This is a genomic window from Streptomyces sp. M41 (assembly GCF_043673425.1).
Classification (GTDB): domain Bacteria; phylum Actinomycetota; class Actinomycetes; order Streptomycetales; family Streptomycetaceae; genus Streptomyces.
Genome location: NZ_JBIMKE010000001.1, coordinates 1 through 453,324, shown reverse-complemented (window position 1 = coordinate 453,324; position 453,324 = coordinate 1). Strand labels below are relative to the sequence as shown.

Annotated in this window: 396 protein-coding genes, 1 tRNA gene, 18 pseudogenes and 7 riboswitches (1 of these 422 only partly in view); of the genes and pseudogenes, 167 read left to right on the top strand and 248 right to left on the bottom strand. The window is 71.4% G+C overall.

Features of this window, described 5'->3' with window-relative positions; all coding sequences use genetic code 11:
• The 5 genes and pseudogenes from ACHBTE_RS02075 to ACHBTE_RS02055 all read right to left on the bottom strand — a co-directional run.
• Positions 1-614: the beginning of a 3-hydroxyacyl-CoA dehydrogenase NAD-binding domain-containing protein gene (locus tag ACHBTE_RS02075; protein ID WP_394721510.1), read on the bottom strand. The gene continues 1,564 nt to the left of window position 1, outside the view; the window shows 614 of its 2,178 coding nt (coding positions 1-614); the start codon lies at positions 612-614; its stop codon lies off the left edge, out of view.
• A gap of 43 nt (positions 615-657) precedes the next feature.
• A complete protein-coding gene (locus ACHBTE_RS02070) occupies positions 658-1,872 on the bottom strand; it encodes an acetyl-CoA C-acetyltransferase (RefSeq protein WP_394721509.1) in 1,215 nt (404 codons plus the stop codon).
• A gap of 40 nt (positions 1,873-1,912) precedes the next feature.
• Positions 1,913-3,055 (bottom strand): acyl-CoA dehydrogenase family protein, encoded by a 1,143-nt coding sequence (locus ACHBTE_RS02065; RefSeq protein WP_394721508.1) that lies wholly within the window; start codon positions 3,053-3,055, stop codon positions 1,913-1,915.
• A gap of 347 nt (positions 3,056-3,402) precedes the next feature.
• Positions 3,403-4,518: pseudogene (locus ACHBTE_RS02060) on the bottom strand (CaiB/BaiF CoA transferase family protein); the annotation flags it as partial.
• A 128-nt stretch (positions 4,519-4,646) separates the two neighbouring features.
• The gene (locus tag ACHBTE_RS02055; RefSeq protein ID WP_394721507.1) at positions 4,647-5,027 is read right to left on the bottom strand and encodes an MmcQ/YjbR family DNA-binding protein; all 381 of its coding nucleotides are present in this window, start codon (positions 5,025-5,027) and stop codon (positions 4,647-4,649) included.
• Positions 5,028-5,118: 91 nt separating this feature from the next.
• Between ACHBTE_RS02055 and ACHBTE_RS02050 the strand changes: the two genes are divergently transcribed.
• Together ACHBTE_RS02050 and ACHBTE_RS02045 are read left to right on the top strand one after the other, a co-directional pair.
• On the top strand, positions 5,119-6,297 hold the full coding sequence (locus ACHBTE_RS02050; RefSeq protein WP_394721506.1) for a saccharopine dehydrogenase family protein: 1,179 nt from the start codon (positions 5,119-5,121) through the stop codon (positions 6,295-6,297).
• A gap of 229 nt (positions 6,298-6,526) precedes the next feature.
• Positions 6,527-8,905: an FUSC family protein gene (locus tag ACHBTE_RS02045; RefSeq protein ID WP_394721505.1), complete on the top strand. Its 2,379-nt coding sequence runs from the start codon at positions 6,527-6,529 to the stop codon at positions 8,903-8,905.
• Positions 8,906-8,965: 60 nt separating this feature from the next.
• Here the strand turns inward: ACHBTE_RS02045 and ACHBTE_RS02040 are convergent, their stop codons facing one another.
• The gene (locus ACHBTE_RS02040) at positions 8,966-10,039 is read right to left on the bottom strand and encodes a YhjD/YihY/BrkB family envelope integrity protein (protein WP_394721504.1); all 1,074 of its coding nucleotides are present in this window, start codon (positions 10,037-10,039) and stop codon (positions 8,966-8,968) included.
• Between the two features lie 33 nt (positions 10,040-10,072).
• Between ACHBTE_RS02040 and ACHBTE_RS02035 the strand changes: the two genes are divergently transcribed.
• Together ACHBTE_RS02035 and ACHBTE_RS02030 are read left to right on the top strand one after the other, a co-directional pair.
• Entirely contained in the window at positions 10,073-10,867 is a 795-nt protein-coding gene (locus ACHBTE_RS02035; RefSeq protein ID WP_394721503.1) for a GAP family protein, read from the top strand.
• A gap of 212 nt (positions 10,868-11,079) precedes the next feature.
• Positions 11,080-12,918 carry a glycoside hydrolase family 15 protein gene (locus tag ACHBTE_RS02030; RefSeq protein WP_394721502.1) on the top strand — a complete coding sequence of 613 codons (1,839 nt, stop codon included), beginning with the start codon at positions 11,080-11,082 and terminating at the stop codon, positions 12,916-12,918.
• 28 nt (positions 12,919-12,946) lie between these two features.
• Here ACHBTE_RS02030 and ACHBTE_RS02025 read toward each other — a convergent pair.
• The 9 genes and pseudogenes from ACHBTE_RS02025 to ACHBTE_RS01985 form a co-directional block, all read right to left on the bottom strand.
• A pseudogene (locus ACHBTE_RS02025) lies at positions 12,947-13,093 on the bottom strand (cytochrome ubiquinol oxidase subunit I); the annotation flags it as partial.
• Positions 13,090-13,929, bottom strand: a complete 840-nt coding sequence (locus tag ACHBTE_RS02020) for an SDR family oxidoreductase (RefSeq protein ID WP_394721501.1) — start codon at positions 13,927-13,929, stop codon at positions 13,090-13,092. The pseudogene ACHBTE_RS02025 and the gene ACHBTE_RS02020, both read right to left, overlap by 4 nt.
• Positions 13,930-14,091: 162 nt before the next feature.
• Positions 14,092-15,672, bottom strand: a complete 1,581-nt coding sequence (locus ACHBTE_RS02015; RefSeq protein WP_394721500.1) for a GMC oxidoreductase — start codon at positions 15,670-15,672, stop codon at positions 14,092-14,094.
• A 238-nt stretch (positions 15,673-15,910) separates the two neighbouring features.
• Positions 15,911-16,852 carry a cyclase family protein gene (locus ACHBTE_RS02010; RefSeq protein WP_394721499.1) on the bottom strand — a complete coding sequence of 314 codons (942 nt, stop codon included), beginning with the start codon at positions 16,850-16,852 and terminating at the stop codon, positions 15,911-15,913.
• Positions 16,853-16,874: 22 nt separating this feature from the next.
• Positions 16,875-18,341 carry a chloride channel protein gene (locus ACHBTE_RS02005; protein ID WP_394721498.1) on the bottom strand — a complete coding sequence of 489 codons (1,467 nt, stop codon included), beginning with the start codon at positions 18,339-18,341 and terminating at the stop codon, positions 16,875-16,877.
• Between the two features lie 18 nt (positions 18,342-18,359).
• Positions 18,360-18,668, bottom strand: coding sequence for an SHOCT domain-containing protein (locus tag ACHBTE_RS02000; protein ID WP_394721497.1), 309 nt, complete (start codon positions 18,666-18,668; stop codon positions 18,360-18,362).
• Between the two features lie 62 nt (positions 18,669-18,730).
• A complete protein-coding gene (locus ACHBTE_RS01995) occupies positions 18,731-19,195 on the bottom strand; it encodes a DUF6325 family protein (protein WP_394721496.1) in 465 nt (154 codons plus the stop codon).
• A gap of 108 nt (positions 19,196-19,303) precedes the next feature.
• Complete coding sequence (mmpA, locus tag ACHBTE_RS01990; protein WP_394721495.1) at positions 19,304-19,450, bottom strand: morphogenic membrane protein MmpA; 147 nt, start codon at positions 19,448-19,450, stop codon at positions 19,304-19,306.
• Between the two features lie 106 nt (positions 19,451-19,556).
• Positions 19,557-20,243, bottom strand: coding sequence for an endonuclease V (locus ACHBTE_RS01985; protein WP_394721494.1), 687 nt, complete (start codon positions 20,241-20,243; stop codon positions 19,557-19,559).
• Between the two features lie 63 nt (positions 20,244-20,306).
• Here ACHBTE_RS01985 and ACHBTE_RS01980 point away from each other — a divergent pair, with 63 nt between their 5' ends.
• Entirely contained in the window at positions 20,307-20,603 is a 297-nt protein-coding gene (locus ACHBTE_RS01980; protein WP_394721493.1) for a YciI family protein, read from the top strand.
• A gap of 3 nt (positions 20,604-20,606) precedes the next feature.
• Here ACHBTE_RS01980 and ACHBTE_RS01975 read toward each other — a convergent pair whose 3' ends face one another.
• Positions 20,607-20,930 carry a plasmid stabilization protein gene (locus ACHBTE_RS01975; RefSeq protein ID WP_394721492.1) on the bottom strand — a complete coding sequence of 108 codons (324 nt, stop codon included), beginning with the start codon at positions 20,928-20,930 and terminating at the stop codon, positions 20,607-20,609.
• A 48-nt stretch (positions 20,931-20,978) separates the two neighbouring features.
• A complete protein-coding gene (locus tag ACHBTE_RS01970) occupies positions 20,979-22,055 on the bottom strand; it encodes a WD40/YVTN/BNR-like repeat-containing protein (protein ID WP_394721491.1) in 1,077 nt (358 codons plus the stop codon).
• A gap of 270 nt (positions 22,056-22,325) precedes the next feature.
• On the opposite strand from ACHBTE_RS01970, the gene ACHBTE_RS01965 reads away from it, so the two are divergent.
• The 5 genes from ACHBTE_RS01965 to ACHBTE_RS01945 all read left to right on the top strand — a co-directional run bounded on the left by ACHBTE_RS01965 (position 22,326) and on the right by ACHBTE_RS01945 (position 29,013).
• Positions 22,326-22,742 carry an SsgA family sporulation/cell division regulator gene (locus ACHBTE_RS01965; protein WP_394721490.1) on the top strand — a complete coding sequence of 139 codons (417 nt, stop codon included), beginning with the start codon at positions 22,326-22,328 and terminating at the stop codon, positions 22,740-22,742.
• A 283-nt stretch (positions 22,743-23,025) separates the two neighbouring features.
• Complete coding sequence (locus tag ACHBTE_RS01960; protein ID WP_394721489.1) at positions 23,026-24,651, top strand: ABC-F family ATP-binding cassette domain-containing protein; 1,626 nt, start codon at positions 23,026-23,028, stop codon at positions 24,649-24,651.
• Between the two features lie 10 nt (positions 24,652-24,661).
• A complete protein-coding gene (locus ACHBTE_RS01955) occupies positions 24,662-26,941 on the top strand; it encodes an ATP-binding cassette domain-containing protein (RefSeq protein WP_394721488.1) in 2,280 nt (759 codons plus the stop codon).
• A 100-nt stretch (positions 26,942-27,041) separates the two neighbouring features.
• Positions 27,042-27,818, top strand: coding sequence for a dimethylargininase (gene ddaH / locus ACHBTE_RS01950; RefSeq protein ID WP_394721487.1), 777 nt, complete (start codon positions 27,042-27,044; stop codon positions 27,816-27,818).
• A gap of 220 nt (positions 27,819-28,038) precedes the next feature.
• Complete coding sequence (locus ACHBTE_RS01945; protein ID WP_394721486.1) at positions 28,039-29,013, top strand: acyl-ACP desaturase; 975 nt, start codon at positions 28,039-28,041, stop codon at positions 29,011-29,013.
• Between the two features lie 64 nt (positions 29,014-29,077).
• On the opposite strand, the gene ACHBTE_RS01940 is transcribed toward ACHBTE_RS01945, so the two are convergent.
• The gene (locus ACHBTE_RS01940; protein ID WP_394721485.1) at positions 29,078-29,332 is read right to left on the bottom strand and encodes a WhiB family transcriptional regulator; all 255 of its coding nucleotides are present in this window, start codon (positions 29,330-29,332) and stop codon (positions 29,078-29,080) included.
• Positions 29,333-29,609: 277 nt separating this feature from the next.
• Here ACHBTE_RS01940 and ACHBTE_RS01935 point away from each other — a divergent pair, with 277 nt between their 5' ends.
• Positions 29,610-30,401 carry a VOC family protein gene (locus tag ACHBTE_RS01935; RefSeq protein ID WP_394721591.1) on the top strand — a complete coding sequence of 264 codons (792 nt, stop codon included), beginning with the start codon at positions 29,610-29,612 and terminating at the stop codon, positions 30,399-30,401.
• 208 nt (positions 30,402-30,609) lie between these two features.
• On the opposite strand, the gene ACHBTE_RS01930 is transcribed toward ACHBTE_RS01935, so the two are convergent.
• Both ACHBTE_RS01930 and ACHBTE_RS01925 read right to left on the bottom strand, forming a co-directional pair.
• Positions 30,610-31,647, bottom strand: a complete 1,038-nt coding sequence (locus ACHBTE_RS01930; RefSeq protein WP_394721590.1) for a LacI family DNA-binding transcriptional regulator — start codon at positions 31,645-31,647, stop codon at positions 30,610-30,612.
• 1,048 nt (positions 31,648-32,695) lie between these two features.
• Positions 32,696-33,772 (bottom strand): multicopper oxidase domain-containing protein, encoded by a 1,077-nt coding sequence (locus tag ACHBTE_RS01925; RefSeq protein ID WP_394721484.1) that lies wholly within the window; start codon positions 33,770-33,772, stop codon positions 32,696-32,698.
• Between the two features lie 178 nt (positions 33,773-33,950).
• On the opposite strand from ACHBTE_RS01925, the gene ACHBTE_RS01920 reads away from it, so the two are divergent.
• Both ACHBTE_RS01920 and ACHBTE_RS01915 read left to right on the top strand, forming a co-directional pair.
• Positions 33,951-36,431 (top strand): ThuA domain-containing protein, encoded by a 2,481-nt coding sequence (locus ACHBTE_RS01920; protein ID WP_394721483.1) that lies wholly within the window; start codon positions 33,951-33,953, stop codon positions 36,429-36,431.
• A complete protein-coding gene (locus tag ACHBTE_RS01915) occupies positions 36,428-38,650 on the top strand; it encodes an OmpL47-type beta-barrel domain-containing protein (protein WP_394721482.1) in 2,223 nt (740 codons plus the stop codon). Before ACHBTE_RS01920 ends, ACHBTE_RS01915 begins: the two co-directional genes overlap by 4 nt.
• Here the strand turns inward: ACHBTE_RS01915 and ligD (ACHBTE_RS01910) are convergent.
• On the bottom strand, positions 38,637-39,698 hold the full coding sequence (gene ligD, locus ACHBTE_RS01910) for a non-homologous end-joining DNA ligase (RefSeq protein ID WP_394721481.1): 1,062 nt from the start codon (positions 39,696-39,698) through the stop codon (positions 38,637-38,639). The two genes, ACHBTE_RS01915 and ligD (ACHBTE_RS01910), sit on opposite strands and share 14 nt — an antisense overlap.
• A 123-nt stretch (positions 39,699-39,821) precedes the next feature.
• On the opposite strand from ligD (ACHBTE_RS01910), the gene ACHBTE_RS01905 reads away from it, so the two are divergent.
• On the top strand, positions 39,822-40,040 hold the full coding sequence (locus ACHBTE_RS01905; protein ID WP_394721480.1) for a hypothetical protein: 219 nt from the start codon (positions 39,822-39,824) through the stop codon (positions 40,038-40,040).
• A gap of 55 nt (positions 40,041-40,095) precedes the next feature.
• Here the strand turns inward: ACHBTE_RS01905 and ACHBTE_RS01900 are convergent, their stop codons facing one another.
• Positions 40,096-40,632, bottom strand: a complete 537-nt coding sequence (locus ACHBTE_RS01900; RefSeq protein ID WP_394721479.1) for a hypothetical protein — start codon at positions 40,630-40,632, stop codon at positions 40,096-40,098.
• A gap of 88 nt (positions 40,633-40,720) precedes the next feature.
• Between ACHBTE_RS01900 and ACHBTE_RS01895 the strand changes: the two genes are divergently transcribed.
• Complete coding sequence (locus ACHBTE_RS01895; protein ID WP_394721478.1) at positions 40,721-41,791, top strand: ATP-dependent DNA ligase; 1,071 nt, start codon at positions 40,721-40,723, stop codon at positions 41,789-41,791.
• 42 nt (positions 41,792-41,833) lie between these two features.
• Here ACHBTE_RS01895 and ACHBTE_RS01890 read toward each other — a convergent pair whose 3' ends face one another.
• Complete coding sequence (locus tag ACHBTE_RS01890) at positions 41,834-43,024, bottom strand: zinc-dependent alcohol dehydrogenase (RefSeq protein WP_394721477.1); 1,191 nt, start codon at positions 43,022-43,024, stop codon at positions 41,834-41,836.
• Between the two features lie 229 nt (positions 43,025-43,253).
• Here ACHBTE_RS01890 and ACHBTE_RS01885 point away from each other — a divergent pair, with 229 nt between their 5' ends.
• Positions 43,254-44,246: a DUF3048 domain-containing protein gene (locus tag ACHBTE_RS01885; RefSeq protein ID WP_394721476.1), complete on the top strand. Its 993-nt coding sequence runs from the start codon at positions 43,254-43,256 to the stop codon at positions 44,244-44,246.
• Between the two features lie 16 nt (positions 44,247-44,262).
• Here ACHBTE_RS01885 and ACHBTE_RS01880 read toward each other — a convergent pair whose 3' ends face one another.
• The gene (locus ACHBTE_RS01880; RefSeq protein WP_394721475.1) at positions 44,263-44,727 is read right to left on the bottom strand and encodes a MarR family winged helix-turn-helix transcriptional regulator; all 465 of its coding nucleotides are present in this window, start codon (positions 44,725-44,727) and stop codon (positions 44,263-44,265) included.
• A 222-nt stretch (positions 44,728-44,949) separates the two neighbouring features.
• Between ACHBTE_RS01880 and ACHBTE_RS01875 the strand changes: the two genes are divergently transcribed.
• The 8 genes from ACHBTE_RS01875 to ACHBTE_RS01840 all read left to right on the top strand — a co-directional run bounded on the left by ACHBTE_RS01875 (position 44,950) and on the right by ACHBTE_RS01840 (position 52,261).
• Positions 44,950-45,705, top strand: a complete 756-nt coding sequence (locus ACHBTE_RS01875; RefSeq protein WP_394721474.1) for a CoA transferase subunit A — start codon at positions 44,950-44,952, stop codon at positions 45,703-45,705.
• On the top strand, positions 45,705-46,349 hold the full coding sequence (locus ACHBTE_RS01870) for a CoA transferase subunit B (protein ID WP_394721473.1): 645 nt from the start codon (positions 45,705-45,707) through the stop codon (positions 46,347-46,349). The genes ACHBTE_RS01875 and ACHBTE_RS01870 overlap by 1 nt, the downstream gene beginning before the upstream one ends.
• Positions 46,346-47,548, top strand: coding sequence for a thiolase family protein (locus ACHBTE_RS01865; protein WP_394721472.1), 1,203 nt, complete (start codon positions 46,346-46,348; stop codon positions 47,546-47,548). Before ACHBTE_RS01870 ends, ACHBTE_RS01865 begins: the two co-directional genes overlap by 4 nt.
• A 17-nt stretch (positions 47,549-47,565) precedes the next feature.
• Positions 47,566-48,339: a protocatechuate 3,4-dioxygenase subunit beta gene (gene pcaH / locus ACHBTE_RS01860; RefSeq protein ID WP_394721471.1), complete on the top strand. Its 774-nt coding sequence runs from the start codon at positions 47,566-47,568 to the stop codon at positions 48,337-48,339.
• A 5-nt stretch (positions 48,340-48,344) separates the two neighbouring features.
• Positions 48,345-48,950: a protocatechuate 3,4-dioxygenase subunit alpha gene (gene pcaG, locus ACHBTE_RS01855; RefSeq protein WP_394721470.1), complete on the top strand. Its 606-nt coding sequence runs from the start codon at positions 48,345-48,347 to the stop codon at positions 48,948-48,950.
• Positions 48,947-50,275, top strand: coding sequence for a 3-carboxy-cis,cis-muconate cycloisomerase (gene pcaB, locus ACHBTE_RS01850; protein WP_394721469.1), 1,329 nt, complete (start codon positions 48,947-48,949; stop codon positions 50,273-50,275). Before pcaG ends, pcaB begins: the two co-directional genes overlap by 4 nt.
• Entirely contained in the window at positions 50,272-51,405 is a 1,134-nt protein-coding gene (gene pcaD, locus ACHBTE_RS01845) for a 3-oxoadipate enol-lactonase (protein ID WP_394721468.1), read from the top strand. Before pcaB ends, pcaD begins: the two co-directional genes overlap by 4 nt.
• A 64-nt stretch (positions 51,406-51,469) precedes the next feature.
• Complete coding sequence (locus ACHBTE_RS01840; RefSeq protein WP_394721467.1) at positions 51,470-52,261, top strand: SDR family NAD(P)-dependent oxidoreductase; 792 nt, start codon at positions 51,470-51,472, stop codon at positions 52,259-52,261.
• Positions 52,262-52,368: 107 nt separating this feature from the next.
• Here ACHBTE_RS01840 and ACHBTE_RS01835 read toward each other — a convergent pair whose 3' ends face one another.
• Positions 52,369-55,044 (bottom strand): ATP-binding protein, encoded by a 2,676-nt coding sequence (locus tag ACHBTE_RS01835; RefSeq protein WP_394721466.1) that lies wholly within the window; start codon positions 55,042-55,044, stop codon positions 52,369-52,371.
• Positions 55,045-55,237: 193 nt separating this feature from the next.
• On the opposite strand from ACHBTE_RS01835, the gene ACHBTE_RS01830 reads away from it, so the two are divergent.
• From ACHBTE_RS01830 to ACHBTE_RS01820, 3 genes are all read left to right on the top strand, one after another.
• Positions 55,238-56,551 carry an MFS transporter gene (locus tag ACHBTE_RS01830; protein ID WP_394721465.1) on the top strand — a complete coding sequence of 438 codons (1,314 nt, stop codon included), beginning with the start codon at positions 55,238-55,240 and terminating at the stop codon, positions 56,549-56,551.
• A gap of 4 nt (positions 56,552-56,555) precedes the next feature.
• Positions 56,556-57,713, top strand: coding sequence for an anhydro-N-acetylmuramic acid kinase (locus ACHBTE_RS01825; RefSeq protein WP_394721464.1), 1,158 nt, complete (start codon positions 56,556-56,558; stop codon positions 57,711-57,713).
• A gap of 88 nt (positions 57,714-57,801) precedes the next feature.
• Positions 57,802-58,788 carry a DUF2510 domain-containing protein gene (locus ACHBTE_RS01820; protein WP_394721463.1) on the top strand — a complete coding sequence of 329 codons (987 nt, stop codon included), beginning with the start codon at positions 57,802-57,804 and terminating at the stop codon, positions 58,786-58,788.
• A gap of 157 nt (positions 58,789-58,945) precedes the next feature.
• Here the strand turns inward: ACHBTE_RS01820 and ACHBTE_RS01815 are convergent, their stop codons facing one another.
• A complete protein-coding gene (locus tag ACHBTE_RS01815) occupies positions 58,946-59,560 on the bottom strand; it encodes a TetR/AcrR family transcriptional regulator C-terminal ligand-binding domain-containing protein (protein ID WP_394721461.1) in 615 nt (204 codons plus the stop codon).
• A 240-nt stretch (positions 59,561-59,800) separates the two neighbouring features.
• On the opposite strand from ACHBTE_RS01815, the pseudogene ACHBTE_RS01810 reads away from it, so the two are divergent.
• Positions 59,801-60,618, top strand: a pseudogene (locus tag ACHBTE_RS01810) (phosphatase PAP2 family protein).
• Complete coding sequence (locus ACHBTE_RS01805) at positions 60,615-61,625, top strand: hypothetical protein (protein WP_394721460.1); 1,011 nt, start codon at positions 60,615-60,617, stop codon at positions 61,623-61,625. The pseudogene ACHBTE_RS01810 and the gene ACHBTE_RS01805 overlap by 4 nt, the downstream one beginning before the upstream one ends.
• 114 nt (positions 61,626-61,739) lie before the next feature.
• Here ACHBTE_RS01805 and ACHBTE_RS01800 read toward each other — a convergent pair whose 3' ends face one another.
• From ACHBTE_RS01800 to ACHBTE_RS01750, 11 genes and pseudogenes are all read right to left on the bottom strand, one after another.
• Positions 61,740-63,791: a phosphocholine-specific phospholipase C gene (locus ACHBTE_RS01800; RefSeq protein ID WP_394721459.1), complete on the bottom strand. Its 2,052-nt coding sequence runs from the start codon at positions 63,789-63,791 to the stop codon at positions 61,740-61,742.
• Between the two features lie 270 nt (positions 63,792-64,061).
• On the bottom strand, positions 64,062-64,508 hold the full coding sequence (locus ACHBTE_RS01795; RefSeq protein WP_394721458.1) for a hypothetical protein: 447 nt from the start codon (positions 64,506-64,508) through the stop codon (positions 64,062-64,064).
• A gap of 71 nt (positions 64,509-64,579) precedes the next feature.
• Positions 64,580-65,116, bottom strand: a complete 537-nt coding sequence (locus tag ACHBTE_RS01790) for a cysteine hydrolase family protein (RefSeq protein WP_394721589.1) — start codon at positions 65,114-65,116, stop codon at positions 64,580-64,582.
• 87 nt (positions 65,117-65,203) lie between these two features.
• Positions 65,204-65,874, bottom strand: a pseudogene (locus ACHBTE_RS01785) (substrate-binding domain-containing protein); the annotation flags it as partial.
• An 81-nt stretch (positions 65,875-65,955) separates the two neighbouring features.
• The gene (locus ACHBTE_RS01780; RefSeq protein WP_394721456.1) at positions 65,956-66,660 is read right to left on the bottom strand and encodes a GntR family transcriptional regulator; all 705 of its coding nucleotides are present in this window, start codon (positions 66,658-66,660) and stop codon (positions 65,956-65,958) included.
• Between the two features lie 206 nt (positions 66,661-66,866).
• A complete protein-coding gene (locus tag ACHBTE_RS01775; RefSeq protein WP_394721455.1) occupies positions 66,867-67,868 on the bottom strand; it encodes a proline racemase family protein in 1,002 nt (333 codons plus the stop codon).
• A gap of 34 nt (positions 67,869-67,902) precedes the next feature.
• Complete coding sequence (locus ACHBTE_RS01770) at positions 67,903-68,799, bottom strand: dihydrodipicolinate synthase family protein (protein WP_394721454.1); 897 nt, start codon at positions 68,797-68,799, stop codon at positions 67,903-67,905.
• The gene (locus ACHBTE_RS01765; protein WP_394721453.1) at positions 68,796-70,316 is read right to left on the bottom strand and encodes an FAD-dependent oxidoreductase; all 1,521 of its coding nucleotides are present in this window, start codon (positions 70,314-70,316) and stop codon (positions 68,796-68,798) included. Before ACHBTE_RS01765 ends, ACHBTE_RS01770 begins: the two co-directional genes overlap by 4 nt.
• The gene (locus ACHBTE_RS01760) at positions 70,309-70,611 is read right to left on the bottom strand and encodes a (2Fe-2S)-binding protein (RefSeq protein WP_394721452.1); all 303 of its coding nucleotides are present in this window, start codon (positions 70,609-70,611) and stop codon (positions 70,309-70,311) included. The genes ACHBTE_RS01765 and ACHBTE_RS01760 overlap by 8 nt, the downstream gene beginning before the upstream one ends.
• On the bottom strand, positions 70,608-71,759 hold the full coding sequence (locus ACHBTE_RS01755; protein WP_394721451.1) for an NAD(P)/FAD-dependent oxidoreductase: 1,152 nt from the start codon (positions 71,757-71,759) through the stop codon (positions 70,608-70,610). The genes ACHBTE_RS01760 and ACHBTE_RS01755 overlap by 4 nt, the downstream gene beginning before the upstream one ends.
• 154 nt (positions 71,760-71,913) lie before the next feature.
• A complete protein-coding gene (locus ACHBTE_RS01750; RefSeq protein ID WP_394721450.1) occupies positions 71,914-72,576 on the bottom strand; it encodes a hypothetical protein in 663 nt (220 codons plus the stop codon).
• A 223-nt stretch (positions 72,577-72,799) separates the two neighbouring features.
• Here ACHBTE_RS01750 and ACHBTE_RS01745 point away from each other — a divergent pair, with 223 nt between their 5' ends.
• The 3 genes from ACHBTE_RS01745 (at position 72,800) to ACHBTE_RS01735 (ending at position 74,415) form a co-directional block, all read left to right on the top strand.
• Positions 72,800-73,450 carry a helix-turn-helix domain-containing protein gene (locus ACHBTE_RS01745; RefSeq protein WP_394721448.1) on the top strand — a complete coding sequence of 217 codons (651 nt, stop codon included), beginning with the start codon at positions 72,800-72,802 and terminating at the stop codon, positions 73,448-73,450.
• Positions 73,451-73,489: 39 nt separating this feature from the next.
• Positions 73,490-74,014, top strand: coding sequence for a toxin-antitoxin system, toxin component (locus ACHBTE_RS01740; RefSeq protein ID WP_394721447.1), 525 nt, complete (start codon positions 73,490-73,492; stop codon positions 74,012-74,014).
• 170 nt (positions 74,015-74,184) lie between these two features.
• On the top strand, positions 74,185-74,415 hold the full coding sequence (locus ACHBTE_RS01735; RefSeq protein ID WP_394721446.1) for a hypothetical protein: 231 nt from the start codon (positions 74,185-74,187) through the stop codon (positions 74,413-74,415).
• 218 nt (positions 74,416-74,633) lie between these two features.
• Here ACHBTE_RS01735 and ACHBTE_RS01730 read toward each other — a convergent pair whose 3' ends face one another.
• Together ACHBTE_RS01730 and ACHBTE_RS01725 are read right to left on the bottom strand one after the other, a co-directional pair.
• Positions 74,634-75,314 (bottom strand): 4'-phosphopantetheinyl transferase, encoded by a 681-nt coding sequence (locus ACHBTE_RS01730; RefSeq protein ID WP_394721445.1) that lies wholly within the window; start codon positions 75,312-75,314, stop codon positions 74,634-74,636.
• On the bottom strand, positions 75,311-76,171 hold the full coding sequence (locus ACHBTE_RS01725) for a metallophosphoesterase family protein (RefSeq protein ID WP_394721444.1): 861 nt from the start codon (positions 76,169-76,171) through the stop codon (positions 75,311-75,313). The genes ACHBTE_RS01730 and ACHBTE_RS01725 overlap by 4 nt, the downstream gene beginning before the upstream one ends.
• 311 nt (positions 76,172-76,482) lie before the next feature.
• Between ACHBTE_RS01725 and ACHBTE_RS01720 the strand changes: the two genes are divergently transcribed.
• Positions 76,483-77,619, top strand: coding sequence for an ATP-grasp domain-containing protein (locus ACHBTE_RS01720; RefSeq protein WP_394721443.1), 1,137 nt, complete (start codon positions 76,483-76,485; stop codon positions 77,617-77,619).
• A 245-nt stretch (positions 77,620-77,864) separates the two neighbouring features.
• Here ACHBTE_RS01720 and ACHBTE_RS01715 read toward each other — a convergent pair whose 3' ends face one another.
• From ACHBTE_RS01715 to ACHBTE_RS01705, 3 genes are all read right to left on the bottom strand, one after another.
• The gene (locus ACHBTE_RS01715) at positions 77,865-80,936 is read right to left on the bottom strand and encodes an alpha-mannosidase (RefSeq protein ID WP_394721442.1); all 3,072 of its coding nucleotides are present in this window, start codon (positions 80,934-80,936) and stop codon (positions 77,865-77,867) included.
• Between the two features lie 92 nt (positions 80,937-81,028).
• Positions 81,029-82,369, bottom strand: a complete 1,341-nt coding sequence (locus ACHBTE_RS01710; protein WP_394721441.1) for a 6-phospho-beta-glucosidase — start codon at positions 82,367-82,369, stop codon at positions 81,029-81,031.
• Positions 82,366-82,740: a DeoR family transcriptional regulator gene (locus tag ACHBTE_RS01705; protein WP_394721588.1), complete on the bottom strand. Its 375-nt coding sequence runs from the start codon at positions 82,738-82,740 to the stop codon at positions 82,366-82,368. The genes ACHBTE_RS01710 and ACHBTE_RS01705 overlap by 4 nt, the downstream gene beginning before the upstream one ends.
• Positions 82,741-83,030: 290 nt before the next feature.
• Between ACHBTE_RS01705 and ACHBTE_RS01700 the strand changes: the two genes are divergently transcribed.
• Positions 83,031-83,879: a hypothetical protein gene (locus tag ACHBTE_RS01700; RefSeq protein WP_394721440.1), complete on the top strand. Its 849-nt coding sequence runs from the start codon at positions 83,031-83,033 to the stop codon at positions 83,877-83,879.
• Positions 83,880-83,965: 86 nt separating this feature from the next.
• Here the strand turns inward: ACHBTE_RS01700 and fxsT are convergent, their stop codons facing one another.
• From fxsT to ACHBTE_RS01675, 5 genes are all read right to left on the bottom strand, one after another.
• Positions 83,966-87,904 (bottom strand): FxSxx-COOH system tetratricopeptide repeat protein, encoded by a 3,939-nt coding sequence (gene fxsT, locus ACHBTE_RS01695; protein ID WP_394721439.1) that lies wholly within the window; start codon positions 87,902-87,904, stop codon positions 83,966-83,968.
• Positions 87,891-89,195: a TIR-like protein FxsC gene (locus ACHBTE_RS01690; protein WP_394721438.1), complete on the bottom strand. Its 1,305-nt coding sequence runs from the start codon at positions 89,193-89,195 to the stop codon at positions 87,891-87,893. The genes fxsT and ACHBTE_RS01690 overlap by 14 nt, the downstream gene beginning before the upstream one ends.
• A gap of 46 nt (positions 89,196-89,241) precedes the next feature.
• A complete protein-coding gene (locus tag ACHBTE_RS01685; protein ID WP_394721437.1) occupies positions 89,242-90,078 on the bottom strand; it encodes an aminoglycoside N(3)-acetyltransferase in 837 nt (278 codons plus the stop codon).
• Complete coding sequence (locus ACHBTE_RS01680; RefSeq protein ID WP_394721436.1) at positions 90,075-92,198, bottom strand: FxsB family cyclophane-forming radical SAM/SPASM peptide maturase; 2,124 nt, start codon at positions 92,196-92,198, stop codon at positions 90,075-90,077. The genes ACHBTE_RS01685 and ACHBTE_RS01680 overlap by 4 nt, the downstream gene beginning before the upstream one ends.
• Before the next feature lie 542 nt (positions 92,199-92,740).
• Positions 92,741-93,028 carry a DUF1905 domain-containing protein gene (locus ACHBTE_RS01675; RefSeq protein WP_394721435.1) on the bottom strand — a complete coding sequence of 96 codons (288 nt, stop codon included), beginning with the start codon at positions 93,026-93,028 and terminating at the stop codon, positions 92,741-92,743.
• Between the two features lie 245 nt (positions 93,029-93,273).
• On the opposite strand from ACHBTE_RS01675, the gene ACHBTE_RS01670 reads away from it, so the two are divergent.
• Positions 93,274-94,671: a glycoside hydrolase family 16 protein gene (locus ACHBTE_RS01670; protein WP_394721434.1), complete on the top strand. Its 1,398-nt coding sequence runs from the start codon at positions 93,274-93,276 to the stop codon at positions 94,669-94,671.
• 219 nt (positions 94,672-94,890) lie between these two features.
• On the opposite strand, the gene ACHBTE_RS01665 is transcribed toward ACHBTE_RS01670, so the two are convergent.
• On the bottom strand, positions 94,891-95,817 hold the full coding sequence (locus tag ACHBTE_RS01665) for a helix-turn-helix domain-containing protein (protein WP_394721433.1): 927 nt from the start codon (positions 95,815-95,817) through the stop codon (positions 94,891-94,893).
• Between the two features lie 176 nt (positions 95,818-95,993).
• Here ACHBTE_RS01665 and tkt point away from each other — a divergent pair, with 176 nt between their 5' ends.
• The 7 genes from tkt (at position 95,994) to ACHBTE_RS01630 (ending at position 105,826) form a co-directional block, all read left to right on the top strand.
• Positions 95,994-98,069 (top strand): transketolase, encoded by a 2,076-nt coding sequence (gene tkt, locus ACHBTE_RS01660; protein WP_394721432.1) that lies wholly within the window; start codon positions 95,994-95,996, stop codon positions 98,067-98,069.
• Positions 98,070-98,097: 28 nt separating this feature from the next.
• The gene (gene tal, locus ACHBTE_RS01655) at positions 98,098-99,270 is read left to right on the top strand and encodes a transaldolase (RefSeq protein WP_394721431.1); all 1,173 of its coding nucleotides are present in this window, start codon (positions 98,098-98,100) and stop codon (positions 99,268-99,270) included.
• Positions 99,267-100,796, top strand: a complete 1,530-nt coding sequence (zwf, locus tag ACHBTE_RS01650; RefSeq protein WP_394721430.1) for a glucose-6-phosphate dehydrogenase — start codon at positions 99,267-99,269, stop codon at positions 100,794-100,796. Before tal ends, zwf begins: the two co-directional genes overlap by 4 nt.
• On the top strand, positions 100,793-101,728 hold the full coding sequence (gene opcA, locus ACHBTE_RS01645) for a glucose-6-phosphate dehydrogenase assembly protein OpcA (protein ID WP_394721429.1): 936 nt from the start codon (positions 100,793-100,795) through the stop codon (positions 101,726-101,728). The genes zwf and opcA overlap by 4 nt, the downstream gene beginning before the upstream one ends.
• The gene (gene pgi / locus ACHBTE_RS01640) at positions 101,721-103,382 is read left to right on the top strand and encodes a glucose-6-phosphate isomerase (RefSeq protein WP_394721428.1); all 1,662 of its coding nucleotides are present in this window, start codon (positions 101,721-101,723) and stop codon (positions 103,380-103,382) included. The genes opcA and pgi overlap by 8 nt, the downstream gene beginning before the upstream one ends.
• 1 nt (position 103,383) lies before the next feature.
• Positions 103,384-104,262: a phosphogluconate dehydrogenase (NAD(+)-dependent, decarboxylating) gene (gnd, locus tag ACHBTE_RS01635; protein WP_394721427.1), complete on the top strand. Its 879-nt coding sequence runs from the start codon at positions 103,384-103,386 to the stop codon at positions 104,260-104,262.
• Positions 104,263-104,359: 97 nt separating this feature from the next.
• Positions 104,360-105,826 (top strand): membrane-associated oxidoreductase, encoded by a 1,467-nt coding sequence (locus ACHBTE_RS01630; protein ID WP_394721426.1) that lies wholly within the window; start codon positions 104,360-104,362, stop codon positions 105,824-105,826.
• Positions 105,827-105,850: 24 nt separating this feature from the next.
• Here the strand turns inward: ACHBTE_RS01630 and ACHBTE_RS01625 are convergent, their stop codons facing one another.
• Complete coding sequence (locus ACHBTE_RS01625; RefSeq protein ID WP_394721425.1) at positions 105,851-106,300, bottom strand: PPOX class F420-dependent oxidoreductase; 450 nt, start codon at positions 106,298-106,300, stop codon at positions 105,851-105,853.
• 121 nt (positions 106,301-106,421) lie between these two features.
• Between ACHBTE_RS01625 and ACHBTE_RS01620 the strand changes: the two genes are divergently transcribed.
• The 3 genes from ACHBTE_RS01620 (at position 106,422) to ACHBTE_RS01610 (ending at position 109,643) form a co-directional block, all read left to right on the top strand.
• Positions 106,422-107,000, top strand: a complete 579-nt coding sequence (locus ACHBTE_RS01620; protein ID WP_394721424.1) for a TetR/AcrR family transcriptional regulator — start codon at positions 106,422-106,424, stop codon at positions 106,998-107,000.
• Positions 106,997-108,346: an MFS transporter gene (locus ACHBTE_RS01615; protein ID WP_394721423.1), complete on the top strand. Its 1,350-nt coding sequence runs from the start codon at positions 106,997-106,999 to the stop codon at positions 108,344-108,346. Before ACHBTE_RS01620 ends, ACHBTE_RS01615 begins: the two co-directional genes overlap by 4 nt.
• A gap of 64 nt (positions 108,347-108,410) precedes the next feature.
• Positions 108,411-109,643 (top strand): serine hydrolase domain-containing protein, encoded by a 1,233-nt coding sequence (locus ACHBTE_RS01610; protein ID WP_394721422.1) that lies wholly within the window; start codon positions 108,411-108,413, stop codon positions 109,641-109,643.
• A gap of 11 nt (positions 109,644-109,654) precedes the next feature.
• Here the strand turns inward: ACHBTE_RS01610 and ACHBTE_RS01605 are convergent, their stop codons facing one another.
• From ACHBTE_RS01605 to ribA, 4 genes are all read right to left on the bottom strand, one after another.
• Positions 109,655-110,815 carry a saccharopine dehydrogenase family protein gene (locus ACHBTE_RS01605; protein WP_394721421.1) on the bottom strand — a complete coding sequence of 387 codons (1,161 nt, stop codon included), beginning with the start codon at positions 110,813-110,815 and terminating at the stop codon, positions 109,655-109,657.
• A complete protein-coding gene (locus ACHBTE_RS01600) occupies positions 110,808-111,869 on the bottom strand; it encodes a saccharopine dehydrogenase (protein WP_394721420.1) in 1,062 nt (353 codons plus the stop codon). The genes ACHBTE_RS01605 and ACHBTE_RS01600 overlap by 8 nt, the downstream gene beginning before the upstream one ends.
• Positions 111,866-113,005 (bottom strand): NAD(P)/FAD-dependent oxidoreductase, encoded by a 1,140-nt coding sequence (locus tag ACHBTE_RS01595; RefSeq protein ID WP_394721587.1) that lies wholly within the window; start codon positions 113,003-113,005, stop codon positions 111,866-111,868. The genes ACHBTE_RS01600 and ACHBTE_RS01595 overlap by 4 nt, the downstream gene beginning before the upstream one ends.
• Positions 113,006-113,189: 184 nt before the next feature.
• Positions 113,190-113,858 (bottom strand): GTP cyclohydrolase II, encoded by a 669-nt coding sequence (gene ribA, locus ACHBTE_RS01590; RefSeq protein ID WP_394721419.1) that lies wholly within the window; start codon positions 113,856-113,858, stop codon positions 113,190-113,192.
• 41 nt (positions 113,859-113,899) lie between these two features.
• Between ribA and ACHBTE_RS01585 the strand changes: the two genes are divergently transcribed.
• Positions 113,900-114,688, top strand: a complete 789-nt coding sequence (locus tag ACHBTE_RS01585; protein WP_394721418.1) for a creatininase family protein — start codon at positions 113,900-113,902, stop codon at positions 114,686-114,688.
• Between the two features lie 146 nt (positions 114,689-114,834).
• On the opposite strand, the pseudogene ACHBTE_RS01580 reads toward ACHBTE_RS01585, so the two are convergent.
• The 5 genes and pseudogenes from ACHBTE_RS01580 to ACHBTE_RS01560 form a co-directional block, all read right to left on the bottom strand.
• Positions 114,835-115,899: pseudogene (locus ACHBTE_RS01580) on the bottom strand (lysylphosphatidylglycerol synthase transmembrane domain-containing protein); the annotation flags it as partial.
• Positions 115,896-116,873, bottom strand: a complete 978-nt coding sequence (locus tag ACHBTE_RS01575; protein ID WP_394721586.1) for a hypothetical protein — start codon at positions 116,871-116,873, stop codon at positions 115,896-115,898. The pseudogene ACHBTE_RS01580 and the gene ACHBTE_RS01575, both read right to left, overlap by 4 nt.
• Before the next feature lie 191 nt (positions 116,874-117,064).
• The gene (locus ACHBTE_RS01570) at positions 117,065-118,276 is read right to left on the bottom strand and encodes a glycosyltransferase family 4 protein (protein WP_394721584.1); all 1,212 of its coding nucleotides are present in this window, start codon (positions 118,274-118,276) and stop codon (positions 117,065-117,067) included.
• 11 nt (positions 118,277-118,287) lie between these two features.
• Complete coding sequence (locus ACHBTE_RS01565) at positions 118,288-118,686, bottom strand: 6-carboxytetrahydropterin synthase (RefSeq protein ID WP_093747920.1); 399 nt, start codon at positions 118,684-118,686, stop codon at positions 118,288-118,290.
• Positions 118,687-118,859: 173 nt separating this feature from the next.
• Positions 118,860-119,843, bottom strand: coding sequence for a dehydrogenase (locus ACHBTE_RS01560; protein WP_394721417.1), 984 nt, complete (start codon positions 119,841-119,843; stop codon positions 118,860-118,862).
• Between the two features lie 108 nt (positions 119,844-119,951).
• Between ACHBTE_RS01560 and ACHBTE_RS01555 the strand changes: the two genes are divergently transcribed.
• A complete protein-coding gene (locus tag ACHBTE_RS01555) occupies positions 119,952-120,713 on the top strand; it encodes a CDP-alcohol phosphatidyltransferase family protein (RefSeq protein WP_394721583.1) in 762 nt (253 codons plus the stop codon).
• A 767-nt stretch (positions 120,714-121,480) separates the two neighbouring features.
• Here ACHBTE_RS01555 and fusA read toward each other — a convergent pair.
• Positions 121,481-123,529, bottom strand: a complete 2,049-nt coding sequence (gene fusA / locus ACHBTE_RS01550) for an elongation factor G (protein ID WP_394721416.1) — start codon at positions 123,527-123,529, stop codon at positions 121,481-121,483.
• A gap of 479 nt (positions 123,530-124,008) precedes the next feature.
• On the opposite strand from fusA, the gene ACHBTE_RS01545 reads away from it, so the two are divergent.
• Complete coding sequence (locus ACHBTE_RS01545; protein ID WP_394721415.1) at positions 124,009-124,890, top strand: ABC transporter substrate-binding protein; 882 nt, start codon at positions 124,009-124,011, stop codon at positions 124,888-124,890.
• A 94-nt stretch (positions 124,891-124,984) separates the two neighbouring features.
• Here the strand turns inward: ACHBTE_RS01545 and ACHBTE_RS01540 are convergent, their stop codons facing one another.
• Both ACHBTE_RS01540 and ACHBTE_RS01535 read right to left on the bottom strand, forming a co-directional pair.
• Entirely contained in the window at positions 124,985-127,768 is a 2,784-nt protein-coding gene (locus tag ACHBTE_RS01540; protein ID WP_394721413.1) for a SpoIIE family protein phosphatase, read from the bottom strand.
• A 199-nt stretch (positions 127,769-127,967) separates the two neighbouring features.
• Positions 127,968-128,052: transfer RNA gene (locus tag ACHBTE_RS01535), tRNA-Leu, on the bottom strand.
• A 142-nt stretch (positions 128,053-128,194) separates the two neighbouring features.
• Between ACHBTE_RS01535 and ACHBTE_RS01530 the strand changes: the two genes are divergently transcribed.
• Positions 128,195-129,526 (top strand): DUF2254 domain-containing protein, encoded by a 1,332-nt coding sequence (locus tag ACHBTE_RS01530; protein WP_394721412.1) that lies wholly within the window; start codon positions 128,195-128,197, stop codon positions 129,524-129,526.
• 160 nt (positions 129,527-129,686) lie between these two features.
• On the opposite strand, the gene ACHBTE_RS01525 is transcribed toward ACHBTE_RS01530, so the two are convergent.
• The 19 genes and pseudogenes from ACHBTE_RS01525 to ACHBTE_RS01435 form a co-directional block, all read right to left on the bottom strand.
• Complete coding sequence (locus ACHBTE_RS01525) at positions 129,687-130,751, bottom strand: sugar phosphate isomerase/epimerase family protein (protein ID WP_394721411.1); 1,065 nt, start codon at positions 130,749-130,751, stop codon at positions 129,687-129,689.
• 94 nt (positions 130,752-130,845) lie between these two features.
• The gene (locus ACHBTE_RS01520) at positions 130,846-132,354 is read right to left on the bottom strand and encodes an alkaline phosphatase family protein (protein ID WP_394721410.1); all 1,509 of its coding nucleotides are present in this window, start codon (positions 132,352-132,354) and stop codon (positions 130,846-130,848) included.
• The gene (eboE, locus tag ACHBTE_RS01515) at positions 132,351-133,520 is read right to left on the bottom strand and encodes a metabolite traffic protein EboE (protein WP_394721409.1); all 1,170 of its coding nucleotides are present in this window, start codon (positions 133,518-133,520) and stop codon (positions 132,351-132,353) included. The genes ACHBTE_RS01520 and eboE overlap by 4 nt, the downstream gene beginning before the upstream one ends.
• A gap of 3 nt (positions 133,521-133,523) precedes the next feature.
• Complete coding sequence (locus tag ACHBTE_RS01510; RefSeq protein WP_394721408.1) at positions 133,524-134,513, bottom strand: TatD family hydrolase; 990 nt, start codon at positions 134,511-134,513, stop codon at positions 133,524-133,526.
• The gene (locus ACHBTE_RS01505; RefSeq protein ID WP_394721407.1) at positions 134,513-135,373 is read right to left on the bottom strand and encodes an EboA domain-containing protein; all 861 of its coding nucleotides are present in this window, start codon (positions 135,371-135,373) and stop codon (positions 134,513-134,515) included. The genes ACHBTE_RS01510 and ACHBTE_RS01505 overlap by 1 nt, the downstream gene beginning before the upstream one ends.
• Positions 135,370-136,335, bottom strand: coding sequence for a sugar phosphate isomerase/epimerase family protein (locus ACHBTE_RS01500; protein WP_394721582.1), 966 nt, complete (start codon positions 136,333-136,335; stop codon positions 135,370-135,372). The genes ACHBTE_RS01505 and ACHBTE_RS01500 overlap by 4 nt, the downstream gene beginning before the upstream one ends.
• 86 nt (positions 136,336-136,421) lie before the next feature.
• Positions 136,422-137,492: an SCO3242 family prenyltransferase gene (locus tag ACHBTE_RS01495; protein WP_394721406.1), complete on the bottom strand. Its 1,071-nt coding sequence runs from the start codon at positions 137,490-137,492 to the stop codon at positions 136,422-136,424.
• Positions 137,489-138,841, bottom strand: coding sequence for an inositol-3-phosphate synthase (locus tag ACHBTE_RS01490; protein WP_394721405.1), 1,353 nt, complete (start codon positions 138,839-138,841; stop codon positions 137,489-137,491). Before ACHBTE_RS01490 ends, ACHBTE_RS01495 begins: the two co-directional genes overlap by 4 nt.
• Before the next feature lie 84 nt (positions 138,842-138,925).
• The gene (locus ACHBTE_RS01485) at positions 138,926-142,654 is read right to left on the bottom strand and encodes a ThuA domain-containing protein (RefSeq protein WP_394721404.1); all 3,729 of its coding nucleotides are present in this window, start codon (positions 142,652-142,654) and stop codon (positions 138,926-138,928) included.
• 283 nt (positions 142,655-142,937) lie between these two features.
• Complete coding sequence (locus tag ACHBTE_RS01480) at positions 142,938-143,936, bottom strand: sugar phosphate isomerase/epimerase family protein (protein ID WP_394721403.1); 999 nt, start codon at positions 143,934-143,936, stop codon at positions 142,938-142,940.
• Between the two features lie 13 nt (positions 143,937-143,949).
• The gene (locus ACHBTE_RS01475; protein ID WP_394721402.1) at positions 143,950-145,158 is read right to left on the bottom strand and encodes a Gfo/Idh/MocA family protein; all 1,209 of its coding nucleotides are present in this window, start codon (positions 145,156-145,158) and stop codon (positions 143,950-143,952) included.
• A gap of 55 nt (positions 145,159-145,213) precedes the next feature.
• Positions 145,214-146,251: a substrate-binding domain-containing protein gene (locus tag ACHBTE_RS01470; RefSeq protein ID WP_394721401.1), complete on the bottom strand. Its 1,038-nt coding sequence runs from the start codon at positions 146,249-146,251 to the stop codon at positions 145,214-145,216.
• Between the two features lie 17 nt (positions 146,252-146,268).
• The gene (locus tag ACHBTE_RS01465) at positions 146,269-147,288 is read right to left on the bottom strand and encodes an ABC transporter permease (protein WP_394721400.1); all 1,020 of its coding nucleotides are present in this window, start codon (positions 147,286-147,288) and stop codon (positions 146,269-146,271) included.
• A complete protein-coding gene (locus ACHBTE_RS01460; protein ID WP_394721399.1) occupies positions 147,285-148,805 on the bottom strand; it encodes a sugar ABC transporter ATP-binding protein in 1,521 nt (506 codons plus the stop codon). Before ACHBTE_RS01460 ends, ACHBTE_RS01465 begins: the two co-directional genes overlap by 4 nt.
• A gap of 143 nt (positions 148,806-148,948) precedes the next feature.
• Positions 148,949-150,130, bottom strand: a complete 1,182-nt coding sequence (locus ACHBTE_RS01455; RefSeq protein ID WP_394721581.1) for an ROK family protein — start codon at positions 150,128-150,130, stop codon at positions 148,949-148,951.
• 159 nt (positions 150,131-150,289) lie between these two features.
• Entirely contained in the window at positions 150,290-150,967 is a 678-nt protein-coding gene (locus ACHBTE_RS01450) for a GntR family transcriptional regulator (RefSeq protein ID WP_394721398.1), read from the bottom strand.
• Positions 150,968-151,209: 242 nt separating this feature from the next.
• A complete protein-coding gene (locus ACHBTE_RS01445; protein WP_394721397.1) occupies positions 151,210-152,148 on the bottom strand; it encodes a beta-ketoacyl-ACP synthase III in 939 nt (312 codons plus the stop codon).
• Between the two features lie 149 nt (positions 152,149-152,297).
• Positions 152,298-152,444 (bottom strand): hypothetical protein, encoded by a 147-nt coding sequence (locus tag ACHBTE_RS01440; RefSeq protein WP_394721396.1) that lies wholly within the window; start codon positions 152,442-152,444, stop codon positions 152,298-152,300.
• Positions 152,425-152,613 (bottom strand): annotated as a pseudogene (locus ACHBTE_RS01435) (MFS transporter); the annotation flags it as partial. The gene ACHBTE_RS01440 and the pseudogene ACHBTE_RS01435, both read right to left, overlap by 20 nt.
• Before the next feature lie 5 nt (positions 152,614-152,618).
• Between ACHBTE_RS01435 and ACHBTE_RS01430 the strand changes: the two are divergent.
• Positions 152,619-152,783: pseudogene (locus ACHBTE_RS01430) on the top strand (Fe-S-binding domain-containing protein); the annotation flags it as partial.
• Positions 152,784-152,791: 8 nt separating this feature from the next.
• On the top strand, positions 152,792-153,676 hold the full coding sequence (gene fdhD, locus ACHBTE_RS01425) for a formate dehydrogenase accessory sulfurtransferase FdhD (protein WP_394721395.1): 885 nt from the start codon (positions 152,792-152,794) through the stop codon (positions 153,674-153,676).
• A 94-nt stretch (positions 153,677-153,770) separates the two neighbouring features.
• On the opposite strand, the gene ACHBTE_RS01420 is transcribed toward fdhD, so the two are convergent.
• A complete protein-coding gene (locus tag ACHBTE_RS01420) occupies positions 153,771-154,373 on the bottom strand; it encodes an isochorismatase family protein (protein ID WP_394721394.1) in 603 nt (200 codons plus the stop codon).
• Positions 154,374-154,642: 269 nt separating this feature from the next.
• On the opposite strand from ACHBTE_RS01420, the gene ACHBTE_RS01415 reads away from it, so the two are divergent.
• Together ACHBTE_RS01415 and ACHBTE_RS01410 are read left to right on the top strand one after the other, a co-directional pair.
• Positions 154,643-156,562, top strand: a complete 1,920-nt coding sequence (locus ACHBTE_RS01415; protein ID WP_394721393.1) for an exo-alpha-sialidase — start codon at positions 154,643-154,645, stop codon at positions 156,560-156,562.
• A 19-nt stretch (positions 156,563-156,581) separates the two neighbouring features.
• Complete coding sequence (locus tag ACHBTE_RS01410) at positions 156,582-157,817, top strand: DUF4185 domain-containing protein (RefSeq protein ID WP_394721392.1); 1,236 nt, start codon at positions 156,582-156,584, stop codon at positions 157,815-157,817.
• Here ACHBTE_RS01410 and ACHBTE_RS01405 read toward each other — a convergent pair.
• Positions 157,753-158,763, bottom strand: a complete 1,011-nt coding sequence (locus ACHBTE_RS01405; protein ID WP_394721391.1) for a bile acid:sodium symporter family protein — start codon at positions 158,761-158,763, stop codon at positions 157,753-157,755. The genes ACHBTE_RS01410 and ACHBTE_RS01405 overlap by 65 nt on opposite strands.
• A gap of 194 nt (positions 158,764-158,957) precedes the next feature.
• On the opposite strand from ACHBTE_RS01405, the gene ACHBTE_RS01400 reads away from it, so the two are divergent.
• The 3 genes from ACHBTE_RS01400 (at position 158,958) to ACHBTE_RS01390 (ending at position 162,904) form a co-directional block, all read left to right on the top strand.
• Positions 158,958-159,821, top strand: coding sequence for a LysR substrate-binding domain-containing protein (locus ACHBTE_RS01400; protein ID WP_394721390.1), 864 nt, complete (start codon positions 158,958-158,960; stop codon positions 159,819-159,821).
• A 321-nt stretch (positions 159,822-160,142) separates the two neighbouring features.
• A complete protein-coding gene (locus ACHBTE_RS01395) occupies positions 160,143-161,969 on the top strand; it encodes an AMP-dependent synthetase/ligase (RefSeq protein ID WP_394721389.1) in 1,827 nt (608 codons plus the stop codon).
• Positions 161,970-162,115: 146 nt separating this feature from the next.
• A complete protein-coding gene (locus tag ACHBTE_RS01390; RefSeq protein WP_394721580.1) occupies positions 162,116-162,904 on the top strand; it encodes an aldo/keto reductase in 789 nt (262 codons plus the stop codon).
• A gap of 170 nt (positions 162,905-163,074) precedes the next feature.
• Here ACHBTE_RS01390 and ACHBTE_RS01385 read toward each other — a convergent pair whose 3' ends face one another.
• A complete protein-coding gene (locus ACHBTE_RS01385) occupies positions 163,075-163,686 on the bottom strand; it encodes a hypothetical protein (RefSeq protein WP_394721388.1) in 612 nt (203 codons plus the stop codon).
• Positions 163,687-163,815: 129 nt separating this feature from the next.
• On the opposite strand from ACHBTE_RS01385, the gene ACHBTE_RS01380 reads away from it, so the two are divergent.
• Entirely contained in the window at positions 163,816-164,514 is a 699-nt protein-coding gene (locus tag ACHBTE_RS01380) for a glycoside hydrolase family 75 protein (RefSeq protein WP_394721387.1), read from the top strand.
• A gap of 36 nt (positions 164,515-164,550) precedes the next feature.
• On the opposite strand, the gene ACHBTE_RS01375 is transcribed toward ACHBTE_RS01380, so the two are convergent.
• Positions 164,551-165,507, bottom strand: a complete 957-nt coding sequence (locus ACHBTE_RS01375) for a class I SAM-dependent methyltransferase (protein ID WP_394721386.1) — start codon at positions 165,505-165,507, stop codon at positions 164,551-164,553.
• 185 nt (positions 165,508-165,692) lie between these two features.
• Complete coding sequence (locus ACHBTE_RS01370) at positions 165,693-166,265, bottom strand: hypothetical protein (RefSeq protein WP_394721385.1); 573 nt, start codon at positions 166,263-166,265, stop codon at positions 165,693-165,695.
• Positions 166,266-166,369: 104 nt separating this feature from the next.
• On the opposite strand from ACHBTE_RS01370, the gene ACHBTE_RS01365 reads away from it, so the two are divergent.
• Positions 166,370-168,202: a trypsin-like peptidase domain-containing protein gene (locus ACHBTE_RS01365; RefSeq protein ID WP_394721384.1), complete on the top strand. Its 1,833-nt coding sequence runs from the start codon at positions 166,370-166,372 to the stop codon at positions 168,200-168,202.
• 69 nt (positions 168,203-168,271) lie between these two features.
• On the opposite strand, the gene ACHBTE_RS01360 is transcribed toward ACHBTE_RS01365, so the two are convergent.
• From ACHBTE_RS01360 to ACHBTE_RS01350, 3 genes and pseudogenes are all read right to left on the bottom strand, one after another.
• Positions 168,272-169,657 (bottom strand): M1 family metallopeptidase, encoded by a 1,386-nt coding sequence (locus ACHBTE_RS01360; protein ID WP_394721383.1) that lies wholly within the window; start codon positions 169,655-169,657, stop codon positions 168,272-168,274.
• A gap of 844 nt (positions 169,658-170,501) precedes the next feature.
• On the bottom strand, positions 170,502-171,242 hold the full coding sequence (locus ACHBTE_RS01355; protein WP_394721382.1) for a class I SAM-dependent methyltransferase: 741 nt from the start codon (positions 171,240-171,242) through the stop codon (positions 170,502-170,504).
• A 5-nt stretch (positions 171,243-171,247) separates the two neighbouring features.
• A pseudogene (locus tag ACHBTE_RS01350) lies at positions 171,248-171,551 on the bottom strand (4a-hydroxytetrahydrobiopterin dehydratase).
• A gap of 286 nt (positions 171,552-171,837) precedes the next feature.
• On the opposite strand from ACHBTE_RS01350, the gene ACHBTE_RS01345 reads away from it, so the two are divergent.
• Positions 171,838-172,680: a helix-turn-helix domain-containing protein gene (locus ACHBTE_RS01345; RefSeq protein ID WP_394721381.1), complete on the top strand. Its 843-nt coding sequence runs from the start codon at positions 171,838-171,840 to the stop codon at positions 172,678-172,680.
• On the opposite strand, the gene ACHBTE_RS01340 is transcribed toward ACHBTE_RS01345, so the two are convergent.
• The 4 genes from ACHBTE_RS01340 to ACHBTE_RS01325 form a co-directional block, all read right to left on the bottom strand.
• A complete protein-coding gene (locus ACHBTE_RS01340) occupies positions 172,662-173,087 on the bottom strand; it encodes a hypothetical protein (protein WP_394721380.1) in 426 nt (141 codons plus the stop codon). The genes ACHBTE_RS01345 and ACHBTE_RS01340 overlap by 19 nt on opposite strands.
• 444 nt (positions 173,088-173,531) lie before the next feature.
• Entirely contained in the window at positions 173,532-174,368 is an 837-nt protein-coding gene (locus ACHBTE_RS01335; RefSeq protein WP_394721379.1) for a hypothetical protein, read from the bottom strand.
• A complete protein-coding gene (locus ACHBTE_RS01330) occupies positions 174,365-174,739 on the bottom strand; it encodes a TraR/DksA family transcriptional regulator (RefSeq protein ID WP_394721378.1) in 375 nt (124 codons plus the stop codon). The genes ACHBTE_RS01335 and ACHBTE_RS01330 overlap by 4 nt, the downstream gene beginning before the upstream one ends.
• A 45-nt stretch (positions 174,740-174,784) precedes the next feature.
• Positions 174,785-175,096 (bottom strand): TraR/DksA C4-type zinc finger protein, encoded by a 312-nt coding sequence (locus ACHBTE_RS01325; protein ID WP_394721377.1) that lies wholly within the window; start codon positions 175,094-175,096, stop codon positions 174,785-174,787.
• Between the two features lie 292 nt (positions 175,097-175,388).
• Here ACHBTE_RS01325 and ACHBTE_RS01320 point away from each other — a divergent pair, with 292 nt between their 5' ends.
• The 4 genes from ACHBTE_RS01320 to secD all read left to right on the top strand — a co-directional run bounded on the left by ACHBTE_RS01320 (position 175,389) and on the right by secD (position 179,827).
• Positions 175,389-176,342, top strand: coding sequence for a HAMP domain-containing sensor histidine kinase (locus ACHBTE_RS01320; RefSeq protein ID WP_394721376.1), 954 nt, complete (start codon positions 175,389-175,391; stop codon positions 176,340-176,342).
• 2 nt (positions 176,343-176,344) lie between these two features.
• On the top strand, positions 176,345-177,016 hold the full coding sequence (locus tag ACHBTE_RS01315) for a response regulator (protein ID WP_394721375.1): 672 nt from the start codon (positions 176,345-176,347) through the stop codon (positions 177,014-177,016).
• Positions 177,017-177,060: 44 nt separating this feature from the next.
• Complete coding sequence (locus ACHBTE_RS01310) at positions 177,061-177,501, top strand: hypothetical protein (protein ID WP_394721374.1); 441 nt, start codon at positions 177,061-177,063, stop codon at positions 177,499-177,501.
• Between the two features lie 82 nt (positions 177,502-177,583).
• Positions 177,584-179,827 (top strand): protein translocase subunit SecD, encoded by a 2,244-nt coding sequence (secD, locus tag ACHBTE_RS01305; RefSeq protein WP_394721373.1) that lies wholly within the window; start codon positions 177,584-177,586, stop codon positions 179,825-179,827.
• 65 nt (positions 179,828-179,892) lie between these two features.
• Here the strand turns inward: secD and ACHBTE_RS01300 are convergent, their stop codons facing one another.
• Complete coding sequence (locus ACHBTE_RS01300; protein ID WP_394721372.1) at positions 179,893-180,156, bottom strand: DUF3040 domain-containing protein; 264 nt, start codon at positions 180,154-180,156, stop codon at positions 179,893-179,895.
• Between the two features lie 288 nt (positions 180,157-180,444).
• Between ACHBTE_RS01300 and ACHBTE_RS01295 the strand changes: the two genes are divergently transcribed.
• From ACHBTE_RS01295 to narI, 6 genes are all read left to right on the top strand, one after another.
• Positions 180,445-181,308, top strand: a complete 864-nt coding sequence (locus ACHBTE_RS01295; protein ID WP_394721371.1) for a helix-turn-helix domain-containing protein — start codon at positions 180,445-180,447, stop codon at positions 181,306-181,308.
• A 111-nt stretch (positions 181,309-181,419) separates the two neighbouring features.
• Positions 181,420-182,241, top strand: coding sequence for an SAM-dependent methyltransferase (locus ACHBTE_RS01290; RefSeq protein ID WP_394721369.1), 822 nt, complete (start codon positions 181,420-181,422; stop codon positions 182,239-182,241).
• Between the two features lie 77 nt (positions 182,242-182,318).
• Positions 182,319-186,011, top strand: a complete 3,693-nt coding sequence (locus ACHBTE_RS01285) for a nitrate reductase subunit alpha (protein ID WP_394721368.1) — start codon at positions 182,319-182,321, stop codon at positions 186,009-186,011.
• A complete protein-coding gene (narH, locus tag ACHBTE_RS01280) occupies positions 186,011-187,639 on the top strand; it encodes a nitrate reductase subunit beta (protein ID WP_394721367.1) in 1,629 nt (542 codons plus the stop codon). The genes ACHBTE_RS01285 and narH overlap by 1 nt, the downstream gene beginning before the upstream one ends.
• Positions 187,639-188,133, top strand: coding sequence for a nitrate reductase molybdenum cofactor assembly chaperone (gene narJ, locus ACHBTE_RS01275; protein WP_394721366.1), 495 nt, complete (start codon positions 187,639-187,641; stop codon positions 188,131-188,133). Before narH ends, narJ begins: the two co-directional genes overlap by 1 nt.
• Positions 188,130-188,852, top strand: a complete 723-nt coding sequence (narI, locus tag ACHBTE_RS01270) for a respiratory nitrate reductase subunit gamma (RefSeq protein ID WP_394721365.1) — start codon at positions 188,130-188,132, stop codon at positions 188,850-188,852. Before narJ ends, narI begins: the two co-directional genes overlap by 4 nt.
• Before the next feature lie 15 nt (positions 188,853-188,867).
• On the opposite strand, the gene dnaK is transcribed toward narI, so the two are convergent.
• From dnaK to ACHBTE_RS01250, 4 genes are all read right to left on the bottom strand, one after another.
• The gene (gene dnaK / locus ACHBTE_RS01265; RefSeq protein WP_394721364.1) at positions 188,868-190,757 is read right to left on the bottom strand and encodes a molecular chaperone DnaK; all 1,890 of its coding nucleotides are present in this window, start codon (positions 190,755-190,757) and stop codon (positions 188,868-188,870) included.
• A 127-nt stretch (positions 190,758-190,884) separates the two neighbouring features.
• Positions 190,885-191,313, bottom strand: coding sequence for an OsmC family protein (locus ACHBTE_RS01260; RefSeq protein ID WP_394721363.1), 429 nt, complete (start codon positions 191,311-191,313; stop codon positions 190,885-190,887).
• A 160-nt stretch (positions 191,314-191,473) separates the two neighbouring features.
• Positions 191,474-193,504, bottom strand: a complete 2,031-nt coding sequence (locus ACHBTE_RS01255) for a phage holin family protein (RefSeq protein ID WP_394721579.1) — start codon at positions 193,502-193,504, stop codon at positions 191,474-191,476.
• A gap of 232 nt (positions 193,505-193,736) precedes the next feature.
• Positions 193,737-194,144, bottom strand: a complete 408-nt coding sequence (locus ACHBTE_RS01250; protein ID WP_394721362.1) for a hypothetical protein — start codon at positions 194,142-194,144, stop codon at positions 193,737-193,739.
• Positions 194,145-194,227: 83 nt separating this feature from the next.
• On the opposite strand from ACHBTE_RS01250, the gene ACHBTE_RS01245 reads away from it, so the two are divergent.
• Both ACHBTE_RS01245 and ACHBTE_RS01240 read left to right on the top strand, forming a co-directional pair.
• Positions 194,228-195,001, top strand: coding sequence for an MBL fold metallo-hydrolase (locus ACHBTE_RS01245; protein WP_394721361.1), 774 nt, complete (start codon positions 194,228-194,230; stop codon positions 194,999-195,001).
• Complete coding sequence (locus tag ACHBTE_RS01240; protein ID WP_394721360.1) at positions 194,998-195,627, top strand: DedA family protein; 630 nt, start codon at positions 194,998-195,000, stop codon at positions 195,625-195,627. The genes ACHBTE_RS01245 and ACHBTE_RS01240 overlap by 4 nt, the downstream gene beginning before the upstream one ends.
• Positions 195,628-195,938: 311 nt before the next feature.
• On the opposite strand, the gene ACHBTE_RS01235 is transcribed toward ACHBTE_RS01240, so the two are convergent.
• The 4 genes from ACHBTE_RS01235 to ACHBTE_RS01220 all read right to left on the bottom strand — a co-directional run bounded on the left by ACHBTE_RS01235 (position 195,939) and on the right by ACHBTE_RS01220 (position 200,491).
• The gene (locus ACHBTE_RS01235; RefSeq protein ID WP_394721359.1) at positions 195,939-197,003 is read right to left on the bottom strand and encodes an MBL fold metallo-hydrolase; all 1,065 of its coding nucleotides are present in this window, start codon (positions 197,001-197,003) and stop codon (positions 195,939-195,941) included.
• Positions 197,000-198,247 carry an aminotransferase class I/II-fold pyridoxal phosphate-dependent enzyme gene (locus tag ACHBTE_RS01230; RefSeq protein ID WP_394721358.1) on the bottom strand — a complete coding sequence of 416 codons (1,248 nt, stop codon included), beginning with the start codon at positions 198,245-198,247 and terminating at the stop codon, positions 197,000-197,002. The genes ACHBTE_RS01235 and ACHBTE_RS01230 overlap by 4 nt, the downstream gene beginning before the upstream one ends.
• A gap of 217 nt (positions 198,248-198,464) precedes the next feature.
• Entirely contained in the window at positions 198,465-199,487 is a 1,023-nt protein-coding gene (locus ACHBTE_RS01225) for a hypothetical protein (protein ID WP_394721356.1), read from the bottom strand.
• Positions 199,488-199,699: 212 nt separating this feature from the next.
• The gene (locus ACHBTE_RS01220; protein WP_394721355.1) at positions 199,700-200,491 is read right to left on the bottom strand and encodes an RNA polymerase sigma factor SigF; all 792 of its coding nucleotides are present in this window, start codon (positions 200,489-200,491) and stop codon (positions 199,700-199,702) included.
• A 238-nt stretch (positions 200,492-200,729) separates the two neighbouring features.
• Here ACHBTE_RS01220 and ACHBTE_RS01215 point away from each other — a divergent pair, with 238 nt between their 5' ends.
• The gene (locus tag ACHBTE_RS01215) at positions 200,730-202,526 is read left to right on the top strand and encodes a thiamine pyrophosphate-requiring protein (protein WP_394721354.1); all 1,797 of its coding nucleotides are present in this window, start codon (positions 200,730-200,732) and stop codon (positions 202,524-202,526) included.
• 738 nt (positions 202,527-203,264) lie between these two features.
• On the opposite strand, the gene ACHBTE_RS01210 is transcribed toward ACHBTE_RS01215, so the two are convergent.
• Positions 203,265-203,399, bottom strand: coding sequence for a hypothetical protein (locus ACHBTE_RS01210; protein ID WP_394721353.1), 135 nt, complete (start codon positions 203,397-203,399; stop codon positions 203,265-203,267).
• A 126-nt stretch (positions 203,400-203,525) separates the two neighbouring features.
• On the opposite strand from ACHBTE_RS01210, the gene ACHBTE_RS01205 reads away from it, so the two are divergent.
• From ACHBTE_RS01205 to ACHBTE_RS01185, 5 genes are all read left to right on the top strand, one after another.
• Positions 203,526-203,927, top strand: a complete 402-nt coding sequence (locus ACHBTE_RS01205; protein WP_394721352.1) for a DUF2795 domain-containing protein — start codon at positions 203,526-203,528, stop codon at positions 203,925-203,927.
• A gap of 86 nt (positions 203,928-204,013) precedes the next feature.
• Entirely contained in the window at positions 204,014-204,433 is a 420-nt protein-coding gene (locus ACHBTE_RS01200; RefSeq protein ID WP_394721351.1) for a CBS domain-containing protein, read from the top strand.
• A gap of 27 nt (positions 204,434-204,460) precedes the next feature.
• Positions 204,461-205,141 carry a diguanylate cyclase gene (locus ACHBTE_RS01195; RefSeq protein ID WP_394721350.1) on the top strand — a complete coding sequence of 227 codons (681 nt, stop codon included), beginning with the start codon at positions 204,461-204,463 and terminating at the stop codon, positions 205,139-205,141.
• Positions 205,123-205,674 carry a type 1 glutamine amidotransferase domain-containing protein gene (locus ACHBTE_RS01190; protein WP_394721348.1) on the top strand — a complete coding sequence of 184 codons (552 nt, stop codon included), beginning with the start codon at positions 205,123-205,125 and terminating at the stop codon, positions 205,672-205,674. The genes ACHBTE_RS01195 and ACHBTE_RS01190 overlap by 19 nt, the downstream gene beginning before the upstream one ends.
• Positions 205,674-207,767 carry a catalase gene (locus tag ACHBTE_RS01185; protein WP_394721347.1) on the top strand — a complete coding sequence of 698 codons (2,094 nt, stop codon included), beginning with the start codon at positions 205,674-205,676 and terminating at the stop codon, positions 207,765-207,767. Before ACHBTE_RS01190 ends, ACHBTE_RS01185 begins: the two co-directional genes overlap by 1 nt.
• Before the next feature lie 253 nt (positions 207,768-208,020).
• On the opposite strand, the gene ACHBTE_RS01180 is transcribed toward ACHBTE_RS01185, so the two are convergent.
• Positions 208,021-208,305 (bottom strand): DUF6158 family protein, encoded by a 285-nt coding sequence (locus ACHBTE_RS01180; protein WP_394721345.1) that lies wholly within the window; start codon positions 208,303-208,305, stop codon positions 208,021-208,023.
• Positions 208,306-208,364: 59 nt separating this feature from the next.
• Between ACHBTE_RS01180 and ACHBTE_RS01175 the strand changes: the two genes are divergently transcribed.
• The gene (locus ACHBTE_RS01175) at positions 208,365-209,471 is read left to right on the top strand and encodes a Vms1/Ankzf1 family peptidyl-tRNA hydrolase (protein ID WP_394721344.1); all 1,107 of its coding nucleotides are present in this window, start codon (positions 208,365-208,367) and stop codon (positions 209,469-209,471) included.
• 177 nt (positions 209,472-209,648) lie between these two features.
• Here ACHBTE_RS01175 and ACHBTE_RS01170 read toward each other — a convergent pair whose 3' ends face one another.
• Both ACHBTE_RS01170 and ACHBTE_RS01165 read right to left on the bottom strand, forming a co-directional pair.
• Positions 209,649-211,268: an ABC-F family ATP-binding cassette domain-containing protein gene (locus tag ACHBTE_RS01170; protein WP_394721343.1), complete on the bottom strand. Its 1,620-nt coding sequence runs from the start codon at positions 211,266-211,268 to the stop codon at positions 209,649-209,651.
• 42 nt (positions 211,269-211,310) lie between these two features.
• Entirely contained in the window at positions 211,311-211,967 is a 657-nt protein-coding gene (locus ACHBTE_RS01165) for a histidine phosphatase family protein (RefSeq protein WP_394721342.1), read from the bottom strand.
• Positions 211,968-212,041: 74 nt separating this feature from the next.
• Between ACHBTE_RS01165 and ACHBTE_RS01160 the strand changes: the two genes are divergently transcribed.
• From ACHBTE_RS01160 to ACHBTE_RS01150, 3 genes are all read left to right on the top strand, one after another.
• Positions 212,042-213,535: a bifunctional phosphatase PAP2/diacylglycerol kinase family protein gene (locus ACHBTE_RS01160; protein ID WP_394721341.1), complete on the top strand. Its 1,494-nt coding sequence runs from the start codon at positions 212,042-212,044 to the stop codon at positions 213,533-213,535.
• Between the two features lie 152 nt (positions 213,536-213,687).
• A complete protein-coding gene (locus ACHBTE_RS01155) occupies positions 213,688-214,533 on the top strand; it encodes a methyltransferase domain-containing protein (protein WP_394721340.1) in 846 nt (281 codons plus the stop codon).
• A 43-nt stretch (positions 214,534-214,576) separates the two neighbouring features.
• Positions 214,577-214,747 carry a hydrophobic protein gene (locus ACHBTE_RS01150; protein WP_394721338.1) on the top strand — a complete coding sequence of 57 codons (171 nt, stop codon included), beginning with the start codon at positions 214,577-214,579 and terminating at the stop codon, positions 214,745-214,747.
• A 69-nt stretch (positions 214,748-214,816) separates the two neighbouring features.
• Here ACHBTE_RS01150 and ACHBTE_RS01145 read toward each other — a convergent pair whose 3' ends face one another.
• The 13 genes from ACHBTE_RS01145 to ACHBTE_RS01085 form a co-directional block, all read right to left on the bottom strand.
• A complete protein-coding gene (locus ACHBTE_RS01145) occupies positions 214,817-215,101 on the bottom strand; it encodes a gas vesicle protein K (protein ID WP_394721337.1) in 285 nt (94 codons plus the stop codon).
• Position 215,102: 1 nt separating this feature from the next.
• The gene (locus ACHBTE_RS01140; RefSeq protein WP_394721336.1) at positions 215,103-215,285 is read right to left on the bottom strand and encodes a gas vesicle protein; all 183 of its coding nucleotides are present in this window, start codon (positions 215,283-215,285) and stop codon (positions 215,103-215,105) included.
• Positions 215,282-216,115 carry a GvpL/GvpF family gas vesicle protein gene (locus ACHBTE_RS01135; protein ID WP_394721335.1) on the bottom strand — a complete coding sequence of 278 codons (834 nt, stop codon included), beginning with the start codon at positions 216,113-216,115 and terminating at the stop codon, positions 215,282-215,284. The genes ACHBTE_RS01140 and ACHBTE_RS01135 overlap by 4 nt, the downstream gene beginning before the upstream one ends.
• Positions 216,112-216,438 carry a gas vesicle protein gene (locus ACHBTE_RS01130; protein WP_394721334.1) on the bottom strand — a complete coding sequence of 109 codons (327 nt, stop codon included), beginning with the start codon at positions 216,436-216,438 and terminating at the stop codon, positions 216,112-216,114. Before ACHBTE_RS01130 ends, ACHBTE_RS01135 begins: the two co-directional genes overlap by 4 nt.
• Entirely contained in the window at positions 216,435-217,607 is a 1,173-nt protein-coding gene (locus ACHBTE_RS01125; protein WP_394721333.1) for an SRPBCC family protein, read from the bottom strand. Before ACHBTE_RS01125 ends, ACHBTE_RS01130 begins: the two co-directional genes overlap by 4 nt.
• A complete protein-coding gene (locus ACHBTE_RS01120; RefSeq protein WP_394721332.1) occupies positions 217,604-218,284 on the bottom strand; it encodes a DNA primase in 681 nt (226 codons plus the stop codon). Before ACHBTE_RS01120 ends, ACHBTE_RS01125 begins: the two co-directional genes overlap by 4 nt.
• Positions 218,281-218,544 carry a gas vesicle protein GvpG gene (locus tag ACHBTE_RS01115; RefSeq protein ID WP_394721331.1) on the bottom strand — a complete coding sequence of 88 codons (264 nt, stop codon included), beginning with the start codon at positions 218,542-218,544 and terminating at the stop codon, positions 218,281-218,283. Before ACHBTE_RS01115 ends, ACHBTE_RS01120 begins: the two co-directional genes overlap by 4 nt.
• A 7-nt stretch (positions 218,545-218,551) precedes the next feature.
• Positions 218,552-219,331 (bottom strand): GvpL/GvpF family gas vesicle protein, encoded by a 780-nt coding sequence (locus tag ACHBTE_RS01110; RefSeq protein ID WP_394721330.1) that lies wholly within the window; start codon positions 219,329-219,331, stop codon positions 218,552-218,554.
• Positions 219,328-219,753 carry a gas vesicle structural protein GvpA gene (locus ACHBTE_RS01105; protein ID WP_394721329.1) on the bottom strand — a complete coding sequence of 142 codons (426 nt, stop codon included), beginning with the start codon at positions 219,751-219,753 and terminating at the stop codon, positions 219,328-219,330. Before ACHBTE_RS01105 ends, ACHBTE_RS01110 begins: the two co-directional genes overlap by 4 nt.
• 108 nt (positions 219,754-219,861) lie before the next feature.
• The gene (locus ACHBTE_RS01100) at positions 219,862-220,191 is read right to left on the bottom strand and encodes a gas vesicle protein (protein ID WP_394721328.1); all 330 of its coding nucleotides are present in this window, start codon (positions 220,189-220,191) and stop codon (positions 219,862-219,864) included.
• Between the two features lie 61 nt (positions 220,192-220,252).
• Complete coding sequence (gene ligD, locus ACHBTE_RS01095; RefSeq protein WP_394721327.1) at positions 220,253-221,182, bottom strand: non-homologous end-joining DNA ligase; 930 nt, start codon at positions 221,180-221,182, stop codon at positions 220,253-220,255.
• Positions 221,179-223,026 carry a transketolase gene (locus ACHBTE_RS01090; RefSeq protein WP_394721326.1) on the bottom strand — a complete coding sequence of 616 codons (1,848 nt, stop codon included), beginning with the start codon at positions 223,024-223,026 and terminating at the stop codon, positions 221,179-221,181. The genes ligD (ACHBTE_RS01095) and ACHBTE_RS01090 overlap by 4 nt, the downstream gene beginning before the upstream one ends.
• Positions 223,023-224,681 (bottom strand): FAD-dependent oxidoreductase, encoded by a 1,659-nt coding sequence (locus ACHBTE_RS01085; RefSeq protein WP_394721325.1) that lies wholly within the window; start codon positions 224,679-224,681, stop codon positions 223,023-223,025. Before ACHBTE_RS01085 ends, ACHBTE_RS01090 begins: the two co-directional genes overlap by 4 nt.
• A 226-nt stretch (positions 224,682-224,907) precedes the next feature.
• Here ACHBTE_RS01085 and ACHBTE_RS01080 point away from each other — a divergent pair, with 226 nt between their 5' ends.
• Together ACHBTE_RS01080 and ACHBTE_RS01075 are read left to right on the top strand one after the other, a co-directional pair.
• Positions 224,908-225,864, top strand: a complete 957-nt coding sequence (locus ACHBTE_RS01080) for an LLM class F420-dependent oxidoreductase (protein WP_394721323.1) — start codon at positions 224,908-224,910, stop codon at positions 225,862-225,864.
• An 18-nt stretch (positions 225,865-225,882) separates the two neighbouring features.
• Positions 225,883-226,974: an enolase C-terminal domain-like protein gene (locus ACHBTE_RS01075; RefSeq protein WP_394721322.1), complete on the top strand. Its 1,092-nt coding sequence runs from the start codon at positions 225,883-225,885 to the stop codon at positions 226,972-226,974.
• Positions 226,975-227,097: 123 nt separating this feature from the next.
• Here the strand turns inward: ACHBTE_RS01075 and ACHBTE_RS01070 are convergent, their stop codons facing one another.
• The gene (locus ACHBTE_RS01070) at positions 227,098-227,616 is read right to left on the bottom strand and encodes a phage holin family protein (RefSeq protein ID WP_394721321.1); all 519 of its coding nucleotides are present in this window, start codon (positions 227,614-227,616) and stop codon (positions 227,098-227,100) included.
• Positions 227,617-227,714: 98 nt separating this feature from the next.
• Here ACHBTE_RS01070 and ACHBTE_RS01065 point away from each other — a divergent pair, with 98 nt between their 5' ends.
• Positions 227,715-228,062, top strand: coding sequence for a VOC family protein (locus ACHBTE_RS01065; RefSeq protein ID WP_394721320.1), 348 nt, complete (start codon positions 227,715-227,717; stop codon positions 228,060-228,062).
• Between the two features lie 60 nt (positions 228,063-228,122).
• On the opposite strand, the gene ACHBTE_RS01060 is transcribed toward ACHBTE_RS01065, so the two are convergent.
• Positions 228,123-229,022 (bottom strand): arginase family protein, encoded by a 900-nt coding sequence (locus ACHBTE_RS01060; protein WP_394721319.1) that lies wholly within the window; start codon positions 229,020-229,022, stop codon positions 228,123-228,125.
• A 71-nt stretch (positions 229,023-229,093) separates the two neighbouring features.
• On the opposite strand from ACHBTE_RS01060, the gene ACHBTE_RS01055 reads away from it, so the two are divergent.
• Positions 229,094-229,441 carry a DUF6204 family protein gene (locus ACHBTE_RS01055; RefSeq protein ID WP_394721318.1) on the top strand — a complete coding sequence of 116 codons (348 nt, stop codon included), beginning with the start codon at positions 229,094-229,096 and terminating at the stop codon, positions 229,439-229,441.
• On the opposite strand, the gene ACHBTE_RS01050 is transcribed toward ACHBTE_RS01055, so the two are convergent.
• The 7 genes from ACHBTE_RS01050 to ACHBTE_RS01020 all read right to left on the bottom strand — a co-directional run bounded on the left by ACHBTE_RS01050 (position 229,413) and on the right by ACHBTE_RS01020 (position 237,289).
• Entirely contained in the window at positions 229,413-229,967 is a 555-nt protein-coding gene (locus ACHBTE_RS01050; RefSeq protein WP_394721317.1) for a GNAT family N-acetyltransferase, read from the bottom strand. The genes ACHBTE_RS01055 and ACHBTE_RS01050 overlap by 29 nt on opposite strands.
• A gap of 66 nt (positions 229,968-230,033) precedes the next feature.
• Positions 230,034-230,288, bottom strand: a complete 255-nt coding sequence (locus tag ACHBTE_RS01045; protein WP_394721316.1) for a DUF1049 domain-containing protein — start codon at positions 230,286-230,288, stop codon at positions 230,034-230,036.
• Between the two features lie 57 nt (positions 230,289-230,345).
• Entirely contained in the window at positions 230,346-232,124 is a 1,779-nt protein-coding gene (locus ACHBTE_RS01040; protein ID WP_394721315.1) for a CocE/NonD family hydrolase, read from the bottom strand.
• A 132-nt stretch (positions 232,125-232,256) separates the two neighbouring features.
• On the bottom strand, positions 232,257-233,192 hold the full coding sequence (locus ACHBTE_RS01035; RefSeq protein ID WP_394721314.1) for an LD-carboxypeptidase: 936 nt from the start codon (positions 233,190-233,192) through the stop codon (positions 232,257-232,259).
• Complete coding sequence (locus ACHBTE_RS01030; protein ID WP_394721313.1) at positions 233,189-235,153, bottom strand: LpqB family beta-propeller domain-containing protein; 1,965 nt, start codon at positions 235,151-235,153, stop codon at positions 233,189-233,191. The genes ACHBTE_RS01035 and ACHBTE_RS01030 overlap by 4 nt, the downstream gene beginning before the upstream one ends.
• Positions 235,154-235,158: 5 nt before the next feature.
• A complete protein-coding gene (locus ACHBTE_RS01025; RefSeq protein WP_394721312.1) occupies positions 235,159-236,463 on the bottom strand; it encodes a M20/M25/M40 family metallo-hydrolase in 1,305 nt (434 codons plus the stop codon).
• A complete protein-coding gene (locus ACHBTE_RS01020; RefSeq protein WP_394721311.1) occupies positions 236,456-237,289 on the bottom strand; it encodes a M55 family metallopeptidase in 834 nt (277 codons plus the stop codon). The genes ACHBTE_RS01025 and ACHBTE_RS01020 overlap by 8 nt, the downstream gene beginning before the upstream one ends.
• A gap of 78 nt (positions 237,290-237,367) precedes the next feature.
• Positions 237,368-237,574: riboswitch (cobalamin riboswitch) on the top strand.
• A gap of 29 nt (positions 237,575-237,603) precedes the next feature.
• Here ACHBTE_RS01020 and ACHBTE_RS01015 point away from each other — a divergent pair.
• From ACHBTE_RS01015 to ACHBTE_RS00990, 6 genes are all read left to right on the top strand, one after another.
• Positions 237,604-238,317 (top strand): energy-coupling factor ABC transporter permease, encoded by a 714-nt coding sequence (locus ACHBTE_RS01015; RefSeq protein ID WP_394721309.1) that lies wholly within the window; start codon positions 237,604-237,606, stop codon positions 238,315-238,317.
• Positions 238,314-238,685: an energy-coupling factor ABC transporter substrate-binding protein gene (locus ACHBTE_RS01010; RefSeq protein ID WP_394721308.1), complete on the top strand. Its 372-nt coding sequence runs from the start codon at positions 238,314-238,316 to the stop codon at positions 238,683-238,685. The genes ACHBTE_RS01015 and ACHBTE_RS01010 overlap by 4 nt, the downstream gene beginning before the upstream one ends.
• A 6-nt stretch (positions 238,686-238,691) precedes the next feature.
• Positions 238,692-239,441, top strand: coding sequence for a cobalt ECF transporter T component CbiQ (gene cbiQ, locus ACHBTE_RS01005; protein WP_394721306.1), 750 nt, complete (start codon positions 238,692-238,694; stop codon positions 239,439-239,441).
• Positions 239,438-240,286, top strand: a complete 849-nt coding sequence (locus tag ACHBTE_RS01000; protein ID WP_394721305.1) for an energy-coupling factor ABC transporter ATP-binding protein — start codon at positions 239,438-239,440, stop codon at positions 240,284-240,286. Before cbiQ ends, ACHBTE_RS01000 begins: the two co-directional genes overlap by 4 nt.
• 85 nt (positions 240,287-240,371) lie before the next feature.
• On the top strand, positions 240,372-241,871 hold the full coding sequence (locus tag ACHBTE_RS00995; protein WP_394721304.1) for an APC family permease: 1,500 nt from the start codon (positions 240,372-240,374) through the stop codon (positions 241,869-241,871).
• Position 241,872: 1 nt separating this feature from the next.
• Positions 241,873-242,289, top strand: coding sequence for a universal stress protein (locus tag ACHBTE_RS00990; RefSeq protein WP_394721303.1), 417 nt, complete (start codon positions 241,873-241,875; stop codon positions 242,287-242,289).
• 45 nt (positions 242,290-242,334) lie between these two features.
• On the opposite strand, the gene ACHBTE_RS00985 is transcribed toward ACHBTE_RS00990, so the two are convergent.
• From ACHBTE_RS00985 to ACHBTE_RS00970, 4 genes are all read right to left on the bottom strand, one after another.
• Positions 242,335-243,066 (bottom strand): class I SAM-dependent methyltransferase, encoded by a 732-nt coding sequence (locus tag ACHBTE_RS00985; RefSeq protein ID WP_394721302.1) that lies wholly within the window; start codon positions 243,064-243,066, stop codon positions 242,335-242,337.
• 155 nt (positions 243,067-243,221) lie between these two features.
• Positions 243,222-245,714, bottom strand: a complete 2,493-nt coding sequence (locus tag ACHBTE_RS00980) for a SpoIIE family protein phosphatase (protein WP_394721300.1) — start codon at positions 245,712-245,714, stop codon at positions 243,222-243,224.
• Between the two features lie 180 nt (positions 245,715-245,894).
• The gene (locus tag ACHBTE_RS00975; RefSeq protein WP_394721299.1) at positions 245,895-248,282 is read right to left on the bottom strand and encodes an MFS transporter; all 2,388 of its coding nucleotides are present in this window, start codon (positions 248,280-248,282) and stop codon (positions 245,895-245,897) included.
• A 168-nt stretch (positions 248,283-248,450) separates the two neighbouring features.
• Entirely contained in the window at positions 248,451-248,894 is a 444-nt protein-coding gene (locus ACHBTE_RS00970; protein ID WP_394721298.1) for an SRPBCC family protein, read from the bottom strand.
• 191 nt (positions 248,895-249,085) lie between these two features.
• Between ACHBTE_RS00970 and ACHBTE_RS00965 the strand changes: the two genes are divergently transcribed.
• The 3 genes from ACHBTE_RS00965 (at position 249,086) to ACHBTE_RS00955 (ending at position 252,299) form a co-directional block, all read left to right on the top strand.
• Positions 249,086-250,129 carry an Rv2578c family radical SAM protein gene (locus ACHBTE_RS00965; RefSeq protein ID WP_394721297.1) on the top strand — a complete coding sequence of 348 codons (1,044 nt, stop codon included), beginning with the start codon at positions 249,086-249,088 and terminating at the stop codon, positions 250,127-250,129.
• 135 nt (positions 250,130-250,264) lie between these two features.
• Positions 250,265-251,842 carry an alpha/beta hydrolase gene (locus ACHBTE_RS00960; RefSeq protein WP_394721296.1) on the top strand — a complete coding sequence of 526 codons (1,578 nt, stop codon included), beginning with the start codon at positions 250,265-250,267 and terminating at the stop codon, positions 251,840-251,842.
• Positions 251,843-251,903: 61 nt separating this feature from the next.
• Entirely contained in the window at positions 251,904-252,299 is a 396-nt protein-coding gene (locus ACHBTE_RS00955) for a RidA family protein (RefSeq protein WP_394721295.1), read from the top strand.
• Positions 252,300-252,318: 19 nt separating this feature from the next.
• On the opposite strand, the gene ACHBTE_RS00950 is transcribed toward ACHBTE_RS00955, so the two are convergent.
• The gene (locus ACHBTE_RS00950) at positions 252,319-252,894 is read right to left on the bottom strand and encodes an adenylosuccinate lyase (RefSeq protein WP_394721294.1); all 576 of its coding nucleotides are present in this window, start codon (positions 252,892-252,894) and stop codon (positions 252,319-252,321) included.
• A gap of 401 nt (positions 252,895-253,295) precedes the next feature.
• On the opposite strand from ACHBTE_RS00950, the gene ACHBTE_RS00945 reads away from it, so the two are divergent.
• From ACHBTE_RS00945 to pssA, 10 genes are all read left to right on the top strand, one after another.
• Positions 253,296-255,101: a 3-hydroxyacyl-CoA dehydrogenase family protein gene (locus ACHBTE_RS00945; RefSeq protein WP_394721293.1), complete on the top strand. Its 1,806-nt coding sequence runs from the start codon at positions 253,296-253,298 to the stop codon at positions 255,099-255,101.
• 184 nt (positions 255,102-255,285) lie between these two features.
• On the top strand, positions 255,286-256,098 hold the full coding sequence (locus tag ACHBTE_RS00940) for a TetR family transcriptional regulator (protein ID WP_394721292.1): 813 nt from the start codon (positions 255,286-255,288) through the stop codon (positions 256,096-256,098).
• 110 nt (positions 256,099-256,208) lie between these two features.
• Positions 256,209-256,427, top strand: coding sequence for a hypothetical protein (locus ACHBTE_RS00935; RefSeq protein WP_394721290.1), 219 nt, complete (start codon positions 256,209-256,211; stop codon positions 256,425-256,427).
• A gap of 544 nt (positions 256,428-256,971) precedes the next feature.
• The gene (gene ccrA / locus ACHBTE_RS00930) at positions 256,972-258,315 is read left to right on the top strand and encodes a crotonyl-CoA carboxylase/reductase (protein WP_394721289.1); all 1,344 of its coding nucleotides are present in this window, start codon (positions 256,972-256,974) and stop codon (positions 258,313-258,315) included.
• A gap of 17 nt (positions 258,316-258,332) precedes the next feature.
• Positions 258,333-260,381, top strand: a complete 2,049-nt coding sequence (locus tag ACHBTE_RS00925; RefSeq protein ID WP_394721287.1) for a protein meaA — start codon at positions 258,333-258,335, stop codon at positions 260,379-260,381.
• Entirely contained in the window at positions 260,378-261,340 is a 963-nt protein-coding gene (locus tag ACHBTE_RS00920) for an HpcH/HpaI aldolase/citrate lyase family protein (protein WP_394721286.1), read from the top strand. Before ACHBTE_RS00925 ends, ACHBTE_RS00920 begins: the two co-directional genes overlap by 4 nt.
• Before the next feature lie 15 nt (positions 261,341-261,355).
• Positions 261,356-261,883, top strand: a complete 528-nt coding sequence (locus ACHBTE_RS00915; RefSeq protein ID WP_394721285.1) for a MaoC family dehydratase — start codon at positions 261,356-261,358, stop codon at positions 261,881-261,883.
• Positions 261,884-261,886: 3 nt separating this feature from the next.
• Positions 261,887-263,092 (top strand): acyl-CoA dehydrogenase family protein, encoded by a 1,206-nt coding sequence (locus ACHBTE_RS00910; RefSeq protein WP_394721283.1) that lies wholly within the window; start codon positions 261,887-261,889, stop codon positions 263,090-263,092.
• 170 nt (positions 263,093-263,262) lie between these two features.
• Positions 263,263-263,922 carry a phosphatidylserine decarboxylase gene (locus tag ACHBTE_RS00905; protein ID WP_394721282.1) on the top strand — a complete coding sequence of 220 codons (660 nt, stop codon included), beginning with the start codon at positions 263,263-263,265 and terminating at the stop codon, positions 263,920-263,922.
• Between the two features lie 22 nt (positions 263,923-263,944).
• Positions 263,945-264,763 (top strand): CDP-diacylglycerol--serine O-phosphatidyltransferase, encoded by an 819-nt coding sequence (pssA, locus tag ACHBTE_RS00900; RefSeq protein WP_394721578.1) that lies wholly within the window; start codon positions 263,945-263,947, stop codon positions 264,761-264,763.
• Between the two features lie 93 nt (positions 264,764-264,856).
• Here the strand turns inward: pssA and ACHBTE_RS00895 are convergent, their stop codons facing one another.
• A complete protein-coding gene (locus ACHBTE_RS00895) occupies positions 264,857-265,987 on the bottom strand; it encodes a glycerate kinase (RefSeq protein ID WP_394721281.1) in 1,131 nt (376 codons plus the stop codon).
• Positions 265,988-266,191: 204 nt separating this feature from the next.
• Here ACHBTE_RS00895 and ACHBTE_RS00890 point away from each other — a divergent pair, with 204 nt between their 5' ends.
• The 4 genes from ACHBTE_RS00890 to ACHBTE_RS00875 all read left to right on the top strand — a co-directional run bounded on the left by ACHBTE_RS00890 (position 266,192) and on the right by ACHBTE_RS00875 (position 269,239).
• Positions 266,192-267,265, top strand: coding sequence for an ADP-ribosylglycohydrolase family protein (locus tag ACHBTE_RS00890; RefSeq protein WP_394721280.1), 1,074 nt, complete (start codon positions 266,192-266,194; stop codon positions 267,263-267,265).
• A 286-nt stretch (positions 267,266-267,551) separates the two neighbouring features.
• Positions 267,552-268,058 (top strand): NUDIX domain-containing protein, encoded by a 507-nt coding sequence (locus ACHBTE_RS00885; protein WP_394721279.1) that lies wholly within the window; start codon positions 267,552-267,554, stop codon positions 268,056-268,058.
• 66 nt (positions 268,059-268,124) lie between these two features.
• Entirely contained in the window at positions 268,125-268,853 is a 729-nt protein-coding gene (locus ACHBTE_RS00880; protein ID WP_394721278.1) for an NAD-dependent deacetylase, read from the top strand.
• Positions 268,854-268,867: 14 nt separating this feature from the next.
• Complete coding sequence (locus tag ACHBTE_RS00875; RefSeq protein WP_394721277.1) at positions 268,868-269,239, top strand: VOC family protein; 372 nt, start codon at positions 268,868-268,870, stop codon at positions 269,237-269,239.
• Between the two features lie 9 nt (positions 269,240-269,248).
• Here the strand turns inward: ACHBTE_RS00875 and ACHBTE_RS00870 are convergent, their stop codons facing one another.
• A complete protein-coding gene (locus ACHBTE_RS00870; RefSeq protein ID WP_394721276.1) occupies positions 269,249-269,731 on the bottom strand; it encodes a methylated-DNA--[protein]-cysteine S-methyltransferase in 483 nt (160 codons plus the stop codon).
• A 30-nt stretch (positions 269,732-269,761) separates the two neighbouring features.
• Positions 269,762-271,270, bottom strand: a complete 1,509-nt coding sequence (locus tag ACHBTE_RS00865) for a DNA-3-methyladenine glycosylase 2 family protein (protein WP_394721275.1) — start codon at positions 271,268-271,270, stop codon at positions 269,762-269,764.
• A gap of 257 nt (positions 271,271-271,527) precedes the next feature.
• Here ACHBTE_RS00865 and ACHBTE_RS00860 point away from each other — a divergent pair, with 257 nt between their 5' ends.
• Positions 271,528-271,890, top strand: a complete 363-nt coding sequence (locus tag ACHBTE_RS00860) for an ArsR/SmtB family transcription factor (RefSeq protein WP_394721274.1) — start codon at positions 271,528-271,530, stop codon at positions 271,888-271,890.
• Between the two features lie 31 nt (positions 271,891-271,921).
• On the opposite strand, the gene ACHBTE_RS00855 is transcribed toward ACHBTE_RS00860, so the two are convergent.
• From ACHBTE_RS00855 to ACHBTE_RS00840, 4 genes are all read right to left on the bottom strand, one after another.
• A complete protein-coding gene (locus ACHBTE_RS00855; protein ID WP_394721273.1) occupies positions 271,922-272,386 on the bottom strand; it encodes a hypothetical protein in 465 nt (154 codons plus the stop codon).
• Positions 272,387-272,761: 375 nt separating this feature from the next.
• Entirely contained in the window at positions 272,762-273,049 is a 288-nt protein-coding gene (locus ACHBTE_RS00850) for a hypothetical protein (protein WP_394721272.1), read from the bottom strand.
• 180 nt (positions 273,050-273,229) lie between these two features.
• Positions 273,230-273,742, bottom strand: a complete 513-nt coding sequence (locus ACHBTE_RS00845) for an O-acetyl-ADP-ribose deacetylase (RefSeq protein ID WP_394721271.1) — start codon at positions 273,740-273,742, stop codon at positions 273,230-273,232.
• Positions 273,743-273,874: 132 nt separating this feature from the next.
• Positions 273,875-275,287 (bottom strand): phytoene desaturase family protein, encoded by a 1,413-nt coding sequence (locus ACHBTE_RS00840; RefSeq protein WP_394721270.1) that lies wholly within the window; start codon positions 275,285-275,287, stop codon positions 273,875-273,877.
• 96 nt (positions 275,288-275,383) lie between these two features.
• Here ACHBTE_RS00840 and ACHBTE_RS00835 point away from each other — a divergent pair, with 96 nt between their 5' ends.
• A complete protein-coding gene (locus ACHBTE_RS00835) occupies positions 275,384-276,010 on the top strand; it encodes a hypothetical protein (RefSeq protein WP_394721269.1) in 627 nt (208 codons plus the stop codon).
• Here the strand turns inward: ACHBTE_RS00835 and ACHBTE_RS00830 are convergent.
• The 5 genes from ACHBTE_RS00830 to ACHBTE_RS00810 all read right to left on the bottom strand — a co-directional run bounded on the left by ACHBTE_RS00830 (position 275,922) and on the right by ACHBTE_RS00810 (position 281,466).
• Positions 275,922-276,767, bottom strand: a complete 846-nt coding sequence (locus tag ACHBTE_RS00830) for an inositol monophosphatase family protein (RefSeq protein WP_394721268.1) — start codon at positions 276,765-276,767, stop codon at positions 275,922-275,924. The genes ACHBTE_RS00835 and ACHBTE_RS00830 overlap by 89 nt on opposite strands.
• Positions 276,768-276,898: 131 nt before the next feature.
• Positions 276,899-278,722, bottom strand: coding sequence for a gamma-glutamyltransferase family protein (locus ACHBTE_RS00825; RefSeq protein WP_394721267.1), 1,824 nt, complete (start codon positions 278,720-278,722; stop codon positions 276,899-276,901).
• Between the two features lie 69 nt (positions 278,723-278,791).
• The gene (locus tag ACHBTE_RS00820; RefSeq protein WP_394721266.1) at positions 278,792-279,622 is read right to left on the bottom strand and encodes a class I SAM-dependent methyltransferase; all 831 of its coding nucleotides are present in this window, start codon (positions 279,620-279,622) and stop codon (positions 278,792-278,794) included.
• A gap of 69 nt (positions 279,623-279,691) precedes the next feature.
• On the bottom strand, positions 279,692-280,366 hold the full coding sequence (locus tag ACHBTE_RS00815; protein ID WP_394721265.1) for a response regulator: 675 nt from the start codon (positions 280,364-280,366) through the stop codon (positions 279,692-279,694).
• On the bottom strand, positions 280,363-281,466 hold the full coding sequence (locus tag ACHBTE_RS00810; RefSeq protein ID WP_394721264.1) for a sensor histidine kinase: 1,104 nt from the start codon (positions 281,464-281,466) through the stop codon (positions 280,363-280,365). The genes ACHBTE_RS00815 and ACHBTE_RS00810 overlap by 4 nt, the downstream gene beginning before the upstream one ends.
• Before the next feature lie 167 nt (positions 281,467-281,633).
• Here ACHBTE_RS00810 and ACHBTE_RS00805 point away from each other — a divergent pair, with 167 nt between their 5' ends.
• Positions 281,634-282,662, top strand: a complete 1,029-nt coding sequence (locus ACHBTE_RS00805) for a carboxymuconolactone decarboxylase family protein (RefSeq protein WP_394721263.1) — start codon at positions 281,634-281,636, stop codon at positions 282,660-282,662.
• 129 nt (positions 282,663-282,791) lie between these two features.
• The gene (locus tag ACHBTE_RS00800; RefSeq protein ID WP_394721262.1) at positions 282,792-283,460 is read left to right on the top strand and encodes a hypothetical protein; all 669 of its coding nucleotides are present in this window, start codon (positions 282,792-282,794) and stop codon (positions 283,458-283,460) included.
• 22 nt (positions 283,461-283,482) lie between these two features.
• On the opposite strand, the gene ACHBTE_RS00795 is transcribed toward ACHBTE_RS00800, so the two are convergent.
• The 9 genes from ACHBTE_RS00795 to ACHBTE_RS00755 form a co-directional block, all read right to left on the bottom strand.
• A complete protein-coding gene (locus ACHBTE_RS00795) occupies positions 283,483-285,030 on the bottom strand; it encodes an NCS1 family nucleobase:cation symporter-1 (RefSeq protein WP_394721261.1) in 1,548 nt (515 codons plus the stop codon).
• A 241-nt stretch (positions 285,031-285,271) separates the two neighbouring features.
• Positions 285,272-286,294: a TIGR03842 family LLM class F420-dependent oxidoreductase gene (locus ACHBTE_RS00790; protein ID WP_394721260.1), complete on the bottom strand. Its 1,023-nt coding sequence runs from the start codon at positions 286,292-286,294 to the stop codon at positions 285,272-285,274.
• Positions 286,295-286,305: 11 nt separating this feature from the next.
• Positions 286,306-287,709 carry a dihydropyrimidinase gene (gene hydA, locus ACHBTE_RS00785; RefSeq protein WP_394721259.1) on the bottom strand — a complete coding sequence of 468 codons (1,404 nt, stop codon included), beginning with the start codon at positions 287,707-287,709 and terminating at the stop codon, positions 286,306-286,308.
• Positions 287,710-287,743: 34 nt separating this feature from the next.
• On the bottom strand, positions 287,744-288,586 hold the full coding sequence (locus tag ACHBTE_RS00780; RefSeq protein WP_394721258.1) for a nitrilase-related carbon-nitrogen hydrolase: 843 nt from the start codon (positions 288,584-288,586) through the stop codon (positions 287,744-287,746).
• 155 nt (positions 288,587-288,741) lie between these two features.
• Complete coding sequence (locus tag ACHBTE_RS00775) at positions 288,742-290,367, bottom strand: PucR family transcriptional regulator (RefSeq protein ID WP_394721257.1); 1,626 nt, start codon at positions 290,365-290,367, stop codon at positions 288,742-288,744.
• Positions 290,368-290,397: 30 nt separating this feature from the next.
• Positions 290,398-291,681, bottom strand: a complete 1,284-nt coding sequence (locus tag ACHBTE_RS00770) for an aspartate aminotransferase family protein (RefSeq protein ID WP_394721256.1) — start codon at positions 291,679-291,681, stop codon at positions 290,398-290,400.
• On the bottom strand, positions 291,678-292,520 hold the full coding sequence (locus ACHBTE_RS00765) for a nitrilase-related carbon-nitrogen hydrolase (protein ID WP_394721255.1): 843 nt from the start codon (positions 292,518-292,520) through the stop codon (positions 291,678-291,680). The genes ACHBTE_RS00770 and ACHBTE_RS00765 overlap by 4 nt, the downstream gene beginning before the upstream one ends.
• 180 nt (positions 292,521-292,700) lie before the next feature.
• Positions 292,701-294,098: a hypothetical protein gene (locus tag ACHBTE_RS00760; RefSeq protein ID WP_394721254.1), complete on the bottom strand. Its 1,398-nt coding sequence runs from the start codon at positions 294,096-294,098 to the stop codon at positions 292,701-292,703.
• Positions 294,099-294,230: 132 nt separating this feature from the next.
• Positions 294,231-294,491, bottom strand: a complete 261-nt coding sequence (locus tag ACHBTE_RS00755) for a helix-turn-helix domain-containing protein (protein ID WP_394721253.1) — start codon at positions 294,489-294,491, stop codon at positions 294,231-294,233.
• A gap of 64 nt (positions 294,492-294,555) precedes the next feature.
• On the opposite strand from ACHBTE_RS00755, the gene map reads away from it, so the two are divergent.
• Together map and ACHBTE_RS00745 are read left to right on the top strand one after the other, a co-directional pair.
• On the top strand, positions 294,556-295,323 hold the full coding sequence (map, locus tag ACHBTE_RS00750) for a type I methionyl aminopeptidase (RefSeq protein ID WP_394721252.1): 768 nt from the start codon (positions 294,556-294,558) through the stop codon (positions 295,321-295,323).
• Between the two features lie 688 nt (positions 295,324-296,011).
• Positions 296,012-298,567 carry an ATP-dependent Clp protease ATP-binding subunit gene (locus ACHBTE_RS00745; protein WP_394721251.1) on the top strand — a complete coding sequence of 852 codons (2,556 nt, stop codon included), beginning with the start codon at positions 296,012-296,014 and terminating at the stop codon, positions 298,565-298,567.
• 21 nt (positions 298,568-298,588) lie between these two features.
• Here ACHBTE_RS00745 and ggt read toward each other — a convergent pair whose 3' ends face one another.
• On the bottom strand, positions 298,589-300,385 hold the full coding sequence (gene ggt / locus ACHBTE_RS00740) for a gamma-glutamyltransferase (RefSeq protein ID WP_394721250.1): 1,797 nt from the start codon (positions 300,383-300,385) through the stop codon (positions 298,589-298,591).
• Between the two features lie 189 nt (positions 300,386-300,574).
• Here ggt and ACHBTE_RS00735 point away from each other — a divergent pair, with 189 nt between their 5' ends.
• Together ACHBTE_RS00735 and ACHBTE_RS00730 are read left to right on the top strand one after the other, a co-directional pair.
• A complete protein-coding gene (locus ACHBTE_RS00735; RefSeq protein WP_394721249.1) occupies positions 300,575-301,333 on the top strand; it encodes a hypothetical protein in 759 nt (252 codons plus the stop codon).
• 115 nt (positions 301,334-301,448) lie between these two features.
• Complete coding sequence (locus ACHBTE_RS00730; RefSeq protein ID WP_394721248.1) at positions 301,449-303,014, top strand: CocE/NonD family hydrolase; 1,566 nt, start codon at positions 301,449-301,451, stop codon at positions 303,012-303,014.
• Positions 303,015-303,239: 225 nt separating this feature from the next.
• Here the strand turns inward: ACHBTE_RS00730 and ACHBTE_RS00725 are convergent, their stop codons facing one another.
• Positions 303,240-303,983, bottom strand: a complete 744-nt coding sequence (locus ACHBTE_RS00725) for an amino acid ABC transporter ATP-binding protein (RefSeq protein ID WP_394721247.1) — start codon at positions 303,981-303,983, stop codon at positions 303,240-303,242.
• A 149-nt stretch (positions 303,984-304,132) separates the two neighbouring features.
• Positions 304,133-304,540 (bottom strand): DUF6278 family protein, encoded by a 408-nt coding sequence (locus ACHBTE_RS00720; protein ID WP_394721246.1) that lies wholly within the window; start codon positions 304,538-304,540, stop codon positions 304,133-304,135.
• A gap of 294 nt (positions 304,541-304,834) precedes the next feature.
• Between ACHBTE_RS00720 and ACHBTE_RS00715 the strand changes: the two genes are divergently transcribed.
• On the top strand, positions 304,835-306,601 hold the full coding sequence (locus tag ACHBTE_RS00715; protein WP_394721245.1) for an SGNH/GDSL hydrolase family protein: 1,767 nt from the start codon (positions 304,835-304,837) through the stop codon (positions 306,599-306,601).
• An 83-nt stretch (positions 306,602-306,684) separates the two neighbouring features.
• Here the strand turns inward: ACHBTE_RS00715 and ACHBTE_RS00710 are convergent, their stop codons facing one another.
• The 10 genes and pseudogenes from ACHBTE_RS00710 to ACHBTE_RS00665 all read right to left on the bottom strand — a co-directional run bounded on the left by ACHBTE_RS00710 (position 306,685) and on the right by ACHBTE_RS00665 (position 313,497).
• Positions 306,685-307,464, bottom strand: a complete 780-nt coding sequence (locus ACHBTE_RS00710) for an exodeoxyribonuclease III (RefSeq protein ID WP_394721244.1) — start codon at positions 307,462-307,464, stop codon at positions 306,685-306,687.
• 56 nt (positions 307,465-307,520) lie between these two features.
• The gene (locus tag ACHBTE_RS00705; RefSeq protein WP_394721243.1) at positions 307,521-308,156 is read right to left on the bottom strand and encodes an MBL fold metallo-hydrolase; all 636 of its coding nucleotides are present in this window, start codon (positions 308,154-308,156) and stop codon (positions 307,521-307,523) included.
• A gap of 130 nt (positions 308,157-308,286) precedes the next feature.
• Positions 308,287-309,579, bottom strand: coding sequence for an alpha/beta fold hydrolase (locus ACHBTE_RS00700; protein WP_394721242.1), 1,293 nt, complete (start codon positions 309,577-309,579; stop codon positions 308,287-308,289).
• Between the two features lie 32 nt (positions 309,580-309,611).
• Positions 309,612-309,959, bottom strand: a pseudogene (locus ACHBTE_RS00695) (transposase); the annotation flags it as partial.
• A gap of 116 nt (positions 309,960-310,075) precedes the next feature.
• The gene (locus ACHBTE_RS00690) at positions 310,076-310,957 is read right to left on the bottom strand and encodes a metal ABC transporter permease (RefSeq protein WP_394721241.1); all 882 of its coding nucleotides are present in this window, start codon (positions 310,955-310,957) and stop codon (positions 310,076-310,078) included.
• The gene (locus tag ACHBTE_RS00685; protein WP_394721240.1) at positions 310,954-311,811 is read right to left on the bottom strand and encodes a metal ABC transporter ATP-binding protein; all 858 of its coding nucleotides are present in this window, start codon (positions 311,809-311,811) and stop codon (positions 310,954-310,956) included. The genes ACHBTE_RS00690 and ACHBTE_RS00685 overlap by 4 nt, the downstream gene beginning before the upstream one ends.
• A gap of 20 nt (positions 311,812-311,831) precedes the next feature.
• A pseudogene (locus ACHBTE_RS00680) lies at positions 311,832-312,188 on the bottom strand (metal ABC transporter solute-binding protein, Zn/Mn family); the annotation flags it as partial.
• Positions 312,189-312,233: 45 nt separating this feature from the next.
• Positions 312,234-312,737 (bottom strand): annotated as a pseudogene (locus ACHBTE_RS00675) (ABC transporter ATP-binding protein); the annotation flags it as partial.
• Entirely contained in the window at positions 312,713-313,051 is a 339-nt protein-coding gene (locus ACHBTE_RS00670) for a hypothetical protein (RefSeq protein WP_394721239.1), read from the bottom strand. The pseudogene ACHBTE_RS00675 and the gene ACHBTE_RS00670, both read right to left, overlap by 25 nt.
• Complete coding sequence (locus tag ACHBTE_RS00665) at positions 313,042-313,497, bottom strand: hypothetical protein (protein WP_394721238.1); 456 nt, start codon at positions 313,495-313,497, stop codon at positions 313,042-313,044. Before ACHBTE_RS00665 ends, ACHBTE_RS00670 begins: the two co-directional genes overlap by 10 nt.
• Before the next feature lie 302 nt (positions 313,498-313,799).
• Between ACHBTE_RS00665 and ACHBTE_RS00660 the strand changes: the two genes are divergently transcribed.
• Positions 313,800-314,135 (top strand): ArsR/SmtB family transcription factor, encoded by a 336-nt coding sequence (locus ACHBTE_RS00660; RefSeq protein WP_394721237.1) that lies wholly within the window; start codon positions 313,800-313,802, stop codon positions 314,133-314,135.
• A gap of 2 nt (positions 314,136-314,137) precedes the next feature.
• Positions 314,138-314,863 carry a cation transporter gene (locus tag ACHBTE_RS00655; protein WP_394721236.1) on the top strand — a complete coding sequence of 242 codons (726 nt, stop codon included), beginning with the start codon at positions 314,138-314,140 and terminating at the stop codon, positions 314,861-314,863.
• 164 nt (positions 314,864-315,027) lie between these two features.
• Here ACHBTE_RS00655 and ACHBTE_RS00650 read toward each other — a convergent pair whose 3' ends face one another.
• Positions 315,028-315,390 (bottom strand): ArsR/SmtB family transcription factor, encoded by a 363-nt coding sequence (locus ACHBTE_RS00650; protein WP_394721235.1) that lies wholly within the window; start codon positions 315,388-315,390, stop codon positions 315,028-315,030.
• A gap of 33 nt (positions 315,391-315,423) precedes the next feature.
• Between ACHBTE_RS00650 and ACHBTE_RS00645 the strand changes: the two genes are divergently transcribed.
• On the top strand, positions 315,424-315,960 hold the full coding sequence (locus ACHBTE_RS00645) for a Fur family transcriptional regulator (RefSeq protein ID WP_394721234.1): 537 nt from the start codon (positions 315,424-315,426) through the stop codon (positions 315,958-315,960).
• Between the two features lie 73 nt (positions 315,961-316,033).
• On the opposite strand, the gene aztD is transcribed toward ACHBTE_RS00645, so the two are convergent.
• From aztD to aztB, 4 genes are all read right to left on the bottom strand, one after another.
• Positions 316,034-317,233, bottom strand: a complete 1,200-nt coding sequence (gene aztD / locus ACHBTE_RS00640) for a zinc metallochaperone AztD (RefSeq protein ID WP_394721233.1) — start codon at positions 317,231-317,233, stop codon at positions 316,034-316,036.
• 93 nt (positions 317,234-317,326) lie between these two features.
• On the bottom strand, positions 317,327-318,286 hold the full coding sequence (gene aztC, locus ACHBTE_RS00635; protein WP_394721232.1) for a zinc ABC transporter substrate-binding protein AztC: 960 nt from the start codon (positions 318,284-318,286) through the stop codon (positions 317,327-317,329).
• The gene (locus tag ACHBTE_RS00630) at positions 318,283-319,521 is read right to left on the bottom strand and encodes a hypothetical protein (RefSeq protein WP_394721231.1); all 1,239 of its coding nucleotides are present in this window, start codon (positions 319,519-319,521) and stop codon (positions 318,283-318,285) included. Before ACHBTE_RS00630 ends, aztC begins: the two co-directional genes overlap by 4 nt.
• A 15-nt stretch (positions 319,522-319,536) precedes the next feature.
• Entirely contained in the window at positions 319,537-320,514 is a 978-nt protein-coding gene (gene aztB / locus ACHBTE_RS00625; protein ID WP_394721230.1) for a zinc ABC transporter permease AztB, read from the bottom strand.
• Between the two features lie 14 nt (positions 320,515-320,528).
• On the opposite strand from aztB, the gene aztA reads away from it, so the two are divergent.
• Positions 320,529-321,272, top strand: coding sequence for a zinc ABC transporter ATP-binding protein AztA (gene aztA, locus ACHBTE_RS00620; protein WP_394721229.1), 744 nt, complete (start codon positions 320,529-320,531; stop codon positions 321,270-321,272).
• Between the two features lie 166 nt (positions 321,273-321,438).
• Here the strand turns inward: aztA and ACHBTE_RS00615 are convergent, their stop codons facing one another.
• Entirely contained in the window at positions 321,439-321,714 is a 276-nt protein-coding gene (locus ACHBTE_RS00615) for a hypothetical protein (RefSeq protein ID WP_394721228.1), read from the bottom strand.
• A 229-nt stretch (positions 321,715-321,943) separates the two neighbouring features.
• Between ACHBTE_RS00615 and ACHBTE_RS00610 the strand changes: the two genes are divergently transcribed.
• Positions 321,944-322,564, top strand: a complete 621-nt coding sequence (locus ACHBTE_RS00610; protein WP_394721227.1) for a DJ-1/PfpI family protein — start codon at positions 321,944-321,946, stop codon at positions 322,562-322,564.
• Between the two features lie 7 nt (positions 322,565-322,571).
• Here ACHBTE_RS00610 and ACHBTE_RS00605 read toward each other — a convergent pair whose 3' ends face one another.
• The 15 genes from ACHBTE_RS00605 to ACHBTE_RS00535 form a co-directional block, all read right to left on the bottom strand.
• Positions 322,572-323,438 carry an ABC transporter ATP-binding protein gene (locus tag ACHBTE_RS00605; RefSeq protein ID WP_394721226.1) on the bottom strand — a complete coding sequence of 289 codons (867 nt, stop codon included), beginning with the start codon at positions 323,436-323,438 and terminating at the stop codon, positions 322,572-322,574.
• Between the two features lie 10 nt (positions 323,439-323,448).
• Positions 323,449-324,414 carry a FecCD family ABC transporter permease gene (locus tag ACHBTE_RS00600; RefSeq protein WP_394721577.1) on the bottom strand — a complete coding sequence of 322 codons (966 nt, stop codon included), beginning with the start codon at positions 324,412-324,414 and terminating at the stop codon, positions 323,449-323,451.
• Positions 324,415-324,470: 56 nt separating this feature from the next.
• Complete coding sequence (locus ACHBTE_RS00595; protein WP_394721225.1) at positions 324,471-325,511, bottom strand: ABC transporter substrate-binding protein; 1,041 nt, start codon at positions 325,509-325,511, stop codon at positions 324,471-324,473.
• 89 nt (positions 325,512-325,600) lie between these two features.
• The gene (locus ACHBTE_RS00590; RefSeq protein WP_394721224.1) at positions 325,601-329,980 is read right to left on the bottom strand and encodes an amino acid adenylation domain-containing protein; all 4,380 of its coding nucleotides are present in this window, start codon (positions 329,978-329,980) and stop codon (positions 325,601-325,603) included.
• Positions 329,967-330,221, bottom strand: a complete 255-nt coding sequence (locus tag ACHBTE_RS00585; RefSeq protein ID WP_394721223.1) for a phosphopantetheine-binding protein — start codon at positions 330,219-330,221, stop codon at positions 329,967-329,969. Before ACHBTE_RS00585 ends, ACHBTE_RS00590 begins: the two co-directional genes overlap by 14 nt.
• A 49-nt stretch (positions 330,222-330,270) precedes the next feature.
• Entirely contained in the window at positions 330,271-331,875 is a 1,605-nt protein-coding gene (locus ACHBTE_RS00580; protein ID WP_394721222.1) for a long-chain-fatty-acid--CoA ligase, read from the bottom strand.
• A gap of 93 nt (positions 331,876-331,968) precedes the next feature.
• The gene (locus tag ACHBTE_RS00575; protein ID WP_394721221.1) at positions 331,969-332,511 is read right to left on the bottom strand and encodes an FcoT family thioesterase; all 543 of its coding nucleotides are present in this window, start codon (positions 332,509-332,511) and stop codon (positions 331,969-331,971) included.
• Positions 332,508-333,398 (bottom strand): TauD/TfdA dioxygenase family protein, encoded by an 891-nt coding sequence (locus tag ACHBTE_RS00570; protein ID WP_394721220.1) that lies wholly within the window; start codon positions 333,396-333,398, stop codon positions 332,508-332,510. The genes ACHBTE_RS00575 and ACHBTE_RS00570 overlap by 4 nt, the downstream gene beginning before the upstream one ends.
• Positions 333,399-333,478: 80 nt before the next feature.
• Positions 333,479-333,715, bottom strand: coding sequence for an acyl carrier protein (locus ACHBTE_RS00565; protein ID WP_394721219.1), 237 nt, complete (start codon positions 333,713-333,715; stop codon positions 333,479-333,481).
• Positions 333,716-333,760: 45 nt separating this feature from the next.
• Positions 333,761-334,843, bottom strand: coding sequence for a beta-ketoacyl-ACP synthase III (locus ACHBTE_RS00560; RefSeq protein WP_394721218.1), 1,083 nt, complete (start codon positions 334,841-334,843; stop codon positions 333,761-333,763).
• A gap of 319 nt (positions 334,844-335,162) precedes the next feature.
• Positions 335,163-336,572 (bottom strand): MFS transporter, encoded by a 1,410-nt coding sequence (locus tag ACHBTE_RS00555; protein ID WP_394721217.1) that lies wholly within the window; start codon positions 336,570-336,572, stop codon positions 335,163-335,165.
• 305 nt (positions 336,573-336,877) lie between these two features.
• Complete coding sequence (locus ACHBTE_RS00550) at positions 336,878-337,633, bottom strand: aspartyl/asparaginyl beta-hydroxylase domain-containing protein (RefSeq protein ID WP_394721216.1); 756 nt, start codon at positions 337,631-337,633, stop codon at positions 336,878-336,880.
• A gap of 192 nt (positions 337,634-337,825) precedes the next feature.
• Positions 337,826-338,587, bottom strand: coding sequence for an ATP-binding cassette domain-containing protein (locus ACHBTE_RS00545; protein ID WP_394721215.1), 762 nt, complete (start codon positions 338,585-338,587; stop codon positions 337,826-337,828).
• 376 nt (positions 338,588-338,963) lie between these two features.
• Positions 338,964-339,191 (bottom strand): hypothetical protein, encoded by a 228-nt coding sequence (locus ACHBTE_RS00540; RefSeq protein WP_394721214.1) that lies wholly within the window; start codon positions 339,189-339,191, stop codon positions 338,964-338,966.
• Between the two features lie 266 nt (positions 339,192-339,457).
• Positions 339,458-339,682, bottom strand: coding sequence for a hypothetical protein (locus ACHBTE_RS00535; protein WP_394721213.1), 225 nt, complete (start codon positions 339,680-339,682; stop codon positions 339,458-339,460).
• Positions 339,683-339,939: 257 nt separating this feature from the next.
• On the opposite strand from ACHBTE_RS00535, the gene ACHBTE_RS00530 reads away from it, so the two are divergent.
• The 4 genes and pseudogenes from ACHBTE_RS00530 to ACHBTE_RS00515 form a co-directional block, all read left to right on the top strand.
• The gene (locus tag ACHBTE_RS00530) at positions 339,940-340,395 is read left to right on the top strand and encodes a DJ-1/PfpI family protein (RefSeq protein ID WP_394721212.1); all 456 of its coding nucleotides are present in this window, start codon (positions 339,940-339,942) and stop codon (positions 340,393-340,395) included.
• Positions 340,392-340,619, top strand: a pseudogene (locus ACHBTE_RS00525) (iron chelate uptake ABC transporter family permease subunit); the annotation flags it as partial. The gene ACHBTE_RS00530 and the pseudogene ACHBTE_RS00525, both read left to right, overlap by 4 nt.
• 13 nt (positions 340,620-340,632) lie before the next feature.
• A complete protein-coding gene (locus tag ACHBTE_RS00520; RefSeq protein ID WP_394721211.1) occupies positions 340,633-340,965 on the top strand; it encodes a hypothetical protein in 333 nt (110 codons plus the stop codon).
• Between the two features lie 13 nt (positions 340,966-340,978).
• Positions 340,979-341,525: pseudogene (locus ACHBTE_RS00515) on the top strand (DJ-1/PfpI family protein); the annotation flags it as partial.
• Between the two features lie 80 nt (positions 341,526-341,605).
• Here ACHBTE_RS00515 and ACHBTE_RS00510 read toward each other — a convergent pair.
• From ACHBTE_RS00510 to ACHBTE_RS00500, 3 genes are all read right to left on the bottom strand, one after another.
• Positions 341,606-342,055, bottom strand: coding sequence for a copper chaperone PCu(A)C (locus ACHBTE_RS00510; protein ID WP_394721210.1), 450 nt, complete (start codon positions 342,053-342,055; stop codon positions 341,606-341,608).
• 68 nt (positions 342,056-342,123) lie between these two features.
• On the bottom strand, positions 342,124-344,493 hold the full coding sequence (locus ACHBTE_RS00505; protein ID WP_394721209.1) for a heavy metal translocating P-type ATPase: 2,370 nt from the start codon (positions 344,491-344,493) through the stop codon (positions 342,124-342,126).
• Positions 344,493-344,768: a hypothetical protein gene (locus ACHBTE_RS00500; RefSeq protein ID WP_394721208.1), complete on the bottom strand. Its 276-nt coding sequence runs from the start codon at positions 344,766-344,768 to the stop codon at positions 344,493-344,495. The genes ACHBTE_RS00505 and ACHBTE_RS00500 overlap by 1 nt, the downstream gene beginning before the upstream one ends.
• 429 nt (positions 344,769-345,197) lie before the next feature.
• On the opposite strand from ACHBTE_RS00500, the gene ACHBTE_RS00495 reads away from it, so the two are divergent.
• Entirely contained in the window at positions 345,198-345,599 is a 402-nt protein-coding gene (locus ACHBTE_RS00495; protein WP_394721207.1) for a hypothetical protein, read from the top strand.
• A gap of 57 nt (positions 345,600-345,656) precedes the next feature.
• Here the strand turns inward: ACHBTE_RS00495 and ACHBTE_RS00490 are convergent, their stop codons facing one another.
• From ACHBTE_RS00490 to ACHBTE_RS00480, 3 genes are all read right to left on the bottom strand, one after another.
• Positions 345,657-346,397 carry a DUF1775 domain-containing protein gene (locus ACHBTE_RS00490; RefSeq protein WP_394721206.1) on the bottom strand — a complete coding sequence of 247 codons (741 nt, stop codon included), beginning with the start codon at positions 346,395-346,397 and terminating at the stop codon, positions 345,657-345,659.
• 178 nt (positions 346,398-346,575) lie between these two features.
• Entirely contained in the window at positions 346,576-347,172 is a 597-nt protein-coding gene (locus ACHBTE_RS00485) for a sigma-70 family RNA polymerase sigma factor (RefSeq protein ID WP_394721205.1), read from the bottom strand.
• 150 nt (positions 347,173-347,322) lie between these two features.
• Complete coding sequence (locus tag ACHBTE_RS00480) at positions 347,323-348,102, bottom strand: hypothetical protein (protein ID WP_394721204.1); 780 nt, start codon at positions 348,100-348,102, stop codon at positions 347,323-347,325.
• 326 nt (positions 348,103-348,428) lie between these two features.
• Between ACHBTE_RS00480 and ACHBTE_RS00475 the strand changes: the two genes are divergently transcribed.
• Complete coding sequence (locus ACHBTE_RS00475; protein WP_394721203.1) at positions 348,429-349,142, top strand: DUF5134 domain-containing protein; 714 nt, start codon at positions 348,429-348,431, stop codon at positions 349,140-349,142.
• 122 nt (positions 349,143-349,264) lie between these two features.
• On the opposite strand, the gene ACHBTE_RS00470 is transcribed toward ACHBTE_RS00475, so the two are convergent.
• Entirely contained in the window at positions 349,265-349,480 is a 216-nt protein-coding gene (locus ACHBTE_RS00470) for a heavy-metal-associated domain-containing protein (protein ID WP_394721202.1), read from the bottom strand.
• Between the two features lie 203 nt (positions 349,481-349,683).
• Positions 349,684-351,192, bottom strand: a complete 1,509-nt coding sequence (locus ACHBTE_RS00465; RefSeq protein ID WP_394721201.1) for a PepSY-associated TM helix domain-containing protein — start codon at positions 351,190-351,192, stop codon at positions 349,684-349,686.
• A gap of 740 nt (positions 351,193-351,932) precedes the next feature.
• Between ACHBTE_RS00465 and ACHBTE_RS00460 the strand changes: the two are divergent.
• The 3 pseudogenes from ACHBTE_RS00460 to ACHBTE_RS00450 form a co-directional block, all read left to right on the top strand.
• A pseudogene (locus tag ACHBTE_RS00460) lies at positions 351,933-352,340 on the top strand (ABC transporter substrate-binding protein); the annotation flags it as partial.
• 38 nt (positions 352,341-352,378) lie between these two features.
• Positions 352,379-352,618 (top strand): annotated as a pseudogene (locus ACHBTE_RS00455) (ABC transporter permease); the annotation flags it as partial.
• A gap of 212 nt (positions 352,619-352,830) precedes the next feature.
• A pseudogene (locus ACHBTE_RS00450) lies at positions 352,831-354,085 on the top strand (MDR family MFS transporter).
• On the opposite strand, the gene ACHBTE_RS00445 reads toward ACHBTE_RS00450, so the two are convergent.
• Both ACHBTE_RS00445 and ACHBTE_RS00440 read right to left on the bottom strand, forming a co-directional pair.
• The gene (locus ACHBTE_RS00445; RefSeq protein ID WP_394721200.1) at positions 354,054-354,368 is read right to left on the bottom strand and encodes a DUF397 domain-containing protein; all 315 of its coding nucleotides are present in this window, start codon (positions 354,366-354,368) and stop codon (positions 354,054-354,056) included. The pseudogene ACHBTE_RS00450 and the gene ACHBTE_RS00445 overlap by 32 nt on opposite strands.
• Entirely contained in the window at positions 354,365-355,204 is an 840-nt protein-coding gene (locus ACHBTE_RS00440; RefSeq protein WP_394721199.1) for a helix-turn-helix domain-containing protein, read from the bottom strand. The genes ACHBTE_RS00445 and ACHBTE_RS00440 overlap by 4 nt, the downstream gene beginning before the upstream one ends.
• A gap of 151 nt (positions 355,205-355,355) precedes the next feature.
• Between ACHBTE_RS00440 and ACHBTE_RS00435 the strand changes: the two genes are divergently transcribed.
• Positions 355,356-355,850, top strand: a complete 495-nt coding sequence (locus ACHBTE_RS00435) for an ATP-binding protein (protein WP_394721198.1) — start codon at positions 355,356-355,358, stop codon at positions 355,848-355,850.
• 20 nt (positions 355,851-355,870) lie between these two features.
• Here the strand turns inward: ACHBTE_RS00435 and ACHBTE_RS00430 are convergent, their stop codons facing one another.
• The 4 genes from ACHBTE_RS00430 to ACHBTE_RS00415 form a co-directional block, all read right to left on the bottom strand.
• A complete protein-coding gene (locus ACHBTE_RS00430) occupies positions 355,871-356,479 on the bottom strand; it encodes a copper resistance protein CopC (protein WP_394721197.1) in 609 nt (202 codons plus the stop codon).
• A complete protein-coding gene (locus ACHBTE_RS00425; RefSeq protein ID WP_394721196.1) occupies positions 356,458-357,180 on the bottom strand; it encodes a superoxide dismutase family protein in 723 nt (240 codons plus the stop codon). The genes ACHBTE_RS00430 and ACHBTE_RS00425 overlap by 22 nt, the downstream gene beginning before the upstream one ends.
• Before the next feature lie 125 nt (positions 357,181-357,305).
• Positions 357,306-358,049, bottom strand: a complete 744-nt coding sequence (locus ACHBTE_RS00420) for a hypothetical protein (RefSeq protein ID WP_394721195.1) — start codon at positions 358,047-358,049, stop codon at positions 357,306-357,308.
• A gap of 75 nt (positions 358,050-358,124) precedes the next feature.
• Positions 358,125-359,531 carry a short-chain fatty acyl-CoA regulator family protein gene (locus tag ACHBTE_RS00415; protein WP_394721194.1) on the bottom strand — a complete coding sequence of 469 codons (1,407 nt, stop codon included), beginning with the start codon at positions 359,529-359,531 and terminating at the stop codon, positions 358,125-358,127.
• 420 nt (positions 359,532-359,951) lie between these two features.
• Here ACHBTE_RS00415 and aceA point away from each other — a divergent pair, with 420 nt between their 5' ends.
• The 11 genes from aceA (at position 359,952) to folP (ending at position 374,457) form a co-directional block, all read left to right on the top strand.
• Positions 359,952-361,235: an isocitrate lyase gene (gene aceA, locus ACHBTE_RS00410; RefSeq protein ID WP_394721193.1), complete on the top strand. Its 1,284-nt coding sequence runs from the start codon at positions 359,952-359,954 to the stop codon at positions 361,233-361,235.
• Positions 361,236-361,396: 161 nt separating this feature from the next.
• Positions 361,397-362,995 (top strand): malate synthase A, encoded by a 1,599-nt coding sequence (gene aceB, locus ACHBTE_RS00405; protein WP_394721192.1) that lies wholly within the window; start codon positions 361,397-361,399, stop codon positions 362,993-362,995.
• The gene (locus tag ACHBTE_RS00400; protein ID WP_394721191.1) at positions 362,992-363,861 is read left to right on the top strand and encodes a 3-hydroxybutyryl-CoA dehydrogenase; all 870 of its coding nucleotides are present in this window, start codon (positions 362,992-362,994) and stop codon (positions 363,859-363,861) included. Before aceB (ACHBTE_RS00405) ends, ACHBTE_RS00400 begins: the two co-directional genes overlap by 4 nt.
• 210 nt (positions 363,862-364,071) lie before the next feature.
• Positions 364,072-364,296: riboswitch (cobalamin riboswitch) on the top strand.
• Between the two features lie 168 nt (positions 364,297-364,464).
• The gene (metE, locus tag ACHBTE_RS00395; RefSeq protein WP_394721190.1) at positions 364,465-366,783 is read left to right on the top strand and encodes a 5-methyltetrahydropteroyltriglutamate--homocysteine S-methyltransferase; all 2,319 of its coding nucleotides are present in this window, start codon (positions 364,465-364,467) and stop codon (positions 366,781-366,783) included.
• Positions 366,784-366,871: 88 nt separating this feature from the next.
• On the top strand, positions 366,872-367,225 hold the full coding sequence (locus tag ACHBTE_RS00390) for a hypothetical protein (RefSeq protein WP_394721189.1): 354 nt from the start codon (positions 366,872-366,874) through the stop codon (positions 367,223-367,225).
• Between the two features lie 65 nt (positions 367,226-367,290).
• Positions 367,291-367,513: riboswitch (cobalamin riboswitch) on the top strand.
• Positions 367,514-367,695: 182 nt separating this feature from the next.
• Positions 367,696-368,115 carry a class Ib ribonucleoside-diphosphate reductase assembly flavoprotein NrdI gene (nrdI, locus tag ACHBTE_RS00385; protein WP_394721188.1) on the top strand — a complete coding sequence of 140 codons (420 nt, stop codon included), beginning with the start codon at positions 367,696-367,698 and terminating at the stop codon, positions 368,113-368,115.
• Positions 368,112-370,253: a class 1b ribonucleoside-diphosphate reductase subunit alpha gene (gene nrdE, locus ACHBTE_RS00380; RefSeq protein ID WP_394721576.1), complete on the top strand. Its 2,142-nt coding sequence runs from the start codon at positions 368,112-368,114 to the stop codon at positions 370,251-370,253. Before nrdI ends, nrdE begins: the two co-directional genes overlap by 4 nt.
• A gap of 35 nt (positions 370,254-370,288) precedes the next feature.
• Positions 370,289-371,311 (top strand): class 1b ribonucleoside-diphosphate reductase subunit beta, encoded by a 1,023-nt coding sequence (nrdF, locus tag ACHBTE_RS00375; protein ID WP_394721187.1) that lies wholly within the window; start codon positions 370,289-370,291, stop codon positions 371,309-371,311.
• Positions 371,312-371,322: 11 nt separating this feature from the next.
• A complete protein-coding gene (thiI, locus tag ACHBTE_RS00370) occupies positions 371,323-372,552 on the top strand; it encodes a tRNA uracil 4-sulfurtransferase ThiI (protein ID WP_394721186.1) in 1,230 nt (409 codons plus the stop codon).
• Positions 372,553-372,701: 149 nt separating this feature from the next.
• Positions 372,702-373,613: a methylenetetrahydrofolate reductase [NAD(P)H] gene (gene metF / locus ACHBTE_RS00365; RefSeq protein ID WP_394721185.1), complete on the top strand. Its 912-nt coding sequence runs from the start codon at positions 372,702-372,704 to the stop codon at positions 373,611-373,613.
• A gap of 25 nt (positions 373,614-373,638) precedes the next feature.
• Positions 373,639-374,457 carry a dihydropteroate synthase gene (folP, locus tag ACHBTE_RS00360; RefSeq protein WP_394721575.1) on the top strand — a complete coding sequence of 273 codons (819 nt, stop codon included), beginning with the start codon at positions 373,639-373,641 and terminating at the stop codon, positions 374,455-374,457.
• A gap of 28 nt (positions 374,458-374,485) precedes the next feature.
• Here the strand turns inward: folP and ACHBTE_RS00355 are convergent, their stop codons facing one another.
• From ACHBTE_RS00355 to ACHBTE_RS00345, 3 genes are read right to left on the bottom strand one after another with little or no spacing between them, the layout of a single operon-like run.
• The gene (locus tag ACHBTE_RS00355) at positions 374,486-375,622 is read right to left on the bottom strand and encodes a bifunctional 2-methylcitrate synthase/citrate synthase (RefSeq protein ID WP_394721184.1); all 1,137 of its coding nucleotides are present in this window, start codon (positions 375,620-375,622) and stop codon (positions 374,486-374,488) included.
• Between the two features lie 22 nt (positions 375,623-375,644).
• Positions 375,645-376,550, bottom strand: coding sequence for a methylisocitrate lyase (gene prpB / locus ACHBTE_RS00350; protein WP_394721574.1), 906 nt, complete (start codon positions 376,548-376,550; stop codon positions 375,645-375,647).
• Positions 376,551-376,552: 2 nt separating this feature from the next.
• On the bottom strand, positions 376,553-378,061 hold the full coding sequence (locus ACHBTE_RS00345) for an MmgE/PrpD family protein (RefSeq protein WP_394721183.1): 1,509 nt from the start codon (positions 378,059-378,061) through the stop codon (positions 376,553-376,555).
• 226 nt (positions 378,062-378,287) lie between these two features.
• Here ACHBTE_RS00345 and ACHBTE_RS00340 point away from each other — a divergent pair, with 226 nt between their 5' ends.
• Positions 378,288-379,742, top strand: coding sequence for a short-chain fatty acyl-CoA regulator family protein (locus ACHBTE_RS00340; protein WP_394721182.1), 1,455 nt, complete (start codon positions 378,288-378,290; stop codon positions 379,740-379,742).
• A gap of 1 nt (position 379,743) precedes the next feature.
• Here the strand turns inward: ACHBTE_RS00340 and ACHBTE_RS00335 are convergent, their stop codons facing one another.
• The 8 genes and pseudogenes from ACHBTE_RS00335 to ACHBTE_RS00300 all read right to left on the bottom strand — a co-directional run bounded on the left by ACHBTE_RS00335 (position 379,744) and on the right by ACHBTE_RS00300 (position 388,416).
• Complete coding sequence (locus ACHBTE_RS00335; protein ID WP_394721181.1) at positions 379,744-380,061, bottom strand: hypothetical protein; 318 nt, start codon at positions 380,059-380,061, stop codon at positions 379,744-379,746.
• Positions 380,062-380,154: 93 nt separating this feature from the next.
• A pseudogene (locus tag ACHBTE_RS00330) lies at positions 380,155-380,882 on the bottom strand (enoyl-CoA hydratase).
• Between the two features lie 20 nt (positions 380,883-380,902).
• Positions 380,903-381,091: pseudogene (locus ACHBTE_RS00325) on the bottom strand (3-hydroxyisobutyrate dehydrogenase); the annotation flags it as partial.
• Between the two features lie 72 nt (positions 381,092-381,163).
• On the bottom strand, positions 381,164-381,976 hold the full coding sequence (locus tag ACHBTE_RS00320; RefSeq protein ID WP_394721180.1) for an ECF transporter S component: 813 nt from the start codon (positions 381,974-381,976) through the stop codon (positions 381,164-381,166).
• Positions 381,973-383,580, bottom strand: coding sequence for an ABC transporter ATP-binding protein (locus tag ACHBTE_RS00315; RefSeq protein WP_394721179.1), 1,608 nt, complete (start codon positions 383,578-383,580; stop codon positions 381,973-381,975). Before ACHBTE_RS00315 ends, ACHBTE_RS00320 begins: the two co-directional genes overlap by 4 nt.
• A complete protein-coding gene (locus tag ACHBTE_RS00310) occupies positions 383,577-384,761 on the bottom strand; it encodes an energy-coupling factor transporter transmembrane component T (RefSeq protein WP_394721178.1) in 1,185 nt (394 codons plus the stop codon). Before ACHBTE_RS00310 ends, ACHBTE_RS00315 begins: the two co-directional genes overlap by 4 nt.
• A complete protein-coding gene (locus ACHBTE_RS00305) occupies positions 384,758-385,702 on the bottom strand; it encodes a hypothetical protein (RefSeq protein ID WP_394721177.1) in 945 nt (314 codons plus the stop codon). Before ACHBTE_RS00305 ends, ACHBTE_RS00310 begins: the two co-directional genes overlap by 4 nt.
• Entirely contained in the window at positions 385,699-388,416 is a 2,718-nt protein-coding gene (locus ACHBTE_RS00300) for a prenyltransferase/squalene oxidase repeat-containing protein (RefSeq protein WP_394721176.1), read from the bottom strand. Before ACHBTE_RS00300 ends, ACHBTE_RS00305 begins: the two co-directional genes overlap by 4 nt.
• Before the next feature lie 192 nt (positions 388,417-388,608).
• Positions 388,609-388,741, bottom strand: a riboswitch (cobalamin riboswitch).
• A gap of 114 nt (positions 388,742-388,855) precedes the next feature.
• Positions 388,856-388,929: riboswitch (cobalamin riboswitch) on the top strand.
• Positions 388,930-389,047: 118 nt separating this feature from the next.
• Between ACHBTE_RS00300 and ACHBTE_RS00295 the strand changes: the two genes are divergently transcribed.
• Together ACHBTE_RS00295 and ACHBTE_RS00290 are read left to right on the top strand one after the other, a co-directional pair.
• Positions 389,048-390,460 carry a hypothetical protein gene (locus ACHBTE_RS00295; protein WP_394721175.1) on the top strand — a complete coding sequence of 471 codons (1,413 nt, stop codon included), beginning with the start codon at positions 389,048-389,050 and terminating at the stop codon, positions 390,458-390,460.
• A 28-nt stretch (positions 390,461-390,488) separates the two neighbouring features.
• The gene (locus ACHBTE_RS00290; RefSeq protein WP_394721174.1) at positions 390,489-391,421 is read left to right on the top strand and encodes a cobalamin-binding protein; all 933 of its coding nucleotides are present in this window, start codon (positions 390,489-390,491) and stop codon (positions 391,419-391,421) included.
• Between the two features lie 5 nt (positions 391,422-391,426).
• On the opposite strand, the gene ACHBTE_RS00285 is transcribed toward ACHBTE_RS00290, so the two are convergent.
• The 9 genes from ACHBTE_RS00285 to ACHBTE_RS00245 form a co-directional block, all read right to left on the bottom strand.
• Positions 391,427-391,891, bottom strand: a complete 465-nt coding sequence (locus tag ACHBTE_RS00285; protein ID WP_394721573.1) for a DUF4430 domain-containing protein — start codon at positions 391,889-391,891, stop codon at positions 391,427-391,429.
• A gap of 14 nt (positions 391,892-391,905) precedes the next feature.
• A riboswitch (cobalamin riboswitch) is annotated at positions 391,906-391,979 on the bottom strand.
• A 124-nt stretch (positions 391,980-392,103) separates the two neighbouring features.
• On the bottom strand, positions 392,104-393,489 hold the full coding sequence (locus ACHBTE_RS00280; RefSeq protein WP_394721173.1) for an MATE family efflux transporter: 1,386 nt from the start codon (positions 393,487-393,489) through the stop codon (positions 392,104-392,106).
• Positions 393,486-394,508, bottom strand: a complete 1,023-nt coding sequence (locus ACHBTE_RS00275; RefSeq protein WP_394721172.1) for an LLM class F420-dependent oxidoreductase — start codon at positions 394,506-394,508, stop codon at positions 393,486-393,488. Before ACHBTE_RS00275 ends, ACHBTE_RS00280 begins: the two co-directional genes overlap by 4 nt.
• Before the next feature lie 50 nt (positions 394,509-394,558).
• On the bottom strand, positions 394,559-395,866 hold the full coding sequence (locus ACHBTE_RS00270; RefSeq protein ID WP_394721171.1) for a YcaO-like family protein: 1,308 nt from the start codon (positions 395,864-395,866) through the stop codon (positions 394,559-394,561).
• A 350-nt stretch (positions 395,867-396,216) separates the two neighbouring features.
• The gene (locus ACHBTE_RS00265) at positions 396,217-396,909 is read right to left on the bottom strand and encodes a (2Fe-2S)-binding protein (protein ID WP_394721170.1); all 693 of its coding nucleotides are present in this window, start codon (positions 396,907-396,909) and stop codon (positions 396,217-396,219) included.
• A 155-nt stretch (positions 396,910-397,064) separates the two neighbouring features.
• Positions 397,065-397,904, bottom strand: a complete 840-nt coding sequence (locus tag ACHBTE_RS00260; RefSeq protein WP_394721169.1) for an ABC transporter ATP-binding protein — start codon at positions 397,902-397,904, stop codon at positions 397,065-397,067.
• Positions 397,901-398,914, bottom strand: a complete 1,014-nt coding sequence (locus ACHBTE_RS00255) for a FecCD family ABC transporter permease (protein WP_394721572.1) — start codon at positions 398,912-398,914, stop codon at positions 397,901-397,903. The genes ACHBTE_RS00260 and ACHBTE_RS00255 overlap by 4 nt, the downstream gene beginning before the upstream one ends.
• 113 nt (positions 398,915-399,027) lie before the next feature.
• On the bottom strand, positions 399,028-400,035 hold the full coding sequence (locus tag ACHBTE_RS00250) for an ABC transporter substrate-binding protein (protein WP_394721168.1): 1,008 nt from the start codon (positions 400,033-400,035) through the stop codon (positions 399,028-399,030).
• Between the two features lie 131 nt (positions 400,036-400,166).
• Positions 400,167-400,589 carry a (2Fe-2S) ferredoxin domain-containing protein gene (locus tag ACHBTE_RS00245; protein ID WP_394721167.1) on the bottom strand — a complete coding sequence of 141 codons (423 nt, stop codon included), beginning with the start codon at positions 400,587-400,589 and terminating at the stop codon, positions 400,167-400,169.
• Between the two features lie 39 nt (positions 400,590-400,628).
• Positions 400,629-400,823, bottom strand: a riboswitch (cobalamin riboswitch).
• A gap of 784 nt (positions 400,824-401,607) precedes the next feature.
• Between ACHBTE_RS00245 and ACHBTE_RS00240 the strand changes: the two genes are divergently transcribed.
• Entirely contained in the window at positions 401,608-402,087 is a 480-nt protein-coding gene (locus ACHBTE_RS00240) for an RICIN domain-containing protein (protein WP_394721166.1), read from the top strand.
• Positions 402,088-402,363: 276 nt separating this feature from the next.
• Here the strand turns inward: ACHBTE_RS00240 and ACHBTE_RS00235 are convergent, their stop codons facing one another.
• Both ACHBTE_RS00235 and ACHBTE_RS00230 read right to left on the bottom strand, forming a co-directional pair.
• Positions 402,364-403,155 (bottom strand): hypothetical protein, encoded by a 792-nt coding sequence (locus ACHBTE_RS00235; protein WP_394721165.1) that lies wholly within the window; start codon positions 403,153-403,155, stop codon positions 402,364-402,366.
• On the bottom strand, positions 403,152-403,787 hold the full coding sequence (locus ACHBTE_RS00230) for an ABC transporter ATP-binding protein (protein WP_394721164.1): 636 nt from the start codon (positions 403,785-403,787) through the stop codon (positions 403,152-403,154). The genes ACHBTE_RS00235 and ACHBTE_RS00230 overlap by 4 nt, the downstream gene beginning before the upstream one ends.
• A 289-nt stretch (positions 403,788-404,076) precedes the next feature.
• On the opposite strand from ACHBTE_RS00230, the gene ACHBTE_RS00225 reads away from it, so the two are divergent.
• From ACHBTE_RS00225 to ACHBTE_RS00210, 4 genes are all read left to right on the top strand, one after another.
• On the top strand, positions 404,077-405,273 hold the full coding sequence (locus tag ACHBTE_RS00225; protein ID WP_394721163.1) for a flavin-containing monooxygenase: 1,197 nt from the start codon (positions 404,077-404,079) through the stop codon (positions 405,271-405,273).
• Positions 405,274-405,702: 429 nt separating this feature from the next.
• Positions 405,703-405,852 carry a hypothetical protein gene (locus ACHBTE_RS00220; RefSeq protein WP_394721162.1) on the top strand — a complete coding sequence of 50 codons (150 nt, stop codon included), beginning with the start codon at positions 405,703-405,705 and terminating at the stop codon, positions 405,850-405,852.
• Positions 405,853-405,992: 140 nt separating this feature from the next.
• Entirely contained in the window at positions 405,993-407,474 is a 1,482-nt protein-coding gene (locus ACHBTE_RS00215; protein WP_394721161.1) for a PP2C family protein-serine/threonine phosphatase, read from the top strand.
• Positions 407,474-407,965 carry an STAS domain-containing protein gene (locus tag ACHBTE_RS00210; RefSeq protein ID WP_394721160.1) on the top strand — a complete coding sequence of 164 codons (492 nt, stop codon included), beginning with the start codon at positions 407,474-407,476 and terminating at the stop codon, positions 407,963-407,965. The genes ACHBTE_RS00215 and ACHBTE_RS00210 overlap by 1 nt, the downstream gene beginning before the upstream one ends.
• Positions 407,966-408,339: 374 nt before the next feature.
• Here the strand turns inward: ACHBTE_RS00210 and ACHBTE_RS00205 are convergent, their stop codons facing one another.
• The 3 genes from ACHBTE_RS00205 to ACHBTE_RS00195 form a co-directional block, all read right to left on the bottom strand.
• A complete protein-coding gene (locus ACHBTE_RS00205) occupies positions 408,340-409,293 on the bottom strand; it encodes an anti-sigma factor RsbA family regulatory protein (RefSeq protein ID WP_394721159.1) in 954 nt (317 codons plus the stop codon).
• A complete protein-coding gene (locus tag ACHBTE_RS00200; RefSeq protein ID WP_394721158.1) occupies positions 409,290-410,165 on the bottom strand; it encodes an MEDS domain-containing protein in 876 nt (291 codons plus the stop codon). Before ACHBTE_RS00200 ends, ACHBTE_RS00205 begins: the two co-directional genes overlap by 4 nt.
• A gap of 88 nt (positions 410,166-410,253) precedes the next feature.
• Entirely contained in the window at positions 410,254-410,712 is a 459-nt protein-coding gene (locus tag ACHBTE_RS00195) for a hypothetical protein (protein ID WP_394721157.1), read from the bottom strand.
• A 402-nt stretch (positions 410,713-411,114) separates the two neighbouring features.
• Here ACHBTE_RS00195 and ACHBTE_RS00190 point away from each other — a divergent pair, with 402 nt between their 5' ends.
• The gene (locus ACHBTE_RS00190; RefSeq protein WP_394721156.1) at positions 411,115-412,800 is read left to right on the top strand and encodes a ribonuclease J; all 1,686 of its coding nucleotides are present in this window, start codon (positions 411,115-411,117) and stop codon (positions 412,798-412,800) included.
• Here ACHBTE_RS00190 and ACHBTE_RS00185 read toward each other — a convergent pair.
• The 10 genes from ACHBTE_RS00185 to ACHBTE_RS00140 form a co-directional block, all read right to left on the bottom strand.
• The gene (locus ACHBTE_RS00185; protein WP_394721155.1) at positions 412,787-413,197 is read right to left on the bottom strand and encodes a hypothetical protein; all 411 of its coding nucleotides are present in this window, start codon (positions 413,195-413,197) and stop codon (positions 412,787-412,789) included. The two genes, ACHBTE_RS00190 and ACHBTE_RS00185, sit on opposite strands and share 14 nt — an antisense overlap.
• Before the next feature lie 144 nt (positions 413,198-413,341).
• Positions 413,342-413,584: a DUF5302 domain-containing protein gene (locus tag ACHBTE_RS00180; RefSeq protein ID WP_053663526.1), complete on the bottom strand. Its 243-nt coding sequence runs from the start codon at positions 413,582-413,584 to the stop codon at positions 413,342-413,344.
• Between the two features lie 208 nt (positions 413,585-413,792).
• Positions 413,793-415,208, bottom strand: coding sequence for a DEAD/DEAH box helicase (locus ACHBTE_RS00175; protein WP_394721154.1), 1,416 nt, complete (start codon positions 415,206-415,208; stop codon positions 413,793-413,795).
• Between the two features lie 378 nt (positions 415,209-415,586).
• Positions 415,587-416,075, bottom strand: a complete 489-nt coding sequence (locus ACHBTE_RS00170) for a GNAT family N-acetyltransferase (RefSeq protein ID WP_394721153.1) — start codon at positions 416,073-416,075, stop codon at positions 415,587-415,589.
• A gap of 470 nt (positions 416,076-416,545) precedes the next feature.
• Complete coding sequence (locus tag ACHBTE_RS00165; protein ID WP_394721152.1) at positions 416,546-417,619, bottom strand: hypothetical protein; 1,074 nt, start codon at positions 417,617-417,619, stop codon at positions 416,546-416,548.
• A 178-nt stretch (positions 417,620-417,797) separates the two neighbouring features.
• On the bottom strand, positions 417,798-419,573 hold the full coding sequence (locus ACHBTE_RS00160) for an SWIM zinc finger family protein (RefSeq protein WP_394721151.1): 1,776 nt from the start codon (positions 419,571-419,573) through the stop codon (positions 417,798-417,800).
• Between the two features lie 758 nt (positions 419,574-420,331).
• The gene (locus ACHBTE_RS00155) at positions 420,332-423,151 is read right to left on the bottom strand and encodes an SNF2-related protein (RefSeq protein ID WP_394721150.1); all 2,820 of its coding nucleotides are present in this window, start codon (positions 423,149-423,151) and stop codon (positions 420,332-420,334) included.
• 121 nt (positions 423,152-423,272) lie between these two features.
• Entirely contained in the window at positions 423,273-423,854 is a 582-nt protein-coding gene (locus tag ACHBTE_RS00150; protein WP_394721149.1) for a sugar kinase, read from the bottom strand.
• Entirely contained in the window at positions 423,851-424,999 is a 1,149-nt protein-coding gene (locus ACHBTE_RS00145) for an ROK family glucokinase (protein ID WP_394721148.1), read from the bottom strand. The genes ACHBTE_RS00150 and ACHBTE_RS00145 overlap by 4 nt, the downstream gene beginning before the upstream one ends.
• Before the next feature lie 237 nt (positions 425,000-425,236).
• Complete coding sequence (locus ACHBTE_RS00140; protein ID WP_394721571.1) at positions 425,237-425,974, bottom strand: GntR family transcriptional regulator; 738 nt, start codon at positions 425,972-425,974, stop codon at positions 425,237-425,239.
• 129 nt (positions 425,975-426,103) lie between these two features.
• Between ACHBTE_RS00140 and ACHBTE_RS00135 the strand changes: the two genes are divergently transcribed.
• The gene (locus ACHBTE_RS00135) at positions 426,104-427,126 is read left to right on the top strand and encodes a Gfo/Idh/MocA family oxidoreductase (RefSeq protein WP_394721147.1); all 1,023 of its coding nucleotides are present in this window, start codon (positions 426,104-426,106) and stop codon (positions 427,124-427,126) included.
• 37 nt (positions 427,127-427,163) lie between these two features.
• Here the strand turns inward: ACHBTE_RS00135 and ACHBTE_RS00130 are convergent, their stop codons facing one another.
• The 3 genes from ACHBTE_RS00130 to ACHBTE_RS00120 form a co-directional block, all read right to left on the bottom strand.
• Positions 427,164-428,342, bottom strand: coding sequence for a cytochrome P450 (locus ACHBTE_RS00130; protein WP_394721146.1), 1,179 nt, complete (start codon positions 428,340-428,342; stop codon positions 427,164-427,166).
• A 66-nt stretch (positions 428,343-428,408) separates the two neighbouring features.
• Complete coding sequence (locus ACHBTE_RS00125) at positions 428,409-429,089, bottom strand: response regulator (protein WP_394721145.1); 681 nt, start codon at positions 429,087-429,089, stop codon at positions 428,409-428,411.
• 232 nt (positions 429,090-429,321) lie between these two features.
• Positions 429,322-430,566: a sensor histidine kinase gene (locus ACHBTE_RS00120; protein WP_394721144.1), complete on the bottom strand. Its 1,245-nt coding sequence runs from the start codon at positions 430,564-430,566 to the stop codon at positions 429,322-429,324.
• 179 nt (positions 430,567-430,745) lie between these two features.
• Between ACHBTE_RS00120 and ACHBTE_RS00115 the strand changes: the two genes are divergently transcribed.
• Positions 430,746-430,946, top strand: a complete 201-nt coding sequence (locus ACHBTE_RS00115; RefSeq protein ID WP_394721143.1) for a hypothetical protein — start codon at positions 430,746-430,748, stop codon at positions 430,944-430,946.
• A gap of 17 nt (positions 430,947-430,963) precedes the next feature.
• On the opposite strand, the gene ACHBTE_RS00110 is transcribed toward ACHBTE_RS00115, so the two are convergent.
• A complete protein-coding gene (locus tag ACHBTE_RS00110) occupies positions 430,964-431,350 on the bottom strand; it encodes a ribonuclease domain-containing protein (RefSeq protein WP_394721142.1) in 387 nt (128 codons plus the stop codon).
• A gap of 168 nt (positions 431,351-431,518) precedes the next feature.
• Positions 431,519-432,145 (bottom strand): dihydrofolate reductase family protein, encoded by a 627-nt coding sequence (locus ACHBTE_RS00105; protein WP_394721141.1) that lies wholly within the window; start codon positions 432,143-432,145, stop codon positions 431,519-431,521.
• A gap of 156 nt (positions 432,146-432,301) precedes the next feature.
• Between ACHBTE_RS00105 and ACHBTE_RS00100 the strand changes: the two genes are divergently transcribed.
• Positions 432,302-433,048, top strand: a complete 747-nt coding sequence (locus ACHBTE_RS00100; protein ID WP_394721140.1) for an SDR family oxidoreductase — start codon at positions 432,302-432,304, stop codon at positions 433,046-433,048.
• A 254-nt stretch (positions 433,049-433,302) separates the two neighbouring features.
• Here ACHBTE_RS00100 and alc read toward each other — a convergent pair whose 3' ends face one another.
• Both alc and allB read right to left on the bottom strand, forming a co-directional pair.
• Positions 433,303-434,442, bottom strand: a complete 1,140-nt coding sequence (alc, locus tag ACHBTE_RS00095; protein WP_394721570.1) for an allantoicase — start codon at positions 434,440-434,442, stop codon at positions 433,303-433,305.
• Between the two features lie 28 nt (positions 434,443-434,470).
• Positions 434,471-435,808, bottom strand: a complete 1,338-nt coding sequence (gene allB / locus ACHBTE_RS00090; protein ID WP_394721139.1) for an allantoinase AllB — start codon at positions 435,806-435,808, stop codon at positions 434,471-434,473.
• A 250-nt stretch (positions 435,809-436,058) separates the two neighbouring features.
• Between allB and ACHBTE_RS00085 the strand changes: the two genes are divergently transcribed.
• Positions 436,059-436,856, top strand: a complete 798-nt coding sequence (locus ACHBTE_RS00085; protein ID WP_394721138.1) for an IclR family transcriptional regulator — start codon at positions 436,059-436,061, stop codon at positions 436,854-436,856.
• Between the two features lie 192 nt (positions 436,857-437,048).
• Here ACHBTE_RS00085 and ACHBTE_RS00080 read toward each other — a convergent pair whose 3' ends face one another.
• Positions 437,049-437,369: a DUF5955 family protein gene (locus ACHBTE_RS00080; protein WP_394721137.1), complete on the bottom strand. Its 321-nt coding sequence runs from the start codon at positions 437,367-437,369 to the stop codon at positions 437,049-437,051.
• Between the two features lie 186 nt (positions 437,370-437,555).
• On the opposite strand from ACHBTE_RS00080, the gene ACHBTE_RS00075 reads away from it, so the two are divergent.
• Entirely contained in the window at positions 437,556-438,158 is a 603-nt protein-coding gene (locus tag ACHBTE_RS00075; RefSeq protein ID WP_394721136.1) for an NTP transferase domain-containing protein, read from the top strand.
• Between the two features lie 209 nt (positions 438,159-438,367).
• On the top strand, positions 438,368-439,990 hold the full coding sequence (aceB, locus tag ACHBTE_RS00070; RefSeq protein ID WP_394721135.1) for a malate synthase A: 1,623 nt from the start codon (positions 438,368-438,370) through the stop codon (positions 439,988-439,990).
• A 1-nt stretch (position 439,991) separates the two neighbouring features.
• On the opposite strand, the gene ACHBTE_RS00065 is transcribed toward aceB (ACHBTE_RS00070), so the two are convergent.
• From ACHBTE_RS00065 to ACHBTE_RS00055, 3 genes are read right to left on the bottom strand one after another with little or no spacing between them, the layout of a single operon-like run.
• On the bottom strand, positions 439,992-440,273 hold the full coding sequence (locus tag ACHBTE_RS00065; protein WP_394721134.1) for a SelT/SelW/SelH family protein: 282 nt from the start codon (positions 440,271-440,273) through the stop codon (positions 439,992-439,994).
• Positions 440,270-441,184 (bottom strand): HipA family kinase, encoded by a 915-nt coding sequence (locus ACHBTE_RS00060; RefSeq protein WP_394721133.1) that lies wholly within the window; start codon positions 441,182-441,184, stop codon positions 440,270-440,272. The genes ACHBTE_RS00065 and ACHBTE_RS00060 overlap by 4 nt, the downstream gene beginning before the upstream one ends.
• Before the next feature lie 20 nt (positions 441,185-441,204).
• Entirely contained in the window at positions 441,205-442,707 is a 1,503-nt protein-coding gene (locus ACHBTE_RS00055; protein ID WP_394721569.1) for an IucA/IucC family protein, read from the bottom strand.
• Between the two features lie 103 nt (positions 442,708-442,810).
• Between ACHBTE_RS00055 and ACHBTE_RS00050 the strand changes: the two genes are divergently transcribed.
• From ACHBTE_RS00050 to ACHBTE_RS00040, 3 genes are all read left to right on the top strand, one after another.
• The gene (locus tag ACHBTE_RS00050; RefSeq protein WP_394721132.1) at positions 442,811-444,346 is read left to right on the top strand and encodes an IucA/IucC family protein; all 1,536 of its coding nucleotides are present in this window, start codon (positions 442,811-442,813) and stop codon (positions 444,344-444,346) included.
• Positions 444,347-444,411: 65 nt separating this feature from the next.
• The gene (locus tag ACHBTE_RS00045; protein ID WP_394721131.1) at positions 444,412-445,692 is read left to right on the top strand and encodes a VWA domain-containing protein; all 1,281 of its coding nucleotides are present in this window, start codon (positions 444,412-444,414) and stop codon (positions 445,690-445,692) included.
• Positions 445,692-446,495: a hypothetical protein gene (locus tag ACHBTE_RS00040; protein WP_394721130.1), complete on the top strand. Its 804-nt coding sequence runs from the start codon at positions 445,692-445,694 to the stop codon at positions 446,493-446,495. The genes ACHBTE_RS00045 and ACHBTE_RS00040 overlap by 1 nt, the downstream gene beginning before the upstream one ends.
• A gap of 64 nt (positions 446,496-446,559) precedes the next feature.
• On the opposite strand, the gene ACHBTE_RS00035 is transcribed toward ACHBTE_RS00040, so the two are convergent.
• The gene (locus tag ACHBTE_RS00035) at positions 446,560-447,186 is read right to left on the bottom strand and encodes a winged helix-turn-helix transcriptional regulator (protein ID WP_394721129.1); all 627 of its coding nucleotides are present in this window, start codon (positions 447,184-447,186) and stop codon (positions 446,560-446,562) included.
• An 87-nt stretch (positions 447,187-447,273) separates the two neighbouring features.
• Here ACHBTE_RS00035 and ACHBTE_RS00030 point away from each other — a divergent pair, with 87 nt between their 5' ends.
• The 6 genes from ACHBTE_RS00030 (at position 447,274) to ACHBTE_RS00005 (ending at position 453,232) form a co-directional block, all read left to right on the top strand.
• Positions 447,274-448,482: a pyridoxal phosphate-dependent aminotransferase gene (locus ACHBTE_RS00030; RefSeq protein ID WP_394721128.1), complete on the top strand. Its 1,209-nt coding sequence runs from the start codon at positions 447,274-447,276 to the stop codon at positions 448,480-448,482.
• 116 nt (positions 448,483-448,598) lie between these two features.
• Positions 448,599-450,920, top strand: coding sequence for a hypothetical protein (locus tag ACHBTE_RS00025; RefSeq protein WP_394721127.1), 2,322 nt, complete (start codon positions 448,599-448,601; stop codon positions 450,918-450,920).
• Between the two features lie 11 nt (positions 450,921-450,931).
• A complete protein-coding gene (locus ACHBTE_RS00020; RefSeq protein WP_394721126.1) occupies positions 450,932-451,333 on the top strand; it encodes a DUF5955 family protein in 402 nt (133 codons plus the stop codon).
• A 135-nt stretch (positions 451,334-451,468) separates the two neighbouring features.
• Positions 451,469-452,077 carry a histidine phosphatase family protein gene (locus ACHBTE_RS00015; RefSeq protein WP_394721125.1) on the top strand — a complete coding sequence of 203 codons (609 nt, stop codon included), beginning with the start codon at positions 451,469-451,471 and terminating at the stop codon, positions 452,075-452,077.
• A gap of 45 nt (positions 452,078-452,122) precedes the next feature.
• Positions 452,123-452,758, top strand: a complete 636-nt coding sequence (locus ACHBTE_RS00010) for a hypothetical protein (RefSeq protein WP_394721124.1) — start codon at positions 452,123-452,125, stop codon at positions 452,756-452,758.
• 51 nt (positions 452,759-452,809) lie between these two features.
• Positions 452,810-453,232 (top strand): acyl-CoA thioesterase, encoded by a 423-nt coding sequence (locus tag ACHBTE_RS00005; protein WP_394721123.1) that lies wholly within the window; start codon positions 452,810-452,812, stop codon positions 453,230-453,232.
• Positions 453,233-453,324: the final 92 nt, after the last annotated feature.

The following is a 453,324-nucleotide window of genomic DNA, read 5'->3' as shown; positions in this document are numbered from 1 at the left end:
GCGCGGGCCTTGGCGAGCAGTTCCTCCTGGGTGCCGGCCACGTCGTCGACGAGGCCGTTGTGGAGGGCGCGCTGCGGGTTGTACTGGGTGCCCTGGAGCAGGACCTTCAGCAGGGCGTCGGCGATGCCGAGCAGGCGGACCGTGCGCACCACACCGCCGCCGCCCGGCAGCAGGCCGAGGGTGACCTCGGGGCAGCCGATCTTGGAGCCGGGCGCGTCGAGGGCGATGCGGTGGTGGCAGGCGAGGGCGATCTCGTAACCGCCGCCGAGGGCCGCGCCGTTCAGGGCGGCGACGACCGGCTTGCCCAGGGTCTCGATGCGGCGCAGCTGACGCTTGATGGCCATGCCGCCCTCGAACAGCTCCTGGGCGGTCTCCGGGGTGACCCGGATGAGGTCGCGCAGGTCGCCGCCGGCGAAGAAGGTCTTCTTGGCGGAGGTGATGATGACACCGCGGATGGTGTCCTTCTCCGCTTCCAGCCGGTCCGTGACCACGGCGAGCGAGTCGCGGAACGCCTGGTTCATGGTGTTCGCGGACTGGTTGGGATCGTCGAGGACGAGGGTGACGACGCCGTCGCGGTCCTGTTCCCAGCGGATGGTGGTGGATTCAGTGCTCATGAGGAAGTGCTCCGTGTGATCCGTCGTATCCGTCGGGAGGGGGTCAGATGCGCTCGACGATGGTGGCGATGCCCATGCCGCCGCCCACGCACAGGGTGGCGAGGCCGTACCGCTTGTCCTGGCGCTCGAGTTCGTCGACGAGCGAGCCGAGGATCATGGCGCCGGTCGCGCCGAGCGGGTGGCCGAGGGCGATGGCGCCGCCGTTGACGTTGACCTTGTCCAGGGACAGGCCCATGTCCTTGACGAAGCGCAGGACGACGGCCGCGAAGGCCTCGTTGATCTCGACGAGGTCGATGTCGTCGATGGTCAGCCCGGCCTTGGCGAGCGCCTTTCGGGCGGCGGGCGCGGGGCCGGTGAGCATGATGGTGGGCTCCGAGCCGGAGACGGCGGCGGAGACGATCCGCGCGCGGGGCGTGAGGCCGTAGCGGTCGCCGACCTCCTGCGAGCCGATCGCGACCAGCGAGGCGCCGTCGACGATGCCGGAGGAGTTGCCCGCGTGGTGCACATGGTCGATCTTCTCGACCCAGTGGTACTTCTGGAGCGCGACGGCGTCGAAGCCGCCGAGGTCGCCGATGTCCGCGAAGGACGGCTTGAGCTTGCCGAGGGACTCGGCGGTGGTGCCGGGGCGCATGTGCTCGTCGTGGTCGAGGACGACGAGGCCGCTGCGGTCCTTGACCGGGACGACGGAGCGGTCGAAACGGCCCTCCTTCCAGGCGGTCGCCGCCCGCTCCTGGGACAGCGCCGCGTACTCGTCGACGTCACGGCGGGAGAAGCCCTCGATCGTGGCGATGAGGTCGGCGCCGATGCCCTGCGGCACGAAGTTGACGGACAGGTTGGTCATCGGGTCGTTGAACCAGGCGCCGCCGTCCGACGCCATCGGCACCCGGGACATGGACTCGACGCCGCCGGCGAGGACGAGGTCCTCCCAGCCGGAGCGCACCTTGGCGGCGGCCAGGTTGACGGCCTCCAGGCCCGAGGCACAGAAGCGGTTCTCCTGGACGCCGGCCACGGTGTCCGGCAGCCCGGCGGCGATCGCGGCGATCCGGGCGATGTCGGAGCCCTGGTCGCCGACCGGGCCGACGACGCCGAGCACGATGTCGTCGACGGCGGCCGGGTCGAGGTTCGGGAAGCGGTCGCGGATCTCGTGGATGAGGCCGACGACCAGGTCGATGGGCTTGGTGCCGTGCAGGGCGCCGTTCGCCTTGCCGCGCCCGCGCGGGGTGCGGATCGCGTCGTACACGTACGCTTCGGTGCTCACAGGGAGGCCTTTCGGTGAGGGTCGGCCCGGCAGGAGGGCTTCAGCCGAGCAGGGAACGGCCGATGATCTCCTTCATGATCTCGGTCGTCCCTCCGTAGATGGTCTGGATGCGGCCGTCGGTGAAGGCACGGGCGACCGGGTATTCGCTCATGTAGCCGTATCCGCCGTGCAGTTGCAGGCAGCGGTCGGCCACTCGCTTCTGGAGCTCGGTCGCCCACCACTTGGCCATCGAGGCGTGGACGGCGTCGAGCGCGCCGTTCGAGTGGTCCTCTATGCAGCGGTCGAGGAACGTGCGGGTGACGGCGCACTCGGTGGCCATCTCGGCCACCTCGAAGCGGATGTGCTGCTTGGTCGCCAGGGGCCGCCCGAAGGCCTCGCGCTCCTTGACGTAGTCGGTGGTGATCTCCAGCAGGTGCTCGGCGGCGGCGATCGCGGATACGGCGATGCTCAGGCGCTCCTGGGCGAGGTTCGTCATCAGATGGACGAAGGCACCGTCGAGGTCGCCGAGGAGGTTCTCCTTGGGCACGCGGACGTCGTGGAAGAACAGCTCGGCCGTGTCCTGCGCCTTCTGGCCGATCTTGTCGAGGTTGCGGCCACGCTCGAAGCCGGCCGTGCCCCGCTCCACGACGAGCAGCGACAGGCCGTGCGCGCCGCCCTCGGGGGTGGTCTTCGCGACGACGATCACCAGGTCGGCGAGGATGCCGTTGGAGATGAACGTCTTGGTGCCGTTGAGCACCCAGTGGTCGCCCCGGTCCTCGGCATGGGTGCGGATGCCCTGGAGGTCGGAGCCGGCGCCGGGTTCGGTCATGGCGATGGCGGTGATCAGCGTGCCGTCGCAGAAGCCGGGCAGCCAGCGGCGCTTCTGCTCGTCGGTGGCGAGGCTCGTCAGATAGGGGCCGATGATGTCGTTGTGCAGCCCGAGGGCGAGGCCCGGGGCGCCGGCCCGGGTGAACTCCTCGGCGAGTACGGCGCTGTAGCGGAAGTCGGGGGTGCCGCCGCCCCCGTACTCCTCGGGCACGGCGAAACCGAGCAGGCCCTGCTTTCCGGCCGCGCGCCAGGCCTCGCGGGAGACGATGCCGTCCTTCTCCCACTGCTCGTAGTACGGCAGCACCTCCCTGGCGAGGAAGGCCCGCACGGTCTCCCGGAACGCGTCGTGCTCGGGGGCGAAGATCTGCCGCTTCATTCGAGGCCCTTCATGTCGGCGCTGTACGGGTCCGGGGGTGTGGTGCCGACGCCCTTCGGGCGGGGGCTCATGGGCCGGCGGCTTGTGGGCTGGGCGGTGTTCGAGGCCGGGGGCGTGGGCTGGGCGGTGTTCGAGGCCGGGGGCGTGGGTTCGGCGATGTTCGCAGGCGGGGGCGTCGGATCGGTGGGGATCATGGCCGGGTCGATCACCTCGGCGCCCCTGAGGTCCGGGCCTCGATCCGGGCCCGCTCCGTCGGCGTCCGCCAGGTCGGGGTCGATCACCTCGGCGCCCCGCAGATCCGGGCCCCTCCCCCCAGCATCCATCACGCCCGGGACGCCGGGTCCGGCCGCCAGTGCGGGCACCCCCCATGCGCGGGCCACCTCCGCCGTGTCGGCGCCGGGCTGTGCGGGGCCGGTGCGTACGGCGGTGGGGGTGGCCGAGAAGCGGGGGGCCGGGGCGGGCTGGGTGATGCCGCCGTGGTCGGTGAAGGTGCCCCGGGCGGCCAGGTGGGGGTGGTGCGGGGCCTCGCGCAGGGAGAGGACGGGGGCGACACACGCGTCGGTGCCCTCGAAGACGGCCGTCCACTCGTCCCGTGTACGGGACTTGAAGCGGGCGGCGACCGCCTCGCGCAGCTCCCCCCAGCGGGCCCAGTCCTTACGGGCGGAGGCGAAGTCCGTGATGCCGAGCAGCTCCAGGAACTCGTCGTAGAACTGGGGCTCCAGCGCGCCGACCGCCATGTACTGGCCGTCGGCCGTCTCGTACGTCCCGTAGTACGGGCAGCCGCCGTCCAGGAGGTTGGCGCCGCGCCGGTCCTGCCAACCGCCGGCGGCGAGCATGCCGTGGATCATCGCGGAGAGGTGCGAGGTGCCGTCGACGATGGCGGCGTCGACGACCTGGCCGGCGCCGCTCTCGCGCGCGTGGTGGAGGGCGGCGAGGACGCCCACCACCAGGTAGAGGGAGCCGCCCGCGTAGTCGCCGACCAGGTTGGCGGGGACGGCCGGGGGTTCGTCGGGGCTGCCGATCATGCCGAGGGTGCCGGTGAGGGCGATGTACGCGATGTCGTGGCCGGCGCGATGGGCGAGCGGCCCGTCCTGGCCCCAGCCGGTCATGCGGCCGTAGACCAGGCGGGGGTTGCGGGCGTGGCACTCCTCGGGGCCGACGCCGAGGCGCTCGGCGACGCCGGGACGGTAGCCCTCGATGAGGATGTCGGCGCGGGCGGCGAGGTCGAGCACGCGCGCGGGCCCGTCGGGAGCCTTCAGGTCGACGATCACCGAGCGCTTGTTGCGGTTGGTGATGTCGTACGCGGTGTCGATCGCGAGTCCCGTGCCGCCCGGCCGGTCCACGCGCACGACGTCGGCGCCCAGGTCGGCGAGGAGCATGGCGGCGAACGGGCCGGGCCCGATGCCGGCCAGCTCGACCACACGCACGCCGGTGAGCGGGCCCTGTCCTGGCGTCGTCGCCATCCTGCCCCCAGGGGTATGACACTACTGCTGTAACACCAGTGATGCTAAGAACATGTTCCAGCGGACACAAGAGCAAGCGCTTAGCAAGTTACCCGCCGGAAGCCCGCCCGCGAACCCGGCCCGCGCAATCAGCGCCCGTCCAGCTCCGCCGTCAGCCGCTTCGGCGCGATCGTGCGGTAGCTCTCCTCCACCCAGTCGCACAGCAGCTCCGCCGCCGGGGCGCCCTTCGCTTCCAGCGGGATGCTGACCCAGCCGGACTTGCCCAGGCCGTACCCGGCGGGCTCGGCACCCGGGCAGGTCAGCGCGTGGGCGTGGGCCGACTCGTCCTTGAGCTTCACGGTTATGCCGAGTGGATAGCTGCCGTCGTCGACGCCGAGGAAGACGAACACCTTCTTGTTGACCTTCGCGACCGTCTCGCCCCAGGGGAACTCCTCGCCGGCCTCCGGCAGCCCGAGTGCGAACGCGCGCACTTTCTCCCATTTCTTCAGGGCATTTTTGGGCACGGCCACCGCTTACCTCCGGGCTCGTCGTCGGGCTCCGCACACCTCACGCTAGCCTCGGCCACCGACAACGGCGCGAGCTGCGAGACCGAGGGGTGTCATGAGCAGGCTGAACAGGACGGATCGCCCGTACGACATCGTGCTCTACGGGGCGACGGGTTTCGTCGGGGTGCTCACCGCGGAGTACCTCGCCGCGCAGGCGCCGGACGGGCTGCGCTGGGCGATCGCCGGCCGCAGCAAGGAGAAGCTGGAGCAGCTGCGGGACCGGCTGCCCGGCGGTGAGCGGGTCGGCGTGCTGGAGGCGGACGTCTCCGATCCGGCCGCCGTGCGCCGGATCGCCGAGCACGCGCGCGTGGTGGCCACGACGGTGGGACCGTACATGACGTACGGCGAAGACCTCGTCGCCGCCTGCGCGGACACCGGCGCCGACTACCTCGACCTGTGCGGGGAGCCGGAGTTCGTGGACCGGACCTACGTCCGGCACGACGCACGCGCGCGTGAGACCGGGTCGCGGCTCGTGCACGCCGCCGGCTTCGACTCCGTACCGCACGACCTCGGCGCGTACTTCACCGTCCAGCAGCTGCCCCGGAGCGTGCCGCTCACGGTGGACGGGTTCGTGACCGTCGACGCCGCTTTCTCCGGCGGTACGTTCGCCTCGGCGCTCAACCAGTTCGCGCGCGGGCGTCAGATGTGGGCCGCCGCGCGTGAACGCGCCCGTCATGAGCCGCGGGTGATGGGACGACGGGCGCTGGCGCCCACAGGCGTGCCCCGGTTCGCCAAGGAGGTCGGCGCGTGGGCGCTGCCGCTGCCGACGATCGACCCGCAGATCGTCAAGCGCTCCGCCCGGGCCCTGGAGCGCTACGGTCCCGACTTCCGCTACCGCCACTACGCCGCCGTACGGCATCTGCCCGTGGCGCTCGGCGGGGTCGCGGCGGTGGGCGCCCTCGCCACCGCCGCCCAGCTGCCGCCCGCCCGGCGCTGGCTGTCCGACCGGCTGAAGCCCGGCGAGGGGCCGGGGCCTCAGAAGCGGGCGAAGAGCTGGTTCTCCGTCCGCTTCGTCGGCGAGGGCGGCGGCCGGAAGGTCTTCACGGAGGTCGCGGGCGGTGACCCCGGATACGGCGAGACGGCGAAGATGTTCGCCGAGTCGGCACTGTCCCTGGCCGTCGACGAGCTGCCGCAGACGGCCGGGCAGGTCACGACGGCGGTCGCGATGGGAGACGCCCTGATCGAGCGGCTGCGCGGCGCGGGCATCACCTTCCGGGTGGCCGCCGTCCGGTGAACCCGGGAGCCGGGGGTCGGGCCACAAGCTCCACACCCGTGAGGCGCGCGTGTCCACGCGCCACCAGCGCCGCACGGCCGTCGCCGCCCCTCCCCCGGTCCCTCGGTCCCCCGAGCCCCGGGTCCACCGAGCCCCCGTTCCGCCGCGAACTGCCGGCCGCGCCGCGGTGCGCAGAATGGAAGGACGGCGGTGGGATGCTCCCCGGGGCGGGGCCGCGGGAAGGAGCGCCATGCCGGTGCGGGCGTCGTCACCCGACCGTGTGCAGGCCGCGCGGCGCGCGGTGCGGATCAGCGTCGCGGCTGCCGCCGGGTTCTATCCGGCGGTCTACCTCCTGGACTCGCCCGTCCTGGCGTTGTACGCCTTCTTCACCCCCATCGCCCTCGGCATCCTGTCCCCGCTGCCCGGCTCCGGCCGGGACCGCGCCCGCGTCGTCGTGCACGTCCTGCCGGTCGCCGTGGCCCTGACCGCGCTCGGCACCGCGCTGGCCGTGGCCACCGGCCCCGCGGTCGCCGGGATGGTCCTCGTGGGCTTCGTGATGTCCTTCGGCGCGGCCTGCGGCCCGGGCCCGGCCGGCGCCACCCCCGGCCTGCAACTGTTCTACATCCTGGCCTGCTTCCCGCCGTATCTGCCGGACACCCTCCCGGAACGGCTGGCGGGCGTCCTTCTGGGTGGCGCGCTGCTGGTGCTCTGCGAACTCCTGCTGCTGCCCGCCCCGCCGGAGGTCTCCTACCGCGAGCGTGTCGCCGCCGCGCTGGAAGTGGCGGCACGCGCGGCGAGGGCTTCGGCGTGCGGTGCCACGGCCGAGCCGGGCCTGGTCCATGAGCTGCGGGCGGCCGGTCAGTCCCTGCGGCTGTCCCGGCTGCCGCCCGCCGTACGACCGACCGGCGCGGGGCGCACCGACCGGGCGCTGGCGCACACCGGTGGCGCGACCCGGCGTCTGGTCGACCAGCTGGCCCGTGCCGCCGAGCATCCCTCACCCACGCCCGCCCCGGACGGTGTCTCGGCGCCGCTGCTTTCCGCGATCGCCGCGGAGTGCGTCGCCATGGCCGCGAACCTGCGCGGTCGGCGTCCCGTCCCGGGTCCCGAGGCGCTGGAGGAGGTGGTCCAGCAGTTCCTCGTCGCCCGGGGGCAGGCGGCGGCGGGACGCGCACCCCCGTCACTGCCTGTTTTGCGCCGCCAGTCGGCCGTCCTCGCGGAGGCGGCCTCGGCGGTGACGGCGCGGGCCGCCCTGTCCGTCGCGCTGGGCGGCAGACGCGGCGTCCGCGGCCTGCCGAGCGAACAGCTCTGGTACGCCGGGCCGCCCGCCGCCGACCTGTGGCTGCGGCGGCTCACCGGGAATCTCACACAGCGCTCGGTCGTGTTCCAGAACGCGGTGCGCACGGCCCTCGGCCTGGGCGTCGCGCGTCTCGTGGCCGGTTCGCTGGACCTCTCGCACGGCTTCTGGGTGCTGCTGGCCGTGCTGACGCTGGGCCGTACGACGGCGGGCGCCACCTGGTCCGCCGTACGTCTGGCGGTGACGGGGACGTTCGCGGGGGCGCTGACGGCGGGGGCGCTGATCCTCGGGGTGGGGGAGGCGACCGACGTGTACGCGGCGCTGCTGGTCCCGCTCATGCTGCTGGCGTTCACGGTGGGCCCCGTCGCCGGCATCGCGTGGGCCCAGGGCCTGTTCACGCTGGTGGTCTCCACGGCATTCGCCCAGCTCGTCCCGGTCACCTGGCAGCTCGGGGAGACCCGGTTGGTGGACGTCCTGACGGGCTGCTGCATCGGCCTGCTGTGCGGGGTCGTGGCCTGGCCGGCCGGAGCGTCCACCGAGGTCAGGCGCGGCATGGCGCGACTGCTCCTGGAGGCCGCGCCCCTGGTACCGGCGACGGCGGCGGCCGTACTGCCCGCCCGGACGACGACCGCGTCGTCGACGCCGGGGCGAACCGGGCGGGCCCAGGGCGGCACGGACATCCCGCCGGCCGACACGCCACCGCCCGGGCCACCCCCGCCCGAGCCCCCACCGCCCGAGCCGTCCGAGGCCGACGCCGGGCCACCCGTCAGGCGCAGCACGGAGCCGCCCCCCGGCGAGGGCGCCGAGCCCCCTGGCGACACCGAGCAGGCCAGACGGCAGACCCGTCACCGACTGCGCCTCGCCGAGGCGGCGTACGCCCAGTACCGCAGCGAGCCCCAGAGCCACCACGAGGCGGCGCCCGACTGGCCCGCCGCCCTCAACTGCGCGATCCACATCCTGGTCGGCTCCAACTGGCTGCCGCAGATCGCGGCGCGCGACTTCGACGGCAAGGTGCCCGACGCCGCGGCCGAGTGGGCGCGCGCGGCGGCCGAGTCGACGGCCGACGCGGCCGACAGGGCCGCCGGCTTCCCGCCGGGCGGCATCCGGGTGCCGCCGGTGCACATTCCGTACGAGGTCGAGGCCGCGCTCACCGGCCCGGTGCTGCCCGTGCTGGTGGACGTCGAGAACTGGCTCGTCACCCTGCGGGCGGACCTGCGGACGATCGGCGACGACACGCCGCCCTCCCGGCCCGCGCACCCGCCTTCCCCTCCCGGGCACCCGCCCTCCCTGCCCCCGCATCCGCCCATCGCCCCGGAACCGTCGCCCCGCACCTGAGACCGGCACGGACGCCGACCGGCATCACCGGATACGGCATCACCGAATACGGCGCCGCCGTCAGGGTGGTGGCGTCCGGCGCTCCAGACGGCGCTTGATGAAGGGCTCCTGGGACAGCACGGCGCCCGTGCTGAGGCCGATGGCGATGGCCACGCACACGACGATCAGCCAGGACAGCAGGACGAAGACCGAACCCGCGGAACCGTAGTCGGCCAATGCCCGGTCGAGAGCCCGGGGCATGTAGAAATGCGCGGTCACGGACAGCACGCTCACCGCGATCGCGGTGAGCACGGACCCCGGCACCAGGGGCCGCCAGGGGATGATGCCGCCCAGCAGCATGTGCTGGGTCCACCACCACATCACCGCCTGCATGACCAGGACGACCGGCAACCCCACCCAGGCCCCGAGGCCGAACCCGTTGTGCAGCAGCCCTTGCACCACCAGGGCGCCGAGCCACAGCAGGATCCACGCCACCCACCGCCATGGAGAGACCCGCCCCGCCGTCCGGGGCAGCTGCCAGGCCCGTCTGCACAGCCGCTGGACGGCGCGGCTCACCGCGGTGGCCGAGAGCAGCACCATCAACCCGCCCACCAGGCCGGTCGCCTGACGAAGGTCCTCGTTCGTGGGCTGGAACGCCTGCTCCACCTGGGCCTTGGACTGTCCGGTCAGTCCGAAGACGGAGCTGATCGAGGCGGCGACCTGGTCCTGCACCGCCTCCGGCGCGTAGGCGCCGAGCACGAACAGCAACGGCACCGCGGTCAGGAAGCACTGTGCGGCGATACGGGTGGCGGAGTCGAAGATGTTCACCGACACCAGTCGGTCCACGAGTCCGGTGATCACCGGGAAGCGGGCCTCCACGCGCGCGTGGAGGGCTCTCAGGTGGGCCGTCAGTGCGGTGAAGCGGCCCCGCCACCACGACGGGTGCAGCCAGGAGCCGTTCCACCGGCGGAAGCCGGCCCCGCGCCTCACCCCGTCGGGCCGACTCTGCGGCGAGCCCACGGGGCCGACGGCATCGCTGCGGAAGTCTCCATCGAGCTGCTCCTTCCCGACTCCAGGGTGCGCGACGAAACGGGCCTCGGCACGCCATCGCACCACGCGGTGCGGGACCCGCCGGGCAGAGATGCGGCGGATCACGGCCGTGCATAGGCTCGGTCCGTACGGTGCCGGATGGGATCGCCCATGGTCTTCGACCTGCTGCTCATCGCCCTCGCCATCACGCTCGACCCCCTCCCTCTCATGGCGTTCGTCCTGGTGGTGGCGTCCGCCAAAGGGGTGCGGACCGGGCTGGCGTTCATCTCGGGATGGGTGGCGTGCTTCGGGGTGGTGATCGCGCTGGTCCTGACCCTGACCGGCGGACGGCCCCCGGAGCCGAGGTCGCCTCCCTCGACGTTGCACCTGGTGGCCAAGCTTCTCGTCGGGCTGTCCCTGATCGTGTACGGCGTACACCGGCACCGCCGGCCCGTCCGCGAACGTACGCCGCGCGGGAGAGCCCTGCCGGCCTGGCGCCACCGTCCGGGCAAGGCCGATCCGTCCGCTTCCGTCGACGGCGCCTCGTCGCCGCGCGACACGTCGTCACACGACACGTCGCACCACAAGTCCTCGCACGGCAAGTCGTCCTCCTTCCTCACCTCACGAATGGAACGGGGCGCGATCTGGCCGGCTGCGGGGCTCGCCGTCCTTCTCCAGCCCTGGGGGCTCGTGGGCGCGGGCGCCGCCACGGTGGTGGACGCCGACACCTCCGAGGCCACCACCTGGCTGGTGCTGGTCGCGTTCTGCGTCCTCGCGACCGCCACCCTGCTCGCCGCCGAGCTGTACGTGGCGCTGCGACCGGCGCCGGCCCAGCGCCGGCTGCTGGGACTGCGCACCTGGATGTCGGACCACGCGCAGCAGGCGATCGTGTTCGGCAGTGTCCTGATCGGCCTGTGGCTGACGGGCAAGAGCATCGCAGGGCTGATCGGCTGAGGCCCACGCCCGCCCGCCGGTCGTCGTCGTGACGAACTCTCAGTTCCTCGGCGCTCGCCCTACGCCGCCCCCTGCCGCACCGGCACGGCGGCGCCGGCCCCCGTCGCGCGCCCGCGTCCCGCGCACCCCCGTCCCGCGCGCCGATCCCGGCACCCCGGCTTAGTCTGATCTAGGGCATTCGGGTGAATCGCACACCGAAAGGGCGGCCCCCGATGGACGACTACCCCCTGATCGAGGACCACGGTCTCCTCGGCGATCTCCAGACGGCGGCGCTGGTGACGACCGACGGCAGCGTGGACTGGTTCTGCGCCCCGAGATTCGACTCCCCCAGCGTGTTCGGCGGGCTGCTGGACAAGGACAAGGGCGGGCACTGCACCGTCCGGCCGATGCACCACGCCTACGCGACCAAGCAGTTGTACCTTCCCGACACGGCGATCCTGGTCACCCGGTTCATGACCGAGGCGGGTGCGGGAGAGGTCATCGACTTCATGCCGGTGACCGGCACGACGGTCACCGAGAGTCACCGTCTGGTGAGGATGGTCCGCTGTGTGCGCGGCAACATGACGTTCGAGGTGGAGATAGCGCCGAGGTTCGACTACGGACGGCAGCCGCACCGTCTGCACATCACCATGCACGGCGCGGTGTTCCACGCGGCGGACGGCTCGGAGCTCACCGTGCACCCCATCCGGGAACCGGGCGACAAACGGCTGCTGGACATGCTCGCCGACCGGCGGGACTCACTGCACTTCACGCTGACCCTGGAGGCCGGCCAGGAGCGCGGACTGGCCCTGGAATGGGGTGCCGACGGGCCGCCGAGGGAGATGCGGCTGTCGGAGTACGGGCAACTCTTCGACGAGACGGTGCAGTTCTGGCGTACCTGGCTGCGCCAGTCCCGCTACACGGGACGCTGGCGCGAGACCGTGGAGCGCTCCGCGATCACCCTGAAGCTGATGACGTTCGCCCCCACCGGCGCCGTGGTGGCCGCCCCGACGGCGGCCCTTCCCGAGCAGCTGGGCGGCGAACGCAACTGGGACTACCGCTTCACCTGGATCCGTGACGCGTCCTTCTCGGTGTACGCCCTGCTGGGGCTGGGCTTCACCGACGAGGCACGGGCGTTCATCCAGTGGCTCGCGGACCGGGTCAAGGAGCGGGCGGGGCAGCACGGTGACACCGGTCCGCTGAACGTCATGTACAAGGTGGACGGATCGTCCGACCTGGACGAGCAGGTCCTCGATCACTGGGCGGGGTACGCGGGTTCCGCGCCGGTGCGGATCGGCAACGGCGCCGCCACCCAGCTCCAACTCGACATCTACGGCGAGGCCCTGGACAGCATCTACTTCGCGCACCGGCACGGCCTCCAGGTGGGGCACCACGGCTGGAACGCGCTGCTGACCAACCTCGACTGGCTGGTCGACCACTGGGACCAGGCCGAGGAGGGCCTGTGGGAGACCCGCGGCGGACGACAGGACTTCACCTACGGCCGGGTGATGTCCTGGGTGGCCTTCGACCGCGCGCTGCGGCTCGCCGAGTCCAACGGCCGGCCCGCCGCGGGCGACCGATGGCGCCGCGCCCGGGACGACTGCTACGAGCAGGTCATGGCCAAGGGCTGGAGCGAGGGACGTCAGGCCTTCGTCCAGCACTACGCCGGCGACGTCCTCGACTCCTCGCTGCTGCGCATGGCCACGGTCGGTTTCATCACCCCCGAGGACCCGATGTGGACGTCGACCCTCGACGCCATGGAACAGGAACTGGTCAGCGACAGCCTGGTATACCGCTATAACCCCGAGGCGTCGCCCGACGGTCTGCGCGGCTCCGAGGGCACCTTCTCGCTGTGCACCTTCATGTACGTGGACGCTCTCGGGCGCGCGGGACGGCCCGACAAGGCGCGGCTGGTGCTGGAGAAGATGATGGGCTACGCCAACCATCTCGGCCTGTACTCGGAGGAGATCGACCCCACGGGCCGGCAACTGGGCAACTTCCCGCAGGCCTTCACCCACCTGGCGCTGATCGACGCGGCGATCACGCTCGACGCCGCCTTGGACCGCACCTAGACCGGGGAGGGACTGGAACGACTCAGGCTCCCATCGCGAACTGCACCGTCATGACCGCCGACCAGCGGCGCGCCAGCAGCAGCGCGGTACGGTCGCCGCGGCGCAGCCCGTAGCCGTGCAGGATGAGCGTGATCAGGGGCAGGGCCACGCCCAGCGGCACCAGGAGTGCGGTCAGCCGCCGGTGGCGAAACCGGGGAACAGGGTCATCCCGCCGTCCACGAAGAGCGTGGCGCCCACCACGTAGTCCATGAGGTCGGAGGCGAGGCCGACGGCCGCGTTGGCGATGTCGTCCGGGTCGCCGACACGGTCGTAGGGAATCAGCTTGAGGAGGTCCTCGCGGGCGTCCGCCGTCTCCCAGGCGCTGCGGTTGATGGGGGTCTGGATGGCGCCGGGGGCGATGGCGTTGACGCGGATCTTCTTCGGCGCGAGTTCCTGGGCGAGCGTCTCCATCATCATCCGCACCCCGCCCTTGGACGAGGCGTAGTTGACGTGCCCGGCCCAGGGGATGACCTGGTGCACCGAGCTCATGCAGATGATCTTTCCGGCCGCGCGCGACACCTCGGGGACGACGCCGCGCCGCAGGAACTCCTTGGTGGCCTCCCGGGCGCACAGGAACTGCCCGGTGAGGTTCACGTCGATGACCTTCTGCCACTGGGCGAGCGTCATCTCGGTGAACGGGGCGTCGCGCTGGAGACCGGCGTTGGCGACCAGGATGTCGAGGGTGCCGAACTCCTCGACCGTCCGGTTCGTCATCGCGACGACCTGGTCCTCGTCGGAGACGTCCGCCTCGACGGCGATCGCCCGGACCCCGAACGACTGGATCTCCTCGACCACCTTCTGCGCTTCCTCGCGGCCGGCCACGTAGTTCACGACCACGTCCGCCCCGGCCCGGCCCATGGCCACCGCCGTGGCCTTGCCGATGCCGGAGTTGGCCCCGGTGACGAGGGCCTTCTGTCCCTTGAGCAGTTGGGCGGGGATCACGTCGCGGGGTGCGCCCTCGGGGGAACTCACGATGCCTGTCTCCTGCGCTGCGGGCCGGGTCGTCCGGGCCGTGGCCCGGCGGTCGGGCGCCACCCAATCACCGGCGGGTGGGCGGCGGCGCGCGGCGCGAGCCGGTGTTGCGCCGACCGGCGGAGGATCTTCCCCCGCCCGAAGACGAGTCCCCGGCTGGGGTCAGGTCAAGCGCTCCACGAGGTGGTCGCCCACGCGCAGCGCGTTCGCCATGGCGGTCAGGGACGGGTTGACCGCGCCGATGCTCGGGAAGAAGCTCGTGTCGACCACGTACAGGTTGTCGACGTCGTGCGCCTTGCAGTGGACGTCCAGGGCGGACGACGCCGGGTCGGTGCCGAAGCGCACGGTGCCCGCCTGATGGGCGGTGGCCCCGATGGGCATGCCTTTGTGCAGATAGATGCTGTGCGACAGCAGGTGGTGCTCGTGCATGCCGAGCCGGCCGAGCAGATGCTGGAGTTTGTGCCGCAGGCGGCCCAGCCCGGCGACGTTGTTGTTCTCGTCGAGGGTGAGGCGGATACGGCCGTCGCCGTCCAGGGTGACCCGGTTGCCGGGCTGCGGCAGGTCCTCGCCGCACAGCCAGAAGTCGACGGCGTGGTGGGCCAGTACCTCGAAGGGCATGTCGGGTGTCACCGCTCCGGCCCAGCGCGGGGCCTCGCCGTGGATCTGCTCGGCGTCCGACTTGCCGAGCATCTGGATGCCGCCGAGCGGGAAGTCCCAGTCGTCCGCGCCCAGGTACCAGTCGTGCAGGGCGAGCGTCTTCTGGAACTGCGTGTCGTTCGGCTCCCTCGAGACGGCCATCAGGGCGAGGTTGTTGTGCCGCATGTAGTGGCGGCCCACGACGCCGGAGCTGTTCGCCAGCCCGGCCGGGTGCCGGTCGTTCGCCGAAGCGAGCAGCAGGGCGGCGGAGTTGACCGCTCCGCAGGCCACGACGACGATGTCGGCCGAGAAACGGACCTGTTGCCCGTCCGCGAGCCGGGCGACGACCGCGGTGACGCTGCGCCCCGTCGGATCGGTGTCGAGGCGCGTCACCTGGGCGTTGGTGATCATCTCGACGTTCTGGTGCTCCAAGGCCGGTTCGACGCAGACCACTTGGGCATCGGACTTGCCCCGGACCAGGCAGGGGAAACCGTCGACGCGATTGCAGCGGATGCAGGCGCTGAAGTGGGTGGCCCGGCCGCTCGCGTCCTGGGTCAGGTCGACGCCGATGGGCAGGTGGAACGGGTGCAGGCCCTGCTTCTCCAGGTCGTCGCTCAACTGCTGGATACGCGGCTCGTGTTCGACCGGCGGATGCGCGTACTGCGCGCTCCACGGGCCTTCCCAGGGGTCCTCGCCGTGCCGGCCGTGCACACGGTAGAGGTGTTCCGCCTGGGCGTAGTACGGCTCCAGGTCCTCGTACCGGATCGGCCAGGCGGGCGAGAGGCCGCCGTGGTGGCGCAGCTCCCCGAAGTCCTCCGGGCGCAGCCGGAACAGGGCCGCGCCGTAGAACTTGGTGTTGCCGCCGACGTAGTAGTTGACCTCGGGCGGGAATTCATTGCCGTGCTTGTCGAGCCAGAACTCCGGGGCACGGTACTTGGCCTTGACGAACACGGCCGTGGAGTCCCAGTTGTCGCGCTCGCGCGGCAGGTGGCCGCCGCGTTCCAGGATCAGGATCCGCTTGCCGGAAGGGGCGAGCCGATGGGCGAGCGTTCCGCCGCCGGCGCCGGTGCCGATGATGATGACGTCGTGGTGGGGCGAGTCGCCCATGGGACCACCGTCCTCGCTGGTGCGGTCCGCCGCTGTCGCGCAGACCTGAACACGGGAGACCGAACACATGGAGCCCGGACATGTGGAGACCGGACATGTGGGGATTGACCACGTGGAGACCCGGACACATGGGGACCGACCACGTGGAGGCCCGAACACGTCCCTGGCCGCACTTCGAACGTATACGGGCGGCGGGGATGCGGCATCCGCAGCACCGGCCCCCGACCCGTCGCGCCGGTCACAGGACGGCGACCGGGTTCACCGGTGAGCCGGTGGCCGAGGGCAGCCGCAACGGGGCGACCACGCACAGGAAGGACCAGCGGCCCGCCTGCGCGCAGGCCTCGGTCAGCTCCTCGAGGTCCAGATAGTCCAGCAGATGCATGCCCATGGCCTGCACGGCCAGGACGTGCACCGGGTAGTCGATGCCGGGTACCGCGCTGGGAGCCGCGTCGTTGTTGCCGTCCGAGCCGAGGACGGCCACCCCCCGGCCGGCCGGGAACCGCATCGCCCGCGGGTGCAGGCCGGCCCTGGCCCGCGCCGGGTCCCAGGGGCCCAGGCTGCGGCGCCGCCGGCGGTGCCCCACACGCACGAACAGCAGGTCACCCGGACCGACCGCGACGCCCTGGTAGCCCTCGGCGGCCTCCAGGTCCTCCGCGCTCACCTGTGTACCGGGGTCCAGCCACGGCACGTCTCGCAGTCGCGGGATGTCCAGCAGCACCCCGCGCCCGACGATGCCGTCCCGCACGAGGTCCAGGGTCAGCGCGCCGGCGTGTTCCGGGGTCACCGAGCCGGCCGGGACCGAGCCGTACAGCTCGCCGTCGAACATGACATGGCAGAGCGCGTCGAGGTGGCTGTCGGCGTCGCCGTGCACGTTCATGGCGAACCGGTCCCGGGCGAAGTGCAGCCCGTGAGCGGTGTCCTCCCCCGCGGTCGGCGCGATCATCCGGTAGGACGCCGGATCGGGGTTGTCGGGCCCCGGCACGGACTCGATGTCCGCGGCGAGCGACACGGTCCGCCCACTGCGCACCTCACCGACGGCCGCCATCACGAGCTCAGGGGTGAGCCGGGCCAGCGCTCCGGGCCGGTCGTCCGTGCCACTCGGCCCTTGCTCGCGCAGCTCGCGGTACAGCTCCCGGAAGTCCGTCTCGGACATCGGGTGCGAGGTCGGGGAGGCCGTCATGGGAGCTCCTCCTCGGTGGGGCTCACTCTGCGCCGCCCTCGTGCCTGCCGGAGACGCGGTCGGCCCTCGGCACGTCCCGCCCGCCGGCTCCCGCGCCCGTGTCCGGCTCGTCCCGCCCGCCGGATCCCCCGCCTGCCGTGGACCCGGCCGGCGCCTCCTCCGTCGGCGGAAGGGCTCGCCCGGGCGGCAGCAGCTCGACCGTCACGAAGCCCACCACCGCCGCGAGGATCACCACGGGGGTCATCGCGGCGCTCCCCAGCAGGAGTACGGCCAGGACCGCGCTGCTGACCGGCAGCCGCAGGGCCGCGGCGCCGGCGGCTGCCATGCCCGCCGCGAGACCCGGGACGACGCCGAGCCCGGGCAGCGGGGCGAGCAGCACGCCCGTCGCGGCCCCCAGGAACAGCGCGGGGAAGACCGGTCCGCCGCGCAGGCTGCCCAGGCACAGCGCGTAGGCCGCCCCCTTGCACAGCAGTACGGCGATCAGCGCGCCGACGCCCCAGGCGTGCGGGTCCTCTGCGAGCCGGGACAGGGCGGCCTGGCCGGACGAGGCGACCTCGGCCGGGGACCGGTCGACGGCCAGCGCGTACACCGCGGCACAGGCCCCGGCTGCCAGTGCGCAGGCGGTCGTATGGAGAACGGTCCGCTTCGAGACGAACACCGCGGCCAGGCGCCCGGTGTTGATGACGTAGTGCATCGCGGCGCCGATGGCGACGGCCAGCAGCACCGCCCAGACGACGTCGCCGGCGTCGAGGCGGGGCGACGTGAGCCCCTTCAGCGACAGGTTGCCGGTGGACAGTCCGGTCCAACGGCCGAACCCGGTGAAGACGAGTGAGCCGATCCCGCTGGACAGCAGCGCGGGGAGCATGACGGCGAACAGCCGTGGGCCGCCCACCCCGGCCACCTCGATGAGGATCACCGCTCCGACCAGCGGATTGCCGAAGATCGCCGGAAGCGCCGCGGCGGCGCCGGCGGCACCGAGCAGGGGGGCGCTCTGCGCTGTCACCGGCGCGCGGGCCAGCTGTGCGAGGAGCAGCGCCAGACCACCGCCGAGGGCGATCAGCGGCGCTTCGGGGCCCAGGACGGCGCCCAGCGGCAGGCTGGCCAGGGCCGCGAGGAGGACCCCTGGCAGGGCGGAGGTGCTCGGCCCGTGCGGGTTCAGTCCGGCGGCGGGGACATGGCCGCCGGTGCCCGGCAGGTGCCGGACGACGAGGCCGACGGTGAGGCCGGCGAGGGTCAGCAGGGGGAGCGGCCACCACCAGGGCGGGGTGTTCCAGCCCAGTGCCTCGGGCAGGTCGGCCCACAGCGCGTGTTCGAGCTCGTGCAGGGCGGCCAGGAACCAGAACGCGGCGAGGGAGACCGGGATGCCGATGAGCGCGGAGAAGACGAGCGCCTTCTGGTAGGCCCGTGTGCGCAGCAGATCGCGCAGCCGGTCGGCAGCTGCCGGCTGCGTACCGGTGGCGGGTGCAGCCGCGGGCTCCGGCTCGTGCACGACCCCGTGCCTTCCGTGTCAGCCGAGGACCCGGCGCTTCTGGGCCGCGAATTCCTCGTCGCTGAGCACGCCCTGGGCCTTGAGGTCGGCGAGTTGCTTCAGTTGGTCGATCTTGCTGGTCATGTCGTCGGCGGCCGAGGGCGGCGCGGGGGGCGCCTGCGCGGCGGGCGGCGGGGGCGGCGCGGCCTGCTGCTCGTAGGCGAGTTGCCGTTCGCGGTCCTGCTGGGCCCAGCGGCCCGCCTGGCGGCGTGAGACGCGGTTGGACACCGCGGTGGCCGTACCCGAGATGACGGCGGTGCGGGCGACGCCGCGAAGGAGTCCTGCCATGTCTTTCATCTCCCTGCGATCCGTGCGCGAAGTGGGGTGCCGGCGGGCGGCGTACGGCCGGGTCATCCGGCGGTGACGGCGCCTCCGGAGGAGGCCGTCGCCTCGGCGGCGTCCAGCGACGCCAGCAGCGCGTCCATGGGGATACGCCCGCCGGCCACCAGCTCGGCCCCGCCACGTCGCAGCGCTCGGGCGAGGGGCGCGGCCCAGAGGTTCTCGTACACGACGACGGCGGCGGAGTTGCCGGGTTCCAGCGCGGCGCCCGCGTCGTCGAGGTCGTCCTGGTCGAGCAGTCCCGAGGAGGCTCCCTCGAACACCGTCAGATCGACCTCGTCCCCGGTGTCGCGCACCTCCAGCACGTCGACCGTTCCGTCGGTGCCCTTGTGGACGAAGACGAGGTCGAGGAGGCGGATGATGTCTCTCTCGACGAGATCGACGAGGAGGGGCAGGCCCTCACCCGTCATACGGCTGCCGGGGAACTCGACGATCAGGTAGTCGACGGGCCCCATGTCCCCGATGTCCTGGTGCATGGCCACTCCTCAGCCGGACGGTCCCCTCAGCCATTGCAGCATCGGGCCCGGCCGCCTGCATGTTCACGGAGCGCGGACCGGCCCCGGCCGGGGGTGGCCCACCCGGGTCTAGAGCGGCCATCCCGAGAGGGTGTAGATCATCCCGGCGATCCAGCCGAGGCCGGCCAGCGTGGCCAGGACCAGCGTGGCGGTCACGGCGCGCTCGACGGGACGGTCGGGGTAGGCGAGGGGCTTCGGGGAGCGGTGCGTCGTCATGCAGCCCACCCTGCCGACCGGTCGGATCGAGCCACATCCGTACGGGTACTCAGGACCGGTACTCAGGACCGGTACTCAGAACAGGTACGCGGCACGGGTACTCGGATCACGTCGCGTCCTTCAGGGCCCGGCGGCAGAGGGAGTCAGCGCGGCGGGTGGTCTCCGGCAGGCGGTACGCGGGGGTGAGGGCCAGGGTGTGCGCGCAGGCGTTGGCGAGGCTCATCCGGTGGCCCACCGAGACGAACACCGGCTTCACACCGTCCCGGGTGCGCAGGGCGCGGCCGACCTCCTCGTCGTCCGCCATCAGGGGCGCGGTGGAGCCGCGCGCGGCGCCGGGGACGTCGTAGGTGAAGGTGAAGGGGTTCTTGGCCACGCCGAACGTCGGCAGGCCGGTGAGGACGCCGAGGTGGGCGGCGAGGCCGAAGCGGCGCGGGTGGGCCCGGCCGTAGCCGTCGCACACGACCAGGCCGGGCGGGCAGGGCAGCGCGTCCAGGGCGGCCAGCACCGTGGGGATCTCGCGGAAGGCGAGCAGGCCGGGGACGTAGGGGAAGGAGATCCGTCCGACGGCCGTGGCCTCGGCGACGACGTCCAGGCTCGCCGCGTCCAGGACGACGGCGGCTGCCGCGACCACGTCCCGTTCGTCGTCGTAGGCGACGTCGACACCGGTGACGTGTCCGGCGCCCGGTGGTGGCCCCGGCTCGTCGAGCACCACCCGCTCACGCAACTCGTCCTGGAGGGCGCGGGCTTCCGCCTCGGTCGCGGGCGAGCCCGCGGGATTGTTCACGGTCGTCATGGTGGGCACGAGCGTACGATGCCGCGCCCCGCCGGTGCGCGCCCCGGGGGTAGGCTCGCGATCATGTTCGTACTGGAGTTGACCTACACAGCGCCGCTCGATGCCGTCGACGCCGTGCTGGAGGCGCATGTCACCTGGCTCGACGAGCAGTACGAGAAGGGTCTCTTCCTTGCCTCCGGACGCAAGAACCCCCGCGACGGCGGGGTGATCCTCGCCGTCGCGGGGGACCGGGCGCGGATCGAGGAGATCGCCGCGACGGATCCGTTCGTCGTCGCCGGGGTGTGCGCTTACCGCATCACCGAGTTCGCCGCCACCAAGACGGCGCCGGAGCTTGCGCGCCATCGCGAGACGCCCGGCTGAGCCTCACTTGCCCAGCGCCTGCTTGAGCTGGCTCTTGTTCATGTCCGAACGCCCCTGGATGTTGCGCTTCTTGGCCTCCTCGTACAACTGGTCCTTCGTGGGGCCCTGCGAGCCCTGACCCGACCGCTGCCCGCCCCGCTTGCCCGAGGACATGTCCTGGGTGGACGTGCGGCTGGCGGTCTTCGACTCGCCGGACCGGGCGCGTTCCTTGTTCACCGTCCGCGACGCGATCTCCTTGGCGCGCGAGGTGCTCTCGCCCCGGTCCTGGGCGCTCTTCTTGATGTGTTCGTACTGTCGTTCCCGCTTCGGGCTGGAACCGGCCGGCATGTGAGTCACTTCCTCTCGCAGTCCGGGTCCGGGTACCCATATTCCGGCTCAGTTCTCCAGCCGGGCGACCCTGCCCTTCTCTCCGGCGGCCCAGCAGGCGAGGTCCGGTGTGCAGTCCACGGTGTCGTACGAGCCGGGGTCGACGGTCCGCCAGGTACGGCCGCCGTCGGTCGTCAGGTCGGTGCCGGTCGGGCCGACCGCGAGGGCGGCCGTCCGGCTGTGCGGGAGCCAGGCGACGCCGGACCGGTAGGCGTTCACCGGGCCGGCGGCGGGCTGCCAGGTGGCGCCGCCGTCGCCGGTGCGGGCGGCGGCCCGCGGGGAGGGCTGGTCGGGGCGGTAGTCGCCGCCGACGGCCAGGCCGTGCGTACGGTCGCGGAAGGCGAGGGCGAACACCCCGCGGGCCGGGTCGCCGGCCGGGATCGGGGTGTCCGCGGCCGTCCAGGTCAGCCCACGGTCGGCGGAGTGCAGGACACGCGCGCGTGCCGCCCCGCCGGTGGCCAGCCAGACGTCCTTCGGCCCGGAGGTGACCAGGCACTGGCCACTCGCGGCGAATCCTGCCTCGCCCTCCAGCGCGGCGGGCATCCCCTTGCTCGGCAGCACGTTCCAGGAACGACCGCCGTCGCGGGTGGACAGGATCCGGAACCTGCCGTCGACCGGGTCGCTCATCGCCAGTCCGTGGCGGCGGTCGAAGAAGGCGAGGCAGTCGTAGAAGGCTTGCGCGTCGGTGTTGCGGAAGGTCTCCGTCCAGGTCGCGCCGCCGTCGTCCGTGCGGTACACCCGGGACGCCTCGCCCTCCCCGATGGCCAGCACCACGGCGCGGCGTGCGTCGAACGCCTCGATGTCCCGGAACTGGAGCTCGGCGGCGCCGGGCGGCGAGACGTCGCGCCAGGTGTCGCCGCCGTCGGTGGTGCGCAGGACGGTGCCCCCGGTTCCGGCCAGCCACGCCGTGTGCCGGCTGACCGCGGACAGCCCGCGGAAGCGCGCCTCGGGAGTGCCGCTGTCCTTGAGTTCCCAGTGCGGGGCCCGGCGCTCCGGCTCGTGCGCCCGCGCGGGTACGGCCGTCAGCGCGGCCAGCGCCGCCCCGCAGGCCACCCCCGCCGCAACTGTCCGAAACCCGTGCCCCATCCGTCGCGTGTTCCCCGAACGCCTCATGGCGGGCGAAGCTAGCCCAGCGCCTCGGTGCCGTCCAGATGGCCTCGCAGGCCACGAGCGACAACAGACGGCCACACGTGACTTTCCCGGCACACAGGGGCGAACGCCCCTCTGCCGTGCATGAAGGCGGTGACAGAGGTCACTCGCCCTCGGGGTGCACGGATTGGCTGATTCCTACGTCTCTACCAGTGCCCGGTCTCGTCCGCCCGGATGTTCGTCCAGCCGTCACAAGGGAGCAAGGCGTTGTCCACCGTAATCGAGCAGCCCGTCGAGGCCCGTCTCGTCGCCGCCGCGCCGCGGATGCCGAGCATTCCCGCGACCCTTCACTACGACCGGCGCGACCCGTTCGCCGTCCGCATGACCTTCCCGGCCCCGGCCACCCTGGAGGGTGTGGAGGTCTGCTGGACGTTCAGCCGAGAGCTGCTGGTGACCGGTCTGGAGCGGCCCGAGGGCTACGGCGACGTCCGGGTGCGGCCGTACGGCTACGACCGTACGGTCCTGGAGTTCCACGCCCCCGAGGGCACCGCGGTCGTGCACATCCACTCGAGTGATGTGCGCCGTTTCCTGCAGTCCACGAGCGCGCTGGTGCCGCTGGGCCTGGAACACCTCCAGCTCGACATGGACCGCGACTTGGCGGAACTGATGCGGGACGCCTGCTGAGGCATCGGGCCCGGCCCGTTTAATCGCGTTGACACCGTCGCACCCCTCTCCTACGGTGTACAACGGTCCTGTTGCCGTCGATTGGAGAAGGACGTTGCTCGTCTGAGGTCCTGAGACACCGCGTACACACCTGAGGTGTGTGTGCGCCGCGTGCGACCTCGGCATTCGAGCCGTCCTCCGGAAACAGGGCTTTTCCCACACCCTCCCCGAGGCCTCCCCGCCGGTCGCCGGTGTCTCGAAACGCGTTTGCCCTTGATCGCTTCGAGCATCCGCGGAGGCCCGTATGTCTACTTCCATCACCTGTACGTCCCTTTCCTTCACCTGGCCCGACGGCACCCCCGTCTTCGAGGGCCTCGACGCCGCCTTCGGCCCCGGCCGCACCGGGCTGGTCGGCGTCAACGGGTCAGGAAAGTCAACCCTGTTGAAGCTCATCGCCGGTGAGCTCACCCCGGCCGACGGCGACGTGCGCGTCGCGGGCGAGGTCGGCTGGCTCCCGCAGAACGTCACGCTCGACACCGCGCTGCGGGTCGACGACGCCCTCGGCATCGCCGCCAAGCGGGCCGCGCTGCACGCCATCGAGGCGGGCGATGTGGCCGAGGAGCACTTCGAGACCGTCGGCGACGACTGGGACGTGGAGGAGCGCGCGCTCGCCACGCTCGGTGAACTCGGGCTCGGTCACATCGAGTTGGACCGCACCATCGGCGAGGTGTCGGGCGGCGAGTCGGTGCTGCTGCGGCTGGCGGCACTGCTGCTGCGCCGGCCGGACGTGCTGCTGCTGGACGAGCCGACCAACAACCTCGACCTGTACGCGCGCAGGCGGCTGTACGCGGCTGTCGAATCCTGGCCGGGCGTCATGGTCGTCGTCAGCCACGACCGCGAACTGCTGGACCTCGTCGACCAGATCGCCGATCTGCGCTCCGGCGAGATCACCCGCTACGGCGGCAACTTCACCGCCTACGAGGAGGCACTCGCGATCGAACAGGAGGCTGCCGAGCGCATGGTGCGTGTCGCCGAGGCCGATCTGAAGAAACAGAAGCGCGAACTGGTCGACGCCCAGGTCAAGTTGGCCCGCCGCAAGCGGTACGGCCAGAAGATGTGGGACAGCAAGCGCGAGCCGAAGATCGTCATGGGTGCGCGCAAGCGCGCGGCGCAGGAGTCCGCGGGCAAGCACCGCATCATGCACGAGGAGAAGCTCGCCGAGGCCAAGGAGCGGCTCGACGACGCGGTGGACGCCGTACGGGACGATGACGAGATCCGTGTCGACCTGCCGTACACGGCCGTACCGCCGGGCCGCGGCGTGCTCACGCTGCGCGACCTGGAGCTCCGGTACGGCGCTAGGGTGGCCGGTGGCTTCGATCTGCACGGTCCGGAGCGGATCGCGCTGATCGGGCGCAACGGCGCGGGCAAGACGACGCTGCTGCGGACCGTCGCCGGGGAGCTGGCGCCGGTGGCCGGTGAGGCGACGGCACATGTGCCGCTGCGCTTCCTGCCGCAGCGGCTGGACGTCCTCGACGGTGAGCTGTCGGTCGCCGAGAACGTGGCCCGGTTCGCGCCGGGCGCCACCAACAACCGGATCCGGGCGCGGCTGGCGCGCTTCTTGTTCCGGGGCGCCCGAGCCGACCAGAAGGCGTCGACGCTGTCCGGCGGCGAACGCTTCCGCGCGACCCTGGCGGCCCTGATGCTGGCCGAGCCGGCGCCGCAGCTGCTGATGCTGGACGAGCCGACGAACAACCTGGACATGGCGAGCGTGCGGCAGCTCACCACGGCCCTGGACTCGTACGAGGGAGCACTGATCGTGGCCAGCCACGACCTGCCGTTCCTGGAGTCGATCGGCATCACGCGCTGGCTGATGCTGGAGGACGGAGAACTGAAGGAAATCACGTCAGAAGCTGTCGGGTATACCGCCTAGCTTCGAGGGCATGGCCGATCTCACGCCCGTTGTCACACCCGAGTTCATCACCATCACCGGAGCCAGGGAGAACAACCTCAAGGACGTCACCCTCCGCATCCCGAAAGGCCGGCTGACCGTGTTCACCGGCGTTTCGGGATCGGGGAAGTCCTCGGTCGTCTTCGACACGATCGCGGTGGAGTCGCAGCGCCAGCTGAACGAGACCTTCACCTGGTTCGTGCGCAACCGGCTGCCCAAGTACGAGCGCCCGCACGCGGAGGAGCTCAAAGACCTCTCCCCCGCGATCGTCGTCGACCAGCGGCCGATCGGGGGCCACTCCCGGTCGACGGTCGGCACGATGACCGACGTCTACTCGGTGATCCGGGTGCTGTTCTCCCGGCACGGCACCCCGAGCGCGGGCCCGGCGACCGCGTACTCGTTCAACGACCCCTCCGGCATGTGCCCCGAGTGCGACGGGCTGGGCCGCACGGTCTGCCCGGACTGGGACCGCATCCTCGACCCGGACCGCTCGCTCGCCGGCGGCGCCGTCCGCTTCCCGCCGTTCGCCGCGGGCACCTGGCAGGGGCAGGCGTACACCAACAGCGCCGACCTGGACCCGGACAAGCCGGTCGGGCGGTTCACCGCCGCCGAGCGGGAGTTCCTGATGCACGGCCGACCCGGCAGCAAGGTCACCGTGAACGGCACGGGTGGCACCTGGACCACCGAGTACGAGGGGCTCGCCACCCGCTTCGAGCGGCTGTATCTGAAGCGGGACCTGTCGGCGATGAGCCAGAAGACCCGCGACCTGGTGCGGGCATTCCTGGTGGACGGCACCTGTCCGGTCTGCGAAGGGGCCCGCCTCAACGCGGCGGCGCTCGCCACCCGGATCAACGGCCTGACCATTGCCGAGTGCGCGCGCATGCAGGTCAGCGACCTGATCGCGGTACTGAAGGACATCGACGACCCGGTCGCCGGGCCCATCGCCCGCGCGGCCGTCACCGCGCTCGAACGCATCGACGCCATCGGCCTCGGCTACCTCAGCCTCGACCGTGAGACCGCCACGCTCTCCGGCGGCGAGGGGCAGCGCCTGAAGACGGTCCGCCATCTGGGCTCCAGCCTGACCGGAATGACGTACATCTTCGACGAACCGAGCGTCGGCCTGCACCCGCGCGATGTCGGCCGGCTCGGCGAGCTGCTGCTGCGGCTGCGCGACAAGGGCAACACCGTGCTGGTGGTCGAGCACGACCCGGACGTCATCGCGCTCGCCGATCACGTCGTCGACATGGGTCCGGCGGCCGGCGCGGGAGGCGGGAGGGTCGTCTTCGAGGGGACGCCGCGCGAGCTCGCGGCGTCGGACACCGTGACCGGGCGGTGCCTGGGCCGCCGTACCGCGATCAAGGCGCAGGTGCGGGCGGCGAGCGGTGGGCTCTGGGTGAAGGGAGCCGGCCGCCACAATCTGCGGGATGTGACGGTCGAGTTCCCGACCGGGGTGCTGACCGTGGTCACCGGGGTCGCCGGATCCGGGAAGAGCACGCTGGTCGCGGAGTTCACCGCCGCCCACGAGGACGCGGTGGTCGTGGACCAGTCGTCGATCGGGATCTCCGCGCGGTCGACCCCGGCGACCTACTTGGGCGTCATGGACACGGTACGGAAGATCTTCGCGCGCGAGACGGGCGCTGAGCCGGGGCTGTTCAGCTTCAACTCGTCCGGCGCGTGCGGCACCTGCGAGGGCCGGGGGATCATCTACACCGATCTGGCGTTCATGGACCCGGTGACCACGACCTGCCACGACTGCGAGGGGCGGCACTTCAGGGACGAGGTGCTGCGGCTGACCGTCGACGGCAACTCCATCGCGGACGTCCTGGAGATGACGGCCGGTCAGGCGCTGGAGTTCCTGCATGACCCGGGCGTACGCCGCCGGCTGCGCGCCCTGCGGGACGTGGGGCTGACGTATCTCACGCTCGGGCAGCCGCTCTCCACGCTCTCCGGCGGCGAACGGCAGCGGATCAAGCTGGCGACGAGGCTGCACCGCAGCGGCGCGGTGTACGTCCTCGACGAACCGACGACCGGACTGCACATGTCGGACGTCGACGGCCTGCTCGGGCTGCTGGACCGGCTGGTCGACGCGGGCAACACGGTCGTGGTCGTCGAGCACGACCTGGATGTGGTGGCGCACGCCGACTGGATCATCGACCTCGGGCCGGACGGGGGCCGCGACGGCGGCCGGGTGATCTTCGAAGGCACCCCGCGCAGGCTCCTCGAGGCCCGCGGCTCCTTCACCGCGGAGCATCTCAGGAGGGCCACAGCCTGACCCCGGGGGTTTTGTACGGGCGGGTAACCCCTGCATGATGGCGGATCGGTGCCCCATGCATCATGGGCGCCGGAACCTGCCACCGATCCGGAGATCCGTCGTGCCCAGCAAGAAGGCCCTCATCCGCCGCCCCAGCCCGCGCCTGGCCGAAGGGCTGCTCACGCACATCGAGCGGGAGAAGGTCGACGTCGATCTCGCGCTCGAGCAGTGGGAGGCGTACGCGGAGGCCCTGCGCGGCCACGACTGGGAGACCGTCGAGGTGGAGCCGGCCGACGACTGCCCGGACTCGGTGTTCGTCGAGGACACGGTCGTCATGTACCGCAATGTCGCGCTGATCACCCGGCCCGGCGCCGAGTCCCGGCGCGAGGAGACCCTCGGCGTCGAGGAGGCCGTCGCCTCGCTCGGCTGCTCGGTGAACTGGATCTGGGAGCCGGGCACCCTGGACGGCGGCGACGTGCTGAAGGTCGGCGACACGATCTACGTCGGCCGGGGCGGCCGGACCAACGCGGCCGGCGTCCAGCAGCTGCGGGCCGCCTTCGAGCCGCTGGGGGCCCGGGTCGTCGCCGTGCCGGTCAGCAAGGTGCTGCATCTGAAGTCGGCGATCACGGCGCTGCCCGACGGCACGATTCTGGGCCGTATCCCGCAGCTGGACGCCCCGTCGCTGTTCCCGCGCTTCCTGCCGGTCCCGGAGGAGTCCGGGGCGCACGTCGTGCTGCTCGGCGGCGACAAGCTGCTCATGGCCGCGAGCGCCCCGAAGACGGCGGAGCTGCTGGCCGACCTCGGCCAGGAGCCGGTCGTCGTGGACATCAGCGAGTTCGAGAAGCTCGAGGGATGTGTGACATGTCTCTCGGTGCGGATGCGGGAGCTGTACGCCTGACCGGCTGAGCGGCACACTCATTCAGCCCCGGGACCTGCGGGTCCTGGGGCTTTTCGCACACCCGTGAAGTCGGGGCGGCACGGCCGCTGATCAGCGGTCTTTACAGCACCCTTAACCTACGGCTTCGTAACCTACGGATTCGTAGCCTACGATCCCGTAGGTTCCCGGCAACCGCTCGCCGGTCACCTTGCCCCGTGTTGTGCGTCCCCCTGGAGTTCCCGTGACGATCACTTCCCCTCACCTCGGCAGTTCCGCCGGCTGGACCGACGCCCGTCTGCTGTACGCGCTGGAGGAAGTGGTCGAGACCGAACTCAACCGGCATCTGAAGGTCGCGAAGGACTGGATGCCGCACGAGTACGTCCCGTGGACGGACGGCCGCAACTTCCCCGGCCTGTTCGAGGACGGGGAAGCCTGGGACAAGGAGCAGTCCAAGGTCACCGAGATCGGCCGCATCGCCCTGGTGGTGAACCTGCTCACCGAGGACAACCTCCCCAGCTACCACCACGAGATCGCCTCGCTCTTCGGCCGGGACGGCGCCTGGGGCACCTGGGTGCACCGCTGGACCGCCGAGGAGGGGCGGCACGGCATCGTGATGCGCGACTACCTGCTCACCTCGCGCGCGGTGGACCCGGACAAGCTGGAGCAGTTCCGCATGTCCCACATGAGCGAGGGCTTCGAGTCGGACAACCGGCACTCGATGCTCCACTCGATCGCCTATGTCGCCTTCCAGGAGCTCGCGACCCGTATCTCGCACCGCAACACGGGCCACCAGTCGGGTGACCCGGTCTGCGACCGCATGCTGGCGCGCATCGCGACGGACGAGAACCTGCACATGGTCTTCTACCGCAACCTGCTCAAGGCGGCCTTCGAGCTCGCGCCCGACCTCACGATGCAGGCGGTCCGGGACGTCGTCGTGAACTTCCGCATGCCCGGTCACGGCATCCCCGGCTTCGAGCGGGCCGCCGCCCAGATGGCCATCGGCGAGGTCTACAACCTGCGCATCCACCACGACGACGTGCTGGAGCCCGTCCAGCGCTTCCTGAAGATCATGGAGATCGACGGTCTCGGCCCCGAGGGGCGGCAGGCTCAGGAGGAGCTGGGCCTGTTCATGGGCGGCCTCGACGCCGAGGCGCTGAAGTTCGACGAGAAGCTGGCGGCGCGCAAGGCCCGGATGGCGGCCCGGGGGAACGGCTGATCCCCGGCGCGGGAGCGGATGCCGGACCGGATGCCGGGTCATCCGAAGCGGATGCCGGGCCGGTTCAGCGGGAGGCGCGCCGCAGCTGGAGGCGTTCCTTCTCCGACAGACCGCCCCAGACCCCGAAGCGCTCGTCGTTCTCCAGGGCGTAGTCGAGGCAGGCCGAGCGGATCGGGCACATGCCGCAGATCCGCTTGGCCTCCCGTACGGAGCTGCCCGGCTCGGGGAAGAAGAAGTCCGCCCCGGTCTGCGCGCACAACGCCTCCTGCTGCCAGGCCAGGTCGGTCGGGATGATCGTCGCGATCGATTCGATGTGCATGCCAGGAGCGTGCCGGTCGGCGAAAAACGTTCGATCAACGCGGGATCAACGCCGCGTCGCGGGGCCCTGGGCCGACCCGATGGTCGCACCGCGCCCCGCCCCGGTGCACGACGGCGCGCCCGACGCGTCGACGGGTCGACGGGTCGACGGGTGTAGGACCCGAGCCGGTCATGGGTGCGGCCCCGAGGCCACCGCCGGCTGCGCGCCTGGGGCGGCGGTTGTCAGTGGGCGGTGCAAGACTCGGCAGAGCAAGCGGGACCTTCCGAGGAGGGCGATGATGCTCACCACCCGTCATGTCACCGGCGCGCCGAACTGGATCGACCTCGGCACACCCGACATCGAGGGCGCCGGTTCCTTCTACGGCGGGCTGTTCGGCTGGCGTTTGAAGCCGGGCGGTCCCGAGACCGGCGGTTACGGCCTGTTCCAGCTGGACGGCAGGACCGTGGCCGGCGGCATGCAGACCACCGAGGAACAGGGTCCGCCGTCCTGGACGGTGTACTTCCGCACCCCCGACGCGGAGGCCACGGCCACGGCGGCCGAGCAGGCGCACGGCTCGGTGCTGATGCAGCCCATGGACGTCATGGACCTGGGCCGAATGGCCCTCCTCGCCGACAAGGCGGGCGCGGGTTTCGGGCTGTGGCAGCCCGGCACCAACAAGGGCCTCGACGTCGTCCGGGAACCCCGCTCGCTGTGCTGGCTGGAGCTGTACACGACCGATGTGCCGGCCGCCGCGGGGTTCTACAACGCGACGCTCGGCATGGAGACCTACGCCGTCGACTTCTTCGGCGGCACGTACACGACGTTCGCCCCTCAAGGGGAAGGCGAGGACGCCATGTTCGGCGGGGTGGTCGACAAGGCCGACGACCCGGCCGAGGCATCGGGGCCCGCGTACTGGCTGCCGTATTTCGAGGTCACCGACACGGACGCCACGGTCGCCAGAGCCGAGGAGCTGGGCGGCACGGTCCGTATGCCGGCCACGCATCTGCCGGACGTCGGACGGATCGCCAAGCTGGCCGACCCGTACGGGGCGCGCTTCGCGGTGATCAAGAGCGAGCCGCCGCAGAGCTGAACACGGACGGGGCGGCGCAGGAAAGCCGCCTGGTCCCGGCCGGATAGGGGGTGTTTCGAAAGTCTCGTGCGGTGCCCGCGGTGTCCGGTGCGTGCCCTCGGCGTGCCGGACGAAGGCCCTCGTACTGGACGTACTTGGGCCTTTGGCCGGTGCGGCGAGGGTGCGTGCCGGGCGCCGTGGGTGCTGTGCGGGACTTTCGAAACACCCCCTAGGCGGAAGCCCGCCGCACCAGCGTGGTCGGCAGTACGACACTGGACGGCGGGGCGGCGATGCCCTGCTCCGCGGCGCGCCGGTCGAGTCCGCGCAGCAGCAGCCGGGCCATCAGCCGGCCCATCTCCTCGATGTCCTGACGGACCGTGGTGAGCGGCGGGTCGGTCTGCTCCGCGACCGGGAGCATGTCGTCGAACCCGACCACGGCCACGTCGTCCGGCACCCGCCGCCCGGCCTCGCGCAGCACCCGCAGGGCCCCGGCCGCGGTGAGGTCGTTGGCCGCGAACACCGCGTCGACGTCCGGGTATCGGCGCAGCAGCTCACGCATGGCCCGTTCCCCGCCGGCCGGTGTGAAGTCGCCCTCGACGATGAGCCGTGGATCGGCGTCGACCATGACATCGCGGTAGCCGTCGAGCCGGTCCACCGCCGAGGTCTGGTCCAGGGCCCCGGCGATGTGGGCGATGCGGGTCCGGCCGAGGGCGGCGAGATGGCGTACGGCGTCGCGGGCGCCGCCGCGGTTGTCGCTGTCGACGTAGACCACGCCACGCCGGTCGCCGTGCCAGCCGGGGCGTCCGCCGAAGACGGTGGGGACGCCGGCGCGCTGGATCAGTCCGGGCAGCGGGTCCTGAAGGTGCAGCGAGAAGACGAGCGCCCCGTCGACATGCCCGCCGGCGAGATAGCGGCCGACGCGTGCGTGGTCGTCCCGGCCTTCCGTGAGGAGCAGCACCAGTTGGTTGTCGTGGGCCGTCAGCTCCTTGCTGATGCCGCGCAATTGCAGGGCGAAGAAGGGGTCGGCGAAGACCCGGGTCTCCGGTTCGGCGACGACGACCGCTATGGCGTCGTGACGCCGGGTCACGAGGCTGCGGGCGGCCTGGTTGGGCACGTATCCGAGTTCGTCGACCGCCTTGCGCACCCGCTCGACGAGCGGCTCCCTGACCCCGTCCCCGCCGTTGACCACGCGGGAGACGGTGGCCCGCGAGACTCCGGCCCGGGCGGCCACGGCCTCGAGGGTGGGGCGCGGGGCGGTGTCGGTCACTTCGGGGCTCCTCGTCGGCGGTTGCGGATCAGGATAGCCCTCGGGGAAGCCTGAGGTGAGAGCGCTCTCGGAACACGGCAGCCGCACGTGCGGCTCGGGCCGGCGAGGCGGGTCCGCCGGGCGCCCGGTGCCGGTGCGCAGTGCCACCCGATCCGCCGACCGGCTCACCGCCGGGGCCTGCCAGGGCAGCCCGACCGGTGCGTAGCCGGTGCGGGCCTCGGTGCTCCCGCGCCCCGGGGGGGCGTCGCCGCTCAGCACCTCCGCCGGCGCGGCGTCGACGGCGGTGGGCGGGAGGCCGGCCGACGCCAGGGCGCCCATGTCCGCGGCGAGTTCACGGTCGGCGACGGCGACGAGCCCGGCGCGCGGCAGGTCGGCGGCCGGATCCTGCCTGCCGGGTTCGTCCGCGCCGGAGCTCGTCAAGAGCGGGCCCACTCGCGGGTCCGACACCGCAGCAGCGGCTCCCTGACCCAGGTCGCCAGAGCACCGTGTCGGCGGCTGCCGCGCCCCTCGCCCGTTGAGGAGAGCGCGCGGCCCGGGCGCCGTACGGCGAATGCTGCGGCGCGCTCGGGGTCCGTGCCATGGACGACGAGCGCGGCACGGGCGCGGCTGCGCCAGGCTCAGCATCGTCAACTGGGCCTGGTCGCCCGCGTCGATCACGTCGAGGGTCTGCCCCGGGCGGCCGACGGAGGGTTCCCGGCGCCGCCGCCAGGCCGGTCCCGCCAGACCGTGAACCGTGGCCGAGTCGAGCAGCGCGAGCAACTCGTCGTCCCGGCCGCTGTGCAGGCAGATCACCTCGCGCAACGCCGGTCGAGGGTCGGGCGCTTGGCGCCTTGACTCTCACCGTGTACGCATAGATGTCCGGCAGCACGCCAGGGGCACGGCGGTGGCCGTTCCGGGGAACGGCAGGTCGGTGTGCGCCCCTTGCCCCACAGCCGTGGCCTCGTGGGCGCGCGGGAAGCGGTCCCGCAGCACCTCCGGACAAGTCCGGGGGCCGGCGCCGCTTCCAGGTCGCTGGGCGTCAGAACACGGGTCACCCGCCCGTGATCCGTCAGTGCTCGTGCGCGGTCCCATCCGCGGCCCCGACAGACCCCGCGCCCTTGGAACCCCTGGACCGCTCGGACCCGGTGGAGCTCTCGGACCCGGTGGACGCGGGCTCGTGACCGTGCTCGTGCGGGTCGTACCCGGGAATCGTGCCGTCCTTCTTCTTCACCAGGAACAGCCCCACCATGCCCATGTCCGAGTGGCTCTGCACATGGCAGTGATACATCCACGCACCCGCCCCGACGCCCTCCCCCGCGATCACCTGGAAGCCGAACGAGTCCGCCGGGCCGGTGATCTTGTTGTCGATGACCTGGCTCGGGTCGTCGGGCCCGGTGAGCATGCCGGTGCGGTTGTCGGCCCAGCGGTGACCGTGCATATGGAAGGTGTGGTAGTACTCGCCGTGCGTGATCACCACGAACTCGACGCGGTCGCCCACCGTGGCCTCGAAGTCGGGGCCGCTGTGCGCCGGTTTGTTGTTGATGAGCATGTCGTTGAAGACGACCGTGTGGGTCGCGTCGGGAAGGACGTCGCCCTTGCGCCGGACGATCACCGGCCCGTACAGCCCCTTGCGGATGCCGCCCGTGCCGTGTTCCGTGCCGACGACATGGTCGTGGTAATGCCAGTACCCGGCGCTGCCGGCCCGCCAGGTGCCGTCCCCCCGACGGCCGGGGGCATGGGTGCGCCAAGTGTAGGTGCGGCTGCCGCCGGGCTCGACATGGCTCTTGTTCAACTTGGTGCCGTCGCTGGTGATTTCGTAGTCCAGACCGTGCACATGCAGGCTCACCGGGATGTCCATCGTGTTCTCGAACTCGATGTGCAGGGTGTCGCCCTCGTTGAGCTCGATCAGCGGGCCGGGGATCGTCGCCTTGCCCTTCTCCAGGCCGTAACCCAACTGCCCGTCTGCGAGCTTCTCGCCGTACAGCTTGAGGTGCCTGACCTCGCCGCCCGCCGGGGCGGTCCTGGGTGGCGTATCGGCACCAACGGCCTCGGGCACCGACCCGAGCGACAACGATGTCGCGACGGTCGCGCCGCCCAGCAGTACACGTCGGTTGAAGGTACGCCTGTTGACGCTGCGTCTGTCCATGCGGAACTCCCCACGGCGGTACGGACATTACGGGGGTGAACCGGGGAGACGGTACCGGCCGTTCCGTCGTTTATCCACTGTCAGGACAAAGTTCGTCCCAGTCCGGTCATAGGTATTGGCGAGTCGTTGAAAGGGGTCTAACTTCCTTGTCGCTGTTGCTGTGACCGAGGAGGTGCCCATGCACTTGCGAGGGCTGAGCACGAGAAGACGGACCTGGGTGGCCACCGTGGCTGCCGGGGTCGTCGCCGCCGGACTGATGTCGGCCCCCGCCGACGCGCGCCCGGCCCCCGAACCACCCCTGACAACGATGTCCATCAAGTCGCCGCCGGGCGGCGCGAATGTACGGGTGCTGATCTTCCACGGGTCCGCGGCGGCCGGTGAGGAGTCACCCGTGGTGAACGCCGGTATCGAGGCGATCGAGAAGATCGGCCTGTCCGGGCCGGCCGACCAGCGCTTCAAGGCCGTGGCCACCAAGGACGCCTCGGTCTTCACCGACGAGACCCGGCTGGGCCGCTACAACGCGATCGTCTTCCTCACGGGCGGCGGCGACGTCCTCGACCCGGAGCAGGAGGCGGGCCTGGAGGCGTACATGGAGGCGGGCGGCGGTTTCGTCGGCATCCATGACGCGGCTCGCGCCGAGCCGTACTCGGACTGGTTCACCGGCCTGGTCGGCGCCCGCCCGGCGTCCGGCGGCCCGGGGAACGTGCAGCGGGCGGTCGTCGAGGTCGGCGACCGTCGGCACCCGGCCACCAAGGAACTGCCCGTCCAGTGGAAGCGGCCGGACAAGTGGCTGAACTGGGCCAAGAACCCGTCCGGTCAGGTGCACACCGTCGCCCGGGTCCGCGAGTCGTCGTACCAGCCCGGCGCGGGGGCCAATGGCTGGGACCATCCGGTGAGTTGGTGCCGTGACTACGACGGTGGCCGCTCCTTCTACACCGGCATGGGCGGCACGGTGTCGTCGTACGACGAGTCCGACTTCCGTACGCATCTGCGGGGCGCCCTGCTGTGGACCACGCGGCTCGTCCAGGCCGACTGCAAGGCCACCATCACCGGCAACTACCAGGCCCAGCGGCTCACCCAGCCCAACCAGCCGGGCCGCAACGACCAGATCGGCGAACCGCACGGACTGGTCACGGCGCCCGACGGGCGGGTGCTGTACATAGGGCGCGGCGGCGCCGACTCCTCCCAGCCGGTGATCACCGACTGGAACAACCCGGACATCGGCAAGGGCAAGGGCGAGATCCACGTCTACGACCCGAAGACCAAGAAGGTCACCCTCGCGGGTGAGTTGAGCGTGTTCGGCAACAAGGGCGGCGGTGACGAGCTCATCAAGGTCGAGGAGGGGCTCCTCGGCATCGAGCTCGACCCGCGCTTCCAGGACAACGGCTGGGTGTATCTGCACTACACCCCGCACTCCCGGATCGACCGCGACAAGCGGATGGCCGAGCGGCGGGTCTCCCGCTTCACCCTCGATCACGCGACGAACAAGCTGGATCTGAACACCGAGAAGGTGCTGCTGAACTGGCCGGTGCAGATCCACAGTTGCTGCCACGCGGGCGGCGGGATGGCCTGGGACTCCAAAGGCAACCTGTACATCGCGACCGGCGACAACAACTCCAGCCGCTTCAGCGACGGTTACTCGGGCAACAACCCCGAGCCGAACTACAAGGGCGTGTCCTTCGCCGACGCGCGCCGCACGGCCGGCAACACCAACAACCTCAACGGCAAGATCCTGCGCATCCACCCGGAGCCGGACGGGACGTACACGCTCCCGGCGGGCAACCTCTTCACCGGCGAGGAGACCGACGAGGGCGGCGGCAAGACGCGCGGCGAGATCTATGTGATGGGCGTCAGGAACCCGGCGCGCATCTCCGTCGATCCGCAGACCGACGTCCTCTACGCGGGCTGGGTGGGTCCGGACGCCTCGGCACCGTCCACCACCTGGGGCCCGGCGAAGTACGACACCTTCGCCGTGATCACCAAGGCGGGCAACCGGGGCTGGCCGTACTGCATGGGCAACAAGCAGCCCTACCGGGACCGCAATCTGCCCGATCCGACGAAACCGCTGGGCTGGTACGACTGCGACCACCCGAAGAACGAGTCACCGAACAACGACGGCCTGGTCAACCTCCCGGCGGTCACCGGGAACAACATCTGGTACTCGCCGCAGGGCGGCGCCCCGGACTTCCCGCGCGACGCGAACGGCATCCCGTCGTACAAGCAGGAGGAGGCCACCTACGGGCTGCCGTGGCTCAAGGGCGGCGGGCAGGCGGCGATGAACGGGCCGGTCTACCGGTACGACACCGCCTCGGCCACCAGTGACATCAAGTGGCCGGCGTACTGGGACGGCAAGTGGTTCGTCGGCGACTTCTACGACGCCGACCAGCCGCGCAACGCCGTGCTCACCGATCCGAAGACCCACGGCACGGGCGGGCTGCCGGTCCACTCGGAGTCGCTGAAGAGGATCGTGCCGATCGGCAGCGACGGCATCAAGAACCTCATGGACTGGAGGTTCGGTCCGGACGGCGCGCTGTATGTGCTCGACTACGGCCGCGGCTTCTTCACCTCGGACTCCAAGTCGGCGCTGTGGCGGGTCACCTACAAGGGCGGCGGCCCGACCCCGGCCGCCGGCGAACTGGCGAGAGGGGGAGCGCGGTGACACGCCGGCATCGGCAACGAAGAATCTGGACGGCGCTGGTGGCGGCGCTGCTGGTCGTGCTGGGGTTGCAGAGCGCACCCGCCGTCGGCCGGCCCGAGGCACCCTCGCGGACGGCCGCGGCGGCACAGGTGCTTACCTGGACCGCCGGTGACGACATCACCAAGTACACGACGGCTCCCGCGACGGCCGTCGCCGGGCAGGCGACGCTCGTCTTCGAGAACAGCACGGCGACCGGCAACACCACTGGCATGCCGCACACGCTGACGTTCGACACCTCGGACCCCGAGTTCAACAACGACGTCCAGCTCAACATCCTCGCCAACCCGAACGACGACCAGGGCGGCAAGCACACCGCCGAGGTCACGCTCACCCCCGGCCGCTACCGCTATTACTGCACGATCCCCGGGCACGGGCAGATGCAGGGCATCCTCGTGGTGACCGAGGGCAACGGCGAGGACACGACGGCTCCGCAGGCGTCGGCGCACGTCAGCGGTACGCAGAACGGGCAGGGCCAGTACGTCGGTTCGGCGAGCGTGGCGGTCCACGCGACCGACGAGGAGGGCGGCTCCGGGCTCGACCGCACCGAGTACGCGGTCGGCGACGCGGGCGCCTGGCAGCCGTACACCGCGCCGGTCGTCGTGGACCAGGTGGGCGATCACAAGATCCGCTACCGGGCCTTCGACAAGGCGGGGAACGTCTCGGCGGAGAAGAGCGTCACCTTCACGGTCGTCCCGCCGCCGACCGACGACACGACGGCACCTCAGACCTCGGCGGCCGTCAGTGGCGAGCAGAATCCCGACGGCACGTACATCGACATGGCGACCGTCACCGTCTCCGCCTCCGACACCGGTTCCGGCGTCAACACCATCGAGTACGCGATCGGCGAGGCGGGCGCCTGGCAGCCGTACACCGCGCCCGTGATGGTGCACGAGGCCGGCGCCCACACGGTCCGTTACCGGGCCACCGACAAGGCGGGGAACGTCGCCGCCGAGAAGAAGGTGCAGTTCACGGTCGTGGCGGCGCCCCAGCCGGACACGACAGCGCCGGTGACCGGTGTGACAGTCGAGGGCACGAAGAACTCGTCCGGGGCGTACATCGGCAATGCCGAGGTGACCGTCACGGCAACCGACGAGCACCACGGCTCGGGTGTGGACCGGATCGAGTACTCGATCGACGGCGGGCCGTACCTCGCCTACGGCGCCCCGGTGGTCGTCGATCGCGCGGGCACGCACACGCTCGCCTACCGGGCGACCGACAAGGCGGGTAACACGTCCACCGCCCGCACGGTGACCTTCACCGTGGTGACCGGTCAGGTCCCGGCCCCCAACTGCGCCGAGTTCGACGAGCGGTTGACGGTGATCGTCGGCACGGTCGACTCGGGCGTCCCGAACCGGCTCACCGACAGCCGGTGCCGGATCAACGAGCTGATCGAGGACGAGAAGGAGTGGACGTCCCACGCGCTGTTCCTCAAGCACGTGACGGCTGTTCTGGACAAGCTTCTCAAGGAAGGGGTCGTCGACCAGCGCGAGTACAACGCCGTGCGCAAGGCCGCCCGGCAGTCCGGGATCGGCAAGCCCGGTCAGACCGAGGGGTATCGCTCGATCCTCGACGGCAGCGCGGAGTCCTTCGCCAAGTGGCAGCAGGTGGGCGGCGGTTCGTTCGGGCTGAACACCGACGGCTCGATCACCAGCGGGACGACGAAGCCGGGACTTGGCATGCTGTGGTTCCCGCAGCGCAAGTACGGCGACTTCTCGCTCAAGCTCCAGTGGCGTGACGACGCTCCCGGCACCGGGAACGCCAACTCCGGTGTCTTCGTCCGCTTCCCGTGGGTCCACGACCACGCCGAGGAGCCGCGGCCGGAGTGGGTCGCCATCAAGTACGGGCACGAGGTGCAGGTGCTCGACCGGCCCGAGGGCGACATGTACAAGACGGGCTCGGTCTACGGTTTCGACCGGGTCGGGCTCGCGGGCGCCGGTGTCACCCAGAAGGGCACCTGGAACGACTACGAGATCCGCGTGGTCGACCAGCACTACTCGGTGTACCGCAACGGCGTGCTGATCAACGAGTTCGACAACACCGGCGGCCAGGAGTTCACCCCACCCCGCTCGGACGACCCGGGCACGGACGGGCGGCGCTTCGCCTCCGGCTACATCGGACTCCAGGTGCACGGCACCACGGATGTCGTCTCCTACCGGGACATCCGGATCAAGGAGCTGTAGGTTCCGGCGGCGTCTCCTTCGGCTTGTCCCCGGGAGGCGCCGCCTTCTTGGCCCGGCTCGGCTGCACCCGCTTCGGCTCGCCCGGCATCTTCGGATACTCGGGCGGATACGGCAGATCGCCGAGGCCGTGGTCGCGTTCGTCCTGGTTGGCCAGCTCCAGCAGCGCTTCCAGGGAGAACCGGTGATCGTCCATGTCCGCGTGCACGTCGCCGAGTTCGGCGAAGCGCGCGGGCATGGTCGTCAGGTCGAAGTCCCGGGGGTGGGCGACGCCCACCTCGTCCCAGCGCAGGGGGGCCGAGACCGGGGCGTGCGGGCGGGGCCGTACCGAGTAGGCGGAGGCGATGGTGCGGTCGCGGGCCGTCTGGTTGTAGTCGATGAAGATGCGCCGGCCGCGCTCCTCCTTCCACCACTTGATCGTCACGTGGTCCGGCATCCGCCGTTCCATCTCCCGTCCCACGGCGATCGCGGCGCGGCGCACCTGGGTGAAGGTCCAGCGCGGCTCGATCGGTACGAAGACATGCAGTCCGCGCCCGCCGGAGGTCTTGGGCCAGCCGCGCAGTCCGCCGAACTCCTCCAGCACATCCCGCAGTTCATGGGCGGCCCGGACGGCGTCGTCGAAGTCGGTGCCGGGCTGCGGGTCGAGGTCGATGCGCAGTTCGTCGGGTCGGTCGACGTCGTCCCGGCGTACCGGCCAGGGGTGGAAGGTGAGCGTTCCGTACTGGGCGGCCCACAGGACGGCGGCCTCCTCGGTGGGGCACATCTCGTCGGCGCTGCGGCCGCTGGGGAAGGTGATGTGGGCGGTGGGGATCCAGTCGGGCATGTTCTTGGGCGCCCGCTTCTGGAAGAACCATTCGCCGCCCACGCCGTCCGGATAGCGCTCCAGGGTGGTGGGGCGGTTGCGCAGGGCGCGCAGGATGCCGGGACCGACGGCGATGTAGTACCGGGCGAGATCCAGCTTGGTGAAGCCGCGCTCCGGGAAGAAGATCTTGCCCGGATTGGACAGGCGCACGGTTCTGCCACCCGCCTCCAGCTCGACCGCTTCTCCCATGCGAGCCACGGTAGGCGGACCGGGCCGACCTCGCACACCGGGCGCCGGGCGCCGTACGTCCGGGCGATCGTCGGCCCGCGCCGCCCGGATGCGGGCCCGCACACCCCGGATGATCCTGGTGCCATGCATCCGCCGCCCACCGTGATCGTCTACCCGCCCGCCGACGACGGCGGCCGACGGGTCCGCGCCGGCGACCACTTCCTCGGGATGGCGTACACGCTCCTGGACGTCGTCGAGTTCCTGCGTGCCACCGGCTACGAGAACGTCGAGCCGGAGGACCTGCCCGGGGCCGACTGGGTCGAGTGGCGCGGCGGCGGGCCGGGGCTGTGGACCGGCGGATGAGGACCGGGGCATGAGGACCGGGCATGAAGGCCGGGGCGACCGTGCCGCGGGCTCCTCAGCCGCTCCTCTTCCAGGTCTGGCAGCCGGTGGTCTGGAACGCCTCGTCGCCGGACGCGATGGTCACCGTCGTCGGCCCCGCCGTGTTGCCGTTGGCGATGATCTCGTTGAACTCGCCCGATGTGCCGCGGAGCCTGGCCCAGTAGCAGTTCGGTATCGCGGTGTCCTGAGGGCCTGCGGTCCGGTAGGTGCCCGGTTCGATGTCGCTGCCGACGACGTACGTCCCGTCACCGGGGATCTCGCCGGTCGCACCCGTACGCTCCGGGCTCTCGGTCGTCCCGCCGTCCGTGGGTGTCGTCGCCTCCCCCGGTGCCGTGGTCGTCGCGGTCCGGGTCACCGTCGCCGTGGCCCCGGCCGTGTCGTCCGTGGGGGCCGGGTCGTCCCTGGCGCTCGCGCCGACGACCCCTCCGACAGCGAGGCCCAGGACGACGGCCAGGGTATGGGTGAGCACACTCCTCGCCGGGCTCGGCCTGCGTGGCGGGGGAGGCGGGTCCGGCTGTCGCCACTGCCGGTCCGGGGCGTCGTGGCCGTTCATGCATTCAGCGTGCGCCCGCGGTGGCGGCTTCGCACGGTGACGGCTCGTGCGGCGGGCGGGGTGCCGGATGCGCTCGTAGAGTCGGAGCATGGACCTGCCGGTGATGCCGCCCGTCAAGCCGATGCTCGCCAAGTCGGTGGCGAAGATCCCGCCGGGCATGCAGTACGAGGCGAAGTGGGACGGGTTCCGGGCGATCGTGTTCCGCGACGGGGACGAGGTCGAGCTCGGCAGCCGCACCGGGAAGCCGTTGACCAGGTACTTTCCCGAGCTGGTCGCGGGGTTGAAGGAGCGGTTGCCGCAGCGGTGCGTGCTGGACGGGGAGATCGTCATCGCGCGGGAGGGACGGCTCGACTTCGACGCGCTCACCGAGCGCATCCATCCGGCCGACTCCCGGGTGCGGATGCTGGCCGAGAGGACACCCTCGTCGTTCGTCGCCTTCGACCTGCTGGCGCTGGCCGACGAGTCGCTGGTGGACGCTCCGCTGACGGACCGGCGCACACTGCTCACGACAGCGCTGTCCGGGGTGACCGCTCCGGTGCATGTGGCGCCGGCGACCACCGACGTCGAGACGGCCGAGGGGTGGTTCGAGCAGTACGAGGGGGCCGGGCTGGACGGGGTCATCGCCAAGCCGCTCACGCTGCGGTACCGGCAGGACGAGCGCGCCATGTTCAAGATCAAGCACGAGCGGACGGCGGACGTCGTGGTCGCGGGCTACCGCCTGCACAAGAGCGGCCCTGTCGTGGGGTCCCTGCTGCTCGGCCTGTACGACGACCGCGGCGCCCTCCAGCACGTGGGCGTGTCGGCCGCGTTCGCCATGAAGCGGCGGGCCGAGCTCATCGAGGAGCTGGCGCCGCTGCGCATGGCGGACGTCCAAGGGCACCCGTGGGCCGCCTGGGCCGAGGAGGCCGCCCATGAGTCGGCCCGGCTGCCGGGCGCGCCGAGCCGCTGGTCGGGCAAGAAGGACCTGTCCTGGGTTCCGCTGCGCCCGGAGCGGGTGGCGGAGGTGGCGTACGACCACATGGAGAACGGGGTGCGTTTCAGGCACACGGCCCGTTTCCGTCGCTGGCGCCCGGACCGCACCCCCGAGAGCTGCACTTACGCCCAGTTGGAGGAGCCGGTGCGCTACGACCTCGCGGAGATCCTGGCGCCGCCGTCCTGACCGTCCTCGTCCGGACCGGGCGGCGGAGGTCGTCCGCGGCGGTCAGGGCTTCATCAGCACCTTGATCGCGCCGTCCTCCTTGCGCTGGAACATCTCGTAAGCGTGCGGGGCCTCGCTCAGCGGCACGCGGTGCGTGGCGAAGTCGTCGACGCCGAGGGGGTCCTCGTCCGTCAGGTGCGGCAGGATGTCGTCGCTCCAGCGCCGGACGTTGGCCTGGCCCATCCGCATCTGCACCTGTTTGTCGAACAGGGTGAGCAGCGGCAGCGGGTCGGCCATGCCGCCGTAGACCCCGGACAGCGAGATGGTGCCGCCGCGCCGCACCAGGTCGATCGCGGTGTAGAGGGCCGCGAGGCGGTCGACGCTGAAGCGTTCGGCCATCGGGCCGCTCAGCTTGCGCGGCAGCAGGGCGGAGGTGTTCTGCACCAGGCGGGCCACCGCGCTGCCGTGGGCCTCCGTGCCGACCGCGTCGATCACGGCGTCCGGCCCGCGGCCGTCGGTCTCGTCCTGGATCGCGGCGACGAGTTCCTTCTCGTCGTCGAAGGACCTCAGGTCGTAGGTCTCCACGCCCCGTTCGCGCACCCGGCGCAGCCGTTCCGGTACCAGATCGACGCCGAACACCCTGCCCGCGCCCCGCATCAGGGCGATCCGGCAGGCCATGTCGCCGATGGGCCCGAGGCCGAGCACGGCGACACTGCCGCCGTCCGGGATCGCGGCGTACTGCACCGCCTGCCACGCGGTGGGCAGTACGTCGGAGAGGTACACGAACCGGTCGTCGGCCGGTCCTTCCGGGATCTTGATGGGGCCGAACTGCGCCTGCGGGACCCGCAGGTACTCGGCCTGGGCGCCCGGCACCGAGCCGTACAGCCGGGTGTAGCCGAACAGGGCGGCGCCCATGCCCTCGCCGCTGACCTGGGTGGTCTCGCACTGCGTCGGCAGCCCGGTCAGGCACATCCAGCAGTTGCCGCAGGCGATCTGGAACGGCACCACGACCCGGTCGCCGGCCTGGAGGTCCGGGACCGCGGCGCCGACCTCCTCGACGATGCCCATGGGTTCGTGGCCGAGGATGTCCCCCGGTGTCATGAACGGGGTGAGCACCTCGTACAGATGCAGATCGGAACCGCACAACCCGGTCGACGTGACGCGGATGATCGCGTCCGTAGGCTCCTGAATGTGCGGATCGGGCACGTTCTCCACGCGCACGTCGCGCTTGCCCTGCCAGGTCACTGCCCTCATCGCCCCGCGCTCCCTCCGTCGCCCGTGCGCGTCGTTCGTACGGTGGCCGCCCGGGTACCCCTGCGCCTCGCCGCCGAACCGCTCGGCGACACCCTCGCCCGACCCGTTCGGCCGTCCGCACCGTGGGCCGATGGGCGGATCCGCGCAGGCGACCGGGCCCGACCGGGTATGAGCATCTATGAACTGATAAGCGCACAATTGATGACACGGACTGGGTGGGTGGGTGCGGGTGACAGCAGTGCACGGGCAACGACGGGTGCGCCCCAGACGCGCCACGACCACGGCGGCCCTGCTGGCCGCCACGCTGACGGCCTCCCTGGCGGCGGGCTGCACGACGTCCGGCGGTTCCCGCGACGACGGCCGCGGCCGGCAGCAGCCGGCGTCGCCGAGCGAGTCCCTCGCCGACGGCGGCTCGGCGCTCGCCGTGAAGATCGACAACGCCCGCGCCGCCCGTCCCCACACGGGTCTGAACGCCGCGGACATCGTGTACGTCGAGCAGGTCGAGGGCGGACTGAGCCGGCTGATGGCGGTCTACGCCCAGGAGTTGCCGAAGGCGGTCGGGCCGGTGCGCAGCGCCCGCGAGAGCGATCTGGAGCTGCTGCGCCAGTTCGACCGGCCGATGCTCGCCTACTCGGGAGCGCAGAGCAAGCTCAAGCCGCTGATCGACAAGACGCCGCTCCAGGCGAGGCCGGCCGGAAGGAAGTCCACCGCGTACTTCCGCGGCCCGGACCGGCCCTCGCCGCACAATCTCTATCTGCGTCCGGCCCGGCTGATGCCCTCCGCGCCCGGCTCGAACGTCCTGACGACCGGCTTCCGCTTCGGCCCCGCCCCGGCGGGCGGCAAGGCCGTGGCGGCGCAGTCGGTGCGCTACCCGGCGGCACGGTTCACCTTCACCTGGTCCAGGAGCCAGGGCGACTGGCTGGTCGCCATGGACGGCAAGGCCGCCACGACGACGGACGGGCAGCGGGTGACGGCCGGGACGGTCGTCGTGCAGTACGTGAGGGTGCGGGCGTCCGCCTTCCACGACGCGCTCGGCAACAACACGCCGTACACCGAGACGGTGGGCTCCGGGAAGGCGCGGGTGCTGCGCGACGGGCGGGCCTACGACGTCACGTGGAAGCGGCCGAAGGCCACGGACGGCACGACGTTCACGACGGCCGCCGGCAAGCCGATGCGGTTCCAGCACGGCCAGGTGTGGGTGGTGTTCGCGCCCGCGCCCTGAGCGTGCGGCCCAGGGCTCAGGGCTGTCCCACGAGCGGTTCCGCCGGGTTGCGGAGCCCCTCGGCCGCGTCCGCGACACGGCGGATCAGATCGAAGAACTGCGTCTGCTCCGCCGCGGAGAGCGGGGCCAGGAAGACCTGGTTCATCCGGGCCGTGCGGACGGTCAGCTTGCGGTGGGTGCGCAGTCCGTCGTCCGTCAGGTGCAGCAGGAAGCGGCGGCCGTCCTGAGGGTCGCGCACCTTGTCCAGCAGCCCGCGGCTGCCGAGCCGGCTGATCACCTCGGCGATGGTGGACCGGTCGAGCCCCACTCGCTCCCCCACCGTCCGCTGGTCCAGGCCCGGCTCGGCGACGAGGGTGTTGAGCACGGCGAACTGGGGCGAGGTGATCTCCTCGGAGACCATCGTGTTCCACAGCAGGTAGTGCGCCTGCTGGAGCCGCCGGGCCAGATGCCCGGGGTGGGTTGTGAGGTCCACGGCGGGCATCCGCGCTCCCTGCTCGAAATCGTTGGTGTACTGAACAATACCCGACGCTAATGCGGCTGTCTCGGGTGGCGACAACACGGTGACCTGCCCATCTTCCAAGCCTTGACGACCGCCCGCCGCAGTGACAGCTTGGAAGCCAAGCTCGCAGAAATAATCAGTGCCCTGAGTAATTCGCTTGAGTGATTCGGGACGCTGACGCTCGGAAGAGATGGGGCATTCCGGATGGACAAGGTGGTCGCCACGGCCCTGGAGGCGGTCGCCGATGTGGGCGACGGCGCGTCGCTCGCGGTGGGTGGCTTCGGGCTGAGCGGTGTCCCGAACGTGCTGATCCAGGCGCTGTACGAGCACGGTGTGTCCGGGCTGTCCGTCGTCTCCAACAACTGCGGGGCGATGGAGTCCGGGCTGGCCGTCCTGCTGGCGGCGGGCCGGATCGCCCGGGTGACCGGCTCGTACATCGGCGCGAACAAGGAGTTCGCCCGCCAGTACCTGGCCGGGGAGCTGGAGGTGGAGATGATCCCGCAGGGCACGCTGGCCGAGCGGCTGCGGGCCGGCGGGGCGGGGATCCCCGCGTTCTACACTCCGGCCGGTGTGGGCACCCAGGTCGCCGAGGGCGGCCTGCCCTGGCGCTACGACGGCTCCGGCGGGATCGCGCTCGCCTCACCGCCGAAGGAGGTGCGGGAGTTCGACGGCACCGAGTACGTGCTGGAGCGCGGCATCCGCACCGACTTCGCGCTGGTGCGGGCGGTCCGGGGCGACCGGCACGGGAACCTGGTGTTCAACAAGTCCTCCCGGAACTTCAACCCGCTCGCCGCGACGGCCGGGCGGGTGACGATCGCCGAGGTCGAGGAACTCGTCGAGCCCGGCGGGATCGATCCGGACGCGGTGCATCTGCCGGGGATCTTCGTCCAGCGGGTGGTGGCGCTCACCCCGGAGCAGGCCGCCGACAAGCGGATCGAGCAGCGGACGGTGAGCAACTGATGGCGTGGACGCGGGAAGAGATGGCCGCGCGGGCCGCACGAGAGCTTCAGGACGGTCAGTACGTCAACCTGGGCATCGGCCTGCCGACGCTGATCCCGAACCACCTCCCGCCGGACGTCGAGGTCGTCCTCGAGTCCGAGAACGGCATCCTCGGCACCGGCCCCTACCCGGCCGAGGACCAGGTCGACCCGGACCTGATCAACGCCGGCAAGGAGACCGTCACGGTCCTGCCGGGCGCCTCCTTCTTCGACTCGGCGCTGTCGTTCTCGATGATCCGGGGCGGGCACATCGATGTCGCCGTGCTCGGGGCCATGCAGGTCTCCGAGAAGGGAGACCTCGCCAACTGGGCCGTCCCCGGGAAGATGATCACCGGGATCGGCGGCGCGATGGACCTCGTGCACGGCGCCCGCACGGTGATCGTGGTGATGACGCACACCGCGAAGGACGGCTCGGCGAAGATCCGTTCCGAGTGCGCGCTGCCGCTCACCGGCAAGGAGTGCGTGAACCGGATCATCACCGATCTCGGAGTCCTGGACGTCACTGCCGACGGCCTGCTGCTCGTCGAGACCGCGCCCGGGGTGAGCGTCGACGAGATCACCTCCCGGACCGACGCAGAACTCACCATCGCGGAGAACCTGCTGTGAACACCGTCTACATCGTCGACGCGGTCCGCACACCGATCGGCCGCTACAACGGCGCTCTCGCCGCCGTCCGCCCCGACGACCTGGCCGCCCACACCATCCGCGAACTCCTCGCCAGCACCCCTGAGTTGGATCCTGCCAGGATCGAGGACGTCTACTTCGGCAACGCCGACGGCGCCGGCGAGGAGAACCGCGACGTCGGCCGCATGGCCGCGCTCCTCGCGGGCCCGCCGACCTCCGTACCGGGCGTGACCGTCAACCGGCTGTGCGCCTGCGGACTGGAAGCCGTCGTCCAGGCGGCCCGCGCCGTCGCCGCCGGGGACGCCCATGTCGTGGTGGCCGGCGGAGTGGAGTCCATGACCCGGGCGCCGTATGTGCTGCCCAAGTCGGACAAGCCGTTCCCGGCCGCTCACACGGAGCTCTACTCCACCACCCTGGGCCGGCGCATGGTCAATCCGAAGATGGCTCCGCGGTGGACCGTCCCGCTGGGCGAGTCGGCCGAACTCATCGCCGAGAAGCACAAGATCAGCCGCGAGCAGCAGGACGAGTACGCCCTGCACAGCCATCTCAAGGCGGCCAAGGCCCGGTCCGAGGGCCTGTTCGACGCCGAACTCGCCCCCGTCCCGCTCCCGCGGCGCAAGGGCGACCCCGTCGTCCTCGCCGCCGACGAATCCGTACGCCCGGACGCCTCCCTCGCGGCGATGGCGGGGCTCAAGCCCGCGTTCCGTCCCACGGGCGGCACGGTCACCGCGGGCAACGCCTCCCCGCTCAACGACGGTGCCGCCGCTCCGCTCCTGGTCGACGAGGAAGGGCTCGAGGCCACCGGCCGCGAACCCCTCGCCCGGGTCGGCGCCACCGGTGTGCACGCCCTCGACCCCGGCTACTTCGGTCTCGCCCCCGTCGAGGCCGTCAACCGCGCCCTCGCCAGAGCGGGCCGGACCTTCGACGACCTGTCGGTCCTCGAACTGAACGAGGCGTTCGCGGCCCAGGTGCTGGGCTGCGTCGCCGAACGGCCCGAGTTCGACCCGGCGATCCTCAGCCCGCAGGGCGGTGCCATCGCCCTCGGCCATCCGCTGGGTGCCTCCGGCGCCCGGCTCGCCGGCACCGTCGCCCACCAACTCGCCCGCACAGGCGGCGGAGTCGGCGTCGCCACCCTCTGCATCGGCGTCGGCCAGGGCCTCGCCCTCGTCCTCGAACGTTGACGACACACAGGACTGCCATGACTCTCACCCAGCACGACATCGACCAGGAGATCGCGGCCGAGCACGCCGCGTACGAGAAGCGGATCGCCGACGGGGCCCCCGTCGAGCACCACCCGCGCCGCGACTACGCGCCGTACCGCTCCTCCGCCCTGCGCCACCCCCGACAGCCGCCGATCGCGATCGACGTCACCAAGGACCCGGAGCTGGTGGAGCTTTCCTCCCCCGCCTTCGGAGAGCGGGACATCACCGAAGTCGACAACGACCTGACCCGGCAGCACACGGGAGCGCCGATCGGCGAACGCATCACCGTCGAGGGCCGGTTGCTCGACCGTGACGGTCGCCCGGTCCGCGGCCAGCTGATCGAGATCTGGCAGGCGAACTCGGCCGGCCGCTACGCCCATCAGCGCGAGCAGCACGACGCCCCGCTGGATGCGAACTTCACGGGCGTCGGCCGCACGCTGACCGACGACAGCGGCTGCTACCGCTTCACCACCATCCAGCCGGGCCCGTACCCGTGGCGCCAGCACGTCAACGCCTGGCGCCCGGCCCACATCCACTTCTCGCTCTTCGGCACGGCGTTCACCCAGCGGCTCGTGACGCAGATGTACTTCCCGAGCGACCCCCTGTTCCCGCACGACCCGATCATCCAGTCCGTGACGGACGACGCAGCCCGGCAGCGACTGGTCGCGACGTACGACCACAGCCTGTCGGTGCCGGAGTTCTCCATGGGCTACCACTGGGACATCGTGCTCGACGGCCCGTCCGCCACCTGGCTCGCAGAAGGGCGCTGACTGCCATGACGAAGATCGACACGAGTCGTCCGGAGACCGTGCTGCCCACTCCGTCGCACACGGTCGGGCCGTTCTACGGCCATGCGCTGCCCTTCCCCGGCGGCGGCGACATCGCCCCGATCGGGCACCCGGACACGATCACCCTCCAGGGCCATGTCATCGACGGCGAGGGCAATCCGCTGCCGGACGCCTTCGTGGAACTGTGGGGCCCCGACCCCGACGGCAACCTGCCGCAGGTCGACGGCTCGATGCGGCGCGACCCGGCGAGCGGCGGCTTCCTCGGCCGCAACGGCGTGGAGTTCACCGGCTGGGGCCGGATCCAGACGGACGCCAACGGGCACTGGAGCGCGCGGACGCTGCGGCCGGGGGCCCGCGGGCACAGTGCGCCCCATCTCAGCGTGTGCGTCTTCGCGCGCGGCCTGCTGAAGCATCTGTTCACCCGGATCTACCTGCCCGGCGAGCAGACCGCGCTCGCCGCCGACCCGCTGCTGTCCCGGCTGGACGCGAAGCGCCGCGCCACGCTGATCGCGGTGGACCAGGGCACCGGGACGTACCGTTTCGACATCCGCCTTCAGGGCGAAGGCGAGACGGTCTTCCTGGAGTTCCAGTGACACCATCTGTCGATCCCGCCGCATCCGAAGCCGCCGCGTCCCGAGCCGACACCGGCCTGCTCGCCCCGGGGTGGGCCGGCTCCCCCGCCGCCGCCGCGACCGGTGACACCGCCTACCTGCGGGCGCTGCTCGACGCGGAGGCCGCCCTGACCCGGGCCCAGTGGGCGCTGGGGCTCGCCCCGGCCGAGGCGGCGACGGCGGTGACCGAGGCGGCCGACGGGCACGCCTTCGACGTGCGGTCGCTCGCCGCACGGGCCCGCGCGGGCGGCAACCCGGTCATCCCGCTGGTCGCCGAGCTCACGAAGGCGGTCGGCGACGAGTACGGCGCCCATGTCCACCGGGGCGCGACCAGCCAGGACATCATGGACACGGCCACGATGCTGGTCGCCGTGCGCACGCTGGACCTGATCCTCGGCGACCTCGGCCGCACCGAGCGGGCCCTGGCCGGCCTGGCCGCCGAGCACCGCGACACCGCGCTGCCGGGGCGCACGCTCACCCAGCACGCCGTACCGACGACGTTCGGGCTGAAGGCGGCCGGCTGGCGGTCCCTGGTCCTGGACGCACGGGACCGGACGACGGCCGTACGGGACTCGCTGCCCGCCCAACTCGGCGGCGCGGCGGGGACACTGGCCGCCTTCGGCGCGTACGGTGCGAGCGATCCCCTCGCGCTGCCGGCGGCGTACGCCCTCGAACTCGGTCTGCGCACACCCGAGCTGCCCTGGCACACACTGCGCACGCCCGTGGCCGATCTCGCCGGGTGTCTCGCCTTCACGGCGGGCGCGCTCGGCAAGGTCGCCGCGGATGTCCTGACCCTCTCCCGCACCGAGATCGCCGAGGTCGCGGAGTCCGGCGGCGGGGGTTCGTCCGCCATGCCGCACAAGTCCAATCCGGTACGGTCCACCCTCATCGCCGCCGCGGCGCGACGCGCGCCTCAGCTCGCGGCCACCCTGTACGGGTCGCTGGCGGCCGAGGACGAGCGGCCGGCCGGGGCCTGGCACGCCGAGTGGGAGCCGCTCAGGGACCTGCTGCGGCTGGTCGGCGGGGCCGCCCGGGACGCCGTCGAACTGACGGAGGGACTGCGGGTCAGGGCCGATGTCATGCGCGAGCACCTTCATCTCTCCGAGGGTGCGATCGTCTCCGAACGGCTGTCCGCCGAGCTGGCCCCCGTCCTGGGCCGGGCCCGGGCCAAGGAGCTGCTCACCAGGCTGGCGTCCGAGGGCACACCGCTGGATCGGGCACCGGAGCTGGCGGACGCGGACCTCGACCCCACGCACTACACCGGCTCCGCCGGAGCCCTCACCGACCGCGCTCTGGAGCGACGTTGAAACTGCTCAACCACCGTGTCGAAGGGCCCGCTTGCGCGCCCCCGCTGCTGCTCGGGCCGTCGCTCGGCACCTCGTACGCCGTGTGGGACAAGGTCGCGCCCGAGCTGTCGACCGGCCATCGGGTGATCCGCTGGGACCTGCCGGGGCACGGCGGCTCGGCGGCCGACCTGATCGCGGCGGGCGCGACGGTCGGTGACCTCGCCGGCCTGGTGCTCGCCCTCGCCGACGCGCTCGGCGTCGAACGCTTCGCCTACGCGGGTGTCTCGCTCGGCGGTGCGGTGGGGCTGCATCTGGCCGTGCACCACCCGCACCGGATCGCCTCACTGGCGGTGCTGTGTTCATCGGCCCACTTCAACGGCGCCGGGCCCTGGCAGGAGCGCGCCGCCCGGGTGCGCCGCGAAGGGCTGGCCCAGCTCGCCGAGAGCGCCGACGACCGCTGGTTCACCCCCGGATTCACCGTGCCGGAACTGGTCCAGGACCACCGGGACGCCGACCCTGACGCCTACGCCGCCTGCTGTGACGCGCTCGCCGCCTTCGACGTGACGGACCGGCTGGCCGCGATCTCCGCGCCCACGCTGCTGATCGCCGGGCGCCAGGACCCCGCGACCCCGCCGGCCCATCTGCGGGAGATCGCGGACGCCGTGCCGGGTGCCGCGCTCGTGGAGTTGCCGGGGGCCTCGCATCTGGCGCCGGCACAGTGCCCTCAGGCGGTGCTGACGGCCCTCCGCGCCCACTTCGGCCAGGTCGCCGAGCGGGGCATGGCGGTGCGGCGGGAGGTGCTCGGCGATGCCCACGTCGACCGGGCGCAGGCTCGGCAGAGCGCGTTCACGGCACGCTTCCAGGACTTCATCTCGCGCTACGCCTGGGGCGAGATTTGGACCGACCCGACGCTCAGCCGCCGGGAACGCAGCATGATCACCCTGACGGCCCTCGTCGCGCACGGCCACTACGACGAGCTGGCCATGCATGTGCGGGCGGCGCGGCGCAATGGGCTGACGCCGGACGAGATCGGGGCCGTCCTGCTCCAGACGGCCGTGTACTGCGGTGTTCCGGCGGCGAACTCGGCGTTCGCGACGGCCCAGCGGGTGCTCGCCGAGGAGACGGACCCGGACGCCGGCACCGCAGGGTGACGCGGCCGGTCGTACCCTCGGCCGCGTCTCGCACCTGCCCGCGCCTCGTGCCTACGGTGGAGACATGTCGACCATTCTGCTCACCGGCGCCACCTCGGGGCTCGGCCGCCATGTCGCCTTCGAGCTGGTCCGTGCCGGGCATCGCGTCCTCGCGCACGGCCGGGATCCGGGCCGTACCGAGCGGCTCGTGGAGGAGCTGCGTGCCGAGGGAGAGGCCGAGGGGTTCGTCGCCGATCTGGCCTCGCTGGGGCAGGTGCGGGAGCTGGCGGCCCATGTCGCCGGGGCGCATCCCGAGCTCGACGTACTGGTCAACAACGCGGCCGTGGGCGCCGGGCCGCCCGGCTCCGGGCGAGAACTCAGCGCGGACGGGCACGAACTGCGGCTGGCCGTCGACTACTTGGCGCCGGTCGTGCTGACCCGGGCCCTGCTGCCGGTGCTGCGCGCCAACGCGCCCGCGCGGATCGTGAACGTCGGCTCCGCCGGGCAGGAGCCCCTGGACCCCGACGACCCCGAGCTGACCCGTGGCTACGACGGGCTCTCTGCCTACTGTCGCAGCAAGTTCGCCCTGGCGGCGTACACCTTCGTGCTCGCCGGGGAACTCGAGGGCACCGGCGTCTCGGTGAACGTGCTGCACCCCGCCACCCATATGGACACCGCGATGGTCCGCGAGGGCGGCTTCACACCCCGGCACACGGTCGCCGACGGCGCTCCCGGTGTGCTGGCCCTGGCCACCCGGGATCTCGGTACGGGCCGGTACTTCGACGGCACCCGCCCCTCGCGGGCACACGAGGGGACGTACGACCCCGCGCTGCGGGCGCGGCTCATCGCGGTCACCGACCAGCTGCTGGCCCTCTGAGCGCCCCTCGCTCAGGGAATTGGCAGGCCCTTCCTAGGGCCTGTCGTCAAATTCCCGTCGTCCGCCCGCATGGCGTCGCACGGCAGGCGGGAATTTGACGACAGGGCCTAGATCCGCCCCGCCGCCAGAACCGCCTCCGCCTGCGCCACCAGCCCGTCCGCCCCGCAGGACCGTGCCAGCGTCAAGCCGCGCCGCAGTTCCGCCGACGAGCGAGCGGCGATGCCGTACTCGACGCGGGCGGCGGCGTGCTCGTACTGGCAGGGCGAGGCCTCCAGATAGGTGACGGCCTGCTCGGCGAGGCGCACCGCGCGCTGGCCGGTCTCCAGGGCGGCGGCGCAGCGCAGGGCCTCGCCGATGGCGGTGTCGGTGCCGAAGCGCTCGGCGTGGCGGCGGACCTCGGTGGCGAGGCGGCCGGCGCGCGCCGGATCCTCGGTCGCGAGGGCGCGGGCCAAATCCACGGCCCAGGGCACCAGCACCGTGTTGTGGTGGCCGCGTACGGCAGCCGCCTTTTCCGCGGCCTCCAGTTCGTTGATGCCTTCCTTGGTGCGGCCGGTCGCGAGCAGCAGGCGGCCACGGACCGAGCGGGGGTCGGGCAGGACGATGGTGGAGGGGTAGGGCGGGGCGAAGCCGTAGTCCTCGGCGACCTGCCATGCCTGGTCGACATGGCCGCGGGCGAGCAGGGTGTCGACGAGGTTGCAGGTCGCCGACCAGTGCAGGGGCAGTCGGCGGCCGACGCGCTCGGCGAGCGCCAGCGACTTGCGCAGGGACGCCTCGGCCTCACGGAGCCGGCCGCGCCTGCGGTGGCCCAGGCCGACGTAGGCGTGGGCCAGGGAGAGATGGCCGCCGCTCCAGCCGGCGGACTCGTACGCGCGCAGCGCCTCGTTGTAGAGGGCCTCGGCGCGGTCGAGACGGTCGGTGAAGGCGTAGGAGCTGGCCAGCATCATCGGTAGCTCGAGGCCCCACTCCGGGTCGGTCCAGCCGAGTCCGGGGGCGAGGCGGCCGTTGACGAGGACGCGGTCGCACAGTTCGACGACCTCCTCGGCGTTCTCGCCGCGGGCCATGGCGTCGAAGCCGCGCAGGATGAGCAGGGCGCGCTCGGGGTTGTCGCGGCCGGTGCAGGTGGCGGCGAGTTCGGCGAGGCGTGCGGAGCGTCCGGCGGCGTCCGCCTCGCCCGCGTGCAGCCCCTCCCACATGAACTGCACGGCCTGGAGCCGGAGTCTGGCGGGTCCGGCCGCGTGTTTGGCGGCCTCCGCCTCGACCGTGCGGACGGCCTCCTCCAGCTGGTCGTTGTGCAGCAGGGCCTGGGAGAGGCGGTAGACGGCGTCGAGGCGTTCGTCCCCGTCGAGGCCGGGCATGGCTAGCGCGGTCTGGAGGTGGTCGATGGTGGTGGCGGGGGCGGTGAGCAGGGTGGCGGAGCCCAGTTCGTGGAGCACGCGTGCGTGCACCTCGGGTACGGGCGGCTCCAGCAGGGCGCGTTCCAGACAGCGGCGGGCCGCGTCGGGCGCGCCGACGGCGAGGTGTTCGCGGGCGGCCTCGCGCAGCTGCTCGACGAGTTCCTCGTCGCTGTCCGGGTGGACCTCCAGGAGGTGGCGGGCGGCGACGGCGGCTCCATGGCCGTTGTCGGTGACGACGCGGGCGGCGATGCCGTGCATCGCGGTGCGCAGGGCGTCGGGGATGGAGTTGTAGACGGCGCTGGCGATGAGGGGGTGGACGAACTGGAGCTCTCCGTCGTCCGGTTGGACCCCGGCCGGGTCGGGCTCGGTGAGGATGCGCGCGGCGCGCAGCAGGTCGGCGCAGCGCACGGCGTCGTCCAGGCTCATGGTGGCGAGCTCGGCGACCAGTTCGACGGAGATCCCGGCGCCGAGGATGGCGGCCGCCCAGGCGAACCGGGTGGCGTCGATGCCGAGTGTCTCCAGGCGGGCGACGAGGCCGCCGCCGCGTGCCGCGCGGTTCAGGGCGCGCAGTTCACCGGCGGCGGACTCGGTCGGCTCGAACTCGCTGTCCTGGACCTTGGCGAGGAGTTCGACGGTCTCGTAGGGGTTGCCGCCGGTGACGGCCCAGACCTCGCGGCAGAACGGGGCGTCGGCGTGCGCGCCCAGCGTGGCGCGGGTGAGGCCGGCGGTGGCGTCCGGGGTGAGGGCGCTCAGATTGGCGACGGAGCTGCCCGCGGCGGCGACGGTATCCAGGTGGCGGGCGCTGTCGCCGCTGACCTCGCCGGGCCGGCGGGCGACCATGACCAGAACGTTCTGCTCGCCGACGTGTTCGGCGAACGCGGCGAGCCAGCGCAGGGTCTCCTGGTCGGCCCAGTGCGCGTCGTCGATCAGCAGCACCAGCGGCCAGTCCCGCCGGGCCAGTCGGCGCACCGCGACCACGAGGCCGTCGCACACGCCCTGGGGGTCGGCCTGGCGCTCGCCGGGTTCCGTTATGCCGAGGGCGGGACCGGCGATGTCGTACCAGTCGCCGAGGTACTCGCGTGCCTCTTCCGGCATCAGCGACAGCAGCGCGGGCTGGAGCAGCTGGCGTACGACGTTGAAAGGGACGGAACTGAGGGTCTCGCTGCCGCGGGCCGACCAGACCGTGCAGCCGCGCGCTTCGGCGATGCGGCGTGTCTCGGCCAGCAGCGCGGTCTTGCCCAGTCCCGCCTCGCCGCGGAACACCAGCAGGCTGCCCGAGGAGGATCTGTCCGCGCGCAGGGCGTCGAGCGCCCGCTCGACGGCGGCGAGTTCCTCGTCGCGCTCCCACAGGGAAGCCGTGGCGGTCGGCGTGGGCCGTACCTCCGTCATCCCGGTCCCTCCCCAAGTAGCCCGAACGACGTACAGATGCTGAGCGTAGCCGTCCGATTGCCTGAGTGGAGGCGGGTCGGGGCAGCTCTTGCCGTGAAGGGTGACGGCAGGTACGGACAGGCGACGCGCGGTGTCCGCGACCTGCCCGGAAGAAACTTACTTTCAGTCAAAAACCGACCGGGGAGGCCCGGGAATGAAGCCGACTTCTTCCGGCCGAGGCACCGTGGGGTCCCGCAGGGCCCTGGTGGCGGGTTCGGTGGGCAACTTCATCGAGTGGTACGAGTTCGGTGTCTACGGCTACTTCGCGACGATCATCGCCGCGCGCTTCTTCACCCCGGAGGGCGGCAGCGAGGCCGAGGCGCTGGTGCGGACGTACGCGTCGTTCGCGCTGGCGTTCTTCTTCCGGCCGGTCGGAGCGGCCCTGTTCGGCCGGCTCGGTGACCGGATCGGGCGGCGTCCGGTGCTGATCGTGGTGATCACGCTGATGACGGCGGCGACGACGCTGATCGGCGTGCTGCCGACGTACGCGACCGCCGGTGCCCTCGCGCCATGGCTGCTGACGTTTCTGCGGGTGCTTCAGGGGCTGTCGGCGGGCGGGGAGTTCGGTGGTGCGGTGGCGGTGCTGACCGAGTGCGCGCCGCCCGGGCGACGCGGGCTGTACGGGGCGTGGCAGTCGTTCACGGTGGCGCTGGGGCTGCTCGGCGGGGCGGGGGTGGCGGCGCTGCTGGCCACCGTGCTCACCGTGGAGCAGCTGGGCGACTGGGGCTGGCGGTTGCCGTTCCTGATGACGCTGCCCCTGGGGCTGGGCGCGTTGTGGTTGCGGCTGCGGCTGGACGAGACGCCGGCGTTCGAGGAGGCGCGGGAGGCGGCGCGGCCCCCGGTGCGCGAGGTCGCCGGGGCGATCGCGCTGGGCGCCGGGCGGATCATGGGGTGGGCGGCGGCCGGTTACACCTTCCTGGTGGTCCTGCCGTCGTATCTCCAGTCCACCCTGGACGCGACCTTCCAGCAGGCGCTGATCGCCACGGTGACGGCCAACGCGGGGTTCGCGGCGGCCATCCTCCCGGCCGGCCTGCTCAGCGACCGGCTCGGCCGGCGTGCGGTGATGCTGACGGGGGCGTTGCTCGTGGTGGTGCTCGCGGTGCCGCTGCTCGACCTTCTTCAGGACCCGGGCGTTTCCCGCACCGTGAAGGGTGCGGCCGTGTGCGGCGCGGGTGCCGTGGTGGGGCTGATGGCGGGGCCCGGTCCGGCGATGCTCGCGGAGCTGTTCCCGACCACCGTGCGCCACACGGGGCTGGGGCTGGCCTACTCCTTGTCCAACGCGGTGTTCTCGGGGTGCGCCGGACTCATCGTCACGGAGACGATCGCTCGGACCGGGAACGTGGACGTCCCCGCGTACTACGCTGCGGCAACCTGCGCGGTGAGCGTCCTGGCACTGGCCGGGACACCGAGGAGGAGGGCCGGCGTGCCGGGTGATCCGGTCAAGGCCCCCGAGGCGAAGGGGAGTTGAGCGGATGCGGGTGATCGGTCTGATGTCGGGCACGTCGTACGACGCCATCGACGCCTGTGCGGCCGACCTGGGCCTCGTCGGCGACAGTCTCGTCCTGAAGCCGCTGGGTCTGGTGAGCGAGGCGTACGACGACGAGCTGCGGGCGGCACTCGCGGCGGCGCTGCCACCGGGCACGACCTCGACGGCCGAGGTGTGCCGGCTCGACACCCGGATCGGGCAGGCGTTCGCGGCGGCGGCCGTCAGGGCCGACCGTGAACTGTGCGACGGGCGGGCCGAGTTGGTCGCCTCACACGGGCAGACGGTGTTCCACTGGGCCGAACAGGGCCAGGTGCACGGCACGCTCCAGCTCGGGCAGCCCGCCTGGATCGCGGAGGCGACCGGCCTGCCGGTGGTCGCCGACTTCCGGCCGCGCGACATCGCCGCGGGCGGCCAGGGCGCGCCGCTGGTCAGCCTGGTCGATCTGCTGTGGCTGCGCGGCCGGCCCGGCACCCCGGTCGCCCTCAACCTCGGCGGCATCGCCAACCTGACCGCGCCCGACGCGACCGCCTTCGACTCCGGGCCGGGCTGTGCGCTGATCGACGCGGCGGCACAGGGGTTCAGCGGCGGGCGGCTGGCATACGACGTGGACGGGGCGCTGGCCGGTCGCGGCAGCGTCCATGAACCGCTGCTGCGGCGGCTGCTGGCGGAGCCGTACTACGCGCTGCCGGCGCCGAAGACGACCGGCAAGGAGTTGTTCCACCTCGGGCATCTGCGGGACGCGCTGGCCGGGTTCGGGACGCTGCCCGCCGAGGACGTCGTCGCCACGCTGACCATGCTCACGGCCCGGACGGTCGCCGACGCGGTGCGCTCGCTGGGTGCCACGGAGGTGATCGCCTCGGGAGGCGGGACGCGCAACCCCGTGCTGATGAGGATGCTGGGGCAGCGGCTGCCGGGGGAGGTGGCGCTGCGCACCTCCGACGAACTGGGGCTGCCGTCGCCCGCGAAGGAGGCGTACGCCTTCGCCGTCCTGGGCTTTCTGACCGTCCACGGGCTGCCGGGCACGGAGCCGGCCTCGACGGGCGCCCGGCACGCGCGCGTACTGGGTTCGATCACCCCGGGCCCAGGCGGGTTGCGGCTGCCGCCGCCCGCCCGGCAGCGGCCGGTGCGGCTCGTCCTGGAGTGACGCCGGGCGGCCGTAACTGGTGCGCCCGTGAGCCGCATCGGCCGGACCCTCTCATCCGGCTTTCACCGAGACCTCATACGGTGGGCCCATGACGCAGGCGACTCCTCCCGGCTGGTATCCCGACCCCGGCCGGAAAAGTGACGGTCCGCCCACCGAACGCTGGTGGGACGGCGAGGCATGGACGGACCAGGTCCGGCCCACGGGGTCGGCCACCGCGTGGGCCCCTCCGGCACATCCGGGGTATCCGGCGCATCCGGGGTATCCGGTGCACCCGGGGTATCCCGGCCAGGTGCAGCAGTCGGGCGCGCGGCGTGGTCTGCGTACCGGCATAGCCGTGGGCGTGGCCGCCGTGGTCCTCGCGAGCATCGGCGTCGGCGTGTACGCGCTGACCGCCGACGGCGGCTCGGGCGGCGGCAGGCCCGACGCACAGCGACAGGACCCGGGCGGGCGGGGCGGCCCCTTCGGCGACTCGGGCGGCGGCAACGGCGGCGGTGACGGCGGTTCCGGTGGGCAGTCGCCCTCCCCCGACGGGTCCGGGGCGCCGAAGGTCGACTCCGGCTCGGTGACGGACTCCGTGAGCGGGATCAGCCTGCCGGTGCCGGACGGCTGGTACGGCCGGAAGATCGGTTGGGGCGCACAGGTGGCGTCCGACGAGACGTACAAGTGCCCCGACGGCACCTCCGACGAATGCATGAAGGGCGGGGCCTACTCGACGCCCGCGTTCGCGCTCGGCACCAAGGGCGACACCGCCGAGGAGATCGCCAAGGCGGACATCGCGCGGAACGCCGAGGAGTCATACGGCAAGGGATACGGCAAGATCACCTCGCACGAGGTGCTGGCCTCCGAGGCGGTGACCGTGGCCGGGCAGAAGGGCTGGATGGTCCGCTGGAAGGCCGTCACCAGCAAGGGCGCCGACGGCTATGTCCAGTCGCTCGTCTTCCCCTCGCCTGTCAGTGAACGGCAGATGGTCGTGGTCCGCTTCGGTGTCGACGTCGGGGAGGGCCAGTCGGTCCTCGACGAGATCACCAAGGGCATCAAGGTGTCCACCGGCGGCGGCAACGGCCAGGACGTCTGACGCCGACCTCCGGGCGCCCGCGCGGTACGGCCGGGTGGGGCGCCCCTCCGCTCAAGGGGCACCCCACCCGGCCGCGGGTGCGCGCCGCCCCCGTCCCCACGGTGCGGCGCGATGACAGGTCGCCGTCCGGGTCATCCCGCGGACGGCGGCCTGAGTCTCAGGTCAGGCCCAGACACGGCAGCACGGCGGCCTCGACGAATCCGACCAGGTAATCGGGGTCCGCGTCCTCGCCCTCCAGGACGGGACGCGCCCGCAGCACGCCGAAGATCTGGGCCGGGACGTACTCCAGCGCCGGATGGCCGGCGGCGACCTCGCCGCGTGCCACCCCGCGCCGAAGGAGCTCCTTCAGCGCCTCGATCTCGGGTTCGATGAGCGCCTCGCGCAGGGCGCAGCGCAGTTCCGGGTCCTGCATGGCTGCGTGGCTGAGCGCCTGGAAGAGCCGGGTGTCCTTGTCCGCCCAGGCCCCGGCGATCCGCGCGGCCTGGCGCAGGTCGTCGGCGAGCGTGCCGGTGTCGATGCCGTCGAAGCGGGTCCGGCGGCTGGCGCGCAGGGCCGCGGCGACGAACTGCGGCTTGGTCCTCCACTGCCGGTAGAGCGTGGACTTGCTGCACCGGGTGCTGGCGGCGACGCCCTCCATGGTGACGGCGTCGTATCCGCAGTCGCGGACCTGTTCGAGCACGGCGTCGAAGAACTCCCGTTCACGCTCGGGCGTGATCTTGGAGCGGCGCGAGGCGACGACCGTCTCCGGCCCGTCCGCGTCCTGCGACGTCATGCCTCTTCCCCTCACTCGAATGCGCCTCGTTCGAATGCGCCGGTCGGCCCCGTCGGCCAGGGCCTGTCACCGGTGTGTCGCACGTCCATCGATACGCCACTGTACCGGAACGCTCGCGTATCGGTACAGTGGCGTATCGATACAGCGGCGTTTCGGTACACCGCCGTATCGGTGACGTATCGATGACGTGGCGGTGCCGTACCCGGCACCACGCAACCGTTCGGCGGAAAGGGCCGGGGGATGAATGGCCGCACCGAGCCCGCACCGGCAAGGACCGTCCGCGCAGCACGGCCCCCGCTGCTCCGGGAGCTGCTGCTCGTCGCGGGGCTCTTCCTCGTCTACAAGCTCGGCCGGCAGCTGGCCACGGGCCACACCGCGCAGGCCTTCCGCAACGCCGACCGCGTGTGGGACCTCGAACGAGCCGTCCAGCTGCCGGGCGAGGGCTCGGTGCAGCACCTGCTGCTGTACGGCGACACACTCATACGCATCGCCAACACCTACTACGCGACCGTCCACTTCCCGGCCACCGCGGCCTTCCTGATCTGGCTCTACCTGCGGCCGCGCACTATGTCTGGGCCCGCCGAGCCCTCGCCGCCCTCACCACCGCCGCCCTCGTGGTGCATCTGGCGTTCCCGCTGGCCCCGCCGCGCATGCCGACCGCCACCGGACTGATCGACACGGGGCAGGTCTACGGCCCCTCCGTGTACGGCTCCCCCGAGACCGACCAACTGTCCAACCAGTTCGCGGCGATGCCGTCCCTGCACTTCGGCTGGGCCCTGATGGTGGCGATCGGCCTGATCGTGGCGACCCGGTCGCGGTGGCGCCCGCTGTGGCTGCTGCACCCGCTGCTGACCCTGCTGGTCATCGTGGGCACGGCCAACCACTACTGGCTCGACGCGCTCGTGGCGGCGGCCATGCTCGCTCTCGCGCTCGCCGTGATCCGCCCGCCGAAGCGCACGGCGGCGACGGCCGGGCGCGGTGCCGGCGGAGTCGTACCGCAGGCCCGGCGCGAGGAGCCCGTCGACGAGGACGCCCTGCTCGCGGGAGCGGGCCGATGAACGCCACCCTGCTCGCCGTCGCCCTCTCCCTGCTCTCGGCCGTCGCCTACGCCACCGCGGCCGTCGCCCAGGAGCGGCTGGCCTCCCGCGCCCCCGGGCCGGGCCTCGTACGGCTGCTGGGCTCCGGCGCCTGGTGGGGTTCGGTTCTGCTCAACGGCTCGGGCGCGCTGCTGCACGTCGTGGCCCTGAAGTACGGCCCGCTGACGCTGGTTCAGCCGCTCGGCGCGCTCACTCTGGTGGCCGCGGTGCCGCTGGGCGCGCGTCTCGCCGGGCGACGGGTCAGCGGGGCCGAGTGGCGCGGTACGGCTCTGACACTGCTCGGTCTGTCCGCGATCCTCGTCACGGCGTCCGGGCCCGCGCCCGAGGAGGTGCTGAGCGCACCCGAGGCGCTGGCGGTGGCCGCGGTGACGACGGCACTGATCGGCTTGCTGTCGCGGCCGGGCGCCCGGCCCGGGCTGCGGCACGCGACCGCGTCCGGCTTCGCTTCCGGGGTCGCCTCGGCACTCACCCAGACGGTGACGGTGGCGGCGACGGACCGTTCCGGGTCCCTGCTCGGCATACAGGTGGCCGGGGTGGCCCTGCTGGTCGCCGCCTTCGCGACGAGCGGGCTGCTGCTGTCCCAGACCGCCTACCGGGGCGGCCTCGGCGCACCGCTCGCGATGGTGACACTGGCGAACCCGCTGGCGGCGGCGGTGATCGGTCTCGTGCTGCTGGGCGAGCGCTTGCAGGGCGGCGCGCTGGGCGTGCTGCTGGCCCTGACCGGTGCGGGGCTGGCGTCCTGGGGCGTGGTGCTGCTCAGCCGGGCGGCACCGGTCGGGACCGGCATGCCGGAGGAGCGGACCGGCGTGACCGAGGAACGGACCGGCGTGGCCCAGGAGCCGGCCGATCCCACCGCCGACGCGGACCACCCGGTGGCCGCGGTACTGGCCCTGGAGGCCGGGTCGGCCGCGCCGGCACCTGCGTCGGTGCCCCGGCAGTCCGCGCCGGGGCACCTCACAGCGCTCTGAACGGCACCGCGATCCGGATGATCCGCCAGGAAGACCCGGCAGCTAGATCCGGCAGGAAGACCCGGCAGGAAGACCCGGCAGGAAGATCCGGCAGGAAGATCCGGCAGGTGCCGGCTACTCCGTGATCGTCGCCGGGTCGCTCACACCCGGCCGCCCGTTCTCCACATGCCCGGCGAACCGCCGCCGGAACGCCGGGTCCGCGTCCGCGGTGACGGTCAGGTCGTACCAGCGCCGGCTCGACGCCAGGTCGACCGTGCGGCGCACGGTGGCACCGGGGCGCACGGTCACCGTCGTCGGACGGCCGCCGTACCCGTTGGCGATCTTCAGACGGACGCTCACCTGTCCCTTGTTGCTGAACGCGAGCTCGATGTCGTCGCCCTTGTGCCGGGCGGTGACCTCGGGGCCGGCCGCCTTGTTCGAGCCCTTGAAGGAGCGGACAAATCCGTTGGGGCCGTGCACGGTCAGGTCGTAGGAACCGTTCGAGTACGCCGAGTTCCAGGTGTCGGCGATGCTCTTGCCCGCTTCGGTGGTGTACATCCACGGGCCGTCCGTACGGTTGCCGGAGGTGACGTGGAAGGCGGCACCGGCCTTGGCACCTGAGGCGAAGGCGAGCGTGAACTTGCCCGCCGCCGCGTCGACCGAGCCGTCCACGTACGGGGCGTACTTCAGCGGGCGGGAGCGGCGCAGCCCGCGCTCCTGCTTCGGCATGTCCGGGTCGGCCGGCGGCGTCGGCCGGTAGTCGGGATGACGCTCGCGGTCCGGCGGCTCGTACTCGTCGGTCCCGGGCAGCGCGGCCGGCCGGCTGTCCTTGCGGGAGAAGTCGAAGGCCGAGGTCAGGTCGCCGCAGATGGCCTTGCGCCACGGCGAGATGTTGGTCTCCGCGACCCCGAAGCGACGCTCCATGAAACGGAGGATCGAGGTGTGGTCGAGCGTCTCCGAGCAGACGTATCCGCCCTTGCTCCACGGCGACACCACCAGCATCGGCACCCGCGGGCCCAGACCGTACGGACCGGCCGGGCGCTTGCTGTCGCCCGGGTAGAGGTCAAGAGAGACGTCGACGGTGGACTTGCCCCGGGAAGCGTCCTTCGGCGGGAGCGGCGGCACGACGTGGTCGAAGAAGCCGTCGTTCTCGTCGAAGGTGATCAGCAGGGCCGTCTTCGACCAGACCGCCGGGTTGGCGGTGAGGGCGTCCAGGACCTGGGCGATGTACCAGGCACCGTAGTTCGAGGGCCAGTTGGAGTGCTCGGAGAATGCCTCGGGGGCGGCGATCCAGGAGATCTGCGGAAGCCTGCCGGCCTTGACGTCGGCGCGCAGCCGGTCGAAGTAGCCCTCCCCGGCCTTGGCGTTCGTACCGGTGCGGGCCTTGTCGTACCAGGGGTCGCCGGGCGCCGCGTTGCGGTACTTGTTGAAGTACAGCAGGGAGTTGTCGCCGTAGTTGCCCCGGTAGGCGTCCTCGATCCAGCCCCAGTGGCCGGCCGCGTCCAGGCCGTCGCCGATGTCCTGGTAGATCTTCCAGGAGACGCCGGCCTGCTCCAGGCGCTCGGGGTAGGTGGTCCAGCCGTAGCCGAGTTCGTCGTTGCCGAGGACCGGGCCGCCGCCGGTGCCGTCGTTGCCCGTGTAGCCCGTCCACATGTAGTAGCGGTTCGGGTCGGTGGAGCCGATGAACGAGCAGTGATAGGCGTCGCAGACGGTGAAGGCGTCGGCGAGGGCGTAGTGGAAGGGGATGTCCTCGCGGGTCAGATACGCCATGGTCGTGGTGCCCTTGGCGGGGATCCACTTGTCGTACTTGCCGCCGTTGTATGCCTGCTGGCCGTCGTTCCAGCCGTGCGGCAGGCCCTCCAGGAACTGCATGCCGAGGTCGTCGGCGTCCGGGTGGAACGGCAGGACGTCCTTGGTGCCGTCGGGCTGGTGCCAGATCGACTTGCCGTTGTCGTGCGCCACCGGGCGCGGGTCGCCGAAGCCCCGGACGCCGCGCAGCTTGCCGAAGTAGTGGTCGAAGGAACGGTTCTCCTGCATCAGGACGACGATGTGCTCGACGTCCTCGATCGACCCGGTGCGGTGGTTCGCGGGGATGGCGGCGGCCCGCTCGATGCTGCTCGACAGGGCCGTGAACGCCGTGGTAGCGCCCGCGAGTTGCAGGAATCTGCGCCGGTTGACTTCGGGCATGAGTGGGGGACCTCTTCCCATCAGGGGGGTGGTGACCGGCCGTTGGTGACGGAATGCGCGCGGAAGGAGTGTTCCAGGAGCACCAAACGTCAGGGAAGGGTCTGGTGGCGCTCATGTGAAAGTCACCGGTACGGCAGGTGCGCCGGGACCGGGGCGCGGGGATGGTCGCGATCACAGCAGAGACGACGGCGCGACCGCGCACATCAGGGCGGGACCTCCGAAAGGGAGGTCCCGCCCTGATGTGCTGTGCCGCCGTCCGGGGCCCGGTCGTCAGATCCGCCCGCCGGTCAGCCGGGTGATCGGCCCCAGCGACCGGCGGCCCGCGCGCCGGCCCGCGGCGTAGGACGTCGCGCCCAGGGCGGTCAGGCCGGCTCCCATGCCCGCGACGAGGATCTTTCGGTTGGCGATGACCGTCCAGGCGGTCTTGGCGAGGGCCGCCGCCTGGCCCGAGGCGGCGACCACGGCCTGCCGGCCGGCCTCGACGCCCTGGGCCGTCGCGTGAGCGACCTTGACGGTCGTCTCTGCCGCCCGCCCCGCCGTACGCCCTGCCGCGTCCCCGGCCGCTGACGCCGCGTCACCGGTCTTGCCGGCCGCCTTGCCCGCCGCCTTGGACGCCGGCTCGGTCGCCTTCGCCGTGGTGCGCCGGGCCTTGGCGGCCGTCGCGCGCGTGGATCCGGAATCTTGATTCGTGTCGTTGTTCGAAGGACTCATGGACATCGCGTTGCCGTTCCCCTCGACGGCAAACACCTCCGACCGGACCGTGTGCGCCGGGCCCGCTCCCGCCCTGCTCAGGTCCACAGGTCGTCGCTGGCACACACATGGGCACCCATGTTCCGCTCCATCATGCGCAACGCGGCATCCGCCAGGTCGGCGTGGATGTGTGCCACCGCGTCCCGGGGGACGGTCACCTCGAGGTGGCGGATGTGGGCATCCAGGGCCGAGTAGAGGATGCACTGCTCGACCACCTGCCCGCACAGGACCAGCCGGTCGATGCCCTGCTGGGAGAGCAGATACTGCAAGGGCGTCTCGAAGAAGATCGAGTGGCGGGCCTTGAGGACGAAGAGGCTCTTGTCGTCCGGCTTCAGCGGTGCGACGAGCGACGCGTGCGGCCCGGCGAGCGCCTTGTCGAGGAGCTCTCCGTGGTGCGAGCGCCACTCGCCGAAGTTGTCGTTGACGTAGACGACCGGGGCGCCGCTCCCGCGGGCGCGTTTCATGAGCGCTGCGACGGTCGGCACCACTTCCGCCGCGGAGGGCAGAAGCAGTTCGGCGTCGGCGTGATCATAGGTGTTGATCATGTCGATGACGATCAGCGCGGTCTTGCCCATCTCTCCAGAGTGCCCCGGAACGGGGCAGAGCGCCTCGCGCGCCGGGTCTCGGCCTCCGGCTGAGCGCCGGGTATCGCTTCGCAAGGTGCGAGGTGCCTGTGCCGTCGACCCGTGCACCACCAGCTCCGGCTCGAAGAGCAGCTCCTCCGGGGTACGGCGGTGCCCGCGATCTGCGCGTTCAACAGTTCCACCGCCGCCCGCCCCATGGCCTCGATGGGCTGGCGGACGGTGGTCAGCGGGGGCTCGGTGCAGTTCATGAACGCCGAGTCGTCGTAGCCCACGACGGAGATCTCCGACGGGACGCCGAGTCCCTTGCGGCGGGCGGCCCGGATGGCCCCGAGCGCGAGCGGGTCGCTGGCGCAGATGATGCCGGTGACCCCCCTGTGGATCAGCCGGGAGGCCGCCGCGTGACCGCCCTCGATGGAGAAGATGGCCCGTGCCACGCGCTCCTGCGGCAGCTCCCCCGCGACGGCCCGGGCGGCGGCCAGCTTGCGCGCCGACGGCATGTGGTCGGCCGGCCCGAGCACGAGTCCGATGCGCTCGTGGCCCAGCGAGGCCAGGTGCCGCCAGGCCTGCTCCACGGCCACGGCGTCGTCGCAGGACACACCCGGGAAACCGAGGTGCTCGATGGCCGCATTGACCAGCACCACCGGGATGTTGCGGTGGGCGAGCTCCTTGTAGTGGCCGTGCGGCGCGTCGGCCTGCGCGTACAGCCCGCCGGCAAAGACCACGCCGGAGACGTGCTGTTGCAGCAGCAGGAACGCAAGCGACTTGCGTTCGGGTGACAGTACCGCCGGACGGCTTGCGTCAGCCAGCGGTCCACTTCTCCATGCCTGGCTTCAGCGATCCGCGGGCGCGGCCCACAGTCCGCGGACGTGCCCGAGGTGCCGGGTCATGACCTCGCGTACGGCCTTCTCGTCCCGTGCGGTCAGCGCGTCGAGGAGTTCCAGATGCTCCTCGGCGGACGCGAGCAGACGGCCCGCCTCGACGAGCGCGGTGAGCCCGTAGAGACGAGAGCGCTTGCGCAGGTCGCCGACGACCTCGACGAGATGGGCGTTGCCAGCGAGGGCCAGCAGGCCGAGATGGAAGCGGGTGTCGGCCTCGACGTATGCGATCAGGTCGCCGGCGACCGCGGCCTGCACGATCTCCCGGGCGGCGGGCCGCAGCGCCTCCAGCGAGACCTTGTCGGCGGTCCTGGCCAGCTCCACCACCGTGGGGATCTCGATCAGGGCGCGGATGTGGGTGTACTCGTCGAGCTGCCGCTCGGAGACCGCCGTGACCCGAAAGCCCTTGTTGGGCACGGTGTCGACCAGGCCCTCCTTGACCAGGTCCAGCATGGCCTCGCGCACGGGCGTCGCCGAGACGCCGAAGCGGGCGGCGAGGGCCGGCGCGGAGTACACCTCCCCCGGGAGGAGTTCGCCGGCGATCAGCGCGGCCCGCAGCGCGTCGGCGACCCGCTCCCGGTAGCTGCTCTTCTTGCCGCCCAGGGTGGGCAGCGCGGGGGCGGCTGCGGTCGACGGGGCGCCGGTGCGCTGGGCTGCCATGGGTCTCCTAGCTGTGCGGCTTTCCACTGAGCGACTTGCGCTGTGCGGCTGTCCGCTGTGTGGTGCGGGGTGCGTGGGGTGTGCGCGGTGTGCAGAGTGCGGCTGGTGGATGGTCACCGCTCTGCAATGTCACGCGGTACGCCGTCATTATCCTCGATGCTCGGGCCCGCGAACTACAGCGGTTCGGCAGTGCCGTTCCGGAACGCTCACAGTACGAAGCCAGCCGGGAACGGATCGGACGGATCGAGCAGGTACTGCGCGGTGCCGGTGAGCCAGGCGCGGCCGGTGAAGCTGGGCAGGACGGCCGGGCGTCCGCCGACCTCGGTGTTGCCGAGGAGACGTCCGGTGAACCGGGTTCCGATGAAGGACTCATTCACGAACTCGGTGTGCAGCGGGAGTTCGCCGCGCGCGTGCAGCTGCGCCATGCGCGCGCTGGTGCCCGTGCCGCAGGGTGAGCGGTCGAACCAGCCGGGGTGGATCGCCATGGCGTGCCGGGAGTGCCGGGCGGTGGCTCCGGGGGCGATCAGATGGACGTGATGGCAGCCGCGGATCGACGGGTCCTCGGGGTGGACGGGCTCCTCCTCGGCGTTGATCGCCGCCATGAGGGAGAGTCCCGCCCGGAGGATGTCGTCCTTGCGGGAGCGGTCGAAGGGCAGCCCGAACCGCTCCAGCGGCAGGATGGCGTAGAAGTTGCCGCCGTACGCCATGTCGTATGTCACCGTGCGCCCGTCGGCCAGCGTGGCCTTGCGGTCGAGGGCGACGGAGAAGGACGGCACGTTCCGGAGGGTGACCGCCCGCGCCGCGCCGTCCGCCACCGCCACCTCGGCGACGACCGGTCCCGCCGGGGTGTCCAGCCGAATCGTGGTGACCGGCTCGACGACCTCGACCATGCCGGTCTCGACGAGCACCGTCGCCACGCCGATCGTGCCGTGTCCGCACATCGGCAGGTAGCCGGAGACCTCGATGTAGATCACGCCCCAGTCGCAGTCGGGCCGGGTGGGCGGCTGGAGCACGGCGCCGCTCATCGCCGAGTGGCCGCGCGGCTCGTTCATCAGGAACTGCTTGACGTGGTCGAGGTGCTCGCGGAAGTACAGGCGCCGCTCCTTCATGGTGGCGCCGGGGACAGTGCCGATACCGCCGGTGACGACCCGGGTGGGCATGCCCTCGGTGTGCGAGTCGACGGCGTGCAGGACGAGTTTGCTGCGCACGTCCGGTCTCCTTTGCTATGGGTGCCGGATGCGGTCAGGCCAGCCCCGCGGCGACGGCCTTCTCGGTGGCCGTGCGGACCGCCCCCTCCTGCTCGGGCAGCAGCGCGAGGCGCGGCGGACGGACGGGGCCGCCGTACCGGCCGACGATGTCCATGGACAATTTGATGGCCTGCACGAACTCGACCTTGGAGTCCCAGCGCAGCAGTGGGTGGAGCTGCTCGTACAGCTTCTTCGCCGTGCCCAGGTCGCCGCCGACCGCGGCGCGGTACAGCTCCGCGGAGGCCCTCGGCAGCGCGTTCGGGTAACCGGCCACCCAGCCTTTCGCGCCGGCGATCGCGAGCTCCAGCAGCACGTCGTCGGCACCGATCAGCAGGTCCAGTTCCGGCGCCAGCTCGGCGATCCGATAGGCGCGGCGGACGTCACCGGAGAACTCCTTGACGGCCCGGACGTAACCCTCGGCGTGCAAGCGGGCCAGCAGTTCGGGCACCAGGTCGACCTTGGTGTCGATGGGGTTGTTGTACGCCACGACCGGCACGCCCGCCTCGGCCACGGCGGCATAGTGCGCGAGGACGGAACGCTCGTCGGCGCGATAGGCGTTGGGCGGCAGCAGCATCACGGACGCACAGCCCGCGTCGCGTGCCTGCTCGGCCCAGCGGCGGGCCTCGGCGGAGCCGTAGGCGGCGACGCCGGGCATCACGCGCGCGCCGCCGACGGCGGCGACGGCCGTCTCGACGACCTTGGCGCGCTCGTCGGGGGTGAGGACCTGGTACTCACCGAGCGAGCCGTTCGGTACGACGCCGTCGCAGCCGTTCTCGACCAGCCAGGCGCAGTGCTCGGCGAACCTGCCGTGGTCGACGGAGAGATCCTCGCGCAGCGGGAGCGCGGTGGCGACGAGGACGCCGCGCCAGGGTCGGTCGTCGGTGGCGGTCATGAGGGGTCCCTCTCGGTCGGAGTCATGGGGTGTGAGAGTGCTTCAGGGCGCCCGAAGGCAGGAGGATGTGACATTGCACTGTCGGATGTGACCTTGCACTGCTCGGCATCGCACTCGTCCCCGGCGCGTGCCAGCACCCCCAGCGGTACGGGCCGGGCGAACGGCCGTCGGGACGGGGTGGGTTCGCATCCGGCGAGCCCCGCGACCGCGGGCCCGCACACCCGGCCCTGGCACCAGCCCATCCCGGCCCGCGTCAGCAGCTTCACGGTCCTCGGATCACCGGCGCCGAGTTCCGCGACGGCCTCCCGGATCGCGCCGCCCGTGACCTCCTCGCAGCGGCAGACCACGGTGTCGTCGGTGATCTGCTCGGTCCAGTGCGCGGGGGGCACGTACACGGAGTCGAGCGCCGCGGTGAACGCCCGTAGCCGGGTACGGGCCTTCGCTGCCGCCGCCCAGGCGCCCGGGTCGGGTTCGGCCCCGCGCAGGCGGGCCGCGGCCGAGCGTCCGGCGATGTGTCCCTCGGCGAGCGCGAGGGCGGCGCCGCCGATGCCCGTCGTCTCCCCCGCTGCCCAGACGTCGGGGACGCCGGTGCGCTGCTCGTCGTCGACCTCCACGCCTGCTCCGTCGAGCGGGCAGCCCAAGGTCTCGGCGAGATCGGTGTGCGGGAGCATGCCATGGCCGACGGCGAGGGTGTCGCACGGGATCCGGCGTCCGGTGCCGGGCCTGACGCGGCCGGCGGCGTCGAGGGCGGCGACGGTCACTGCTCGAAGCCGGTCGGTGCCGTGCGCCTCGACGACCGTGTGCCGGGCGAGAAGACGCACCCTGTGACGCAGCAACTGTGCCGTGTACGCGGCGCCTTCGGCGATCTTGCCGGGCTGTGCCGCGAGCGCGCGGGCCCGCCGTACGAAGGCCCTGGGGTCGGCGGATTCGACGAGGGCTGCCACCTCGACGCCGGCCGCGGCGAGCCCGGTCGCCACGGGGAGCAGCAGCGGGCCGGTTCCGGCGACCACGACGGTGCGGCCGGGGACCACGAGGGTGCCCTTGAGCATGGCCTGCGCGCCACCCGCGGTGAGGACACCGGGGAGCGTCCAGCCCGGGAAGGGCAGCACCTTCTCGTATCCGCCGGTCGCCAGGAGCACGGCGTCGGCGCGCACTTCGACACCGTCGTGCTGCTCGGGACCGAGGAGCGCATGCACCGTGAAGCCGGTGTCCCGCCTCTCAACGCACCAGACGTGATGGTCCGTCAAGTGCCTTATGCCGCCCGCCTGGACGTGGGCGCGCAGCCCTTCGGCGAGCCGTTCCCAGGTGCGCCACTGATGGTGCAGGGCTTCGGGGCGGTGGGCGCGCAGCGCGGCTGCGGGCCGGCGGTAGAACTGGCCTCCGGCCTGCGCGGCCGAGTCGAGGAGCGTGACCTTTACGCCCCGGGCGGCGGCCGTGACGCTCGCGGCGAGCCCGGCCGGGCCGGCGCCGATCACCGCGAAATGCGGGCGCGCGTCCGGGCGGTCCGGGTCAGTCATCGTGGCCCGTCCCTTCCTGGGTGCGGATGGCGTCGCCCGGGTGCAGGGGCAGGAGGCAGGCGCGCTGGTTCGGCCGGTCGTTGACGGTCACGAGACAGTCGAAGCAGACACCGATGCCGCAGAAGACGCCACGCGGCCGGCCCTCGTGCCGGGTGCTGCGCCACGCCGTCACTCCGGCCGTCCAGAGTGCGGCGGCCACCGTCTGGCCGGGCAGCGCCTCGATCTCACGGCCGTCCAGGGTGACGGTGAACGCCGGGCCGGGCCGGGCATCGGCCAGTTCCGCGGGGGATCTCATGCGGCCTCCTCGGTGAAACGGTCGGGGCGAAAGGGCGTGAGATCCAGGTCGGGGGTCCTGGCGGTGAGCGCCTGGGCGATCAAGTGGCCGGTGCCGGTGGCGAGTCCGATTCCGGCGCCCTCGTGGCCGCAGGCGTGGTACAGCCCCCGGACGCGGGGATCCGGTCCGACCGCGGGGAGGTGGTCGGGCAGATAGGGTCGGAAGCCGAGGTAGGAGCGCATGGCACGCACCCGCTCCAGGAACGGGAACAGCCGGGTGGCCCCTGCTGCCAGTGCCCGCACGACCGGCAGGGAGAACGTCCGGTCGAAGCCGACCCGTTCGCGGCTGGCCCCGATCAGGATCGGCCCCGCGGCGGTGCCCTCCACGACGGGTGAGGTCTGCAAGGCGGCCGAGTCGCTGGCCACGTCGGCCACGTAGTCGGCGGCGTACACCTTGTGGCGGACCTTGCGCGGGAGGGGTTCGGTGACGAGGACGAAGCCGCGGCGCGGGAGCAGGGGCAGCCGGACACCCGCCAGCGCGGCGACCTCGCCGCCCCAGGTGCCGGCGGCGTTGACGACCGCGGGGGCGTGAATGTCGCCCCGGTCCGTGCGGACCCCGCACACCGTGCCGTCCGGGGCACGCCGGACGCCGGTCACGGTGTGACCGGTGAGCAGCCGGGCGCCCGAGGCGCGCAGCAGGTGGGCGGCGGCCAGGGCGGGCATCACCTGGGCGTCCTGGGGGTAGTGCACGGCGCCGGGCAGTCCGGGGGCGAGGTGCGGCTCGAGGTCGTACAGGGCGTCACCCTCGACCCGTTCGGCCATGACCCCCGCCGCGCGCTGTCCTTCGGCGAACCGCTCCAGCGCGGCGAGCCCGCCGGACGACGAAGCGACGACCACTCCCCCTTTGGCCTCGTACTCGACTGCCTTTCCGAACTCCCGTGCCAGCTCGGTCCACAGCCGGCCGGACAGCAGCGCGAGGTCCAGCTCCGGACCGGGTTCCTTGTCGGAGACGAGGAGATTGCCCTCCCCGGCACCGGTCGTGCCGCCTGCCACCGGGCCACGGTCGACGACGATCACGTCGAGGCCCGCGCGGCCGGCGTAAAGGGCGCAGGCGGCGCCCACCAATCCGGCTCCGACGACCACGGCATCGCAGGTCAGTCGCATGCTCACGCCAGTACTATGTCACATGTCGCTCTTGCTGGGAATGCGGAAGCACAGCGGAAACCGCGGCGACGGGGATGACACGCGGGGCGGTCGGGGGATGGATCGCGGAGGCGGTCCTGACGGGGCGCCGTCGGCGACCTGAACGCCGACGGTGCCCCGTTCAGCCCTCGGGGGTGGGGACGACGCGCAAGTGAGCCGGAGTGCGTCGGGCCGCCCGGCTCCTGGGCCGGTCGCGGCGCACCTCGCGCAGCACCAGCGTCAGCCGGGTGTACTCGATCTCCTGGAGGGTCCTCGGCGTCTCGTCGACGACCCGGCACTCGGTCGCGCCCCACCGCGGATCGGGGTGGTGCAACGGCCGTACGGCCCCGTCGTGCGCCACGGCCCGCTCGCCGACCGCCCGGATCCAGTGCGGCAGGCCCTGCCGGTAGGCGGCCTCCATGATCGGGTCCTGGGCGATCTCCCGGCGGATGGCCTGGAGCCCGTGGTCATGGCCGTGCCGCTCCACGGCCGCCGCGAAGTGCGCCAGCATCGGCAGGCACCAGCTGGACTCGTGGTCGCCGAGAACCGCGCTCGCGTCGGGGTGGAAGAGGACGAACCGGAGGAAGTTGTCGTCGGGCATGGCCGTCGGGTGGGGTCCCACGCCGCGGAAAAGTGACGCGAAAGCGGTGTTCGCCAGCACGACGTCCCAGCGGTGGTCGAGCACGACGGACGGGAACGGTACGGCCTCCAGAAGAGTGGCGTAGTCCCGTAGATACGCCTGGGCCTCACGGCTTGCGGGGACGGGCCGCGGTACGGACCGCTGCCCACCTGCCTGATATGCCATCGGGAGGTCACCCCTCTTGCCTATGCGGCCTTCACGCGGCGCCCCGATCCTGCTGCCCTCGCCCGAGGTGTGTCAACTATCGTGGCATTCGCTGTCTGTTGACGGCTGAAATTGGCCACAGTTGTGGCGAGACCTGGATGTGAGTTCGAACTACCCGGTAATCTCCACCAAGTTCACGGCAACCGCTTGTGAGAAGCCGGTGAGAGACGTAGGAGATCTGTCGGTGACGGATGGCTTCGAGGGTCCGGGCGCCACCCAGACGGCCGCGCTGTCCGCCGTCGTCGCTCGTGTCACCGCGCTCGCCGACCGGCTCGGCGTGCCGCACGCGGAGGTCTTCGACACCGGTCGCCTGTCCGTGGCCTGCGGCGTCCCGGAGTCCGTGGTCAAGGCGCTGCTGAGCGGGCGGCCCGCGGGCGAGCCGGACGTACAGGCCCGCTTCCTCCAGCGCCTGGATCTGCTGCGCCGCACCCGCCTGAAGCCGAACGGCCGCAAGTACACCCAGCAGGAGATCGCCGACGGCGCGGGCATGTCGCGCCAGCAGGCGGGTGCCCTGATCAACGGCGACCGGCGCCCCACCATGGAGCACTGCGACGCCATCCAGCGCTTCTTCCGCGTCCACGCCGGATTCCTCACGGCCGAGGACCCCGAGGCGGTCGTCGGAGCCCTCCAGCACACCGAACAGGACCTGCTCCAGAAGCTGGCACAGCGCGAGGCGGCACAGGCCGCCGAGGATCCGCTGGAGCGGCTGCTCCAGGATCACGGTGTGCGCGGGATCGCCTGGCGCGCCGCCCAACTGCCCACGGACCAGCACCGCGACAAGGTCGCCGAGTGGCTGGACATGCTCTTGGAAAGCGTCAAGCGGCCCGAGTCGTGATCCGGGGAGAACGGGAGACCAGTGGGCATCGGTAGGGAAATGCGCCGCCTGTGCGGCGAGTTGGTCGCGGAGCTGAGCCTGCCCGCGCCCGCGGCTCCGGAGAACCTGTACGGCGCCCTGTGCGACGCCATGAGCAGACGCCGCGGCCGTCCCGTCCACTTCCGTACGGCCGCATTTCCCGTCGGCACCGCCAGCGGGCTGTGGCTCGACATGGCCGACCGGGACCTCGTCGTGATCGAGGAACGTACCGCGCCGGACCATCAGTTGGTGATCCTCGGCCATGAGCTGTGGCACATGAAGGCGGGCCACTGCAGCCACAGCGTCGAGGGCGCCTCCGTCGCGGCGCGCCTGCTGAGCGACGACGCCGACCTGCACTCGACGGTCCTGAGGGTCGCCGCCCGCAGCCACTTCGACCAGGCCGAGGAGGCCGAGGCCGAGGCCTTCGGCCTGCTGCTGGCCAGCAAGTGCCGCACCTGGCTGGCGGTGTCCTCGGTACGGGGCCGGCGCGATCACCTGGCGGGGCGGATCGAGGCGTCCCTCGGCTACCTCGGACCGCAGGGCTGACCGCGGCCGACGCGGTGGGTGCACGGCACCTCTCAGGGCGTTTCACCTCCGCTGAGCGGGCGAACCCACACGTGGCCGAGCCCGATTGTCAGTGGTGGACGGCAAGCTGGTGATGCGCCCTCATATGCGGGGTGCGACGCGATGACGCCGACTCCGGGGAGAGCCGACCGATGACCACCGCCGTACTGACCGACCGCGAGCGCACCGCCGTACAGGCCTATCTGCGGCTGTTGCACACCGTACGAGCCGCGTTCGACGGGCCTCCCGGTTCCCGCCGGCCACCGGTCGTCCCGCCCGCCGTCCTGGCCGAAGCGGAGCAGGCACTGGCGGAGGCGGGACTGGCGGGCAACGAGGAGGAGTTCTTCCGGCTGCTGCAGAGCTGGTGTCCCGTGCAGTCCTAGGGCCTGTCGTCAAATTCCCGTCGTCCGCCCGCAGGGCGGGCCGCGCGGCGTCAGGTGCGTGCTCTCGGCGTGCCGGGCGCGGACCCTCGTACTGGTTGTACGTGGGTCTGCGCCCGGTGCGGCGAGAGTGCGTGCATGGCGTCGCACGGCAGGCGGGAATTTGACGACAGGGCCTAGCGGGTCGCGGGTGACCGGGCACCAGGGGGGTCCGCGAGGGTTCAGGTGTGGGGCACGCTGACCGCGGTCGCCACCAGCCCTCGTCGGACCGTCCAGCGGCCCTCGAAGTGGTCGAGCCGACTCTCGCCCACGCGTGGGCCGGGGACGAGGAGCCGGGCACGGAAGCCACCGCTGTGCCGCTCACCGGGGTCGGCGTGCAGGTCGATGTCGGCCTCGGAGAAGTCCAGCCACTTCCCGGTGAGGGGGAACCACGCCTTGTAGACGGACTCCTTGGCGCTGAACAGCAGCCGGTCCCAGTGGACGGCGGGCTGATCCCCGGCCAGGCGGCCCAGCCGGTCCACTTCCGCGGGCACGGTGACGGCGGGCAGCACGCCCTCGGGCAGGGGCTTGTGGGGTTCGGCGTCGATGCCCAGGGAGGCCAGGTCGGCGGCGCGGACCAGGGCGGCGGCGCCGTAGCCCTCGCAGTGGGTCATGCTGCCGAACAGGCCGTCCGGCCAGCCCGGGGCGCCGCGTTCGCCGGGGAGGATCGGCACGGGCGGCACGCCGAGCTTCTCCATGGCCCGGCGGGCGCAGGAGCGGACGACGGCGAACTCCCGGCGGCGCTTGGCGACCGCCTGGGCGACGACGGCCTCCTCCTCGGGGTACAGGACCGCGTTCGGGGGTTCCTCGTCGCCGAACGCCTCGACGGCGACGACCGTGGTGGGCAGCAGTTCCTCGATCACCGGGACCCGTCCTCCCAGGGCAGAATCCGGCGCAGCCGTCCCGGCGGTTCCGGTCGTTTGCGCCACTCGCGGGGATAGCCCACCGACACCTCCTCGAAGCGGACGCCCTCGTGCCAGGTGGTCCGTGGAATGTGGAGGTGTCCGTAGACCATGGTCGCGACGCGGAATCTGCGGTGCCAGGCGGCGGTCCGCCGGGTGCCGCACCACATCGCGAACTCGGGGTACCACAGCACCTCGGTCGGGTGCCGGTCCAGCGGATAGTGGTTGACGAGGACGGTGGGCAGGTCCTCGGGCAGTGCGGCGAGCCGCCGCTCGGTCTCGGTGACCCGGGCCTCGCACCACGCCTCGCGCGACGGGTACGGATCGGGGTGCAGCAGGTACTCGTCGTTGCAGACCACTCCGGTCCCGTGCGCGTACCGCAGCCCCTCCTCCTTGGTGGCGCAGCCGGCGGGCAGGAAGGAGTAGTCGTACAGCAGGAACAGCGGTGCCACGGCGACCGGGCCGCCGGGGCCGTCCCAGACGGGGTAGGGGTCCTCGGGGGTCGTCACGCCGAGTTCGCGGCACAGGTCGACGAGGTGGTCGTAGCGGGCGACGCCGCGCAGGGTGACGGTGTCCTTGGGATGGGTCCACAGCTCGTGGTTGCCGGGCGACCACAGGACCTTGCGGAAACGGCCGGCGAGGGTCTCGAGGGCCCAGCGGATGTCGGCGACGGTCTCCGCGACGTCGCCGGCGACGATCAGCCAGTCGTCGTCCGAGTCGGGCCGCATCTTCTCGACGAGGGCGCGGTTCTCCTCGTAGCCGATGTGCAGATCACTGATGGCCAGCAGCTGCCCGGCACCGCCGGCCGTCGACGTCACGCCTCGCCCCTTCCGATCACCCGAAGGACACCACAAGAACACAGGCTGCCGTGCCCGGACAAGGCGGTATCCCGTCGGCGCGCCTCGGGGGCGCTGGTCGAGGGGCGGGTGGGGCCCACGAGGGCGCTCCGATGATCGGAAAATCCGTAACACGTACGTTGCACGCGGCACCGCTTGAAAGCCGTATGATCGCCCCACCACCACCGCCATGAACGTCCCTTCGCACGGGGCGGTTTGGTGTCCCTCCCACCTCCCTGCCCGGGCACGGGCCTGCTTCGCCCTGCCCGCGAACCCCGAAAGGACGGCCCTGCATGGTCTCTCGCGTACGCGTCTGGCTCAACCGCACGTACGCGGAGAACGTGTTCTTCATGGATCAGCTGCGGAGAAATCCCAGCGACCGGGCGGTCGAGATCCATGCGACGCACGGGGACGCCGACTCCCCCGTGCTGGCCGCCGCGGACACCGCCGAACTGGAGCCGGAGGGCCTGTCGCCGGCCGCGTACGTCGAGTACGCGCTCGACCAGTGCCGGCGCCGCGGCATCGATGTCCTCGTGCCCCGGCTGCACCAGTCGGCGATCGTGGCACACCGCGCGGACTTCGCGGCGGCGGGTACGGCGCTGCTGGCGCCGCCGCCGCAGGCCGTGGCGGTCTTCCGGGACAAGGTGATCGCGTACGAGGCCGTGCAGGCGATCGGGGTGCCGGTACCGCCGTGGTGGCGGGTGCGCGATGCCGACCAACTCGTGGCAGCCGTGGAGGAGTTGGAGGCGCGCGGGTACAAGGCGTGCTTCAAGCCGGCGTCCGGCGCCGGTGGGGTGGGCTTCCGCGTCGTCACGCGCGCCCCCTTCTCGCTCATGCACCTCAGCGGCTTCCCCACGCCTTGTGTGCAGCTGGATCTGGTGCTGGACGCGCTGCGACGGGCCGACGAGCCGGTGGACTGGCTGGTGATGCCGCGGCTGGAGCAGCCGGAGGTGTCGGTGGACTGCCTCACCGGCCCGGACAACCGGGTGCGGCTGGCGATCGGCCGGATCAAGAACGGGCGGCGGCGCGGGTTCACGCTGCACGAGCAGTGGCTGGAGCCGGCGCGACTGATCGCGGAGGGGTTCGGGCTGCACAGTCTGTCCAACATCCAGTTCCGGATGTTCGACGGCGCGCCGGTGCTGATGGACGTCAACACACGGCCGGCCGGCGGGCTGCATCAGCTGTCGCAGTGCGGCGTCAATGTGCCGTGGCTGGCCGTTCAGTTGGCGCTCGGCGAGGACCCGGGGGTGGTCGTACCGCCGTTCCTGGGGCAGGACTACACCGTGGTCTCCGGGCCGCGGCCGGTTCGGCCCGTGTCGGTGCCGCAGCAGCGCGTCGACGGGTCGGAGGCGTTGCTGCCGGCCGTCCCGGCGCAGGTCGGGTCCGTCGAGGTGCCGCCGGCCCGGGCGTTGCCGCTCCAGGCGTCCTGAAGGGCGCGCAAGTTTTTTCCCGGGAGGGTGTATCAGAGCGCCGGCCTCGCGCTCATAAGAGTGAAAGACAACGGGGGCACCACGGGGGAAACGCACCACCACGGGGGACGCACCACCACGGGGGCTTCGGGCCGGCCGGCGCTGTCACGGGGGCAGCGGCCTGCCGGCCCGAATGCGAGCGGTGGGCCGGCCCCCGGCGTCTCATGCGGGCGGCCGGTGTTCCCAGGGGTCGTGCCGCCGCCGGGTCAGCTCCCTTCGGAGGGCCGCAGGCGGAGGGTCAGGACCTGGAAGGGGCGCAGCGTCACACTCACCCCGCCGTCGCCGGTGAGCTCCACGGCCTCCTCCACTGCCTCCTCCAGCGGTCGCTCCAGCAGGTCGGTCACCTGGGCCTCCGCCAGGGGGAAGCCGGGGCGCACGGTGCCGGTCGCCCGGCCGCCGCGTGACTCGTAGAGGCGCACCACGACATCGCCGGACCGGTCGTCGGCCAGCTTGACCGCCTCGACGGTCACCCCGTCGCCGGTCACGGAGACGACCGGCTCGGGCGCGCCCGCCGCGTCCGCGATCCGCAGCGGGAGGTTGAGGGCGTAGCCCTCGGCGACGGCGTCTGCGATGCTCGCGCCGGGGAGCAGGGCGTAGGTGAAGCGGTGCCGGCCCTGATCGGCCTCGGGGTCCGGGACGCGCGGGGCGCGGACCAGGCTGAGGCTGACCCTGGTGGTCGTACCGCCGTCCTCGCGGACCGTGCGGGAGACATCGTGGCCGTACGTCGAGTCGTTGATGACGGCGACGCCGTAGCCGGGCTCGGCGATGTGCACCCAGCGGTGCCCGGAGACCTCGAAGCGGGCGGCCTCCCAGCTGGTGTTGGTGTGGGTGGGGCGCTGGATGTGGCCGAACTGGATCTCGGCGGAGGAGTGCGGGGCCCGGATGTCCACCGGGAAGCCCGCCTTGAGGATCTTCTCGGTCTCGTGCCAGTCGATCTCGGTCTCGAAGTCGATACGGGGGCTGCCGGCGCGCACGGTGATGGTCTGGGTGATCCGCGAGCCCTTGCCGAAGGCTCGGGAGACCCGGATCGCGCCCAGGAGCGGGCCCTCCTCGACGACGGTGACCGCCTCTGTCTCCAGCAAGTCGGTGCAGCGGTTCTTGTAGTGCTTGTCGATGTCCCAGGCGTCCCAGTAGTTGGGCAGGTCGGTGTGCAGACGGAGCAGGTTGCCCTGCTCGGCGAGGACCTCGCGGTTCGCCCTGATGTCGAAGACGGAGGCGAGCGTGCCGTCCTCGGCGATCTCGACCCTGAGCAGGCCGTTGTCGAGGACCCTGCCGGAGACGGACACCGGCTGCGGCGGGCGCGAGGGCGCGGTGAGGGGCGCGCTGCCGCTCGCGGGCACCGTGACGTACACCGGTGTGCCCTCGGACGTACGGACCACTTCGGCCCGCTCGTAGGGGCTGGTGTTGAAGACCCGGGTCTCTCCCCCGCCCAGCGCGGCGACCGCCTCGGTGGTCAGGGCCTCCAACTCCGCGGCCACCCGGGCGTACTCGGCCTCCGCCTCCCGGTGGACCCAGGCGATCGAGGAGCCCGGCAGGATGTCGTGGAACTGGTGCAGCAGCACCGTCTTCCACAGCCGGTCCAGCCTCTCGTACGGGTAGGCGTACCCGGGCGCGTGGAGCGCGGCCGTCGTCGCCCACAACTCGGCCTCCCGGAGCCGGTGTTCGGAGCGGCGGTTGCCCTGCTTGGTGCGGGCCTGGGAGGTGTAGGTGGCGCGGTGCAGCTCCAGATAGAGCTCACCGACCCAGACGGGGGCGTCCGGGTACTCCTCGCGTGCCTGGGCGAAGAACGCGTCGGGGTGCTCGACGACGACCTTCGGCGAGCCCTCCAGGTCGGCCAGCCGGCGCGCCCGCTCCATGATCTCGCGGGTGGGGCCACCACCGCCGTCGCCCCAGCCGAAGGGCGCGAGGGAGCGCGTACCGGCGCCCTTCTCGGCGTAGTTGCGCACCGCGTGGTCCATCTCCTCGCCGCTGAAGCGGGCGTTGTAGGTGTCGACCGGCGGGAAGTGGGTGAAGATGCGGGTGCCGTCGATGCCCTCCCACCAGAAGGTGTGGTGGGGGAACTTGTTGGTCTGGTTCCAGGAGATCTTCTGGGTCAGGAACCACTCGTTGCCGGCGAGCTTGGCGAGCTGCGGGTAGGCGGCGGTGTAGCCGAAGGAGTCCGGCAGCCAGACGCCCTTGGTCTCGACTCCGAAGTGCTCGATGAAGAACCGCTTGCCGTGGATCAGCTGGCGGGCGAGCGCCTCGCCGCCGGGCAGATTGCCGTCGGCCTCGACCCACATGCCGCCCACCGGCGCCCACTGGCCCTTCTTGACCGACTCCTGGATACGGGCCCACACGTGCGGGTAGTGGTCGCGCACCCATGCGTACTGCTGGGCCTGCGAGCAGGCGAAGATGAAGTCCTCGTACTCGTCGGCCAGGGACGTGACGTTGGAGAAGGTGCGGGACGTCTTGCGCTTGGTCTCCCGGATGGGCCACAGCCAGGCGGAGTCGATGTGGGCGTGGCCGACGCCGGACACCACATGCGCACTGGCGTGGGCGGGCTTGGCCAGGGCGGGGGCGAGCACCTCCCGTACGGCAGTCGCGGTGCCGGAGACGTCGTCGAGGTCGAGGACGTCCATGGCGCGGTCGAGGGTGTGCATGATCTCGTGGCGGCGCGGCTCGTGCTCGCCGAGGTGGACCATGAGCTCACGCAGCACCTGCAGGTCCAGGTCCAGGTGCCAGACCTCCTCGTCGAGGACGGCGATGTCGGCACGCTTGAAGATGTACAGCGGCTTGTCGCCCGCCGTCAGGACGTCGCCCAGCGGGGTGGGGGCCGCGAAGCCGTCGGCCAGGATGTCGGGGTTGGAGGCCGCCTCGACCAGGTAGTCGATCTCCTCGCCGCCGGAGACGGGATTGCCGATCGGCACGTACTGGTTGAGGGGGTTGACGGCTTTCAGGGGCCGCCCGTCGGGCAGATGGACCAGGCCCTCCGCCTGGTTGCCGGGCCAGTCCCCCACGAAGCCGAGGTCGATGACGGCCTCGACCCGCCGTCCCGCCCACTCGGCGGGCACCCGGCCGCGCATACGGAACCAGGTCGTGCCCCAGGGCGGGCCCCACGGGGTGTCCGGCGCGAAGGGGGCGTACCGGGCGGCGGCGGCCTCCTCGAAGGAGACCGGCTCACCCGGCGCCTGCCATGCCTCGACCTCGAAGGGGACGGTGGCCGAGTAGATCGCCGGCTTGATGCGCTGGTGGTGGAGGCGCTCGACGCGTTGCTCGATCCGGCTGCGTTCGTCGTGCATCTGTGCCTCCAGGGAGGGAGAGAACGGAGAGGGAAGCGAGGGAACGGCGAGGGACGGAGATCCGGGCGAGGGAAGCGCTTTCTGAAAAGGTGCTACTCAAGGTACGCGAGGCCGGGATGCACCGCGGCGTAGCCATCCATCAGCCTGCGGGCCACGGTGACCGAGTCGACCAGCGGATGCAAGGCGAAGGCCTTCACCGCGCTCGCGCGGGAGCCGGACTCGGCGGCGGACAGCACCTCCCGCTCGACGGCCTTGACCGAGCAGACGAGCCCGGTCGCGTGGTCGGGCAGCGGGGCCACCGCGACCGGGTGGGCGCCGTTGGCGTCGACGAGGCAGGGGACCTCGATGACGGCGTCGGCGTCGAGGACGCAGAGAGTGCTCTGGTTGCGGACGTTCAGGATCAGGGTGGTGCGTTCGTCGCGGGCGATGGCCCGCATCAGCGCGAGCGCCACCTTCTCGTAGCCGCCGGAGAGGTCGTCGGCCTCCCGCTCGCCGGCGCCGGCCGCCTCCCGGTTCTCGGACATGTAGGTGGCCTCCCGCTCGGCGCGGGTGCGGTCCCAGATCGCCAGGGCGGAGCCGTCCGACCGCTCGGCCTCCCGGTAGAAGCGGGCCTGCTGGTCGGCGAGGAAGGCGCCGCGGGTCCGGTCGGCCTGCTGGTAGGCGCGGACGGCTTCGCGGTTGAAGTAGTAGTAGTGCAGGTATTCGTTGGGGATGGCGCCCAGCGAGCGGAGCCAGTCGACGCCGAAGAGCCTTCCCTCCTCGAAGGAGCCGAGCAGACCGGGGTCGGCGAGCAGGCGCGGGAGTTCGTCGCGTCCCGCGACGCGCAGTCCGCGGACCCAGCCGAGGTGGTTGAGGCCGACGTAGTCGATCCACGCGTCGCCGGGGTTCCGCACGCCGAGCACCCGGGCGATACGGCGGCCGAGGCCGACCGGCGAGTCGCAGATGCCGATGACGCGGTCGCCGAGGTGGCGGGACATGGCCTCGGTGACCAGGCCCGCGGGGTTGGTGAAGTTGATGACCCAGGCGTCCGGCGCGAGACGGGCGACCCGGTGAGCGATGTCGACGGCGACCGGGACGGTCCGCAGGCCGTAGGCGATGCCGCCCGCGCCGACCGTCTCCTGGCCGAGGACGCCCTCGGCGAGCGCGATCCGCTCGTCGTTCGCCCTGCCTTCCAGGCCGCCGACCCGGATCGCCGAGAAGACGAAGTCGGCGCCGCGCAGAGCCTCGTCGAGGTCGGTGGTGGCGGTCACCTCGGGTGCGTCGGGCACCCCGGCCGCCTGTTCGGCGAGGACCCGGGTCACCGCGGCGAGCCGCCCCGCGTCCAGGTCGTGCAGCACGACCCGGGTGACCCGGCCCTCGGCGCGGTCCGTCAGCAGCGCCCCGTACACGAGCGGCACGCGGAAGCCGCCGCCGCCCAGAATCGTCAGTCTCACGCCTGCACCTCTCCTGCCACGACCACCTCGACGCCCGCCTCCCCCAGGGAGGCCGGCGACGCCGTGCCGACCGGCGCGTTCGTCACCACCACGTCCAGCTCCCGCGGGCCGCACACCTGCGCCGTGCCCGTGCCCGTGCCCGGGAACTGCGCCGCGTCGGCGAGCAGCACCAGCTCGATGCCCTCGTCGTCGGCGAGCTCCGAGTGGACCACCAGGTTGCCGGTGAGCAGCCCGTCCTCCTCGAGTTCGACCAGGTCACGCCTGATCGTCGCGGGGCTCACACCCAGCCGCTCGGAGAGATGGGTCACGGCGGCGGGGCCGTCGGCGCGCAGGGCCCGCAGGATGAGTCGGTGTCGCCGTTCCGCCTGCACGGCGTGAACACTACTCGTCACCTCCGATCGTCTCCATGCTCATTTCTGCGCAAATATCAATCAATGCCTGCTATCGACGCACGATTCCGCTCACCGTAATGAAGCGTGCCGGCGAGTCCTGAGCTCGAGCTCTCGGCGCCGCGGTCGACCCGCACGAACAGTCCCGCACGAACAGTCCCGCACGAACAGTCCCGCGCGGACCTATCCCGCACGCGCCCGCAGACGGTGACCCGTGAGTAGATTCGTGGTTCTATTCGAATCCCGTATTCCTCGACGTGGGCAGGAGCCTGATGAGACGTCACTTAGTCACCCTCGGTTGCATGTTGACGGCCTTCGCGCTCGGCGCGGGAACGGCGTCCGCCGCCGGTGACCCGCGCTGGGCGGAGACCGGCAGGGCGTACACGGACACGCTGGGCGGCGGGCAGGGCCTGGCGAGCCGCGCGGACGGCTCGCTGCTGTACCGCGGGCTCGTCTCCATCCCGCTGGACCTGCGTATCAAGGGCTGGAACCACGTAGGCGACCCCGACATCGCCCGCGGTCACACCTTCGACGCCTATCAGGGCCCGGACTCGGCCACGTCGAAGATGTTCGCGGTGACGACACCGGCCGGACAGCGTTACGAGTACGTCCATCAGCTCAACCCCGGCGAGAAGCTGAACAACTCCTTCGCCACCGTCTCACCGGACGGGCAGTGGCTGGTGTCGGGCGAGTGGGGCGAGCAGAAGAGGCTCCAGGTCTTCCCCGCCCCGCTGCTCAACCCGACCACGCCGCCGACCGGCGGGGACCTGAAGGAGGCCTGGCAGATCACCCTGGACAAGCCGGTACGCGACATCCAGGGCTGCGACTTCGTGACGGACACCCGCCTGGTCTGCGCCTCGAACGACGCCTCCGGGTCGCTCTTCCCGGAGAGCCGCCCGCTGCTCCAGGTCGACCTGGAGCGCAAGGTGGACGGCCAGCCGGTCACCGGCACGGTGAAGAGCCTGTTCGGGCTGCCTCAACGCAGCGTGTGCAAGGGCGCGTTCGAGACGGAGGGCGTCGACTACGACCCGGGCAGCGGCACCCTGCGCGCCCAGATGATCCCGCCCGGGGTGTGTGCGGTGACGACGGCCGTGTACTCCTACCGGCAGGTCACCGACTGATCCACGGGAGGTGATGTGGGCCGCGCGACCGATCCGGAGTCGCTGCGGCCCAGCCCCCCTCAGACCGAGGGGGGCTCCAGGTCCCCTCAGACCGAGGGGGGCTCCAGGTCCCGGTGGATGCGCCTGCCCTCGCGCACGCTGCCGGTCAGCGGATGGTCCTCGCCGAGCAGCCTACGGGCATCGTCGAGCGCGCCCTCCTGCAGCTGATCCGCCTCGGCACCGCTGCCCAGGGCGCGCAGGGTGATGCCGAGGTTGGCGCGGGAGGCGACGGTGTCCGGATGCTCGGGGCCGAGAGCGGCCCGGAAGCCGGCGACGGCCGTCCTCTCCAGCTCCTCCGCCCGGGCCTGTGGGCCGAGCTCCGCCAGGGCGTTGGCCAGGTTGACCGTGCAGGCCAGCGTGGCGGGATGGCGGTCGCCGAGCACCGTCCGCAGGTCGTCGAAGGTTCGCTCCAGCAGTTGCCGGGCCCGGCGGACCTCTCCGCAGCCCCTGAGGAAGATACCGAGGTTGTTGAGGGCGGCCAGCGTCGCCGGGTGCCGGTCGCCGAGCGCGGCGCGGTATCGGCCCGTGATGTCCCGCGCCACGTCCAGGGCTTCCTCTCGGGCGCCGGTCGCGTACAGGTCGGAGGCGTGGTTCAGGGTGCAGTCCAGCATGTCCGGCGCGGTCGAAGGGGTCTCGCGCAGCCGGTGGTGCTCGCGGGTCTCCTGGGTGAGGGCCCTGGCCTCATCGGCCCGGCCCGCCATGCGCAGCGAGACGGCGAGGCTCTTCGCCGTGCGCAGCGTCTCCGGGTGGGACACGCCGAAGAGCAGCTTGTACGACTCGTGACTGCTGGTCAGCTGTGTGATCGACGCTTCGTACTCGCCCATCTCGCGCAGGTCGCGGCCGAGGTTGGTGAGGGTGAAGAGCGTGTGGGGATGGGTGCTGCCGAATTCGGTGCGGCGGCGTTCGTAGATCGCCTCGTCGATGTCGCGGGCCGCCTTGTAGCGGCCCAGCAGCCTCAGGCACAGGGCCAGGTTGTTGTGGGCGCTCAGGGTGCGCGGATGGCTGTCGCCGAAGCTGTCCTTGAAACCGTCGTGGGCCTGGGCGGCCAGCTCCAGGGCCTCGTCGAACCGGCCCAAGCTGCCGAGGTCGGCCGAGAGGGCGCTGGCCGTCATCAGCATGTGCGGGTGGCCCGGAACCAGCAGCCGGCGCTGTGCGGACAAGGTCTCGGAGCCCAGGTCCGCGGCCTCGGTGTATCTGCCGAGCGAGCGCAGCACGTTGGCGGTGTGGAACTGAAGGCGCAGCAGCTGGGTCCGCAGTTCGGGGTCTTCGCGCTCGGCCAGCCGTTGCTCCCACCGTGTGCGAAGGTCCAGGGCGTCGGAGAGGGCGGCCTTCAGGTCGCCGCGCCGCCACAGGTGACGGACGCGGTCCATGAGCAGCTGGCGGGTCTGCGGCTCGTCGCAGCCGGCTGCCTCGGACGCCTCCAGATGCGGCCAGATCGCCGCGAAGAGCGGGCTGTTCTCCGGGTCGTCGACCGGCTCTTCGCCCGCGGGCCGGGCGGCGACCAGGACGCGGTGCACGATGTGCCGTGCCTGCGCCTGCTCCTCGGGGGTGAGCTGGGAGCGGAACACCGCCTGCACCAGCCGGTGCACCTGGATCGACTCGGTGGGCCGGTCCACTCGGACGAGGGCGAACCGGCCCAGCTCCTGGAGCACCCGGCCGAGCACCATCTTCTCCTGCAGCGCGGGGTCCTTCGCGGCCAGAGCGCTCGTCATCGGGTCGCCGTAGAGCAGCTTCAGGGAGATCGGTCCGGCGGCGAAGAAGGCGCACAACTGCAGCAGACGTACGGCGGCCGGGGAACGTTCCTCGAGGCGTTCGACGGAGACGTTCCAGGTGGCACCGACCGGCTGCGGGTAGTCCGCGGGCCGGCCGAACGCCAGTACCCGCTCGGTCTGCTGCTCGAGTTCTTCGAGGTAGGTGCCGACGGATGTGCCGGTCTCGGCGAGCCAGGCGCCCGCCTGATCGAGGGCCAGGGGCAGATCGCCGACGGCGGCGGCGACCCGCTCGGCATCCGCCGGCCGGAGGTCGGGGGCCTGCAGCAGCAGACGCTCGATGCTCTCCGCACGCTCGAACGGCTCGACGTCCAGGGCCTCGGCATAGCGCAGCCAGGCCCGGTTGCGGGAGGTGACCAGCACGTGTCCGGTGCCCCCGGGGAAGTGCCGGGCGACCTGCTGCGGCTCGTCGGCGTTGTCGAAGACGAGGAGCCAGCGCAGGGACGCGGAGGCCCGGCGGAGATGGTCGCGAACCTCCTGGGCGGCCCGGGCGGTGTCCTCGCCGGCGCCCAGACCCAGCCGGCGGGCGAGGCCGGACAGTGCGTGGGTCACGGACTCGTCCCGCTCGGCGGGAATCCACCAGGTGAGGTCGTAGTCGGCGGCGAACCGGTGCACGTACTCCAGGGCCACCTGAGTCTTGCCGACACCGCCCAGCCCGCACAGGGCGTTCGGCGACGGCGCGCCCCCCGCGGCACTTCCGGCCAGGGCGTCCCTCAGCCGCTCCAGTACGGCTGCGCGGCCGGTGAAACCGGGGTTGCGCGGAGGGACGTTCCAGACCCTGGGAACGGTGCCGGGGAAGCGGACGCGGCTGCCGGTGACGGGTTGCACCGAGGGGCGCGGCGGGCGGCCGACGGCCCGCAGGACGGCGGCGGCTGCGGTCTGCTCGTCGCTGTCCACCAGATCCAGCTCGTCCGGCACGGACACCGAGGGCAGCGGTGCGACGCGGACCGCGAGTACCTGCCGGCGGTCGGAGCGGTCGCCGGCCGTGGCCGCTTCCCACACCCGGCGGGCTCGCGCCGTGCGCTGGAAGGCCGCCGAGATCACGAAGACCGTCCGGTCCGCGGGTTCCTCGGCGTCGCCGCCGGCGCTTCCGACGTGCTTGAGCACCGCCGTGAACCCGGCCCGGGTCAGCAGGGCGGCGATCCACTCGGCCCACATGCGGTCCTCGGGGACGTAGTTGACGTGCAGCTGGGCCGGGAGTGCGAGGCGAGGACGGGTGAACTTCTTCCTGACGCCGTCTCGCAGGGCCTGCGGCATACGGGGCAGCCGGGTGACGGCCCGGTCGCTGATCACCGCGGTGAGCCTCTCGAATGCCGACAGCAGGGAGGTGGGGGTGCCGACTTCGTCACCGAAGGCGGCCAGGGTCTCCTCATAGGCGTAGTAAGGCCGGTAGGGAATCTCCACGGAGCCCCAGTAGCCGGTGAGTTCGTCCTCGTCCAGGCCGGCCGGGAATCCCTCGAACTTGGCTCTGGCCAGGGCGCGTCCGGCGTCCGCCTTCTCCTTCTCCGCCTCGTCGACGCGCATCGGCACGGGCAGGATGCGGATCCGCCGGTGGTGGAAGCGGTCGTGTACGGCCCGGGCGACGGCCGCGGCGCCGTCGATGCTCTGGTCGCTGAGAGTGAAGCAGTCCACGAGGACGTCGGGCAGGTGGGCGGTGCAGATGTCGGCGATGTCGGACAGTCCGGTACGGCTGTCGATGAGGACGTAGTCGTAGTTGTCCCGCATGTCCTCGCGCAGCGCGTCGAAGAACAGGCCGCCGCCGAGCCGGTCGTGGAAGTTGTCCCAGTCGAAGGCGGCCACGGCAGAGGCGTAGTCGCGGTTCTGTCGCCCGGCCAGCACCAGATCGAGCGTCCCCGGCTCTGGGAACGTCCAGTCCAGGGAGACGGCGTGGCGCTGGACACGGGCGTACTCGCGGTGCCAGTCGGGGGTCCGCTCGTCGGGCCCGGCGCCTTCTTCGGTGGCTGCCCAGGCGTACTCCTTGAGCAGGTCCACGACTCCGGTGGTCGCCCCCGCGGTGCCCGGATCGAGGAACGGGTGGAAGAAGCGGTGCAGGCCGGGTGCCTCCAGGTCCCAGTCGACGGCGAGGACCCGTTTGCCGGCTGCCGCGAGGATCCAGGCGCTGTTGGCGAGAGCCATGGTCCGGCCGGTGCCGCCCTTGTACGAGTAGAACGTCACGATGCGGCCCGGGCGGCCACGCTGTCCGTCAAGCTCGCTCATCGTGGCCTGCCTTCTCGGCTTCGTGGCGGTGCTCCTGGGGACCGTCGTCGTGCGGGTCCGGGCCGCCGAGGCGGAAGCGCGGGGTGGACTGGCCGGCGGGCGGCCGGGCCTGGGCACGTCTGAGGTACTGGCCCTCGGCCCAGTGCACGACGCGCGGCAGCACTTCGTGGAAGGACCGCTCGTCGGGGACACCGCGGACGGCGGGGCGGCTCGCCTCACGTCCGTGTCGCACCCGGCGCGGGAGGGTGGTGTCCTGTTGCGCGGCCAGTTCGAGTTCCGTGTCGTCGCCGTCGGGGTCGTCGTGGTTCCACGGCACCACGAGGCCCGTCGGCGGCCGGTCGCTGCTGTCGAACTCGTTCAGGCGGGTGCGGTGTTCGGGGTCGCGCAGCACCCAGCGGTCGAGGAGCAGTACTTCGGGGGCGTCGGCGGGAGCGGACGTGTGGTCGAACTCGCACACGTCGGCGCGGAAGGCGAGGCGGGCGGCGATGCCCGCGGCCACTTGGGCGAGCGGCCGGTCGGACGCCGGGCGGTAGGGGTTCCAGTCGAGCGGTGAGGGCCCGTAGTAGTGGGGGCTGCGCCCTTCGGGCAGCCGGCGCAGACAGCCGGCCGCAACGCTGATCCGTAACCTGCGGCCACTCGGCGGTACCGCGGCAGGGGGTGCGGAGAAGGCGTCGTAGGCGCTGCTGAGGCCCTCTCGGCGGCCGCGTTCCACATGGACGCTCTCGCCCACTTCGACGATGCGCATGGCCAGGCGCAGCACCGCCTTCTGGTAGTCGCCGCGGAAGGACCGCAGCTTGCCCAGCCCGTACAGCCCGAACGTGCGGTAGCGGTCGCCCAGTTCGGGGTGGGTGTACTGGACTCCTCTGACGCAGTCGGGAAGCCGGCGTTCGGGCACCGGTGACCACAGGGCGGGGACGATCGCGCTGGGGGTGCCCGGCTCGCCCGGATCGAGGTGGCGCGCCCGACGGTCACCGAAGGCGGCCCATTCCTTCCCGCACCAGGGGCTGATGAAGTAGCGCGGCGAGTACAGCGGCACGAAGACCCGGCAGCCGCCGAGCGAGTCGGCGAGTTCGTCGGTCCAGATCTGGCCGGCCTGCATCGACCGGTCCATGAATCCGGGGGCACCCGGGTGCGCGGTCAGGTTGCTGATGTGTTCGCACAGGTCGCGGAAGAGGCGGTGTACCCACAGGTCCGGATCGGGTTCGTCGGGGCGGGTCCTGGGCATGTGGGCGTAGCTGAGGAAGAAGTAGGGCGCGGTGGCGTCTCCCCCCGCCGGCCTCGTCGGCTCCACGCGACCCCCCGATCCCGTCACCGTTCCCCGTGCCCGGGGCAAGGACTCAGTGTAGGAACTGTGCGCCGTTCTGTGACGGGCGCGAGCGATCGTGACGGGGTCTTTTTCCGGCCAGCCGGCGGGTGGCGAATGCCACGGCGGCGGCCATGGGGAACAACCGGGCGTCCGCCCCGCCGACCGGCCCGGCCCGCACGACCGGGTCTGGCCCTTCAGCCGTCAGCCGCTCGAAGTCGGCTCCCAGCGTGCCGAAGTCGCCGTCGTCCAGGGCGACGTCCTCGAAGGAAGTCCAGTGACGCTCGCCGTCGCGCAGGACCACGCAGCGGTACTCCCGTCGGGGCGCGTCGGGGAGGCGGTACTCGGCGAGGTGGAAGGAGGTGCACACCTCGAAGCCGACTCCCAGGAGGAGCGCCCGGGCGTCGGCCTGTTCGAGCCGGGCGAGCGGCGAGGCCGGCCCCAGGTGGCACGACTCGTCGTGGTCCGCGGTCAGCTCGGCCGCGCGGGCGCCCAGTGCGGCGAACGACGTCTGAGGGTGGGCGCTGCGTACCGCCCCTGGGCTGAGCCGCACCGCCTCGGCGAGCATGCCCATGCCCTGCGACGGGGTGGTCCCCGGGTCGAAGGGCGGCATCCGGTCGCGATACGCGGCCACCTGGTCTGCGGTCAGGTTCCGGACCCGGTCACGGTACGCCGGTGAGGTGTCGGAGTTCTCGGCGGTGAACGTCGGCACGACGAGCGTTCCCTCGGGCCCGAGGACGTCGAGCAGCGCGGCGAGGACGGTCTCGGGCGCCGCGCCGACGCGTTGCAGCGAGGCGTGCACCAGGAGCACGGCGCCGGGCGGCACACCCAGCGCGGTCAGCTCCCGGGCGAGCGGGGCGGCGCCGGTCACAGGCTGCGTCCGATGCCGTCGACGAACCGCCGTCCGAGGGCGGTCAGGGAGGGGGCTGCCGACAGCGCCTCCCACTGGGCATGGGTGCGGCGGCGGGCGTCCGGCGGGCCGGGGTCCAGGACGTCGGTCGCCGCGCGGGCGTAGGTGTCGCTGAGCAACTCACCGGTGGACAGGTCCGCTTCGTCGTAGAGGTCGCACACGTCGAGCAGCGCGTCCAGCACCCCGGCCCGGAATCCCCGCACCAGGTCCACTGCGACCCGCACCGGATCCGGGGAGAGGTGGACGCCCAGGGCGGCGAACCCCCCGCTCGGTGCGGTGCGTTCGGGGTCGGGGGCGGCGAGGGGGGTGATCACGCGGACGCCGGCCGCCATGCCGTCGGCGACGGACGGCAGGGTCTTGCGGATCAGCGCCCAGGACTGTCGCAGAACCCGCAGGCGGCGCTCGGCCTCGCCGTCGCCCAGCCGGCCGGACACGGGAACGCCGAAGCAGTCGCGATGGGGGTCGAGGTCGTCCAGGACGGCTTCCCAGCCGTCGGCGCGCACGCTGCGCAGGGGTTCCCAGCCCGGACCGGCGAGGTGCTCCGTCGTCACCGCCGCGGTTCTGGCACCGGTCGGGACGCGGAGGCGGCCGAGCCCCGGCAGATGGACCCGTCCGTCGCCCACCGGCACCTCGGCCTGCCGTTGTGAGGCCAGGGCGACGGGCGCCATACGGCAGGCCAGGTGCCCGGGCACGGCGGTGCCGTCGAGACAGCGCAGGGCCCAGGTGCGGGTGTAGGGGTGGGACAGCAGCGGTTGCAGCAGTGCGCTGTCGCCGTCTTCCAGTTCCCGGAGAAGCCGCCATGACGTGCGCCACGACTCGTGCGCGTGGGAGCCGAGTTCACGCTGCACGGCGTTGAGCAGCTCGCGCGTGACGTGCTCTCGCGCCTCGCTCAATTCGCTCACGGCGGCGATGTGGTCGCTGCCGTCGGCCAGTGCATCGAACCATACGGTCGCTTTCCTCCCGCTCGCACCGGTCCGTTCGTCGATGGAGAGGATCAGCTCCATCAGATCCGCGCAGAACACGGACGGATTGTCGAACCCGGTCCCTTCCCGGTAGCGGTGGGCGAACAGTCCGCCTCCGCAGGACCGCACCACCGGGCAGCCACGGCACTGGTCGGACAGCCCGTTCAGCCCCAGCTGCCGGGCGGCCATGCCCGGGTGCCGGGCCACCTCGTCGAGGGAGTGGCGGAAGACGTCCAGGCCGGTGACGGGCGCTCCGTCGTAGGCGGTCTTCAGCGAGTCGGCCTGCTCGAACGTCCCGTCGGTCTCCACGACGACCACGTCCGACGACTGCAGCCCCATCGCCTCGGTCCGGCTCGGTCCACCGCCGAGGGTGCTGACGATCGAGTCGAACAGTCGCACGGGCATGGGTCGACCCGCGGCGTGCCACCGGTCATGGACGGCCGTCAGCCAGTCTGCGTACGGGGTGCGCGCACCGCCGGGACGCGGGGGTGGTTCGTTCCACGTGGCGTGCGGCAGAAGGAAGTCGATGCGTGGCGGCTCCTGCGCGGCCAGTGCGTCGTAGACGGCGATGGGGTCGTTGCGCACATCGATGGTGCACAACAATCCCGCGAAGAGATGGCGGTAACCCTCCTCACGCAGCAGGGAAATGGCTGCCAGAACCGCGTCGTAGCTGCTGCGGCCCTGGGCGAATCGGCGGTGCCGGTCATTGGCGGCCCGGTCACCGTCCAAGGAGATTCCGACCCGGACGTCGAATTCCGCGAAGATGTCGAGGAAGCGCCGGCCGAGCTGAACTCCATTGGTGTGAATGCTCAGATCGAGCCGGGTGATCCCGCGCAGCGCACTGCTCAGTTCCGCGCAGACGCGTCGTAGTCGGGCCGGGCCCGCGAGTAGTGGCTCGCCTCCGTGCAGGATGACCTGCACGGAGGGGAGCGCCTGCCTTTTGGCGTGTTCGGCGAGGCGCAGGGCCGTCCATGAAGTGACCTCGTCGGAGATCGCTTTCGGCCGATGGGCCCAGCTCTGGTCGGCGTGCTCGTACACATAGCAGTGGTCACAGGCGAGATCACACCGGCTGTGCACTTTGAGGACGAGCTGCCGAAGCGGCACGGACGAAACTGACATGACGCGGAGGGCGTCCGGTGTCTCAGATGCAGGACTGGAAGGTCGGGGCGCCCCTGTCAGGGATGCGCGTGGAAGCGAGAGCGCGCCGCACGCCTCGCGCACTCGGCAGTTGGTGCCGACCGCGGAGTCGCAACAAGGCCCTGCGGGCGTCCGTCGCAACCACCGGCTGCTGCTTGCTCTTTGGTGAATTCGTCACGGCATTCCCCGATCGTAAAAGGGGTGAGTGATGCACGTCCGCACGATGTCATGTGACGGGACGTGTGTCGGCACGCTACAGCCGGCCGCCCCCCTGGGCGCGAAAGGAGCATGCCCGTCTCAGGTGACGGAATGCCTGGTCTCCCGACTGCGATTTCAGTTTATCGACTGCACGCCCCTCGACACCGCTCAGGCGTAGAACCGCGACAAAAAACTCTCCGGTGCCGCCGCGAGTTTGCGGCACCCGCGCAACGACAGCTCGCGCCGCAGTATCCGGAGGACTTGCGCGAAGCGCCGCACAGGAGCATGCAGTTCGCGGCCTGGGGCGCGAGGAATCCGGCCGCCGGTCAGAGGCGTACGGTCATCTCCACCAGCACCTCGTCCCCCGCCCCGATTCCCCGCGCCCCGCGCACCGCCTTCTTCAACGGCAGCAGATACCCGCCGTCCTTGGGGAACAGGGACGTCTCGAAGGCCATGTCGCCGATGCGGGCCGCCACCGGGACGACGCCCCAGCCATACGTGGCCATCGCGGCGACGTCGCGGATGTCCGCGGCCTCCTCGTCCGGCACCGTGATGAAGTAGTACGGCGCCGGGCCACGCCATTCGATCACCCGGCCGGTGAAGGCGAGTTCCATGCGGTCGGTCCCTCTTCTCTTCCCGGGCGGCCCGGGTGGGCGACGCGCTCCGGCACATTCACGCCTTCATAGGGTGAACCTTCCTGCGGCGCAAGGGTTTTCTGCGCTTCACCTCTTGACGGCCGCAGCATCGCGGAGCACATTGGCGGCACTTTGACGACGTTCTGAGAGCGCTCTCAAGACGACACTGGCGCCCTCAACTCCCCACCCCCTGCACCGATCCGTAGACGAGAGGCAGCATCCCCATGAGCGAACCCTCCGGCATACACCGCAGACGCCACCCGGTCAGACGGGCCCTCGTCGCGGTGCTCGGCACGCTGGCTCTGGCGGCGGGCACCGCGACCGTCGCCGTGCCGTCCGCGAGCGCCTCCGCACCCACGCCCCCGTCGGGCTGGACGCAGGTCTTCCTCGACGACTTCGACGGCGCCGCGGGCAGCGGCGTGAACACCTCCAACTGGCAGTACGCGACCGGCAAGGGCTATCCCGGCGGCCCCGCCAACTGGGGCACCGGCGAGATCGAGACGATGACGAACAGCACCGACAACGTCGCGCTCGACGGCAACGGCAACCTGCGCATCACCCCGCGCCGGGACGCTTCGGGCAACTGGACCTCCGGCCGCATCGAGACCAACCGCACCGACTTCCAGCCCCCGGCGGGCGGCAAACTGCGCGTGGAGGCGCGTATTCAGGTACCGAACGTGACCGGTGCCGCCGCCAAGGGCTACTGGCCGGCGTTCTGGATGCTCGGCGGGCCCTACCGCGGCAACTACTGGAACTGGCCCGGCGTGGGCGAGCTCGACATCATGGAGAACACCCAGGGCATGAACACGGTGTTCGCCACCATGCACTGCGGGACCGCACCGGGCGGCCCCTGCAACGAGAACAGCGGCATCGGAGGCAACACCACCTGTTCCGGCACCACCTGCCAGGCGGGCTTCCACACGTATCGAATGGAGTGGGACCGCTCCATGAGCGTCGAGGAGATCCGCTTCTACCTCGACGGCACCCACTTCCACACCGTCCGCGCCAACCAGGTCGATGCGACGACCTGGGCCAACGCGACGAACCATGGCTACTTCATCATCCTCAACGTGGCCATGGGCGGCGGTTTCCCGGACGCCTTCGGCGGCGGTCCGGACAGCGGGACACAGCCGGGGCACGCCATGGTCGTCGACTACGTCCAGGCGATGACCGCCGGGGGGAGCGGTCCCACACCCCCGCCGACAGGCAACCGTGACACCTACCGCGCCATCCAGGCGGAGTCGCACGACGGCCAGGCCGGTGTGAGCACCGAGACCACCTCGGACTCGGGCGGCGGCCAGAACATCGCGGCCCTGGCCAACGGGGACTGGGCCCAGTACAAGGGTGTCGACTTCGGCTCCGCCGCGGCCGGCCAGTTCGTCGCCCGGGTGGCGAGCGGTGCCGCGAACGGCGTCAGCGGTCTGGTGGAGGTCCGCCTGGACAGTCGCGGCAACGCGCCCGTCGGCAGTTTCGCCGTGGGCAACACGGGTGGGTGGCAGTCCTGGCGGACGATCCCGGCGAACATCAGCGGGGTGACCGGCACGCACGATGTCTATCTCACCTTCACCAGCGGCCAGCCGGCCGACTTCGTGAACGTGAACTGGTTCAACTTCGGGCGCTGACGGACGGATCGGCGCTCGGCGATGCCCCGCGGGAGCTCTCCGGCGCTCGCGGGGCATCCGGCCCGGTCAGTGGCGTGAGGGGGCCGGGCCTCCGCGTCCTGCGGCGGCGTGAGGGTGGTGGACTCTTCCCTGGCCCACGCGACCCCGAGTTCGGCCCCAGACCCAGCCCCGACCCCGGCCCCGACGCCGGCCCCGGGCATCCCGCCCGCCGCACCGGCCTCAGCGCAGTTCCGCCCGGAACGCCGCCGGTGTCGTCTGCGTGTGCTGGTGGAAGAACTTGGAGAAGTTCGCCGCGTCGGGGTATCCGACCGCCGCCCCCACGCGGCCGATCGGCAGGTCCGTGTGGGCGAGAAGGCGCTTGGCCTCCAGGGTCACCCTGCGGTCGATGAAGGCCTTCGGCGTCTGGCCGGTGGCGGCGCGGACCGCGCGCACGAGGGTGCGGCGGGAGTAGCCGAGCTGGTCGGCGTAGGCGCTGACGCTGTGGTTGGTGGCGAAGCCCCGCTCCACCGCGTCCCGGAACAGGGTGAACGTGGTGTCGGACTGCCGGCGTTCGGCCTCGGCCGAGCTCGTGGCGAGGTGGGCGAGGCGCAGCAGGAACGCCGTGAGCGAGTGGCGCAGTACCGCGGTGTGCAGGCTCAGCGGGAGTGTCGCCTCGTCCTCGTATTCGCGCCGGAGTTGGGCGAGGGCCGAGCGCAGGGCGGTGAGCTGGGGTTCGTCGGGGCGCAGCAGGGGCGGGAGGTCGTAGCGGTAGAGGCCGGTGGACTCGACCGTGGTGCGGGGCAGGAAGCCGGGTTGCATGGTCAGGACGGTGCCCCGGTAGGCATCGGCGGGGGCGAAGCGGTGGACCTGGCCGGGGCGTATCCACAGCAGGTCGCCGGCCTGCGCCTCGTACTCGGCGAAGTCGATCATGTGGTGCACGGGTCCTTCGCTGAAGAGCATCACGACGTGGAAGTCGATGCGGTGGACGCGTTCGGGCGTGGCGTCGGCGGCGTGCCAGGTGTGGCCGGTGCCCATCGGGCCGATCTGCATGCCGACGCCGAGGACGCTCAGATCAGACGGGAAGGGGAACGTCCGGATCGCGTCGCCGCGACCGTGGCCGTGCGCGTCACCGCCGTCGAGGTCGCCTTGGACCGTTGTGTCCACCATGTCTGTCTCGTGCCGTCTCAGTCGTGCGTGCCTCGCGCTCAGCCGTGCGCCGGGCTCGTAGCGGTGTCCCACTTTCACCACAGCGTGACACACGCCGACCTTCCCAGGTAAAAGTCAGACTTTTAGTTTTGAACGCGTTGGACCAGCTACTTCGCTCCGATCGAGGACTTTTGAAGATGAGCACGCAGACACCGGACAGCTTCGAATGGACCGAACTCGACCGGCGTGCCGTCGACACGGCCCGGCTGCTGGCGGCCGATGCCGTCCAGCGGGTGGGCAACGGCCATCCGGGCACCGCCATGAGCCTCGCGCCTGCCGCGTACACGATCTTTCAGAAGGTGATGCGGCACGACCCTTCGGACCCCGAGTGGACCGGCCGTGACCGCTTCGTCCTGTCGCCCGGTCACACCTCGCTGACCCTCTACACCCAGCTCTTCCTCGCCGGGTACGAGCTGGAGCTCGACGACCTCAAGGCGTTCCGGACGCATGGTTCGAAGACGCCGGGCCACCCCGAGTACGGGCACACCGCGGGGGTCGAGACGACGACGGGCCCGCTCGGGCAGGGTGTCGCCAACGCCGTCGGCATGGCGATGGCCGCCCGCTACGAGCGCGGCCTGTTCGACCCGGAGGCGCCTGAGGGTCGGTCCCCGTTCGACCACACCATATGGGCGATCGTCTCCGACGGCGACCTCCAGGAGGGCGTCTCCGCCGAGGCCTCCTCCCTCGCCGGCCACCAGAGGCTCGGCAACCTCGTCTTCCTCTACGACGACAACCACATCTCCATCGAGGGCGACACGGCGACCGCGTTCTCCGAGGACGTCCTCGGGCGCTACGCGGCGTACGGCTGGCATGTGCAGCGCATCGAGCCGGCCGACAACGGCGACATCGACGTGGCCGCGCTGTACACGGCGCTCAAGGCGGCGCAGGCCGAGACCGGGCGCCCCTCGATCATCGCGATGCGCACGATCATCGCCTGGCCCGCCCCCAACGCCCAGAACACCGAGGCCTCCCACGGCTCGGCCCTCGGCGCGGACGAGATCGCCGCCACCAAGCGCGTCCTCGGCTTCGACCCGGAGCGGTCCTTCGAGGTCACGGACGAGGTCCTCGCCCACACCCGCCGGGCCCTGGACCGGGGCGCCGAGGCGCACGCCGCCTGGGACAAGGAGCTCGGCTCGTGGCGCGCCGCGCAACCCGAGCGCGCCCGGCTGTTCGACCGCGTCCTGGCCGGTCAGCTGCCCGAGGGCTGGGAGTCCTCGGTCCCGGTCTTCGAGGAGGGCAGGCGGGTGGCCACCCGTGCGGCCTCGGGCAAGGTGCTCCAGGCCCTGGGCTCCATCGTCCCTGAACTGTGGGGCGGTTCCGCGGACCTCGCCGGTTCCAACAACACCACCATCGACAAGGCGAGTTCGTTCCTGCCGCGGGGCAACCCGCTGCCCGAGGCCGACCCTTACGGCCGTACCGTCCACTTCGGCATCCGCGAGTTCTCGATGGCCGCGGAGATGAACGGCATCGCCCTGCACGGCAACACCCGGATCTACGGCGGGACTTTCCTCGTCTTCTCGGACTACATGCGCAACGCCGTACGCATGTCCGCGCTGATGCAGCTGCCAGTGACCTATGTGTGGACGCACGACTCCATCGGGCTCGGTGAGGACGGCCCGACACACCAGCCGGTCGAGCACCTGGCCGCGCTGCGGGCGATCCCCGGCCTGAACGTCGTGCGGCCCGCCGACGCGAACGAAACCGCGATCGCCTGGGCCGAGATCCTGCGCCGGCACTCCACCGACCCGGCCCCGCACGGACTGGCGCTGACCCGCCAGGGCGTGCCGACCTACGCGCCCGACCCGGACGCGGCGAAGGGCGGTTACGTCCTGCGCGAGTCCTCGACCCCGACGCCCGAGGTCGTCGTCATCGCCACCGGCTCCGAGGTCGAGCTCGCCGTCGCCGCTCGCGAGGCGCTCGAGGCCGAGGGGATCGGCACGCGGGTGGTGTCGATGCCCTGCGTCGAGTGGTTCGAGCAGCAGCCGCGCGAGTACCGCGAGAGCGTGCTGCCGCCGGCCGTGAAGGCACGGGTCGCGGTCGAGGCCGGGATCGGCCTGACCTGGCACCGGTTCGTCGGGGACGCGGGACGCATCGTCTCCCTGGAGCACTTCGGCGCCTCCGCCGACGCCGGGACCCTGTTCGCCGAGTACGGCTTCACCGCCCGGAACGTGGCCGCCGCCGCGCGAGAGTCCCTTGCCGCCGCCCGCGGCTGACACCGGCTGACACGTACGCAGAAAGAAGATGATCACTGTGACCACCGAAGCGACCGCCACCGCGGGATCCCTGAAGCGCCTCGCCGACGAGGGCGTCTCGATCTGGCTGGACGACCTGTCGCGCGAGCGCATCGAGTCCGGCAACCTCGCCGAGCTGATCGCGCACCGCAACGTCGTGGGCGTCACCACCAACCCGTCCATCTTCCAGGCCGCCATCGGCTCCGGAGAGGGCTACGAGGAGCAGCTCGCCGACCTCGCGGTGCGCGGCGTCACGGTCGACGAGGCCGTACGCATGATGACCACCGCCGACGTGCGTGCCGCGGCCGATGTCCTGCGGCCCGTGTACGACTCCACCGGCGGCCGGGACGGCTGGGTCTCCATCGAGGTCGACCCGCGGCTCGCCCATGACACGGCGGGCACCGTCGCCGAGGCCAGGCAGCTGGCCTGGCTGGTCGGCCGCCCCAACGTGATGATCAAGATCCCGGCGACCGGGGCGGGTCTGCCCGCCATCACCGAGGTCGTCGCCGAGGGCATCAGCGTGAACGTCACGCTGATCTTCTCGCTGGAGCGCTACCGCGAGGTCATGGACGCCTACCTGGCCGGTCTGGAGAAGGCCGCCGCGAAGGGCCTCGACCTGTCCGGCATCCACTCCGTGGCCTCCTTCTTCGTCTCCCGCGTCGACGCCGAGATCGACAAGCGGCTGACCGCGATCGGCACGCCCGAGGCCCTAGCCCTCAAGGGCAGGGCGGCGCTCGCCAACGCCCGGCTCGCCTATGAGGCGTACGAGGAGAGGTTCGGCTCGGCGGACGGTTCGACCCGCGCCGGGGCGCGCTGGACCGCGCTCGTCGGTGCCCGGGCCAACGAGCAGCGTCCGCTGTGGGCCTCCACGGGCGTTAAGGACCCCGCCTACAAGGACACTCTCTATGTCGACGAGCTGGTCGCCCCCGGCACCGTCAACACGATGCCGGAGGCCACGCTCGACGCCACCGCCGACCACGGCGAGATCACCGGCGACACGGTGACCGGCGGCTACGCGCAGGCGCGTGCCGATCTGGCCGGCGTGGCGGCTCTGGGGATCTCCTACGACGAAGTCGTCACCCGGCTGGAGGACGAGGGAGTCGCCAAGTTCGAGGTGGCGTGGCAGGACCTGTTGAACGCCGTGAAGAAGTCGCTCAGCAGCAAGGGAGCTGACGCAGCATGACCTCCGACTGGGACAACCCTCTGCGCGACCCGCGCGACCGCCGCCTTCCCCGGATCGCCGGCCCGTCCGGGCTGGTCATCTTCGGTGTCACCGGTGACCTGTCCCGCAAGAAGCTGATGCCGGCCGTGTACGACCTCGCCAACCGTGGGCTGCTGCCCCCGGGCTTCTCCCTCGTCGGGTTCGCCCGCCGGGACTGGGAGGACGAGGACTTCGCCCAGATCGTGCACGACTCGGTGCGCGAGCACGCCCGTACCGAGTTCCGTGAGGAGGTCTGGCAGCAGCTCGCCGAGGGCATGCGGTTCATCCCGGGTGACTTCGACGACGACCGGGCCTTCGAGCAGCTGCGCCAGACGGTCGAGGAGCTCGACAAGGCGCGCGGGACGAGCGGCAACTACGCCTTCTATCTCTCCGTGCCGCCGAAGTTCTTCCCCAAGGTCGTCCGGCAGCTCAAGGAGCACGGTCTGGCGCAGGCGCCCCAGGGGTCATGGCGGCGGGCGGTCATCGAGAAGCCGTTCGGGCACGATCTCGCGAGTGCTCGTGAGCTGAACGCGATCGTGCACGACGTGTTCGACCCGGAGCAGGTCTTCCGGATCGACCACTACCTGGGCAAGGAGACCGTCCAGAACATCCTGGCGCTGCGGTTCGCCAACCAGCTGTTCGAGCCGATCTGGAACCGATCGTACGTCGACCATGTGCAGATCACCATGGCCGAGGACATCGGCATCGGCGGCCGGGCCGGCTACTACGACGGCATCGGCTCCGCCCGTGACGTCATCCAGAACCATCTGCTCCAGCTGATGGCGCTCACCGCGATGGAGGAGCCGGCCGCCTTCGACGCGGCCTCGTTGCTCACCGAGAAGCTGAAGGTGCTCAAGGCGGCCAAGGTGCCGGCCGATCTGGGCGCGCACACCGTGCGCGGGCAGTACGCGGCCGGCTGGCAGGGCGGCGAGCAGGTGCCCGGGTACCTCCAGGAGGAGGGCATCGACGCGCGGTCCAGGACCGACACGTATGCAGCCGTCCGGCTGAACATCGACAACCGGCGCTGGGCGGGTGTGCCGTTCTATCTGCGCACCGGCAAGCGGCTCGGGCGGCGGGTCACCGAGATCGCCGTCGTCTTCCAGCGGGCGCCGCACTCCCCGTTCGACTCCACCGCCACCGAGGAACTCGGCCAGAACGCCATCGTCATCCGTGTCCAGCCGGACGAGGGCGTGACGGTGCGGTTCGGGTCCAAGGTGCCGGGCACGTCGATGGAGCTGCGGGACGTGACGATGGACTTCGCCTACGGCGAGTCGTTCACGGAGTCCAGCCCGGAGGCGTACGAGCGGCTCATCCTGGACGTCCTGCTCGGGGACGCCAATTTGTTCCCCCGTCACCAGGAGGTGGAAGAGTCCTGGAAGATCCTCGACCCGATCGAGGAGTACTGGGACTCGCACGGCGAGCCGGCGCAGTACGCGTCCGGGAGCTGGGGACCCGAGGAAGCCGACGAGATGCTCGCACGAGACGGACGGAGCTGGCGCAGGCCATGAAGATCGACCTGACCGACACCACGGCAAGCAAGATCAACAAGGCGCTGGTGCAGGGCCGCCGCGCGATCGGCACGCCGGCCGTGGGCATGGTCCTGACGATGGTCATCGTCACGGACGAGGAGAACGCCTACGACTCCATCAAGGCGGCCGAGGAGGCCTCGCACGAGCACCCCGCGCGCACCCTGGTCGTCATCAAACGGCACGCCCGCACCCCGCGCGACCGCACCCGCTCGCACCTGGACGCCGAGGTCCGGGTGGGCGCCGACGCCGGTACCGGCGAGACGGTCGTGCTGCGCACGTACGGCGAGGTGTCCGAGCACGCCGACTCGGTGGTGCTGCCGCTGCTGCTGCCGGACGCGCCGGTCGTCGTGTGGTGGCCGGTGGACGCGCCGGAGAACCCCTCGAAGGACCCGCTGGGGGCACTGGCCCAGCGCCGGATCACCGACCTCTACACCACCGAGAGCCCGCTGACGGACCTTCAGGCCCGGGCCCGTTCCTACGCGCCGGGCGACACCGACCTCGCCTGGACCCGGCTCACCCCCTGGCGGTCCATGCTGGCCGCGGCCCTGGACCAGGCGCGGGTGCCGATCGTCTCGGCGGCCGTGGAGGCCGAGGCGGACAATCCGGCGGCGGAGCTGCTGGCCCGCTGGCTGGAGGCCCGCCTCCATGTCACCGCCGAGCGGGTGATCACCGCCGGTCCGGTGGTCACCGGCGTACGGCTGGGCACCGAGAACGGCGAGATCGTCATCGACCGCCCGGAGGGTCCGCTGGCCACGCTGCACCTGCCGGACCAGCCGTCGCGCACCCTCGCGCTGAAGGTCCGCACCACCTCCGAACTCATCGCCGAGGAGCTCAGGCGCCTCGACGCGGACGAGATGTACGCCATCGCCCTGCGCGGCGAGGCCCCCAAGGAGACCCCCGACCATGTCTGACTCCCTGTCCGGCTCCCCCAGGCTCACCCTGCGCCCCGAGTGGGTGGCCCTGGAGGACCATCGCGCGGACGCCATGCAGCTCCCCCGGCTGCGCGAGCTGTTCGCCGCCGACCCCTCGCGCGCCGAGCGGTATGTGGTGCGCGTCGGTGACCTGCGCATCGACTACTCCAAGCACCTGATCACCGACGAGACCCTGGCGCTGCTCCAGGAACTGGCCACCGCCACCGGCGTGTTCGGGCTGCGGGACGCCATGTTCCACGGCGAGAAGATCAACATCACCGAGGACCGGGCGGTGCTGCACACCGCGCTGCGCGCTCCGGCCGACGCGGTGATCGAGGTCGACGGCGAGAACGTCGTGCCCGAGGTGCACAGCGTGCTCGACAAGATGGCCGGCTTCGCCGAGCGGGTCCGCTCGGGCGCCTGGACCGGCCACACCGGCAAGCGCATCCGCAATGTCGTCAACATCGGTATCGGCGGCTCCGACCTCGGCCCCGCCATGGCCTACGAGGCGCTTCGCCCGTTCACCGCACGGGAGCTGACGTTCCGGTTCGTCTCCAACGTTGACGGCTCCGACCTGCACGAGGCGGTGCGGGACCTGGACCCGGCGGAGACTCTGTTCATCGTCGCGTCCAAGACGTTCACCACGATCGAGACGATCACCAACGCCACCTCGGCCCGCACCTGGCTGCTGGCCGGGCTCGGCGAGGACAAGGCGGTCGCCCGGCACTTCGTCGCGCTGTCCACGAACGCCGAGAAGGTGACGGACTTCGGCATCGACCCGGACAACATGTTCGAGTTCTGGGACTGGGTCGGCGGGCGCTACTCCTACGACTCGGCGATCGGCCTGTCCCTGATGATCGCCATCGGCCCGGACCGCTTCCGCGAGATGCTGGACGGCTTCCACACCGTCGACGAGCACTTCAGGAACGCGCCCGCCCAGGCCAACGCCCCTTTGATCCTCGGCCTGTTGGGTATCTGGTACGGCAATTTCTTCGGCGCCGAGTCGCATGCGGTGCTGCCGTACTCGCACTATCTGTCGAAGTTCACCGCGTATCTCCAGCAGCTGGACATGGAGTCCAACGGCAAGTCGGTGGACCGCGAGGGCCGCACCGTGGGCTGGGCGACCGGCCCGGTCGTGTGGGGCACGCCCGGCACCAACGGGCAGCACGCCTACTACCAGTTGATCCACCAGGGCACCCGGCTGATCCCGGCCGACCTGATCGGCTTCGCCCGTCCGGTCGCCGAGCTGAGCGAGGAACTCAAGGCCCAGCACGACCTGTTGATGGCGAACCTCTTCGCGCAGGGCCAGGCGCTCGCCTTCGGCAAGACGGCCGACGAGGTACGCGCGGAGGGCGTGCCCGAGGAGCAGGTGCCGCACCGCACGTTCCTCGGGAACCACCCCACCACCACGATCCTCGCCCCCGAGCTGACCCCCTCGGTCCTCGGCCAGCTGGTCGCCCTCTACGAGCACAAGGTGTTCGTCCAGGGCGCCGTCTGGAACATCGACTCCTTCGACCAGTGGGGCGTCGAGCTCGGCAAGGTCCTCGCCAAGCGCGTCGAACCCGCGCTCACCGAAGGGGCCGACGTCCCCGGTCTCGACCCGTCCACCGCCGCCCTCGTGGCCGCCTACCGTGAACTCAAGGAAGTGAACTGACATGCAGATCGGTCTTGTTGGTCTCGGCAAGATGGGCGGCAACATGCGCGAGCGTCTGCGCAACGCCGGCCACACCGTCGTCGGCTACGACACCAACCCGGAACTGTCCGACGTGGCGAGCCTGGCCGACCTCGTCAACCAGCTGGACGCGCCGCGCACGGTCTGGGTCATGGTCCCGGCCGGCCGGCCCACCCAGCTCGTGATCGACCAGCTGGGCAGCCTGCTCAAGCCGTACGACACAGTCGTCGACGGCGGCAACTCCCGCTGGACGGACGACGAGCAGCACGCCAAGGAGCTCGGCGCGCACGGCATCGGCTTCGTCGACGCGGGCGTCTCCGGCGGTGTGTGGGGCCTCAAGAACGGCTACGCCCTGATGGTCGGCGGCGAGAAGGAGTACGTCGACCGGCTGAGGCCGATCTTCGAGGCGCTCAAGCCGGAGGGCCCGTACGGCTTCGTCCACGCGGGCAGGGTGGGTGCCGGGCACTTCGCGAAGATGGTCCACAACGGCATCGAGTACGCGATGATGCAGGCCTACGCCGAGGGCTGGGAGCTGCTGGAGAAGGTCGACTCGGTGGACAACGTCCGGGAGGTCTTCCGCTCCTGGCAGGAGGGCACGGTCATCCGGTCCTGGCTGCTGGACCTGGCGGTGAACGCCCTCGACGAGGACGAGCACCTGGAGCAGCTGAAGGGCTTCGCGCAGGACTCCGGTGAGGGGCGGTGGACCGTGGAGGCGGCCATCGACAACGCGGTGCCGCTGCCCGCGATCACCGCTTCCCTGTTCGCCCGGTTCGCCTCCCGCCAGGACGACTCCCCGCAGATGAAGATGATCGCGGCCCTGCGCAACCAGTTCGGCGGCCACGCGGTCGAGTCGAGGAAGTGACCCGACAGCCCACGCACCTCGCCCCGCCCCGTCTGCCACCGGCCCTGTCGCGGCGGTGAGTTGACAGGCCGGGCGGCCGGCGTCAGAGTCCCCGCTGATGGAGATCAACGATCTGACGCCGGCCGAACTGCGGGTGTGGCAGGCCTTTCCCCGGGGTGAGTCCGTCGACTTCCGCGAGGCGCGGGACGAGAGCCCGGATCAGGGCGGTGACCTCGGTCCCCGGCCGACCCTGCGTGCCACCGTGCTGCGGGCTCTCCTGCTGGACGGCCCGACACAGAACGCAGAGGTGGCCGCCCTGAAGGTGGCGGGCGCGCGAATCACCGGCGTCCTGGACCTGCGGTACGCGACGGTCGACAGCGTCGCCCGCCTGAGTCACTGCCACTTCGACGACGTCCCCGACCTCTCCGGCGCCCAGCTGAAGTACCTCAATCTGACCGGGTCCCACCTGCCCGGTCTGGCAGCCGCGCGGATTCGGGTCGACGGGGGGCTGCGGCTGACGAGCTGCCGCTTCCGTGGGCCGGTACGGCTCGGCGGGGCTCAGGTGGCGGGCGCGCTGTATCTGGAGGATGCCGAGGTCGTCGTACCGGAGGAGACGGAGGGTCCGGCGCTCCAGCTCCACCAGGTGACCGTCGGCGAGGACTTGTGCGCCTCCCGGCTGCGGATGCGGGGCGAGATCAGGCTGGACGGCGCCACGATCAGCGGCTCGCTCCGGCTGGAGGAGGCCGAGCTGCGCAGTCCCGGCCGCCGCGTCCTGCGCGCCGAGGCGCTGGAGGTGGGCGCGAACGTGCAGTGCAGGCGGCTGAGCGCACAGGGCCGGATCGATCTGCGAGGCGCCCGTGTACCGGGCCTGTTCGACCTGCTGTACGTCCGGCTGTCCAACCCCGGCAACACCGCGATGCAGGCCAGCAGTTGCGTCGTCGGAGAGCTGTGGCTGCGCAAGGGCCCGCCGATCGAAGGCATGCTCAACTTGCGCCGCTCACAGATAGAGCACTTCAACCTGGAGCCGGAGATGCTGCCGGACCAGGTGCGCGTCCTCGACCTCACCTACACGTCCCTGACCCCGCACGAGCCGCCCGAGCGCCGGCTGCCCATGCTGGAGCGCGATGCGGACACGTTCGACCCGCATGGATACGAACAGTTGACGGCTTCGTACCGCCGGACCGGCGACGAACACGCCGCCCGCCTCGTCCAGCTCGCCAAGCAGCGCCGCCATCGCACCACCCTTCCCTGGTACGGCCGCCTGTGGGGCCATGTCCAGGACGTCACCGTCGGCTACGGGTTCCGGCCGATGCGGGCCCTGGGCTGGCTGCTGTCGCTGCTCGCCGTCGGCTCCGTCGCGTTCGCCCTGCACGCGCCCCCACCGCTGAAGGCGGACGAGGCACCGCAGTTCAACCCGGTGTTCTACACCCTCGACCTGCTGCTGCCGGTGATCTCCTTCGGGCAGGAACCGGCCTTCGCCCCGGCCGGCGGGCAGCAGACCCTGGCGTACGTACTCGTCCTCACCGGCTGGATCCTGGCCACGACGGTGATCGCCGGTGTGAGCCGCACCGTCAACCGCCAGTAGGCCGGCCCGCCGGGCCCGGCACACTCAACGCCGTCCGCCCCTGCCGGGAGCCCCGTACACCCGCTCCACCCTCAGGCGCAGCACGAGCCGGCCGTCCCGGACCATCGCCGCCCGGTAGTCCTCCCAGTCGGGGTGCTCGCCCTGGACGTCGCGGTAGAGGCGGACGAGTTCGTCGACCGTGGCGTCATGGGGGTCCGCGGCCACGGGCGTAAGGTCGGCCGTGCCCTCGGCGACCACGTAGGCCCACCGGTCGGGGGTCGTGACGTGGTACGACGCCCGGGGGTCCCGGCGCAGATTGCGGGTCTTGGCACGGTCGTCGGTGATCGAGACGCGGATCGTCCGCTCGTCGGGGTCATAGGCGTGGTTGACGTTCGACAGCTGCGGGCGGCCGTCGCGCTTGAGGGTGACCAGCACCCCGCCATGCCCTTCGGCGAGCAGCGCGAGCAGTGCGTTCTGGGTGGCGTCGTCAGTCATGCCTGGATCAACCGTGCCGGGGAGCCTCTCATTCCCGCTCGCACGCCACGCCGATGCGGTGTGTGCGGTCTACCGCACAGCTGCATAGACAGTGTCTACTCGATCATGGTAGACACTGTCTATGCAGGAATCCGAAACCGGGCTGCGCGCCCGTCTGGTCGACGCAGGAGTGGATCTCCTCGCCCGGGAGGGCGTCCAGGCGCTGACACTGCGGGAGATCGCCCGTCGGGCGGGGGTCTCACACGGCGCCCCTCGCCGCTACTTCCCCACCCACCTGGAGTTGCTGTCGGCCATCGCGCGCCGCGGGTTCGACGAGCTGGGGCGTCGGGCGACGGCTGCGACCGGCGAAGGCGCGGCGAGCCCCCGGGAGCAGATCGGGGCGCTGGGGCGGGCCTATCTGGAGTTCGCGCTGGACAACCGCGGCATGTACGAGCTGATGTTCCGTCATGATCTGCTGGAGAGCCGTCACTTGGGGCTGCGCGACACCAGTCTTCCGCTCTTCGCCCGCCTGGTGGATCTGGTGGCCCGGGCACGCCCCGGTGCCGATGCCCGGCTCGTCGCGGGCGCGTTGTGGGCCAACCTCCACGGTGTCGCCCAGCTCTGGGGCTGGGGCAGCCTCCAACTCGCCACCGGCGCGGAAGACTTCGGCCGCCTGCTGCGGTCGGCCCTGGACGCCCATCTCGGGCCGGAGGAGGCGTGAACCCACGGCTCACCCTCGCGAGCAGCATCGCCGGCGCTGTGATCGTCGCGCTCGACGGCACCGTCCTGACCGTCGCCCAGCCCACCCTGCACAGAGACCTGGGCGCCTCCTACGCCGAGGTCCAGTGGACCAGCACCGGCTATCTCCTCGCGGTGGCGAGTCTGCTGGTGTTCGCCGGGCGGCTCGGCGACCGGTACGGCCACCACCGCGTCTTCGGCATCGGCATGCTCGGCTTCGGGGCCGCCTCGGCGGCCATTGCTTCGGCGTCCGACGTGGGCTGGGTGATCGGACTGCGCGTCGTACAGGGCGTTTTCGGTGCCCTGTTGCAGCCGGCCACGCTCGGGATGCTGCGGGCCGTGTTTCCGCCCGACCGGCTGCGGAGCCCGATCGCGGTACGGACGGCGGCGATCGGAGTGGCGGCAGCCGCCGGGCCGGTGGTGGGCGGCGCGCTGGTCGCCGGGCCGGGCTGGCGGGCGGTGTTCCTGCTGAACGTCGTCCCCGCCCTGGTCCTCGGCGCGCTCGCCCTCACCGTACGGCCGCCGCGCACGACCGGCCCCGCCGCGCTCGACCTGCCCGGTGCCCTCCTGCTCGCGGTGGCCCTGGCCTGCCTGGTGCACACCCTGGTCGCGATGCCGGGATGGGGCTGGACCGCGGTGTCCGCGGCGGTCGCCGGAGCCTGGTTCGTCCGGCACGAACGCCGTGCCCCGAGCCCTCTCCTGCCGCCGGACGTCATCGGCTCGGCGCCGGTCGCCTCGGCGCTCGGCATGCTGGTGGCCGCGTCCGCGGCGCTGTCCGGCACCCTGTTCACCGCCACCTTCGTGCTCCAGGGCGCCTTCGCTCTCGACCCGTTCCACAGCGCCCTGGTCAGCCTGCCGCTGGCCCTGCTGATGGTGCTCGCGGCTCCCTCGTGCGCGGTGCTGTTGCGGCGGGCTGGTGCCCGCCGGACGACCGCGGCGGCGATGGCGCTCCTCGCGCTCGGCATCCTCGTTCTCGCCCGCGCCACGGGCGTGCCGGCCCTGTGCGCGGGGTTCGCCCTGGTGGGAGCGGGGTTCGGGACGGTGATGGTGGCGGCGACCCATGTCGTCGTGCGGGAGGCCGCCCGCGAGTGGGCGGGAGTGGCGGGCGGGCTCCAGCAGACCGCGATGAATCTGGGGCCGGTGCTGGGCGTCGCCGCCGCGTCCGCGCTGATGGGCTCGGGAGATCGGCCGGAGCTGCCGCTCGGCGTCCTCGCCGGGCTGGCCCTGGCCGGTGCGGCCCTGGCCCGAAGCCTGCCCGGGCGGGCCGAGGGCACCATCGACGATCAAGACCGATCGGCGGACCGTACGTCTGTTCCTGCGCGACGATGAGAGCAGAGGCCGTCCGGGCGGGGTATGCCGGAGCGCACCTCGGCGTTCGGATCGGAGGAGAGCGATGGCACTGCTGAGACAAGAGGTCGAACCGGGCGAGGCCGGGTTGGACGCGAAGGCGCTGGACCGCCTCGACCGGCATTTCGACGGTTACGTCGACGAGGGGCGGCTGCCCGGCTATCTGGTGGCCCTCGCCCGCGGTGGTCGGGTCGCCCACCTCACCACGCACGGCAGGCGCGACCTCGCGGCCGGGCTGCCGGTCGAGGCCGACACGCTGTGGCGGATCTACTCCATGACCAAGCCGGTCACCTCGGTCGCCGCACTGCTGCTGGTGGAGGAGGGCAAGCTCTCGCTCGACGACCCGCTCGAGCGCCACCTCCCGGCCTTCGCCGACCGGCGGGTGTACGTCAGCGGCTCCGGCGCCGGCACCGTGACCCGCCCGGCCGACGGGCCGATACGGATCCGGCATCTGATGACCCACACCGCCGGGCTGACCTTCGCCTTCTACCACTCGCACCCCGTCGACGCCCTCTATCGCGCGGCCGGTCTGGAGTCGGCGGTGCTGCCCGGCTCGGACCTGGCGGAGACGGTCGACGTGTACGCGAGCCTGCCGCTGCAGTTCGAGCCCGGCACCGAGTGGAACTACTCGGTCGCCAGCAATGTGCTGGGCCGGGTCGTCGAGGTCGTGTCCGGCCGGCCCCTCGACGAGTTCTTCGCCGAGCGGATCTTCGGCCCGCTCGGCATGACCGACGCCGGGTTCTGTGTGAACGGCGAACAGGCGGACCGGCTCGCCCAGTTGTACGGCGGGACCGACGACGGCGGCATCGAGCCGATCCCCGGCCTCCCGCTGCACGGCCGGCCGCGGTTCCTGTCCGGCAGCGGCGGACTGGCGGCCTCCGCGCACGACGTGCACCGCTTCATGGAGCTGCTGCGCCGCCGCGGCGAACTCGACGGCACCCGGCTGCTGGCCCCCGAAACCGTGGACCTGATGACGTCCAACCACCTCCCCGGCGGTGCCGACCTGCGCTCCTTCGGCAGCCGCCCCGCCCATGACGAGCCCGGCAACGACGGCGTCGGCTTCGGACTCGGCGTCTCCGTCGTGACCGACCCGGCCCGCACGAGGGCCCCGTCCGTCCTCGGCGCGTACGGCTGGAGCGGCGTGGCGACCACCACGTTCTGGGTCGACCCGCGCCACGATCTGACGGTGCAGTTCATGACGCAGGTGCGGCCCAAGCGGTCGCACACGATCTTCCAGGACCTCAAGCGGCTCGTCCACGAAGCCGTCAAGGAGGACTGAGCCGACTCGGCTCACTCGTCGACGCTGAGGGTGAACTCCACTCCCTCCAGCGCAAGTTCGCTCAGCCACGCCTCCGAGCGGACCGCCGTCTCGGCCGCGCGGCTCAGGCCCTTTGGGAGGGAGCCGTCCAGGATGTGGCGGACACCGAGCGCCAGGGGGCGGGAGACACAGCGCGCCATCGCGCTCTCCCGCGCATCCCCCACCAGGTCCAGGAGGTACCGGCCGGACCAGTCGCGCCCGTGCGCGCCGCGCACGTCGAGGGACACCACGAGGACGACGCGATCGCGATCGGCTTCCGTGGTCGGGTGGGCGGCGGCCAACTCGCCTGCCAGCGCGGCGATTCGGGCGTCGTCCCCGGCCTTCAGCTCCTCGAAGACGGCGTCCCAGGCGCGCAGCCAGCCCTCCAGGCGCAGGGTGCCCCGCACGAACGTCTGCGGTTTCCAGGCGGACGGCAGCCCGTACTGCGCCACGAAGGGCACGCTGTCGCGGTTGGGGTAGGCCTCGAACACCTCCCCGTCCACGATCTGTCGCCGAGTCGCCTCCCACGGCCGCTCGGCGACGGTCTCGGCATCGTCCTCGATGTAACGGGCCGGTGCGCGCAGGGCGTTGAGCACTCCGGCGGGTGCCCAGCTGAAGCGGTACCTGAAGTCGTTCGGGACCGCGGGGACGCCACCGCAGTAGGAGGTGAGGCGGTACGAGGCCGGGTCGTCGCCGACGGCCTCCCGGGCGCGGCCGACGAGGCTGTGGGCGAAGAGGTGGTCGATGCCCGGGTCCAGACCGGCCTCGGTGAGGACGACCAGGCCGGCCGCGGCGGCCGACGGCACCTGGTCGAGGACGGCGTCCGAGACATAGCTGGAGCAGGCGAAGTGGGCGCTCCGCTCGACGCAGGCCGCCAGGATCCCCGCGTGTTCCGGCGCGGGCAGCATCGACACGACGACGTCACCGGGCGCCAATTCGGCCGTGAGCGCGGGGAGCGTGTAGGCGCGCGGCTCGGCGCGTCCGGTGAGACCCAGCCGGGCCAGTGCGCCGGCCGCCCGGTCCTCGGTGCGATGCCACAGCCGTACGCCGTCGGTCGTGTCGCACAGCCGGGCCAGGCCGCTGCCCGTGGACAGTCCGGCACCCACCCAGTGCACGGTGCCGCTCGCGGGAACCCTGGCCGAACGGTCAGACATCTCCGAACTCCCCTTTGTCGATGCCGAGTTCACGGCATGTCTGGTGGAACCGGTCGAGGCAGCGCCCCCACGACCCGCCCGTCTCGAACCGGAGCAGCTCGGGCAGCAGCGCGGCCGAGAAGTCCGTGCTGGACTCGAGGGGCAGCAGGGAGGGCAGGTTGTCGATGGCGATGAGGTCCAGCGGCGGTTCCTCGCGCAGCCGGCGCACGGGGGCGGTCCATTCCGTCGTGCGGTCGTAGACCGGCAGGACGTTCAGCGGGGAGCCGACATCGACCGTGACGTCGCACAGGGTGCGCAGCCGGCGGGCGGGGTCGTCGAGGTCCTGCTCGCGCAGGAAGGGCGGGATCGGGGTGGTGGCGAGGACGGCGTTGACCAGCACGTCGTGCCCGAGCAGGGCGGGCCGGTCCAGGTCACGGGTCTCGGCGAGGTCCCAGGCGGTCGCCTCGACCCCGGCGGTCAGAAAGGCGACACGGGCGCCCCGCCCGCTGCGGCCGAGGGCGCCGATCACCAGCGCGGTGAACTCCTCGTCCCCCGCCGCCGGTCGCAGGCCCTCGTCCAGCTCCTCCTTCGATGTGGGCGTCAGCGGTGCGGCGAGCCTGCCACGATGCTGCAGAACGGCGAGGGCGGCACCCAGATAGCCGGCCCAGAACCCGAACGCGGCGAGGCGGCGGCCGGTGTCGTCGACCAGATACTCCAGATCGAGCAGCGCCCCTCCCCCGGCGGCGAACCTGCGGAGCAGCTCCTCGGCGCCGGGCTGCTGCTTGTAGGCGTGCCCGAAGAAGATGTGCCGGTGCGCCAGCCGGTCCGGCCGGTCCGGGAGTTCCTTCAGCCCGATCACCACGGCGGCCTCGGGTGCCCGCGTCCAGGAGCCGGCGGGGGCGACACGGCAGCCCGCCGCCTCGTACTCCTCGATCGGGAAGATCCGCTGCGGGGACTCCTCGACGGTCAGCGTCACGCCGCTCCCGACGAGCCGTCGCGCGTCCGCCGGGACGATCGGGGTGCGTCGCTCGGTGGAGCGGACCTCGTGGCGCAGCCACAGGTGGAGATCGGTCATACGCGGTTGGCCTCCGGGCGCGGGGCGTCGGCCTCGAAACGGCCGGCGCTCAAGGGGCTCACGTCCACGAAGGGTACGCGCCCGAGGTACAGGTCACGGACGACCTCGCCGACGGCCGGTCCCTGGAGGAAGCCGTGACCGGAGAAGCCGGTCGCGTACAGGAAGCGGGAGACGGAAGTCGCCTCACCGATGAGCCCGTTGTGGTCCGGAGTGATCTCGTACAACCCCGCCCAGCCCCCGGTGCGGCGCAGGTCGAGCAGGGCGGGGGCGCGGCGTTCCATGGCCGCGGCGAGGCGGGGGATCCAGCGGTCGTGGGTGTCGGTGGCGAAGCCGGGGCGCTCGTCGGGGTCGGACATCCCGAGGAGGAGCCCGGGGCCCTCGGCGTGGAAGTAGAGGGTGGTGCTGAAGTCGATGGTCATGGGCAGGTTCTGCGGCAGTCCCGGGACCGGTTCGGTGACCGCGATCTGGCGGCGCAACGGCATCACGGGCAGATCCACGCCGGCCATCGCCCCGACCGCCCGTGACCAGGCGCCGGCCGCGCAGACGACCGTGTCGGTGGTGATGCGGCCGATGGTCGTGGTGACGGCGGTGATGCGGTCGCCGTGCAGTTCGATGCCGGTGACGTCGTTGTGGCGCAAGATCCGCGCGCCGTACCGGCGGGCGGCGGAGGCGTAGCCGTGGACGACGGATTCGGGGGTGCAGTGGCCGTCGTCCGGTGAGAACGCGGCGGCCAGCAGACCGTCGGTGGTGATCAGCGGGGCCAGCCGGCGGGCCTCTGCGGGGGCGATCATCCGGCTCGGCACGCCGAGGGAGTTCTGCACCCGCACGCTCGCCTCGAAGCCGGCGACCTCCTCGGGGGTGGAGAGCAGGAAGAGATAGCCGACGCGGTGCAGCCCGATGTCGTACCCGGTCTCCTCCTCGAACCGGCCGAACGCCTCCAGGCTGCGCGCTCCCAGCTGGATGTTCAGCTCGTCGGAGAACTGCGCCCGCACCCCGCCGGCCGCCCTGGAGGTGGAGCCGGCACCCAGTTCGTCCCGCTCGACGAGGACGACGTCCCGTACGCCCGCGCGGGCGAGGTGGTAGGTGATGCTCGTCCCCATCACCCCGCCGCCGATGACGACGACGCTCGCGGCCATGTTCACGGGCGACGGCCCCCCTCTGTGCCGTCCCCCGCCGTGCCGTCCCCCGTCGTCCCGTCCCCCGTACCCGCGCGTCCCGTCACCGGGCCGCTCCGGAGAGGAAGAGGAGGAAGAGGAGGAGGGGGACGAGGGGGACGTCGTCGGTCATTCCCTCTTCCTTTCCGGAGGGACCGCACCGCAATCAGGACAGATGCGCGACGGCGTCCAGATGGGGCAGGTTGTGGTCCAGCCGCTCCCGCTTGGTGCGCAGATAGGTGATGTTGTTCTCGCACGGCGGGATCAGCAGCGGAACCGTCTCGGAGACCTGGATCCCGTGCCGCACCAGCGCCTCGCGCTTGCGCGGGTTGTTGGACATCAGACGCACGCTCCGCACGTCCAGGTCGTGCAGGATCTCGGCGGCCACACCGTAGTCGCGGGCGTCCACCGGCAGGCCCAGGGCGAGGTTGGCCTCGACGGTGTCCAGTCCCTCCGCCTGGAGGGCCATGGCGCGCAGCTTGGCGAGCAGACCGATGCCGCGGCCCTCGTGGCCGCGCAGATAGACGACGATGCCGCTGCCGTTGGCGACGACCGCGCGCAGCGCGGCGGCCAACTGGTCGCCGCACTCGCAGTGCTGGGAGCCGAAGGCGTCGCCGGTGAGGCACTCGGAGTGCAGCCGGGTCAGGACGTCCTCCTGGCCTATCTCGCCGTAGACGAGGGCGACTTGCTCGTCACCGCGGTCGTGGTCGAGGTAGCCGATCGCGCGGAATTCCCCGTACACGGTGGGCAAGGGGGCATTCACCACGCGTTCCGCGCCGGAACGCTGCGTCCGCTGTGCGGTCTTCTTGCCGAGCACGCCAATTTTTTCTGTCATGATTCTTCAGTTCCTAAGCAGAGACGAAAGGCCGGGAAAAGATGAGTGATTCGCAGACGCGGCCGGCGGCACACTCGCTGGTGCCGGCGGACACCACCGAAGACGTACGGGCGCGGGGGGCGGGCGTATCACGACAGATCGCGGTCCTGCCCGTCGGGAGCTTCGAGCAGCACGGTGCGTTCCTGCCGTTGGCCACGGACACGCTCGTGGCCTGCGCGATCGCACGCGAGGTGGCTGCCGCGCACCCGGTGCACCTCCTCCCGCCGGTGACGATCTCCTGCTCGCACGAGCACGCGGAGTGGCCGGGGACCGTCAGCATCTCCTCAGTGACCCTTCATGCGGTGATACGGGACATAGCGGCTTCGCTCCGCCGGTCCGGCGTCGACGCCCTGGTACTGGTCAACGGGCACGGCGGCAATTACGTACTGGGCAATGTCGTTCAGGAGTCCTCCGCGCAAGGTGAACGAATGGCTCTGTTCCCGGCCCCGGAGGACTGGGAGGCGGCGCGGGAGCGGGCGGGGGTGGAGACCTCGCTGCTCACCGACATGCACGCGGGGGAAATAGAGACCTCCATCCTTCTGCACACTCATCCCGAATTGATCCGACCCGGTTATGAGACTTCCGATTTCGTGGCGGACGACCGCCGTCATCTGCTGACTCTCGGTATGTCCGCCTATACCGATTCGGGTGTCATAGGCCGTCCTTCGCTGGGTTCTGCGGAAAAGGGGAAGTTGCTGCTGGCGAGCCTCGCGGATGCCTTCGGCGCGTATGTGTCACTGCTGACCTCCGCGGACGATTCCGTACGGGACACGGGGAACGCAAGGGCGTAGCGGCCGGGTTCCGGGTCGGCCTCGGCCGCGATGGACCCGGAGCCCGTGCGCGGGCTCGTGCACCAGCGGGCGACGAGGACGAGGGCGCCCGGCAGGGCGGCCACGAAGCTGAGGACGCCGTACACGACGGCGACGGCCAGTCCGCTGCTCGCACCCAGTCCCGCGGCGCCGAACGCCCAGGCGGTGACGCCCTCACGGGGACCGAAGCCGCCGATGTTCAGGGGCAGGCTCATCGCGAGCAGGGCGAGGACGGCGAGCGGAAGCAGGACGGCCACGGAGGCGGCGGAGCCGGCCACGCGCGCGGCGAGCACGAACATCGCGAGGTGGCCGGCGAGGACGACGACGGAGGAGACGGCGACACCGGGTCCGTTGCGGCGGGACAGCAGGGCTTCGCGGGCTTCGGCGAGCGTGCTGCGCAGCGCGGTCGGGGCGGTGCGGTCCCGGTGGGAGGGCGCACGGTTCATCCGTACGGCGGCCACCACGGCGAGGGCGCCGACCGCGGCGAACAGCAGCAGGGGGGTGAGGTCCCGGGCCTCGTTCAGCACGGGAGACGGCATGGTCAGCAGGACGCCGACGCCGACTCCCGCGAGGACGAGCTGGCCGGCGGTGCGTTCGAGCACCACCGCGCGTACGCCGCGGCCCAGGTCGCCGGCGCTCTGCCCGTGCCGTACCGCGCGGTGCACATCGCCGAGGACGCCACCGGGAAGGGCGGCGTTGAGGAAGAGCGCGCGGTAGTAGTCGGCGACGGCCGGGCCGAGCGGCAGCCGGATCCGCAGCCCACGTGCCACCAGCTGCCAACGCCAGGCGCTGAACACGGTGGTGACGCCCCCGATGGCGAGCGCCAGGCCCAGCGCCGGCGCGTCGATCCGTCGCAGCCCGTCGAGAAAGGCACCGGTGCCGAGCCGCCAGAACAGCACGACGAGGATGACGACCCCGGCGGCCGTGCCGAGGTGGGTGCGCAGGGTGGGGGTGTTGAGGCGGGACAGGACGGCGCGGGCGCGGGTGCGCAGGGCGGTACGGGGGCGCGGTGCGCTGTCGGGCTGGGCCTGCGGGCCGCACTCGGCGTCGATGAGGCGCACCGCCGAAGACGCCTGGGCCGCCGCGACGACGTCGCCGTCCGCAGGGGTGGCGGGAACACCGGTCGCCGGCAGGCCCAGGCCGCCCGAGTCCCGGCGTCCGGCGCGCGCCCTCGCCACCGTCTCCACGCTCATGAGGCTCCGCCCGCCGGGGAACCGCCCGTCTGCGCTCCGCCGGTCGGACGGCACAGGGCCAGCAGGTCGCTGTGGTGGACCACGACGCTCAGTTCGCCGGCCTCGCAGGCGGCGAGGCGTTCGCGCAGGTAGCGGTCGGCCTGCTCGCGAAGTTCGGGGCGGTGCTCGACCGCCGCGCCGACCCAGCCGCGCAGCCACTGGGCGGTGAGCGCGGATTCGGCGGGGCCGAGGCGCCAGGGGCTGGGGTGCACCTGGACGGTGGCGCCGTGCTCGGAGAAGGCTTCGGCCGCTGCGGTGACGGCGTCCGGGCCCAGCAGTCCGGAACGCCGCTGGTGGGCGTTGAACGCCTCGGCGATCTCGGTGTCCAGCGGGTCGGACGGGGTGAGTTCGACGCGGCCTGCGACGGAGAGCGTCAGCAGCGCCGGGCAGCCCGCACCGGCGCAGGCGGCGGCGAGGGTGGCGACCTCTTCGCGGGTGAGGACGTCGAGGAGCGCGGAGGCCGTCACCAGGGAGGCACCGAGAAGGGCGTCCGGGGTGAGGCGTCCGATGTCTCCGCGGCGCGTCTCGACACTCACGCGGCTGCCGTCGGCGGAGGAGCGCGGGGAGGCCACGGCGGCGAAGTGCAGCAGGTAGGGGTCGCGGTCGTGCAGGATCCAGTGCTGGGCACCGTCCAGGTGGGGGGCGAGCCAGCGGCCCATGGAGCCGGTGCCGCAGCCCACGTCGTGTATGACCAGCCCGGCGCGTCCCGGCATGTTGGCGAGCCGGATCCGCAGCGGGTCGAGCAAGTCGTGCGCCCGGGCTGAAGCGTCGGCGCCCTCCCGCAGCTGCAGCCACTCGGGCGCGTAGCGGGCGGGCTCCTCCGGCTCGGCGTCCCGCAGCCGGACGGTGGCCCGCTCACCGGGCCGCACCCGGGGGCCGGCCCCGAGGATCACCTCGTCCGTGTCGGCCACCGCCGGTACGGGCACTGCGCCCATGCCACCCTCCACAGAAACGATCCCGCGCTCCTCGGCGGACGCCGCGCCCACGGCCTGCTCGCCGCTGTTCGCAGGTGCCGATGCCGGCACCGGCGCCGGACCCTCGGTCCCGGGGCGGGCCGAGTCCGGCGCGTCCTCGGGTCCCGGCTGGGCCGGAATCGTGCCCCCGCCCTGTGTCGTCGCCGTGTTCCTCATGCCGCCCTCCGGGGTTCGTTCGGCAGCCGGCCCAGTACCGCGGCCAGGCTGCGGGCCGTGGCGGCCCAGCCGTCCAGGGCGGCCCGGCGTGCCCGGGCCGCCGCCTTGAGCCGGCGGCGTACGTCCGCCTCGCCGAACCAGCCGCGCAGTTCGGCGGCGATCGCGGCGGAGTTCTCCGGCGGGACGAGGATGCCGGGGACACCGCCGTCCGGTGCCCGGCCGACCGCCTCGGGGAGACCACCGACGTCCGTCGCCAGCACGGGAATGCCGCGCGCGAGCGCCTCCGTCACCGCCATGCCGTACGTCTCGGCGTAGGAGGTGAGCACCATGAGGTCGGCGGCGTTGTAGCTGGCGTCGAGTTCGGCGCCGGTCCGGGGTCCCGCGAGCACCAGCCGGTCCTGGAGGCCGTGCTCGTGGATGAGGGCGCGCAGCCCGGTCACGTACTCGGGGTCCTGGCTCAGCCCGCCCACGCACTCACAGCTCCACGGCAGGTCGGTCACCGCCGCCAGGGCCTCCACCAGCCGGTGCTGTCCCTTGCGCGGGGTCACGGCGGCCACGCACAGCAGCCGGGACACGCCGTCGGTGCCGGCGGCCAGCGGTGCGATGTCGGCGCCGGGGGCGGCGACATGGACCCGTTCGGGGGCGAGGCCGTGGTGGGCGACGAGACGGCGGACCGCCCAGTCGCTGGTCGCGACGACGGCGGGCACGGCACGCAGCACGGTGCGTTCCCGCGCGTCCAGCTCGGCGGCGACGGCGGGCTCCAGCCCGGTCTCGTCGCCGAGCGGGAGGTGGACGAGGACGGCCAGCCGCAGGCGTTCCGTCTCCGGGAGGATGATCTCGGGGACTCCGCATGCCACCAGCCCGTCGAGCAGGACGACGGTGTCGTCCGGGAACGCGCGCAGTGTGCGGGCCAGTTCCGCGCGGGCCGCCGCACCGGGCCGGGGCCAGCTGCCGTCCACCGCGTGCTTGTGCACCTGCCACCCGAACCCGGGCAGGTCCAGACTGACGCGCCGGTCATAGGCGTTGCCGCCGCTGGGCGCGGTCTGGTCGTCGACGCCGCCCGGCATCACGAAGTGCACGGAGCGCAGGGACATGGGGACGATCTCGGCGTTCTTCAGGACGGGGTGCTGCACGGGCACATAGCCGAGAGCGGGCTGGTCCGGCTGGGTCACGGTGACGCACTCGGCCGGGGACGCCTTCTTCTCCAGCGTCACATCGGTCACAGGGCACGCTCGTAACTCGCCCAGGCGACGTGCGACTCGTGCAGCGTGACGGTCAGACCGGCGAGGCCCTTCGCACCCTCGCCGAGCGCGCCCTTCTCGATCCGCTCGGCCAGCCGGTCGGCGATGACCTTGGCCAGGAACTCGGTGGAGGTGTTGATGCCGGCGAAGTCGGGTTCGTTGTCGAGGTTCCGGTAGTTCAGCTCACCGACGACGGCACCCAGTTCCCGGGTGGCCAGTCCGATGTCGACGACGATGTTGTCGTCGTCCAGCTGCTCGCGCCGGAATGTGGCGTCCACCAGGAACGTCGCTCCGTGCAGGCGCTGCGCGGGTCCGAAGACGTCGCCGCGGAAGCTGTGGGCGATCATGATGTGATCGCGGACGGTGATGCTGAACAACGGACACCCTCCAGGTGCGGTGCGCTCCTCATCCCCGCAGCTGCCGGGGATGCCGTGTAGTACGGCTCCTTTCTCCCCCGTGTTCAGCCCTCTCTCACTCTTTTCTCAGGTCAGGCGCCGAGGTCGGCGCTCTCGTCGTCCCGGATTGAACGACTCCGGGCGGAACGGATGCTTCAGTCGTGCTCGGCATACCGGACGCGGTGGCACAGCGCGGGAATCTCACCGGAGGCCAGTCGCGGCAGCACGTCCGGCAGCTCCTCGAAGGCGCACTCCCCGGTGACGAGCGCGTCCAGGGCCGGGTCGGCGAGCAGATCGAGGGCGAGCGCGAGACGGTCGGCGTAGCTGCGGCTGCCGCTGCGGGCCGGGGAGACGGTGCCGACCTGGCTGCTGCGCACGACGAGCCGCCGGGAGTGGAAGGCCTCGCCGAGCGGCAGCGCGATCGGCCGGTCGCCGTACCAGCTCAGTTCGAGGACCGTACCCTCGGCGCGGAGCAGTTCGAGGGAGCGGGCGAGGCCCTGCTCGGTGGCGCTGGCGTGCACGACCAGGTCGCACTCGCCGAGCGCCTCCTCGGGTGTGGCGAACCCGACGCCGAGCGCGCCGGCGACCTCGGCCCGGCCGGGATCGGCGTCGACCAACTGGAGCCGCACACCCGGGAAGCGGGCCAGCAGGGCGGCCACCGAGGAGCCGATCATGCCCCCGCCGACCACGGCGATCCGGTCGCCGACCAGGGGCGCCGCGTCCCAGAGGGCGTTGACGGCGGTCTCGACCGTACCGGCGAGGATCGCCCGCGCGGCGGGCACGGTGTCCGGTACGACGGTGACCGCGCTCGCGGGGACGACGTACCGCGTCTGGTGCGGATGGAGACAGAAGACGGTACGGCCGACCAGCGCGTCGGGCCCTTCCTCCACCTCCCCGACGCTCAGATAGCCGTACTTCACGGGGGCGGGGAACTCGCCCTCCTGGAAGGGCGCCCGCATCGCCGCGTACTGGCTGTGCGGGACCCCGCCCCGGAAGACCAGCGTCTCGGTGCCCCGGCTGACCCCGGAGTAGAGCGCCCGCACCAGGACCTCGCCCTCGCCCGGCTCCGGCAGGGCCGTCTGCCGGATCTCCCCTTCACCCGGAGAGCTGAGCCAGAACGCACGTGCGGCGCGGTTCATCGAGGTCCTCCTGAACGATCTGCGAGTTGTTCACGTACCGAGGTGTGCACAGGCCGCGCACAGTACGCGGCCTTGATCGACTCTGTCACCTGGCCGGAGGAATGTGCGGTGGCCCTGAACAACACTTACGACGCAAGGCTGGTCCAGCAGGAAACCGCTGTGGGAGCGGGCGTTCAGATCCTGCTGCTGGCCCTGCTCGGTTCGGCCATCGGCCTCGGACCGGCGGGCTGGCTGACCGGCCTCGTCTTCGCGATCGCCACATGGGCGCTGCTCTCGCTGGCACTGCACCGGTCCGGGCTGCGCTCCTTCGGACCGGCCAACCGGGTCACCCTCGGCCGCGCGACCCTGGTGGGCGGTGTCACGGCCCTGGTGGCGGACTCCTTCCAGAGCTCACCGCCGGTGACGCTGTTCGTCGGTCTGACGGCGGTGGCGCTCATCCTCGACGGCGTGGACGGCAAGGTGGCCCGCCGCACCGGCACCTCCACAGCGCTGGGCGCCCGCTTCGACATGGAGGTGGACGCGTTCCTGATCCTGGTGTTGAGCGTGTACGTCTCGATGTCCCTCGGCCCCTGGGTGCTGCTGATCGGCGCCATGCGCTACGGCTTCGTCGCCGCCGCCCGCGTCTGGCCCTGGCTGAACGCCGCGCTGCCGCCGAGCACGGCCCGCAAGACGGTCGCCGCGCTCCAGGGTGTGTTCCTGCTGCTGGCCGCCTCCGATCTGCTCCCCCACGCGGCGACGTTCGCGGTCGCCGCGACGGCGCTGGCGGCGCTCGTCTGGTCGTTCGGCCGGGACATCCTGTGGCTGTACCGCAGGTCACGCGAGCAGCGCCTGGCGCCGTCGGCGCAGGTGCGCGAACTGGTGACGTCCTGACCGTCGGCCGCCGAGCGCGATCCGGTGGACGGTCATCCGGTGGGCGGTCATCCGGTGGGCGGTCATCCGGTGGGCGGTCTTGACCCCGCGCCGTGAATCCGATGGGGTTCGTACAGCCGATCGGCCCGCGGCCCGGTCCGGCCGCGAATGAGATCGACAGTCCACTCCCCCTCCCCCGGTGCCGACGCACCGCCTCGGCAGTCGAAAGCCCGGCTGCTCCGTGTCCGCGTGCGGCATCGTCGACGTCGTCGCGCTGCGCCCAGGTGCCACGGTCCGCCGTCGCTCGTATGCCGCACCGCGTGGCTGGTCGCGGAGCCCCCCCCCGCCCGAGGAGCGCCCTGCCCGACCGTCCGTGCCATGACCCACCTACGCGACACCCGACCGCCGCGGTCGGCACGGCCGCCGCTACCGGCCTGGGGACGGCCGCCGGGAGGTCCATGTCCAGCAAGCCGTCGGTCTCCGAGCCGACGGTCAGGGCCATCCGGCCCGACACCGAAAACAACGCGCCGGTGCAGAGGCCGAGTCGGCACTCTTGGCCAGGTCGGAAGCGATGAGCGTCTGGCCGAAAGCAGCTACTGCTCCTGAGACGTCGACCCGTCGTGCAGCACCAAGGGTTCACCGGCCCCCTCTGGCCGGGGCGTGCGCTTCCACCATCCGCTCGTCGTGCCGCTGGGCGGCAACAGGTCGTACGAGTGCGTCGTCGTCGACGGCACCGGGGGTTTGGCCCGCGGGCGGCCCCACCCCGTGCGGGTGGGGCCGCCCTTCACTCACCGGGCCGGCGTCGTGACCGGTGCCGGGGCATGACCCGTGGGACGGGTCGTGAACGTGCCCCGGCCCTGGGTCCGGCTGCGCAACCGGGTCGCGTAGCCGAAGAGTTCGGCCAGCGGCACGGTCGCCGTGACGACCGCCGCGCCCGCCCGGCTGACCGAGCCCGAAACCCGGCCGCGTCGTGCCGCCAGGTCGCCGAGCACCGTGCCGACGGCGTCCTCGGGCACGGTGACCGTGACCTCGGCGACCGGCTCCAGGAGGACCATCGCGCAGGAACGCAGGGCATCGCGCAGGCCGAGGCGACCAGCCGTGCGGAAGGCGGTCTCGGAGGAGTCCTTCACATGGGTCGCCCCGTCGGTGAGGGTGACCCTCAGCCCGGTCACCGGGTGACCGCCCAGCGGGCCCTCGGCGAGGGCGTCCCGGCAGCCGGCCTCCACGGCACGGACGTACTCCTGCGGCACCCGGCCGCCGACGACGGCCGAGCGGAACTCGAACCCGGACCCCGTCTCCATGGGCTCGACGTCGAGCACGACGTGCGCGAACTGCCCCGCTCCGCCGTCCTGTTTGACGTGCCGGAAGACGAAACCGGTCACACCCCGGCCCACGGTCTCGCGGTACGACACCCGGGGCCGGCCGACGTTGACGTCCAGCCCGGACTCCCGCCGGACCTTCTCCACCGCGACCTCCAGATGCAGTTCACCCATGCCTGACAGCACCGTCTGCCCGGTCTCCGCGTCGGTCCGCACGACCAGCGACGGATCCTCCTCGGCCAGCCGGGCCAGCGCCGAGGCCAGCCGGTCGGTGTCGGTCGACCTGCGTGCCTCGACCGCGACGGACACCACGGGGTCGGCCACACTCGGCGGTTCGAGGACGAGCGGGGCGTCCGGTGCGCAGAGCGTCGCCCCGGGTCGCGCCGCCTTCAGGCCGACCACGGCCACGATGTCCCCGGCGACCGCCCGGTCCACGTGGGCATGCTGGTCGGCCTGCACACGCAGGATCCGTCCGATCCGCTCGCTGCGCCGCGCGCCCGCGTCGAGCACGGTGTCTCCCTTCTCGATCGTCCCTGAGTACACGCGCAGGAAGGTGAGCCGTCCGGTCCGTGTCGCGCTCACCTTGAACGCCAGCGCCGCGAAGGGCTCCGACGGATCGGCGGTCCGCTCCTCTTCGACGCCGTCGCGCAGCCCGCGCACGGCCGGCACATCGAGCGGCGAGGGCAGATACGCCACGACCGCGTCGAGCAGCGGTTCGATTCCCCGGTTGCGGTAGGCCGAGCCGCACAGCACGACCACGCCGTCACCGCTGCCGGTCAGCTCCCGCAGGGCGGCGACCAGGGACTGCGGGCTCAGCGTCGACCGCGCGCAGAACTCCTCCAGCGCGCCGGCATGCAGTTCGGCCACCGACTCCTCCAGCAGCCGGCGGCGCCGGTGCGCCTCCTGCCGCAGTTCCTCCGGCACCTCCTGCTCCACGAACATGCCGGCACCGTCGGCCCACACCAGGGCCCGCATCCGTACGAGATCCACGACCCCGCGGAACGCGTCCTCGGCGCCGATGGGCAACTGCACGACCAGCGGGGCCGGATGGAGCCGATCCCGGATGGAGGCGACGGCCGTGTCGAGGTCGGCTCCGGCGCGGTCCAGCTTGTTGACGAACGCGATCCTCGGCACGCCGTGCCGGTCCGCCTGCCGCCACACCGACTCGCTCTGCGGCTCGACCCCCGCGACGGCGTCGAACACCGCGACCGCGCCGTCCAGTACGCGCAGCGAACGCTCCACCTCGTCGGCGAAGTCGACGTGCCCGGGTGTGTCGATGAGGTTGATCCGGTGACCGTCCCAGTCACAGCTGACCGCCGCCGCGAAAATGGTGATGCCCCGATCGCGTTCCTGCGGGTCGAAGTCGGTGACGGTGGTGCCGTCGTGGACCTCACCGCGCTTGTGGGTGGTACCTGTGGCGTACAGGATCCGCTCGGTGACGGTGGTCTTGCCCGCGTCGACGTGGGCGAGGATGCCGAGATTGCGGACGACGGCGAGGGTGTCGAGGTTGGTGCGCACGGCCCTTGGCCTTTCGGGTGTTCCGGGTGTTCCGGGAACGAACAGGGGTGAGCGCGATTCCCGGACGCGGCGCGAGCGCAGGCGAGTACGGCCCCGTCGGCCCCGGGACTGGCTCGGGGCAGGGACGTCGATGTACTCGGGCGCTCTCAGACGTGCGTCACGGGCGTCCGGTGCCGGCCGCGCAGCGGGCACCGGGCGGACGAGGACACCAGGATCACCTCGGACCGGAAGGACCGGGAACGGGGAGCGGCGACAGCGATGTGATCACGCACGGCCCGGCCCCCCTCTCTGGTCACGATGTCCTGGTGAGTGTAGGGAGCGGCGGGGCGGCTGGGCCACGGAGTTTTTGATGTCGGACGACCCGATGACAGGCACCTGTGGGACCGGACCCGCGCACTTGCAGTCCCACGTGGCTCTTGCGGCCGTATGGTTCAGGGTGATTTATGGTGGATCAAGGAGTATGCCCCTACCGGAGGTCAATGATGCGGGCCGCGGCAGCGATCGTCGCTCTGGCTGTCAGCGGGGCGCTCGTCGTCGCTTCATCGGCATGTGACCAGGACGGGTCGCAGGCGTCGAGCGCCCGCTATGGCGACTGCGAGGTCTCCGGACATCACGGGGAGTTTCAGCTGCGGCCCGAGACGGCGGGCGCGCTCACGGTCAAGACGACCCTGCCCGCACCCGGCTGGTGGAACGGCGACACGCCGGAATCCGTCAGGAGCGGCTACGAGTACTGCATGGCGGCCAACATCGCCTACCGGTCGGGACTGGACCGGGTCGAGGTGAAGAACGCCCCCTTCCCGGAGGTCGTGTCCGGCCGGACGACGGACTTCGACCTGGCCCTGGCACAGATCACGATCACCCCGGCGCGGAGCAGGGTCGCCGAGTTCTCCCCGCCCTACCTCTCCTCGACCCTGGGACTGCTGATCAGGGACGGTGAGCAGATCGGCCAGGACAACGTCCGTGACGTCCGCATCGGAGTGGCCGAGGGCACCACGGGCGAGCAGTTCGTCGAGGACCGCATCAAGCCGACCGAGCCCGTCACCGCCTTCCCCAACGACCGGGAGTTGATCACGGCGCTGGAGGAGAGGCGGGTCGACGCGGTCATCCACGACACGACCATCCTGCTGGCGTATCCCCAGAAGGAGGAGAGCAGGGTGAGCCTGGTGGGTCAGTACAGGACCGACCAGGCTTACGGCGCCCTGTACCCGATGGGGTCGCCCAACAGGGGCGAACTGGACCGGATCATCAGGCAGTTGATCGACGACGGGACGCTCGCCAAGCTGTCGGCCGTCTATCTCGGGGCCGCTTTCGGCCGGGACCCGGCCAAGATCCCGTACATCACGGTCGACGACGGCTCCTGAAACGCCCCACCTACCGCGGGCCGGCGCGGACACCGGGCCACGGCAGACCGTCCGCACGCCTCGAGATGTGCGGGCGGTCCGGTTTCGTCCCGCTTCACAGGTCGGCCGACGGGAGACCGCTCAGGTCCCACGCGGCTTCGCCGTCGAGCGCCTGCTCAGCCCAGATGATCTTGCCTCGGTCGGTGTACCGGGTCCCCCAGCGGCGGGACATCTGCGCGACGAGGAACAGACCACGGCCGCCCTCGTCGGTGAGGGTCGCGCGGCGCAGGTGCGGGGAGGTGCTGGTGCCGTCGCCGACCTCGCAAATCAGGCTGTCGTGGTCGCGCAGCAGCCGCAGGCCTATGGGGCTCCTTCCGTACCGGATGGCGTTCGTCACCAGTTCGCTGAGGATCAGCTCGGTGGTGAAGGCCGCCTCGCCGAGCCCCCAGGATTCCAGCCTGCGGCCGGCCTCGGCGCGGATCCAGGGGACGGCCGCGGGGTCGTCGGGCACGTCCCATTCCGCGACCTGACTCGGGTCGAGCAGCCGGGTGCGCGCGACGAGCAGGGCGACATCGTCTCGCGGCCTGGTGCGCAGCATCGCGTCGAGCACCGCCTGACAGGTGTCGTCCAGGCCGGCGCCGTGCGTCGCGGCCAGAGCCTTGCTCAGCATGCCGAGCCCGACGTCGATGTCGCGGCCCCGGACCTCGACCAGGCCGTCGGTGTAGAGGACCAGCCGGCTGTCGGCGGCCAGCCGGAGTTCGGCCGTCTCGACCGGCAGACCTCCGCCCACGCCGAGTGGCGGGGCGACGGGGATGTCGGGGAAGGTCACGGTGCCGTCGGGCGAGACCAGCGCCGGACCGGGATGACCGGCCCGGGCGAGAACACACCGCCCGGAGACCGGGTCGTAGACCGCGTACAGGCAGGTGGCACCGGTGACGGCCTCGGTCTTGCCCTCGGCCGCCGCGTCGTCGTCGATCCGGGTGATCAGGTCGTCCAGATGGGCGAGGAGCTCGTCCGGAGGCAGGTCCAGGGCGGCGAAGTTGTGCACCGCGGTCCTCAGGCGGCCCATCGTCGCCGCGGCGTGCAGACCGTGGCCCACGACATCGCCGACCACCAGGGCCACCCGGGCCCCCGGCAGCGGGATGACGTCGTACCAGTCGCCGCCCACCCCCGCCTTGGCGGGCAGGTACCGATGCCCGACCTCCAGGGCGGACAGCTCGGGGAGCGCGCCGGGCAGCAGGCTGCGCTGGAGGGTGACGGCCGTGGTGTGCTCGCGGGTGTAGCGGCGCGCGTTGTCGATGCACACGGCCGCCCGGGTGGCGAGTTCCTCGGCGGGGGACAGGTCGTCCGGCTCGAAGGGATCCTGCTCCGAACGCCAGAACTGTACGACCCCCAGCAACTGGCCCCGGGCCTGGAGCGGCACGGAGATCATGGAGTGGATGCCGTACGCCAGGACCTGCTGTGCCCGCTCCGGGTCCTGGGCCCGCCATCCGTCGGCCGCGGCGAGGTCCGCCACCAGGACCGGCCGGCCGGTGGTCATGCCGGTGGCCACGGGGTTGCCGGGCTCGTAGCGCAGCAGCGTCCCGACCGGGTGAAAGGGCAGGTCGTCCCGGATGCCCGCGACCGCGACGCGGTGCACCGCCGTCGAACCCGCCCCGGTCGGCTCACCCCCTTGCAGCACGGACTTCACCAGCTCGACGGTGGCGAAGTCGGCGAAGCGCGGGACCGTCACCTCGGTCAGCTCCTCTGCGGTGCGCCTGACGTCGAGGGTGGTCCCGATGCGCGTGCCGGCCTCGTAGAGCAGCTGCAGGCGCCCGCCCGCCACGTCCGCCCGGCCCGCGAGGGCGCGCAGCTCCGTGGTGTCCCGCAGGGTGGCCACGCTGCCCTGCTTCGGGCCCACCGGTCGCACGTTGACCGCGAGCAGGATCTCTCCGGCCAGGAAGACCTTGTCCGTGGCCGCCCGGCCCGATCCCAGCAGTCCGGCCAGGGCCGGGCTCAGACCGAGTCCGGTGACCGGCCTGCCCTCGGCCTCCGGTGGCAGTGCCAGCAGCCGGCGTGCCTCGTCGTTGACCAGCAGCAGCCTTCCCTCACCGTCCAGGATGATCACGCCTTCCCGGACCGCGTGCAGCACCGCGTCGTGGTGCTCGTACATGCGGGTCATCTCGACCGGCCCCAGTCCCCGGGTCTGGCGCCGCAGACGCCCGCTGACCAGCGCCGACCCACCTGCGGCCAGCAGCAGCGTGACACCGCCGACGGCGAAGATCACCGGTAGTTGCTGCTCCACCACACTGGACACCGTCTCCACCGTGACCCCCACCGTGACCAGGCCGACCGCGGTCCCCTCGTCGTCGAAGACGGCCACGGTCGAGTCGACCGCCTTGCCCAGACTGCTGTCGAACGTGGTCTGGTGGGGCTCGCCCTCGAGCGCCTGGCCGTAGGAGGTGGAGACGTGCTTGCCGATCTGGTCCTCGTCCGGGTGGGTCCACCGGAAGCCGTAGGGGCTCAGCGCCACTACGTAGTCGACGCCGGTCTTCTTGCGCACCGCCTCGGCATGCGGCTGGAGCTCCGCCGTCGGATCCGCGCTCTCCATCGCCTCCGCGGTGCCCCGGGCGTTCGCGAACGACTCCGCCGCCACCAGTGACCGGTCCTTGGCCTCCTGGACCGCGCGGTTGCGGTCCTGGATCACGGTCACCGTGACGGCCGTGGCGATGAGCAGCAGGACGACCACCAGCTGCAGCAGGAAGACCTGCCCGGCGACGCTGTGCGGCTTCACCCACGACAGCACTCGCCGGCCGGCCGAAGGGTGACGGGCCGTCGGTCCGGATTCCGGTGACCCGGTCTTCGGTCGCTTGCGGTCACCCTGCCGGCTCGCTGGGGCATATCGCCCGAGTCTGCCCATTTCTTCAGTATTAGTGACTGGGGAGACGGGCGCGGCCCCAGGCGGGGAGATGGGCGCGGCCCAGGCAGGGCCATTGAGCCGCAGGGGCGATGAGCTGTGGGGGCGATGAGCCGCAGAGTCGCTGGGCCGCAGGGGCCCGGGAAACGAAAAGCCCTCCGCATGGGAGCCATGCGGAGGTGCTGGAGTGATTGAGAGTGAGTGTCCGAGGGGGGACTTGAACCCCCACGCCCGATAAAGGGCACTAGCACCTCAAGCTAGCGCGTCTGCCATTCCGCCACCCGGACCAGGTGTCTGCCGCCGTGCCAGGGGTGTTCCCCGTGGCGACATGGACAACAATACCAAGCTTTCTCGGTGCCCTTCACCTGCGTTTCCTTCGGCATGGCGGGGGTCCGGGACCTCGCGCCCCGTTGCGCCTAGGGTCACACCATGAGTGACTGGCTGGTTACACAGAGCCTTCCCGTGGGTCGTCGTCCGCGTGCGCTCTCGCCCTTCAGGGAGCATCTGCGAGACACGTTCTGGTTCGCCCCGAGCGCCGCGATGGTGAGTGTCTTCGTGGTCTGGGTCGCGGCGCAGGCGCTCGACACGGCCATCGTGGACGCGCTGCGGGAGGAGGGCGACTACGAGACGCTCGACGAGCTGCTGCGCTTCGCGGAGGACGCGAAGGCCGTGGTCAACGCCGTCAGCTCGGCGATGATGACCTTCATCGGTGTGGTCTTCAGCATCTCGCTGGTGGCCGTGCAGATGGCGAGCGGGCAGTTCACCCCGCGTGTGGTGCGGCTCTTCGTCCGCAGCCGGATCACCAAGGCGACCTTCGCGGTCTTCCTGGCCACCTTCGTGCTGACCCTGCTGGTCCTGACCGCCTTCGACACCGCCGACGACCCCCGGGACGTGACCACGCTGCCCCTGGTGCAGTCGATCCTCACGCTCTGCATGGTCGCGCTGAGCCTGTTGCTCTTCGTGCTGTACGTGAACACCACCCTGCGGCTGATGCGGATCAGTCATGTGATCGCGCGCATCGCCACGGAGTCCTTCCGGGTGATCGCCTCGATGCCTCCGTCCACGGGCGGACCGCAGACGCCCGAATTCGGCTCGGTGACGGCGTGGGTGCCGCACGAGGGCCGGGCGGGGGTGTTGCGGGACGTGCACATCGCACGGCTGGTGCGGGTGGCCCGCAAGCACGGCGTGGTGCTGCGGCTGATCCCGCGGATCGGGGACTTCGTGGTGCCCGGCACGCCCGTACTGGCGGTCCACGGCCGCGCGGCCCCGCCGCGCGCCGCCCTGCGCTACACCACCTCCGTCGGGGTGGAGCGGACCTACCACCAGGACCTCGGCTTCGGCCTGCGCCAGTTGTGCGACATCGCGCTGCGCGCCCTCTCGCCCGCGATCAACGATCCGACCACGGCCGTGCAGGCACTGGATCGCATCGTGCAGTTTCTGGCGGCGCTGAGCAGACAGCCGCTGGACGCCGCACTGCACCGGGACCGGGGCGGGGCCGTGCGGCTGGTTCAGCCCGTGCCGGGGTGGACCGAGCTGGTGGATCTGGGGTTCACCGAGGTGCGCGGGTGTGCCCTCGGCAACCCGCAGGTGTCACGCCGGATGCTGGCCGCGCTGGACGACCTGCTGCTGCTCGCGCCCGAGGATCGACGCGAGCCTCTGCTGCGGCACCGGGAACTGCTCCGGCAGGCGGTCGACGAGACGGCGCGCAACCCGGCGGACCGCACGTTCGCGCTGCACCCGGACCGGCAGGGCATCGGCTGACCGGTTCGCCGGCCGGCCGATGCCCCGGCGGTCGCCGCTCACGGGAGCAACTGGTACTCCGGGAAGTTGCCCGGCAGCCGCTCCCCCGCCGTGACCGGCGGCGCTGACATGAGCAGGCCCTCCCCGTTCCGGGGAGGGTTTCCTCATGCCACTACGACCGTCAGCACTTCTCCCGCAGCGAGTGCAGGTGCTTGCTCGAGCGGCGGGCGAACCTGAGGGACTCGGTCGGGTTGTCGTGCTCCGCCTGCCAGTGGTGGGCGAACCGCCCGCCGCGCAGTCGTGTCACGGCGGAGATGAACTTCTTGTAGTCGATGTCGCCGTCGCCGACGTCCACCATGCGGTAGCCGTAGGTGTCGGACGGGTCGCTCACGCCGTCCTTGACGTGGAAGAGCGGGTAGCGATGCGGCTGCTTCAGGACGTAGTTCAGCGGCTCGAACGGGGCTGGTGAGCCGTCGGGCCGCTTCGAGAAACGGAACTGGCCCGAGTACGCCCAGTAGATGTCCATCTCCAGATAGACGAGGTCGGGGTCGGTCTCCTTGAGCAGCACGTCGTAGAGGCGGACCTTGGGGTTGTCGGTGGCGAAGGAGAATTCCTCGGAATGGTTGTGCTGGTAGAACTTCATGCCCCGCGCCTTCGCCGCCGCGCCGTATGTGTTGAACTCGTCGGCGGCACGCTTCCAGGCGTCGACGGTGGAGCCGTAGCGGAACGGCCCGGACGCGGTCCCTATGTGCTTGAGCCCCAGGGCCTCGGCGTCGTCCAGGACCTTGGTGAGGTTCTGGGCGAAGGTGTAGGCATTGGGGTCGCTGGAGTAGTAGCCGACGTGGCTGCCGATCGGGTTCAGGCCGTGGTTGCGTGCCAGCCGCCTCAGCTGGGCGAGGGTGATCGGGCCGGCCGAGCCCTGGGTGTATCCGGCGAACTCCACCTCGTCGTAGCCGTACTTCTCCAGTTCGGCGAAGACGGGGGCGAAGCCGAGCGTGGAGACCTTGTCGCGCAGGCTGTACAGCTGGATACCGAGGCGGCCGGGGGGCAGGACGGGCCGGCCATGGCCATGGCCACGGCCGCGGGAGGCGGTTTCGGCGGCCGGCTCGGAGGCGGGGGCGGCCGTCGCGGTGGGCGCGGCGGCGCCCACCAGCGCGGCGGCCGTGGCGCCCGCGGCCACGCCGAGCATGCCTCGTCTGCTCAGGCGGTGGGTGAGTTCGGGATCGGGCTGGGAAAAGCGGCTCATGCCTGGAACTCCTCGGGATCGAAGGCCGTTGTCAGTGGTGAGTGCTTCACTTTTGACCAGTCGGAAGAGACGGATCGCCGGGACCGGCGAGCTGTCACACGTCGGCCGTGACCGGTCGGTCGAGACCGGCGAGTCGGAGCAGCAGTGACTTCACATCGGTGGCCGCCACGCGGTCGCCGACAGCGCGGGGGGTGGAGCAGATGAGGAGCGGACCGTCGTCGTCGCTCGCGGGAAGGCGGCCGTGGCTGCCGCGAATAGGTGCCGGATCCAGGGGCACGACCGCCATGCGGTAGCGCATGCCGAGTGTCTTGCGCGCGAGCGCGGTCGCGGCCTTGACCTTGACATAGGGGTCGAGGGGATCCATGAAGAGTTCGACCGGGTCGTAGCCGGGTTTGCGGTGGATCTCGACGAGTCGCGCGAAGTCGGGCGCGTGGGCGTCGTCGAGCCAGTAGTAGTACGTGAACCAGGCGTCCGGCTCCGCGACGGCGATCAGTTCGCCGGAGCGCGGATGGTCGAGATGGTGAGCCTTCTTGCCCTCGTCGTCCAGGAGTTGCTCGACGCCGGGCAGTCCGTCGAGCGCGGCTCGGGTCGCGTCCAGATCTTCCGGTCGGCGTACGTAGACGTGGGCGATCTGGTGATCGGCGACCGCGAAGGCGCGTGACGCCATCGGGTCCAGGTACTCCATGCCGTCCTGGGTGTGCACTTCGAGCAGTCCTGCGCGGCGCAGGGCCCGGTTGATGTCGACGGGCCGGTCCGCGCGGGTGATGCCGTACTCGGAGAGCGCCACGACGGTACGGCCCTGTGCCCGGGCGTCGTCCAGAAGCGGAGCCAACGTCGAGTCCAGGTCCGAGGCCGCCTTCAGTGAGCGCGGGTCGTCGGGGCCGTAGCGCTGGAGGTCGTAGTCGAGATGAGGGAGGTAGCAGAGCGTCAGGTCGGGGTGCCGGGTGCGGATGATGTGGCGGGTCGCGTCGATGATCCAGCGGCTGGAGACGAGGTCCGCGCCGGGGCCCCAGAAGTGGAAGAGCGGGAAGGTGCCGAGCTTGCCGGTGAGTTCGTCGTGCAGGGCGGGCGGTCGTGTGTAGCAGTCGGGTTCCTTGCGGCCGTCGGCGTAGTAGATCGGACGGGGGGTGACGGTGATGTCGGTGTCGGCGCCCATGGCGTACCACCAGCAGATATTGGCGACGGTGTAGCCGGGGTGGGCGCGTCTGGCGGCGTCCCACAGCTTGTCGCCGGCGACGAGTCCGTTGTGCTGGCGCCACAGGAGTACGTCGCCCAGGTCGCGGAAGTACCAGCCGTTTCCGACGATGCCGTGCTCCGACGGGTGGGTGCCGGTGAGGAAGGTGGACTGTGCGGCGCAGGTGACGGCCGGCAGGACGGTGCCGAGCGCCGCCTGTGAACCGGACTGGGCGAGTGTCTTCAGGTGGGGCATGTGGTCGAGGAGACGCGGGGTGAGGCCGACGACGTCGAGCACGAGCAGTGGAGTGGGGTGGTGTGTGGGGCCGTGCGTGACACCGGTCCGGTTCGGTCCGGTGGCCGGGTGGGTGACCGGGGCTGCCGGGTCCGATCGCTCGGGTCGTTCGGGTCGCTCGGGTCGCCCGGTCATGGCAGCTCCTTGAGGCCGAGGTCGGTCAACAGGTCGCGGGCAAGGGTGAGTTCGGCGGCGATGCCGTCTGCCAGCTGGCTGCGCGCACGGGGTCGCAGCTCGGCCGGCAGGGCCTGCCAGGTGTACGTCTCGACCTCGAGGTGGCGGGTGAGCGGCTGCGGGCCGCCGACGAGCCGGGACAGTACGGCCTTGAGCACGGGAAGTGTGGAGGTGAGGGGCGCGGCGGGGGCCGCGTGGAGCGGGACGTGGAAGTGGGCGCGCCAGGGAGCGGCGTCGGGAAGGGCGTCACCGGTCAGGGCCGGGCCGAGGTCGTCGGTGCCTCGCAGGCCGGCGGCGGTGGCGGTACGGGTCTGGTGCAGGAACCGCGGCTCGTCGAAGGCGGCGAGGGCCTCGCGGACAACGGGGAGGTGGGGGTGTTCGGCGTGCAGTGCGGCAGAGAGTTGGGACTTGACGACGGGGACATGAGCCTCGGTGAGCGCGTCCAGGGCGGTGTGCGGGTCTTCGAAGGAGGTGGCGAGATGGCAGGTGTCGACGCAGATGCCGATGCGGTGGTGCCCGATGACGGAGAGCGGGGCGATGGCGTCGCCGGTGGTCTCGACGATGCAGCCGGGTTCGGGTTCGAGCCCGACGCGGATGTCCCGGCCGGTCAACTCCTCCAGGGCGTCGAGCCGTTCGGCCAGGGTGACCAAGGCGGTGCGGGCGATCTCGGCACGGTCCGGGTCATAGGCGGTCCGCCAGGCGAGGGGCAGGGTGGAGATGCTGCCCTGAGTGACGTCCTCGGGGAGGAGCCCGGCGAGGACGCGGGCCAGGGCGGTGGTGTGCTCCAGACGTTCGGGGTCGGCCCAGTCCGGTTTGTACACGCGGTACTTGACCTCTTCGGCTCCGAAACCCTCATAGGGGAAGCCGTTGAGGGTGACGACCTCCAGGCCACGCCGGTCGAGTTCGGTGCGCAGGCGGCGCAGGGCGGACGGGTCGGAGACGAGGGTGTGGGCGGCGTCCTTGGCGAGCCAGAGCCCGATGCCGAGGCGGTCGCGCCCGAGCCGTCGGCGGACCGGTTCGCAGTGGTCGCGGAGCTGGGCGAGCACGCCGTCGAGGGTCTCGGCCGGGTGGACGTTGGTGCAGTAGGCCAGGTGGACGGTCGAGCCGTCGGGGTGGCGGAAACGCATGGCTCACGCCCCCGGAACGGCGGTCGGCTCGGCCCGGTCGACCGTCGCGCCGACTGGTCCTCCGTCGAGGTCCTTCGGAGTGCCGGCGTCATTCGGAGTTCCGGGGTTCTTCGACGTGCCGGGGTCCCTCGGCGTGCCGGGATCCTTGGGGGCGCCACGGAGGATGGAGTTGCCCTCGTGAGTGGCTTCCCGTGTACGCACGTCGAGGGTGAGCCGGCCGCTGAGTCTGTAGAAGGCGACGGGGTTGCGCCACAGCACCCGGTCCACCTCGTCCTCGTCGAAGCCCTGGGCCAGCATCAGGTCGGCGACCTTGCGTGTCTTGAGCGGGTCGCTGCGACCCCAGTCGGCCGCGGAGTTCACCAGGACCTTTTCGGGCCCGTACTCGCGGAGGATGGCGACCATTCGCTCCTCGTCCATCTTGGTGTCGGGATAGACGGAGAAGCCGAGCCAGCAGCCGCTGTCCTTGGCCTCCTTGACGGTCGTCTCGTTCAGGTGGTCGATCAGCACGCGGTCCATGGGCAGCGCGGACTCACGGACGACGTCGAGCGTGCGGCGCAGGCCCGCCAGCTTGTCTCGGTGCGGGGTGTGGACCAGCGCGGGCAGTTCGTGTGCGGCGGCGAGCTGGAGCTGGGCGGCCAGCGCGGTGTCCTCGGCAGGGGTCATCGAGTCGTAGCCGATCTCGCCGACGGCGACGACCTGGTCCTTGACGAGATACCGGGGAAGTTCGTCGAGGACCGGGACACAGCGCGGGTCGTTCGCCTCCTTGGGGTTGAGGGCGAGCGTGCAGTGGTGGGCGATGCCGTACTGGGCGGCACGGAAGGGCTCCCAGCCGAGCAGGGAGTCGAAGTAGTCGAGGAAGGAGGCAGGAGAGGTGCGTGGCTGGCCGAGCCAGAAGGAGGGCTCGACGACGACGCGGACGCCGGCCGCGTACATGGCCTCGTAGTCGTCGGTGGTGCGCGACGTCATATGGATGTGGGGGTCGAAGAGGCGCATCAGGACTCCTTGCCGTCGGTTCCGCGTGCGCCGTAGTCGGCGTCGGGCGCGGGTGGGGTGGCCGTGGGGTCGGTCAAGGTCAGGACGCGGTGCAGGTCTTCGGGGACGGCGCGGCCTGCGGCGGTGCGCTCGGCGGCGTAGGCGGCGAGCATGCGGGCGAGTTCGGCGTCGCGGTGCGCTCTGCGGTCCAGGTCCGCCACCGTGTCGACGGGCACTCCGGTGAACAGGCACTTCAGGACGGCGTGGCGCCACTGATGGGAATCGAGGTGCCGGGCGGCGTAGGGGCCGACGGCCGCGGCGAGGAGCCGGGTGTCGTTCGTGCGCAGGGCGTCCTCGACGAGCGGTAGCCCTTCTCTGCCGTGCACGAGGTGGGGCAGCGCGTGCAGGACGGCACGGCGTTCGGCGCCGGTGCCCTGGTAGTAGACGCGGGCGAGGGCGTCCGCGTCGGCGCGGGCCGCGTGCAGGATCAGGACGCGGGCGGCGTCGGCGTGCTCGGGACCGCAGCGCCGGCCGGCCTCCGCGATGCGCAGCTCCCAGACGGAGATGGGCCCATGCCTACCCGGGTGGTCGGCGGCCTCGTCGAGGGCCCGGTGCAGCCAGGCGCGGGGCTCGGCGTCGAGGTGGGCGGTGAGATGGCCGCGCAGCTCGGCGGGAGGGGTGCGGGCGTCGGGCGCGACCGGTGCGGCCGGCCCGTCCGGTGCCTTCGTTGCGTAGGGCGCGTCCAACCCGACCGGTTTGTTCGGCGCGTTCGGCCCGACAGGTGCGTCCGGTGCGTGCAGTGCGTCCGGTTGGCTGCCGGTGCTCGTGGCGTCCTCGACGTCCGCGCCCGGGGTCGCCGGGCTCGTACGGGGGTGGGTCATGAGGTGCTCCCTTCAGGGGTGGCGGAGGGATCGCCGTGCGATGGGACAGGGAGGGGTGATCGGACGGCCGTGGCCTCGGCGGCGCGGAGGAACGGGAGGGAGAGTTCGGCGAAGTGGGGGCCCGCGTGGGAGTGGCGGGGCAGTTCGACGACGGTCAGGCCCTGGTAGCCGGTGGCGGCGAGGGCTGCCAGGACGGGCGGGAAGTCGATCTCCCCGTCACCGAACGGGAGGTGTTCGTGGATTCCGCGCCGCATGTCCTCGATCTGGACATGCCGCAGCCAGGGAGCGGCGGCGCGTATGCACTCGGCGGGAGAGAGGGGTTCAAGGCACTGGCAGTGACCGATGTCGAGGGTGAGGCCGAGCGGGCCCGGGTCGCCGAGGGTGCGGCGCAGGCGGTGGAAGTCGTCGAGGCGGGCGAGGAGATGGCCGGGCTCCGGTTCGATTGCGAGGGGCACGTCGGCGGCTGCCGCGGCGTCCAGGACGGGGGTGAGGCTGTCGGCCAGCCGTTTCCACGCCGTGTCCTCGTCCGTGCTGGGCGGGAGGACGCCGCTGAAGCAGTGCACCGCGTGGGCGCCGAGGTCGGCGGCGACCCGGACGGCGCGCAGCAGCAGGTCCACGCGGCTGGCGCGCTCGGCGGGTTCGGGGGCCAGCAGGGAAGGGCCGTGCTTGCGGCGCGCGTCGAGCACATAGCGGGCGCCCGTCTCCACCGTGACGCTCAGCCCGAGTTCACCGAGGCGGCGGGCGACCCGGCGGGTGCGGGTCGGCAGGTCCGGGGCGAGAGGGTCGAGGTGCATGTGGTCGAGGGTCAGGCCGACGCCGTCGTAGCCGAGGTCGGCCAGCAGGGCGAGGGCGTCGTCGAGCCGGAGGTCGGCGAGGCCGTTGGTGCCGTAACCGAAGCGAAGGGGGGTGGGGTGGGAGGAGAGTGCGGAGGAGTTCTGCGTGGAGAGCGCCGCCGTGGACATGCTGCTCGGGGTCAGCATGGACGCCGGGTGAGGCTGAGGGCTTGTAGGCCGGGGGCTTGTAAGCCGGAGGCTGGTAGGCCGGGGGCTCATGTGATGCTCACCTTCTTCGCGTACTTCCGTCCGATCGGGGCGAGCACGGCGATGGCCATGGCGGTGAACCCGGATCCGGCGCGGGCCGCGAGCGCCGCCTGGAGCGGAATCGTGGCGCGGATGCCACCGCCGACGGCCCGTTGGGTCAGGGGCGGTGAGGGGTTGAGCGCGGCGTGGGTGTAGGGGCGGCCGGCGGTGGCGGCGTAGGCGGCGGCGAGCGCGGTGCGCAGGGCTCCGTCGAGGGTGAGGCCGGTCCAGGGGGGTGTGGGCGTCCGGCGTCCGGTGGTAGCCGTGGCCCTGTGGAGCGTGAGCGCTGCCCGGTCGTGCGCGGGCACTGGGCATCCATGGTCGATGCCGGTGCCGGCGGTCTGGGTGCCGGTGCCGGCAGCGAACCCCGTACCGGCCACCCCACCAGCCCACGCCGCTCTCGCCGTCCCGTGCGCCCCCCGCGCCTTGCGTGCCCCGCGTGCCACGAGCCCCGTGAGGGCGGCCGTCGCGGCCAGGGCAGCCAGGGGCGGGAGGGACGTGCCGCCCTGGGTCTCCCGGCGGGACACAGTCGTCACGGCGAGGGTGTGGGTGCCGAGGAGGGCGGCGGAGGGCAGGGCCGCCCGCGGACGGCCGGTCGTGGCGGCGGCGCCGAGGAGGTGGTCGAGGCCACGGGCGGCGGCCATGGCCAGGGGTCCGGCGGGCGTGTGCTTCAGGGCGAGGTCGTACGCCCAGACCGTGGCGGCCAGAGGGGTGGCCACCGCCAGGGCGGGGCGGCCGGCCCGGGCGGCCAGGCCGAGGCCGGCGGCGGTCAGGGCGCAGGCCGCGGTGAAGGCGGAGGACGGACGGATACGGCCGGAGGGCAGCGGGCGGTGGGGGCGTTCGGCGGCGTCCTCCGCGCGGTCCGCCCAGTCGTTGAGGGCCATTCCGGCCTCGTAGAGACAGAGGGAGGAACCGATGGCGAGCAGGGTGCGGGGGTTGGGCCGGGCCCCGGCCGCGGCGGCGCCGCTCAGGGCGTCGCCGGGGACGGTGAACAGGGCGGGGACTCGCAGGAGTTCGGCCCAGGCGCGGCTACGGCTCACGGCCGCTCCCCTGCGGAGCGCTCGCGCGGATCGAGGCCGCGGTCGGCAGACGTGTCGGCGGACTCGCGGTGACCGGTAGCCCGGCCGGCGAGGCTGTCGCCGCGGTCGGCGACCACCTCCGCGGACTCGCGCTGACGGCCTCCCCGGCCGCCGACCCCACCCCGGCGCCCGGACTCCCCCGCCCCGGCCCCACGCCCCGCGTCCCCCCGACCCACCCCGCAACCGCCCCCGGAGCGAAGCCGCTCGGCCAGCCCCGTCAGTGCCGCGAACTGGTCTCCCAGGCTCGATGGGCCGTCCCCCACCGGATCCTTGAAGTAGAAGCCGAGGTCGGTGAGCGGGCCGGTCAGGCCGATTTCGTGGGCGCGGGCGGTGAGGCGTGCCAGGTCGAGCACCAGCGGTGCCGCGAGGGCTGAGTCGCAGCCCTGCCAGATGGTCTGGAGGATCATGCGGGTGCCGAGGAAGCCGTCGAAGGCGATGTGGTCCCAGGCGGTCTTCCAGTCGCCGAGGGCCGGGACGTCGTCGATGTGGACCTCGCCCTCGGGGACGGTGCCGAGGGTGTCGGCGAGGACGCGTTCCTTGCCGGCGTTCTTCGCCGCGGCGGCCGCCGGGTCGGCGAGGGCGGCACCGTCGCCGCCGCCCAGCAGGTTGGTGCCGGACCAGGACCGGACCCGCAACGCCCGTTGCGCGAACATCGGGCCCAGTACGGCCCGCAGCAAGGTCTGTCCGGTCTTGCCGTCCCGGCCGGCGTGGGGCAGGCCGCTGTGTTCGGCCTCGATGGCGGCGACGGGGTGGTGCATGCCCTCGGAGGGGGTGAAGTTGACGTAGGGGCAGCCGGCGCGGAGGGCGGCGAGTGCGTACAGGGTGCTGGCGGGGAGTGGGGCGCCGTGGCCCTGGGAGGCGGGTTCGGTGGAGGCGACGTTCACGACCACGGTCCGCTCAAGGGCATGGCGGCGCGCGAAGTCACGTATGTCGTCGGCGAAGGCCGTGATCAGTTCGGCTTCGCTTCTGGTGTCGCCCGAGGTGGGGCCGCCGGGCCTGATCTCCCGCTCGGCGGTGGCCAGTTCCGCGGCGACGGCGGTGGCCACACCCGGTGGGAGGACGCCGCCGGCGGTCAGTGCCTCGGCGCGTTTCGGCAGGGGGCAGTCGAGAGTGTCGTGGCCGCCGAAGACGAGGTCGGAGAGTGCGGGCAGCCCGCTCTCGGCGAACATCGATGTCTCGGTCACCATGCCGGTCGGCGGATGCAGTCCCGCGGTGACGGCGGCGCAGCCCGTGACGGCGGTGGTGGCGACGGAGCCGCGGGCTCCGATCAGCCACACCCCCACACGCGGTCGGGAGAGGGACGCGGACATGGGCAGCCTCCTGGTCGGTGCGCGAAACCCGGGGGTGGGACAAAGACGGCGGGCGGGGGTCCGGCGTCCCCCGCCCGCCGCCGTTCAGTCGCCCTGGACGGGCAGTTCCTTCAACTGGATGTTGCGGAAGGAAACCTGGTCGTCGGCGCCGTGGTTCTGCAGGCCGATGTAGCCGTCGGTCAGGCTCCGCTCGGGGCTCTTGTTGGTGAAGTCGTTGATCTTGACTCCGTTGAGGAACACCTGGAGGCGTTCGCCCTGGACCTTGATCTCGTAGGAGTTCCACTGGCCGGGCGGACGCAGAACCTGGTCACGAGCCTTGATGTCGGCCGACTTGAACGAGTAGACGGAGCCCGTGGTGCGCTCCGGCGCGTCCGTGGCGTCGATCTGGATCTCGTAGCCCTTGTTCACCGCGGACCAGGGGTCGTCGGAGGCCGGGAAGCCCACGAAGATCCCGGAGTTGTCGTCGCCCTGCATTCTCCAGTCGAGCTTGAGGGAGTACGACTTCAGCTCCTTGGCCTGGTACCAGAGCAGGCCCATGCCGCCCTCGGTCTCCATCACGCCGTCCTTGACGGCGAACTTGCCGGGGCCGGCCTGCCTCCAGCCGTCCAGGGTCTGGCCGTTGAAGATCTTCCGGTAGCCCTTGCTCGGCTTGCAGTCCGCCTTCACCTGGCCGGTGGCGTACTGGAGGCCGCCGAGCAGGTGGGCGCGGAAGGCCTCCTCGGCGTAGGACTCCTTGGTGTGGCCGCCGCCGGTGTAGAAGGACCGGCCGCCGCCGTAGCTCTGGCACCAGGCGATCGGGTGGTCGCCCTTCATGGTGCCGCCCTGGTAGGTGGTCTCGTCCAGGGTGGCGAGGACCTTGGCCTGCTCGCGCGGGTTGGTGCGGTAGTTGTACCACTCGTCGGTGCGTTCCCAGGCGTCGCCGAGGTGCGCGGTGGACGGGTGGTCGTGGTCCTCGACGCGGACGGTGGCCTTCTGGATGGCCGGGTGCGAGTCGAAGTACGCGCCGACGAGGCCGCCGTAGAAGGCCCAGTCGTACTCGGTGTCGGCGGCGGCGTGGATGCCCATGTAGCCGCCGCCACCCGCGACGTAGTTCTCGAACGCCTTCTGCTGCTCGGCGTTGAGCACGTCACCGGTCGTGGAGAGGAAAGTCACCGCGTCGTACTTGGCGAGGTTGGCCGTGGTGAACTGCCTGGCCTCCTCGGTCGCGTCGACCGTGATGCCGGCCGGTGCGCCGAGCTCCTTCAGGGCGGCGATGCCGGCCGGGATGGAGTCATGGCGGAAACCGGCGGTCTTGGAGAAGACCAGGACCTTCTTGCCGCCCTTGAACGGCTGGGTGGAGAACTCGAAGTCGTCCACGTCGTACAGCGCGCCCTCGCCGCCCTTGAAGACCAGGTAGATCTCCGTGGTCTTCTTCGGCAGGGACCGCAGCGGGACGTCGACGTTCTGGAACGTCTCCCAGCTGCCGGTCGGCGGGATGTACGCCGAGCCGTGCAGCGGACCTTCGGGCGAGCCGGTGCGCAGTTCGATGAAGCCGCCCGCGCCGCCGGAGGAGGCCCGCACGGTCATCTTCTTCTGTCCGGCGAACCGGTAGGGGGTGAAGGCGATCCAGTCGCCGTCGTGGATGTTGCCGACGGTCTTGCCGCCGTTGGCGCCGGTCTTGTCGATGACCGACACGCCCGACTGGGAGGTGAAGTGCTCGCCCTGGCGGTGCAGCGGCTGGAGCACGGCGCGGGCGGTGCCGGTGAGGGCCTCCTGGCCGTTCGCACCGCCGTCGGTGTAGCTGGCGCCGACGACGCCGTAGATGTTGGCGTTGGGGTCGTGGCCGCCGTCACCGGGGGGCGGTGTCAGGGTGCCCTCGCAGCCCATCTCGCTGGTCAGTTCGTGGGCGTGGGAGTCATGGCCGAGGCTGTAGGCGACCTTGACCTTGGAGCAGTCGACGGTCTCCTCGGGGTCGGTGACGGTCACCTTGAACGGGACGGGCTTGCCGAACTCGGCCAGCGCGCCGTTGCCCGGGACGTCGATCCGCACCTTGGGCTCGGTGTTGCCGACCACGATGCGCACGCTGGCGTTGCCGGTGTTGCCCTCGGGGTCCCTGGCGGTGAAGGTGGCGCTGTAGGTGCCGACCTTGCGGTACTTGTGGGTGGGGTTGAGGCCCTCGCCCTTGGTGCCGTCGCCGAAGTCCCAGCTGTAGGTGAGGTCCGTGGAGTCGGCGTCCTTGGCGGTGGCGGTGAACTTGACGTTCAGGCCGGCCACACCGGACGTCTTGTCGGCGCTGACCTCGGCGATCGGGGAGAAGCCGTCCTCGGCGTTCTCGATCCGGTAGAGCGCGGAGTGCTCGTCGCCCTGGAACCAGGAGATGCCGTAGTCGAGGACGTAGAGCGCGCCGTCGGGGCCGAACTCCATGTCCATGATCTGGGTGCCGGTCCACGGGAAGTCGTTGATCTTCGCGACGGTGCCGTCCGGTCCGTCGGAGGTCTGCTCGATCCGCTTGATCCAGCGGCGGCCGAACTCACCGGCGAAGAAGTCGCCGTCGTAGGCCTCGGGGAACTTCACCTTTGAGTCGAGGTCGGGGTCGTAGCGGTAGACCGGGCCTGCCATCGGGGACTCGGAGCCGGTGCCGAACTCGGGCACGGAGCCGCCGTCGTAGGGGATCCAAGCGGCCTGCGCGGGCGGCAGGTCGGTGAGGCCGGTGTTGTACGGCGAAGTGTTCTTGAGGGCGGCGCAGTCGAACTTCTCACCGGAGGTGCCGGTGGCGAAGTCGTAGTCGACATAGGCGTCGTTGTCGCCGGTGCAGAACGGCCAGCCGAAGTTGGCGGCCTTGGTGACCTTGGCGAACTCGACCTGTCCGGCCGGGCCGCGCGTCGGCGAGGCGGCGCCCGCGTCGGGGCCGTAGTCGCCGACGTAGACGATGCCGGTCTTGTCGTCGACGCTCATCCGGAACGGGTTGCGGAAGCCCATGGCGTAGATCTCGGGGCGGGTCTTCTCGGTGCCCGGCGCGAAGAGGTTGCCCTCCGGCACGGTGTACGAGCCGTCCTCGGCGACCTTGATCCGCAGGATCTTGCCGCGCAGGTCGTTGGTGTTGCCGGAGCTGCGGCGGGCGTCGAAGGCGGGGTTGCGGTTCGGCCGGTCGTCGATCGGTGTGTAGCCGTCGGAGGCGAAGGGGTTGGTGTCGTCGCCGGTCGACAGGTAGAGGTTGCCGGCCGCGTCGAAGTCGATGTCGCCGCCGACGTGGCAGCAGAGGCCGCGGGAGGCCGCTACGTCGATGACCTTCTTCTCGCTGGCGACGTTCAGCGTGCCGTTGGCGTTCAGGGTGAAGCGGGAGAGGCGGTTGACGCCGTCGAACTTCTTGAAGTCGTCGGCGCTGCCGGTCTCCGGGGCGTCGCCCGCGGGGGTGTCCAGTGGCGGGGCGTAGTAGAGGTAGATCGCCCGGTTGTTCTCGAAGTCCGGGTCGATGCCTACGCCCTGGAGGCCCTCCTCGTCGTGGCTGTACACGTCGAGCTTGCCGGCGACCTTGGTGACGCCGCCCTGGTCGGTGAGGCGCAGTGTGCCGTCGCGGGAGGTGTGCAGGACGCTGCGGTCCGGGAGCACGGCGAGCGACATCGGTTCGCCCATCTCGGGTTCGCCCTTGGCGAGCGGCACCTGCTGGAACTGCCCCTCGGCCGCCGGTTCGTCGTGTTCCGGGTGGCCGGGGTGGGCGCCCGCGACGGTCGCCGGGGCGCCCACGGCGAGGAGCAGGCCGGTGAACAGGGCGACGGCGGTACGCAGCCTGGAACGCCTGGGGGTGCGGGTGCTTCTGAGTCCGGTTCTGTGCACGAAGTCCCTCCGGGAACGGGGTGGGCCGTACGGGTGGGTGCGTGGACGTGCGGTGCGGGACGCCGGGGTGCGCCGTCACCCCGGAGGTGAATGCATCCTGAACAACCTTGTGTGTGTCCTGAACACTTCAGGGACGGTAGCCGCGTCCGTCCGGGGCGAACACCCCTTGCGTCGGACTCGGTTGAACTTTTTCCCATCACAGGACAAAGCGGGATCCGGGCAGGTCGGAGAGGGGACCGGCGGTGGCGCCGGTCCCCGTCCCGGCCTGCGCCGGGTGCCTGATTCAGCTGTTGAACGCGGCGTCGAAGGACGCGCTGGGCGGTTCGAAGTCGAAGCCCTTCAGTCGGGTCAGCGCCTCGGGGGCGCCCTGGAGCCGGTCCATGCCGGCGTCCTCCCACTCCACGGAGACCGGGCCCTGGTAGCCGATGGAGCGCAGCATCCGGAAGACGTCCTCCCAGGGGACGTCGCCGTGCCCGGCCGAGACGAAGTCCCAGCCGCGGCGCGGGTCACCCCACGGCAGGTGGGAGCCGAGGCGGCCGTTACGGCCGTCGAGACGCTTGCGGGCCTCCTTGCAGTCGACGTGGTAGATGCGGTCCCGGAAGTCCCACAGGAAGCCGACCGGGTCGAGGTCCTGCCACACGAAATGCGAGGGATCGAAGTTCAGACCGAAGGCCGGACGGTTTCCGACGGCGTCCAGGGCACGCCGGGTCGTCCAGTAGTCGTAGGCGATCTCGCTCGGGTGGACCTCGTGCGCGAACCGGACTCCTTCGGCGTCGAAGACGTCGAGGATCGGGTTCCACCGCTCGGCGAAGTCCTCGTAGCCGCGGTCGACCATCGACTCGGGGGCGGGCGGGAACATGGCGACCAGGTGCCAGATGGCGGAGCCGGTGAAGCCGATCACGGTGTCGACGCCGAAGGCGGCTGCCGCGCGCGCGGTGTCCTTCATACGGTCCGCGGCGCGCCGCCGGACGCCCTCCGGGTCCCCGTCACCCCACACCTCGCGCGGCAGGATGGCCTGGTGGCGTTCGTCGATGATGGCGTCGCAGACACCCTGGCCGACCAGGTGGTTGGAGATGGCCCAGCACTTGAGGCCGTATTTGTCGAGGAGTTGATGCCTGGACTCCACGTACGAGGGGTCGCTGAGCGCCTTGTCGACCTCGAAGTGGTCGCCCCAGCAGGCCAGTTCGAGCCCGTCGTAGCCGAAGTCGCGGGCGAGCCGGCAGACCTCCTCCAGGGGCAGGTCGGCCCACTGGCCGGTGAAGAGCGTGAACGTGCGCGGCATTTCGGGGGCCTCCTCAGACCGCGATGGGCGTGTAGACGGAGTTCTTCTCGGCGCTCTCCTCCACCGCCGCGAGGACGCGCTGCACCTGCAGCCCGTCGGCGAAGGAGGGTTCGGGCCTACGGCCCTCGGCGATGGCGTGGACCAGGTCGCGGGCCTGGTGGACGAAGGTGTGCTCATAGCCGAGGCCATGGCCCGGCGGCCACCAGGCGTCCAGGTAGGGATGCTCCGGTTCGGTGACGAGGATGCGGCGGAAGCCGGCTTCGGCGCCAGGGGCCGTGCCGTCGTGGAAGGAGAGTTCGTTGAGCCGTTCCAGGTCGAAGGCGACCGACCCGCGCTCCCCGTTGAGTTCGATACGCAGGGCGTTCTTGCGGCCGGTGGCGTAGCGGGTGGCCTCGAAGGTGGCGAGGGCGCCGGAGGGGAAGCGGGCGGTGAACAGGGCGGCGTCGTCGACGGTGACCCGTCCGGTGCCGGCGGCCGAGACGGCGGCGAGCCCGCTGGTGGCGCCGGTGGGCAGGGGCCGTTCCCGTACGAAGGTCTCCGTGAGCGCGGAGACGCCCGCGAGCCGTTCTCCCGTCAGGTACTGCGCCAGGTCGATGATGTGCGCGCCCAGGTCGCCGAGCGATCCCGAGCCCGCCTGCTCCTTGCGCAGCCTCCAGGTCAGCGGGAAGGCCGGGTCGACCAGCCAGTCCTGGAGGTAGGTGACGCGCACGTGCCGCAGCGCGCCCAGGCGGCCCTCGGCGACCATCCGGCGGGCCAGGGCGGTGGCCGGGACCCGCCGGTAGTTGAAGCCGACCATCGCCACCTGTCCGCGGGTGTACGCCTCCTCGGCAGCCCGGGCCATCGAGGTGGCCTCCTCGACGGTGTTGGCCAGGGGCTTCTCGCACAGGACGTGCTTGCCCGCGGCCAGGGCGGCGAGGGCGATCTCGGCGTGGCTGTCGCCGGGGGTGCAGATGTCGATCAGGTCGACGTCGTCCCGTTCGACCAGGGCCCGCCAGTCGGTTTCGACGGCCACCCAGCCGTGCCGGTCGGCCGCCCCCTGTACGGCCGTCCGGTCCCGGCCGCAGATCACGGCCTGCACGGGGTTCAGCGGCAGGTCGAAGACGCGGCCCGCGGTGCGCCAGCCCTGGCTGTGGGCGGCGCCCATGAAGGCGTAGCCGACCATCCCCACGCGCAGTGGTGGCTTGCCTGTCTCGGTCCCCTCTGGCTGCTGCGGCTGTCCCATACGGGTGTCCTCCTCGTCCTGGTCGGGGTGGCGCACGTGGGGGGTGCGGGATGGATCACTTGAAGCCGGTGGGCATGTACTGGTCGACGTTGGCCTTGTCGACGACGGCCGAGTACAGCGTGATCGAGGCGGGGATCTCGAACTCGGCCATGCCACCGATGCCCTTGCCCTGGCCGAGGGCGCGGGCGAGGTCGATCGCGGAGGCGGCCATGGTCGGCGGGTACAGGACGGTGGCCTTGAGGACGCCGTCGTCCTGCTTGATGGCCTGGAAGGCGGAGAGGGCGCCGGCGCCGCCCACCATCAGGAAGTCGTCGCGTCCGGCCTGCTCGATGGCGCGCAGCGCGCCCACGCCCTGGTCGTCGTCGTGGTTCCACAGCGCGTCGAACTTCGACTGGGCCTGGAGCAGCTGTGCCATCTTGGCCTGCCCGGACTCCACCGTGAACTCGGCGGCCTGCCGGGCGACCTTCTTGATGTTGGGGTAGTTCTTCAGGGCGTCGTCGAAGCCCTGGGTGCGCTGCTTGGTCAGCTCCAGGTTGTCCAGGCCGGCGAGCTCGATGACGCGGGCGTCGGACTTGCCCTTGAGCTTCTCGCCTATGTAGTGACCGGCGTTGAGCCCCATGCCGTAGTTGTCGCCGCCGATCCAGCAGCGGTACGCCTGCGGGGTGTTGAAGATCCGGTCGAGGTTGACGACCGGGATGCCCGCGCGCATCGCCTTCAGACCGACCTGGGTGAGGGCCTTGCCGTCGGCGGGCAGGACGACCAGGACGTCGACCTTCTTGTTGATGAGGGTCTCGATCTGCCCGATCTGCGCGGCGGTGTCGTTCGACCCCTCGGTGATCTCCAGCGTGACGTCGGAGTACTTCTTCGCCCGGCTCTTGGCGTTGTCGTTGATGGCGTTGAGCCAGCCGTGGTCGGCCTGCGGGCCGGCGAAGCCGATGGTGACCTGCTTGCCGGGCTTGTCGTCGGCGGCCGGCTGGTCGTTCGCGGCCGGCTCGTCCTTGGATTCGTTGCTGGTGCAACCCGTGAGAAGGGCACCCGCTCCGATGGCGGCGGTGCCGAAGAGCAGTCCTCTGCGACTGGTGAGCTCTGACATGACGGTGAACCCTTTCCTCAGGTCGTGCTCGCGGTACGGCGCTGGACCAGCACGGCGGCGACGATGATCGCGCCCTTGGCGATCTGCTGGACGTCGCTCTGCAGGTTGTTCAGGGCGAAGATGTTGGTGATCGTGGTGAAGATCAGGACGCCGAGGACGGAGCCGACGATGGTGCCGCGGCCTCCGGTGAGCAGGGTGCCGCCGATGATCGCGGCGGCGATGGCGTCGAGTTCGTAGAGGTTGCCGTTGGTGTTCTGGCCGGAGCCGGACAGGATGATCAGCAGGAACGCCGCGATGCCGCAGCACAGTCCGGACAGCAGATAGAGATAGAGCCGCTGGCGGCGGACATCGATGCCGGCGAGGCGGGCCGCTTCCGCGTTGCCACCGACGGCGACCGAGCGCCGTCCGAAGGTCGTGCGGTTCAGGACCAGCCAGCCGATGATCGTCACGACCGCGAACACCATGACCAGCGGCGGGATGCCGAGCACATAGGCGTCCCGCTCGCCGAGGTCCAGCACCGAGGGCACGGTGACGATCTGCGTCTTGCCGTCGGTGATCTGGAGGGCCAGGCCGCGGGCGGACGCCAGCATGGCGAGCGTGGCGATGAACGGGACCATCGCGCCGTACGCGATCAGCATGCCGTTGACCAGGCCGCAGCCCACGCCGACGATCACCGCGGTGAAGAGGATGCCGGCGAACCCGTACTCCTGGGTGGCGACCGTCGTCGCCCACACCGAGGCCAGCGCGACGATCGCGCCGACGGACAGGTCGATGCCGCCGGAGATGATGACGAAGGTCATGCCGACGGTGACGACGCCGATCACGGACGCCTGGGTGAGGACCAGTTGGAGGTTGCGGGTGTCCAGGAACTCGTCCGGCTTCGTGATGCCGCCGATGACGATCAGCGCGGCGAGGACGCCGAGCAGGGAGAGCGTGCGCACGTCGGCGCGGGCCATCAGGCCGCGCCAGGCGGGCGGTCCGTCGGCCGACGGCACCTTGCCGGTGCTGTCCCGCGGCGGTGAGGCGTGCTGCGTCATGACGCCGGGCTTCCTTCCATGACGAGGTCGAGTACGCGGTGTTCGTCGAGTTCACGCGCGGGGGCCGTGTGCACGACACGGCCCTCGCGCAGCACCAGGACGCGATCGGCGAGGCCCAGCACTTCGGGCACCTCACTGGAGACCAGCAGCACGGCGAGACCTTCGTCGGCCAGCCGGCGTACGACCGCGTACAGTTCCGCGCGGGCGCCGACGTCGACGCCGCGGGTGGGTTCGTCGAGCAGCAGCACGCGGCAGCCGCGCAGCAGCCAGCGGGCCAGGACGGCCTTCTGCTGGTTGCCCCCGGAGAGGGTGCTCACCGGCACGGACGGGTTGTCGGGCCGCAGCGACAGCTCGCGGGTCGCGGCCCGCGCGGCCCTGAGTTCGGCGCCGCGGTCGATCCAGCCGCCGCGCGAGAAGCGGGACATGGACGAGACCGACACATTGCGGGTGACGGACTCCAGCATCAGCAGCGCCTGCGCCTTGCGCTCCTCGGGGGCGAGCCCCAGCCCGGCGCGCACGGCGGCCCGCACACTGCCGGGCCTGAGCGCCCGCCCCTCCACGAGGACCTGACCGGCGGCGGGCTTGCGGGCGCCGTAGATCGTCTCCAGGATCTCGGAGCGCCCCGAGCCGACCAGTCCCGCGAGTCCGACGATCTCCCCGGGCCGCACGGTCAGGTCGAGGGCCTCGAACTCGCCCTCGCGGGCCAGCCCGTGCACCTCGAGCAGCGGCGGTCCGGCCGCCGTGTCCCTGGTCGGCCGCTCGGGAAAGACGTACTCCACGTTGCGCCCCGTCATCAGCGCCACGACCTCGCGGGTCGGCGTCGCCTTCGCGGGCAGTCCGCCCGCCACGGCCCGGCCGTCCTTCAGCACCGTCACCCGGTCGCCGATGCGGCGGATCTCCTCGAGCCGGTGCGAGATGTAGACGACGGCGACGCCCGCGGCGGTCAGGTCGCCGACGATCCGGAAGAGGTTGTCGACCTCGTCCGGGTCGAGGGCGGCGGACGGCTCGTCCATCACGATCAGCCGTACGTCGTGGGAGAGGGCCCGCGCCATCGACACGATCTGCTGCTGAGCCGCCGACAACTCGCCGACCAGGCGGCCGGGATCGATCTCGGGATGCCCAAGTCGCTTGAGCAGGGCGGCAGTCGACGTCCGGGCCGTCTTTCCCCGTACGACGAAGCCGGCGGCCGTGGGTTCATGGCCGAGGTGGACGTTCTCGGCCACGGACAGATGCTCGACCAGGTCGAGTTCCTGGTAGATGGTGGCGATGCCGAGGCGCATCGCGGCGATCGGTGAGCGGAGGGTGACCTCCTCGCCGCGCCAGCGGATGCTGCCGGTGTCCGGCTGATGGGCGCCGGCCAGTACCTTGATGAGGGTGGACTTGCCGGCTCCGTTCTGGCCGAGCAGGCAGTGCACCTCACCGGCCTGGACATCGAGGTCGACGCCGTCGAGGGCGCGGACTCCGGGGAAGGACTTGGTGATACCGGACATGCTGAGCAGCGGTGGTTCTGGTGCCATGAGGTCCCCTTGGCGGACGTGCGGGCCGGTTCAGGGCAGGGCGAGGCAGAGCAGGACGAGGCGGAGCAGGACGAGGCGGAGCAGGACGAGGCAGGGCAGGGCGGAGCAGCGGGTGGTGCCGGTGAGCCGTTTCGAGCCGGTGCTTACGCGGGTGAGAACAGGTGGTCGCTGATGAGCCGGGCGGCGCCGATGACTCCGGCGGTCGGGCCCAACTCACCTAGGACGATGGGGAGGTTGCCGGTCGCGAGGGGCAACGACTGGCGGTAGACCTGGGTGCGGATGGCGGCGAGCAGGTTGTGGCCGAGTCCGGTCACCCCACCGCCGATCACCACCAGGCCGGGGTTGAAGAAGCTGACGAGCCCGGCGATGACCTGCCCGACCCGGTTGCCGCCCTCGCGGATCAGATCGAGGGCGCTGGCGTCGCCCGCGGCAGCCGCGGCGGCGACGTCGACGGCGGTGAGGGTGCCGTTCGCCGCGAGCCGAGCGGCGAGTTCCTCCGACAGCCCCTGCTGGGCCGCCTCCACGGCGTCCCGGGCGAGGGCCGCCCCGCTGAAGTGGGCCTCCAGGCAGCCCCGGTTGCCACATGCGCAGGGGCGTCCGTCGGGTACGGCCTGGATGTGCCCGATGTCGCCCGCGCTGCCGGTGACACCGCGGTGGACGTCACCGCCCGCGACGATGCCACAGCCGATGCCGGTGCCGATCTTGACGCAGAGGAAGTCGCCCACGGAGCGTGCCACGCCCGCGTGCTGCTCCCCCATCGCCATGAGGTTCACGTCGTTGTCGACCATGACGGGGCAGCCGAGGTCCTGGCTGAGGGCCTCCCGCACCGGGAAGCCGTCCCAGCCCGGCATGATCGGCGGAGCCACCGGGATGCCCTCGGGGAAGCGGACCGGGCCCGGGACGCCGATGCCGGCGCCGTCGTACCCCTCCGCCAGGCCCGAGGCCCGCAACTTCGCGGCCATGGACAGGACTTGCTCGAAGACCGCGACAGGGCCCTCGCGGACGTCCATGGGCTGGTTGAGATGGCCGAGGATCTCCAGTTCGGCGTTGGTGACGGCGACGTCGACCGAGGTCGCGCCGATGTCGACGCCGAGGAAGCGCAGCCCGGGGTTGAGCCGGATGTTGTGGGAACGGCGGCCACCGCGCGAGGCGGCGAGTCCGTCGGCCACGGCCAGTCCCGTCTCCAGCAGCCGGTCCACCTCCACGGCCAGCTTGGATCGCGAGAGGTCGATCTGGTCGCCCAGCTGAGCACGGGAGTTGGGCCCGCCGTCGCGCAGCAGTTTCAGCAGTCGGGCCTGATGGGCGTTCGCGGGTCGCGCGGTCATCCGTCTCACGAGCCCCTCCCCGCCTCATTCGGCCTGTGCGCGCCGGGTTTCGGCCACCTCGGATGGCCTGCTTTCGAGGGGAACGTAGCAGTGGGCGCCAGGAGTGGGAAGAAGTTGCGCAGAGATTGCCGTCAACTTTCTCCACTCACAGGACAAAGCTCAGGACTTGGCGCGTGCGTGGTACGACCGGCGGGTGTACTCGGTGTGCTCCCGCATCAGCTGTGTGGCGCGCTGTTCGTCCCGCTCGGTGATCGCGGCGATCATCCCGCGGTGCTCGGTCCAGGACTGCTGCCCTCGCTGACGGGCGACGGGCGTGTGGTACCAGCGGACCCGGCGGTCGACCTGCGCGGCCAGTTCGGCGAGGACGGCGTTGCCCGCGAGCTCCATGATCTTCGTGTGGAAACGGGCGTTGAGGGCGACGGCCGTGTCCATGTCGTCCGCGGCGACCGCCTCCTCCCCCTCCGCGCACAGCTGCTCCAGGGCCGCGATGCCGGCGCTGTCCGCGTGGGCGGCGGCGAGCCGGGCCGCCTCGGCCTCCAGAAGCGTGCGGACGGTGAGGAGCTGGTCGGCCTCCTCCTCCGTCGGCTCGTGCACGAACGCGCCCTGTGCGGGCCGCAGATCGACCCAGCCCTCGGTGTTCAGCCGCTGGAGCGCCTCGCGCACCGGCTGCCGCGACACACCGAGCTGACCGGCGAGTTCGCTCTCGACGAGATGCTGACCCGGCTGGAGAACTCGGGTGGTGATGAGTTCGAGCAGCGCCTCGTAGACGCGGTCGCGCAGCGGGCCGGGCCGTTCGAGCTTGGGCACTGCGCCCTGCGGCAGTCCTGTCGACAACATCGGTTCCCCTCCTGGACGAACGCCTGCGACTACGGTCGGCAGCCGGCCGTCACCGGAAGACCGGGGTCGATTGTCTTTCGTCTACAGTCTACGACGCACAAAGGCCAAAGGTCGCAGGGGCCCAGGGAGTTGGCCGGATCACATGGACCGGCACACACGGACCATCACACATGGGCCGACGCACGTGGACCGACGCACACGGTCCCGACATCACGGGCGGCGGACGCTACGAGCAGCGCGCCTCACGGGCAGCGGACGACCTGGCCGGCGTACGAGAGATTCCCGCCGAACCCGAAGAGCAGCACCGGGTCACCGCCGGCGATCTTGCCCTGCTCCACCAGCTTGGAGAACGCGAGCGGGATGCTGCCCGCCGAGGTGTTCCCGGACTCGGCGACATCGCGCGCGACCACGGCGTTGACCGCGCCGAGCTTGAGGGCGAGGGGCTCGATGATGCGCAGGTTGGCCTGGTGCAGCACGACCCCGGCGAGGTCCTCCGGCGCGAGTCCCGCCCGCTCGCAGGCCCGGCGCGCGATGGCCGGCAACTGGGTCGTCGCCCAGCGGTAGACGCTCTGCCCCTCCTGTGCGAACCGTGCGGGCTGCCCCTCGATCCGCACCGCGTGCCCCATCTCGGGCACCGAACCCCACAGCACCGGCCCGATGCCGGCGTCCTCGGACGCCTCCACGACGGCCGCGCCCGCTCCGTCACCGACCAGCACACACGTCGAGCGGTCGGCCCAGTCGGTCACGTCGGACATTTTGTCGGCGCCGATCACCAGGGCGCGGCTCGCGGCGCCCGCGCGGACGGCGTGGTCGGCGGTGGCCAGGGCGTGGGTGAAACCGGCGCAGACGACGTTGACGTCCATCGCGGCGGGCGACGGGATGCCGAGCCGGGCAGCGACCCGGGCTGCCATGTTCGGGGAGCGGTCGATGGCGGTGGAGGTGGCGACCAGGACGAGGTCGATGTCGCCGGGGGCGAGGCCCGCACCCGCGAGCGCCTTGGCTGCGGCGTGCGCTGCCAGCTCGTCGACCGGCTCGTCGGGCCCGGCGATGTGGCGCGTACGGATGCCCACCCGGCTCCTGATCCACTCGTCACTGGTGTCGACCATGCCCGCCAGGTCCTCGTTGGTGAGTACCTTGGCAGGCTGATAGTGGCCGACTGCGGCGATGCGCGAGCCGTTCATCGATGGTGATCCCCTCGGGCTTCGGGTAGCGGGATTCACCAGTCTGATCAGTGACTCGCGGGTACGGCTGCATGTGATGCCACAGGAATCGAGGGTCGGCGTTGTCGGCTTCGATCAGACCCTCGGACACCCGAACAATTGTCGAACACCTAGCCGGTGAACAGCTGCGTAGCCTTCTGCACCAGTTCGTAGAGGCCGTACGCGAGCGGCACCCCGACCCATACCCAGGCAAAGGCGATCAACCCCCGCCGGGCGGGCGGCACGGCACTGCTGCCGCTACTGCTGTCGCTGGACATCCGCGGCCTCTTTCTCCTGCGCCGCCGGGGCGGGGAACTGATGGCGGGGGTGGACGGGCCGGACGAGTTCATCGGCGACGAAGCCGACGACCAGCAGCCCGATCATGATGAACAGGGACATGGTGTACAGGGACGCGCCGTCCTTGCCCGCCTCGGGAGCACGACGCGCCGCTGACCGACTCGGTGTGCGTGTACTGCGGTGTGGGCTGCAACCTCACCCTGCACGTGCAGGACAATGAGATCGTGGAGGTCACGTCACCGCACGACAACCCGGTGACCCACGGCAACCTCTGCCTCAAGGGCCGCCTCGGCTACCAGCACGTACAGAACCGGGACTGAGACACGACATGGGACGAGTCACGGAACGACGCAAGGTGATCCGCATCCGGGACGGCGCCGTCTCCAGCCGCCCGGACACGCTGGTCGCCGAGGAACCCCTGGAGATCCGGCTCGACGGCAAGCCGCTCGCGATCACCATGCGCACCCCGGGCGACGACTTCGCGCTCGCCGCGGGCTTCCTGGTGAGCGAGGGCGTGCTTGCCGAGAGGTCGGACCTGCAGAACATCGTCTACTGCGCGGGTGCCACCGATGGGGGCACCTCCCGCTCGAGCGGATTCGAGAGTGGGGGAGGCTCCAACACCTACAACGTGGTGGACGTGAAGACCGCCCCGGACGTGACCGTTCCCGACATCACCCTCGAGCGGAACGTCTACACGACCTCGTCCTGCGGGCTGTGCGGCAAGGCGAGCCTCGACGCGGTGCGGACGACGGCCCGCTGGCCGATGGCCGACACTCCCCCGGTCCGTCTCGACGCCGATCTGCTCGCGAGCCTCCCCGACCGGCTGCGCGCGGCCCAGCGGGTCTTCGACCGGACCGGGGGGCTGCATGCGGCGGCGCTGTTCTCCGAGGACGGCGAGCTGCTGGACGCACGGGAGGACGTGGGTCGGCACAACGCGGTCGACAAGCTGGTCGGCCGCGCCCTCCAGAACGGCGATCTGCCGCTGTCCCGGGCGATCCTGCTGGTCTCGGGGCGGGCCAGCTTCGAGCTCGCCCAGAAGGCGGTGATGGCGGGGATTCCGGTGCTGGCGGCGGTCTCGGCTCCCTCGTCGCTGGCGGTGGATCTCGCCGTGGAGACGGGACTGACGCTGGTGGGCTTCCTGCGGGGCAGCTCCATGAACGTGTACGCGGGCGAACACCGGCTGACCCTGCGGACCGCGGCCGTCCAGGGCTGAGCGAGCTCACCGCGACGCGCCGGCGGGGCCCCGACCGGCGGGGGCGCCCCCTGCGCCGTCAAGGGGACCCGCCGTGAACCTGCCCGGCGGCGGCTCAGGAGACCGAGAACGTCACGTCCGTCGCCCGTACCACCGTGCCCAGCCTGGGGAAGTCGAGCCGGACCGACGCCTCGTGCTCCGCGGCCGTGAACGCCGTCATCGCGTCCTCCACGAAGACCAGGTCGTAGCCGAGGTCGGCGGCTGCCCGGGCCGTGGACTCGACGCCGAGGTTGGTGGCGATGCCGCCGAACACCAGGGTGGTGACGCCGCGTCGACGCAGTCGGTCGTCCAGGGGCGTGCCCTGGAAGGCGCCGATCGTCCGCTTCACGATCTCGATGTCGCCGCCCTCCAGCGGTCCGTCCCCCAGCGGTCCGTCCCCGAGCGGTCCGTCCACCTGCCGTCCGCCCACCAGCAGTCCATCCACCAGGCCACTGCCGGGCGGCTGTTCGGCGACGCCGGGGCGTTCGACGCGGATCAGCACGACGACCGCTCCCGCCGAGCGGAAAGCGGTCGCCAACTCCTCGCAGACGACGAGGACTTCGTTTCCCTTGTGGGGTTCCAGCGGCAGGGCGACGATACGGTCCATCAGATCGACCAGCACCAGCGCGGTGCTTGCGGGGTCGAGTGCCACGGGTTCGGATGCGAGCGGTGCGGTCATGACGGAACGTTATCCGTCGGATGCTCCGCGTACCCGGCATCCGGATCAACCGGTCCGCGAAACGGGTTCTCGTCGGCTGCCGGAGATGCCGGAGAGACCGGAGAGCACCCGAGGGAAAGCGGTACTCCATCCGTGATGTGACACGTGCACGGTTCTTGTGATGCGTACGAGAGCCCAACTAACGTCTGCGATGCGCACCTTGGACGTGGGATGTCCGAATGTTCAGATGCCTGGACGCATGACCAGACGATGAAGGGCGGGCCCGCACCATGCCGTCAAGAGTTCGCGCACATCTCAGAGCTGCCCTCGTCGCGGCCGTCGCCATCACGGCGACGGCCGCGATCTCTGCTCCGGCCCAGTCCCGGCCCACGCCCCGGACACCACTGTTCGAGCAGCAGGTGCTGTTCCGGGCCGGCCAGGATCCGGGCTACGCCTGCTTCCGCATCCCGGCGATCGTGAGGAGCAACGACGGCACCCTGCTCGCCTTCGCCGAGGGGCGGGTGCTCAACTGCGGTGACGCCGCCGACATCGACATCGTGCTCAAGCGGTCGACCGACGGCGGCCGGACCTGGGGGCCGCTCCAGGTCGTCAACGAGGGCGACGGCGACACCCACGGCAACCCCGCACCCGTAGTGGACCGTGCGAGCGGGCGCATCCTCCTGGCGGAGACGTACAACACCGGCCGTACGGACAGCGGCAGTTGTTCCGTGCCCTGCGACCGCACCCCGCATCTCCAGTACAGCGACGACGACGGACGCACCTGGTCCGAGCCGCGCGATCTGAGCGCCGAGATACTGCCCGCCCACTGGAACTCCTGGTACGCCACCGGACCCGTGCACGGCATCCAGCTCACCAAGGGCGAGCACGCCGGGCGACTGGTCCTCGGCGTCAACACCGAGACCTGGGACGGCGAGCGAAGCGAGATGGGGGTCCCCCCGGCCGAAGGCTGGGGGAGGGTCACCGCCAACCACGCCGCCCTGGTCGTCAGCGACGACGGCGGCGACAGCTGGCGGATCGGCGCCACCGACTCCTGGCCCATCTCCGCCGCCGACGGCACCTTCCGGCAGAAGCCGTCCGAGGTGACCGTCGCCGAACGCGAGGACGGCACCGTCCTCATCAGCGGCCGGGAACAGGACGGCACCGACCTCGGGCACCGCTCCCAGACGTACAGCCGCGACGGCGGCGACAGCTTCACGGGCAGGTTCCGCGACCTCCCGGACCTCTACACGCCCCAGGTGCAGGGCGCCACGCTGCGCCTGGGCGACCGCATGCTGCTGTCCGCGCCCGGCGATCCCGACCGCCGGCGGACCATGATGATCCGGTCCTCCTGGGACGGCGGTGATACCTGGGAGGGCGTGGACCGCGGCAAGGTCGTCACCACCGACTGGTCCGGGTACTCCGACATGGTGGACATCGACGCCGCCACGGTGGGCCTGATGTACGAGGGCGGTGCCGTCGACGCCCGCGACGAGATCCGCTTCGCCCGCTTCACCGAGGACTGGCTCGGACCCCGCCGCGGCCCCGACCCGACCACCCCCGACCTCGCGCCGGGCGCGCCCCGGGCGAGCGTCCTCGGCGGGGCCGGCACGACCGACGGTGTGTTGGGCGGGGCCCTGGAGTTCGACGGCTCCGACGACGCCGTACGGCTGCCGTACCGCTCCCGACTCCCGCTCGGCACGGGGAACTTCACGGTCTCGCTGTTCTTCCGCTACTCCGCCGCCCGCGGCGAGCAGCCGTTCCTGTGGATGGGCGGGACCGGCAGCACCCAGCCGCAGATCTGGCTGCGCGGCGAACCCGACAACGACCGGGTCCGGGGCCTGATCACGACGCGAGAGGGATTCGGGACCGTGCGCACCGCCTCCGTCTGGGCCGGCGGCGCCCACAACGACGGGCGGTGGCACCACCTCGCCCTGCGGCGCGGCGGCGGCAAGCTGACGCTCTTCCTCGACGGCAGGGCGATCAGCACCGCGGACGTGGCCGGTTCGGTCAGCCGCAACTCGCCGTTCGGCGTGCACATCGGCCAGCGCATGGACAGCCGGGCCTTCCTCACGGGCGCCCTCGACGACGTCCGTGTGTGGAACCGGGCGCTCGGCGACTCGGAGTTGGCAACCTCGGCACGGGCCGCCGGCCGTAAATCCTCGGTCACCGCCGACACCGTGCTGTGGCTGCCCATGGACCGGATGCGCTGAGGCCACTACCGTCCCAGGGGTGCCCGACGACGCACGAGTACGGCAGCGTACGGGAACCGGCCTCGGACTGCTGCTGGCCCTGGTTCTCGCGGCCGTGCTGCTCACCGCCCTTCCGGACGACGGCGAACGGGAGGGCGGTGGCGCGTGCGCACCCCACACCGTCGCGTCCTGGTCGGCCGACCGGCGGCTCACCGCCGAGTTCGCCCGCTACGGCGACGACCCCACCCGCATCGACGACTGGACCGGCGGCGACGGCACCCATTCGGTGCGGCTGCCGGACGGCCGGCTGCTGTGGCTGTTCTCGGACACCTTCCTGGGGCAGGTGTACGCGCCGCCCAACCCGTTCGGTGAGTCCCACACCTGGCGGGACACCACCGCCCCCATGGTGCGCAACTCGGCGGTCGTCATGCGCGACGGCCGCCTGGAGCGCACCCTCGCCGCCCCGCTCTTCCCGGACCCCGCGCCGAACCAGTGGCGCTGGCCGGTCGCCGCCCGCGTCGAGCCCCGCTCCCCCGGCTCGTCCGAGCGGGTCGTACGGGTACTGCTGTGGGTGCGCACGGCAGGGCAGGCCCCGTGGATCTACGGTGTGCCGACCGCCACCGAGGTCGCCACGCTCTCGCTGCCGGAGCTGCGGGTCGAGTCGGTCGTGAATGTCTTCGACCAGCAGTTGGTGCCGGATCCCTCCCGGCGGGTCCTGTTCGGCACGACGCTGGTCGAGGAGGGCGGCTGGACGTATGTCTTCGGCGGTGACGACGGCCAGGCCGCGTCCCGACCGGCCTCGCACGCGTATGTCGCGCGCGTGCCGCGGGGCAGGCTCGCGGAGCCGGGCGCCTGGCGGTACTGGGACGGATCCCGGTGGGCGAAGGCGGGTGCACGGCCGCGTGCGATGCTCGGGGACGGGAAGCGCAAGGGGGTCGGGAGCGCGTTCTCGGTGGTGCGCGTGCGAGGGACGTACATGCTGTTCACGATGGCCGCGGGGACCGACGGGCTGACGACGGTGACTTCGTACTGGGCCTGCTCCCCGACCGGTCCGTGGCACGGGCCGACGAAGGACTTCAGCCCCGCGCTGCCGCGGGGCGGCCAGGTCGCCGCCTACAACCCGCAGGTGCACCCCGAACTGAGCGGCGACGGACGTCTCGTGTTGAGCTATGACGTCAACTGGCTGGAGACGACCGGCGCCGCGGCCCAGCTCAGCCGGAACGTGTCCCTGTACCGACCGCGGTTCGTGACGCTGCGGCCGGCTCCGACCCGCTGACCGCCTCCGGGTCGTGGGCGCGGCGCTTGGCGATGACCGCGCACACCATCAGCTGCATCTGGTGGAAGAGCATCAGCGGCAGCACGGCGAGCGAGGCGTGGGCGCCGAACAGGACGCTCGCCATGGGCAGGCCGGCGGCGAGGGACTTCTTCGAGCCGGCGAACTGGATGGCGATGCGGTCCTCGCGGCCGAAGCGCAGCGCCTTGGCGCCGTACCAGGTCAGGGCGAGCATCACGGCCAGCAGCACGGCCTCGACGGCGAGCAGGCCGCCCAGCCGTGCCGGGCTCACCTGGTGCCAGATGCCCTGGACCATGCCCTGGCTGAACGCGGTGTAGACGACGAGCAGGATCGAGCCGCGGTCGACGAGCCCCAGGACCTTCTTGTGCCGGGTGACGAATCCGCCGATCCAGCGGCGCAGCGCCTGCCCGGCGAGGAACGGCACCAGCAGCTGAAGCACGATCCTCAGCAGCGAGTCGGCGGAGAACCCGCCGACGCCGGAGCCCAGTACGGCCGCGGCGAGGAGCGGGGTGAGGACGATGCCGACGATCGAGGAGAAGGAGCCCGCGCAGATCGCCGCGGGCACGTTGCCGCGGGCCATCGAGGTGAACGCGATCGACGACTGGATGGTCGACGGGACGAGGGTGAGGAAGAGCAGACCCTGGTGGAGCGGGTCGGTCAACAGGACCGGGACGAGCCCGCGGGCGGCGAGGCCGAGCAGCGGGAAGACGAGGAAGGTGCAGGCCAGCACGGTGACGTGGAGCCGCCAGTGCTTCAGCCCGTCCATCGCCTCACGGGTGGACAGCCGGGCGCCGTAGAGGAAGAACAGGAAGGCGATCGCGGCCGTGGAGGCGCCGGAGGCCACGTCGGACGCCGTCCCGCGCGCCGGGAAGAGGGCCGCGAGGCCGACGGTCCCGAGCAGCAGCAGTATGTACGGGTCGATCGGCATCCGACGGGGCCATCGCAGGCGTTTCACTGTGCTCCACTACTTCGCTCTCTCGACTCGGCTGTCGCCTCGCCGGCTTCGGGTTCCCGGCACGGACGTGCCCTCCCCATCGTCCTCCGACGCTCACCGATCGGGAATCCCGCATACCATTCTGACTGTCATCACGATCTGCGATGACGGCGGCTACCCTGGTCAGCATGTACGACCCCTCCCACCTCCGTACGTTCCTGGCGGTCGCCCAGACCCTGAGCTTCACCCAGGCCGCCCGGCGGCTCGGTCTGCGCCAGTCGACCGTCAGCCAGCATGTGCGGCGCCTGGAGGACGCCACCGGCCGGCCGCTGTTCTCCCGGGACACCCATTCCGTGGAGCTGACCGAGGACGGTGAGGCGATGCTCGGCTTCGCCCGCCGGATCCTGGAGGTGCACGAGCAGGCGACGGCGTTCTTCACCGGCACCCGGCTGCGCGGCAGGCTCCGCTTCGGCGCGTCCGAGGACTTCGTCCTGACCCGGCTCCCGGAGATCCTTGAGGGCTTCCGCCACGACCACCCGGAGGTCGACCTGGAGCTGACGGTCGAGCTCTCCGGCACCCTGCACGAGCAACTGGCCGCCGGGAAGCTGGACCTGGTGCTGGCCAAGCGGCGCCCGGAGGACCGGCAGGGCGAGCTGGTGTGGCACGACCGGCTGGTGTGGATCGGCGCGCAGCGGCTGCGGCTGGAGCCGGACCGCCCGGTCCCGTTGATCGTCTACCCGCCGCCCGGCATCACCAGGGCGCTGGCCCTGGAGGCCCTGGAGCGTCTGGGCCGCGAATGGCGGATCGTCTGCACGAGCGGCAGCCTGAACGGCCTGCTCGCCGCGGCCCGGGCCGGCCTCGGCGTGATGGCCCACTCCCGGGGCCTGATCCCGCCGGGCCTGTCCCGCGTTCCCGAGCGGGCGGGGCTGCCCGCGCTGGGCCGAGTGGATTTCGTCCTCATCCACGGCCACCGCCGCCCGGCCGCCCAGAACGCCGCGGACGCCCTGGCGGCGACGATTTTGGCGGGCGGGGACCGGTTGCACCGGCGATGAAGATCGAGGCGACCGGCCCCGATGCCAGCACCCGGCCCCGGGAGCGGACCGGTGACTCGAGGATGGCATGATCGACTCGGGTCGTGGCGGGTGATCGGGTCGTACAGATTCGGTGGAGATTACGGGCCCGAAACTTACTCCACGGTCAGTTTTCTGTCCGACCCTTCCCCATGTGAGCGCATTTTCCCGCGCTGACCTGTGCATACCTGAGCCCTGCTCGCCTTTCGCCCCCTCCCCTCCTCACGAAGAGTGAGGTAGCTTTCACGGCGCTGAGCGGAGCTTTTCAGCCGAAACATTCGGAGCGGGCAGCGGGGAGCGGGTTTGCGCGAGTTCACCAACCCTCCGTTGGCGTTGGCGCCGCCGGTGGGCGGCCTGGCCGACGTCGTCTTCGAGCATGCCCAGGAGGACCCCCTCAAGGTCGCTCTCGGCCGCAAGGACGACAGCGGCCGGTGGCGGGACGTCACCTCCGCGGAGTTCCGCGACGAGGTGCTGGCCCTTGCCAAGGGGCTGCTGGCCCGCGGCATCCGGTTCGGCGACCGCGTCGCGATCATGTCCCGTACCCGGTACGAGTGGACGCTGTTCGACTTCGCCCTGTGGACCGTCGGCGCCCAGGTGGTGCCGATCTATCCCACCTCCTCGGCCGAGCAGTGCTTCTGGATGCTGTACGACGCCGAGTGTTCGGCCGCGATCGTCGAGCACGAGGACCACGCGATGACGATCGCCACCGTCATCGACCGGCTTCCCCAGCTGCACCAGCTGTGGCAGCTGGACGCGGGTGCGGTGCCGGAGCTGTACGAGGCCGGGGCCCACCTCGACGACGAGGTCGTCCACCGCCACCGGCAGGCGGTCACACCCGACTCGGTCGCCACGATCATCTACACCTCGGGCACGACCGGGCGCCCCAAGGGGTGTGTCATCTCGCACGGCAACTTCATGTACGAGGCGGACACCGTCGTCGAGCGCTGGGAGCCGGTGTTCCACTCCAAGAAGGGCGACGAGGCGGCGACGCTGCTGTTCCTGCCGCTCGCGCATGTCTTCGGACGCATGGTGCAGGTCGCCGCGATCCGCGGCCGGGTGCGCTTCGGTCATCAGCCGCAGATGCACGCGGCTGCGCTGCTGCCGGACCTCGCGGCGTTCCGGCCGACGTTCTTCCTGGCCGTGCCGTACATCTTCGAGAAGGTCTTCAACGCCGCCCGCCGCAAGGCCGAGAAGGAGGGCAGGGCGGGCGCCTTCGAGAAGGCCGTCGATGTCGCCGTGAAGTACGCGGACGCCCTGGAGGCCAAGGCCTGGGGCGTCGGCCCGGGCCCGTCGGCCGGTCTGCGGATGCAGCACCAGATCTTCGACAAGCTCGTCTACGCCAAGATGCGCGCGGCGATGGGCGGCCGTATCCGGCACGCCATGTCCGGCGGTTCGGCGATGGACCGGCGGCTCGGGCTGTTCTTCGCCGGGGCCGGCGTGCACATCTACGAGGGCTACGGCCTCACCGAGTCCACCGCGGCGGCGACCGCCAACCCGCCGGACCGCACCCGCTTCGGCACCGTCGGCCGCCCCATCCCGGGCGTGACCGTGCACATCGCGGACGACAACGAGGTCTGGCTGCACGGCGCCAACGTCTTCCAGGGCTACCTCAACAACCCGAAGGCCACCGACGAGACCCTGCACGACGGCTGGCTCGCCACCGGCGACCTGGGCTCCCTCGACGAGGACGGCTACCTCACCATCACCGGCCGCAAGAAGGAGATCCTTGTCACGTCCGGCGGCAAGAGCGTCTCGCCGGGTCTGCTGGAGGAACGCGTCCGCGACCATCCCCTGGTCTCGCAGTGCATCGTGGTCGGCAACGACCGCCCGTACATCGCGGCCCTGGTCACCCTCGACCAGGAGGCCGTGGAGCACTGGCTGATGATGCGGGACAAGCCGCAGATGACACCGGCTGAACTGGTGCGCGACGCGGACCTGGAGACGGAGGTGCGGCGCGCGGTCGTGGCCGCCAACACGCTTGTCTCGCAGGCCGAGTCGATCCGCACCTTCCGTATCCTCGCCCAGCCCTTCACCGAGGAGCACGGACTGCTCACGCCCTCACTGAAGTTGAAGCGCAAGGCGATCGAGAACGCCTACTCCGGAGAGGTCGAGGCGCTGTACCAGGCCTGAGGGCCGATCGGTTCGAACGGATTCCGCCGTCAGGAATGCATCGCGGCTCGTGATCGTTGACGATATGAGTACCACCTGACGACAACCGTAAGGATCACAAGCTCGTGAGCAAGGTCCCCCCGATCTCCCTCAACAACGGCGTCGAGATGCCCCAGCTGGGCTTCGGCGTCTGGCAGGTGCCGGACGACGAGGCGGAGCGCGCGGTCACCACGGCGCTCGAGGCCGGGTACCGCAGCATCGACACAGCGGCGATCTACGGCAACGAGGAGGGCACCGGCAAGGCCATCGCCGCCTCCGGCCTCCCCCGCGAGGACGTCTTCGTCACCACCAAGCTCTGGAACAGCGACCAGGGGTACGACTCCACCCTCCGCGCCTTCGACCTGTCGCTGGAGAAGCTGGGCCTGGACTATGTGGACCTGTACCTCATCCACTGGCCGATGCCGGCCCGCGGCACGTACGTCGACACCTACAAGGCCTTCGAGAAGCTGCACGCCGACGGCCGGATCCGTGCCATCGGGGTCTCCAACTTCCTTCCGGAACACCTTCGCCGGCTGATCGACGAGACGTCGGTCGTCCCGGCGGTGAACCAGATCGAGCTGCACCCCCACCTTCAGCAGCAGGTCTCCCGCGAGTTCCACGCCGAGCAGGGCATCGCCACCGAGGCCTGGTCGCCGCTCGGCCAGGGCAAGGGGCTGCTGGAGGTCCCGGCGATCGTCGCCATCGCGCAGAAGCACGGCCGCACCCCGGCCCAGATCGTGCTGCGCTGGCACCTCCAGCTGGGCAACGTCGTGATCCCGAAGTCCGTGACGCCGTCGCGGATCAAGGAGAACATCGAGGTCTTCGACTTCAGCCTGGACGACGAGGACCTCGCGGCGATCAGCGCGCTGAACGAGGACCGGCGTATCGGTCCGGACCCGGCGACGTTCGCGGCCTGACCGCCACGCCGGCGGCGGCGCACCCGCCACCGCCCAAGCCCCTTCGCCCGCGCGCCCGCACCGCCCGCCCCACCGCGCGCCCGCCGCTCGGACGGCCGAGCGGCGGGCGGACGCGTTCACGCGCGGGAGAGAGCCGGGCTCGCGGGGCGGTCGGCGCCCGACCGCGCGCCTCAGTGCTCGCGCACGTCGGTGAAGACGACCTCGAACTCCTCCAGTCCCGTCACGGTCACATGCGCCTTGGCCGCGCCCTCGTGCCTGGCCGCCGCCTGACCCGAACGGGACGCCTCCAGGGCGGCATGGTCGACGAACAGCACTCCGACCATCCCCCGTCCCCGCTCCCGGTCGATCAGCAGTGAGGCCCGGGCCAGACCCGTCAGAGTCTCGAGCCGGGTCACCACCGTCGTCCGGAACGTGTCGGCAAGCAGGTCCGCGTCCCTGGGGTCGAAATCCAGCCTGGTGAGCCGCAGTCCGCCGCCCGCCTGCGGATGCCGCACCTGGTGGAAGACCGCCGCCTCGTAGTTCTCGACGGCCAGGGTGCCCGCGAACGGCTCCAGCATCGCCGCCCGCCGCTCGCGCAGCACCTCGTCGCTGTTGCGCCGTGCCTGCTCCGAGTCCCACCAGCTCGCCGCCAGGAGCTTGCCGAGCGTCCGGTCCACGAAGACACTCGCGCCGCGGTAGCCCGGACGGTCCTCCAGCAGATCCCGCCCCTCTGTGTTCATCGCCCTGATGGCAGTGTCGATCTTCGTGGGATCGCCGGTCGTGTAAATGGCGCGTACGAACATGACACCTCCCGGAAAACCGGGCTCGCATCCGAAATCTTCGGCATGTCCAGTCTTCTACCGGGGTCATGACGCCGCAATCAGCACAGAATGCGCAAATAAGGAAACTTTCCCAACAGGAGGATCCCTCACGTGCGCATCAGGACGCTGACCCTGGCCGCGGCCCTCGCCGCCGCGCTGCCGATCGCCGGGCTGCTCCCCGCGAGTGCCGTCGGCACCCCGGAGCCACCGCCGTCCCCCCGACCGGGCCCGGTCGCCGCGGCCGAGCTCCTCGCGAAGGTGAGGTCCTGCTCGCAGATCTCGAACGGCAAGTACCGCACCGACCAGACGGCCCCGGCCACGGTCCCCGTCTGCGGCACGGCCGGTGCGGTCTTCTGGCAGGCGGACATGGACATCGACTGCGACGGCCGGCGCACGGACAAGTGCAACGAGATCGCGGACCCGTGGTTCCTGCCCGACACGGCGTTCCATCAGTCCGACGGCGAACCGCTGAGGTCGGACACGCTGCCGTACGTCGTCGTCCCCGGCCCCAGCGGGATCTGGGACTACCGCGCGGCGGGCATCACGGGCGGGAGCGTGGCCGCCGTCGTCCACGGCGATCAGGTCCTGTACGCCGTCGTCGGCGACACCGGCCCGCAGCGCATCATCGGTGAGGCCTCCTACGCCGCCGCTGAGCGTCTGGGCATCGACCCCGACCCGGCGACCGGCGGGACGGCCTCCGGCGTGACGTACATCCTCTTCAAGAACTCGCGGATCTCCCCCATCGAGAGCCACAGCGCGGCGGTGTCGATGGGCGAGCAGCTGGCGAGGGAGTTCATCGCGAACGACTGACCGCAGGCGTGCGTGCGGACGAGGCGCCGGCCGGCGTCACTTCGTCCGCACGGCCGTGTGCACGGTCTGCGCCGCGAGCACGAAGACATCGGGACGGTGGTGCACGCTCGCCTTGTCGTCCGGGTCCAGGAGCCGGTCGAGGGTGGCGCGGTCGTCGGTGTCGAGGCGGTCGCCGAGGCCCTCGCGGATACGGGTCAGCCGGGCGACGACGTAGGCGCGGGCACGGTCCGTGGTGGGGGCCGGCAGATCGAGCAGGAAGGTGCGGGTGCCGCTCGGCCGCAGACCGGCGGCGGTGAGCAGGGCCGGCCAGTCCTCGGTCTCGGAGACCGAGCCGGGCAGGTCCGCCCGCATCGCGGCGAACCACTCGGCCTCCAGCGCGTCCAGGCGCGCCTGGAGGCCCGGGCGCCCGAAGCCGATGTCGCGCGGCAGGAACCGGGCCGGGAGGCCGCCTTCCTGAAGCGCCAGCGTGCCGCCGCGGGCGAGACGGTCGGCGAATGCGGCGAGGGCGGCGCGCTGGTCGCCCAGATGGTGCAGACTGCGGCCCGCCCAGAGCAGGTCGACCGGGTAGTCCAAGTCGTCCAGTACGCCCGGGAGTTCACCGGCGAGAGTGCCGAACCGGTCGGCGACGCCGAGCCGCTCGGCGTTTGCCCGGGCCCGTTCCAGCAGCGGCTCGGACGCGTCGACGGCGACGACCCGGGCGCCGGGGAAGGCGTCGGCGAGGAGGCAGGCGACGACGCCGGGCCCGCTGCCCGCGTCCACGATCAGCCCCGGCTCGGTCTGCCGCTTCGCCAGCCAGGCCAGAGCGTGCTCGTACAGGGGCGTGAACAGCTCCGCCTCCGTCTGGAGCAGCGGGGCCATCTCGTCCCAGTCGATGTCGCCGTGATCGTGGCCGTGGCCGTGGCCGTGGTTGTGACTGTGGCTGTGGCTGTGGCTGTCGCCGTGGCCGTGATCGTGGTGCCGGGGGTCGTCGTGGTGGGGGTCGTCGTGCGCCATGGTGGTCAGCCTCTCGTCCGGATGCCGACAGCGTGCGCCGACGCACCGCCACGGGGCCACTGTCCTTGCCGTAACCGCAAAAAAGCGGGCCCTGAAAATGCGGTGCGGTGACGGGCCGGGACACTGACCAGCCGGGGTCACCGCACCGGTGCGCGCAGCCCGAGTCGCTGTCCCGCTCAGGCTCTTCACCTGGGAGCCGCGTCCTCGCGGCGCCGGAGGCGCAGCACTGTTCCGCCCGCCGCCAGCGTCCCCACGGCACCCGCCGCGACGCCCAGGGCCAAGCCGCCGCTGAAGCCCGACCCCTTGCCCGATGCCGGGGCCTCAGGGGCAGCCGAGACCTTCACCTCGGTGTTCAGGACGATCGAAGGGTAGTCGCAGACATAGTCGCGGTCCTTCTCCGTCACGCAGTCGGCGTCCCTGTGCCGCAGCGTGAACGTCACGCGATAGGTGCCGGGCTTCACGTTCTTCTTGATCCGGCCCGCACCCACCCACGCGCTCTTGGTGTCGCCGAGGGTGGTGTCGTCGGTCAGCGCCGGACCGGAGACCTCCACCGACGTCGGGTGCGGATTGCCGGGGCGTGCCTTGACCGTGAGTTCCACCAACTCGCCAGGTGCTGCCGAGCCGCTGACGGAGACGTATCCCCGTCCGGGCGACGGGAGTGGATCGGCGTGCGCCGCCCCGGCGCACCCGAGCAGGGTCAGCGGCACCGCAATTGCGGCGAGTCCGCACCGCACGGACGAGCGTGTGAAGTGGATCATATGCGCTTTCCCCTGCCCGAAGTGGTCATACGATCATGACCGACCGTGACGCACTCACGCCATGCCGCGTGACGCGCGTCTCATCTGATCTGGGGGATTCGACCATGAAGTTACGCAGAGCACTGAGTGCCGTGGCGGGGGCCGCCGCACTCGTTCTGCTGCCGGGCCTTCCGGCGTACGCGGACCCGAGCGGCCCGCCTCCCTCGGGGAGTGCCACCCCGAGCGCCCCGGCGGAACAGCCTTCCGTACCGCCGACTCCCGTCCCGGCGGGCGGGGATGACGACGCGCGCGGGTTCACACCGGCCGACGCCGACAGCTACTGGACCGCGGAGCGCATGCGGGCCGCGAAGCCCGTGCAGGAGCAGCAGGCCAAGCAATTTCCGGCCCCGTCCAGGACACCGCGCTCTCCCAGCAAACCTTTCGAGGGGCTGCCGGTCGTCGGCACCTTCTTCTGGAACGACGGAACCGACACCGGCCGCTTCTGTGGTGGCACGGTCGTCAAGAGCCCCGGCAAGAACATCGTGATGAGCGCCGGTCACTGCTTCGACGACCAGGACGCGCGCAAGAACCTCACGTTCGTCCCGCAGTACGACGACGGCAGGAAGCCGCACGGCGCCTTCACCGTCAAGCCCGGGCGTATCTATGTCGACAAGCGCTACCTGTCCAAGGGCCCGGACGCCGCGGCCGACCTCGACTTCAATTTCCTGCAGATCGAACCGCGCGGCGGCAAGCAGGTCCAGGACGTCGTCGGCGGGGCCGAGCTGATGATCAATGCCGGGTACGCCCACGACCCGGTCCGCCTCATCGGCTACCCGGCCAACCAGAAGCGCCCGCTGGACTGCACGGACAAGACCGTCCGCTACAACAGCACCGACCCGAAGATCCCGGGCAGTTTCCTGCGGATCGCGTGCGACAAGTACTCCGGCGGCGCGTCCGGCGGCCCGTTCCTCGTCAAGCGGGGCGGCGGCTGGGGCCTGATCGGCGTCATCGGCGGCTGGAAGACCGGCGGCGACAAGGACGACATCTCCTACAGCTCCTACCTCGACGCCGACGCCAAGGCACTGTACGACGACGCCGTCAACAACCGTCAGCCGGCCGGCCGTGGTGTGCTGGGCAAGGCCGAGACCTGGAAGCACGCCGAGGTCATGGCCGGGGGCTACTTCACCGACGGCAACCCCGGGACGTGGGACTACTCCGACCTGATCGTGCGCTGGTCCGACGGCGAAGTGACCCTGTACCGCGGCGCGGGTGAGGACGGCGACAACTTCGACAAGGAGTTTCGTCTCACCGGGCCCAACGGCACCTGGAAGCACGCCGCGACCATCGCGGCGGGCGACTTCACCGGTGCCGACCGGGACGACCTGATCGTCCGCTGGACCGACGGTGAGCTGACGCTCTATCCCGACGTCGACGAGCGGGGTTTTCACGGCGAGGTCCAGTTGCAGAAGCCCAACGCCTTGTGGAAGCACGCCATTTCCATCACCGGTGGCCGCTATACGAGCAGCAACAAGTGGACCGACGACCTGCTGGTCCGCTGGAGCGACGGCGAGGTCACCCTGTACACCGACGTCAACCGCGACGGCTTCCACGGCGAGAAGAAGCTCGCCGCGCCCAACGGCACCTGGAAGCACGCCGCGACGCTCACCTCGGGCGACTTCACCGGCAACGATCAGCACGACCTCATGGTGCGCTGGACCGATGGCGAACTGACCCTCTACAAGGACCTCGACCAGAACGGCTTCCACGGCGAGATCCAGGTCAAGAAACCCAACCGGCTCTGGACCCACGCCACCATCCTGGGCGCCGGCGACTACACGGAGAACCGCCACCCCGACGACTTCCTGGTGCGGTGGTCCGACGGTGAGGTCTCCATGTACCCGGACGCCGACGAGACCGGCCTGAACCGCGAGATCACCCTGGTGTACCCGCCCGCGTGACATCTCCCGGCGAGCAGGGGAAGGGCTCTTCCGTCACGCGGAGGAGGAGCCCTTCCCGACGGATCGCTCTCATCGCGCCCGCGACGGCTTCTTGTCGCCGAAGAGCCATACGTCGAAGAGCTTCGCCAGGTTCTTCCCGGCCTTGTCCTCGCACAGCGCGATGAACTGCCCGGTATCGGCGTTGCCGTGCCGGTGCTGTCGGGTCCAGGTACGGAGGACGTCGAAGAAGGTCTTGTCACCGACCGCCTCGCGTACCTTGTGCACCACCATGGCGCCGCGTCCGTAGACCGGCGGGTCGGAGACGCGTGCCGCGTCGGGGGGGTCTGCCGGGGGGAAGGCCCAGATGCCCTCGCTCTCGGGGTCCGTGCCGTCGTAGAAGTCCTCGAAGATCTCGTCGGCGCTCCTCCCGCCCTGCCCCTCCTCCCAGAGCCACTCCGCGTACGTGGCCAGCCCCTCGTTGAGCCAGATGTCCTTCCACTCGCGCGGGGTGACGGAGTTGCCGAACCACTGGTGCGCCAGCTCGTGCACGAGCAGCTTCTCGTCCGGCGCCTCGTCGAAGTAGGGCTTGGTCTGGGTCTCCAGGGCATAGTCGAGCCCGGGCAGATGGTCGACGATCGCGCCGGCGGAGGAGAAGGGGTAGGGACCGAAGCGTTCGCTTCCCCAGTCGACGATCTCGGGCACGAGTGCCGTGACGTCGACGTCCGCGGCGGCCTCCGACTCATCCGGGTCGACGGCGACGTACACGGGTACGTCATCGCCGGTACGGCCCTTGTGGACCTCGAAGTAGCCGACGGAGACGTGAGCGAGATAATCGGCCATGGGCTCTTCGGTGCGCCAGTGCCGGGTCACCGTCCCGCCCTTGTCCTCTTCCGAGATCAGTTCGCCGTTGCCGACCACGTCGTAGGGGTCGCCGTCCTCGTCCTTGGGCACGGTGACCGTGATGTCGTAGGTGGCCTTGTCGGAGGGGTGGTGGTTGCCCGGGAACCAGGTCATGGAACCGGCGGGCTGGCCGAGGGCGGTCGAGCCGTCGTCGGTCTCGATCCAGCCCTCCCGGCTTCCGTCGTCGTTCTCGATCGTGCGGGGGGTGCCGTCGTAGGTGACGACCGTCTTGAAGGTGTCGCCGTCCATGACGGGTTTCGCCGGTGTCACCAGCAACTCGTCCTTCGCACGCGTGTATCGGGCCTTCACCCCCTGCACCGTGACCTGGCGGACGTGCAGCCCTGACAGGTCGAGGTCGAAGCGGCTCAGGCCCTGTTCGGCGCGGGCTGTGATGACAGCCGTGCCCTTCAGACGGTTCGTCTCGGGCACGTAGTCCAGGGTCAGTCCGTAGTGCGCCACGTCGTAGCCGCCGTTGCCCAGTGCCGGGAACAGCCGGTCACCCACGCCGGCCGCGCCGGGTGTCGAGGCCACGGCGGCACCGTCCCGCGACGCGGAGCCGGTGCAGGAGGTCGTCATGGCCAGGAGGAGTACCGCAGCCGGAATCCGGCCGGAAAGAAGGCCCGAGGCCATCGGCCGAACCCGACGGCCGTTCGCTGTACGCGGTTTCATCTCGTGTCTCCAGTCGATCGGGGGACGCGAGACGTCAGAAACCCTGCCTCGTCTCTTGGTTGCCTCCTGCTTCGTAAAGAATTCTTTGCACTCATCCGGCTGACACGCTCATCACCATGATCAATGATGGTGATGAGCGCGGGCCGCGCTGACCACCGGCCTTCGGCTCCGACAGGGGAATTCTGGCCGGCACCCGAGAGCCATGACTCCGGGATGAGCTCGCCGAGTTCCAGCGGAACGCGACTTCTCGCCGTCTTCCCATTCTCACCGGTTCACGACGGCGTTCGGTCTGCGTTTTTTTGGCTGTTCACGGGAGGGGAAATGAAGAAATACATTACTGCGGGAGCCTCTTTGGGGGTGGCTCTGGCCGCCCTGCTCGGCACCGCCCATGCATCTCAAGCAGCGTCCGCCCAGCCTTACTCGTGCACCAAGTCCGCCTATTCGGCAGGCGGGAAGCACTATGGGAAGGTGCGATGCACCGGAGGGGCGACAGCGGTGATGCGCCACAAGGCCATGGTCACATGCCGGGCGAGTGACGGCCGGACCTGGGTAGGCGAAGGCCCGTTCGTGTACAGGGGCCGGACCTCCGTTGCCACATGCGGAACGGCCGCGGTCACCTACGTCACATGGATCAGCCGCCCCAGAGGATAGCGAGCGAGCTGCCGGCTCAGGGTGCGTCCCAGTGAGTCGTGGCGCCGTCGCCGAGGAAGAGACTGGAGCGGTCGGTGCCGAAGATCCGGCGGTGTCGGTGTCACCCGGGCTTCCGGAACGCCCGCAGGGTGAACACCGGGTCGGGGCGGGGCCGGTCCTGGGCCGGCAGTTGTGCCAGGCGGGCGGCGAACTCGTCGGCCAGCTCGCCGGGCGGCAGGGTGACGAACCAGCCGCGGCGCAGGTCGGCGATCGTGCGGCGAGGACTGCGGCCCTGGCCGTGGCCCGTGAACCGGGACCGGCCCGCCGGGACCAGGCCGTGGCCGAGGGCGTGCGCCTCGACGACGGCCACCGCGTCCCGGGCGGGGCGGCGCGGGCGGGAGGCGAGCACGGCATCGATGTCGCTGCCCACGTTGTGGGCGGCGGCCTTGTCGACCGTGGTGACATAGACCCCGCCGGGCCGCAGCACCCGGGCGCACTCCCCCACGAGAGTCCGCACGTCCTCGTCGCCCTGCGCCAGATGCAGCAGCCACACGCTGCTGACGGCGTCGAAACGGCCGTCCCGGAACGGCAGCCGACGGCTGTCGGCAAGCACGACGGCGCCCGGCAGACGGGCAGCGGCCTGCCGGACCATGTTCGGCGCACGGTCGACGCCCGTCACGCGCAGGCCGCCCCGAGCCGCGGCGAGCCGTCGGGTCACGATGCCGGTGCCACAGCCGGCGTCGAGCAGGCTGCGCGTGCCGTGCGGCAGGAGTCCCAGCACGGCCTGCGCGGCAGCCGCCGCCCTGGCCTCGCCGCCGCGCGAGGCGTCGTAGCGCTCCGCTTCCTTGTCGTAGTCCAGCACGCGCGTCAGTGGGCGCCGTGGCCCGGGGCGAGTTCCTCGATCTTCCTGGCGAGGTCGAAGTCCCGCTCGGTCACGCCGCCGACGGTGTGCGTGTGCACGGTGAGGGACACCGTGTTGTAGCCGAGGGTGAGATCGGAGTGGTGGTCGAGCTCCTCCTGGACCTGGGCGATGTGCACGACCCATCGCCGTGGCCGCGAAGTGGGAGGACAGCCGGTAGGAGCGTGCGATGCGGTCGCCGTCCAGTGACCAGCCCGGCAGCTCCGCGAGCCGGTCCTCGATCTCCTTCTGCGACAGCGGTTCGAGGGGCATGGCCTCGCTCCTTCCTGGACGGTCGGCTTCATCCTCAGCCTGCCACAGCCGGGGCGCGACGGCCCTGGTCAGAGGGCGCCCGGGTCATTGGCGAGGGAGCCGGTCGGGTGAGGCGGGCGCGTGGCGCCGACCGTGCAGGCCGGTCGTCCGTGCGCGCCACCAGCCCGCTCACCAGGGGCGACGCCCGTCGTCCGGGCCCTGCGCGGGCCCGCTCACCAGGGATGCCCCGCGAGGACGACGCCCACCGACCGGCCGTTCCACACGCCCTTCGACTACGGTCGTACCCATGACCACCGTCCCGCCGGAACGCGTCTCCGCGCCCTCCGCCGCCTCCGCCCCCGCCGGCCAGGGCGTCGGCCCCCTGCTGCGGGCCTGGCGGGAGCAACGGCGGGTCAGCCAGCTGGAGTTGGCGCTGCGGGCCGACTCCTCGGCGCGGCACATCAGCTTCATCGAGACGGGCCGCTCCCGTCCGAGCGAGGAGATGGTGCTGCGGCTGGCGGAGCATCTGGACGTGCCGGTGCGGGAGCGCAACGCGCTGCTGCTGGCGGCCGGATACGCCCCGCACTACCCGGAGACCCCGCTGGACGACCCGGCGCTGGACGCGCTGCGCGCGGGCATGGAGCAGCTGATCCAGGGTTACGAGCCCTACCCCGCCCTCGTGGTCGACGCGATGTATCACGTCCACGCGGCCAACCGGGGCGTCCTGATGCTGCTCGACGGCATCCCCGAGCACCTCCTCACGCCCCCGCTGAACGCGATGCGCCTCACGCTGCACCCGCAGGGCCTCGCGCCGCGCATCCGCAACCTGCGCGAGTGGCGGGGGCATCTGCTCGCCCAGATGGACCGGCAGATCGCGCTGCGCCGCTCCGAGCCACTGCGCAGGCTGTACGAGGAGGTCGCGGCGTACCCGGTGCCGCCGGAAGCGGCCGGGGCCGCCGAACCGGCCGAGCCCGTCCCGTACTTCGCGCTGCCGATGCAGATCGAGCACGAAGGCCGCGTGCTGTCCTTCATCTCCTCGATCTCCACCTTCAACACCCCGATGGATGTGACCGTCGCCGAGCTGGCCATCGAGACACTTCTCCCGGCCGACCCGGCGACGGTCAAGTACCTTCAGTCGATGGTCTCCTGACGGACCTTCAACGCCGCGTGCTGGAGTGCCGCGAAGCCGGCGACGGTGAGCGCCTGGAGCACGGTCCACACCGCGCCCGTCGTGGTCGGCGACAGCCACAACGCGAGCGCGGCCAGGCTCAGGACGGACCAGGCGAGGTTGGCCTCGATCACGGCCCGCACCGGGAACGCCGCGGGGCGGGCACGGGCGGCGAGCGCGGCGACGCCGGCCGCGTACGCGACGAGGAACGCGCCGAGCCCGAGCAGCAGCCCCGAGTCCACCCCGAGGAGCCGGCCCAGCGGACCGGACACGGCGAGGTAGGCGAGGCCGTTCGCGCCCGTCACCATCGCGTCCAGGGCGAGGAAGCGGCGCAGCACGGTCTGCGGGTCGGAGGTCCGGGCGAGCGCGGTGAGCGCGGTGGCGGACATGACGAATCACCCTCCGTCGAGGTCGAGTTGAGATGCCGGGCCCGCGCCCCGGAACGGAGTGCGCCGCCCCGGGACGCGGTGCCTCAACGATGCCGCGCAGGGGGTGGGAGGGTCGATTACCCGGGAAGTAATGCGGCGCTCGAGGGCATCGGCGCCGTGCGGAGGCCGGTGAGTGAGGCGGGGCGGTGCAGAGGCCGGCCAAAGCAGCGGGGCCGTGCCGAGGCCGGCCAAAGCAGCGGGGCCGTGCCGAGGCCGGCCAAAGCAGCGGGGCCGTGCCGAGGCCAGAGGGACGGTGACGTGCAGAGGCCAGCCAAGGCAGCGGGGCCGGTCGGGGCAGCGACGCCACGCAGCGGCCGGCCAGGGCAGCGACGCCGCGGTGAGGGCGGTCAGAGGGGCGGGGACGTGCAGAGGCCGGTCAGAGGGGCGGGGACGTGCGGAGGTCGGTCAGGGCAGCGGGGCAGTGGGTGAGAACGGGCCGGAGGCCGAAGGGTGGGTGTGGGCCGCTTGCAGGAGGCGCGCGGCACCGCGGACCGCCGCGGTGTGCGGGGCCGGGACCACGCGCACCGGTGCGCGCAGCGGGCCGGCGAGGCGAAGGGTGAGACGACCGGTGATCTCCGGACGCAGGGCACCCCCGCCGGCCAGGAGGACGCCACGGCGCAGGGCGGCGGCGGCGCGTGCGGTGCGGTCCTGGCGGAGCATCGCGGTCAGCATCGAGGCCACCGTCTCGGTGAGCTGGTCCGGTGACGTGGGACCGGCCAGGTCGCCGGTGCCCAAGGGGGCGCGGCGCGCGTCCGTGACGGCTCCGTCGCACAGCAGGACCGCTTCGGTGAGGTGGGCGCCGATGTCGACCACCATCAGCGGGCGGTACATGTCCGCTTCGGCGGCCACGGCCACGCATCGGGCACTGGGCACGGTCAGGACGCTGTCCGGCCGCAGCACGTCGATCGCGGTGCGGGCCCGGGTGCGGTAGGCGACGCCGTCCAGGACGGGTGCGGTGACGATGACCATGGGCCGGGTGGAGCGGGGCAGGCGATGGCCGAGGAGGCGGTCCAGCATCCGGGCGCAGCCCGGGGGGTCGACGATGGCGCCGCGCTGGATGGGGTACGTCCCGTCGGTGCCGGGGGCCGTGACGGTCGGCGCGTCGACGATCACACCCTGGCCGGCGATCCAGGCGCGGGTGCGGACGCTGCCCATGTCGAGGGCGAGGCCGCAGCAGCGCCGGCACAGCGGCCAGGGCCGGTGCCGGGCGGCGGCACCGGCCGGGCGCCGGTGGGTGGTCACCGGATCGCCTCCCTGACCTGCTGGCAGCGGGCGCAGTAACGGGCCTGCGGCACGATCGTGAGCCGTTCCCGGTCGATGGGGCGCCGGCACAAGTGGCAGGCGCCGTAGGAGCCGTCGTTCATGCGGGTGAGCGCCGCTTCGACGTCGGCGAGGACCATCCGGGCCGTGGCGGCGAGCTTGACGTGGACCTCGATCTGCGCGGAGGCCCGCTGCCGGAGCCGGTCCTCGGCGCGGGAGGTGACGGGCCCGGTGAGCTGCCGCAGCTGCTCCTGGCGGAACAGCCGCTGCTCGTGCAGGTTCTCGCGCAGCGCGGCGAGATCCTCGGCCGACAGGTGCGCCGTACCGTCGCCGATGGTCTGGTGGTTCACCACATCACCCCTTCGAGGCAGGGCGTAGGAGGTCGCTACGAGCGTAGGTCAGTCGGCGAGACGTCGGCAGCCGACGCAGTACCGGGTGTACGGGAGGATCTCCAGCCGCTCCGCCGGCACGGGCCTGGCGCAGCCCAGGCAGGTCCCGTAGGTGCCGTCCTCGATACGGGCGAGGGCCGCCTCGATCTCTTCGAGGACCCGCCGCATCGCAGTCCGCTGCGCCGACAGCAGGTGATCGTCCGCGCTGTGCCCGCTCTCCTCGAGGGCTCGCAGCTGTGCCAGCCGGGAGGTGCGGGCGTCCTCCAGGAGCTGCCGGGCCTCCTGCGGGTGCGGCTCGGCCCTGGAGACATCGAGTGACATGGTCGGTCCCTTGGTCGGTGGGATGGTCGGGTGCCTTCCACCTTGGCCGGACCGGGCGCGGATACCCATCGGGCGCGGACCCCATTTGGGCCGGGGCAGAGGGTGTACACGGCGGCACCATGGGTGGTGGGTGCCCCCGGAAATGGGGTCCCGGCCCCATCGACGGGCGTCCGGGAGGCGGGCAGGCTGGCAGTCGGCTCACTCGTGCACCGGGTTCGCAGGACGCGGTGGGGCTGTGCGATGCCCGACAGTGGAGGTGAACCGACTCGGTGCAGAGGGAGGCAGGGGACCGGTGTCCTTGTTCTGGCGGATCTTCGCCCTGAACGCCGTCGTGCTGGGTACGGCGACCGCGCTGCTGTTGTGGGCTCCGGTGACGGTCTCCGTACCGGTTCTGCTCACCGAGGCGGTCATCCTGGTCGGCGGGCTGGTCGTCATGCTGGTCGCCAACGCCGCGCTGCTTCGGCTCGGTCTGGCCCCGCTGGACCGGCTCACCAAGCTGATGACCACCGTGGACCTGCTGCGCCCCGGCCAGCGTCTGCCCGCTTCCGGCGACGGCGGGGTCGCCGAGCTGATCCGCACGTTCAACGCGATGCTGGAGCGGCTGGAGCAGGAGCGGGCCACCAGCAGCGCCCGGGCCCTGCTGGCCCAGGAGGCCGAACGCCGCCGTATCGCACAGGAGCTGCACGACGAGGTCGGGCAGAGCATGACGGCCATCCTGCTGGGACTGAAGCGGGCCGCGGACGACGCCCCGGCGCCGCTGCGCGAGGAGCTGCACGAGGTGCAGGAGATCACCCGGGCGAGCCTGGACGAGGTCCGTCGCCTGGTGCGCCGGCTGCGGCCCGGGGTGCTGGACGATCTGGGTCTGGTCAGCGCGCTGACCTCGCTCACCGAGGAGATCGCCACCCACACGGGGCTGCGGGTCGGCCGTCGCTTCGACGCCGATCTGCCCGCGCTGGACCCGGAGACGGAACTGGTCCTCTACCGCGTCGCCCAGGAGTCGCTCACCAACGTCGCCCGCCACGCGGACGCCGAGCAGGTCACCGTCGCGCTGCGGCACACCGACGACACTGCCGTGCTGACGGTCACCGACGACGGCCGCGGCATCGAAGCCCCCCGCGAAGGCGCCGGAATCCGGGGGATGCGCGAGCGGGCCCTGCTCATCGGGGGCAATCTGGAGATCACCCCGGCGCCCCGCAGCGGCACCCGGGTCCAACTCACCGCACCCGTAGCGAGGAAGCAGTCCTGACCATGCCCGAGACGACCACGACCGCGAGCAGGATCCGCATTCTGCTCGCCGACGACCACGCGCTGGTCCGCCGCGGCGTACGGCTGATCCTCGATCAGGAGCCGGACCTCGAAGTGGTCGCCGAGGCCGGGGACGGCGCCGAGGCCATCGAGCTGGCCCGGACCCACGAGGTCGACCTGGCGGTGCTCGACATCGCCATGCCGCGTCTCACCGGTCTCCAGGCCGCCCGCGAACTGGCCGCCCTCAAGCCGGGCCTGCGGATCCTGATGCTCACGATGCACGACAACGAGCAGTACTTCTTCCAGGCCCTGAAGTCCGGGGCCAGCGGGTATGTGCTGAAGTCGGTGGCCGACCGGGATCTGGTCGCCGCCTGCCGGTCCGCGATGCGCGACGAGCCCTTCCTGTACCCCGGCGCCGTCACCGCGCTGATCCGCAACTACCTGGACCGGGCCCGCCACGGCGAGGAGACCCCCGACCAGATCCTCACGCCGCGCGAGGAGGAGGTCCTGAAGCTGGTGGCCGAGGGGCACTCCTCCAAGGAGATCGCCGACCTGCTGTTCATCAGCGTCAAGACCGTCCAGCGGCATCGCGCCAACCTCTTGCAGAAGCTCGGCCTGCGGGACCGCCTGGAACTGACCCGGTACGCGATCCGCGCCGGGCTGATCGAGCCCTGACGTCCAGCTCGCGCATCGCACACCACCAGGAGAGGGGGCGGCGTATGCAGCACACCGCGCACACCGCCCCCGGCGCCGCCCCCGGCAACGGCAACGGCAACGGCAACGGCAGCCGGAGGCCGGCTTTCGTCGCGGCGCTGGCGACCGTCGTGTCGGTGCTGTTGACCGCGCTGGGTGTCGTCGCCCCGCCCCCCGGCACGACCGCCGAGCGTCCGGTCGGCGCCGCCGCCCCCGCCGCGCACACCGGGCCGCTCGCCGACGACGGCTGCGACACCGCCTGCACCGTCCGGGCGGCGACCCGCCAGGAACCGCACGGCGAGCAGCCCACCCCGAACACCGGCTGCCCCGCCCGCTGCGGCCAGGGCGCGGACGGCACCGCCTCCCCACTCCCCCGGCTGCGCGCACCGGCCGAACCCCCGCCCTCCACAGAGCCGCACGCGCTGCGTGACCGTGGACGGGCGCCTCCCTCCTTCTCCGGCATCTGACACCCCCTGCCCCCCAGTTCCTCTCCTCACCAGCACCCGGCCGCGCGCTCCGTGGCCTCGGTGCGCCTGCCGGAGGCTCCCGTTGAACCGTTCCTCGCGCGTGCGCGCGCTGCTCGCCCTCGTCGTACTCGCCGTGTCCCTGTACGTCGCCGTCACCGTGCCGGTCCACCTCGGACTCGATCTGCGCGGCGGCACCCAGATCGTCCTCCAGACCCGCTCCACCCCGACCGCCGACGCCGACGGCGAGGCCACCGACCGCACCCTCGAGGTGCTGCGCGGCCGTATCGACGCGCTCGGCGTCGCCGAACCCACCCTCGTCCGCTCCGGCGACAACCGGATCATCGTCGAACTGCCCGGAGTCCAGGACCCGAAGAAGGCGGCCGAGGTCCTGGGCCGTACCGCTCAGCTCACCTTCCACCCGGTGCGCGCCACCGCCGACAGCGCCGACGACGTCGCACAGCCGCTGCCGAAGCGGCCCCGGGAACACGTCCTGCCCGACGAGTCCGGCGGGCTGCTGCGCCTCGGGGACGCGGCGCTGACCGGCGAGCACGTCGAGGAGGCCGCCGCCCGGTTCGACCAGGTCAGCGGCGCCGGATGGCACGTCACCGTCGAGTTCGCGGGCGCGGGGCGCGCCGGCTGGGCCCGGCTGACCGGCGAAGCCGCGTGCCACCCGGTGGGCGAACCCGCGCGGCGGGTGGCCATCGTCCTCGACGACAAGGTCATCTCCTCCCCTCAGGTCGACCCCGCCGTCTCCTGTGGGAGCGGCATCCGCGACGGCGCCACGCGGATCACGGGCGCCTTCGACGCGGACGAGGCCCGAGAGCTGTCCCTGCTCATCAACGGCGGCGCCCTGCCCGTGCCCGTCGAGACGGTGGAGCAGCGGACCGTGGGTCCGACCCTGGGCGCGCAGGCCATCGCCGCGAGCGCCTGGGCCGGGATCATCGGCACGGCGCTGACCTCGCTGTTCATCATCGTCGTCTACCGGCTGACGGGCTTGCTCGCCACCGTCGCCCTGGCCTGCTACGGCCTTGTCTCGTACGCCGCCCTGGCCGCGCTCGGCGCCACCCTCACCCTGCCGGGGCTGGCCGGTTTCGTGCTGGCGATCGGCATGGCCGTGGACGCCAACGTGCTGGTCTTAGAACGCGCCCGCGAGGAGTACACGTCCGGCCGGCGCGCCAGTACCCGGTCGGCGCTGGCGGCCGGGTTCCGCAACGCCTTCGGTGCGATCGCCGACTCGAACATCACGACGCTGATCGCGGCGGCCCTGCTGTTCTTCCTCGCGTCCGGTCCCGTGCGGGGCTTCGGTGTCACCCTCGGCATCGGCGTACTCGCCTCCATGTTCAGCGCCCTGGTGATCACCCGGGTGCTGGCCGAGTTCGCCGCGAACCGTCCCGCGCTGCGTCGCCGCCCCCACCTCACCGGCATCGCGACGACGGGCGGCGTACGGGACCGCCTCAGCCGCCGCGCACCCCGGCCCATGCGCCGTCCGCGCCGCTGGCTGGCCCTGTCCGCCGCCGGGCTCGTCCTGGCGGGTTCGGGCATCGCGGTGCGCGGTGTCGAACTCGGAGTGGAGTTCACCGGTGGCCGCCTCATCGAGTACGCCACCGCAGGCCCCGTCGACCCCGACCGGGTCCGCGCCGGGCTGGCCGACGCCGGCCATCCGCACGCCGTCGTGCAGTCCAGCGGCGACACGGGCCTGACGGTGCGCACCGATCGGTTGTCCGGCGCCGAGGAGGCCGAGGTCACCGACGCCGTACGCGACCTCACCGGTGGGGCGGACAAGGTCCGCGACGAGCTGATCGGCCCGAGCCTCGGTGACGAGCTGCGCCGGGGCGCGCTGGTCGCGCTCGCGGTGGCCCTCGGCGCGCAACTCCTCTATCTCGCGGTCCGTTTCCGCTGGGTGTTCGGTACCGCCGCGGTCGTCGCCCTCGCCCATGACGTGGTGATCCTCGTCGGCGTCTTCGCCTGGCTCGGCAAGCCCATGGACGGAGTGTTCCTCGCGGCTCTGCTCACCGTCGTCGGCTACTCGGTCAACGACTCGGTCGTCCTCTTCGACCGCGTCAGGGAACTGGCCCGACGCACCCCGAAGGCACCCCTGCCCGGCATCGTGGACCGGGCGATCCTCCAGACCCTGCCCCGCACCGTGAACACCGGCATGGGCGTCGCGTTCGTCCTGACCGCCCTGGCCCTGTTCGGAGGCCCCTCCCTGACCGACTTCGCCCTGGCCCTCCTCATCGGCCTGGCCGTCGGCACGTACTCCTCCGTCCTCACAGCCGCCCCTGTCGCCCTCCAGCTCCACCAGGTCACGTCACACCACCGCCGCTAGCGGCTGCCGCCCTCATCCGACAGATCGCCCCCGGCTGGACGACAGCCGGGGGCGACCGGATCGGATCAGTGCCGTGGGTCCGGAAGCAGCGAGGTCGCCATCCCGGCCAGGACCAGCCCGGCCGCGAGGAGCAGGCCCTGTGCCAGCGCCGTGCCCGTGATCACCATCGCCACGGCCAGAGCCAGCAGCGCCCAGGCCCGGCCGCGCCGGCGCCGGTACTCGCGTGGCTGACGAGGGTTCCCGGTCTCCAGGCCGCGGGCGAACCGAGGGTCGCTGCCTCGCGTCCGTGCCTCGAGCTCGTGCAGGGGATCCGTGCCGTGCCGCTCCATGACTCCTCCTCCGGGGCCGGGGAGGCAAGGGGTCCTGGCCGCCCTCGAGGCCACTGTCACACGCGCGCGTACGTCCTCCCATCGGGCCCAGCACCCATTTCCCCGGGTCACCGACGCCCACGAGGGCCGAGACCCCGCAATCACCACAGCCCGCCGCCGGCCGCCCCGCCACGACCCGCACCCGGCAGCCCCCGGGGGGCCAACTACCCGCCCTACCCGCCCCGTTCGCACGGCTGTGGGAACATGGCACACTGCACCCGTACTTTCGGCGCGTAGGGGAGGCGTGGCGTGAGTGAGCGGCGGCCCGCGCCGACCGTGGGCCAAGTGGTGCTCGGCAAGCGCCTTCAGGAGTTGCGGGAGGCGGCGGGACTGGGCCGTGACGAGGCGGCCCGCGTGCTGCGGGTGGCCGCGGCGACCGTGCGACGCATGGAGACGGCCGAGGTCGCGCTGAAGATCCCGTACGTGCAGGTGCTGCTGGAGACGTACGGCGTGCCGCAGGACGAGGCGGCCTCGTTCGTCGACCTGGCCGAGGAGGCCAACCGGCCGGGCTGGTGGCAGCGGTTCCACGACGTGCTGCCGGACTGGTTCAGCCTCTATGTGAGCCTGGAAGGCGCCGCCCGTATCGTCCGCTCCTACGAGCCGCACTTCGTGCCGGGTCTGCTGCAGACGGAGGCATACGCCCGTGCCGTGCTCCAGGCCGGGACGATCGGCCGGGCCGGGGCGGAGACCATCGAGCGGCACGTGGCGCTGCGGATGCGGCGGCAGCGCCTGCTGGAGCGTCCTGATCCGCCGCATCTCTGGGTGATCATGGACGAGACGGTGCTGCGGCGTCCGGTGAGCGCCGACGGCGAGGTGATGCGCGGCCAGGTGGACAAGCTGCTGGAGTTCGCCGAGCGCGACCGGGTCACGCTTCAGGTCGCGGAGTTCGCCTCCGGCCCGCACCCGGGGACGTACGCCCCTTTCACGCTGTTCCGCTTCGCCGAGCCGCAGTTGCCGGACATGGTCTACACCGAGTACCTCAGCGGCGCCCTCTATCTGGACTCGCGGAACGAGGTCGGTGTGCATCTGGAGGTGCTCGACCACATGTCGACGGTCGCCGCGTCGGCCGAGCGCACGAAGAAGATCCTTCGGGAGCGCCGCGAGGACTTCTGACCTGCGACGGCTCCGGCGGCACCGAAATCCCGACGACGACCCATGGGCCCTCGGGCCACCGACCACCGACCACCGACCACCGACCACCGACCACCGAGGAGAAGACTCCGCATGACCGGATCCGGATCCGACACCGCGCCCTCCCGCGTCGACACCAGCAGACCGCATCCGGCCCGGGTGTACGACTGGTGGCTGGGCGGCAAGGACAACTACCCGGTGGACGAGGAGCTGGCCCGCAGGATCCTCGCCGTGGACGGCACGGTGTTACGCGGGGCGCGTGCCAACCGCCGGTTCATGCACCGGGCCGTCCGCACCGCCGCCGAGGCCGGGATCCGCCAGTTCCTGGACATCGGTACGGGCATCCCCACCGAGCCCAATGTGCACCAGGTCGCGCAGAGCGTGGCCGCGGAGTGCAGGGTCGTGTACGCGGACAACGACCCGATCGTGCTGCGGCACGCGGAGGCGCTGCTGCGCGGCACCCCCGAGGGCAGCACCGACTATGTGCACGCCGACGTCCGCGAACTCGACGCCCTCCTGGCCAGGGCCGGCGAGACCCTGGACCTCGCCGAACCGGTCGCCCTGTCGCTGGTCGCGCTCACCCACTACTTGAGCGACGACCCCGAGGGCGACGACGTGTACGGCCTGCTGCGCGGCTACGTCCGCGCGCTCGCCTCGGGCAGCCATCTGATCCTCTCCCAGGTCACCCCGGACCTCAGCCCCGAGGCCATCGAGAAGGCCGCGGAGCACTTCCGGCGCAGCGGCACCCCCTTCTTCCCTCGCTCGCTGCCCGAGTTCACCCGCTTCTTCGACGGTCTGGAGCTGCTCGGCCCCGGCGTGATCCCCGTCCACGGCTGGCGCCCCGAGCCGGAGGACGTGGCGGCCCAGGCCGAGGGCATCGTGCCCGTCTTCGCGGGGGTCGCCCGCAAGATCTGACCCGTACGGGTGCCGTGAACGGGTGCGCTCCCGCGCCTCGCCCTAGGTTCGTGACCAGGGCAAGCAAGGGAGCGCCGGTGACCGACACGCAGATACCGCCCGCGCCGCCCGCCGAGCCGGGCGCGGCGCTGCTGAAGGCCGGGAGGTTCTTCCGGTCCGGCACCCCCGCGCCCGATCTGCACAGCGTCCAGCTCACGGGCGGACGGGAGGCGGACGCCTTCTACCGGGAGCGGTGGAGCCACGACAAGGTCGTGAACTCCACGCACGGCGTGAACTGCACGGGTTCGTGCCGCTGGCAGGTGTACGTCAAGGACGGCATCATCACCTGGGAGTCCCAGCAGACCGACTGTCCGAGCGTGGGTCCCGACCGCCCCGAGTACGAGCCGCGCGGCTGCCCCTGGGGCGCCGCCTTCTCCTGGTACACCTACTCCCCCACCCGGGTCCGCTACCCGTACGTCCGGGGTGTGCTCCTTCGGATGTACCGCGAGGCGAAGGAACGGCTGCGGGACCCGGTCCTGGCCTGGGCGGACATCCAGAGCGACCCCGAGCGCCGGCGCCGATACCAGCGTGCGCGCGGCAAGGGCGGTCTGGTGCGGGCGAGTTGGGACGAGGCGGTCGAGCTGGTCGCGGCGGCGCACGTCCACACCATCAAGACCTACGGCCCCGACCGGATCGCCGGTTTCTCCCCCGTCCCCGCGATGTCGATGGTGTCGCACGCGGCGGGCGCCCGCTTCCACTCGCTGATCGGCGCCCCGATGCTGTCGTTCTACGACTGGTACGCGGACCTGCCGGTGGCCTCACCGCAGGTCTTCGGCGACCAGACCGACGTACCCGAGTCGGGCGACTGGTGGGACGCCGCGTATCTGATGATGTGGGGCTCGAACGTGCCGGTGACCCGCACCCCGGACGCGCACTGGATGGCGGAGGCCCGCTACCGGGGCCAGAAGGTCGTGGTCGTCGCCCCCGACTACGCCGACAACGCCAAGTTCGCCGACGAGTGGCTGCACCCGCATCCCGGCACGGACGGGGCGCTGGCCCTCGCCATGGGGCATGTGATCCTCAAGGAGTTCTTCGTCGACCGGGAGACACCGTTCTTCACGGACTATGTAAGGCAGTTCACCGACCTGCCGTTCCTGGTCACGCTGGAGGAGCGGGACGGCTGCTACGTCCCGGCGAAGTTCCTGCGCGCCACGGATCTCGGGCAGGCGGGCGAGAGCGCCGAGTGGAAGACGGTCGTGCTGGACGAGGTGACGGGCCGTGCCGTCGCCCCGAACGGCTCGCTGGGCTTTCGCTGGGGCAGGTCGGGCAAGGGCCGATGGAACCTGGAACTCGGCGACGTACGGCCGCAGTTGAGCCTGCACGGCAGTGAGGTCGCCGTCGGCGTCGAGGTGCTGCTGCCCCGCTTCGACACCGAGGGCGGCGCACACGGTCAGGGTCGTGGCGACGTCGTACGGCGCGGCGTCCCGGCGACGAAACTCGGCGGTGCGAACGGTGCGCTGGTCACCACGGTCTTCGATCTGCTGCTCGCCCAGTACGGCGTGGGCCGGCCGGGCCTGCCGGGCCGCTGGCCGGGGTCCTACGACGACGCCGACGCGCCCGGCACGCCCGCCTGGCAGGAGGCGCACACCTCCGTGCCGGCCGCCAAGTGCGTACGTATCGCACGGGAGTTCGCGCGGACCGCGGAGCGGTCGAAGGGCCGCTGCATGATCCTGATGGGGGCCGGCACCAACCACTGGTTCCATTCGGAGACGATCTATCGTGCCTTCCTCGCCCTGCTCCAGCTGACCGGCTGCCAGGGCCGCAACGGCGGCGGCTGGGCGCATTATGCGGGCCAGGAGAACTGCCGCCCGGTGACCGGCTGGGCGACGCTGGCGTCCGCGTCGGACTGGTCACGGCCGCCGCGCCAGATGATCGGCACGGCGTACTGGTTCCTCAACACCGACCAGTGGCGCTACGACCGGTTCACGGCCGATGTGCTGGCGTCGCCGCTGGGCCGGGGACGGTTCGAGGGGATGACGGGCGCGGACTGTCTGGCGCTGTCGGCGCGGTCGGGCTGGATGCCGTCGTATCCGACCTTCGACCGCAATCCGCTGGAGCTGGGTGAGGTGTTCGGTGATCCGGTGGCGCGGGTGGTGGCCGAACTGCGCGCGGGCACGCTGAAGTTCGCCTGCGAGGACCCGGACGCGCCGGAGAACTGGCCGCGGGTGCTGACACTGTGGCGGGCCAACCTGCTCGGCTCGTCGGCGAAGGGCGCCGAGTACTTCACACGGCACCTGCTGGGCACGCACTCCTCGCTTCGGGCCGAGGAGGCACCCGAGGACGTCCGGCCGCGGGATGTGACGTGGCACGACGAGGCTCCCGAGGGCAAGCTCGACCTGCTGCTGTCGCTGGACTTCCGGCAGACGTCGTCCACCTTGCTGTCGGACGTCGTCCTGCCCGCGGCGACCTGGTACGAGAAACACGACCTGTCCAGCACGGACATGCATCCCTTCGTCCACTCCTTCACTCCCGCCGTGGATCCGCCCTGGCAGGCGCGCACCGACTTCGACACGTTCAAGGCGCTGGCCGAGCGGCTCAGTGAGCTGGCCGTGGACCATCTGGGCGTGCGCAAGGACCTGGTGGCGACCGCGCTCCAGCACGACACCCCGGGCGAGGTGGCCCAGCCGGGCGGGGTGGCCCTGGACTGGAAGCGCGGGCAGTGCGCCCCCGTACCCGGGAGGACCCTGCCGAACCTGACCGTCGTGGAGCGGGACTACACCGCGATCGGCGCCAAGTTCGCCGCGCTGGGGCCGCTGGCTGAGCGGCTCGGCCTGCCCGTCAAGGGCATCACGCTGAAGCCGGACGAGGAGGTCGAGGACCTGCGGCACCTGAACGGGGTGACAGCCGACGGCCGGCCCTTGCTCGATACGGCCGTGAAGGCGGCGAACACCATCCTCGCGCTGTCCGGCACCACCAACGGCCGCCTCGCCACCGAGGGCTTTCGGAGTCTGGAGGCCCGTACGGGGCAGCCGATGGCGCACCTGGTGGCCGAGCACGAGGGCGAACGGACCACGTACGCCGACACGCAGGCGGCGCCCGTGCCGGTGATCACGTCGCCGGAGTGGTCGGGAGTTGAGTCGGGCGGACGGCGCTACACCGCGTTCACCCTCAACACCGAGCATCTCAAGCCCTGGCACACGCTCACCGGACGTCAGCACTTCTTCCTGGACCACGACTGGATCCATGAGATCGGTGAGGCGCTTCCCGTGTACCGGCCGCCGCTGGACATGAACAAGCTGTTCGGCGAGCCGCGGCTCGGCCCGGACGGGCAGCGGGAGGTGACGGTCCGCTACCTCACCCCGCACAACAAGTGGTCGATCCACTCCGAGTACCAGGACAACCTGTTCATGCTGGCGCTCTCCCGGGGCGGCCAGAACATCTGGATGTCCCCGCAGGACGCCGAGGCGATCGGCGTGGCCGACAACGACTGGGTCGAGGCGGTCAACCGCAACGGTGTGGTCGTCGCACGGGCCGTGGTCTCGCACCGGATGCCGCACGGCACGGTCTATATGCACCACGCTCAGGAACGCACGGTCGCCGTCCCGAAGTCGGAGACCACCGGCAAGCGGGGCGGCATCCACAACTCGCTCACCCGGCTGATCCTCAAGCCGTCCCATCTCGTCGGCGGCTACGCCCAGTTGTCCTGGGCGTTCAACTACCTGGGCCCGACGGGCAATCAGCGCGACGAGGTGACGGTGATCCGCCGCCGCAGCCAGGAGGTCGAGTACTGATGCGTCCGATGGCCCAGATCGCGATGGTGATGAACCTCGACAAGTGCATCGGCTGCCACACCTGCTCGGTCACCTGCAAACAGGCGTGGACCAACCGGCGGGGCATGGAGTACGTCTGGTTCAACAACGTCGAGACCCGCCCCGGCCAGGGCTATCCGCGCCGCTACGAGGACCAGGAGCGCTGGCGCGGCGGCTGGGAGCTGAACCGGCGCGGCGCGCTGAAACTCAAGGCGGGCGGCCGGCTGCGCAAGCTCGCCGGGATCTTCTCCAACCCCGAACTCCCGGAGATCAAGGACTACTACGAGCCCTGGAGTTACGACTACAAGAACCTCACCGACGCCCCGCTGGGCGACGACTTCCCGGTGGCGCGGCCCGTCTCCCAGCTCGACGGCAAGCCGATGAAGATCGAGTGGTCGTCGAACTGGGACGACAACCTCGCCGGCGCCCCCGCCCACGGCGACCTGGACCCGATGCTCGAGCGGGCCCGCCGGCAGGCCTCGGACAAGGTGAGGTTCGAGTTCGAGCAGACCTTCATGTTCTATCTGCCGCGTATCTGCGAGCACTGCCTGAATCCGTCGTGCGTGGCGTCGTGTCCGTCCGGGGCGATGTACAAGCGCGCGGAGGACGGCATCGTCCTCGTCGACCAGGACCGGTGCCGGGGCTGGCGGATGTGCGTGACGGGATGCCCGTACAAGAAGGTGTACTTCAACCACCGCACCGGCAAGGCCGAGAAGTGCACCCTGTGCTACCCGCGCATCGAGATCGGCATGCCGACGGTGTGCTCGGAGACCTGTGTGGGCCGGCTGCGCTATCTCGGGGTGGTGCTGTACGACGCCGACAAGGTGACGGCGGCGGCGTCCGTCCGGGACGAGAAGGACCTGTACGAGGCCCAGTTGGGCGTGTTCCTCGATCCCGAGGACCGGGAGGTGCGGCGGGCCGCCGAGGAGGCGGGGATCCCGGACGACTGGGTGGCGGCGGCCCGCCGCTCGCCGGTGCACGCGCTGATCAGCAGGTACCGGGTGGCGCTCCCGCTGCACCCGGAGTACCGGACGATGCCGATGGTCTGGTACATCCCGCCGCTGTCGCCGGTGGTGGACGCGCTGACGGAGACCGGGCACGACGGTGAGGACGCGCACAACCTGTTCGGTGCGATCGACACTCTGCGCATTCCGCTGGAGTATCTGGCGGAGCTGTTCACGGCCGGTGACGTGGGACCGGTGCGGGCCTCGCTGGAGAAGCTCGCCGCGATGCGCTCCCACATGCGGGCGATCAACCTCGGTGAGGAGCCGGACCTGTCCGTGTCGGCCGCCGTGGGCATGGGCGCGCACGAGATCGAGCAGATGTACCGGCTGCTGGCGATCGCCAAGTACGAGGACCGGTACGTGATCCCGACGGCCGCCGTCGGGGACGCCCGGCGGCTGGAGGAGTCGGCGCTGGCTCAAGGGTGCAGCCTCGACCACGACGGCGGGCCCGGCATGGGCGGGGACGGTCCGTTCGGCCGGGACTCGGGCCGCAAGCTGCTGCCGCTGGTGCCGGTGGAGAACTTCCACATCCAGCGCCGACGGCAGACCGCCGACGAGACGGACGCCGCCGCCATGACCCACACACCCGAATCCGAGGAGGCCTGATGCCTTCCTTCGAGGTGCTCTATCAGGCGGCTGCGCTCTGCCTGACCTACCCCGACGACGACTTCCGCGCCCGGCTGCCACTGCTGCGCGAAGCCGCCCCGCAGCTGCGGGAGTTCACCGACCACGCCGCCGTCACCGCGCCCGAGGAGCTGGCCACCCACTACGTCGAGGTCTTCGACCTGCAGAGCCGCCACAGCCTGTACCTGAGCTGGTGGACCGACGGGGACACCCGGCGGCGCGGCATGGCGCTGCTCCGCTTCAAGGACCTCTACCGCTCCCACGGCCTGGAACTCACCGGCGAGGAACTGCCCGACTTCCTGCCCGCGGTGCTGGAATTCGCCTCCCGCACCGGCGACCTCGACGTCCTGCTCGAACACCGCGACGCCCTGGAGCAGCTGCGCTCCCGGCTCACCGACTTCGGCACGCCGTACGCGACCGTCCTGGACGCCGTGTGCGCCACGCTGCCCACCGCACCCGTCGAAGGGCGCTCATGACCACACTCCTCTGGGGCGTCCTGCCGTATGTCACCTTCGCCCTGCTCGTCGCCGGCCTGGTCTGGCGGCACCGCTACGACCGGTTCGGCTGGACCACGCGCTCGTCGCAGATGTACGAGTCGAGGCTGCTGAACATCGCCTCGCCCGCCTTCCACTACGGCATCCTGTTCGTGCTGGTGGGCCATCTGATCGGCCTGTTCGTCCCGGAGTCCTGGACGGACGCCGTGGGGGTCGGCGAGCACACCTACCATCTGTTCTCGCTCTACGGCGGCACGGCGGCCGGCCTGGTCACGGTGGGCGGCATCGCGCTGCTGATCCACCGCCGCCGTACCCGGGCACCGGTGCTGCGGGCGACGACCGCCAACGACAAGTTCATGTATCTCGTGCTGGTCGCGGCGATCGTGATGGGCATGCTCGCCAAGCTGGCCCACACGTCCGGCGACGGCTACGACTACCGCCGGACGATCGCACCCTGGTCGCGCAGCCTGTTCACCCTCTCCCCCGACACCGGCCTGATGGCGGGCGTGCCGGTCCTGTACCAGATCCACGCGGTCATCGGCATGGCGCTGATCGCGCTGGTCCCGTACACCCGCCTGGTGCACATGTTCAGCGCGCCGGTGCAGTATCTGTTCCGGCCGTACGTGGTCTACCGCAGCCGGGACCCCAGGCAGTCGGGGCCGCGGCCGGTGCGGCGGGGCTGGGAGAAGAGCGACGTCTGACGGGCGGGCTCCGGCTCAGGCGGCTCCGCCCTTCTGTTCCTTGTCGTCGTCGACGATCTCCGCGTCCACCACGTCGTCGTCCTGCCCCGTGGGCTGTTCCGGCCCGGTGTCGCTGCCCGTGCCGGTCGCGGCGTCCGCGTCCGCCGGGGCCTGCTGGGACTGGGCGTACATGGCCTGGCCCATCTTCTGGCTGACCGAGGCGAGTTTCTCGATGCCGGTGCGCAGGGCGGTGGTCTCGGCGTTCTGCTCCAGCTGCTGCTTCAGGTCCGTGATCGCCGACTCGACCTCCGTCCTGGTGTCCGCGGGGATCTTGTCCTCGTTGTCCCGCAGGAACCTCTCGGTCTGGTAGACGAGTTGCTCGCCCTGGTTGCGGGTCTCGGCGGACTCGCGGCGCTTGTGGTCCTCCTCGGCGTACTGTTCCGCCTCCCGCATCATGCGGTCGATGTCGTCCTTGGGGAGCGCCGAGCCACCGGTGACCGTCATCTTCTGCTCGCGGCCCGTGGCCAGGTCCTTGGCGGAGACGTGCATGATCCCGTTGGCGTCGATGTCGAAGGCGACCTCGATCTGCGGCACCCCGCGAGGCGCGGGCGGCAGCCCGGTGAGGTCGAAGACGCCGAGCTTCTTGTTGTACGCGGCGATCTCGCGTTCGCCCTGGTAGACCTGGATGCCGACGGAGGGCTGGTTGTCGGCGGCGGTGGTGAAGATCTCCGAACGCCGGGTCGGGATGGTCGTGTTGCGTTCGATGAGCTTCGTCATGATGCCGCCCTTGGTCTCGATGCCCAGGGACAGCGGGGTGACGTCGAGCAACAGGACGTCCTTGACGTCGCCGCGGATGACACCGGCCTGCAGGGCCGCGCCGACGGCCACGACCTCGTCGGGGTTGACGCCCTTGTGCGGGTCCTTGCCGGTGAGTTCCTTGACCAGCTCGGTGACGGCCGGCATCCGCGTGGAGCCGCCCACGAGGATGACGTGGTCGACCGCGGAGAGCTTGATCCCGGCGTCCTTGACCGCTTGGTGGAAGGGGGTCTTGCAGCGGTCGAGGAGGTCCTCGGTGAGCTCCTGGAACTGGGCGCGGGTCATCTTCTCGTCGAGGTGGAGGGGGCCCTCGGCGGAGGCGGTGATGTAGGGCAGGTTGATCGTCGTCTCGGTGGAACTGGACAGCTCGATCTTGGCTTTCTCGGCGCCCTCGCGAAGGCGTTGCAGCGCCATCTTGTCGTTGCCGAGGTCGACGCCGTACTGCCCCTTGAACTTCTTCACGAGGTATTCGACGATCCGCTGGTCCCAGTCGTCGCCGCCCAGGTGGGTGTCGCCGTTGGTGGCCTTGACCTCGATGACGCCGTCGCCGATCTCCAGCAGTGAGACGTCGAAGGTGCCGCCGCCGAGGTCGAAGACCAGGACCGTCTGCTCCTCGCCCCGGTCGAGGCCGTAGGCGAGGGCGGCGGCGGTGGGCTCGTTGATGATCCGCAGCACCTTCAGGCCCGCGACCTCGCCGGCCTCCTTGGTGGCCTGCCGCTGGGTGTCGTCGAAGTACGCGGGGACCGTGATCACCGCGTCGGTGACGTCCTCGCCGAGGTAGGACTCGGCGTCCCGCTTCAGCTTCTGCAGCACCCGGGCGGACAGCTCCTGGGCCCGGTAGCGGGTGCCGTCGATGTCGCCCTGGTCGGGGAAGCGCCAGCTCGAGTCGCCCATGTACCGCTTCACGGAGCGGGCGGTGCGCTCCACGTTGGTCACCGCCTGCCGCTTGGCGACCTCGCCGACGAGCACCTCGCCGTTCTTGGCGAAGGCCACGACCGACGGTGTGGTCCTGGCGCCCTCGGCATTGGCGACGACCGTCGGTTCACCGCCCTCCAGAACGGCCACCACCGAGTTCGTCGTGCCCAGATCGATCCCGACCGCGCGTGCCATCGCTGTCCCCTTCCGCCAGGGCGCCCCTTGAAACCAGCACAAAACTCGAGCGGGTTCTTGTCAATGGGACGGGTGACCTGGCGGAAGGGTGCCAAACGGGGTCTGAGCGAGCGCTCAGGCCCGTGGCTCAGGCGAGCTTGGCCGACAGCGTGATCGTCGTGCCGGTCAGCGCCTGGCTGACCGGGCAGTTCTTCTTGGCGTCCTCGGCCGCGGCGGCGAAACCCTCCTCGTCGAGGCCGGGGACGCTGCCCTCGACGGTGAGGTGGATACCGGTGATGCCCTCACCCGGCTGGAAGTTCACGTCGGCCGAGGTGACGAGCTTGGTGGGCGGGGTGCCGGCCCCCGCCAAGGCGTGGGACAGCGCCATCGAGAAGCAGCTGGAATGCGCGGCGGCGATCAGCTCCTCCGGGCTGGTCTTGCCGTTGGCCTCCTGGGAGCGCGAGGCCCACGTGACCGGCTGCGCCGCGATGGCACCGGAGGAGTCGAAGTTGACGACGCCGTTGCCCTCGAGCAGGTTGCCTTCCCAGACAGTGTGTGCGGAGCGCGTGGTAGCCACGGTTGTTCCTTTCGCGTGGGGGCCCGTTTCCCGGGGTCCGTGCCCCCCATCCGATCACACTCCGGCTCGACGCACCCGGAAGACCGGCCGCACGGTGACGGGGTCCTGGCCGACGGTCTGCAATACAGGGGCGCCTCAGGGGTGTTCGAGGGGTTGCCCGTCAGGCGGCCCGCTCCTGCGGCTCCGCGTCCAGCGGCACCTGAGGGCCGTCCGACTCCCGCAGCCAGCGGCGCAGCACACGGTGCACCTGCTCGGCGCCGACGAGGTCCTCCCCGGCGCCGACCGGGGCGGAGACGGTGAACGGCGACAGCAGGAACGGTTTGCCCTGCGCGCCGCCGAGCCCGCCGTGCGAGCCGATCTGCTCCTCGAAGGCGAGGACCTCGCCGTCGGCCGGGTCGTAGGCGGAGTTGACCATGATGTCGGCGGCGTTCGGGAAGGAGTGCGTACGGCGTACGGCGTCGGCGGCGCCCGGCCCGAAGACCTCCAACGGTCCCGGGTCCGCGTCCAGTCGGTCCAGCGGGATCTGCGCGCCGTGCGCGCCGAGCACGACACCGTCGTGCCGTTCGCTGCGCACCAGCACGAAGCCGACACCGGGATGGTTGGCGAGGGTGGTGAGCAGGGCCGGGTGCCGGGCGTCGATCTCCTCCTTGGTCATCCGGTGCGGCACGTCCGGGAAGGAGACCAGGCCGAGATTGCCGGAGGCCAGCACGATCGGCTCGGAGCGGCGGCCGGGCAGGTGGTACTCCTCGGTGCCCTCCTCGACCGGCCGGCGCAGGGCGGCCCGTACGGCCGCGCGGGCCTCGGCACCGCTGTGGGTGCGGCGCGCCCTGCGCGGCACGGGCAGTCCGCAGCCGGCCCGCACCAGGTCGCCGAGGCCGAGGCCGTAGCGGGCACGGAAGGTCTCGCCCGGGCTCTGACCGTGGTCCGACAGCACGACGATCCGGTACGGCCGCGGCGCGTGCTCGGCCACTTTCTCGATCAGCGCCAGCGCCCGGTCCAGGCGTTCGAGGACCTTCGCGGCGTCGCGGCTGAACGGCCCTGAGTGGTGGGCCACCTCGTCGTAGGCCACGAGGTCGGCGAAGACGGCGGTGCGCCCGGCGAGCATGTCGCCCATGACCGCGGCGACGACGACGTCCCGTTCGACGACGGTCGCGAAGGCGCGGATGAAGGGGTAGAGGCCGCCGCGGGAGACCCGCGGGCGGTCCTTGCGGGCGCGTGCCCGGGTGGACTGGCCGATCTCCCGGCCGACCTCGGCGACGAAGGACAGGGCGGTGCGCACGGCGTTCGCCGGGTCGGAGAAGTAGGCGAAGTAGCCCGCCCGGGAGCGGTTCTCCCGGCTGCGCCGTCTGGTGGCGATGGACAGCACGAGGGCCTGTTCGTCGGCGCCGCCGCTGAAGAGGTTGCCGCGGCTGGCGCCGTCGACGGTGAGCAGTCCGCCGTCGCCGGTGCGGTCGATGGCGCGGCGCTGGAGCTCGGCGGCGCTGGTCGGGCGGTTGCAGACCATGACCTCGCGGGCGGCCTTCTCGTACCAGCGGAACGCGGGGACGTCGTGGTTGCTGCCGTGCAGGATGCCGAGTTGGCTGGCTCCGGTCTGGCTGGACCAGTCGGTGCGCCAGGGGGTGAGCCGGTGGGTGGCCCGGGGGTCGCCGGCGGTGCCGTGACCGAGCCAGCGGGCGACCGTGGGCATCAGGTCCTTGCCGACGGCGTCGAGGAGGACGTCGTGGCCGACGCCGTCGAGCTGGACGAAGACCGTGCCGGGGCCGGCCGGGCCGGGGGGCAGGGATCTGCGGCGGCGGTCGGCGAGCCGGTACAGACGGCGCCGGTAGGTGTCGTCGTCCCGTACGGCGAGGGCGGCGCCGGTGGCGGAGGCGACGGCGGACATCACGGCGGCCACGATGACGGCGGTCTCCGGGGCCGCCTCACTGTCGCCGGAGGGGACGAGGCGCAGGGCGACGATGAGGAGGGAGCCGTTGAGGAAGAACACCAGCAGGCCGAGCACGAGGGCGGGCACCAGCAGCAGGAGCCGCACCAGGATGGGCCACACCAGCGCGGACAGCAGGCCGAAGGCACCGGCGCCGAGGGCCGCGGTGACCGCGAGGGCGGGGGCGCTGTCGTCGTCCGGCGACTGGAGCTGGAAGTCGGGCAGGATGCCGGCGAGCACGAGCATGGTGACGGTGGAGACGGCCCACACGGCGACGCTCCGCCCCACCTGACTGGCGGCCCGCCGCCAACGCCGCTCACGCACGCAGCCCACCTCACGTCCCGGTTCGCCGCCACGGCACGGACCTCTACCCACCCCACCCTGTCACAACGGCGCCGGCACCCGGCCGGTTCCCCGTCACCCCGCTCGCCGCCCGGCTCGCCCCCGCCCCGGATCGCGCCGGCTGCGTTCGTCGGGGGTCGTCGGCGGGCGTCGGCGGTCGTCAGCGTCCGTCGTAGCCGGCCGTCGGCATCGACAGCCTCCGGTGCACCCGTGCCTTCATCTGGGCGTCGTACCGGGGCTCCGCGCTGCCCACCGTCTCCACACGCACCCCGCGCCTGGCGCACTCCGCGGTGAACTCCTCGACGGACGACAGCGCGCTGCGAAGCACCCGCAGGCTGGGCGCCACGAACAGGTCGAGGCCGGGCCGGACGCCTTCCCACAGCACGCTGTGGTCCGCCCGCAGCCCGCGTACGAGGAGCTCGCGCGCGACGACGTACCCGTGCTCGGCGGCCCAGCTCGCGCACATCGCGTGCTGGCTGCGGGAGTCCACGAGGAAGGGGTCGGCGTCCAGCTCTTCGAGAGGCGTCAGACTGGCGATCGCCGTCACGCGCACTATGGATGCCCCCATGGCGTCCCCCTCACCTCCGGGTTTCGCCGCCGACCCTACTCCAGCCCGTACGCTTCGGGGAGTCGCGCGAAGGAGGCAAAGAGGTGCCGGTGGAGATCACCTGGTGGGGTCACGCCACCTGCACGGTCGAGGACTCGAACGTGCGCGTTCTCACCGACCCCTTGTTCGCACGCCGGCTCGCACATCTGCGCCGCCGCCGGGGTGCGCTCCCCCCGCCCGGCGCCTGGCGGGCGCACGTCGCCGTCGTCTCCCATCTGCACGCCGACCACCTGCATGTGCCGTCCCTGGCCAGGCTGCCGTACGGCACCCGGCTGCTCGTGCCCCGGGGCGCGCCCCGCGCGGTGCCGGGACTGCGCCGGCTCACTCAGCTGCGGGTCACCGAGATGGAGCCCGGGGACGTGGCCTCGGTGGGCGATCTCACCGTACGGGCGGTGCCCGCGCGGCACGACGGGCGGCGGCTGCCGCTCGGCCGGCACCGCTCCCCCGCCCTCGGCTATGTCATCGAAGGCGAGGCGCGCACCTATTTCGCCGGGGACACCGGTCTGTTCGAGTCGATGGCCAAGGAGGTCGGTCCGGTCGACGTCACGCTGCTCCCGGTGGGCGGCTGGGGCCCGTATCTCGGGGAGGGGCATCTGGACGCGGGGCGGGCGGCGGACGCGCTCGCCCGGCTCGCGCCGAGCAGTGCCGTGCCGGTGCACTACGGCACGTACTGGCCGATCGGCATGGATGCCGTGCGCCCCCATGAATTCCATGCGCCCGGTGATGAGTTCGCACGGCTCGCGGCCGAGCGTGCGCCAGGCGTGTCGGTGCACCGGCTCGCGCACGGGGAGAGCGTGCGCCCGGAGGTGACCCGGTGACGGCACTGGCCGTCGTCGCGACGGTCGTGCCGACCGAGTCCACGCAGCAGGCGATCGGCTATCCGACGCTGTTCGCGCTGGTGCTGATCGGTGCGCTGGTGCCGATCGTGCCGACGGGGGCGCTGGTGAGTTCGGCGTCGGTGGTGGCGTTCCACCAGACGGCGCCGTTCTCGCTGGCGCTGGTGTTCGTGACGGCGTCGACGGCCGCGTTCCTGGGCGACGCGACGCTGTACTGGCTGGGGCGGCGCGGGATGGGCTCGAAGAACGGCTCGCGCTGGCTGGAGGCGATCCGCTCGCGCGCCCCCGAGGACCGGCTGGAGCAGGCCCAGCAGAAGCTCGCCGACCATGACGTGGCCGTGCTGGTGCTGTCGCGGCTGGTGCCGGCGGGCCGGCTGCCCGTCATGCTGGCCTGTCTGCTGGCGAAGTGGCCGATGCGGCGGTTCGCCCGGGGCAATCTGCCGGCGTGCCTGGCCTGGGCGGTGACGTACCAGTTGATCGGGATCCTCGGTGGCTCGCTGTTCGACGAGCCGTGGCAGGGGGTGCTCGCGGCGATCGCGCTGACCGTGCTGATCAGCGCGACGCCGGCCCTCTGGCACCGGCTGCGGAAGGCGGGCAGCACCCGCTGACCCGCCCGCGCGGCACCGCTGGGGCCTGGCGTTCGGATCAGGTCGGCTGGGAGGTAGCGCGCCTCCCGGCCGACCCGAGCGGCGCGATGGGGGTGCCCCCGCGGGGGCGCCTCCCGGCCGACCCGAGCGGGGCGATGGGGGTGCCCCCGCGCGAGCCGGGCGAAGCCGGGTTCGAGCGTGGGGGAGCGTGCAACTGGAGGGCGGCGACGCGATGACCGACGACAACGCGGCTGGGGGTCCTCCACGCCCTTGAGGCAGTGGGGGAGCGCGTGCCACGCCCCGCGACGCCGGCATGATCCAAACGACAGGCCCTACAGCACCCGCGAACCTCCCACCGGCAGGTCCCACAGGTCCTCCCGGGGCAATCCGGCCTTCTGCCACGCGGCAAGCGTGCGCGTGAGCGGTTCCAGGACCGGTTCCGCCGACAGCACGAACGTGCCCCAGTGCATCGGCGCCATGCGGCGGGCGCCGAGGTCCTGGGCCGCGCGGACCGCCTCCTCGGGGTCGCAGTGCACGTCGCTGAGCCACCAGCGGGGATCGTAGGCGCCGATGGGCAGCAGGGCGAGGTCTATGCCGGGGTAGCGCTCGCCGATGCGGGCGAACCAGTGGCCGTAGCCCGTGTCGCCCGCGAAGTACACGCGCTGTCCGTCGGGCGCGGTGAGGACCCAGCCGCCCCACAGGCTGCGGCAGGTGTCGGTGAGGGTGCGCTTGGACCAGTGGTGGGCCGGCACGAAGTCGAAGCGGACCCCGGACAGTTCCACCGCCTCCCACCAGTCCAGCTCGGTGATGTGCGTGAACCGGCGGCGGCGGAACCAGCCGGCGAGGCCGGCGGGCACGAACACCGGGGTGTCGCGCGGCAGTCGGCGCAGGGTGGGCGCGTCCAGGTGGTCGTAGTGATTGTGGCTGATGACGACGGCGTCGACGCGCGGCAATTCGCTCCAGGCCACGCCGACGGGGGTGATGCGGGCCGGGGTGCCGAGGATGCGGCGCGACCAGACGGGGTCGGTGAGCACGGTCAGTCCGCCGATCCGCACGATCCAACTGGCGTGTCCCGCCCAGGAGACGGCGACTGTGCGGGCGTCCACACGCGGGAGGGGCGCCGGTTCGTAGGGCAGCCGCGGGATGTCGGCGAGGCCCTCGCGGCCCGGACGCACGGCGCCCTCGCGGGCGAAGCGGGCGAGGGCCTTGAGGCCGGGGAGCGGGGCGGTGAGGCGGTCGTGGAAGGTCCGCGGCCACACCCGGCGCTCGCCCAGCGGGCGGGGCGCGGCGAGCGGCGGGAACGGGGGCGCGAGGGACGACGGGTCGGCCGGGGCGCCGGCTTCCCCGGTGGGTGTTCGCGGTGTTGTCGACGTGGATGACTCGGACTGCTGCGTCATCGAGGAGACTCCCATCGCTGAGCGTCGTCGCGGAGATCGTCGAAGACCGATTTCAGATGGATCAACGCGCGTCGCACATGCGGCAGTTCCGTCGGGACGGGGGAACTGATGCACTGCGCGCGTTCCTCGTCGCCGCCGGCCAGCAGCGGCCCGGTGGACAGCCGCACGCGCAGCGCGCCGAGGTCGTCGCCGAAGCGGTGTCCGCCCGGTGCGGGCATGCCGAGCCGGGCGGCGAGGAAGTCCTCCAGGTCCTGGGCGTCCCCCACGCCGTGCGCCGAGAGCCCGGCGCGCAGCGGACCCAGGTCGATGTACAGATGCCGCCCCGCCTGCGGTGGCCGGGCCAGGGCTCCGGCGCCGACCGCGGCGGCGTGCGCGGCGGCGGCCACGCGCGCGTGCAGCCGTACGGTGGCGGCGACCCGGGCGGTGACCGGTTCGGGTTCCCGCAGCGCGTACTCGGCCGCGAGGGCGATCGGGCCCGCGATACGGGCGCCCAGCACGGTGAGGACGTCGAGCACGCGCGCGTGCAGGCCGTCACCGGTCTCGCCCTCGGGGAACCGGGCGACCGCGGCGGGCCAGCCGGGCGGCAGCAGGGCACCGGCCAGGTCGCTGACGACGGTGACCTGTTCGGGCAGCATTTCGGCGGGGCTGAGCAGCACGGTGTCGTGCGGGGCGTGCACGGTGTCACGCCAGGTCTCGTCGCTGACCAGGTGCAGCCCTTCGCCGGTGGCGGCCTCCAGGGTCTCGTGGAGCAGCTCGGGCGGCGCCACGGTGGCCGTCGGGTCGTCGGCGACGGACAGCACCAGCAGCCGCGGGTCACCGCCCTCGGCGCGGACCCGGCGGACGGTCTCCAGAAGGGCGTACGGATCCGGCACACCGCCGTTCTCGGCGGGCGTCGGCACATGGAAGACAGGTCTGCCCAACAGCCGTGCGTACGGCGCCCACCAGGCGGCACAGGGCCGCGGCACCAGGACATCGCCGCCGAGAGCGGCGGTCAGGGCGAGCAGCAGCGCGGGCGCGCCGGGCGCCGCGACGGCCCGGGCGGGCTCGGTGGGCAGTCCCCTGCGGTCCCAGTAGCCGCAGGCGGACTCCAGGAGCGCGGTGCCGCCCCCGATCGGTTCGCCCTCGGAGCGGCCCGCACCCGCGGCGACCACGGCGGCGAGTTCGGGCAGCACGGGCAGGCCGTCGTCCGGGAGAGGTGGCCCGTACCGGACGGGACCGTGGCCTTCGGGGTCCGTCCGGCGCATCCGTTCCTCCGCACAAGTCCTGGTGCCATGGGGTTCGTCGGGGCTTTGCGCTCCCTGAGGTGTGCTCCCTGAGGTTCGTACGGTGAGGTGTGCGCCCGGTGTGTGGCGGGCCCTTTCGCGCTCCGAGTACCCACCGTCGCGCAACCCCAAGGCTCCCCGCGGGGGTTGCGCCCGTCACACCGGCCACACCGGCGCCCGCCCCGGGTAGCCGGGCGGATCAACCCGTCCCGGTGGGCGTCTTGCGGCGCAGGCGGTACACCGCGCCGCCGAGCGCGCCCGCGATCAGCAGGCCGCCGGCGACCAGGGCGGGCACGGAGTCGGTGAAGGTGCCGCCCGAGCCGGCCCGCACCCCGTGGTCGACGTCGGCGTCGGCACAGTCCCGCGCGTGGGCTCCGCCGTCGCCCGGGTGGGCCTCGCCGCTTCCGGCGCCGGGCTCGGCTTCGCTCCAGTGGGACGCGCCGCCGCCGGGCTCGGCCTTGCCCGCGGGGGGCTCGGTGCAGTGCCGGTCGCCGGTGCCCGTGCCTGCGACGCCGGAGTCGGTTCCCTCGATGCCGGAGTCCGTGCCACCGCTGTCGCCTTCGGTACCGCCCCAGCTGTCCGCGCCGCCGGTATCGCCTGCGCCGCTCGTGTCGTCCGCGCCGCCGGTGTCGCCCGTGCTGCCGGTGTCCTCCGCGCTGCCCGCGTCGCCCGTGCCTTTGGTGCCCGCGTCCGTGCCGTCGTGCTCGGCCGCCCCGCCGCTGTCCGCGCCTGCGCCGTCCACGCCCGCGGTGCTCTCGAGGGCCTGGGTGCCGGCACCGCTGCCGTGCGTGCCGCCGCTCTCGCGGGCCACCGTCAGCTTCGCCCTCCACGGCTTGCCCTCCTTGCCGGGTGCCGCGGGGCAGGTGCCGTCGACCGTCCAGGCGGAGTCACCCGCGCCCGCGTCGGAATCTCCCTCGATCTTCTCCGCCGCGGGGACGGTCGCGGTACCGCGGTATGCGGGTCCTGCGGCCTTCCCGCCGTCGCCGGTGACCCGCTTCAGTGCGACGGTGCCCTCCTCGAACGCCTGCGAGGTGGCGTCGACGGTGGCGGGCGCGTCCCCGTCGACGGAATCGCAGGAGACCTCGACGGTCACGCTGCCGCCCGGCGAGACGGTGCCGGGGCTGACCTCCGCGGCCGGGTCCGCGTAGGCGGCCGAGGCGGCGAAGCCCACGACGGCACCGGCCAGGGCGGCGACGGACAGGGCAGGGGCGGTGCGGCGCATGGGGTGGACTCCTTCGGCCGACGGCTGCGGGGGTACGGCGGTCGTGCCCCCGCAGCCATGACAGCCCGCCCGGCGCCCGCACGCGCGCGGCCGGGCACCATTCGCGCGACGCGGACGGCCGAGTGGGTGACCCCGTCCGCCGAGTCGGCCGTGTCCACACGCCCGGTCGGTTCAGCGGCGCCGCCGGGTCCGGCGAGAACGCCCCCGGGGGCTCAGCCCACGTCTTCCAGTACCTGTTCCCGCACCTGGTTGCAGCACCGGCTGATGAGCCGGGAGACATGCATCTGCGAGATGCCCAGCTGTTCGGCGATGCGGCTCTGCGTCATGTCGCCGAAGAATCGCATGTACAGGATCGCCCGCTCGCGCTCGGGCAGTGCGGCGAGCCGCGGCTTGACGGCCTCCCGGTCGACCACGGTGTCCAGCGCGGGATCGGCCGACCCGAGCGCGTCGCTGAGCGAGTAGCCGTCCTCGCTGCCGGGCAGCTCCGCGTCCAGGGACAGCGCGGTGAAGCTCTCCAGCGCCTCCAGACCGACCCGGACGTCGGCCTCGGTCATGTCCGCGTGCGCGGCGATCTCGGCGGTCGTGGGCCGGTGCCCCGAAAGGGTCTGGAGCTCCTGGACCGCGAAGCGCACCCGGTTGCGCAGGTCCTGCACCCGGCGGGGCACGTGCAGCGTCCACATGTGGTCGCGGAAATGCCGCTTGATCTCGCCGGTGATGGTGGGCACGGCGTAGCTCTCGAAGGCGTTGCCGCGCTCGGGGTCGTACCGGTCGACGGCCTTGACCAGGCCCAGGGCGGCCACCTGCCGCAGATCGTCCAAGCTTTCGCCGCGGCTGCGGAAGCGTCCCGCGAGCCGGTCGGCCATGGGCAGCCACGCCTCGACGATCCTGCCGCGCAGGGCGTCGCGCTGCGGGCCCTCGGGCAGCGAGGCGAGCGTGCGGAAATCCTCGGCGGTGTCCGGGGCGTCATCGTGCGGGTGGTGCTTCGCGCTCACTGAGGTGGGCATGATGCGCCACAACTCCCTTGGTCGTGCCTGGTGGACGGTCACCATGGGAGGAGGGGCGCACCGGAACCGGACACACCCGTGGCGGGACTGCCGCTCCCACGGACGTGCCTCCTGTCCGAAGCACTGTTCCTTCGCCTGCCCTGCCGCCCGGTCCCCAAACACCGCACAGGTTTTTCCGGTCCGAGCAGGGTCACTCGTAGCGGCGCCGCGCACTCCCGTCGGAACCAGGAGGTCCCGCATGAGCACCACGGTCGCCGACCACGTCCTTCAGCGCCTGCGCGAGTGGGGTGTGGAACATGTCTTCGGCTATCCCGGCGACGGCATCAACGGGCTGCTCGCCGCGTGGGGCAGGGCCGAGAACCAGCCTCGGTTCATCCAGTCACGGCACGAGGAGATGTCCGCATTCCAAGCGGTCGGTTATGCCAAGTTCAGCGGCCGCGTCGGAGTGTGCGCGGCGACGTCCGGACCCGGCGCGATCCACCTGCTCAACGGCCTGTACGACGCCAAGCTGGACCATGTGCCGGTCGTGGCCGTCGTCGGCCAGACGCACCGCAGCGCGATGGGCGGCTCCTACCAGCAGGAGGTCGACCTGCACACGCTGTTCAAGGACGTCGCCTCGGACTTCGTGGAGACGGTGACGGTCCCCGAGCAGCTGCCGAACGTCCTGGACCGGGCGATCCGCACCGCGTACGCGCGCCGCGCCCCCACGGCGGTCATCATCCCCGGCGATGTGCAGGAGCTCGACTACTCGCCGCCCACGCACGAGTTCAAGATGGTGCCCTCCAGCCTGGACCGCGGCACCTGGACGGCCGTTCCCTCGGACGAGTCGGTCCGCCGGGCCGCGGAGATTCTCAACGCCGGTGACAAGGTGGCCGTTCTGGTCGGCCAGGGCGCGGCCGGCGCACGGGCCGAGGTGGAGCGGCTCGCCGAACTGCTGGGCGCCGGCGTGGCCAAGGCGCTGCTCGGCAAGGACGTCCTCAGCGATGAACTGCCGTACGTCACCGGCTCGATCGGGCTGCTCGGTACGCGTCCGTCGTACGAGCTGATGCGGGACTGCGACACCCTGCTGACCATCGGGTCGTCCTTCCCTTACACGCAGTTCCTGCCGGAGTTCGGCAAGGCACGGGGCGTGCAGATCGACATCGACCCGCACATGGTCGGGATGCGCTACCCCTACGAGGTGAATCTGATCGGCGACGCGAAGGCGACGCTGGAGCGGTTGATCCCGCTGATCGAGCAGGGCCGTGGGCGCGAGTGGTACGACACGGTGTGCGACAACGTGGCCCGCTGGCGCGAGGTCATGGAGCGGCGGGCGGGCCTGTCGGCCGACCCGATCAACCCGGAGCACGTCGCCCGCTCCCTGGACGCGCTGCTGCCCGCCGACGCGATCGTCAGCTCCGACTCGGGCTCGGCGGCGAACTGGTACGCCCGTCATCTGACGATGCGGCCCGGCATGCGCGGATCGCTGTCCGGGACGCTGGCGACGATGGGCTGCGGAGTGCCGTACGCGATCGGCGCCAAGTTCGCCCACCCGGACCGGCCGGCGATCGCGCTGGTCGGCGACGGCGCGATGCAGATGAACGGGCTGGCCGAGATGATCACCGCGGCCAAGTACAAGGACCAGTGGGAGGACCCGCGTCTGGTGGTCGGCGTGTTCAACAACCACGACCTCAACCAGGTCACCTGGGAGCTGCGCGCCATGGGGGGCGCCCCGTCCTTCCTGCCCTCCCAGGAGCTCCCCGACGTCCAGTACGCGGCCTTCGCCCGTTCCCTCGGCCTGACCGGCATCCGGGTGGAGAAGCCCGAGGACGTCGAGGCGGGCTGGCGCGCGGCCCTGGAGGCGGACGGCCCGGCGGTCGTCGAGTTCCTGACCGACCCCGCCGTCCCGCCGATCCCGCCGCACGCCACCTGGGAGCAGATGGAGGCGACGGCCGAGTCGATCCTGAAGGGCGACGCGGACCGGGGGTCGGTGGTCAAGCAGGGGTTCAAGGCGAAGATGCAGGAGTTCCTGCCGGGGCGCGAGAAGAAGCACTGAGGACGGAACCGGACGTCGGGGTCGGGGTCGGCGGGGAGGAACGCGCCCGACCCCAGCACCCAGGGACCGGCACGGCGCCGCCCCGGCGGATGGTCGGCGCGAGGCCGCCCGGACGCACACGCCTGCGGCTCAGCCGGGCCGCGGTCGGCGCTCGGGCGGACGCGCTCATGAAGGCCCCGGGGTGGCCGACGCAGCCCACCGCGCCCGACACCAGCCGCCGCCAGGGACCGGCCCCGCACCGGCCGCGCCCGGAAGCCGACGCGAGGCAGCACAGACACACGCCCGCGGCTCAGCGGGCCGCGGTAGGCGCATGGGCATGGGCGCCTGGGCGGGCGCCGTCACGAGGCCCCTGCATGGACCGACGCAGCCCACCGCGCCCGACACCAGCCGCCAGGGACCGGCACGGCGCCGCCCGCGGCGGATGGTCGGCGCGCGGCCGCCCGGACGCACACGCCGGCGGCTCAGCGGGCCGCGGTAGGCGCCTGCGCGGGGGCGGTCAGGAGGGTTCCGGTGGCCGACGCGGGCCGCGTCTGAGCGCGCTGGTCGAGGGGCGGTGCGGGCCTGGACAAGGCAGATGAGCGCCGTCGTCGCCGGCACGGGCAGCGCGGCTGCACTCGCCCGGCGGCGCCGCTTCGGCTCCGCCGGCGCCGGCCGAGCGGTCGGGGGCCGTCGTCAGCCGACGCTGGATCGCAGTGTTTCCGATGCCGCTGACGCAACGACCGCGTGACGCGGTGGGAGTCAGTGGCCCAGCGCCGCTTCCTGTGGGCGGTCCTCGTCCGGCTCCTTCGGCAGGAGCAGATCCTCGTAGCGGCCCAGTGCCAGCACCACGCCGAGCATGGCGAGCGGGAGCAGCACGGTGAGCAGTGCCATCATCCGGTCCTTCCCCAGTGCATGAGCGGGGGGTGCGGATCGGGTCTCCCGCCTTCCGGGGTGCAAACCCCGTGTCGGCCCCCGGCGCACGGGTACGCGGTGCGGACACCCGACGATCTGGAGGGAGTCATGCAGCGAGGCAGTGACCGGCTGAGCGTTCATCGCGACGACGAGATGAAGCACGAACTGCAAGGTCTGCTGAGGTCCGGGCACCCCACCCGGGCCGATGAATGGCACGATCCGGAGCCGTCCGCCGAGGACGATCCGCGCGTCGCGGGCGGACCGGTGGCCCCGGGGACGTCGACGGCGTCCCTGGCGGTGGTCCGGCTGGAGCTGGCGCGGTTCCTGAGCCGTAGCGCGTTCCCGGCGAGCCCCCGGGAGCTGGCCGGGGTCCTGCGCCGCGGCTATGCGCCCGACGCCCTGGTCGAGCCGGTGGAGCGGCTGCCGCGCTCCGCCCGCTACACCAACGTCCAGGAGGTGGCGGAGGCTCTGACCAAAACCGGGCGGTCCACCCGGCGCGGCAACGCATAGGGGACCGGTCGACGGGTACTGCGGGCGAGGTCACCCCGACCCGGCCGCGGTACCCGAACCGGCCGGCGACGCAGGAAGGGCCCAGGATGGCTGGATTCGTGAGAGACGTCATGACACCGGGCGTGGTCGCCGTCCGCCCGGACGCCTCGCTGGTCGAGGCGGCCCAGCTGATGCGCACGCAGCACATCGGTGATGTGGTGGTGGCGGACGGTCAGCGGGTCGTGGGCGTGCTCACCGACCGTGACATCACGGTGCGGGCGGTCGCCGAAGGCGCCGACCCGCTGACGGTGAGCGTCCAGTCGGTGTGCACCCACGACCCGGTGCTGATCGGTCCGGGCGAGCGGGCGTCCCTCGCGGCCTCGCTGATGCGCCAACACCATGTACGCCGGCTGCCGGTCGTCGAGGACGGTCTGCCGGTCGGCGTCGTCACCCTCGGGGACCTCGCCGAGACCGAGGAACCGGACTCGGCGCTGGCCGAGATCAGCCGTGCCGCTCCGGACGAGTGAGCGTATGACCGACGAACGGACGACTGCATGAGCCGGGATCAGGCCGCCGAGATCAGCGCCACCGGCGTCACCGTGGACGTAGGTGACGCCACCGTCCGCTATCTGCTGTACGGGCTGCTGCCCAGCTGGTTCGTGCCGGGGGTCGCCGACTGGGTGATGCACCGGCGCAGCCGGATCGAGGAGACGGCGGGCACCAAGGAGTCCCTCATCCACGCGCTGATGATGACCGAGGTGGGCATCCCCATCGCGCTCACCCTGCGCTACGAGGTCAACCCGCTGCTGCTCGGAGTGCAGCTCGGCGCGACCGCGGCGCACGAGGCGACCGCGCTGTGGGATGTCCGTACGGCCGTCGACAGCGACCGCGAGGTCGAGCCGGTCGAGCAGCACATCCACAGCTTCCTGGAGTCGCTGCCGTTCGCCGCGCTGACCTCCCTGATGTGTCTGCACGCCGACCAGGTGAAGTCGCTGCTGCGCGGCGGGCGCGGTGATCCCGACGCGTGGCGCCTGGTGCGGCGCCGGCGGCCGTTGTCCCGCGGCTATCTCGTGGGCATCGCGGCCGCGATCGGCACCTGCGTGCTGCTGCCGTACGGCGAGGAGCTGCTGCGCTGTGTCCGCACGGCCCGGCGGGACAAGAAGCGCGCACGAACGACGAGGCCCGTTTCCGGGCCGCGGAAGGACGTTGAGACATCATGCGTATCGCATTTCTGACCGCACCCGAAGGCGTCGAGCAGGTCGAGCTGACCGAACCGTGGCAGGCGGCCGTGGACGCGGGCCACGAACCGGTGCTCGTGTCGACGAAGCCGGGCACGATCCAGGCGTTCAACCATCTCGACAAGGCCGACAAGTTTCCCGTGCAGGAGGTCGTCGGTGAGGCTTCGGCCGACTCGTTCGGCGCGCTGGTCCTGCCCGGTGGCGTCGCCAACCCGGACTATCTGCGGGCGAACGGCAAGGCCGTGGCGTTCGTCCGGGACTTCTTCGAGCGGGGCCTGCCGGTCGCCTCGATCTGCCACGCCGCGTGGACGCTGGTGGAGGCGGACGTCGTACGCGGCCGGGTGCTGACCTCCTGGCCGAGTATTCGGACCGATATCCGCAACGCGGGCGGCACCTGGGTCGACGAGCAGGTGCGCATCTGCGACCACGGGCCGAACAAGCTGGTCACCAGCCGTAAGCCGGACGATCTGAAGGCGTTCTGCGAAACGTTCCTCGAGGTGTTCGCCAGGGAATCCAAGGAGACCGTCTGATGGCAGACCGCAAGCAGGAGCAGCGCGAGGCGTTCCGGGCGGACGACCCGACGGCCGGGCCGCTGACCACCGACCAGGGTGTGGGGGTCGACCACACCGACGACTCGCTGGCCGCCGGTGAACGCGGGCCGACGCTGATGGAGGACTTCCACTTCCGGGAGAAGCTCACCCACTTCGACCATGAGCGGATCCCGGAGCGGGTGGTGCACGCGCGGGGCGCGGGGGCGTACGGCTTCTTCGAACCGTACGAGTCCTGCGCGGAGTTCACCCGTGCGGCCTTCCTCCAGGATCCGTCGGTGCGGACGCCGGTCTTCGTGCGGTTCTCCACCGTGCAGGGCCCGAAGGGCTCGGCGGACACCGTGCGGGACGTGCGTGGATTCGCGACCAAGTTCTATACGTCGGAGGGGAACTACGACCTGGTCGGGAACAACTTCCCGGTCTTCTTCATCCAGGACGGCATCAAGTTCCCCGACTTCGTGCACGCGGTGAAGCCGGAGCCGCACAACGACATCCCCACCGGCGCCTCCGCGCACGACACCCTGTGGGACTTCGTGTCGCTCCAGCCGGAGACGCTGCACGCGATCATGTGGCTGATGTCGGACCGGGCGATCCCGCGCAGCTACCGCATGATGCAGGGCTTCGGCGTGCACACCTTCCGGTTCGTGAACGCGGACGGGAAGGGGACGTTCGTGAAGTTCCACTGGAAGCCGAAGCTCGGTGTGCACTCGCTGGTGTGGGACGAGGCGCAGGAGTGCCAGGGCCGGGACCCGGACTTCAACCGGCGTGATCTGTGGGACGCGATCGAGGCGGGCGAGTACCCGGAGTGGGAGCTGGGTGTCCAGCTCGTGCCGGAGGAGGACGAGTTCGCGTTCGACTTCGACCTGCTCGACGCGACGAAGATCATTCCGGAGGAGCAGGTGCCGGTGCGGCCGATCGGCCGGATGGTGCTGGACCGCAACCCGGAGAATTTCTTCGCCGAGACCGAGCAGGTCGCCTTCCACACGGCGAATGTCGTGCCGGGCATCGACTTCACCAACGATCCCCTGCTCCAGGCTCGTAACTTCTCCTACCTGGACACACAGCTGATCCGCCTCGGCGGCCCCAACTTCGCGCAGCTGCCGGTGAACCGGCCGGTGACGCCCGTACGCACCAATCAGCGCGACGGCTACCACCAGAGCGCGATCCACCGGGGCACGAACTACTTCCCGAACTCCCTCGGCGGCGGCTGCCCCGCGCACGCCGGCGTGGACGGGAACGCGTACACCCATTACGCCGAGCGCGTCGACGGCGCCAAGATCCGGCGCCGCAGCCCCAGCTTCCAGGACCACTACAGCCAGCCCGCGATGTTCTTCAACAGCATGGCGGACTGGGAGAAGCAGCACATCGTGGCGGCGTTCCGCTTCGAGCTCGGCAAGGTGGGCGCCAAGGAGGTGCGGGCCCGCACCGTGGAGCAGCTCGCCAAGGTGAACGGCGAGCTGGCGGGCGCGGTGGCGCGCGGCGTCGGAGTGCCGGAGCCGTCGGCCGCACAGGCGGCGGACAAGCTCTCCTCCCCCGCGCTGAGCCTGGAGTCCCTGCGTGGCGACGGCTCGATCCGCACCCGGCAGATCGCGGTCCTGGTGGCCGACGGTGTGGACGTCGCCCAGGTGACCTCGGTGCGCGAGTCGCTCACCGCGGAGGGGGCGATCGTCGAGGTGCTGGCGCCCATGGACGGCACGGTGTCGGGCGCCGACGGTGAGCGGCTCGAGGTCGACCGCGCGCTGCCGACGGTGGCCTCGGTGCTGTACGACGCCGTCCTGGTGCCGGGCGGCCCCGCGGACGCGCCGACCACGGCCGCAGATCCGGACGCGATGCGCTTCGTCCGGGACGCCTACCGGCACGGCAAGCCGGTGGGTGCGCTCGGCTCCGGCGTGGCTGTCCTGTCGTCCCTGAAGCCGGAGGGCGTCCAGCTGTCCGCCGAGTTCCATCGCACGGTGAGCGACCAGGGCGTGGTGACGGACACCTCTCCTGGGCCGGCGACGCAGGAGTTCCTCCAGGCATTCAGGAGCGCCGTTCAGGACCATCGGCACTGGGGGCGGCCACCGGTGCACGGCTGAGCCGGCCGGCGGTCGGAGGGCGATCGGAGGGCATCGGAGCGGGCGGAACTCGCAGACCCGTGACCCGCCGAGCAGGTGCGCCGGGACCGAGGGACCTACGGGGCCCGCCCGGCGCACCGGCAGGTCCGGCAGGTCCGGCAGGTCCGGCAGATCCGGCAGGTCCGGCAGCCGTACGTCGAGCTGCTGTGCGGCCGGACGCCCGCCGCACCGGCACGGGGCGCGAACCCGCCGACAGGGCCGTCTCCGGGTTCGATCACGCAGGCGGAGTCGTCGGGGCCGCGCTGCTTCCGGTGCGGTCGCGGGCGCCCTCGCGGGTCCGGCCCGCGGCCACGGTTCGACGTGGGTTGCGGCGCAGGTATTCGCCCTCGAGCTGCGCCATGCGTTCGTTGTGGGCGCGCAGTGCGTCGTTCGAGCCGTACAGCAGCGTGTCGTGGCGCGTCCGGTGGATCGTCTCCAGCTCCTTCATGAGCTGCTGGTCGTCCAGCCGGCCGGGGTCGACTCCGTTCATGGTGGTGCCCCGCTCGTCGTGTTCAATCATGCGGTCCGGGTACCCGCGCGACGAGCACGACAGCACCCGAGCGCGGTACGGAGAGAGCCATGGATCTCGCCTTTCTGCATCCACTGTACGAACACCCCGGCCCTTGGGCCTCCGTGTACGTGGACACCTCCCGGCACACGGAGAACACGCCCCATGAGCGTCGCCTCACCGCCCAGGCCCTGTCCCGGAAGCTGGCCGAGCAGGGCGCCGACGAATCCACCTGCCGGGCCGTACGGGAGGCGCTGGAAGGACTCGAACATTCCTCCGAGCCTCATGGGCGGGCGGTCTTCGCCCGCGCCGGCGAGGTGGTCCTGGATCCGTCGCTGGCCCGGCCCCCGCGGCGCGACAGCGCCCACTGGGCGCCGCTGCCGCACACCGCGCCCCTGCTGGAGCTGGCGGGCGAGGACCCGGTCTGCGTGGTGGCCTACGTCGACCGCAGGGGCGCCGCGTTCGAGCTGCGCACCGCGCTGGGCCGGCAGGACTTCGGCTCGGTCACCGGCCGGCAGCACCCGGTCCACAGGACCAGCACGGTCGACTGGTCCGAGCGGCACTTCCAGCTCAAGGTGGAGAACACCTGGGAGCACAACGCGGCGGAGATCGCCGACGCGCTCACCGTCTGCCAGGAGGAGGCGCACGCCGACCTGCTGATCCTGGTCGGTGACGACCGCGAGCGGCGGTCGGTGCACGAGCGGCTGCCGCAGCGGCTGCACGAGCTCGTGGTCGAGGCCCCGCACGGCACCGGCAGCAGGCTGCTGGACGAGGATGTCGAACACGCCCGTGAGCAGCATGTACGGCAGCGGGCGGAGAGCCGGATGGAGCGGTTCCAGGCGGCCCGTGAGCCGGACGGGGAAGGGCGTGCCGGTGCGGCGGAGGGCGTGCCCGCGCTGATCGAGGCCGCCCGGGAGCACCGTATCGAGGAACTCCTGATCCGACCCGACGGCCCCGATGCCCATCGCGAGGTGTGGATCGGCGAGGACCCGGACCAGGTGGCGGTGCGCCGTACGGATCTGAAGATTCTCGGTGAGCAGAACAGCTGGTCGGCCCGCGCCGACGACGCCCTGATCCGCTCCGCGGCCACGACGGGCGCGGCGGCCCTGTCGGTGACTGCGGCGGAGCCGGACTCGCAGCCCGCGGGCGGGCTGGGGGCGCTGCTGCGCTGGGCCTGAGCGGCGTCGGCACAGTACGCCGAGGCGGCGCGAGCAGGTCGCCCGCGGCATCGCCGCAGGACACGCCGCAACGCAAACGCCGAGGCGCCGAACGTACGCCCGAGGAGCCGGCGTCTCGGCGTCTCGGCGTCTCGGCGTCTCGGCGTCTCGGCGTCTCGGCGTCTCGGCGTCTCGGCGTCAGCGCGCCCGTACCACCCGTCGTTCGTCCCACACCGGCTCCGGCGTCTCGCGGACCCGGCCGTCGCTGCCGAAGACGAGATAGCGGTCGAAGGAGCGGGCGAACCAGCGGTCGTGGGTGACGGCGAGGACCGTGCCCTCGAAAGCCTCCAGGCCTTCCTGGAGGGCCTCGGCGGACTCCAGGTCGAGGTTGTCGGTCGGCTCGTCGAGGAGGAGGGCGGTGACGCCCTCCAGCTCCAGCAGGAGGATCTGGAAGCGGGCCTGCTGGCCGCCGGAGAGCCGGTCGAAGGTCTGCTCGGCCTGGTGGGTCAGCTCGTAGCGGCGCAGCCGGGACATCGCGGCGCCCCGGTCCTGGGCGTGCTCCTTCCACAGAATGTCGAGGAGGGTGCGTCCCAGCAGCTCCGGATGGGCGTGGGTCTGCGCGAAGTGACCGGGCACGACCCGCGCGCCGAGCTTCCACACCCCGGTGTGCGCCACGTCCTCGCCGGCCAGCAGGCGCAGGAAGTGCGACTTGCCGGAGCCGTTGGAGCCGAGGACCGCGACGCGTTCGCCGTAGAACACCTCCAGGGAGAAGGGCTTCATCAGGCCGGTGAGCTCGAGATCCTCGCAGGTGACCGCGCGCACCCCCGTACGGCCGCCCTTGAGCCGCATCCTGATGTCCTGCTCGCGTGGCGGTTCCGGCGGGGGGCCGGCCTCCTCGAACTTGCGCAGCCGGGTCTGGGCGGCGCGGTACCGCGAGGCCATGTCCGGGCTGTTCTCAGCGGCCTGACGAAGCGTCAGTACGAGTTTCTTCAGCTGGGCGTGCTTCTCGTCCCAGCGTTTGCGCAACTCCTCGAAGCGGGCGAAGCGCTGCCGGCGTGCCTCGTGGTAGGTCGCGAAGCCACCGCCGTGCACCCAGGCGTCCGCGCCGGCCGGCGAGGGCTCCACGGAGACGATCCTGTCGGCGGCACGGGCGAGGAGCTCGCGGTCGTGGGAGACGAAGAGGACCGTCTTACGGGTCTCCTTCAGCCGCTCCTCCAGCCAGCGCTTGCCGGGCACGTCGAGGTAGTTGTCGGGTTCGTCGAGCAGCAGCACCTGGTCGGTGCCGCGCAGCAGCGCCTCCAGGACCAGCCTCTTCTGCTCACCGCCGGACAGGGTCCGCACCTGCCGCCACTGCGCCTTCTCGTACGGCACGCCCAGCGCGGCCGTGGTGCACATGTCCCACAGTGTCTCGGCCTCGTAGCCCCGCGCCTCGGCCCAGTCGGCGAGGGCCTGGGCGTACTTCAGCTGGGCGGCCTCGTCGTCGACCGTCATGATCGCGTGCTCCGCGGTGTCGACGGCCCGCGCGGCCTGGCGGATCCTGGGCGGCGCGACCGACACGAGCAGATCGCGCACGGTCGTCTCGTCCCGTACCGACCCCACGAACTGCCGCATCACACCGAGACCGCCACTGACGGTGACGGTGCCGGCGTGCGGTTTCAGCTCTCCGGAGATCAACCGCAGCAAGGTCGTCTTGCCGGCCCCGTTGGGCCCGACCAGGGCGACGACCGCGCCTTCGCCCACCCGGAAGGACACGTCGCCGAGCAACGCCCTCCCGTCGGGGAGGTAGTACTCGAGGTGCGCGGCTTCCAGATGTCCCATGAAGCCGCATTCTGCGGTCCGCCGACGAGGTCCGGCAAACTCTTATTCGCCCTCGGCGACCGGCCGCCCGGCGGGACCGCTGTCTCCCGCGGGCGCCACCACGGCCCCCGCCCAGGCCAGCACCTTCCACCCGTCCACGGGCGTGCCCTCCAGCACCACGACCCCGGTGTTCTGCAGCGGATGCGCCGCGGCGAAGGCCACATCCACGTTGACCGCCCGCGCCGCCGTCCACATCCGGATCGCCGCCCCGTGGCTCACCATGGCCACCGTCCGGGCCCCGCTGCCGGCGGCCTCCGCCACCACCGCGTCGTAGCGTGCCAGCGCCTGCGCTCCGCTCTCGCCGCCGGGCATGCGCAGCTCCGTGTCACCGGCCGCCCAGGCGAACACGGTCCTCATGTACGGCTTCGCCTGCGGCACGTCACCGGGCAGCATCTCCATGTCGCCTGCGGACAGCTCCCGGATGCCGTCGCGGACGAGCACGTCGAGGCCGCGGGCGGCGGCCAGCGGGGCGGCGGTGAGCCGGGTACGGGTCAGGGTGGAGGCGTAGACCGCCTCGATGTCCTCGCCGGCGAGCGCCTCGGGCAGGGCTTCGGCCTGCGCCCGGCCGAGTTCGGTCAGTCCGGGGCCGGGGACGGCCGTGTCCAGGAGATGCTCCAGGTTGGAGGGCGTCTGGCCGTGGCGGATCAGGAGCAGGCGCATGTGAAGGGGTTCCTCCGTGTGTCGCTCGCCGTCGGCCGGACAGCAATCGGCCACTTCAGGGTACCCAGCCCTGTATGAGCCCAGACGTCGACTTCACCGTTGCCAAAGCTGGCCGGCATGCCCTGCGCGACCGGCTCCTCGCCCTCGACTCCCGGCTGTTCGAGTTCGCCGCCGAGCGGAACTGGCCGTACGCGGAGCGGGTCCTGCCGCGGCTGAGCCGGAGCGCGAACCACGGGGTGCTGTGGTTCGCCACGGCCGCCGCCATCGCCGCGAGCCGCACCCCGCGGGGCCGTCGGGCCGCGGCGCGGGGCCTGGCCTCGCTGAGCCTGGCCTCGCTGACCATCAACACGCTCGGCAAGCGGTCGGTGCGCCGGCCCCGGCCGACCCTGGATCCGGTGCCGCTGGTCCGGCAGCTGAAGCGGCAGCCGATCACCACCTCCTTCCCCTCCGGGCATGCCGCGTCGGCCGCCGCCTTCGCGACCGGGGTGGCCCTGGAGTCGCCCGCCTGGGGCCTGGCCGTGGCCCCGGTCGCCTGGTCGGTGGCGCTGTCGCGCGTGTACACCGGCGTCCACTTCCCCAGCGATGTGCTGGCGGGCGCCGCCCTGGGCGCGGGCGCCGCGTTCGCCGTACGGGGCATGGTGCCGACCCGTGACCGGCTGGTCCCGCCGGCCCGGGCCCGCGCGGACGTGCCGGCGCTGCCGGACGGAGAGGGCCTGATCGTCGTGGCCAACAAGGGGTCGGGCACCTCCGACCGGGTGCACGCGCTGCTGGACCTGCTGCCGCGCGCCGAGCTCGTCGAGTGCGAACCGGGTGACACCGGGGCCGAGTTGGAGAAGGCGGCCACCCGGGCGCGGGTGCTCGGCGTGTGCGGCGGCGACGGCACGGTGAACGCGGCCGCGGAGGTGGCGCTGCGGCACGGTCTGCCGCTCGCGGTGCTGCCCGGCGGCACGCTGAACCACTTCGCCCTCGACCTGGGCGTGGAGGACGAACGCGATCTGAGCCGGGCGGTCGTGCACGGCGAGGCCGTACGCGTGGACGTGGGCCGCTTCACCTGCGGGGAACGGCAGGGTCTGTTCCTCAACACCTGCAGTCTGGGCGTCTATCCGGAGCTGGTGCGCGAGCGGGACCGCTTCTCCCCCAGGGTCGGTTCATGGCCGGCCGGTGTGCTCGCGGCCCTGCGGGTGCTGCGCCGCGAGCGCCATCCGCTGCACGCCGAAGTCGGCGGCCGTGCCCACCCGTTGTGGATGCTGTTCGCCGGGAACGGCACCTACCACCGCGTGGGTCTCGCCCCCGCCCGGCGTCTGGACCTCGCGGACGGCGTGCTCGACGTACGGGTCGTGCACGGTGGGCGCCGGCCGGCCCTGAGGCTGCTCGCGGCGGCCCTCGCGGGTCCGCTGACCCGTTCTCCGGCCCATGCCGCGGTCCAGGTGAGCCGGCTCAACCTGGCGGGGGTCGCGCCGGGCGCGCTGCTCGCCTACGACGGTGAGGTCACCGAGGTGGAGGGCGAGGTGACGCTGGAGAAGCTGCCGGAGGCGCTGACCGTCTACCGTCCGCTGGCCCGGCTCTGAAACGGCGCCGCCGTCCTGGCGTCCTGATCCACCGTCAGACCGAATGGTGAAACACGGGTCTCAATATGCGACATGCCCGCGTACCGTGTCGCGTATCGCCCACGGGGCCGTGCGTCCCGTGTTCCGGTACGAGGAGACGAGGTGGAACGGCCATGCCGAAGGACCGGTCGAAGGCGCAGCCGAGGGCCCGGGAGACCGCCGTCTACACGCACGGGCACCACGAGTCCGTGCTGCGTTCGCACACCTGGCGCACCGCGGCCAACTCCGCGGCCCATCTGCTCGGCTCGCTGAAGCCGGACATGACGGTCCTGGACGTCGGCTGCGGCCCAGGCACGATCACCGCCGATCTGGCGGCCCTGGTCCCCGAGGGGCAGGTCACCGGTGTCGACCGGGCGCCGGAGATCGTGGAGCAGGCCCGGGCCACGGCCGCGGGGCGCGGTCTGACGAACGTGGCGTTCGGGGTCGCCGATGTGCACGCCCTGGACTTTCCCGACGACACGTTCTGCGTCGTCCACGCCCACCAGGTGCTCCAGCACGTCGGGGACCCGGTGGGGGCGCTGCGCGAGATGAAGCGGGTCACCAGGCCGGGCGGCCTCGTCGCGGTCCGCGACTCGGACTACGCGGCCATGACCTGGTACCCGGCGTCGGCCGGCATGGACGACTGGCTGGAGCTGTACCGCCGTGTCGCCCGGGCCAACGGCGGCGAGCCGGACGCCGGGCGCCGTCTGAAGTCCTGGGCGCTGCGGGCCGGGTTCACGGACATCACGGCAGGCTCGAGCACCTGGACCTTCTCGACGCCGGACGAGCGGGCCTGGTGGAGCGGGCTGTGGGCGGACCGCACGCTGGCTTCGGCGTATGCGGAGCGGGCCACCGAGGGCGGGCACGCGAGCGCGGAGCGGCTACAGGCCGTGTCCGACGCCTGGCGGGAGTGGGGCCGGCAGGAGGACGGCTGGTTCAGCGTGCTCCACGGGGAGATTCTGTGCCGAAAGGAAGCCTGAATCGCGTATTTCTGGAAACCCGATGAGCAGGAGGTCGAAAACTATGGTTCCTATTCTGCTCGTACTGCTTCTGGCTCTGATTCTCTTTGGCGCCGGATTTGCGCTGAAGGCGCTGTGGTGGATCGCGATAGCGGTTCTCGTGGTGTGGCTCCTGGGTTTCGTGATGCGGGGCACGACTGCGGCGGGAGGCAGGGGACGCTGGTACCGGTGGTGACACCGGCGCGCATCTGACGCACGTGACACACGCAAACGTGGCACACCCACATCTGACACACATCTGAATTCACTCCCGGGGCAGCAGCGGCCCCAGCGGCCCGAGGTCCAGATTGAGGTCCTCGGGCCGCAGTCCGTAGCGCTCGCGCAGCTCGGTCATACGGTCGTCGAGCAGCATCAGCGTCAGCCCGATCCGTTCCTCCTGCTCCTCGCTCAGGTCACCCTGGTCGAAGCGGCGCAGCGCCTGGCGCTCCATGAGCTGGCGCAGCAGTTCCACGACCGTCAGGACGAGTTTGACGAGGTCGCGTTCGACGGTGTCGGGGTCGAGGTCCAGCCGATTGCGGTGTGACGTCACGTCAGTCCCCCCAGGGTGACGGTACCTGCTCGTTGACGGAGCTGATCAGGGCGTTCAGGTCGATGCGGACGAGGTCGACGTCCGCGATGCGCAAGGTGATGTCCCCCGCGACGACCACCCCGCCGGCGAGCAGCCGGTCGAGCAGGTCCACGAGGGCGACCTCACGGCGTTCGACGACGGTCACAGGCCGTCCCCCGCCCGCTCCTGTGTGAACTCCCCGGTGAAGGAATAGGCCGCCCAGGGGCCGGTGAGTTCGACTCGAATTCCGGGAGAGTCGTCCTTCTCCCGGTCCACCAGTTCCACGAATTCCTCGGAATTCCCGCGCGGCACCAGATAGGCGGCGTTGAGGACATTCTGTCCGGTCGCACCGGAAAGGGCCGCGTTCTGCGGGGCGTGCAGCCGGGAGTCCTCGGCGAACGCGGAAAGCGTTTCGTGCAGCCGGCCCGCGAATGCGGCGGCCCGCTGCCAGACGTCCTCACGGGCCCGGGTCTGCGTACGGCGCCGGCGCAGATAGTCGCGGCCCGACATGGCCTTCGCCCCCGCCGCGGCACCCTCGGAGGGCGCCGCGGCTTCGGCGGCCGGGGCGGTTTCGGCAGGTTCGGCGGATGCGGCCGGCTCGACGTCGGCGTACACCTTGACGCCCCACTCCACCCGGCCCTCAAGCCGGTCCAGCACGCGCCGGAAGTCCTCCTCGCGGGCCTCCATCATGGTCCGTACGCCGCTGTCGTCTCGGAAGACGGTGCCGAGTCGCAGCGGCAGCGGCGTCGTGACGACGGTGAGGGCGTCGATGACCTGCTGATGGGCGCGGGCCGTCGCGGTGAGCCAGTCCAGGTCCTCCAGATGGGCGCGCAGGGGCTCCTCGGCGAAGTCCGCCTCGGGCACCGTACTGACGACGGCGATCAGGCCATGGTGCGTCAGCTGCTTGGGCGGCGCCCCGGCCACCCCGCTCAGCTGGGCCTGGAGAGGGGAACGAAAGGGGTGACAGACGGCGTAGACATAGCGCAGTCCGGTCATGAGGTCTCCTCCTGTACCCGGGCCGGCTCCAGCTGGGCCAGGCGCTCGCGCAACTCGGCGTTCTCCCGGGCGAGCTCGTCGCGCCGGGCGCGGGAGGACAACGCGGGGTCGTCCTCCCACCAGTCGATGCCCATCTCCTTCGCCTTGTCGACGGAGGCGACGATCAGCCGCAGTTTGATGGTGAGGAGTTCGATGTCGAGCAGGTTGATCCGGATGTCACCGGCGATGACCACGCCCTTGTCGAGCACTCGCTCCAGGATGTCGGCGAGGTTGGCGCCCCCGTTGTGTCCGTAGGGTTCGGGCAGCCGACCGGGTGTCGTCATCGGCGGCTCCTGCCACCGGCGTACTCGTCCTCGTCCTCGGGTTCCTCCTCGGAGTCGTACTCGGGTTCCTCTTCGTCCCCGGCCTCGGGTTCCTCGTCATCCTCGTACTCGTCCTCGGCCTCGTACTCGTCCTCGGGTTCCTCCTCGCCCTCCGGCTCCTCCTCGTCCTCGGAGTCCTCCTGCGCGTACGCCGAGTCGTCGTCCTCGTCCTCTTCCTCTCCGTCTTCCTCTTCGTCGCCGTCGCGGCCCTGCGGGCCTTCGTCCTCGTCTCCTTCGTACGCCTCCTCGTCCTCCTCCGCGACCGCGTCCTCGTGGCTGCGGACGACCTCGCCGTCGCGGATCTCACCGCGCCAGCCGTCCTCCGCCTCTCCCTTGAGGGTGATGAAGCGGACGTAGTTCTTCAGGTCGAGGCGGGCACGACGGCCCTGGGCGCGCCAGAGGTTGCCGGTCTTCTCGAAGAGTCCCGCCGGGTAGTACTCGATGACCAGCAGGACGCGGGTGAGGTTGTCGGCGAGCCGGTGGAAGGAGACCACGCCCTTCGTGCTGCCCTTCGCGCCTTCCGACGACCAGGCGATGCGCTCGTCCGGCACCTGCTCGGTGGTGTGCGCCTTCCAGCTGCGGTTGGACCAGAAGACCTTCAGCTGCCAGTCGGAGGTGGTGTCGTCGGCGCGATTGGCGCTCTTGACACCCTTCGCGAAGGTGCTGAAGTCCTGGTACTGGGTCCACTGGTCGTAGGCGGTGCGCAGCGGGACGCCGACATCGACGTACTCCATGATGACGGTGGGCTTGTTGCCCGCGCGCTTGCCCTTGCCCTTGCCGCCGCCACCCCCGCCGAGGTTCTTGAACGCATCGGTGACGCTGTCCTTGGCGCGTGAGGCGCCGACCTCCAGCGCGCTGCGCAGCGGTCCCTTGCCCTCGGCGATCTTACGGCCGCCGTCGAGCGCCAGCTGGGCGAACCCGGGGCTGCGGCCCTCGGCGATGTCGGTCAGCTTGACGGTGGCCTGGCCGAGTTTCTGGCCGGCGCCGGTCAGCAGCCGGGTGGCCTGGGCGGCGAGGTACTCCCGCAGCTCGGCCTTGAGCCGGTCGGCGGCCTCGCTCTGGGCCAGGCCGGTGAGCGGTCCGGTGGCCCCACGGGCCGCGGAGGATGCGGAACCGAGTGTGTCGGTCATCGCTCGTCACCGCCCTTCCGGGTCCGCGTCCCACGGGAGCCTCCGCGTGCCGCGGTCGTCTTCTTGCCGGCGGGCTTGCGGTCCGCCGTCTTCTTCGCCGTCTTCTTGGCAGCCGGCTTGCCGGACGCGGCCTTCTTGGCGGGCGCCTTCTTGGCGGGCGCCTTCTTGCCGGGTGCCTTCTTGCCGGGTGCCTTCTTGGCTGCGGCCTTCTTCGCCGGAGCCTTCTTGGCCGCCTTGCGCGGCGGCTCGTCCTCGTCCTCGGACTCCTCGGAGTCGACCGAGTCCTCGGGCTCGTCCGGCTCGTCCTCGTCCTCGAACTCTTCGTCGTCCGCGTCCTCCGCGTCGGAGTCCGACGGCACCACCCCGGCCAGCTGGTCACGCACCTGTGCGGTACGCCCGTGCAGCCGGTCGGCGAGCGAGTCGAGCTGCCGCTCGACCATCGCGCCCGAGGCCGCCTTGCCCACCCCGCGCAGGTCCTCGCGCAGCTGGTCCCCGATCTCCTTGAACTGCGGATTGTCCTGGAGCTGCTGGGACACCATGTCGGCGAGCGCGCGGGGGCTCAGGTGCAGGCGCTTGCCGGCGACCAGGGAGCCGACGGCGAACGCCAGTTTCATCTTCTTCGTACGTCCGAGGACGTACCCGGCCCCTATCGCGAGGCCCAGTCCCACTCGGTTCATCGTGCCGTCCCCTCGCTCGACCGTCCCGTGCGTGCCAGGCCGGTCTCCAGCCGGTCGAGAAGCTCGTCCTCCTGGCGGTCGAACTCCTCCTCGGTGATCTCACCGGCGGTCAGCTTCTCCTCCAGCGCGGCGAGTTCCGCACGCACTGCGGCCGGGTCGTAGTAGAGGCGTTCCGCCTCTTCCAGGACCTGTCTCATCACCCACGCGCTGCCGCGCACCGGGGCGAACGGCAGCAGAAGCACCTCTCCTATCAGTCCCACGGCTGCCTCACTCCTCCGCGGCCTCGGCGCTCTCCACGCCGATCGTGGTGCCCGCGGGCTCGGCCGGGCCGGGCTCGACGAAGCTGTACGGCGGCAGGGGGCCGTTCACCCGCAGGTCGAGGTGCGGATGGCCCTTGCGCAGCTGCTCCACGGCGGTGAGGAACGCCTCGGCGCCGTCGCGGCTCACCAGGAAGGACACATTCGCCAGCCAGCCGGAGGACTCGGGTCCCACGCTGACCGCGTCCGCGGCCGGTTCCAGGGTGTGCTGCACATCGGTGGCGTCCTCGGCCTCCTGCGCCTTGACCGCGGCGACCACCATCTCGCCGAGCCGCAGCCGCTCGTCGTAGGAGCCGCCGCCGGACTGCCGGTTGGCCTCCGTCAGGGCCCGGATCTCCGGGTTGCCGGACATCACGCGGTGCAGGACGGCCTCCTCGACATGGGTGGCCTTGACGTTGTACTCGACCTTTCCGTCCAGGAAGCGCAGGCGCTCCTGGTAGTGCTCGGCCCGTTCGGCGAGGACCGCGGTGACCGCGGCGTCGTCGGGAGCGACGCTGCCGAACCGCATGGGCAGCACACAGCCGTTGGCCCCGGCCTCGGCGAGCACGTTGGAGTGCGCGAGCAGTTCCCGGCGCTTGGGCCGCAGCCCCTCGGGGGTGTCACTGACCAGGGCGGCCAGCGGGCCCTCCGTCAGCACCCGCACCGGGCACGGGGGGTCGCCGACGCCTCCGAAGTCCTTCGGCAGGGCGGAATGTGAGCTCGCGATGATGCCGTACACGTACGTGCTCACTGTTCCTCCTTCCTGCGCGCCGAGCTGGAGGACTTACGGGCGCGCGGTTTGGGTTCGCTCTCGCCTTCCTGCCGCGCCTGCTTGAAGGCGTCGGAGATGGTCTCGGCGGCCCCGGACAGCGCTCCCTTGGACTTGCCGCGCGCGCCGGACTCGGTGATCTCCCCGACGAGGTCGGGCAGACCGGGGTCCTTGCGCGGGCCGGCCTCCAGGTCGAGCCGGTTGCACGCCTCGGCGAAGCGAAGGTAGGTGTCGACGCTGGCGACGACGACGCGTACGTCGATCTTCAGGATCTCGATGCCGACGAGGGAGACCCGCACGAACGCGTCGATGACGAGCCCCCTGTCGAGGACGAGCTCCAGGACGTCGTAGAGGCCACTGCTGCCGCCTCCGCCGCTGGACTGTTGTGCCGGTACAACGGTCATGCCGGGTGTTCCTCCTTGGCTGTGCAGTCTGGGCTGTGAAGCCCTCGCTGTGACGCTCGGCTGTGAATCTGTCTCGGAGTGGAGTGGGCCGACGGACGGGGCGGGGCCCTACCGGCCGCCACGCCGTGCGTCGGAGCGACCACGTTCGTAGCGGCGGACACGGCGGTATCCGGTGAGCTGTCCCTGCTGGTCGAGTTCCACCTGGTAGCTCGCCATCAGGCTCATCGTGTCGGGGACGCGGGCCAGCTCCAGGACCTCGATCTCCAAGGTCCAGCCGTCCTCGGTCTGCTCGAACGACGACACCGACTCGGCCGCCATGCCGGTGAGCTCGCCGAGTTGGGCGCGAGCCTGACGCAGGACCTCCATGGGGGTCGGGTTGTCGTCCGCCTCGCCCTGTCGCTTTCTGGATGTTTTATGTGTGTTCTGTGAATCAGTCATGGGCACCTCTCAACGGCGAGTGGCCCAACAGGCGTTGGCCAAACCCATGATTTTGAGTGGTTCAGCCACGTAGTGCGGCGAGCCGACGCCGCGCCGGCCCCAGGGCACGGGCACGCTGCATCACCCCCGCCCATGGGTCGGTGCGGGCCTGCTCCAGGGCGTCGGCGATGGTCCAGCGGCGGGCATCGAGATCCGGGTCGTCCAGGTCGTCCCAGGTCACAGGGGTGGCCACGGGTGCGCCGGGCCGGGCCCGCACGGTGAACGGGGCGACCGCGGTCTGCGCGTAGGCGTTGCGCTGCACATCGAGGTACAGGCGCTCGCCGCGGTCCTTCTTGCGGGCGGCGGTGGTGAGCCGGTCCGGGTGGGCTTCGACGAGGGTGTCGGCGACGTCCCGGGCGAAGGCCCGCACCTCGTCGAAGTTCTGCTTCCCGGTGAGCGGCACCACGACGTGCAGTCCGCGCGAGCCGGTGGTCATCGGTGCCGACGGCAGCCTCAGCGCGTCGAGGAGTTCACCGAGCAGCCCGGCCGCCTCCCTGACCTGCCCGAAGTCGTCCGTGGCCGGGTCGAGGTCGAAGATCATCCGGTCGGGCCGGTCGAGCCGGTCGGTGCGCGAGAGCCAGCGGTGCAGGGTGAGACATGCCTGGTCGGCGAGGTGGACCAGGGTGGCGGTGTCGTCACAGACCGTGTGCAGGACGGTGCCGTCCTCCTTGCCGACCTCGACGCGGGTGATCCAGTCCGGGTAGTGCTCCGGGGTGTTCTTCTGCATGAACGTCGGTCCGCCGACACCGTCGGGGAGCCGCTCCAGCATCAGGGGACGGCCGCGCAGATGCGGCAGCATGAAGGGGGCGACGGACCGGTAGTAGGCGACGAGGTCGCCCTTGGTGTACTCCTTCGCGTCCCCGTCCCCGGGAAAGAGCACCTTGTCGACGCGCTTGACCTCGACGGTGCGGCGGCCCGCCCGCACCCTCGTGGTGTCGCCGTCGGCGGTCATCGTACGACCGCCTCCTCCACCAGCAGCTTCCCCGCGGCGGCGATACCGGCGGCGTCGATTCCGGCGGCGTGCAGCTGCTCGTCGGGGGACGCCGAGCCCGGCATCATGCGGACGGCGAGCCGCACCAGACGCGGCACGGGGCGTCCGTCGAGGAACGCGTCCAGGACGGCGTCGCCGATGCCGCCCTCCTCGTGGTGGTCCTCCACCGTGAGCAGACAGCCGGTCTCCTCGGCGGCCCGGCGCAGGGTCTCCCGGTCGACGGGCTTGACGGAGTACAGGTCGATCACCCGGATCTGGATGCCCTCGCGGTCCAGGACGTCGGCGGCGGCGAGCGCCTCGTGCACGGTGACGCCGGCCGCGACGACGGTCAGCCGGTCACGCTCGCCGGAGCGCAGCACCTTGCTGCCGCCGACGGGAAACTCCTCGTCGGGGCCGTAGAGGACCGGGCTGCTGCCGCGCGAGGTGCGCAGATAGCGGATGCCGTCCAGGCCCGACATGGTGGCGACCAGCTGGGCCGTCTGGTTGGCGTCGCACGGGTACAGCACGGTCGAGCCGTGCACGGCCCGCATCATCGCCAGGTCCTCCAGGCCCATCTGGCTGGGCCCGTCCTGCCCGATGGCGACGCCCGCGTGCGAGCCGACGACGTTGACACCGGCGCCGCTGACCGACGCCATGCGGACGAAGTCGTGGGCCCGCGTCAGGAAGGCGGCGAAGGTGGAGGCGTACGGCACCCAGCCGCGCGTGGCCAGCCCCACGGCCGCGGCGACGAGCTGCTGCTCGGCGATGTAGCACTCGAAGAACCGGTCGGGGTGTTCCTTGGCGAAGAACTCGGCGCGGGTGGAGTCGCTGACCTCGCCGTCGAGGGCGACGATGTCGGAGCGTGCCGTGCCGAGGGCGGCGAGCGCCTCGCCGTAGGCGTTGCGGGTGGCCACCTCCTCGCCCTTCTCCCAGCGGGGCAGCTCGAGGCTGCCGGTGTGCACGGCGTGCAGCATGCGGGCGGCGCGCGGTTCGTGGACGCTGACACGCAGGTCGCGCTGCCCGCCGAGCTCGGCGATCGCCTCGTCCGCGTCCGGCAGCGGCTTGCCGTGCAGTCCCTCGCGGTCCTGGACGCTTTCGACGCCCTTGCCCTTGAGGGTGCGGGCGAGGACGACGGTCGGCTGTCCGGTGGTGGACCTGGCCTCCGCGTACGCCCGGTCGATGGCGTCCACGTCATGGCCCTCCACCTGGACGGTGTGCCAGCCGAAGGCCTGGAAGCGGCGGGCGTAGGCGTCCAGGTCGTGACCGTGCCGGGTCGGGCCGCGCTGCCCCAGCCGGTTCACGTCGACGATGGCGGTGAGGTTGTCCAGTTCCTCGTACGCCGCGTGCTCGGCGGCCTCCCACACGGAGCCCTCGGCGAGCTCGCTGTCCCCGCACAGCACCCACACGCGGTACCCGGACCGGTCGAGCCGCTTCCCGGCGAGCGCGATGCCGACGCCGATCGGCAGTCCCTGGCCGAGCGATCCGGTGGCCGTCTCCACCCAGGGCAGCCGGCGCGGAGTGGGGTGCCCTTCGAGCCGGCTGCCGATCTTGCGGAAGGTGACGAGTTCACCGTCCTCGATGGCGCCGGCCGCCTTGTAGGCCGCGTACAGGAGCGGCGAGGCATGGCCCTTGGACAGGACGAAGCGGTCGTTGGCGGGGTGGGCGGGCCGCTCGAAGTCGTAGCGCAGATGGTTGGCGAACAGGACGGCCGTCAGGTCGGCGGCGGACATCGACGACGTCGGGTGTCCGGACCCCGCGGCGGCGGACGCCCGCACGCTGTCCACCCGCAACTGCTGGGCGAGCTCGACGAGTTCGGCGGTGTTCATGTGTCTCCTTGTGAGGCGTTGCGGGTGCGGGAGGGTGCGGACGGATCGCCGGAGCCCTGAGGGCGCGGCTCGTGGGCGGCCCGGAGATCGGCTCGCGTCACCGGGCCTGGGGCCTCGGCATGCTTGGGCGCGTCCGCGTCCTGTACGGGGTCGGGCGCCTGCGAGCCGTTCGAGGCGGCCCCGGAACCGCGCGCCGCCTCGGCGGACGGCTTCTTGCCCGGATGCGGCCCGGCCGACTGCTTCCCGGCCGACGGCTTCCCGGCCGACTGCTTCCCGGCCGACGGCTTCGCGGCCGACGGCTTCTCCCCCGGCTCCTCACCGGGCGGCTTCCTTGCGGGTTTCCCGTCCCCGCCCGGCCTTCGCACCAGTTCCGGTGAGGCCGTGTCGAGCGGTACCGACCAGGACCGTACGAGGCCCAACTGCACGGCCTGGCGCGGCAGTACGGCGTCCAGGAGCCAGTCCGCCGCGACGCGTACGCGGTTGCCGGGCATGGCGGCGAGGTGGTAGCCGCGGGTGACCGCGCCCGCCGCCACTCCGGACAGGTGGACGCCGAGCGGGTTGGCGGCGGCCTTCACGCCGCCCAGGTCCACGACGAATCCCATGTCCCGGTGGCGGTAGGCACGCCGCTCGCCGCCGATGCCCAGGGACGCGGCGACGTTGTGGGCCACGGCCTTGCCCTGCCGCCACGCGTGCTGGGCGGTCATCGGCGTGTACTGTCCGGGCTTCTCCAGGTCGGGCACGGCCGCCGCGTCCCCGGCGGCGAACAGCTCCGGCCGGCCCGGCACCTGAAGGTGCGGGTCGACGAGCAGCCGGCCTCGCTCCAGGGGCAGTTCGAGGGACTCGGCGAGCGGATCGGGCCGTACGCCGACGCACCAGACCAGCGTGCGGGTGTCGACGAACTCGCCGTCGGTCAGCAGGACCCCGTCGTGCGTGGCCTCCTTCACGGAGGTACCCATCCGCACGTCCACGCCCCGCTGTCGCAGCACCCTGTCGGCGGTGCGCGACAGCCTCTCGTCCAGTTCGGGCAGGACGCGGTCGGCGATGTCGAGCAGCAGCCAGCGCGGGCGCATCCCGGCCCGCAGGGGGTGCTTGCGCACCTGGGCGTCGGTGAACAACTGGCCCTGCGCGGCGACCTCCGTACCGGTGTAGCCGGCGCCCACGACGACGAAGGTGCAGCGTGCCGAGCAGGTCTTCGGGTCGGCGGCGGTGGCCGCCAGCTCCACCTGCCGGGTCACGTGGTCGCGCAGGTACAGCGCCTCCGGCAGCCCGCGAAAGCCGTGCGCGTGCTCGGCGACGCCGGGGATGGGCAGCAGCTTGTTGACGCTGCCCGCGGCGAGGATCAGACGGTCGTAGGGCAGCGTGCCGCCCTCACCCTCGGGCCCGGTGTAGTGCACCGTCCGCGCGTCGAGGTCGATGCCGTCGGCCTCGCCCAGCACCATCCGCACCTGACGCAGGGTTCCGGACAGCGAGACGGTCACCCGACGCGGCTCCAGGATGCCCGCGGCGACCTGGGGCAGCAGGGGCAGGTACAGAAAGTAGTCGGTCGGATTCAGCAGGGTGATCTCGGCGCGGTGCCGGGTGAGCCGGGACAGCGTGCGGGCCGCACGGTACCCGGCGAATCCGGCGCCGACGATCACGATGCGCGGTCGACTCACGGTTGGCCTCCGACTCTTGATGGCTGGTTCGCCCGCGGGCGCCTTCAGCCCGGTCGCGTACCTCGCGAGCTTTCCGCGTCCCCCTGGCCGGGGCCGCCAAACGTCGGCCGGGCCGGCACCGCCTTCCGGCAGGTGGAACCGGCCGGACCGGTTTCCGGCCGGGGCGCCGGGTACCCGGACGGCGACCGTTCCCGCCGCCGTCGCGGCAGTCCCGGAGGTGCCTCCCATGCCCGAGTACGGCTACTTCCTGGCGACCGAGGAGTTCCGCCCCGCCGAGCTCGTCGAACAGGCACGCATGGCCGAGCAGGCCGGATTCCAGTCGCTGTGGATCTCGGACCACTACCACCCGTGGAACGACGCGCAGGGCGAGAGTCCGTTCGTGTGGTCGGTGATCGGCGCGATCTCGGAGGCGGTGTCGCTGCCCGTCGAGACGGCCGTGACCTGCCCGACGGTGCGGATCCATCCGGCGGTGGTGGCCCAGGCGGCGGCGACCTGCGCGGTGCTGACGAACGGCCGCTTCCGGCTGGGCGTCGGCTCCGGCGAGGCCCTGAACGAGCACATCCTCGGCCATGTGTGGCCGCCCGCGAGCGTCCGGCTGGAGATGCTGGAGGAGGCGATCCTGATCATGCGGCGGCTGTTCACGGGCGAGGAGATCAGCCACTACGGCAGCCACTACCGGGTGGAGAACGCCCGCCTCTACACGGTCCCCGACGAGCCGGTCCCGATCGACGTCTCCGGCTTCGGCCCGGAGGCGACCGCGCTCGCGGCCCGCGCTGGGGACGGCTACATCACGATGATGCCGGACGAGGAGATGGTGACGCAGTTCCGCAAGGGCGGTGGACACGGCAAGCCGGTCCTCGGCGGCACGAAAGTCTGCTACGGCACCGACCGCGACGAGGCCGTACGCACCGTGCACCGGCTGTGGCCCAACCAGCTGCTGCCCGGTGAGATGGGCCAGATCCTGCCCTCGCCGCGCCACTTCGAGCAGCTCCAGCCGCTGGTGACGGAGCAGATGGTCAGGGAGAACACGGTGTGCGGGGACGACGTCGGGGAGCACATCGACGTGCTGAACGCCTTCGCCGAGGCGGGCTTCGACCGGATCTACGTCAACCAGATCGGTCCCGACCAGCGCGGCTTCTTCGACTTCTACCGCACGAACGTGCTGCCGCAGCTCCTGCGGTGACGAGGGGCGGTCCCGGCGATGAAACTGCATCTGCCCGTCGTGTCCGTGTACACGGTGCCCACCGATGCCCCGGAGGCGGACGGCACGCTGTCCTGGAACACCACCACGATGGTCATCGCCGAGGTCACGGCGGGCGACGCGACCGGCACCGGCTGGACGTACGGCCCGGCGGCGATCGGCGACTTCCTGCGCGACCACCTCGCTCCTCGCGTCGAGGGCCGTGACGCCCTGGACATCCCGGCCACGCACGAGGCGATGTGCCGCACAGTGCGCGACGCCGGCCGGGCGGGCGTCGCCGGCTGCGCGATCTCGGCACTGGACATCGCGCTGTGGGACCTGAAGTCCCGCCTTCTGGAGCTCCCCCTGGCCCGTCTGCTGGGCGCCTGCCGGGCACGCGTCCCGGTCTACGGCAGCGGGGGCTTCACGACGTACCACGACACCCATCTGGCCGCGCAGCTCAACGGCTGGGTGCACGGTCAGCACATCCCGCGCGTGAAGATCAAGATCGGTGAGGACCGGGGCGGCGCGGTCCTGCGCGATGTGACCCGGGTGCGGGCGGCCCGCCAAGTCATCGGCAACGAGGCGGAGTTGTACGTGGAGGCCAACGGTGCCTACACCCGCAAGCAGGCGGTCCGCGTGGGCCATGCCCTCGCCGAGCACGGTGTCGGCTGGTTCGAGGAGCCGGTGTCCTCGGACGATCTGACGGGGCTTCGGCTGGTCCGGGACGCGCTGCCATGCGATGTCACGGCGGGCGCACACGGATACGACCTCCCGTACTTCGCCCGGATGATCACCGCGGGCGCGGTGGACTGCCTCCAGATCGACGCCACGCGCTGCGGCGGCCTCACCGAGTTCCTGCGCGCCGCCGCCCTGGCCCAGGCCCACGGCCTCCAGGTCTCGGCCCACCGCGCGCCGCACGCCCACGCCGCCGTGGCCGCCGCCCTCCCCAACCTCCGCCACATCGAGTGGTTCCACGACCATGTCCGCCTGGAGGACATGTTCTTCGACGGCGCCCTGGACCCGACAGGCGGCACGATCACCCCGACCCGGGGCCTCGGCCACGGCCTGACGCTGCGGGCGGAGGAGGTCGAGCGGTACCGGGTGGCCTGACGCCGGGTCAATCCCCGGTCGAACTGCACGCCGGACGCGCGGGCGTCCGCCGGCCCCGGTCACGCCGACGGACCTGCCCCGTCGGGACAGGTCCGTCGGCCTCTGCTCACGCACCCGCGTCGGTCAGGCCCGGTGCCGCGGCTGCTCGGGATCGATGTCGTCGGGGCCCGGCCGCTGCGCCCCGGGTGTCCCGGGTACCGTGCCGGGTGGCGCGGTCTCGGGCGGGCCGGCCGGCATCGGCGGGTACGGCATGCCGAGCCCGCTGGGCGGAACGCCCGGCGCGGTGCCGCCGATGATGCGTCCATGGGCGGCGGCTGTGTCGGGGTGCTCCTGCGACGTCGGCCCGGACGCCGACGGTCGTGCCGCGCCGCGCAGCACATACGCCACCGCGCCGAGGATCGCCGCGGTGATCAGTGCGGCGGCCCAGTTCGGCAGCCCGGCCGCGAGGCCCAGCCCCAGGGCGAGCGCGAGAGCCGCGCCCGCGTACAGGGCGACGGCGCCGGACGCGGCGTACAGCATGGCCCGGCGGCGCTGCCTGCGCGTCTGCTCGCGCAGCTCGTCACGTACGGTCTCGCGCGCCACCTGCGCCAGCTCGTCGACCAGTTGCCTGTCGAGATGCTCAAGGTGATCCAAGCGGTCCATGGCCGCCGGGTACCCGTACGGGCGTACTCATAACGGGGAGTGAGGGGATCGCGTGAAACGATCTCCTCCCGCGGGCGGCCCCCAACTAGGCTCGGGGCATGGAGATTCTGGGAACGACGCTGCGCGTGTGCGTCGACGATCTGGAGGCCGCGGTCCCCTTCTACGAGCGCCTGGCGGGCGGCACGGCCCTGCGCTTCGAGCGTGGTGGCGTGCAGGTGGCGGCGGTCGGCTGCTTCCTGCTGATGAGCGGTCCGGAGGCGGAGTTGGAGGTGCTGCGCAAGGTCGCCGCGACGATCGCCGTCAAGGACGTCGAGGAGACCCACCGGGTGCTCAGCGAGCTGGGCGCGCGGATCGTCGCCGGCCCGCTGGCGTCACCGGCGGGCCGCAATCTGATCGCCATGCATCCCGACGGGGCGGTCTACGAGTACGTGGACCGCCAGGTCTGACCGAGCGCGTACGAGTACGTGTCCGTCAGGTCTGACCGAGCGCGTACGAGTACGTGCCTGTCAGATCTGACCGAGCGCCGACACCACGATGTCGGTGAGCAGCGCCGCCGCTGTGCCCTCGGGGTCCAGATCGGGGTCGTAGATGGTGACGTTGAGCCCGACGCAGTGCGGTGACGCCAGCAACGGCCCCGCCAGCGCGACCAGTTCCTCGGGAGTGAGGCCGTCGGGGTCCGGGCTGTCGACGGCGGGCATGACCGCCGGGTCGAGGACGTCAGCGTCCAGATGCACCCAGAAGCCGTCCAGTTGCGGGATCTCGAAGGCCTGCCGGGCGGTGGACGCGAGCGGGGCAGCGCCCCGTTCGCGCACGTCCCCGACGGTGATCACGGGTATCTTCAGGTCCGCGAGCTCGGCCAGGTCCTCCTCGAAGCAGTCGCGGATGCCGAAGTAGCGCACGTCCTCGTCCCGCAGATAGGGCTTCAGCCCCTCCAGGTTCGTGAGGTCGTCCTGTCCCCGACCGGTGGACAGGGCGACCTCCTCGCCGCCGGCCGCGCCGATACGGTCGGAGTTGCCGGGGTGCCGGAAGTCGGGCGAGGCGTCCAGGACGGCGAGGCCGTACCGGCCGATGCGGCGCAGCGCGAGGGCGGCGCCGAGGTTGATGGAGCAGTCGCCGCCGAGCACCACGGGGAAGTCCCCGGCGCGCACATGGCGCTCGATGCGGTCGGCGAGCCTGCGGGTGTACGCGGCGATGGCGTCCGCGTTGAAGACTCCGTCGCCCTCCTGCCAGTTCCCCCGGTCGTAGCGGGGCGGCACCACCACCCCGCCCTCGAAGGCCCCGAGTCGCCGCACGATCCGCTGCTCGCGCAGGGCTCCGGCGAGTTTGTGACAGCCGGGCACGGTGCCGGGGGCGGGCGGGCGCAGACCCAGGTTGGAGGGGGCGTCGAGCACCACGAAATTCCGCATGCGCCCCATCCTCGCCGAACGTAGAGTCGGCCCTCAATGCCATGAAGCGAAGCGGAATCAGGAGCGGGAGCATGAGCGAGCAGCACACCTACCGGGTGATCGTCCGCGGCACGTGGGACGGTCTCACCGACGAGGCCCGGACGCGGCTGCTCGCCGAGGCGCCCGAGCACGGTCTGACCAGTATGCGGTTCACCGAAAAGGGCTCGCTGTCCTACGAGCCGGCACCGCTCAAGCACTTCTCCATGCGCTACGTCGTGGTCTCGGACGCGGCGGACGGCGAGGAGATGGCCGGCGCGATCGCCGAGGACCGCGCCGAGACCGCGCTGCGGGAGCGGGGCTATGGCTTCGGCGAGCTGAAGTCGACGGTCACCGATCTGGACACGATGAAGATCAACCGGAAGCCCGCATCTCGGCGGTGACGGCCCACCGCTCGTGATCCCGCCAGGCCCCGTCGATGAAGAGCATGTTCGGCGAGAAGCCCTCCAGGCGGAACCCGCAGGCGCGGGCGAGGGCGATCGACGCGGTGTTGGCGGGCTGCACGTTGATCTCCAGGCGGTGCAGCCGCATCGGCCCGAAGGCGTGGCCCACCACCAGGTCCAGCCCCTCGCGCATCAGACCGCGCCCGGCGGCGTGGGCGAAAGCGCCGTAGCCGAGGGCACCGCTCTGGAAGGCGCCCTCGACGATGTTGTTGATGTTGATGAAGCCGGCGATGTCCCCGCCGTCGTCCTTCGCGCAGACCAGGAACCCCGCCTTGGCCGGGTCCTCGATCAGCCGCGCGGCGTACGCGCTGTAGGCGGCGGCGCCGTCCGGCGGGAAGAGCCAGGGGTGGTGCAGTTCCTTGCTCTCCCGGGCGCGCGCGGTGAACTCGGCACCGTCCTCGTAGGTGAAGTGACGTATGCCCACGCGGGGGCCTTCGGCGAGATAGCGGGTCGCGGGGTGGGGCATCGCGCCAGCTTACGGCGACCCGCCAGGGCCTGCCGCGCGACGCCGGCATGATCCGAACGACAGGTTCTAGCGACGCCGGCCCATGAAGTACGCCCCGACCAGCGCGCCGATGACGCCCATGGCGAGCAGCGCCAGCCACAGCGGCATCGTGACCAGGGGGACGATCAGCCGGATCTCGGTCTCGCGGGTGTTCTCGAAGATGAGGACCAGGGCGAGGGCGAGCAGCACCAGGACGACGATCCCCTTGGGGGTCAGCGTCCCGCGCAGGCCGCCCTGCCTCCCGTCGGCCTTCCTGCCGCTCTGCGACGTCTTCGCGGTCATATGACAAGGATGCTCCCGGGGGTGCGATCACGCACGGTGAGCGGCCCCGGGGAGTGCTCAGTCGGTCACCGGCAGCCGGAGCACGCCCGTGTCCTCGGGCGCGCTGACCACGGTCACCGGCTTGATCCCCCGGTTCCCGAAGTACGCGTCGTCACTCGCCGCGATCACGAACCGCAGCCGGTGCCCCTTCTCGTACCGGTGCACGATCCCCGGCAGCGTCACGGTGAAGCGCTTGGTGACATCGGGCACCCGCACGGGCGCGACCAGGCGGTGCACCAGGGTCTTGGTGCCGTCGGGCGCGATGTCGTACAGCTTGGCGAACAGGACGAGCTTGTCGGCGGCGTCCTGCGAGTGCTGGGTCCGCTCGGCCTTCGGGGAGCGGACCTTCAGGGTGGCCCGTGGGGCGCCGACCACATCCGTGGTCCTTTCGAGAGGCTCGCTGGTCCAGGCGAGGTGGGTGCCCTTCGTGTCGTAGGGCGCCGGATCGGGGAGCCCGAGCATCCCGGCCAGCGAGCTCTCCGAATGGCTGGTGGGGACGAGCCAGTTGGCATACGTACGGCTGCCGCGCGCCACCTTGCTGCGGTTGTCGACGAGTTTGCCGTCGCCGGAGAGATAGAGCGTCCGGTTGGGCGCGGGGACGCGGTCGGCGGTGGCGTAGGTGCCGTTCGGGTCGGTGATCCAGTCGCGGTAGTAGGCGAACGCCGGGCCGGTGTCGACGTGGTTCTTACGCAGATGGCGGTCGAACCAGGCGAGGATGCGCCGGCCGACGTAGCTGGTCTCCAAGTTGCCCTGGGAGAGGTTGAGTTCACCGGCGGCGGGGTCGCTGAGGCCGCCGCTGTGCCCCCAGGACTGCCAGATCAGCTTGGTCGGCGTGCCCTGGTCCTTGAGTGTGCGGTACGTCGCCGTGGCCTCGTTGAGGTTGAAGAGGCTGTCGGCCTGGCCCTGGACGATGAGCGTGGGTGCCTCGACGCGGCTCAGATAAGAGACCGGCGAGACGCTGCGGGCGTAGGCGAGCAGCTCGGCGGTCTCCTTGGCCGGGTAGCGCCCGGAGTTGAGGGTGCGCACGGTCCGGCACGCCTCGCTGACGAAGTGCAGGCAGGACAGGGAGTTGATACGGGACGGGTCGAGATTCGCCTCCAGCAGGGGCTGGCCTTCGCCGATGAGGTAGAAGCCGTTGGCCCACTGCCATTTGAACGCACCGGGCACCGCAGTGCTGCCGACGGCGTTGTTCGGGTCGAGGGAGTGGGCGAGGTCGTGCCAGGTGATCATCGGCACCAGTGCGTCGACACGGTGGTCGACGGCGGCCGTGGCCAGCTGGACGGCCCCGCCGTAGGAGCCGCCCACCATGCCGACGCGGGGATCGCCGGGGGCGTCGAGGGTGACGAAGTCGGCCTCGGTGTCGTCGTCGGCGGTGCGTTCGCCGCCCAGGAAGTCGATCAGCTGGGTGGCGGCGGCGCCGTCGATTTCCGGGTCGTCGAGGGAGATCAGACAGCCGGACCTGCCGAAGCCGAGCCCGGAGTAGATGAGGGAGACGTATCCGCGCTGGGCGAACGCCTTGCCGATGGCGTCGGTGGAGCCGTCGGACTTGCTGCCGCCGAAGCCGTTGGTGGCGAGGACGGCGGGTGCCCGGTGCGCGGCGTCCACGCCGGCGGGCCGGTACAGGTCGGCATCGACGGTGCAGGTGCGCTCGCCCGCCCGGACGGTGAACTTCAGTGCCGTGACGGTGAACTGGCCGGTCGCGGCGGCGGAGGGAGCGGTGAGAGCGAGGGGTGCGGTGAGCGTGGCGCCGAGGACGAGAGCGAGGGAGGCTCGAAATCTGGGCACACTTCGGGACACAAAGACCTCCACACTGAGGACAGCCCTGCATACCGACCAGTAAGTACTGGCCGGTTGCCATGGTGTGACACGTGTCAGAGCGGGTCAATCGCCGGGACCGGGGTTTCTTGACAGGAATTCAGTAACGGGTGGTCAGCCGAGTGCGGGCTCGTCGAGCGTCAAGGTGGCGGCGTCCGCGTCGAGTTCGGCGGTGACCCCGAAGGGCATCGTCAGCGCGCCCTCGCAGTGCCCGAAGCCGAACTCCTCCACGACCGGCACGCCGAGTCCGCCGAGCCGGTCGACGAGGACCGCGCGCAGCGCGTCGTACGCCCCGCACAGCACCCAGGACCCGAGCGCGATACCGGCGACCCCGTCGAGCCATCCCGTGCGCAGGAGTTGGGTCAGCATCCGGTCCACGCGGTACGGCTCCTCGGCCACGTCCTCGAGCAGGAGCAGTCCGCCGCGGGCACCGGCCCGGGCATGCGGTGTGCCGAGATCGGAGGTGAGCATGCTCAGACAGCCGCCCAGCGTGACACCACGAGCCCGCCCGCCGACCAGGGCGGTACCGGCCGACGCGATCGTCCGGACGCTCTCCGGGGCGAAGAGCGTGGCCCGCAGATGCTCCTGTGCCCGGGCGTTCTTGACGAAGTCCACCCCGGCCGCGGCCGGCCCGTGCAGGGTGACCAGGCCCAGCCGGGTGGCGAAGGCCTGGTGCAGCGCCGTGATGTCACTGAAGCCGACGAACACCTTCGGCCCGGCCGCCCGCATCGCCGCCCAGTCGAGGAGGTCGACCATGCGCTGCGCCCCGTAGCCGCCCCGGGCACACAGCACGGCGTCGACGGACGGATCGCACCAGGCGCGCTGCAGATCGGCGGCGCGGTCGGCGTCCGTGCCCGCGAGGTGGCCCAGGTCGCGGTGGCGAGCGCAGACATGGGGCGCCGGCACCGGGTCGAGGTCCCAGCCGCGCAGCACGTCCAACCCGGCCTGGAGACGTTCCTCGGACACCGGCCCGCTGGGCGCGACCACGGCTACCCGGGCGCCGGGGGCGAGGCGGGGCGGCCGGGCCAGTGGCCGTACGGTCGGGTTCACTCGGTGAGCTCCAGGGTGGGGATGCCGGACGGGTGCAGGCCGAAGGTCTGGGCGTACAGGGAGAGTTCGGACTCAAGGACCCGGATCATCGTTTCCGCCCGCCGGAATCCATGGCCCTCCCCCTCGAAGGCGAGGTAGGCGTGCGGTACCCGGCGCCCCTCCAGGCGGGCCAGGAACCGTTCGCACTGGGCGGGCGGGCAGATCACGTCGTCCAGGCCCTGGAGCAGCAGGAAGGGCACGGTGAGGCGGTCGGCGTGCGCGGCCGGCGACCGCTCGGCGTACCGCGCGGGGACCTCGGCGAGCGGGCCCACGAGGCTCTCCAGGTACTGGGACTCGAAGTCATGGGTCTCGTCGGTGCCCCAGCCGGCCAGGTCGAGGATCGGGTAGAGGATGGTGCCGCAGGCGTACACATCGGTGGTGGTGAGCGAGGCGGCGGCCGTCCAGCCGCCCGCGCTGCCGCCGCGGATGGCCAGCCGGGCGCGGTCGGCGGTGCCCTCGTCGGCGAGGGCGAGCGCCACCGCCGCGCAGTCCTCCACGTCGACCACGCCCCACTGCTCGCGCAGCCGGTCGCGGTACTCCCGGCCGTATCCGGTGGAGCCGCCGTAGTTGACCTCGGCGACGCCGATGCCGCGCGAGGTGAAGTAGGCGATGGCCAGGTCGAGCACGAGCGGCGCCCGCGACGTGGGGCCGCCGTGCGCCCACACCACATAGGGCGGCGGGGTGTCGCCGGGGGCCACGCAGCCGGGGTTGTGGGGCGGGTAGATGTGCGCGTGGACGTCCTGTCCGGCGGGGCCGGTGATGGTGCGGATCTGCGGTTCGGGGTAGTACGCGGGGTCGACGGCGTCGTCGTGCTCGGCTCCGATCACCCGGGCCCGGCCCGTGCGGGTGTCGAGTTCGACCACCTCGTGGGCGCTGCGGGGACTGGCGCCGACGGCGATGATCCGCTCGTCCAGCGCGGCGAGCGTCGGCTCGAACTCGGTCCAGGGGCCGGCCGCGTCGACGATCTCGCCGGTCTCGGGATCCAGCACGCCGAGGGCGGTGGAGCCACGGCCGTGCACGACGGCGATCAGCCCGCCGGCCAGCGGGGCGAACCAGCGCAGGCCGAGTTTCCACAGCGGCCCGGCGAACTCCTCCTCTCGCGTGCACAGGGGTTCGCCGTCGCGGTAGAGGTTCCACCAGCCGCCGCGGTCGCTGGCGTACAGCAGCCGGCCGTCGTCCGACCAGTCGGCCTGCGGGATCGACTCCTGCGGACCGCCGGCGACGGTCCGGGGGACGCCGAGGGTGCCGTCGGCGCCGATGTCGGCGACTAGCAGCTCGGTGCCGTCCCAGGGCATGCGAGGGTGGTCCCAGGCGAGCCAGGCGGCGCGCCGCCCGTCGGGCGAGACACGGGCGCCGGTGACGAACCGGCGCCGGTCGTCAGTGAGTTCGCGCACCGCTCCCCGGTCGTCGGCGGCCGAGCCGTCCAGCGGGACGGCGGCCAGGACGCGCCGGACGTCGGTGGGCCCCTCCCCCGTGAACTCCTCCAGTACGCACCACACTTCACCGCGATCGAGCAGCAACTGCGGCTCCGCCCAGCGCAGTCCACCGCCCACCGGCGACACAGGGGTCAGCGGACGCGGCTCGCCGCCCTCCTCGTACCGGTAGAGCCGCTGGTCGGCGAAGTCGACGAAGACGACGAGCGGCCGGCCGTCGGCCATCTCCCCGGCCCAGGGCTGTCCGCCGTACTCGAGGACCCGGCTGCGCACGTTCCACGGCGCGGGCAGGACCGACTCCTCTCGGCCGTCGGCCCGGCGCCGCACCAGCGTGCGCCGGCCGCCCTCCGTGGGCCGTGGCTCGGTCCACCACGCCTCTTCTCCGACGAAACCCACGTACTCGGGGTGCCCGTCGTGTGCCGCGGCGAGCGCCGCGTCGATGGGCGAGGGCCAGGAGCCGTACGCCAGTGTCCGCACTGTCTTCCCCACCTCGTCTAGGCAGTCCGCAGGAAACGGTCGAGTACCCGGACGCCGAAGTGCAGCGCCTCGACGGGCACCCGCTCGTCGACGCCGTGGAACATGGCGCCGTAGTCGTAGCCCTCCGGCAGCTTCAACGGGGAGAAGCCGTAGCCGGTGATGCCCAGCCGGGAGAACTGCTTGGCGTCCGTGCCGCCGGGCATGCAGTACGGCACCACGTGCCCCTCGGGCGCGAACTCCTCGACGGCGGCGCGCATCCGGGCGTACGTCGGCGAGTCCACGGGCGCCTGGAGGGCCACCTCGCGGTGCTGGAACTCCCAGTCCACGTCCGCACCGGTGAGCCGGTCGAGGGTGGCGCGGAACTCGTCCTCGCCACCCGGGAGATACCGTCCGTCGATGTGGGCGACCGCCTCCCCCGGGATCACGTTGACCTTGTAACCCGCCTCCAGCATGGTCGGGTTGGCGCTGTTGCGGACGGTCGCCTCGACGAGCCCGGCCGCCGGGCCCAGCTTCTCCAGCAGCCGGTCCACGTCACCGAGGTCGGTCTCCAGGCCGTACAGCGCGGCGAGTTCGACGAGGGCGGCGCGGACCGTGGGGGTCAGCCTCAGCGGCCATTCGTGGTCGCCGATCCGGGTGACGGCGGCGGCGAGACGGGTCACCGCGTTCTCCTTGTTGGGCCGGGACCCGTGCGCGGCCCGTCCCCGGGCGGTGAGCCGGAGCCAGCCGGTGCCGCGTTCCCCGGCCGCGATGGGGTAGATCTGCCGTCCGCCGCCGTCGTGGAAGGTGAAGGCGCCGGACTCGCCGATGCCCTCGGTGCACCCCTCGAACAGCCCGGCATGCCGGTCGGCGAGGAACCCGGAGCCGTCCTCGGCGCTCGCCTCCTCGTCGGCGGTGAACGCGATCACGACGTCGCGCCGGGGCCGTACGCCCTGCCGTGCCCAGGCCCGTACGACGGCCAGGATCATCGCGTCCATGTTCTTCATGTCGACGGCGCCCCGGCCCCAGACGACCCCGTCCCGGATCTCCCCGGAGAAGGGGTGCACGCTCCACTCGGCGGCCTGGGCGGGCACCACGTCGAGGTGACCGTGGACGAGCAGTGCGTCCGCCGACGGGTCGCCGCCCTCGACGCGGGCCACGACGTTCGTACGTCCCGGGGTGCGCTCCAGCAGGGTGGGCTCCAGGCCCGCCTCGGCCAGCCGCGCGGCGGCGTACTCGGCGGCGGGGCGCTCCCGGCAGTCCCCGCCGCCGCGGTTGGTGGTGTCGATGCGGATGAGGTCGGAGGTGAACGTGCCGACCTCGTCCAGTGCCTGCTGGTCAGCCATACTGCTCCTCCACCGCTGCCGAGGCGATCGTGGTCACTGCCTTGAAGGTACGGATTCCCTCGTACATGCGCTCGGTCGTGTACGCCACCTTCCGCTCCCCGATCCGTTCCACACCCGGGACTACGGTGACGGCCATGGCCAGATGCTCGGCGTCGAACTCGACGGCGACCGTGAACGGGCCGCCCGCGAGCGGTTCCTGACGAACCGCCAGCGCGGCCGCCCGCTCGGCCGCAGCGCGGATGTCGGCCGCGGTCCTGCCCGGCGTACGGCACACCGCCGCGTACCGCGAGACATGGTCCTTCACGGCGACCTTCAGTGCCTCGGGCGCGTACCCGAGCGCGTCCTCGCAGGCCAGGTCGTCGCCGGTGACGAGCACGACGGGGACGCCGTGCTCGGCGGCGACATGCGTGTTCAGCAGTCCCTCGCTTGCCCGGACGTCGTTCAGCCACACCCCTGTGATCTGGTTCGCCAGGTAGGTGTGCGCCAGAACACCCTCCATGCCGGCGCCCGTGTGATAGCCGACGAACGCGATGCCGTCCACGTCCCCGTGCTGGACGCCCTCGACCATGGAGAGCTCCTTGTGCCGGCCGGTGAGCATCTCGGCCCGCTCGTCCAGCCGTTCGAGCAGAAGATTGCGCATCGACCAGTGCGCCTCGTTGATGACGACGGCGTCGGCGCCCCCGTCGAAGAAGCCCCGCACGGCGGCATCGACGTCCGAGGTGAACATCCCCCGGCACCGCTCCCACTGCGGAGTCCCGGGCAGCACATCGCCCGGCCAGGTCACGCCGGTGGCGCCCTCCATGTCGGCGCTGATGAGGATCTTCATGCTCCGTCACGTTACGCGCCGATGGGGAGACTCGCCATGAAGCGGGCGAACGCCACTTTCACGCCCCCGAGGCGCGCTTGTCAGCCACCCTGTCCTGGCACTACTGTCACCACGCCTTGGTGAACGGGAAATCCGGTGTGATGCCGGTGCGGCCCTCGCCACTGTGAATCGGGAAGTCCGGCTCCAGCCCCTGCGGGCAGCCACTGGGTCTTCGGACCCGGGAAGGCGGAGCACGGGCGGTGGTACCCGTCAGCCAGGAGACCGGCCGGGGCGCGTCAACCATCCACGAGGTGCTGGAGAGGGTCTGCTGAGCCATGCACATAGCCGAGGGTTTCCTGCCTCCGGCGCACGCGGTCGCCTGGGGCGTCGCGTCCGCGCCCTTCGTAGTCCACGGAGTCCGTTCACTCACCCGTGAGGTCAGGGAGCACCCGGAGAGCACCCTGCTCCTCGGCGCCTCCGGAGCCTTCACGTTCGTCCTGTCCGCGCTGAAGCTGCCCTCGGTGACCGGCAGCTGCTCCCACCCCACCGGCACAGGGCTCGGCGCCATCCTGTTCCGGCCACCGATCATGGCGGTGCTGGGCACCATCACCCTGCTCTTCCAGGCCCTGCTGCTCGCGCACGGCGGTCTGACCACGCTCGGCGCCAACGTGTTCTCGATGGCGATCGTCGGGCCCTGGGCGGGATACGCCATCTACAGACTGCTGCGGCGCTACGACGTGCCGCTGATGGTCGCCGTCTTCTTCGGGGCGTTCGTCGCGGACCTGTCCACCTACTGCGTGACCAGCGTCCAGCTGGCGCTCGCCTTCCCCGACCCGAGCAGCGGGTTCCTGGGCGCGCTCGGCAAGTTCGGTTCCATCTTCGCGGTCACGCAGATCCCGCTCGCGGTGAGCGAGGGCCTCCTCACGGTGCTCGTCATGCGGCTGCTGGTGCAGTCCAGCAAGGGCGAACTGACCCGGCTGGGCGTGTTCCTCACCAAGAAGCAGTCCCGGACCCGGTCCGAGACCGAGACCGAGGCGGTGGCCCGATGAACAAGAACACGAAGATCAACGCCCTGCTGCTGCTCGTCGTGGCCGCGCTCGCCGTGCTGCCGCTCGCCTTCGGTCTCGGCGATCACAAGGAGGAGCCGTTCGCGGGCGCCGACGCGGAGGCGGAGACCGCGATCACCGAGATCAAGCCGGACTACGAGCCCTGGTTCACCCCGCTGTACGAGCCGCCGTCCGGTGAGATCGAGTCCGCCCTGTTCGCCCTCCAGGCCGCGCTCGGCGCCGGTGTCCTCGCCTACTACTTCGGTGTGCACCGGGGACGGCGCCAGGGTGAGCAGCGGGCGCTTACGCGGGTGGGGGACACGTCGGGCACGGCCGGTGACGCCGAGGAGAAGACGACCGAGAGGGCCTGACCTCTCGTGCTGCCGATCGACGCGGCGGCGCACAGCAGTCGCTGGCGCCGCCGTCACCCCGTGGACAAGGCCGTTCTCGGGCTGGGTCTCACCGTGCTCGCGATCTCGCTGCCGCCCTGGCCGGGCGCGGCCCTGGTGCTGGTGGCCTCCCTCGCGGTGCTGCTCGGGCCGGCGGGCGTGCCCGGGCGCCGGCTGTGGCGGGCGTACCGCGTGCCGCTTGGCTTCTGCGTCACGGGCGCGGTGACGCTGCTCGTGCAGGTCGGCGGGCCGGACGGTTTCGTGTCCCTCGCCGACGACGGTCCGCTGCGGGCCGGCGAGCTGTTGCTGCGTACCTCGGCCGCCTCGCTCGGGGTGCTGCTGTTCGCCTTCACCACCCCGATGTCCGATCTGCTGCCCCGTCTGGTCACGGCGGGGGTGCCCGCGCCCGTCGTCGACGTGGCGCTGGTGACGTACCGCATGAGCTTTCTGCTTCTGGACTCCGTGCGCCGCATCCGGGACGCCCAGGCGGCTCGGCTCGGCCACATGAGCCGGGCCGCGCAGTGGCGTTCCCTGGCCGGGCTCGGCGCCATCGCCTTCGTGCGGGCGTTCGACCGGGCCACCCGGCTCCAGGCCGGGCTCGCCGGACGCGGATACGACGGCACCCTGCGCGTCCTGGTGCCCGAGGCCCGGGTCTCCGTCCGTTTCACAGCCGCGAGTTGTGTCCTGCTGGCGGCGCTGGCCGCCCTCACCCTCGTACTGGAAAGGGCCCTGCCATGAGCGAGCCCACCGCCCTGGTCACCCTGCGGGGCGCCTCCTACGCCTACGAGGACGGCCCCCTGGTCCTCAGCGGCCTCGACTTCGATGTGCACGAGGGGCGCGCGCTGGCGCTGCTCGGCCGCAACGGCACCGGCAAGACCACGCTGATGCGGCTGCTCAGCGGCGGACTGCGCCCGCAGGAGGGCCGGTTGGCGGTGGAGGGTGTGCCGGTCCGCCATGACCGCAAGGGGCTGACCCGGCTGCGGACGACCGTCCAGCTGGTGGTGCAGGACCCGGACGACCAGCTCTTCGCGGCGTCCGTCGCCCAGGACGTGTCCTTCGGCCCGCTGAACCTCTCCCTGCCCGACCCGGAGGTGCGGGCACGGGTCGACGAGGCCCTCGCCGCCCTGGACATCACGGCGCTGGCCGACCGGCCCACGCATCTGCTGTCGTACGGGCAGCGCAAGCGCACCGCCATCGCGGGAGCCGTCGCGATGCGGCCCCGGGTGCTGATCCTCGACGAGCCGACCGCCGGCCTCGACCCCGACGGCCAGGAACGCCTGCTCGCCACCCTCGACGGGCTCCGGGCCAGCGGCACGACCGTGGTGATGGCCACACATGACGTCGATCTCGCCCTGCGCTGGGCGGACGACGTGGCGCTGCTGACACCGTCCGGCGTACGCACCGGCCCCGCGGCCACCATGCTGGCCCGCACCGACCTCCTTCAGCAGGCGGGGCTGCGGCTGCCCTGGGGCATCGCGGCCTCCGAGGTGCTGCGCGCACACGGGCTGCTGGACGACACGGCACCCGGCCCGCGCAGCCCGGACGAACTGGCGGCCCTGGCCGTACGAAGCGCACACGGGTGATACATCCCGCGACCGGACGGCCAAGACACGGCGGGCTGCTCGCTTCCCTGTTTCATGAGGTCGTACCCGACCGAAGCGAGGGAGCATGGCGGAAGGCACCGCGGACACCCAGCCACCCAAGGGCCTGAAGGCCGATGCGATCGGGTTCGTCGACGCACTGGTCATCGGGCTCAACGCCACGTCGCCCGCGTACTCGCTGGCCGCGGCCATCGGCCCGGTCGTGGCGCTGGTGGGAGTCTACGCGCCGGGCGTCATGCTCGCGTCGTTCGTGCCCATGCTGCTGATCGCATCGGCGTTCTACTACCTCAACAAGGTCGACCAGGACTGCGGGACGACGTTCTCCTGGGTCACGCGGGCGATGGGCCCCTGGGCGGGCTGGCTCGGCGGTTGGGCCATCGCCATGACCGGCGTCCTGGTGGTGGGCTCGCTGGCGGACGTCGCGGTGACCTTCGCCCTGCTCGCCGTCGGCCTGGACAGCTGGGTCGAGAACGAGTTCGTGCGCGAGCTGCTGACGGTGCTGCTCATCCTGGTGATGACAGCAGTGTGTGTCATCGGCACCGAGGTGTCGGCCAGGGTGCAGAACGTGCTCATCCTCGCGCAGGTGGCGTGTCTGCTCGCGTTCGCGGTGGTCGCCATCTACCGGGTCTACGCCGACACCGGCACGCTCGACTCCGTCGAACCGTCCTTCAGCTGGCTGGATCCCTTCGGGGCCGGCGGCGCCGAACTGACGGCGGGTCTGCTGCTCGGGGTGTTCATCTACTGGGGCTGGGAGTCGGCGGTCAACCTCACCGAGGAGGTCGAGAACTCCGCCACCGCTCCGGGCAAGGCGGCCGTGTGGTCGACGGTCATCCTGCTGGTGACCTATGTGGCGGTCGCCATCGCGGTCGTGGCCTACGCCGGGCCGGCGTTCCTGGCCGAGAACGCCGAGGAGGAGGAGTTCATCTTCGCGCTGCTCGCGGACGAGGCGATGGGCACCTGGGACTGGGTGGTGCTGCTCGCGGTGTCGACCTCCGGGCTGGCCTCGACCCAGACGACGATCATCCCGGCCTCCCGCACCGCGCTGTCCATGGCCCGCCGGCACGCCCTGCCGGCCCACTTCGGCCACATCCACCCACGGTTCCGCACTCCGGACGTGAGCACGTGGTGGGTCGCCGGCATCGCCATCGCCTGGTACATCGTCGTCCGGCAGATCAGCGAGAACGCCCTCTTCGACTCCCTGACCGCGCTGTCGCTGCTGATCGCGTTCTACTACGCGCTCACCGGCCTGGCCTGCGCCGTCTACTATCGCCGCCATCTCACCGAGAGCCTGCACCACTTCGTGCTCATCGGCCTCGGCCCCCTGGTCGGCGCCGGGCTGCTGGTCTGGCTGCTGGTCGAGTCGATCGGCGACATGGCCGATCCCGAGAACTCCTACAGCGGCGTCTCCTGGTTCGGGCTCGGGCCCCCACTGGTCATCGGTATCGGCATCGCCCTGGCCGGCGTGATCCTCATGGTCGTGTGGCGTCTGATGGCGCCCGCCTTCTGGTCGGAACGCCCGGAGGTCGCCGACCCCGAACTCGTCCACGGCGACAAGAAGGAGGACTGAGATGTCGGTCGTTCTCGGGTATGACGAGTCCCCGGGCGCGGTGCGCGCCCTGCACGTCGCCATCGAGGTCTCGGCGGCGTTCGGGGAGCCGCTGGTGCTGGTCTACGGCGTCGCGGCCCCGGGCGCCCTCGGCGAGGAGTACTCGGCCCACCGCGACGCCCTCCACGAGACGGGACGCGCCACGCTGGAGCACGCCGTCTCGGCGGCCGACGAGGCGGGCGTGCCGACGACCGTGGAGGTCATCGACCGGAAACCGGCGGAGGCACTGATCGACGCCGCGACCCGGCATGCGGCGAGGTGCATCGTGGTCGGCAGCTGGGGGGAGAGCCCGCTGCGGGGAGCCCTGCTGGGCTCGACCCCGCACAAGCTGCTGCACCTGTCCCGTACGCCGGTCCTGTGCGTGCCCACCGAGCCCTGAGGCCGCCTCGGCTCAGCGGTCCCCACAGGACGGCCGCTTCCCGCGCTACGGCCGTACGGCCCGGCCCGCCACCTGCCATCTCGACGGCAGCTCGATGCGGGCGCCGTCGGGCCCGTACTCCGTGGTGATCAGCGGCAGCTCACCGTCGGCGAGGACGGTGAGCCCGGCCGCCCGCAGATACTCGGGCACCGCGGCGTCGGCCACCTCGCCCGGAGCGATGCCGTGCCGGAAGACCGGCGCCAGCTTCGGCGGCGGCCCCGAGGGGTGCTGCGCCAGGCTTAGCAGCACCGGCTTCGCGGACTCGGACAGTTCGACGAGGAAGACCCGGCCACGCTCGCCGACCAGCGTGGCGATGCCGTCCACCAGCGACTGCCGGTCGTCGGGCTCCGCCTGGTGGAGCACACCCCGCATATAGACGTTGGTGTCGCCGAGTTCGGCGTGCAGCGTCTCGGCCTCGGTCTTGTCCACGCCGTCGAACAGCCGGTACGTCGCCTGCCCCGCGGGGTCGGCGTCGCGGGCGTGGTCGAGAGCCGCGTCGGACAGGTCGGCGCCGATGACGCGCGGGAAGCGGTCGGCGAGGTAACGGGTCTGGGTGCCGTTGCCACAGCCCAGGTCCACCATCGGCAGGCCGGGATCGGTCAGATGCGTCTCGAACAGGGCCAGATGCCGGCCGACGGTGAGGGCAGGATCGGCGTCCCAGAACACCGCCCCTAGTTCGCCGGGGGCCTCGCTCCAGAAGCCTTCCCACGCCTCGCGGTACCGACGCGTCACGCTCATGACCCACTCCCCAGGGTGCGATGCCGACCCGTCGTGAAGTGACGGGCGAATACGGTCTATCGCGGCCCGGTGACGGCTACAAGCGCGTGGCGCATACCTTCACGCCGCTTTCGAGTTCTGTACGCCGTCGCACGCCCTTGCGGGGCACAGCAAAATCAGCGTCGTGGGAGTGTGAGTTCGAACCAGACGGTCTTGCCGGTGCTGGTACGGCTGGTCCCCCACTCGCGGGCGAGGGTGCTGACCACCCGCAGCCCACGGCCGGACTCGTCGCCGGGGTTCGCGTCCAGCAGGGTCGGCAGGTCGTGATCGTCGTCGTCCACCTCGCACAGCAGCGTGTCCCCGCGCACCAGACGCAGTTCGACGGGGCGGCTGTGGGAGTGCCGTAGCGCGTTGGTGACCAGCTCGCTGACCATCAGCTCCGCGCTGTCGACCAGCCTGCTCAGGCCCCAGTCGTACAGCTGCTCGCGGACCACGGCGCGGGCCCGTAGGACCTGGGCCGGGTCCAGGGGGAGCCGCCATTCGGCGACGTCCTGCGGTGCGATGCCGCTCAGCCGGGCCATCAGCAGGGCCACGTCGTCCTTGCGTCCGCCGCGGGTGTTGAGGGCGCGGATGATGGTGTCGCAGGCGTCGTCCATGGCCGCGGCCGGGTGGGCGGCGGACTCGCACAGGGTCGCGAGCCCGACACCGATGTCCTCACCGCGCATCTCGACCAGGCCGTCGGTGCACATCACGATCCGGTCGCCGGGCCGCACGCGCACGCGTACCGCCTCGAAGGGCACCCCTCCGACCCCGATGGGCGCACCGGTCGGCAGGTCGAGCAGCTCGCTGCGGCCGTCCTCGGCGCGCACCAGCACGGGCGGGATATGGCCGGCGTTGGCGATGCGCAGTTCGCTCGCGATCGGGTCGTAGACGGCGTACACGCAGGTCGCGAGGTAGGTGTCGCCGAGCCGCTGGGCGAGGTCGTCGAGGTTGCGCAGCAGCTGGGCGGGCGGCAGGTCGAGGGCGGCCATGGTCTGTACGGCCGTACGCAACTGGCCCATCATGGCGGCCGAGTTGAGGCCGTGGCCCATGACGTCGCCGACGACGAGGGCGGTGCGGGCGCCGGGCAGCTTGACGGAGTCGAACCAGTCGCCGCCGACCCGTCCGAGCAGGGTGCCGGGCAGATAACGGGTGGCGATGTCGCAGCCCGCCATGCGCGGCGGTATGTGCGGCAGCATGCTGTCCTGGAGGGTCTCGGCGACGCTCTCCTGGTACGTGTACATGCGCGCGTTGTCGAGGACGAGGCCCGCGCGGGCGGCGAGTTCGGCGCCGGTGACGCGGTCCATGTCGTTGAACTCGACGCGCTCCGGGTGGCGCAGCAGGATCATGAAGCCGAGCACGACATTGCGGGCCTTGAGCGGTACGACCAGCATGGAGCGGCCGGTGATCAGCGGCCGGATGTCGCGCTTTTCGAACTGCGAGGCGATGGCGTGGCCCATCTGCTCGCTGATGCGCGGCACGAGCACGGGTTCGCCGCTGGTCATGCACTGGAAGAACGGGGTGTGCGCCGGGAACGGCATGGCCTCGCCGACCGGCACGACATCGTCCCAGCGGCCGGGTTCGTCGGTGTGCTCGACGGCGACGCGGTGCCACAGGGTGGTGGTGTCGGGCGCCCCGTCGGGGAATCCCTCACCGGCGACGACCTGTTCGCGCAGGTAGGTGCCGGCGACGTCCGTGAAGCGCGGCACGACGGCCTTGCTGACCTCGATGATGGTCTGCGCCAGATCGAGGGAGGTGCCGATGCGGCCACTGACCTCGTTGAGGAACTCCAGGCGCTCGCGTACGGCGACGTACTCGAGGTCCTCGGCGTCGTCCGGGTCGTGCGCGTACTCGTCCGGTGAGGGCAGACCGTCGGTGGCGGCCTGGGCGGCGCGCTCGCGGCGGGCCCTGCGTTCGACGCGTCGGGGCACGCCCCAGTCGGGGGTGACGGGCACCCGGTCGTTCTGGCTGAACTCCAGGACGGGGTAGCCCAGTTCGAGGATCTGACCGACGATGCGGGCGCCCTCCTCGACGCTCATGCTGGGCAGGATCTCGGGGAGCCGACGGGCGAGTTCCTCGGCGCCGGGGAAGTCGGTGTGCAGGGCGAAGGCGGGTGCGACGCGCTCGAAGGCGGTGTGCTCGTCGGGTGCGTCCCGCTGGAGTCTGCCCACGTCGGCGCCGAGCACGAGGAGCCGCTCCGGGCCGGGGCCCACGAGCGGGTAGGCCCACCACAGGACGTCGACGCGGTCGCTCCCCCGTCCCGCGGGCCCGGATGGCGCGGGGGTCCCGGCGTCGCTGCGCTCGGGCACGGTCAGGCGGGCACGGCCCGCGGCCGGGTAGAACAGCCGGCCGTCCAGGGACGTTTCGAGATCGTGGCCGAGTCCGTCGTACTCCCCGTACGCCCCGTACGACGTGAGGTCGTCCTCGTCGGGCAGCGCGCCGGAGACGGGCAGCAGATCGACGGCCGGGCGCCCGATGGCCTCCTCCTTGGCGGCGCCGAACAGGCGTCGGGCGCCGGAGCTCCAGTGCGAGACGAGGCCCTCGCGGTCCACCACGACCACGGCCAGCGGGATACGGCCGGCCGCGGCAAAGTCCGTCACCGCGCCGTCCCTCTCGGTGCCACGGTCCATGCCCCAGGCCCTCTCTCCCCACGGCTCCGCAAGATCTGTGCCGCCTACTCCACCGTAAGGCTCCGGGCTCAAACGATGTGCGGCAATACGGGAATTGGTGCGACGGTACCGCGCCGGCGCATTCCGGTGCCGGGGCGGGCGCTTCCCCGCAGGGCAGCGGCGTGCACGGGGGTGTGCGCCTCAGCCCTCGTGCCCCAGCTGAAGATCGCGTTCCGTGCGGCCTGCGCCGGCCACCTGGAGCACGGAGGCGACCGGCGGGTAACCGGTCGCGATGACCGTGTACTCGCCGGACGACAGGTCGACGAAGCGGAAGGTCCCGTCGGGGCCGGTGGTGAGGGTGTCCATGACGGTGCCGGCCGCGTCGAGCAGGGTCACGCGCGCGTCCTCCACCGGCCGTCCGCCGCCCGCCCGCACGGTGCCGCGCAGGACGGCGCCGCCGGCGAGTTCGACGTCCCGGCGGGTCTCGCGGGCCGCCTGGACGCCGACGGGTACGGCGGCCGGGCGGAACGCGGGTGAGCTCGCCGCGAGGGTGTACTCGCCGGCGACGAGTTCGGTGATGACGTAACCGCCCTCGCGGCTGCTGCGGGTGGTGGCGACGACCTCGCCGTGGGCATCGGTGAGCGTGACGGTGGCGTCCACGGGGGTGCCGTCCGGGGTGAGCACCCTTCCGGCGAGGCGCCCGGCGCCGCCGAGGACGACGTCCACCTCTACGGCGCGCTCGCCGACCGTCACGGAGACGGCCTGCGGCTGATGGCCGCCGGCCGCGGCGATCATGACGTAGGTCCCGGGCCCCGGGGTGGCCAGCGCATAACGTCCGTCCTCGGCGCTCGTACCCCGGCCGACCTGCTGCCCGGTGACGTCGATGAGGGTGAGCGCCGCACGCGCCACTACGGTCCCGTCGGGGTGCCGCACCGTGCCGAGTACGGGGACGCCTGCGCCGTGGGGTGAGCGGGCGGGCGGGACCGGGGGGTGCACGGGCTCCGGCTGCGTCTCCGCGGCCATGGCCTCGTGCGAGACCAGGGGTTTCTCCTTGAGGAAGAACGCGAAAAGCAGACCGAGGACGAGCACCGGTACGAGGTAGAGGAAGATCCTCGGCATGGCGTCGGCGTACGCCTGGACGTAGGCGTCGCGCAGGTCCGGCGGCATGGCGTGCACGAGCTGCGGGGTGATGGACTGCGGGTCCGGCAGCTCGGTTCCCCCGGCGGCCGGCAGCCGTTCGGCCAGGGCGTCGGTGAGCCGGCCGGCGAAGAGGGTGCCGAAGATCGCCGCGCCGACGCTGCCGCCGATCTGCCGGAAGTAGTTGTTGGCGCTGGTGGCGGTGCCGAGGTCGGCGGGACGCACGGAATTCTGCACGGCGAGGATCAGGACCGGCATCACCATGCCGATGCCGGCGCCGAGGACGGCCATCCAGATGCTGTAATGCAGCCGGGGCGTGTCGGTCTCGAGACGGGACAGCAGCCACATGCCGACGACGGCGAGCGCGCTGCCGAGCACCGGGTGGAGCTTGTAGCGGCCGGTGCGGCTGATGAGCTGGCCGGAGATGATCGAGGCGCCGACGATGCCGCCCATCATCGGCAGCATGAGCAGGCCCGACTCGGTGGCCGTGGCCCCGTCGACCATCTGGAGGAAGGTCGGCAGATAGCTCGCCGCGCCGAACAGGGCGACACCGATCACCAGGCCCACGAGGCCGGTGACGTTGAAGACGGAGTCCCTGAACAGCCGCAGGGGGATGAGGGGTTCGGGGGCGAAGTGCTCGACCAGGAGGAAGAGCACCGTGGCGACGGCAGCGCCCGCGCCGAGGCCGAGGACGACACGGGAGTCCCAGGCGTACTCGGTGCCGCCCCAACTGGTCAGCAGGACCAGGCAGGTGGAGGCGGCGGCCAGCAGCAGGGAGCCGAGGATGTCCAGGCGGGCCCTGGTCCTGGGCTTGGGCAGCTTCAGCACGACGGCGACGACGGCGAGGGTGACCAGGCCGAAGGGGACATTGATATAGAAGCACCACCGCCAGGAGAGGTGGTCGGTGAAGTAGCCGCCGAGCAGGGGTCCGGCGACCGAGGCGAGGCCGAACGCCGCGCCGATCAGCCCCATGAACCGGGCGCGCTCCCGGGCCGGCACGATGTCCGCGATGATCGCCTGGACACCGATCATGAGGCCGCCCGCGCCGACGCCCTGGACGGCGCGGTAGGCGATCAGCTCGTCCATGGTCTCGGCGCGTCCGGCGAGCGCGGAGCCGACGACGAAGACGACGATCGCGAACTGGAACACGCCCTTGCGGCCCACGAGATCGCCGAGCTTGCCATAGATCGGCAGACCGATGGTGGCGGTGAGCAGATAGGCGGTGATCGCCCAGGACATCTTGTCCAGGCCGTGCAGCTCGCCGACGATCTTCGGCAGCGCGGTGGCGACGATCATCTGCTCGAGCGCGGCCAGCAGCAGCGCGAGCATCAGCGCGAAGAAGACCAACCGCACCCGGCGGGGGCTGAGTTCGGCGCCCTGGGCCGGCTCGGGAGCGGGGGCGTCCGGGGGCGCCGCGACCGGTTCGTCCTGTACCAGAGTGATCCCGCCCACGTACCGCTCCCCTCGTCGCGCTGCTGCACAATTCCCGCGTAAGCGACAACTACGAGCAAGCGCGACGAGTTACGGCACTTCGCCGGGCGAGGAGAAGATCCACTCGATCCGGTGAGGCGGCCAACGGCAGCCGCGGGGCGGGGCCTTGGAGAGGCCGGTGGCCGCGGCCTACTTCTCGACCTCGGTGGCGAGCTTGGCGAGCAGCGCGTCGTAGATCCGGCCGAGACCCTTGGGCGCGAAGGTCTTCTCGAAGAAGCCGCCGATGCCGCCGGCGCCCTGCCAGGTGGTGGTGACGACGACCCGGGACCTGCCCTCGCCGGCCGGGGTGACGCGCCAGGTGGTGACCATGGAGGAGTTGCGGTCCTTCTCGACGAGCTCGCCGTCGGTGGGCTCGCTGACCTCCAGGAGGCAGTCGCGCACGCGCTTGCTGGTGGCCTGGAGCTTCCAGTGGACGAGGGTGCCCTCGCCGTCACCGCCCTCGCGCACCTCGTACTCGCTGAAGTGCTCGGGCAGGAGCTTGTGCCGGGTGCCGCGGTAGTCGGCGAGGGCGTCGAACACCTTCTCCGCGTCCGCCGCGACGACCCGCTCCGTAGTGGCCTCGACCTGCGCCATTGACTTCCTCCAGGACCAGAGTTCTCGGGGTTGGGGCAAGCCAACCACCCCGCTCCCGGACCACCCAAATCGGGGTCCCGAACAGCACACGGAAGCGATCGCACAGTGATCGAAAACGGGCCCCGGTGAGAGGTCGCACGATCAAGGGAACATGTGTTCTATTCTGAGGCCAGTGCTATCGAGGAGGCACCATGCGCTGGGACAACCTCACCCTGGAGAACGGCCACAGCCGGGCCGACGCGGCGCTGTTCGGCGCCGACGCCGTGGTCACCCGAACCTTCGACACGCCTGAATTCGCGGGCATCACCTTCCATGAGATCCGGGCCCGCTCGATCGTCAACCGGGTGCCGGGCGCCTCGCGCATGCCCTTCGAGTGGACGGTCAACCCGTATCGCGGCTGTTCGCACGCATGTGTGTACTGCTTCGCCCGCAAGACCCACAGCTATCTGGACCTCGACACGGGCCTCGGCTTCGACTCGCAGATCGTGGTCAAGGTGAACGCACCGGAGCTGCTGCGCCGCCAGCTGTCCGCACGCCGCTGGCAGGGCGAGCACATAGCGATGGGCACCAACGTCGACTGCTACCAGCGCGCGGAGGGCCGCTACCGCCTGATGCCGGGCATCCTCGCCGCCCTGCGGGACCACGCCAACCCCTACTCGATCCTCACCAAGGGCACGCTGATCCTGCGCGACCTGGAGCTGCTGAAGCAGTCCGCCGAGGTGACGGACGTCGGCGTCTCGGTCTCGGTCGGCTTCACCGACCCCGAGCTGTGGCGCACCGTGGAGCCGGGGACGCCCGCCCCTGAGCGGCGCCTGGACGTCGTACGGACCCTCACCGAACACGGGCTGGGGTGCGGGGTGCTGATGGCCCCGGTGATTCCGTTCCTCAGCGACCATCCCGCGCAGCTGAGGACCACCGTGCGCGCGATCGCCGACTCCGGCGCCACCTCCGTCACCCCGCTGGTGCTGCATCTGCGGCCCGGGGCGCGCGAGTGGTTCATGGCCTGGCTCGGCCGGGAGCACCCGCATCTGGTGCGCCGTTACGAGCGGCTGTACGCGGACGGCGCCTACGCGCCGAAGTGGTACCAGCGCCGGATCACCCGTCAGGTGCACGAGCTGGCGCAGGAGTACGGCATCGGCCCCACGCGCGCGGGCATGCCCCGGCGGATCCGCGAGCCCGAGCCCGGACCGGCCGAGCACGCGCGGTCGGAACCGACCCAGCTGACGCTCATCTGAGGGCATCGGAGCGGTTCTCACGGCCCAATCGGGTCAAGTCCGACCGCATCCTGTTCTCCTCGGCGCCCGTTCCGGGACGGATACGGCGAGGGCCGTGGCACTCGCGGCCCGTGACCTGCGTCCTGGAAGGACCCCATGGGAAAACGCGCAGCCGTGCTGTGCGGCGCCGCCGTCGTCCTGGCCTCAGCCGTGACGGCCGTCCCCGCCGAGGCGAACGCACCGCACACCCCGGAAGCCGCCCGCACCGCGCCGCTCGCCTGGAAGAAGTGCGGTACGAAGGACCACCCGACGCTCCAGTGCGCGTCCCTGAAGGTGCCGCTCGACCACGCCCGTCCGCAGGGGCGGCAGATCACGCTCGCCCTCTCGCGCGTCCCGCACACGGCGAAGAAGTTCCAGGGCCCTCTTCTGGTCAACCCCGGTGGCCCCGGCGGCAGCGGGCTGCGGCTCGCCGGATTCGTCGCGTCGGCGCTGCCCAAGGCGGTGGCCGCGCAGTACGACGTCATCGGCTTCGATCCGCGCGGCGTCGGCCGGAGCAGGCCCGCCCTCGACTGCCGCCCCGGCCACTTCGACGCGGTGCGCCCGGACTCGGTGCCGAGGACACGGCGGATCGAGCGGGCCAACATCGAGCGCGCCCGAGCCTTCGCGCGGGCCTGCGGCAAGAAGTACGCGGATGTGCTGCCGTACCTCGACACGGTCAGCGCCGTGCGGGACCTGGACCGCATCCGTGAAGCCCTCGGCGCACGGAAGATCAACTACTTCGGCTACTCCTACGGCACCTATCTCGGCGCGGTCTACGCCAAGCTGTTCCCGCAGCGGGTGCGGCGCGCGGTCCTGGACTCGGTCGTCGATCCCACCGGCGTCTGGCACGACGCCAACCTCGCCCAGGACCTCGCCTTCAACGACCGTCACCGTGCCTTCATGGCATGGGTCGCCAAGTACGACGCCACCTACCGGCTCGGGAGCAATCCGGCGGTGGTCGAGGTCAAGTGGTACGCGATGCGCGCGGCCCTGGCCAGGAAGCCTGCCGAGGGGAAGGTGGGCGCCTCGGAGCTGGAGGACACCTTCCTGCCCGGCGGCTACTACAACGGCTACTGGCCCTATCTCGCCGAGGCGTTCGCGGCGTACGTCACCGACAAGGACGCCGATCCGCTGGTCGAGGCGTACGAGAAGTTCGGTGCCGCCGACGCCTCCGACGACAACGGATACAGCATCTACACCTCCGTGCAGTGCCGTGACGCCGCCTGGCCGCGCGACTGGCGGCGGTGGCGGGCGGACAACTGGAAGATGTTCGCGAAGGCGCCGTTCATGACGTGGAACAACGCCTGGTACAACGCGCCGTGCGCGTTCTGGCCGGCCGGCCCGCTGCGTTCGGTGGAGGTCGAGAACACCGAGGTGCCGCCGGTGCTGCTGTTCCAGGCGACCGACGACGCGGCCACTCCGTACGAGGGCGGTGTGACGGTGCACCGGAAGCTGGCCGGGTCCAGCCTGGTGGTCGAGCGGGGCGGCGGCAACCACGGCATCACGCTGGGCGGGAACAGGTGCCTGGACAAGCACCTCGCGGCATATCTGGCCGACGGCACGGTGCCGCGCGGCCGGGGTGAGTTCGACGCGGTGTGCGCGGCGTCGCCCGACCCGAAGCCGCTCAACTCCAAGGTGGCGTCGATGTCACCGCGCGGTGCCGAACTGCACGAACTGCTCGGCTTCGGCCCCTGAGCACAGCCCGGCCCGGCCGGCCGTCGGGGGCGTTGTCAGACCCGTGGTCCACCATGGACCCATGAGTGAGCTGACCAGGGTCCCCGCCCCCGACGGAGTCGCCCCCGCCGCCCAGTACACGCATGTCGTGCTCGGCACCGGCCGTTTCGTCGCCGTTTCCGGCCAGCTCGCCCTGGACGAGGACGGCGAGCTCGTCGGCGAGGGCGACCCGGTGGCCCAGGCCCACCAGGTCTTCGAGAACCTCCGGCGTTGCCTGGCCGCGGCCGGCGCGTCTTTCGACCAGGTGGTCAAACTCACCTATTTCGTCACAGACATGGCCTATATGCCCGCCATCCGCGCGGCCCGCGCCGAGCACATACCCGACGACCGCCTGCCGGCGGCTTCGGCGGTCGAGGTCGCCGGGCTGGTGCGGCCGGAGTTCCTCCTGGAGGTCGAGGCGTTCGCAGTGATCGCGTGAGTCGGCAGCGGCCGAGAGCTCACCTCTGTCTCGGGATCCGCGCCAGCGCGTGCACCGCGGCCTCCGCCAGTGCCGGGTGGGCCAGGGCCTCGTTCAGGACGCGTCTGGCCCGGGTGTCGCCGAGGGTGCCGAGGCCCTCGACGCAGGCCAGGGCGACGCGGCGGTGGGGGTCGTGCGGGCGCAGCCGGCGCTCCAGGGTGGTGATCAGTGCCGGTACGGACTCGGGGGCGCGCAGGTGGACCAGGAGCCGGACGGGGTGCAGGGCGTAGGCGACGCGCAGTTCGTTGGTGGCCAGGGCCGCCGCGGCGCGGGCGGTGCGCGGGTCACCGAGGCGGGCCAGAGCGTGGGCGGCGGAGGCGCAGCGTTGCGGGTCCCGGTGGTTCAGCAGCAGGACGAGGGACTCGAAGGCCCGGCGGTCGCCCGCGAGACCCAGCCGGAACGCGGCCAGTTCCCGGGCCCACAGCGGCTGCCCGGGCGCGGTGAGCACATCGGCCAGTTCGTCGGCGTCCTCGGTCGCCAGGAGGCGGTCGTACCCGGTCGACGCCCCGGACTCCTGCCGTAAGCGCTCCGTGAGTGATCGCAACTCTTCGTCCATGAAGGCGAGCGTAGAGGCGAGCGTCGACGAGCGGGACCTACATCACAAACTCGGGGACTGGCGCGCTCGTTACTCACTGGTTAAGCTCAGACGAGCGAGTCACCCACTCGTGAACCCCTTGCGGCGGCCTGGTGACGCAGCCGCCGCGAGAAGCAGTCGGTTCGGTACTTCGAGTACCGCAGTACGACTCGGCCTCGGGACAGGGCCGGTCGGTCATCACCGCTCCTCGGACGTGTGCACGTCCGCAGCGACGGCACCGGGCGTGTGCGCCAGCAGCCCGGCAACACCCGCATCTTCCACCGCATCCGGTGCGCTCATGGTTCGGCTCCGACTCCGGTCGGGCCCCCTTCGGCGCACCCGGACGCGCTTCCAGTCGTCACCCTCATTCCTGGAGTCCCGCGATGGCCACTCCCCTGTCCGACACCCCTCTGTCCCCGCTCAGGACCGTTGCCGTCATCGGCCTCGGCACCATGGGCACCGGCATCGCCGAGGTCCTCGCCAAGGCCGGCCGTGAGGTCATCGGCATCGACATCAGCGAGGCCGCGGCCACGAAGTCCGTCGCCGCCGTGGAGGCCTCGACCGCCCGCGCCGTGGAGCGCGGCAAGCTGACCGAGCAGGACCGCGCGGACGCCCTCGCCCGGATCCGCACCTCCACCGACCTGCACGCCGCGGCCGACGCGGACCTGGTCATCGAAGTGGCTCCGGAGTCGTACGAGATCAAGCAGCAGATCTTCCGGGCGCTGGACGGGATCGTGCGCCCGGAGACGATCCTGGCGACCGGCACCAACGCGCTGTCCGTCACGCGTCTGGCCGCCGACTCCTCCCGCCCCGAGCGCGTCCTCGGCCTGCACTTCTTCAACCCGGCCCCCGCGATGCGGCTGGTCGAGGTCGTCTCCTCGGTGCTGACCGCGCCGCAGGCCGTCACCGCGGTCACCAACCTCGCCCTGGACCTCGGTAAGGAGCCCGTCGCGGTCGGCGACCGGCCCGGATTCGTCGCCGACGGACTGCTGTTCGGCTATCTCAACCAGGCCGCCGCGATGTACGAGGCGAAGTACGCCTCCCGCGAGGACATCGACGCCGCGATGCGGCTCGGCTGCGGACTCCCGATGGGCCCGCTGGCCCTGCTCGACCTCATCGGCATCGACACCGCGCGTACGGTCCTGGACGCCATGTACGCCGAGTCCCGTGACCGGCTGCATGCGCCGGCGCCGATCCTCAAGCAGCTCAGCGAGGCCGGCCTGACGGGCCGTAAGTCGGGCCGCGGCTTCTACACCTACGAGGCGCCCGGCAGCGCCACCGTGGTGCGGGACGCGCTGACGCCGCTGGAGGGTGCCGCCCTCACGCCGGGCCGTGAGGTCCGCGCGGTCGGCGTGGCGGGCTCCGGCACCATGGCGTCCGGCATCGCCGAGGTCTTCGCCAAGGGCGGCTACGAGGTGGTGATCGCGGCCCGCAGCGAGGAGAAGGCGCAGGCCGCGAAGGCCCGTATCGGCAAGTCTCTTTCCCGCTCTGTCGACAAGGGCCGGATGACCGCCGAGGCCGCCGCGCAGACCCTGGACCGGATCACCGCGGCGGGCAGCTACGACGCCTTCGCGGACGTCGATCTCGCCGTCGAGGCGGTCGCCGAGGACCTGGAGATCAAGCGGCAGCTGTTCGCGACGCTCGACAAGGTCTGCAAGCCGGGCGCGGTGCTGGCCACCACGACGTCCTCGCTGCCCGTCGTGGCCTGCGCCCGGGCCACCTCGCGTCCGCAGGACGTGATCGGCATGCACTTCTTCAACCCGGCGCCGGCCATGAAGCTGGTCGAGGTCGTCCGCACGGTCCTGACGGGCGACGACGTCCACGCGACGGTCCGCGAGGTCTGCGGCCGGATCAGGAAGCACGCCGTGGACTGCGGCGACCGGGCCGGATTCATCGTCAACGCGCTGCTGTTCCCGTACCTGAACAACGCGATCAAGATGGTGCAGGAGCACTACGCCTCGCTCGACGACATCGACGCGGCGATGAAGCTGGGCGGCGGCTACCCGATGGGTCCGTTCGAACTGCTGGACGTCGTCGGGCTGGACGTCTCCCTCGCGATCGAGAAGGTTCTGCACCGGGAGTTCCGCGACCCCGGTCTCGCTCCGGCTCCGCTCCTGGAGCACCTGGTGGCAGCGGGCTGCCTCGGCCGCAAGACGGGCCGTGGCTTCCGCGAATATGCCCGGCGCTGAGCGGCCCGGGGACTGGTTCGGGGGCGGTCAGGAGTGGGGCGGGCTGCTGGACCCCGGCAGCCCGCCCCCGGCCCCCCGGCGCGGCCCCGCCCCGCCCGCCGAACCCGGCCCTCCCCCGCCCGCCGAGGGCGGGGGAAACCCCGTGCATGCGCATCAAGCTGCGCACATGCAGTACGTTCGGGTCATGTCCCAGCCCGCCAAGTCCTCACGTACACCCGCTACGCCCGACGCGCCGGAGAGTGCCGCGGGCAGCCGCGCGGCGGCCCAGCGACTCAAGATGCGCCGAGAACTGGCGGCGGCAGCGATGGAGCTGTTCTCGACCAAGGGGTACGAGGCGACCACCGTCGATGAGATCGCAGCCGCGGCCGGGGTCGCCCGCCGCACCTTCTTCCGCCACTTCCGTTCCAAGGAAGAGGCGATCTTCCCGGATCACGACGACACCTTGATCCGCGCGGAGGCCGTGCTCAACGCGGCGCCGGCGCACGAGCATCCGCTCGACACGGTGTGCCGCGGCATCAAGGAAGTCATGCGGATGTACGCGGCCCGGCCGGAGATCTCGGTCGCCCGCTACAAGCTCACGCGCGAGGTGCCCACCCTGCGGGAGGCGGAGATCGCCTCGGTGGCCCGCTACGAGCGTCTGTTCACCCGCTATCTTCTGGGCCACTTCGACGAGCACGCGCACGACGACGACGCCAACGACGACCCGCTGCTGGCGGAGGTCGCCGCCTCCGCGGTCGTCACCGCGCACAACCACGTTCTGCGGCGCTGGTTGCGGGCGGGCGGCCAGGGCGATGTGGAGGCGCAGCTCGACCACGCGTTCGCGATCGTGCGCAGGACGTTCGGGTCGGGGATCGGCGCGGGACGGGAGACCGCGCCGCGTACGACGACGGCCTCGGTGGCCTCCGAGGGGGAGGTCCTGGTGGCGGTGGCCCGGACCGACGCGCCGCTCGACGAGGTGATGCGGACCATCGAACACGCCCTGAAAGAGCGGGCGTAGAGCGATTGGCCGGTTCCCGGCGGTGGCCTGGCCGCCCGGGAACCTTTGCCCCGCCCCGTCCGTCCTCCCTGTCGAAGCCGGATCATCGTGGGCGACGGGAGTGGGTTGCGATGCGGACGAACGACCTGACCAAGATAGAGGCGACCCTGCCCGACGGACGGCGCATGACCCTGTCCCTGCCCGCCACGGACGCCGAGTGGGCCGCCGACGGCATCCAGGGGCTGCGCGCCGTCCCGCCCACCCACACCGGTCGCAGCGAGGCACCCCAGGCCCTGCCCGAGAGCCCGGCACTGCCGCTGCAGGTGGCCCTGCTCGGCCTGGGCGCATAGCCCGGCCCGGTTCTCACCCGAAGGCCCGGCGCGAGCAAGCCTCGCGGCCGGGCCTTCGGCATGCCCGGGCCGTTCCGACGAGTTCCTGCCGGGCCCTTCCTGTGAACATCCGGCCCCTACCCTGCCCACCCGGTGTGCTCCAGATCTCGTCACCGCCCGGGTAGCACCGCACGCCCGCCCCATTGCGCCCGAAAAGAACCTACTCACAGGTAGCTTTGATCGATCATCGCTCATTTGTTACGTAAAGATTTCATGTGAGAGCAAGTTCTGGCACCCAGTGCCTTGCCACGTGACACGCCGTGCCATACGTTGAAGGAGTCCGGGCGGCCGGCGTGCAGAGACCTTTCGTACGCCGGCTGTCCCCGCAAGCCCCTCCCGGGGCCTGCGCGCCCGGCGCCTGCGTCACAGGCAACCTCCCGCGCCACAAAGCGCTGCCGAACAGCACCATCCGCCGAACCGACGGCATCCACTCAAAAACCCTCAGCAGCACCGACGTAACCCTCAGCGCCCTTCCCTCAGGGTGCTCACCGCCGGAGGCAACACCGTGACCGTGAAGGACATTCTGGACGCGATCCAGTCGCCGGAATCGACGCCGGCCGACTTCGCCGCTCTGCCGCTCCCCGAGTCGTACCGCGCGATCACCGTGCACAAGGACGAGACGGAGATGTTCGCGGGCCTTCAGACCCGCGACAAGGACCCGCGCAAGTCGATCCACCTCGACGAGGTGCCCCTGCCCGAGCTCGGCCCAGGCGAGGCCCTGGTGGCCGTCATGGCCTCCTCGGTCAACTACAACTCCGTGTGGACCTCGATCTTCGAGCCGCTGTCCACCTTCGGATTCCTGGAGCGCTACGGCCGCACCAGCGAGCTGGCCAAGCGCCACGACCTGCCGTACCACATCATCGGCTCCGACCTCGCGGGCGTCGTCCTGCGCACCGGCCCGGGCGTCAACGCCTGGAAGCCCGGTGACGAGGTCGTCGCGCACTGTCTGTCCGTCGAGATGGAGTCCAGCGACGGCCACAACGACACCATGCTCGACCCCGAGCAGCGCATCTGGGGCTTCGAGACCAACTTCGGCGGCCTCGCGGAGGTCGCGCTGGTCAAGTCCAACCAGCTGATGCCGAAGCCGGACCACCTCAGCTGGGAGGAGGCCGCCGCACCGGGCCTGGTGAACTCCACCGCCTACCGCCAGCTGGTCTCCCGCAACGGCGCCGGCATGAAGCAGGGCGACAACGTCCTGATCTGGGGCGCGAGCGGCGGACTCGGGTCGTACGCCACGCAGTTCGCACTGGCCGGTGGCGCCAACCCGATCTGTGTCGTCTCCAGCGACCAGAAGGCGGACATCTGCCGTTCGATGGGCGCCGAGGCGATCATCGACCGCAACGCCGAGGGCTACAAGTTCTGGAAGGACGAGCAGACCCAGGACCCGAAGGAGTGGAAGCGCTTCGGCAAGCGCATCCGCGAGCTGACCGGCGGCGAGGACATCGACATCGTCTTCGAGCACCCCGGCCGCGAGACCTTCGGCGCCTCGGTCTTCGTCACCCGCAAGGGCGGCACCATCACCACCTGTGCCTCGACCTCGGGCTACATGCACGAGTACGACAACCGCTACCTGTGGATGTCGCTGAAGCGGATCATCGGCTCGCACTTCGCCAACTACCGCGAGGCCTGGGAGGCCAACCGGCTCATCGCGAAGGGCAAGATCCACCCGACGCTGTCGAAGGTGTACTCGCTCGAGGACACCGGCCAGGCGGCCTACGACGTGCACCGCAACCTCCACCAGGGCAAGGTCGGCGTCCTGTGCCTCGCCCCCGAGGAAGGTCTCGGCGTGCGCGACGAGGAGATGCGCGCCAAGCACATCGACGCCATCAACCGCTTCCGCAACGTCTGAGACACCCGAGGTCATAGATGACTGAGCGTCAGCCCGCCGAAGGCGCGCGGGAGAAGGACCGGCCGTGGCTCATGCGCACGTACGCCGGTCACTCCACGGCCGAGGCGTCCAACGAGCTGTACCGGCGCAACCTCGCCAAGGGCCAGACCGGCCTGTCGGTCGCGTTCGACCTGCCGACGCAGACCGGCTACGACTCCGACCACATCCTCGCCCGCGGCGAGGTCGGCCGGGTCGGTGTGCCGGTGGCGCACCTCGGTGACATGCGTCGGCTGTTCCAGGACATCCCCCTGGAGCAGATGAACACCTCGATGACGATCAACGCCACCGCCATGTGGCTGCTGGCGCTCTATCAGGTCGTCGCCGAGGAGCAGGGCGCGGACATCACCAAGCTCCAGGGCACGACCCAGAACGACATCGTCAAGGAGTACCTGTCGCGGGGGACCCATGTCTTCCCGCCGGGGCCCTCACTCCGGCTGACGACGGACATGATCGCGTACACGGTCTCCCACATCCCGAAGTGGAACCCGATCAACATCTGCAGCTACCACCTGCAGGAGGCCGGCGCCACGCCGGTCCAGGAGATCGCGTACGCGATGTCCACCGCGATAGCGGTTCTCGATGCCGTACGCGACTCAGGGCAGGTCCCCGCCGAGAAGTTCGGGGACGTCGTGGCCCGTATCTCCTTCTTCGTGAACGCGGGCGTCCGCTTCATCGAGGAGATGTGCAAGATGCGGGCGTTCGGGCGGATCTGGGACCGGATCACGCGCGAGCGGTACGGCATCGAGAACTCCAAGCAGCGCCGCTTCCGGTACGGCGTCCAGGTCAACTCCCTCGGTCTGACCGAGGCGCAGCCGGAGAACAACGTCCAGCGGATCGTCCTGGAGATGCTGGCCGTGACGCTGTCGAAGGACGCACGCGCGCGTGCCGTGCAGCTGCCCGCCTGGAACGAGGCGCTGGGCCTGCCCAGGCCCTGGGACCAGCAGTGGTCGCTGCGCATCCAGCAGGTGCTGGCGTACGAGAGTGATCTGCTGGAGTACGAGGACATCTTCGAGGGCTCGAAGGTGATCGAGACGAAGGTGGACCAGCTGGTCGAGGCCTCGCTCGCGGAGATCGAGCGCATCCAGGAGATGGGCGGCGCGATGGCCGCCGTCGAGTCCGGCTACCTCAAGTCCCAGCTGGTCGCCTCGCACGCCGAGCGGCGGGGTCGGATCGAGTCCGGCCAGGAGAAGATCATCGGTGTCAACGCCTTCGAGGGCACCGAGCCGAACCCGCTGACCGCCGACCTCGACACGGCCATCCAGACGGTCGACCCGGCCGTCGAGGCCCGGGTCATCGCGGGCCTGGAGAACTGGCGTGACACCCGCTACCAGCCGCCCTTCAACCACCCGCGTCCGTGCAAGGCGCTGGACAGGCTGAAGGAGGCCGCCAAGGGCACCGACAATCTCATGGAGGCCACCCTGGAGTGCGCCCGCGCCGGGGTCACGACCGGCGAGTGGGCCGGGGCCCTGCGCGAGGTGTTCGGCGAGTTCCGGGCGCCGACCGGAGTGTCGTCGGCGCCGGTGGCGATCCCCGCCGAGGAGGGCTCGGCCCTGTCGCTGGTCCGCCGCAAGGTCGACCTGACCGCCCAGGACATGGGCGTCGGCAAGCTGCGCTTCCTGGTCGGCAAGCCCGGCCTGGACGGCCACTCCAACGGGGCCGAGCAGATCGCCGTCCGGGCGCGTGACGCCGGCTTCGAGGTGGTCTACCAGGGCATCCGGCTGACACCGGAACAGATCGTGGACGCGGCCCTCGCGGAGGACGTGCACGCGGTCGGCCTGTCGATCCTGTCCGGCTCGCACGCGCAGCTGGTGCCGGACGTGCTGGAGCGGCTCCGTGTGGCCGGTGCCACAGATATACCCGTGATCGCCGGTGGCATCATCCCGAATGGTGACGCCGAGCAGCTCCGGGCCGCCGGAGTGGCCGCCGTCTTCACCCCGAAGGACTTCGACATCACCGGAATCATCGGCCGCATCGTCGACGAGATCCGGAAAGCGAACAAGCTCGACCCCCTGGAGGTCCCCGCATGACGACCGTCAACCGCCTTCGCCCGCGGCGCTCCTGCCTGGCTGTACCGGGCTCGAACCCGCGCTTCCTCGAAAAGGCGCAGGGTCTCCCGGCTGACCAGGTCTTCCTCGACCTCGAGGACGCGTGCGCCCCGCTCGCCAAGCCCGAGGCGCGGCACACCATCGTCAAGTTCCTCAACGAGGGCGACTGGACCGGCAAGACGAGGGTCGTGCGCGTCAACGACTGGACGACCGAGTGGACGTACCGCGACGTCGTCACGGTCGTCGAGGGGGCCGGCCAGAACCTCGACTGCATCATGCTGCCGAAGGTCCAGGACGCCCAGCAGATCGTCGCCCTCGACCTGCTGCTGACCCAGATCGAGAAGACGATGGGCTTCGAGGTCGGCAAGATCGGCATCGAGGCGCAGATCGAGAACGCGCAGGGCCTGAACAACGTCAACGAGATCGCGACGGCCTCCCAGCGCGTCGAGACCATCATCTTCGGCCCGGCCGACTTCATGGCGTCCATCAACATGAAGTCGCTGGTCGTGGGCGAGCAGCCGCCCGGCTACCCGGCGGACGCCTACCACTACATCCTGATGAAGATCCTGATGGCCGCCCGCGCCAACAACCTCCAGGCGATCGACGGCCCCTACCTCCAGATCCGCAACATCGACGGGTACCGCGAGGTCGCCCAGCGTGCCGCGGCCCTCGGCTTCGACGGCAAGTGGGTGCTGCACCCGGGCCAGGTCGAGGCGTCCAACGAGATCTTCTCGCCGTCCCAGGAGGACTACGACCACGCCGAGCTGATCCTGGACGCGTACGACTACTACACGTCCGAGGCGGGCGGCAAGAAGGGCTCCGCGATGCTCGGCGACGAGATGATCGACGAGGCCAGCCGCAAGATGGCGCTGGTCATCTCGGGCAAGGGCCGCGCGGCCGGCATGCAGCGCACCAGCAAGTTCGAGACCCCCGACAACTAAGGAGCCCTGAGCGCGATGCAGTTCGGACGCACGTACGAGGAGTTCGAGGTCGGGGCGACGTACAAGCACTGGCCGGGCAAGACGGTCACGGAGTACGACGACCACCTGTTCTGTCTCCTGACGATGAACCACCACCCCCTCCACATGGACACGAACTATGCGGAGAAGACGACGGACTTCGGCAAGAACGTCGTCGTCGGGAACTACATCTACTCGCTGCTGCTCGGCATGTCCGTGCCGGACATCTCCGGCAAGGCGATCGCCAACCTGGAGATCGAGTCGCTCAAGCACGTGGCGCCGACCTTCCACGGCGACACGATCTACGGCGAGACGACCGTGCTGGACAAGTGGCCGTCCAAGTCGAAGAACGACCGCGGCATCGTCTACGTCGAGACCAAGGGCTACAAGCAGGACGGCACGCTGGTCTGCGTGTTCCGCCGCAAGGTGATGGTGCCGACCGAGACGTACATCAAGGAGCGCGGCGGCGAGCAGCCCGGCCGCCCCGAGCTGCTGGACATTTCAAAGCGTGAGCAGGAGAAGTAAGCCATGGCCCGTCTCGCCCAGACCGCCGGTCTGACCGACATTCAGCAGGAGATCCTCTCCACCGTCCGCGACTTCGTGGACAAGGAGATCATCCCGGTCGCGACCCAGCTGGAGCACCGTGACGAGTACCCGCAGCAGATCGTCGACGGTCTGAAGGAACTGGGCCTGTTCGGCCTGATGATCCCCGAGGAGTACGGCGGCCTGGGCGAGTCCCTTCTGACGTACGCCCTCTGCGTCGAGGAGATCGCACGGGGCTGGATGTCGGTCTCCGGCATCATCAACACGCACTTCATCGTGGCGTACATGCTCAAGCAGCACGGCACGCAGGAGCAGAAGGACCACTTCCTGCCGCGCATGGCGGCCGGCGACATCCGCGGCGCCTTCTCGATGTCGGAGCCGGCCCTGGGTTCCGATGTGTCGGCCATCACGTCCAAGGCGGTCAGGGACGGCGACGAGTACGTCCTCAACGGCCAGAAGATGTGGCTGACGAACGGCGGAACGTCAACCCTGGTTGCCGTTCTGGTCAGAAGTGACGAAGGACACCCCGAGGGCACGGCGCCCCACAAGTCGATGACCACCTTCCTGGTCGAGAAGGAGCCCGGCTTCGGCGAGGTCCGTCCCGGCCTCACCATCCCGGGCAAGATCGAGAAGATGGGCTACAAGGGCGTCGACACGACCGAGCTCATCATGGACGGCCTGCGCATTCCGGCCGATCGGGTGCTCGGCGGCGTCACCGGCCGCGGCTTCTACCAGATGATGGACGGCGTCGAGGTCGGGCGCGTCAATGTGGCGGCGCGTGGCTGTGGCGTCGCTCAGCGTGCGTTCGAACTGGGCGTCCAGTACGCCCAGCAGCGCCACACCTTCGGCAAGGCGATCGCCCAGCACCAGGCGATCCAGTTCAAGCTGGCCGAGATGGCTACCAAGGTCGAGGCCGCGCATGCCATGATGGTGAACGCGGCACGCAAAAAGGACTCCGGGGAACGTAACGACCTGGAGGCAGGGATGGCGAAGTACCTCGCCTCCGAGTACTGCAAGGAGGTCGTCGAGGACGCCTTCCGGATCCACGGCGGCTACGGCTTCTCCAAGGAGTACGAGATCGAGCGCCTCTACCGTGAGGCTCCGATGCTGCTGATCGGTGAAGGTACTGCCGAGATCCAAAAAATGATCATCGGTCGTAGGCTGCTCGAAGAGTATCGATTCCAGGGCTGATTGTCCGGATACGGGGTGTTTTCTTGGAGAAGAAGATCACACCCCGTCAACACTCTTCAGCCGCCGACTCGGCTTCCTGGCTTGCCCAGTTGTGGCCCGCGACCGGTACGATCCCGGGAAAGCCGCCGTCCCCTGATACCGCGCGGCATCATCCGCTACGAAGGTCATCCATGCCCCACAGCCAAACCTCTGCACCACGCGACAGCCAGGTCGGCGGCGTACGCCTCGCGCGCGGAGCATCGCCGTGGCTTCTCCCGACCGTCGCCACCGCAGCCGTCAGCCTGCTGCGCGCACGCCGCTCCGGCGTCGCCAAGGCCGTCGCCGTGCCCGCCACCGCTCTCGCGGCGGGCATGCTGTGGTTCTTCCGCGACCCCGAGCGCGAGATCGCCCAGGGCCGGGTCATCTCGCCCGCCGACGGTGTGGTGCAGAGCATCATGCCGTGGAAGGACGGCCGCACCCGCGTCGCGATCTTCATGAGCCCGCTGAACGTCCACGTCAACCGGGCGCCGCTCGCCGGCACGGTCACGTCCGTCGAGCACATCCCCGGCGGCTTCGTTCCGGCGTTCAACAAGGAGAGCGAGAACAACGAGCGCGTTGTCTGGCACTTCGACACCGAGCTCGGTGACATCGAGATGGTCCAGATCGCCGGCGCGGTGGCCCGTCGCATCGTCCCCTACATCCCGCAGGGCACGAAGGTCGAGCAGGGCGACCGTATCGGTCTGATCCGCTTCGGCTCCCGAGTCGACATCTACCTGCCGGAGGGCGTGGAGGTCGCGGTCGAGGTCGGGCAGAAGACCGTGGCTGGGGTGACTCGCATTGACCGTGATTGATCCAGAGACACAGCAGGGCTGGGTGCCCGAGGCCGACGAGGTCGACGAAGAGGAGGAGATGCCTCTTTCTCTCCGCCTGTCGATAGCGGACACCCTCACTCTCGGCAACGCGACGTGCGGCTTCATGGCGGTGTACTTCACCACCACCGGCATCCTGATCCCGCACCTCACCGGCAGCCAGGAGTCCGGCATGGCCCGCCACAGCGCGGCCACGGCGGTCATCCTGATGCTCTGCGCGGCGGTCTTCGACCTGTTCGACGGCCTGGTCGCGAGGAAGCTCCGCTCCTCCCCCATGGGCGCCGAGCTGGACAACCTCTCCGACCTGATCAGCTTCGGTCTGGCCCCGGCGTACTTCGTCCTGGTCTATGGCATGGTCGCGGACGACGCGCACCAGAGAGTGGCCGCGGTCGGAGCGATCGTGGTGCTCCTGGCGGTCGTGCTGCGGCTGGCGCGGTTCTCGTGCGTGTCGGTCCCGAACGGCATGTTCCAGGGGATGCCGTCGCCGTTCGGCGCGCTCACGGTGGTCTCGATCGTCCTGCTGGAGCTGCCCTTCGTGGCGACGCTCCTCGCGATCCTGGGCACGGCCTGGCTGATGGTGAGCCGGGTCGAGTACCCGAAGCCGCGCGGTCGCCTCGCCGTGGCGATGCTGTCCTGGATCGTGGTGTCCATGGGTCTGCTCGCCGCCTGGGCCTTCGACGCCCCGAGCGGCCAGCTGCTGCTCCAGACGGGTTGCGCCCTCCAGCTGGTGATGGGCGCGGTGATCCCCCTGTTCGCCACGGCGCGCCGGGTGAACAACTTCCGCGACAACCGTCGCGAGGCGCGGGCGGCCCAGCTTCCGTAAGCGGACGGAAACGAAGCCGTCGCGGTCGTACGACGACACGAAGGGCCCCGAGCCACCCGGCTCGGGGCCCTTCGGCGTACCGCACGTCGCGGTTCAGGCCAGGAAGTCGCGCGCGATCCGCTCCGCCGTACGCTCCAGGATCGGCCCCGCGTCCGCGATGCACTTCGCCACGTCCGGCTCGACCTCGGTCAGCGGGTACGCCCGCCGGATGCCCGCCCGGCCCAGCGCCTCGGGCGCCAGTGCGAGACGGCCGCACACCGCGACGACCTCCTTGCCGGCCGCCCGGGCCGCGGCGGCGACGCCTGCCGGGGCCTTGCCGTGAAGGGTCTGCTCGTCCAGGGAGCCCTCACCGGTGATCACCAGCGAGGCGCGCTCCAGGGCCGGGGCGAAGCCGAGGACGTCCAGCATGACCTCGATGCCGGGGCGGAAGCCCGCGCCGATCAGCAGGGCGCCGTAGCCGATGCCTCCCGCGGCCCCCGCGCCCGGCGACGCGGCGTGCTCGGCGGCCTTGGAGCCCACGGACTTCTCCAGCACCTGCGCGTAGTGCGCGAGCGCCGCGTCCAGCGTCGCCACGTCTTCCGGCGAGGCGCCCTTCTGGGGGCCGTACACCGCGGGCGCGCCCTTCGGGCCGGTCAGCGGATTGTCGACGTCGCTGGCGAGCACCAGGTCGACGGAGGCCAGCCTCGGGTCCAGGCCGGAGAGATCGGCGGTGGCGAGGCCGGCCAGGCCACCGCCGCCCGGCGCCACCGGCTCGCCGTCGCCGTCCAGGAAGCGGGCGCCCAGCGCGGTCAGCATGCCGGCGCCGCCGTCCGTGGTGGCGCTGCCGCCGACGCCGAAGACGATGGTGCGGGCACCCGCGTCGAGGGCGGCGCGCAGCAGTTCGCCGGAGCCGTACGTGGAGGACGTGAGCGGTTCGAAGACGCCGGCCGGCAGCCGCTGGAGGCCGCTGGCCTCCGCCATCTCCACCACCGCGGTGTCGCCGCGCAGCGCGAACGCCGCCGTCACCTCGTCCCCGAGGGGTCCGGCGACGCGCACCTCCCGGCGCTCGAAGCCGGCCGCGACGGCCGCGTCCACGGTCCCGTCGCCGCCGTCGGCCACGGGCATGGCCTCGACCTCGAGGCCCGGTACGACCCGGCGCAGACCGGCGGTCACCCGCTCGGCGACCTGTACGGCCGTGAGCGAGCCCTTGAACTTGTCCGCGGCGATGAGCACGCGCTGTGTCACCTTGTTTTCCCCTTGCTCTCCGGGCCTCGCGCACGTCAAGGCCAGTCGCGCCGCTGCGACCTTAACCGGAGGAGCCCCATGACGTCATGCGCTGCCCGCAGCATGAGAAGGCCCCGCGAGGCCGCCGTGCGGGCGCCGCGATGCCGACGTGCGAGCCGCCCGGGCCCCCGAGCGCGGGCCGCCGGAATTGGGTAAACCGGTCCTATGACCCCTGTGGGCACTGAGCCAGAGCTCGCCGACCGCGTTCTCGGAGGGTGGCTGGGCCGGATCGCCGGCAACATGCTCGGCAAGCCGGTCGAGCAGGGCGACCTGTGGACCCGGGACCGGATCGACCGCTATCTGCGGCAGGCCGCAGCCCTGCCCCTCACCGACTATCTCCCCGAGCCGATCAGCGAGGCCGACGGCTTCGAGCTGCGCCCGGAGTGGCGTCAGTGCGTGCGCGGCAGGATCCACGGCAGCTGCCGCGACGACGACGTCGACTACGCCATCCTCGGCCTCGACCTGCTGGAGACCTACGGCTTCGGCTTCAGCACCGAGCAGGTCGGCGACCTGTGGCTGCTGCGGCTGCCGTACCTCCAGACGTTCACGGCGGAGCGGGCCGCGTACCGCAACCTCGCGGGCGGTCTGAAGCCGCCGCTGACGGCCACGTACGACAACCCGTACCAGGAGTGGATCGGCGCCCTCATCCGTGCCGACATCTACGGCTGGACCTGCCCGGGCGTCCCCCGTCGCGCCGCCTCCCTCGCCCGTCGGGACGCGGTGCTGTCGCACACCGGGAACGGTGTGTACGGCGCGATGTGGGCGGCGGCGCTGATCGCGGCGGCGTTCACGGCGGCCACGGTCCGGGAGGCGGTCGAGGAGGCGCTCATGGTCATCCCGGCGAGCAGCCGCTTCGCGCGTACCGTGCGCCGGGTCGCCTCGCTCCATGACACCCGGATGAGCTGGGAGGACACTCTCGCCACCGTCTCCGAGGAGACCGCCGGGCTCGGCTGGATCCACGCCGTGCCGAACGCGGCCGTGCTCACCGCCGGGCTGCTGTACGGCGACGGCGACTTCACCCGGACCATCACCCTCACCGTCCGCGGCGGTCTGGACACCGACTCCAACGGGGCGACGGCCGGTTCGGTGGCCGGTGTCCTGACCGGGGCGGAGGCGATTCCGGGCCAGTGGACGGAACCGCTTGAGGACACGGTGCGCAGTGCGGTGTTCGGCTTCGACGGGGTACGGATCAGCGAACTGGCGGAACGGACGGTGCGGCTGGCGGGGGTCGGGACGTAGGTGTGGCGTGCCGGGGCGCCGGGAGGCCCTGGGCATGGGTGCCGGCGGCGGGGTCCGGTGACGGTGGATCAAGACCCGGGGAGAAGACCCGGGGATGTGGCGGTGCGCCGGGTCCGCTCTCCTGCGCAGGCGCCGGGTGCCGGGGGTCAGGGGTCGAGGGTCGGGGGCCGGGGGTCGGGGGTCGGCTTCGCCGTGCGAGCGGTGTGCCTCTGCGAGCCGGGCGTGTGCTCCGGCGGGCGGGAGCCGGGACACGGGCACGGCCGCGGCGGCTGGTTACCCTTCCTCAATGACCACGACGCAAGACTTCGCCACATACATCGCGGGGCTCCCCCGTGTCCTCGCCGGTGCCGCCGCGCTGTTCCGGGACGCCGGGGGCCGGGTGCTGCTCGTGGAGCCGAACTACCGTGACGGCTGGGCGCTCCCGGGCGGCACGGTCGTGTCGGACGACGGGGAGACGCCGCGCCAGGGTGCGCGTCGGGAGACGGCCGAGGAGATCGGCCTGGACCGGGATCTGGGCCGGCTGCTCGTGGTGGACTGGGTGCCCGGGCCGGGCCGGCCGCCGTTGGTGGCGTATCTGTACGACGGTGGGGTCCTCGACGAGGACGACTTCAAGGCGATCCGCTTGCAGGAGGAAGAGCTGCTGTCCTGGCGGCTGGTCGCGCGCGAGGAGCTCACCGCGCATCTACCGGATGCCCTGGGCCGCCGGGTGCTGGCCGCGCTGGACGTCCTCGAGGGCGGCGGAAGCGCGGTGGAGCTGGAGAACGGGCACCGGGTGGACGCCGGGGCCGCATGAGGCGGCGAGCGCACCGCTCGGATATCCGTTCGCCTCGCCCGCCGGGCGCGCCCTACTCTCGGTGACATGACCAGGCCACCCCTTGTAGCCCTCCTCAGTGGTGCGGGCATTTCCACGGATTCCGGGATCCCCGACTACCGCGGCCCGAACGGGCTGTGGCGGCGCGATCCCGAAGCCGAGAAGCTCGTGACGTACGAGTACTACATGGGCGATCCGGAGATCCGGCGGCGGTCGTGGCAGATGCGGCGGGGGAACCGGACACTGAACGCCGAGCCCAACGCGGCGCATCGTGCCGTGGCCGAGCTGGCGAAGTCCGGTGTGCCCGTCCGGGTCATCACGCAGAATGTCGACGGGCTGCACCAGCTCGCCGGCATGCCCGCCCGCAAAGTGCTGGAACTGCACGGCAGCGCACGGAATGTGGTCTGCACGCAATGCCATGCGCGCACACCGATGGAGGACGCCCTCGCGCGGGTCGAGGCCGGCGAGGACGACCCGCCGTGTCTGGAGTGCGGAGGGGTCCTGAAGTCCGCGACGGTGATGTTCGGCGAGCGGCTCGATCCGGTCGTGCTCGGCGAGGCGGTCGCGATCACCAAGGCCTGCCAGGTGTTCATCGCCGTCGGCACCAGCCTTCAGGTGCAGCCCGCCGCCGGCCTCGCGGGTGTTGCCGCCGACCACGGCGCCCGGCTCGTCATCGTCAACGCCGAGCCGACACCGTACGACGAACTCGCCGACGAGGTCGTCCGCGAGCCGATCGGTACCGCGCTGCCGAAGTTGCTGCGCGGCCTCGGCGAGTGACCCAGAATGCGATCATGACCTCTCGGATCCGCCATACGACGATCGACTCCGCCGACGCCTACGGTCTTGCCGGCTTCTGGTCCCAGGTGCTCGGCCTGCCCGTGCACGAGGACGACGAGCCGGGGGACGAGGAGGTCCTGATCGAGGGGGCGGGCCTGCTGTTCGTCACCGTCCCGGAGGCCAAGACCGTCAAGAACCGGGTGCATCTGGACCTCCAGCCGCAGGACCGCACCCGGGACGAGGAGGTCGAGCGGCTGCTCGCGCTCGGTGCCACCCTGGTCGACGACCGCCGCGCCCCGGACGGCAGGGGTTGGGCGGTCCTCTCCGATCCCGAGGGCAACGAGTTCTGTGTGGAGCTCGGGCCGGCGGAGCGGACCGCCGGCTGACGCCCGGGTTCAGAACAGCGCCGCCGCGCTCTCGAAGTCCAGCAGGCTCTGCTTGCGGGCCAGGCCGCCGCCGTATCCGGTGAGGCCGCCGTTCGCTCCGACGACGCGGTGGCAGGGCACGATGATGCCGATCGGGTTCTTGCCGTTGGCGAGGCCGACCGCCCGGGAGGCGCCGGAGTTCCCCAGGATGTCGGCGAGTTCGCCGTAGGTGCGCGTCTCGCCGTACGGGATCTTGCGCAGTTCCGCCCAGACGCTGCGCTGGAACGGTGTTCCCCGCAGGCTCAGTTCGAGGGTGAACTCCTTCAACTCGCCCGCGAAGTAGGCGTCCAACTGCTCCTCCGCCTCCGCGAAGAGGGACTCCTCGCGGGTGCCGAAGGTCTCCTCCGGCGGGCGGTGGCGTTGGTCGGTCATGTAGAGGCCGCACAGGAGGCCGTCCTCGGCGACGAGCGTGAGCGGGCCGTAGGGGCTGTCGACGACGGTGTGCTGCTTCATCTGCGGTCCTGTCCTTGTCGCTCGACGTGGTCACACGGGGAGGAAGTTGATCGGGTGGCTGTCCGTGGCCCACAGATACTGGACGGCGTACGCCCGCCAGGGGCGCCAGGCCGCCGCCCGGGCCGTGAGGGCCGCCGGGGTCGAGGGCAGGCCCAGCTCCTGTGCGGCGCGGCGGACACCGAGGTCGGTGGGGAGGAAGGCGTCGGGATCGCCGAGGGCGCGCATCGCGATGACGTCGACGGTCCAGGGGCCGAAGCCGGGCAGCTCCAGCAGCCGGGCCCGGGTCGCGGGCCAGTCACTGTCGGGCCCCAGCAGCACGGCGCCGTCGGTGAGTTCACGTACGAGTGTGGTGAACGTGGTCCGACGCGAGCGCGGCATCGCCAGCGACTCCGGGTCGAGGGAGGCCAGCGCCTCGGGTGCCGGGAAGAGGTGGGTGAGGCCGCCCTCGGCGTCGTCGACCTTCTGGCCGTGGGCGATGACCAGGCGGGCCGCGTGGGTGCGGGCGGCCGCTGTGGAGACCTGCTGGCCGAGCACGGCCCGTACGGCGAACTCGGCCTCGTCGACCGTGCGCGGGACCCGGCGGCCCGGCGCCTTGTCGACCAGGGGCGCGAGCAGCGGATCCGTGCGCAACTGGTCGTCGATCGCGACGGGATCGGCGTCCAGGTCGAGCATCCGGCGGCACCTGCTGATCGCGACGGTCAGATCGCGCAGGTCGCTGAGGGTGAGGCGGCAGGCGATGTGGTCGGGGTGCGGGGTGAGGGCCACGATCCCGTGGCCGTACGGCAGCCGGAGCGTGCGCCTGAACGCCCCGTCCCGCCACTCCTCGACGCCGGGCACGGCGGTCGCCGCGAGGTGACCGAAGAGGTTGTCGGGGTTGAGGGGGGCGCGGAACGGCAGGCGCAGGGTCAGGGCGCCGGCGGTGTTCCCCGGGGCGTCAGGGGTGCCGGAGGTGCCCGGGGCGCTGCGGGGGGTGCGGGCGCGCAGTTCGCTCGGGGAGAGGGCGAAGACCTCGCGGACGGTGTCGTTGAAGGTGCGGATGGAGGCGAAGCCGGCTGCGAAGGCGATGTCCGCCATGGGCAGGGGCGTCGTCTCGATCAGGAGGCGGGCCGCCTGGGCACGCTGGGCGCGGGCCAGGGCGAGGGGGCCGGCGCCGAGTTCGGCGAGGAGCTGGCGTTCGATCTGCCGGGTGCTGTAGCCGAGCCGGGCGGCGAGGCCGGGTACGCCTTCGCGGTCCACCACGCCGTCGGCGATCAGGCGCATCGCCCGGGCCACGAGGTCGGCGCGCTGGTTCCACTCGGGTGAGCCGGGGCTGGTGTCGGGGCGGCAGCGCTTGCAGGCCCGGAACCCGGCCTGCTGGCAGGCGGCTGCGCTCGGAAAGAACCGCATGTTCCCCGGCTTGGGCGGGACCACCGGACAGCTGGGCCGGCAGTAGATCCCGGTCGTCACGACCGCTGTGAAGAACCAGCCGTCGAAGCGGGCGTCCTTGGACTGGACCGCGCGCACGCAGCGCTCGGTGTCGGTGTGCATCCCCTTCTGCATGCCTCAAGCATCGACCACCCGAGCGAGGAGGGCTGGCGAGAATCCGACATCGACCTCGACTCCCCTGGGACCCTCCGGTTCGCCCTCGGGCCGGAGCCTGCGGTCGAGGCCCGGACAGGAGTGGCGGCCCGAGGCCGAGCCCAAGGCCGGACCCCAGACCCAAGGCCCGGCCCGAGCGCGAGGCCGAACCGACGCAACACGGTGCATCGCATGAAGAATCATTCATGTGTTCATGTGCGATGAGTAAGATACCGCTCATGGGTCATGGAGCCGTCACCGCCGCGCAGGACACCACCGGGCGCGTACGCCTGGACGCGGCCAACGCCGCCAAGGTGGCCACCACCCTCCAGGCCCTGTCGACCCCGTCCCGCCTGCTGATCCTGGCACGTCTGCGTGAGGGGCCGCTGCCGGCCACGGAGTTGGCGGCGGAGGTGGGCATGGAGCAGTCCGCCTGCTCGCACCAGCTGCGCCTGCTGCGCAACCTCGGCCTGGTGGTGGGCGAGCGGCGCGGCCGTTCGGTCGTCTACGCGCTGCACGACCACCATGTCGCCGAACTGCTCGACCAGGCCGTGTACCACGTGGAGCATCTGCGCCTGGGCGTCAGCGACCCGACCGACTGACACACGGCGTCCGCCGCCGCCTCGACCGGCGCTACGACGCGCTCGGGGCCGTGGGCCCCACGCCCCTCAACTGCTGGATGGTGCCGCCCAGCCGGGGGCGCAGCTGCTCCAGCAGAGCCGGTTTCGCGCTGACCACCCAGCGGGTCCCGACGAGGTACTTCCCGCCGTAGACGGCGGCCGAGTCCAGCCAGGTCAGCTTGTACTTCTCGGCGGGGAAAGTGGTGATGAGGTAATCGCCCTCCTTCGTGCGGCAGACACCCTCGCGCAGTTCGTCCGCCTCGGTGCGGATCTTGACCTGGCAGCCCGTCAGACCGGCGATCACCTCGACCTTCGCCGGGGCCACGACGCCGGCCGCATCGGCGGCGACCGTGGGAGGGGTGCTCTTCGCGGCGGCCTTCCCGCCCTCGTCCCCGCCGCCGCAGGCGGTGACCAGGGAGAGGACGGCCAGGACTCCGGCCGTCGCGGCGCAGGCGACGCGTCCCCGGTGTGTCTGCACGCTGCTTCCTCTGTGTGGCTGCACGCAGGGGGATACGGATCAACGCCGGGAAGTGTTCATGCGGGTCCGAGGACATACGGCCAGGGGCCCGACCCGCGTGAAGCGGATCAGGCCCCTGGTCGGTCTCCGAGGTGCGGCCCTGTGCTGCCGCCCGGTCCGCGCGGCTCGTCAGACACCGGTGCGCTGCCGTGTGCGGGGCAGTGTGTGGACTGTCCTGCCGCGGCCCGTACTCCACCGGTGGGTCTCGCCCTGAGGCACCGGTCCCGCACAGCCGGGGGACACCGCGGAAGCGGCGCCCGTTCGGCCTGCGGACGGCCTGACGAGCTGCGCTACGGGCGACAGCGGTTCAGCGCCGGCCCGTGTCGGAAAGGCGGCTCAGAACGCGCTGTTGTCACAGCCCATGGACGAGCCGAGGTGCGTGTCCTGGCCACCCGAGTTGCCCTCGCCGTTGAGCGCGTTGCCCAGGGCGCCGTTCAGGACGCCGACCTGGCCGAGGACGTCGACGTTCAGGTCGTGCGACTTGCAGCTGGAGCTCTGCAGAACGCTGTACTTGCCGCCGTGGCCGCCGCCGTCGAGGCCCTGGGCGGTGGCGGTGCCGGCGCTCAGGAGACCGACGCTGCCGAGGGCGACGACCACGACCGCAGCCTTGTGAAGCTTGTGCATGCCATCTCCGATGGAGTGAGGGGGTGTGCGATCCGTAACAGATCGACTTCGTACAGTTACGGGAGATTAGTGTGAAAAACCCGATATGCACCGACGACGCGCCGAGACTCGTGATCTCGTGGCGAAAGCACCCGCTCGAAGGTGAAGCCCCCGGACCGAGGTGGACGGCTCGGCGCCCGGTCACCCCACCTGGGCGGCGAACGCCTCGTACGCCCGCTCGTCGAAGAGGACGAACCTGACCTCCTCGACAGCGGTCCTCGTGGCGCGCACCGTGTCCACGGCGATGCGTGCGGCCTCCTGGAGCGGATAGCGGTAGACGCCGGTGGAGATGGCCGGGAAGGCGACGGTACGGGCGCCCAGTTCATCGGCGACCCGCAGGGATTCGCGGTAGCAGGAGGCGAGTTCGCCGGAGCGGTCCTCCTGCGCGGAGTAGACCGGCCCCACAGTGTGGATCACCCATCGCGCGTCCAGTTCCCCCGCGGTCGTGGCGACCGCCTGGCCCGTGCGCAGGCCCTTGCCGTACCGGGAGGCGCGCAGTTTGCGGCATTCATCGAGAATCGCCGGGCCGCCGCGCCGGTGGATCGCGCCGTCGACGCCTCCCCCGCCGAGCAGGGAGGAGTTCGCGGCGTTGACGATCGCGTCGACGCTCTCACGGGTGATGTCGCCCTGGACGAGGCTGATGCGGGTGTTCATGCCTGCCTCTATAGCAGGTGGAGCGCATGAGGCGGGCGCACGGACCCGGCGGCACAGGAAGCGTGCGACTCCCGCGACACACACGCCACCCTGACCGGCCTGACGGGTGGGTGCGGGCCGCTGCGCGGCCGGCTACGCCTCCTGCCGCAAGCGCCTCCACACGGCCTTCGCCGCGTTGTGCCCCGACATGCCGTGCACCCCGGGGCCGGGCGGGGTCGCCGAGGAGCAGATGTAGACCGCCGGGTGCGGGGTGGCGTAGGGGAACAGCGACAGCTTGGGGCGCAGCAGGAGTTGGAGCCCGGAGGCCGCGCCGGAGGCGATGTCCCCGCCGACGTAGTTGGCGTTGCGCGCGACGAGTTCGGCCGGTCCGGCCGTCGCCCGGGCGAGGACGCGGTCCCGGAACCCCGGGGCGAACCGCTCCAGTTGGGCCTCGATGGCGTCCGTGAGGTCGCCGGTCCAGCCGTTGGGCACATGGCCGTACGCCCAGAAGACGTGCTTGCCCTCGGGGGCCCGGGTGGGGTCGACGACGCTGGGCTGCACCGTGATCAGGAACGGCTTGTCGGGCGCACGGCCCTCCCGGGACGCAGCGCGCAGCGCACTGCCGATCTCCGCGCTGCTCCCGCCGACCTGTACGGTGCCGGCGCGCCGGGCCTCCTGCGCGATCCACGGCACCGGTCCGTCCAGCGCGTAGTCGATCTTGAAGGCGGCGGCCCCGTAGCGATAGCCCTCGTAGTAGCGACCGAAACCGGCGATGCGGGCCAGGGCGGTCGGTGAGGTGTCGAAGATGTACGCGCGCGCGGGCGGCAGGTCGTCGAGCCGCTTGACCTCGAAGTCGGTGTGAACGCTGCCGCCGAGTTCCTCGAGATACGCGGTGAGGGCGTCGGAGATGGACTGGGAGCCACCACGGGCCACGGGCCAGCCGCGGGCGTGCGCGGCGAGGGCGAAGACCAGGCCGATGGCGGTGGTCGCGAAGCCGCCGAGCGGGGCGATGACATGGGCGACGAGCCCAGCGAACAGGGCCTTGGCCCGCTCGTCACGGAAGCGGCGCAGCAGCCAGGTCGACGGGGGCAGCCCGACCAGGCCGAACCGGGCGAGCGTGACCGGGTCGCGCGGGAGCGCCGTCAGCGGCAGGGACATGAAGTCACGGGCCAGCGTGTCCCACTTCGTCAGGAACGGGTCGACCAGTCTCCGGTACGTCCCCGCGTCGCGCGGGCCGAAGGAGGCCGCGGTCTCGGCGACGGAGCGGGCGAGCACGCCGGCGCTGCCGTCGGTGAAGGGGTGCGCCATGGGCAGCTCGGCGTGCAGCCACTCAAGGCCGTGGCGCTCCAGCGGCATCGCCCGGAACGCGGGTGAGTTGATGCCCAGGGGGTGCGCCGACGAGCACGGGTCGTGGCGGAAGCCGGGCAGGGTCAGCTCCTCGGTGCGGGCACCGCCGCCCACGGTGTCGCGTGCCTCGAACACGGCCACGGAGAAGCCGCGCCGGGCCAGCTCCACGGCAGCGGTCAGTCCGTTCGGCCCCGCACCCACCACGACCGCATCGAGCATCGACGGCACCTTCGGACCCCTTCGTCAGCCGACGGCCTTCGGGATCAGGATATGCCGGGCCGCTGACAGCGCCGGGGCGCGGGTAAAGTCCGCGGGGTGACACGCCGTTTCCGCAGCCAGGTCCCCGAGGGCGATGTGTGGCACTGGTTCGAGGTGGGGGACGACGGGCGGCTGCTGCGCCAGATCACCTTGCGCGGAGGCGATCGTGTGCCGGTGGTGGCCGCCGAGTCGGCCGAGCTCGCACGGGTGCGGGACTCCTGCGGAGAGTGGGGCGCGCGGCTGTACGAGGTCGTGTACGGGTTGCCCGCGCCGGACCCGGTCCCGGCGCCGCCACATGCGCGGCCCGTGGACCTGCGGGAATTCGACCTCGCGTGGGGCCGCGCCCGCTCCTACCGGCAGTGCGAGGCACGCCACGACAGCGGCCCGCTGCCCGTCGGCACCCGGCTGCCCGGCACTTTCGCCGTCTCGCCCTGGGGGCCCGGCGTGACGGGCGTGTTCGTCGACCTCGCTCTGCCCGCCCCAGGCTTCGTGGACGCCGCGGTGCTGCTGCGTGCGGGGTGCCGGTGGCCGGACGAGGGCACACCGGCGGAGTTCGAGGTGGTCGACCTGCGGGTCGGCGGTGGCCGTCCGCAGATCAGGCTCCGGCCGACAGCAGTCCCGTCACCCGGCGCGCCGTGGCCTCGTCCCGGGCCGCCACGAACGGCAGCGTGTTGCCCCCGGTGATGCGGAACGGTTCGCCCGCGCGGGTCAGGTGGGCGCCGCCCGCCTCCTCGACCAGGAGCAGACCGGCTGCGTGATCCCATGCCGCCTCCCAGGAGAAGGCGGTGGAGTCCAACTCGCCCCGCGCGACGGCGAGATACTCCAGGCCGGCGGAGCCGCAGGGGCGTGGTTCCACACCGTCGGTCCACAATCCGAGCAGGGCGCGCTTCTGCTCGTCGGTCGTGTAGTCCGGGTGGGACGTGGCCACGTGCAGGGCGCGGCCGGGTTCGGGCGCTCCGGAACGCAGCCGCTGCCCGTCGAGGTGGGCGCCCCGGCCCCGGACAGCCGTGGCCAGTTGGTCGCGGGCGGGGGCGTACGTCCAGGAGGCCAGCACGACGCCGTGCCGTGCGAGCGCGACCAGCGTGCAGAATCCGTCGTCGCCGTGCACGAACTGGCGGGTGCCGTCGACGGGGTCGACGATCCAGACGGGTGCGTCGCCCTGTAGCGCGTCGTAGGACGCCGGGTCGGCGTGCACCGCTTCCTCGCCGACCACGACCGAGCCGGGCAGGAGCGCACCGAGCGTCTTGGTGAGATACAGCTCGGCCAGCCGGTCGGCGTCGGTCACCAGGTCGTGCGGTCCGCTCTTCTGGTCGACCTCGTGCACGGCGAGCTGCCGGAACCGGGGCATGATCTCGGCCGCGGCGGCCTCACGGACCGCTTCCTCCACGTCTGCCGAGTGCTGTGCGAGAAACTCGTCGATGGTTTCGTAGTGTTCGATCACCCCTCCATGAGAGCACGCCCCACTGACACTCCCCGCCCGCCGGGTGGCCGGCGGGCGGCATCGACGTGAACTCCAGGGGATGGGGGCGGGAGTAGGCGGCGTACGCATGTGACCCTCGTCACCAGCACCCGTCAGCGGCCGACCGCGTACCCCTGCATCCCCCGCGGGTTGGCCGCAGCCGACAGGACACCTGTCTCCGGGTCCCTCGCGACGGCGCACAGCCGCCCCTCCGACCAGGGCTCGCCGACGTTCACCACGTGCCCGCGCCGACGGAGCCCTTCCACCACCGCGGCATCCGTGCGGGACTCCACGGTGACGCTGCCCGGTCGCATCCCGCGCGGGTAGAAGGAGCCGGGGAAGCTGTCGTTGTGCCAGTTCGGGGCGTCGATGGCGCCCTGGAGGTCGAGGCCGCCGCGGACCTGGGCGCGCAGCGCCACGGCCAGGAAGAAGTGCAGCTGCCACTGGTCCTGCTGATCCCCGCCGGGCGTGCCGAAGGCCATGACGGGGACGCCGTCACGCAGGGCGATCGACGGTGTGAGGGTGGTGCGGGGGCGGCGGCCCGGCGTCAGTGAGTTCGGCAGGCCCTCCTCCAGCCAGGTCATCTGGAGCCGGGTGCCGAGCGGGAAGCCCAGCTCGGGGACGACGGGGTTGGACTGGAGCCAGCCGCCGCTGGGGGTGGCCGCGACCATGTTGCCCCAGCGGTCGACGACGTCCAGGTGGCAGGTGTCGCCGCGGGTGCCGCCGTCGGCGCTCACGTCCGGCTCGCCCGGCACCGGGGAGGTGGGACGCTTGGCGACCGTGGGCTCCCCGGCCCCCAGCACGTCGAAGCCGGGCTCGCCGGCCGTCGTGTGCGCGTGCGCGCACAGCCGGGGGGCGCGTCCGCCGGGGCTGCCGGGCCGCAGCTCGTGGGACGCCTTGTCGCCGATCAGCTGACGCCGGGCGGCGTTGTACGGGTCCGACAGCAGGTCGGCGAGCGGTACCTCGGCCGCGTCGCCGTACCAGGCCTCGCGGTCGGCCATGGCCAGCTTGCAGCCCTCGATCAGCAGATGGACGTAGTCGGCGGAGCCGTACGGCGGCAGTTCGGGCGGGAGCAGCGCGAGCTGCTGGAGGAGCACGGGGCCCTGGCTCCAGGGTCCGGCCTTGCACACGGTCCAGCCGTTCCAGTCGTACGTCGCCGGTGCCTCGTAGGTCGCGGACCAGCCGGCGAGGTCGGCGGCCGTGAGCGTGCCGGAGTGCCGTCGGCCGCTGGTGTCCATGGTGGGCCGCAGGGACTGCCGGACGAGCGCCTCGGCGATGAACCCGGTGCGCCAGACCTCCCGGGCCGCCTCGATCTGCGCGACCCGGTCGCCGGCTCCCGCCACCTCGGCGAGCAGCCGCTTCCAGGTGGCGGCGAGGGCGGGGTTGCGGAACAGCTCACCGGGGCGCGGAGCCTCGCCGCCCGGCAGATACACCTCCGCCGACGAGGTCCACTCCGTCTCGAACAGTTCCCGTACCGTCTCGACGGTCTCGCCGACGCGCTCCACGGGGGCGTGCCCGTGTTCGGCGTACCCGATGGCGTACGCCAGCACCTCGGCGAGCGACTTCGTCCCGTGGTCGCGCAGCAGCAGCATCCAGGCGTCGAAGGCGCCGGGGACGGCGGCGGCGAGGGGCCCGGTACCGGGTACGAGGTCCAGGCCGAGGCCCCTGTAGTGCGCGATCGTCGCGCCGGCTGGTGCGACGCCCTGCCCGCACAGCACGCGCACCTCGCCGCCCGCGGGGGCGAGCAGGATCGGCACCTCGCCCGCCGGGCCGTTGAGGTGCGGTTCGACGACGTGCAGCACGAACGCACCCGCCACGGCGGCGTCGTAGGCGTTGCCGCCGCCCTCCAGGACCGCCATCGCCGACTGGGAGGCCAGCCAGTGGGTGGAGGAGACCATGCCGAAGGTGCCCTGGAGTGTGGGTCGGGTGGTGAACACGAGCGGACTCCTCAACTCGGGGCGACGGTCCGAAGATCGTACGCAGCGGGACCCGTGGGCGGTCCAGGGCTACGGTCGCCGTCTCCCCACCGTCAGCAGGTGCCCGCTGACGCCGAGCAGCGTCGGCTCGGCCTCGATGTGCCGGCACGCCGCCAGCACGGCCTCGCGGCGAGACGGGTCGTCCAGCCAGTCCTCGACGCCGCCCATCAGCCAGGCGGCGCCTTCGACGCCGTACTGGCCTTCGACGACGAGACCCGCGTCGGTGAACTCTCCGGGTACGTCGTCGGGCCGGGCGAAGTGAGCGATGGTGAAGAAGCCCTCTTCGTGGAAGGGGTGCCGGCCGTCGGCCAGGACGGCGTCGGTGCGTTCACGGTTCAGCGGGGTGAAGTAGCGCTCCTCGCGCAGCAGGTCGTGCAGCTGTGCGTACCGGTTGATGGTGGCCGCGACGACCGACCCGCCCGGACGGACCACTCTGTGCGCCTGGGCCAACGCCCGTGTCCGGTCCTCCCGTTCGGGCAGGTGGTAGAGCGGGCCGAGCATCAGCACCGTGTCGTAGGCGGCGTCGGGGGCGGGCAGGTCGCGGGCGTCCGCGCGGCGGGCGGTGACGCCGGGCAGCCGGGCCGCCTGCTCGACGTGGAGCGGCACGGGGTCGACGAGGTCGACCTGATATCCGTCCGCGGTGAGCCACTCCGCGTGGACGCCGCTGCCGCCGCCGACGTCGAGGACCCGGGCCGGGGCCGCGGGCAGCAGCCGGCGCAGGATGTCCTGGGTGCGCCAGAACTCCAGCCGGCCGGCCGGCGCGCCGCCCTCTCTGAGCCGTGTGTCCTCCTTGCCCCGGGCGTAGTAGGCGAGGATCTCCTCATGGACGGCGGAGGGTCGTGGTTCCTGGGTCACGGTCATCGCCCCAGCGTGCTGATCGCGGGATCGGCGGGCAACGGGGTCTTCGGTACTGTCAGCTGGCGCGGAGCGTCAGTTGGCGCGGGCCGTCACCAGGCCCGACTCGTAGGCGAACACCACGAGTTGTGCGCGGTCGCGGGCTCCCAGTTTGGTCATCGCCCGGCTGATGTGGGTCTTCGCCGTGAAGGGGCTGATCACCATGTGGTCGGCGATCTCCTCGTTGGTCAGACCGCGGGCGGCCAGGGCCGTCACCTCGCGTTCGCGGCGGGTCAGGTGTTCCAGGCCGGGGGCGGTGGCACGGTCCGGGGGGCGCGAGACGAACTCGCCGATCAGGGTGCGGGTCACCGAGGGTGACAGCAGCGCCTCCCCGCGGGCCACGACCTGGATCGCCTGGAGGAGGTCGGCCGGTTCGGTGTCCTTCAGCAGGAAGCCGCTCGCCCCGGCGCGCAGGGCCTCGAAGACGTACTCGTCGTGGCCGTAGTTCGTCAGGATCACCACGCGGACCGGGGACAGCGCCGGGTCCTCGGCGATCCGGCGGGTCGCCTCGATGCCCGTCATCACCGGCATCTGCACGTCGATCAGCGCGATGTCGGGCACCTGGGCGCGGATCAGTTCCACGCCCTGCGCGCCGTCCGCCGCCTCGCCGACCACCTCGACGCCGTCCTCGGACTCCAGGAGTGCTCTGAAGCCCGCCCGCATCAGCGCCTGGTCGTCGACCAGCGCCACTCTGATCACGCCGTCCGTCATCCCGTCTCCCCCAGCGGCAGTCGTGCCCGCACCGCGAACCCGCCCTCCTCGCGCGGGCCGGCGTCCAGTGTGCCGCCGAGCGCCGTGACGCGTTCGCGCATGCCGGTCAGACCGATGCCGGGGGCGGGTGGGACTGCCGGGTCGGCGGCACCGTCGTCCTCGACGAGGATCGTCAACTCGCCCTCCCCGTACGCCAGGTGGACGGCCGACTTCGCGGGGCCCGCGTGCCGTGCCGCGTTGGTCAGGGCCTCCTGGACGATGCGGTACATCGCCCTCTCCACCGTGGCAGCGAGAGGCCGCTCCCGGCCCGTCACCGTCAGTTCGACCGCGAGGCCCGCCGCCTGTGCCCGCTCGACCAGCAGTGCCAAAGACCCGGTCGGTTCGTCCGTGCGCAGCACCTCCAGCGTGGTGCGCAGCTCGCGCATGGCCTCGCCGCTCGCCTCCTGGATGGCGAGCAGCGCGGGCGGTATCTCCTCGCCGCGCTTGCGGGCCAGGTGGACGGCGACGCCGGCCTGGAGCTTGACGATCGAGATGCTGTGCGTGAGGGAGTCGTGCAACTCGCGGGCGATGCGCAGGCGTTCCTCGCCTGCCCTGCGCAACGCCGCTTCCTCGCGGGTGCGTTCGGCCTCCAGGGCGCGCTGTTCGGTCTGGCGCAGATATGCCTGCCAGTTGCTGTCGGCCAGGCCGGTGACCACCGCGCACAGGAACCAGCCCGCGAGGAGCAGCGCCTCGCGGGCGACCGACGCGCTCGCCGAGCCGGCCGCCACATATCCGCCGAGGAAGACGGCGGCGGTCGCGGCTGCCGTGCCCCGGTGCCCGCGCCGGCTCGCGGTGTGCACGGCGCCGACGACGGGCAGCGCCATGATGGTCGAGGTCCCGGCGTGGACGACTTCGGCGAGCAGACAGGCCGTGGTGAGAGCGAGCACGGCACGGGGAGCGGCGCGATGGGCGGCCAGGGCCAGCGAACCGACCGTGATCAGCGCGAGGTCGACAGGTGTGTCCCGGCCGTCCGCCAGGGCGACGAGCACGACGATCGCGCCGGCCACGACCGCGCCGGCCGCGTCGGCGAGCCGCTCGCGTGTGATCAGACTCCCGTTCATGCCCGCACAGTAGACCGCCCCACTGACAGTGACATCACCCCTGTGGACGGCTCACGCACTACTCCCCGAGCAGTAGTTCCGCCCGCCGTCCCGCCCGGCCGTCGCAGCCCCGACTGACTTCGGCGGGACGACGACCCGGCCCGCCCCCGCGGCGCAGGCTGGTGCCCATGTCCACACCCTTCCGATTCACCGAGCCGCTCCCGCCCAGGTCGGCCACCGGTACCGTGGCCGAGGTGTACGCGCAACTCGCCCTCGACTTCGGCATCTGCGAGCCCCCGACGTTCGTGGTTCTCTCCTCCGCTCCCGAACTGCTCGCCCCCACCTGGGCGTTGATGCGCGAGTCGCTCATCGCCGGGGCCGGCAGCAGGACCGGCAAGGAGCTGGTGGCCCTCGGGGTGTCGCTCGCCAACAAGTGTCCGTTCTGCGTGGACGCGCACACCGTGCTGCTGCACGCCACCGGCGACCACGGCCTCGCGGAGCGACTGGCGCGCGGTGCGGCCCCCCGCGACGAGGAGCATGCGCGTCTGCTCGCCTGGGGCCGGCACACGCGCGTGCCCGGCGCCGCGCTCGCCCCGTATCCCTTCCCGCGCGCGCATGCCCCCGCCTATCTGGGCACCGCGCTCACCTTCCACTTCATCAACCGGATCGCCTCGGCCCTGCTGACCGAGAATCTGCTGCCGGCGGGCGCCCAGCGGTTCCGGGCGGTCCGCTCTCTCGCGGGCCGCACCCTCGCACGGACCGTACGCCGCCCCGCGCGGCCCGGTGTCGCCCTCGCGTTGCTCGACCACCCCGACCCCGGCGAGGCGCCCGCCTGGGCGGCCGGCACTCCCGTCGGCCTCGCCTACGCGGCGCTGCTGCGGGCGGCCCTGGCCGGCGCCGATCTGCTCGACCCCGACGACCAGGATCTCGTGGAGGAGGTCGTGCAGGACTGGGACGGGGCGCATCCACCACTCGGCCCTGGCGGTTTCCCGGACCGTCGGGAGCGTCCCGGTGCGCGCCTGGCGCTGCTGGCCGCTCTCGCGCCGTACCGCATCACGGAGGCGGATGTGGCGGCCTGGCGGCGGACGGAGCACGGCGACCACGGTCTGGTGCACCTCGTGGCATATGGGGCGTTCCTCGCCGTGGACCGAATCGAAAGCGCATTTTCCGCCCAAATCATCCGGGATGCCACGCAACTCTCCCAGGTCACCACGTAATCACGGCCCTCCTGTAGTGGCGCCGGTACGGAGCGAGTTGGCACTTCCGCCTCACAGTGAGGCATGTGACACTGGCGTCCCGTCCGCAGTGCGGACCACCTCCGCACCGTCCCCCACGAAAAGTGCGCCGTGCGTTCTCTTCCCTTGCCGCTCGCCCTCACCGCACGTCTCTCGCCCGTCGTCGTGCTCGCCGCCGCCGGATGGTCGCTGTCGTCCGGACCGTTCGCCGCGACACCGGCCGCCGAGGAGCGGGCGACGCAGCGGACGGACGACGCCTCGCCCTCCGCCCCCGCCACCCAGGCGGTGTCGAAGACCTACGCCGACGCTCCCGGGCCGTGCGACAGCCTCGGTGCCAAGACGGTCAAGTCGCTCGTGCCGGGCGCCAAGACGGCCGGCAAGGAGCTCCCGTCGACCGACTCGAAGGCGCGCCGCACCTGCTCGTGGAATGCCCTCAAGGGCTACGACTACCGTTGGCTTGACGTGTCGTTCGAGATCACGGCGTCGGACGACGCGGCGGTGAAGTCCTTCAAGGAGCGCGTCGCGGCCAGGAGCGGCGGGGGCGAGGTCCCGGGGATCGGTGACGGCGGCTATTCCGTGGTCAACCTGACGACGGAGGACCAGCAGCAGACCCGGGAGGGCGTGGTGCTGGTCCGCGCCTCGAACGCACTGGTCTCCGTCACCTACAGCGGAAGCGACTTCGAGTCGAAGAAGGCGCCCTCGACCGACGACATCAACAAGGGCGCGATCAAGGCGGCCAAGGAAGCGGTGGCCGCCCTGGAGGACGGCCGCAAGGGCTGACCGTCCTCCGTAGGGTCCGGGCTCAGGTGTCGGCGCGTTCCCGGTGGCCGGCCATGAGCACCACGTACAGCACCAGCGAGGCCCCGAGGCCCACCGCCCAGCCGTAGTCGGCGAGCGGCTTGAGGAACGGGATCAGTCCGTCGGCCGGGAACGGCCCGGTCTTGGAGCCGTCGGCCGTGACGCCCGAGTAGGAGCCGCCGACAGCGAGGACACCGCCGACCAGGAAGGCGAGGATGGCCCGCCAGTTCCAGCCGGCGGCGTACCAGTAGCGTCCGCCCGGGGTGTACAGGTCGGCGAGATGCAGGACCGTGCGCCGGACGATCCAGTAGTCGGCGATCAGGATGCCCGCGACCGTGCCGAGGAGTCCGCCGACCACACCGAGCCAGGTGAAGATGTAGAACTCCGGCGTGGAGATCAGCTTCCACGGGAAGATCAGGATGCCGACGACACCGGTGATCAGCGCGCCGGTACGGAAGTTGATGAGTTTCGGCGCCAGGTTCGCGAGGTCGTAGGCCGGGGAGACGACGTTCGCCGCGATGTTCACCGAGACGGTGGCGACCAGGACGACGATCAGCGCGAACAGCAGGCCGAAGACACTGTCGGTCTTGGCGGCGAGGGTGACCGGGTCCCAGATCGCCTCGCCGTAGACGACCTCGGAACCGGAGGTGACCAGCACGGCGAGGATGGCGAACAGGGTCATCGTCGTGGGCAGTCCGAGCGACTGGCCCCAGGTCTGTGCCTTCTGGCTGGCGCCGAAGCGGGTGAAGTCGGGGATGTTGAGCGAGAGGGTCGCCCAGAATCCGATCATGCCCATGAGCGAGGGGAAGAAGACCGGCCAGAAGTCGGCGCCCCAGCCGAGCTTCGAGGGCTGGTCGAGCAGGGCGCCGAAGCCGTCCGCCTTGACCGCGATCCAGATGAGCAGCACGAAGGCGCCGACGATGACGAAGGGCGCGGCCCAGTTCTCGAAGTGCCGCAGGAAGTCCATGCCCCGGTAGATGATGGCGATCTGCACGGCCCAGAAGAGCAGGAAGCAGAGCCACAGCGGCCAGGGGTTGCCGGCGATCCGGCCGGCGTTCTCCCACTCGCCGCCGGTGAGTTTGGAGCCCAGCGCGAAGATGCCGCTGCCGCCGATCCAGGTCTGGATGCCGAACCAGCCGCAGGCCACGGCCGCCCGGATCATCGCCGGGATGTTGGCGCCGCGCAGCCCGAAGGAGGCCCGTGCCAGCACCGGGAAGGGGATGCCGTACTTGGGTCCGGCGTGCCCGGTGGCGAGCATCGGCAGCAGCACGATGACGTTGGCCAGGGCGATGGTGAAGACGGCCTGCTTCCAGTCCATGCCGAGCGCGACCAGGCCGGAGGCCAGGGTCCAGCTGGGGATGCAGTGGGCCATGGAGATCCACAGGGCCGCGAAGTTGTATGTCGTCCACTTGCGCTCGGCGACCGGGACGGGACGCAGATCCTCGTTGGCGAAGGGGCTGTCGGCGGGGAATACCTCGGGCGCGAGTTCTATGCGGCCGTCGGTTTGAGCGGACTGCGGTATCGGTGACCCCGTGGGGACGGTTTCTGTCATGAGCAGGCCAATCGACAGTGCTGGACGGAACGGACAGACAGGCCGTGCGAACCCCGCAGCCCTCCCCCGGCGGCGGGGAGGCCGGGACCGCGGGAGGGTGGCGAGGGGTGGGGGGTCGGGTGGCGGTGTGGTGCCGGGCGGGCCGGAACTCGGGCCCGCAGGTCAGGAGTTGATGGCAGCGCCCTCGGTCAGGAGTTGACCGCGGCGCCCTCGGCCAGGAGTTGACCGCAGGGCCCCTCGGTCAGGAGTTGACCGCGGGGATGACCTCCGAGGCGTAGGCGTCGATGACGGCTTCCTGCGCGTCGTGCATGTCGTAGACGGCGAACTGGTCGACGCCCAGCTCACGCAGCGCGTTCAGCTTCTCGATGTGCTTGTCGACCGGACCGATGACACAGAACCGGTCGACGATCTGATCGGGCACGAACGCGGTGTCGGGATTGTCGGCGCGCCCGTGGTGCGAGTAGTCGTAGCCCTCCCGGGCCTTGATGTAGTCGGTGAGTTCGTCGGGTACGGCGGCGGAGTGCTCCCCGTACCTGGAGACCAGGTCGGCGACGTGATTGCCGACCATCCCGCCGAACCAGCGGCACTGCTCGCGCGCGTGGGCGAGGGCCTCGGGCGAGTCGTCCGCGGTGACGTAGGCGGGGGCGGCGACACAGATCTTCACTTCGGAGGGGTCGCGGCCGGCGGCGACCGCCGCCTCCTTCACCGCCTTCACCATGTACTCGGTCAGATACAGGTCGGCGAGCTGGAGGATGAACCCGTCGGCCTCCTCGCCGGTCATCTTCAGCGCCTTGGGCCCGTACGCCGCCATCCAGACGGGGAGTTCGGCGCCCGGCTGGATCCAGGGGAACCTGACGACCGTACCGCCGCCGAGGTCGGCCTCCTCCCCACGGCCCAGCGCCCGGATGACCTTCATGGCGTCGCTGATCCGGGCGAGGGTGTTGGGCTTGCGGCCCGCGACGCGCATCGCGGAGTCGCCCCGGCCGATGCCGCAGACCGTGCGGTTGCCGAACATGTCGTTGAGCGTGGCGAAGGTGGAGGCCGTGACCTCCCAGGTGCGGGTGCCGGGGTTGGTCACCATCGTGCCGACCTTCAGCTTCTGCGTGTTGGCCAGGATCTGGCTGTAGATGACGAACGGCTCCTGCCACAGCACGGCCGAGTCGAACGTCCAGCCGTAGGTGAAGCCGCCGCGTTCGGCGCGCTTCATCAGGCTGACCACCCGCGAGGCCGGCGGGTCGGTCTGCAGGACGAGTCCGAAGTCCATGTGCTCCGCTCCTAGTTCAGGTACTGACAGGTGGAGCGGGGGGTGTAGACGCCGTGCCCGGCGCGCCCGGTGTACTCCCGCTCGGTGATGACGAATTCGCCGCGCGAGAGGACCGTCTCGACCCGGCCGGTGGTGCGCTTGCCCTCGTACGCCGAGTAGTCGACGTTCATGTGGTGGGTGTCGGCGGACATGACCTGCTCGGCCCCCGGGTCGTAGATCACGACGTCGGCGTCGGCGCCCGGTGCGATCGTGCCCTTCTTCGGGTACATGCCGAACATCCGGGCCGGGGTCGCGCAGGCGATCTCGATCCAGCGGCGGCGCGAGATGTGTCCGTCGACGACGGCCTGGTGCAGCAGGTCCATGCGGTTCTCGACGCCCGGCAGGCCGTTGGGGATCTTGGAGAAGTCGCCCCGGCCGAGTTCCTTCTGGCCCACGAAGCAGAACGGGCAGTGGTCGGTGGAGACCACCTGGAGGTCGTTGGTCCGCAGGCCCTTCCAGAGCTGGGCCTGGTGCTCCCTGGGCCGCAGGGGCGTGGAGCACACGTACTTGGCGCCCTCGAAGTCCGGCTCGGCGAGGTTGTCGGTGGACAGGAACAGATACTGCGGACAGGTCTCGCCGAAGACGTTCAGGCCCTCGTCGCGTGCCCGGGTGAGCTCGGCGACCGCCTCCGTCGCCGAGACGTGCACGACGTACAGCGGAGCCCCCGCGACCTGGGCGAGCCGGATGGCGCGATGGGTGGCCTCTGCCTCCAGCAGCGCCTTGCGCACCTGCCCGTGGTAGCGGGGGTCGGTCTCGCCGCGGGCGAGCGCCTGCTCGACCAGCACGTCGATCGCGATGCCGTTCTCGGCGTGCATCATGATCAGGCCACCGTTCTCGGCGGAGCGCTGCATGGCGCGCAGGATCTGGCCGTCGTCGGAGTAGAAGACGCCCGGGTAGGCCATGAACTGCTTGAAGCTGGTCACGCCCTCCTCGACCAGCAGATCCATCTCCTTGAGCGTCTCCTGGTTCACATCGGAGACGATCATGTGGAAGCCGTAGTCGATCGAGCAGTTGCCCTCCGCCTTGGCGTGCCAGGCGTCCAGGCCCTCGCGCAGGGTGTGCCCGACGCTCTGCACCGCGAAGTCGACGATCGTGGTGGTCCCGCCCCAGGCGGCGGCCCGGGTGCCGGTCTCGAAGGTGTCGGAGGCGAAGGTGCCGCCGAAGGGCAGCTCCATATGGGTGTGGACGTCGACGCCGCCCGGGATGACGTACTTCCCGGTGGCGTCGACGGTCCGCTCGGCTGCGAAGGCCTCGGCGGCCGGAGTGCCGGAGGCAGCGAGGGCGGCGATACGGCCGTCCTCGATCAGGACGTCGGCGTGGATCTCGTCGGACGCGGTGACGACGAGGCCACCACGGATGACGGTACGGCTGCTCATGCTCCCTCTCCTGCCATGCTCGACACTGCTGTGATTACGGGGCGGTGATCGGGTCGTAGGCGTCGGGACGGCGGTCCCGGAAGAACTGCCAGCGGTCGCGGACCTCGCGCAGCCTGGCCATGTCCAGGTCGCGGACGACGAGTTCGGTCTCCTTGTCGCTCGCCACCTCGCCGACGAACTGCGCCTGCGGGTCCACGAAGTACGAGGTCCCGTAGAAGTCGTTGTCGCCCAGGTCCTCGACCCCGACCCGGTTGATCGCGCCCACGAAGTACTCGTTGGCGACGGCCGCGGCCGGCTGCTCCAGCTGCCACAGATAGCGGGACAGGCCGCGCGAGGTCGCCGACGGGTTGAAGACGAGCTCGGCGCCCGCGAGGCCCAGCGCCCGCCAGCCCTCCGGGAAGTGGCGGTCGTAGCAGATGTAGACGCCGATCCGGCCGGCGGCGGTGTCGAAGACCGGCCAGCCGGCGTTGCCGGGGCGGAAGTAGAACTTCTCCCAGAAGCCCGGCACTTGGGGGATGTGGTGCTTGCGGTACTTGCCGAGGTACGAGCCGTCCGCGTCGATCACCGCGGCCGTGTTGTACAGGACGCCGGGCTGTTCCTCCTCGTACATCGGCAGCACCAGCACCAGCCCCAGCTCCGCGGCCAGCGCCTGGAAGCGCCGGACGATGGGGCCCTCGGGGATCTGCTCGGCGTACTCGTAGAACGCCTTGTCCTGGACCTGGCAGAAGTACGGCCCATAGAACAGCTCCTGGAAGCACAGGACCTGCGCGCCCTGCGCGGCCGCGTCGCGCGCCGCCTGCTCGTGGACCTCGATCATCGATTCCTTGTCGCCGGTCCAGGCGGTCTGGAAGATCGCGGCACGGATCACTCTGCTCATCGGGACCTCCGGTCGCTCGGTGTCCGAGGAGCGTAGAAAGCCCGCGAGCCCACTTTGAGTTGCACCGTGTCACGTCCGTGGGCGCGCGGCGTGCCACGGTGTCACCCGGTCGTGGAACCATGTCTCACCGCCGTTTTCCCAGGTCACTGCGTGTTTCAACCGTGTTGCGCGTCATGCGCGAGGAGTGCGATGTGCACCGAGGCGGCCTGCTCGAAGTCGTCGAGGTCCACTCCGAGCCGCGTCTGTATCGCCTCCAGGCGGCGGTACAGGGCGGGCCGCGAGACATGGTGGAGCTGGGCGGTACGGGACTTGTTGCGGCCGGTGGCGAGGTAGGTCCGCAGGACGGCGAGCAGGGCGCCCTCATCGTCGTCTCCCCCGCCCAGCAGTCCGTCCAACTCCCGTTCCGCGAAGGACTGCACATGCGGGTCGTCGCGCAGCAGCCGGACCAGGCCGCGCAGATGCACGTCCCTGAGTCGTACGACGGCCGGGAGGTCGAGGGCCGCCGAGGAGTCGGCCACGGCGTCGGCGACGTGCTGGGCCTCGCGCAGCCCGGCGGGCACGTCGTCCCACAGGGTGCGCGCGTCGGCGGCGGCGACGACGGCCGTGGCCGCGCCGGTCTCGGAGCGCGCCCGGGCGGCGAAGTTCGCGGTGAGCACCGCGGCCTCCTGGTCCCGGGCGAGGCTCAGCAGCACGGTGGAGGCTCCGTCCGCGAGTTCGGCGACGATTCCGGGCAGCCCCAGCATCCGCAGAACGCGCTCCAGCCGGTCCGCCTCGGCGTCCCGGACGACGAGCGGCACGAAGGTGCGCCGGTTCACGGGCAGTCCGGCGGCACGCGCGCGTGGCAGCAGCTGCCGTGCCGGTACGACGCCGCTGACCAGGTCGGTCAGCAGGCTCTGCGCGGACTGCTCCTCCCAGCTGTGCGCGGAGCTGCCGCCGAGCATGCGGTGCAGGACGAGGGCCTCGGCGGCCCGGTCGGCGAGCAGCCGTCCGGTGGCGGTGTCACCCCGGTAGCCGCACAGCATGATCCGGCCCCACCGCTCCCCGCGCCCGCCCAGTTCGGCGCGGATCCAGCCGTCGCCCTCGCTGCCTCCCCCAGTGCCTGAAAGTCCTGCGTGGTGCCCCCATGCCTGGCGGGCGATGCGCTCCCAGTCGCGCAGCACGTCGTCCACCGCCGACCGCTCCCCCGCGGTGGCGAGGACGCGGTGGGCGAGGTTGGTGACGACGACGGGGCAGGCGCTGTGCGCGGCGACCTCGTCGAGGAGGCGTTGCAGCGGGGCGCCGGCGGTGATGAGTCCGGTGAGCGCGGTCCGTACGGCTTCCGAGAGGCTGACGGCGGCGAACTTGCGCCGTACGAGCCGGGACTGCACCTCCTCGGTCAGCTCGGCGAACGGGAAGGGCCGGTGCAGGACGACCATGGGCAGCCCGCACCGCTCGGCCGCCCTGCGCATCACGGCCGGCGGCGAGGGGAATGCCCGGCCGAGGCCCAGGACGACGGCCGCGGCCTCCGCGCGGTGCAGGGAGCGGATGTACTCGGCCTGTTTGTCCTCGTCCCCGGCGAGCAGCACCCCGGTGGTGAGCACCATCTCGCCGCCGGTGAGCATCACCCCCACGTCCGGCGCCTCGGCGACATGCACCCAGCGCACCGGACGGTCGAGCTGGCCGGCACCGGCCACCACCTCGGGCTCCCCGGCCAGAACCCGCTCCAGGCCGAGGACCTGACGGACGGACAGGGCGGGTTCCACAGGTTCCGCCGGCCGCGGGGGCTCCGAGGTGGTGGTCATGGCGTGCTTCCCTTGCTCGGGTGGGTCCTGCTAGATGCTCCTCAGAGCGTTCTCCAGGATCGCGGCGCCTTCCTCGGCCTCCGCGACGGTGAGGGACAGGGGCGGGGCGACGCGCAGCGAACTGGTGTTGTGCCCGCCGCCCTTGCCGATGAGCAGGCCGCCCGCACGGGCCGCCTCCAGCACGGCGGACGCCGCGGCCGGGTCGGCCTCGTCCGTGCCGGGCCGGGTGATCTCGACGCCCAGCATCAGACCCCGGCCGCGCACCTCCCGTACGTGCGGCACCTGTGCGGCGACGCCGCGCAGCCGCTCCAGGAGCAGTCCGCCGACCCGCCGGGCGTTGCCCTGGAGGTCGTGTTCCAGCAGGTAGTTGAGGTTGGCGAGGCCGGCCGCCATGGTGATCTGGGTGCCGCCGAACGTCGAGATGCTGTTGGCGTCCAGGCAGTTCATGATCTCGGCGCGGGCGACGACACCGCCGATGGACATTCCGTTGCCGATGCCCTTGGCGAAGGTAAGGATGTCCGGCGGTCCGGACCGGCCGTGCGCCTGCCAGCCCCAGAAGTGTTCGCCGGTGCGGCCCCAGCCGGTCTGCACCTCGTCGGCGATCCACAGGATGCCGCGCTCGGCGAGCACCTCGCGGAAGGCGGCGTAGAGCCCGTCGGGCCCGGAGGTGAAGCCGCCGACGCCCTGGATGGGCTCGGCGATCAGCGCGGCGGGCGGACGGGTGTGGCCGAGGAGGTCCTTGAGGTCGTCGACGCAGGCCGCGATGAAGTCGGCGTCGCTGAGCGCGGCGTACGGGCCGCGGGTGCGGACGCCGCCGTGGACGTAGAGGGTCTGCAGCGGTGACAGCGCGGTCGGGGACCAGCCGCGGTTGCCGGTGATGCCGACCGCGCTGAAGGACCGGCCGTGGTAGCTGTTGCGCATCGCGAGGACGGTGTTGCTCTGCCGGTAGGTCGTCGCGAGCAGCAGGGCGGTGTCGTTGGCCTCGGTGCCGGAGGTGGTGAAGAAGACCCGGGCGTCCGGGACGCCGCTCAACTGGCCGATACGTTCGGCGAGTTCGATCATGGGCCGGTTGAGGTACAGGGTGGAGGAGTGGACGATCCGCCCGGCCTGCTCGCTCACCGCCTTGGTCACCTCGGGCAGGGCGTGCGCGGTCATCGTCGTGAGGATGCCACCGAAGAAGTCGAGGTAGCGGTTGCCCTCGGCGTCCCAGACGTGGCGGCCCTCGCCGTGGGTGATCTCCAGCGGTTCCTCGTAGTACAGGGCGAGCCAGTCCGGCATGACGGCGCGGTGGCGGCCCAGCAGGTCCTTGGTCACGGCTGTACCAGCCCTTCGTAGGCGTCGGGGCGGCGGTCGCGGTAGAAGGCCCACTGCTGCCGCACCTCTTCGATGACGTCGAAGTCGAGGTCGCGCACGATCAGTTCCTCGGTCTTGTCGCTGGCGACCTCGCCGACGAACTGGCCGCGCGGGTCGACGAAGTACGACGTCCCGTAGAAGTCGTTGTCGCCGTACTCCTCGACGCCGACGCGGTTGATCGCGGCGACGAAGTACTCGTTGGCGACGGCGGCGGCCGGCTGCTCCAGGCGCCAGAGGTAGGAGGACAGGCCGCGGTGGGTGGCCGAGGGGTTGTAGACGAGCTGGGCGCCGTTCAGGCCGAGTTGGCGCCAGCCCTCGGGGAAGTGGCGGTCGTAGCAGATGTAGACGCCGACCTTGCCGACGGCGGTGTCGAACACCGGCCAGCCGAGGTTGCCGGGCTTGAAGTAGTACTTCTCCCAGAAGCCCTTGACCTGCGGGATGTGGTGCTTGCGGTACTTGCCGAGGACGCTGCCGTCGGCGTCGATCACGACCGCGGTGTTGTAGTAGAAGCCCGACTGCTCGACCTCGAAGACCGGCACGACGACGACCATGCCGGTCTCGCGGGCGAGGTCCTGCATACGGCGCACGGTCGGCCCGTCGGGGACCGGCTCGGCCCAGCGGTAGTGCTCCGGCTCCTGAACCTGACAGAAGTAGGGGGCGTTGAACACTTCCTGGAAGCCGATGATCCTGGCGCCCTGCCGAGCCGCCTCGCGGGCGTGCTCCTCGTGCTTCGCCACCATGGACTCGGTGTCGCCGGTCCAGGTGGCCTGGACCAGGGCGGCACGTACGACGTTGGCCATGAGCTGCTCCTTCGACGGGACGTCAGAGCCTCTACGCCCGTAGAGGGGGGCCGTAGAGGCTCGAAAGTAAGCCCCTGGAACAGCCTTGCCAAGACCATCGTCGTTAACCCGCTGACTCGATCACGTTTCACACTCCAGTGGGTGACCGATGGGGCCGGTGGGACGGGTGGGGCGGGATCGTCAGGGCGTGAAGCCCGCCACGCGCAAGGCGTGGACGAGATCCCAGTGACGCTCGTCCGAGATGCCCCGGGCGGCCTCCAGCAGCAGCGGCACGAGGGTCCGGGGGTCGGATGCCGCGCTGCGGGCGGCCTCCTCGGGGGTGCGGACACCGACGTACGCGGCGAGCAGCGCGCGGACCTCACGGCCCCGCCCCTCCCGGGTCAGCGCGACCACGGCCCTTGCGACCTCGTCCGCGGGCCGCGCGACGCCCTGCCGGAGGATCTGCTCGGCGTCGTCCGCCCGCCCCGCCACGGTCAGCGCGTCGGCCGCGGCGACGAGCCGCTCCGCGGGCAAGGAGGCGGCCTCCCACAACAGGGTCGCCCAGTCGGCGCCGAGACCGGCCCGCTCCATCTCGACGGCGAGCGCCGGAAAGCGAGGGGCGGGCCAGTACGCGGCCTCCACGAGCAGCGCATGCGCCTCCCCGCTGCGCCCCTCACGGCGCAGCCGGACCAGCGTCCGCACGGTCCGGGCCACCTCGCCCCGCGCTCCCACGTCCAGCGCCTCCTCCGCCTCGGCCCGCTCCTGCGGCACCCCTACGGTCCCGTCGTCGTCTGCGGCCCCGGCGAAACGGGCCCCGCGCGGCGTGCGGCGCGCGGTGGCGGGCTGGGTGGGGAGGGTGGGCGCGGCGGCCGGCGGTACGACGACGGGGGCGGCCTCCTCCTCGACGACCCCGGCGAAACGGGCCCCGCCCCGGCGGCGTTTGCGCTGCTTGGGGGTGGCGGGCCGGTCCGGATCGGCGGCGGGGCCGGGGTTCGAGTGAGGTGCCGGTGCCGGTGCGAGGTGGGGGTGGGCATCGAGGGTGCGGGGGGCCGTCGGAGCCGGGTCGGGGACGTGACCGTGGGCGCGCGTCGCGCGGCGGTCCAGGTCCGCCATGCGGGAGCGGAGTTCGGCGCACCGGGCGGTTGCCCGTTCGTGGTCGTCGTGGGCCCAGGCGAGGTCGAGGCGGATCGCCTCGGCCTCCTCCCGGCTGGTGGCGGCGGCGAGCGACCGGCTCAGTTCCGTCTGCCTTTCCACGGCGTAGCGCTGTTCGCGGAGCATGACGTCGAGCCGGTCCCCGAGGGCTTCCCGCGCGCCCGGCCGGGCGTCGGACTCGGTGAGGGCGGCGGCGTGCAGGGCGCGGGCGCGTTCCGTCTCGGGGCCGGCGACGCCGGGGCCGTACCGGGCGGCGAGGTCGTCCAGCAGGGACTCCACCACGTCCCAGGGCGGCAGCTCACGCCCGTCGAGGCAGGCCCGCATGCCGTCCGGGTCCCGGTGCCAGAACACACCGCACCAGCCGCCGCCCTGGTCCAGGCGCGCCAGAAGACCGCCCAGGTGGTCCACGAACTCCCGTATCCGAGCCGGGAGTTGTTCTACTGCCATCGCCCAACTCCCGCCAGACCGGAGCACTCCGGTCCGCTAGGCAACACCAGCCGTGTTACGAACGCGCTACGGGAAGTTTTCGGACTGAACGCAGAGTACGCCGCACCTGGCGGAACGTGACGTGCGGGCCCGTCAGGCGACGGCCTCGACGACCGGTGTGCACCGCCCGGCCAGTTCGTCCATCGACAGCCCGAGGGCCGCCGCCAGCGCGGCCACCGTGAAGAAGGCGGGGGTCGGCGCGCGACCGGTCTCGATCTTGCGCAGCGTCTCGGCGGAGATGCCGGCGCTCGCCGCGACCTCCGTCATGCTGCGGCCACCACGGGCCTCGCGGAGCAGACGGCCGAGCCGCTCGCCGCGTTCACGCTCTTCGGGGGTGAGAGGGGTGCGCACCATGCCCCCATTCTAATACCGCCTTCCACCACCGGCCCCCCATTCAAATACCGGTATAGTAATTGGCATGGTGGAACTGAAGACGGACACGTCGATCGATGCGATGTACGCGGCCGGGCAGGTCGTGGGCCAGGCCCTGACAGCGGTGCGGAACGCCGCCGACGTGGGGGTTTGTCTGCTCGAACTGGACGAGGTGGCACGCGGGGTGCTGCGCGCGGCGGGGGCGGCCTCCCCCTTCCTCGGCTACCGCCCCGCCTTCGCGCCCGTGCCCTTCCCCGCGGTTATCTGCGCCTCGGTGAACGACGCGATCGTGCATGGCATCCCGAACGGCTACCGGCTGCGCGACGGCGACCTGGTCTCCATCGACTGCGGCGCCGAACTGGACGGCTGGGCGGGCGACTCGGCGATCAGCTTCACGGTCGGCACCCCGCGCCCGGCCGACATACGCCTGGTCGAGACGGCGGAGCGGGCGCTGGCGGCGGGCATCGAGGCGGCCGTGGTGGGCAACCGCATCGGCGACATCGCCCACGCGATCGGTTCGGTGTGCCGGACGGCCGGGTACGGCATCCCGGACGGGTTCGGCGGCCACGGCATCGGCCGCAAGATGCACGAGGATCCATCGGTGCCGAACGAGGGCCGCCCGGGCCGGGGCACGCTCCTGCGCCACGGCATGGCCCTCGCCATCGAGCCGATGGTCATCGCGAGCGGCAGGGACGGCTACCACGCGGCCCCGGACGGCTGGACCCTGCGCACGAACGACGGCTCCCGCGCGGCCCACACGGAGCACACGGTGGCGATCACGGAAACGGGCCCACGCATCCTGACGGCACGGTGACCGTGGGCGGGCGTTGGGCGGGCCATGGGCGAGGCCGCCCGGCACGACCCTGGCCCGCGGCCCCACGGCGGGCCATACGGCCTTACGCACAGGAACCCCTAGGCGGGAGCTCGCCGCGCTCCGGTGGGGCGGTAGTGGGCGGGGCGATGTCGGGTGAGGCGGGCGGTGTTGGGCGGGGCCGGGCGCGGTTTCGATGCATCCGAGGATCGAGAGGTTTCGGTCAGCCGGGGCAGAGCCCGGTCTCGGTCATGCCGAGGAGTTCGGCCGCACAGCAGTACGCCACATCCCGATCGCGCCCGTCGCAGGAGCGCCGGCTTCGCCCCGCACGGCCGTACGCGGCTCGGCACATCCCCAACCGCCGCCCGCCGGCACGTGGTCGCACTTCCGGGCCCCAGCATGCACGGAAGCCGCCCCAGCGCACCGGCCACCGCCGCGCCCCGACCCCCGTTCCCCTGACCCGCCACACTCCGGCACCGCACCCTGCCGCTCCTCGGCACCCCCCCGGTCCAGCACCTGCTCCCCCGTCTCTCCTCCCCCACCCCGCTGAAGGTGCCCCCAGCCCCCGTTCATGCGAAGGTTTTACGCATACGCGGCCAGGTGTAACCGGCTTCCGCCCGGGTTACCCGATTCCGGCACGTCGATCAGCGAGGGCGACCCTGCCCGCGCAGGGACGCCGGATGGGAACGCCATGACCAGCGGCTTCAGTGGTGGTCCGGACGACTACGACCCCTTCGGAGAATTCCTCGCCCGTTTCTTCGGCGGACCGCGCCCCGGCCCCCGGCAGATCGACATCGGCCGGCTGCTCAGTCAGCCGGCCCGGGAGCTGGTGCGGGGCGCCGCCCAGTACGCCGCCGAGCACGGCAGCCGCGATCTGGACACCCAGCATCTGCTGCGCGCCGCTCTGTCCGCCGAGCCGACCAGGAGTCTGCTCACCCGGGCCGGCGCGGACCCGGACTCGCTGGCGACGGAGATCGACGAGCGGTCGGGGCCGGCCCAGCACCCGCCGGGCGAGGCCCCGCCGCCGACCTCGCTCTCCCTGACCCCGGCCGCCAAGCGCGCCCTGCTGGACGCGCACGACCTGGCCCGCGCGCGGGGCGCCGGTCACATCGGCCCGGAGCATGTGCTCAGCGCCCTCGCCGCGAACCCGGACTCCGCGGCGGGACACATCCTCAACGCCGCCCGGTTCGCCCCCACGCCCATGCCCCCCGAGGCAGCGGACAGCACCCAGAGCCGTCGCGGCGGCGACCAGCGGCCACGCGTCGACACCGGTACGCCCACCCTGGACAAGTACGGCCGCGACCTCACCGACCTCGCCCGCCGGGGCCGTATCGACCCGGTGATCGGGCGGGACGAGGAGATCGAGCAGACCGTCGAGGTGCTCTCCCGGCGCGGCAAGAACAACCCGGTGCTGATCGGCGACGCGGGCGTCGGCAAGACGGCGATCGTGGAGGGCCTGGCCCAGCGGATCGCCGACGCCGACGTACCCGACGTGCTCAGCGGCCGGCGCGTGGTCGCGCTCGACCTGACCGGCGTGGTGGCGGGCACCCGCTACCGGGGCGACTTCGAGGAACGCCTCAACAACATCGTCGGCGAGATCCGCTCGCACTCCGACCGGCTGATCGTCTTCATCGACGAGCTGCACACCGTCGTAGGGGCCGGAGGCGGCGGCGAGGGCGGCTCCATGGACGCCGGGAACATCCTCAAGCCGGCGCTGGCCCGCGGCGAGCTGCACATCGTCGGCGCCACCACCCTGGAGGAGTACCGCAGGATCGAGAAGGACGCGGCGCTCTCCCGCCGCTTCCAGCCGATCCTCGTCCCCGAGCCGACCACCGCGGACGCGATCGAGATCCTGCGCGGCCTGCGCGACCGCTACGAGGCCCACCACCAGGTCCGCTACACCGACGAGGCGCTCGTCGCCGCCGTGGAGCTGTCGGACCGCTATCTCACCGACCGCCGGCTGCCGGACAAGGCGATCGACCTGATCGACCAGGCGGGCGCCCGCGTCCGGCTGCGGGCGCGCACCAAGGGCACCGACGTACGGGCCATGGAGCGCGAGGTCGAGCAGCTCTACCGGGACAAGGACCAGGCGGTCGCAGACGAGCTGTACGAGCAGGCGACGCAACTGCGTGACCGCATCGTGGAGTTGCGCAAGCGCATCACGGAGGCGTCCGACAACGAGGAGGTCGACGAGGGGCAGCACCTGGAGGTCACCACCGAGGCGATCGCGGAGGTCGTCTCCCGGCAGACCGGCATCCCGGTGAGCAGTCTCACCGAGGAGGAGAAGGACCGGCTGCTGGGCCTGGAGGAGCATCTGCACCACCGGGTCATCGGTCAGGACGAGGCGGTTCGCGTGGTCTCCGACGCGGTGCTGCGCTCCCGGGCCGGACTCGCGAGCCCGCACCGGCCGATCGGCAGCTTCCTCTTCCTCGGGCCGACCGGCGTCGGCAAGACCGAGCTGGCCCGGGCGCTCGCCGAGGCGCTGTTCGGCAGCGAGGAGCGCATGGTCCGGCTGGACATGAGCGAGTACCAGGAGCGGCACACGGTGAGCCGTCTCGTCGGCGCCCCGCCCGGCTATGTCGGGCACGAGGAGGCGGGGCAGCTCACGGAGGTCGTACGCCGCCACCCGTACTCCCTGCTGCTGCTCGACGAGGTCGAGAAGGCCCACCCGGACGTCTTCAACATCCTGCTCCAGGTCCTGGACGACGGCAGGCTGACCGACTCCCAGGGCCGGACCGTCGACTTCACCAACACGGTCATCGTGATGACCAGCAACCTCGGCTCCGAGGCGATCAGCCGGGGCGGCGCCGGGATCGGCTTCGGCAGCGGGGGCGCGCAGGCCGACGAGGAGGCGCGGCGCGAGCGGATCATGCGGCCGTTGCGCGAGCACTTCCGCCCGGAGTTCCTCAACCGCATCGACGAGATCGTCGTCTTCCGCCAGCTCACCCCCGAGCAACTGGAGCGGATCACCAATCTGCTGCTCGACCAGACCCGTGGTCTGCTGCGGGCCCAGGGCGTCTCCGTCGACTTCACCGGTGCGGCCGTCGACTGGCTCTCCGAGCGCGGCTACCAGCCCGAGTACGGGGCTCGGCCGCTGCGCCGCACCATCCAGAAGGAGGTCGACAACCAGCTGTCGCGGCTGCTGCTGGACGGCCGGATCGGCGCCGGTGGCCAGGTCACGGTGGACGTGGAGGACGGACGGCTCGCCTTCCGCACGGAAGAGCTGCCGCCCGCCCCCGAATTGTGACGCACCGCGCCCGGCAGGGCGCTACGACGCGGGCCGTACGACCATCGCCGAGCCGCCGCCTCGCCGTACGGTCTCGGCCGCCGCCAGCCACTTTCCGTTCGGCAGCCGCTGCACCCCGGTGGCGGCGCCGATCTCGGGGTTCTGCCGGAAGGCGTGTCCGATGGCTTCCAGCTCGGCCCGCACCGGGCTGTTCCACAGGCCCGGTTCGAGTTCGGTGGTGGTCTGGTTGCGCTGGCTGGCGCGCGGTGCGGCGATCGCGTCGACCAGCGGGAGGCCACGGTCGACGAGGCCGGTCAGCGTCTGGAGCACGGTGGTGATGATGGTCGCGCCACCGGGCGAGCCGAGTGCCACGACGGGCTTGTGGTGCTTGTCGAGCACGATCGTCGGCGCCATCGAGGAGCGCGGGCGCTTGCCCGGACCCGGCAGGTTGGGGTCGTGGACGGCCGGGTTCGCGGGGGTGAAGGAGAAGTCCGTGAGCTCGTTGTTGAGGATGAACCCGCGGCCCGGGACGGTGATGCCGCTGCCGCCGGTCTGCTCGATGGTGAGCGTGTAGGAGACGACGTTGCCCCACTTGTCGGCGACCGTGAGATGGGTCGTGCTGTCGCCCTCGTACGTGGTCGGGGCCGCCGTACCGCCGGCGTCGCAGGCGGCCGGGTCGCGCGGGTCACCGGGCGCGACCGGGCTCGTCAGCACCGCGTCGTCCTTGATCAGGCAGGCGCGCGAGTCGGCGTACCGCTGCGAGAGCAGTCCCGCCGTCGGTACGTCCTCGAAGGCCGGGTCGCCGACCCAGCGCCCGCGGTCGGCGAAGGCGATGCGGCTGGCCTCGATGTAGCGGTGCAGGTACTGGGCCTTGCTCGCCCTCGAGAGGTTCGTCCGCTCAAGCATGTTGAGGGCCTCCCCGACCGTCGTGCCGCCGGAGGAGGAGGGCGCCATGGAGTAGACGCCGAGACCGCGGTAGGAGGCTTTGGTGGGCGCCTGGGACTTGACCCGGTAGCCGGCCAGGTCCCTGGCGGACAGGTCGCCGGGGCGGGCGTTCCAGCCGGAGGCGGGGTCGACCGGCGGCTTGTTGACCGTGTCGACGATGTCATCGGCGATGTCACCGCGGTAGAGGGCGTCGACGCCGCGCCTGGCCAACTGGGCGTAGGTGCGGGCGAGATCGGGGTTCTTGAAGGTGGAGCCGACGACCGGGAGCGCCCCGTTCGGCAGGAACAGCTCGGCGGTGTCCGGGAAGTGGCGGAACCGGCTCTCGTTGGCGGCGGTCTGCGCGCGGAACGTGGCGTCGACGACGAAGCCGTCCCGGGCCAGCCGCTCGGCGGGCTTCAGCAGACTGCCGAGCCGTTTGCTCCCCCATGTGTCCAGCGCCTTCTGCCAGGTGGCGGGCGTGCCGGGGGTGCCGACGCTCAGGCCGCTGGTGACGGCCTCGGCGAACGGGATCGCCGTGCCGTTCTCCATGAAGAGGTCGGAGCCGGCGCTCAGCGGCGCGGTCTCGCGGCCGTCGATGGTCCGCACGCTGCGGGAGGCGGCGTCGTAGTAGACGAAGTAGCCGCCGCCTCCGATACCCGCGGAGTAGGGCTCGGTGACGCCGAGCGCCGCAGCGGTCGCCACGGCGGCGTCGACGGCGTTGCCGCCGTGGCGCAGCACCTCGATGCCGGCCGCGGAGGCGTCCGCGTCGACGCTCGACACCGCGCCTCCGTAGCCGACGGCGACGGGCACTTTCTCGACGGTGTCGGTGGCGCCCGGCGGCGCTGCCGCCCCCACCGAGACCACGGCGGCCGAGACCGCCAGGACCGACAGTTTCCGCACGACAGGGCGACGCATTCGCACCTCCAGTCAGGAACCGTTCGCGCAGCCTATTCGATCGGCATGCCCCCGTCAGCCCGGCCACGCCAGGCTCCGCTCGAACGGGTTTGCGTCGGCCCGCCAGGCCCTGTCGTCAGATTCCCGTCGTCCGCCCGCAGGGCGGGCGCGGCAGGCGGGAATCTGACGACAGGGCCTAGCATGCGCGCCATGAATGACGACGTGCGCAACATCGTCCTGGGCGTGGTCGCGGCCGGCATCAGCGCCGCACTCGGCTGGCTGGCCCGGACCTACTTGTGGAAGCGCAAGCTGCGCCGCAAGCAGGCGTTCTTCGGGCTGCCCGACAACGCCGAGTCGCTGCTGGTGGTCAACCGCGGGGCCGGCGGACCCGAGCTGACGGTGATGCGGTACGACGTGTTCGCGCTGCTCGAACTGGCCGCCCTGATCAAGGACTGCAACGCCCACGCCCAGATCGTCCCGCACGACGCGGCACGCCAGGGCTTCGGTGAACGCACCGAGTTCTGTGTCGGCGGCCCGGCGTCGAACCGTCGCATGATGGCGCACCTCGCCTCGTTGCTGCCCGGGGTGCGGGTGAACGTCGACGCGGAGCCCGGCCCGGATCGCGGCGCCTTCCAGGTCGGCTCGGAGCGCTACCGGCTGGAGGTCGGCAAGGAGGAGTACGCGCTCCTCGCCCGGCTCACCGTCGGCGAGAGCCAGGGCCCGCGCCCCGTCTTCCTCTTCTGCGGGCAGACCTCGATCACCAACCAGGCCGTCACCCGCTATCTCGCCCGTAATCACGAGCGGTTGACCCGCAAGCACGGCACCAGCTCCTTCGTGCTGCTCCTGAAGGTGGTCAACTCGCAGGCGTACGGCCCGGATGTGGTGGAGCTGGTGGCGGACGTGACACGGACGGCGCAGGCACCGCTGCCGATACCCGCGGCTGCGCGCAATACCCACCGTGCCTCCTGAGGTTCATCACATTCCACTAATCGTTACTGGCACGTAACTTACCGACGGGTTACTTGCGGTAAGGGGGCCCGGTTACCGTTCGGTCACTTTGCATTGACACGAGTGAGGAGTGACTGTGGGAACCCAACGCAAGGCCCTGCGTACGACCGCTGTGGGCGCCGTCTCCGCGACTTTGGTCGCCGGCGCCTTCGGACTCGCCCCCACCGCCCAAGCGGCCCCGAACAGCGTGCGGTTCGTCGACATCGCCGGTGACGGCGGCACCACACTCAAGGCGAACGTCATCACACCGGCCGGCGCCGACGGCTCCCGGCGCTACCCGCTGCTCGTGCTGCCCACGAGCTGGGGCCTGCCGCAGGTCGAGTACGTCGCCCAGGCGCAGAAGCTCGCGAACTCCGGTTACATCGTGGTCAGTTACAACGTGCGCGGGTTCTGGCAGTCGGGCGGCGAGATAGAAGTGGCCGGCCCGCCCGACATAGCGGACGCCTCCAAGGTGATCGACTGGGCGCTCGCCAACACCCCGGCCGACTCGGGCCACATCGGCATGGCCGGTGTCTCGTACGGGGCCGGCATCAGCCTGCTGACCGCCGCGCACGACAAACGGGTCCGGGCGGTCGCCGCCCTCAGCGGCTGGGCCGACCTCATCGGCTCGATCTACTCCGGCCGCACCCAGCACGTCCAGGCCGGCGCGCTGTTGGACGGCGCGAGCGTGGTCGCCGGCCGTCAGAGCGCCGAACTCCGGCAGATCTTCGACGACTTCTACGCCTCGAACCTGTCCAGGGAACAGGACATGATCGACTGGGGGAAGAAGCGTTCGGCCGTCACCTACCTGGATCAGCTGAACCGGAGCGGCGCCGCGGTCATGATGGCCAACGCCTGGGGTGACACGGTCTTCCCGCCCAACCAGTACGCGGACTTCTACGAGAAGCTGACCGGCCCCAAGCGGCTGGAGATGCGGCCCGGCGACCATGCCACCGCCGAGCTGACCGGCCTGTTCGGACTGCCCAACGACGTGTGGAAGAACACCGAGCGCTGGTTCGACCACCACCTCAAGGGCGAGGACAACGGAATCGACCGCGAGCTGCCCGTCCAGCTCAAGTCCCGCTCCTCGGGCGGCTACGAGGGCTACCCGGACTGGAAGTCGGTCGCCGCGACGGACCGGAAGATCGCTCTCGGGGGCACGACCACGATCCGCACGAACGTCAACTCCGGCGCGGACGGCGGGGTCGTCTTCCTGTCCAGCATCCTCGACCAGGTGGCCCAGCTGCCCCCGATGGCCTCGATCCCGCTGATACCCCGACGCTGGGCGGCCGTATGGCAGTCGGAGAAGTACCCGACGGCCCAACATGTGCGCGGCACGGCCGAGTTGCACACCACCGTCACCCCGACCGAGGAGAGCGGCACCCTCGTCGCCTACCTCTACGACGTGGGCCCGCTCGGCCTCGGCAAGCTGGTCAGCAACGCGCCGTACACCTTCCACGGACGCACGCCCGGAAAGCCGTTCGGTGTCGACCTGGAGCTGTTCTCCACGGCCTATGACGTCCCGGCAGGGCACCGGCTCGCCCTGGTCGTCGACACGGTCGACCCGCTCTACATCGAGCACAACCCGTCCGGCGCGCGGCTGACCTTCTCCTCACCGGCGAACGACCCGTCGTACGTGTCGATTCCACTGCGCGAGCAGTGATCTCCGGCCGGCGCCGGGCGGGTATGGCTCTATGACTGCTGCCCCCTGCTGCCCCTGGCTCCAGGGGCCGTGGGGGGATCCCCACCCGGCAGCAGCGTCCCTGGTCGCGGCCGGGGCCACCGCCACGGCCTTGGGGACGGACGGAACATCGTAGTCGAGGTGGTTCGCGGCGAGGATCGGGGCGTGGCGGACGCCGTTCGGCTCGGCATGGGTCGTGCTCCCCGCTCAGTGGTGGAGGATCTTCGACAGAAAGTCCTTGGCGCGCTCGCTCCTGGGGCTGGTGAAGAACTCCTCCGGGGTGCGGTCCTCGACGATGCGCCCGTCGGCCATGAACACGACGCGATTGGCGGCGGAGCGTGCGAAGCCCATCTCATGGGTGACGACGATCATCGTCATGCCGTCCCGGGCGAGTTGACGCATCACCTCCAGGACCTCATTGATCATCTCGGGGTCGAGCGCGGAGGTCGGCTCGTCGAACAGCATCACCTTCGGCTCCATGGCGAGGGCCCGGGCGATCGCCACCCGCTGCTGCTGCCCGCCGGAGAGCTGCGCCGGGTACTTGTCCGCCTGGTCGGCCACGCCGACGCGTTCGAGGAGTTCACGCGAACGCCGGTCCGCTTCCTCCTTCTTGCGTCCGCGGACCTTGACCTGGCCCAGGGACACGTTCTGCAGGACCGTCCGGTGGGCGAAGAGGTTGAAGGACTGGAAGACCATGCCGACTTCGGCGCGCAGCCGCGCGAGCGCCTTGCCCTCGGCGGGCAGCGGCTGTCCCTCGAGCAGGATGGTGCCGGACTCGATGGTCTCCAGCCGGTTGATGGCCCGGCACAGCGTCGACTTCCCCGACCCCGACGGGCCGATGACCACGACCACCTCCCCCTGGCCCACGGTGAGGTCGATGTCCTGGAGGACATGCAGGTCCCCGAAGTACTTGTTGACGTCGCGCAGCTCGATCAGTGGATCGCCAGCCATGCCCAGCCCCAGTCATGTTCAGCTGTGTAGCGGTGGCCGCAAACTATCCAGGCAAGGGTGGACTTAATACGCGACACGCACTTTTCGGGCATAAGCCGTATTTACGTCGCTTTTATGCGACATCACTCCCTGTGGGGCCCCTGAACGGCTCACGCCTCGGCGACTTCCGCGTACGACTGCGACAGCTCGGGGACTCCGCTCCTGGCCCACTCCTGCCCCGAGGCCACGACATCGAACTCACGGCCGGAGGCGAGCCGGACGACCGGCTGGCCGTCCGGCCGGATCTGCCACGCCGCCCCGGGAACGGTGCGCACGATGACCGTGCCGAGATACAGACCGGCGTCGTTGCCCAGCCACGGCAGGATCTCCTCGTCGTCCCGCCAGCCCGGAACCAGCTGGTCGAGCGCCTCCAAGGATGCCGCGGTGTCGTCGAGTTGCACCCCCGCACGGGACGCGTGGGAGCGCAGGAGCTCACATTCGGCAAGGAGTTCGGCGAGGCCCTCGGGGTCGGGGGCCCCGCGCTTCTCGGGTCGATGGCCCAGAAAAGGGATCTTCATACCCTCAGCGTGTCATTCGCACGGCCGAACGCACCACAGGCGCGCGGGCCGCCGATTCCGGTCGAGTTCACGCCGAGTTCGGGCATGGCTCGTTGACGGGTCACGGGTGTCTCTCTAACTTCACGGTGCGTCTCGCGTCTCGTCCGGACCTCTGTCCCGCACACGTCGTGCGTAGGTCCATCCGTGCGCCTCACCGAACTTGTCATGTGCAGTCATACACAGTCCTGAGTGATCGCGAACGGTCATGAACGGCCGTGAGAGATCGTGAATGGTCGTGAGTGGGAGGAGTCGCAGTTGCGCCGACGTGTGTGGAGTTCCGCGGTCGTCCTCACCCTCTTCGCGGTCCTGGTACCGGAGGTCTCCGCACAGGCTGCCGGCGCGCGCAGAGCCGAGCCGCTCCCGCTGGAGCGGCTCTTCGACAACACGGCCGTCAGTGACGACGCCCGGCCCGGCGAGGGCAACTTCGACGGGTCGGGCGCCTCACTGTCGGCGCAGGACCTCGCGGCGGCGGGCTGGACGCCGGGCCACCCGCTCACCGTGCAGGGCGCCCGGCTGACCTGGCCGAAGCGCCGGCCGGGCCTGCCGAACAACGTCGTCGCCGCCGGACAGGACGTCCGGGTGCGAGGCCGCGGCGACGCCCTGGCCTTCCTGGCGGCGGGGACCTCGGGCACCGCCGCCGGCGGCCCGGGGACGGTCTTCTACGCCGACGGCAGCCGCTCCGCCTACCACCTGGCCGCCCCCGACTGGCGCACCGGGCCGCTCGCGACGAAGGCGGTGGCCCTGCCGCACGTCAACACGCCCGACGGTCAACTCGCCGGGCGTCCACGGCTGTACGTCATGACGGTGCCGGTCCTCGCGGGACGCACCGTGACCGCCGTGCGGCTGCCGAACGACCGCGGGCTGCATGTGTTCGCGGTGGCGGTACGGCCCGCCGCCACGGGCTGGACCGGAAGCTGGGCGACCGCGACCGGCGGCTATCCGACCGTGGGGCCGTGGACCGACCGGACGTTGCGCCTGGTGGTGCACACCTCGGTGGGCGGGCCCCGGGTGCGGCTGCGGTTCGACAACACCTTCGCGGCGGCGCCGGTACGGCTCGGCGGCGCCACCGTGGCGGTGCAGGCGGCGGGCGCGGCGGCGCGCGGCACGCCGGTCCGGGTGACCTTCAAGGGCGCGGCGGGCGTCGAGATCCCGGCGGGGACTCAGGCTTACAGCGATCCTCTCTCCTTCACGGTGCCGCAGGACACCAATCTGCTGGTCAGCTTCCATCTGCCCGGGACCGTGCCGGCGGCACCGGTGCACCGGCTCGCCCACCAGCGGTCGTATGTGAGCGCACCCGGCGACCACACGGCGGACAGCGACGCCTCGGGCTATCCCACGGTCCTGACCAGCTGGCCGCTGCTGACGGGCGTCGACGTCGGCGGTGGGCCGGGGTCCGTGGTGCTGCTGGGAGACTCGATCACGGACGGCGACAAGTCCACGGTGGATGCCAACCGGCGATGGCCCAATGTGCTGGCCACACGGCTGTTGGGTCAGAGTGTGGTCCCGCGCTATGGCGTGCTCAACCAGGGGATCTCCGGAAACCGTGTGGTCTCCGACCGCTACCCCGGCGACGGGGTCTCCACGGATACCGCCGGAGTGAGCGCCCTGTACCGGTTCGACCGGGATGTACTGGCTCAGACGTCGGCGCGTACGGCCGTGGTGTTCGAGGGCGTGAACGATGTGCGCTGGGGCACGACCGCGGAACAGGTGATCGCCGGGCTGCGTGAGATCGCCGAACGTGGGCATGCGCGGGGGCTGCGGATGCTGGCGGCGACGATCCTGCCGTGCGAGGGCGAGGCGCGGTGCACCGCCCCGGTCGACGCCGAGCGGATCAAGGTGAACCAGTGGATCCGCTCCGGCGCCGGATTCGACGGCGTGCTCGACTTCGACGCGGTGGTACGGGATCCCGCGCGGCCGTCCCGGATGCTGGCCGCGTACGACAGCGGGGACCATCTGCATCCCGGCGATGCCGGCCTCGCCGCGATGGCCCGGTCGGTGGATCTGCGGGCGCTGGTGCCGTGACGGTGCCGCGCGCCGGGCCGCCCTCGGGCCCGGCGTCCGGGCTCGGGCGGGCTGTGGGGGCGGGCTGAAAGGGTGCCCGGGGTCTAGATGTCCAGGTCGACCACGACCGGGGCGTGGTCCGACGCGCCCTTGCCCTTGCGCTCCTCGCGGTCCACGTAGGAATCGGTGACGGCCTTGGCGAACGGCTCGTTGCCGTACACCAGGTCGATGCGCATGCCTCGGTTCTTGGGGAAGCAGAGCTGGCGGTAGTCCCAGTACGTGAACGGCTGGTCGTACTTGAGGGGGCGCGGGACCACGTCGGTCAGGCCCGACTCGCGCAGCTCGGCGAGGGCGGCGCGCTCGGCGGTGGTGACATGGGTGAGGCCCTCGAAGGCGGCCACGTCGTAGACGTCGTCGTCCGTCGGCGCCACGTTGTAGTCACCCATCACCGCGAAGGGGCGGCTTCCGCCCGCGTCGCCGACGACGGCCGCCTTGAGGGCCTCGAACCACTGGAGCTTGTAGGCGTAGTGGGGGTGGTCCACCTCACGGCCGTTCGGCACATAGACCGACCAGACGCGGAGCGGGCCGCAGGTCGCGGAGATGGCGCGGGGCTCCACGGCGCCGTCGTAGCCGGGGTCGCCGGGGAGGCCCTTGACGACCTCCTTGAGCCCTACGCGGGAGAGCACCGCCACGCCGTTCCACCGGCCGGTGGCGTGGACCGCCGCCTCGTAGCCGAGGTCGCGCAGGGGATCGAACGGGAACTGCTCCTCGGCGACCTTGGCCTCCTGGAGGCACAGCACATCGGTGCCGCTGCTCTCCAGCCAGGCGAGGAGCCTCGGCAGGCGGGCGGTGATCGAGTTCACGTTCCAGGTCGCGATGCGCATGTCTCACAACCTACCGGCCGGGACTGACAACGCGGCCCCGGCCGGGGTGGGCCCGCTCACACCTGCGCCGAGTGCCCCGGCGTCAGGCGCAGATGCTCCGAGCCGCCCAGGCCGCCGATCTGACGGTCGTAGATCGGGCGGGCCAGGTCGGTGAGGAGGGCGTCGTGAATGTCGTAGGCACGCTGCGGCCGTACCTCACGGACGTAGTCGATGACCTCGGAGATCTTGTTCCAGGGAGCCATGACGGGGAGCATCAGCGTCTGCACCGGGTGGTCGGGGACGGTCAGGGCGTCGCCGGGGTGGAACACCCTGCCCTCGTCCAAGAGGTAGCCGACGTTGGTGATGCGCGGGATGTCGGGGTGGATGACGGCGTGCAGCTCACCGTGGACCTGGACGTCGAACCCGGCGGCGGTGAAGGTGTCCCCGTGGCCGACGGTGTGCACGCGGCCCGGGAAGGCGGACGAGATCTGCTCCGCCACCGACTTCAGGGTCCAGATCTCCGCGGCCGGATTGCCCTCCATGGCCGCGCGCAGGCGCGGCTCGTCGAAGTGGTCGGGATGCTCGTGCGTGACGAGGATCGCATCCGCGCCGACGGCCGCGTCCTGCTCGCTGAACCCTCCGGGGTCGAGAACGAGCGTCCGGCCGTCCTTCTCCAGCCGGACGCAGGCGTGCGCCATCTTCGTGAGCTTCATGAGTCCATCCTTACGCGGGCCAGTCGCGGGTGCTTGGTCCTGCGCGCTGTGCCGGTCCTGCACGGCGTGCCGGCGCCATGGCTGCGTGCCGGCCCTGGCTGCGCGCCGGTCCTCGGCGCGTGCCGGGGGCTCACTCCTGGGGAGTGGTCTCCTCCCGGATGACCTGCTGGGCCACCTTGAACGCGCTGTTCGCCGCCGGGGCACCGCAGTAGACGGCCACCTGGAGCAGCACTTCCTTGATCTCGTCCGGGGTGAGGCCGTTGCGCAGGGCGGCACGGGTGTGGAAGGCCAGTTCGTCCAGGTGACCGCCCGCGACCAGGGCGGTGAGGCTGACGCAGCTGCGGGAGCGCCGGTCGAGGCCGGGTCTGTCCCAGATCTCGCCCCAGGCATAGCGCGTGATGAACTCCTGGAAGTCCCCGGAGAACTCGTCCGCCTGCGCCAGCTCCCCGTCGACATGCGCGTCGCCAAGCACTTCGCGCCGGACCTTGATCCCGGCGTCGTACGGGTCCGGCCGCCCCGTCGGCTGCGCCACCACGACGGCGGGCGCTATCGCGGCGACCGGCGCGGGCTGCGGCGTCGCGGCCAGGACCGGCTTGACGGGGACGGCCGGGATGGCGATCTGGCCGGTGGCGTCGAAGCCGGTCTGCCAGGCGGTGGAGAAGTGCCGGACCAGCAGGTCGGTGACGGCGGCGGGCTGCTCGACCGGAACGAGGTGCGAGGCGCCGGGCACGACCGCGAGACGGGCGTCCGGTATGCCGGCGACCAGGGTGCGGGCCTCCGCGGGGCCGGTGACCTGGTCGTCCGACCCGACGAGGACGAGGGTGGGCACGGCGACGCCGGCGAGCCGGGGCCGTACGTCGAAGGAGGCGAGCGCCTCGCAGGCGGCGATGTAGCAGCCGGGGTCGGTGGTGCGCACCATCTGCACGGCCCACTCGGTGATGGCGGGCTGCGCGGCGGCGAAGCCGGTGGTGAACCAGCGGTCGGGCGAGGTGCGGGCGATGGGGTCGAGGCCGTTCGTACGCACGATCACACCCCGCTGCCGGAACTCGTCGGCCGTGCCGAAGCGCGGCGAGGCGGCGATCAGAGCGAGCGAGGCGATGCGCTCGGGGTACCGCAGGGCGAGCTCGATACCGAGGGCGCCGCCGAGCGCGCAGCCCGCGTAGCCGAAGCGCTGCACGCCCAGGCCGTCGAGGGTGGCGAGCAGCCGTTCGGCGAGGTCACCGACCGAGCCCGCCGGGTACGCGGGGGCGCCGCCGTGCCCGGGCAGATCGAACCGGAAGACCCGCCACTGCTGCGTCAGCTCCGGAATCTGCCGGTCCCACATGTGCCATGTGGTACCCAGTGAGGGACCGAGGATCAGGACCGGGGCGTCTTCTGGCCCGTCAAAGCGGTATTGCAGGGTGTTCGTCGGTGTCTCACTCACCCGCCCGACCCTCTCATCTGTCACGACAGCCCCTATGAGCGGGGTCCTAGGTGTATCTGTTCAACCAGGTGGAAGACCTCCCGGGCAGCGTAGCGTTTGAGGCAACGGACGATTTCGCGCCGAGTCTTGCCTTCCTTGATGCGGCGCTCGTAGTAGCCCTGGGTGCGCGGGTCGACCCGCGGCCGGGTGAGCACGATGCGATGGAGCGCGGCATTGGCTTGACGGTCGCCGCCGCGGTTGAGGCGACGGTACTGCCGACGTCCCGAGGAACGCTCGACTGGACTGACCCCGCACAGGGCTGCGAAGGACGCCTCACTGTCCAGGCGTTCCGGGTTGTCCCCCACGGTGATCAGCAAGGCGACGGCCGTCTCCGGACCGACCACCCGCCCACCGGGGCCAGGACCTGTTGTTGCACGTCCCCTTCGGATCCCGGAGCTCGACACGGTACGGGTGCGGAAGTTCGGGACGTAGGTCAGCATCGCCTCGGTTCGCTTGGTCAGCCAGTCCCCGGAAGGGTTCGGCCGGCTCCCCATTGCCGGGTCCGGTAGTTGCCGACCAACCGGCACACGAGGTAGATCGCGAAAGAGATCGTGGTGACGTAGGGGCTGATGGGGATGCTGCTGCCGAGGGTCAGCAGGATGCCGCCCTCGATGGAGGCCAGCGCGAACACCACGCTGAGGACGGGCAGCAGCACCGGCGAGGCGGTGATCCGGGCGGCCGCGGCGGCGGGCGTCACCAGGAGTGTGAGGACGAGCAGCGCCCCGACGATCTGCACGGACAGCGCGACCGCGAGGCCCAGCACGATCATGAAAGCGAACGACAGTCCACGTACCGGCACACCCCGGGCCTCGGCCACGTCAGGGTCGGCACTGGCGAAGGCGAGCGGTCGCCACACGACCGCGAGCGCCACGAGCACGAAGGCCGCCGTGCCGAGCAGCCACGACATCTGCGGGGTGTCGACGGCGACGATCTGTCCGGTGAGCAGGCCGAACTTGTTCGCCGCCCGGCCCTCGTACAGGGCGAGGAAGAGCACGCCGAGGCCGAGTCCAAACGGCATGAGCGTGCCGATCACCGAGTTGCGGTCCCGGGCTCGCGCGCCGAGTACTCCGATCGCCCCGGCCGCGATGAGCGAGCCGACGATCGAGCCGGCCACGATGTTCGCGCCGAGCAGCAGTGCGCCGGAGGCACCCGCGAACGACAGCTCGCTGATGCCGTGCACGGCGAAAGGCAGGTCGCGCATGATGACGAAGACCCCGACGAGGCCGCCGACCAGGCCGAGCGCGATGCCGGCGATGAGGGAGTTGCGGACCAGGGTGAGCAGTTCGCCGTAGTTGTCAAAGTTGAAGATCTCCTGCCAGATCCCGTCGGCGATGGTCATGGCCGTACTCCGTGCGGTGGTTCGGCGTGGTGCGTCGTCTCGGCCGCCTCGTCGGGCGCGCCCAACACCGTGATACGGCCCCGGACACGGATGACATCGACCTGTGTGCCGTACAGCCGGGACAGCGCCGCGGAGGTGAGGACCTCGTCCGGCGTGCCGATGCGGTGGCTGCCGCGGGCGAGGTAGAGAACGCGGTCCACCAGGCCCAGCACGGGGTTGATCTCGTGGGTCACGAAGACCACCGCCGTGCCGTGGGAGTGGCGCCGGGCGTCGACCAGTTCCGTGACGGCCCGTTGATGGTGCGGGTCGAGGGAGAGCAGCGGCTCGTCGCAGAGCAGGATCCCGGGGTCGGTGGCGAGTGCCTGCCCGATGCGGACGCGCTGCCGTTCGCCGCCGGAGAGCAGGCCCACTGGGACGTCCGCGTACTCGGCGGCGCCCACCGCCGCGAGGGTCTCGTCCACCCGGCGGCGTGCTGCCCCAGTGCGCAGGCGAGGGCCGAAGCCATGACCGTCGATGCCGAAGCGGACCAGGTCCCGGGCACGCAGCATCGCTTGCTCGGGCAGCGTCGCCTGCTGCGGTACGTAGGCGATTCGGCGGTTGCCGCGACGGGGCGGGCGGCCCAGCACCGTCAACGTGCCTTCGGTCAGCTGCCGTTGCCCCAGCAGCGCGCGTACGAAGCTGGTCTTGCCCGAGCCGTTGGGGCCGAGCACGGCCAGGAACTCGCCGGGCCACACGTCGAGATCGAGGTTCCGCCACAGCACGCGCGCGCCGTAGGAGAGGGCCGCCCCGCGCAGACTGATCACCGGGGCTCCGGTGTCGAAGGAGTCGGTCACGCTGTCGCGGGCTGGGGGCACGGCGGTCACCGTCTGCCGCCTCAGTTGGACAGTGCGCTGGAGAGCGCGTCGAGGTTGGCGGTCATCCAGCTGACATAGTCCTCGCCGCCGGGCAGGGTCTCGGTCACGGGCACGACGGGGATCCCGGCCGACTTCGCCGCCTGCTGGACCTGCTCGGTCTGCGGGCCGGAGGTCTGCTCGTTGTAGATGAGCGCCTCGACCTGCTGGTCGGAGAACAGGGCCAGCGTCTCCTGCATCGTCCTCGCCGGGACGTCGTCGCCCTCCTCGATGGCCTCGCTGAACTCCTCAGGCGTCTTGTTCACCAGACCGGCGGCCTCGGTCATGTAGAGCGGCACCGGCTCGGTGATGGCCACCGCTTCGCCGTCGTGTTCGGACTTTTTCACTGCGAATTACGAAACACATTCCATGGAATTCGCGACCCCCTACTGGGGATGGAGTTGCATCTCCCTCGTGGCAGGCGCACTTGTTGCGGTGGCGGCCAGGTAGGTGATGCGGAGGGTGCCGGTGGTGTGTTCGCGGTCGACGAGGACGTCGACGCCGTAGACCGACTTGATCAGGTCCGAGGTCAGCACGGCCTCCGGAGCGCCCGCTGCCGCGACCTGTCCGTGGTCGAGGACGACGATGTGGTCGCAGCACCGGGCGGCGAGGTTGAGGTCGTGCAGGGCGACGACACAGGTGACCTCCAGTGAGCGCAGCAGATCGAGGAGTTCGAGCTGATGGCGTATGTCGAGGTGGTTGGTGGGTTCGTCGAGCAGGATCTCCTGCGGTTCCTGGGCCAGGGCGCGCGCGAGTTGGGCGCGCTGCTTCTCCCCTCCGGAGAGGGTGTGCCAACTCTGGTACTGCTTGCCGGTGATGTCGGTCCGCTCCAGGGCCGCGTCGACGATCCGCCGATCGTGCTCGGTCAACGCGTCGAAGCGGCCGCCGTACCGATCGGCACCAGGAGCTGGCCGACGCTGGAGGACGCGCACCACGCCACCATCAGCCGGATGGAGTCCCGGCAGAACGCCTCGCCGCGCTCGGCCATTTCCCGGCCGCGCCGTCCACTGGCGTTGAACGCCTTGAGCGTCGCCATCCCCTGCGCGGCGTCCAGGCTCTCCGCGTAGAGGCCGCGGTAGGACACCATCCAGCGGTCACCGCGCTCCTTGATCCACTTTGCCCCGGCCATCTGGGACGGGGGTGCCAGCAGGGCACACGCGAGTACCACCAGGCCCACCGCCGGGTCGACGGATATCACGTACACCGAGGCGAAGCAGGAGCCCAGGACGGAGGCCACGGCGTGGGCACGGACCGGCCCACCAGAGGGTCGAGCAGTTCGACGGAGTCCACGAGCGTCGACTGCAGATCGCCGGTCCGCATCCGCTGTGCCTGGCCGGGCCCGATCCCCATCAGCTTCAGCGTGATGCGTTCCCGCACCGCCTCCTCGACCCGCGCGTACACCCGGGGCGCCCATGTGTCCTTCAGGACGATGAGGCCGATTCGCGCCGGCTGCAGCACGGCGATAGTGGCCAGGGGCGCGAGCAGGTCGCCCGTCTCGGTCGAGGAGAACACCTCGGACAGCAGATCCGCGATCAGCAGTCCCTGGCCGACATAGGTCGCGGTGATGAGCAGCATCAGCACGACGAGGCCGGCTGTCTCCACCCAGGCCCGCGGTCGCAGTGCCAGGAACAACTTGACGGTCGACCACACGGCCGCACGTCCACGAAGGAAACGTCACCTACGAAATCGGTGATCCCATCAAGGCGGGGCCGAAGGGGTCGGCTGTCGGTCTCACCATCGCCAGACTCGCCGAGAAAACCGTTGTCGTTATCAGTTGACCCTTGCCCGGGCGTGGGGTCGCGAGCGCCAACTCGGCCAGCACTGACGCCCGATCGACGAATTCGGACACCAGGTGACCGCAGCTCCCCTGACCGAGCCCACGCCGTGCGCAATCAAAGACGCGGGACGGTACACGATTTTCTGAATTCAGGATCACCTGTACTGTTGTGGGTGTGCTGACCGTTGCCTCCGACATCGAGGTGCTGGCCAGGTTCGGCCGCGCGCTCGCCGACCCGATTCGCTGCCGCATCCTGCTCGCCCTGAGCGACAATCCCCGCTACCCCGCCGATCTGGCCGACGCCTTGGGCGTCTCCCGGACCCGGCTGTCGAACCACCTCGCGTGCCTGCGTGACTGCGGGCTGGTCGTCACGGTTCCCGACGGCCGCCGCACCCGGTACGAGCTCGCCGACGAGCGTCTCGGCCACGCGCTCGACGACCTGCGTACCGCCGTGGTCGCCGTCGAGACCGACCGCACCTGTGCGGAAGCCGACGAGAAGGGGTGCTGCTGATCATGGCCGCCGGCATATCGGTATCTCTCGTCCCCTCCCCGGCGCGACGTGAGGCGCTGTCCCGCCGCATACGGCTGCTGGTCGCCGCGACCATCACCTACAACGTCGTCGAGGCGGTCGTCGCGATCACCGCCGGGGCGATGGCCTCCTCGACGGCGCTGATCGGCTTCGGGCTCGACTCGGTGATCGAGGTGTCCTCCGCGGCCGCCGTCGCCTGGCAGTTCTCGGCCTCCGACCACGCCGTCCGCGAAGCCCGCGAGCAGCGCACCCTGCGCATCATCGCGGTCTCCTTCTTCGCACTCGCCGCGTATGTCAGTGTCGACGCCGTCCGGGCACTGACCGGCACCGGGGAAGCCGAACGATCCATCCCCGGGATCGTCATCGCCGCCCTGTCCCTCGCGGTCATGCCGTTCCTGTCCGCCGCCCAACGCCGGGCCGGCCGTGAACTCGGCTCCGCCTCGGCCGTCGCGGACTCCAAGCAGACCCTGCTGTGCACCTACCTGTCCGCCGTCCTCCTGGCGGGGCTGGTCCTCAACGCCACCCTCGACTGGTCCTGGGCCGACCCCATCGCCGCCCTCGCCATCGCCGCGATCGCCGTCAAGGAAGGCCGCGACGCGTGGCAGGGCAAGGGCTGCTGCGCACCCACCGCCGGGGTGGTGCTCTCCGCCGCCGCCAAGGCGGACGACGGATGCGACGACTGCCCGCCCGGATGCGACTGCTGCCACTAGCCGGGCCCGCCACAAGGGGCTTCGCTACCGGTCGGAGAGACGGCGCCGCCTCGGGCCCCTGCAGCAACGTTCGTTGGCCTCGCCCAAGCGGCAGCCCTCGCCACTGACGGGCTACGCGGTGCCCTGACACGCGGCAGGAGTTCCGTGGACTGCGGCCATCAGCATCAGACTTCGACCCCCGAGTCCTCGCAGGAGCGGTCAGTCTCCACCGCCACCACGGCGGTGCGCAGATCATCCAGGGCGTGACCGAGACGCTCGTCGGCGATCTCGTACCGCGTACGACGCCCGTCCGGCACGGCCACCACGAGGCCGCAGTCGCGCAAGCATGCCAGATGATTCGACAGCCGGGTCCGGGAGATGCCGAGGGCGTCGGCCAGGTCTGCAGGATAGGAGGGTGCGTCCCGCAGGAGGAGCAGCACACGACAGCGAATCGGATCGGCGAGCGCGCGGCCGAACCTGGCCAGCACCTCGACCTCGGTAGCGACGGTCAGCACCCCACGAGCGTACGCATCGCCGCGGACTCCCATAAGCCTCTAACGTCGAATGAAAACGATTATCATGTGGTGCATCTCGCTGAGCCGAGTGGCCGCCTCGCCTGCGGCGTCCACCGGGCACGCGTTCAACCGACCCCCGGCCCATGGGAGGTGGGCGTCCTGCGCGACGTACCGACGACGAAACCACCAGCGCCACGGCGCACGACACGACAGCGGAAGGCCGTCCTGAGCGCACTGCACTCCCATGGGGGCTTCGCCTCCGCCCAGGACCTGCACGAAGTGCTCGAAGCCGACGGCGTCACGATCGGCCTGACCACGGTGTACCGGACACTTCATGTCCTGGACCACTCCGGGCAGGTCGACGTCATTCGCGAGAGGACCGGGGAACGGCTCTACCGCCCCCGGCCCACCGACGGACACCGCCACTATCTAGTCTGCCGCTCCTGCGGCCTCAGCAGGGCAGTGGAGGCGGACACGGTGGAACGCTGGGCGGAGAACGTGGCCGAGACCTCCGGGTTCGCGGAGGTGGAGCACACCGTGGAACTGACCGGCATCTGCGTCCGATGCCGCGTCACTCCCGCCGTGAACGGCTCGGCCGACTGACTCGCCTGCGCGGCGCGGCGCCCGCCCACCTCGTGTGGACGGGCGCCAGGGGGATCCGTCGGTACGGGACCGGTCAGTGGCCGGCGACGACACCGGACAGTTCGTTGGTGCCCTTCGGCAGGGTCACGGAGTTGAGCTTCTTGCCCGACTCCAGGTCGAAGGAGTGCAGTTGGCGCTTGCCCGGCTCGGAGACGTAGGCCGTGTCGTCGCGGACGAAGAGGGTCGGCCTGGCCTGCTGCCAGTCCAGCGGTTCCGTCCAGTCGTCGACCGCGTCGATCTTCTTCTCGACCTTGCCGGTCTCCGGGTCGATGACGTGGAGGGTGCCGTTGGTGCCGAGCACGAGCGCCTCGCCCTGGGGGCCGCGGGCGAGCGAGCGGAAGGAGTAGCTGGTGCCGAGGTCGACCAGACGCAGCTGCGCCGTACGGGTGTCGATCAGCGAGATGCGGGTGGGCCGCTCCAGCTCCGCCTCCGCGTCGGTCTTGTAGTCACCCAGGAGGACCGGCGAGAGGTCGCTGCCTCGCTGGTTGCCGATACGGCCGTAGTCGTCGGGGGCGTCGACCTTGGTGAACTCTCCGTCCTTGTAGATCAGGACACCGTCCTCACAGCCGACGGCGATCGCCTCCCCCTCCGCGGCGGCTTCCCCGTGCACGCCGGGGCAGTTCTCGGCGCGCTTGATCTCCTTGTTGTTCTTGTCCAGGACCAGAGCGCCGATGCGCTTCTCCTCGGTTCCCAGGGTGCTGAGCAGTTCGCCGTTGGTCAGCTCGATGGCGACGCCGTGGTGGGGTTCGGCGGAGGTGTAGCTGCGGGACTGCGGCTTCTTGCCGTCGGCGAGGCCGGCGGGGTCGAAGACGTTCACCTCTCCCGTGCCGTCGGTGAACAGGACCGTCTTGCCGCCGTGCTGGACGACATGGCCGGGCTTGGCGCCCTTGAACTCGGCGTCCGTGAAGGTCTGCCGGGCGGCGTCGAACACACGGAAGCCGCTGTCGGTGGAGATGACGACATGGTCCTCGTCGCCCGCGGGGTTGACGCGGTTGAAGCCCGGCAGTTCGACCGTCTTGGCGAGCTTCAGGGTCTCGCCGTCGAGGACGTACAGTCCCCCGTCGTACGACGCGACCAGCGGGTTCTTCACCGCCACGGCCTCGCTGCCCTTGGCCTGCTTCGGCTTGGCGTCGGAGGAGGCGTCGTCGTTCCCGCCGCAGGCCGTCAGCGCCATGGCCGCCGCCAGGGCGAGGGCCGTGCCCGTGAGCGCTCTGGTGCTTGTCGACTTGTCCATCTGCGTGTTTCCTCTCCGGCCCTCGTGGGGCGGTTTTCCGGGTGGGGGTGGGGCGGTTCGGCGTCGAGTACGCCGGACCGCGGGGAAGTTCGTTCAGTCGCCGGTGAGGCCCTCGGTCATGGCCGAGGTGTTGGCGCGCATCATTTCCAGGTAGGTGCCGGCGCCCTTGCCCTTCTCGGTCAGCGACTCGGAGTACAGCGGGACGACGTCCACGTCGCCGCCCATCTCCTGGCGCAGGACCTCGGCCAGCCGGGTGGGCCGGGAGGAGTCGGCGAAGACGGTGCGTACGCCGGCCTCCTTCATGGCCTGTGTGAGGGAGCGCAGGTCGGAGGAGCTGGGTGAGGCGAGGGTCGTGCCGCTGGGGATGACGGCGCCGATCACCCGGAAGCCGAAGCGGTCGGCCAGGTATCCGAAGACGTGGTGGTTGGTCACCAGGGCACGGCGGTCCTCGGGTATCGCGGCGAAGGACTTCTCCATCCAGGTGGTGAGGTCCGTGAGTTTGCCGTCGTAGCGTTCGGCGTTGTCACGGACGGCCTTCTCGCGCACGCCGTCGACGTGTTCGACCACCTGGTCCGCGATCAGTCCGGCGGCTTTGCGTACCCGGTCGGGGTCGGTCCAGAAGTGCGGGTCGGGTTCTCCCGCCTCCTCGTCGGGGCCGCCCTCGTCACCGGTGTGGAAGGTGAGCGGGTCGACCGCCTCGCCGGCCGCGAAGGTGGCCACGCCCGACTCGCGGGCGGCCTCCACGTGCCGCAGAACGTTCTCTTCCAGACCCAGCCCGTTGTAGACGACCAGGTCGGCGTTCTCCAACTCGCCCGCCTGCACGGCCGACAGACCGAAGGAGTGCGGGTCCGCGTTGGGCTTCATCAGGACGCTGACGTCCGCCTCGCCCCCGACGATCTCGCGGGTGATGTCACCGAGGATGTTGGTCGTCACCACGACCTTGGGCCGGTCGTCACCGCCCGCGCAGCCGGTCGCCGTGCCGGCGAGGACGAAGAAGCTGATCAGGGTCAGGACCAGGGCGCGGACCCGCGCCGCCTGTACGCGCACGCTCATCGTCCCGTCTCCGCCATCAGGTACGGCCGGATGTCCAGGTCGAAGGTACGGGCCACGCGGAGGCTGTCGTTGTAGTCGATCTCGTGCACGCGCTTGCCTTCCGGGTCGTTGAGGTAGGCCCGGCTCCGGTCGATCTCGATCACCGGTGCCGTGCCCGCTTCGGTCGCGGTCTCGGGGACGTCCTGAAGCAGCCGGCCGGTGACCGCGGACTCCTTGCCGTCGGCGATGTCGTAGCCGTGCAGGGCTCCGTCGGTCTCCAGGACGACCAGCGGGGCGCCCTCGCCTGCGGTGTTGGCGGCGACGACCGTGCCGGTCCTCACCCGCGTCCAGGCACGCTCGGTCACGTCCAGGACCCAGACGGCGTTCTTGCCGGAGGGTGCGGTGAGCGTGGTGCTGCCCGCGCGGTGACGGAATTCCCTGGCCCGCTCTTGCTTCGGTACGTCCTCGCCGTACGGGATCCTCTCGGCGGTGAAGGCGCCGTCGTCCTCACGCACGAGCAGGGCGCCGTCGGCACAGCCGAGGACGAGGCCGCGGCGGGTGACGGCGTCGCCTCGCGGCTCCTCGCAAACGGCCTCCGGTGAGGCGACCCGCTTGCCCGAGCGGTTCAGCACGACGACCCTCGCGGGGTCCTCCCCGCCCTGTGTGAGTGCGATCAGGTGCTCCTCGTAGGGCACGACGGCCCCGGTGTAGGAGCCGGGAAGCCCGACCGGGGTGCCGATCGCGCCCTTCTCCAGACCGGCGCGGGGATACGCCTTCGCGCGGCCGTCCACCGCGGTCACGACGGTCACGCCGGCGTCGCTGCGAACCAGGGCGTCGGTACCGCCCGGCAGGTCGCCGACGTCCCGGATCGCCGCCCGGTAGTAGTGCACGTGGTCGCCGTGGTCGACCATCCATGCGCCGCTGTCGAGGACGTGGGTGCCGTTCGTGCCGTGGAAGTAGCCGAAGCGGCCGTCCGTGGTGAGTTCGGTGACGCCTGTTCTCCGGGCGGTCTCGTGGACCTTGCCGCTGATCAGGTCCAGGACCCTCGTGTCGCCGGTACCGGGATCGCCGAGCACCAGCCGGGACTGCTGCTCCGCGGCCTCGGTGGCTCCTTCGACATAGCCGTGGGGTGTCGCGGAGGAAGGGGAGCCGGGCTTGGAGGACTCGGTGTCGCCGCCGCTCGCGCAGCCCGCGGTCAGCAGGGCGAGAGCCAGGAGCGCCGACACCGGGGATATGACGTCTCTTCGGACGAACAAGGGAGATCGCCTCAGTCAGGTTTCGTTCGGTCGGGTCGTGGGGGTGGTCGGGATGCCCGTGGGAGTGGGCGTGTTCGCAGTCACGACGGAGGTGGGGGTCGTCGCAGTCACCACGGAGGTGGGAGCGTTCGCAGGCACCGCGGGAGTGGGGGCGGGGAGTTCCGCGAGGCGGGCGCGGCGTCGGTGGCGCACTCCGGACACCCGATGGGACAGGAAGAACAGGCTGACCGCCAGGGCGGAGACGGTCGCTCCGGCCGCGGTGCTCAGATGCCACGAGAGCAGCAGGCCGCCGAACGTGGCGGTCGCGCCGATGGCCGCCGCGAGGAGCATGACGCCGCTCACGCTGCGCGCCCAGGGCAGGGCAGCCGCCGGTGGGGCGATGAGCAGGCCCAGGACCAGCAGCGTTCCCACGATGTGGAAGGAGGCCACGATGGCCAGGGCCAGCAGTCCGAGCAGCACGGCGTGGGCCAGGCGGGGGCGCAGGCCGAGCGTTCGGGCCTTGCGGGCGTCGAACGCCAGGGCCAGGAAGGCACGGTGACCGACCACCGCGACGGTCAGCGCCAGCAGCAACGCCGCCCCCAGAAGCGCCAGGTCGCTCTCGCGTACGGCGAGGACGTCGCCGAAGAGGAACCCGGTCAGGTCGACCGCGAACGACTGCGACCTCGACACGATGATGACGCCCAGGGACAGCATGCCGACGAAGAGCAGTCCGATACCGGTGTCCTGGGACAGTCTCGGCGCACGGCCGAGGGCGGTGACGCCGGCGGTCATGACGGCCGCGCTCACCAGCGCTCCCACCATGAGGTTGCCCCCGAGCAGCGCGGCGACCGCGACTCCCGGCAGCAGTCCGTGGGACATGGCGTCACCGAGGAAGGCCATCCCTCTGAGCACCACCCATGTGCCGGCCAGGGCACATATGGCCGACACCAGAATCCCGGCCCACAAGGCCCGCTGCACGAAGGTCACCTCGAAAGGCGCCGTCAACCACTCCATACGATGACACTACAATGACAACCATGTTCAATAACAATCACCGTGAAGCCCCGGCCCCGGAGAAAGGGAGCCCGCGCATACGGGTCACCGACCTGGACGCCGGCTACCCGGGCAGACCCGTACTACGCCAACTCACCGCGGAGATACCGGCCTTGGCCATGACGGTGCTCGTCGGGCCGAACGGGAGCGGGAAGTCCACCCTGCTCGGTGTCCTCGCCGGCGTGATCGAGACCACAGCCGGACAGCTCCGGTATTCCGGAGGCCGTCCGCCGGCGTTCGTGCCGCAGCGCGGTGCCGTCGGCGACGCGCTGCCGCTCACGGTGCGGCAGACGGTGGAGATGGGGCGCTGGGGAGAGCGCGGCCTGTGGCGGCGGCTGACCGTACAGGACAGGACGGTGGTCGACTCGGCCATGGACCGGCTGGGCGTCGCCGACCTCTCCGGCCGTCAGCTCGGGGAGTTGTCGGGCGGTCAGCGCCAGCGCGTGCTGATCTCGCAGGGCCTCGCCCAGCGGTCCGACCTCCTGCTGCTGGACGAGCCGACCACCGGACTCGACCCGGAGGCCCGCGAGCGGATCGCGGCGCTGTTGACGGAACTGGTCGCCGACGGCACCACCGTCGTCCAGGCCACGCACGACCTGGAAGCCGCCCGCGCGGCGGACGCCTGTCTGCTGCTCAGCGACGGACGGCTGGTCGCACGGGGCACACCCGAGGAAGTGCTCACCGCCGAGGCCCTCGCCCGGATCTGGCAGCCGGCGTGAGGCGGGACGGCCCACTCGGCGTCGCCGTTCGGCGCTCCCTGCCTCGCGCGGCATGAGCCCTATCCATCGGGGTCCCGCCGCACCGTCTGCCGACTTCGACAGGTGCTTCCCCCATGGGCGATCGCCACGAAGCGGTCCACGCCACCCCACACACCACCGGGCAGCCTCAACCGTGCGCCTCGCCGCTCCAGTACCCCGTGGGGCAGCGTCGGCCTCGCCATACCGTCGGGCGCGAGGCATAGGGACCGGGGAGTGGGTACTCGACGGAGTCCACGAGCGTCGACTGAAGATCGCCGGTACGCATCCGCTGCGCCTGGCCCTGCCCGATCTCCATCAGCTTCAGCGTGATGCGTTCACGCACCGTCTCCTTGACCCGCGCGGACACGCGCGACGCCCACGTGTCCTTCACGACGATCAGGCCGATCCGCGCCAGCTGCAGCACACCGATCGTGGCCAGCGGCGCGAGCGGGCCGCCGATCCCGGTTGATATCAGGCGACAGGAAGGCGGGCTGTGACGCCGACTGCACCGGCACCCGGTCGCCAGCCCGCGCGGCCCGGAGCCGGGAACCAGGCGGGCTCGGCGTACGACTTCTGTTTCGAGAGTGTGCCCGCGGTCCACGGCGGCGGCCACGAGGATCGCCGCGCCCTCGCGGCTCGAACGGTGGAGGAACATGTCGCGGACGACCGACCCCGAGCTGACCATCGGCGTGTTGTTGTTCGAGGATGCGGAGGAACTGGACGTGGTGGGCCCCTGGGAGGTCCTGGGGTTCTGGGCCGCGCACGTGGCCGGCCGTTCCGTGCGGGTGGTGACCGTCGCAGCCGGGGATGCGGAGGTGGTCCGGTGCGCCAAGGGACTCAGGCTCCTCGTCGACCACTCGACGGCCTCGATGCCACCGCTCGACGTACTGGTGCATCCGGGCGGTGACGGAACCCGCGGGCTGATCCGCGACGAGGAGCACCTGGCGTGGCTTCACGCGCTGCACGGTGAGGGCACCCTGCTGGCCAGTGTGTGCACCGGCTCCCTGGTGCTGGCCGCAGCCGGGCTGCTGACGGGACGGCCGGCGACGACCCACCGCGAACACCTCGGCAAGCTCGCGAAGCTGGACCCTGGTATCGACGTACGCGAGGAGCGCTACGTCGACGACGGGGAGGTCATCACGAGCGCCGGCGTGTCGGCCGGTATCGACATGGCTCTGCATCTGGTCGCCCGCCTCGACGGTGCCGAGGCGGGCGAGTTGACGCGCTCGGGCATCCAGTACGAGGCTCCGGCCACCGCCACGCCGGGAGCCTGATACCGCCTCAGCGCTCGACGGTGGCGGCGGGCGCCTGGCGCTCCGCTGCCCGCGGACTGTCCTCATACGGCACTTCGGGTGCCTCGTCGGGTGCTTCGTCGTCGGCGAGGGGCCGGGCGTCGTAGGTGATACGGACGACCCCGTCGGCATGCCGGTCCGTGCGGGCGCGGACTCCGAAGACCTTGCGCAGCAGTTCGGGCGTGAGGACGTCCAGGACCGGTCCGGCAGCCACCACCGTGCCCTCGTGGAGGACCACCAGCTGGTCGCAGAGGCGGGCCGCGAGGTCGAGGTCGTGCAGGACGGCGAGGGTGGTGATGCCTGTGGCCCGGATCAGGTCGAGGAGTTCGAAGCGCGCCCTGATGTCGAGGTGGTTGGTGAGTTCGTCCAGGACCAGCAGGTGCGGTTGCTGGGCGAGGGCCCGGGCCAGCAGGACGCGCTGGCGTTCGCCTCCGGAGAGGGTGGTCTGGTCCCGGTCGGCGAACGGCCGTACCCCGCACCGGTCGATCGCCTCATCGACCGCACGGCGGTCCTCCTCCCCGTCCCGCCCGAGCAGCCCGTGGTGCGGAGTGCGGCCCAGGGCGACGATCTCGGCGACCGTGAGTCCGCTGGTGTTGCCGCCGGTGTCCTGGAGCACGGCGGCGGTGCGGCGGGCCGCGGCGCGGGTCGACAGGGACCACACGTCGTCCCCGCCGACCCGGACGACTCCGCCGGCGGGGCGCAGCGAGCGGTAGACGGCACGCAACAGGGTGGATTTGCCGCTGCCGTTGGGGCCGACGAGGCCGACGATGTCTCCTGGGCGGACCTCCAGGTTCACGTCCCGCAGGATGGGGGTGCGGTCCAGGGCGAGGTGGAGCTGGTCCACGGTGAGTTTCATACGGTGCGCCTCATACGTTGTCCAGGCCCTTGTTGCGGCGCAGCAGCCACAGGAAGAAGGGGGCGCCCAGCAGGGCGGTGAGGATGCCCAGGGGCAGTTCGTTGGGGCGGTTGACGGTGCGGGAGAGGAGGTCCACGAGGACGAGGTAGATCGCGCCGAGCAGCGCGGTCAGCGGCAGGAGTCTGCGGTGGTCGGCGCCCAGGGTGAGGCGGACGAGGTGCGGGATCATCAGGCCGACGAAGCCGATGCTGCCCGCGACCGCGATGACCGTGCCGGTGAGCAGGGCGCTGATCACCAGCAGCAGGGCGCGCAGCCGGTTGACGTCCACGCCGAGTGCGGTCGCCGACTCGTCCCCGGCCAGCAGGGCGTTGAGGCGCTTGCCGAACAGGGCGAGCAGCGCGGTGCAGACGAGTACGACTACGGTCACGGCGGGCAGTTGGCTCCACTGGGCGCCGGCCACGCTGCCCAGCATCCAGAACATGACCGTCCGCAACTCTGTCGGTGTGGCCTGGAGTTGGATGAAACTGGTCGCCGACAGCAGGACGTATCCGACGGCGACACCGGCCAGCACCAGCCGGGTCGGTGCGAGTCGGCCCGCCCGTCGGCCGAGGGCGAAGACCAGCACACCGGCCGCCAGCGCACCTACGAAGGCGGCACCGGAGACGCCGATCCCGCCGAGGGCTGCGCCGCCCAGGGTGATGACGAGGACGGCGCCGAGGGAGGCGCCGTAGGAGAAGCCCAGGACGATGGGGTCGGCAAGCGGGTTGGAGACCAGGGTCTGGAGCACCGCGCCGGTCACGGCGAGTCCGGCGCCGACGAGTGCGGCCAGGACGACGCGTGGGGTGCGGAACTTCCAGACGATCTGGTCCGTCGCCGGATCGCTCGTGGCGCCCTGCCCGGTGACGTGGTGCACGACGACGCCCCAGACGTCACCGACGGGGATGTTGACCGCGCCGATGCTGATCGCCACGATCATGGTGGCGATCAGCACGGCCAGCAGGACGAGGGAACCTCCCCATACGCCGAGACGGCTCAGAAGGCGTCGGGGTGCAGCATCTTTGCGATCTTCTCCACGGCCAGGTCGTTGCTGGGGCCGAGGTACATCGAGTCCGACAGCGTCACGTACTTGTTGTTCTTGGCCGCGGGCCACTGCGGGAACTCCTTGAGAAGCTTCTTGGCGTACGCACCCGGGTTCGGGTCGTTGTATCCGATGACGACGAGGGCGTCGACGTCGGTGGCGGCCACCTTCTCCTTGCTGAGGTCGGCGAAGGACGTCTTGGAGGCGTTCTCGAAGGCGTTGGAGCCGCCGGCCTTGGCGAGGATGTCGTTGTAGATGCCCTTGGCGACGACCGAGCTGAAGTCGTTGCCGCCCATGGCCATGTTGGAGAAGAGCACCATGACCTTGGGCTTCTTCTCGCTCTTGACCTGGTCCGAGACCGCGGTGATGTTCTTCTCGGAGTCGGCGATCAGCTTCTCGGCCTTGTCACTGACGTTGAAGACCTTGCCCATGTCGCGCATCAGCTGGTAGCTGTCGGCGATGGTCATCTTGGAGGTGTCCTGGTCACAGCCCTGCGGGGAGACATAGGAGTTGGCGCCCGCCTCCTTGAGCTGGTCGCGGGTCGCGAAGCCGTTCTTCTCGTCGTAGCCGTACGCGGTGGTGGACAGCACCAGGTCCGGGCGCAGGCCGAGCATCGCCTCTCGCGGGATGTCGAAGGCGTCGTTCTGCTTGACGTCGCCGGTGGGCAGCTTCTTGATGGCGTCGGCGCGGCCCGGTACCTCGGACATGCCGTACGTCTGCTGGTTGGCGACGATCTTGTCCTGGAGGCCCAGGGACAGCAGAGTGGAGACCTCGGCGACCGAGGCGCCGTTCATGACGACGACCCGGCTCGGAGCCTTGGTGAACTCCTCGGTCACTCCACAGTTGTCGAGGGTGACGGGATAGCCGGACTTGGCGCCGGCAGCCTTGTCGGTGCTCTTCGAGTCCTTGGAGTTCTCCGAGGACTCGGCGCATGCCGTTGTGAGCAGACAGAGGGACGCGACCAGGGCGACGGCGACCGGCCGTTGCTTCGACATGCGGGCTCCTTGGGTGCGGAGTCGTGTGTGACTCAGGTTCTGTCGTAGTAGTCGGATGATGTTGGGGGCTGGTTCCCGGCGGTGCCCGACTAATCTGCGGATCGGCCGACTTGGGATCGTGTCGCCGCCCGGGATCGGTTGTCGGGCGCGGGCAGGGCGCCCGACGCGACGCAGTGGTCCAGGTAGCGGAAGAACACCATGCGGTCGACCGGCGTGGAGTCGACGCCCGCGCCCCGCAGGCCGGTCCGCACGTTGTCGGCGAGGATCCGTCCCAGGCCGAGGCCGGTCGAGGCGTCGGGGGTCGGTGTCCAGGAGTCGAAGAAGGCCAGCATGGCGGCGGCGTCCGGCGCGGAACGCGGCAGTCGGGCCCGCCACTCGGCGAGCGGCAGGACCTGGCACGGGTAGCCGTACTCCGCCAGCCAGGCGTAGACGTCGGTCAACCGGACGGGAGCGTCGGCGGCGTGATTGAACACCCGTGCCGTCGATACCGGTTGAGTGAGGGCGAGATGGACGACGGCCGCCGTCACCTCGTCGACCGGGTTCCAGGTCTCCGCCTCGAACAGTTCGGGGACGATCCCCTCCGGTACGCCCGCTCTGAGCACGCTCCACAGGAAGTCCCGCTCGTTGACGTGCCCTGTGGCGGCAGGTCCCACGACCCGGCCGAGCCGGTGCACAGTCACCGGGAAGCCCCGTTCGACGGCCTGTTCCAGGAGCCGTTCGGAGGCCCACTTGGACTGCTGGTAGCCGTAGCGCAGTCCGGGGTGTGCGGGCAGGAAGTCCTCCGGTACCTCGGGGGCGAGGGAGCGGGGCGGGGCCACGGAGAGGGTGGAGACGAAGTGGAGGGGGATCGCGCGCTCGGCGGCCATCCGCAGCAGCTGCCGGGTCGACTCGGTGTTGGCGCCGCGCAGGGTGGCGTACTCGCGCATGATGCTGACCGTCGCCCCGTTGTGGAAGATCGCGTCGCAGGTGGCGGCCAGCTCGTCGAGCCGCGCCTCGGTGAGGCCGAGTCGGGGCTGCGCGAGGTCGGCGGGTACGGCGGTGATCCGGCCGAGCGCCGAGCCGGACGGGAGGACCGCGTGCGTCCGCAGGGCGGTGTGGACGCGGGCGGTCGCCTCGGCCTCGTCCTGCGCGCGGATGGCGCAGACGATCTCGGCGCCGGTCCGTTTCAGCAGTTGGGCCAGCAGGTGGGCGCCGACGAAGCCGGTGGCACCGGTCAGCAGGACGCGGTTCGGTTCCTGGGGCGGGCGCGGGCCGTTGCCCGGTCGCAGGTCCGGGGCGAGTGCGGCGTCGGCGAGCAGGGTGGGCGGCAACTGAGGTGCGGGCTCCTCTGGCTGGGCGTCGGGCCGTGCTTCCTGCCGGCCCAGGTGCCGGGCCAGTTCCGCCGGCGTGGCGTACTGGAAGAGCCAGGCGACCTTGAGGTCCCGGCCGAGTTCGACGCCGAGGCGGTTGGCGGCCTGGATGGCCTGGAGGGACTGTGCGCCGAGGTCGAACACGTCGTCGTGCGGGCCGACCTGGGCTCCTCCCAGCACCTGTGACCAGACGCCGGTGACCGTACGCAGGAGGGTCCCGTCAAAGCCGTGGTCCTCGGTGGCGGGTGCCGTGGCGAGGGCGGCCAGGCGCGCCCGGTCCGTCTTTCCGGAGGACGTACGGGGCAGCCCGTCGAGGAACTCGATGACGGACGGGATCATCGCGGCCGGGAGTCGTGCCCGGAGATGGTCCCGGATGCCCGCGGCCGTCGGGATCCTGGTGCCCGCGACGAGGTGGGCCGCGAGCCGGCGCGTGCCGTCGGGGAGCACCACGCCCACGACGGCCGCGTCCCGCACGTCCGGGTGGGCCAGCAGCGCGTTCTCCACCTCGGCGGGCTGCACCCGGTGGCCGCTGATCTTGAACTCGTCGTCGGCCCGGCCCCGGAAGCGCAGTTGGCCGTCGCCGCCGACCTCGACCAGGTCGCCGGTGCGGTAGGCGCGGGGGGCGCCGGACAGGCCGGGCAGCCCGGACAGGGGTGCGAACCTGGCGGCGTCGTGCTCGGACGCGTCCCGGTAGCCGTCGGCCAGGTTGTCGCCCAGCAGATACAGCTCGCCGTCGACCACGGCGGCCCGGGTACCCGGCAGCGGCAGACCGATCGGGACGTCGCCGGCTGCGAGGGCGGAGTCGTGGAGGTCGGCGACGGTGGCCACGACCGTCGCCTCGGTCGGCCCGTAGGTGTTGAAGAGGCGGACGGACGTGCCGACGGCCTTGCGCCACCGTTCGACCCGGTCCGCGAGGGCCGCCTCGCCGCCGATGACGACCGTACGGACGGACTCGGGCACGGCGGCCGAGCCGGTGGCGACCGCGTAGGCGATCTCGTGCCAGTAGGCCGTGGGCAGGTCGAGGAAGCTGACCCGCAGTCGCTGGCATTCGCCGAGGAAACCCGCCACCGAGTCGGTCATGCCGTCGGAGCGGATCACCAGGGTGGCGCCCGTGCACAGCGTCAGGAAGATCTCCTCCACGCTGGCGTCGAAGTGCAGCGGCGCGAACTGCAGGACCCGGTCCTCGGGGCGCATCCCGTAGCGGTGGCCGGCGCCGGCGACGAAGCGGGCCAGCGCGCGGTGGCCGGTCGCCACGCCCTTGGGCCGCCCGGTGGAGCCGGAGGTGTGGATGACGTAGGCGAGGTCGTCCAGGTGCGGGGCCGTCGGCGGGGCGGACCTGGGCTCGGAGTTCCCCGGGTCCGGGGTGTCGAGCCGGAGGACGGGGTGGGGGGTGTGGCGGGCGGTGTCCGTCTCTCCCGTGGTGAGGACGAGGGCAGGGCGGGCGGAGGCAAGCAGTCCGGTGGTGCGGCTCACGGGCGCGGCGGGGTCGAGCGGGCAGTACGCCGCCCCGGACAGCAGGACACCCAGCAGAGCGGTGACCGCGTCGATGCCGCGGGGCAGGGCGACGGCGACCAGATCGCCCCGGCCGATGCCCCGCTCCGAGAGGCGCCGGGCGATCTCGCACGCCGAGCCGAACAGCCCTGCGTAGGTGAGGTGTTGGCCGTCGTGCTCCACGGCGATGGTCCGCCCGCGCCGGGCCGCGTGGTCGGCGATCAGCGCGAGCACCGGGCGCTCGGGGCGCGGCAGCGGTCCGCCGTCGAGGAGGACGGGGGCGGTGGTGTGCGCGGAGTCCGGGGCCAGGACGCCGAGCGGCTCGTCGGGGGCGGCGACGGCCGCGTCGAGCAAGGCAAACAGGCGCCGCTGGTGCGCGGTCACGTCCTCGGCGTCGTACAGTCCCGGGTTGCCGTCGACGGCGAACCTGAGGCCGCCGCCCTCGGAGCGGTCGTAGACGTTGAAGGCGAGGTCGTCGACCGGCCCGGCGGAGACGTTGTGGACCGTGCTGCGATGACCGGCGAAGCGCAGGTCGTACTCGAACGGCATGATGTTCACGCCGGGGCCGGACAACCGTCGCTGTCCGCCCACCAGTTTGAGGTCGCGGCGCAACTGCTCGTAGCGGTAGCGCTGGTGGGGCAGGCCGGAGCGCAGCTCCGCCGAGACACGGGCCACCAGGTCGCGCAGGGTGTCGGTGGCCGAGACCTTCACCCGCAGCGGCAGGATGTTGCGGACCATGCAGGGCACGCGCAGCGAGACGGAGCCGAGGCGGCCCATGGCGGGGACGCTGAGGACGATCTCGGGGGCGCCGGTCATGCGGTGCAGGTGGGCGGCCGTCACGGCGAGGACCACCTCGGACCAGGTCACCTTCAGGTCCCGGGCTCCGGTCCGCAGGGCCTTCGCGCGCTCGGGGTCCAGGTCGGCCACGTGCCGGTGGAAGGTGCGGGCGGGCAGGGCGGTACGGCCGGCCGGGCTCGCCACGTCGGGGCGGTCCGCGTAGCGCTCGGTCCAGTGGGCGCGGTCGCGGGCGCGGCGTTCGGAGGCACGGTAGGCGGTCTCCTCCTCGCGCACCGCGGCCAGGGTGCCGAAGCCGCTGTCCCCGATGGGCTCACCGGCCAGGAGCGACGTGTAGACGTCGGCGACCCGCCTGGCCACCAAGGACAGACCGAAGCCGTCCAGGGCGATGTGGTGCACGCGGTGGTACCAGAGAAAGCGGTCGTCGGCGAGGCGCAGCAGGGCGTGCCCGAAGACGGGGCCGCGGGCGAGGTCGACCGGGCGGTCCATGTCCTCGGCGATCCAGGCCAGGGCCGCGGCGAGCGGGTCGGACTCGGCGGTCAGGTCGGCCCGGTGCAGCCGCCAGCCGTCGGCCGGGGCGGGGACCTCGTGCGCACGGCCTTCGTCGTCCACGACGAAGGCCACGTTCAGCGCCTCCGTCTCGGCGACGACCTGATGCAGCGCGGTGTCGAAGACGTCCCCGTCCACCGGGCCGTCGATGAGGACGTACTCGGCGGTGTTGTAGGCAGGGCTGTCCGGGTCCAGGCGCTGGCCGGTCCAGATGCCCTCCTGGGCGGCCAGCAACGGGTTTCCCGAGACAGTGGAGCCAGTGGTGGCGCGGTCAGTCGTCTGCACGGACCGCTCCTGTCCGCTCGGAGAGCAGCTGCCACCAGTCGGCGAACGTCGCGCGTTCGGCGAGTTCCACGAAGGTGACCTCGACGCCCGCCTCCCGCCACTGCTCGATCAGCGTCACGATGCGCAGCGAGTCGAGACCGGCGTCGAACGGGCCGCCGTCCAGGTCGACTTCGTCGGGCTGCTGGTAGAGGTGTTCCGCGAGGTCGGCACGGAACGTCTCCAGGGTGAGGGGAGAAGCCATGGTGTGGGTCTCTTTCGAATAGCTCGGCCGAATGGCTGGTGGGAGGCGATCAGTTGACCTTGCGCTCGGCGTCGCCCCAGAAGCGGTCGCGCAGTTCGCGGCGCAGGATCTTGCCGCTGGGGTTGCGCGGCACGTGCTCGATGAACTCGTAGCGGGCGGGGAGCTTGAAGGCTGCGAGCCGGGGGACGAGGAAGGTGTGCAGGTCCCGGGGGCTGGGCCGGTCCCCCTCGGCGGGGACGACGAAGGCGTGCACGTACTCGCCCCACCGTTCGTCCGGAGCGCCGACGATGACGGCCTCGGCGACACCGGGGTGGTGTTCCAGGGCGTTCTCGATCTCCGCGGGGTAGACGTTCTCGCCGGCGACGAGGATGGCGTCCTTGATGCGGTCCCGGATGAAGAGGTAGCCGTCGGTGTCGACGTATCCGGCGTCGCCGGTGTGGACCCAGCCGTCGACGAGCGTCTCGGCGGTCTTGTCGGGCAGGTGCCAGTACTCGACCATGTGCGCGGGCGTGGCCAAACACACTTCGCCCACGGCACCGGCGGGCAGCTCCCGGCCCTCGTCGTCGATGACCTTCACGCGTACGCCGGGATACGGCCGGCCGGCCGCCTGCATCAGTGGGGTACCGCGCAGGTGGGCGGCGGGAGGCAGGCAGATGGCGGTGTTGCCGGTCTCGGTCAGGCCGTAGATCTGGGCGAACTCGCAGTCCAGGACGGCGAGGCTCTCGGTCAGCAGTGCCTCGGAGATCGGGGAGCCGCCGTAGACGGTCTTGCGCAGAGTGGTGAAGTCCTTGGCGTCGACGCCGGGCTCGCCGAGCATCATGCGGAGCATGGCCGGGACGACGCAGGCGGTGGTGATGCCGAGGTCGCGGATCAGGTCGACGGCCTGACGGGCGGCGAAGGCACGCATCGCGACCGCGGTCGTACCCGCGTTGAAGTTCTGGGTGGCCCACCACAGGCCACCGATGTGGAAGCCGGGTATGCCGATCAGGGCGATGTCTCCCGGCCGCCAGTCGATCCAGTCCACGCCCGCCTCGGCCATGGAGTCCGCGATGGCGAAGAAGCTGCGGTGGGCGAGGACGACGCCCTTGGGCAGTCCGGTGGTGCCGCTGGTGTAGAGCTGGGCGATCGGTGTGTCCCGCGTGGCCTCGAAGGTGCCGACGTCGGTGACAGCATGCGTCGCCCGCCACGCAGGGAAGCCGTCCTCGCTGTCGAGGGCGACGACGATCTCCGGCGGCTCGGTCGGCATGGCGTCGACGATGCGCCGGAACTCCTCCCCCAGGAACAGCATCCGGGTGCCGGAGTCCTGGAGGATGTGGCTCACCTCGGGCGCCGTCAACCGCCAGTTCACCGGGACGAGAACAGTGCCGGTCTTGGCGCAGGCGAACAGGATCTCGTAGTAGTGCTCGGACTCCTTGCCGAGGTAGGCGATCCGGTCACCGGGCTCCAGACCGGCGGCCCGCAGGGCGTGCGCGATGCGGTTGCTCTCCTGGTGCAGCGCGCCGTAGGTGAGGGTGCGGCCCTCGCAGAGTACGGCCGGGATGTCCGGCTGCCGCTCGGCGTGCAGGCGGGCGGTTTCGACCAGGGTGCGGGGGCGGGTCGGGAGCGGCGGGGTGGGTACGGATTCGGTTTCGGCCAGTGCCGGGGACACGTCCATGCAGGGGCTCCGTCCTGTTCGTCCGTGAGGTGTTCGTCCGTGGAGTGCTCGTCCGTGGGATGGGCTGTGCTCTGGGTGGGTGCGGCGGCGGGTTCAGCCGATGTTGACGAAGGCGAGCGTCGCCTCGCCGTCGCAGCGGCCGCCGGCGGCGTCCCAGTACCGGTGCACGGTCTGGGCGTGCAGGAAGGGGTCGGCGCCGCCCGGCGCGCGCCGGGTGACCGACCGGAACTCCATCTCCCCCGCGAAGGAACGGGGGTTGACCGGCCGGCGGAACTGGGAGGCGAAGCGGGCGATGAGGATGTCCGGCAGCTGGTGCCGCCAGAAGTCGTCGAGGGTCCAGTCCTCGAAGCCCGTCAGCAGCTTCTCCTGTACGGACTTGGCGACCAGGTAGTACATCATCTGGTTGTAGGCGATGTTCACCTCGACCGAGTTCAGGTGGCCGGTGTCGTCGATGTAGCAGGACTCCGGGATGGCGAACTCGCAGCGGGCGGAGGAGAGTCCGTCGCTCGCGGTCACGACGGCCGACAGCAGGTATTTGCAGTGCGCCTTGTACGGCACGAGGACCCGCGCGAGCAGTTCCTCGTCCGTTTCGTGAGCGGCCCGCGGTTCGGCCGCCGGGTCGGCGGTGGCGGTCATGCGGTGGCGATCCCGTCGTGCAGCTTGCGCTCGTCGTGCGCGGTGACGCGGTACGACACCGTGGGCTCCGGTGTCGTGGTGTGCCGGGCGCGGTGGATCAGGCTGCGGTTGTCCCACACCAGCAGGTCGCCCTTCTCGAAGCTCTGCAGGTGGATGTTCGGGTGCTCGAAGCTGTCGTCGTACTGGCCGGTCGCCTCGAACAGCCGCTTCAGAAGCTCTTCGTCGATCGCCTTGGCCTCGGCGTCCTCGATGCCGACGGTGAAGCCCTCACTGATGTAGAGGACGGTCTCGCCGGTCATCGGATGGGTGAAGGTGGTCGGCTGGCGCACAGCGGGGGTCTTCCGCTCGACCTCCTCGATGATCTCCGATATAGGGCGGTAGACGTCGTGCGGGCGGATCTTGAAGTACTTGCGCACCGAGTGCGTGCAGTACGTGTTCTCGATCTCCTTCTTCAGCTCCTCGGGCAGCCGCTTGTAGGCGGGGCCCATGTCGATGAAGTAGGTCCCGCGGTTCTTCTCCGGGATCACCTGCGGGTAGATGAGGGTGATACCGAAGGGGTCGGGCATGAACTGGTAGTCGGCGTGCCAGAACTTGCCGGTCTTGGGTACGCCGATCTGCTTGCCGTTCTCGGGCACGTTGGAGGAGACGAAGACCTCCGGGACCTCCGGGTGCTGGTACATCGGCTCGTAGTAGGTCTCCGGGCGGCCGAGGCGCTTGCCGAGTTCCAGGAAGGCCTGCGGGGTGAGGTCCTGGTTCTTCAGGACGGCGATCTTCTTGGTGTAGACGGCCTGCTTGAGGGCCTCGACGTCGGCGTCGGAGGCGGTGGTGTGGTCGAAGTCCTCGACGATGGCGCCCAGGGTCGCGCCGGGCTGGTCGGTGATACGCATGGTGGGAAGTCCTTCCTGGTGAGGTGCTCGGACGGTGTTGTACAACCGGCCACTGGAGTACGGCCGTTGCGCTTGGCGCTTCAGGCAACCTGCCGGGCCTCGATCAGCTCTACGGTCGCTGCGAGCGTCAGGTCGGGCTGGAGCTCGCTGTCCGGGACGATCACGCCGAGATCGCGTTCGATGCGGATGCTGATCTCGACCATCGTCAGTGAGTCGACGTCGAGTTCACCGAAGGTCGCGTCCGGCCTGATCTGGTCGGCGGGGGTGTCGTGCAGCCGGCCGAGGATGTCGACGAGCCGTTCGTAGGTGGTGCTCATGGGGGTGCTTTCCTCTCCTGTCGTGGGGGTGCTGTGCGCTCCCTGTCATGGAGTCCTGTGCTCTCCCTGGTGGTGCGGTGGGGCCGGCGTCGGCAGCGTGGGCCAGGTCAGTAGGCAGGAGCCCCAGGTGAGGCCGCCTCCGAACGCTGTGAGCAGCAGCCGGTCGCCGGGGGTGAGCGTCCGCCGGGCGGCCGCGTCGGCGAGCGCGAGCGGGATGGACGCGGCGCCGGTGTTGCCCACGGACTCCACGTGCGTGACGCAGCGCTCCCGGGGCAGTTCGAGGTCGTCGGCGACCGAGCACAGGATGCGTAGGTTGGCCTGGTGGGGTACGAAGTGGTCGACGTCGTCGGTCTTCCAGCCGGCCTTGCTGAGCACGGTGCGCGCCGACTCGGTCATCCGGGTCACGGCGTGCCGGTAGACCTCCTTGCCGCGCATCGCGAAGTGCCGGTCGGTGCGGCTGGTTCCGTCGAGTGTCACCGGCTGCCGGGAACCGCCCGCCGCCACCATGATCATGTCTTCGTGGGCGCCGTCGCTGCCGAGGTCGAAGGGGCCGACCGCGCCGGGCTCGTCCGCGTTTCCGGCGCGCAGTACGACCGCCCCGGCTCCGTCGCCGAAGATGATGGCGTTGGCACGGTCCAGCGGGTCGACGATGGTCGAGTAGGCGTCGGCGCCGATGAGCAGTACGCGTCGGGCGACCCCGGCCGTGATGAGTCCGGCGGCGGTGGCGAGGCCATAGACGAAGCCCGTGCAGACGGCGGCCACGTCGAACGCGGCCGCTCCGGTCAGGCCGAGCCGGGCCGCGACGAGCGGCGCGGTGCCCGGGCAGGTGCGGTCGGGTGTGGTCGTGGCGACAACCACGGCGTCCACGCCCTCCCCGGCCACGATGCCGGCACAGGCGAGCGCGCGGCGGCCCGCCTCGACGGCGAGGTCGGATGTGGCCTGGCCGGGTTCGAGCACATGACGGGCGCGGATGCCGGTGCGAGTGCGGATCCAGGTGTCGTCGGTGTCGAGCCGTATCGCGAGCTCGTCGTTGGTCACCACGCGGGGCGGCACCCAGGCACCGACTCCGCACAGGACGGCGGCGGGCGGCACGGCGGGCACGGCTGGGCCGACGGCGGCGTAGGACATGGGCGTACTCCAGGCGTGAACGGGATCCGGCACTCGGGTGTGCCGGGAAGCGGCTCTTGGATGGGGCTCTTGGGAAGCGCGGCTGGTGGGCGGTGGCTGTCTGTCCGGCGGGACTTGGGTGCTCGGCGGCCGGGTGGGCCGTCAGGTTCGTGATGGCCCGGTGGGCGGACGGGCACAGGGCGGCCCGGTAGGGCTTCCTGTTCCCAGGTGCGTCGTCCGGCGCTGTGTCATCCGGCGGCACTCCGGCGCATGGCGGCACGGTGGGCGCGAGAGCGACGGTCCGGGGAGGGGTTCCGGGGCGTACTCGTCCGGCGCGTCGTCATCTGGCGGGACTCCTGCGCACGGCCAGAGTGGCGAGCGCGCCGCAGGCCAGTGCGGCGGACATGACCAGGACCGCCGTGCGGATGCCGTCGAGGAGCGCGTCGGCGTCGGACTGCTGGCCTATCCCGCCGGCCACGGCGACCAGTACGGCCAGTCCCACCGCCCCGCCGACCTGAAGGGTCGTGGACGCCACCCCGGAGGCCACACCCTGGTCACCCGCCGCCACTCCCGAGGAGGCGGCGATCCACATGCCGGTCCAGGCGGCTCCCTGCCCGATGCCGATCAGCACGATGCCCGGCAACAGTGCCGGATAGCCTCGGTCGGCACCGAGCGCGAGCACAAGCGCCACCGCTCCTACGGCTCCGAGTCCCAGGCCCCCCGCCAGCATGCGGCGCACGCCGAGGACGGACACGGACCGCTCCCCCGCCTGCGTGCCGAGCGCAACCACCACGGCGGGGACGAGGAAGGCGAACCCGGTCGCGAGCGCACTGTAGCCGTGCACCCGCTGGAAGTAGAGGGTGAGGAAGTACGGCAGCGAGCTGAACGCCGCGCTGTACAGGGCCGTCACGCCCATCGCCGCGAGCAGACCTCCGTGCCTCAGCAGCCGCTCGGGCACCAGCGGATCGCGCGACCGCCTCTCCACCACGGCGAACAGGACCAGCAGGACGACTGACGCACCCGCGCTCGCGAGGGCACCCGAGCTGAGCCAGCCCACGGCGGGGGCGTGCACCAACAGGAAGACCAGCAGCGTCAGTCCGCCCGTAGCGGTCAGCGCACCCGCGACGTCGAAGCGCCGTGAGCGGTCGCGGTCGCCGTCGGCGGGGAACAGCCGGTACCCGGCCAGGGCGATGGCGCCGGCCACCGGGACGTTGACGAAGAACACCGACGTCCAGCCGAACGCGTCCACCAGCACTCCACCGAGCAGCGAGCCGAAGCACAGTCCCCCAGCCCCGGCCGCACCCCACAGCGCCAACGCCCGGTTCCTGACCGGGCCTTCCTCGTACAGGGTGTTGATCAGAGCCAGCGTGGCGGGGAACAGCAGGGACCCGCCGACGCCCTGCACGGCCCGGACGGCGATGAGCACCGAGGGCTCCTGGGCGAACCCGCCCACGAGAGACGAACCGGCGTACAGCAGCGCGGCGGTGACGAACATACGGCGTCGGCCCAGCAGGTCGGCGGCCCGCCCGCCCAGCAGCAGGAAGCCGCCGGTGCTCACGACGTACGCGCTGACAACCCACTGCAGATCGTGGTCGGAGAAGCCCAGTTGCTCGCCTATGTCGGGCAGCGCCACATAAACGATGTTGTAGTCGAGGGCGATGACCAGCTGCGCAAGCGCCAGCACGAGCAGCGGTATCCCGAGCCGTTGACGATGCGATACCCGGGCCGGTTCGGTCACGGACAACTGCATCCACCCCTCTGCCTCGGGAAACGGAACGGATAATTCAAATTCGGTCGACTCGATATAGACGAACACTGCGCCGACCACACGCGCCAAGTGCGGGAAATACTCACCCACATACGCGATGGACAGATCAGGCGTTCGATCTTTTTCAGTCACCATAGCACCGTCAACGCGCCTTGGGAACGGCTGAATTGAGCGGTCAGTCATCCGGAAGGGAAATAGAAGAAGGCAGCACTGAGGCCCGACAGTCGCCGACTGCCGGGTCAGTTGAAATAGGGACGGACGGAATTACTCGTGCTTTGTTTTCTGCGTCACGCCTCCCCCATGAGACGGCGGACCTCTGTGATCAACGCAACCAGGGCGCGCCTTTCGGGCTGAGTGGTTTCAGGATGCCACAGGTCCACGAGCAGACAAGTGCGCGGGCGGACTCCGTCGTTGCGCGCCTTATGCTCGAACGAGTAGTCGAAGAGCAGGCAGTGACCCTCGTCCCAGCTGCGGGTCTCACCTGCGACCGTGATGCTGCACCCGTCCGGGATGTCGACCGCGAGGTGCAGGTTGATGCTGAAATTCCACAGATCGCAGTGCGGCGCGATGGCTGCGCCGGGCAGCAGGGTGGAGAAGTGGCATTCGAGCAGCGGACAGATTTTTCCCGTCTCGACGGCGAACTCCCTCAGCACCCGGTGGGCGGTGGGCACAGCGGCAGCCGAATCCGGAACCAGACGTCCACCGCGATAGAGATAGAGGGCCTGCCAGTTCTGCTGCCGCGTCAAATAGTGCTCGTAGTCGGAGAAGGCTTCCCGGCGATCGGCCCACGCCACCGCGAGCTCATCCTTGATCGCCGGGTGATTCGCCTCCAGCTCTTTCACGAACGGCGCGATTTCGGAATGGCCGTGGGGATCGTGCCAGGGCACGGGCGAGATTCCCGGAAGGATCCATTTGGCCCCCTTCTGCGAGGGGTGCCGATCACCACCTCCGCCCAGGGCCAGCATCTCCTCCACGCGCGCGATCGAATCCGTCCCGTACTCCGCGCGGATGGCGTCGAACGCGTTGTCCATCTCGGGTGTCATATGAGCCTCCGGGAGAGCGGAGAGAGGAAGCCGGGCCTCCCGTCACGCGACCCGGGCCCCCTCACCGGACGCCGCTTCTCCTGTGTCGTGAACGTCCGCGGTGTCATCGGCGTAAGCCTCCAGCGTCTGGGTCCCGTGTCCCTGTCCGGCTCCGGCTGCGGCTCCGGAGGGGTGATGCACTCACCTGCCGAACTAGTAGTCGGACCGCGAGGGCAGCGAGTTCCCGTCACTTTCAGTCAGTTGGGCCCGCCTGCGCGCCGGATGGGGTCCGGCCGTCAGCGAAGCAACGTCGACCGACCGATCGCACGCGGAGACCAGCAAAGGGTCGTCGGTCGCCACCAACAGCGTGACCGGCAATCCGAGCAGCAGTCCGGCCGTCTCCGCGCGCTCCCGCGCGTCCAGTCCGAGAGTGGGTTCGTCGGCCAGCAGAACCCCCGCACCCGCCAGCACCTGCCCGAGTGCACGGGCAAGGAAGAGCCGCCGTAGCCGCCCTCTCGTCAGCGTGCCGACGGGACACTTCAGGATGGGAACGATGCCCGCTCTCTCGGCGGCCCGGACAGCCAGCGCCGGGCCGAGAGCGCGGGCCAGGAGGGCACCGGCCTCGACCGTGGGGCACGGTACGGCCGTACCTCCCGGCATCCAGGCCACGGCGCGGCTGCGCCAGGCCCGCTCGGCGGCTGTCCGGACACCCCGCCCACCGACCCGGACTTCCCCGCGCGCATCCGGGGCAAGACCCGCCACCGCGCGCAGCAGACCGGTGCGCACACCTGCGGGCAAGCCGGTCAGCGCGACGCGTTCACTCGCGTTCATCCGCAGATCGACACCGTCCACCGCGCCCGGGTGCCAAGTCCGGAGCATCACCCCATGCATCCTCACATCGAGCGCGGCGATGACGTCGTCACGGTCGTCGATGGGCCGCGGGGAAACCGGTTCGAGCACTCGGGTCCGTCTCACACCCAAAGAGTCGTGCGGTGCGGCCGATGAGTTCCCGCGACGGCCACAGTCCGCGACGGCTGCGCACGCGGGCGAAACCCGGCCGTCGCCTCGGCCGCATCCCCGGGCCTCGGTCGGCCCACAGGCCGTTCATGGAGGCACGGGTGGTCAAGGGGCGCCGCAACGGCGGTGAGGGAAAGTTCACGACGGCCTGCGGCACCGCGCACGGCACGGCATCGCCTTACCAATGGTTCGCACGACGGCAGTCACGGCGGGCGCCCGTCCCGGATGGTTCGTACGCTCGGCAGCCGGCACGCGCCCTGGCCACCCCCGCGCAACTATCGCCCCTCAGTACACAGCACAGCGTCCGCCACCGGTGATCCGTGCCGACCGTCGGTCAACACCGGGCACGGCGCCGGTGACGGCGCATGGCACGCGGGCCGGATATCGCCATCTCGACCAGGGCGTACAGCAGCCCGCTCAGCGCCAGCCCGCAGGCCGAGCCGACCAGGGCGCCGTACCTGCCGGCGACGAAGGAGCCCAACCAGCCGTAGCCGCCCGCGAGTACGAGGAGGGTGGCGGCGGTCAGGGGCCACGACCCGCCGGTGCGGACACGGTCGGTCATGACTTTCCAGACGCCGCCGGCTCGTCGTGTCTCCGCTGTCTCCCAGGGCCAGGGCGAGTGAGTCGCGCTTTCGGCCCCGGGTGTGACGACTCCGGATGTTCCGGCCATGTGACGCCCCCCTCTCCCGCTTGGTTCGTGGCAGCCCGACCGCCGACCCCGCGGCGGGCTCCGGAGGGGTCCCTCCGCCGGAAACGGGCACGGAAACCGCCGGTTGGACGGCCGTCAAGGACCGGGCGGGAAGGGGCGCGCTGTGACGGCGTGAGCGCTCAGGCCATCGCCACTCCGTCGAGCTTCCCGGACTTCGCGTCTTCGATCAGGTTCGTGAACTGGTCGGCGCTCATCTGCACCCGCTGCCCGAAGTCGTCCGTGAGGACGACACGGCGGTCGGCCGGGGCAGCCGGGTCGACGAACAACTCAGGGCATCCGCAGTTGCAGTTGCCGCAGAACGTCGCCACCGGTTCGAGGCCGGTCAGCCCATCGATGTCACTCATTGGTTCCCACCCTTTCGCTCTCGGGGCGCCCACCACGGCGACCGCCCGGAACCGGACCCGAGACACATCCCGAGGCCATCCTGGTGATACCCACTCCGCCCGAACACCAGTCGCAGGACGAGAATGTGTCATCTCACTGCGCTTGTCGGGAACTTGATGGCCCATCAACCCGACTGCTGCAAGGGGCGGTACGGCCTCCCGGTGGTCACGGGCGCAGGCCACACAGGAACGCCCACCGCGGCGGTAACCTCGGCAGCGTGATCAGCCATTCCCGTGGCGCCGGTATCGCCGAGGTGAGAACCCAATCGGTACTCGTCATCCTGTTCGACGGTGTACAGCCCCTCGACGTGGCGGGTCCGGTGGACGTGTTCTCCTTCGCCGGAAGCGCGAGCACGCCTCCCTACGTCATTCGTACGGCTTCACTCGGAGGCGAGAGCGTACGATCCGCCGGCGGTCTGCAGCTGGTTCCTGATCTTGATCTGGTGGACGTCGAGGATCCCGACCTGCTTCTCGTACCTGGCGGGCCGGGTGTGAGAGAAGTCGACAGCCGACTCGTGACCTGGCTGCGCGAGCGTGCTCCTCACGTGAGACGCCTGATGTCGGTGTGCACCGGGGCGTATCTCCTGGCCGAGGCCGGCCTGCTCGACGACCGCCGGGCGACGACTCACCGGGATGCCTGTGAGTACCTCGCGAGCAGGTTCCCCTGTACGTGACGCTCACCGTGGCGCTCGTGGCGGCCGTCACCGCCGCGATCTCCATCGGGACGGTCACCGTCCCCGCAGAGGACATATGGCATGTGATCCTGCGTCACATCATGGGCGACCCCCCGCTTCAGAACCAGATCGTCTGGGAGCTGCGGCTGCCGCGCGTCCTGGTGGCCGCGGTGGCCGGCGCCGCCCTGAGCGTCATCGGGGTCGGTCTGCAAGCGCTGGTTCGCAGTTCGCTCGCGCATGTCCGCGCGGGAGGCCGCACGCCGGCGCGCGATCGTCACCCAGAACACCGTGCTCGGTGCCGAGTTCTCCGTCGAAGAGGTCGTCGCCATGGGCCGCACTCCCCGCAAGGGGATGCTCGACCGGGACGCGGTCTCCTGCCGCGACCGCGTCGCCGTCATGTCGGAGGGCCGGCTCGTGGCGGTCGGGGTGCCGGCCGAGGTCCTGACGCCCGGCCTCGTGCACGACGTGTTCGGCGTGCGCGCGGTGCTCGGCACCCACCCGATCACCGACCGCCCCCGCATCGCGGTCGCCTCCAGCACCCATCGACCACTGCGCCACCAGAGCAACTGAGGGAGTACCCACCATGCAGGTCGCGATCGTTCTCTATCCCGGTTTCACCGCACTGGACGTCATCGGCCCCTACGAGGTCCTGGGCCGTCTCCCGGACAGCGAGGTCGTCTTTGTCGCCGAGCGTCCGGGGCTCGTCCGCAACGACCTGGGCAGCCTCTCGGTCGATGTCGTCGCCTCTCTCGCCGATGTGCCGAATGGTGCTCGTCGGCGGCGGCCCGGGGCAGGCGGAGCAGATGTCCGACCGGAACCTGCACGAGTGGCTGCGGACCGCCGACCGGACCTCGGCGTGGACGGCGTCCGTTTGCACGAGATCCTTGATCCTCGCCGCCGCGGGAGTCCTCGGCGGTCGGGCCACGACCCACTGGGGTGCCCTTGAGCATCTCTCCGAGTTCGGTGTCACGCCGACGAACGAGCGGGTCGTCGTCGACGGTCACTACGCGACCGCGGCAGGCGTCTCGGCGGGCATCGACATGGCTCCGACCCTGGCCGGCGGCCTGATGGCGGGCGACGACGTGGCACAGGCCCTCCAGCTCCTCATCGAGTACGCACCGGAGCCGCCCAACTGTTCGCGCTGTTCCCGCACAGCTGACTGCCTGACCGACTGCCTGCTCGGGGCGCGCGCAGCCGTGGCGCCGCCCCGTCAGGAACCGCCCGTGCTCGGCGGGGTCACCTTCGCCACCGCCTCGACCGCTCCTTCGTGCTCGAAGTGCAGCGTGAACGCCACGTACTGGCCTGCCTCCCATCCCTTGTCCGCGCGCAGCGTCACATTGAACCTGCCCGGGGCCATGGCGACCGTCTCTCCGGCCGGGACGGCGATCGAGTCGAGCTCCTGGTCCGTGGCGGTGTTCTCGGTGAGCATGCGGTGACCGTAGAGGGCGGGGGTGCCGGGTACGGCTTCCGTCGTCACCTTCAGCAGCCGGTCGTCCGAGCCACCGGAGTTGGTGAGGCGGAAGTACGCCGAGGTCTCCGGCGTATCGCCGTACGACAGCCAGACGCGGCCGTCGCTGACAGAGATGTCCGGCGGGCTGCCCGCGTTGCCCGTACTGACCCAGGTGGTCAGGGCACCTATCGCGATACTGCATGCGGTCACGGGTGCGAGAGCGGCGAGCAGAGTGTCGTTGAGCCGGCGGCGGGTGGGCCGCCAAAGGGAAGATCCGGTCACAGGACACCCCCGTGGGCCGTGCGTGCGGTGGTCTTACTGCTGGCCGGCCGGGCCGACGGCGTCCGGACCGGTGACGGTCGCCAGGCGCGCAGCCGCAGGCTGTTGGCGACGACGAGGACCGAGCTGACCGACATGGCGGCGGCAGCGACCATCGGGTTGAGCAGGCCCACCATGGCGAGCGGCACGGTCACGACGTTGTAGCCGAAGGCCCACAGCAGGTTGGCGCGGATGGTGCCGAGGGTGCGCCGGGCGAGCCGTACGGCGTCCGCCAGGGCTTCGATGTCGCCGCGTACGAGGGTCACGTCGGCGGCACCGATCGCCGCGTCCGTGCCGGAGCCCATGGCGATGCCGAGGTCGGCTCCGGCCAGCGCAGCCGCGTCGTTGACGCCGTCCCCGACGACCGCGACCCGGTAGCCCTGCTCGCACAACTCGCGTACGAGGTCGGCCTTGTCCTCGGGGGTGCAGCGGGCGTGCACGTCGTCGATGCCGAGTGCGGAGGCGACGGCCCGCGCGGGCGCCTCCCGGTCGCCGGTGGCGAGCACCGGCTTCACGCCGAGGCGGCGCAGCCGGTCCACGGCACGGTAGCTGCCGGGGCGGACGACGTCCCCGATCTCGATGAGCGCCTCTGCCACGCCGTCGACCCGGACCACGACGGGCGTGTGCGCGGCGGCCTCCGCCACCGGCAGCGCGTCGGCCAGGTCGGCGGGCAGCTCGCAGTCCGGCGCGATGACCTCCACCAGCCGACCCTCGACCCGCCCGCGGACCCCCCGGCCCGCCGTCGCCGCGAAGTCGGTCACGTCGGGCAGCCCTTGCCCCTGCCCGGCGCGGGTCGCGTACGAGACGATCGCCCGGCCCAGCGGATGCTCCGAGCCCTGCTCCACCGCGCCGGCCAGTCGCAGCGCCTCGTCCCGGCCGAGTCCGCCCGCCGCCGCGGTGACCCGGGCGACGCTCATGTGTCCGGAGGTGAGGGTGCCGGTCTTGTCGAGGACCACCATGTCAAGGTGCTGCAACCCCTCCAGCGCCTGCGGACCCGCGACCAGGACGCCGAGCTGGGCACCCCGTCCGGTGGCGGCCATCAGCGCGGTCGGCGTCGCCAGGCCCAGCGCGCAGGGGCACGCCACGACCAGGACGGCCACACACGCGGTGACCGCCGACTGCGGATCGGCCCCCGCCCCGAGCCAGAAGCCCAGCACGGTCACGGCCAGGGCCAGCACCACAGGCACGAACACACCCGCGACCGAGTCCGCGAGCCGCTGCGCCTTCGCCTTGCCGGCCTGCGCCTCCGTCACCAGCTTGGTGATGCGCGCGAGCTGGGTGTCGGCGCCGACCGCCGTGGCGCGTACGAGGAGCAGCCCGCCCGCGTTGACGGCGCCGCCGGTCACGGCCGAGCCCGGCTGGACCTCGACCGGTTCGCTCTCTCCGGTGACCAGGGACAGGTCCACTGCGGAGGAGCCCTCCGTCACCTCCCCGTCGGTGGCGACCCGCTCACCGGGCCGGACGACGAAGACCTGCCCGACGCTCAACTCCTCGATGGGCACGAGCCGTTCGGATCCGGCGGCGTCCCGTACCGCGACCTCCTTGGCGGACAGCTCGGCGAGGGACCGCAGGGCGGCTCCGGTGCCACGCCGGGCCCGTGCCTCCAGATAGCGGCCGGTGAGCACGAACAGCGGGACGCCGACGGCCGCTTCGAGGTAGACGTGCGCCATGCCGTCGGAGGCTTCGGGTAGCAGGCTGAACGGCATCGTCATGCCCGGCTCGCCCGCCCCGCCGAGGAACAGCGCGTACGCCGACCAGCCGAAGGAGGCGACGACGCCCAGCGAGACGAGGGTGTCCATGGTCGCCGTCGAGTGCCGCAGCCCGCGCAACGCCCGGATGTGGAACGGCCACGCGCTCCAGACGGCGACCGGCGCGGCCAGCGCGAAGCACAGCCACTGCCAGTTGCGGAACTGCCAGGCGGGCACCATCGACAGCACGAGCACCGGCACGGACAGCAGCGCGGTGATCAGCAGCCGCTCGAGGTCCAGCCGGGTCGCGTCCTCGGGCCCTGACTCGGAGTCGGCCCCTGACCCGGACCGGGACTCGGTCTCGCGGTCCCCGCGCCGCGGCTTCGGCGGCTCGGGCAGCGCGGCCGTGTACCCGGCCTGCCCGACCGCCGTGACCAGTTGCTCCGGGCTTACGTCGGCCGGGTGCACGACGCGGGCGCTCTCGGTAGCGAGGTTGACCGTCGCGGTCACGCCATCAAGCTTCCCGAGCTTCTTCTCCACCCGCCGTACGCAGGCCGCGCAGGTCATCCCGCCGACGTTCAGGTCGGTGGTGACCAGTACGGGAGCGTCTCCCACAGGCGCGGGTGTCTTTTCCGCAGCCATCAGCCGCCGCTCCCGTGATCCATGTTCATGCCGTCCATGTCGTCCATGTCCGTGGCGCCGCCGTCCCCCGTCTTTCCGTCGCCCCCAGTGCCGGTCCCGGTCTCGGTGCGGTGCATGCCGGGTGCGACGGGCCCGGCCTGGGCACCGACGGCGTACGACACGGTGAAGACCAGGGCGAGCAGCAGGAGGAACCCGCACAGGGCGGGTGGCGGTACGAGTCTGCGCAGGACCGCGCCTGCCCCTGGGGACGAGGACGACTGCTCGGGTTCTTCCATCACCGGCCTCCTGGTGCCTGTCGGGCGGACCGGACGAAGTGTTCACCACGGGTTCCGGGCCGGCCGTTACGTTTCAGGAGTCGGGCCAGGTGGCGTACGGGTTCCCGCGTCACTCTATGGTGTGCATCACATCAGCCCCACGGTCCCAGCCGGTGTCGCCCTGCCACAAGGACGCGATCCGGACAGCTCGCAGGGGCGGTTCCGATCGGCTCGGAATCAGCAGGAGGGAATCTCTCGGCCGTGCCCGGGCACGGCCGCAACCCGAGAACGATGCGTAACAGGTCATAGGCACGTGATGCAGGACATGCCCGGGCGGCGTAGCCTCTGAACGGCCGTAACAGGGCCATGGGTACGTGGCCCGCTCCCCCGGCGGAACCGGTCTCCGGCGCCGGCCGAGCACAGCCCCCTCTCAACCCCGTGGGAGACGCCATGATCCAGAGCAAGGAACTCCTCGACAGCCTCACCACCAGCGGACCTCTCGGCACCGACCTCCTCGCCCGAGCCGTCGATGTGCTCTCCGACTGCGAAGAGGCCGTCACCGCGTGTGCGGTCGGCATGCTCGCCCAGCAGCACGGCGACATGCGCGCGGCGATCGCCCACCACATGGACTGCGCCGACGTGACGGCCGCCACCCGCCGCCTGTTGACCCGGGGTGCTCCTGACCGCACGCTGCTCACGGCCCAGGTCGAGGCGGACCTCATCGCCTGCCAGGTCAACCACGACCTGTGCGCCGCGCACGCGGCACACCATGAGCACTGCCGCATCTGCTCGGAGGCCACCGGGCAGGCCCTGGACGTGTGCCGGGAGATCCTGGCCGCCGTCCGCGCGTGACGCGGACCCGGGCCGGCATCTGCTCGCCGGGGCCGGCCGCGTACGGGCCGAGCCGTCTCAGGCTGCTCCGCCACGCCGGCTCCTGAACCACCACACGCCACCGGCTAGGGCGAGGACGGCCACGCCGATACCGACCGGCACGGCGACGGGCATGCCGTCGTCGTCCTGGGTGGCGTCCGCCGCCGGCGTGGCCGACGCCTCCTGCGCCGCCGCCTCGGCCGGGGCGGGGCTGGAGGGCGCGGTGCTCGTCGGCGCCTCGGTGGGGGTCGGGCTGACGGACTCCGCGCCGGGTGCGGCGGCCTTCAGCTCCAGCCGCGGCGCGGGGTGACCGTGCCCGTGCCCGTGGTCGTCGCTCTCTTCCTCCTCCTCGATCCAGCGGTCGATCTGGCCGTCGCTGTAGGTCTGGAGCGTCTTGAAGATGAGCGTCTTGGCGTCGGGCAACTGCCGTACGGTCACGACGTACTCGGCGTCCGTGCCCACGGCCAGCTTCGGCCCGGACACCGTGTAGCCGCGGCCGGTGGGGGTGAGTTTCCAGCCCTGCGGGCCGTCCTTGTAGGTGATGTCCTGCGGGGTGATGCCCTCCGGCAGGATCACCTCCAGCTTGCTGATGCCGGCGGAGGCGGACTCCGACGCCGCCGTGAAGGTCAGCGCGACGTTCTGGTCGAGCGCCCGCGCATCCTTGGCTTCGACCTCCGCGTGGGCCGCTGCCGGCCCCGCGGTGGCGACGACCACGGCGAGCGCGACCGCGCCGAGGACGCCGGTACGGTGCAGCCTGCGGGCCCGGATCGATGGGGGCATCGGTAACTCCCTCATGGTGGGTGGCGCTGTGTCGCGGTGGTGCGACGACGGCCACGAACGACCGGAAGCGGAGTCCCGGACGGGCCGTGTGCGGAATATGGCCGCGGTCCGGCGCCGGGGCGGGCGCGCGACCGGAAACCATGTCGCGCGCCCGCCCGGAACGCGGGGCTTCCCGGCATCAGGCCACGGCGCACTCGGCACGGTGAACGGAACCGGACTCGTCCGCCACCATCCCGGCCAGCGCCAGCCGGGCGCGCGAAACCCGGGAGCGCACGGTGCCGACCGGGCATCGGCTCGCCTCCGCGGCCTCCGCGTACGGCAGCCCGAGCAGCTGGGTGAGGACGAACGCCTCGCGACGGTCGCCGGGCAGGGAATCGACCAGCTCCATGAGGGCGATGCCCTCGTCGAAGCCCGGCAGGTCGAGAGGTTGGGTGCGTTCGACTGCGATCTGCCAGTCATCCATGTCGGCCGTCCTCGGCCGGCACGCCGCCCGGCGCAGGCTGTCGGCGACCGCCCGACGGGCGATCGACAGCAGCCAGGTCCGGGCCGAGGAGCGGCCCTCGAACCGGTGCAGCGCGCTCAGCGCACGCAGGAACGTCTCCTGGGTGAGGTCGTCGGCCGCGGTCGCGTCGTCGGCGAGGGACGCCACGTAGCGGCGTACGTCACGTTGGAGGGCGCGGACGAAGCGGTCGACCGCTTCGGTGTCGCCGCCGGCGGCGGCGAGCGCCCATGCGGTGACCGTCTCGTCGGTCACGGCGGGCAGGGCAGAGGTCATGGTCTGCGTGGTCCCTTACTCGAATCCCGTCAGCAGGCCGGGCCGGAGAAGACCGGAGCCCGGCGGCGGTACGGGTGGGGAGGTCCGTTCGCGCGGACGCGCGCACGGGAACACGCCGTCGCATGAAGCGCGGCGGCGGTGGTCCGGCTGTCAGAGGACAGCGACCGTCCCGGGGGGACCGCGGGTGGTGAGCGAGTGGACGAGGAGCGCCTGCCGCATGCGCTGACGAGGGTGGGGATACGGCCGGAGGGCCGCCGGACGCGGCAGGGGACGGAGCACCGCGAGCACGAGTCGCAGCGGCACGAACGCCCGGTCGGCACACGCGCGCAGCAGCGCGAAGGCCGCGCGTTCTCCCTGGGCCAGCCACAGCCCGCACAGGACGGCGGCCAGTACGTGGGCGGCGAGCATGCCCCAGGAGGCGGTGCCCGTCATCTGGCTCATGTCGTGCATGCCCGGCATGGACGCCATGTCATGCCCCACGGACGTACCGGCGCCGGTGTCGCCGTGAGCGGCGGCGGCGTGCATACGGTGCGTCAGCCCCGCCTGTACGGCGATGTCGTAGGCCCGCGCCGCCTGGGCGGGGGTGGGATTCGGGCCGCACAGCAGAAAGGCGACCCATTGCCGCACGGACTGTGTGCCGCCCCCTGCGGACGCCGCCGACGTATGACCGCCGGAGTGCGGCTGTGCGAGGGTGAAGCCGACGTGCAGGCACGCCTGGATGGCGACGGTCAGCGCCGCGACCGTACGACGGCGGCGCTCCTGGGCGCCGAAGACCCAGCCGACGGCAGCGACCGCGGCGGTGCCGGACAGCAGCATCCACCAGGGCAGCCCGGCCCCCGACATCACGGCATGTCCGACAGTTGCGAGTACGACACAGACGGCTGCGAACACCGCGGCCCGCACCACTCGCAAAGGCCCACTGACAGACATGACGGCTCATCCTGGCATCCGCCGACCGGAGCCAGACACCCGGGGACGCCACTGGCGGGACGGACGGGACGCGACGGGTGAACGGGCCGGAAGTGCGCGCCGATCCGACCCTCTCCGCCCCGACGTGAAGTGACCGCGGTCACAGCCCACTCCGGGAACTCAGTACGATGCCGGCTCGACTCCTGTAGCGGCGGCCCAGGCCGACGCCCCCACCGGGACATGAACTCGGCCGCCTCCGGGCCCCGGAGGTCGAGGCATCAGCCGCGGCGGGCTCGTCGTGCATCTGAACATCGGCGCGTACGGCGCCCTGGCGCTGGAGTGGCCTCGTGGTTACAGCAAGCGGACTTCGCTGGATCCTGACTCTGGCGTTCGCGCTTCCCGTTCTCTACGGGGTGTGGCGCGTTCTTCTGCCCCGAACCGGCCTCGACGAGCGGGTGGATCACGCCCTGCACGCGGCGATGGGTGTGTGCATGGTCGCGATGACCTGGCCCTGGGGTATGGAGTGGCCGGCCGTTCCTCAGGTCGTGCTGTTCTCGCTGGGCGGGTTGTGGTTCCTCGCCGCGACGCCGTTCCGTGCCGGCGACCGCTCCCGGGGCGGGGCGGCACTCGCGGCCTGGCCGCATGTCGTGATGATGGGGGCCATGGCCTGGATGGTGGCGGCCATGGGATCCGCCCATACGACGTCCGGCCACGGGGAGTCGGGCGGCGTGCATGACATGCACGGAATGGAGATGTCGGGGGACTCCGGGGTCGCCGCCATGAGTTTGACCGGGACCGGGCCGAGGGTGACGGCGGCTCTCCTCGCCGCCGCCCTGGCGGTCATCGGTCTGATCTGGCTCACCCGCACTCTGGACCAGGCCAAAGATCGGGCCGAGGGCGGGGACGACCGGGTGGCCGAGGGCGGCACCGTCTCTGTGGACACAAGCGTCGCTGTGGCAGCGAGTGTCTCCGTGGACACCGGCTCCGAGGGCGCTCTGGCTCACGCTTGTCATGCCGCGATGGCGCTGGGTATGGCGGTGATGTTCGTCCTGATGGTGTGACGTGACCTCGGCACGGCTCACCGTGGGCGGGACGCTCACCATGGTCCACGCCCTTCCGTTCTTCCGTGTCGGCCACCGAGTCAGGCTCCCGCCCGGCGGCCGACGACGAGAAGAAGTACCTGTCAGGCCGCGACCGTTTCGGCCACCTCGTACCCCGCTTCGACGATCGCCGCACGCAGCAGCGCGTCGTCCAGGTCCGTGCCGCCGACGGAGACCGAGCCCGCCGCCACGTCGACGTCCACCTCGTGCACACCGGGAACCTGGGACACCTCCTCCTTGATGCTCGCCGCGCAGTGCCCGCAACTCATGCCGGTGACGAGGTAGTGCTTCCGTGCCATGGAGCAACTCCTGGGTGTCGGTGAGGCGTCCGTTCGCCTCGAAGTACGCAGGCACCGGCCTGGGTGTTCAATCCGGTGCCGTCCGCATGCCTGTCGTTCAGTCAGTCGTTTCGGACTCCGACCCAGTTCCGTGCCGTGGCGCGCGTCACCTGGGTGGCGTAAGCCACGACACCTGTCCGCGCCGGTCGTGCCCGTCGCGCCGGTCAGCCTCCGGAGGTTCCGGCGGTCGTCCGGCGGCTCCGGGCGGCACCGACAGCGAGGTCGATCGCAAGGAAGGCGGCCAGGGGGATGCCGAACAACGGTATGACCCACCCGATGAGCGCGACCACGACGATGCCGACCGCGACGCTCCAGGACGGCATGCCGCGCCAGCCACCGCGGGCGGGCGGAGTTCCGAGGAAGGTCCGGCGGTCGGCGCGCGTGGGACGGCGCTGCCACCACATGCGGTAGCCCCAGAGGATCACGCAGATCAGGCCGATGGCCAGCAGGGCGAGCACGATCTGGTTGACGATGCCGAACAGCAGGCCCATGTGCCCTTGGACGCCCCAGGTGGTGAGCTTGGCCAGAAGGGGCCAGTCGGCGAAGTCCACCCGGTCGACCACCTTCTCGGTGGCGGCGTCGACGGCGACGGTGTCGCGTCCGACGGGCCAGAGGTTGCGGGTCTGCGACACGCTCCAGGCGCTGGCGCCGTCCTCCGGCACGCTGATCGAGACCGGGCCGTCGATGCCGTTGTCGCGAGCCGCTTTCAGGACGCCGTCGATGTCGCTCGGGTCGGCGCTCTTCGGGGCCCCGGAGTCGGCACCGGAGGCGTCCGCGCCCGTCAGGGCAGTGTCCACGTAGGGCGTGCTGGACTTCAGCGAGTCCAGGGCCTTGCTGAAGTTCTCCCCCGCGTAGGTGGACCAGGTCAGACCGGTCGCGGAGAGGAACAGCATGCCGAGGGCGATCCACACACCCGTCGCGGCGTGCCAGCTGCGCGTGCGGCGTACTCCGCCCTTCTTCGCGCCCGTTTCGGGAAGCAGCAGACGCCGGGCGGTCCGGGTGCCGCGCCGGCGCCGCCACCACAGGACCAGTCCGCCGAGGACGAGCACCCACAGCCAGCTCGCGGCCAGCTCCGAGTACAGGGTGCCGACCTCACCCAGGTGGAGGTTGCTGTGCAGGACGTCCAGCCAGGTCGTGAGAGGAGTCGAGGTCCACCAGGTGGTCAGCTGGCCAGTGACCTCGCCCGTGTAGGGGTCGACGTAGACCGTGTGCGCCTTGTCACCGAGTTCGGGGAGTGCGAAGTCCACCTGCGTGGTGCTCTCGCCGCTACCCGGACGCACTGCGGTCAGCGTGCCCTCCGGGTGCTCGGCACGGGCACGGGCCACTTGTTCGGAAAGGGGGAGGGCGCTGTCACCGGTTTGCGCGACGGTGAGTTCCTTGCCGTAGACGAGCGAGTCCAGCTGCGGCGTGAACGCGTAGAGCAGCCCGGTCACGGCGGCGACGAGCAGGAACGGCGCGACCATGACGCCGGCGTAGAAGTGAAGTCGCGTCAACAGCGCGCCGAAGCCCTGCGGTTGCCGGGCCGACGGGGCCGTCGCGGTCGCGGTGGCCGTCGGGGGCGCCGTGGTGGTCCCCGCTGTCGCCGTCGCTGTCGCCGTCGCTGCGGCCTCGGTGCTTTCGTCGGCCGATCCATCCGGTTCAGGCAGATCGGATCTTTCGGAGTTGACGGACATCAATCTCACCTCATGCTGTGTCGGCGGTGCGCGAGACACCGGAATCCGTGCAGGACAGCCGACGCCCGGCGGACGACCCGCGAGTCACTCCACCGCCCCGTTTTCAGCCGCTGTCCTGAAGTAGTCGGATGGACGGCCGCTGGAGTTCCCGCCCGCACCCGAATTTCTCCGAGCCCCCTACGGCAGGCTCCCGGCACCGCCGCCCATGGCGTCGTCGGACCGAGCGCACGGCAACCTCAGATGGTCGTTGGGCAAGGCGCTCTGGTTCCCCGGGACGGGAGGGACAATCCCCACGTGGGAAATCACGGTGTCCAGGGCTCCCCGACCAGACCGCGGCGTGCCACGATGACGCCACCGGGCCACGTAGGAATTCGCCTTCCCGAGCGTGGCCCGGCCCGTGCCCGCTGACCGCCATGTCGCCACACCCCGCTCCGGTCCCGGTACGGGCGCCGGCCGGCGGGCTCAGGCCGGCACCGCTGACGTCCCGGTCGGCGCCGGGCGGTGCCGGCGGCCGGGCAAGAGGCCTTTCACCTGGGGAATCACAGCGACGCCATCGCGGCGATCTGCCGCCCGACCGGCAAGGGCGCGAGATCTGACCGCCGGACGGTGCGGAGCGCCGTCGTGGAACGGACGCTGTCAGGCGTGACGATGCCCCGCACCTGGCACGTGTCGGCATCGCGTTGGGATTCGACCTGCCGCCACTCGCTACCAGTACACATCACCACCGGCCTTATTGGACACTGCAGAAGGCCGGGTTCAGGGTGAAGCTGGAGGTGCGTGCGTACGCGCGGCTGGAGAGCGACCTGCTGGCCAAGAAGTTCGACGCCGCCGTCGTCTCCCGCAACATGATGCTCGACACCGGCGACCCGGTGAGCGTCCTGGCCAGCGACTACGCCTGCGACGGCTCCTACAACCTGTCGTTCCTGTGCGACAAGAACGTCGACAAGCTGATCGCCGCCGCCCAGACGGAGGCCGACACCGCCAAGCGGCAGGACGGCGCGATGAAGGCGGAGGCCGCGATCCTCGGCACGGACGCGGAGATCCCCCTCGTCCACCTGAAGGTCGTCACGGGCATCGGTACGTCCGTCAAGGGCGCGATCCTCGACCCGTACGAGCGTCAGTTCGTCGGCACCGGGACGCGGTCCTGAAGTCCATAGCCGCACCCCCTAGCCGGTACGCCGCCGCCCTGCGCTCCTTCGCGCGGGGCGGCGGCCCCACGTTGCTGTGGCGGGCCGCGCTCACCGCCGCCCTGGTGTGCGTGATCGGCCTGCTGCCCTGGCTGTCGCGCACGGACCCCGCGCTGACCGTGCTCAAGGCCCGGTCGACAGAGCGCGCCCCGACCCCCGAGACACTCCGCGCCATCCGCGAGCAACTCGGCCTGGACAACGGCCCGTTGGCCCTGCTCTGGCACTGGCTCGGCGGACTGGCCCTGCTCGGCGCGCTCGCGGTGACGGCGACGGGAGGGGTACGGCTGCCCCGGCGGCGGCGCTGGAACCCGAGCGCACCCACACCGGCCGCCCAGCGGAAACCGGAGGCGGCCCCGGAGCCCGACCGACCCGCCGGGTCCTGGCCTCCGCCGCTCCCGACTCCTCCCCCACCGCCCCCCGCTGACGGACCTGACTCCCTGGCTGATGACCGATGACTGCGACTGACGTGTTCACCCGCCTCCTGCGCCGCCGCGCCACCACCCCCAAGTCCCCCCGGGAGCAAACCTGGAGACACCTCTCCCCGCTCCTCAAACTGCTGATCCTCACCCAACTCGCCTTCAACATCGGCTTCTTCGCCGTCCTGCCCTTCCTCGCCGAGCACCTCGGCGCCGGCATCGGCATGGCGGGCTGGATGGTCGGCTTCGCCCTCGGCCTGCGGACCTTCAGCCAGCAGGGGCTGTTCGTGGTCGGGGGCTGGCTCGTCGACCGGTACGGGGTGCGGCCCGTCGTCCTCGTGGGCTGTGCCCTGCGGATCGCCGGGTTCGCGTGGCTGGGCTTCGCCGAGGCGACCTGGGCGGTGATCGGCTCGGTGCTGCTGATCGGCTTCGCCGCCGCGTTGTTCTCCCCGGCGGTCGAGTCGGAGGTGGCCAGGCAGGCGGTGGTGTGGGAGGAGGAGGGCCACGGGTCCCGTACGCGGGTCCTCGCCCTGCTCTCGGCGGCCGGGCAGGCCGGGTGCGTTCGTCGGCCCGCTGCTCGGCGCGCTGCTGCTCGCCGTGGACTTCCGTACCGCCCGTCTCGCCGGGGCCGGGGTCTTCGTCCTCGCCGGGCACGCCTGGCTGATGCCGCAGCACATACCCGGCCGGGTGCGGGTGACGGAGAAGGGCGGCCTACGGCTGGTGCTGCGCAACCGCCGCTTCCTCGCCCCGGTAGCTGCCTACGGCAGCTACCTGCTCGCCTACAACCAGCTCTACCTCGCCCTGCCGGACGAGGTGGAGCGGGCCACCGGCTCGCAGACCGCGCTGTCCTGGCTGTTCGCCCTGTCGTCCCTACTGGTGGTGTGCGCGCAGCTGGGGGTTACGCGGTGGGCGGGCGACCGGCTCGACCTGCGCCGCTCCATGGCCGTCGGACTGCTGCTCATCGCGGCAGGGTTCGCGGTCGTCGCGGCGGCCCGCCCGGCGGGCTGGACGGGCCTCGCCGGGCTGCTGCCCGCCGCCGGGTACGTCGTCCTGCTCACCGTCGGCCAGATGCTGGTCGTGCCCCCCGCCCGCGCCTGGGCGCCCGACCTCGCCGAGGAGGGCCGGCTCGGCCTCTACACCGGCGCGCTGTCTTCCGTCTCCGGCGTCATCGTCCTCGTCGGCAGCTCGGCCACCGGCTCCCTTCTCGACGCGGGGCTTCCGGCGGCCGTGCCGTGGCTGGTCCTGGCCGCCGTACCGGTCATGACGTTGGGGCTGCTGCCGCGAAAGTGACGAAGTCGGCCCAGGCGGCGGGGGCGACGGCGAACTGGGGGCCCTGCCGGTCCTTGGTGTCGCGGACGTGGACGGCGGTGGCGCAGGGGGCGACCTCGACGCAGTCGCCGGAACCGCCGCTGCTGTGGGTGGACTTGTGCCAGGGGAGAGCTACTTCGACACAGTCGTCGCCGTCACCGCTGCTGTAGGTGGACTTGCGCCAGGAGAGGGCGACTTCGACGCAGTCGTCGCCGGAGCCGCCGCTGTAGCTGCTCTTGAACCAGGCCAGGTCGGACGTGTTCATAGTTCCCCTCGCATCCGCTGCAACAGACTCACGGAGTCCTTGATGGTGAGAGCCTGCGAACGCATCCTGGCATACCGCATCTTGAGCATGCTGACCACCTTTGGATCAGCCACGAGCTGGCCGCTCTCCTGCCCCTCGCAGTACGCGTACCACTGGTTCTCCGGGGTCTCCAGGAGCCGCATGGGCCCGTCCAGCCCGGCATGAGTCTCCTGGATCTGCGGCATGATCTGGAACTCGACGTTCCGAAGCTCCGCGGCCTCCAGTACATGGTCGACGAGTTCACGCGTCACCTCCGCCCCGCCCGTGCGCCGCAGCAACACCCCCTCCTCCAGGATGAACCCGAACGCCGTGTTCGGCCGCTCCCGCAGCAGCCGCTGGCGTTCCGCCCTCGCCGCCCACAGTGCCTCGATCTGCCCGTCGTCCATAGGCGGGAGCTGGTTGGTGAACAGCGTCCGCGCGTACGCCTCCGTCTGCAACAGCCCCGGCACCAACCGGCATTCGTACGTGTACAGCGTGATCGCCGCCGCCTCCAGCCGCGCCCACTGCCGGAACCATGCCGCCAACCCCGGCTGCCGGGCGACCCGTTCGAGAGTCTTGCGCAACACCCCCGTGTTCCCGGTCGCCTCCTCCGCCCGCTCCACGAAGGCGACATCCGGCATCCGCCGCCCCAACTCCACCGACGCCACCGTGTGTTTGGAGTACCGGACGATCTCCGCGAACTCCTCCCGGCTCAGCCCCGCGTGCTCGCGCAACGCCTGAAGCGCCGCCCCGAACGTCCGCAGGCTGTCCGCCCCGTCCGGCTCCCCGCCACCCCGTACGAACGTGTCCTCGACCACCCTCGCCCCACCTTCCGCTCACACCCCGCTTCCAACTCGCCCATGGTTACTGGCTGTTATCGGTGCTGTCCAGTCCGTGACCGCGTACTCTCGCGCGGAGTACGCGGCTCCGGCCTGGTGAAGGGGGTGCCGGGGAGTCCAGATTGGGCGCATGACAGCTCCGTCCACCCGCCAGGACCCGGTTACCCTACGTGTGTTCACCTCTGTGCGGAGGTTCAGCGCCACCCCGCTGGGCGCCCGACTCGCACGGCGCCACGCCATAGAGCAGCTGCGCGCGTGGGACATCGAGCCCGGGTCCGGAACGGACCCCGAGGGGACGGTCGCCGCGATCGTCGGCGAGCTGGCAGCGAACGCCGTCACCCACGGGCGGGTACCCGGCCGGGACTTCGAACTGCGGCTGTCCCTCGTCACGGGGAGCGTGCGCGTCGAGGTCACCGACACCCGCTCCGGGAGCCGGCCCCCCGCTCCGGGTGCCGTGACAGCTCCCCCGCCGCTGGACGAGTGCGGACGCGGCCTGTTCCTCGTCGAGGCGCTGGCCGACAGGTGGGAGGTGCTGGAGCGGGAGCCGCTCGGCAAGACCGTTTGCGCGGAGGTCGATGTGCCGGGCTGGAGTTCACTGGTCGGGCGGGTGGCCGGGAAGGGGTGAGGCCCCGCCCCGGCCACCGCTCACTCCGCCGACCCGGCTCCCCGCCGCTTCCTGCGTACGGCGAACAGGCCGGCCGCGACCGCGACACCGGCGGCGACACCGGTGACCGCCACCCCGTCGCGGTCCAGGAAGCCGCCGGCCTCGTCACGTGCCTGCGCGGCAACGGGCGAGGGTGAGGGATTCGCCGGTTCCGGCAGCTCCCGTCCGGCGCACGCGGAGGGGGTCGCCGGGACCGCCGCGTTCTTCTTCACCTCGAAGTAGAACCGGTTGGTCTGCACGTCCCCGTCCGCCGCCAGTACCTCGTAGGTGAGGGTGTTGACGCCGACGGGCAGCCCCTTCACCGCCGCGCACACGGTGGCACCGGGTGCCACGACGGGCTCGCCGAGGGGCACCGTCCTGCCGTTCGGGCCGGTCAGGGAGACACTCGGCACGGTCCCGCCCAGCAGTTGTCCGAACTTCAGTGAGACGACCTCGGTGCCGGGCCCGACCTTGGAGCCGGGGGACGGGGTCGCGCTCAAAAGGGCGGTGTGGGCGTGGGCCGGTGCACCGCCGCCGGTGGCCAGCGCACACACGGCCGCGCACAGCACGGCCGGTGCCCTCAGCCCGCTCAGAACTCGAAGTCGGCGCATGCGATGCGGTTGTCCTGGGCTTCCGCGGGGTGGATCACGATGGCGCGCGCGTTCTCGCCGGTCTTGCGGTCGTTGTTGACCGTGGTCATCCCCATGCCCGTCTTGTCGGCCTTGAAGGCGAGATGCACTTCGTTGGGCGGCATCGTGGAGCCGCCCTTCTCGAACTGGAAGTGGTCACCGCCGTTCTCGGCCGAGCACTGCTGGGCATGCAGGTGCGACATGTAGGAGGCCCCGGGCTTCAGACCGGTCAGCTTCACGGTGACGGTCGTACCCTTCGCTCCCTGCGCGAGCCACGCCGTTCCCTTGACGTCGTCCAGTCCGGGGGGCCGGGTGTCCAGGAGCTTGAAGGAGCCCTCGACGAGCGTCGTGTCGGGCAACTCGTAGGCGGGTGTGGCGGACGGGTCGCCCATGTTCATCCCGTCCATGCCATCCATGTCGTCCATGGACTTCGAGGAGGACGGGGAGGCGGAGGACTTGGCGCCCGCGGCCTCGGCCGAGGAGGCGTCGTCGGAGTCGCCGCCGCAGCCCGACAGCAGAGCCGTCGTGGCGAGCAGGGCGGCACAGGCGAGGGCGGGACGCGTATGCGGGCGGCGCGGGCGCGGCGCGGGGACGGGGACGTGCGGCTGAGGGAGGCCGGGCGTGTGGTCGCGCTCGGTCATGCCGTATTCGGACATGCCGGACGCGGTTGTGTGGTCGTACATGAAAGGGAACTCCCGATCGTTACGCGGAGGCTGCTCCGCCGGGGCGGGCAGCATGGGCTGAGAGGATCCGGGCGGCGCGGGCGAACAGGCGTCCGGCCGTCTGCCCGCCTCCCCGCCACGTGGCGTCACGCGATCCGTGGGGTCCAGGAGAAGGGGAAGGGCGGGCCGGTTGACGAAGGATCAAGCGGTCGCGGTGGCCCTCGGCGGACCACTACGTGTCTCAGCCAGGCGGGGGCGGCCCGCCCCTGCCGCGCTCGGGCGGCGACGGCCTGTCGAGGGGCGGTCGCGTACCTCACCGTCGTACCGAACAGGACGCGCAGGGCGCGGACGAGGGGTGCGAACAGCCAGCCGGCCAGGGCAAGGCCGATCCTGTGGACCGCCGACTCTCCCTGCCACAGCCACAGCCCGCACACGACGGCGGCCAGCAAATGGCCCAGGAGCATCCCGGCGGACGCTCCGTGGTTCAGGACGGCGAGGCCTGAGGATCCGGGCTCCGCCATGGTCATGTGGGCCGTGGGGCTCGCGGACCCGCCGACAGCGTGGGCGTGGGAATGCGCCATGTCGTGCGCGCCCATGTGTGTCATGGGCGCCGCGGGTGAACGGGTCACCGCATGGGCGAGACCGAAGAACAGGTGCAGCAGCCCCTGCGCGAGAACGGTGGCTCCCACGACGGCCGGTGCCCCGCGCCCCTCCCACGTGAGCCACCACGCTCCCGCGAACGTCCCCCCGAACGCGAGACCCATGCTCCACCAGGGCGGCACGTCACCGGAGACCAGCGAGTGCCCCAGTCCGGTCGCCGTCAGGCACACCACGGCGAAGACGGCCGCGCGCGTCAGGCGCAGGATGTCGACGCCGCCGCCGGTGGGCATGGGGACTCCTCGGGACCAGTGAGCTTCCCCTTCCATACGGACGGCGAGCCCCCGGCGTTCAACTGGCCGCTACCGCTACTCCGCCACCGGATACGGCACGAACGTGCTGCTGTCCTGGTCGATCCGCAGTGTGCGGCCCAGTGGGGGTGTGGCGCGTTGCGGGCAGTCGAGGCGCTCGCAGACGCGGCAGCCCATGCCGATGGGGGTGGCGGCGGAGGGGCTGGTGAGGTCGAGGCCGTCGGAGTAGACGAGGCGGTGGGCGTGGCGGATCTCGCAGCCGAGGCCGATGGCGTACGTCTTGCCGGGCTCGCCCCAGCCGCCGCGGTGCCGGGTGATCGCGCGGGCGGTCCACAAGTAGCGCTGCCCGTCCGGCATTTCGGCGATCTGGACATGGATGCGGCCGGGCGCGGCGAACGCCTCGTAGACGTTCCAGAGGGGGCAGGTGCCGCCCGCCCGGGAGAAGTGGAACCCGGTCGCCGACTGCCGCTTGGACATGTTGCCGGCCCGGTCGACCCGGACGAAGGAGAAGGGGACGCCTCGCAGGCGCGGGCGCTGGAGGGTGCTGAGGCGGTGGCAGACGGTCTCGTAGCCGAGGCCGTAGCGGTCGGTGAGGCGCTCGATGTCGTAGCGGAACTCCTCGGCGGCCGCATGGAAAGCGGTGTACGGCAGGATCAGCGCGGCGGCGAAGTAGTTGGCGATGCCGATACGGGCCAGACCGTGGGCGGGCGTGCCGGGCTCGAAGTCCTCGGCGGCCTGGCTGCCGAGTTCGTCGGCGTACTCCAGCAGGGCCAGCTGAGTCGCCATGCGGAATGCCCGCTGGCCGGGGCGCAGGCGAGAGGACATGTGGAGGGTGCGGGTCGCGGCGTCGTAGTGGTGGAGGCGGTCGCCGGAGTCGGCGGACAGGCGGACGCCGTGCGCGTCGGCCAGTCTCGCCGTGAGGGCGCTGATGATCTCGCCCGGCCGGACACCGATCTCGTCGGCGAGGCGTTCGGCGGCGAGGTCGGTGTCGTGCAGGTAGTTCTGGCGGCGGTAGAAGAAGTCCCGGATCTCCTCATGGGGTGAGCGGGGTGATCCGGGTGCCTCGGCGGTGGCCTCACGGCCGTCGTCCGCTCCCGCGAGGCGCTCGGACAGGAGCTGGTTGCGACGGCCCAGGTCGAGCAGGACCTGCGCGACGGCGGGCATGCGCGAGGCCAGTTCCGCGAGGTCGGTGGGCGACACGCGGGACTCGGTGATCTCCCCCGCCAGCGCCTCGCGCAGGTCCGCCACGAGCCGGGTCGTGTCGCGCTCGGAGAAGAAGTTCGGGTCGACACCGAAGGTCTCCGTGAGCCGGAACAGCACCGGCACGGTCAGGGGACGGGAGTCGTGCTCCATCTGGTTCAGATAGCTCGGCGAGATCCCGAGGACGCGGGCCAGCTCCGCCTGGCTCATCCGGCGTTCCTCGCGCAGCCTGCGCAGCCGCGCGCCCGCATAGGTCTTGCTCACCCGCGCTCCTTCACGCTCCCCGCGCTCTCCTGGGGCCGCTCTCTCGTGCCCGCTCCCCGGTGGCGGTTTCGGCCAGCGTACGCGAGAACTCCCCACCGCGACCCTTCGCAAGGTTGGCAAAACGCGATCAGAAGATTCGCAAGACTTGGCAAGCATCCACGGTTGATGGCACTCAGTGCCAGTGCCAGAGTGTGAGTGCGGCCCGCCGGACCCGGCAGACACCGCCCGGAACCGGGGCGCGATTCATGCCCTGACGTCGGAGATCCCGGCAAACGGCGGCTACCTCTACCGGCAGCATTGCTCACCTTCCCCACTCGGGGTAACGGCGGGCCGCACCACAGAAACGACACGCAGTGCCACCCACCGCCGAGGGCGGTACGGCATTGGCATCCGCGACAGACCGAGGAGACGGTGACAGTCATGGCAGACGCGAGGACTCAGGCGGCCGAGGAGCTGGTTCAGCGCTGGGCCACCGACCCCCGGTGGAAGGGCATCGAGCGCACCTACAGCGCCGAGGACGTCGTCCGGCTCTCCGGCAGCGTCCGTGAGGAGCACACCCTGGCCCGGCGCGGGGCCGAGCGGCTGTGGCGCCAGCTGCACGAGCTCGACTACGTCCACGCGCTCGGCGCGCTGACTGGTGGCCAGGCGGTGCAGCAGGTCAAGGCCGGGCTCCAGGCGATCTACCTGTCCGGCTGGCAGGTCGCCGCCGACGCCAACCAGGCCGGGCACACCTACCCCGACCAGAGCCTGTACCCGGCCAACTCGGTGCCGCAGGTGGTGCGCCGGATCAACAACGCGCTGCTGCGCGCCGACCAGATCGCCACCGCCGAGAACGCGGGCGACACCACCGACTGGCTGGCGCCGATCGTCGCGGACGCCGAGGCCGGTTTCGGCGGCCCGCTCAACGCCTTCGAGCTGACCAAGGGCATGATCGCGGCCGGCGCGGCCGGCATCCACTACGAGGACCAGCTCGCCTCCGAGAAGAAGTGCGGCCACCTCGGCGGCAAGGTCCTCGTCCCGACCTCGCAGCACATCCGCACCCTCAACGCGGCCCGCCTCGCGGCCGACATTGCCGACACACCCACGGTGATCATCGCGCGTACCGACGCGCTGGCCGCCAACCTCATCACGAGCGACGTCGACGAGCGCGACGCCGAGTTCGTGACCGGCGAGCGCACGGCGGAGGGCTTCTACCGGGTGCAGAACGGCATGGCGCCGGTCATCGCCCGCGGCCTGGCCTACGCCCCGTACGCCGACCTGATCTGGGTCGAGACCGGCACCCCGGACCTCGCCCAGGCCCGCGAGTTCGCCGAGGCCATCCACGCCCAGTACCCGGACCAGATGCTGGCCTACAACTGCTCGCCTTCGTTCAACTGGAAGGCCGCGCTGGACGACGACCAGATCGCCAAGTTCCAGCGTGAACTGGGCGCCATGGGCTACAAGTTCCAGTTCATCACGCTGGCCGGCTTCCACTCCCTCAACCACGGCATGTTCGACCTGGCCCGCGGTTACGCCGATCACGGCATGACCGCCTACGTCGACCTGCAGGAGAAGGAGTTCGCCGCGCAGGCGCAGGGCTTCACCGCCGTCAAGCACCAGCGCGAGGTCGGCACCGGCTACTTCGACCTGGTCTCCACCGCCGTCAACCCCGCTTCCTCCACCACCGCGCTGGCCGGCTCCACGGAAGAAGAGCAGTTCCACTAGGCCGGTTCGTCGGCCGCGGGTGCGGCCGTACCTCGGCCGAACCGGCCGCCCGTGGCCGGGCATCCCGCGTTGCCCGGCCCCACCGGTCGAGCGGGGGGCCGAACGACCGTCTCCGTCCGCCCCTCCGCTCCCACCCTCGCTCCGTCCCTCAGGAGAGCCCGATGTCCACCACCGCACTGACCCACCGTGTCCGTGTCCTCGCCGCTCCCGGTCACCGGCACGACGAGATCCTCACGCCCGCCGCCCTCGACTTCGTCGGCCATCTGGCCGCCGCCTTCTCCGAGCGCCGCCGGGACCTCATGAAGGAGCGCCGCAGGCAGGTGCTGCGGCTGGCATCGGGCTCCCCGCTCGACTTCCCCATGGTCACCTCCGCCGTCCGCGCCGACCCGACCTGGCAGGTCGCGCCGCCCGCGCCCGGCCTGACCGACCGCCGCGTCGAGATCACCGGCCCCCCGGACCGCCGTATGGCCGTCAACGCGCTCAACTCCGGCGCCAAGGTCTGGATGGCGGACTTCGAGGACGCCACCGCCCCGCTCTGGGACAACGTCGTCGGCGGGCAGCTCACCCTGCTCGACACCATCGAGCGCCGGATCGACTTCACGTCCGCGGAAGGCAAGGAGTACCGGCTCGGCGAGAGCGACCAGCTCGCCACGATCATGGTGCGGCCGCGCGGCTGGCACCTCGACGAGGAGCACCTGGAGTTCGAGGGGGGCCCGGTTCCCGCCGCGCTGGTCGACTTCGGCCTGTACTTCTTCCACTGCGCCCAGCGGCAGATCGACGCCGGGTACGGCCCGTACTTCTACCTGCCGAAGCTGGAGAACCGCTACGAGGCCCGGCTGTGGAACGACATCTTCGTCCTGGCCCAGGAACTCCTCGGCATCGCGCGCGGCACGATCCGCGCCACCGTCCTGATCGAGACGCTCACTGCCGCTTTCGAGATGGAGGAGATCCTCTACGAGCTGCGTGAGCACAGCGCGGGTCTCAACGCGGGCCGTTGGGACTACCTGTTCAGCCTGATCAAGACCTTCGGTCACCGCACCGACTTCCTTCTCCCCGACCGGGCGAAGGTGACGATGACCGCCCCCTTCATGCGCGCCTACACCGAACTCCTGGTCCGCACCTGCCACAAGCGCGGCGCCCACGCCATCGGCAGCATGTCCGCCGAGGTGCCCGGCAAGGACCCGGCCGCCAACGAGGCGGCGCTCGCCAAGGTCCGCCTCGACAAGGAGCGCGAGGCCGAGGACGGTTTCGACGGGTCGTGGGTGGCCCACCCGGGCCTGGTGTCCGTCTGCCGTGAGGTGTTCGACGGGGTCCTCGCCGAGCGGCCGCACCAGCTCGACCGCACCCGCGACGACGTCGAGGTGACCGCGGCCGACCTGCTGTCCGTGCGACGGATCAGCGGACCGCCGACCGCCGAAGGCGTGCGCACCAACATCGCCGTCGCGCTGCGTTACTTCGCCGCCTGGCTGCGCGGCCAGGGCGCCGTGGCCCTGTACGACCTGATGGAGGACGCGGCCACCGCCGAGATCGCCCGCGTGCAGATCTGGCAGTGGCTGCGTCACCGGGTCATCGACCGGGAGACGGTACTGCGGCTGCTCGACGACGAGATCGTCGCGCTCGGCGCCGAGTACCCCTGGGCGCCCGTCGACGAGATCCGCGCCCTGTTCGAACGGACCGCGCTGGCGGGCGAGTTGCCGCTGTTCTTCACCCCGGACGCCTACAGCCGTCACCTGGTGAAGCGGGCGGAGGCCGGAGCATGAGCGGGAACATCACGCGCGTCGGCGTGGTCGGCGGCGGGCAGATGGGCGCCGGAATCGCCGAAGTGTGCGCACGGGCCGGACTCGACACCGTGGTCTGCGAAGTGGACGCGGTCGCGGCCCGCGCCGCCCGGGACCGGATCGCGGCGTCGCTGGAGCGCGCGGTGCGCCGCGGCAAACTGGAGGAGTCCGCCGCACAGGACACGCTCGCCCGCATGGTCTTCACCGGCAGCCTGGACGACCTCGCCGACCGGCAGCTCGTCGTCGAGGCCGTCATCGAGAACCCAGATGCGAAGGCCGAGATCTTCGCCGCCCTTGACAAGATCGTCGAGGCGGAGGACGCGATCCTGGCGACCAACACCTCCTCCCTGCCGATCATGCGGCTCGGCATGGCGACCAGCCGGGCGGACCGGGTCGTGGGGCTCCACTTCTTCAACCCGGTGCCGGTGCTGCCGCTGGTGGAGGTGGTGACCTCCCTGCACACGTCCCCGGAGACGGTCACCACCGTGCAGGACTTCGCCACCGGACTGCTCGGCAAGACAGTGATCCACTCCCGGGACCGGGCGGGATTCGTCGTCAACGCCCTGCTGATCCCGTACCTCCTGTCGGCGGTCCGGATGGCGGAGTCCGGCTTCGCCACCGCCGCCGATATCGACACGGGCATGGAGCTGGGCTGCGCCCACCCCATGGGCCCGCTGAAGCTCGCCGACCTCATCGGCCTGGACACCGTCGCCTCGATCGCCGAGTCCCTGTACGACGAGTTCCGTGAGCCGCTCTACGCCCCGCCGCCGCTGCTCCAGCGGATGGTGGAGGCGGGACTCCTCGGCCGGAAGACGGGCCGCGGGTTCCACACCTACGACCAGGACTGAGGGCCTGGTACGACGCGGGCTGAGGGGCCCGCGGGCCGCAGGGATGAGGGTCCCGCGCGGCGAGAACAGGGGAAGGGCGGGAAGCGCGAGTGCGGCGCTTCCCGCCCTCCTGCGTCCCGGCCTCCGCGTTCCCGCACCCCGTGTTCCCGTGACCCACCTCACACCATCCGGATAGTGGACGACCTGCTCTGCTCAGATGCGACACCCCGTAGGCTGGCCTGCGCAGCTGGTTCGCCCCGTCCGCCAGGCGGGATGCGTCGTAAGAGGGAACCCGGTGGGAATCCGGGACTGCCCCGCAGCGGTGAGCGGGAACGACCGCCGTCATACGCACTGGGTCCGACGTACCGGGCCTGGGAAGCGACGGCCAGTAGATGTCCTCCGTCACGGAGGGCGTGCCCGCGAGTCCGAAGACCTGCCAACTGCCCGTGCGCGGACCATTCCGTGCGCGGCATCCCGGTGACCTCGAGGGCGGGTCGGCGTACATACCAGACGGACGAACCGTGCCTTTGCCGCGCACGCTCCGGTCCGTCCGGTTTCGTCACCCCTTCGCGCTCTCGTCCCGTCGCCGGGATCTCAGGGATTCATCTCGCGAAGGAGATCTCCGTGACCAGCAAGCCCGCAGCCGCGGCAACACGGTCCACCGTGTACGGCTACCCCCGCCAGGGACAGAACCGGGAACTGAAGAAGGCGATCGAGGGCTACTGGAAGGGCCGCGTCACCGCGGACACCCTCCGCTCCACTGCCGCCGACCTGCGCCGTACCAACTGGCAGCAGCTGGCCGAGGCCGGCATCGACGAGGTCCCCACCGGTGACTTCTCGTACTACGACCACGTCCTGGACACCACCGTCATGGTCGGCGCGATCCCCGAGCGCCACCGGGACGCCGTCACGGCCGACACCCTCGACGGCTACTTCGCCATGGCGCGCGGCACCCAGGACGTGGCGCCGCTGGAGATGACCAAGTGGTTCGACACGAACTACCACTACCTGGTGCCGGAGCTGGGCCCGGACACCGTCTTCACGGCCGACTCGGCCAAGCAGGTCGCCGAACTCAAGGAAGCCCTCGCCCAGGGCCTGACCGCCCGCCCCGTCCTGGTCGGCCCGGTCACCTACCTGCTGCTCGCCAAGCCCGCCCCCGGCGTGGCCGCGGACTTCGAGCCGCTCACCCTGCTGGACCGCCTGCTGCCGGTGTACGCCGAGGTCCTCGCCGACCTGCGCGCCGCCGGCGCCGAATGGGTCCAGATCGACGAACCCGCCCTCGTCCAGGACCGCACCCCGGCCGAGCTGAACGCCGCCGAGCGCGCCTACCGTGATCTCGGCGCCCTCACCGACCGGCCGAAGCTGCTGGTCGCCTCGTACTTCGACCGGCTCGGCGACGCCCTGCCCGTCCTGGCCAAGGCACCGGTCGACGGCCTCGCCCTGGACTTCACCGAGTCCGCCGCCGCCAACCTCGACGCGCTCGCCGCCGTCGGCGGACTGCCCGGCAAGCGCCTGGTCGCCGGCGTGGTCAACGGCCGCAACATCTGGGTCAACGACCTCGAGAAGTCCCTCGCCACGCTCGGCACCCTGCTCGGGCTGGCCGACCGCGTCGACGTGTCGTCCTCCTGCTCCCTCCTCCACGTGCCGATCGACACGGCCCTGGAGCGGGACATCGAGCCGCAGATCCTGCGCTGGCTGGCCTTCGCCAAGCAGAAGACCGCCGAGATCGTCACCCTCGCCAAGGGCCTCGCCCAGGGCACGGGCGCGATCACCGCCGAACTCGCCGCCAACCGGGCCGACCTGGCCTCCCGCGCGGGCTCGCCGATCACCCACGACCCGGCCGTGCGCGCCCGTACCGCCGCCGTCACCGAGGCCGACGCCCGCCGCTCCCAGCCGTACGCCGAGCGGGCCACCGCCCAGCGCGCCCATCTCGGCCTTCCCCTGCTGCCGACCACCACCATCGGCTCCTTCCCGCAGACCGGCGAACTGCGCACCGCACGCGCCGACCTGCGCGGCGGGCGGACCGACACGGCCGGCTACGAGGAGCGCATCAAGGCCGAGATCCAGGAAGTCATCTCCTTCCAGGAGAAGACCGGGATCGACGTCCTCGTGCACGGCGAGCCCGAACGCAACGACATGGTCCAGTACTTCGCCGAGCAGCTCACCGGCTTCCTCGCCACCCAGCACGGCTGGGTCCAGTCCTACGGCACCCGCTACGTCCGTCCGCCGATCCTGGCCGGCGACATCTCCCGCCCCGAACCGATGACGGTGCGCTGGACGACGTACGCCCAGTCCCTCACCTCCCGCCCGGTCAAGGGCATGCTCACCGGACCGGTCACCATGCTCGCCTGGTCCTTCGTCCGCGACGACCAGCCCCTCGGCGACACCGCCCGCCAGGTCGCCCTCGCCCTGCGCGACGAGGTGAGCGACCTGGAGGCCGCCGGGACCTCGGTCATCCAGGTCGACGAACCCGCGCTGCGCGAGACCCTGCCCCTGCGCTCCGCCGACCACCCGGCCTACCTCGCGTGGGCGACCGAGGCGTTCCGGCTCAGCACCAGCTCTGTGCGGCCGGACACCCAGATCCACACCCACATGTGCTACGCCGAGTTCGGCGACATCGTCCAGGCCATCGACGACCTCGACGCCGACGTCATCAGCCTGGAGGCCGCCCGCTCCCACATGCAGGTCGCCCGCGAACTCGCCGCCCACGGCTACCCGCGCGAGGCGGGGCCGGGTGTCTACGACATCCACTCGCCGCGGGTGCCGAGCACCCAGGAGGCGGCGGAACTCCTGCGCACCGGACTGAAGGCCATCCCCGCCGAACGGCTCTGGGTCAACCCCGACTGCGGCCTGAAGACCCGCGGCTGGCCCGAGACCCGCGCCTCCCTGGAGAACCTGGTCGCCGCGGCCCGCACGGTGCGTGGCGAGCTGTCCGAGTCCTGATCCGCACATCCCGAGGGCCGGGGCGCCACAAGCGCCTCGGCCCCGACGAGCAGTACCGCCACGGCCACAAGCACAAGGGGGTTCATCGGTGAGGCACAAAGCGCGAGAGGTCATGGTGGACGGCCGGCCCATGGTCGCCGTGTCGGCGAAGGACTTCGAGAGCCTGCTCGCCATGCGCAGACAACTCGGCAGCCAGACCGCCAAGATGCGCGCGCTGCGCGACGCGCTCGTCGACATGACCGAGTTCCTCGATGGTCTCGCCGCGGAACTCGACGGCGAATCCCCAGCCGAACCGCACGATGCCTTCCCGCCCCTCGGTCCTCGGCACCGCCAGGCGGCGCTCGTGGCCGAGATACGGCGACGGGCCCATCGGGTACGGGCCGTCACCGGCGCGGGACGCGCCTCGGACCCTCGTCGCCCCCGCACCCCAAGGCCGACTTAGGTATACCTAACTTCACTCGCCAACACAACATCTGGGGGTGGCTGGACTCAGCTCGTTCTAGATGTAGTGTTGATCGTGCTGGTGGTTCGCCAGGCACCTCTGTGTCGGCGAGGCAAGAGGGAACCCGGTGGAAATCCGGGACTGCCCCGCAGCGGTGAGCGGGAACGACCGCCGTCATACGCACTGGGCCCGACGTACCGGGTCTGGGAAGCGACGGCCAGTAGGTGTCCTCCGGTCAGGAGGGTGGGCCCGTGAGTCCGAAGACCTGCCACCGGTGCGTACGCCGACGACACGGCGCACGCGCTCCGAGGCCCCGAGGGAGGGCCACGTGGCAGTCGCACGGCCCCGGGTCAGGCGTGGCGTACAGGTTTCCGCCGCCGCCCGGCTGTTCGCCGTACGCGCCGCGACGCTCCTCCCCTCCCGGTCCTCGGACGGACGACACGGGAACGAGCGAGAGGAGGCGGTGGTCGATGAGTGGTCTCGTGTACTTCTCCAGCGTCTCGGAGAACACCAAGCGCTTCGTGGAGAGGCTGGGCCTGCCCGCCACGCGGATCCCCCTGCACCCGCACCGCGACGGCATGCCCCAGGTCACCGACCCGTATGTGCTGATCGTGCCGACCTACGGCGGCGGCGAGCGCGCGGGTGCGGTCCCCAGGCAGGTGGTCCGCTTCCTGAACGTCGAGGCCAACCGGGCGTTGCTGCGCGGGGTGATCGCCTCGGGCAACACCAACTTCGGTGCGGACTACTGCCTTGCCGGGCGGGTCATCTCGGCCAAGTGCCGGGTCCCCGAGCTGTACCGATTCGAACTGCTGGGCACGGACCGCGACGTCCGCGCCGTGAGGGAAGGACTTCAGAGGTTTTGGACACGACGCTCCTCGGCAGCGGCGTGATCACCGCGCAGCGCGAGTCGGTCGGCACGCGCAAGGACTACCACGCGCTGAACGCCCTGCTGAACATGTACGACTGCGACGGCCACATCCAGTTCGACAAGGACCGCGAGGCCGTACGCCAGTACTTCCTCCAGCATGTGAACCCGAACACGGTGGAGTTCGGGTCACTGAAGGAGAAGATCGACTATCTGATCGAGAACGACTACTACGAGGAAGCCCCGATCCGGGCCTATGCCTGGGAGTTCGTGGAGAGCCTCCACCAGCAGGCGTACGCCCACAAGCACCGCTTCCGCACCTTCCTCGGCGCGTTCAAGTACTACACCTCGTACACGCTGAAGACCTTCGACGGCTCCCACTACCTGGAGCGCTACGAGGACCGGGTCGTCGCCACCGCCCTGTATCTCGGCGCCGGTGACGAGCAGTTGGCCTCCCGGCTGGTCGACGAGATGATGACCGGCCGCTTCCAGCCCGCCACCCCCACCTTCCTGAACGCCGGCAAGGCCCAGCGCGGCGAGCTCGTCTCCTGCTTCCTCCTCCGTGTCGAGGACAACCTGGAGTCCATCGGACGCGGCATCAACTCCGCGCTCCAGCTCAGCAAGCGCGGCGGTGGAGTCGCCCTGCTCCTGACGAACCTGCGCGAACAGGGCGCCCCGATCAAGAAGATCGAGAATCAGTCCTCGGGCGTCGTCCCGGTGATGAAGCTCCTTGAGGACTCCTTCTCGTACGCCAACCAGCTAGGCGCACGCCAGGGCGCGGGCGCGGTGTACCTGCACGCGCACCACCCGGACATCATGCGGTTCCTGGACACCAAGCGGGAGAACGCGGACGAGAAGATCCGCATCAAGACCCTCTCCCTGGGTGTCGTCGTCCCGGACATCACCTTCGAACTCGCCAAGCGCAACGAGGACATGCACCTGTTCTCGCCCTACGACGTCGAGCGCGAGTACGGCAAGCCGCTGTCCGACCTCTCCGTCAGCGAGCACTACGACGACCTGGTCGCCAACCCTCGCATCCGCAAGACCACGCTCAGCGCCCGCGAGTTCTTCAAGACGATCGCGGAGTTGCAGTTCGAGTCGGGGTACCCGTATCTGCTGTTCGAGGACACGGTGAACCGGGCCAACCCGATCCCGGGCTGGATCAACATGTCCAACCTGTGCTCGGAGATCCTTCAGGTCAACACGCCCAGCACCTACGACGCCTCGCTCGGCTACGAGACCGTCGGCAAGGACATCTCCTGCAACCTGGGCTCGCTGAACATCGCCGCCGCGATGGCCTCCCCCGACTTCGGCGCGACCGTCGAGACGTCGGTGCGGGGCCTGACATCCGTCTCCGACCAGTCGGACATCGACGCGGTCCCGTCCGTGGCACACGGCAACCGGCTGACGCACTCCATCGGCCTCGGCCAGATGAACCTGCACGGCTACCTCGCCTCGCAGCGCATCCACTACGGCAGCGAAGAGGGCGTCGACTTTACCGACATGTACTTCTACGCGGTCGCCTATCACGCGCTGCGTGCCTCGAACCGGATCGCGATCGAGCGCGGCACGGCCTTCGACGGGTTCGAGACCACGGCGTATGCCGACGGCTCGTACTTCGACAAGTACACCGAGCAGGCGTGGGAGCCGGCCACCGAGCGGGTGCGGGAGGTTTTCGCCGACGCGGGTATCCGCATCCCCACGCAGGACGACTGGCGTGAGTTGAAGCGGTCCGTCCAGGAGCACGGCATCTACAACCAGTACCTCCAGGCCGTGCCGCCCACGGGTTCCATCAGCTACATCAACGACTCGACCGCCTCCATCCACCCGATCGCCGCCAAGGTGGAGATCCGCAAGGAGGGCAAGCTCGGCCGCGTCTACTACCCGGCGCCGCACATGGACAACGACAACCTGGAGTACTTCCAGGACGCGTACGAGATCGGCTACGAGAAGATCATCGACACGTACGCGGCGGCCACCCAGCACGTCGACCAGGGCCTGAGCTGCACCCTCTTCTTCCGCGACACGGCCACCACCCGCGACCTGAACCGGGCGCAGATCCACGCCTGGCGCAAGGGCATCAAGACCCTCTACTACATCCGGCTGCGCCAGGAGGCCCTGGAGGGCACCGAGATCGAGAACTGCCTGTCCTGCACCCTGTGACGCCCTCCGCCCCACCGCACGCGAAAGCACCGACGATGACCACCACCCCGGCACCACTGACCGAACTGTCGGTCACACCCCCGTCCTACCGCCACGACCCCGCCGCCCGCCTGCGCCCGGTCAACTGGAACCGCGTCACCGACGAGAAGGACCTGGAGGTGTGGAACCGGCTCACCGCCAACTTCTGGCTGCCCGAGAAGGTTCCGCTCTCCAATGACGTGAACGCCTGGCAGCAGCGGCTCACCGCCGCGGAACGCACGCTCACCATGCGGGTGTTCACCGGTCTGACCATGCTCGACACCGTGCAGGCCACGGTCGGCGAGATCGTGCAGATCCAGGACGCGCGCACCGAGCACGAGGAGGCCGTCTACACCAACATCGCCTTCATGCAGGCCGTGCACGCCCGCAGCTACTCGTCCGTCTTCTCCACCCTCTCCAACACCCCGGAGATCGACGACGCCTACCGCTGGGCCGTGGACAACGACGTCCTCCAGCAGCGCTGCAAGACGGTTCTGAAGTACTACTACGGCGACGACCCGCTGAAGCGGAAGGTCGCCTCCACCCTGCTGTCGTCGCTGCTGCTGTACGCGGGCTTCTACCTCCCGCTGCACTTCTCCACCCACGCCCTGCTCACCAACACCGCCGACATGATCCGCCTGATCCTGCGCGACAAGGCGGTGCACGGCTACTACTCCGGCTACAAGTACCAGCGCGGCCTGGAGAATCGGTCGACGGCCGAGCAGGAGGAGATGCGCGAGTTCACGCACGCACTGCTGGAGGAGCTGTACCAGCTGGAGCTCCAGTACTCGGGCGAGCTGTACGAGCCGCTCGGGCTGATGGACGACGTGGCCGTATTCGTCCGCTACAACGCCAACAAGGCACTGATGAACCTCGGTTACCCGGCTCGCTTCGGGGCGGACGAGACCGAGGTCAACCCGGAGATCCTCGCGGCGCTGTCGCCCGGCGCCGACGAGAACCACGACTTCTTCTCCGGGTCCGGCTCCTCCTACGTCATGGGCAAGGCGGAGGACACCGCCGACGACGACTGGGACTTCTGAGAGGCACTGCCATGACCTCCTCCTACGGCCCCTGTGTGCTGCTCAAGCACGGTGAGATCTTCCTCAAGGGACACAACCGCCACCGCTTCACCGAGCGGCTGCACGACAACCTGCGCGTCGCGCTGCGCGGGATCGGCGGCTCGACGTGGATCAAGACCGCCCAGAACGTCACCGTCCTGGGCGGACAGGTCCCGCAGGAAGCGCTGGTGGAGCGGGCGCGCAGGGTGATCGGCTTCAACTCCGTCGAGCCGGCCGTGCGGGTGCCGAGCACTCTGGAGGAGATCACCCGGGCAGCTGTCGAGGCGCTGGGCGGGCAGCGGCCGGGCAGCGGGTTCGCCGTACGGGTGAAGCGGCGGGACAAGCAGTTCCCGCTGACCTCGTCCCGGGTGGCGGGGCACGTGGGAGCCCGGGTCCTGGAGGAGGTTCCCGAACTGCGCGTCGATCTCACCCGGCCCGACATCGTGCTGGCCATCGAGATCGACCGCAAGGAGACGTACCTCTCCTGGACCCGGCACCCCGGCTTGAGCGGCCTGCCCGTCGGTTCAAGCGGACGCGCCCTGGTGCTGCTGTCCGGCGGATTCGATTCCCCGGTGGCCGCCCACCGGGCCATGAGGCGTGGCCTGACCTGCGAGTTCGTCCACTTCAGCGGGGCTCCCTACACAAACCCGGCGTCCGTCTACAAGGCGTACGCCCTCGCCCGGGAGCTCAACCGCCACCAGCCGCCCGGCCGGCTGCACGTCATCGCGCTGGGCAAGGCCCAGAAGCAGCTGGCCGTGGCCGGTGCGGGCCGACTCCAGGTCGTCGCCCAGCGGCGGCTGATGGTGCGCGCCGCCTCGGAGCTGGCCGCCCGTACCGGGGCGCAGGCCCTGGTGACGGGCGACAGCCTGGGGCAGGTGGCGAGCCAGACGCTGGCCAACATGGTCGCTGTGGACGAGGCGTCGACCCTGCCTATCCTGCGTCCGCTGATCGGCTGGGAGAAACAGGAGATCATCGACGAGGCCCGGTCCATCGGCACGGCCGACATCTCGGTCCTGCCCGACGAGGACTGCTGCCAGCTCCTCGCCCCGCCCCGGGCCACCACCCGGGCCGAACTGCCGCGGCTTCGGGCGGTGGAGAGGCGCCTCGACCTCGACGAGGTCACCGAGGCCCTGCTCGACAACGTCCGGGTGATGGTGCCCGGCGATGACACCGCCCCTGAGGAAGAAAGCGCGACTTGCCGGCATCCGGAGGTGGCCCGATAGCAGAATCACTCCGCGAGGAAAGCACGACAAGGTCGGGTTCTCAATTCCTTGGAGACCCGCTCCTCAGGCATTTCCGCGGCACCACCGGGCCGGTATCAGCAGGTGGACAACCCGTTCTGCCGCCGCCCCCGTACCAATACCCTTCCCATATGGCTCTCGGTATCCCCAGCAAAAGGACAGACAGCGCGGTCTCCATTCGCGATCTACTCGCGCGCGGAGGCCGCTCCTACTCCTTCGAATTCATGCCGCCGCGCAGTGCGGCGGCCGAAGCCGGACTCTGGAACGCGATCCGCCGGCTGGAGAGCCTGTCCCCCACTTTCGTCTCGGTGACCTACGGTGCCGGTGGGTCGACGCGGGGCCGGACCGTCAACGTCACAGGGCGGATCGCTCAGGAGACCACGCTCACTCCGGTCGCCCATCTCACCGCGGTCGACCACAGCGTCGCCGAACTGCGCAACATTCTCGGCCATTACGCCGACCAGGGCGTTCGCAACATTCTCGCCCTGCGCGGAGACCCGCCCGGCGATCCGCTCGGCCCCTGGACCAAGCATCCGGAAGGCGTCCGGTTCGCCGCCGAACTCGTCAGCCTGATCAAGGAGTCCGGGAATTTCTGCGTCGGCGTCGCCGCCTTCCCCGAGATGCACCCGCGCTCCTCCGACTGGGACAGCGACATCCGCCACTTCGTCGAAAAGTGCAGGGCCGGCGCCGACTACGCCATCACCCAGATGTTTTTCGACGTCGATGGCTATCTGCGTTTCCGTGACCGCGTGACGGCAGCCGGCTGTGAGACACCGATCATCCCGGAGATCATGCCGGTCACCACCATCCGCTCGCTGCAACGCATTCCCACCCTCTCCACCGCGGCCTTCCCGGCGGAGCTGGCAGAGAAGATGCTTGCCGCACAGGAGGACCCCAGATCGGTCAGGGCGCTGGGAATTAACCATGCCACCGAGATGTGCCGCCGTCTGCTCGCCGAAGAAGCTCCCGGACTGCACTTCATGACGATGAATTTCTCCACAGTGACGACAGAGATCTATCAGAAACTTGGGCTCCATGAATGAACACGTCCCAAACTCGCCCGTGGGAATCCGTCGGCCGTCACTGGTCGGGATCGTCAACATCACCACGGATTCGTTCTCGGACGGAAACAGGTTCCTCACCACCCAGGCCGCGGTGGCGCACGCGCACCGGCTGCGCTCGGACGGCGCCGACGTCATCGAACTCGGGCCTGCTGCGAGCCACCCGGGAGCCGAGAAGGTGACGGAGGCCGAGGAGATCCGACGGCTGGCCGACGTCATCGATCAACTCGTCGACGAGGGCGTCCCGGTGTCGGTCGACTCGTACCAGCCCGGGACTCAGCGCTTCGCCACCGCACACGGCGCCAGCTATCTCAACGACATCCAGGGCTTCGGCGATCCGTCCCTGTACGAGGAACTCGCCGCCACCGGCTGCCGGTTCATCGTCATGCATTCCGTACAGCGTCACGGCCCCGCCACCGAGGTACGGACCGATCCCGACGAGGTGTGCAGGGGAATCGAGGAGTTCTTCACCGACCGCCTGGCGGCGCTTGAGGCAGCCGGCATCGGCCACGACCGGCTGGTCATCGATCCGGGACTGGGCTTCTTCCTCGGCAGCGATCCCGAGCCGTCGCTGCGGACCCTGGCCGGGCTCGAACGGCTCAAGGCCCGCTTCGACGTGCCGGTGCTGATCTCCCCCTCCCGGAAGTCGTTCCTGCGGACGATCACCGGGAGGGCTGTCTCCGGGATCGGGGCGGCGACCCTGGCGGCGGAACTGTTCGCCGCGCGCAGTGGCGCTGACTACATACGCACGCACGATGTAGCCGCCCTCCGTGACGCGCTCACAGTGTTCGAGGCACTGGAGTCGGCCAAGGAGGGCGGCTGGTGACCGGTCCTGAGTGCTGTGGTCCTGAGTGCTACGGGGCCGTCGGCACCGCCCGCTGCCCCGGCCCCGCGTAGGAGGCGAGGGGCCGGATCAGCGCGTTGTGGGCGAGCTGTTCGGTGATGTGGGCGGTCCAGCCGGTGATGCGACTCATCACGAAAATCGGGGTGAAGACCGGGATGTCGAAGCCCATCAGGTGGTACGCGAGGCCGGCCGGGTAGTCCAGGTTGGGGTGGATGCCCTTGCGGGTGAGCATGGCGTGCCGCAGGGCCGCGTGCAGGGTCGCCTGCCGGGTGACCTCGGGGTCGGCGGCGCGGGCGACCAAGCGGTCGAGGGCGTCCTGCATGATCGGGACGCGGGAGTCGCCGTGCTTGTAGACACGGTGACCGAAGCCCATGATCTTGCGCTTGGACGCCAGCGCCTCGTCCAGCCACGTCTCGGCCCGCTGCGGATCGCCGATCTCCAGCAGCATGTGCATCACGGCCTCGTTGGCGCCGCCGTGCAGGGGGCCCTTGAGGGCGCCGATGGCTGCGGTGACCGCGCTGTAGAGGTCGGAGAGGGTGGAGGTGACCACGCGTGCGGTGAACGTCGAGGCGTTGAAGCTGTGTTCGGCGTACAGCGTGAGGGAGATCTCGAAGCAGCGGACCACATCGGGGTCGGGCACGCTGCCGAAGGTCATGTGGAAGAAGTTCTCGGCGTAGCCGAGGTCGGGGTTCGGGGGGATCGGGTCGAGGCCGCGGCGGCGGCGCTGGTCGGCGGCCACCACGGTGGGCAGCTTCGCCAGCAGGTTCAGGGACTTGGCGCGGTTGGCGGCGAGGCTGCCGTCGTCCTCGGTGGGGTCCTCGGCTCCGAAGAAGCTGACGGCGGTGCGCAGGACGTCCATCGGGTGGCAGGTCTCGGGCAGCCGGTGCAGCAGCTCGGAGGTGGTGCGGTCCAGGGGGCGCAGCGCGCGTTCGCGGGCCTGGAAGTCCGTCAGTTGGCGCGGGTCGGGGAGTTCGCCGTACCAGAGCAGGTACGCGACCTCCTCGAAGGAGCGGTGGGCGGCCAGGTCCTGGACCGGATAGCCGCGATACGTGAGGGAGTTGGTCTCCTGGATGACGGTGGAGATCTCCGTGGTGTCGGCGACGACACCGGCGAGACCGCGATGGATCTCGGGCGCGGTGGTGGACATGAGTGGATGCCTTTCCGGTGCGTCAGGTGCCGGGCGGGAGGGTGAAGTCGAAGACGGACGAGTCGAAGGCCGAGTACTCGTCGTAGCCGAGGAGTTCGTAGAGGCGGGAGCGCGTCTGCATGCGCGGCAGCAGGGACTCCTGGGTGCCCTCGGCGGCGATCGTGCGCAGGCCGTCCTCGACCGCGCCCATGGCGATGCGCAGCAAGGTCACCGGGTAGAGCGCGATGTTGTAGCCGAGGTTCTCCAGCGTGCGGACGTCCAGGAGCGGGGTCTTGCCGAACTCGGTCAGGTTGGCGAGCAGCGGCACGTCCACTGCCTTGCGGAACGCCTCGTACTCGGAGACGTCGGCGAGGGCCTCGGGGAAAATCGCGTCGGCGCCCGCGTCGACGTACGCCTTGGCTCGTTCGATCGCCGCGTCCAGGCCCTCCACCGAGCGGGCGTCGGTGCGGGCCATGAGCAGGAAGTCCGGGTCGCGGCGGGCGTCGACGGCGCCCTTGATCCGGCGGACCATCTCCTCGCTGGGGGTGATGGTCTTGCCGTCGAGGTGGCCGCAGCGCTTGGGGTTGACCTGGTCCTCGAGGTGGAGGCCGGCGAGGCCCGCGTCCTCCAGGAGCTGGACCGTGCGGGCGGCGTTCATCGGCTCGCCGAAGCCGGTGTCGGCGTCGATGAGGACGGGCAGGTCGGTGACCCTGGTCGTCTGCTGGGCGCGTGCGGCGATCTCGGTGGAGGTCGTCAGGCCGATGTCGGGCAGGCCCAGGTCGGCGGCGAGGACGGCGCCGGAGAGGTAGACGGCGTCGAAGCCGGTGTCCTGGATGAGGCGGGCGGAGAGCGGGTTGATCGCGCCGGGGACGCGCAGCAGCCGGCCGGAGGCGAGCTGTTCGCGGAAGGCGCGGCGGCGGTCGGCGGACGTGGTGCGGGTGTGCAGCAGCATCAGAACAGGCCCTTCGGCAGCTTGGCGTCATAGGCCGCGACGGCGTCCGTGTCGACGGCCGGAAACAGGCCGTCCAGGTCGGTGGCGGTCAGCTCGGCGAGGTGCTCGGCGGCGTCGAGGAACGCGTCCTGGGCGGCCGGGGTGACGATGCCCTCGGCGAGCGTGCGGAACTTGCCCGCGTAGGCCGGCCGGTCGAAGGGGCGCGCGCCGGCCGGGTGGGCATCGGCCACGCCCAGCTCGTCCTCGATGACCGAGCCGTCGTCCAGGGTGATCACCGCGCGTCCGCCGAAGGCCCGGCGGTCCGGGTCGGGGTCGTGGTAGCGGCGGGTCCACTCGGGGTCCTCCACCGTGGTGATCTTCTGCCACAGCTCGACGGTCTCGGGGCGGCGGGCGCGCTCGGGGGCGTAGGAGCGCTCGTGGTGCCAGGTGCCGTCCTCCAGCGCGACGGCGAAGATGTACGGGACCGAGTGGTCGAGGGTCTCGCGGCTGGCGGTGGGGTCGTACTTCTGCGGATCGTTCGCACCGGAGCCGATGACGTGGTGGGTGTGGTGGCTGGTGTGCAGCACGATCGAGCGCACCCCGTCGAGCCGCCCGGCCTTCTCGCGCAGCCGTCGGGCCAGGTCGATGATCGCCTGGGCCTGGTACTCGGCGGAGTGCTCCTTGGTGTACGTGTCGAGGATCGCGCGGCGCGGCTCGCCGGGCTCCGGGAGCAGCACCGTGTAGTCGGACTCCGGGCCGTTCAGCATCCAGGCCAGGAAGCCGTCCTCACCCTCGTAGATCGGCGATGGCGAGGTCTCCCCGCGCATGGCCCGGTCCACGGCCTCGATGGCTGCCTTGCCCGCGAAGGCGGGGGCGTACGCCTTCCAGCTGGAGATCTCGCCCTTGCGGGACTGCCGGGTGGCGGTCGTGGTGTGCACGGCCTGCTGGATCGCCTGGTACACGGTCTCGGTCGGCAGTCGCAGCAGGGCGCCCAGGCCGCCGGCGGTGGCGGCGCTGAGGTGGGCCACGTGGTCGATGCGGTGCTCGTGCAGGCAGATGCCCTTGACCAGCGCGACATGGATCTCGTACGCCGCGATGGCGCCGCGCAGCAGGTCGGCGCCGGTGCGGCCGGTGTGCTGGGCGACCGCGAGCAGGGGCGGGATGTTGTCGCCGGGGTGGGAGTAGTCGGCGGCCAGGTAAGTGTCGTGGAAGTCCAGCTCGCGCACGGCGGTGCCGTTGGCCCAGGCCGCCCACTCCGGGGAGACACGGGCGGCGGCGCCGAAGACCGAGGCGCCGGGCGTGCTCGCGCGGTGGGCGGTGGCCTGGGCGCGGGCCACGGCGACCGGGCGGCGTGTCAGGGAGGCGACGGCGACCGAGGCGTTGTCGATCACCCGGTTGACGGCCATACCGGCGCTGTCGGCGTCCAGCTCCTCGGTGGCCGTGGCCACGGCGGCGAGCTTCCAGGCGAGCTGCTCCTCGCGCGGCAGGCGGTCGGCGCTGGGACGGACACGGACGTGGTGCTCGATCACGGGACTCCTTGTGGGCTGTCGGGCCGAGTGCTGTCGGCGGTCCTGTCAGGTGCCGACGTGATCGAGACTGCCCGCCCGGGCGTACCCGGGCCACTGCTCCAATATGTGGAATCCGTACAGCACGGAGCTGCGAAACTGCGAATCTTGCGAATTCTGCGGATGCTATGTTCACAAGAACCGTGGCCGCGGGGTGACCACCGGACGGCTCGCGACAAGGAGGTGCACCATGGCCCGACGCCCGGCCGACCGCAAGGTCTACGCCCACGCCAAACTGCGTCGGCTGCGCCGCGAGGCGGGCATGAACCAGGTCGACATGGCCCGCGCCCTCTCCATCTCCACCAGCTACGCCAACCAGATCGAGCAGAGCCAGCGCCCGCTGACCGCACCTGTGCTGCTGCGGATCGCGGAGGTGTTCGGCGTCGACGCGGAGTTCTTCTCCGAAGCGGAGGAGGACCGGCTGACCGCCGATCTGCGCACCGCACTCGCCGACGAAGCGTGCGGGGTGCCGCTGCCTGCCGGTGAGGAGATCGCCGAGGCCGCCCGTGACCACCCGGAGGTGGCCCGTGCCCTGGTCGCCCTGCACCGCCGCTACCGCGACACCGCCGAACAGGCCGCCGCGCTCGCCGCGCCGGGTACGGGTGGCGGTGGGCTGCTGCCCCCGGCCGAGCCGCACGACGAGGTACGGGACTTCTTCTACGCGCACCACAACCACTTCGAGCCGCTGGACACCGAGGCCGAAAGGACGACGGAGTCGCTCGGGCTGCGTCCGGGCCGCGCCGCCGACCCGCTCGCGGCACGCCTCGCCGAGCAGCACGGGGTGCGGGTGGTCCAGGCAGCCGCGGGCCGTTCCGCCGACGCCCGCCGCTACGATCCCGAGACCGGGCTGCTGTTCCTCTCCCCCTGGCTGAGCGACGGCCAGCGCGCCTTCCAACTCGCCACCCAGCTCGCCCTACTGGAGCTCGGCCCGCTGCTCGGACAGCTGGCCGACACCGCAACGGAACTCACCTCGCCCGAGTCGGCCTCACTGGCCCGCATCGGCCTGGCGAACTACTACGCGGGCGCCTTGCTGATGCCGTACACCTCGTTCCACACCACCGCCGAAGGTGTGCGCTACGACATCGAGCTGCTGTCCGCTCGCTTCGGGGTCGGCTTCGAGACGGTCTGCCACCGCCTGAGCACCCTGCAACGCACCGGCCGCCGAGGCGTCCCCTTCTCCTTCCTGCGCGTCGACCGGGCGGGCAACATCTCCAAACGGCAGTCCGCGACCGACTTCCACTTCTCCCGGCTCGGCGGCACCTGCCCGCTGTGGACGGTCTACGAGGCGTTCTCCGCGCCTGGCCGGATCCTCACCCAGGTCGCCGAAATGCCGGACGGCAAGCGGTACTTCTGGATCGCGCGCACCATCACGCGGGGCGGCTTCGGGCATCACGCCCCGCGCGCCGAGTTCGCCGTCGCGCTCGGCTGCGAACTGCGGCACGCACACCGGCTCGTGTACGCCGAGGGCATCGCCCTGGACGACCCGCGCGCCGCCACCCCGATCGGGCTCGGCTGCCGGATCTGCGAACGCCGCGACTGCGCACAGCGGGCCCGGCCCCCGGCCGGCGGGCGTCTGGCCATCGACCCGGACCGACGTACGTACGTGCCGTATCAGGTCGAGGGCAGCCCTGGCAGGTCCGACTGAGTCAGGCAGTGCCGTCACGGTGACGGCGCAGCAGCGCCGCTATGGCGTGCCGCAGGGACTCAGCAGTGGCCTGCCCACTGGCTGATCCGACGGCGGCTTGCTGCTCATGGCGACCCGGCGTTGGGGTAGCGACCAGCTCCTCCAGGTCGCGCAGTAGCTGCTCGGTCCTGCGCATCCGCTCCGAGAGAGCCCGCATCCGGGCGCTCTGGCCGCCTATCTGGCGTCGACTCGCGATCAACTGCTCGTACTCCCGCACCGTGAGGGCGACTGCCTCCTGACCGCCCAGGGTGATGCGCCGTGGCTGGGGGTGTCCGGCCACTCGGATCCTCCGCTCCTCGCCTCATGGTCCTGCCCTCAGAACGTCAGAGGGCGCCCGGAAGGTTCCACGGACGCCCTCTCCCTTCGGCCCGGTTCAGCGCTGCCGGAACTCGGGCGGCCGTTTGTCGACGAACGCGGCCATGCCCTCCTTCTGGTCGGCGATGGCGAACACCCCGTGGAAGAGCCGGCGTTCGAACCGGACGCCTTCGGCGAGCGTGGTCTCGAAGGACCGCGCCACCGCCTCCTTCGCCATCATCGCGACCGGCAGGGACATACCCGCCACGGTCTCGGCGACGGCCGGCGCCTCACCGATCAGCTCGTCGGCGGGCACGATCCGCGAGACCAGCCCGGCCCGCTCCGCCTCGGCGGCGTCCATCGTGCGTCCGGTCAGACACGGTTCCATGGCCTTGGCCTTGCCTACCGCCCGGGTCAGCCGCTGTGATCCGCCGACCCCCGGGATCACCCCGAGTTTGATCTCGGGCTGCCCGAAGACCGCGGAGTCGGCGGCGAGCAGGATGTCGCAGGGCATGGCGAGTTCGCAGCCGCCACCGAGCGCGTGACCGGCGACGGCGGCGACGGTCGGCGTGCGCACCGCCCGAGCCGGTCCCAGCCGCGAACCAGTCGGCGAGGTACGTGTCCATGTACCCCTGCGGCCGCATCTCCTTGATGTCGGCGCCCGCCGCGAACGCCTTCTCCGAGCCGGTGATCACGATGCAGCCGCAGTCCGGATCCCGGTCAAGGGCTTTCGTGGCGGCCACGACCTCGTTCATGACCTGAAGGTTGAGCGGTGTTGAGGGCCTTCGGGCGATTGAGGGTGAGCAGGGCCGGCGTTGGCGGCCAGCCCCCAGATCCTTCGCCATCAGCGAGGCCGCGAACCCCGGCCGGTCCTCCCGGTTGGCGGGGCCGGCCGGAACAGGCCCGAGGACCGGGCAGTTGACGCTGAGCGCCCAGCACTGCTCCGACGCCGTGGAGGCCACCTCGTACAGCGCCTGGTGGGACAGGCCGAGGCTCTCCCCGAGGACTAACGCCTGAAGGTCAGCGCGGCGGCCTCGGCGCCGACCACCCCAACGGACATGGTGCCGGGGCGGGCGCCGGTCAGCTGGTCAGTCCGGCTTCGATACGGCCGAGCGAGCGGCCTCGAAGCGTACAGGGGCCCGGAATCGGGCGCGGCGCGCGGCCCGCCGGAACGTGGTCAGCACCGCCGGACCGGCCAGCATCACGCACACGAAGTTGGTGACCGCCCGCCCCGTGTCCCAGCCCAGCGAGGTGGTGATGTCGAAGGCGATGTACCGCTGCCACTGCTCGGTGAACGGCAGGCCGGGCAGGTAGGCGATCGAGCTGTTCGGGTCGAGCGAGAACGGCCAGAAGGACAGGTTCAGGAGGAAGCCGAAGAGATAGCCCGACAGGGAGCCGTAGACCGCGAGGAGCAGCACCTCACGTCGGCCGCTCGCCCGGGGCAGGAAGCCGGCGAGCATACCGACGAATGCGCAGCCGAACATCTGGTACGGCATCCAGGGCCCGACCCCGCCGGTGATGAGGGCCGAGGCGAAGAGTGAGGTGCAGCCCAGGGTGAAGCCAAAGCCGGGGCCGTACACCCGCCCGGCGAGGACCAGGACGAAGAAGACGGTCTCGATGCCAGCGGTTCCCGCGCCCAGCGGACGCAGGGCCGCGTTGACGGCGGACAGGACGCCGAGCATGGCGAGGGCCTTGGAGTCGATACCGCCCTCGGCGATTTCCGACAGCACCACGCACAGGACGAGGATCAGCAGGACCCCGAAGATCAGTGGGGGCGCGTAGTTCGAACCGAACTTGCCCGGCGCGACCACGAACGGCCAGAAGAACGCGACCAGTCCGAGGAACGCGGCCAATGTCATCACGACGCCGACGCGGGGCGTGAGCCGGATGGCGGCCGTCATGACATGTCCGTCCTGACCTGATCGACCGTCAAGTACGGAAGCGGCGCCAGGATCTTCGCGGTCTGGGGGGCGAACACGGGTGAGGAGACGATGACCTCGGCGGTCGGCCCGTCGGCGACGACGTCCCCCTCGGCCATGACGACCACGCGGTCGGCGGCGCGAGCAGCGAACTCGACGTCATGGGTGGAAATCACGAGCGACCGGCCTTCGGCGGCGAGTGCGTCGACGACGCCGATCAGCTCGGTCTTGGCGTTGTAGTCCAGACCGCGGGTCGGTTCGTCCAGGAGGACGACCCGGGGTGCTGCGGAGAGCTGGATGGCGAGGACGAGAGCGAGCTTCTGCCCTTCCGACAGGTCGCGCGGGTGGGTGGCGTCATCGATGCCGGGGGCGAGCCGGTCGAGGACGGTACGGGCGTTCACGTCGGAGCCCGACTCCGTGTCGGCCTGGTCGAGTTCGGCCTTGACGCTCTCCAGGTAGAGCAGGTCGGCCGGGGTCTGCGGTACCAGGCCGACGAGCCGGCGGGCCTCGACGGCCGGCACGGTGTGCGGGTCTGTTCGTCCCGCCAGACGCACGGTGCCGGCTCGGCGCGGCCCGGAGCCCTGAAGGGCCCACAGCAGGGACGACTTGCCGCAGCCGTTGCGGCCCATCAGCGCCGTCACCTCACCCTCGTGCAGGTCGAGATCGACCTCGCGCACAGCGGGCACGCCCCGGTAGGTGACCGTGACGCCCCGCGCGGTCAGCAGCCGTGGCCGGTCGACGGTTGGGAGCGGCCGTACCGGGGCGGGAGTGCGGTGGGCCAGCCGGGTGCGCAGGGGTGCGGCGGCGCGGCGGGCGTCGCGGATGGACAGGGGCAGCGGTGACCAGCCGGCGGCCCGGCCCAGCTCGACGATCGGCGGCGCGATGTCCGAGGTGCGCAGGATGTCGGCGGGTGGTCCGCTCGTCACCCGGCCGCCGCCCGGTAGGTGGACGATCCGGTCGGCGTACTGGACGACGCGTTCCAGGCGGTGCTCGGCGAGCAGGACCGTGACGCCCAGGTCGTGGACGAGCCGGGTGACGGCGGCGAGGACCTCTTCTGCGGCCGTCGGGTCCAGGGCCGAGGTCGGCTCGTCGAGCACCAGGACCCGGGGGTGAGCCGTGAGCACGGAGCCGATGGCGACGCGCTGCTGCTGGCCGCCGGAGAGTTCGTACAGGGCGCGGTGGCGCAGGTCGGCGAGGCCGAGCAGGTCGAGGGTCTCCTCGACGCGTTTACGCATCGTCGCCGGAGGGATCGCCAACTGTTCCATGGCGTAGGCGAGTTCCTCCTCGACGGTGTCCGTGACGAAGCCGTCGATCGGGTCCTGGCCGACCACGCCCACCACGTCGGCCAGTTCGCGGGGCGGATGGTGGGCGGTGTCACGGCCGTCGACGGTGACTCGGCCGTACAGGATGCCGCCGGTGAAGTGCGGGACGAGGCCGTTGACGGCGCCGAGCAGGGTCGACTTTCCGACGCCGGTGTGGCCGACGACCAGGCATAGCTCGCCCTCCTCGACCGTGAGGTTCACGTCGTGCAGGGCGGGCTCGGCCGTGTCGTCGTACTGGATGGTGACCTGGTCGAAGGTGATCACGCGGGTTCGGCTTTCGTGGGGAGGCGGTGCGGGGTGGGCGGGGTCGGCGGCGGGGCGAGGAATCCGGCAGTTCCCGCGAGCAGGATGGCGGCGGTCGGCACCAGCGGCAGGGTTGGCCAGGTCAACGGGTAGAAGGAGGGGTTGAGTTCGGCGGGGTTGTAGCCGAGGTTCGCGAACAGCAGGACCGCCGCGACCATGCCGCTCGCGGCGACGGCCCACTCCGGCAGCCGCCACGGGTCGGGCCGGTAACTCGTGCGGGTGACCCGCCGCCCGCCGAGACGCAGGCCCGCCACGCACAGCACTGCTCCGCAGCCCATGGCGGGCAGGCCCACGAAGGCGGGCGCGGTGGCGTCCAGCAGCCCGTACGCGCCGGCGCACAGCCCGCACATGCCGAGGAGCATCAGCACCCCGGTCGCACGGCGGGAGCGGCGGGTGGCGGTACCGGCCCGGCCGTAGCCCCGGGAATCCATGGCGGCGGCCAGCCGCAGCGAGCGTTCCAGGGCGTCCTCCAGTACGGGGACCACGATGCCGCGCAGCGCACGGCGGCCCTTCGTACTGCCCGCCCGCAGCTTCCGCGCGCGAACGACGCGCTGCACGCTGTGCACCAGCTGCGGGGCGACGCTCAGCGCGACCGTGACGGCGACGCCGAGTTCGTACAGGGCACCGGGCAGCACACGCAGCGCGCGTTTGGGATTGGCGAGGGTGTTGGCGGCGCCGATGCAGCACAGCATGCAGGCCAGCCGCAGTCCGTCGGTCGCGGCGGACAGCAGGGCCTCCAGGGACACCGGTCCACCGATCTGGATGCCGGCGTACCAGTCGGGGGTCGGTACGTGTGGCAGAGAGAACAGGAAGTGATCGTGGGGCGTGATGCCGGTGGCGAACACTGCGCGGAAGACCACGCGGATCGCGACGACCGTGAGCGCCAGATACAAGTAGTACTTGAAGCCGCGGGCCCAGGGGGCCTCGGTGCGGCGGGCTGAGACGACGTAGCCGAGGACGGCCAGAACCAGGAACAGCAGCAGCGGGTTGTTGGTGCGGCTGACGGCGGTGGCGAGGGCGAGCGCCCAGATCCACCAGGCCATCGGGTGCAGGGTGCGCGGCAGGCGCCGCCCGCCCCTGTCCGGTGCGGGCCCGGACAGGGGGAGGGTGGCGTCGGCTGTGGTGCGTGCCACGCGGGTCACTCGGTACGGCGGCGCCGGCGGGCCGCGTAGACGGCGGCCCCGCCGATGAGCAGGACGAGCGAGGCACCGGTGACCACCGGCCCGATCGAGCCGGGGTCGTGCTCGGCATCGGCGGCCGGTGCGGCGTCGACGACCTTGGTACCGGCGCTGGGTGCGGCGGTCGCGTCGACCGGGGCGGAGGTGCTCGGCGAAGGGCTGGGGGTCGGCGAAGGGGAGGCGCTCTTCGTCGGCTTCGGTTCCTTGGACTTCTTCGGGGTCGACTCGGCCGGCGAGGGCTTCGTCGGCCGGGGCACCGGCCGCTCCGGCGCCGGGCCGGTGTCCACATCCGGCGGGAGCGGGGGTGCCTCGTCGTCGGACGGCGGCTTGCCCGCGTTGCCCTGCGGGCGGGTGTTGTGGGCGCGCAACCGGTCCGGGGTCACGGAGGGCCGACCCTCCGTGCCTTCCACGTTGGTGCCGCCGAACTGCCACAGGTCGACGCTGCCGGGCTTCGGCTTGTAGAGCATGGCCCCGAGCTGGCTGTACTCCCAGGTGTCCTCGCCCGGGTCGGCGTGCCAGTAGGACCAGTAGGCGGACGCGGGCGGCGTGAGGACGCAGTCGTCCTCGGCCGGGGTCGGGAACTGTTTGCCGTTCTTGTAACCGCTGTAGCCGATACGGCAGATGAACGCCGGGCCGTCGTGCCCGGTACCGGCGGTGCGCCAGCCGCCCTGGTTGAGCAGTTCGTAGCCGGTGGTGGGCGTCGTACCGCAGGAGCGCAGGATCGGGCCGCCCCAGTGGCTGAAGTCGACGGCGAGGACGGCTCCGGAGGTGGTCGTGCACTGGCCCATGGGCTGCGGGGCGGCGGCGGCCGGGGCCACGGTCGCGGCGAGGGCGGCGGCGGTGAGGCCGAGGGCCGCCGCGAGCCGTACGGCGGTACGGGCGACGTTACGGGCTGCGGCCGTCATGACGACTCCCCCGGCTCCCCCGCCTCGACTCGCCGCCGGGCGACGACGACCGTGCGCCAGCCCGCGGCCACCAGCAGCGCGGCGACGGCCGCGAGGGCGGCGACCTGGACGCCGGTGGACGCCAGACCGCCGGACGAGCCCTGGGCACCGGTGCCGCCGGACGTTCCGCCCGTGCCTGAAATGTCACCGGGCGTCACGATGTCCGGGGCCGTTCCGCTCGGGCTCGGGCTGGGCGTGGGCTGTGGCGATGTGCCGTCCAGGCTGCGCTCCAGCTCGCCGAAGGAGACTCCGGTGGCGCCGCCCACCGCCTGCGTGGAGGCCCGCAGATCGGAACCCTGCTGGCCCTCCTTCGCCACGTCGAAGCCGCCGTCGGGGTTCTGCCGGGCGGCGAGGAACTTCCGCGCCGCGGCGATCTCGTCCGTGTGGGCGGAGGCGTCCAGCGACAGTCCCTGCACGGCCAGCGCGGCCGAGTTGGTCGAGTTGCCGGCGGCGCCCGGGAAGCCGCCGTCGGCCAGCTGCATGGAGGCGATCCAGCCGAGCGCCTTGTCGACGGCCTGTTCGTGGCCGCCGGCCAGCTCCAGGGCCATCGCGGCGATCGCCGTGGAGTCCACGTCGGAGTCCCCGGTGGACGGAATCAGGCTCGGCCAGGCGCCGCTGTCGTGCTGAAGGCCGGCCAGATAGGCGATCGGCTCCTCGGCCGCGGCCTCCTCACCGGCGCGCACCTGTGCCATGACGGCCAGGGACTGGGCGAACACGCTCGGCGCGTAGGTGTAGGCGCCCTTCGCGGCGCAGGAGCGGTCGGGTGCGGTGCTCGGCTTCGCGCATACGGCCTTGTCGAGCGCGGCGATCAGGTTTTCACCGCCGAAGTCGCGCGGGTCGCGGCCCACCGCCTCGGCGAGCAACGCGGTCTTGCCGATGGCCCCGCCCACGGCGTGTTCGGTCCCGACGCCGGTCCAGTCGTGCACGGTGCGCCCCTCGCCGTCCTTGCCTCCCCGGTCGAGGAAGTCGACGATGCCGCGCAGTTTGGCGTTGTTCAGGCCGGTGGCGGCGAGAGCGTAGGCGCCGTCGATGGTCAGGCCGAAGTCGGCGCGGGAGGTGCCGGATCCCGCGGTGTGGTACTGGCCCTGCTTGAGGTTGGCGGCGCTGGTGAGGTAGGCGACGCCTTTGGTGAGGTCGGGCCCCGCACCGCCGGTCGGCGGCGTGCTCGGATCGTCGGTGGTCGGCGGGTCGGTCGGCTCGGGTTCCTTGGTGGTGAGCGCGGTCAGATCGGTGCCGGCGCCGGCCAGGACCGCTGGCGGGGTCGGGTAGAGGGAGGACTCCGTGGCGCCCTCCTCGAACCCGAAGCCGCCGTCGTCGAGTTGCTGCCTCGACAGCCAGCCCACGGCCGCGTCGGCGATGGCGGTTTCGCCGAGCGCGCGCAGGGCCTGGGCGGCGTAGCCGGTCGCGGCGACGCTTGCGACGGTGGAACCCGTGTACGCGGTGAAGGCGCCGTCCGCGCGCTGGGCCTTGGTCAGATACGTACGGGCCTTCGCCACGGCCGCCTCGTGGCCGCCCGCCTCGTGCAGGACCAGGGCGACGAGGCCGGTGGTGGCCGGGTCGCCGTCGCAGTTCTCGCCGGGGCGGATGAGGACGCTGGTGATGCCGCCGCTGGTGCACTGCAGCTGGGTCAGACGCTCGACGGCGTCCGCCGGCGGCGTCGAGCCGGCCCGCAGCAGGGCGAGCACGGACAGTGCCTGCCCGTCGGTGTAGCCCGCGTTGCGGAAGTCGCCCTTGGCGGTGCAGCCGGGAGTCGGGGTGCCGGACTCGGGGCCCGCCGCGCAGACGTTCTTCGCCAGGTCGCCGACGAGGTCGTGGCCGCCGAAGTCGGCCGGGTCGCCCTCGGCGATCTCCGCGAGGAGGGCGAGGCGGGCGGCGGCGGTGGCGTCGGGCGCCTGGTCGGTGCCGGACGGGTAGGCGTAGGCGCCGGTGTGGGCGGCGAGGAAGGCGGTGACCTTCTCCAGGACCCCGCTCTTGCCCTCGGCGGCGGCGAGCGCGTACGCGGTCTCGGTGCTCAGCAGGTAGTTGGGGGTCTCGGCGCCCTCGTCGACGACGCGTTCGCCGTCCGTCAGACGGCCCTTGAGCCAGGTCGCCGCGGCGGCCAGCGCCACGTCGCCGGGTGCTCCGGTGGGCGTGCCGGGGTCTGGGGTGCCGTTGTCTCCGCCCGCGCGGACGTCGTCGGGGCTGAAGGTGGGCTTGCCGGTGGAGCCGCCGACATCGGTGCCACCGAACACCCAGGCGTCGACGTCGCCGTCCTTGAGCTTGCGGTCCATGGCGCCGTACTGGCTGTAGGACCACTCCTCCTGGCCGGGCGCGGCCGTCCAGTAGGACCAGTAGGCGGTGGCCGGCGGGGTCAGGACGCAGGATTCCTTGTCGGAAGTCGGGTACTGCGTACCGGAGTTGAAGGTTCCGTGGCCGAGGCGACAGATGAAGGCGGGGCCGTCGTGCTCGGTGCCGGTGGTGCCGAAGCCGCCCTCGTGGAGGAGTTCGTAGCCGGTGGTGGGGGTGGTGTCGCAGCCGCGTACGACCTCGCCGCCGAACGGCCCGAAGTCGACGGCGACGACGGCGCCCTGGGTGGCGGTGCAGTCTCCGATCGGGTCGGCCGTGGCGGGGGTGATGGTGAGGAACGTCACCGCGGTCCCCACGAGCAACGCAAGTGCCGACAGCAGCGCCGTCAACGACCCCGGTCTGCTTCCCGTGCGTCCGGTTGTGCTGCGTCTGTCCGTCCCCACCACGGCCCCCGGCCCCTCGTTGTGTGGCCGACACGGCGAGGGCGTGGGTGAGGGCCGTCACCTGGGGGATTTCCGCCGGGGACGGCTGGTCGCACCACGCCGCAGTCCGCGACGGCGTTCATTGCGTTTCGTTGCGTTCGTTGCTGAGAGCACGCGGCCAGGTGTTCCGGCTCGCCCGGCGGTCGCCGGGCTCATGGTTGCGGGACAGCGCCGGAGTCACACCGGCTTCCCCTGGAACTGCGTCTGTATCAGCCGGATTTGAACATGGTTCACAGACAGCGTCAAGGAGAGGCACAGGGGTGGCAAGGGGTCGTCCGGGACAAGTCTGGCGAGACAAGTCTGGCGGCGGGCACGGGAGTCGAGTAGCGTCCTGGGCTGCCACATGGGGGAACCCGGTGTGAATCCGGGGCTGACGCGCAGCGGTGTGGAACGGCGGGGTCGTTCCGAGCCCGAATGCCCATGCGGGCATGCACCTTTGGAAGCCGGTCCACGCGTTCCCGGACGGCGCCCGCACCCGGTGCCGCGCCGTACGTGCCCGGGTTTCGGGGTCGACGTCCCTTACTCTCAGGAGCCGTCCATGTCCCGTCCCCGGTCCCTTCGCCGCCCGGCACTCGTCGCTTCCGCGGCGCTCAGCGTGTTCGCCCTGACCACCCTCCCCGCGTCGGCCACCTCCTCCCCGGCACAGATAGCCACCGCCAAGAACAACGGCATCGCCTACCTCAAGACCCTTCAGGCCGCGGACGGTTCGTACGCCGGGTCCGGGCTGTCCAACGAATGGGCGTTCAGCGCGTTCGCCTCCGCCGGAACCGCCGCCGTGGACGTCACGCCGGGCGGCGACGCAAGCAAGAACGCGAGAACCGTCTACCGCAACCTGCTGTCCACGACGAGCTGGCCGTCGGCATCGCCCGTCGTCACGGACTACGAGCGGGCCGCCCTCAACGCCTACGCCGCCGGCATCGACCCGGCCCGCGTCTCCGCCTCCCGCAACCTGATCGCCGACATCTACCGCTACTGGCAGACCGCCGAGCCCGGCTACTTCGGCCCCTCCGCCAATTTCAACGGCACCGTCTTCGCCGCTCTCGCCCTGGGCGGCGCCAGGACCCAGGCCGGTCAGGCCCGCATTCCGCAGGCGCTGCGCAACGCGATGGTCACCCGCATCCGTGCCAACCAGCACGACGACGGCGGCTGGAACTACGCCAAGGCCGAGGGCGACCCGGCCAAGCTGGCCGCCGCGAGCGATGTCGACATGGCCGGTGCGGCGATGGCGGCGCTGTGCGTCTCGGGGGTGCCGAACACCGACACCGACATCGTCCAGGCAAGGGCGTTCCTCAAGAGCAAGCTGGTGCCGAACAGCGGTGCCTTCAACGCCATGTACGGCATCAACACCGACTCCAACGGCTGGGCCGTCTCCGGCCTCAACGCCTGCGGAATCAACCCGCAGACCGGCGACTTCCTCACCTCCATGGGCAAGACCCCGGTCGACTTCCTGATCGCGCAGCAGATCAACCCCGGCGGCGGCTTCAGGTACCTGCCGAGCGACACCCAGCCGTCCGCGTACGCCTCCATCGACGCGGTGCGCGCCCTTGCTGGCGGCGGCTTCACCTCCGCCCCGCCCGTGCCGGTGACCTCGGGGGCGCCGCAGTGGGTGAGTCAGGGCTCCTTCACCTCCGGTACGGCGACCAAGCTGGCGCTGACGGTGGACGACGGCGCGGGCAGCCTCAAGGTGTGCTCGGTGTCCCTCACCCCGACCGGCGGTACGACGACGCTCGGTGCCGTCCTCGACGCGGCGACCGGCGCCGCCACCCCGTCGGGTTGTGTGGTCTCCGTGACCCCGTCGTCCGGTGCGGGCACCATCACCGCCATCAACGGCAAGGCGAACAGCGGGTCGAAGACCTGGAAGGTGACCGTGGACGGCTCGTCCTTCACGGCGGCGACACGCGGCAAGGTGATCGACGTCGGGGACACGATCGCGCTGCGCTGGGGGGCGTGAGCCGGGCAGCGGGGCCTAAAGTCGCCGTATGCGCATCGTCTCCCTGCTGCCCGCCGCTACCGACATCGTGGCCGAGCTCGGTCTCATGGCGCGGCTGGTCGGCCGGACCCACGAGTGCGACTGGCCCCCGGAGGCGGTGGCCGGCGTACCCGTGGTCACGGGTGCGGAATTCAGCCCGGACGACCTCACCAGCCGTGAGATCTCCGACGCGGTGGGCGGTTCGGCGCACTCGGGGTCGTCCCTCTACACCCTCGACACCGAAGCGCTGGCCGCCCTGCGGCCGGACGTCGTCCTCACGCAGGACCTGTGCGCCGTCTGTGCCGTGTCGTACGAGAAGGTGAGCCGGGCCGTGCGCGTCCTGGACGGCGACACCCGCGTCCTCAGCCTGGAGCCGCGCACCCTCGACGACGTACTGGACTGCCTGGTCACGGTCGGCGAGCTGCTCGGGGTGCGGGAGCGTGCCGAACGTCGTCGGGCCGAGCTGCGAGCCCGGCTCGACCGGGTGCGCGACGCGGTGGCGGGGCGGGGGGCCCGGCCCAGCGTCGTCGCCATCGAGTGGCTGGACCCGCTGTGGCCCGCCGGGCACTGGGTGCCCGAGCAGATCACCTGCGCCGGTGGCGAGCCACAGCTTGCCGCGCCCGGCGAGCACACCAAACCGATGACCTGGGAAGCCGTACGCGCGGCCCAGCCGGATGTCCTGCTGGTGCTGCCCTGCGGCTTCGCGCCGGAACGGACCCTGCGCGAGAGGGAGTTGCTGACCGGTCTGCCCGGCTGGGCGGACCTGCCCGCCGTCCGCAGGGGACGTGTGTGGGTGCTGGACGGCCCCGCGTACTTCAACCGCCCCGGGCCACGCGTGGTCCGCGGCGCGGAGGTGCTGGCGCATGTCCTGCACGGTGTGCGGGCCGGGGGTGCGGTGACGGCGGCCGAGGCCCGCCCGTTCGAGGACGGCCCCGGCCACTGACTTGGCTAGAACGCGGTCCAGGTGAACGCCACCTGGTCACCGGCGTTCAACTTGAACTGACAGCCGCCGACCGGTATCGACGTGCCGTTGACGGAGATGTTCCAGTAGGCGACACCCCCGCCGTTCACCTCCTTGACGGTCTCGACGAGGAAGTCGTCGAAGGACGCGTACCAGGTGCCGTCCCAGGTGAAGTTCCGCTTGCGGGCGGCGTCGTCGAGCGCGGAGGTGGGGGTCGGGACGGCACTTGTATGGGCGCCGCCGTTGGTGCCGTCGCATCTGTGGATGCCGCCGGAGGCCGTGGTCACCTCATGGCCCCTGGTCCTGACCTTGCCGTTGAAGAGGGGCCCGTCCGGTCCCTGCACGGTCAGTGTCACCTTGACCGGGGCGTTGGTGCCTGGCGCGGCCGGCTTGGCCTGGGCCGCTGCCGGTGCGGAGGCGAGGTGCTGCGGACCATGACAGTGGGAAGCGATGCGGACACGCGCCCGGGCAGCCCGGCTCGCGGCCCGCACGGGGCCGCACACGGTTGCAGGTCAGCGCCGGATTCCCACCGGCTTCCCCCAGGTCGCGCGCGTATGGAGTGTCGTGCGGACCACGACCGGATACGCGCCGAAGTCCCCGCATTCTATGGCGAGTTGGAGTCGGGCAGCCAGTGCCCTGCAATGGCCCCCGCCCTGGATTGTCGCTACGACCCGGCAGTCGTGCCCGCGGCGGCCTCCCCCGTCCGGAACCGCAGCCGGTACCTCAGATGGATCAGCACCGCGTACAGCACGGCGAACGCGGTCCAGGCCAGATACAGGCCGGGGAGCCCGAGGCCGAGGTGGACTCCGAGGAGCCAGCCGAGCGGGATGAGCATCGTGTAGTCGGCGGTGACGGACGCGGTCATGACCGACCGGCTGTCGCCCGCTGCCCGCAGCAGTGAGCCGCGTGACATTGCGAGCACCATCGGCGCCATGCTCAGGAGGGCCAGGGGGGTGGCCTCCCAGGCCAGTTCGGCCACCGTCGGATCCTCGGTGACCAGGGAAATCAGCGGCGGGCCGAGGGCGAGGGCCGCCGCCGACGGCAGAGCGAGCATGAGCAGCAGCAGCCTCGTGCCCGCGCGATGCCAGGCATCGGCACGGCCGGTGTCGCCCCGGCCGAGGTCCTGCCCCGCCAGGACCATCACCGCGGAGGCTCCCGAGGCCAGGACGGTGAACACCACGAGGAGCAGGTTGTCCACGATGCGATAGGCCGCGAGTTCATGCGTGCCCATCCGCGCGGCGAAGCCCGCGAGCAGGGCCTCGTTGATGTAGCCGATGCCCAGGGTGCTCATCTCGGGCCAGCCGATGCGCCACAGGCCGCGCGTGATGTCCCTGCTGCTGTCTGCTGCCTCGCCGGTCGCCCGGGGCAGGCGGGTGCGGCAGTACAGCAGCAGATAGCCGGTTCCGGCGGCGGTTGCGGCCAGGGTGGCGATCGCGGCTCCGGTGACGCCGAGGCCGGCTCGGAAGATGAGCAGCAGGCCGAGGGGCAGGTTGACCGCGTTGACCAGCAACGCGGTGTACATGGAGACCCGTGTCGCGCCGATCCCGGCGCAGGCGCCCAGCAAGGTGAAGGAGACCGCGGCGACGGGCACGGCCCACGCGAGCACGCGCAGATAGGCGGTGCCGGGGCCGATCAGGTCGTCCGGGGCCCCGAGAACGGTCAGCATGGGCGTGGCCAACACGTACAGCAGGGCCCCGACGACGACGCCGGCGGCGAGCGCCGTGATCAGGCCGACCCGGACGACCCGCGCGACGTCGTCGGGTCGCCCCGCGCCGTGACGCTGGGCGACCTGGACCTGAACGGCGGTCGCCCAGCCCCGTACGACGATGAGCGCGACCAGGTACACCGGCGCGGCGAGCGCGAACGCGCTCAGGGCGTCGGTGGACAGGCGGGCCAGCATGACCGTGTCCACGATGTTCAGGACGATCTGCGTGAGCCCGGCGACCAGCAGTGGATACGCCAGCCGCCATACGCCCCGAACGGCCGGCGGGGCCTGTTCGGTACCGGCGGGGTCGTCCACCGACGGGTCGGTCGCGGAACGCTCGGTCACAGCGCGGCCTGGGCGGCTTCCAGAAGTTCGATGTCGCGGTCGAGCAGGATCAGGGTATCCACGCGTGAGTCCTTCCAGGCGATGATCCGGTCGATGATGGCGGGGAGGGGGCCGACGAGGGCGACCTGGTCGATCAGAGTGTCGGGGACCGCCGCGACGGCCTCGCCCTTGTGGCCGTCGGCGAACAGCGTCCGCAGGTCGCGGGCCGGTCCCTCGTACCCCATCTGGCAGGCCACGTCGAAGTACGTGTTGCGTACGCCGGGACCGACCGCGCCGATCAGGTGGGCGAACAGCGGCCGCAGTGCGTTGCGGCCCTCCTCGACCGTGTCGGCGCGGGCCACGTAAGGGATCGGGCAGATCCGGACGTCGTCACGTGCTCGGCCGGCCCGAGCGAGACCTTCGTCCAGGGGGCGGGTCAGGGCCTTCTCGTGTTCGGGCGCGTACATGCCCGAGAGCCAGCCGTCGGCGATCTCGCCGGTCAGCGCCACGCTGCGGGGCCCGATCGCGCCGAGGTAGAGCGGGATGTCGGTGCGCAGTGGTGTCATCTCCGACTTCACCGGCCGGGCCTGTCCGCTGGATCCCGGTCCCCGGTAGGGAAGTTGGTAGATCTCACCGTCGTGCGCGACGCGTTCGGTGCGGGCGATCGCCCTGCGGACGATGTCGACGTACTCGCGGGTTCGCCGCAGCGGTCGGTCGTACGGCTGCCCGTGCCAGCCCTCGACGATCCAGGGGACGGACAGACCGAGCCCGAGCCGGAAGCGCCCGCCGGACAGCATGTCGAGGGTCATCGCGGTCATGGCGGTGGCGGCCGGGGTACGTGCCGGGATCTGCATGATGGCGGTGCCCAGTTCGATCCGCTCGGTCCTGGCGGCGAGATAGCCGAGGACGCTGACGGCGTCGGGGCCGTACTCTTCCACGCTCCACACCGAGTCGACACCGATCTGCTCGGCACGCTCGACGATCGGCAGGACCTGCTCGATGGGTTCTCCGCCGTAGCCCAGGGCCAGCCCGAGGCGCATGCGGGCTCCTTCCGTGTGTGATGACAGGGGTCGGGTGCGGTGTGGAACGGTCAGGAGAACGGGAGGGGTTCGAGTTCGAGGCCGCCCTCCGTGAGCGGCCCGGGCACCCAGCCACGGGCGACCGGTTCCACGTACAGCCGGCGCCCGCCCAGGAAGGGGAAGGCGGCCGGGGCGTTGCAGCTGAGTCCGGGGGCGAGCACACGGGCTACGTGGAGGCCGGCGGCTCGAACCTCCGGTGTCGTCAGATCCACGGCTACGGTGCGCAGTCCTGACGGGGTCCCGGTGTCGACACCGGGGCGCGTGGGACGGGGCGGGCCGGGCCTGCGTAGCCGGTCGAGCCGAGAGCCCTGCGTGCGCGGGTCGAGGTGGAACTGCACGTGCAGGCGTACGTCGTTGATGTCGCGCAGATCGGCCCGGAAGTCGTCCCGGTAGGCCCGGTCGCTCCGGTACGCCCGGTAGGGACGGTGGTCGTACCGGCCCGCGCGGACGCCGGTCCAGAAGTCGCCGTCGTGGTCGAGCAGTTCCAGACCGGTCTCGTGCATGCCGACGGCCTCGGTGAGCGCCTTGGCCGCCGCGTCCTCGGCGGTCGAGCGGCAGGCGCTGCCGAACCCGACCAGCCGCCGGGCCGGATCCTCGATGACCACCCCGACGACCGTGACGTCGAAGGTCGAGGGGATGAGCAGGAGGGTCACCTGGAGGCCGGCGGCCCGGGCCTCACCGACCGCGGCGGCGACAGGACCGCCCGGCTCCGGGACGAGTGCCGTTGCCGGTGCGCCGCTCAGCCACCACACGGTGACGGCGTCGCGCTCCAGCACTTCTTCCAGAGCCGCGCGCCGCGCCTGCTCGGGGCTGCGGCCTGCGGCCGTGCCTGCCAGCAGAGGGTAATTGGTGGGTGGTTCGGCGGAATGCGGGCCACGGAAGTAGTTGACGTACGCCAGTGACGCGGGGACGAGGACCTCCTCGCCGTCGATGAGGTCCGTGCCCGGCACCCAGGCGATCTCCAGCTCGGAGGTCATCGCGACGAACGGGAAGCCGCGCTGGGCGTACTGGGACGGCGAGTAGAGGGCGAACTCACGAGGATCGACCGCGGGCGTTCCCGCTCGGGCCAGTTGTCGGTGGGACGCGATGGGCAGCACGGGTGGTACCGCGTTGCCACAGTAGCGTTCGACCGCCTCACCCATGGCCGCGTCGCGAGCCCGGTCGTGGTCACCGAGGGCGGCGCCGCCGGTGACGGTGTCGACGACGTAGGGTGCGAACGCGGAGCGCGCCGACAGATGGGCGCTGTACGAGACGCAGCTCGGCACGGTCTCGACCCGGGGGCGGTCGCGGGTGACCCGTTCGATCAGACCTGGCAGCACGGCGTTGCGCGTCCTCTCCGGCTCGGCGGTACAGCGCGTGCGGGGGCATGCGGCGGGGAGCGACGGTGCGTCACTCCCCGCCGTGGTGCTCAGCTTTCGGTCTACTCGTCCTCGACGTCCTCACGCCACTCGAAGGGGGCGTCGATCGCCGGGGTGTGGGACTTCAGACCGTTCTGGGGTTCCTCGGGTTCCGCCCAGCCGTGGTGCGCCATATGGGTCCTCCTCAGATCGGAGCACAGGACATGCCGACTCACATGCACATCCCATGCAGTTGCGAACTGATTGCATTAAGAGATTAGGACGGCCTAATCGAATCCGCAATAGCCGCTGCCGGCCAGAAGTCGAGGATTTTATCCGGCCAGTGAACAGTCCTCACACTTCACTCCTGAAGGCACCCGGTAATACAGACAACAACTACGCCTGCGGAAGCCGAGATCGGGTCCGATGACTTTTCCGGTACCGGCCAGCCGGCCAGTGTTGAGCAGTTCGCCGACGAGCTCGGCAAGGGGTTCGCGCAGGTCCGCTCTGACCGCCAGGATGGCGCGGGCCGCCTCGACAAGTGCCGAGGCGGCGTTCCCGGCGAGCAGTCCGGGGGCCACTTTGACGCGCAGTCCGGCGGCCAACTCGTCCAGATGCCGGGTCATGACCAACTCGTACAACACGCCCGTGAGCTGCGGAAAGCCCGGCGCGTACCAGCCGTCGGGGGCTGCGGGCAGGCGCAGTGCGGGGCCGTCGTCGGCGCGCAGCAGTCGGCTCAGGTCCGGGACGATCCCGTGCACGACAGTGCAGGCCAGCACCGGTGACCACAGCCGCGCAGCGTGTCCGAGCTGCACGATGGAGGCGCCGATACGTTTCTCGTCAGTGTCGTAGCGGTCGGCGGTCGCCGTGATCAGATCGGCGACACCTCGGGCGTACGTCTCCTCGACCGGGTGCCATCCGCAGCCCGCGCCGCCGAGTTCGATCGAGAAGAAGGACCCGAGGGCCGCGATGTCCTCAAGAGCTTCGGCTATGACGGGCGCGGGTGCCTGTCGCAGGGCGTTCACATCGACTCCCAGATTTCTGATCTTGGACCGAACTCGGGTCGGTCGGATATGAATTCGGGTGTGCTGAATTCACGCTCCGAGCATGACGAGCACACGAGGAAATCTCCTCGGCTTTTCAGTGAACTCGCGGCAATCAGGCCGTCGCCACGGACTCATCACCCCTTTCCGAAGCGATCGCCACCGGAAAGCAGCGTGATGTGGGGTACGCCGGTGCGGGGGTGCTTGGTCACCTCGGCGTCGACGCGGTAGACGCCGGCCAGCAATTCGACGGTGAGGACTTCAGCGGGGGACCCGGTCGTCGCCACGCGGCCGTCGTCCATCACGCAGATCCGGTCGCAGAACGCGGCCGCCAGGTTGAGGTCGTGGAGGGCGACGAGGGCAGTCACGCCGAGCCGGCGGACAAGGCGCAGGGTGTCGAGCTGGTGGCGCAGGTCGAGGTGGTTGGTCGGCTCGTCCAGCACCATCGTCCCCGCCCGCTGAGCGAGTGCTCGGGCAATGAGCACCCGCTGCTTCTCACCGCCCGACAGCCGGTTGAACGGGGCCTGCGCGAGGCCGGCCGCCTCGAGTTCGTCCAGCGCTGCCATGACGATGGCACGGTCGTCGGCGTCGTCCCCGTCGAAGGGCCGCTTGTGCGGGGTGCGGCCCATGGCCACCACGTCGTAGACCGAGAGCTCGAAGTCGGCGGCCGACTCCTGCAGGACTGCGGCGAGTTGGCGTGCCAGACTCTTGCCGGACATCCGCCGGACGTCCCGGCCGTCGAGCAGCACACGTCCCGAGGTGGGGCGCAGGGCTCGGTAGACCGTGCGCAACAGGGTGGACTTGCCTGCGCCGTTGGGGCCGACGAGCCCCACGACCTCGCCGGGAGACACACACATGGACGCCCGGTCCACCAGTGCCCGGCCTTCGACGACGACCGAGACGTCCTCTACGACCAGGGTGCCGGGCGCCGCTGTGGCCGTCACCGCGCCGGTCTTTGTGGCTGTCGACCTCGTCATGCTGTCCTCCGTCGCATCAGCCACAGGAAGAAGGGACCGCCGACCAGCGCGGTGAGGATGCCCACGGGGATCTCCTCCGGGCTCATGACCGTGCGCGCCGCGAGATCGGCGGCGATGAGGAAGGCCGCGCCGAGCAGCGCGGCGGCAGGCAGCGCGCGACGGTGATCGGCACCGACGAGCAGTCGCACCACGTGGGGCATGATCAGGCCGACGAAGCCGATCTGGCCGCTGACCGCGACGATCGTTCCGATCAACAGCGCGACCAGGGTGAACAGCGCGGCACGGAAGCGGTGCACGTCCAGGCCGAGCGCGACGGCGGCCTCCTCCCCCGCGAGCAGCAGGTTCAGGGAGCGGCAGACGCCGAGCAGGACGGCCGTGCCGAGAAGGACGGCACCGACGGGGATCCACACCACCGTCCAGGTGGTGCCGCCGAGTCCGCCGAGCATCCAGCGCAGTGCCGACTGTGTCTTGTGCGGGTCGTCGGAGGTGACGATCAGGAAGCTGGCGAGCGCCGACAGCACCTCGGCCATCGCCACACCGGCCAGTACCAGCCGTACGGTGGTCATCCGACCGCCGGACCGGGCCAGGAAGTAGACGGCGACGAGCGCTGCGAGAGCGCCGAGGAACGCCGCGACCGGCAGCGAGAACACCCCGAACAGAGCGAGGTTGAAGACGACGACGAGCACCGCGCCCACCGAGGCGCCCGACGAAACCCCGAGCAGCATCGGGTCCGCGAGGGGGTTGCGCACCAGTGCCTGCAGCGCCATCCCGGACACCGCGAGGCCCGCGCCGACGACCCCGGCCAGCAGTACGCGAGGCAGCCGTACGTCGATGACGATCGTCTCGCGGACTGCGGTCCAGGTCGGGTCGGCCAGCGCCGGATGCACCCGGTGCAGCAGGATGCCCCACACCTGGTCGGCCGGGACACTGATGGATCCGACGGCGATCCCGAACGTGACCGAGACCACGACAGACGCGCCAAGCAGCAGGAGCACGAGCGGGTAGGGCATCCGGCGGCGGCCCGGGACTGTGGCATCCCGTTCGACCACTCCCCGGAGGCTCGCCTCCGATCCGGCGTCTGCGCCCTTCTCCTCGGTCACACCCGCCGCATCGGTCGCCCCGCTCACTTGAAGCGATCCGGGTGGATCTGGCGGGCCAGGGACTCCACCGCGGCCGGCACCCGGACGCCCAGCACCGTGGACGACAGGGGCAGCACGGCGAACCGCTTGTTCTTGATGGCGGGGACGTCCTTGAGCGCCGGGTTCGACAGCAGGAACTTCTTCTTGTCCTCGACCGACTGGTCACCGTAGTCATAGATGACGATGACCTCGGGCGCACGCTCGGCCACCTGCTCGAAGGCCACGTCGCCGAACGCCTTGTCCAGATCGGCGAAGAGGTTCACCCCGCCAGCCTGCTTGATCATCTCATTGCCGATGCCCGCCCCGCCGGCGGTGAAAGCCGTCTTGTCGCCGCTGTCGTAGACGAAGAGCTTCAGCGGGGTGACGCCGGCGAGCTTGTCCTCGACCGTGTCCAGGGTGGCGTGAAGCTGCTTCAGCTCCGCTTCCGCTCGTTCCCGCACTCCGAAGATCTTGGCCACGTTCCGGATCTCCTGGTCCATCGTGGCCATCGTCACGGGTCCGGACGGACATTCCTCGATGTTCAGGTAGGAGTCGATCCCGCTCTTCGACAGGGCCTCGCGGCTACGACCCTCTTTCTCGTCGAAGGTGCTGGCGAATCCCCCGTAGGCGAAGTCGGGTTCAGCCGCCAGCAGCGTCTCGAAGGACGGGTACTCCTCAGAGATCACCTTGATGCCGTCGTATGCGCCCTGGTACTCCGGGAGGATCTTGTCGTCGAGATAGGCCGTGCCCACCATCGACTTCTCCAGGTCCAGCGCCAGCATGACCTCGGTCGCGTGCTGGTTCAGCGAGACCGCGCGCTGCGGAGGCCGCTGATAGGTCGTCTTCACACCGCAGTTGGCGACGGTGACCGGGAAGCCGTCGGCGGCGGAGCCCGCCTGAGCGGCGTCGTCCTGGGTGGCGTCGTCCTGAGTGGCGCTCCCGCCACAGCCGGATATCAGCAGGGCAGCGGCGGCGATCGCCGGCAGCAGGGACATCGGGCGCTTGCCCATCATGTGGTGGGTCCTCTCACCGCAGGGTGGAACCGGAACGGTCCGGACGGTGGTCCGGAGGACGGCCGGGTACAACGGCCGGCCGGATTGGCTGAGTTCGGTCGGTCGAGTCGGGAGTATCGGAAGTCGTCGAGTCAGCCGCGTCGCGTCAGCTGTCGAGCCGTCGCGGCAGCCGATGGCACGGAACTCCCACCCCGGGCACGCCGAGGCGAGGCGAAGAGGTATTGGTCAAGAATGTCCGGCAGCTGCGCGACGCCCGGTCCGCCCGCACGTACCCAGGCGGCGATGTCCTCGGTCGCGGCGCGATCGTTGACGAGGCCGAACCAGACCGGCCGACCACCGGCGGCACGCCCATCGGACGACGGCTGCACCACGATCACATTCGCCTGCTCGCACACGTCGAGACACTCGGTGACCCGGAGCGGGGCGTCCTCGGCCAGACGAGCCGTCTGCTCACCATGGTCCACGGCCGTGACCCTCGCACTGCCGCAGCAACAGTCACGGCACACCACGACTCGACACGGCACCCGGCTGCTGCGCGACACCTCCATGGGCATCCCGCCACACCCTCCTCTCCGGGGAAATCCGCCCCAGCCACAGCGAGGAGGCGACCGCGTGAGTCTCCTGGCTCTCGGGTCAGTGCTCGTCCCGGCCTTCCCACCCGCGTCCGGGCAGTGGTCTGTTCGGGATCCGCTCGCCGATCACAGTGGCGGGACCGCGCCGGATTCACACCGGCTTCCTCGTTCCGCCGTCGCCTTTGTCGCGGGCCATCATGGCAGAAGGACACGTCATCTCATACGCCTGCGGCGCGATGCCCCGTGGCGAGGCGGTGCACACGCCCCGCGCACAAGAGCATTTGCGCGCTGCCGCGCTCGCACAAGCCCCGTAGGGCGTCGCCCCGACAGCCGGAAACGCGAGCCAGGAACGGCATTGATCGGCAAGAACCGCGAAGAGGTGCCCTGCCGGGGCACCTTGACCAACTGCACGACGGGCATCGCTGGAGCAGTCCGGCGATGCCCGTCGCATCGGCTCCCCCCACACTGACTCCTCGTCGAGGCACGGCAGCAGAAGCGCTTCAGGTGTCACGAGCGTGTCACCATCCCCGTGGACGCTCTCGCACCACAAGGCGCCAACCCAGACATACCGACTCACTCCGGCTCGAGGGTCATGGAGTCGAGTGCTGTCCATCTGCGGCTGGGCGAAGACCCGGCTGCGGGAAGCAGGCGGGCCAACAAGCGGGCTTGCCTGATCAGCGACACCTGAAACGAGACAGCCGACCTGGAGAGACAGCTGCCCCTTTCTCGTTCTTGCCGCCCTCGCCTGCCGCGTGCCGGCTCCCTTGCCTGTTCGAAACCACCGCTGTCCTATCCCAACGCTGCGCCGGACGTTGCGCATGTGAGTGACGCTCGGTCAAGTGGTTCGAGTATGGCCGTCCGCCTGTTCGGGATCTCTCGGACAGGGTCTGGCCTAGGGAGACGACCGGTTGACCGTCCTGTTGAACAGCGAACCGCTCCTTACGCTGGGTCCCAAGGGGCGCCCGCCCCTGTGACGAACTCGAGGCGGAGGAGCACTGCCGTGACGGACCTCGTACTGCTCGCGGGCGGATCGGTGACGATGACCCACCACGTCACCGGCACCTACTTCATGTGCAACGACTGGCACGACGGCGTCGGCAACCACACCCAGACCTGGGCACAGGATCCGTTCGCCAAGGACAACACCTCGCATCGGTGGTTCCTGCGGCAGAACGCCGGCGGCACCGTGCGCATCGAGTCGTACGCCAACCACCGCTGCCTCACCGCCGGGGCCAACCCGTCCGACGTCGTGACCCTGAGGGAAAGCTCCGACAGCCTCAACCAGCACTGGCGGCTGGTTGCCCATGCGGAGCGAGGCAACGACTTCTACCTGGTCTCGGTCGTGCACCCGCGCTACGCCCTGGCCATCGCCGATCATCTCCAGGGCAACGACCGGCTGGTCGGCCTGACTCGTATGTGGGGCGGCCCCAACCTCTCCCAGCTGTGGCGGATCTACCCCTCGTCAGAAGACCAGGACTGACACCCACCGAGCACGCTTCGAAGACATCTTCGGCGGACATGCATGACAAGCCCGCCCTCCCGTCGGAGGGCGGCCTCGCCATGCGGTTCGTCTCCGGCAGGCAGTCAGGGCAGGCGACGTCGGCGGCTCAGAGGATGGCCGCGAGAACCACTGCTCCGGTTTCGGACAGAGACGGACGTCTGATCGAGCCTATGGCCAACAAAGCGATGCGCGACACGTCGGCCTCAGCCGTCTGGAGCACCCTCCGCCGAAGGAAGAGGACCACGCTCGCCGTGATCACACCGTCTGGGCCCTCGCCTTGCGCGGCAACGGGGAGCGGGAAGGGCGCTGGATGTGGAGGACGAGCAGCGCCAGGGCGCCGGTTGCCGCGGACCAGGTGAGGGTGAGCAGGCCGTGGGACCAGGGGATGTGCGGGGTGAGGGCTGAGCTCAGTGCCAGCTGGTTCACGCCGTACAGGGGAAGCCCGGACACGCCCGCCACGTCCATGAGCGTGTTGAAGACGGGGTTCTGCAGGCCGGTGTCGACCAGGCTGAGCATGATGATGAGGAAGAAGCCCTCCAGCTCGCCGCGGACGAGCGAGCCGAGCAGAAGTCCGATGCCGCCGTAGGCGAGGCCGGCGCCTGCAAGGGCCAGCGCCAAGGGTGCCGCGTGGCGTACGGGCAGGGAGATCCGCAGCAGGACCGTGGTGTAGAAGGCCAGCGAGGCGGCGGTGAGGGCGACGGCGGCGAGCTTCGCCGTCAGCATCGGCAGCCGGGGATAGCCGGCGAGCAGCAGACGGCGGTCCAACTGCCGCGACAGGAAGGTCTCGGTGAAGGTGATGAAGCCGGTGACCATGGTGACGGCGCCCAGCGCGCTGGCCACCTGCCCCACCTGGCCGGCCGGGGCGGAGACAGGGGCGCTGATGGTGTCCAGCGAAATGCGCACCACTTGGTCGGAGGTGCACAGGCGTGCCACGGTGATCCAGACGGGGATGAACGCGACCGCCAGAACGAGGGCCAGCCGGTTGCGCAGGTGGCCCAGCAGAGTGCAGCGCAGCAGTTGGGTGAATGCCGACCAGGGGAGCCTCATCGGACGGTCTCCTCGAAGTGCAGACGGCCCTGGCGCAGGTGAGCGATCGCGTCGAAGCGGTGCAGGTCGTGCAGCAGGTGAGACACCACGATGATCGACCGGCCTCGGTCACGCAGGTCGGCGGCCAGGGTCCAGAACCGCTGATGGGTGTCCCAGTCGAAGCCCTGGTAGGGCTCGTCCAGGACCAGCAGCTGCGGATCGTGCATGAGAGCGATCAGCAGGTTCAGCTTCTGCCGCGTTCCACCGCTGAGTTCGCCGACCTGCTGTCGTCGGCAGTCGGTCAGCGCCAGCAGCTCCATGAGCTCGTCGGCGCGCTCCAGTGTCGGCAGCCGGTAGGCCGTCTTGAACAGCCGCAGATGCTGTCCGACGGTGAATGCGTCGTTCAGCACGGCCCGTTGCGGGCAGTACCCCACTGCCCCGGTCCGGGTCACCGTTCCGCGGTCGGGTGCGAGGTGTCCTACGGCGACCTGGAGCAGAGTGCTCTTCCCCGCGCCGTTCTCACCGACGACTCCGACCAGCGTCCCGGCGGCCACGTCGAGGTCCACGTGGCGCAGGACCTGCCTGCGGCCGTACGCCTTGTGGACTCCGCTGATCCGCAGCCGTGGCCGGTGTCGCGTGGTTGCTGACGTCACATGAGTCCCTCGGAAGATCGGACAGGTGGAGCGAGCCAACCCGCGGGAAAGCCCGCCACGGTGGCCGGGGCCGCGCGGGCTGACGTTTCCCTGCCTGCCCGGCACAAGACGGCTCAGCCACCTCCGGCACGGACGGTCCGGCCGTGGCCGTGCCGGACCCACCGTGCGAGGCGGCGCGCTGCCGTCCTGTTTCCAACGACTGGCACCGGCCGGTGTAACGGCGGTGCTTGCAGTTCCCCACCCGTCAGTCGGGCGTGACGTGCGCCGCGGTCCGCCGTTGTAGGAATCGATGCCCCCGACACCACAGCCAGACTTGAGTGCTCCTACGATCGTGATCGGAGCCGGCCCCCACGGCCTGGCGGCCGCCGCGCTGCTGAACCGCTCCGGAGAGCCGGCCGTGATCCTCGAACGGTCGGACCGCGTAGGAGCCAGCTGGGCGCAGCGCTACGACCATCTGCGCCTGCACACCACCCCCGGCACCTCGAAACTCCCCGGCCTGCCGGTGCCACGCCAGGCCGGCCCGTGGGTGAGCCGGGACGACTACGTGCGCTACCTGGAAAGCTACGCCGCCCACCACCGGCTCGACGTCCGGCTGACCACCCCGGTGCTGAGCGTCCAGCGGGCCGAACCCGGCTCGGGCCCCCGGTGGCTGGTCCACACCCCGGACGGCCCCGTCCCCACCGACGCGGTCGTGGTGGCCACCGGCCGCTGCCACGCCCCGCACATCCCCGACTGGCCCGGGCGTACGGCCTTCACCGGCACGCTGCTGCACTCGGCCCGCTACCGCTCTCCGGCGCCCTACCGCGGGCAGCACGTCCTGGTGGTCGGCGCCGGCAACAGCGGTACCGAGATCGCCGGCGTCCTCGCCGGGGCCGGAGCCGCACGCGTACAGATCTCCATCCGTACCCCGCCCAACATCCTGCCCCGCTCCAGCGCCCGATGGCACGCGGTCGGCCGGCTGACGGAAGTCCTTCCGCTGGCCTGGCGCGACCGCACCTCCCTGCTCACGCAACGGGTCGCGGTGCCCGACCTGACCTCCCGCGGACTGCCCCGGCCCCGCACGGGCCTGTACACCCGTAACGCCCGCGAGGGGGTCAACCCGGTGCTCGACCACGGCTTCGTGGACACCGTGCGCTCCGGCCGGGTCGAGCCGGTCGCAGCCGTCCGGGCATTCGACGGGCCCGACGTGGTACTGGCCGACGGCACCCGACTGCGGCCCGACACGGTCATCGCCGCCACCGGATACCGCACCAACCTCCACGCCCTGGTGGGGTCGCTGGGCGTACTCGACGAGGACGGACTCCCCCTCGTCGTCGGCGCGGAAACCCATTCCGATGCCCCGCGCCTGTATTTCGCCGGCTACACCAATCCCCTCACCGGGGTTCTCCGCCAGGCAGGCATCGAGGCGCGCGCCATCGCCCACGCGGTCCGCCGTGAGAAGGCCCGACCGACCCTTCCCGCCCCTCGGGGGCATGCTCCGAGCTGACGGAGTTTCGGAAGTCCGACCCTTCAGCGCTTGTCCCCTGCAGGGCGATCGGACGCCGCGGTGACAAGCATGGATGTTAAGACGGAGAGCAGCGCAGGCGCATGGATGTGGTGACCGCGTTCGATCGAGGCCGTCCCGCTCGTGCCGCGTCGGTTCGGTGGCGGAGCGAAGGGAGCGGCCTGCGCGACGTGCTCTCCCGCACGCGTGCGGGGAGGCACCTTCACGCTCCCCGAATTCGGCCGCTGTTCGATGGCCACTGATGCGGCCACCCCGCTCGGGACCGACGGCCTGATCTGCACCAGCACCTCATGGGAAACCACTGGACGATGGCCCATGTGAAGCCGGAGTTCGCGGACGTCGTCCGATGGGATGTCTTGGCGGACGACGGACGTGTGGTCGAGCGGGCCAGGCAGGAGGAGACACCGGCTCTTGCGTATTCTCACCCTGATCCGGCGCCGTAACGGGGACCTGGTGCTGAAGACGGTGAACGCCTTGGTCACGCCGTACGTGGCGGCGGAGGTCTCGCGCTCCTCCCTTGCTGCGCTTCGCGCCTCCTCGGCGCCGGTGCGGAGCAGCTAGGGATCTGACACATGTACTGGCGGGTGCCGGTCGTGCCGACGGGGGCGGGTACACATTGGCGTTCGGGTGTGTGGTCGATTTAGGCTGCGTCGGTTCGTGCCGTTCACGGCGGCAGCCCATCGACGGAGAGGAAGCCGATAATGCAGCAGGCATCGGCCACCGACCCGGCTCCCGGGCGCCGCCCCGAGCTGGCCCCTGACCCGGATGCGGAGGCGGCCCGGATTGCGGCGGTGCGCCGCTACGACATCCTCGACACACCGCCCGACGGGGCGTTCGACCGGGTGGCGGCGATGGCCGCCCGCCTCTTCGACGTGCCGGTGGCAACGGTCACGATCGTGGACACCGACCGCATCTGGTTCAAGGCCGCCCACGGCCTGGAGGGTGTCGCGGAGATCGGCCGTGATCCGGGTTTGTGCGGCTCGGCGATCCTGCGCGAGGACACGATGGTCATCCCTGACACCCTCAAGGACCCCGTCGCGGCGGACAATCCGCTGGTCGCTGGAGAGATGGGGGTGCGCTTCTACGCCGCCGCACCGATCATCACCCCCGACGGGCACAAGCTGGGCACGGTCAACGTCCTCGACACCCGGCCGCGCTCGATCACAGAGGGGGACACCGCCACCCTGGCCGATCTCGCCGCGATCGTGCTGGACGAGATGGAGCTGCGGCTGTCGGCGCTGCGCGCCCTGCGCGACGAGCAGGCCCGAAGGGAGGCGGAGAGGCGGCACGCCGAGGCGGAACGGGCGCGGGCCGAGGCCGAGCGGGCGGCCCGGGAGAAGGCGGAGCAGGACAAGGCCGCCATCGCCGCGTTCGCCTCCACCCTCCAGCGCACCCTGCTGCCCCCTGCTCTGCCCGTGGTGCCGGGCCTGGAACTGGCCTGCCACTACCGCACCGCCTCCGCCCACGACGTGGGCGGCGACTTCTACGACGTCTTCCCCCTCGACGGCGACCGGTGGGCGTTCTTCCTCGGTGACGTGTGCGGCAAAGGCCCCGAGGCGGCGACCGTCACCGCCCTGGCCCGCCACACCCTGCGCGCCGCGGCCCAGATCAACGCCGACCCCGTCACGGTGCTGAGCGCGCTCAACACCATGCTGCTCACCGACGTCACCGCCGGTCGCCGCTTTTGCACGGTCGTTTTCGGCCTCCTGGAGCCCCGGGAGGCCGGCGGCTTCACCGTCACCGTCGCAACCGGCGGCCACCCGCCGGCCTACCACGTGCGCCCTGACGACAGCGGCGGTGTCTGGGTGCGGGCCGTACACCCCAAGGGCGGCATGCTCGTCGGCGCCTTCCCGCAGGCGCCCTTCGCCCAGACCACGTTCTTGCTGACGGCCGGGGAAAGCCTGTTCCTCTACACCGACGGGCTGATCGAAGCCCGCACCACCGAGGGCGCCATGCTCGGTGACGACGGACTGACCGGCTTCCTCCACCAGCGCACCGGGCTCGTCACCGCCACCTCCCTGGTCGAGGACAGCATCACCCTGCTGGCCTCGCTGCCCGACGGAGCCGGCGACGACGTGGCCCTACTGGCCCTGTCCGTCCCCCACCCTCACACCACGCCCGACGGCGGTGTCGCTGCCACCGCCCACACCGCCGCCGCGCCCGAACACTTCGGCCAGGAGTGATGACCGACGTGACCGACACGCTGCAACTGACCGTCCAGCACCCCCGTCCCGGCCTCGCGATCGCCACCGTCGCCGGCGACGTGGACACGCGCACCGCGGACACCCTGCGCCACGAAGCCTCGGGAATCATCGAGCAGGGCTCTCCGAATCTGGTTCTGGACCTGTCACAGGTCGGCTTTTGCGACTCCGCCGGTCTGAGCGCGCTCATCGGCCTCTGGCACGCCGCCCAGGCGGCGGGCGGTGCACTCCGACTCGCCGACGTCCCCGACCGTCTGATGCGGATGCTCGTCCTCACCGGTGTCGACGCAGTCCTGCCGGTCCATGCGACCACCGCCGAAGCAGTCACCACCATGGCCGACAGCCCGTCCACCAGTGCCGGCGAGCACGGCTCGATCATCCGCGCTTCCGCAGGTGGTGGGACCGGTGAGCCGACCGGGGTGGAGCCCATTGCCTGCGACAGCGCGTACGACCCCTCTGTCGACCTGAGTTGATCGCGTCGACCCGCCAGGGGGTTCGTACCAGCGATCGGGCCCGGCCGTCGCGCCGGAGTATCGGGCCCGAGCTGATCCCTTCCCCGAGCTCCGAGGCGGGAGCGAGCTGCTTGCGCATCACTTCGATCTCCCCGACCCTACAGACGCAAGTCATCGGCCGTACGTGCGAGGTCCTGACGGCCGACGGGCTCATCAGCTAGCCGTTCGGATTTTCGCGATCCGTCGACGTGCTGCTGACGAAAGACGCAGGATGGCGAGTCATGGTGCCGCCTTATCCCCGGCGTCCGCTGCCTGCCGGGCCTATTCGCGTGATGGCGCTCGATGGCCAGGGTGGCCGTGTCGCGCGGGACGACGCGTCCATCACGGCACACCGATCAATCCAGCGCCAGGTGCATCCGCACGATCAGGCCCGACGGCGGGGTGCGCATCTCGACCAGGTCGCACAGCTGATGCATCATCCAGACGCCCCGGCCACCGGCCGGGGACAGCGGATCGGGTCGGCGTCGGCCGACGAGCGCGTCGGTTACCCGTCCGCGGTCCCTCACTTCTGCGATGAGGGTGTCGGCCGTACGCCACAGCCGCAGAATGCCCTGTCCTCCGCCGTGTCGCACCGAATTGCCGCTGGCCTCGTTGACGGCCAGCAACCAGTCGGTGTGCCGTCGAGGGGACAGGCCGGCCGTCTGTGCCCAGTGCCCTGCGGTGTCACGGACATCGGCGAGGTCCTGCTCCGTGAAGTGCAGGACGAGTGGATCCGTCGGCTCCTGCAGGGGCGCGTCGCAGTCACGGCACACTGTCTGCGGGTCCTCGTAGCGCGGGCTGTTCCGGTAGCCGTCCGGGTCTCCGACAACGGGGTGGGTGCGGTGTGCCTCCGCCAGCAATCGCTTGGGCAGGGCGGTTTCGTAGGGGCACAGGATCGTGACGGGCCGGCCGTTGAATGCCAGGTTGATCAGCGCCTCGTGGCGGGTCGCTTCCCGTGCCTCCGCTTCGGTGCGCCCCACCCAGATCGGTTCACCCACGATGGACGGACGCCCTTGCGGGTGCCGGTCGGCGAAGTCCTGGAGCATCGACAGGATGCGCCCCGGGTTGCGTCCGGCCTGCCGCATGTCGACGAAGGCGACGTTCTCGTCTTCGGCGCCGACGGCTTCCCTGAGCAGCTGCAGTCGTGGACCGGGAACAGCGACCAGAACGGGGCGTCCGCCGGTCGCCTCCGCCCGGATGAACTCGCCCACGCCTTGCAAGTAGTCCGTCTCCGTGGTGTAGAAGAGGGCGGGGTGGTGGAAGAAGGGATCGACCCGGCTCGCCGCCGGCGTCGGTGTGTACGTCGTCACCGGCCGACCTCCTGCAGGCCGGCCCCGAGCTCGGGGAAGAGCTCCAGAATGCGGCGAAGCGCGGGCGGCGCCCCGACGAGCCGCAGCGGTGTCCCGGAGGGGCGTCGCCCCGCGGCGTGGGCGATGTCGGCCAGTGCGGCGACGTCGATGTGGTCGAGGGAGGACAGGTCCAGGGTGATGTCCTTCGCCGTCGACGCGGCGAGAGCGGCTGACGCCGAGGCGGCCACGCGGCGGCTCTCGTAGCCCGCCGATCCGGACAGTCGGAAGCCGGGCCGATCGGCCAGAGGCGCGACCGAGAGGCCGGGCCGGGCGTCAGGACGAGGTGCTGCGCCCGCCCGCGTCAGGTGGGCGCTCACCAGCACGTCGAGGGCCTCGGGCGCCAGCAGGCGGCGATCGTAGAAACACCAGGCCGTCAGCGGCAACTGCTCGAAGACCTCGTGGTGGATGCGCAGCTCGTACTCCAGCAGGCGCTCCGCACCGGTTATGTGCCGGGCGCCCCAGGACATCTCACCGATCACCCGCAGGTTGCCGTACCCCTGACCGAGGGCGGTCTCGACTGCGCGGCCCCACAGACCGATCATGGCGTCCGGGTCGAAACGGGCCCCGGCCAGGTAGGTCTCGTCGGCGGTGGTCACCACGAGCTGTCCGCGCCGGACCGCGGTGTCGGCGTCGACGCCACGCTCGGCAAGCGTACGCATGACGAGGCGGGGATCGGTGGCGTCCGCGAAGTACTGCACCTGCTCGCCCCTGTCGAAGCCCGCGCATACGAAGGGCACGAGGTGAGCGGCCCACTCGTCGTCGCTGGAGTACTCCACCGCCACATGACGGTCCGCCGCGGCCTCGCCGTCGTGAGATCCGCATACGGCGTGCATCAGATCGCCCGCCCTTCCCGCGTGACCCCGGTGCCCACCATGGGCGCCCATCACCCTAACGCAGGACTCGGAAGGCTCGGGAAAACCCTCACTCCCACCGATGAACTGCCTGGGCCACCGCGTCCTCGTCGTCCTCGCCGTCGCCTGGCCCGAGGCGTGCGCAGGCGCGGAACAGCTCGCGGTTGCCCAGGCTGGACGGTCGTTCCCGCAGGGCGGGAGCGGCGATGACCAGGACGGCTTTGAGCCGGCTGATCGCCTGGGTGCGGGCCTTGACCGCGGAGTCCTTGGCCGGCTTGGGGATCCGGGCGCTGTGCACCGGACCGTCACCGGACTTGGCCCGGGCGCGGCCACTGAGCACGGCCCGCGCGGCGGCCTGCGCATCGAGCGGGTCCGACTTCCCCAGCAGCCGGCGAGCCGAGCGGTTGGGCCGCTTCACCTCGTATACCGCTACCTGCTGCGCCAGCAGGTAGCGGGACAGGCCCGCGCCGAAGGTGCCGGTGCCCTCCACACCGGCCCGGCGCACCGTCCCCCGCTTGCGGACCCACACGAGCAGCCGCCGGTAGCCCGGCCGCCGTCGCCGGAAAGGACTCGGTGCCCAGAACCTTCCCCAGCGGGGATACCACGGAGGCGACATGGACCTCGCCGTGCGTGTCCACGCCCAGGACGACCTCGGCCCGAACGGGAGGGTCCGTGCTGGAGGAGGTGCTGTGCTGTCCGGCCGTCATGGTGGTTGGCCTGGTGCGTGGCGACGTGCTGGGCGGATGGCACCGGCCCGCTCGGGCGGTCTGAACCATCGATCCCGGCGCAACCGCTGTCACCGCTCCCTGTCCCCGGTAGCCGCCGTGATCCGATCGTGCCGAGGCACGCTGCGGGTGCCCCGCTCCGTCGGGAAAAGGAGATCGCACAGGCAATGGATCACCCTGTCCCGCTCTCCGGGTACCGTCAGGGTATGAGTCATCCGCACCCCGAACTGAAAGCCGCCCCGCCCCTTCCTGAAGGAGGGCTGCGGGTCATCGCCCTGGGCGGCCTGGGTGAGATCGGCCGCAACATGACCGTCTTCGAGCACGCGGGCAAGCTGCTCATCGTGGACTGCGGCGTACTGTTCCCCGAGGAGACCCAGCCCGGCGTGGACGTGATCCTGCCGGACTTCACCTCCATCCGCGACCGGCTGGACGACATCGTCGCCGTGGTCCTCACCCACGGCCACGAGGACCACATCGGCGGCGTGCCGTACCTGCTGCGCGAGCGGTCCGACATTCCCGTCGTCGGCTCCAAGCTGACGCTGGCGTTCCTGGAGGCCAAGCTCAAGGAACACGGCATCCGGCCGCGCACGGTGCGGGTGCGGGAGGGCGACCGGCGTGGCTTGGGGCCCTTCGACTGCGAGTTCGTGGCGGTCAACCACTCCATCCCCGACAGCCTCGCGGTCGCGATCCGCACCCGGGCCGGGATGGTGCTGCACACCGGCGACTTCAAGATGGACCAGTTCCCTCTCGACGACCGCATCACCGATCTGCGCGCCTTCGCCCGCCTCGGCGAGGAGGGCGTGGACCTGTTCCTCACCGACTCCACCAACGCCGAAGTACCCGGCTTCACCACCTCCGAGCGAGAGCTGAACCCGGCGATCGAGCAGGTGATGCGCACCGCGCCGCGCCGGGTCATCGTCTCCAGCTTCGCCAGCCATGTGCACCGCATCCAGCAGGTCCTGGACGCCGCCCACCAGCACGGCCGTAAGGTCGCCTTCGTCGGCCGGTCGATGGTCCGCAACATGGGCATCGCCCGTGACCTGGGCTATCTGAAGGTCCCCTCCGGTCTGGTCGTGAGCACGAAGGAGTTGGAGAAGCTTCCGGATCACAAGATCGCTCTGGTGTGCACCGGCTCCCAGGGCGAACCGATGGCCGCGCTGTCACGGATGGCCAACCGCGACCACATGATCCGCATCGGCAAGGACGACACCGTCCTGCTCGCCAGCTCCCTCATCCCCGGCAACGAGAACGCCATCTACCGGGTGATCAACGGACTCACCCGGTGGGGCGCCCACGTGGTCCACAAGGGCAACGCCAAGGTGCACGTCTCCGGACACGCCAGCGCCGGCGAACTCGTCTACTGCTACAACATCGTCAAGCCCCGCAACGTCATGCCCGTGCACGGCGAATGGCGCCACCTGCGGGCCAACGGCGACCTCGCCATCCGTACCGGTGTCGACCCCGACCGGGTCGTCATCGCCGAGGACGGCGTCGTCGTCGACCTGGTCGACGGGCGCGCATCCATCACCGGCAAGGTCCCCGCCGGCAACGTCTACGTGGACGGCATGGAGGTCGGCGGCGCGACCGAAGCGTCCCTCAAGGACCGCCTCACCCTCGCCGCCGAAGGCGTGGTCACGGTGGTGGCGATCGTCGACGCGGACACCGGCGCCCTCGCCGAGGCCCCCGACTTCCTGGCCCGGGGATTCGTCCACGACGACGCCACCTTCGAGCCGGTCATCCCCGTCATCGAGAAGACCCTGGCCACCGCAGCTGAGGAAGGCGTCGGGGACGCCCGCCAACTCGAACAACTTGTCGCCCGCGCCGTGGCGAACTGGGCGTTCCGCACCCACCGCCGCAAGCCCCTCATCATCCCCGTCATCATCGACGCCTGAGCCGCGGCCCGGCAGCACGTCCGCGGCACCGGTGGCTGCGCCGGGAGCCTCGAGGTCGGGCATGACCGGACCGGACGGTGGCGAAGCCGCCGGGCTCGACGAGGCGGATCGCCTCGCCGTGAGCGGCCGGCCGGTCCGCGAGGGAGTCGGTGTTGCGGGCGACGGCCCTGCCGCCGCGCTCCAGGGCCGCCTGCGCAAACTCGCGGTCGCAGCCACGGGAGGAACAGGTGACATGGCGGCCATGCACCCCGCTCAGATGTTGCACCAGATCGGACAGCGTCCACTCGGGGCAGGTCGGCAGCTGCACGTCGTGGCTGGGCACGACGGCGACCGCTGCTCGGAATGCGACCGTCTGTGCGTCGTTCAGCCGCAGCAGGGGGGGAACGAATGTCCGCATCTGGGCCATTCCCCCAGGCGAGCACTCCGGCTACGCCCCGCCCGCGACGCGCGCACGGGCATGCGCACGTCGCGGGCCACAGCACCGGATGCGTGAATCGACGGCGAGTGCCGGTGCAGCGGTCAGATCGCGGGACTCATCGACTCAGCCGCCGCTCTTGCGCCTGAACGACCGCTGGCTCGCAGCCGGGCCGTGCGCCGAACGCACCTTCGATGCATCGGACTTGGCGGCAACATCAGCGGCATCCGCCTGCGCACCACGCTTGCGCGCCAGGGCTTCGCGGAACTTGCGCTTGAGGTCGTAGTTGCCGTCGCTGTCCGGCTCCAGAGGGGACGTCTCGGGGGCAGCCGGCTCCGAACCTTCCGTAGATACGGGCTCTGCGGTCATGGTGACCTCCGGGATTCGGGGGGGGTGGGCAAGCACAGCTTGTCATGCTGGGCGCAGTTCGAGGCGCCGGCAACATCATCCTGCTTCGTTTCGGCGGGCATCCCTCTCGCGGCCAAAGGCGTTGACTTCGTAGGTGAGGCACACAGGACGGCTTCGGGCCGGGCCGAGGGTTGTCGATCCCGTGACCAGGCTCCCAGCGCAACGACTCTCAGCCGTTGCGACGCACGAGGGCGGCCCTGCGGGCCTCGGCGAGCTTGCGGGCCTCGCCCGCCTTTCGGGACTTGCCGCCGGCGCCGCGGGAGGTGCCCTTGCTGGTGCCGAGGCCGCGGAAGGGAGCGTTGGTGTTCTTGGGTCGGGGGACGGCGGGCTCGCCGTCGAGCGGGATCCCGGAGGGAGTCTTGGCGCCGGTGATCCGGCTCAGCTCCGCCTCGCCCGAGCGCACCCTGGTGACGGTCGGCTCGATGCCGGCCCCGGCCATCATGCGGCTCGTCTCACGGCGCTGGCCCGCCAGCACGAGCGTGACCACGCTGCCGGACTCACCGGCGCGGGCGGTGCGGCCCGCCCGGTGCACATAGTCCTTGGCATCGGTGGGCGGGTCGACGTTGACCACGAGATCGAGGTCGTCGACGTGCAGGCCACGGGCCGCGACATTGGTCGCCACCAGAACGGTGATCTGGCTGGACTTGAACTGCGCCAGGGTCCGTGTGCGCTGTGGCTGGGACTTGCCGCTGTGCAGGGCCCCGGCGTGCACCCCGCTGGCCCGCAGATGCCGGGTGAGCTGGTCGACGGCGTGCTTGGTGTCGAGGAACAGCAGTACGCGGCCGTCGCGGGCGGCGATTTCCGTGATGACGGCGTAGCGGTCAGGGCCGTGGACGACCAGAACGTGGTGCTCCATCGTCGTGACTGTGCCCGCGGCCGGGTCGACCGAGTGGACGATGGGGTCGTGGAGGTAGCGGCGGACCAGTTGATCGACGTCGCGATCGAGAGTGGCCGAGAAAAGCATCCGCTGGCCGTCGGGGTACACCTGGTCGAGCACGTCGGCAACCTGCGGCAGGAATCCCAAGTCGCACATCTGGTCGGCTTCGTCCAGCACGGTGATTCTCACCCGTCCCAGGCGGCAGGCGTTGCGCTCGATCAGGTCGTGCAGGCGTCCAGGGGTGGCGACGACCACTTCGGCTCCCTGGCGGAGCGCGGCGACCTGCCGACCGATCGGCGTTCCGCCGACGACCGCGGCGATCCGCAGCCGCAGTGCCTCGGCGTACGGCGCCAGCGCCTGGGTGACCTGTTGGGCCAGCTCCCGGGTAGGCACGAGGATCAGAGCAAGGGGCTGCTTCGGTTCCGCGCGCCGCCCGGCCGTCCGTGCGAGCAGCGGCAGGCCGAAGGCGAGCGTCTTGCCTGATCCGGTGCGCCCGCGTCCCAGGATGTCGCGCCCCTGGAGGGCATCGGGCAGGGTGGCTGCCTGGATCGGAAAGGGTTCGCGCACCCCGAGTTCGCTCAGTGTCCGCAGCACCTCCGTCGGCAGTTCCAGACCGGCGAAGGTGACGGCCGGGAGCAGCGCCGGGGTCGTTGTCCCAGGCTGGGCGGGAGCGCCGTGAGTGATGCCGGAGTCATGGGGATGCTTCATGAAACAGCCTTCCGCAAGGGAACGTACCGAGGAAGGCCCGGCAGGTTTGAACAGCTCACGCACAAGTCGAACGGAACAGACAGAATCGCCCACCGCGACGACCACGCAAACGCGTGAGACTAACACGGCATAACCTCACGCCGCTGATACCGATTGCCCCTGTGTGTGGGTGCTGGCAGCGGGTCGGCCTGGAACAACCGTTCCCCTTGGGGAAGGGCCCCACCCCGCGGGGGAGCTGTCGAGCCGCGCATCGAGCACGGGATCTGGCTCCCGTGGCCGACCGGGGAGGACCGGCATTGCCGTTTACTGCCCGAGGAGTTCCCGGACCATCAGCTGATGCTCGCGTCACTGGGCGAGGTCACCACCCGTCACACCGCTTCATCCCGAAGGAATGCGAAACTCGAATTCGGGACGGTCCCACGGCACGGCGGGCGGGTTCGCGAACGCGGTCCCGGTCCGCACCGCGCCAACACGGTGGTAGAAGTCCTCGGCGAGAAGATGCGACACGACCATGACACGGTCGATCCCGGCGGCACGGGCCTCGGACTGCATGTGCGCCACGAGCAGCCGTCCAATACCCCGTCCTTGCACGTCGTCGGCAACGAAGAGCAGGTCGAGCTCCGGTGGAGCAAGGACGAGCGAGTAGAACCCGAGGACACGGTCTCCATGCTCGTCGGGGCCGACGGCCACAAAGGCGCGATGGGCCTCAATGTAATCAGGACCGACCCGGTAGCCCGCGACTGCGGATGCGTACTTACCCTCGTAGGCGCCTGAGCCACGCACGAGCCTCGTGAGCCGCTTGGCATCCCGCGCAACGGCCCTCCGTATCGTGACCTGCCGGCCGAGCGGGGAAGTGCGTGAACTCATCGGGAGAGTATGTCGCACCGGAGCGTGCCGCCGTGCGGCTGGTCGGCTGCTCGGGCAGAATTCCTGCGCCGCTGCCGGGAACCGTCTGCCCAGGCCCCGATCGACCATGTCACTGCCGCCGCATCGACCGCCGCCGACAGGAATCGGGCCGCCCGGCCCGCTGCGCAGCAGCTGGATGACGGGGTGGTCGACCGCTGCTTCCCCTGGGCCTGCCGCAGCGGGGGCCAGCCTGTGCACGGACAGCCGAGTGCAGCGGCGCGCGTGCCGGCGTTGTAACCCACCTGTTCGGAAGCCCGCGAGGCCGCACCCGCGTGGCTTCTCGTCGCACACCGCTCTCACGCGCCTATCACCGACTGCGTCGACTCCCCGGGTCACCGCTCCACGCTGACCGCCTTCCCGGACCGCCCGGTCTCTGGGCCCGAGTCCTCACACCTGGCTCCCGCGGATCGACGGGGAACTCTCACACCCCTTCACGGCAGGCGCCCGCGGCTCAGCCGCGGACGGTGACCCCGAAGCGGGTCCGCATCCGCCGCATCTCCCACAGCGAAACAGCGGTCACCGACACCGGTCCGCCCAGCAGGGAACAGAACTGGACCGCCGGCGGGCCCTCCGGACATACCGCTGTAGGCCAGGTTGAAGACCGCGAGCACCCACACCAGCACCATCGTGACCACGGGCGGGAGCATCGGATGGACATGAGCCGTGTTGAAGGCACTCCGGGCGGAGTACAGCGAGGCCAGGAAGAAGAAGGGAAATCCCCACAGGATGACGGCCGTCGCCACCAGCACGACCACGATGGCCACCCAGTCCTTGCGGTCATCGATTCCCATCAGGGCCGTTCCGTACAGGACACCGCCGATGACCAGCACCGTCAGCAGATACCAGCCGACCGCCTTGAGCGGGGCTCGGAGCCGGGAACGCAAGTGCGGTCGCTGATGCGCGGGCGCGTAGTGGATGAACCCGAGGATCACCAGGGGTCCGGTGCAGATCAGCAGGACCGGGGCGATGATCAGGTTGCCGATGCCGTCGGCCGCCGCGTTCTCCCAGCGGTCCGCCTCCACGCCGTAGACCAGGATCAGGGCCAGGGTGGCGGCGGCGCCGAGCACGGTGCGGGCCACCTGGACGCGGTCGACGGCGCGGTCCTCGATCCGGCCGTCGCCCTCCTGGACGAAGAGCCGGGTGGCGACGCGGTGCGCGGAGCGGATGATGGCGGCGGCCAGGAAGAAAACGGAGAAGTACCAGAGGCGGCTGCGGCGGCGCGGCGCGCGAACGGGCGCGGGCGCCGGGCTCTGCGGGCCGTACGGGTAAGGGCCCGGTTGCGGATAGGCGTCGGCCCCCGGATGCGTGTTCGGCCCGGGATACGGATTCGGATTCGGCCCGGGGTACGGGCCCGGACCCGGCCGGCCGTAAGCGCCGCCTGTCGGCGCAGGCCCATATGGGTTGTTGGCCGGCGGTCCGGCGGGGCCGCCGCCCCAGCCCTGTCCACCCGGCTGCCCGTCGCCGCCCGTTTGCCCCGGGCTCGCGCCCCATCCCCCCGTTGCCATCTCTGTCCCCGTTCGCTTTCGACCAGTTGTCGTGCCGCAGCCTGCTGCGTGCCGTGGCCGTACGCCAGTTGCGTCGGCGCCGGCGGCATCGCCGCAGTGTAGTGGTTCATGAGGCGACCGCCCTGGGCAGCCGACGGGCGCAGCCCGAAGGCGGTCGAGCAGGGCCCGCGCCGGCCCGTCAGCCCTCCGGCGAGGCGCCCAGACCCGTGAGGGCGCCGACCGGGTCGAGGTCGGGGGTGCCTCTGGGCCACCAGTCGTCGTGGCCCGGTTCGGATTCGTACGGGTACCAGAGGCCGTCGCGGCCCAGGCGTAGTTGGACCTGACCACGAGGGTGGGTGAGGCGGTTCCGCCAGGGCCTGAAGGCCGGGAGGTCGGCGGCGAGGAGCAGGGGACGGGCCCGGTCGAAGCGGCCGGCCGGTGGATCCCAGGGCTCTTCGAGCACGCTGAGACCTTCGAGTCCGCCCTGGCGCCAGGCGGCCACCGCGCGGGCCAGTTCGGCGGGGGTGCGCTCGGCGGCGGAGGCGAGGGAGGCGTACAGGGCGCGGGTGGTGGCGGTGAGTCCGGCACCGGGGCGGGCGGCGGCGAGCCGGACCGCGTCCTGCCACAGGGTCAGGTCGCCCACCGGATCGCGGCCGGTGCTGAGCAGGGCATGCGCGCGGACGGCGGCGTCGGTCGCCAACTGGTCCAGCGCGAAGGGGTCCGGGCCGCCCGGTGCCGCCGGGTAGGCGGGGGGCTGCTCGGGGTGCGAGGGAACGGGCAACGGCGGCGGCAGAGGCGGGAGTCGACGGTCGGAGGCGAGGGCGTCGACGGCGAGCACGCCGGGCAGGGGGGCCGGTTCCTTGTCCTGCGCGGCGCGGGCCGCGCGGGCGGCGCTGCGACGGGACAGGGCGTCCAGCAGCTCGCGTTCGCCGCGTCCGCGCAGCAGGAGCAGGACGAACGGGTCGGCGTCCAGCAACCGTGCCGTCTGGTAGCAGAGGGCGGCGGCGTGCTTGCAGGGGTGACCGCGGTCGGGGCAACTGCACCGGGGGTCGAGGTCACCCGGGCCGGGCAGGAGGCGGACGCCGCAGTCGGCGAGGGACTGGGGCATCTCCTTGTCGAGCAGCGCGGCGATGTGCCCCGGCCGGTCTGCCGCGGCGTCCAGGAACCGCCCCCAGTCGTCGTCATCCAGCGTCCGCAGCCGCACCTGCACGCGGTACGGCCGGGGTCGGCTGCCCCGCACATACGCGAGCACAAGCCCCGGGGTCACCGTGATGGCGTCGACATGGCCCTGCTGTGCGTAGCCACGTCCGCGGGCCAGCCGGGCGGTGTCGAGGGCCCCCTCCTCCAACGCGGCCACCCACGCGTTGCCCCACCAGGTCTCGGCGAACCGCGCGTCCTCCGGCACACGGGGCGCGAACGCGGGGAAGGTACGCCGGTGCTCACCGTCCCGGCCGGGGGCCGCCATGGAGCGGGGGACTTGGGGGGCGGCGGGGGCGGTGGGAGTTGTTGGGGTGATGGGGGTGGTCGGAGCCGGCGGGGTGGCAGGCGAAGGGGAGTCAGAGGCATTGCTGTCGGGGAGTGCCGTCGGAGTGGCCGGGGCGGTGGGTGCCTGGGCTTGCGGTGTGGCGGAGTCGGGCATCGCCGGGGCGTCCGCGTCCGACGGCTCGTCCATGGGCGGCATTCGGAACGCGCCTGCGAGGAACTCCCTCAGATCACGGGCACGGTGGCCGGAAACCCCTCCGCCGGCAACGGGTCCTCGGCGGCTCCGTGCGTCCGTGGCCGCCGGTCGCCGCCGACCTCGCTCCTTGCGTTCACCATCCCCGCCTTCGGGCCCCGCCTGGGCCGCCCGCCTCTCCCCCAACGCGGCCCGCAACGCCTCCCGCGCGGCATCGGCAGGGCGCGCACCTGGCCGACGACCGGAGCGGGAGTCCGCCGCCGGATCGGTTGAGTCGGTTGAGTCGGTTGCCGGTGCCACGCACCCGCCCTCGGTGCCGGGGCGTTCCGCTCCCGTACTGGACAGGCCGTCGGCGTCGGTCCGTTCGGTCTCCGCATTGCGCAGGCGACCCCGAGCATTGGACAGTTCAGCCTCCGCACCCGACGAGCCACCCCGCGCATCGAACCGTTCAGCCTCCGCACCGTGCACCCGGCCCCGAGCATCTGACCGTTCAGCTCCCGCCCCCGACAGACCGCTGCCGGCGACCGCGCGCCGAAGCGCCTCCCGAGCCGCGTCACCCGGACGCGTCTCATGGCGCTCACTGGTGACCGGCGCCGAACCCTCGCCGACAGCCTCCTGCTCCGCCCCAGCCGAGCCCCGGCCCTCTCCGCTCTTCCTGCGCGCCCCGCTCTCCCTTCCCTCGGTGGCCTCGGCGGGGTCCTCCTGTGCCGCACGTCCCTCCCGCGCAGCCCGAAGCGCCCGACGCGCGGCATCGGCAGGGCGGTCCCGACGGGTCGCCCGATCCGGACCGGCCTCCTCCGCCTCCTCCTCCGCCTTCGCTTCCGCTTCCGCTTCCGCTTCCGACCCTGGCGATGCCTCCGGCGCGACCGCGATCTCGGACTCGGACTCGGCCTGCGGCCCCTGCTCCCCGTCCGTCGTCTCCCGGTCTGGGCCCACCTCCGTCTCCCGCTCTTCAGCGGGCCCGCTCCTGGTCACATCGGCCTCGTCCGGGCGCGCCGCGTCTGCGCAACCGGCGTAACCCGGCTCGCCCCCCGAACTGCCCCTCCCCTTCGCGTGCGTCATGACTCCCTCCGCAGCGAGACGAGGTCCGAGAGCTCACGGTCCGTCAGTTCCGTGAGGCCCGCTTCGCCGGTGCCGAGGATGGCGTCGGCCAGGGCGCGCTTGGACGCGAGCATCTCGGCGATGCGGTCCTCGACGGTGCCCTCGGTGATGAGGCGGTGGACCTGGACGGGCTGGGTCTGGCCGATGCGGTAGGCGCGGTCGGTGGCCTGTTCCTCCACGGCAGGATTCCACCAGCGGTCGAAGTGGACGACATGGCCCGCGCGGGTCAGATTCAGGCCCGTTCCCGCCGCCTTGAGGGAGAGGACCAGGACCGGGGTCGCCCCGCTCTGGAAGCGGTCCACCATGCGCTCGCGCTCCGGGACCGGCGTGCCGCCGTGGAGCAGGTCCACCGGGACGGCGCGGGCGGCCAGGTGGGAGGCGATCAGGCGGGCCATGCCCACATACTGCGTGAAGACCAGCGCCGAGCCGTCCTCGGCGAGGAGCGTGTCCAGCAACTCGTCCAGCAGGGTCAACTTGCCCGAACGAGCCGCCAGTCGGTCGGTACGGGCGTCGTCATCCTTCAGATACAGCGCGGGGTGGTCGCAGATCTGCTTCAACGAGGTCAGCAGGCTCAGCACCAGGCCCCTGCGCGCGATGCCCTCCGCCGTTTCGATGGCGTACATCGACTCACGCACCACCGCCTCGTACAGCGCCGCCTGTTCCCGGGTGAGCGGCACCGGGTGGTCGGTCTCCGTCTTGGGCGGCAGCTCGGGGACGATGCCGGGGTCGGACTTCTTGCGGCGCAGCAGGAAGGGCCGGACCAGGCGGGCCAGGCGCTCCACCGCCTCGTCGTCCTCGCCGGTCTCCACCGCGCGCGCGTGGCGGGCACGGAAGGACTTCAGCGGGCCGAGCAGACCCGGTGTGGTCCAGTCGAGCAGGGCCCAGAGTTCGGAGAGGTTGTTCTCCACCGGGGTGCCGGTGAGCGCCACGCGCGCGGGCGTCGGGATGGTGCGCAGGGCCTTCGCCGTCGCGGAGTACGGGTTCTTGATGTGCTGGGCCTCGTCGGCGACGACCATGCCCCACGTGTGCCGGGCGAGTGTCGGTGCCGTCGAGCGCATGGTGCCGTACGTGGTCAGGACGAAGCCGCCGGCCAGGTCGTCCAGGGTGCGCTCCGGGCCGTGGAAGCGGCGGACGGGGACGCCGGGCGCGAAGCGGGTGATCTCCCGCTGCCAGTTGCCGAGCAGCGACGCCGGGCAGACCACCAGGGTCGGCGCCGTCCGGGCGCGCTTGAGGTGCAGGGCGATGACTGTGATCGTCTTGCCGAGCCCCATGTCGTCCGCGAGGCAGCCTCCGAGGCCGAGCGACGTCATCAGGTCCAGCCAGGCCAGGCCCCGGAGTTGGTAGTCCCGCAGCGTCGCCCGCAGGCCCGGCGGCGGTTGCGCCGGACGGACGCCGGCCGTCAGCCGGTCACGCAGGGCGGCCAGGGCGCCGACGGGTACCGCCTCGACCGTCTCGCCGTCGACCTCCGCGCTGCCGGACAGGGCGACGGAGAGCGCGTCGACCGGGTCCAGCAGGCCCAGTTCTCGTTTGCGGGCCTTGCGGACGAGGGCCGGGTCGACCAGCACCCAGCGGTCCCGGAGCCGGACTACCGGGCGGTGCGCCTCGGCGAGCGTGTCCATCTCCGAATCGGAGAGCGGGTCGCCGCCGATCGCCAACTGCCAGCGGAACTGGAGGAGTTCCTCGCTCTCGAAGAAGCCGGTGCCGTCGGTCGCCGAGCCCGGCGCGGGTCGTACCACCGCCGCCGCGCTCAGGTCGTGTGCCAGGTCTCGCGGCCAGTGCACCGCGACCCCGGCCGCCGCGAGCCGGGTCGCCGCGATGCCGAGCAGGTCACCCAACTCCTCGTCGGCAAGGGCCAGTACGTCGGGCACGTCCTGCTCGGACAGCCTCTCGAGCGGCGGCCACACCCGCGCCGCGCGCCGGACTGCCAGCGCCGCGTCGACACGCGCGCGCGGCCCGAAGGCCGCGTCCGCCTCGCCGGACCACAGGGCGGCGGCGTCGGCCACCAGGGTGGGGTCGGCGAGGCTGTGCACCTGGACGATCGCCGCGCCGGCGCTGCGTGCGCCGTCCCCGTCGTCGTCGAAGAGGTCGTACGCCGACAGGTCGAGGCGCAGTGAGATGCGTACGCCCGCGTCCATGCCGGCGGCGACCTCGGCCGCCCAGTCGTGGGCGCCCGGCAGGGGCACGCCCGCGCGGGCGGCGAAGGCCTTCCCCGAGGTGTGCGGCGCGGCGGGGGTGCGGGGCAGGGTGTCCGCGACGGCGTCCAGGAAGGACCGCATCAGCGCCTCGGGTTCGGGCAGCCGCAGCGGCCCCGGGCCGGTCAGGGGCACCGCGTGGCCCTCGTACGGCAGGGCGGCGGCGACCGCGCGCAGGTGGGCGATGTCGTCCGGGTCGAGAGGCCCGGCGCGCCAGGCGTCGTGGCCGGTGGGGGTGAGACCGGGCAGCAGCCGGCCGCGCGCGGTGAGCCGCAGGGCGTGCAACGCCGCGGCGCCCCAGCAGGCGGTGGCGGGGTGGGCGGCGGGGTCGCGGCGGGCCCGTACGAGCAGCGGGAGGGCCTCGCCGATCGGCAGGGACAGCGCGGGGGTGGCCCTGCGGCGGACTCCGGCGCCATGGCGGCGTACGACGGTGAGCTCCGTGTCCTCGGCGGGCAGCGGGCCGCCCTCGGGGTCCCAGAACGCCATCCGCCCCTCGCGCGGGAGGGGCGCGGGCAGGAAGACGGCGGCCAGTCGGACGGGGACGGACTCTCCCGCACGCTCGGTCACCGCCGCCATGTCACTCATACGTCCTGCCACCTCCCGCCCCTGAGTCGGATCAATCGTCTTCGACTCTACGGGCGGGGTCTGACAATCGGCCCCGGCGACCGGTCCGGGCCCGGTGCGGCGCGGTGTCGTCAGGGTGCCGTCATGGAACCGTGCGCGAGACGACGTACACGAACGGCTTGTCCGGGATGGACATGTTCACGATCACGTCATGCGTCGGCGCCGGGTTCTTCTGTTCGTGGACGACGCCGTACCAGGGTCCGGGGCCCGTGAACTCCCAGCCGGTGATCTTCTGGTCGCGGGAGCCGATGGCGATGTCGTCGACCTCCAGGTCGTCCCGGTCGAGACCCATGGACTTCAGGTAGCCGTCCAGGCCCGCGGGCGTGGTCTCGAACTGGACGTAGAGACGGCTGGTCTTCCAGTTGTTGGTCTCGTAGTACGCGACCTTGTACGACGGAACCGGGATCGGGATCTGGTAGAGCCGGCGCTGCACCCTCGACGGCCAGCCTTCGGTGAGGCCGGTCGCGGAGTACTTGGCCTCCTTGTCCTTGCCGCTGTCGCGGCTCTGGTTGGCGGAGATCACCAGGTACCCGGCGGGTACGCCGATGAGTAGCACGATGATGAGCAGGGTGAGCGCCCTGCGGCGGATCATGTGGCGACGGTCCTCGGCGGGCTGCTGCGGCTCGTCCGGGGAGTCGGCCTGGCGGGGTACGGACACGGTCACGCCGACCCCTGCGTCGATCGGCGGGCCTCGGCGAACCTGGCGTAGCGCTCGTAGCGCTCGACCCGGCGCCGGTTGGCGCGGCGGAAGCGGCGGGCGACCAGGCGGGCCAGGTCGGCGGCGCCGACCATGCCGGCCTCGGGGCCGAGCTGGGCCCGGGTGATCCGGGCCTCGGGCCGGTAGCCGCGGCCGGTGAGGTGCCGCTTGAAGGCGTCCCTCGCGGGGACGATCAGCAGGTCGTCGGCGGCCGACACGCCGCCGCCGATGACGAAGCAGGACGGGTCCAGGGCGGCCGCCAGGTTGGCGATGCCGACACCGAGCCACTGGCCGATGTCCTGGAGCAGCTCGATGCACATGGCGTCGCCTTCGCGCGCGAGCTCCGTGATGATCGGGCCGGTGATGTCGCCGATGCTGCCCTTGACGTGCTCGATGATCCCGTAGGCGACCGGCGAGTCGGCGGCGGCCAGTTCCCGGGCCTCCCTGACCAGCGCGTTGCCCGAGCTGTACTGCTCCCAGCAGCCGCGGTTGCCGCACGGGCAGCGGTGACCGCCGGGCACGACCTGCATATGGCCGAACTCACCGGCGACGCCGTACTTGCCCCGCTTGACCTGGCCGTCCTCCAGGATCGCGCCGCCGATGCCGGTGCCCAGCGTGATCATGACGAGGTGGTCCTCGCCGCGCCCGGCGCCGAAGCGCCACTCGGCCCAGGCGGCGGCATTGGCGTCATTGTCGACCAGGACGGGCACGGCGAGCCGGCCGGCGAGGCGGTCTCTGAGGGGCTCGTTGCGCCAGGACAGGTGCGGTGCGAAGAGCACCCGGTTGCGGTCGGCGTCGACCCAGCCGGCCGCGCCGATGCCGACGGCGTGCACGTCGTGCCGGTCGGACAGGTCCAGGACCAGTTCCACGATGGTGTCCTCGACGACCTTCGGGCTCTTGGACTTGTCCGGGGTCTCCGTACGGAGCTTCTCCAGGATGTTGCCGTCGGCGTCCACGACGCCCGCCATCACCTTGGTGCCGCCGATGTCGATGCCCACGGTGGGGACTCTGGGCGCCGACAGGTGTGACCGGCGTTCCCGGGGGCCGACCGTTCGGAGCACGGGGGCTCGGCGGGAGCCGATGGGGGCGGTGAGGTCGCGGTAGGTGCTCATCAGGCCCGATTCTGCCTCACCGTCGGGGTGGATGCCGTGAGGGGTGACGACGGGGTGGTCCATGCCATACGCCGGCCATGGGTGATGCGTGAACGGCCACGCGGGGTTCCCGCACCCCTGAGGCGCGCCGCGATTCAGGCCGGTCTCATTGTCCTGACATTGCTACGTACCGAACGGTCTTTCGCGCTCGTACCGAACGGTCTTCCGCGCACACCCCGGGCGCGCAGGGATGCGTGCTCATGACCGGACGAGCAACTGGAACTCGAAGGAGTAGCGCGTCGGGCGATACGTATGAGTCCCGTACTCGACCGCCCGGCCGGTGTCGTCGAACGTCACCCTCTGCATGGTGAGCAGCGGGGCGCCCTCCTGCTCGGCGAGGCGTTCGGCCTCGGCGGCCGTGGCCGCGCGGGCGCCGATCGTCTGGCGGGCGCTGTGCAGGGTGATGCCGGCGGCGCGCATCAGGCGGTACAGGCCGGTGGCCTCCAGCTGCGCGGTGTCCAGGTCGATCAGGCCGGGCGGCAGGAAGTTGCACAGGTGGGCCATCGGCTCGCCGTGCGCGAGGCGCAGCCGCTCGACCCGGTGGACGTCGCTGTCCTCGGCGACCCCGAGTGCGGCGGCGACCTCGGCGGACGCCGGGATCACGGTGTTGACGAGGACCCTGGTCGCCGGGCGCTGGCCGGCGGACTCCAGGTCGTCGTAGAGGCTGCTGAGCTCCAGCGGGCGCTTGACCTGGCTGTGCACGACCTGGGTTCCGACGCCCCGGCGGCGCACCAGCAGGCCCTTGTCGACGAGCGACTGGATGGCCTGGCGGACGGTGGGACGGGACAGGCCGAGGCGTGCGGCGAGCTCGATCTCGTTGCCCAGGAGACTGCCGGGGGTGAGCGCTCCGTGCTCGATCGCGGCCTCGAGCTGCTGGGACAGCTGGAAGTACAAGGGCACCGGACTGCTCCGGTCCACGCTGAGCTCGAGTTCCACGGTCGGGTCCACTTCTGGTTTCGGCACGGCCCGACTGTAGCTCTACGCGTTGTTGACGGGAAGTCGTGTAGTTCGATTGTCCGGACATTTGCATTGACAGCGTCCACACCGAACCCGCACTTTGTTTCCATGCGCATCGGGGTCATCGGTACGGGCCGCATCGGCACGATCCACGCCAACACGCTCAGCCGTCATCGCGACGTCGGCTCGTTGATCCTCACGGACGCGGATTCCTCGCGTGCCCAGACGCTGGCCCAGCGGCTCGGCGAGACGGCGGCGCCCGGTGTGGACGAGATCTTCAAGTGGGGCGTGGACGCGGTGGTGATCACGACCGCCACGTCGGCCCACGCCGAACTGATCGGTCGGGCAGCACGGTCGGGGCTCCCGGTGTTCTGCGAGAAGCCCATCGCCCTCGATCTGCCGGGCACCTTGCATGCGATCGGCGAGGTGGAGACGGCCGGCACGGTGTTGCAGATGGGCTTCCAGCGCCGCTTCGACGCGGGGTACGTGGGCGCGCGCGAGGCGGTGCGCTCCGGCCGCCTCGGGCGGCTGCACACCGTGCGGGCGCTGACCAGCGACCAGGAGCCGCCGCCGGCCGCGTGGCTGGGGCTGTCCGGCGGGCTGTACCGGGACACGCTGATCCACGACTTCGACGCGCTGCGCTGGGTGACCGGGCACGAGGTCGGCGTCGTCTACGCGGCCGGGTCGGACGCCGGGCCCGCGATGTTCCGTGAGGCCGGCGACGTGGACACGGCCGCGGTGGTGCTCACGCTGGACGACGGCACGCTCGCCACGGCCACGGCGACCCGGCTGAACGGCGCCGGGTACGACGTGCGCATGGAACTGGCCGGGGAGCGCGACCAGATCGTGGTCGGCCTGGACGACCGTACGCCGATCGCGTCCACCGAGCCGACCGGGCCGCCCGCGGCGGACAAGCCGTGGTCGGGGTTCCTGGAGCGGTTCGGGCCGGCCTACGAGGCGGAGCTGAACGCGTTCGTGGAGGTGGTGCGCGGCGAGCGTGCCAACCCCTGCGACGGCCGGGAGGCCTTGCAGGCGCTGCGGATCGCGGAGGCCTGCGAGGTGTCGAGGCGCGAGCGAAGACCTGTCGTGCTCGCGGAGATCCCGGGCGGCGCCTCGACCGCGGCTCTGTGACCGCCCGGCCGGACACCTCGCATGCGGTGCCGGTCATCTACCAGCGCACCGGCAGGCTCCGCATGCCACGCATCAGCATCCCCGGCAGCCACTCCCCCGGCGGGCCGTCCGGCGCCAGGCCGGGTGCGCGCTCCAGCAGGGACCGTATCGCCGTGCGGGCCTCGAGTCGGGCCAGCGGGGCGCCCAGGCAGAAGTGGATGCCGTGGCCGAAGGCGACATGGCCGCGCGTGTCACGGCGGATGTCGAAGGCCTCGGGGGCGGCGTAGCGGGCCGTGTCCCGGTTGGCCGCGAGGAGGCCGATCATCACCGGATCGCCCGTCTCGATCGGGACACCGGCGATCTCCAGGGGTTCCGAGGCGTACCGGAACGTCGCCGTCTCCACCGGGCCCTCGTGGCGGAGCATCTCCTCGACCGCGCCGTCGAGGAGGGTCATGTCGGCGCGCAGCGCGGCGAGTTGCTCGGGGTGGGTGAGTAGGTTGTGCACGCCACTGGTGATGAGGTTGACCGTCGTCTCGTGCCCGGCGATCAGCAGGATGAAGGCCATGCCGCGCAGTTCGTCCGGGGAGAGGCGGTCGCCGTCCTCGGCCGTGGTCCGGATCAGGTCGCTCAGCAGGTCACCGCCGGGCCCGGCGGAGCGCTTGGCCTCGATCAGGCCGGTGAAGTAGGCGCCGAGGGCGACGAAGGCGTCGACCTCGCTGTCCGCGCTGCTGGGCGCGAGCGCCTCCGTGGACATCTTGCGGAAGGCCACGCGGTCCATCTCGGGGACACCCAGCAGTTCGCAGATCACGGTGAGCGGCAGGGGGTGGGAGAAGGACTCCACGAGGTCGGCGCGGCCCCGCGGCAGCATGGCGTCGAGCAGGTCGTCCGTGATCCGCTGGATCCTCGGCCGCAGCTCCTCCACGCGACGCATGGTGAAGGCGCGCGCGATGAGCCCGCGCAGCCGGGTGTGCTGGGGCTGGTCGGTGGCCAGCAGGTTCTTCCCGATCAGCTCCTCTTCGAGGGACTTCCACCCCATCTTGGTGCCGTCCTTGGACAGCCGCTGGTCGGCCAGCGCCGCGCGGGCCTCCTCGTGTCCGACGACGAGCCAGACCTCGGACTGCCAGTCGGGCAGCCGGACGCGGTGCACCGGGCCGCTCTCGCGTAAGCGTGCGTACACCGGGTGCGGGTTCTCGCGGAAGCCTTCTCCGAACTCCTTCAGGTCGATCACTCGCGCCATGAGGCTCCCCCCTCGGATGCACCGGCCACGCACCGGGCACACACCGACAACGCATGGCAGCGCCCGCTAGTGCCCGTCCTCCTCCATTTCGTCCAGCAGCCCCGCGTCGTACGCCAACAGGGCGATCTGTACACGGTTGTTGAGGTCGAGCTTGGCCAGGACACGGGAGACATGGGTCTTGACGGTGGCGACGCTCATGAAGAGCTCCGCGGCGATCTCGGCGTTGGACAGGCCCCGGCCGACCGCGACGGCGACCTCGCGCTCGCGGTCGTTGAGGGCGGTGAGCCGTTCACGCGCGCGTGAGCGACGGGTGTCGGCGGCGGTGCCGGCCGCGTGCTGCATCAACTGGCGTGTCACGGTGGGCGACAGCACAGGGTCGCCGGCCGCCACTCGCCGCACGGCGTCGACGATCTCGGCGGGCGGGGTGTCCTTGAGGACGAACCCGGCGGCACCGGCCCGCAGCGCACGCAGTACCTGCTCGTCGGCGTGGAAGGTGGTCAGCAGCACGACCTGTGGCGCGTCCTTCCTGCCGCGCAGCCGCTCCGTGGCGGTGATGCCGTCGACCGCGGGCATCCGGATGTCCATCAGGACCACGTCCGGCCGGGCGCGGTCGACCAGTTGGTCGACCTCGGCGCCGTCGGACGCCTCGCCGACGATCTCGATGTCGGCGGCGCCGCCCATCATGAAGGACAGACCGGCCCGTACCAACGGGTCGTCGTCGACGAGGAGGAGTCTGATCGCAGTCATGTGCCTTACGTAATCACGGTTGTACGGCGTCGAGGTGCCGGACCGCACGGTGCGACCGGCCGGCACGCGGGTCGGACCGCCGCGGGGCGGCACGCGTGCGACGGCCGGCACTCGGGTCGGCCCCTGGTGTGCTCGGCGCGGCACGCGCGCGTGGCCGCCTGACCCGCACGGTGGCCGTCAGGGTGCCTCGGGGCGGACGTCGGGCGCCGGGCCGCCGCGGAGGTCGCCTCCGTCATCCCCATGGCAGCCAGGCCCGCACCTCGAACCCGCCGTCCGCCGCCGGACCGTGCTCCAGCCGGCCACCGGTCAGGGTGGCCCGTTCGGTCAGACCGATCAGGCCCTGCCCGGAGCCGGGGACATGGGGGACCTCGCCCTCGGGGGCGGGATTGCGCACCGACACGGACAGGCCCTCGCCCGGCGCACCGGTCACGGTGACGGTGACCTCCGTGCCGGGGGCGTGTTTGCGGGCGTTGGTCAGCCCCTCCTGTGCGATGCGGTAGGCGGTACGGCCGACGGAGGCCGGCACGGCGGCGGGGTCGGTGACGCGCTGCTGGAGGGCGACCTTCATGCCGGCGTCCAGGGACTCGGACACCAGTGCCTCCAGGGCCGCGAGGGTCGGCTGCGGCCGGCCGGTGTCGTCGGGTTCGGCGGCTCGCAGCACGCCGATGATCTCCCGCAGGTCCTGGAGGGCCTCGTGGGCGCTCTCCCGGATCACCCCGGCCGCGCGCACGATCTCCTCGCGGGGTGCGTCGGGCCGGAACTCCAGCGCGCCCGCGTGCACGCTGAGCAGCGTCAGCCGGTGCGCGAGGACGTCGTGCATCTCGCGGGCGATGGCCTCGCGGGCGAGCCGCTGCGCCTGTTCGGCCCGCAGCCGGGCCTCCGTCTCGGCGCGCCGGGCGCGGTCGCGCAGGCTCAGCATGAGCTGCCGTTTGGAGCGGGCGACCATGCCCCAGCCCACCACCGCGGCGGTCAGCAGCGAGGCCAGAGCGACGGTCCAGCCGTAGGGCAGATCGGGCTCGGGGCGCCACCAGAAGTACAGCGGGTTGAGCACCATGGAGGCCCCCGCCACACAGGCCACGTACCGGAACGGCCGGTGCACGGCGAGGGTGAACAGGGCGACCAGGCTGGCGCCGCCCGCCGTGGTGGACGCGAAGGCGACCGGAACCATCGCGACGGCGAACCCGACCGGCCAGCGGCGCCGCAGCCACACCGCGGCGCAGGAGAGCGCGCCCAGTACCTGGTCGAAGGCGGCGTACCCGGCGGGCAGATCCTCCTGCCGGAGCGTGTCCGCGCCGAGCAGACCGATGAACACGGCCATCAGGAAGCAGGAGAAGTCGACCACCCAGTCGCGCGCGGTGCGCCGCAGCCGCCCCGGGCGCGGGGCGTCGGAGTCCAACTCCTTGATCAGGGCCGACGGCAGCAGCCAGCGCCGCCCCGCGAACGCGTGCGGCACGGTTTCCGGCTTGTCACCACTCACGGTCGACAAATCTACGCAGTGCGGGGCCCCGGGGCGCCCTGTGCGGGGCGCTTCGGCGACCAAAGTCGCGGCATCGGCGACCTTGGTCGCGAGCGGGTATGCGGAAGGTGGACTTCCGGCCGCCATGCTTCGCCCCGCGGTCGATTGCCGTGGGGGTGGCGCGGGGCGAGGCTCATGGCATGAAGCAGTTGTTGGAGATCCTCGGAGTCATCGCCCTGGCGCAGGGCGTAGCCGGCCTGGTGCACGAGTTCACCGACTGGGACTGGGGTCTCGTCCAACGGATCGGCTTTCTCGACGGCTTCGAGATCTACGCGAGCGTCGCGCTGCTGGTGCTGGCGTTCGCGCTGTTCGCCGCCGCCGAGAGCCGGAAGTCCGGCTGAACCGCTTCCCGGAGGGCTCAGCAGCCGTGGTCGACCAGGTCGAACGACTCGTAGTGGTCGGCCGTGTAGTAGTCCTCCTGGCTCTTCTCACCGGTGACGATCCGGCGAGCTCCGCGCGTGTCGGAACCAGGCGTGATCACCGTGTACTCGTGGTAGTACGCGGACGACTGGCTGGGCAGGATGCCTTCCCGGTTCTGGAAGACGGTGCCGTCCTGTTCGAAGGGGTAGGGCCCGCCCTGCTCGATCAGGTCGAGCGTGTCGTGGGCCTGGGCGGGCAGGTCGCCGTAACAGATGCTGCCGACGGCGGCTGCCGCCGGGGTGGCGGTGACGGTGCCGCCGACGAGCAGCGCGGACAGGACGGCTGCCGCCGTGCCGATGCGGGTGATCCGTGGGGGGAATCTCATGTCCCTCATGATGACGCGCGTAGAGAGTGGCATGTCAATGACAACATTGTGGAGTTTCTCTGCAAGTCCGATGACCTTTCGCGGAGTTGACGCGTACGGCGGCGCCCTCTCGCGATCTTCACGAGGTCGCTCGAGGGCGCCGCGGGCGGGGGGCGCGTGGCGCCGTCGTCATGCGCCGTCGGGGAGCTCGAAGGTGCCGTACTCGGGGCGGCCCGCCGCGTCGTAGGAGTGGATGGCGACGCCGGTGCTCGTGGTTCGGGCGCCGGTCAGCTTGAACGCGGTGGGCACGGCGCCCTCCGTGAACAGGCGGTGTCCCGCACCCAGCACGACCGGGAAGGTCAGCAGGTGCAGGGTGTCGACCAGGCCGAGGTCCAGCAGGGACCGGACGAGGGCGCCGCTGCCGTGCACCTGGAGCTCGCCGTCGGTGCGCTCCTTGAGAGCGGTCACCTCCTTGCCGAGGTCGCCGCTGAGCACCGTCGTGCCGGCCCACTCGGGGTCGGTCAGCGTCGCGGAGGGAACGTACTTCGGCAGGGCGTTGAGCTTGGAGGCGACCGGGTCGGCGGGGTCGGTCACCTTCGGCCAGTACGAGGCGAAGATGTCGTACGTGTGACGGCCGAGGAGGAAGGCGGCCGGCCGCTGGAAGACCTCGTTCATGAACTGGCCGAAGTCGTCGTCGGCGTAGGTGAAGCTCCAGCCGCCGTGCTCGAAGCCGCCGCGGGTGTCCTCCTGCGGGCCGCCGGGTGCCTGGTAGACGCCGTCGAGCGTGACGAAGAGGGTGGAAACGAGCTTGCCCATGAGGAGTGCCTCTTTTCGGGGGGGTGGGTCTGCTGTCATCTCCTCAGACCCCGCCGGCACCCGCAACTCATCGGTGGGCCGCCCGCCGTCCCGTTCCGTCATCTACGTGTCCGTTCGCCGCCGGCACGCGACGTCCCGCGGCGCTGGGATGGACCCATGACAACCCCTTACGAAACCCTGAACGGCAAGATCGCCCTCGTCACCGGTGGCAGTCGCGGCATCGGTGCGGCCACGGCGCTGCGGCTCGCGCGGGAAGGCGCGGACGTCGCCGTGACGTATGTGAACGGCAAGGACGCGGCCGAGGAGGTCGTGCGCGGCGTGGAGGCGCTCGGGCGGCGGGCCGTGGCGCTGCGGGCGGATTCCGCCGACGCGGACGAGGCGGCGGGCGCGGTCGCCCTTACGGCGGAGCGCCTCGGCGGTCTGGACGTGCTGGTGAACAACGTGGGCGTCGGTGTGCTCGGCCCGCTGGAGAGCCTGTCCCTCGCGGACGTGGACCGGGTACTGGCCGTGAACGTCCGGGGCGTCTTCCTGGCCTCCCGGGCAGCGGCCTCCCGGATGACCGCCGGGGGCCGGATCATCACGATCGGCACCTGCATGACCCAGCGGGTGCCGGGCCCGGGCGGAACGTTGTACGCGACCAGCAAGTCGGCTTTGATCGGCCTGACGAAGGCCCTGGCGCGGGAACTGGGCCCGCGCGGCATCACGGCGAACATCGTCCACCCCGGCCCCATCGACACGGACCTGAACCCGGCGGACGGCCCGTACGCCCCCGATCAGGCGGCCATGACCGCCCTGGGCCGCTTCGGCACGGCGGAGGAGGTGGCGTCCACGGTCGCGCATCTGGCCCGGGCGGACTACGTCACGGGCGCGGAGTTCGCGGTGGACGGCGGCCACGCGGCGTGACACAGGGCGACCCACCGCGCCGGCCGCCGGAGACGCGCCGGCCGCCGGAGAAGGACGTGGGGCGCACCAGTGCTGTCCGGGCCGGTGCGCCCCACGGGTTCGGGTGGCCCCTGAGGGCGGCCTTGAGGGTGCGGTCCCTGAGGGCGGCCTTGAGGGTGCGGTCCCTGAGGGCGGCCCTTGGGCGCGGTCCCTGAGGGCAGCCTTTAGGGCGGTCCCTGAGGGCGGCCCTTGGGGGCGGTCCTCAAGGGTGGGTGTCAGCCGCCCAGTTCCTGGTGGCGTGCCGCCAGTCCTGCCGCGCCCTGCTCCGTCAGGGAGCCGAACAGACGCAGCCGGGAGATGCCGCCGTCCGGGAAGATGTCCACGCGCGCGTGCGTGCCCACGGCGGGGGCGTCGAGGACGAAGCGGTGGTTGGTGTCGGGCTGGAGACGGGTGCGCGGGAGGATCTCCCGCCACTCGCCGCTCTCGCCGTCCTTGACCGAGACGGACGCCCAGCCGGCGCTGTTGCCCTTCAGATAGGCGGTGTCGATCTCGATCGCCCTGATCTGGGACTGCGCGACCAGCCGGTAGCGGATCCAGTCGTTGCCCTGGTCGCGGCGGCGGCGGGTCTCCCAGCCGTCGTCCATCTTGCGGGAGCGGCCCGGCTGGATGGTGTTCGTGGCGGGCGAGTAGAAGAGGTCGGAGGCGTCCTCCACCCGGCCGCCGTTCTCCAGGGCGACCACGTCGAAGGCGTTCAGCACCTCCAGCCACTTCGGGTCGGGTGCCACCTCGCCGTACACCCGCAGGCGCGCGATGCCGCCGTCGGGGTGCTGGTTGACCCGGAGGTGGGTGAAGCGCTGCTCGACGGCGATGGCGAAACCGTTCGCGGCGTGACCGCCGACGGGCGTGCGCGGCACCAGCGGGGTCCACTTCACGTCGTCCGCCAGCAGCTCCTGCGGCGACGGTGAGCCCGGCACCGAGGTGCCCTCGACCGACACCGCCTGCGGGTAGTTGCCGCGGAAGTGGGCCGTGTCGACGACGATCCCGCGGATCACGCCGGGCGCCCCGAGCCGGACCAGCGCCCAGTCGTGGTCCTCGGCCGTCGGCCACGGGTGCTCGGCCGAGGCACCGCGGCGGCGCCGGGTCTCCCAGCCGTCCATGATCTTGCCCTTGTGCCCGAAGTGCTCGGGGTCGAACTCGGCGCGCTCGGGCACCAGCAGGTTCTCGCGCTGGGCGAAGAACTCGTCGTTGGCGGCGATGACACCGGCGCCCAGGCGACGGTCGGCGAGGTTGGCGTACTGGGTGAAGGGGAAGTCGGCGGTCCGGTAGTCCGCGTAGGGGTCGCCGCCGCCGTAGGGGTTCGCGTCGCCGGTGAAGCTGGCCGAGCCGGATTGATGCTGCGCCGTCACGGTGATCAGGTCTGCCTTTCGAGAGGGTGGGTGGGAGTCAGCTGGTCCGGGTGAGCAGTCGCCCCTTCGGCTCGGTGAACTCGCCGTCCGCGACGATGCGTTCGCCGCGCAGCCAGGTGGACCTGACGACGCCGTACAGGGTCTTGCCGGCATACGCCGTCACACGGTTGCGGTGCTGGAGGGAGGCCGGGTCGACGGTGAACGTCTCGTCGGGGGCGAAAACGGCGAAGTCGGCGTCGCGGCCCGCCTCGATGGCGCCCTTCTGAGCCAGTCCGACCAGCTGAGCCGTCCGCGCGGACATCCAGCGGACCACGTCCTCCAGGCCGTGTCCGCGCTCGCGTGCCTGCGTCCATACGGCCGCCAGGCTCAGCTGGAGTCCGGAGATGCCGCCCCAGGCCGTCGCGAAGTCGTCGGTCTTCAGGTCGGCCGTGGAGGGCGAGTGGTCGGTCACCACGCAGTCGATGGTGCCGTCGGCCAGCGCCTGCCAGAGCAGGTCCTGGTTGGCGGACTCACGGATCGGCGGACAGCACTTGAACTCGCTCGCGCCGTCCGGGACTTCCTCGGCGGTCAGGGTGAGGTAGTGCGGGCAGGTCTCGACGGTGATCCGTACGCCGTCGCGCCTGGCCTCGGCTATCAGCGGCAGCGCGTCGCTCGACGAGAGGTGCAGCACGTGCACGCGCGCGTCCAGACGCCTCGCCTGGGCGATCAGCTGGGCGATCGCCGTGTCCTCCGCGTCACGCGGGCGCGAGGCCAGGAAGTCGGCGTACTTGGGGCCGCCCTGCTGCGGGGCGGCGTCCAGATGGTGGGGGTCCTCGGCGTGCACGATCAGCAGGCCGTCGAAGGAGGCGATCTCGGCCAGCGACTGGGCGAGCTGGTCCTGCGTCAAATGCGGGAACTCGTCCACGCCGGACGGCGACAGGAAGCACTTGAAGCCGAAGACGCCGGACTCGTGCAGCGGGCGCAGGTCCTTGACGTTGTCGGGCAGGGCGCCGCCCCAGAAGCCGACGTCGATGTGTGCCTTGTCGGCGGCGACGTCCTGCTTGGTGCGGAGGTGGTCGACCGTCGTGGTGGGCGGGAGGGAGTTGAGCGGCATGTCGACGAGGGTGGTGATGCCGCCGGCCGCCGCCGCGCGGGTGGCGGTCCAAAAGCCCTCCCACTCGCTGCGGCCGGGGTCGTTGACGTGCACGTGCGTGTCGACCAGGCCGGGCAGCAGGACGTCGTCACCGAGGTCCTCCAGGCGGGCGCCGGGCGGGACCTGCGCGTCGTACGCCAGAACGGCCGCGATCTTCCCGTCGGCGACCGCGACCGAGGCCGCGCGTGTCCCCTCGGGTGTGATGACGCGCGTCGAGCGCAGCACCAGTTCAGCGTCGGACACCCGGACCCCTCTCTGCCGCCGTCAACTTCCGCGTGACGGAATTCAACTTTCTGTTGAAGGAGTCTTCACTCCCGTTCCCGAGCCGTCAAGGGGCACACTTCTCCAGAGTGCATCCGACGCACCCACTCTGGACGTTTCCACAAAGCGGAATTATAATTCCAGCAGGCAGAACGTAGCTAAGTACAAGGCGGCGGTCAGCCGACTCACGGGTAGGCTTTGGCCCTCCCACAGGCCCCGAAAGGAACGCGCCGTGCCGACGTCCAGCGCCAGCACCACCGACTCCGCCAGGTCCAGCTCCAATGGTGGCGTCCAGTCCCTCGAGCGCGCCTTCGACCTGCTCGAACGGATGGCGGACGCGGGCGGCGAGGTCGGCCTGAGTGAGCTCTCCGCGAGCAGCGGGCTGCCGCTGCCCACCATCCACCGCCTGATGCGCACGCTCGTGGCCTGCGGATATGTACGCCAGCAGCCCAACCGCCGCTATGCGCTGGGCCCGCGCCTGATCCGCCTCGGCGAGTCCGCCTCCCGGCTGCTGGGCACCTGGGCCCGCCCCTACCTCGCCCGGCTGGTCGAGGAGACCGGCGAGACGGCGAACATGGCCCTGCTCGACGGCGACGAGATCGTGTACGTGGCCCAGGTGCCGTCCAAGCACTCGATGCGCATGTTCACCGAGGTCGGCCGGCGTGTGCTGCCGCACTCCACCGGCGTCGGCAAGGCGCTGCTCGCCGGTTTCCCGCCGGAGGAGGTGCGCGCGCTGCTGGCCCGTACGGGCATGCCGGCCGCCACGGAGAAGACGATCACCACGGCGGACGGCTTCCTCGCGGCGCTGGAGGACGTCCGGCGCAACGGCTACGCGGTCGACGACAACGAACAGGAGGTCGGCGTGCGCTGCCTGGCCGTCTCCGTCCCCGACTCCCCCACCGCGGCAGCGATTTCGATCTCCGGTCCGGCGGGGCGGGTCACCGAGGCGGCCACGGACAAGATCGTGCCGGTGCTCCAGCAGGTCGCCGGGGAGCTGTCCGAGGCACTGGCCAGCCAGAACCAGGCGTGACACCGCAGCGGCGCCGGCCGGAGCCCCGCCATGGCGTCCAACCATGCCCGCGGCTGCGGTCGGGCGCCTCTGTCGACCGCCCGTCCCCCGAGACGCTGAGGCGCCGGGCCCTGCGATACGTCGGCACATCCGCACGACCGCCCGACGCCGTGCCCGGGGCTCGCGACGTCGGCATGATCCGAACGACAGCCCCTAACCTCGCCCCCGCGGCTGTTCCCCGAACAGGTCCACGGCGTCACGGACATCCGACAGGCCGCGCGACAGCGCGCTGACGGATCCGATCGCACCCGCGATCAGCAGTAAGGACCTGCGCAGCCGCGGCATTTCCGGCACCCCGCCGCTCGTCATCGCGGCCAGCGCGGCCAGTTCGTCCTCGGCGATCGCCCGGTCCGGGAACTCGGCCGGATGCGCCGCGAGTTCACGGCGCAGACGGGACACCGCCGTCCGCAGTTCCGCCACCCTCGAGTCCTCGTCGCTGCCCGTCACCGGCCTCTGCCCCAAGCTCCGCAACACAGCACTCCCCCTCGCACGCCGTTGTGCGCCAGTAGTCCCGCTCCCCCGCCGAGCCCCCCTGACGGTGGTCGGGCGCCGGGGACGCGGGTCAGTAAACGCCACCCGACGCCGGGTGCGCCACCATGCGGACGGAAATTCAGCCCTGGGGAACCGGGCACTCGCGCAGGTGTCAGGTAAGCAGGACATATGAATGAGACAGAAGTGCCCCCGGTCGCCGGACTGCTCCTCGCCGCCGGAGGCGGCAGACGGCTCGGCGGACGCCCCAAGGCGCTGCTCCGCCACCGCGGCCGGCCCCTCGTCGAGTACGCCGTCGGCGTGCTGCGCGCGGCCGGCTGCACCCGCGTGCACGTGGTGCTGGGGGCGCGGTCGGCCGCCGTACGGGAGTTGGCGGAGCTCGACGACTGCGTCCTGGTGGAGAACCCGGACTGGGCGGACGGCATGGGTTCGTCGCTGCGCGCGGGGCTCGAGTCGCTGGCCGGTACGGGGGCACGGGCGGCGCTCGTCTCACTCGTCGACCAGCCCGGCATCGGGCCGGAGGCGGTCGCGCGCGTGCTCGCGGCGTACCGGGACGGGACCTCGCTCGTCTCGGCCGCCTACGACGGCGTACGCGGACATCCCGTGCTCTTCGGCGCCGCCCATTGGGCGGGCATCGCCGCGACCGCCACCGGCGACCGGGGGGCCCGCGCCTACCTCAAGGAGCACGAGGAGGCGATCACCCTCGTCGAGTGCGGCGACGTGGCCCGGCCGTACGACATCGACACCGAGGCCGATCTCGCGCACCTTGAGTGAAAACGGTGGCACCCAGAGCCACCTTGCCTCGACTCAGAGAATCTCGACATCAACAAACCTTGAACTTCCACTATGAGGAAACTAGAATCCACTGTTCAGAAGCGCCCGTCCGCTCCACGGGCGTTCCCAGTCATATCCGGGAAGACTGGCACCCGGTGCCAAAGCTCGACCAGCTCGTCCACGTAGCTCGCTGAAGGAAGTGACAGCTCATGTCCGCACCAGCGCCGTCCCCGCTGGCCATCGTCGACGCCGAGCCCCTGCCCCGGCAGGAGGAGGTCCTCAACGAGGCGGCCCTCGCCTTCGTGGCCGAGCTGCACCGCCGGTTCACGCCCCGGCGTGACGAACTCCTCGCCCGCCGTGCGCAGCGCCGCGCCGAGATCGCCCGCACCTCCACGCTCGACTTCCTCCCGGAGACCGCCGCGATCCGCGCGGACGACTCCTGGAAGGTGGCCGCCTGCCCGCCCGCGCTCCAGGACCGCCGGGTGGAGATCACCGGCCCCACCGACCGCAAGATGACCATCAACGCCCTCAACTCGGGCGCCCGGGTCTGGCTCGCCGACTTCGAGGACGCATCCGCGCCCACCTGGGAGAACGTCATCCTCGGCCAGATCAACCTGATCGACGCCTACACCCGCAACATCGACTTCACCGACCCGAAGTCCGGCAAGTCGTACGCCCTGCGCGCGAACGACGAGCTCGCGACCGTGGTCATGCGCCCGCGCGGCTGGCATCTGAATGAGCGTCATCTCCAGATCGACGGCGAGCAGGTCCCGGGCGCCTTCGTCGACTTCGGCCTGTACTTCTTCCACAACGCCCAGCGCCTGCTCGACCTCGGCAAGGGCCCGTACTTCTACCTCCCGAAGACTGAGTCGCACCTGGAGGCCCGCCTCTGGAACGACGTCTTCGTCTTCGCGCAGGACTACGTCGGCATCCCGCAGGGCACCATCCGCGCGACCGTCCTGATCGAGACGATCACGGCGGCGTACGAGATGGAGGAGATCCTCTACGAACTGCGCGACCACGCCTCGGGGTTGAACGCCGGCCGCTGGGACTACCTGTTCTCCATCGTCAAGAACTTCCGTGACGGCGGCGCCAAGTTCGTCCTGCCGGACCGCAACGCGGTCACGATGACGGCGCCCTTCATGCGCGCGTACACCGAACTCCTCGTCCGCACCTGCCACAAGCGCGGCGCGCACGCGATCGGCGGCATGGCGGCCTTCATCCCGTCCCGCCGGGACGCCGAGGTCAACAAGGTGGCCTTCGAGAAGGTCCGCGCCGACAAGGACCGCGAGGCCGGCGACGGCTTCGACGGCTCCTGGGTCGCCCACCCCGACCTGGTCCCGATCGCCATGGAGTCCTTCGACAAGGTCCTCGGCGACAAGCCGAACCAGAAGGACCGCCTGCGCGAGGACGTCTCCGTCCAGGCGGCCGACCTGATCGCGATCGACTCGCTGGACGCCAGGCCGACGTACCCGGGCCTGGTCAACGCCGTCCAGGTCGGCATCCGTTACATCGAGGCCTGGCTGCGCGGCCTCGGCGCGGTCGCCATCTTCAACCTCATGGAGGACGCGGCCACCGCCGAGATCTCCCGCTCCCAGATCTGGCAGTGGATCAACGCGGGCGTCGAGTTCGAGAACGGCGAGCAGGCCACCCCGGAGCTGGCCCGCAAGGTCGCCGCCGAGGAACTGAGCAACATCCGCGCGGAGATCGGCGAGGAGGCCTTCGCGGCCGGACACTGGCAGCAGGCCCACGACCTGCTCCTGGAGGTCTCCCTCGACGACGACTACGCGGACTTCCTGACGCTGCCGGCGTACGAGCAGCTCAGGGGCTGACCTACTCCTGCGACGCCTTGTCCGAGTGGCCCAGGGACCTGCCCGGGGCCACTCGGTCGCGTACGGCGCGCTTGACCGCCGTGGGCTCCGGGAAGCCCTGTTCGCGGCGGTCCCAGACCAGCTCGTCGTCCACGCGGACGGCGAAGACACCGCCCTTGCCGGGCTTCAGGGCCAGCTCGGTGAGCTCCGCCTCGAAGGTGGTGAGCAGTTCCTGCGCCAGCCAGGCCGCTCGGGGCAGCCAGCCGCACTGGGTGCAGTACTCGATCTCGACACGGCCGGTCATCCGAAATGCACCGTCCCATCCTGTTCCACGGCCGGTTTGCCGTGCAGGTCAGGGACCTGCTTGAGCCAATTGGGCCGTCCTTGCCGAGTCCTCGCCGCCCGCAGGGCCTCCTCGGCGGCGAGCTCCTCTCGGGCGGGGAAGTCGGTGGGGAGCCACGCGGCGGACGCCCGCACGCGCGCGTGGAGATGGCCGACGTAGGCCTCGCGGACCGCGTCCGGGGAGAGGAAGCCGGGCTCGTGGGCCAGCCAGGCGTCCGGCACCTCGGCCACGATCCCGCGCAGCAGCTCCTCGGTCACCCTGGGGGCCAGCTCCGCGTCGGCGGCCCGTACGTCGGGGGCGTAGTGGCCGAGGGCGTGGTGACGGAAGTCGTATGCCTTCTCGGGGTCCGAGCCGTCCCAGCGGTGGTGGAAGATCAGGGCCGCCCCGTGGTCGATGAGCCACAGACGCGGCGGGGCCGTGCCGAGCGTCGGCCAGATCATCAGGTTCGAGCTCTGGACCGTACGGTCGACGTTCGCGGTCAGCGCGTCCAGCCAGACGATCCGGCCCGCCTCCAGCGGCTCGACGGGGAAGCTCTTCGCGACCTCCGGGGTGAAGTCCCGGGCGCCCGGCAGAAAGTCCATGCCGAGGTTGACGCCGGCGCTCGCGCTGTGCAGGTCCCGTACCTCCTGGTGGGGCTCGCCGTCCGCGATCACCGGGTCGAAGTGGACCAGGACCAGTTCGGGGAAGCGCAGGCCGAGGGCGCGGGCCAGCTCGCCGACGATCACCTCGGCGACCAGCGCCTTGCGGCCCTGCGCGGAGCCGGTGAACTTCACGACGTATGTGCCGAGGTCGTCGGCCTCGACGACTGCGGGCATGGAGCCGCCGGAGCGCAGCGGGGTCACGTATCGAACAGCAGTCACATCGCGCAGCACACCGGCCAGGGTAGTTCAGATCATGGGCCGGCCAGGGGGTTCGGCAGTGGCAGGTAGCGGGCGTCCGCGCCGTCGGCGTTCGTCCAGCGCAGTAGGAGGTTCGTCTTGCCGGGCAGGGCCGGGGCCGCGAGCAGGCCGGCGATCTCGGGAAGGTCATGGCGGGCCAGTTCGCGGCGTACGGCCGGCCAAGGGTCCAGGGCCGGGTGGCGTTCGGCGAGGGCCGCGGCGATCTCCGCGAGGTGGTTGACGACCAGGCAGTACACCAGCCGTTCCCAGCCGGCCGCGCGCTCCACGTCCGGCAGCAGCTTCACGCCCTCGGCGTCCCGGAACAGCGCCTGCACCGGCATACCGTCGGTGTCGAAGGCGACCAGCGTGTTCTGCAGGTGCGCCTCCAGTACGACGCCGTGCTCGGCGAAGGCCGTCAGGACGGGCGGCACGACCTGCGCCAGGTACGCCTCCCACCAGGCCGCCGGATCGTCGGCTCCGTCGAGCGGGCTGCCCGTGAAGCCCTCGGCCAGACCGGCGGCGAGCAGCGCGGTCGCGCCGGGCAGGAGATGGCCGCGCAGCCCGTCACGGACCAGGACGGCGAGTTCCTCGAAGGCGAAATGCGCGGTGCGGTAGCCGCGGTCGCTCAGCCAGGCCGCGTGGCCGGTGGCGAAGGCCGCGGTGGCCGCCGCGTCGGTACGGCGCAGTTTCAGCAGGTCGTGGCGCCACAGCCGGCGGATGTCGTTGGTGATCCGCACATCGAGGCTGAACTTCAGGAACAGGTCGTGCTCGGGAAGGTGGAGGGTGCGGATCGCGGCCGTCGGCCAGGCGTCGCAGCCGGTGGTGCCGAGCCGGATCAGGCGGCCGTCGGCGAAGGCCGGTGCCAGGTCCACGAGGTCGAGCTGCCAGGGGTGGGCCGGCAGCAGCCGGTAGCCGGGCGGGGCGTCGCCGACGGCGTCCAGGGCGGAGGTGTCACCCTCCTCGACGACCGTGTCCTCGCGCACACCGAGCAGCGTCAGCGGGAAACGGGCGTGCGCCTCGGGGGCGTACGGCAGCCAGCCGGCGACCGGGCCGCCACCGCGCGCCTTGGGGGCGGGGTGGTAGGGGTGGCCGGTGAGGAGGGACTGCTCGGAGCGCAGATACGGGTCGTCCGGCGGCGTGGCACGCGCGCGTGCCGTGAGCAGCGCGGCCACCGTGTCCCGGCTGTCGGTCATCTCGGCGGGCAGTTCGTGGTTGGAGACACCGGTGTGGCGGCGCAGTTCGTCGGCGACGAGTTTCACCAGCTCGGCATGGTCGACGCGCTGCCAGGCGCCGGCCACCCGCACCTGCGGCTCGGCGGGCCGCCGCGCGCCGCGGACCCGCAGCAGACGCCCGGAGCCGGGCAGCCGGTGGACCCGCCACTCGTCCGGGCCGGGCAGCGGCTCGGCCACTTCCCGCAGGAAGCAGTTGAGCAGGGGTGCGATCGCGTGGGCGTCGGCGCGGGCCGCGACGTCCTCGGCCTCGTCGGGGCCGGTGGCGGGCGGGGGGTTGAGGTGCAACGCGATCCACTCGTTCTCTACGGTCCGTATCTGCGGGAGGACGATCAGTATGTCTGTCGTCGGCACCTGCCCTACGCCCTACTCGTACCCGAGGAGCCCACCCGTGCACCGTCCCTCCAGCGCCGAGGCCGAGGTCGCCGCCGAACTGGCCGATGTCCGCCCCGAACTCGCCTCGCGGTACGCGGCCGAGCTCCCCGGGGCGCGGGCGGCCGTGCTGACCCGGTTGTGGCGTGCGCTCGCCCATGAACCGCTGCCCTGGGTGGCCCGGCGTGAACCCGCCGCGGACGGCCTCACCCTGCGTCTTGGCGACGGCCGACGGCTGCACGGCCCGCTGCCCGACCCGTACGCGACCGCCGCGTACGTCACCGCCGTGCGGCTCGACGGGATGTCGTACGACGATCCGGCCCGGCTGCTGACCGATCTCGCTGTGGCGCACGGCACATCGTTCGCGGCCGAACTCGGCCACAGCGTCGCCTCGTTGGCGCTGTCCCGGGCGGGGCAGCCGGCTCACTCCACCGAGTGGCCGTTGCTCGACCGGGAGTGGGAGCAGCGGGTGGTCGACGGTCATCCCTTCCACCCCAACTGCCGTTCCCGGCCCGGGTTCTCGGTCGCCGAGCAGCTGGCGTACGGGCCGGAGCACCGGCCGGTGGTCATGTTGGGCACGGTGCCGGTGCGGGCGGACGAGTGCCTGGTGACGGGCGGGTGGCCGGGTGAACTGCGCGACGGAGAGCGGCTGTTGCTGCCGGTGCATCCATGGCAGGCCGAGCATGTGCTCAAGCGCCCGCACGACTCCTACGGCGACGCGATCGCCGCGCATCCGCTGATGTCGCTGCGGACCCTGGCGCTTCCCGGAGGGCCGCACGTCAAGACCGCGCTCAGCGCCCGGCTGACGTCCTCGGTGCGGGACATCTCGGTGTACTCCATCGGCATGTCGGCCACCCTGTCGGACTTCGCGGAGACGCTCGCGGCGCGCATGGACGGGCTGCTGCACATCACCCGCACCCTGGGCGCAGCGACCGCCCACTCCCCCGACCTGGCGGCGGTGCTGCGCGAGTCGCCGCAGGAGTACGCGGGGCCCGGGGAGCGGGTGGTGCCGGTGGCCGCGCTCGCGACGACCGAGTTGCCCCGGTCGCCCGACTGGCTGGCGCGGTTCACGCGGCTCGCCCTCCTTGTGGGGCTGCGGCTGCTGGAACTGGGGGTGGCGCTGGAGGCGCACGGCCAGAATCTGCTCGTGGTGCTGGCCGAGAACGGCTCCCCGGTGCGGCTGGTCTACCGCGACCTCGCCGACATCCGCGTCAGCCCGGCCCGGCTGGCCCGGCACGGCATCGCGGTACCGGAGCTGACCGGCCGGGTCGTCACGGACGAGGTGACGACCCTGCGCCGCAAGCTGTTCGGCTCGCTGGTGGCGGGGGCGCTGGCGGGTACGGCGGGCTCGGGCGCGGCGCTGCGCGGGGCGCTGGAGTCGGTCGTGGGCGAGCTGGAGGCGGTCGTGGGCGAGCTGCCGGAGACCGGGGACCTGGCGGCACTGCGTCAGGAACCGCTGCCGACGAAGGCGCTGACGCTGATGCGGCTGTCCCCCGGAACGCCCGGGGACCAGTGGGCCCAGCTGCCCAATCCGCTGGTCACCGAGGTGTTCTGACCCCTTCTGACCCTCGTTCCGGTCTCGTTTTGAAGCGGAGCACCTCTGATCAATAAGATCCGCCGATGATCACAAGAACACGGCTGGCGACCGGGGTCTGCGCCCTGCTCGCCGCGCTCACGGCCGGGATGGCGTTCCCGGCCGGGGCGGTTGCCGATGAGACCGGCGCGATGGCGCCCAAGGTCGATCTCGTCCTCGACGTGAGCGGCTCGATGCGGGCCCGGGACATCGACGGCCAGTCCCGGATGGCCGCCGCGAAGCAGGCCTTCAACGAGGTGCTGGACGCGACGCCCGAAGAGGTTCAGCTCGGCATCCGCACGCTCGGCGCCGACTACCCGGGCGACGACCGCAGGACGGGCTGCAAGGACACCGCGCAGCTCTACCCGGTCGGCCCGCTGGACCGCACCGAGGCCAAGACGGCGGTGGCGACGCTGACGCCGACCGGCTGGACGCCCATCGGGCCCGCGCTGCTCAAGGCGGCCGACGACCTCGACGGCGGCGCGGGCTCTAAGCGGATCGTGCTGATCAGTGACGGCGAGGACACCTGCGCCCCGCTCGACCCGTGCGAGGTGGCCCGGGAGATCGCCGCCAAGGGCATCGGCCTGACCATCGACACACTCGGCCTGGTCCCGAACACCAAGCTGCGCCGGCAGCTCAGCTGCATCGCCGAGGCGACCGGCGGGACGTTCACCTCGGTCGAGCACACCGAGGAACTCACCGACAAGGTCAACCAGTTGGTGGACCGGGCGGCCGACCCCGTGGTGACGCCGGTCGCGACGACGGGCGCGGACCGGTGCGCGAAGGCGCCCACGCTGAAGTCCGGCCTGTACACCGACCGCGAGGAGTTCGGACAGCAGCGCTGGTACCGCGTGGCCGTCGAGCCCGGCCAGGAGTTGCGCGCCTCGGTGAGCGTGTCGGCCGACCGGGCCGTGAACCCCTCCTACGGGGTGCTGCTGCGGGCGGTGACCGAGCGCGGGCGGGAGATCGTACGCGGCGAGGCGGCGGGCAACGGCCGTACGGACGTCGTGTCGACCGGTCTGCGCCATCCGAAGGCCGAGGCCGACGACGACGGAGACGGGGACGGGGACACCGCGACCGCCGAGACCGTGTGCCTCCAGGTCACCCACTCCTTCTCGGCCGGCTCCGGTGTGCAAGCCACGCCCGGACTGCCGCTGGAACTGACGATCGACGTCGTGGACGGGCCGTCGCGGTCGGGCGACGTGGCCTCCTTCGGCCTCGGGCGCGGCTGGTGGCTGCTCGGCACGCTGATCCTGGCCGGCTTCCTCGCCGGTCTCGTCTGGGGCTGGCTGTCGCGCTGGCGGGTCGCGGTCTGGAGGACCAACTGATGCGGATCACACGTGCGCTGAGCGCGGCCCTGCTCATGCTGGGGCCGGCGGTCACCCCCGCGGCGGCCGACGCTTCTCCCTCCCCCACCGCTTCCAAGGACGGCGGCGCGCCGACCCGGGCGGGCACCTCCTTCCGTACGGCGACCGAGATCGAGCAGGGGCGGACGGCCACCGCTGGGGGAGCCTCCACGGGCGACTACCTGTACTGGTCGTTCCCCGCTGACGCGGGCCTGCGCCCCACCGTCGAGGCGACGGTGAAGTTGCCCGACACGCACGCCGCCCAGACCTGGCAGATCGACGTGTACGACGGTCTGCGCCGCCGTCAGGCCTGCCAGTACGGGGCACAGACGCGCACCGCGGCGGCGAACGCGGGCACGGTCGAGTTGCGCTGCGTCCTGCGCACCGTCCGCGGCTGGTCGGAGCCCTGGGCCGACGATCCGCTGCCGGGCACGTACTACCTCCGGCTGACGGTCGTGGAGGTGCCCGCCTCCGACCTCGGTCTGCCGGTCGGCGCCGAAGTGCGAGTCGATTCCAAGGACATCGGCGGTTCGGCCGCGGTCGACGGGGCGCTGGCACAGCCGCTCGTGCCCGGAGTCGCCGTCAATTCGTCGCAGGACGAGGAGAGTTCCGCTTCAGCCGTGCTGTCCGGCGTCGAGCCCGAGGACGGCTGGGCCTCCGGCTGGTGGTCGGACCGCTGGGTGTGGACGGGGACCGGCGGCGCGCTGGCAGCGCTCGCGGGTGTCGCCGGGTACGCGCTGACGCGCGGCTCGGGACGGCCGCCGCGGGTGCCGCCGGGCGCCTGACGGATCGTCACGCTCATCGACTAGGTCCGCCGCACCTGACTGTGCGGCGGGCTTCGTCGTGGGGTCAGACGTCCCGCAGGGCCTTGGCCAAGGTCCCGTCCCCGCTCACCTCGATACGGCCGCCCCGCACGGCGTCCGCCACACTCAACTCCCCCCGGGCGACCGCCTCGCACGTCACGGAGTCCAGGACCAGTCGGGCGTCCGGTTCACCGGGGGCGGGCCCGTCCCCGTAGACCGCCCCGTCCTCGGCGCCGACGTACAGGTGGAAGTCACCCTCCTCCAGCCGTACTTCGACCAGCCCCGCGCCCTCCAGGGATCGCAGCAGAGGCAGCGCGAACCAGTGCGCGCGCACGGCGTCGGTGGGGCGCCGCTCGCCGAGCTCGGCCTGCCCCCACTCCCCAAGCGCCTGGAGGACGGGCAGCAACTCCCGCCCACGTGCGGTGAGTTCGTACACGTACGCCGCTCCCGGCGGAGGCAGCTTGCGACGCGTGCTGATGCCGTCGCGTTCCATGTCCTTCAGCCGAGAGGCGAGTACGTCCGTGCTGACACCCGGCAGATCGGCGTGCAGGTCGGTGTAGCGCCGCGGACCGGCCAGCAGCTCCCGGACGATCAGCAGGGTCCAGCGGTCGCCGACGAGGTCGAGCGCACGGGCGGCGGAACAGTACTGGTCGTAGCTTCGGCGAGGTGACATGTGACGCAGTCTAGACAAGTTGTTGGACTTTCCAAGCTCGAACTTGGTAAAACCAAGCAACACACGAAACCGGAGGGGCGAGCGCGCATGGAGTTCCGGCAGTCGAGCAAGCTGAGCGAGGTCTGCTACGAGATCCGCGGCCCGGTGATCGAGCACGCCAACGCACTGGAGGAGGCGGGCCACAGCGTGCTCCGCCTGAACACCGGCAACCCCGCGCTCTTCGGCTTCGAGGCGCCTGAGGAGATCCTCCAGGACATGATCCGGATGCTCCCCCAGGCGCACGGCTACACCGACTCCCGGGGCGTCCTCTCCGCCCGCCGCGCCGTCGCCCAGCGGTACCAGACGCTGGGCCTGGAGGTCGACGTGGACGACGTCTTCCTTGGCAACGGCGTGTCCGAGCTCGTCTCCATGGCCGTACAGGCACTGGTGGAGGACGGCGACGAGATCCTCGTCCCCGCACCGGACTTCCCCCTCTGGACGGCGGTGACGACCCTCGCCGGCGGCAAGGCGGTCCACTACCTGTGCGACGAGCAGGCCGACTGGTACCCGGACCTGGAGGACATGGCGTCGAAGATCACGGACCGCACCAAGGCCGTGGTCATCATCAACCCGAACAACCCCACCGGCGCGGTGTATCCCAAGGAGATCCTGGAGGGCATCCTCGACCTCGCCCGCCGGCACGGTCTGATGGTCTTCGCCGACGAGATCTACGACCAGATCCTCTACGACGACGCCGTGCACCACTCGGTCGCGACCCTCGCCCCCGACCTGGTGGTCCTCACCTTCTGCGGCCTGTCCAAGACCTACCGGGTGGCGGGCTTCCGCTCCGGCTGGCTGCTGGTCACCGGCCCCAAGCAGCACGCGAAGGACTATCTGGAGGGCCTGACCATGCTGGCCTCCATGCGGCTGTGCGCCAACGCGCCCGCCCAGTACGCGATCCAGGCCGCACTCGGGGGTCGTCAGTCCATCCGCGAACTGACCGCGCCTGGTGGCCGCCTGCACGAACAGCGTGACGTGGCCTGGGAGAAGCTCAATGAGATCCCCGGGGTGTCGTGCGTGAAGCCGAAGGGCGCGCTGTACGCGTTCCCGCGTCTCGACCCCAAGGTGCACAAGATCCATGACGACGAGAAGTTCGTCCTGGACCTGCTGCTGCGGGAGAAGATCCAGGTGGTGCAGGGCACGGGATTCAACTGGCCTACGCCCGACCACTTCCGCGTCCTGACCCTGCCGTACGCGGACGACCTGGAGGCCGCCATCGGGCGGATCGGGAGGTTCCTGAGCGGGTACCGGCAGTAGCCCCTGGGGCGGTTGAGCCTGGCTTGTCGACGTTCGCTGATTCGCGATCACAGAGAACGGGGATGCCGTAGAGTGCGGCCACTGATCTCTGGGGTCGGGGATGGGGGAACCGACAGGTGTTCTTGTCGCTTCGGAGTGAATCAGGCTCACCACCGCACTTACGCGGCCGAATCGCCCTTCTGCTCCTGCTCGTCGCGCTCGCGGGCACCCCCTGGGCACAACAGCCGGTCTGGAACTTCTACTTCGAGAAGTTCTACGTGGAAGGCTCCGGCGACGAGACCCTGCGACGGCTCGTCGAAGCGGCGTTCGTCCCGGGCTGGGGGTACTCCGCCGGCGACTACGGCAGTGTGACCTTCCTGGTCGTCGACGACGTCTGCGCCGCGGCACTGCTCGTGGGACTCGCCGTCCTCGCCCGGCGCCTCCTGCGCCGCCGGGCCGGCTGGCTGCGCTCACTCGCCACGGGAGTGCTCGCCGCCGGGTTCGCGTCCCTGCTGCGGTTCGGCCTTCTCGAAGGGTTCGTCCCCGACGACCAACTCGCGTCGCCCGAAACCCTGTTGAAGGACCTCACGCTGTCGGCGCTCGTCTTCGGGCTGGCGGTCGGCGTGCTGCTCGCGCTGCTGACCGCCGGGCCGCCCCGTGCACATGCCCCGAGGTCCGTCGCCGCCCGGCGGAGGTCACCGGCCAGGAGGAGAGAGGGAGGGCTCGGCATGACGACCCCACAGGCACGTATGCCGGTCGGGAGCGCACCGGGTGACGTCACCCGCTATCTGTGCGCCGCTGCCTATGTGGACGAACGATTCGCCGACCGGGTGGTGGAAGAGGTCCTGGCCGACGAGGTCAGTGCCGTGGCACCCTCACCCGACGTCGACCTCGTGACGGTCGTACGCCATTGCCTGACGGCACAGGAACTGCGGCACCACCGCGATCTGCGGCTGACAGGGGCGTTCACCGTCGTGGCACTGCTGGCACCGCTGTGGCTGCTGTACGTCGGGGTGCTGCTGTCCACCGCCCGGCGCCCCGGCGCCCGGCCGAGCCTGGCCACCCGAGGCCGCCACGAGCCCGGCAGGGCAGTGCTGGCCGGCAGTGTCATCACGGCCGCGATGGTGGTGCTGCTCGCCTTCTACTTCGGCTTCCTGTTCTCGACGCTGCCCGTGCCGGGCTTCGTCGGCTGGCTGCTCGGCGCCTATCTGGGCGGGGTACCTGCCGTGCTCGCGTCGGTAGGGGCGGCGGCGTTCGCCTGCGTGACGGTCCTGCGGCACGACCTCGAGGTCGACCGGCTGCTGCGCACCACGATGACCCGCGAGACGTTCTCCCGGCAGCCCCGGCCCACCGTCCCGCGCCGCAAGTGGATGGCCGAGCGGCTGGCGGCCATCCAGGAGGCGCAGGCCGGCAATGTCACGGTGTACAGCGGCTACACCCCGTTCGTCGGCTACTCGCAGACCAGCTCGAAGTGGACGCTCGCGGTGCCGCTCCTGCCCGCCGACGACCCGCCCGGCATGGGTGCGCGACCGGCCGAGCCCGAGCCCTTCACGGTCGCCGAACTCGTCGACCACGTGCGCGCCCGACTGCGCGCGGTGGCCGAGCGCGGCGACAGCGCCGGGGTGGCCGAGCCCGGCGGGGAGTCGCTCGGTTCCCTCGCCATCGAGGACCGCGTCTTCGCGAGCGGCACGACCATCGGCGACGACGACCGTTTCGTCAAGGCCCACAGCATCACCCCGGCCGCGCGGCTGTCGCCCGAGGAGGTCGAGCGGGTCATGCTGCGGCCGACCGGGACCGTCCGCCACTATCTGGCGGTGCATGTGCCGATGTGGGGCGGGGACGTGGTGCCGAGCGTCTTCCTGCATTTCTCGACCGCGGGCAGGACGCTGCATCTGCACTGTGACAACCATGTGCTCGGCCCGGTGGCCGCCGGCTACCACGTCGTGGACCGCCTGCGCGGCCCGCTCGGCGCCGACGGCCGAAGGGGTCTGCTGCTGACCGCGCTCGCCCGCACCGGCGGAGCCTTCCTCGCGGCGCCGATGCGGGCGCTGCGCCACGCCCGCTTCGAGGCCCGGCACAGCAGGCGCATGGTGGACGAGCTGAAGGCCATGGAGCAGGACCCGGTCTTCGACTACGGCGCCCGGGTGAGCATCCGGGAGATGGCGCTCAGCCCCGACTACCACAACTACTTCCAGGTCGTGGACGCCGGCCGGATCGTCTCCCTCGTGGAACGCCACACCCTCGCCGCCGTCAGGGAGTTCCTCGACGCGCGCGGCTACGACATCACCGACTTCCGCACCCAACAGCAGACGATCCTCAACCAGGGGCTCATCCAGCAGGGCGGGATGAGCATCATCGGCAACCAGGCGATCGGCGCGGGTGCCACCGCCACCCAGAACATCCCGCAGCAGCCCGGCGCCTCCGCCCTCAGTGCCGCCGGCGGCTCCGACAAGAAGTAGGGGACTTCCTCATGCGTAACGACGACGGGCGCCAGGACCCTCCCGTCAACAAGGGCGTCATGATCAGCGGAGGCACCCACTACGTGGGCAACCAGGCCGTGGGAGACGGCGCCCGGGCGTTCTCCGGCTCGGTCTCCTTCCAGGCGCAGGACCCCGAGCAGGCCGCCCGTACCGCGGAACTCCTCGCTCAGGTCGAGCGGTTGCTGACGGAGCACCGCGCGGCACTCGCCGACCCGGACGCCACCACCAGGGAACTGCGCCGGCTGCGCGAGGAGCTCGAGGAGGACGAACCGCAGCCGACCGTCCTGCGGCGGGCTCTCGACCGGCTGAACGAGTTCGTCCAGCCGGTGGCCCCGCTCGTCGCCGCGGTCGGCCAGCTCGCCCAGTCGGTGCAGGGTCTGCCGGGAGTCTGAACCGGCGAGGGGCGGGGGCGGCCGGCGCACGGTCCGGGCCTCCGGGCTGGGCGAGGGCCGTCCGGCCCAGTCCGTCCTGCGGTCGCCGGCGCCGCTGTGGCACGGTGCTGGGAGACGAGCGGGAAGGGCGCGCACGTGGGTGATCTCCTTCTGGTCCGGCACGGCGAGACCGAGTGGTCCCGGTCCGGGCGGCACACCGGGTCGACGGACGTGCCGCTGACCGAGCACGGCCGTCAGGAGGCGAGGCGCCTCGCGCCGTCGATCCGGTCCCTGCGCATCGGGGCGGCGTTCGTCAGCCCGTTGCGCCGGGCACGAGAGACCGCCGAGCTGCTCGGGCTGCACGAGGCGGCGGACGTGACGGTCGACGCGGACCTGCGGGAGTGGGACTACGGCGGCTACGAGGGCGTCACGACCGTCGAGATCCAGCGTGCGCGGCCGGGCTGGTTCCTGTTCACGGACGGGGTCGCGCCCGGGCCGCCCGACCACCCCGGAGAGAGTGTGCGGCAGGTCGGGGAGCGCGCCGACCGGATGCTGGCGAAGCTGGACGCCGCACTCGCCGGACGCGAGGAGTGCGCGGTGCTCGTGGCGCACGGCCACTTCCTGCGGGTGCTCACGGCGCGCCGGCTCGGGCTGCCGCCGGCCGACGGGGCCCTGTTCCAGCTGGCCACCGGGACCGTGTGCCGACTGGGCACCGAACACGGGCGGCCGGTGATCGCGGAGTGGAATGTCAGACCCGGGTCGTAGCCTTCGAAGCGGTGGGGCCTCGCCACCGTGAGAAGGGAGCACGCCGTGACACGACCGCCGACCGCCGCGCAGCGGCGTGTGATCGACGCCGCCGACCCGGAGACGGGGCGCCTGCAGGGTGGTACGCAGGCCCAGCTCGCGGCGCTGGTGAAGCGGGGGCTCGCCTTCCGGCACCCGCGGCCTCCGCACGATCACTTTCTGACACCGGCGGGCCATCGGATACGGGAGTCGGAGCCGACGGCGCCGGCTGAGCCCACGGTCGACGAGCCGGCCCGAGGCGCGTTCGCCGCGCGGATCGGCGGTGCGGACGGCGCCCCGCAGTCGAGTCCCGCCCGGCTGAGGGAGGTGCGCGGCGCCTGGCAAGGGCTGCTGGAGCTGCGCCGGATGACCAACCCGGACGGGGCGACGGACCGGCCGTGCGGTTGGGAGCGTCAGCATCTGGTGCAGGCCGCGGCCCTCGCCCTGGAGGCCGCCGGGCACCCGCCGGCCGAGCCGGACGCCGAGGAGGGATACCGGGTGCGGGCGACGCCGCAGCCGGAGGCGGTCGCGGTGCGCGAGCCCGACGGTGCGCGCCTGCGGGCCTGCGCGGCCACACTGGAGGAGGCGGGCTGGCAGGTCGGCGAGTACACCGAGCCTCGTACCAGAGCGCGTTATCTGCTGGCGTCCCCACGCCGGGCATGACGTGCGTGCCAAGATCGATGCGCAGCGCATCGAATGTCAGAAGGGGAAGCAGTGAGCGAGCCGTTTTCCGTCCGGGTCACCGTCCGCGGCTATGAGACGGACGTGCAGGGGCACGTCAACCAGAGCGTGTACGTCAACTACGCCGAGCACGCCCGCTGGTCGTTGCTCCAAGCCGCGGGCATCACCCAGCGGGGCCTCATAGGCAAGGGGGTGGGCCCCGTCGCCCTGGAGACCACCATCCGCTACCGGCGCGAACTGCTCGCCGGCGACGAGATCGATGTGAGTTGCGCCTTCGAGTGGTCGGGCGGCAAAACCTTCCGTATCCAGCAACTCGTCCGCAAGACGGACGGCACGGTGGCCGCCGAGCTCACCGCCGTCGGCGGTCTGCTGGACCTCCAGGAGCGCAAGCTGGTGGCCCGTCCCGACGAGATCTTCAAGGAGCTGGCGTCGGACCCGAGCCTGTTCGGGCTCTAGGTGTATTGACCCGCGGGGTTGTTCACACGGCTGATCGGTGGCTGGCCGCCGAGTGCGGTGTGGCAGCGATGGTGGTTGTAGGTGTGCAGGAA

Bases quoted from the DNA above. Each gene is read 5' to 3' on its own strand.
- ACHBTE_RS01225 (WP_394721356.1), bottom strand. From the start codon at position 199,487: ATGCGCCGCACCGCCCCTGCCCTGTCCGTCGCCGCCCTGGCCGGTGCC.
- ACHBTE_RS01150 (WP_394721338.1), top strand. From the start codon at position 214,577: ATGGTTCCTATTCTGCTCGTACTGCTTCTGGCTCTGATTCTCTTTGGC.
- ACHBTE_RS01195 (WP_394721350.1), top strand. From the start codon at position 204,461: ATGAGCCGGGATCAGGCCGCCGAGATCAGCGCCACCGGCGTCACCGTG.
- ACHBTE_RS00890 (WP_394721280.1), top strand. From the start codon at position 266,192: ATGACCCCTGTGGGCACTGAGCCAGAGCTCGCCGACCGCGTTCTCGGA.
- ACHBTE_RS00985 (WP_394721302.1), bottom strand. From the start codon at position 243,066: ATGAGCGTGACGCGTCGGTACCGCGAGGCGTGGGAAGGCTTCTGGAGC.
- ACHBTE_RS01610 (WP_394721422.1), top strand. From the start codon at position 108,411: ATGGCACTGCTGAGACAAGAGGTCGAACCGGGCGAGGCCGGGTTGGAC.
- ACHBTE_RS01765 (WP_394721453.1), bottom strand. From the start codon at position 70,316: ATGACTGACCCGGACCGCCCGGACGCGCGCCCGCATTTCGCGGTGATC.
- ACHBTE_RS00710 (WP_394721244.1), bottom strand. From the start codon at position 307,464: ATGCGCATCGCGACCTGGAACGTGAACTCGATCACCGCCCGCCTGCCG.
- ACHBTE_RS01050 (WP_394721317.1), bottom strand. From the start codon at position 229,967: ATGCCCCACCCCGCGACCCGCTATCTCGCCGAAGGCCCCCGCGTGGGC.
- ACHBTE_RS01980 (WP_394721493.1), top strand. From the start codon at position 20,307: ATGTTCGTACTGGAGTTGACCTACACAGCGCCGCTCGATGCCGTCGAC.
- ACHBTE_RS00795 (WP_394721261.1), bottom strand. From the start codon at position 285,030: ATGACAGAAACCGTCCCCACGGGGTCACCGATACCGCAGTCCGCTCAA.
- ACHBTE_RS00910 (WP_394721283.1), top strand. From the start codon at position 261,887: ATGGCCCGTCTCGCCCAGACCGCCGGTCTGACCGACATTCAGCAGGAG.
- ACHBTE_RS00725 (WP_394721247.1), bottom strand. From the start codon at position 303,983: ATGGCTGGCGATCCACTGATCGAGCTGCGCGACGTCAACAAGTACTTC.
- ACHBTE_RS01675 (WP_394721435.1), bottom strand. From the start codon at position 93,028: ATGGAACTCGCCTTCACCGGCCGGGTGATCGAATGGCGTGGCCCGGCG.
- ACHBTE_RS00805 (WP_394721263.1), top strand. From the start codon at position 281,634: ATGTCCACACCCTTCCGATTCACCGAGCCGCTCCCGCCCAGGTCGGCC.
- ACHBTE_RS01875 (WP_394721474.1), top strand. From the start codon at position 44,950: ATGGACAAGGTGGTCGCCACGGCCCTGGAGGCGGTCGCCGATGTGGGC.
- narI (WP_394721365.1), top strand. From the start codon at position 188,130: ATGACCACACTCCTCTGGGGCGTCCTGCCGTATGTCACCTTCGCCCTG.
- ACHBTE_RS00755 (WP_394721253.1), bottom strand. From the start codon at position 294,491: ATGGTGCGCACCCCTCTCACCCCCGAAGAGCGTGAACGCGGCGAGCGG.
- ACHBTE_RS01000 (WP_394721305.1), top strand. From the start codon at position 239,438: ATGAGCGAGCCCACCGCCCTGGTCACCCTGCGGGGCGCCTCCTACGCC.
- ACHBTE_RS01975 (WP_394721492.1), bottom strand. From the start codon at position 20,930: ATGCCGGCCGGTTCCAGCCCGAAGCGGGAACGACAGTACGAACACATC.
- nrdI (WP_394721188.1), top strand. From the start codon at position 367,696: ATGAGTGGTCTCGTGTACTTCTCCAGCGTCTCGGAGAACACCAAGCGC.
- ACHBTE_RS02045 (WP_394721505.1), top strand. From the start codon at position 6,527: ATGCCGGTGCGGGCGTCGTCACCCGACCGTGTGCAGGCCGCGCGGCGC.
- ACHBTE_RS00175 (WP_394721154.1), bottom strand. From the start codon at position 415,208: ATGAAGCATCCCCATGACTCCGGCATCACTCACGGCGCTCCCGCCCAG.
- ACHBTE_RS01300 (WP_394721372.1), bottom strand. From the start codon at position 180,156: ATGGAGCGGCACGGCACGGATCCCCTGCACGAGCTCGAGGCACGGACG.
- ACHBTE_RS01970 (WP_394721491.1), bottom strand. From the start codon at position 22,055: ATGGGGCACGGGTTTCGGACAGTTGCGGCGGGGGTGGCCTGCGGGGCG.
- ACHBTE_RS01890 (WP_394721477.1), bottom strand. From the start codon at position 43,024: ATGAGGGCAGTGACCTGGCAGGGCAAGCGCGACGTGCGCGTGGAGAAC.
- ACHBTE_RS00075 (WP_394721136.1), top strand. From the start codon at position 437,556: ATGAATGAGACAGAAGTGCCCCCGGTCGCCGGACTGCTCCTCGCCGCC.
- zwf (WP_394721430.1), top strand. From the start codon at position 99,267: ATGACCTCCGACTGGGACAACCCTCTGCGCGACCCGCGCGACCGCCGC.
- ACHBTE_RS01460 (WP_394721399.1), bottom strand. From the start codon at position 148,805: ATGGCACCAGAACCACCGCTGCTCAGCATGTCCGGTATCACCAAGTCC.
- ACHBTE_RS00605 (WP_394721226.1), bottom strand. From the start codon at position 323,438: ATGAAACTCACCGTGGACCAGCTCCACCTCGCCCTGGACCGCACCCCC.
- ACHBTE_RS01230 (WP_394721358.1), bottom strand. From the start codon at position 198,247: ATGCGCCGGACGGACCCCGAAGGCCACGGTCCCGTCCGGTACGGGCCA.
- ACHBTE_RS00920 (WP_394721286.1), top strand. From the start codon at position 260,378: ATGACGACCGTCAACCGCCTTCGCCCGCGGCGCTCCTGCCTGGCTGTA.
- ACHBTE_RS01625 (WP_394721425.1), bottom strand. From the start codon at position 106,300: ATGACTGACGACGCCACCCAGAACGCACTGCTCGCGCTGCTCGCCGAA.
- ACHBTE_RS01500 (WP_394721582.1), bottom strand. From the start codon at position 136,335: ATGTCCACGGCGGCGCTCTCCACGCAGAACTCCTCCGCACTCTCCTCC.
- ACHBTE_RS01185 (WP_394721347.1), top strand. From the start codon at position 205,674: ATGGCAGACCGCAAGCAGGAGCAGCGCGAGGCGTTCCGGGCGGACGAC.
- ACHBTE_RS00565 (WP_394721219.1), bottom strand. From the start codon at position 333,715: ATGAGCACCACCTACGAACGGCTCGTCGACATCCTCGGCCGGCTGCAC.
- ACHBTE_RS00210 (WP_394721160.1), top strand. From the start codon at position 407,474: ATGACCGACGTGACCGACACGCTGCAACTGACCGTCCAGCACCCCCGT.
- ACHBTE_RS00780 (WP_394721258.1), bottom strand. From the start codon at position 288,586: ATGAGCAGAGTGATCCGTGCCGCGATCTTCCAGACCGCCTGGACCGGC.
- ACHBTE_RS00870 (WP_394721276.1), bottom strand. From the start codon at position 269,731: ATGAAGCAGCACACCGTCGTCGACAGCCCCTACGGCCCGCTCACGCTC.
- ACHBTE_RS00580 (WP_394721222.1), bottom strand. From the start codon at position 331,875: ATGGACGTGTCCCCGGCACTGGCCGAAACCGAATCCGTACCCACCCCG.
- ACHBTE_RS01465 (WP_394721400.1), bottom strand. From the start codon at position 147,288: ATGACGCAGCACGCCTCACCGCCGCGGGACAGCACCGGCAAGGTGCCG.
- ACHBTE_RS00130 (WP_394721146.1), bottom strand. From the start codon at position 428,342: ATGGCGCGAGTGATCGACCTGAAGGAGTTCGGAGAAGGCTTCCGCGAG.
- ACHBTE_RS01405 (WP_394721391.1), bottom strand. From the start codon at position 158,763: ATGCCGATCGACCCGTACATACTGCTGCTGCTCGGGACCGTCGGCCTC.
- ACHBTE_RS00145 (WP_394721148.1), bottom strand. From the start codon at position 424,999: ATGAGCACCTACCGCGACCTCACCGCCCCCATCGGCTCCCGCCGAGCC.
- pcaG (WP_394721470.1), top strand. From the start codon at position 48,345: ATGACGAAGATCGACACGAGTCGTCCGGAGACCGTGCTGCCCACTCCG.
- ACHBTE_RS00225 (WP_394721163.1), top strand. From the start codon at position 404,077: ATGCCCCCGACACCACAGCCAGACTTGAGTGCTCCTACGATCGTGATC.
- ACHBTE_RS01420 (WP_394721394.1), bottom strand. From the start codon at position 154,373: ATGACCGCACCGCTCGCATCCGAACCCGTGGCACTCGACCCCGCAAGC.
- ACHBTE_RS01315 (WP_394721375.1), top strand. From the start codon at position 176,345: ATGCCCGAGACGACCACGACCGCGAGCAGGATCCGCATTCTGCTCGCC.
- ACHBTE_RS01800 (WP_394721459.1), bottom strand. From the start codon at position 63,791: ATGCCCGAAGTCAACCGGCGCAGATTCCTGCAACTCGCGGGCGCTACC.
- ACHBTE_RS00925 (WP_394721287.1), top strand. From the start codon at position 258,333: ATGACTGAGCGTCAGCCCGCCGAAGGCGCGCGGGAGAAGGACCGGCCG.
- ACHBTE_RS00495 (WP_394721207.1), top strand. From the start codon at position 345,198: ATGATCCAGAGCAAGGAACTCCTCGACAGCCTCACCACCAGCGGACCT.
- aztB (WP_394721230.1), bottom strand. From the start codon at position 320,514: ATGGAGTGGTTGACGGCGCCTTTCGAGGTGACCTTCGTGCAGCGGGCC.
- ACHBTE_RS00235 (WP_394721165.1), bottom strand. From the start codon at position 403,155: ATGAGGCTCCCCTGGTCGGCATTCACCCAACTGCTGCGCTGCACTCTG.
- ACHBTE_RS01940 (WP_394721485.1), bottom strand. From the start codon at position 29,332: ATGCACATCGAATCGATCGCGACGATCATCCCGACCGACCTGGCCTGG.
- ACHBTE_RS01190 (WP_394721348.1), top strand. From the start codon at position 205,123: ATGCGTATCGCATTTCTGACCGCACCCGAAGGCGTCGAGCAGGTCGAG.
- ACHBTE_RS00945 (WP_394721293.1), top strand. From the start codon at position 253,296: ATGGCCACTCCCCTGTCCGACACCCCTCTGTCCCCGCTCAGGACCGTT.
- pcaH (WP_394721471.1), top strand. From the start codon at position 47,566: ATGACTCTCACCCAGCACGACATCGACCAGGAGATCGCGGCCGAGCAC.
- ACHBTE_RS00065 (WP_394721134.1), bottom strand. From the start codon at position 440,273: ATGACCGGCCGTGTCGAGATCGAGTACTGCACCCAGTGCGGCTGGCTG.
- ACHBTE_RS01220 (WP_394721355.1), bottom strand. From the start codon at position 200,491: ATGCCCACCTCAGTGAGCGCGAAGCACCACCCGCACGATGACGCCCCG.
- ACHBTE_RS01160 (WP_394721341.1), top strand. From the start codon at position 212,042: ATGAGCCCAGACGTCGACTTCACCGTTGCCAAAGCTGGCCGGCATGCC.
- ACHBTE_RS02030 (WP_394721502.1), top strand. From the start codon at position 11,080: ATGGACGACTACCCCCTGATCGAGGACCACGGTCTCCTCGGCGATCTC.
- ACHBTE_RS00600 (WP_394721577.1), bottom strand. From the start codon at position 324,414: ATGATCGTGGCGATCAGCATCGGCGCGGTCAACATCCCCGTCGGTGAC.
- ACHBTE_RS01080 (WP_394721323.1), top strand. From the start codon at position 224,908: ATGCCCGAGTACGGCTACTTCCTGGCGACCGAGGAGTTCCGCCCCGCC.
- ACHBTE_RS00885 (WP_394721279.1), top strand. From the start codon at position 267,552: ATGACCACGACGCAAGACTTCGCCACATACATCGCGGGGCTCCCCCGT.
- ACHBTE_RS00860 (WP_394721274.1), top strand. From the start codon at position 271,528: ATGGGTCATGGAGCCGTCACCGCCGCGCAGGACACCACCGGGCGCGTA.
- ACHBTE_RS00535 (WP_394721213.1), bottom strand. From the start codon at position 339,682: ATGAGTGACATCGATGGGCTGACCGGCCTCGAACCGGTGGCGACGTTC.
- ACHBTE_RS01215 (WP_394721354.1), top strand. From the start codon at position 200,730: ATGAGCACCACGGTCGCCGACCACGTCCTTCAGCGCCTGCGCGAGTGG.
- ACHBTE_RS01520 (WP_394721410.1), bottom strand. From the start codon at position 132,354: ATGACCGGGCGACCCGAGCGACCCGAACGACCCGAGCGATCGGACCCG.
- ACHBTE_RS00465 (WP_394721201.1), bottom strand. From the start codon at position 351,192: ATGTCCGTCAACTCCGAAAGATCCGATCTGCCTGAACCGGATGGATCG.
- ACHBTE_RS01365 (WP_394721384.1), top strand. From the start codon at position 166,370: ATGAAGTTACGCAGAGCACTGAGTGCCGTGGCGGGGGCCGCCGCACTC.
- ACHBTE_RS00875 (WP_394721277.1), top strand. From the start codon at position 268,868: ATGACCTCTCGGATCCGCCATACGACGATCGACTCCGCCGACGCCTAC.
- hydA (WP_394721259.1), bottom strand. From the start codon at position 287,709: ATGAGCAGCCGTACCGTCATCCGTGGTGGCCTCGTCGTCACCGCGTCC.
- ACHBTE_RS00105 (WP_394721141.1), bottom strand. From the start codon at position 432,145: ATGGGCAAGCTCGTTTCCACCCTCTTCGTCACGCTCGACGGCGTCTAC.
- ACHBTE_RS01900 (WP_394721479.1), bottom strand. From the start codon at position 40,632: ATGAACGGCCACGACGCCCCGGACCGGCAGTGGCGACAGCCGGACCCG.
- ACHBTE_RS00940 (WP_394721292.1), top strand. From the start codon at position 255,286: ATGTCCCAGCCCGCCAAGTCCTCACGTACACCCGCTACGCCCGACGCG.
- ribA (WP_394721419.1), bottom strand. From the start codon at position 113,858: ATGACAGAAAAAATTGGCGTGCTCGGCAAGAAGACCGCACAGCGGACG.
- ACHBTE_RS00180 (WP_053663526.1), bottom strand. From the start codon at position 413,584: ATGACCGCAGAGCCCGTATCTACGGAAGGTTCGGAGCCGGCTGCCCCC.
- ACHBTE_RS01010 (WP_394721308.1), top strand. From the start codon at position 238,314: ATGAACAAGAACACGAAGATCAACGCCCTGCTGCTGCTCGTCGTGGCC.
- ACHBTE_RS01525 (WP_394721411.1), bottom strand. From the start codon at position 130,751: ATGAGCCGCTTTTCCCAGCCCGATCCCGAACTCACCCACCGCCTGAGC.
- ACHBTE_RS01250 (WP_394721362.1), bottom strand. From the start codon at position 194,144: ATGGGGGCATCCATAGTGCGCGTGACGGCGATCGCCAGTCTGACGCCT.
- ACHBTE_RS01920 (WP_394721483.1), top strand. From the start codon at position 33,951: ATGCACTTGCGAGGGCTGAGCACGAGAAGACGGACCTGGGTGGCCACC.
- ACHBTE_RS00955 (WP_394721295.1), top strand. From the start codon at position 251,904: ATGAGTGAGCTGACCAGGGTCCCCGCCCCCGACGGAGTCGCCCCCGCC.
- ACHBTE_RS01325 (WP_394721377.1), bottom strand. From the start codon at position 175,096: ATGTCACTCGATGTCTCCAGGGCCGAGCCGCACCCGCAGGAGGCCCGG.
- ACHBTE_RS00760 (WP_394721254.1), bottom strand. From the start codon at position 294,098: ATGGCAGTAGAACAACTCCCGGCTCGGATACGGGAGTTCGTGGACCAC.
- ACHBTE_RS01820 (WP_394721463.1), top strand. From the start codon at position 57,802: ATGACGCAGGCGACTCCTCCCGGCTGGTATCCCGACCCCGGCCGGAAA.
- ACHBTE_RS01560 (WP_394721417.1), bottom strand. From the start codon at position 119,843: ATGAACCGCGCCGCACGTGCGTTCTGGCTCAGCTCTCCGGGTGAAGGG.
- ACHBTE_RS01170 (WP_394721343.1), bottom strand. From the start codon at position 211,268: ATGGGACATCTGGAAGCCGCGCACCTCGAGTACTACCTCCCCGACGGG.
- ACHBTE_RS01155 (WP_394721340.1), top strand. From the start codon at position 213,688: ATGCCGAAGGACCGGTCGAAGGCGCAGCCGAGGGCCCGGGAGACCGCC.
- ACHBTE_RS01830 (WP_394721465.1), top strand. From the start codon at position 55,238: ATGAAGCCGACTTCTTCCGGCCGAGGCACCGTGGGGTCCCGCAGGGCC.
- ACHBTE_RS01015 (WP_394721309.1), top strand. From the start codon at position 237,604: ATGCACATAGCCGAGGGTTTCCTGCCTCCGGCGCACGCGGTCGCCTGG.
- ACHBTE_RS00035 (WP_394721129.1), bottom strand. From the start codon at position 447,186: ATGTCACCTCGCCGAAGCTACGACCAGTACTGTTCCGCCGCCCGTGCG.
- ACHBTE_RS00965 (WP_394721297.1), top strand. From the start codon at position 249,086: ATGCGCTGGGACAACCTCACCCTGGAGAACGGCCACAGCCGGGCCGAC.
- tkt (WP_394721432.1), top strand. From the start codon at position 95,994: ATGAGCACGCAGACACCGGACAGCTTCGAATGGACCGAACTCGACCGG.
- ACHBTE_RS00960 (WP_394721296.1), top strand. From the start codon at position 250,265: ATGGGAAAACGCGCAGCCGTGCTGTGCGGCGCCGCCGTCGTCCTGGCC.
- ACHBTE_RS00470 (WP_394721202.1), bottom strand. From the start codon at position 349,480: ATGGCACGGAAGCACTACCTCGTCACCGGCATGAGTTGCGGGCACTGC.
- ACHBTE_RS00040 (WP_394721130.1), top strand. From the start codon at position 445,692: ATGCGGATCACACGTGCGCTGAGCGCGGCCCTGCTCATGCTGGGGCCG.
- ACHBTE_RS00990 (WP_394721303.1), top strand. From the start codon at position 241,873: ATGTCGGTCGTTCTCGGGTATGACGAGTCCCCGGGCGCGGTGCGCGCC.
- aztA (WP_394721229.1), top strand. From the start codon at position 320,529: ATGACAACCATGTTCAATAACAATCACCGTGAAGCCCCGGCCCCGGAG.
- ACHBTE_RS01790 (WP_394721589.1), bottom strand. From the start codon at position 65,116: ATGGGCAAGACCGCGCTGATCGTCATCGACATGATCAACACCTATGAT.
- ACHBTE_RS00170 (WP_394721153.1), bottom strand. From the start codon at position 416,075: ATGAGTTCACGCACTTCCCCGCTCGGCCGGCAGGTCACGATACGGAGG.
- ACHBTE_RS01880 (WP_394721475.1), bottom strand. From the start codon at position 44,727: ATGCCCGCCGTGGACCTCACAACCCACCCCGGGCATCTGGCCCGGCGG.
- aceA (WP_394721193.1), top strand. From the start codon at position 359,952: ATGGCAGACGCGAGGACTCAGGCGGCCGAGGAGCTGGTTCAGCGCTGG.
- ACHBTE_RS00200 (WP_394721158.1), bottom strand. From the start codon at position 410,165: ATGCACGCCGTATGCGGATCTCACGACGGCGAGGCCGCGGCGGACCGT.
- aztC (WP_394721232.1), bottom strand. From the start codon at position 318,286: ATGAGCGTGCGCGTACAGGCGGCGCGGGTCCGCGCCCTGGTCCTGACC.
- ACHBTE_RS01680 (WP_394721436.1), bottom strand. From the start codon at position 92,198: ATGTCAGTTTCGTCCGTGCCGCTTCGGCAGCTCGTCCTCAAAGTGCAC.
- dnaK (WP_394721364.1), bottom strand. From the start codon at position 190,757: ATGGCACGCGCGGTCGGGATCGATCTGGGCACGACGAACTCGGTGGTG.
- ACHBTE_RS00570 (WP_394721220.1), bottom strand. From the start codon at position 333,398: ATGCGTATCACCGACCAGCCCGGCGCGACCCTGGGCGCCATCGTCGAG.
- ACHBTE_RS02000 (WP_394721497.1), bottom strand. From the start codon at position 18,668: ATGGCAGGACTCCTTCGCGGCGTCGCCCGCACCGCCGTCATCTCGGGT.
- ACHBTE_RS00435 (WP_394721198.1), top strand. From the start codon at position 355,356: ATGACAGCTCCGTCCACCCGCCAGGACCCGGTTACCCTACGTGTGTTC.
- ACHBTE_RS00030 (WP_394721128.1), top strand. From the start codon at position 447,274: ATGGAGTTCCGGCAGTCGAGCAAGCTGAGCGAGGTCTGCTACGAGATC.
- ACHBTE_RS00850 (WP_394721272.1), bottom strand. From the start codon at position 273,049: ATGCACAAGCTTCACAAGGCTGCGGTCGTGGTCGTCGCCCTCGGCAGC.
- ACHBTE_RS01955 (WP_394721488.1), top strand. From the start codon at position 24,662: ATGGCCGATCTCACGCCCGTTGTCACACCCGAGTTCATCACCATCACC.
- ACHBTE_RS01735 (WP_394721446.1), top strand. From the start codon at position 74,185: ATGACCACCGCCGTACTGACCGACCGCGAGCGCACCGCCGTACAGGCC.
- ACHBTE_RS00480 (WP_394721204.1), bottom strand. From the start codon at position 348,102: ATGTCTGTCAGTGGGCCTTTGCGAGTGGTGCGGGCCGCGGTGTTCGCA.
- thiI (WP_394721186.1), top strand. From the start codon at position 371,323: ATGACCTCCTCCTACGGCCCCTGTGTGCTGCTCAAGCACGGTGAGATC.
- ACHBTE_RS01510 (WP_394721408.1), bottom strand. From the start codon at position 134,513: ATGCGCCTCTTCGACCCCCACATCCATATGACGTCGCGCACCACCGAC.
- ACHBTE_RS00970 (WP_394721298.1), bottom strand. From the start codon at position 248,894: ATGGCGCAGGTCGAGGCCACTACGGAGCGGGTCGTCGCGGCGGACGCG.
- ACHBTE_RS00550 (WP_394721216.1), bottom strand. From the start codon at position 337,633: ATGACACCCGAGATGGACAACGCGTTCGACGCCATCCGCGCGGAGTAC.
- ACHBTE_RS00250 (WP_394721168.1), bottom strand. From the start codon at position 400,035: ATGATGGGCAAGCGCCCGATGTCCCTGCTGCCGGCGATCGCCGCCGCT.
- ACHBTE_RS00490 (WP_394721206.1), bottom strand. From the start codon at position 346,397: ATGCCCCCATCGATCCGGGCCCGCAGGCTGCACCGTACCGGCGTCCTC.
- ACHBTE_RS00255 (WP_394721572.1), bottom strand. From the start codon at position 398,914: ATGCCCTACCCGCTCGTGCTCCTGCTGCTTGGCGCGTCTGTCGTGGTC.
- ACHBTE_RS01620 (WP_394721424.1), top strand. From the start codon at position 106,422: ATGCAGGAATCCGAAACCGGGCTGCGCGCCCGTCTGGTCGACGCAGGA.
- ACHBTE_RS01165 (WP_394721342.1), bottom strand. From the start codon at position 211,967: ATGCGCCTGCTCCTGATCCGCCACGGCCAGACGCCCTCCAACCTGGAG.
- ACHBTE_RS01795 (WP_394721458.1), bottom strand. From the start codon at position 64,508: ATGTCCATGAGTCCTTCGAACAACGACACGAATCAAGATTCCGGATCC.
- ACHBTE_RS01390 (WP_394721580.1), top strand. From the start codon at position 162,116: ATGCCCCAGCTGGGCTTCGGCGTCTGGCAGGTGCCGGACGACGAGGCG.
- ACHBTE_RS00110 (WP_394721142.1), bottom strand. From the start codon at position 431,350: ATGAGATTCCCCCCACGGATCACCCGCATCGGCACGGCGGCAGCCGTC.
- ACHBTE_RS00135 (WP_394721147.1), top strand. From the start codon at position 426,104: ATGCGCATCGGGGTCATCGGTACGGGCCGCATCGGCACGATCCACGCC.
- ACHBTE_RS01070 (WP_394721321.1), bottom strand. From the start codon at position 227,616: ATGGACCGCTTGGATCACCTTGAGCATCTCGACAGGCAACTGGTCGAC.
- ACHBTE_RS01480 (WP_394721403.1), bottom strand. From the start codon at position 143,936: ATGCCGCGCACGTTCACGCTCTTCACCGGCCAGTGGGCCGACCTGCCC.
- ACHBTE_RS00915 (WP_394721285.1), top strand. From the start codon at position 261,356: ATGCAGTTCGGACGCACGTACGAGGAGTTCGAGGTCGGGGCGACGTAC.
- ACHBTE_RS01075 (WP_394721322.1), top strand. From the start codon at position 225,883: ATGAAACTGCATCTGCCCGTCGTGTCCGTGTACACGGTGCCCACCGAT.
- ACHBTE_RS01585 (WP_394721418.1), top strand. From the start codon at position 113,900: ATGAGTGATTCGCAGACGCGGCCGGCGGCACACTCGCTGGTGCCGGCG.
- ACHBTE_RS00340 (WP_394721182.1), top strand. From the start codon at position 378,288: ATGGCCCGACGCCCGGCCGACCGCAAGGTCTACGCCCACGCCAAACTG.
- ACHBTE_RS00980 (WP_394721300.1), bottom strand. From the start codon at position 245,714: ATGGACCGTGGCACCGAGAGGGACGGCGCGGTGACGGACTTTGCCGCG.
- ACHBTE_RS01840 (WP_394721467.1), top strand. From the start codon at position 51,470: ATGTCGACCATTCTGCTCACCGGCGCCACCTCGGGGCTCGGCCGCCAT.
- fdhD (WP_394721395.1), top strand. From the start codon at position 152,792: ATGGGACGAGTCACGGAACGACGCAAGGTGATCCGCATCCGGGACGGC.
- ACHBTE_RS00595 (WP_394721225.1), bottom strand. From the start codon at position 325,511: ATGTCGAAGCAACGGCCGGTCGCCGTCGCCCTGGTCGCGTCCCTCTGT.
- ACHBTE_RS00320 (WP_394721180.1), bottom strand. From the start codon at position 381,976: ATGACGGCCGCCATCCGGCTCACGCCCCGCGTCGGCGTCGTGATGACA.
- pgi (WP_394721428.1), top strand. From the start codon at position 101,721: ATGTCTGACTCCCTGTCCGGCTCCCCCAGGCTCACCCTGCGCCCCGAG.
- ACHBTE_RS01200 (WP_394721351.1), top strand. From the start codon at position 204,014: ATGGCTGGATTCGTGAGAGACGTCATGACACCGGGCGTGGTCGCCGTC.
- ACHBTE_RS00610 (WP_394721227.1), top strand. From the start codon at position 321,944: ATGTCGCGGACGACCGACCCCGAGCTGACCATCGGCGTGTTGTTGTTC.
- ACHBTE_RS01700 (WP_394721440.1), top strand. From the start codon at position 83,031: ATGAGACGTCACTTAGTCACCCTCGGTTGCATGTTGACGGCCTTCGCG.
- ACHBTE_RS01665 (WP_394721433.1), bottom strand. From the start codon at position 95,817: ATGGTGGACACAACGGTCCAAGGCGACCTCGACGGCGGTGACGCGCAC.
- ACHBTE_RS02035 (WP_394721503.1), top strand. From the start codon at position 10,073: ATGGGATCGCCCATGGTCTTCGACCTGCTGCTCATCGCCCTCGCCATC.
- ACHBTE_RS01060 (WP_394721319.1), bottom strand. From the start codon at position 229,022: ATGCGGAATTTCGTGGTGCTCGACGCCCCCTCCAACCTGGGTCTGCGC.
- ACHBTE_RS00425 (WP_394721196.1), bottom strand. From the start codon at position 357,180: ATGTACGACCACACAACCGCGTCCGGCATGTCCGAATACGGCATGACC.
- ACHBTE_RS00215 (WP_394721161.1), top strand. From the start codon at position 405,993: ATGCAGCAGGCATCGGCCACCGACCCGGCTCCCGGGCGCCGCCCCGAG.
- ACHBTE_RS00690 (WP_394721241.1), bottom strand. From the start codon at position 310,957: ATGACCATCGCCGACGGGATCTGGCAGGAGATCTTCAACTTTGACAAC.
- ACHBTE_RS01130 (WP_394721334.1), bottom strand. From the start codon at position 216,438: ATGACGACACCCGGTCGGCTGCCCGAACCCTACGGACACAACGGGGGC.
- ACHBTE_RS01385 (WP_394721388.1), bottom strand. From the start codon at position 163,686: ATGTTCGTACGCGCCATTTACACGACCGGCGATCCCACGAAGATCGAC.
- ACHBTE_RS01360 (WP_394721383.1), bottom strand. From the start codon at position 169,657: ATGACGACCTCCTGCACCGGCTCCGCGTCGCGGGACGGTGCCGCCGTG.
- ACHBTE_RS01290 (WP_394721369.1), top strand. From the start codon at position 181,420: ATGACCGGATCCGGATCCGACACCGCGCCCTCCCGCGTCGACACCAGC.
- ACHBTE_RS00745 (WP_394721251.1), top strand. From the start codon at position 296,012: ATGACCAGCGGCTTCAGTGGTGGTCCGGACGACTACGACCCCTTCGGA.
- ACHBTE_RS01595 (WP_394721587.1), bottom strand. From the start codon at position 113,005: ATGGCCGCGAGCGTCGTCGTCATCGGCGGCGGGGTGATGGGGACGAGC.
- ACHBTE_RS01020 (WP_394721311.1), bottom strand. From the start codon at position 237,289: ATGAAGATCCTCATCAGCGCCGACATGGAGGGCGCCACCGGCGTGACC.
- ACHBTE_RS01055 (WP_394721318.1), top strand. From the start codon at position 229,094: ATGAGCGAGCAGCACACCTACCGGGTGATCGTCCGCGGCACGTGGGAC.
- ACHBTE_RS00505 (WP_394721209.1), bottom strand. From the start codon at position 344,493: ATGGCTGCGGAAAAGACACCCGCGCCTGTGGGAGACGCTCCCGTACTG.
- ACHBTE_RS01340 (WP_394721380.1), bottom strand. From the start codon at position 173,087: ATGTCCGCCACCGCGCTCACCGCGCTCGCCCGGACCTCCGACCCGCAG.
- aztD (WP_394721233.1), bottom strand. From the start codon at position 317,233: ATGGACAAGTCGACAAGCACCAGAGCGCTCACGGGCACGGCCCTCGCC.
- ACHBTE_RS01445 (WP_394721397.1), bottom strand. From the start codon at position 152,148: ATGAACGGCTCGCGCATCGCCGCAGTCGGCCACTATCAGCCTGCCAAG.
- ACHBTE_RS00500 (WP_394721208.1), bottom strand. From the start codon at position 344,768: ATGGAAGAACCCGAGCAGTCGTCCTCGTCCCCAGGGGCAGGCGCGGTC.
- ACHBTE_RS02010 (WP_394721499.1), bottom strand. From the start codon at position 16,852: ATGACGGCCTCCCCGACCTCGCACCCGATGTCCGAGACGGACTTCCGG.
- ACHBTE_RS00430 (WP_394721197.1), bottom strand. From the start codon at position 356,479: ATGCGCCGACTTCGAGTTCTGAGCGGGCTGAGGGCACCGGCCGTGCTG.
- ACHBTE_RS01235 (WP_394721359.1), bottom strand. From the start codon at position 197,003: ATGACGCAGCAGTCCGAGTCATCCACGTCGACAACACCGCGAACACCC.
- ACHBTE_RS00650 (WP_394721235.1), bottom strand. From the start codon at position 315,390: ATGGGAGTCCGCGGCGATGCGTACGCTCGTGGGGTGCTGACCGTCGCT.
- ACHBTE_RS01370 (WP_394721385.1), bottom strand. From the start codon at position 166,265: ATGATCCACTTCACACGCTCGTCCGTGCGGTGCGGACTCGCCGCAATT.
- ACHBTE_RS00540 (WP_394721214.1), bottom strand. From the start codon at position 339,191: ATGACCGACCGTGTCCGCACCGGCGGGTCGTGGCCCCTGACCGCCGCC.
- ACHBTE_RS00290 (WP_394721174.1), top strand. From the start codon at position 390,489: ATGCGCATCGTCTCCCTGCTGCCCGCCGCTACCGACATCGTGGCCGAG.
- ACHBTE_RS01450 (WP_394721398.1), bottom strand. From the start codon at position 150,967: ATGTTGTCGACAGGACTGCCGCAGGGCGCAGTGCCCAAGCTCGAACGG.
- ACHBTE_RS01575 (WP_394721586.1), bottom strand. From the start codon at position 116,873: ATGGGCGCAGTGCCCGTACCGGCGGTGGCCGACACGGACGAGGTGATC.
- ACHBTE_RS00260 (WP_394721169.1), bottom strand. From the start codon at position 397,904: ATGACGAGGTCGACAGCCACAAAGACCGGCGCGGTGACGGCCACAGCG.
- ACHBTE_RS01440 (WP_394721396.1), bottom strand. From the start codon at position 152,444: ATGTCCAGCGACAGCAGTAGCGGCAGCAGTGCCGTGCCGCCCGCCCGG.
- ACHBTE_RS01455 (WP_394721581.1), bottom strand. From the start codon at position 150,130: ATGACCGCGCGACCCGCGAACGCCCATCAGGCCCGACTGCTGAAACTG.
- ACHBTE_RS00485 (WP_394721205.1), bottom strand. From the start codon at position 347,172: ATGACCTCTGCCCTGCCCGCCGTGACCGACGAGACGGTCACCGCATGG.
- ACHBTE_RS00775 (WP_394721257.1), bottom strand. From the start codon at position 290,367: ATGACCACCACCTCGGAGCCCCCGCGGCCGGCGGAACCTGTGGAACCC.
- ACHBTE_RS00520 (WP_394721211.1), top strand. From the start codon at position 340,633: ATGTCCGCGCGGGAGGCCGCACGCCGGCGCGCGATCGTCACCCAGAAC.
- ACHBTE_RS00125 (WP_394721145.1), bottom strand. From the start codon at position 429,089: ATGACTGCGATCAGACTCCTCCTCGTCGACGACGACCCGTTGGTACGG.
- ACHBTE_RS00705 (WP_394721243.1), bottom strand. From the start codon at position 308,156: ATGAAGCTCACGAAGATGGCGCACGCCTGCGTCCGGCTGGAGAAGGAC.
- ACHBTE_RS01545 (WP_394721415.1), top strand. From the start codon at position 124,009: ATGATGCGGGCCGCGGCAGCGATCGTCGCTCTGGCTGTCAGCGGGGCG.
- ACHBTE_RS00765 (WP_394721255.1), bottom strand. From the start codon at position 292,520: ATGGCCAACGTCGTACGTGCCGCCCTGGTCCAGGCCACCTGGACCGGC.
- aceB (WP_394721192.1), top strand. From the start codon at position 361,397: ATGTCCACCACCGCACTGACCCACCGTGTCCGTGTCCTCGCCGCTCCC.
- ACHBTE_RS00845 (WP_394721271.1), bottom strand. From the start codon at position 273,742: ATGAACACCCGCATCAGCCTCGTCCAGGGCGACATCACCCGTGAGAGC.
- fxsT (WP_394721439.1), bottom strand. From the start codon at position 87,904: ATGAGCGAGCTTGACGGACAGCGTGGCCGCCCGGGCCGCATCGTGACG.
- mmpA (WP_394721495.1), bottom strand. From the start codon at position 19,450: ATGACGACGCACCGCTCCCCGAAGCCCCTCGCCTACCCCGACCGTCCC.
- ACHBTE_RS00185 (WP_394721155.1), bottom strand. From the start codon at position 413,197: ATGCGGACATTCGTTCCCCCCCTGCTGCGGCTGAACGACGCACAGACG.
- ACHBTE_RS00815 (WP_394721265.1), bottom strand. From the start codon at position 280,366: ATGACGGACGGCGTGATCAGAGTGGCGCTGGTCGACGACCAGGCGCTG.
- ACHBTE_RS00935 (WP_394721290.1), top strand. From the start codon at position 256,209: ATGCGGACGAACGACCTGACCAAGATAGAGGCGACCCTGCCCGACGGA.
- ligD (WP_394721327.1), bottom strand. From the start codon at position 221,182: ATGACCGCCGACGGCGACACCACGAGGGTGCGGGCGGGCCGCCGCACC.
- ACHBTE_RS01120 (WP_394721332.1), bottom strand. From the start codon at position 218,284: ATGAACCGAGTGGGACTGGGCCTCGCGATAGGGGCCGGGTACGTCCTC.
- ACHBTE_RS01025 (WP_394721312.1), bottom strand. From the start codon at position 236,463: ATGGCTGACCAGCAGGCACTGGACGAGGTCGGCACGTTCACCTCCGAC.
- ACHBTE_RS01905 (WP_394721480.1), top strand. From the start codon at position 39,822: ATGCATCCGCCGCCCACCGTGATCGTCTACCCGCCCGCCGACGACGGC.
- ACHBTE_RS01045 (WP_394721316.1), bottom strand. From the start codon at position 230,288: ATGACCGCGAAGACGTCGCAGAGCGGCAGGAAGGCCGACGGGAGGCAG.
- map (WP_394721252.1), top strand. From the start codon at position 294,556: ATGGTGGAACTGAAGACGGACACGTCGATCGATGCGATGTACGCGGCC.
- ACHBTE_RS01205 (WP_394721352.1), top strand. From the start codon at position 203,526: ATGCAGCGAGGCAGTGACCGGCTGAGCGTTCATCGCGACGACGAGATG.
- ACHBTE_RS00115 (WP_394721143.1), top strand. From the start codon at position 430,746: ATGAAGCAGTTGTTGGAGATCCTCGGAGTCATCGCCCTGGCGCAGGGC.
- ACHBTE_RS01670 (WP_394721434.1), top strand. From the start codon at position 93,274: ATGAGCGAACCCTCCGGCATACACCGCAGACGCCACCCGGTCAGACGG.
- ACHBTE_RS00400 (WP_394721191.1), top strand. From the start codon at position 362,992: ATGAGCGGGAACATCACGCGCGTCGGCGTGGTCGGCGGCGGGCAGATG.
- ACHBTE_RS01600 (WP_394721420.1), bottom strand. From the start codon at position 111,869: ATGACCGATCTCCACCTGTGGCTGCGCCACGAGGTCCGCTCCACCGAG.
- ACHBTE_RS00045 (WP_394721131.1), top strand. From the start codon at position 444,412: ATGATCACAAGAACACGGCTGGCGACCGGGGTCTGCGCCCTGCTCGCC.
- ACHBTE_RS01345 (WP_394721381.1), top strand. From the start codon at position 171,838: ATGACCACCGTCCCGCCGGAACGCGTCTCCGCGCCCTCCGCCGCCTCC.
- eboE (WP_394721409.1), bottom strand. From the start codon at position 133,520: ATGCGTTTCCGCCACCCCGACGGCTCGACCGTCCACCTGGCCTACTGC.
- ACHBTE_RS01630 (WP_394721426.1), top strand. From the start codon at position 104,360: ATGGAGATCAACGATCTGACGCCGGCCGAACTGCGGGTGTGGCAGGCC.
- ACHBTE_RS00420 (WP_394721195.1), bottom strand. From the start codon at position 358,049: ATGCCCACCGGCGGCGGCGTCGACATCCTGCGCCTGACGCGCGCGGCC.
- ACHBTE_RS00555 (WP_394721217.1), bottom strand. From the start codon at position 336,572: ATGCAGTTGTCCGTGACCGAACCGGCCCGGGTATCGCATCGTCAACGG.
- ACHBTE_RS00355 (WP_394721184.1), bottom strand. From the start codon at position 375,622: ATGTCCACCACCGCGCCCGAGATCCATCGCGGTCTCGCCGGTGTCGTC.
- ACHBTE_RS00275 (WP_394721172.1), bottom strand. From the start codon at position 394,508: ATGCGCCTCGGGCTGGCCCTGGGCTACGGCGGAGAACCCATCGAGCAG.
- ACHBTE_RS00865 (WP_394721275.1), bottom strand. From the start codon at position 271,270: ATGCAGAAGGGGATGCACACCGACACCGAGCGCTGCGTGCGCGCGGTC.
- ACHBTE_RS01740 (WP_394721447.1), top strand. From the start codon at position 73,490: ATGCGCCGCCTGTGCGGCGAGTTGGTCGCGGAGCTGAGCCTGCCCGCG.
- ACHBTE_RS00995 (WP_394721304.1), top strand. From the start codon at position 240,372: ATGGCGGAAGGCACCGCGGACACCCAGCCACCCAAGGGCCTGAAGGCC.
- metF (WP_394721185.1), top strand. From the start codon at position 372,702: ATGGCTCTCGGTATCCCCAGCAAAAGGACAGACAGCGCGGTCTCCATT.
- ACHBTE_RS00905 (WP_394721282.1), top strand. From the start codon at position 263,263: ATGCCCCACAGCCAAACCTCTGCACCACGCGACAGCCAGGTCGGCGGC.
- ACHBTE_RS00155 (WP_394721150.1), bottom strand. From the start codon at position 423,151: ATGAGTGACATGGCGGCGGTGACCGAGCGTGCGGGAGAGTCCGTCCCC.
- ACHBTE_RS01505 (WP_394721407.1), bottom strand. From the start codon at position 135,373: ATGACCCACCCCCGTACGAGCCCGGCGACCCCGGGCGCGGACGTCGAG.
- ACHBTE_RS01375 (WP_394721386.1), bottom strand. From the start codon at position 165,507: ATGGCGCACGACGACCCCCACCACGACGACCCCCGGCACCACGATCAC.
- ACHBTE_RS01815 (WP_394721461.1), bottom strand. From the start codon at position 59,560: ATGACGTCGCAGGACGCGGACGGGCCGGAGACGGTCGTCGCCTCGCGC.
- ACHBTE_RS01470 (WP_394721401.1), bottom strand. From the start codon at position 146,251: ATGTCAGAGCTCACCAGTCGCAGAGGACTGCTCTTCGGCACCGCCGCC.
- ACHBTE_RS00245 (WP_394721167.1), bottom strand. From the start codon at position 400,589: ATGCCCATGGAGGTGTCGCGCAGCAGCCGGGTGCCGTGTCGAGTCGTG.
- ACHBTE_RS01310 (WP_394721374.1), top strand. From the start codon at position 177,061: ATGCAGCACACCGCGCACACCGCCCCCGGCGCCGCCCCCGGCAACGGC.
- ACHBTE_RS00790 (WP_394721260.1), bottom strand. From the start codon at position 286,294: ATGGACTTCGGACTCGTCCTGCAGACCGACCCGCCGGCCTCGCGGGTG.
- ACHBTE_RS01100 (WP_394721328.1), bottom strand. From the start codon at position 220,191: ATGACTGATTCACAGAACACACATAAAACATCCAGAAAGCGACAGGGC.
- ACHBTE_RS01400 (WP_394721390.1), top strand. From the start codon at position 158,958: ATGTACGACCCCTCCCACCTCCGTACGTTCCTGGCGGTCGCCCAGACC.
- ACHBTE_RS02050 (WP_394721506.1), top strand. From the start codon at position 5,119: ATGAGCAGGCTGAACAGGACGGATCGCCCGTACGACATCGTGCTCTAC.
- ACHBTE_RS01925 (WP_394721484.1), bottom strand. From the start codon at position 33,772: ATGGACAGACGCAGCGTCAACAGGCGTACCTTCAACCGACGTGTACTG.
- ACHBTE_RS01825 (WP_394721464.1), top strand. From the start codon at position 56,556: ATGCGGGTGATCGGTCTGATGTCGGGCACGTCGTACGACGCCATCGAC.
- ACHBTE_RS00810 (WP_394721264.1), bottom strand. From the start codon at position 281,466: ATGAACGGGAGTCTGATCACACGCGAGCGGCTCGCCGACGCGGCCGGC.
- ACHBTE_RS00655 (WP_394721236.1), top strand. From the start codon at position 314,138: ATGGCCGCCGGCATATCGGTATCTCTCGTCCCCTCCCCGGCGCGACGT.
- ACHBTE_RS01995 (WP_394721496.1), bottom strand. From the start codon at position 19,195: ATGCACCAGGACATCGGGGACATGGGGCCCGTCGACTACCTGATCGTC.
- ACHBTE_RS01715 (WP_394721442.1), bottom strand. From the start codon at position 80,936: ATGCACGACGAACGCAGCCGGATCGAGCAACGCGTCGAGCGCCTCCAC.
- ACHBTE_RS00020 (WP_394721126.1), top strand. From the start codon at position 450,932: ATGCGTAACGACGACGGGCGCCAGGACCCTCCCGTCAACAAGGGCGTC.
- ACHBTE_RS01475 (WP_394721402.1), bottom strand. From the start codon at position 145,158: ATGGGACAGCCGCAGCAGCCAGAGGGGACCGAGACAGGCAAGCCACCA.
- ACHBTE_RS00820 (WP_394721266.1), bottom strand. From the start codon at position 279,622: ATGACCGTGACCCAGGAACCACGACCCTCCGCCGTCCATGAGGAGATC.
- ACHBTE_RS02065 (WP_394721508.1), bottom strand. From the start codon at position 3,055: ATGAAGCGGCAGATCTTCGCCCCCGAGCACGACGCGTTCCGGGAGACC.
- ACHBTE_RS01090 (WP_394721326.1), bottom strand. From the start codon at position 223,026: ATGAACACCGCCGAACTCGTCGAGCTCGCCCAGCAGTTGCGGGTGGAC.
- ACHBTE_RS00190 (WP_394721156.1), top strand. From the start codon at position 411,115: ATGAGTCATCCGCACCCCGAACTGAAAGCCGCCCCGCCCCTTCCTGAA.
- ACHBTE_RS00735 (WP_394721249.1), top strand. From the start codon at position 300,575: ATGAATGACGACGTGCGCAACATCGTCCTGGGCGTGGTCGCGGCCGGC.
- ACHBTE_RS01135 (WP_394721335.1), bottom strand. From the start codon at position 216,115: ATGACCGGACTGCGCTATGTCTACGCCGTCTGTCACCCCTTTCGTTCC.
- ACHBTE_RS00100 (WP_394721140.1), top strand. From the start codon at position 432,302: ATGACAACCCCTTACGAAACCCTGAACGGCAAGATCGCCCTCGTCACC.
- ACHBTE_RS00585 (WP_394721223.1), bottom strand. From the start codon at position 330,221: ATGGCTTCTCCCCTCACCCTGGAGACGTTCCGTGCCGACCTCGCGGAA.
- ACHBTE_RS01490 (WP_394721405.1), bottom strand. From the start codon at position 138,841: ATGTCCGCGTCCCTCTCCCGACCGCGTGTGGGGGTGTGGCTGATCGGA.
- ACHBTE_RS01895 (WP_394721478.1), top strand. From the start codon at position 40,721: ATGGACCTGCCGGTGATGCCGCCCGTCAAGCCGATGCTCGCCAAGTCG.
- ACHBTE_RS01605 (WP_394721421.1), bottom strand. From the start codon at position 110,815: ATGTCTGACCGTTCGGCCAGGGTTCCCGCGAGCGGCACCGTGCACTGG.
- opcA (WP_394721429.1), top strand. From the start codon at position 100,793: ATGAAGATCGACCTGACCGACACCACGGCAAGCAAGATCAACAAGGCG.
- gnd (WP_394721427.1), top strand. From the start codon at position 103,384: ATGCAGATCGGTCTTGTTGGTCTCGGCAAGATGGGCGGCAACATGCGC.
- ACHBTE_RS00445 (WP_394721200.1), bottom strand. From the start codon at position 354,368: ATGAACACGTCCGACCTGGCCTGGTTCAAGAGCAGCTACAGCGGCGGC.
- ACHBTE_RS01960 (WP_394721489.1), top strand. From the start codon at position 23,026: ATGTCTACTTCCATCACCTGTACGTCCCTTTCCTTCACCTGGCCCGAC.
- ACHBTE_RS01065 (WP_394721320.1), top strand. From the start codon at position 227,715: ATGGAGATTCTGGGAACGACGCTGCGCGTGTGCGTCGACGATCTGGAG.
- ACHBTE_RS00950 (WP_394721294.1), bottom strand. From the start codon at position 252,894: ATGGACGAAGAGTTGCGATCACTCACGGAGCGCTTACGGCAGGAGTCC.
- nrdF (WP_394721187.1), top strand. From the start codon at position 370,289: ATGACCACCACCCCGGCACCACTGACCGAACTGTCGGTCACACCCCCG.
- ACHBTE_RS01415 (WP_394721393.1), top strand. From the start codon at position 154,643: ATGCCGTCAAGAGTTCGCGCACATCTCAGAGCTGCCCTCGTCGCGGCC.
- ACHBTE_RS01835 (WP_394721466.1), bottom strand. From the start codon at position 55,044: ATGACGGAGGTACGGCCCACGCCGACCGCCACGGCTTCCCTGTGGGAG.
- ACHBTE_RS00305 (WP_394721177.1), bottom strand. From the start codon at position 385,702: ATGACGGCCGCAGCCCGTAACGTCGCCCGTACCGCCGTACGGCTCGCG.
- ACHBTE_RS01750 (WP_394721450.1), bottom strand. From the start codon at position 72,576: ATGGCATATCAGGCAGGTGGGCAGCGGTCCGTACCGCGGCCCGTCCCC.
- ACHBTE_RS00560 (WP_394721218.1), bottom strand. From the start codon at position 334,843: ATGTCCTACGCCGCCGTCGGCCCAGCCGTGCCCGCCGTGCCGCCCGCC.
- ACHBTE_RS01105 (WP_394721329.1), bottom strand. From the start codon at position 219,753: ATGACCGTTGTACCGGCACAACAGTCCAGCGGCGGAGGCGGCAGCAGT.
- ACHBTE_RS00720 (WP_394721246.1), bottom strand. From the start codon at position 304,540: ATGAAGATCCCTTTTCTGGGCCATCGACCCGAGAAGCGCGGGGCCCCC.
- ACHBTE_RS01540 (WP_394721413.1), bottom strand. From the start codon at position 127,768: ATGGGCAGACTCGGGCGATATGCCCCAGCGAGCCGGCAGGGTGACCGC.
- ACHBTE_RS01935 (WP_394721591.1), top strand. From the start codon at position 29,610: ATGCTCACCACCCGTCATGTCACCGGCGCGCCGAACTGGATCGACCTC.
- ACHBTE_RS01720 (WP_394721443.1), top strand. From the start codon at position 76,483: ATGGTCTCTCGCGTACGCGTCTGGCTCAACCGCACGTACGCGGAGAAC.
- ACHBTE_RS01180 (WP_394721345.1), bottom strand. From the start codon at position 208,305: ATGATTGAACACGACGAGCGGGGCACCACCATGAACGGAGTCGACCCC.
- ACHBTE_RS00840 (WP_394721270.1), bottom strand. From the start codon at position 275,287: ATGCTCGATGCGGTCGTGGTGGGTGCGGGGCCGAACGGACTGACCGCT.
- ACHBTE_RS01780 (WP_394721456.1), bottom strand. From the start codon at position 66,660: ATGGCAGCCCAGCGCACCGGCGCCCCGTCGACCGCAGCCGCCCCCGCG.
- narH (WP_394721367.1), top strand. From the start codon at position 186,011: ATGCGTCCGATGGCCCAGATCGCGATGGTGATGAACCTCGACAAGTGC.
- ggt (WP_394721250.1), bottom strand. From the start codon at position 300,385: ATGCGTCGCCCTGTCGTGCGGAAACTGTCGGTCCTGGCGGTCTCGGCC.
- ACHBTE_RS00165 (WP_394721152.1), bottom strand. From the start codon at position 417,619: ATGGCAACGGGGGGATGGGGCGCGAGCCCGGGGCAAACGGGCGGCGAC.
- ACHBTE_RS01530 (WP_394721412.1), top strand. From the start codon at position 128,195: ATGAGTGACTGGCTGGTTACACAGAGCCTTCCCGTGGGTCGTCGTCCG.
- narJ (WP_394721366.1), top strand. From the start codon at position 187,639: ATGCCTTCCTTCGAGGTGCTCTATCAGGCGGCTGCGCTCTGCCTGACC.
- ACHBTE_RS01985 (WP_394721494.1), bottom strand. From the start codon at position 20,243: ATGACGACCGTGAACAATCCCGCGGGCTCGCCCGCGACCGAGGCGGAA.
- ACHBTE_RS01770 (WP_394721454.1), bottom strand. From the start codon at position 68,799: ATGACCGCCACCGACGACCGACCCTGGCGCGGCGTCCTCGTCGCCACC.
- ligD (WP_394721481.1), bottom strand. From the start codon at position 39,698: ATGGGAGAAGCGGTCGAGCTGGAGGCGGGTGGCAGAACCGTGCGCCTG.
- ACHBTE_RS01210 (WP_394721353.1), bottom strand. From the start codon at position 203,399: ATGATGGCACTGCTCACCGTGCTGCTCCCGCTCGCCATGCTCGGCGTG.
- ACHBTE_RS01870 (WP_394721473.1), top strand. From the start codon at position 45,705: ATGGCGTGGACGCGGGAAGAGATGGCCGCGCGGGCCGCACGAGAGCTT.
- tal (WP_394721431.1), top strand. From the start codon at position 98,098: ATGATCACTGTGACCACCGAAGCGACCGCCACCGCGGGATCCCTGAAG.
- ACHBTE_RS00295 (WP_394721175.1), top strand. From the start codon at position 389,048: ATGTCCCGTCCCCGGTCCCTTCGCCGCCCGGCACTCGTCGCTTCCGCG.
- ACHBTE_RS01175 (WP_394721344.1), top strand. From the start codon at position 208,365: ATGGATCTCGCCTTTCTGCATCCACTGTACGAACACCCCGGCCCTTGG.
- ACHBTE_RS01125 (WP_394721333.1), bottom strand. From the start codon at position 217,607: ATGACCGACACACTCGGTTCCGCATCCTCCGCGGCCCGTGGGGCCACC.
- ACHBTE_RS00880 (WP_394721278.1), top strand. From the start codon at position 268,125: ATGACCAGGCCACCCCTTGTAGCCCTCCTCAGTGGTGCGGGCATTTCC.
- ACHBTE_RS01760 (WP_394721452.1), bottom strand. From the start codon at position 70,611: ATGAGATCCCCCGCGGAACTGGCCGATGCCCGGCCCGGCCCGGCGTTC.
- aceB (WP_394721135.1), top strand. From the start codon at position 438,368: ATGTCCGCACCAGCGCCGTCCCCGCTGGCCATCGTCGACGCCGAGCCC.
- ACHBTE_RS02015 (WP_394721500.1), bottom strand. From the start codon at position 15,672: ATGGGCGACTCGCCCCACCACGACGTCATCATCATCGGCACCGGCGCC.
- ACHBTE_RS01805 (WP_394721460.1), top strand. From the start codon at position 60,615: ATGAACGCCACCCTGCTCGCCGTCGCCCTCTCCCTGCTCTCGGCCGTC.
- ACHBTE_RS00575 (WP_394721221.1), bottom strand. From the start codon at position 332,511: ATGACCGCCACCGCCGACCCGGCGGCCGAACCGCGGGCCGCTCACGAA.